Origin of the sequence: Streptomyces sp. 4F14 (genome assembly GCF_048159485.1) — a bacterium.
Lineage (GTDB): Bacteria > Actinomycetota > Actinomycetes > Streptomycetales > Streptomycetaceae > Streptomyces.
Genome location: NZ_JBLRVY010000009.1, coordinates 1 through 364,081 on the forward strand (window position 1 = coordinate 1; position 364,081 = coordinate 364,081).

Consider the following 364,081-nt stretch of genomic DNA (forward strand, 5'->3'; position numbering starts at 1 on the left):
CAGCCCCCTTCTCCTCGGTCCGCCTCACCTGAGCCGCCTTCTCCTCAGCCCGCCGCGTCTCAGCCCCCTTCTCCTCGACCCGCCTCACCTGAGCCCCCCTCTCCCCGGCCCTTCTCATCTGGGCCCCCCTCTCCCGGGCCTACCTCACCCGAGCCGCCCTTTCCCCAGCCCGCCTCGCCTGAGCCACCCTCCCCCCGCCCCCTTTCCCCCGCGCTCACCTCCCACCGAGCCCCCTGGGAACCACCCCCCAAGACTCCGCCCGGCCCCATGAACTTCCCGCCCGGCCCCCTGCCACCCGGCTTCGCCGAACGCCCGGAAGCGGGTGCCCCCGATGCACCGGGCAGTTCCTCGCTCCCGGATGCCTCCGCAGCGCAGGACGCCCCTCCCGCCCCGGACATGCCCTCCGCTCCGGACGCCTCCTCGGCTCCGAGCGGCCCCGTCGCAGGCGATGCCCGGTCCGTCCCGGAGACGCCCTTCACCCCAGACACCCCCTCCACCCGAGAACCCCTTCCCTCACTCCGGGACACCCCGTCCGCCCTGGACGAGGCCCTGGCCCGTCACGGCACCCACCCCTCACCCACCCCCCTCACCCCCGACAACCCCCGCCCCCACCTCAAGGCATACGTCGGATCCGGCCCCCCGACCTACGACCCGAACCCCACCGCCCTCCCCCTCGCCGACCCCGATGCCCTGGACGATCTCGTTGCGGACACCGTGCTGGACGGTGCCCGCTACGGCGCCAGCACCATGCGGGCCGTATCGCTGCGCGGCGACTCCGCGAGGTACCGGGGCGAGCCGAGGAGGGACGCGTTGCTCACGGCCCGTTTCGGGTACGGCGAGCAGGCGCTCGTGCTGGTCGCGATGGCGACCGGCGCGAGGGCGACGGTGGGGGCGCACCGGGCCGCCGCGGAGGTGTGCCGGTGGATCGGCAGGGCGGTGGGCAGAAGCCACGTACGCCTCGCGGAGGACATCAGGGCGGGCCGCAGGGGCGACCTGAAGTCGGGACTGCACAGGCTGACCGACCGCAGCCTCGGCCGCCTGCGCGCGGGCGCGGCGGAACAGGGCCTCACCCCGGAGGAGTACACGGCGACCCTGAGGTGCCTGCTGCTCCCGGCGGACCCCGCATGCCGGACGCGCGTGTTCTTCGGCGTGGGGGAGGGCGGCCTGTTCCGCCTGCGCGGCGGGGAGTGGCAGGACATCGAGCCGGCCCCCGGAGAACCGGCGGGCGAACCGGAACAACACGCGCTGAGCCGACGCCTCAGCACACCGAAACCGCTCCCACGAACGCAGGACGCGACCCTCCCGGACCCGGCACGCCGGCCCGGCCCGCGTGAGCCGTACGCAGCGAGCCCGATCCCGAGCCCGATCCCGTTCCCGAACACGCCGTACACCTCCGAGGCGCCTTCCGACCGGCCACCCGCCCCCTACGACCAGCTCCCACCCCCCGACCCCTTCCTCTTCCGCGTCTCCGTGGCCCAGCCGGGTGACACGCTCCTGATGTGTACGGGTGGCCTCGCGGACCCCCTGAGGGGCGAGCTGGAGCTCGCCGGGCATCTGACCGCGCGGTGGGCCGGGGCCCCCGTCCCGGGGCTCGCGGAGTTTCTCGCGGATGTGCAGATCAGGGTGAAGGGGTACGCGGACGACAGGACCGCGGCGGCCGTCTGGGAGGCGTGAAAGCGGTTCTGCGCGTTGACTGGACCGCATGGCCAAGCAGAACATCGCCGAACAGTTCGTCGACATCCTCGTCCGCGCCGGTGTCAGCCGCCTGTACGGCGTCGTGGGCGACAGCCTCAACCCGGTCGTGGACGCGGTCCGCAGAAACCCGGCGATCGACTGGGTGCACGTCCGGCACGAGGAGACGGCGGCGTTCGCGGCGGGCGCGGAGGCCCAGGTCACCGGCAGGCTCGCGGCGTGCGCGGGAAGCTGCGGCCCGGGCAACCTGCACCTGATCAACGGCCTCTACGACGCGCACCGCTCGATGGCCCCGGTCCTGGCCCTCGCGAGCCACATCCCGTCCGGCGAGATCGGCCTCGGCTACTTCCAGGAGACCCACCCGGACCAGCTCTTCCGCGAATGCAGTCACTACAGCGAACTGATCTCCAGCCCGCGGCAGATGCCGCGCCTGCTGCACACGGCGATCCAGCACGCGGTCGGCCGGGGCGGCGTCAGCGTGGTCTCGCTCCCCGGCGACATCGCGGACCAGCCGGCCCCCGCCGGAGACACCCACACGGCCCTCGTCACCTCCCGCCCGGCGATCCGCCCCGGCGACGCGGAGATCGAACGCCTCGCCCAACTCATCGACGGCGCCGGGAAGGTGACCCTCTTCTGCGGCAGCGGCACGGCCGGCGCGCACGCGGAGGTCATGGAGTTCGCCGGGAAGGTCAAGGCACCCATCGGGCACGCCCTGCGCGGCAAGGAGCACATCCAGTACGACAACCCGTACGACGTCGGCATGAGCGGCCTCCTCGGCTACGGCGCCGCCTACGAGGCCACCCACGAGTGCGACCTGCTGATCCTCCTCGGCACCGACTTCCCGTACAGCGCGTTCCTCCCCGACGACGTGACGATCGCGCAGGTCGACGTCCGCCCCGAACACCTCGGCAGACGCTCGAAGCTGGACCTCGCGGTGTGGGGCGACGTGAAGGAGACACTGCGGTGTCTGACGCCGCGCGTGCGGGAGAAGAGCGATCGGCGGTTCCTGGACCGGATGCTGAAGAAGCACGCGGACGCGCTGGAGGGGGTGGTGAAGGCGTACACGAGGAAGGTGGAGAAGCATGTCCCGCTGCACCCCGAGTACGTCGCGTCCGTCCTCGACGAACTGGCCGAGGACGACGCCGTGTTCACCGTCGACACGGGCATGTGCAACGTGTGGGCGGCCCGCTACCTCACCCCCAACGGCCGCCGCAGGGTGATCGGTTCGTTCTCGCACGGTTCGATGGCGAACGCGCTGCCGATGGCGATCGGCGCCCAGTTCACGGACCGGAACCGACAGGTCGTGTCGATGTCAGGGGACGGCGGGTTCACCATGCTGATGGGCGACTTCCTGACGCTCGTGCAGTACGAACTCCCCGTCAAGGTCGTCCTGTTCAACAACTCCTCGCTCGGCATGGTGGAGTTGGAGATGCTGGTCGCCGGGCTGCCGTCGTACGGGACGACCAACAAGAACCCCGACTTCGCGGCCGTCGCCCGTGCTTGCGGTGCCTACGGGGTGCGCGTCGAGAAGCCCAGGCAGCTCGCCGGGGCCCTCAAGGACGCGTTCGCGCACAAGGGCCCGGCGCTCGTCGACGTCGTCACCGACCCGGGCGCGCTGTCCATCCCTCCGAAGATCAGCGCCGACATGGTGACCGGGTTCGCGCTGTCGGCGTCGAAGATCGTGCTGGACGGGGGAGTCGGCCGCATGCTCCAGATGGCCCGCTCCAACTTGCGGAACGTTCCCCGCCCTTGAGGTCACTCGGCGTACGGGCGCCAGTTCCGGTTCAGCGTGTCGTACACGTACCTCGGAAGGTCCGTGATCGCCGTCGTACGGAAGGGGCGGCCGGCGTCGTCGATCCGTACCGTGCCCGTGCGGCCCTGTGACGACCAGTCCAGCTCCAGGTACCACGAGCAGTCGCAGCCCGTCGTGCGCGCCGTCACGAGGAGGATCTCCGGGTCCTTCGCGGAGACGCGGTAGGGGAAGCTGACGGCCGGGAGTTCCGTGCCGGCGTCGTTGCCCGGCATCGGGCGGGCGATCGGGCGGTCCTTGTCGAGGTCGACGGCGAACTCGCGGGGCGTGAGGGAGCCGCCGCAGCCCTGGTCCATGGCGTACGCGTTCCCGGGGGCGGGCTCGCCCCGGCCCGTCATCCGCACGCGCAGGCCCTCCAGCACGACCGCCGTGTCCGACCTGCCCTGCACGGAGACCTTGACCATCGTCTCCTTGCCGTGCAACGCGCTCTCGGCCGCCGCCCAGGCGCGCGCGTCCTGGGACATCGGGGGCGGCGGGACCTGCGCGGGGGGCCGGTCGACGACGTAGTAGTGGCCGCAGCCCTGATTCCAGACGTGCGAGTCGACGGACCAGGTGAGGGGGGTACCGGCGAACGGCTTCTTTCCGGGCGCGGCGGAATCGGACGGCTCGGCGGACGCCCCGGCCCCGGGTCCGGGCTCCGCCGACGGCCCGCCCGTCGCCGAGGGCGACACCGACGGCGACGGCGAGGCGCCCGTACTCGGACTCCCCGTCACCTTCCCCGGCCGCGAACTCAGCGGCGGCACACCGTCCCCGGCCTGCGCGGTGGCACCCGGGGAGCCGGCCCGCCGGTCGTCGGGCAACGCCGACAGCGTCCCGATCGTCGCGGCCACCACACAGGCGACGGCGGCGAGCACGACCGTACGACGCCGGTACCAGGGGCGGGAGGGGGCGGGGGAGGAGGTGCTTACGAGGGTGTCGGCACCGGACGGGTCCCCGGCACCGGCGCTGTCCGGCTCGCCGTCACGACCGCGTTCGCCGCCGGCCGCACGGATCTCGCTGCCGCTCTCGCCGCGAGCCGCACTGATCCCGGCCTCGACTTCGTGCCCGCCGTCACGACCGGCCTCGCTGTCGGTCGCCCGGATCTCGCCCTCGCCGCCACCATCCGCACCGACCCCGTCCCCCACCTCGCCCGTGCCGCCCGTCGGCTCCGCCCCCGAATCACCCTCGGCGCCACTCGCCTCTCCCTTCCGCCCCTTTCCCTGCCGTTCCTCCACCGCCAGTAACCACAGCCGGTGGAGTTCGAGTCGCTCCTCCGAGGACGCCCCGCAGAAGCCCGCGAGCCGTTCGACGGGGGCGAAGTCCTGGGGGACGGCCTCTCCCGCGCAGTACCGGTGCAGCGTGGACGTGTTCATGCCCAGGCGGCGGGCGAGGGAGCCGTAGCTGCGGTCCGTGCGGGACTTCAGGTCCCGTAGGCGTTCCGCGAAGTGTGCCGCGTGCTGGCCGCTCGTCACCGTGCCCCCGTGTGTCGGGCCCGGGACGGCATCCCAGGCACTCGTATACCTGCACGTCAGCAGGGGTGGGATGGTTCCATCCCCGGCGGACGGGCCAGGCCGCTTGCGGTGGTCCCCCGGGGCCCCTGATGCTCGTGGTGTCGCACCGGGACGGCCCGGCCGGAACCCGACCTGTTCCGCCGACGGTACGCCGTCCCGCGACCTGTTCACATCCACGTACGTACTCACGGGGGACCACCCATGCGCACTCGCCTGCACGCGGCCGTACTCACCGCGCTCTCCGCCATCTGTCTGACGGCCGTCACCGCCACCGCGGCACCCGCCGCCACGACCCCGGCCCCGCCGGGCTTCCTCGCGGCGGGCGATCTGCCGGCGTCCTCCACCCCCTGGACGGCCGACCCGGTCACCCGGGGTGTCCCGGAGGAGATCGAGGTGGACACCTGCCTGAGCATGGCGCTGGGCGGGGGCGGCGACGCCTCCTGGTACCGCACGTTCCGTACCGAACTCGACACGGGGGCGCTCCAGATGAGCGTGGTCCTGCCCAACGAGACGGCCGCGAAGGGCCGTTACGACAGGATCGTGAAGGACATCCGCTCCTGCGCCGCCCGGATCGAGCAGAAGTACCCGGACGTCCAGGCCGAGTTCAAGGACTACGGCGCCGTACAGGTCGAGGAGGGCGCGCACGTCCTCGGCCTGCACACGGTCGCCGAGTGGGGCGCCACGGACGTACGCCTGCTGGGTGTGGGCCGGGACGGGCGGACCGTCACCGTCGTGGACTGGGGTCAGCTGGGGACGTTCAAGGACGCGCCGGTGAAGGCGTTCAAGAAGACCACGGTCACGGCGGTGAACAAGCTGCGTTGACCTTCCTGGACGGGGCCGCCCTCACGCATGGGGGACGAGAGGGCGGCCCCCCGCACCCTTGCATTTCCGGCGCCGGTCCGATCTCGGCGCCATCCCCTACGCCGGGCCCGGACCCTTCCGTGGCCCGCTCTCGGCGTTTCCCCCTGCCCCCGCCTGCCGTTCACCCGCCGCTCACCCGCCCGTGACCAGCACCGGACCCTCGCGCGCACCACCCCGCCTCGCCGAAGTCCGCATGTTTTTGGCCAAGTTCACCGCGCCGACACACGGGTCGGCGCGGGCGCGGAGCCCGTCACCGGCCGGGAGGCTCTGGCCCGGGCTCCGGTTCGGCTACGACGGGTTCGGGAGCCGGAGATCGACGCGGGGGACCGATCCGGGCGCCGGGGGCGCGTAGACCGACCGGCCTCCGAGGGCCTCGCGGGGGTGTCCGTGGCGCGCAAGACCCCCGGCACCCCCCTTCGCGCTCGCGTACACGCCGTACCGGGACCCGGTGTCCCGCCGGTCACCTCCCGGCGGGCCAGTGGCATATGCCCGGGGCCCTTGTCGGCAGGTCAGGGGTGCCGGAGTCGACATGACACCCCGTGCCGACAACATGGCCGAACACCTGGTCATCGGCAAGGGGGCAGGACTGCCGCCGGTCTCACGGGGCATGGATCCCCGTGAACGTGTTCGAGCAGGAGGGAAACCGACATCGGCGCGCGGGCGGGGGTCATGAAGAGGCAGGCACGAGGGGGCGGTCCCACGGCGATCGGGGCCTCCTCGGCGACACGGACAGGCGAGGACTCCATCGACACGGGGCAGCCGCAGCTGAGACGCCGGCTGGAGCGGGCGGACCTGGGCGCGGTGCCCGAGGCCCGGCACGCGCTCAGGGAACTGCTGCACAACTGGGGGAAACCGGGCCGCTCCGACATCGCGGAGCTGCTCACCAGCGAACTGGTCACCAACGCCCTGGTCCACACCGACGAGGACGCGGTCCTGACGGCGACCGTCGGACCGGACGGACTCCATGTGGAGGTACGGGACTTCGTGGACCGGCTGCCGCGCCCGCAGGCGCAGCGCACCGACGACGACACCAACGGCCGGGGCCTGCTGCTCGTCCAGGCGCTGGCGGACGCCTGGGGGGTCAGGCCGCACGGCATCGGCAAGGCGGTCTGGTTCGAACTGGAGGCGGACGCCGCCTAGTTCGTCCGACGCCAGTTCACCCGGCGCCGGGCCGGCAAAACCTCGGCAAAACCCCCGGGACACGCCAACGGGGCGGGGGCGCGGCCCTGTTCAGGTCGCGCCCCCGCCCCGAGGTGGTGCTCACGGCATCATCAGCCGAACTGCTGCTCCAGGTCCTTCAGCTTGCGCTCCAGCGAGTCCAGGCGCGGCAGCGCCATCGTGTCGTCCTCGGCGGTCAGGTCGACGGTGGAGGCGGCGGACGCCTCGGAGCCGTGCCGGACCGGGGAGAGCGAGGGGCGCTGGCGGACGGGAAGCTGCTCCGGCGTACCGGCGCCGGCTATGGCAGGCTCCGCGGAGGCGGCGACCCGCTCCAGGGCGACCTCGGCCGGCGCGTCCATCGGACGGCCACCGCGCCCCGGGAAGCCCCGGTGCCCCCGGCTTATCGCCTTGAGCTGGGCCTTCTCCACACGCGACTGCTCACGCCGCAGCCGCTTGGTCTCCTCCTTGCGCGCCTTGTCGTCGCGCACCTCGTCGACCGCCTCGTCGAGGCTGCGGACGTTCTCCAGGAGCATCAGCGACCACGCCTTGTACGTCTCGCGCGGAGCCCTTATCCAGCGCACGACACGGATCTGCGGCAGCGGACGCGGCACGAGGCCCTGCTCGCGCAGCGCGGCCCGGCGGGTCTGCTTCAGCGCCCGGTCGAACAGCACGGCGGCGGACAGGGACATACCGGCGAAGAACTGGGGGGCGCCGTCGTGGCCGAAACCCCGGGGCGCGTGCACCCAGTTGAACCAGGCAGCGGCACCCGCGAACAGCCACACCAGTATCCGGGAGCCGAGCGCCGCGTCACCGTGGCTCGCCTCGCGCACCGCGAGGACGGAGCAGAACATGGCCGCACCGTCGAGGCCGAACGGGACGAGGTACTCCCAGCCGTTGGAAAGCCCGAGGTTCTCCCGGCCGAAGCCGACCAGCCCTCGGTAGGAGAGCGCCGCGGCGACGCCGGCGCAGCAGAACAGCAGGACGTAGGAGGCCATGCCGTAGACGGTTTCCTTGCGCCTACGCCGTTCCTCGCTGCGCTCCCAGGAGTCGTCCTTGGCGTGTTCCCCGCCGGACCGCTTGCTCCGCGCGAGCACCGCCATCGCCGCCAGCAGGCCCAGGAGCAGTACGGCGCCCGGAAGCAGCCAGTTCAGCGATATGTCGGTCAGTCTCATCTGGAGTCCCTTGCATTGGGATAGGGCGTATCGCCCGCCATATTGGCCCAATCCCACCGGCCCTCAAGGGGGTTTCGGGACAAGAGGCCGCCAAGGAGGTGCAAGGGGATGCCCACGGCGACGTTCTGCTCGAACTGCTGCTTGAGCGGCGGGAGTTGAGTTCGAATAAGACTACCCGTACGGATGGTTCCACGGAAAGTTCCCGCGGCTCGTGAGGAAATTGTGAATCCCCTGTTACCGTACGGCCGTCCCGTTCGGCGATGATCTTACGACAGCACCGGACGCGCCCCGCACCGAGGGGGGTCCTCGACGAGCCGTCAACTCGCCGCGGCGGCCGTGAGCTTGGCGATCCGCTGAGCGTCGCAGGTGCGCGGGCAGGTCACGCACATATCGTCCGGGTCGATCGTGTAGTACATGCAGCAGCTCGCCCGGTCCCGCGTCGGCAGCGACTCCCCGTCAGGGCCGGTCAGTTCACGGAACGCCGCCGTCCCCACGTACGGCCGCGTCGCCCCCGGCAGCAGCAACTCCAGCTCTGTACGCGCCCGTTCCTTCTCCTCGTCGCCGAGCAGCGCCGCGACGTACCAGACGCCCTCGACGATCTCGTCCGTCACCATCGCCCACAGTGCCCGCCCCCGGCGCCGCATGCGCGGGCCGAACCCCGCGAGGAGCGGTTCGTGGTGCTCGGCGACCGCCGCGCGCAGCTCCGCCCGCAGCGCCTCCTCGTCCGCCACGACCCGCGCGCCCGGGTACGCCGCCGCCGGGTCGCCCGGCAGGCACGCGAACGCCCGCGGCGTACGGACCGCGAGGCGCATCCCGTCCGTCCGGTCGTACGAGACGTGCGTCACGGGGAAGCGGGGCACCCGGCGGTGCAGGAACCAGGGGATCGTGAACAGCAGACACGCCGCCCACGAGTAGCGGTGCAGGCCGAAGCTCGCGACGACGTCCGGGCGGCCCTTCTTTCCGTAGTCCCGCAGCACCTGCGCGTCGTCCCAGGCGAGGTACCGCTCCAGCTCGGCGTTTCCCTCGGCGAGGCCCTCCACCGACACCCAGCCGCCGCCCGCCGGCGCCGCCTCGTCGTCCCCGAGGTGGCGCACCGTGACGCTCGGGCAGACCTCCGTCAGGCGGGCGTACGCGTCGTGCACGACGGGCGGGGGAGTGGGCATGCCGGGGCCACCGATCACGAGTTTTGAAGGTAAGCCTAACCTTACCCATGGTGGCGGGGATTTGAACTGGGGGCCAGTGGGCCTAAGGTGCTTGACGGACGAGTAACAACCGGTCCTAATGGCCCCAAGTACCGACAAGCCCGGAGGAGACCCCCGTGACCCCTGCCACACCGGGCTCCTACGAGCCGTACGGGATCGCCGCCGCGCGCTTAGAGGAGTGCGGGGAGGCCGGGTACGCCGCCGCCGAACGCCGGGCGACCGTTCCTCCCCAGGGCTCCGCGCGCGGCGAGCACACCCACAGCGAGCTGCCGATCCCCCGGCCCCGGGCGATCGTCCAGCGCGCCTCGGTGCGGGGGCAGATCCTCGACGCGTTGCGCTCCGCTCTGGGGACCGGGGAGCTGCTGCCCGGCGAGGTGTACTCCGCCCCCGCCCTCGGCGACCGCTTCGGCGTCTCCGCGACGCCGGTCCGCGAAGCGATGCAGCAACTCGCCCTGGAAGGGGCCGTGGAGGTCGTTCCCAACCGGGGCTTCCGTGTAGTGGAGCGCGGCGCACGGGAGTTGGCGGAACTGGCCGAGATACGGGGTCTCATAGAGGTGCCGGTGATACTGCGCCTGGCGCGGACGCTCCCCTGCGAACGCTGGGCTGAACTGCGGCCGTTGGCGGAGGCGAGTGTGCGGGCGGCCACTTCCGGCTGCCGGGCGACCTACGCGGAGGCGGACAGGGCGTTCCACGGAGCGCTGCTCGGCTTCTCCGGGAACGGCCAACTGGTGCGGATCGCCGAGGACTTGCATCGCCGGACGCAGCAGGGGGGCGGGGACCTGCTGGCGGACGCGGCGGATCATGTGCGGTTGGTGGAGGCGCTGGTGGTGGGGGACTTGGAGACGGTGGGGGTGTTGGTGGGGGAGCACTTCGGGTGAGGGGGGCGGGTGCGGGCGCGACCCGCCACAGCGGACCCGCAGTCGCCCATGAACCGACACCAGCCGAGTCCCAGGGCGCATGCCCCCTCAGGCCACCGCCCCCAGCCTCTTCCCACCCCGCTCCTCATGGTGGATCGGCGTATGCGCGCCGGTCAGGGGCACCCCCGTTCCGCCCCGTCGGCTCGCCGTGATCTCCGCCGCGATCGACAGGGCCGTCTCCTGAGGGGTGCGCGCGCCGAGGTCGAGGCCGATCGGGGAGTGGAGGCGGGTCAGTTCCAGGTCGGTCACTCCCTCCGTGCGCAGGCGCGACACGCGGTCCAGGTGGGTCCGGCGGGAGCCCATCGCGCCGATGTAGGCGACGGGCAGACGGAGGGCGAGGCGCAGGAGGGGGACGTCGAACTTCGCGTCGTGGGTGAGGACGCACAGGACCGTACGCGCGTCGACCTCCGTGCGGGCCAGGTACTGGTGGGGCCACTCGACGACGACCTCGTCGGCCTCGGGAAAGCGTTCACGTGTCGTGAAGACGGGCCGCGCGTCGCACACGGTCACGTGATACCCGAGGAACTTCCCGATCCGCACGAGCGCCGACGCGAAGTCGATCGCCCCGAACACGATCATCCGGGGCGGCGGCACGGACGACTCGACGAGCAGGGTCACCGGCACTCCGCACCGCGACCCCCGCCCCCCGACCTCCACCGTCCCCGTCCGCCCGGCATCGAGCAGCGCCCGCACCTCGGCGACAGCCGTACGGTCGAGCCGCCCTTCAGTACCCCCCAAGAGCCCCTCCAACGACCCCTCCCAGCTCCCGTCCCCCCGGACCAGCAGCGCCCGCCCCAGCAGCTCCCCCGGCCCTCCGACCACCCGGGCCAACGCCACACTCTCCCCCGCGACGACCCCTCGGACCGCCTCCCGGGCCACGCCGTCCCGCACCGGCATCACCAGCACATCGATGACACCCCCGCACGTCAGCCCCACGGCGAACGCGTCGTCGTCGCTGTACCCGAACCGCTCGACCACCGCCTCCCCGTCCACCAGCGCCTGCCGGCACAGCTCGTACACGGCCCCCTCGACACACCCCCCGGACACCGACCCCACCGCGACCCCGTCCGCGTCGACGGCCAGCGCGGCGCCCGGCATCCGGGGCGCGCTCCCGCTCACGGCGACCACGGTGGCGACGGCGAAGTCCCGCCCCTCCGCCACCCACGCGCTCAGTTCCTCAGCGATATCCAGCATCGCAAGCCTCCTCAGGCCGTCCCGGTGAGGTGCTCGGGACGAACCGGCGTCCGGTTCAGCTCAAGCCCGGTGGCCGCGCGAATGGCCGCGAGAACGGCCGGAGTCGAGGACAGGGTCGGCGCCTCCCCGACACCCCGCAGCCCGTACGGCGCGTGCTCGTCGGCGAGTTCGAGGACGTCGACGGGGATGGTCGGGGTGTCGAGGATGGTCGGGATCAGATAGTCCGTGAAGGACGGGTTGCGCACCTTCGCCGTCTTCGGATCGACGATGATCTCCTCCATCACGGCGATCCCGAGCCCCTGGGTCGTACCCCCCTGGATCTGCCCGACGACGGACAGCGGGTTCAGCGCCTTGCCCACATCCTGCGCGCACGCCAGCTCGATCACCTTGACGAGCCCCAGCTCGGTGTCGACCTCGACGACGGCCCGGTGCGCGGCGAAGCTGTACTGGACGTGTCCGTTGCCCTGCCCGGTGCGCAGGTCGAAGGGTTCGGTGGGCCGGTGCCGCCACTCGCGCTCCAACTCGACGGCCTCGTCGCCGAGTACGTCCGCGAGATCCGCCAGCACCTCCCCCGCGTCGGTGACGACCTTGCCGCCTTCGAGCAGCAACTCGGCGTGCGCCCAAGCCGGGTGGTACGTACCGAACTTGCGCCGCCCGAGCTCCAGCACCCGTTCCCGCACCAGCTCGCAGGCGTTCTTGACGGCGCCACCGGTGACGTACGTCTGCCGGGAAGCGGACGTCGAACCGGCGCTGCCCACCTGCGTGTCGGCGGGGTGGATGGTGACCTGGGAGACGCCCAGCTCGGTCCGGGCGATCTGCGCGTGGACGGTCACCCCGCCCTGTCCGACCTCGGCCATGGCGGTGTGTACGACGACGACGGGCTCGCCCCCGACAACTTCCAGTCGGACCCGGGCGGTCGAGTAGTCGTCGAAGCCCTCGGAGAAGCCGACGTTCTTGATGCCGACCGCGTACCCGACGCCCCGCACCACCCCCTCACCGTGGGTCGTGTTGGACAGCCCGCCCGGCAGTTGCCGTACGTCGACGCCCTCGCTGCTCTCCCACTGCCGTTCCGGCGGCATCGGCAACGCCTTGACGCGCCGCAGGAGTTCGGCGACCGGCGCCGGGGAGTCGACGCGCTGTCCGGTGGGCAGCAGGGTGCCCTGCTCCATCGCGTTGAGCCGCCGGAACTCCACGGGATCAAGGCCGAGTTGAGCCGCGACCTTGTCCATCTGCGCCTCGTACGCGAAGCACGCCTGCACCGCCCCGAAGCCGCGCATCGCCCCGCAGGGCGGGTTGTTGGTGTAGAGGGCGAGCGCCTCGATCTCGACGTCCTCGACGATGTAAGGACCGACGCCGAGGGACGCCGCGTTGCCGACGACGGCGGGGCTCGCGGAGGCGTACGCGCCGCCGTCGAGGACGATCCGGCACTTGACGTGGGTGAGCTTGCCGTCGCGGGTCGCGCCGTGCTCGTAGAACAGGCGCGCGGGGTGCCGGTGGACGTGCCCGAAGAAGGACTCGAACCGGTTGTAGACCATCTTGACCGGCTTGCCGGTGCGCAGCGCGAGCAGGCAGGCGTGGATCTGCATCGACAGGTCCTCGCGCCCGCCGAACGCGCCGCCGACGCCCGCGAGGGTCATCCGGACCTTGTCCTCGGGGAGCCCGAGGACGGGGGCCATCTGGCGCAGGTCGGAGTGGAGCCACTGGGTGGCGATGTAGAGGTGGACCCCGCCGTCCTCCTCCGGCACGGCGAGCCCGGACTCGGGCCCCAGGAACGCCTGGTCCTGCATGCCGAAGACGTACTCGCCGGTGACGATCACGTCCGCCCGCCGGGCCGCCGCGGCGGCGTCGCCCCGGACGATGGGCTGCCGGTGCAGGATGTTCGGGTGCGAGACGTGCCCGAAGTGGTGGTCCGTACGGTTCTCGTGGACCAGCGGAGCGTCCGGCGCGGTGGCGGACAACTCGTCGGTGACGACGGGCAGTTCGCGGTACTCCACCTGGATCTTCGCGGCAGCGCGCCGCGCGGTCTCCGGGTGGTCGGCGGCGACGAGGGCGACGGGTTCGCCGTGGTGGCGGACCTTGCCGTGCGCGAGAACCGGCGTGTCCTGGACCTCAAGTCCGTAGTGGCGGACGTCGGTTGGAAGGTCGTCGTACGTAAGGACGGCGTACACGCCCGGAGTCGCGAGCGCCTCGGCCACGTCGATGGAGACGATCTCCGCGTGCGCCACCGGCGAGCGCAGGATCTGCCCCCACAGCATGTCCTCGTGCCACATGTCGGAGGAGTAGGCGAACTCCCCGGTGACCTTGAGGGTGCCGTCGGGCCTGAGGGTCGACTCGCCGATGCCGCCGCGTGTGGCGGTGCCCTGGGTGAGTCCGACGGGAGTCGTACGAGGCATGGTCACTCCCCTTGCCGGGCCGCCGCGAGGCGTACGGCGTCCATGATCTTCTCGTAGCCCGTGCAGCGGCAGAGGTTGCCGGAGAGGGCTTCACGGATGTCGGCGTCGGAGGGGCTCGGGTTGTGCTGGAGCATCTCGTCGGCGGCGACGAGGAGTCCGGGCGTGCAGAAGCCGCACTGGACGGCTCCGGCGTCGATGAACGCCTGCTGGATCGGGGCGAGCCCGCCCTCCTCGGCGGCGAGGCCCTCGACGGTGACGACCTCCCGGCCCTCGACCTGCCCGGCGGCAACCAGGCACGAGCAGACGGGAATTCCGTCGAGGCGGACCGTGCAGGACCCGCATTCCCCTTGCTCGCAGGCGTTCTTGGAGCCGGGCAGCCCGAGCCGCTCGCGCAGGACGTAGAGGAGGGACTCGCCCTCCCAGACGTCGTCGGCCTCGCGCGGACGCCCGTTGACAGTGAAGTTGACGCGCATTACGCGACGCCCCCCTTCCTCAGAGAGGCCCGGTACGACTCCCAGGTCCAGGTCAGTGTGCGGCGGGCGAGGATGCCGACCGCGTGACGGCGGTAGCTCGCGGTGCCGCGTACGTCGTCGATGGGGCTGCACGCGGCGGCGCAGAGGTTCGCGAACTCCTTGGCCGCGGAAGGGGGGATGATCCTGCCGTTGTCCCAGAACCCGTTCTCCGCCAGCTCCGCCGCGAGGAACTCCTCGGCCACCCGGGCCCGTACCGGCGTCGGCGCCGCCGACCCGATCCCCGTACGGACCGTCCGCGTCTCGGGGTGCAGCGCGAGGCCGAACGCGCAGACGGCGATCACCATCGCGTTGCGGGTGCCGACCTTGGCGTACTGCTGGGGTCCGTCCGCCTTCTTGATGTGCACGGCGCGGATCAGCTCGTCGGGGGCGAGGGCGTTGCGCTTGACGCCGGTGTAGAAGTCGTCGATGGGGATGCGGCGGCTGCCGCGTACGGACTCGGCCTCGACCTCGGCGCCGGCCGCGAGGAGCGCCGGGTGGGCGTCTCCGGCGGGGGAGGCGGTGCCGAGGTTGCCGCCGACGCCGCCCCGGTTGCGGATCTGCGGGGAGGCGACGGTGTGGGCGGCGAGCGCGAGGCCGGGCAGCTCGGCGCGGAGGTGCTCCATGATCCGCGTGTACGGGACGGAGGCGCCGAGCCGTACGGAGTCCGCGCCCACCTCCCACTCGTACAGATCCCCGATCCGGTTCAGGTCGAGCAGGTGCTCGGGTCGGCGGTGGTCGAAGTTGATCTCGACCATCACGTCGGTGCCGCCCGCGATCGGCACAGCGGTGGGGTGCTCCGCCTTCGCGGCGAGCGCCTCCTCCCAGCTGGCGGGGCGAAGGAAGTCCATGACCGGCTCTCTCCTACGTCGTCCGGATCCTGTCGTGTTCATCTGTTGTTCACGGGGATCACGGCCAGTACACAAGCCACTGCGCCGACCGGGTCAGTCACCGAAACTCCGAAGGAGTTGGCTGGTCGGGAAGGTCATCTTGTAGATTCGTATGAAGAGAAGTCCTCAGAAACCTCCCTGTCTCCCCACGGAAACACAGGGAGACACGAGAAGCGATTCCCGACCTCCATCGTAGATTTCGAGACACGGAAACGGCGGCGACGAACCATGCGGCTGCGCGCACTGCTGGACACCGACGCCCTGGGCCTGAAACTGCTCGGCGGCGGGGACGAACTGGACCGGACGGTCCGCGGGGTGATGACGACCGACCTGCGCGACCCGAGCCGCTACCTGGCCGGCGGCGAGCTGGTCCTGTCGGGGCTGGCCTGGCGGCGGGACGCGGCGGACTCCGAGCCGTTCGTCCGGGTCCTCGCACAGGCCGGGGTCGTGGCGCTCGCGGCCGGTACCGCCGAGTTCGGGGAGGTGCCGGAGGACCTGGTGGTGGCCTGCGCGCGGCACCGGCTGCCGCTGTTCGGGGTCGACGAGTCGGTGTCGTTCGCGACGGTCACCGAGCACGTCGTCCGGCAGGTCTCGGGCGAGCGCGCCGGGGACCTCGCTGCCGTCGTCGACCGGCACCGCCGCATGATGACCTCCGGTCCGGCGGGCGGCGGCCCGGACGTCGTCCTCGACCTCCTCGGCTCCGACCTGGACCTGCGCGCGTGGGTCCTGTCGTCCACGGGCCGGCTCGTCGCCGGCTCCAAGGGGGCGCCGCTGCCCGCCGAGACCCGTACGCGCCTGGCCGCCGAGCACCTCGCGGCGGCCCGCACCGGCCGCCGGGGCACCCAGCGCGTCCTGGCCGGCGCCACGACGTACTCCCTCTTCCCCGTCCGGGGCGGCGGCCGGGCCGCCCAGACCCCCCGCGACGTCCGGGAGACCGCCCTGTCCGACTGGCTGCTGGCCGTCGAGGCGGACGCCGGGGACTGGCCCGACGAGCGCATGGACCTCCTGCACGGCGTCACCCAGCTGATAGCCGTCGAACGCGACCGCCGCGATGCCGCTCGCACGGTGCGCCGCCGGCTCGCCCAGGAACTGCTGGAGCTGATCCAGACGGGCGCGGCGCCCCCGGAGATCGCCGCGCGCCTGCGGGTGGCGGCGCCGGTCCTGCTGCCGGGGATGGCCGCGGCCCCGCACTGGCAGGTGGTGGTGGCACGGGTGGAGTGGACGGAGCCGGGGGCGGGGGCCGGGGCAGCCACGGGCTCGGGCTCCGGTTCCGGCGCGGGCTCCGCTTCGTCCTCGGCTCCCGGCTCGGGCTGGGGTTCCGGCTCGGGTTCGGGCCTCGGCCCCGGCTCCGGCCTCGGCTCGGGTTCCGGCTCCGGCGCGGGCTGGGGATCCGGTTCCGGCTCTGGTTCCGGGTCCGGCTCTGTACGGGGTTCAGGCGCCGGTCGCGGTGACTGGGCGGCGGACGGCGGTGCGGGGGGTGTCCGGGGCGAGCGGGAGCCCGGCGCCGGGCGCGGGGAGTGGGGCGACGGTGACACCGGCGGCGGGGCCGTCGCGCAGGCCCTGCTGGAGGAGATCCTCGGCGGGCGGTTCCTGACGGGGGCCGAGCCCGCCGAGCGGATCGCCGTCGCCCACACCGGCGAGGAGGCGGTCGCGCTGGTGCCGCTGCCCTCGGTGGCCGCCGAGCACGACGGCTCCGAGGCGGGCGTCCTCGCGGAATCCCTGCTGGACGCCGTACGCGAACCCCTCGCCGCCGGGCTCGACGGGGACGGGCGGCTCACGCTGGGCGTCAGCGCGGCCGTGCACTCGGCGGAGGGGCTGCGCGGGGCGCTGGAGGAGGCGCGGCACGCGCGCCGGGTCGCGGCGGCCAGGCCGGGGCCGGTGTCGGCGGCCGGCCACCAGGAGCTGGCCTCGCACGTCCTGCTCCTGCCGTTCGTGCCGGACGACGTACGGCGGGCGTTCACCGCGCGCCTGCTGGATCCGCTGCGGGAGTACGACCGGCGCCATCGCGCCGAGCTGATCCCGACGCTGGAGGCGTTCCTCGACTGCGACGGGTCCTGGACGCGCTGCGCCTCCCGGCTCCACCTGCACGTCAACACGTTGCGCTACCGCGTCGGCCGTATCGAGCAGTTGACGGGACGGGACCTGGCGAAGCTGGAGGACAAGCTCGACTTCTTCCTGGCGCTCAGGATGAGTTGAGGCCCCGGCGGGGCCAAAGGGCGTGCGGGTCAGGTGAGTTGGCTGTGCCTACCCGCGGCCCGCCGCCGGTGAAACCCCGGCGAGCGGAGTTCCCACGACTTTGTGAAATCCTTCACCCGCCCCCTTGGCCCCGTGACACGATCCGTGCTGAGATGCGGCCACCACTCACAGCTCAATGGCGTGCTCGGGGAGGGCAACGTGGCGCACACCGCCATGTCTGGTTACGGAACGACCCCTGGTGACGATCCCCTCCAGACCGCGGTGTGGCGGCTGCGGTCGCGCGCGTGCTGGGTCGACGCGGTGGCGTTGCTGCCGGCCGACACCGCGGCGGGCTCCCTCCAGCGGGCCGCGCTGCTGGTCGAGCGGTGCCTGTACACGGAACAGGGATGGGCCGACGCGGAGGACGCCCTGCGGGGCGCGGAGGCGCTCGCGCACTCCGACTCCGAGCGGGGCGCCGCCGCTTGTGAACGCGGGTACTTGGCCTACGCGTCCACCCTCCACGGGGTCCGCGACCGCACCGACGAGGCCCGCGCGGCCCTCGGCCGTGCCGCCGCGCTGATCCCTCCGGGGGTGACACAGAGGGCCCTGCTCGACTTCCGCCGGGGGCTGCTCGCGGAGAACCTCGCGAGTTCGCCCCAGGCGGCGCGGGCGGCTTATCGCCGGGCCCATACGGCCGCCGCCGAGGCGTCCGACTCACTGCTGCTGTCGTTCACCTGGCGGCATCTCGCGGGACTCGCCCTGCGGGACGGGGAGTTGGCCGAGGCGCGGCACGGGTTCGCCGAGTCCCTGCGGCTGCGCGAGGAGTTGGGGTACCTGGTGGGAACGGCCCCGGCGCTGGCGTCGCTGGCGGACGCGGAGGTCGAGCCGGAGGCTTCGCGGCTGCGGGACGAGGCGAGGAGGCTGTTCCAGCTCCTGGGGGGCGTACCCACCTGGCTGGCGCGGCAGTTGGGGGTGGTGAAGGACGCGTCGTAGGGGGCCCGCCTCACCCGGACGCCGCCCCCGGCCCCCACACCCCGAACCACTGCTCCGCGCCGAACTCCTCGAACCGCTCCGCCTCCCTGAACCCCAGCTTCGTCGCGAGGCGCACCGAAGCGGCGTTCGCGGTCTGGGTGCACAAGACCACCGGCTCGCCGGGGAGTTCGCCGGCGAACCAGGTCAGTGCGGCCGCGCAAGCCTCCGTGGCGTACCCCTGCCCCCAAGCCGACGGCAGGAACAGGTAACCGAGTTCGGCCTCGGACGCGCCGGGGAGGATATGGCCGGGGCGTTCAGGGTCGCGGCGGTCCAGCGTGACCATGCCGATCATCGCCCCGGCGAGCTCGACGACGAAGAAGCCAGGGCGCCGGCCGGGCACTTCGGGAACCGCGCGTTCGAGTTCGTCGCGGGGATGAGGCCCACCGAGGTACATACGGACCTCCGGCGACGAGAACAGGCCGATGAACGCCGACCGATCCCGCGCCTCGGACTCGCGCAGGAGGAGACGTTCCGTACGGACGGGCGGGGGAGGCCAGGCGACGGCGCCGAGTTCGGGCATGCAGGGCAACGTATCGCACGCCGGTTCTAGGCACCCCGCAGAGCGAAACACCGCACCCCACCCGGCGCCAACAACGCCCGCACCTGCTCCCCGACAGCCGCCTTGTCCGGGCAGGAACGCCAGTACGAGCCGCATTGTCACCAGCCCGAACGTCCGGCGAGGCAGGCGACGGCGGACTCGGCCCAGTCGACGGCGAGTGTGTCCCACCCGAGGGACGTGAGGGCGGCGGCGTACGTCCCGAGCCCGCAGCCGACGTCTAGGGCACGCCGGGGAGTGATCCCGTCGAGGGCCCCCATGAGCCACCGCAGTTCGTCTTCACCGACGCCCCGGAAGCCGTGTCCGGCGGCGAAGTGGGCTTCCCAGCCGAGGTGTTGCGCAGGCGGCCTCAACCCTCACACCCCTCGCAGCAGCCGATTGACGGCCCGTCCGAACACCGAACGTGCCGCCACCCTCAGGACCGGATCGCAGAACCCCGGCAGGAACCGCACGCGCAGTTCCTCGCGCCACACCACCCGGGCCCGCCCGCCGGGACCGGGCCGTACCTCGATCTCGGCCCAGCCGAGGATCACCCGGCCGTGTTTCTCCAGGCGGCACAGGCCGGGGGCGGTGTCGGAGGGGGGCTGCCAGGCCGTCACCTCCATGCGGTCGTCGAAGGAGAGGGGGCCGAGGCCGGTGCGGGCGACGATGACCGTGCCCTCCCCGGTGGGCGCCGGGGTGCGGACGGCGACGCGGGTGAGGGGGACGACGTCGCCGTGGCGGCGCCACTCGGTGAGCCGGCTCCACGCTTCCTCCGGCGGCAGCGGGACCGTGCGTTCGAGTTCGAAGGTGACCACGGGCCGATCGTAGGGGTGAACGGCATCCGATTCTGCCGGTGATCATGCCCGACATCCCTCTACCATCACCGCAGAGCCGGGCAATCCGCCCGCCCTCAGGGGGAGTTGATCACTCATGCCGTTGAAGACGTACGGCGTCCTGATCGCCCGTGCGGTGGACACCCGCCGCGAAGGTGCCTCGGACAGCCCGCACTACCAGATCCACGTGGCGGACGAGTCCGGCACCCACTACCGGATCTCGGTCAACGTCCTTTCCCAGGAGCGCCCTTCGGAGCTGCTCTACGTGGTGGACGACGATTTCCAGCACCCGGTGACGGCCCGCCTGACGGGTCTGACCGCCGGCTGGAACAAGCTCCCGGCGGGCCCGGGCGGCCCGAACCTGGACTTCATCCGGGGCAACCTGTTCGACCCGGCGACGATGCGCACGCTCCCGCCGGACGTCAGCGGCCCCGACAACGACCTGGCGGACCTGCTGGACCACTACGTCCGCAGGGCGATCGAGACCGAGGGCGCCCGCCTGCACGTCTTCGGTGAACGCTGGGGCCCCGAGACCGGCGTCAAGGACAAGGTGTTCGGCTTCCTGCCGGGCAACGGCGTCCACGACATCCACATGAACCAGGGCAACAGCAAACGGTTCCAGAAGGACGACGGCGTCTGGCAGGACGGCGGCCTCCTCATCCACTTCCCCGCCGAGAACCGCTGGATCGGCATCTTCCTCGCGTTCCAGAGCCAGGCGTGGCACACGGACGACGTGACGGGCCACGCCCTGAAGGACGGCACCCGCCCCGAACCCGGCACACAGCCGGTCAGGATCGTCGCCGCCCTGGTCAACCCGCGCGGCCCGGCCCCCGAGCCGGAACAGGTCACCCTCCTCAACGCCTCCCCGGACCCCGTGGACCTCACCGGCTGGAGCCTGGTGGACCGCGTCGGCAACACGACTCCCGTACCGCCGGGCGCGGTCGCAGCGGGCGCCGCCCTCCAGGTCCCCCTGGCCGGCGGCGCCCAACTCCCCAACAACGGCGGCGAGATCACCCTCCTGGACGCAGGCGGCCTGAAGGTGCACGGCGTTTCGTACACATCGGCGCAGGCGGGTCAGGAGGGCTGGACCGTCGTCTTCTAGTGCCCTACTGGTGGTAGAACGTCGCGTCGGCCCGATCCGTCGCCGTGCTCAACGCCTGCACGTACAGCAGGTAGTTGTAGTGCCGGAGGTACCGGCCGGGCGTGCCGTACGACTCGTACGACACCCCGGCCGCGTCCGCGAGCCCGGCGCGGCCGAAGAAGCTCGCGGAGGACGCGAAGGCGGCCGTACCGTCGTTCTTCTCCACCCGCACCTCGAACGCGCTGTTGCTCCGCAGGTAGTAGCCGGGGAAGTTGGCGGACTCCAGGGACACGGTCCCGCTGCCCGCGAGCCCGGTCACGACCCTGAACTGAGAGTCGGCCAGGGGCGACACGTTCGCCTCGATGCGCGCCCGGTAGTCGTAGTGGCGCACGAACCGGTCGGGGAAGTTGTACGAGGACAGCCGCTGCGGGGTGACCCCGTCGGCGACCGGGATGCCGAAGTCGGGGGTGCCGTCGGCCTTCCAGTACACCTTCTGCACGCGGGTGCGGCGGTTGGGGTCGTTCAGCGGGTCACCGGTGATGTCCTTGTAGCTGCGGTCGTGGTAGACGAGGATGTCGGACTTGCCGTCCTCGGAGGCCGTGAACGAGTTGTGGCCGGGCCCGTACTGCGAGGTCGCCGCGTTCGACTGGAATACCGGCGTCGAACTCTTCGTCCAGGAAGCCGGGTTGGTGAGATCGGCGGTCGCGGACGCGGTCAGCATCCCCATGCAGTAGTTGGCGTCGGTCGCGCTCGCCGAGTACGTCATGAAGACCTTGCCGCCGTGCTCGATGACGGCCGGGCCCTCGTTCACCTTGAACCCGATGGTCTCCCACGACAGGGTCGGCGCCGACAGCTCCGCCGGAGTCCCCTGGATCGTCCAGGGGTTGGCCATCTTCGCGATGAACAGGCTGGTGTTGTTGTCCTCGGCGGGGTTGCGCTGCGCCCACGCGAGGTAGCGGACACCGCCGACGACGAACGTGGTCGCGTCCAGCGAGAACGTCTCCCACGTGGTCTTGATCTGCCCCTTCTCCGTCCAGGTCGCGGTCAGCGGGTTCGCGCCGGTGCCCTCCAGGACGTACATCCGGATCGCCCAGATGTCGTTGGTGGCGCCGGCCGCGAAGTACACGTACCACTTGCCGTCGATGAAGTGGATCTCCGGCGCCCAGATGTGCGCGCCCATCACACCGCTGGCGTGCTTGGTCCAGATGGTGGTCTCGGGTGCCGTCGACAGGCCCTGGATGGTGGTCGCGCGGCGCAGCACGATCTTGTCGTACGCGGGGACGGTCGCGGTGAAGTAGTAGTAGCCGTCGGTGTGTTTGAAGATGTGCGGGTCGGCCCGCTGTTCGGCGATCGGGTTCGTGTAGGTCACGGCGGGGGAGTCCGGCGCGGCGGCCTGGGACGGGGTCACGGTGGTCAACACCCCTGCGAGGGCTAGGAGCAGTGCTGTCAGGAGCCGAAGGGCGTTACGTCTCAAGGGAGTTCTCCGCACAGGTCAGGCAGCGGGCACGAGGCGCCACTGCTGGCAGTTGTTGTTGAGCCACGTCCACTGCCGGACGTCGGTCCCGTCGGCCGTGCCGCAGTCGGCGACGTCCGCGACCTTGCCGCTGTTCTCGTTGACGAGCCGGACGTAGTCGCCGGAGGCCGTGAACACCAGCCGGAACCGCTGGCACTTGTTGTTGAGCCACGACCACTGGCGCAGGTCGGCTCCGTCCGCCGCCGAGCAGTCGGCGGTGTCCAGGACCTTGCCGGAGGCCACGTTCACCAGCCGGTTCGTGTCGTCGCCGAGGTCCTCGACCCGCCACTTCTGGTTGGCTCCTCCGGTGCACGTCCACTGCTGGACGTTCGCCCCGTCGGCGGACGAACTCCCGTTCAGGTCGAGGCACTTGCCGCTGTTGCGGTTGACGAGCGTGTACGCGGTCGGGGTGGCCGCGCTCTCGCCGGACGGGCCGGGGAGGGTCGTACCGAGCGCGACCGGCGTGCCGAAGTTCGGGGTGCCGTCGGCGTTCCAGGTGAACTCCTGGGCCCGCGTGGTCCGTCCGTTGCCGCAGCCGCCGGACGCGGAGGAATTGGCGTGGTAGACGATCCAGTTCTCGGTGCCGTCCGGCGAGCTGAAGAAGCCGTTGTGGCCGGGGCCGTAGACGCCGTTGGCGTCACTGCGCTGGAAGACCGGCGTCTGCTTCTTCGTCCACGAGGAGGCGCTCAGCGGGTCCGGGCCGGTCAACTCCAGCTGGCCGAGCTTGTAGTCGGCGGTGCTGCAGAAGCTCGCCGAGTACGTCAGGAACGTACGCCCGTTGTGGTAGAGCGGCTCCGGGCCCTCGTTGACGGCCCCGCCGGACGTCTCCCAGCTCAGGGTGGGGCTGGAGATGATGCTGAAGGTGCTGCTGGCCAGCGTGTACGGGTTGCTCATCGGTGCGATGACCAGGCTCTGCGTACTTCCGTTGCTGAAACCGCTGCCCACGAGGTACAGCTTCCCGCCGGCCTGGAGCACGGTCGCGTCGATCAGCCAGCCGCCCGGCGTGAGGTTCGAGCCGGTCAGCGTGTTCTTGTAGGTGTAGGGGCCCAGCGGGTCGGTGCCGGCGCTCTCCAGGACGTGCGTGCGCTGCGAGTCGCAGCAGGCGACGCCGCTCTGCCCGGCCGAGTAGTACAGGTACCAGCGGCCGTTCAGGAAGTGCAGCTCCGGCGCCCAGATGTTGGTGTTGCGGGTCGCCGTCGTGTCCGACCACACCTGCACGTTCGGCGCGGTCGCGAGGCCCGCGAGGGTCGGCGACTTCCGGATGCCGAGGATGCCGGTGAACGTCGTGGTCACCAGGTAGTAGTTGCCGTCGTAGTACTCCAGCCAGGGGTCGGCGCCCTTGGCCGACTTGAGCGGGTTGGTGTACGGGCGGCCGTCGGCGGCGGCCACCGGCTGCGCGGTGCCGACCAGCAGACCGAGCAGCGCGAGCACGCAGAGCAGCAGGCGCCGTCCGCGATACATCCGAGGCATACAGGACCGTCCCTTGTCCGTAATTTCGAACGCAGTTCGTAACTTCGGCCAGAACATAAAGGGGCGGCATGGTCGCGTCAATGATCTGGACAGGGGAAACCGGTCGGTTTGGGGTGTGGGTGTTGTGTGGGGCGGCGGCTAGCGCGTCCGCGCTCCCGCCCCGGGGCGGGCGATCACGTCCCTGGGGGCCAACTCCCCGTGTCCGTCGGCGCATTCCACCACCACCCGGACCTCCCCGCCGCACTCCCGGTGCCGCAGGTCCAGCACGGGCCCCTCCGGGACCCCGGCGTAGACGTCCCCCCACTGCCGCAGGGCCACCAGTACCGGCCACAGGTCCCAGCCCTTGCGGGTCAGCCGGTACTCGAACCGCTCCCGCGCCCCCGGTTCCCGGTACGCCTCGGTCCGCAGGATCCCCGCCTCGACCAGCTTCCGCAGCCGCCCGCTGAGCACGGCCTCGGACACCCCCAGATGCCGCCGGAACTCGTCGAAGCGCCGCACGCCGCTCGCCGCGTCCCGCAGGATCAGGAACGTCCACTTCTCGCCCACGACGCCCAAAGTCCGCTGCACGGGGCAGAGTTCGCTGTCCACGTCGAGCCACTCCATGCCCCCACCCTACCCACCTGGCTTCGTCGTTGACAGCCAGCTAAGCGCTTGGTTACCGTCGCGGCATGGCACGCACCAGAACGTACGAGTGGGGAGACCCGGCCGTCACCGCGGCAGCCGTCGGCAAGGCCAGTGGTCTCGACTTCCTCCGCGAGATCCTGGCGGGCAACCTCCCCGCGGCCCCGATCGCCGCCGCGCTGGGCTTCGCCCTGGACGAGGTGGAGAAGGGCAGGGTCGTCTTCTCGGTCGTCCCGCGCGAGGACCACTACAACCCCATCGGCAGCGTCCACGGCGGCGTCTACGCGACCCTCCTCGACTCGGCGGCGGGCTGCGCGGTGCAGTCGGTGCTGCCGCCGGAGACCGGTTACACCTCCCTGGACCTCAACGTGAAGTTCCTCCGCAGGATCACGGCCGACACGGGCCGCGTCCGCGCGCTCGGCACGGTCCTGCACTCCGGCCGCACCACGGCCCTCGCCCAGGCGGTCCTCCTGGACGACGCGGACCGCACCCTCGCACACGCGACGAGCAGCTGCCTGATCTTCCCGGTCCCGACGAAGTAACCACCCTCGACGCCCCTGGCACACACGAGCGGCCCGCCGCACACCCCGGACTCACACCCGCGCCGCGCTTTGTGCCTGCGCCGCCCGACGCCTCACGCCCGCCCGCCCAGCCGACGTCGCACGCCCGACGTCTCACGTCCCCCCGCCCGGTCCGGCCCGCCTCACGCCCGACCCCACCCACCTCACGCCGGCCGTACCAGCCCCGCGTCGTACGCGAAGATCACCGCCTGTACCCGGTCCCGTGCCCCGAGCTTCGTCATCACCCGGCTGACGTGGGACTTCACCGTCGACTCCGCGAGGTGCAGCCGCTCCGCGATCTCCCCGTTGGTCCATCCGGAGGCCACCGCGGTGAGTACCTCCCGTTCCCGTTCGGTGAGTTCGGCGAGCTGGCGGTCCTGGCCGGGTTCCCGGGCCGGCCCCCGCGCGGTGAACGCGTCGATCAGCTTCCGGGTCAGACCGGGGGAGATGACGGAGTCCCCGGCGGCGACGGCCCGGATCCCGACGACCAGCTCCTCGGGCCGTACGTCCTTGAGGAAGAAGCCGCTGGCCCCGGCGCGCAGCGCGTCGTACGCGTACTCGTCGAGGTCGAACGTCGTCAGCACCAGCACCCGGGAGCGGCCCCCGGATTCGACGATCCGGCGGGTCGCCTCGATGCCGTCCATGCCGGGCATGCGGACGTCCATCAGGACGACGTCCGGGCGGAGTTCGGCGGTGAGACGGACGGCCTCGGCGCCCCCGGACGCCTCCCCGGCGACGGTGAGATCGGGCTGAGCCTCCAACAGCATGCGGAAACCCAGGCGTTGGAGGGTCTGGTCGTCGACGATGAGCACGGTGGTCATGGCTGGCGCTGCTCCGAGTGATCCGAGTGGGGGGTGGGCAGGAGGTGGGCCTGAACGGTCCAGCCGCCCAGGGAGTTGGGGCCCGAGACGACCTCGCCCTGGTACAGAGCGGCGCGCTCCCGCATGCCGACGAGCCCCTTGCCCGCGCGCGAGGGCGTCGCGGTGGACGGCCCGGTGTCCTCGACGGTGATCCGGACGTCCCGCGCGTCGGCCGTGACGGCGACCCGGACCGTCGTATTCGGCGCGGCGTGCTTGAGCGTGTTGGTGAGGGCCTCTTGGACGATGCGGTAGACGGCGAGCTGCAACCCCGGTGAGAGCGCGCCGAGTTCACCCTCGGTGCGGAGCTGCGCGCCGGGCCCGGCGGCGCGGACCCGGTCCAGCAGACCGGGCAGGTCGTCGACCCCCGGCTGCGGCGCGAGCGGCGGCTCGCCGCGCGGCGTGTCCCCGGCGTCGACGACGGCCAGCAGCCGCCGCAGCTCGCCGAGCGCGTCACGGCCGCTCTCCGCGATGAGCCCCAGGGTCTGCGCACCCCGCTCCGGCTTGGTCGCGGCGAGCGCGGCGGCGCCGTCCGCGAGGCCGACGATCACCGCGAGGGTGTGGCCGAGGATGTCGTGCATCTCGCGGGCGACGCGAGCCCGTTCCTGCGCGGCGGCGAGCTGCGCCTGCTGGTCGCGGTCCTTCTCCAGCGCGCCGATCACCGTGTTCACCAGCCGCCCGGCGAGCCCGAGCCCCGCGAACGCCGCCATGGCCGCCATCGCGAGGAGCGTCACCACCTCGGGCCGGGTGGCGTACTCCAGCTGGCCCGAGCTCCAGAACACGGCGGACCAGGCGACGATCTGGACCAGGGTCACGCCCAGCGCGACCGCCAGCTGCCGTGGTGTGCCGTGCCGTCCGACGTTGAACAGGGCGACGGCCCGCGCGACGTCCGCCGCGTTGAACACCGTCAGCGCCTGCGCGCACACCGACACCGCCGTGGTGGCCACGAACACCGTCCCCGGCCGCCGCTCCCGCCACAGCAGCGGCACCGCGAACGCCACCATCAGCACCAGGTGCACCCACACCTTCGCCTCGTTCGCCGGGTTCAGCAGCGACGGCAGCCCGAGCAGCGCGCACAGCACCGGCACCCCGACGAGCCGCACCCGAGGGTGCGCCCGGTCGGCCAACCGCCAGCCCCCGAGCCGGTTGACGATCGAGATGATCACCTTCTCGTCCGGATCGTCGCCGAGCGACTCGGGCAGCCGGGGCTGGACGCGGAGACTGGTCCGTACGGTCAAGGGGGCGCCCTTCGGCATCACGGCGGGTCCTCGGTGCCGTACGACTGTACGGCGCGGGGCACGTCGTAGCTGGTCAGCCCTGCCGTACGGGCGCTTGTGCGGGACACGTGCCCCGGCCTGCCCCGGTTTGGGGCGAGTGCGCCGGTATCGTCCTCCACTCCCATGACCGAACAGAATCTGCCCCCAGCATCAGGACCGACCGTCTCCCGCCGGATCCTCCTGGCCGGCGCCGCAGCGGGTCTCGGCGTAGCCGGCTGCACCCGCTCCCCGTCCCCGGCCCCCGGCACCGAACCCGCCTCCCGCCGCCAGCGGGGCGTCGCGACCCCCCAGCAGCGTTCGGCCCTGGTCCTCGCCCTGGACCTGGCCCCCCACCTGACCGGCGGCGCGGCGGCCGTGGCCCTGGCCCGCACCCTCACCCGCTGGACCCCGCTCCTGCGGCACCCCGAGGACCCGGCGCTCACCGCGACCCTCGGCTTCGGCACCGCCCTGCCGGGGCGCCTCGGCCGTACGCCCCCCGCCCTCCTGCGCGACCTGCCAGCGTTCCCCGGCGACCAGCTGGCCCACCGGGCCGCCGACCTCGTCCTCCAGCTCTGCGCCCCCACCGCGCAGGCCCTCACCGCCCAGGCCGACACGCTCCTCGCCGAGGCCGCCGGGACCGTCCGTACCCGCTGGCGCCAGCCCGGCCACCTCCCCCCGACCGAGCCCGGCCAGACCCCCCGCAACCTCCTCGGCTTCAAGGACGGCACGGAGAACCCCACCCCCGAGGAGTGCGAGCGCTGGGTCTGGGCCGACGACGCCACCTACCTGGTGGTCCGCCGCATCCACCTGAAGGTGCGGGAGTTCACCCGCCTTCCCCTCGCCGCCCAGGAACAGGTCATCGGCCGCCACCGCGACTCCGGCGCCCCCCTCGGCCGCCGCCACGAACACGACGACGTCGACGTCTTCTCCAAGACCCCCGAGGGCCGCTACACCACCCCCCTCCACTCCCACGTCCGCGCCGCCAGCCCCCGCTACGACGGCGGCGCCCGCATGCTCCGGCGCGGCTACACCTACGACAACGGCCCCGCCGATCAGGGCCTCCTCTTCCTCGCCTACATGCGCGACCCCACCCTCTTCACGCGGGTCCAGGAACGCCTCACGAGCCGCGACGACCTCCACCCCTACACGGAACACCGCGCCTCGGCCCTCGCCCATGTCCCCCCGGCCCCGGCGCCGGGCGAATACCTCGGGGAACGGTTCCTCGAATCGCTGGCCTAGCGGGCGCGCTCGCCGACGAGCGCGCCCTCCCGCCCAGAGGTCAGACCGGGTCCGCGCCGGCGCCCGCCGGGAGCTTCGGCAGGTCCGGCGCGGTCGTGTGCCGGATGTCGGCGCCCAGTTTCACCAGGTCCGCGACGAGGTCGCGGTAGCCGCGCGCGAGGTGGTGGTGGTTGCGCAGCGTGGTGCGGCCCGGCACCGCGAGCGCGGCGAGCAGCAGGACACCGGCGGCGCGCAGGTCGGTGGCGTACAGGTCGTGGTCGGGGTCCTGCGGCGGGCAGGGGCCGTCGACGCGCAGGACCGTCCCGTCGACCGCCGTCCGCATACCGAGCGCCGCGAGCTCCGGGACGAAGCCGAAGCGGTGCTCCCAGACGGCCTCCGTGACGTAGGTGGGGCCTTCGGCGTATGCCGCCAGCAGGGCGAAGAAGGGCTGGCTGTCGCTGAACACGCCCCGCGACGCGGCCGTGAACTCCACCGGCCGCAGCGGCTTCGTCAGCGGGTGCACGGTCAGCTCGTCGGCGCCGACGTCGACGCGTACGCCCATCCGGTCCAGGAGGTCGAACTCGGGCGCCAGCGCGCGGACCGCGCGGTCGATGCCCGGGCCGGTGATCTGGAGCGGTTCGTCCGCCAGCACGACACCCGCGCAGATCCAGGTGACCACCTCGATCAGGTCGGGGATCAGCGTGACGTCGGCGGGCCGGTCGAGGGACTCCGGGCCCCGGCCGTGGATCACCCACGTCTCGGGTCCGGCGAACTCGATGTCGGCGCCCAGGTCGCGCAGCACGGTCACCATGTCGGTCACGTCGGGCTTGAGGTACGGGTGGTGCAGCGTGGTCGTCCCGTGCGTGACCGCGCCCATCAGCAGCGCGGTCTTCACCGCCCCGCTGTAGTGCGGCCCGCTCATGAGGGCCTTGTTGCGCGTGTAGTCGAGCATGTCGATCGTGCACGGCGTGAGCCGGTCCGCGGCCAGCTCCACGGAACCGTCCGAGGTGAGGCGGGTGGTGACGCCGAACCGCCCCATCACGTCCAGCAGGTGTTCGACCGGCCTGCCCCTGGGGCCCTCGCCGATGAAGCAGCCGCCGCTCGCGGGCAGCCGGGCCGCGCCGTTGCGGGAGATCAGGGCGGGCAGCAGATAGAGCGAACCGTGGATGCGGCTGACGAGATCGGCCGGCAGCTCCGCGCAGTCCCACGTGGACGCGTCGAGGGTGAACGTCTCGGTCGGCCTGTCGTAGCGCGCGCTCGCACCCGTGGCGCGGAAGATCTCGCCCAGCACCGTGGTCTCGACGATGTCCGGGCAGTTCCGGATACGCACCGGGGCGCTCGCGGTGGCCACTGCGGCGGCGGTGGTGACCAGGGAGTGCTTGAACCCCGAGGTCCGCACGGCCCCGGCGAGCCGGTTCCCGCCGTGGATCTCCAGCAGCGGTTCGCCCGGGGGAGCGGGTTCTCGTCGACGGTCCTGCATGGTGGTACCTCCTGCGCTGAGTGGTGAGGGGGTGGGCGGGGAGGGGCGGGGGGATGCGCTCGGGGCTGGGGCTGGGGCCGGAGCCGGGGCCGGAGTCGAAGCCGTGGCCTTAGCCGGAGCTGACGCCGGGGTCGGGGTCGGGGTGGTGGCTGGCGCCGGAGCCGACGCTGTGGCCGGAGTTGAAGCCGTGGCCTTAGCCGGAGCTGACACCGACGCTGATGCCGGAGCCGGAGCCGGAGCGGGGGCCGACGCCGACGCTGTAGTCGATGTCGATGTCGATGCCGATGCCGATGTCGCGACCGAGCGCAGCCACCGCCGTGCCTGGCCCGCCTCGGTCAGGTGGACGACCGTGAGGCCGGGGTGCAGGGCGAGGAACGCGGCCGTCTCGGCCCGCCGGGTGGCGTGGTGGGTCCAGGCCCAGCGCAGCGGATGGTGCGGGTTCAGGAGCATTGCTCGCCAGGTCTCCCGGTTGCCGTGCCACAGCTCGCGGCCGGTGGCGGCGCGGATCAGTGAGCGCCGTAGGACGCGGTGCATGACGGTCCGGCGGGGCAGGTCGAGCCAGACGAACGTGTCGGCGCGCTCGCCGAGCAGGTCCCCGACCACCCAGTGGTACTGGGCGTCGCAGATCCAGTCCGGCGCCCGCGTCGCGCGCTCCACGTCGTCCGCGAACTCGGCGCGGCGGGTCCACGCGGGCCCGTGGTAGAGCGCGTCCATGTCGATGCGGCGGATGCCCAGCACCCCGGCGAGGGAGGAGGCCAGCGTCGACTTGCCCGCGCCGGAGATCCCGCCGAGGACGATCCGTCGTAGTGGCGCCGGTCCGGGCGCCGGGCGGGTCGGCCGCATGAGGAACCCGACCGCCGAAGCCGTCACCGCGCAGACGGCGGCCAGGCCGAGCCACAGGACGGTGTTCCCCTGGGCCAGCAGGGCCGTGCCGGCCGCCGGGGCGACCGCGCCCGCGACGCCGAAGGACGTCTGGAAGGTCGCGTTGTAGCGGCCCTCAAGACCGGGCGGGGCGGCGGCGTTCGCCGTCGTCGTGACGACCGGGGCGAACAGGGCGTCCCCGAGCGTGCCGATCAGCGCCGCGCACAGGACGACCGCGGTGGTGGCCGGGCCCGCCCAGCCGGTCGTCGCCATGACGAGGACCGCCAGCCCGAACATGCCGGTCGCCAGGCGCAGGACCCGGGGTGCGGGGACGCGCCGCGCGTAGGCGACCGCCGGCCGCCGGGCCACGGCCATCGACACACAGGCCACGGCGATCACCACCCCGGGCACCCACGTCGGCTGCCCCAGCACCACGATGGCGACCACCGGGAGCATCGCCGTCAGACAGTCGGAGACGAACGCCAGCGCGAGCGTCAGCAGGCACAGCCGCAGGAAGCCCGGGTCGTCCCGCAGATCACGCCACCGCCACGCCCGCCCGTCCGCCGAGGGCCGGGCGGCGGGGGAGGGCGGGACATGCCGGCGCACCGTCAGCACCAGGCCCATCGCCGCCACGTACGTCAGACCGTTGGCGTAGGCGACGATGTGCAGGCCCGTGGTGCTGCCGATCAGCAGCCCCCCGGCGGTCGCGCCGACCGCCCCGCCGACCGCCCACCCGCTGACCTTCAGCACGCTCGCCGTGCTCAGCACCCCGATCAGCGCGTCGGCCGGCACCAGCCGCGCCAGCAGCGGTGTACTCGCCGTCCAGAACAGCCGGTCCCCGGCCGCCGCGACGACGGCGAGCACACCGACCTGCCAGGTGGCGGAGACGAACGGGAACAGCGCGAACACCCCGGTGCGTACGCCGTAGCTGAGGGCCGCCGCGTTCGCCGGGCCCCACCGGTCCACCAGGAGGCCGTTCACCGGTCCCGCGAGGAGGCCGAGGAGCCCGCCGACCGTCAGGGCGACACCGACGTGGGCCAGCGGAAGGTGCTGGCCCTGGGTGAAGAAGATCAGCGCGACGGGCGTCCACAGGCCGTTGCCCACGCAGTCGATGGTCATGGCCAGCAGATACGTGCGTTTCCCGGGTGCTTCCCGGGGGGTCCCGTCGTGCTGGGTCACGGGCGGACGAAGTGGACGAGCAGGGCCAGCCGGTCCACGGGGCAGGTGTCGGCGACCGGCGGGACACCGTGCCAGGAGCTGTCCGAGCGGACCAGGACGACGGACGTCCCGGTGGTCGGCGCCACCCGCTTCGCGCAGTCGTCCATGTCGGCGCTGCGCAGCAGACGCAGGTCACCGCTCCAGTCCGCGTCCCACCCGTCGTTGAAGTAGAAGAGGTGGGTCACCGCCTTGTCCGGGCGGTCGGTGTGCGGCTCGATCCAGCAGCCGCGCGCGTAGCGGGTCATCCGGGCCTCGACGAGGCACTGGTCCAGGCCGACGCCGGTCAGCGCGGACAGCGCCTCGCGGTACGGCGTCGAGACGACGTCCTCGACGAGCTGCTGCCAGTTCGTGGGCAGCGCGCTCACCTGGTCCTCGTCGACCGCGCCGGCGGTGACGAGGCTGCGGTTGAACATCCGGTACTGCTTGTCGGAGCGGGTGACCTCCGTGCGCCGCGACTCCTCGAAGCCGACGGCGCTGAACTCGCCGCGCAGCTGCTCGGCGATGTCGTCCGTGACGAACGAGCGCGGGATCACGGCGTGGCCGAACGGGTCCTGTTCCAGCTCGGCCCGGCTGATGGTCTCGATGTCGACGAGGGACACGTCTTCTTCCTCACAGGTGGACGGGGTGGGTGAACGCGTCGGCGACCGTGCGCCGCAGGGTCTCCTCCCGGAGGCCGTGGAGCAGGAGCAGCCGGGCGACGCTGCCGTGGTCGGCCTCGATCCCGGCGACCAGCGCCCGCATCGTCGCCGCCGGCGTGGCGGTCCGCAGCCGCAGCTGCGCGAGGCTGTCCTCGCGGGTCCAGTTGGGGCGGGGGTCGTGGCTGCGCAGGGCGCGGTAGGCGCGGGCGGTCAGGGCGTAGTCCCGGGCGACGTCCGCCGTCCGCACCCCCAGCGCCCGCAGGACCAGGGCGCTGATGACGCCGGTGCGGTCCTTGCCCATCGCGCAGCAGACGTAGACGGGCACCTGCGCCCCGGCGGCGAGGAGGTCCACGATCTCCGCCGCGACCGGCGCCGCCCTGGCCAGCATGTCGCGGTAGTTCGCGAGGTAGTCGCTGGGCAGCGGCCGTACGTTGCCCCGGATCCGGCTCATGTCGCCGGCCACCGGGCGGGACAGCACGGTCGCCCCGGTGGACTCGGGCCCCAGGTACTGCCGGCGTTCCTCCTCCAGCCGCAGGTCGACGATCGTGCGGATGCCCAGGCCGCCGAGGGCGGGCGCGGTGTCCGGCGACGGTGCGGGGCCCCGCAGGAGCAGGCCCCGCCGGAAGTAGCCGCCGCCGGGTCCGCGCAGCCCGCCCAGATCGCGCACGTTGGGCAGGCCCGGAACCGTGATCCTGCGCGTGTTCATGCCGCCCCTCCCCGGTACCAGTCGCCGAGGGCGCCGACGACCCGGCGGACGACGGCCTCGTTCGCGACCGCGATCCGGACGGCCGCCGGGAGCCCCGGCGAGCCCGACAGGTCCCGTACGACGATGCCCTGGTCCAGGAGATGGCGGCTCGCGGCCTTGGCGGCCGCCCGGTCGGGGACGTCCCAGGTGACGAAGTTCCCGCCGCTCGGCCGGGCCCGCCAGCCGGGCACCGCGCGCTCCACCTCGGCCGCGAACCGCGCCCGCAACTGCCGTACGTCGGCCCAGATCCCGGCGAAGACGGCCTCTTCCCGCAGCGACCGCTGGAGCAGCGCGACCGCGAGCGAGGAGACCGGGCCCTCCGGGTCGAGGTCGAACAGGTGGCGGGCGGTCGCCGGGTGGGCGACCGTCACCGCGATCCGGGCGCCCGACAGGCCGTAGCACTTGGAGAACGTGTTGACGCGGACGACGTGCCGCAGCCCGGCCAGTTCGCGCACCTGCTCCTCGCCGCCCTCGGTGAACGCCAGGTAGGCGGTGTCCACGACGAGGAGACTGCCGTGCTCCGCGACGGCGTCGGCCAGTTCGGCCAGTTCCCGCGCGCCGTGCACCTGGCCGGTGAAGCTGTGCGGGGTGGTGACGACGACGAACGCCGGTGCTCCCGCGCGCAGCCGCCGCGTCAGGTCACGCAGGTCGAACAGGCCCGTTCCGGGGTCCGGGGCGACGGGGTCGAGGACGCAGCCCGAGATCGCCGCGAACTTCGCCCACCCGTCGAAGTTCGGCTGGTGCAGGACGATCCGCGACACCTCGGGGAACGCCCGGGTCAGCAGGTTCAGCCCGGGGTCGCTGCCCGAGGTGAGGACGAGGGAGTCGACGTCCACACCGAACCGGTCGGCCAGCATGCCGTAGACGGGCCGCAGGATGGGGTAGGTCAGCACGTCGTTTGGGTCGAACTCCGCCAGCGTGGCCCGGTGCACCGCCGCCGCCCGGCTGTCGAGGAGCCCGCAGCTCTTGAGGTTGATCTCGTCCGGGACCCGGACCCGCCGGTTGCGGAACCGGCCGGTGCTCTCCCGCCGGAAGGGGGAGCCGGCCCGCTCCGGCGCCGTCACGAGCGTCTCGTCCGTCATACCGGGCGCAGGGCCGGGCCGGCGGCGCGGGCGGGGATGTTCTCGAACACCTGGGTCACGTCCGGCTGGCTGCCGAAGACGATGTCGTAGCCGCGGGTCAGCTCGTCCTCGGTCAGGGCGTGGGTGCCCGGCACGAAGAGCTGCCGGTTGAACGCGGCCATCTCGTGGTCGAGGAGGTCGGGGCCGGCCAGCTCCCAGGGGGCGTACACGGTCGGCCGGGCGCGGCCGCCGCGCTCCTGGACGGCCTCGATGGTCCGCTCGGCGCCCTCGATCGTGGTGCCGGGCAGTCCGACGATGACGAAGCAGTTCAGCTCGATGCCCGACTCCTCGCACCAGGCCGACAGCCGGTCCAGGTCCAGCGCGGACTTCTGCTTCGGCCGGGGCAGCAGCGCGCCCTCCTGCGGGTCGAGGGTCTCCAGGCCGACGCTGATCCGGACGCAGCCGGCCGCGCCCATCGACCGGATCATCTCCTCGCTGAGGTGGTGGATCGTCGTCGCGCACTTCCACGGGTACGGCGATCCGCGCCCGGTCAGCTCCTGGCAGAGCTCCGCCATCCACTTCCTGTCCAGCGTGAACGTCGGCGCGTAGAACGCCACGTACTCGAAGGGCGCCGCCGCGAACGACTCCTCGATGTACCGGAGCGTCCGCTCGACCGTCAGGCGCCGCTCCTTCTTCGAGAAGATGATCGGCACCTCGCAGTAGGAGCAGCCGACCGGGCACCCGCGCGCCGCCGGGACGACCAGTTCGCGGCGGCGCGGGATGCCGCAGAACTTGTTGGCGTCGTCGAAGTAGAGGGCGTCGTAGTGCGCGTAGGGGATCTCCTCCGGCGTCGGCAGGTACCAGTCCTCCGCCGGGAGCAGCTCACCCCGTCCGGCCGGGGCGCTCCAGGCGCCGTCGCGGCGCAGGTGCACGCCAGGGGCCTCGGTCGCCCGGCCGCGGAAGGTCTCGATCGCGGCGCCCACGCCGGCCTCGAAGTCGCCGTTCTCCACGATCGCGTCGATGTCGAAGCGCTCGAAGAAACGGGGGTTGACCCCGGACAGCCTGCCGAACGTGACGATCGGGGCGTCCGGGTTCAGCGCCCTGGCGTACGAGACGAGCCGGCGGAAGCCGTCGATGCCGTCGAACTCGTTCATCACGGCGATGACGTCGTACCGCTCCTGGAAGAGCCGGCTGCCGAGGTCCTTCCACGTCAGCCGCTCGACACTGGCGTCGAGCGCGGTCACCTGCGCGCCGGGGTAGACCGTGCGCAGATGGCCGGCGACCTGGTAGAGCGCGAGGTGGTGGCCCGCGTTGAAGTAGCTGAGCACCTGCGGCGGCCAGATCACGAGGATCTTGTGGGGGTCGTCCACGATCTTTCCCATGGGGGGTCCTTTCGGTTCCGGCACCGTGGGTGCCGGGCGCCGGACAGTCAGTTCTGCGGCCGGTAGGCGGAGCCGGCGAGCCCGGTGGTCAGCCAGTACTCGATCTGGACCGTGATCCGCTCGGTGCCGTCCGGGTGCTCGATCTTCGACACCGCGTGCCACGACTTGTCGGTGGGCGGGAAGGCGAGCAACTGGCCGCCGACCGGGCTGATCTCCTCCGCCGGGCCCGAGCGGGGGTGCTCGAAGATCTGGAACTGCCCGCCGGCCTCGCGGGGCCAGTCACGGTTCAGGTAGAGGATCACCGTGATCGCCTTGGTCGGCTTGTCCTTGTGCACCGACAGGTAGTCGCCGTTGCGGTGCGTGTAGAGGCCGATGCTGCGCTGGAGGCCGGCCAGTCCGATCCCGGTCGCCTTCTCCAGCCAGGCCGTGAACTCCGCGCCGCGCAGGTCCTCCACGAGGTCGCGCCAGATGGCGGGCAGCCGCGGGAACACGGGGGCTTCCTCCTCCAGGACCACGAGGTCCACGAGGTTCATCCGGTACTGCTTCTCGTGCAGCGGGTCCTCCACCGCGATCTTCGCGACGTCGGCCGTCGGCATGGTGGAGAGCAACTGCTCCAGTTGACCGTCGTCGAGCAGGTCACGGCCGCGGAAGAGCTGGAACGGCTGCGTACGTTCCTCAAGAGCCGAGTCGAGCGTCAGTACCACGGTGCCTCCTTGGGGTTGTCGACCTGGCCCCAGCCTGGCCGCGGGCCCCTGCCGACCCCTTGTCGATCCGCTGGCCGCGCGGCAGCAAGGTCTTCGCAAACCGGTCCGCCATCGCACGGCAAGCGCGGTGGCGACACTGGCAGGGCATCCGTACGGACCGCTGAAAGGTGTGACTCTTGTTCAATCCGGACGTCCGGCTGGAGACCCGCGACCACCCTTTCCGGCACTTCCGCGGGGCCGGTCTCCTCTCCGCGCGCAGCCTGGCCGACCTCGCCGCCACCGCACCGGATCCGGGTCTGTTCCAGCTCATCGACACGTCGACGGCGACCGGTCACGTCCGGCGCCGCTACCGCTCGTACGTCCTGCCCGTGTCCGACAACAAGACCGGGTTCACCCTCGACCTGGACGTCCTGGCGCCGCCGTGGCGTGAGCTGGTCACCGACCTGCTGTCCGAGGAACTCGCCGACTGGCTCCGCCGCGAGACCGGGGTGGACACCGCCGGGCTGCATCGCACGTGCCAGATCTTCCGGTACGGCGACGGCGACTTCGAGGACCTCAGCACGGGCAAGCTGTACAAGAGGCTGCACATGTCCCTGCACCTCAACGAGAACTGGCCGAGCGACGGCGGCGGAGAGATCGAGCTCTGGTCCGGCCCGGACCAGTCGGCCGGCCCCGCCGAGGTGTTGTCACCGGCCGGGGGCACGGCCCTGCTCTACTCGGCCTCGCCCACGTCCTGGCATCGGACGGTGCCGGTCGGCGAGGGGCGGGGCCTGGTGCAGCAGATGATCACCCTGTCCTACTTCGGATAGCGGTCAGCGGCGGTCCGATCGTGCTCCGGACCGCCGCTCTTCCGTACCCCGGGTGACCCCGGGACGCTCACTCCTCGTCGACCCGGATGGCCAGCGAGGGACACAGGCCGACCGCCTGCCGGACGGCCGGCCGGTCCCCCTCCGCCGGACGCGCCGTCAGCGGCGCGACCAGCCCCTCGTCGTCCTGGTCGAAGACGGCGGGCGCGGCCAGCACGCACTGGCCGGCGCCCACGCACCGCTCCCGGTCGGTGATGATGTGCACGGGCGTGCCTCTTCCCCTCAGAAGGTCACCGGCACCTGGTAGATGCCGTAGATGCCGGCGTCGTCCTTGTACGACAGGTCCTCGGCCGGTACGGCCAGCGCCAGGTCCGGCACCCGGCGCAGCAGCGTCTCGAAGACCATCTCCAGCTCCACCCGGGCCAGGTTCTGGCCGAGGCACTGGTGCACGCCGTACCCGAAGGCGACGTGGTGGCGCGCACCCCGCCGGAAGTCCAGCCGGTCCGGGTGCTCGAAGACCTCCTCGTCCCAGTCGGCGGCCAGGCTCGACACGACGATCCCCTCGTCCTTGCGGATGGTGACGCCGCCGATCTCGATGTCCTCGGTGGCGACCCGGGCGGGGGCGTTCTCGACGACGCTGAAGTAGCGCAGCATCTCCTCGACCGCCCCCGGCAGCAGCGACGCGTCGGCGGTGACCTGCGCCTTGAGGTCCGGGTTCGCGAGCAGGGTCACCAGGCCCAGCGAGATCATGTTCGCGGTGGTCTGGTGGCCGGCGATCAGCAGCATGACGGCGGTGCCGACGATCTCGTCGTGGTTCATCACCGGGGTCTCCCGGTTGCGGGCGATGAGCCGGCCGATCAGGTCGTCGGAGGGCTCGCCGCGCTCCTTCTCGGTGACCAGGGTCTCCAGGCAGTCGTTCAGCGCCTCGGAGGCGGCGGCGCGCTCCGGCATCGACACGGTCCGGCTGATCAGCTTGTTCGCCCACGTGTGGAAGTCGTACCGCTCCTCGTGGGGCACGCCCAGGAGTTCGCAGATCACCAGCGACGGCACCGGCTGCGACACGTGCTCGACGAGGTCGGACGGCCGCGGCGCGGCCAGCAGGGCGTCGACGCCGCGGTCGACGATCTCCTGGATGCGCGGGCGCATCGCGGCGATCCGGCGCAGGGAGAACTCGCCGGTCAGGATCCTGCGGTGGGCCCCGTGGTCGGCCCCGTCCAGGTGGATCATGGACCGGCGGGTGGTGAGCCGGCGGACCCGCTCGGACGCCGTGCGCTGCTCGGCGGTCAGCCGTCCCGGGAACGCCGGGTGGAGGCGGTCGGCGCTGACCCGCGGGTCGGCGAGGAGCCTGCGGGCCGGCTCGTGCCCGGTGACCAGCCAGGCGAGCTGGCCGTCGGGCATCCGGACCCGGCTGACCGGCTCCTGCCCGCGGATCTCCCGGTACTCGGCCGGCGGGTGCATGGGGCACGCGCGGGCCATCGGGAACGCCGGAACGTCGTGGTCGAGCATCTCGGTCATGGGTTCCCGTCTCTCCTGGGCCGCCGTTCCGCTGCCGCCGCACGCAGGGCGACCCGGTTGATCTTGCCGACGCCGACCATCGGGAGGGCGTCGACCACCTTCAGTTCCTCGGGCAGTTTGAACGTGGCGATGCCGCGCTCGGTGAGGAAGCGGCGCAGCGCGAGCAGCGTCGGCCGCTTCCCGGGGTCGCGGGGGACGGCGAAGACGCAGACGGTCTGTCCCCAGACCGGGTGCGGCATCGCGACCGCCGCGACCGCCCGCAGCAGGGGGTGCCCGTCGAGCAGGGACTCGATCTCCCCGGCCGAGATCTTCTCGCCGCCCCGGTTGATGACGTCACCGGTCCGGCCCTCCACCACCAGGCCGCCCGAGGGATGGATCCGCACCAGGTCGCCGGTGCGGTAGAAGCCGTCGTCGGTGAAGGCGCGCGCGTTGGCCTCCGGCGCCCCGTAGTACCCGGCGACCGTGTAAGGCCCCCGGGTCAGGAGTTCTCCCGCCTCGCCCTCGGCGACCTCCTTGCCGTCCTCGTCCACGACGCGGATCTCGTCGCCGGGCGAGGCGGGCCGGCCCTGGGTGTGGGCGACGACGTCGGCGTCGTCGTCCAGGGCGGTGTAGGCCAGCAGCCCTTCGCTCATGCCGTAGCACTGCTGGACCGTGCAGCCGAGCAGCGCCCGGGCCTCGGCGGCGGGCGCGGGCTCCAGGCGGGCGCCCCCGACCTGGAGCACGCGCAGCGACGCCGGCCCGCGTCCCCGCTGCCGGACCTCGGCCAGCCACTGGGTGACCAGCGCGGGCACCAGCGTCGTATGGGTCACCCCCTCGCGTTCGACGAGGTCGAGCGCCGCCGCCGGATCGCCCGGCGAGCCCAGCACGATCCGGCCGCCGAAGGCCAGGACGCCCAGCATCCCGGGGCAGTTGAGGACGAATCCGTGCGCCCCGGACATGACCGCGAGGTAGACCGTGTCGGGGGACAGCCCGGCCCACTGAGCGGCCGTGCGGATCATGTAGCCGTAGCCCTCGTGGGTGCGCGCGATCGGCTTCGGGGGGCCCGTGGTGCCGCTGGACAGCAGGAAGACGGCGGGCTCGTCGTCCATCGGCGGCCCCAGCTCGGGCAGGTGCCCGGCGCCGGGGTCCGGGCGGCACAGCTCGACCAGGTCGACGGTGTCCGGGTCGGCGGGACCGGCGACCAGGAGGTGCCGGATGCTCGGACAGTCCCGCTGGAGTTCCCGCGCCAGCGCGGCATGGTCGAAGCGCTGCCAGCGGCGCGGTACGGCCACGGCGGTGGGCCGGGTGGCCGCCACCACCGCCAGCAGCTCGCGGCGGCGCAGCGTCGGCACCGCCATCACCGGATGCGCCCCCAGCCGCATCAGCGCCAGCGGCAGCACCACCAGCTCCAGGTCGTTGGGGAGCTGGACCAGCACCCGGTCCCCGCGCGCGATCCCCAGCGCGGCCAGCTTCGCGGCGGCCCCGGCGACCGCGTCCGCCAGCTCACGCCGGGTCAGCCGGCCGCTGGGCCCGCGGACGGCCTCCTTGCCGGGCTGGTCGTCGGCATGCCGCAGCGCCAGGCGGTCCACCCGCTCGGGAAGCCACCAGCCCTGCCGGCGGTACTCCCGGGCGCGGTCCGGCGGGATGCGCGGAAGGGCGGGGTCCTCGGGACGGAACGGGTTCACGCTCGGGCCTCCGCCGCTTGCAGGGCGAGCCGGGAGATGTCGTACGGGGTGGCGTCGTCCACGGCCAGGTCGGCGCAGATCCGGCCGAAGAGGGGGACGAACTTGAACGCCCAGCCCGCCCCGTAGACGACGAGCCGGTCCCCGTGGGGCACCAGGTCGCGGGCGGTGCCGAGGAAGAACTGCCGTTCGGGATCCGTGGGCAGCACGGCCAGGCAGGTCGAGGTCCGGGCCGGGTCGGGGTCGACGCTGGGCAGATGGTCCCGCAGCCAGCCGGACAGGCGTGCCATCTGGCGCGGGTCGGCGGCCCCTGCGGACGCCGACGGGTGGGGGAGCGGGTCCACCTCGAAGATCGGCCCGCAGCGCACGAACTCCCCGGGCGCCCAGGGGTTGTGGCCGAACCCGTAGAACAGGTTGGTGTCCTCGGGCGTCGGCTGCTGGAAGGCGAACCAGAACGGCGCCTCGGCCACCGGCACGGCCTGCCGGTAGGTCGCGATCGCCATCTCGTACACCGAGTACGCGAGCCGCGCCCCGAGCGGCTCCAGCAGGTCGTTGGTGTAGGGACCGCAGGCCAGTACGGCCTTGCCGGCCCGGTAGGCGCCCCGGTCGGTGGTGACGCTCACGCCGTCCGCGTCCGGCACGAGCCCCGTCACCGCCTCACCGGAGTGCAGGGCGCACCCCGCCGCCTGCGCGAGCGTGAAGAGGGCCGCCAGGGTGCCCCGGACGTCGATCGTGCCGCCGTCGGGCTGGAGGAACCCCTCGTAGTGCCGGGGCAGGCCGCGGAACCCGAACCGCCGCTCGATATCGGCCGTGCCGAGCCATTCGTAGCGCACCGAGAGCTTGTCCATCATCTCGGCGGTGCCCGATATCTGGCCCTCGTTCGTGATCACGTCGGTGTCCCCGAACCACAGGCTGCCGATCTCGTGGATGAGGCGGCGCTCGCAGCGGCTCTCCAGCTCGCGCCAGAGCGGAAGGGTCTCCAGCGTGAGGCGGAACAGGTCCTCCTGGGTGTACTGGAGCCGCCAGTGGCGTTCGGCGCCGCTGGTTCCCGCGGTCTCGTTGAAGTACGTGTGCCGCTCCAGGACCAGCACCCGCTGTCCGCGCTCCGCCGCCTGCCAGGCGGTGGCCAGGCCGACGGGCCCGCCGCCCACGACCACCACGTCATAGGACTCCGTCATGCCCGGGCCTCCTCGTAACTCGACGTTCCGCCCAGCGCGGCCTTCAGGGCCAGCACCAGGTGCTCGACCTGGCCGTCGGTCATCGACGGGTAGCACGGCAGGTTGACCTGCTCGTGGAACCAGAGCCGCTCGGTGACCGGACACTCGCCGAGCCGGTGCCCCCGGCCCCGCCACTCGGGGCGCAGATGGAGGGGGAAGTAGCGCACCTGCACCTGGACCCCGGCGTCTTCGAGGGCGTGGACGACGTCGTCGCGGCTCGTCCCGTGGCCCGGCCGGACGAAGAAGGTGAACAGGTGGTAGGGGTGGCGGATGTCGTCGGGCACCTCGGCCAGCCGTACGTGCGGGAACTCCGCCAGCGTCTGGGAGAGACGCCCCGCGATCCACCGCCGCCGCTCGGTCAGCTCCCCCAGCCGCCGCAGCTGGATGAGCCCGACGGCCGCCCCGGCCTCGCTGAGCGTGGCGTTGCCGCCGGGGTGGCGGACGTGCAGGCACTCCTTCTCGTAGGAGTCCCCGGCCCACATCATCCACGGCTCCGCGCGCTCGTACGGCCCGGCCAGCAGCGGTGAGGGGACGAAGACACCGTCGGCGGCGTTGGAGCGGATCCGGTCGATGCGCTCGGCCCACTCGGGGTCGTCGAAGGTGAGCATGCCGCCCTCGCCGAGCGTCGTGATGTTCTTGCTGGAGTGGAAGCTGAAGCACCCGATGTCGCCCAGCGCGCCGGGCCGCCGGCCCCGGTAGAGGGCGCCCAGCGCGTGCGCGCAGTCCTCGACGACCCGCACGCCGTGCCGCCGGGCCACCCGCATGATCTCGTCCATGCGGGCCGGCCGGCCCCCGTAGTGGACCAGTATCAGCGCCCTGGTCCTCGGGGTGATCAGCGACTCGAACGAGGCGACGTCCACGTTCAGGGTGTCCGGCTCCACATCGCAGAAACGGACCGTCACCTCGGGCGCCAGCAGGGGGTCGGCGGTGGCCTTGAAGGTCTGCGGGGTCACGATGACCTCGTCACCGGGGGCGAGGTCCAGCAGGTGCACCGCGAGCCGGACGGCGACGGTGCCGCTGGTGACCGTCAGCGCGTACCGGCTGCCGATGTGCTCGCGCAGCGCCTGCTCGAACCGGTCCCGCCAGGGCCCCTGGGAGAGGCTCTCGCCGGACCTGACCAGGCTGCCCAGTACGGCCAGTTCGGCGTCCCCGAGGACGCTGCCCACGCCGGGGGCGGGGATGAAGTACCTGGAGTTCTCGTTCATGGTCAACCGTTCCGGGCGCCGCGCAGGGCCAGCGCCACTTCCACGATGAGGTCCTCCTGACCCGCGACCACCTGACGCCGGCCGAGTTCGAAGAAGACGTCGCGCGGATCGACCTCGTACCGCGCGGCGATGTCGAGCACCGGCTTCTTGAATCCGGAGAACACGCCGGCCAGCCCGCTGACGAGGGAGACGGAGTCGATGGTGGGCGGCGCCGGCATCAGCTCCCGCTCGGCGATGTCCGCCGCGTCCAGGAGCCGGTACAGGTCGATGCCCGTGCGGAACCCCAGCCGTTCGAGCACCGGCACCAGGACTTCCAGCTGCGTGTTGCCGGCGCCGGCGCCGAAGCCCCGCGCGCACGCGTCGAGGATCCCGGCGCCCGCCTCCGCGGCGGCGATCGAGTTCGCCACGGCCATCCCGAGGTTGTTGTGCCCGTGGAACATCACCGGCACGTCGACGGCGGCGCAGATGGCCGTGATGCGCTCGGTGACGTCCGAGGGGAGGAAGTAGCCCGAGGAGTCGAGGATGCCCACGCCGCTCGCGCCGAACTCGACGAGGCGCGCGCACTCCTCGGCGAGCTGGTCGGGGCTCGCCATGTGCGTCATCAGGAGGATGCCGTGCGCCTCCACACCCTCGTCGGCCAGGAACCCGAGGTGCCGCTCGGCGACGTTCGCCTCGGTGCAGTGCGTCGCGATGCGGATCAGGTCGACCTCGTACCCGATGGCGTTCTTGAGGTCCTGGACCGTCGCCCAGCCCGGGAACATGAGGACGCCGAGCTTGCTGGTCGTGAGGGTCTCGCGGGCGATCGACATCATCTCGTCGTCGCTCAGCCGGGCCCGGCCGACCTGGAGGGAGGAGGCGGCCAGGCCGTTGCCGTGGCCGACCTCGACGACCGGGACCGACGCGGCGTCGGCGGCGGCCAGGTAGGCGCGGAACTGCTCCGCGCCGAGGCTGTGCCGGACGGCGTGCTGGCCGTCGCGCAGGGTCGGGTCGTGGATCTGGACCGGCCTGCCCGAGGCGGTCTCCGGGGTCGTCTCCGGGGTCGTTCCCCGGCTCGTTTCCTGGCTCATGACGTCCCCCTGCCCGCCGGCGCGAGCCGGTCCGCCGCGTAGAACTCGGCGGCCCGGACGGCGGCGGAGTTGATGATGTCGAGATTCCCGGCGTACCGCGGCAGCCGGTCGCCGGCCGCCGCGACCTCCACGGAGACGAACGCCCGGGAGTCGTTCACGGTGCACACCTTGACCTCGAAGCCCTGGGCGAACGTGCGGATCTCGTCCGCCGCCCCGTCCACCAGCGAGCGCACCGAATCGGCGGTCAGGTCCTTGCCCAGCAGGTACATGGCGACCCGGAAGGTCGCCGCTGGGCGGGCCGGGCTGATGTTGACGAGCGCCTTGACGTCCTCGACGCCGGTGAACCAGCGGATCGCGTCCTGCGTGGTCCCCACGTACTCGTCGAGGTTCAGCCGCGAGGCGTGGCCCACGCTCAGGGTGGCGGCCGTGGTCACGACCTCGATGCAGTCGATCGCGTGCACCCGCGAGATCGCGTGCAGGATCGGCAGGCACGCCTGCCCGCCGCAGGTCACCATGCTGATGTCGCGCTGGGAGCCGATGTCCGCCCGGTTGACGGTCGGGACGATCAGCTGCCCGACCCGGCTGGGCGTCAGGTCGACGATCAGCGCGCCGGACGCCGCGAGCTTCTCCGCGTGCTCGGCGTGGCAGGCCGCGTTGGTGGCGTCGAACACCACGTCGAAGTCCTCCCCGGCGTCGACGACGGACCGGATCCCCCCGGTCGCGACCGGCAGGCCGCGCCGGGCCGCCCGCCGGAGCGCCGGGTCGGCGTCGTGCCGGCCCGCGAGGAGCCGCAGGTCGAGACAGTCGGAATGCGTGATCTTGGCCGCCAGGTCCATACCGATGAGTCCGGCGCCGAGGACCGATACGGACAGCCGTCCAGTTGCTGGCAAGGTACGGTCGCCTTTCCGTCGAGGTGCAGCGAGCTGTGCTCGGGGGCTCCTGAATTCCTTTCGCTTCACGCGGGGCGAATTCCTGACGGGGCCCACCTTGGGCCGGGGGCCTTGCCGACGGCTCGCCGTCGCGCTGACCAGCCACCGCAGCGAGCGGGACAAGCGAGGCGTCGAGGCCCTTGCAGGGACACGGAGCGAAGCTGTGCGGGCTTCTTCCGGCGCAACGCCGGTCCGTACGCCGCACCTCTAGCACCCGAAGGGGACTACGAGCCGTGGTCAACCCGATTCATGACGTCAACGGTGTCTCTCTGGTCCTGGTGAACAGCGAGGGCCGGCATGCTCTGTGGGCCGGCGGTCTCGACGTGCCGCCGGGCTGGCGGGCCGTGCACCGGGCGGAGAGCCGCCGGGAGTGCCTGGAGTACGTCGGCGCCCACTGGACGGACATCCGGCCCGCGAGGTCGCCCGCCGACGAGCCCGGCCCCGGAGCCTGCCTGCACGACCTGTTCGCCGCCCAGGCCGCGCGCACCCCGCACGCACCCGCCCTGATCTGGCGGGACCAGCAACTGACGTACCGTCAACTCGACGACGAGTCCAGCCGGTTGGCCGCGTTCCTGCGGCAGCGCGGCATCGGGCCCGGCGCGTTCGTGGGGCTGTGCGTCGAGCGGTCGCCGCAGATGATCACGGCCCTGCTCGGGGTCCTGAAGACCGGCGCCGCCTACGTGCCCCTCGACCCCGAGTACCCGGTCGGACGGCTGCGGTACGTCCTGGCCGACACGGGAGCGCGGCTGCTCCTCACCCAGGAACCGCTGAAACCGCTCTTCCCCGACTACGACGGCGAGATCGTCTGCCTCGACGACGCGACTCCCACCGCGCCCGCGCCGGACGGCCCCGCCCCGCTTCCCTCCGACATCGCCTACGTCATCCACACCTCCGGATCCACCGGCCGCCCCAAGGGCGTCCTGGTGACCCACCGCTCGCTGGCGAACCACAGCTCCGCCGTGAACCGGCACTTCGCCTTCGCCCCCGGCGACCGCGTCCTGCAGTGCAGGCCGCTCAGCTTCGACGCCGCCGCCGAGGAGATCTTCCCCCCGCTCCTGCACGGCGCGGCCCTCGTCCTCGGCAGCGACCCCCTGCGCCAGACCTTCCGGGCCCTCACCCAGCAGATCATCGACACCGGGACGACCTTCCTCAGCGTGCCGACGGCCTTCTGGCACAGCTGGGTCGCGGAGGAGGACTGCCTGCTCCGGCTGGCCGGGGAGTCCGCCCTGCGCACGATGATCGTGGCCGGCGAGAAGGCGTCCCGGCAGGCGCTGCTGACCTGGAAGAAACGGGTCGGCGAGGACATCCGCTGGTTCAACGTCTACGGCCCGACCGAGGGCACCATCACCACCACGGTCCACGAGCCGGGCGCCGACTGGGAGGCCGGCGAGCACGCGTCCGTCCCGATCGGCCACCCCATCGACAACGTCCGCACCCATGTCCTCGACGACGCCCTGCGCCCGGTCCCGCCCGGAACGCCCGGCGAGCTGTACATCGGGGGAGCGGGCGTGGCCGTCGGCTACCTCAACGCGCCCCAGGCGACCGCCGAGCGCTTTCTGCCCGACCCCTTCTCCGGTGTGCCCGGCAGCCGCCTCTACCGCACCGGGGACCTGGTGCGCGCGCGGGCCGACGGCTGCGTCGAGTTCCTCGGCCGCGCCGACCACCAGGTGAAACTGCGCGGCTACCGCATCGAACTCGGCGAGATCGAGGCCGTGTTGGCCGAGCACGAGGATGTCCGCGCCTGCATAGCCCAGGTGAGGGGAGACGGCCCGGACAGCGCCCTGGTGTGCTTCGTGGTCGCACAGGCCACTGCGGCACAGGCCACCGCGGCACCGGCCGAGCTGATCGCCCACCTGCGGGGGCACCTGCCCTGGTACATGATCCCGACGGCCGTCCACGTCCTCGACGCGTTCCCTATGACACCCAACGGGAAGATCGACCGCACCGCCCTGCTCGCCCTCGAACCGGACGACGGCACCGAGGCCGCCCACATCGCGCCGCGCACCCCCGTCGAAGCGGTCCTGGCGGACATCTGGGAGGACATCCTCGGCCAGCGCAACATCAGCGTCGACGCCGACTTCTTCCAGGTGGGCGGCCACTCCCTGCTCGCCGCGAGCCTCATCTCCCGGATCCGCACCCGGTTCGCCATCGGCATGACGGCCCGCGTCCTGTTCGAGTCCCCGACCATCGCCGGGCTCGCCGAGGCCGTCACCCGCGCGACGGACGGAGCTGACCGGCTGTGACACGGCGACAGACCGCTCCCACGAGGTCCGCGTGGATCCGCGCCTTCGGACCGCCCGCCGGGACCCCGCTCGTCTGCTTCCCGCACGCCGGGGGAGCGGCCAGCTACTTCCGCGGCTGGAGCGGCCCCGACACCATCGGGGCCGAAGTCCTCGCCGTCCAGTACCCGGGCCGCGAGAACCGGATCCGCGACCCGTTCCCACCCGACCTGCACACCCTCGCGGACCAGCTCACCGAGGAACTGGACCGGTACCTCGACCGGCCCGCCGTCTTCTTCGGCCACAGCATGGGCGCGGTCATCGGCTACGAGGTCGCCCGCCGCCTGACCGCCGACGGCCGCGGCCACGCCGTACGCCACCTCGTCGTCTCCGGGTGCGGCGCCCCCCACCGGGTGCGGCCCTTCGCGGGGCAGGAAGGGGCCCATCTCCTGGACGACGACCGGCTCGTGGCCCTGCTCAAGGAGCTGGGCTCCGGCAACGCCGGGCTGCTGGACGACCCGGACCTGCGCTCGGTCTTCCTGCCGGCGGTCCGCGACGACTACCGGATCGTCCAGTCGTACGTCCCGCGCGCAGGCGGCCCGCTCCTGCGGACCGACGTCACCGCGTTCGTCGGCCGCCAGGACGAGGCGGTGGGCGTCGGCGACGCGGGCGCCTGGGCCGCCGCGACCCGGGGCCGCTTCGCGCTCCGCACGTTCCCCGGCGGCCACTTCTACCTGGCGGAGCAACGGGGCGACGTCCTGCGGGCCGTCGCCGGCATCATCGACACCGGGAGAGCCGAATGAACGTCGACCTGTCCGACCCGCTCCTCTACCGGGACTCCGACCCGGCACCCGTCTGGTCGCGGCTGCGCGCCGAACACCCCGTCTACCGCAACCGGCGGGCGAACGGCGAGCACTTCTGGGCGGTGATGACCCACGGCCTGTGCACGGACATGCTGACCGACCCCCGCGTCTTCAGCTCCCAGAACGGCATGCGGCTCGACTCCGACCCGCAGGTCCTCGCCGCCGCGGCCGGCAAGATGCTCAACATCACCGACCCGCCCCGGCACGACAAGATCCGCAAGGTCGTCAGCTCGGCGTTCACACCGAAGATGGTCGCCCGCCTGGAGACCACCATGCGGGCGACCGCCGCCCAGGCCATCGACGAGGCCCTGGCCGCCGGGGAGTGCGAGTTCACGCGCGTCGCGCAGAAACTGCCCGTCTCCGTCATCTGCGACATGCTCGGCGTCGCCCCGCCCGACTGGGACTTCATGGTCGAGCGCACCCGCTTCGCCTGGAGCTCCACCGCGCTCGACGAGACCGAGGAGGCCCGCAAGATCCAGGCCCACACCGAGATCCTGCTCCACTTCCAGGACCTCGCCGAGGAACGCCGCAAGGCACCGCGCGACGACCTCATGAGCGCCCTGGTGTCCGGCGAGATCGACGGCGCCCCCCTCACCGGCGAGGAGATCTTCTACAACTGCGACGCCCTCGTCTCCGGCGGCAACGAGACGACCCGGCACGCCACCGTCGGCGGACTCCTCGCCCTCATCGACAACCCCGACCAGTGGCACGCCCTGCGCGACGACCCCGGCCTCATGCCCTCCGCGATCCAGGAGATCGTCCGCTACACCTCGCCCGTCATGCACGCGCTGCGCACCGCGACCGAGGACGTCGAGTTCGGCGGGGCGTACATCGGGGCCGGTGACCACGTCGTCGCCTGGCTGCCCTCCGCCAACCGCGACGAGAAGGTCTTCGAGGACCCGGAGCGCTTCGACATCCGCCGCGACCCCAACCGCCACCTGGGCTTCATCCAGGGCAACCACTACTGCATCGGCTCCTCGCTCGCCAAGCTCGAACTCACGGTGATGTTCGAGGAGATCCTGCGCCGGGTCGAGGTCGCCGAACTCGCCGGCCAGGTCCGCCGCCTGCGCTCGAACCTGCTGTGGGGGTTCGACTCGCTGCCCGTGAAGTTCGTCCCGCGAGCCTGAGGTGATCCACTCCATGACCGCACCGACCGTCCCCCCGATCGAGAAGTACCTCGGCACCAGCCTCCACCTGCTGCCCCAGACCGCCCAACTGCGCGCCCTGCACACCGTGATCCGCGACCGGGACGCACCCCGCGAGGACTTCGTCCGCTACGCCCGCCGGGTCATCCGCATGCTGATCGAGGCCGGCATGGACCTGCTGCCCTTCGAGCCCTGCGAGGTCCGCACCCCGACCGGCGCCGCCTACCAGGGGCTGCGCTTCGCCTCCGGGCTGTGCGGGGTGACCGTGGTGCGCGCCGGGGAGAGCATGGAGGGCGAACTGCGCGACGTCTGCCCCGGGATCAGGATCGGGAAGATCCTCATCCAGCGGGACGAGACGACCAAAGAGGCCCGCCTCTACTACACCGCCCTGCCCGCCGACATCGCCCGGCGGCACGTCCTGCTGCTCGACCCGGTCATGGCGACCGGCGGGACCGCCCTGTCGGCGCTGAAGGTGCTGAGGGACCTCGGCGTGCCCGAGGAGAACATCGTCTTCGTCAACTTCATCACCGTCCCCGAAGGCGTCGCCGCCGTCTGCGAACGGTATCCGCGGGTCAGGATCGTCACCTCCGCCGTCGAGGAGCGCCTGAACGAGGACGCGTGGATGCTGCCCGGCATCGGGGACTTCGGGGACCGCTGGTTCGGCACCGACGCGTAGCAGCGTGCCGGAGCCAGGGACGACCGTGACAACTACCGACCTAAGGGTGGACATGGTGGCCGAACAGGGCCCTTTTCTTCTGCTGAACACCAAGGACATCGTCTCGCGCCTGCACGAGTGGTTCCCGGACGCGGCGCGCGAGCTGGTCGTGGTGACCACCAGGGCGGACATCCCCCCTGCCGAGGACGCCGCGTACGCACGGCGGTTCCGGCACCTGGAGGTGGTGCCCAGCCTCGCCGCGATACCGGACGAGACGCTGGCCGACCTCGCCCGCCGGTTCGGCGTACGCCGGATCCTGTCCCTCGGCGAGCGCGAGGTGCTGCGCGCGGCACGAATCCGGGCCGCGCTCGGCCTGCCCGGACAGAGCCTCGCCTCGGCGGTGGCGTACCGCGACAAGTACGTCATGAAGTCGACGCTGGCGGCGGCGGGCATCGACGTCGCGCCCATGCGCAAGATCCGCACCGACGGCGAACTCGCCGAGTTCATACGGCAGGTCGGTTTCCCGGTCGTCGTCAAGGAGCTCGACTCCGGGGCGTCGAACGGCACCGTGGTCCTGATGGACGAGCGGGACCTGCGCGGCCTCCCGGCCTCTCCCACCGGATCGCCCCGGCTGGCCGAAGCCTGGGTCGAGGGCGACTTCTACCACGTCAACGGCCTGATGAAGGCCGGTGAGGTGGTGGTGGGGGCGCCGTCCCGCAACCTGTACTCCGACTGGTTCTCGGTCGCGTTCGACGCCCCCGCCATGACGGGGATGATGGCCGACGAACACCCCCTGTCCGAACGGCTGCGGAGCACCGCGCGGCAGGTCGTGGCCGCGCTGCCCGCCGTACCCGACCTGTGCGCCTTCCATCTCGAACTGTTCCACACCGCCGACGACCGCCTGGTCGTCTGCGAGATCGCCTGCCGGGCGGGCGCGGCCCTCGTCACCGACGTCCACGAAGCCGCGCTGGGCGTCAACTTCCACGGCGCGAGCCTGCTCGGCCAGGCCGGACGCGGCGAACAGGCCGAGATCCGGCCGACCGGCGAACGGCTCGGCTTCGTCCGGTTCTCCCCGGCCAGGGGGACCCTGCGCGCGCTGCCCGGCTCCTGCCCGCTGCCGGGGACGGTGAGCTACCGGGCCTGCGGCGAGGTCGGACGCTCCTACGACGGCCTGACCGGGCTCGGCCCCCACATCGCGGAGATGGTCTTCCGGCTCACCGAGCCGGACACCGAGGCGGAGCTGCGGCGGATCGAACAGTGGTGGGACGACGCCGTCGTCTGGGAGGACCGGACCAACCCGGTGCCCGACCGCTGGAAGACGTCCCGGCGGCCGGCCCGGACATGACGGGCGACCGGACGCCAGCCCAGCCGTCGGACACCGGAGGACCCATGTACGAGCTGCTCAAGACGATCCTGATCGACGATCTGGAACTGGAAGCCGACCAGATGTCCCCCGACGCGAGCCGCGAGGACGCGGGCCTCGACTCGCTCGCCACCTTCGAACTGTCCCTGGCACTCGGCCAGCGCCTCGGCGTCGAGGTCACCGACGAGGAGCTGTTCGGCCTCAAGACGCTCGCGGAGATCGCGGAGTTCGTCGAGAAGCGGACCACTGGCTCTCCGACGGCGGACGACGCCGGACTCGCCCGGCTGCTCGGCACCGCCGACGGCCCCGCGGATGTCTGTGCCCGTCAACTGGCCCGCAACGAGACCCCGTTCCCGCCACCGGCGCCCGTACTGGACGCGATCACCCGCGCCGCCGCCGACGCCAACCGCTACCCGGACGCGGCCTGCACGGCCCTGACCGCCGCCCTCGCCCGGCACTACGACCTCCCCCCGGACCACATCGCCGTGGGCGCCGGATCCATCACCCTCATCCAGGCCCTGCTCGCGGTGACCGCCGGACCGCAGGCCACCGCCGTCCACTCGTGGCCGTCGTTCGACGGCTACTCCGTCCTCGCGGACGTCGCCGGCTTCCACACCGTGCGCGTACCGCTGGCCGACGGCGCCCACGACCTCGACGCCCTCGCCGCGGCCGTCGACGAGCGGACGCGCCTCGTCCTCGTCTGCAGCCCCAACAACCCGACGGGCGCCGCGTCGAGCGAGGACGACCTCCTGCGCTTCCTCGCCGCGGTCCCGCCGACCTGCCTGGTGCTCCTCGACGAGGCGTACGTCGAGTACGCGCGCGACCCCGGCCTCGGCGTCCGCCTGCTCGGGGCGTGGCCGAACCTGATCGTCGCCCGGACCTTCTCCAAGGCGTACGGCCTCGCCGGCCTGCGGGTCGGCTACCTGCTCGCGGAACCCCGCCTCGTCTCCCGGATCCGGCGCGTGGTCATGCCGCTGAGCGTCAGCGACCTCGCCCAGGCCGCCGCCGTCGCGTCGCTGGAGGCGCGGACGGAACTGTCCGCCCGCGTCGGGCGGACGGTCACCGAACGGGACCGCGTCCGCGCCGAGTTGCTCACCCTGGGCTTCGAAGTCCCGCCCTCGGAGGCGAACTTCGTCTGGCTGCCGCTCGGTGACCGCGCCGAGGAGTTCGCCCGCGTCTGCGCGTCGGCGGGGGTCGACGTGCGGCCGTATCCGGGGGACGGCGTCCGTGTGACGATCGGGATCGCGGAGGACAACGACGCGTTCCTGGCGGCGGCCGAGCGGTACGGGCCGTGAATTCCCTTTCCCCGACCGGCGGAAGAACGTTCGTCGTGACCAGCGTGTCATCGGACGCCCATATGTGGAACCTCGTGTTCCTTCAGCTGCTGCTGGAGGAGAACGGCGGAAACGTGATCAACCTGGGCGCGTGCACCCCGGACGAGTTCATCATCTCCGAATGCGCCAGAATCCGTCCTGACGCCCTGGTCGTCAGCACGGTGAACGGCCACGGCCATATCGACGGACTGCGGCTGATCAGGAAGATCCGCGAGAATCCGGAGCTGGCCCCCATGAAAGTCGTCATCGGCGGAAAACTGGGCGTGCACGGCTCCCGGCACGCGGGATTCGGGGCGGAACTGATCGTGAACGGATTCGACGCGGTCTTCGAGGCGGACGTCGCACTGGACCAGTTCCTCGACTGCCTCGGACTGGGGCCGCCGGCACCGAAACAGATCACCTCCTCGAAGACCCGGAGCAGCTGATGGCGGCTCCGGCCGGCCCCGGACGTTTCACCCGGTTCGTCCGGCGGGCCGCGCGGGACGGGAGGCTCGTCGTCCAGCCGCGCATGGGGTTCGGCACCGTCGGCCAGATGCGCGCCGGACTCGAAGCCGTCAGCGGGATCGAGGCGGCCACGATCGGCACCATCACGGTCGACAGCTACACGCGGGTCAACGACCACGCCTCGGCCCGGCTCGCCCTGGAGCAGGGCGAGGACCTCAACGGATTCCCGCTGGTGGCCCACGGTCCGGAGGTGACCCGCCAGATGCTCGCCGGAATCGCGACGGACGCCTTCCCGGTGCAGGTGCGGCACGGATCGGCGCTGCCCGGCGAACTGTTCGCGGCACTGGTCGCGGCCGGGATCGACGCCACCGAGGGCGGCCCCGTCTCCTACTGCCTGCCCTACAGCCGCGTCCCCCTGGCGCAGGCCGTCGCCGCCTGGGCGGACTGCTGCGAGATGCTCGCGGGAACCGGCGAACCGGTGCATATGGAGAGCTTCGGCGGCTGCATGCTCGGCCAACTGTGCCCGCCGAGCCTGCTGATCGCCCTGAGCATCCTGGAAGGCTTGTTCTTCCGTGAACACGGACTGCGCGACATTTCCGTCAGCTACGCCCAGCAGACCCACCCGCAGCAGGACATCGAGGCGTTGTCCGCCCTGCGCGCGCTGGCCAGTGAATGGCTCGGGGACACCGACTGGCATTCCGTCCTCTACACCTACATGGGCGTTTATCCGCGCAGCCGGCGCGGGGCGTACGGATTACTGGAGGCGAGCGCGGTACTCGCCGCCCGTTCCGGGACCGAGCGGCTCATCGTCAAGACCGCGGCGGAGTCCAACAGGATTCCGTCGATCGCGGAGAACGTCGACGCCCTGGAATTCGCGGCCTCGGTCGCCGAAAGGGAGACGTCGGCCGAACTCGCCGGAATTGTGGATTCCGGGATCTACGAAGAGGCGCAGGCGATCATCACGCACACCCTGACCCTCGGCAGCGACGTCGGCTCGGCGCTCGTCCGCGCCTTCGCGCTCGGCCATCTCGACGTCCCGTTCTGCCTGCACCAGGACAACGCGAACCGCTGCCGCGCCCGCATCGACGGCCGTGGCCGGCTGACCTGGGTCGACCCCGGAGGCGTACCCGTCCCGCAGGCCCGCGCCCTCACCGAGAACCCGGGGCGTCTCACCGCCCGGGGCCTGCTCGACATGCTCAGCTACAACGAACGGCGCTACGACCGGGAGGAAGTGACGGGACGGGAGGCCCACCGGCTCGGGTGAGCCGTCGGCGGCGGCGGGCCGCACAGAAAAGATGATCACGAACTAGGGTTGGGGGTACGGGGCCGCTCGCGAACCACCGGGACTTGTGAAGATGAAAGAAGACGGGATTCGTCATGTGCGCTTTGAGGTCCTGGGATCGGTCAAAGTCTGGCGAAGAGACGTCGAGTTACCCCTCGGACCGCCCAAACAGCGCGCCCTCCTGGCGTTACTCCTGCTGCACCCCGGGCAGACCGTCGGCCTGAGCCAGATCGTCGACGTCCTGTGGCACGGCGACCCGCCGAACAGCGCCGTGAACGTCGTCCACCGGCACATCGGTTCCCTGCGCAAACTCCTGGAACCCGGACTGCCGCCCCGCGCCCCCGGCACCCTCCTGGTGCGCCACGCCCGCGGGTACGGCATCGACGCCGACGCCACCACCCTCGACCTGCTGCGCTTCCGTGACCTCGTCGCCCGCGCCCGCGCCGCCGCCGACAGCGGTGAGGACGGCGCCGCCGCCGAGCTGTACACCAAGGGCCTCTCCCTCTGGCACGGAGAGGCCGCGCAGGGAGTCCCGCAGGACATCCGCGTGCACCCCCTGTTCTCCGCCGTCGACAGCGAACACCTCGCGGCCCTGCGCGAGGGCGCCGACCTGATGCTGGCCCTCGGCACCCCCGTACCCGTACTGCCCCTGCTGCACCGGGCCATCGCCCAGTACCCGCTGGACGAGTCGCTGCACGCCCGGCTGATCCAGGCACTCGCCCAGACGGGGCGGCAGGCGGAGGCGTTCGGGCTGTTCGAGGAGATGCGGCTGCGCCTGAAGAACGAACTCGGCATCGAACCGGGCCGCGAACTGCGCGCCGCCCACACCGGCCTGCTGCGCCAGTCGAGCCGCACCACGAGCCCCCCGGACGCGGGCCCCGAAGCCCCCGAGGAGTTACCCCCGCCGCCCCCCGCGCGGCCGAACGTGCCCGTCACCGTCCGCCCCACCCAACTCCCCCTGGACCTACGCACCTTCGTCGGCCGCAGGGACGAACTGGCCCGGATCACCAGCGCCCTCGACAGACTCGGCCTCGACGAGACGTCCGCGGCCGGCTCCGCGGTGATCAACACCATCGAGGGAATGGCCGGCGTGGGCAAGACGACCCTCGCGGTCCACCTCGCCCACCGCCTCGCGCCCCGCTTCCCCGACGGCCAGCTCTACGTCAACCTCCGGGGCTTCGACGCCAGCGGACCCTGCGTCACCGCCGCCGAGGCCCTGCGCTCGTTCCTCATCGCGCTGGGCGTGTCCGCCCGCCACCTGCCCCCCGACGTCGACTCCCAAGTGGCCCTCTACCGCAGCATCCTCGCGGGCCGCCGGGTCCTGGTCGTCCTCGACAACGCCCGCGACTCCCAGCACGTACGGCCCCTGCTGCCGGGCAGCTGCACCTGCCTCGTCGTCATCACCAGCCGCACCCAGCTGCGCGGCCTCGTCGCCACCCACGGCGCCGCCCCGCTGATCCTCGGCCCGCTGAGCGAGCCGGAGTCCCGGGAGGTCCTCGCCCGCCACCTGGGCGAGGAGCGGACCGCCGCCGAACCCGAGGCCGTCGACGCGATCGTCGCGTTCTGCCACCGGCTGCCCCTCGCCCTGGCCGTCATGGCGGCCCGCGCGGCCACCCTGCCCGCCTTCTCCCTCTCCTCCATCGCCGCCGAACTCCAGGCCGGCCACGACAGCCTCGACGCCTTCGCCGACGACGACCCCTACACCGACCTGCGCACCGTCTTCTCCTGGTCCCTCGACGGCCTCGGCGGAGAGGCGGCGCGACTCCTGCGGCTGCTGTCCCTGCACCCCGGACCCGACCTGTCCGTCACGGCCGCCGCGAGCCTGGCCGCGCTCCCGGTGCGCCGGACCACCGCCCTGCTGGCCAGACTGGCCGACGCCCACCTGGTGATCCGGCCGGTGGCGAACCGCTTCGCCTTCCACGACATGCTCAAGATCTACGCCTCCGAGCAGGTCCAGGACCACGACGACGCCGACACCCGCGGCGCGGCCGTACGGCGCCTGCTCGACCACTACGTGCACAGCGCGCACGCCGCCACGGCCACGCTGACGCCCAACCGCATCGACGCCGCCCCCGACACCCCCGCCGAACCCGGCGTCGAACTCGAACCCCTCACGGAACCCGGCCCGGCCGCGGCCTGGCTGGAGCGGGAACTGCCCGTGCTGCTGTCCACCGTGGTCCAGGCCGGGAACAAGGGCTACCCCGCCCACGCCTGGCTGCTGGCCCAGACCCTGGAGCTGTACCTCGACCGCAGGGGCCGCTGGCAGGACCAGATCGACATCCAGTCCCTCGCCGTGGACGCCGCCCTGCGGCTCGACGACCGGCTCCGCGAGGCACTGGCCCGCCGGGCCCTCGGATTCGCGTACGGCCGCCTCGCCCGCCACGACCGGGCCCACGCCGAACTCCAGGCGGCGATGGCCCTGTTCACCGAACTCGGGCACCCCCGAGGCCAGGCCCGCGCGCACCGCTCGCTGGCCTTCCTCGCCAACAGCCGCGACGAACACGACACGGCCCTGCGCCACTACGCGCAGGCCCTGGACCTGTACCGGTCCGCCGACGACCTCACCGGACAGGCCCTCGTCCTCAACGAGACCGGCTGGACCTACATCCTCCACGGCGCCTACCGGCAGGCCGTCACCGAATGCACCCAGGCCGTGGCCCTGCACCAGCGGATCGGCGACGCCAACGGCGAGGCCGCCGCCTGGGACAGCCTCGGCTACGCCCGCCACCACATGGGCCACCACGAGGAGGCCCTGCGCTGCTACGAGCGCGCCCTCACGCTCTACCAGCACATGAACGACCGCTACCTGGAGGCCGACACCCTCCTGCACATGGGAGACACCCACGAGGCCCGCGGCAGCCGCACCGCCTCCCTGCCCCTGTGGCGGGAGGCGGTACGCATCCTCGACGAACTCGGCCACCCCGAGGCCGAACAGGCACGCGCCCGGCTGAGGAGCAGTTAGGGCGCTTCTGACGGATCTCCGCGGCGTCGCGACGCCCGGCACGCACTCTCGCCGCACCGCGCGAAAGCCCCCGTAGCTCCGCTACGAGGACTCCCACGCGGCACACCGAGAGCACGCACCGAACGCCGCTCCTTCACCCACGGATATCCATCAGAAGCGCCCTAGGCGGCGGACGTCGGGTGGCACAGGCGGGTGAACGGCAGCGCGCGGCTGACGTACGCGAACTCGCCCCGCGACTCGACCTCCGCGGCCGACGACCGCAGCGTCCGCCGGGCGTCCTCGACCGCCCCGCTGCTGTGCTGCGCCTGGGCCAGCAGGCCCAGATGCAGCGGCAGCCGGATGAGCAGACGCCGTTCGCGCAGCTCGGCGACCGCCGACTCCAGGCAGGTGAGCGCGCCGGGCTCACCTGCCTGCTGCCGCGCCCAGCTCCGGCACACCCGCAGCATGGACGTCCAGTGGCTCAGCCCGTGGGCGCGGGCGATGTCCAGGCCCCGGCCGCTGGAGGCCGCCGCCCGGTGGGGGTCCTCGTCCAGAGCCGCGACCAGGGAGTGGAAGTAGTGCGCGCTCGCCTGGTCGAGGGGGGTGCCGTCGCGGCCGGTGGCCACCAGCAGCTCGTCGGCCAGGGCCCGCGCATCGGCGGTCGCGCCGAGCAGCCACAGGGTGAGGACGCGGTGGTTCATGGCCAGGAACCGAGGGTCGTGCTGCGACTGGCGGGTCATGGACTCCCGCTGCTGCGGGCTCAGTTCGTCGGCCGCGCGCCCCGCCTCGGTCAGGGCGGTGAGCGCGTCGGCGGTCTCGCTGGGCAACTGGAGCAGTCCGCGGGCGATGCTCTCGTAGAACCGGATCTCCGGGGCGGTGGACCGCTCGGCGAGCGCGCGCAGCTGCTCCGCGTGCCGGGCGCCCTCGACGTGCCGGCCGGTGATCAGCTCGGCCACGCACTGGCGCAGCACCAGCGCGGCCTGCTCGGTGGTGCGGCCCGCCGTGGCGGCGGACAGCTTCCGGATGCGCTCGGCCTCGACCTCCACGTCGTGGTCGCCGTAGCCGCGGGTGAGGCTCGTCGTCTGCAGGAGCCTGGTGCGCAGGTCCAGGTTCTGGTCCGAGGCCGCGTCGCCGTTGTGGAGCAGGGCGTGGGCGTGCTCGAACCAGGTCTGCGCGCGCTGGTAGTCGCCGTCGCCGAGGGCCAGTTCACCGGCCCGCTCCAGGTGCGGCACGACCTCCTTCGCCGGCAGGGCCAGCGCGGCCTGCCAGGCGTGCTCGGCGACCTGTTCGCTCGCCTCGGGGGAGCACGGGCGGGCGCCGAGCACCCCCACGGCCCGGGCGTGCAGGGCCGCCCGCTCCTGGCAGCCCATCTCCGCCAGCAGGACGTCGCGGATGAGGCCGTAGCGGAAGACGAGCCGGTGCGGGTGGTCGAGGTCGTTGCGCATGAGCCCGGTACGCAGGACCTCCTCCAGGACGTCGTGGCCGGCCTCGCCGTGGTCCAGCATGCCGGCGAGCGAGGTCAGCGTCGCCTCGGTGCCGAGGACGGCGCAGCACTTCAGGGTCCGCAGGACGTGCGGGGGCAGTCCGGCGAACCGCCTGCGCAGCATGGAGCGGATCCCCGTCGGGATCCCGGCGCGGACGGCGTCGGCGACCCGGGGGTCGCCCAGGCGCCGCGCTCCGCCGGCGTCGGCGAGCAACTGGTCGAGGAGATAGGGATTGCCGGCGCTGCGTTCGTACAGGGCCCGGACGACGGACGCGTCGACGCCGGTTCCGGCCTGGGCCGCGACCGCGGTCCTGACGTGTTCCTCGGCGAGGTTGTCCAGGTGGACGACCTTGGTGCGGGAGTCGGCCAGCAGGTCCACGAGCGGTCCGTCGGCGTCCGGCCCGGCCCCGAGACCGGGTTCGCGGACCGTGATCACCACGCTGACGGGCCGCCCCTGCGTACGGCTGCTGAGCAGGCCCAGCACGTCGAGGGTGAGGCGGTCCGCGCCGTGCACGTCCTCCAGGACGAGCAGGAGCGGGCTGTCGTCCGCGCACCGGAGGACCGCTTCGCACAGCGCGTCCTGGACGAGGAAGTCCAGCTGAGGCGGTCCGGTGAGGTCGGCGCCGTGGTCCGACAGCGTTGTCATCGGGTAGCGGACGCACTGCCCGCGCAGACCGTCGAACGACACTCCGTACGGGGTCTCCAGCCGGCGCAGCACCTGCTGCCACACCCAGCCGACGGGCATCCCCTCGCTGCTGCGGCAGTTGACGCGGATCACCTCCGCCTGCGGGGCCGGTGCCGTGGCCCGCGCCACCAGCTCGGTCTTGCCGACGCCCGCCTCGCCGACGACGGCGGTGATGTGCCCGCTGCCGCGCAGGGCGCCGGTGATGAACGACCGCAGCGCGTCGAGGGCGTCGTCGCGGCAGGGGAAGGTGGCGTACACGGGCCGCTGCGCGCTCTCGCTCCGCGCTACGGGCACGGGCACGGGTACGTTCGTCTCCGGCTCGGCCGGGGTGTCGGGCCGCTCCCGCACCTCGATGGGGGCCGGGGTCTGGTCGTCGAGTTCGTGGCGCAGCAGGGCCAGGTGGACGTTCTGCAGTTCGCGGGCCGGCGCGACGCCGAGTTCCTCCGCGAGGTGGGCGCGCGTCCGGTCGTACAGCTGGAGTGCCTCGGCCTGGCGGCCCAGGCGGTACAGGCCCGTCATGAGGCTGCCGACCAGACGTTCGTCGGTGGGGTGCTGGGAGACCTCGCGGCGCAGCAGGGTGACCGCGTCGCCGGCCTCGCCGAGGGCGAGCAGCGTGTCCGCGTGGGCCGCGACGGCGGTGGTCCGCAGGAGGCGCAGGCGTTCGCCCTCCTCCGCGAGCGGGACGTAGGCGGAGAGGTCCAGGAAGGGGTCGGCCCGCCATAACCGCAGCGCCTTGTCGAACACCTCACGCGCTGCCTGGAGCCGGCTGTCGGCCACATGCCGCTGCCCGCAGGAGACGAGGCTCTCGAACCGGGCCAGGTCGAACGTGTCCGGCTCCACCGTCAGCACGTACCCGGGAGCCTGGTACCGCAGCGGGGCGATCGGACCCTGCTGCCCCGTCAGCACCCGCCGCAGATGGGACAGATACGTCTGCAAGGTCGCCTGCGGACGCCGGGGCAGATGATCCCCCCACAACTCGTCGACGAGCTGATCCGCGGGCACCACCTGCCCCAGCCGGATCAGCAACAGTGCCAGCACGGCCCGATGCCGTGGCGGCCCGAGAGGCACATGCTCGGCCCCCCGCCGAGCCGTCATCACTCCGAAAGCTTCGAACGACAGACCTGCCAGGGACGCGGGGTGCTGCTCTTGCGCTGTGTACGCCATGCCGGGGGCACTTGCCTTTCGACGGTCACACACTGGACGGGCGTTCGAAAGCGTACGGCGCACCAGGTGCTGAAACAGTGCCGATGAAGTGACGCACAGAACCCGCCACACCACACACGGTACGAGCCAACTGCCGTGCGGAGGGGGGTGGTTGCGTCTCGGTCGACGTTGGAGCGAAGAGGATCCACGCCCACGAGGAGATCAACTTTGAGTTGTCCATCGGGTGGCGTTGACCTGCAGTGATGTCGCTGAGGCCGTCGTTGACCTGGTCTGATCCATCTTTCTGGATCTTTCGGATTGCTGCGCGGTTACGCGGTCGATTCTTCCCAGGAGACCTTCCCCGCCAGTAGTCGATGGGGGCATGGCGGGAAGCCCCTTCGACGACTTCCCACGGTCACGAAGCGTGGTCAGGGCAGCAGGTGCATGGCCAGGACCGAGCCATCCTGGTGTATCGACACAGGGCCCTTCCACTCCTCGTCCCAGGTGTCCGCAGGCCACTTGGTGCTCAGAGCGTGGACGTCGCTGCGGTATCGCTGCAGGTGGCCGCGGCTCAGGTGAGTGAAGAGGCCGGCGTGGACTCCGGAGAATGCCTCCACGCGTGTTCCGTTGAGTCGGAAGACATGGTCGGTGCCGACGAACGGGATGTCGAGCAGTGTGTACGCGGCGTCCTGGACGCTGCCGGTGGCCGCATGGGTGATGCCGGCGGAGAAACGTCGGCTCCCCTGGCGCGTGGTGAGGTATGGAGCGGCGGAGTTTCCGTCACCGGCGAAGGCGGTGAGCCCAGCGGCGGAGGTACGCGCGAGGACTTGCTGGAACCATCCGGTGAGTTCAGGGGTGACGTGAACACCGGGTTCCATGGGTGTCCCCTTGCCGTCGTCGGCTGGTGGGTGGATGCCTGGGGGCCATGCCTCGTCGCGGAGCCGTTCGTCCAGGTTCCCGAGAGGGAAGGTGTCCGTGCCGGTCAGCCATCCGTCTGTGCCATCGGCATTCAGTGCGTGCACAACAAGCGACTCATCGAGGGGCAGTTGTGTGCTGAAGATCAGGCCGGGTGTCTCGTTGTGGACGCCGATGCGGACACCGTCTATGTGGATCGAAGCGTCCGCGAGCTGGCCGTGAGAGTCGCTTGCCTTGCCGTGGTTGCCGCGGGAGACCACAGGGAAGACGCGTGATGGTTCTCCGGGTTTCCAGACCTCGGCGAAGTACTGCGGACGGTACCGGTAGCCCACCGTGGTGCCCTTGTCTCTGCTGTTCAGGGCCCAGCCCGCTCGGAGGACTGTGTCCGCCGGGGTGATCGATACGGAGTGCTCCGGGTAACGCCGACGGAGAATCCGCTCGGCGAGGGCCAGCGCGAATCCGACTCCGAGTTCTCCTGATTGGAGAGCCTTGTAGTAGTCGGCCGTGTCCCGTCCCTCGGCCGAGAGTCCCATGTATGTGGGGCCGCCGTTGAGCGCCAAGCTGTACTTCAGACTGCCCCAGTGCTCGGCCAGGCCGCGGGCGGCTCCCCGGCGTGCCAAGGAGATGGCTCGTGCGAGGGTGTGCAGAACGTCCCACGGCGTCATGCGAACCGAGCCACCGAGATCCGCGGCAGGTAATGGACGTAGGCCCGGCTTACGCCGGAGTGCTTCGAGGTCCTTCTCTTTGCGTGCCTCGTCATCTGCGGCTGCTGTTGCACCAACCTCCCCGGCGAGTGCCGAGGTGGAGTGGACAGCGACATTCGCATACCGTGCGAGATCCTCCAGCGCCTCTTCAGCCGACTTCGACACCTGTTCCCCCTGTTCCCCGGTGGATCGCAGCGAGTTCTTAGGGCAATGCCGCAAGGTACGAGTCGAACGATGGGCGCACGCAAGTGCGCATAGGGTGCGCTCCTGGCGTCAGATGGCTGGAAAAAGTCCTGCTGGGGATGCCGGACAACCGCCCCGTGCCGAGGCTCGTCCGGCGAGCCGTGCGCGGGGCGGGCCGGTTCACATGGGTCAGGGTGCCTTGGGCCGGGAGCCGGCGAGGTCATTCAGGACGGCGTTGACCACGGGCCAGCACATGTTCAGTGTGTCGCGGTCCGGTACGTGAGCCTCGCGGATTTCGGCGCGAGGGTGGACGAAGTTGCGGTACTTGCGCAGTTCGTGACAGAAGCGTTCGACATCGGCGCCGATCCATCCTGCCTCATGGCAGGTCTTGATCAGGGCATCCAGATGGACGCGATCCGGAGACGTCCTACCGAGCAGTGACGCGTCGCGTTCCTGGACCACATGGACCAGGACACCTTCGAGGAGGCTGCCGAGCATGATGATGGCGGCCACGTGGGCGCCGTTGGCGTAGCAGGTGCGTGCCTCGTCCAAGCGATGCTGGAGGAGGCCGGCCATCCGCTGGTCGTTGATGAGGTCCGTCATCGCGGCTCTGAGTTCGACCGGGCCCTGGTTGCCCGGGTGGGCGAGAGAGGGGTCGCAGGCGATGAGGCGGGGGCGGCCACCCGGGTTCTCCAGGCGTACGCCCTCATGAATGAGGAAGGCGTTGACCGCGGAGACAACCGCGGGGAGCTGCTCTGGTTCGTCGAGGTATTCGCGCGGGTCGGCGAGTCGGAGGAGGATCTTCTCCAACTCGGTGGGGTCGTCTCGGCGTTCCGCGAGACGGGCGAGGGTCCAGTCCTTGCGGTAGCCGTCGTACTCCGGAACCTGCTGCCAGCCTGCTCGTTCCAGGAACTGGGCGATTTCATAGCTCTTGCGGTAGTAGAGGTCGTCGCCGCAGATGACGCGGGCCAGCTCCTCCAGAGTGTTGGTGTCCAGGACGTTGAGTGGGGTCTGCCGGGTCATGTGGCGCCTTCCGTGCTCTTGGCATCGGACTCGTCGTCTTCGGCCATGCCGAGGGCAGCAACCGGATCGGTCGCGTCCGGGCCATCAGCGATCTCCGCCGGGTCCTCTGCCAGCTCCTCGTCGGAGGAGAGGTCGAGAGGGGTCCACTGCACTCCGGGGGACGCGGATGTGGGATGAGACCGATCGTCGGCGCCGCCGAACGTGGCTGGACGGATGCCAAGCCGGTTCAGTTCCTCCCATAGGCCGGTCAGGGCATCGTCGGGGTCGAACCGGAACTCGCTCTCGGGGATGCGCCAGAACGTCCAGCCGACCCGCTGGAGTTCGCGATCCCGCTGCTGGTCGTGCCGGACCTGCTCGGGCGTCGAGTGGTACCGCTCGCCGTCGCACTCCACGGCCAAGCGCCCTCGCGCCCCTACGACGACGAGGTCGATGCGTTTGCTCCCTGCCGGGTATTGCGGGATCACGTGATATCCCCGAGCTTTCAGCCGCAGGTAGACGTGTTGCTCGAAGAGCGATTCGAACGGCTTCTGCGGAACGTCGCTCGACACCTCGCCGATGTCGTCGGCGTCGGCCAGCGCGGAGGGTGGGCTCTCCATGTAGGCGAGGAGGTTGAGGCGGAGGTCTCCAGACTTCAGACGGTCGGGCGGAACCGAGTAGAAGAGCCGCATCTGGTCCTGGGCCCGAGACGCAGCGACGTTGTATGCCTGTCGTTCGCTGCGTGCGCCGCCTGCGATGCGTGGCGGGTCAGTCGCGACCATCGACAGCAGAATGACGTGCCGCTCGTCACCCTGGAACGAAGCGGGATTGCCCACCCGCATCTGGTGACGCTCGCGCACCGGCGCTGGAATCCGCTCGTTGATCAGCTGTTCCAGCAGTTTGACCTGGCCGACCGGCCCCTGAAGGGTGATGACGCCCATGGTCTTGTCCCGGTAGGCGGGGTCCTCCACCAGCCGGGCCAAACAGTCAACGATGGCCTCGGCTTCCCGCGGGTTGCGGAGTCGGCTGTCGCGGCCCTGGGTGACGGCCCCCTCGACGAAGTGCGTCACGAGCGGGTCAAGGCGATCACCGCCGTACTGGCGCAGCGGCTGCAGCTTGTTGTTGTAGAAGGTCTGGGAGGACCAGCCGATGATCTCGGGCATGCACCGGAAATGCTCCTCCAGGCGGATCACCTTCGGGAAGAACGTGGACAGCAGCTGGTAGAGGTTGGTTGCGGGGCCGTAGAGAGTACGCAGACTCGTAGGCATGTCCGGCAGGTGGGAGATGAGCCGATCATGGACTGCCTGGTGGCGCCCCATGCTGCTGAGCGAGGGCGCGCACTGCTTGTCGTCCCCCACCACGATCACGCGAGGAGCCAGCCACATCAGAAACAGCGCGTCCATGCCAGCCTGACTCGCTTCGTCCACGATGACCACGTCGAACGCGTCGCGCTTGGGCAACACCATCTCGGCGACCTGGGAGATGGGCATGACCCACGCGGGTACCGCACCTTGGGCCGTCCGCATGGCGTCGTGCGCCGCGGCGCGGTAGCGGCCTGCGCTCCGGCCTTTGCCTTTGCCGTACGACGCCATGTGGGTGCGGTACGCCTGGAGCGCGGATCGCTGCTCCTGCGTCATGCGCTCCAGGCAGTGCAGCCGACCCCGGACGGCGGCGAGTTCACCGGTCAGATCCTCCAGGTTCCTTTCGCACTGAGCCAGTTCGCCTTCGAGGTGACGCTCCTGGCCCGGTGTGCGCTTGCGGCGCACGAATGCGGAGGCCACCGCCCAGGCCCATGCGTCGGCCAACGCGTCCAGGCGGGTCTCCCAGGCTGGATCATCGGGCTCCTGCGTCAGTTGGTCGGCGAGCGAGGGGTGTGCCCTGCGAACACTGTCCAGAAGTACGGAGCACCGGCGCCGGCGGTGCTCCCGCCGATGAGTCTCCCGCAACGCCTCAACCTCCTTGGCATAGCGGTCGATGTCCTGCTCGTGGATGGCCTGGGCTGCGGCGAGCGCCTCGGGGGCGGGGCGAGGGCCTTCCACGGGGGTGCGGAGGTGCTTCTCCCACGTGACCAGCTGGGCCATGGCTTCATCCGCCGTCCGTCGACCGGAGAGCGCGGCCAGGGCCGTGCTGAAGACCTGCCAGGCAGGACGGGAGGTGAGGGCGATGTGCAGGCCGTGGCGTACGAGCAGATCGTCGATGCCCTCGCGGGCGGTGCCGAACGCATTGACGTGCTTCAGGAGTGCGTATGCCTCGGCCAGAGAGGCCAGACGGAGCTCAACTGGGCCGTCGGATATAGGGACTCCGGCTTGGGCCCACCGCTCTGCGAGTGTGGCGACGGAGGAGTGGGCGTACAGGTGGACAAGGACGGAGTCGAGATCCTCCAGTGTTTCGGGAGAGCGACCATTTACGGTGCACGTGTCGAGGAGCTCTTGGGCGGCCTTCTGTGCCTTCGCGGCACGGAAGCTGCCCCGAGGCCGAAGTTTGCCACCCGAGGCGACATGGTCACGCAGTGCGGAGCCAGTTGTGAGCATCGCATCAGCCCGCTCGGCGGAGAGCTGATCGGACACGATGACGCGCTTCATCCCTTGTTCGTCCAACTGGCCAGAAACAGCGGTGAGTTGATCGGCAAGTGCGGACACGCGAGCCCACCGCGGGAGATTCTCGCGGGAGAGCCGGTCCGAGAGAGCCTTGGTGGTCCACTTGTCGGCATCCCACTGACTGGCCGACGGCGACAGACCGAGGTGGTGCAGGGCCGTGCGGCAGTCACCCGCGAGCGAGGTCAGTTCATCAGTGATGGAAGCGTCGAGCTGGGCGAGTTGGTCGCGAACGTCGGATGCCTCGGGGGAGAGGCCGTCATCGGTGACGCGGCTGGCTGTGAGTGCCTGGGCCAGATCGTCGAGGGTGGGAAGGGTGTCTGGATCCGGCAGCGTGCCGCCCGCGCGGGGCTCAGCCGCGCCGCCGCGCACCAAAGTCAGCAATTCTGCGGCCTGCGCGGGGGCGAGCGGGGGAACGGAGGAGGCTGGCCCTTGGTCCGGAACCAGGCCGATCCAGGAGTGACGTTCAGCGTTGTCGCGGACGCGCTGCACAATTGTGGCGAGGGTGCCGGCGTACCCCGGGGCGATTTCACGGTGCCGGTAGACCTCTGCCTCTCGTAGGGAGATGACCTGCTCGGTGAGCGTGCCGATCTTTCCCCGCACGTCTTCCCGGCGTGCGGACAGTCGGCGGATCTCGTCCCGAAGCTGCTCAGGGTCGCTGGCGGCGACCTGGTCGGTCAAGGCATTGATCGTGCGTTCCAGCTCGTCCGCCCCGTCCTGCCGCGCGGAGCTGAGAAGGAGGACACACAAGTCCCTTATAGAAGGGGGAAGTTTGTCCCGTAGGACTGTCAGGGCTTGATCGCGCGCGCTGGTCACCAAGACCCTCTGGCCCTGGGCGAGCAGCGCGGAGACCAGGTTGGCGATCGTATGTGTCTTGCCGGTACCGGGCGGGCCTTGGACCACCACGCCTGTGTCGTGCTCCAGCCGTCGCAGCACACTTCGCTGTCGTTCGTTGGTCTTTCCCGGGAAGAGCGGGTCGTCCCCGAAGAGAGGAGGGATCTCGCGGCCGTCCCAATTCGCGCGTTCCTCGGGGCCCAGTGTCAGCACCAGCTGGGCGAGCCCCAAGGGCGCATGAGCTTCGGAGGCCATGCTGTCCGCTATCCGGTCGTAGAAGCTCAGCAGGGCATTGCGATCCCGCGGGCGCACTATCAGCGCCGGAGTGTAGGTGAGCCGCGCACCTGCCTCCGGCTCGCGGGGCGGCTGCCACTCGGCGCTGAAAGCCACCGGACGCTGCAGCACCCGTTCCTGCCACTGAGCCAGTTGCTCCAGGGCCTCCGTTCCCAGCAGGTGTATCGACTGGGCGGCAATCTCCTCTGCAAGCGCGGCCGAGCGCTCGGGAGCCCAGCCGTCATCGGTGTCGAGGAAAGCCTGGTCCTCCAGCCGCACCGCTCCCTCAGTCATGAGACGGACCGTGACTCTGGCGGTCTTACGGTCCACCGAGGTCTCCACCCGGTGGGTGAGCAGATGACGATGAACCGCGTCGCCACGCGGGTCGCTCCACGTCAACAGGCCGGTGGCCAGAACGAGTTCTAGTTGGTCATCCTGCTGGGTGAGCTTCTGGTGCCAGTGGTAAACCTGCTCGTACAGTTCCCGAAGGGCGCGCTCCGTGCGCTCCCGCTCCGCCCACCGGCGCCAGCGATCAAGCCACGGACCGTAGCCCCTCAGTACTTCGGCCGCATCTTCGCGGCGGACGGTGCGATCCTCCGCTTCCTCCCACCACTGACGGCCGTCCTCGGCGCGAACCAGCTCCCGCCCAGGTCCCTCGACGGCGAGCGGCGGATCACCGCCGTCCGCATCCTGACACCGTTCCGCGGATACCCATCCGTCGAGCACATCCGGCAGGGGCGGAGGTGCCGTTTGCGGCACGTGATCGAGTGTGAGCAGCAGGCCGTCGACTCGGTCCGACGGCCGCCGTATGGAGACGGGCAGGTCAGCCAGCCACAGGCGCTCCCGCGACCGCCGGTCGTCGCGCAGACGGTTGTGGCTACTCTGTACGACTTCTTTGAGGAATCCGATCAGACCAGTGGTCTGTCCAATGACGTCAGGGTCATTCGCGGCACGTCGCGATACGTTCACCTTGCTCCCCTCGGCTGGTGGCGAACGTTTCAGGATGAGGTTGCCGGACAGGCAGGGCAACGTGTCCCAGGAGAATGGCGCGATACACGCGACGCATAGGCCGGATCGATGACGAACCAGGAGGACCGCACTGGCAATTGATGCGAACACACGGTCGGGCAGGGCCAGACCGGTATCCGCGATGGGGGTGCCACTGGAGAACTGGCATCAGCCACTGGCTCGTTTGCGCCCTTAACGGCATCCATGTATCTGCCGAGACTGCCACTCAGGACGGGGCGGGGAGGGCTTGGATGGCGGCACGGAATCGACGCCGATCGACCGCACGAAAGCGCCGCCAGGAGCGACTCAAGGCGGGTGTGATCGGCGGTATAGGCGGCCTTGTCCTGCTCACCGTGTTCTGGCAGGTGATCTGGCCGTACCTTGTCGGCGGCCTCGCCATTGTCGGGGGTGCCGCCGGCGGATGGTGGCTGTGGCGCACGAGTCGGTTGGCCAAGGGGCATGATCACCAGTGGCGGCGGGAGGAGGCAGTCAAGGTCGGCCATCGGTCCCTCACCGAGGTGGACACGATGTCGGGAGGAGAGTTCGAGGACTTCGTCGTGGAACTGTGCCGACGTGATGGATGCACTGAAGTTCGCCGTGTGGGTGGCTCGCACGACGATGGCGCGGATGTGTTGGGGTGTTTGCCGGATGGCCGGAGCATGGTGATTCAGTGCAAGCGTTACTCACCGAAGAACAGGATCCCAAGCCGCGAGATCCGCGACCTCCTGGGTGCAAGGGTCCACTTCAAGGTCGACGTCGCGATCTTCGTCACGACCACGTACTTCACCGGACCGTCTGAGCGGACCGCAGTACAGAACGGCGTTGTCGCGGTCCACCGTGACCACCTCGGTTTATGGAACAACGGCGTCTCGCTCCTGTCGCTCAGCGACGTGAACGGGGCGGGGCAGGGCGATCGCAGGCACCGCGCTCGCTGGAAGAAGACGTACGGGTAGGCCGCATTTCGTCGTTATGTGTGCTTGCAGATTCGCGGCCTGACAGATGCCGTCTCGTCTGGCTGCGTTCAGTCGATGTCGCGGTCACCGCACTCTTCGAGGAGGCGGCTCGCCAGGTCGTCGGCCCATTGCACGGCCCAGGCGCGCAGAGCGGTGATCGTGGCGGCGTCGAGGCCGTAGGCCGTGAAGGCTTCGTCGTCGGTCCACTCGGCGCCGGTGAGGTTCGCCTGGAGGTCCTCGCGCTCGAAGCGGCCGTGGGCGTGCCGGTGGCCGAACTCCTCCAACTCGGTATTCGTCCAGCGGCGGGAGGCGGCGAACACGTCGATCAGGTCGCGGGGTGCCCCGCGATCGGCGAGGGCGCGAACCTTGGTCCCGATCACGTCCTCCTCGGCGAGGACAGGTCCGTACGGGCTCTGGGCGATGGGCCGCCAGAAGATCTCTTTGAGGACGTCGACTTCGCACTCCTGCCCGCTGGCGGGGTCCGTCACGGTGAAGCGGGCGGACAGCGGGGCGGTCTCCAGAGCCCGCACCTCCCAGCCCCGGGCTGTCAGGCCGCTGCAGAGCGTGGCCGCGATGTCGGCCATGGGCGCCGGGTTCTCGGTGGCGACGTCCAGGTCCTGGCTGGGTCGGTTCACGAGGCGGTGCGCCCTCACGGCATACCCGCCTGTGAGGACCAGAGGGTACGGCGAGCCGAGAGCGAGCACATCCGCGAGGAGCCGCGTGTGCAGCTCCGGCATGTCCGTCACGCGGCTGCCCGGGTGCGGGCGGCGAGCTCCGGGAAAGCGTCCTCCCACACGGTGCGCACGGTGCGGCCGACGAGGGTGCGCAGCACGGGCCACAGCTGGAGGAGCAGATCCCGGTCGAGGTAGCGGGGGAGGTCGTCGAGCAGGCCCTCGTGCAGGACGGTGCGGTACAGCCCCATGCGCTGGCGCGGTTTGCCCAGGTCGTACGAGGTCATCCCGGACCATGCCAGGTGCAGCGGCAGCTCCACGACACCGTCGGTCGGCCCGTGCAGCTCGTCCAGCGAATCTGGTAGACGGCGTCGGAACTTTTCCCGGTACAGCGCGAGGTCGTCGGCGTCCGCGCCGGAGAGGTTCCTCGGCTCGGGTCCAGTGTGCTGCGGGTGGGAGGCCATACCCCCATTATGGGTGAAGACCGCACAGGAGCAGGGTCCGGCGAGAAGGACTCAGAGCCAGTCGCGCCGCTTGAAAATGACGTACAGGCTGACGCACACGACCGCCATCAGCACGATCGCGAAGGGATACCCCAACGCCCAGCGCAGCTCCGGCATCTCCTCGAAGTTCATCCCGTAGATCGTCCCCACCAGCGTCGGGGCGAACAGGATCGCCGCCCACGAGGAGATTTTCTTGATCTCCTCGTTCTGTTCGAAGCCCGCTTCCGCCAACGCCCGCATCTCCGCGTTCTGTTGCTGGGTGACCAGGGTCGCGTTGACGGTGAGGATCTCCGTGAGGGCCTGGCGGAAGCCGTCGACGCGTTCGCTGGTGTGGGTGACGTGGTCGGCGACGTCGCGGAGGTAGCGCTGGAGTTCGTCGTCGGTGCCGTATTTGGAGAAGCCGGCCATGAGGGCGTGGAGCATGCCGACGAGGGGGCGGGTGGCGCGCTGGAACTCGACCATCTCGCGGGAGAGTTCGTAGATGCGGCGGGAGACCTCGGGGTCGCCGCGGAAGACCTCCGTCTCGATCTCGTCGATGTCGTTCTGGACGCCGGAGACGACGGGCGCGTAGCCGTCGACGACGGCGTCGAGGATCGCGTAGAGGACGGCCTCGGGGCCGAGGCGCAGCAACTCCGGGGTTTCTTCCAGGCGTTGGCGTACGGCGGTGAGGTCGGGCGCGTCGGAGTGACGGACCGTCAGGACGAAGCCGGGGCCCAGGAAGACGTGGAGTTCGCCGAAGTCGATCTCCTCGGGGGCGTCGAGGTAGCGCGCCGCGCGCAGGACGACGAAGAGGGTGTCGCCGTAGCGTTCGAGCTTGGGGCGCTGGTGGGCCTCCTTGGCGTCCTCGACGGCGAGCGGGTGCAGGTCGAACTCGGCGGCCAGGGACCGGAGTTCGTCCTCGGTCGGCCGGGCGACGCCGATCCACGCCATGCTGTCGGGCCGGGCGCGCAGTTCGCGGTAGGTGTCGGCGAGCGTCGCGGGGGAGGAGACGCGTACGCCGTCGTGGTAGAGGGCGGCGTCAGGTTCCGGGAGGAACCTCGCGGCACGGCGTCGCTCGGGCATCGCGGCTGCCTCCCGGTGCTGTCGGTTCTGTCCGTTTCCTGGTGATCACGGGCAGGATATACGCGGCCGGGGGAACGCGAGGCGGCGGCAATGAGGACAGAACCTGTCCTCATCGAGGACTACCGTGCCCCTCATGACCGTCCTCGACGCCCGCGCCCTCAACCGGGCCACCCTCGACCGCCAGCTCCTCCTGCGCAGGTCGCCCCTGACAACGCGGGCCGCCGTCGAACACCTCGTCGGCCTCCAGGCGCAGAACGTCAAACCCCCGTACTACGCGCTCGCCGCCCGCCTGGACGCCTTCGCCCCGGCCGACCTCGCCCACCTCATGGCGAGCCGCGAAGCCGTACGCATCGTCACCCTCCGCTCCACGATCCACACGCACACGGCGGACGACTGCCTCGCGCTGAGGCCGTTCGTGCAGCCCGCGCGGGAGCGGGAGCTGACGGTGTTCCGCAAGGGGCTCACGGGCGTGGACCTCGGCCGGCTCGCCGCGCTCGCCCGCGACCTGGTGGAGGAGGAGCCCCGCACGCTCAAACAGCTCCGCGAGGCGCTGGCCGTGCAGTGGCCGGACGCGGACCCCCGGGCCCTCGGCGTCGCCGCCCGCTGCCTCCTGCCGCTGGTGCAGGTCACCCCGCGCGGCGTGTGGGGCGAGAGCGGCCAGGTCGCCCTGACGACGTCCGAGCACTGGCTCGGGAGGTCCACCACCACCGCGTACGACGCCGAGACGCTCGTCCGGCGCTACCTCGCCGCCTTCGGCCCCGCCTCGGTGAAGGACATGCAGACCTGGGCGGGCCTCACCCGGCTGCGCCCGGCGTTCGAAAAGTTCGAGAAGTCCGAGAAGCCGGAGCTGCTGAGGTTCCGCGACGAGCACGGCACCGAGCTGTTCGACCTCCCGGACGCGCCCCGCCCCGACCCGCGGACCCCGGCGCCGCCCCGCTTCCTCCCCGAGTTCGACAACCTCCTCCTGTCCCACGCCGACCGCACCCGGGTCATCCCGGCCGAGTACTGGGGCCGTACGTGGGTCGGCAACATCGCCCACCCGACGTTCCTCGTCGACGGCTTCCTCGCCGGCGTGTGGAGACTGACGGAGGACACCCTCACCGTCCAGCCGTTCGGGCGGCTCACGGAGAAAGAGCGGGAGGAGGTCGCCGAGGAGGCCGTACGGATGCTCGCGGTGATGCATCCGGGGACGTCGTACGAGGTCCGCTTCGGGACGGTGATCGCGTAGGGACTCAGTCCCGGCCCGTCACCGCGACCGTCACGCCCAGGCCGATCATCGTGTATCCGCCCGCGCCCCCGACGAGCGACAGTCGCCGCTCCGAGCGCGCGAACCAGGTGCGGGCGGCCGAGGCGGTCAGCCCCCACAGGGTGTCGGTCACCAGGCCGATGCCGATCGGGACCAGTCCGAGCACGAGCATCTGCGCGATCACGTTCCCGGCGGAGTGGTCCACGAACTGGGGCAGCGCGGCGGCGAAGAAGACGAGCCCCTTGGGGTTGGTGATCCCGACCAGCGCCCCGTCGGCCAGGGTCCGCAGATCCCCGCGGCGAGCCGCCGGACCGCGCACCTCCGTCACCTTCAACTCCCGCCGGTGCCGCACGCCTTGCACCCCCAGGAAGATGAGGTAGCAGGCCCCGGCCAGCTTCACCGCGAGATACACCGCGGCCGACTCCTGCACCACGGACCCCAGTCCGAACGCCACGACGGCGACGAGCAGGTACGACCCCACCACGTTCCCCAGCGCGCTCATCACGGCCACCCGCCGCCCGTGCGCCAGGGCCCGCCCGATCACGAACAGCACGCTCGGCCCCGGTACGACGATCACGAGCAGGGACACGGCGGCGAAGGCGAGCAGATGCTCGTCGGAAACCATCATGGGTCACAGTTTTCCCACAGGAACCGGCGCATGGATAGGGGGTGTTGCGGGCCGCTCGTGGAGGCCCGCAACACCCCCTGGTCGTACTCCTGGGGTACCTCTACGAGGTGACCTCGGAGGTGACGAGGGACGAGAAGGTGGTCAGCCGGGTGTAGATCCCCGGGTAACCGGCCTCCGCGCACCCCTCTCCCCAGGACGTGATCCCTGCCAGGACGCCCCCGATGAGCAGGGGACCGCCGCTGTCGCCCTGGCAGGTGTCTGTGCCGCCGGAGGTGAATCCGGCGCAAACCATGTCGGACCGGACGAAGTCCGAACCGTAGGAACTGCCGCAGCTGGAGTCGGACACGATCGGGACGGTCGCGGTCCGCAGCTGGTTGGAGGAGCTGCCGTTCTCGGACGTGGTGCCCCAGCCGAGGATGCGCGCGGTGGTGCCGGCCGCGTACAGGCCCGTCTGGGAGGAGGAGACGTACGGTGCCGTGGTGTACGGCATCGAGGTCGCCAGGGTGAGGACGGCGACGTCATCGCCGTTGGTGACGTCGGTGTAGCTCGGGTGGATCCAGATGTCGGTGACCCGACTGACGGTGCCGTTCGTGCCGTTCAGGTAGGTCCGGCCGCCGACCACCCGCACACTGCTCGTGGTCTCGCCGACCATGCAGTGCGCGGCGGTCACGACCTTCGTCGCGGAGACGAGGGTGCCGCCGCAGAACTGGTTCTGCGAGGCGTCCGTGATCTGCATCATGAACGGGTACGACGAGGTGGTGGTCGTCGTACCGCCGACGATCGGCTGGGGTGCTGCCGATGCCGACGGGGTGCCGAGCAGCATCGTCGATGCCGCCGCGGCGGTCGCCGCCAGGACGGCGGCGGCCCTTCTTGCACGGTGGAGCGCGGACAAGTTCTCTCCTCGTGGGGGGAGGGGCTCGTGGGGAGTACGCGCGGGTGCTGTGCTGTGGGGGGTTGTTGTGCACGGGGGTCGCGGGACCGACCCCCGTGTGCCCGGGCGAGCGGCACGTCACAGAACCTACGGCCCGTCACACCCTCACCCCAATGAGGGAACCCCCTAGGGGACCCGGACAGGGAAAACCCTCGGTGTCTGTGTGGCGAACCGCAGGTGGCAGTAAACCCGCCGGTCCCTCAGGTGGCCCGGCGCCCCGCCGCGAGCCGCACGATGTCCACCCGTGAGCGGATCCCGAGCTTGCGGTAGACGCGCGTCAACGTGGCCTCCACGGTCTTGACGCTGATGAACAGCCGGGCGGCGATCTCCCGGTTGGTGGCGCCCTCCATGACGAGCGCGGCGACCTGACGCTCCATCGCGGCGAGCCCCTCCAGCGCGTCGGCGGCGGGCGCCCGCTCCACGAGAGCGGGCGTCTCGACACCGGACACGAGGGCCGCGTCGACCTGCCGCAGCCAGGGCACGGCCCGGCACCGCCTGAAGAGGCGGGCGGCCTCGTCGTACGACGTCGGACCGGGCCGCTGGGTGCGCAGCCGGGCCAGCGCGAACGCGGCGCGGGCCTCCTCCAGGGCGTACCCGAGCTTCGCCAGCCGGTCCTGGACGGACGTCAGTTGGGCGAGGGCGGTGTCGTGGTCGCCGTGCGCGGCGCGCACCAGGGCCTCGGCGCGGTCGAGCACGGCGATGATGCTCTCGCGGCCGAGCCGTACGGCGTGCTCGCGGGTGACGTCGATGACGTCCTGCGCCTCGGCGGGCTCCCCGATCCGCACGAGGGCCTCGGCGAGGTCGCCCTGCCAGCGCCCGCGCGCGGGGTCGGTGATGCCGAGGCCCTGCTCCAGCTCCCGTACCCGGCGCAGCGACTGGACGGCGCCGGCGGCGTCGTCGGCGACCAGCTGGGCGTACCCGAGGGAGGCGAGGGCCTTGGACAGGTACATCTGGTCGCCGTCGCCCTCGGCGCGTCCGGCGGCCTCGCGGGCGAGGTCCAGGGCGCGTTCGACGTCGCCGCCGGACGCCTCCGCCTGGGACGTCAGCATCGCGGAGGCGCCGAGCCCGATCCCCGAGTCGCGCGCGAGGCGCAGGGACTCGCGGGCCAGGTCGAGGGCGCGTCCGCAGTGCCCGGAGCGCAGTTCGGTCTCGGCCAGGAACCGCTGGAAGTGCACCTCGCTCTCGACGACCCCGCGCCGCTGCACCTCCCGCAGCAGCGCGGTGATGGTCGTGCGCGCCTCGGGGAGCTGGTCGCTCATCAGCAGCCACCGGAAGCGGGCCATCGCGGGCCCGTTGTGATGGCAGGTGACATCCGCGAACTGCGGTTCCCGCAGCGCCTTCTTGATGGTCGTAGGCGCGTCCGGATGCCCCATGAGGGTCTCGGTGGACGCCTGGAGGGACAGGGCCATCAGTTCTGTACGCCGGTCCCCGCCGCGTTCGGCGAGTTCGGCGGCGTGCGCGGACTGCCGGCGGGCCTCGGGGAACTCGCCGTCGACGACCAGGCCCCGCCAGGCCAGCTGGTAGTGGACGAGCGCGAGCAGGCGAGGGTCGTCGCCCGCGTCGGCGAGGACCTTCGGGAAGACCGCGTCGACCTCGCCGAGCGCCTGCCCGGCCGACTCGATGACGATCATCCAGGCGCGCACCCGGTCGGCGGGCGCGGTGGCCCGGGTCAGCACGTCGTGCGCGATGTCCCGCGCGAAGTCGGCCTCCCCGGCGGTGATCGCGTCCTCGCCGGCCTCCAGGCGCCGTTCGTCGGGGGAGGGCGCCGCGTCCGGCGGGGTGTGCCGGGCGGCGAGCAGCCCGAGGGAGGCGGCGACGGAGGGGGCGCCCCGGTCGCGGGCGAGGGCGGCGGCCTCGGAGAGCCGGTCGGCGACCTCCGGGTCCGTACCGGTCGTCGCCAGCGCCAGGTGCCGGGCGCGCTCGATCGGGTCGGAGGCGGCCGTGGACAGCGCGGTGTGCGCGGCCCGCCGGTCCTGCGCGGGCGCCTCCGCGTACAGCGCGGCCGAGATCAACGGGTGCGCGAACCGTACGGCCGGACCCTCCGGCTCCGTCGCGAGCAGGCCCAGCGCGGCGGCCTGCGCGGTCTCCGCCTCGGCGTTCTCGCGGCCCGCCGCGTGCAGCAGGGCGAGCGTCGGGCGGGCACCCGCGCTGGCCACCAGCAGGGTGCGGCGGGCCTCGGCGGACAGCATGTCGAGGCGCGACAGCACCAGCGCGCGCAGCGAGGTCGGCACCGGCAGCGGCTCGCCGGGACGCGGCGCCGTCGGCATCTCGCTCAGGGCGCGGCCCAGCTCCAGCGCGTACAGGGGGTTGCCGCCGCTCGTGCGGTGGATGTCGCGGACCGTGGAGCGGGGCAGCTCGGTGTAGCCCCGGTGGTCGAGGAGCGCGGAGACATGCGCCCGCGAGAGCGCGTTCAGCCGCACCGCGAGCGTGTCCGGCGGGGACTGCCGCAGCTGCCGGTCGTACTCCTGGCCCTCCGTACGGACGGCGCACAGGAGCTGTACGGGGGTGTCGCCGAGCCGGCGTGCCGCGAACCCGAGGAGTTCGGCGCTGGCGGGATCCAGCCACTGCATGTCGTCCGCGACGACCAGGACGGGACCCCGGGTGGCGAGCTGGCGCAGCGCCGACAGGACGGCGAGGCGCAGGGCGAGGCCGTCGCGCTGGAGGGTGGACTCGCCGCGTCCGGTGAGCGCCGATTCCAGGGCGGTGCGCTGGGCGGCGGGCAGCGTGCCGGCCACGTCGTCGAGGACCAGGCCGAAGAGGTCGGCGAGCGCCAGGAACGGAAGGTGGGATTCGGACTCGGTCGCCGAGCAGCGCAGGACCGTCTGCGCGCTCTCGCCGTAATCCGCCGCCAAAGCGCGCAGGACCGTCGACTTTCCAATTCCGGCCGGCCCGTGGAGCAGCACGCTGCCGCCCCGCGCGAGCTGGTCGCGGGCCGACGTCCACAGCTCGTCCCTGCCGATGACCAGGTCGGGGCGGCATCGGGCAGACTCCTTGAAGTCCCGTCGCACGGTCACCGCTCCCCTCCGAGTGTCGTGTGCGGGGGAAATTCTAGGCAACGATTCTTTGACGTTCGGGGAGATGGCCGGGTGAGGGAGATAACAGCCGTCAGCATAGAGAAATTCAGTAAGCGGTTACCTGAATGATCCATGATCATCCAGCGCCCTGGGCAGCGCGCGTTCTCCCGTCCGCCATGGTTCACACCGGCCACCCCTTCCCTGTCCGGAAACCGACTCTCCCACTCAGGGCAGCAGCCCCGCCCGCCTGGCCGCCACGACGGCCTCGCCCCGCGTCCGGGCCGCCAGCTTCCGCATCGCCGACCGCAGGTAGCCCTTGACCGTCTCCGGCCGCAGCCCGAGCCGCTCGGCGGTCAGCACGTTGGTCGCGCCGGCCGCCACGCAGGCGAGGACGTCCAGCTCGCGCGGGGCGAGCGTGGTACCGCTTTCTACGGTTTCCGCCTGCTCGGTGCTCAATGTCAACAGCCCGCACGCGGCGAGAAGTTCGGCCCGCAGCTGCGGGTCCGTGATCCGGGGGGCCAGCGCCCGCAGCGCCGCGTGCGCCTCCCGGACCTGCTCCCACTGCGCCGCGTCCGCCGGGCGCCCCGGCTCGGTGACCGGCCGCGCCGCCTCCAGCAGCGAACGCGCCTCGTCCTGGACCACCAGCGCCTGTTCGACGTCCCGCGCCACGTCCACCGCCGCGACCAGCGTCCGGTCGCCCAGCGGCATCGCGGTGCGCAGCGCCCCGTACAGCACGCCGCGCACCCGGCGGCGCACCACGATCGGCACCGCGAGGACCGACCGGATGCCCTCCTCGGCGACCGCGACGTCGTACTCGTGGCTGATCTGCCGCGAGACCGAGTAGTCGCTCACCGCGATCGGCCGGGCCAGGGCGAGGGTCTTGCCGCCGAGGCCGTACCCGGCGGTCACCGCGAGACCGTGCAGCGAGGCCGTCGCCGCGCCGCTCATCTCCGTGATCCGCATCCGCCGCTGACCCGGCTCGGCCGGCCCGCCGAACGCCACCGGCAATCCGGTGGTCCGCCGCAGCCGGACGAGCGCGCCATGAATCTCCGTCGTTCCCGACGCGTCCGCTCCCACCCTGCACCCGCCTCTTTCTACGGCTCCGTCGCCGCGCACACCCCCGTTCGGGGGTAGTGAGACCTGCATCACGGATTACACGATGGCAGAGTGCCGCCGGGCAATGGACCGGTACGGAGCGGGAGTGAACCGGAGGAACACTCTCCGTGGATCGAAGGAGTGCAGATGGTGACGAAGGATTCGTTCTCCGTGCGGGTTTCCGCCGATTCCAACTCGTCTGCCCCGTATGCCGGTTCCGCTACGGAATTCCGCAGAGCCCGGGACTTCCTGCTCGCCCACCGCGAGGACTACGCCACCGCGTACGCCGGGTTCACCTGGCCGCGCCCCCAGCGCTTCAACTGGGCCCTCGACTGGTTCGACGCGATCGCCGCCGGCAACGACCGCACCGCGCTGCACATCGTCGAGGAGGACGGCACCGAACAGAAGCTGTCCTTCGCCGAGTTGGCGCACCGCTCCGACCGGACCGCGAACTGGCTGCGCGCGCGGGGCGTGCGCGCCGAGGACCGCGTCCTCGTGATGCTGGGCAACCAGACCGAGTTGTGGGAGATCGCGCTCGCCGCGATGAAGCTGCGCGCCGTCGTCATCCCGGCAACTCCCCTGCTGGGACCGGCGGATCTGCGCGACCGCGTCGAACGGGGCCGCGTCCGGCACGTCATCGTCCGCTCCGCCGATGCCGCCAAGTTCGAGGAGGTGCCCGGCCGTTACACGAGGATCGCGGTCGGCGAAACGGTCGACGGCTGGCTCGGGTACGCCGAAGCCGGCGCCGCCTCCGCCGAGTTCACCCCCGACGGCGAGACCCTCGCCGACGACCCGCTGATGCTCTACTTCACCTCCGGCACCACCGCCCGCCCCAAACTGGTCGAGCACACCCACGCGTCCTACCCCATCGGGCACTTGGCGACCATGTACTGGATCGGCCTCAAGCCCGGCGACGTCCACCTCAACATCTCCTCGCCCGGCTGGGCCAAGCACGCCTGGTCCAACCTCTTCGCCCCCTGGAACGCCGAGGCGACCGTCTTCATCTTCAACTACGCCCGGTTCGACGCGAGTCGGCTGATGACGGAGATGGACCGGGCCGGGGTCACCACGTTCTGCGCGCCGCCCACCGTCTGGCGCATGCTCATCCAGGCCGACCTCGCACAGCTGCGCACCCCCCCGCGCGAGGCCGTCGCCGCCGGGGAACCCCTCAACCCCGAAGTGATAGAGCAGGTACGGCGGTCCTGGGGCCTCACCGTCCGGGACGGGTTCGGGCAGACCGAGACGGCCGTCCAGGTCGCCAACAGCCCCGGCCAGCCCCTCAAGACCGGCTCCATGGGACGGCCCAGCCCCGGCTACCGGGTCGAGCTGCTCGACCCCGTCTCCGGCGCACCCGGCGTCACCGAGGGCGAGATCGCCCTCGACCTCGCCGGCCGTCCCGTCGGCCTCATGACCGGCTACCACGGCGACGCCGACCGCACGGCCGAGGCGATGGCGGGCGGCTACTACCGCACCGGGGACGTCGCCTCCCGCGACGCCGACGGGTACCTGACGTACATCGGGCGCAGCGACGACGTCTTCAAGGCCAGCGACTACAAGATCTCGCCGTTCGAGCTGGAGAGCGCGCTCCTTGAGCACGAGGCGGTCGCCGAGGCGGCGGTGGTTCCGGCGCCGGACGAGGTACGGCTCGCGGTGCCCAAGGCGTACGTGGTGCTCGCCGCCGGGTGGGAGCCCGGGCCCGGGACGGCCGCGCTGCTCTTCGCGCACTCGCGGAAGGTGCTCGCGCCCTACAAGCGGATCAAGCGGCTGGAGTTCGCGCCGCTGCCGAAGACGGTGTCGGGGAAGATCCGGCGGATAGAGCTTCGGGAGGCCACGGCGGAGGGGTCGGCGAACGAGTACCGGGAAGAGGACCACCGGTGAAGCCGGGGGCGGGGGACGGGAGTTCGCAGGGCGTGGTGGCAGGCGGCGGGCCGGCGGGGGTGGTGCCGGGCGGGCTTCTCGGTGCCGGGGCCGTCGGCTCTTCGGGGGCCGCCCTGTCCTACGCCCACGGTGCCGGTTCCGGGTCTCTCCTCGGGGACACCATCGGGGTCAACCTCGACCGGGCCGTGGCGCGCTGGGGCTCGCGGGAGGCGCTCGTCGACGTGCCGTCCGGGCGGCGCTGGACGTACGCCGAATTCGCCGCCGACGTCGAGGAGCTGGCGTGCGCGCTGCTCGCGAGCGGGGTCGGCGAGGGGGACCGGGTCGGGGTCTGGGCGGTCAACGCCCCCGAGTGGGTGCTCGTGCAGTACGCGACCGCCCGGGTCGGCGCGGTCCTGGTGAACATCAACCCCGCGTACCGCACGCACGAGGTCGCCTACGTCCTCGACCAGGCCGGGGTCTCGCTGCTGTTCGCCTCGGTCGCCCACAAGGGCAGCGACTACCGGGCGATGATCGAGCAAGTCCGGGGCCGCTGCCCCGACTTGAGGGAAGCCGTGTACTTCGGGGACCCCGGCTGGGCGGAGTTCGTCGCGCGTGGCGGGCCCGTGCCGCGCAGCGAACTCCTCGACCGGGAGGCCGGGTTGTCCTGCGACGACCCGATCAACATCCAGTACACGTCCGGCACGACGGGGTTCCCCAAGGGGGCCACGCTCTCGCACCACAACATCCTCAACAACGGTTACTCCGTGGGGGAGTTACTGGGGTACGACGAGCAGGACCGGATCTGCGTCCCCGTGCCCTTCTACCACTGCTTCGGCATGGTCATGGGCAACCTGGCGGCCACCTCGCACGGCGCCTGCATGGTGATCCCGGCCCCCTCCTTCGACCCCGCCGCCACCCTCCGCGCGGTCCAGCAGGAGCGCTGTACCTCCCTCTACGGCGTCCCCACCATGTTCATCGCGGAGTTGAACCTCCCCGACTTCGCGTCCTACGACCTCACGTCCCTGCGCACCGGCATCATGGCCGGCTCCCCCTGCCCCGTCGAGGTGATGAAACGCGTCGTCACCGAGATGCACATGGCCGAGGTCTCCATCTGCTACGGCATGACCGAGACGTCCCCCGTCTCCCTCCAGACCCGGCGCGACGACGACCTCGAACACCGCACGGCGACCGTCGGCCGGGTCCTCCCGCACATCGAGGTGAAGATCGTCGACCCCGCCACGGGCGTCACCCAACCCCGGGGCCGCGCGGGCGAGTTGTGCACCCGGGGCTACAGCGTGATGCTCGGCTACTGGAACGAGCCGCAGAAGACGGCCGAGACCGTCGACGCGGGCCGCTGGATGCACACCGGCGATCTCGGGCTCATGCGCGAGGACGGCTACGTCGAGATCGTCGGCCGCATCAAGGACATGATCATCCGGGGCGGCGAGAACATCTACCCCCGCGAGATCGAGGAGTTCCTCTACGCCCACCCCAAGATCCAGGACGTCCAGATCGTCGGCGTCCCCCACGAGCGGTACGGCGAAGAGGTCCTGGCCTGCGTCATCCCCCGCGACACGGACGACCCGCCGACCCTGGACGAGATCCGGGGCTACTGCGCGGGCCGCCTGGCCCACTACAAGATCCCGAGCCGGGTACAGATCCTGGACGCGTTCCCGATGACGGTGTCGGGGAAGGTGCGGAAGGTCGAGCTGCGGGAGACGTACGGGGGATAGCGGGCCGGAGATATCGGGCCGGTCGCAGCGGGTCGGGCGAGTGATCCGGGGGGAGTAGGCCGAACCCGCCTCGACTTCCCCCGTCGGCGACGGCGCTCGCGGCCGGTTTCCCCCGTGTCCCGGCCGCGAGCTGTCCCCCGTCAGCAGGACCCGCCGCCCCCGTTCCGGCAGGACCCGCTGCACTCAATGTGCCCTGTTTCCGGCCGGGTTGAAGCCTCTCGACGCGTCTTCAGAGGTTCATTTGAGGTTGCCGTACGACTGCTACGACCGGTGCGGTAACGCATTTATGCGCAGGTACGACGCTGGTGAGGCGCCCGGCGGAGCCAGTCGAAGGCCCCGGCGCCCGCTTTGTACTCCAGGCTCACGAGCCCGTCGTATCCAGCCACCGCCAGCCGGTCCAGCCACGTCCCCAGCGGCAGCGACCCCGTGCCGGGGGCCCCGCGTCCCGGTGCGTCGGCGAGCTGGACGTGGCCGATCTGTGCGGCGTACCGGTCGATCGCGGCGGGGACGTCCTCGCCGTTCACCCCGAGGTGGTAGAGGTCCATCAGGAAGCGTGCGTTCCCCAGCCCCGTAAGGGAGTTGACCCGGTTCACGACCTCCACCGCGGACTCGGCGGTGTGGAGCGGGTACCTCGGTGACTCGACCCGGTTGAGGGCCTCGACGAGCAGCGTCGCGTCCACCCGGTGCGCCGCCCGTGCCGCGTACGCGAGGTTCTCCAGGGCCAGCGCGTCCTGTTCGGCGGGGTCGACGCCCTCGACCCGGTTGCCGTACGGCGCGTTGAGCAGGCCGCAGCCCAGGGAGCCGGCGAGGTCGACGGCGACGTCGACGTTGGCGCGGAAGCGGTCGGACTCGGTGCCGGGGACCGACAGGGCGCCCCGGTCGGGGCCGGGGAGGCGGCCGGAGTAGAAGTTGAGGCCGGTGAGCCGGACACCGGCGGCGCCGATCGCCGTACGCAGGGCGTCGAGTTCGCGGCGGTCCGGCGTCGGGGTGTCGGGCCACGGCCACCACAGCTCGATGTCGCGGAAACCGCTCGCCGCGACGGCCGCCGGGCGTTCGAGGAGAGGGAGGTCGGTGAAGAGGATCGAGATGTTGACGGTGTGGCGCCGGTCGGCGGAGCTCATCGACACCTCCCGGGGTGCGTCGCTTTCGTATGCCGGAAAGGGGATTCTGGCACACGGGGGTCAGGGGTGACGGTTTCCGGGCGGCCTCGGCAACGCCCTGCGCGCGCCCGCCCCCGTCCGGGACAGTGGTCGTATGAGTCTGATGTCCGACGGCAAGGCACCCGGCCCCGTCCGCTTCTACCTGCGCTGCGACCGAGGCGACTGCGAGGCGCGCGCGGTCTTCGAGCTGGTCATCACGGAGCCCGGACCCGACATCGAGCAGGACCTCATGGGTCACATCCTCCACGAGTCGGAGAAGGCGGTGCCCCACATCGACGCGATGGGGTGGCGGTTCTACCCCGGCGGCCTCGGGTACTGGTGCCCGCGCTGCACGGGCCACCGTACGGGCCCCGCGCCCCTCGTCGTGCGGGACGAGAAGGCGCCGGGGCAGCGCGCGCGGCGCCGGCGCCCGAAGTGAGGGCTGCCGCGCCGGCACCCCCGCGCGTTAGGTTGAGCGCGTGCGATTGAGAGTGGAGTTCACGACCGAGCCCTTCGACCTCGACGAGGTGCCCGAGCACGCGCTCGCGGCCCGCGAGGTGCTGGACGCGGCCGGGCTGGACACCGTCGACGTCGGCCCGTTCGGCAACACCGCCGAGGGGGAGGCGCCCGCCGTCCTGGGCGCCGTGGACGCCGTACTGCGCGAGGCGCTCCAGGCCGGCGCCACCCGGGTCTCGCTCCAGGTCAACGTCCTCGGGGAGAACGCCGGGGAGGGGGTGTGAGCGGGGGTGCGAGCGGGGGTGTGAGCGGACCAGCCGCCCCCCTCGACGACTTCATCACGGCGGTGAAACCGCTGGTCGACGCGATCGGCGGGGAGCTGGTCCCGGCCGACGAGGCGGGCCCCGACGACGTCGTCCTCGCCTGGGCGGGCGCCGACGCCGTCGCCGTACGCCTGCCGCAGCTCGCGGACTCCCTCGACCACATCCTCGCCGCGATGGAGCGCCGGCTCGGGAAACCGCTGGCCGACCTCGACCGCAAGGCCAAGCAGGAGATCGTCCGGACGCTGGAGGTGCGGGGGGCGTTCGCGGTGCGGCACGGGGTGGAGACGGTGGCGAGCGCGCTCGGGGTGAGCCGCTTCACGGTCTACAACTACCTGAACCGGGAGAAAGGCGCCTAAAAGGGCGTTGTTGCGCTGTTATGGGCGTACGTGTGGGGCGTAACCCAGAATTTTCAACAAACTGTTGACGAACGTTCGTGCGACGGCGTTAGCTGACGCCGTGACGCCCCCACCCCCGGGCCTGACCCGGTTCAACACCCTCCCCGAGGCCGCCGCCCGAGCCGCCCTCCACGAGGTGTGCGCGGCGACGGCCTGGACCGCCCGCCTCCTGGCGTCCCGCCCGTACGCCACCCCCGAAGCCCTGTACGACGCCGGCGAGGCCGCCGTACACGAACTCGACGACACCGGACTGGACGAGGCGCTCGCCGGGCACCCGGCGATAGGGCGACCCCGCCCCGGCGACCCGGCGTCCGCGCGCGAGCAGCGCGGGATGGCCGACGCCGACGCCGCCGTGAGGGCCGAGATGCTGGAGCTGAACCTCGCCTACCAGGAACGTTTCGGCCATGTCTTCCTGATCTGCGCGACCGGGCTGACCGGCGGGCAGCTGCGCGACGCGGCCCGGGAACGGATCGGGAACACGCCGGAGCGCGAACGCGGGATCGTGCGCGGGGAACTCGGCAAGATCAACCGCATCAGGCTCGCACGTATCGTCGAAGGTGATTCCGCATGACCAGCACCGTGTCCACGCACATCCTGGACACCTCCGTCGGGCGCCCGGCAGTGGGCGTCACCGTGCGGCTTTTTACGCGTTCTGGCGATGACTGGCAGGAGGCGGGCGCCTCGGTGACCGACGCCGACGGCCGCTGCAAGGACTTCCCGGCGCTGCCCGAGGGAGCCGTCCACGCCCGCCTCGTCTTCGAGGTCGGCGCCGAGTTCTTCCCCGAGGTCACCGTCGCGTTCGCGGTCGGACCCGGCGAGCACTACCACGTACCGCTGCTGCTGAATCCGTTCGGCTACTCCGTCTACCGAGGGAGCTAGGACCCATGACCCGCGCACTGCTCGGCCAGAACCAGTACGGCAAGGCCGAGACCAGAGTCGTCCGGATAGTCCGCGACGGCGCCACGCACCACATCAAGGACCTCAACGTCTCCGTCTCCCTCAGCGGTGAGATGACCGAGGTCCACTACTCCGGCTCCAACGCCAGCGTCCTGCCGACCGACACCACCAAGAACACGGTGTACGCGTTCGCCAAGGAACACGGCATCGACTCCGCCGAGCAGTTCGGCATCGACCTCGCCCGGCACTTCGTCACCACGCAGGAGACGATCCACCAAGCCCGGGTCCGCGTCGAGGAGTTCGGGTGGGAGCGGATCGCGAACGCGGGGGAGGGCGAGCACTCCTTCGTCCGCACGGGGCAGGAAACCCGCCTGGCCCAGGTGACTTTTGACGGAACGTCATGGGAAGTGGTCTCGGGCCTGAAGGACCTCACCGTCCTCAACTCGACCAACTCCGAGTTCTGGGGCTACGTCAAGGACAAGTACACGACCCTCCCCGAGGCGTACGACCGCATCCTCGCGACCGACGTCGCCGCCCGCTGGCGCTTCAACTGGTCCGGCGAGGAAGGGCAGTTGCCGGACTGGCAGGAGTCGTACGAGCAGACGAAGCGGCACATCCTCGAAGCGTTCGCCGAGACGTACTCGCTCTCCCTCCAGCAGACCCTGTACGCGATGGGGGCGCGCGTCGTCGAACACCGCGCCGAGATCGACGAGATCCGCTTCTCGCTCCCCAACAAGCACCATTTCCTCGTGGACCTGAAGCCGTTCGGGCTGAAGAACGACAACGAGGTGTACTTCGCCGCCGACCGGCCCTACGGGCTCATCGAGGCGACGATCCTGCGGGACGGCGCCGAGGCGCGGATTCCGGTGGACCTCACCAATCTGTGAACTGTTGTGTTGTGGAAAGGATTTCAGTGATGTCCGAGCGCATCGTCATCGAGAACGCGGCGATCGCGACCGTGGACGCCGGCGACACCGAGTACGCCGACGGCCACCTCGTCCTGTCCGGCAACCGCATCGAGTCGCTCGCCGCGGGCCCGGCCCCCCAGGGCCTCACGGACGTCGTCCGCCGCATCGACGCGACCGGCCATCTCGTCACCCCCGGTCTCGTCAACACCCATCACCACTTCTACCAGTGGATCACCCGGGGCCTGGCCACCGACCACAACCTCTTCGACTGGCTCGTCGCCCTCTACCCGACCTGGGCACGCATCGACGAGCCGATGGTCCGTACGGCGGCCGAGGGCTCCCTCGCGATGATGGCGCGCGGCGGCGTCACCACCGCGATGGACCACCACTACGTCTTCCCGCGCGGCACCGGCGACCTCTCCGCCGCGATCATCGGCGCCGCGCGGGACATGGGCGTCCGCTTCACGCTCGCGCGCGGTTCGATGGACCGGGGCGAGTCGGACGGCGGGCTGCCGCCGGACTTCGCGGTCGAGACGCTGGACGGGGCCCTCGCGGCGACCGAGGAGACGGTACGCCGCCACCACGACCCCGCGTTCGACTCGATGACCCAGGTCGCCGTCGCGCCCTGCTCGCCCTTCTCCGTCTCCACCGAACTCATGCGCCAGGGCGCCGAGTTGGCCCGTCGCCTCGGGGTGCGGCTGCACACGCACGGCTCCGAGACGGTCGAGGAGGAGAAGTTCTGCCACGAACTCTTCGGCATGGGGCCCACGGACTACTTCGAGTCCACGGGGTGGCTCGGCGAGGACGTGTGGATGGCGCACTGCGTCCACATGAACGACTCCGACATCGCGGCGTTCGCCCGTACTCGCACGGGTGTCGCCCACTGTCCCTCCTCCAACGCCCGGTTGGCCGCCGGGATCGCCCGGGTGCCGGACATGCTGGCGGCGGGGGTGCCGGTCGGTCTCGGCGTCGACGGCACCGCGTCCAACGAATCCGGGGAACTCCACACGGAGTTGCGCAACGCGCTGCTGATCAACCGGCTGGGGGCGCATCGGGAGGCTGCGCTGAACGCGCGGCAGGCGCTGCGGCTCGGTACGTACGGAGGTGCCCAAGTCCTGGGCCGTTCCCGGGAGATCGGCTCCCTTGAACCCGGCAAGCTGGCGGACCTCGTGCTGTGGCGCCTCGACACGCTGGCCCACGCCTCGATCGCCGATCCGGTGACCGCGCTGGTCTTCGGGGCGGCGGCTCCGGTGACGGCGTCGTTCGTGAACGGGCGTCAGATCGTGGAGGAGGGGCGGTTGCTGACGGTGGACGAGGACGCGATTGCGCGGGCCACCAGGGCGGAGGCGCGGAGGTTGGCGGGGATCGCGGCGGGGTGAGGGGCGGGGGCGCGGAGGTTGGCGGGGGTCGCGGCGGGGGCGGGCCGCTCTCACCTCCTCCTGGGCGACGCCAGCAGATACCGCTCCCGGGACCGTGGGTCGGTGTGCTCGCTCACCTGCCACCCGGCCGCCTCCAGCGCCTGCGCGCACGCGGCGGCCTCCGGCCCGTACACCGCGACCGCCTCCGGCTGTGGCGTCGCCCGTACCCGGTACCCGTCGCCGTCCGGTCCTGCGGGACGCCGGTCCGCCGCCTCCAGGGCCAGCGCGGCGGCGCGGACGAGGTTCGCGCGCTCCCAGGCGCACGGGCGGGTCGTGTCGCCGTCCGGATCGGTCATCCGGCGCAGCTCCAGCAGGCCCTGCCAGGCGCTGTGCACCTCGCGGACCCGGGCGGGGGTGGTCGCGGGCGGCGCCTCCTCGCCCCCGACGCGGGCCGCGAAGACGCCGGTGTCCGGAGGCGGTGCGGGAGCGGCCGTCCGCTGGACGGGCTCCTCCCGCACCCGCTGGCCCGCCGGAGTCAGGAAGTGATCGTGCGGCGGCCGAGGATGCCGGAACGCGAGCCCCCGTTTCACCAGCGCGTCGAGCTGCGCGGCCGTCCCCTTCAGCCGTCCGGTGACCGGCTCGGCGGCGTCGATCACACGCCGCTGAGCGGTGGTCGGCGGTCGTATCACGTCGTACCTCCTCTCCTGCTCAGAAGGCTACGGCGTGGGTCTGACAAAGGGGCGGGTCAGTCGACCCACTTCACGCCGGCCGCCCCCCACCCACCACTTCGCTACGAACGCGATGCTCCACGGCCGCGTCCCGGGCCGCGACTTGGTGCGAGGTCGCGCTGAAGTGGCGTGGGGATTCCCCTACTGCCGGTACCCGCTGAGGAACCGTCCGATCCTCCCGATCGCCGCCTCCAGGTCGTCCGCGTGCGGCAGGGTCAGGATGCGGAAGTGGTCCGGGGTGGGCCAGTTGAAGCCCGTGCCCTGGACCACCTGGATTTTTTCGCGGAGCAGGAGGTCGAGGACGAATTTCTCGTCGTCGTGGATGGGGTAGACCTTGGGGTCGAGGCGGGGGAAGGCGTAGAGGGAGCCCTTGGGGCGGACGCAGGAGACGCCGGGGATCTCGTTCAACTTGCGCCAGGCGATGTCGCGTTGTTCGTAGAGGCGGCCGCCGGGGGCGGTGAGGTCGTTGATGGACTGGCGTCCGCCGAGGGCCGCTTGGATGGCGTACTGCGCGGGCGCGTTGGCGCACAGGCGCATGGACGCCAGCATCGTGAGGCCCTCAAGGTAGTTCTTCGCGTGCTGGGTGGGGCCGGTCACCACCAGCCAGCCGGAGCGGAAGCCCGCCACGCGGTACGTCTTGGAGAGGCCGCAGAACGTCAGGACGACGAGGTCGGGCGCGAGGGCCGCGGTGGAGTGGTGGACGGCGTCGTCGTAGAGGATCTGGTCGTAGATCTCGTCGGCGAAGACCATCAGGCCGTGGCGGCGGGCGAGGTCGAGGATGCCCTCGATGACTTCCTTCGGATAGACCGCGCCCGTCGGGTTGTTGGGGTTGATGATCACGACGGCCTTGGTGCGGTCGGTGATCTTCGACGCCATGTCGGCGAGGTCGGGGTTCCAGTCGGAGCCCTCGTCGCAGACGTAGTGCACGGCCTTGCCGCCCGCCAGGGTGGTGACGGCGGTCCAGAGGGGGAAGTCCGGCGCGGGGATGAGGACTTCGTCGCCGTCCTCGACGAGCGCCTGGACGGCCATCGAGATCAGCTCGGAGATGCCGTTGCCCAAGTAGACGCTGTCGACGTCGACTTCGAGGCCGAGGTTCTGGTAGCGCTGGGCGACCGCGCGCCGCGCGGAGAGGATGCCGCGCGAGTCGGTGTAGCCGTGCGCCTGGGGGAGCATCCGGATCATGTCCTGGACGATCTCCTCGGGTGCCTCGAACCCGAAGAGCGCGGGGTTGCCGGTGTTGAGGCGCAGGACGCTGTGCCCTGCCTCCTCCAGCGCGTTGGCGTGCTCGATCACCGGCCCGCGGATCTCGTAGCAGACCTCGCTGAGCTTGTTCGACTGCCGGAACTCCATGCGTCCCTCCGGGAACTCGTGTTGCTTGGTTTTACCAAGTGGGAGCTTGGAAAGTCCAACAACATGTCTAGACTGCGTCGCATGTCACCTCGCCGAAGCTACGACCAGTACTGTTCCGCCGCGCGCGCCCTCGACGTCGTCGGCGACCGCTGGACCCTGCTGATCGTCCGGGAGCTGCTCGCCGGCCCGCGCCGCTACACCGACCTGCACGCCGACCTCCCCGGCGTCAGCACGGACGTCCTCGCCTCCCGGCTGAAGGACATGGAACGCGACGGCATCGCGGGCCGCCGCAAGCTCCCCCCGCCCGGCGCGGCGTACGTGTACGAACTCACCCCGCGCGGCCGCGAGTTGCTCCCGGTCCTCCAGGCGCTCGGCACCTGGGGCGAGCGGGAACTTCAGGACCGCCGCCCCACCGACGCGGTCCGCGCCCACTGGTTCGCCCTCCCCCTCACCCGCGCCCTGGAGGGCGAGGGCGTCGTCCAGGTCCACCTGGACGAAGGCGAGTTCCACCTGTACGTCGGCGAGCAGGACGGCCCGGTGTACGGCGACGGCGTCGCCCCCGTCGAGGCCGACGCCGGTCTCGTCCTCGACACGGAGACCTGTACGGCCATAGCGCAAGGGGAGTTGACCCTCCAGGACGCCGTACGCGCCGGACGCGTCGAGGTGAGCGGCGAGGGGACCATCGCGAAGGCGCTGCGGGAGGCGTGAAACGCGAGATGCCCACCGCCCTTGAGCAGTGGGCATCCTGACGATCCCTCAGACAAGCGATCCCTCAGGTGACGGTCACGCCCCCGGCGGCACCCGGGACGGCCGCCCCGTACCCCGGGTCAGCGTGTACCCGCCGATCCCCGCGAGCGCGGCGAGGATCGCGCCGATCCCCGTCCACACCCAGCGACTCGACCACCAGCCGGACGCCCACCCGTCCTCGGGCTCCAGGCTGAACAGCGACGCCTTGGAATCGTCCTGCGCCTTGGTGACCGAGATGCCGGGCACCAGCGGCTCGGAGAGCGAACCGTCGACCGCCGCCGCGCCGCCGATGTTCTTGGAGTCCACCCGGAGTTCGGCGGAGACCGGCAGCCCGAGGTCGGCGGTCTTCACGCCGACGGTCGTGAGGCGGACGTAGTACGTGCCGGGCAGCGGGTCGTTGGCCCACGGCTCCGACCAGGACCGCACCGTCCGCAGCACGCAGGCGAGTTCGAGTGAGGCGGTGCCCTGCGCGGCGGTGTGCGTCTGCGCGCCGTACTGACACGCCTGACGGCGGCGCAGGCCGTCGTACACGTCGAGCTGCCAGGTCTGGCCGGTGTGGGCCTCCGGGAGCTTCAACGTGGCCTTGACGGTGGGGCGTTGGCCCGCGTCGGCCGGGAAGGACCAGTACATGTAGTCGCCGGTCGAGCCGCTGGCCGTGGCCGTCCGGCCCTGCTCGATCTCCGCCGCCGTACGGAACGACGTGCCCGCCGAGGTCGGCACCTTCGCCTCGTCGGACGGGCTCGGGGACGGGGAGTCGGCGGCGGCCGGCGCCGCGGCGAGGCCCAGCGTCAGCAGGGCGACGCCCAACAGTCGTGCAGCACGCATTAGTTGGTCCTCCAGACCGCGACACGCCAGCGCGACAGCCAGCCCCACAGCACACCCGCCAGGAAACCGACGAGCACCAGCACGCCCAGCAGCCACCAGCCGCGCCCGAGGCCGAACGACGCGACGTCACTCGCCTGCGACGGCGCGTCCACCACGTCCACCGTCAGCTCCAGCGGCAGACCCGGCGTCGTCTTCACCCCGGCGGCCGGGGAGAAGGAGTTGGTGACCTGGACACACACCGTCTCGGCCGGCGCGTCGTCCTCGTCGCTCTCCTCCTTCGGGTAGCGAAGTCCCGTGGACAGCACGTCCGTCCGGCCCGTGCCCGACGCCTCGCCGCGCACGATCTCGCGCCCGCTCAGCGTCACCGCCCGCACCAGCAGCCCGTAGTTGGGGTTCACCGCCCGGTCCGCCGACACGCTCACCGAACTCCGCAGCTCCTGGCCCGGCTTGACCTCGACCTTGTACCAGCGCTGCTGCGCGAACTCCGTACGGTCCGTGTACAGCCCGGACTTGAGGACCGGCGCGCTCGCACAGGTCGCCCCGCCCTCGGTCGCGACCGGCGTCACCACCGGCGCCGCCGCCCGGTCCACCAACTGGTTGACCTTGTCGGTGAGTTCGGTGGTGTGCTCGACCGACGTGTACGTCCCGCCGGTCGCCTCCGCGATACAGCTGAGCTGCTGGCGCATCTTCGTGTTGGGCACCAGGCCCAGCGTGTCGATGGTCAGCCCGATGCCCTTGGCCGCGATCTCCCGGGCCACCACGCAGGGGTCCAGCGGTGCGCAGGTGTCCTCGCCGTCGCTGATCAGCACGATCCGCTTCGAACCGGTGCCGCCCTCCAGGTCGTCGGCCGCCGCGAGCAGTGCCGGGCCGATCGGCGTCCAGCCGGTCGGGGAGAGCGTCGCCACCGCCGCCTTCGCCTCGGTGCGGTCCAGCGGGCCGACCTTGTAGAGCTGCGAGGTGTCCTTGCAGCCCGTTTTCTGGTCGTCGCCCGGGTAGTTGGCGCCGAGCGTGCGGATGCCGAGCAGGACGGTCTCCGGGGTCGCGTCGAGGACCTCGTTGAACGCCTGCTTGGCCGCGGCCATCCGCGTCCCGCCGTCCATGTCCTTCGTCCGCATGGAGCCGCTGACGTCGAGCACCAGGTCGACCTTGGGCGAGAGGGCGGTGGTTTCGTCGGCCGCCGCCGCGGTCGGGAACGCGAGCCCGGCCGCGAGCGAGGCGAGCAGAGCGAAGACCCCTGCCGCCAGCCGTTGTGATCTGATCATCGACGGATCTTATGGAGCGGGGACGCTCCGCTTCAAAACGGGCCCCGGCAGGGGGCTTTCGGGACAACCCCGGGGAACGCCCGCGGAAACAACGCCTGCGGAAGCGCGGTCAGTTCTTCAACGGGTTGGGCAGCGCCGCCCATTGGTCCCCGGCCGCCCCCGGCGACAGCCGCATCGACGTCAACGCCTTGGTGGGCAGCGGCTGTTCACGCAGCGCCACGAGGTCGGGCGTGGCCGGCAGATCCGGGAGCGCCGCCTCCAGCGCCCCCGCCAGCGCCGTACGGCCGCCCGCCGTCGAGCCGAGCGCGCCCGCCACCAGCGAGCCGAACAGCTTGCTGCGCAGGGCGGTCACGTCGTCCGTGAGGATCCGCTCGGGCAGGCCGGGGAGGGGGATTCCGCTGCGGGCCAGGCGAGTCGGGCTGACCCTGATGTCCGCGAGATCCCGGTAGACCAGCCGCAGCGGGGCGCCCTCCTCGGAGAGGACCACCAGGAGGTTCTGGCCGTGCGCCTCCAACGCCACGCCCAGGTCCAGGAGTTGCAGGCCCACCGTCAGGCAGAGGCGGGCGAGGTCCGTCAACCAGCCGGGACGGGCGGGGAGTTCGGTGGCCGGGAGCGCCGCCACCGGCACGATGCGCTCGCCCGGGGCCTCGTACCGCTGCGGCGACTCGCGCCAGACGGCCGCCAGATCAGGGGAGTTGGCCGTCGCCGCGCCCGGCGTGCGGGTGACGTGGAGGAGGCCGTCCGTGCGGGCCGCGACCGTCTCCGCGAACGCCGAGAGGGTCGCCGAGGCGAGGACCGAGCCGATCGAGATGTCCCGCACGGAGGAGGTGAGGCGGGCGCTGAGCGCGGTCTTGACGTGCGGTCCGCCGTCCGGGAGGGCGAGGGTGCGCAGGGACATCAAGGGGTGCGCGGTGAGGCCCGTGTCCGCGGTGCGCTTCAGGACGTGCCGGGCCTGCCAGGGGTGCGCCGGGATCAACAGGCGTGTCCCGTCCCGCATATCCTCCGGCCACTCGCCCGACACCGAGCACTCCTCCACCGGGACGGGGACCAGGCTCAGCCGTACGTCCTGGCGGTGCTCCGGGCCGTACGCGAGCTGCTCGGCGACCGAGAAGCCGGGCCGTGAACGGCAGTTGGGGTGGTACGGGTGGCCGTCCACCACGCGCTGCTCCCACTCCCAGTCCGTGGCGGGCCGACCCTCGCCGGGCGCCGCCCGGTTCGCCCGGGACAGCGCCAACGACGCCGTACTGTGCGCGAGTTCGGCCGCGAACGCCGCCGAGTGCGGCACCGCCAGGTCCGTCATCAGGCGCGCGGGATCGTCGTACGCGGCATCGTCCAGATGCACGACGGTGACGTACGCCTCCGTCGCGAACGGGTCCGCGCGCGGGCCGTGCAGGCGGCGGCCGTCCCTGAGGCGCAGGGTCTCGGCGGACGGGTCGTGGGCCGTGATCCACGGGAGCGGCTCGTGCGTGAGCGCGCGCCACAGCCGGGTCAGGACGGCGGCGCGTGCGCCGGGCAGCTCGGCCGTGTACCGGGGGCCGAGGTCCGGCCGGTGGACGGCCAGTTCGGCCGCGATGGCGGCCTCGGCGGCGGGGGGACGGGGCACGGACGGGCTCCTTGCGGGGGAGAGGGCGTTTCACCAGGGGACAGGGAAGCGTACGGAGAGTGTCATGGCAGGCTGTGGCGACGGCGATACTGATCGTCCCCCGCCCGCAAGGACCGTAGAGAACGAGTGCACCGAGTGACTGTCCGCCCCCCCTCCGCTGACGCGTACGCCGCCGCGCCGCTGCTGAACTGCCTTCTGCGGGAGGTCGCCCGGCCGATGCCCGAACCGGGTGTGCACCGGTTGCCGAGCGGACGGCTGCTGCGGGTGCGGGGTGAACGCAGGCCGACGGAGCCGGAGTTGGTCGGTGGCCCCGGCGTGGAGTCGGCCGGTGGCTCTCGCCCCGACAGGCCCGCCGGCCCCGCCTCCGACCCGGCCCCCGCCCACCCCCTCGACCACCCCGCCCTCGTCCGCCTCGTCGCCGAGGAACTCCGCCTCCACACCGGCCTCGACAACCCCGGCCTCCCCGCCGAGATGCTCGACAGCCGGGAGGTCGTCGCCGCTGTCCTCGCGGCCCGTGTGGACGCTGCCGCGCCGGAGGACCCGTACCGCCGTTCCGAGCAGTGTCTCGTCACCGGTCACCCCTACCACCCTGCCCCGAAGGCGCGCGGTGGTGGTCCGGCGGCGGCGTGGCTGCCGTACGCGCCGGAGGCGTACGCGGCGTTTCCGCTCACGTTGCTCGGCGTCAGGGAGGATCTGGTCGTCGAGGAGGGGGACGTGTCCGCGCTGGACGCGCTCGGGGAGGCCCCGCCCGGGTACCGGCTTCTTCCCGCGCATCCCTGGCAGCTCGGACTGCTCGGCGAGACCGAGACGTTGCGGCGGGCGTTCGACGAGAAGCGCCTGATCCGGCTCGGGACCACCACCCCCGACGCCTGGCCGACGGCCGCGATCCGCACCGTCTACAGCCCCGCGCGCGACCTGTTCCTCAAGTTCAGCCTGGACGTCCGGATCACCAACGACATCCGCCGCCTCTGGGCCCACGACCTGCGCAAACTCCGCCGCACCGACGAGGCGGCGGCCCGCGCGCTGCCCGGCGTCTGGCTCAGCGACCGGGGCTACCGCACGGCCGCCTTCGCGTTCGAGGAGCTCGCCGTCCTGGTCCGCGACGGCTTCGGCGGCCTCGGCGCGACCCCCCTCCTCGCGGCCGGCCTCACGGAGGGCTTCGACGGCAGCCCGCTCGCCGCCACGCCCGACCCCGGGGGCTGGTGGACGGCGTACCTGAGGGCCGTCGTCCCCCCGGCGCTGACGGCTTTCGCCGAGGGCGTCGTCCTCGAAGCGCACGCGCAGAACACGCTGATCGCCGTGGACAGCGACGGCACCCCCGTACGCGCCCTCTACCGCGACGCGGAGGGCGTCAAGCTCCTCACGGACGTGGACCGCCCGGCCGGCTGGGAGCGCCTCGTGTACACGCTCGTCGTCAACCACCTCGCCGAGACCGCCGCCGCCCTCGCCGAACACCACCCGGGTTTCGCCCCCTGGCCCGCCGTACGCGAGGAGTTCGCGCGCCACGACCTCCCCGAGGCGAGGGCGCTCCTGTCGGCCCCGACGCTCCCCGGCAAGACGAACCTCCTGCTGCGCTGGACGGGCGCGGACGGCGCGGACGCCCGCTACCTGCCGCTCCCGAACCCGCTGGCCAGCCCCTGACCTGGCCCCTTAGGCTGGCCCGTGTGCTGCGCGAAGTGACTGCCGTCCGCTATGTGACCCCCCTCAGGTCGGGCGGTTCCGTGCCCGGTGTCGTCGAGGCCGACGACCTGGGGACGTACGTCGTGAAGTTCACCGGCTCCGCGCAGGGCCGCAAGGCGCTGGTCGCCGAGGTGATCGTGGGCGAGCTGGCGCGGGCGCTGGGGCTGCGGTTCCCGGAACTGGTGCTGGTCCACTTCGACCCGGCGATCGCCGGCGAGGAACCGCACCAGGAGGTCCGCGACCTGCACGCGGCGAGCGCCGGAGTCAACCTCGGCATGGACTACCTGCCGGGCGCGCGGGACTTCACCCCGGACGTCGCGAAGGCGTTCGAGGTCGACTCCCTGGAGGCCGGCCGGGTCGTCTGGCTGGACGCGCTCACCGTCAACGTCGACCGCACGGTGCACAGTTCGAACCTGATGGTCTGGCCCACCCTGGGTACCGCCGAGCCGCGCCTGTGGCTCATCGACCACGGCGCCGCCCTCGTCTTCCACCACCGCTGGGACGCCTCGGAACCCGAGAAGGCGTACGACTTCCGCCACCACGCCCTCGGCACGTACGCCCCCGACGTCCGCGCCGCCGACGCCGATCTCGCCCCGAAAGTCACCGAAGAGCTGCTCCGGACGATCGTCGCCGAGGTCCCCGACGCCTGGCTCACCGAGGACTTCGCGACGCCCGCCGAGGCCAGGGAGGCGTACGTCGCCTACCTGCACGCCCGCGTCCGCGCCTCCGCGGCGTGGCTGCCCACCGACTTCCCCACCCGGGAGGAACTCGCCGCCGAGAACGCCTTGCGCGCGGCGGCGAACCGGAAAGGACGCCCCGCGTGGCTGAAGCAGGTCCCCGACCTGCACGGCAAGCCCGCGGTCGAACAGGATGGGTCGGTGCATTTCGGATGAGTGGCCGTGTCGAGATCGAGTACTGCACCCAGTGCCGCTGGCTGCCCCGGGCCGCCTGGCTCGCGCAGGAGCTGCTCACCACGTTCGAGGGCGAGCTGACGGAACTCGCGCTGAAGCCGGGCACGGGCGGGGTGTTCGTCGTCCGGGCGAACGACGAGGTCGTCTGGGACCGGCGCGAGCACGGCTTCCCCGAGCCGACGGCCGTGAAGAAGGCCGTACGCGACCGAGTGGCCCCGGGGAAGACCCTGGGCCACTCGGAACGCTCGAAGCCCTTGTGAGGCTTGGTGTTTGTGAGGCTCAGCCCTTGAGCTGCTCGTAGGCGGGCAGCGTCAGGAAGTCCGCGTAATTGTCGTCGAGCGCGACCTGGAGCAGCAGGTCGTGAGCCTGCTGCCAGTGACCGGAGTCGAAGGCGTCCTCGCCCAACTCGGCCTTGATCGCGGTCAGTTCGTCGGCGGCGATCGTCCGGACCAGGTCCGCGGTCGCCTTGTGGCCGTTCTCGAACTCCACGCCCGCGTCGATCCACTGCCAGATCTGCGAGCGGGAGATCTCGGCGGTGGCCGCGTCCTCCATGAGGTTGAAGATGGCGACCGCGCCGAGCCCGCGCAGCCACGCCTCGATGTAACGCACGCCCACCTGAACGGCGTTGACGAGTCCGTCGTACGTCGGCTTCGCGTCGAGGGAGTCGATCGCGATGAGGTCGGCGGCCTCGACGTGGACGTCCTCGCGGAGGCGGTCCTTCTGGTTCGGCTTCTCGCCGAGGACCCGGTCGAAGGACTCCAGGGCGATCGGGACCAGGTCGGGGTGGGCGACCCAGGAGCCGTCGAAACCGTCGTTCGCCTCCCGGTCCTTGTCGGCGCGGACCTTCTCGAAGGCGACCTTGTTGACCTCCGCGTCCCGGCGGGACGGGATGAACGCCGCCATGCCGCCGATCGCGTGCGCGCCGCGCTTGTGGCAGGTGCGGACGAGGAGTTCGGTGTACGCGCGCATGAACGGGGCCGTCATTGTGACCAGGTTGCGGTCCGGGAGGATGAACTTCTCCCCGCCGTCACGGAAGTTCTTCACGATGGAGAACAGGTAGTCCCAGCGGCCCGCGTTCAACCCCGAGGCGTGGTCGCGGAGTTCGTAGAGGATCTCCTCCATCTCGTAGGCCGCGGTGATGGTCTCGATCAGGACGGTCGCGCGGATCGTGCCCTGCGGGACGCCGACGTAGTCCTGCGCGAAGACGAACACCTCGTTCCACAGGCGGGCTTCGAGGTGCGACTCGGTCTTCGGGAGGTAGAAGTACGGGCCCTTGCCGAGGTCGATGAGCCGCTGCGCGTTGTGGAAGAAGTACAGGCCGAAGTCCACGAAGGCGCCCGGGACCTGCTCGCCGTCCGCGTCCACGAGGTGGCGCTCGTTCAGGTGCCAGCCGCGCGGGCGCATGACGACCGTGGCGAGTTCGGCGTCGGGGCGCAGGGCGTACGACTTGCCGGTGCGCTCGTCCGTGAAGTCGATGCTGCGGGTGTAGGCGTCGGACAGGTTGAGCTGGCCGAGGACCACGTTCTCCCACGTCGGCGCCGAGGCGTCCTCGAAGTCCGCGAGCCAGATCTTCGCGCCCGAGTTGAGGGCGTTGATCGTCATCTTGCGGTCGGTGGGGCCGGTGATCTCGACGCGGCGGTCGTCGAGGGCGGCGGGGGAGGGGGCGACCCGCCACGAGTCGTCCGCGCGGATCGCGGCCGTCTCCGGGAGGAAGTCCAGCGTGGAGGTGCGGGCGATCTCGGCGCGGCGCTCCGCGCGCCGGGCGAGGAGTTCGGCCCGGCGGGGGGTGAAGCGCCGGTGCAGCTCCGCCACGAAAGCGAGCGCCGCGTCCGTCAGGACCTCCTCCTGCCGGGGCAGGGGCTCGACGTCGACGAGGGTCAGCGGGGACGGCGCCGGTGCGGACATGTGCGGTCACTTCCTTCGCGAGGATAATTCTGTGTAATGGATAATAGTTTCCTCATCGTGGAACTTCAATGCTCTGTTGATTCCAGCCGCCCCAGATCCGCCTCGACGTCGATGTCGTACGCCTGAGCCACGTCCCCGCACTCCACGAGCCGCACCTCGTGCGCCCTGAGGTACGCCCGAGCCCCCTGATCCCCCGTAGCGGCCTCCGCGACCCCCGCCCAGTGCGCCGACCCGAACAGCACCGGATGGCCGCGTACCCCGTCGTAGGCGGCCGACACCAGCGACCCCGCGCCCTCGTACGCCGCCAGCACCCGCCGCACCGCCTCCGGGCCGATCCCCGGCTGGTCCACCAGCGACACGAGCACCGCACCCGCGCGCGTGAGCGCGACCGACTCCAGCCCGGCCCGCAGCGAGGACCCCATGCCCTCCTCCCACGCCGGGTTCTCGACGAGCACACAGCCGTCCAGACGGGCCGTGTTCCGTACGGTGCCGGCGGCGGCGCCCACGACGACGTGCACGCGCGCGAGACCCGCCGTACGGAGTGTCGCCACGGCGTGTTCCACCAGCGGGCGGCCCCGGTGCGTGAGCAGTGCCTTGGGGCGCCCGCCGAGGCGCCGGCCGCCGCCCGCCGCGAGCACCAGACCGGCGACCTGCTCTTCGTTGTGCGTCATCCCTCCTGCATACCTGGACCGGCCCTCCCGCGCGTGTGCGCGAGGGGCTGATTTTCCGTCCTTTGTGTGGCGCCGCGCCGTACGGGTGGCGTTTACTGGCCCGCGTCCTGAGACGGCCCTCGCCTTCTCGGGGCGTCAGGGCGCGAGGGGGAGGCGAAGCGGTGCTGCGGAGCGTGGGGCAGAGGGAAGTGACCGACGAGGATCCCAGAGTCACCGAGTTACGTACGGCGGTCTCCCGCCTGCGCCGCGAACTCGCCGCGCATCCCGCGGAGTTCCCCGACCGGGCGATCGCCGAGGACGAGTTGGCCGCGCTGGCGGCGATGACGGCGCACGGCACGCCGGAGGTCCCGCGGCTGCGGAACTCGCTGCTCGCGCTCGCGGGGGCGATCGGGTCGGTGAGCGCGCTGTCGCGGGGGCTGTCGCAGGTGCGGGCGGCGGTGGAGCTGTTCGGGGGGCCGGGGAGGGGGTGAGGGGGAGCTCAGCAGGGGGTCACGGCCATCTCGGCGCGGGAAACGCTCCCCGGTACCCCACGTCCCCCACCCGGTCCTCGAACTGCTCGCACACCCAGGTCTCCTGCACGAACTCCGTACGCTGCTCCAGGCACGTGAAGATGCCGTTCGGGCCCTGTTTGCCGGTGACCCGGCGATACGCGTCCTTCGCGTCCCGGAAGCACGCCAGATCACCCATCAGCGCGCACGCGCCGGGGGGATAGTCGGACCAGGCGCAGGAGACGCACGCCTTGATGCGGACGCCGGACGGCAGGTTGCGCTGGATCTCGTGGAGGGCGCTCTCGTAGCTGTCGCAGTCGTCGCCGGCGGGGTAGTCGCGCCCGTCGAGGCGCAGGACGGCACGGAAGGTCTGGTCGGCGAGTTCCGACCCGGGGAAGTCACCGAGGTGCAGGGCGCAGTGCAGCGTCCCCGCGCGCGTGCCCTCCCCTCTGACGACGACCGGCAGCGGCTCGGCCCACTCCAGGAGGCAGTCGCACAAGCCTCCCTCGCGGAAGGCGAACGGCTCGGCGGGCGGCTCGCCGGACAGCGCGCCCAGGTCGTCCATGTTGTCGCCCTCGAAGAGGACGCCCCTGATCGTCGTCTGAATGCTCGCGCGCCCGTCGGAGACGAACGTGACCGCCTCGCGCCCGTGCCGGTCCGTGTAGTACCCCGGCCAGTACCGCACGTCAGCCCGCGTTCTGACTGGCCAGCGAGAGGGACAGCTCGCGCGCGACCTGCTGGAGGACGGGGACGATGCGCTCGGTCGCCTGTTCCGTGACGCGCCCGGCGGGGCCGGAGATGGAGATCGCCGCCGCGGTGGGGGAGTCGGGCACGGAGACGGCGAGGCAACGCACCCCGATCTCCTGCTCGTTGTCGTCGACGGCGTACCCGAGGTCGCGTACGGCCGCCAGGGCGGCCAGGAAGGCGTCGGGGGTGGTGATGGTCTTCTCGGTGGCCGCGGGCATCCCTGTGCGGCCCAGGAGGGCGCGTACGTCCGCGTCGGGGAACCCGGCGAGGAGCGCCTTGCCGACGCCGGTGGAGTGCGGCAGGACGCGCCGGCCGACCTCCGTGAACATCCGCATCGAGTGCTTGGACGGCACCTGCGCGACGTACACGATCTCGTCGCCGTCCAGGAGGGCCATGTTCGCGGTCTCCCCGGTCTCCTCGACGAGCCGTGCGAGATGGGGCCGCGCCCAGGTGCCCAGCAGGCGCGACGCCGACTCGCCGAGGCGGATCAGGCGGGGGCCCAGCGCGTAGCGCCGGTTCGGCTGCTGGCGGACGTACCCGCAGGCCACCAGCGTGCGCATCAGCCGGTGGATCGTCGGCAGGGGGAGCCCGCTGCTCGCCGACAGTTCGCTCAGCCCGACCTCACCGCCCGAGTCCGCCATCCGCTCCAGGAGGTCGAACGCGCGCTCTAGGGACTGAACCCCTCCGCCTGCGGACTTGGCGGATTCGGAGGTGCTGGCGCTGGACGGCGGCACGGCGCGTTCCTTTCGGCAGTCAGGAGGCAGCAGCCTACCCGTCGGCGTGTTGACTCCTCGGTGGTGCGTCGTTACGTTCTGGCAGGTGAAAGAGTAATTCCGTGATCCGGAAAGGGCTAGGTCGAAGGGTGAGCCGGAGAGTGGGCTCTTGACGCTCCGAAGGGGCTGAGTGAAGACTCCTTCAACAGAAAGTTGAACTCCGTTACGGGGATGTAAACCCAGGTCAGAGAGGGGTCCCGCGTGTCCGAGGCCGAATTGGTGCTGCGCTCCACGCGCGTGGTCACGCCCGAGGGCGAGCGAGCCGCCGCGATCGAGGTCTCGGGCGGCACGATCACCGCCGTCCTCCCGTACGACGCACCGCTCCCGCCCGGCGCGCGCGTGGAGGACGTCGGCGACCACGTCGTCCTGCCCGGCCTCGTCGACACGCACGTGCACGTGAACGACCCCGGCCGCACCCACTGGGAGGGCTTCTGGACCGCCACGCGCGCGGCGGCGGCCGGCGGCATCACCACCCTCGTCGACATGCCCCTCAACTCCCTCCCGCCGACGACGACCGTCGAGCACCTCGACGTGAAGCGGAAGGTCGCCGCCGACAAGGCGCACATCGACGTCGGCTTCTGGGGCGGCGCCCTGCCCGGCAACACCGCCGACCTGCGCCCTCTGCACGGCGCCGGGGTGTTCGGCTTCAAGGCGTTCCTGTCGCCCTCGGGCGTCGACGAGTTCCCGCACCTCGACCGCGAGCACCTCGCGCGCGCACTGGAGGAGATCGCCGCCTTCGACGGCCTCCTGATCGTCCACGCGGAGGACCCCCACCACCTGGAGACCGCCCCCCAGCAGGGCGGCCCCAAGTACGCCGACTTCCTCGCCTCCCGCCCGCGCCACGCCGAGGACACGGCCATCGCGCACCTCGTCGCGGAGGCGAAACGCCTCGACGCGCGCGTGCACGTCCTGCACCTGTCCTCCAGCGACGCCCTCCCGCTGATCGCCGGGGCCAAGGCGGACGGCGTCCGGATCACCGTCGAGACCTGCCCGCACTACCTGACCCTCACCGCCGAGGAAGTCCCCGACGGCGCCAGCGAGTTCAAGTGCTGCCCGCCCATCCGCGAGGCCGCCAACCAGGACCTCCTGTGGCAGGCCCTCGCCGACGGGACCATCGACTGCGTGGTCACCGACCACTCGCCCTCCACCGCCGACCTGAAGACCGCCGACTTCGCCACCGCGTGGGGCGGCATCTCCGGCCTCCAGCTCAGCCTGTCCGCCGTCTGGACGGCCGCCCGCGCGCGCGGGCACACGCTGGAGGACGTCGTCCGCTGGATGTCGTCCCGCACGGCCGCCCTGGTCGGCCTCGACGCCCGCAAGGGCGCGATCGTCCCCGGCCACGACGCCGACTTCGCGGTCCTCGCCCCCGACGAGACGTTCACCGTCGACCCGGCGGCCCTCCAGCACCGCAACCGCGTCACCGCGTACGCGGGCCGGACCCTGTACGGCGTCGTGAAGTCCACCTGGCTGCGCGGCGAACGCATCGTCGCCGACGGCGAGTTCACCGCCCCGAAGGGCCGCCTGCTGACCCGCGACAACTGAGAGCCTGTGTCACCTCCCCCCGCACCGACCACTCCCGAAAGGCACCCCCGTGACGGCGATCCCCCGTTTCACCGGCGACGCGCAGCCCTACCAGGGCGGCGATCCGTACGCGGACCACCGCGGCGCCGACTTCCCCTTCACCCACCTCGCCGACCTCGCCGACCGGCAGCTCGGCGCCGGGGTGATCGCCGCCAACGACGAGTTCTTCGCCCACCGGGAGAACCTCCTGCTGCCCGGCCGCGCCGTCTTCGACCCCGAGCACTTCGGGCACAAGGGCAAGGTCATGGACGGCTGGGAGACCCGCCGCCGGCGCGGCGCCTCGGCCGGGCACCCCTGGCCCACGGCCGACGACCACGACTGGGCGCTGATCCGCCTCGGCACCCCCGGCATCGTGCGCGGCATCGTCGTCGACACGGCCCACTTCCGGGGCAACTACCCGAAGGCCGTGTCCGTGGAGGCCGCCTCGCTGCCCGGCACGCCCTCCCCCGAGGACGTCCTCGGCGGCGACGTCAAGTGGACGACCCTCGTCCCGCGCACGGAGGTCGGCGGCCACGCGGCGAACGGCTTCGCCGTGGACGCCGAACAGCGCTTCACGCACCTGCGCCTCAACCAGCACCCCGACGGCGGCATCGCGCGCCTGCGCGTGTACGGCGAGGTCGTCCCCGACCCCGAGTGGCTCGCCGTCCTCGGCGCCTACGACGTCGTCGCCCTGGAGAACGGCGGCACCGCCGAGGACGCCTCCAACCTGTTCTACTCCCCGGCGTCCAACACCATCCGCCCCGGCCGCGCCCGCCAGATGGACGACGCCTGGGAGACGCGCCGCCGCCGCGACCAGGGCAACGACTGGATCCGCTACCGCCTCGCCGCCCAGTCCGAGATCCGCGCGGTCGAGATCGACACGGCCTACCTGAAGGGCAACAGCGCCGGCTGGGCCACCGTCTCCGTGCGGGACGGCGAGAACGCCGGGGACGACGCCTGGCGCGAGATCCTCCCGCGCACGCGCCTGCAGCCCGACACGAACCACCGTTTCGTGCTCCCGCAGCCGGCCGTCGGCACGCACGCGCGGGTCGACATCTTCCCCGACGGCGGCATCTCGCGGCTGCGGCTGCACGGGACGCTGACCGAGGCGGGCGCCGCGCGCCTGCGGGCCCGCCACCAGGAACTGGGCGGCTGAGCAGGTCCCACCGGCCGGACCGATGAGTTTCGCGCGCGGGCGGGGTCTCACCTCACGACAACGGACCCCGCCCCTGCTCCACGGAGGCGGCGGAACATCGGACCTCTCCGGAAAGCAGGCCCCGCCATGGGCAAGCTCGTCTCCACCGTCTTCGTCTCCCTCGACGGCGTCTACCAGGCCCCCGGCGGCCCCTCCGAGGACCCCCGCGACGGCTTCACCCAGGGCGGCTGGAGCGTCCCCTTCGACGACGAGGACTTCGGCCGCTTCGTCACCGAATCCTTCGGCCGCGTCGGCGCGTTCCTCCTCGGCCGCCGGACGTACGACATCTTCGCGGGCTACTGGCCGAAGATCACCGACCCCGAGAACATCGTCGCCACCCGGCTGAACACCCTGCCGAAGTACGTCCCCTCGACGACCCTCACCGACCCCGCGTGGGCCGGTACGACGGTCCTGACGGGCGATCTCGCCAAGGAGGTCGCCGGCCTCAAGGAGCGCACCGACGGCGAGCTCCAGGTCCACGGCAGCGGCGCCCTCGTGCGCTCCCTCACCGACCTCGGGCTGCTCGACACGCTTCACCTGATGACCTTCCCCGTGGTCCTCGGCGCGGGCCGCAGGCTCTTCCCCGAGGGCACCGCCCCGACCGCGTTCCGGCACGTCGGAGGCAGCGTCACGAGCACCGGAGTCACCATCGCGACCTACGAGTTGACGGGCCCGCCGAGCTACGGCTCGTACGAAATCCCGGCCGATGCCTAGCCTCAGGTTAACTTCCTGAAAACGCTTCGGACTTGACGGGAAAATCTTCGAAGTTGTCGTTGACATGCCAGCATCTACGCGCGTCATCATGGACGCATGCGATTCCCCCCACGTATCACCCGAGTCGGCGCCGCTGCCGCCGTCCTGTCCGCTCTCCTCGTCGGCGGCACCGTCGCCACCGCGTCCCCGGCGGCCGCCGCGGTCGGCAGCATCTGCTACGGCGACCTGCCGTCGCAGGCGCACACCACCCTGAACCTGATCGACCAGGGCGGTCCGTTCCCGTACTCGCAGGACGGCGTCGTCTTCCAGAACCGCGAAGGCGTCCTGCCCAGCCAGTCCCGGGGCTACTACCACGAGTACACCGTGATCACCCCCGGCTCCTCGACGCGCGGCGCGCGCCGTATCGTCACCGGTCAGCAGAGCCAGGAGGACTACTACACCTCCGACCACTACGCGACCTTCGACCTGATCGACTTCTCCTGCTGAGCCACCCCCACGCTCAGCCCTGAGGACAGGAGCCACGCCGGCGGCCCGGCCCGCGTTCAGTCGGGCCTCCGGCGCTCCGCGACGGCGAACAGGGCACAGGCGAGCACCACGAGCGTGATGCTCGCGTAGACCTCCAACCCGTCCAGGAGATCGATCCGCTGCACGAACCCGATCTTCCAGTCGGTGAACTCGTGCAGCAGTCCCATCCCGCCCTGCACCAGGGCGATGAGACCGAGAAACTCCAGCAACGCCTTCATGCATCCGACTCTCGCCCCGCGGACCCCCCGAGCACATCGGCCGCGGGGCGGCGTCGTGCCTACGGAAGGCCCCGCTCGTTCCTCGGGGGCGGGCCGAAAGTCTCGTCCGCCGCGACTTAGGTAGCCGATCGCCCGCACGGGACGGTCACGGGCCGGGGGAGCGGCATAGATTTGTCGGTTGTGAAGACCGTGAAGCAAGACCGGGGGACACGGGCGTTCGCAGGGCCGCGGTGGCTGCTGCCGTCCGCCGTCGTCGCGGACCTGGAGATGGACACCGACCCCACGAAGGCGCGCGGGCGGCCCCGGCGCACCGCGCGCGACTGGCTCGTCGACTTCACCGCGTTCTTCGTGGCCGTCGTGGTGGGCCTCCTCACCGCCGACACCCTCGACCAGTCGAGAGACCTCCCGCACTCCCTCGCCGTCCTCGACCAGATCCTGGGCGCCCTCTCGTGCGCCGCGGTCTGGCTGCGCCGCCGCTGGCCCGTCGGGTTCGCCGTCGCGATGATCCCCGTCAGCCTCCTGTCCGCCACCGCGGGCGGCGCCGGCCTGATCTCGATCTTCACCCTGATCGTGCACCGGCCCCTCAAGCAGGCGGGTTGGATCAGCGCCGTCTCCCTCGGGGTGATGCCGCTGTTCTACTGGATGCGCCCCGACCCCGACCTGCCCTACTTCGGCGCGCTCCTCCTCACCGCCGTCCTCGGCGCCGCCGTCGTCGGCTGGGGCCTGTTCGTCCGTGCCAAGCGCCAGCTCATGCTCAGCCTGCGCGACCGCGCCCACCGCGCCGAGACCGAGGCGCAGCTCAGGGCCGAACAGGCGCAGCGCCTCGCGCGGGAGGCCATCGCGCGCGAGATGCACGACGTCCTCGCCCACCGGCTGACCCTCCTGAGCGTCCACGCGGGCGCGCTGGAGTTCCGCCCGGACGCACCCCAGGAGGAGATCGCCCGCGCCGCCGGAGTGATCCGGGAGAGCGCCCACGAGGCCCTCCAGGACCTGCGCGAGATCATCGGCGTCCTGCGCGCGGGTGACGCCGACGACAAGGGCCGCCCGCAGCCCACCCTCGGCGGCCTGGACGCGCTCGCCAGCGAGTCCCGCGAGGCCGGCATGAAGGTCACCCTCGACCAGCGCGTCACCGACCCCGCCGCCGTCCCCGCCTCCACCGGCCGCACCGCCTACCGCATCGCGCAGGAGGCCCTCACCAACGCCCGCAAGCACGCCCCCGGCACCGAGGTGTCCGTCACGGTCACCGGCGCCCCCGGCGACGGCCTCACCGTCCGCGTCACCAACCCCGCGCCCGAGGGCGCCGTCCCGCACGTCCCCGGCTCCGGACAAGGACTCATCGGCCTCACCGAACGCGCCGCCCTCACCGGCGGCACCCTCACCCACGGACCCCTGGACGACGGCGGGTTCGAGGTCCGCGCCTGGCTGCCGTGGCGGACGGAGGCCACGCTGTGAGACGTACGGGAGAGGCCGCGGGACGTGGTTTCGTAAGCCCATGACTACGACGATCAGACTCCTCCTCGTCGACGACGATCCGCTGGTGCGGGCCGGGCTGTCCCTGATGCTGGGCGGCGCCGACGACGTACGGATCGTCGGCGAGGCGGCCGACGGCACCGAGGTCGAGACGCTCGTCGAGCGGACCCGGCCCGACGTCGTCCTGATGGACATCCGGATGCCCGCCGTGGACGGCCTGACCGCCACCGAACGCCTGCGCGCCCGCGCGGACGCGCCGCAGGTCATCGTCCTCACCACCTTCCACGCCGACGACCAGGTCCTGCGCGCCCTGCGCGCGGGCGCCGCCGGATTCGTCCTCAAGGACACGCCGCCCGCCGAGATCCTCGACGCCGTCCGCAAGGTCGCGGCCGGGGACCCCGTCCTGTCCCCGGCCGTCACCCGCCAGTTGATGGCCCACGCGGTCGGCTCCGCCGCCGACACCCGCCACGCCCGTGCCCGCGCGCGCATGGCCGAACTCGCCGACCGCGAACGGGAGGTCGTCGTCCGCGTCGGGCGCGGCATGAGCAACGCCGAGATCGCCGCCGACCTGTACATGAGCGTCGCCACCGTCAAGTCCCACGTCTCGAAGATCCTCGCGCGGCTCGGCCTCAACAACCGCGTCCAGATCGCCCTGCTCGCCTACGACGCCGGGCTGCTCGACGAAGAGGCGTAGGGCCCTTCTGATGGATCTCCGCAGCGTCGCGACGCCCGCCACGCACTCTCGCGGCACCGCGCGAAAGCCCCCGTAGCGCCGCTACGAGGACTTCCACGCGGTGCCGCGAGAGCACGCACCGAACGCCGCTCCTTCTCCTGCGGAGATCCATCAGAAGGGCCCTAGCCCGGCGGGCACTTCGCGCCGCCGCCGTCCGTTGACGCGGTGACGGGGTGACGGGAGGGGAGACGGGATGGGTGACGTGGTCGATCTGACGGACCTGGGCGAGGAGTTCCGGCGCGACCCGCACCCCGTGTACGCGCGACTGCGCGAACGGGGCCCGGTGCACCGGGTGTTACTCGGCGGAGCCGACGGCGCCTGGGAGACCTGGCTCGTCGTCGGGTACGACGCGGCGCGCGCGGCCCTCGCCGACGGCAGGCTCGCCAAGGATCAGCGCGGGCTCGCCGGCGGGGACCCCGACGAGCCGGTGATCGGCCGTCATCTGCTCGGCACCGACCCGCCGGAACACACCCGCCTGCGCTCCCTCGTCACCCGCGCGTTCACCGCGCGCCGCGTGCAGAGCCTCGCCCCGAGGGTCCAGGAGATCACCGACGGACTCCTCGACGCGATGATCCCGCGCGGGCGCGCGGACCTCGTGGACGCCTTCTCCTTCCCGCTGCCCATCACCGTCATCTGCGAACTCCTCGGCGTCCCCGAGCTGGACCGCGCCGCCTTCCGCGCGATGTCCACCGAGGTCGTCGCGCCCAGCGGGCCCGGCACCGGCCCCGAGGCGTTCGCGCGCCTGGCCGGCTACCTGACCGAGCTGATCGAGGACAAGCGCTGCACCGCGCCCACCGACGACCTGCTGAGCGACCTGATCCGCACCACCGCCGAGGACGGCGACCGCCTCTCCAAGGCCGAACTGCGCGGCATGGCCTTCCTGTTGCTCATCGCGGGCCACGAGACGACCGTCAACCTGGTCACCAACGCCGTGCACGCGCTCCTGACCCGCCCCGGCCTCCTCGACGCCCTGCGCGCCGACCCCGGCCTCCTGGACGGCGTCATCGAGGAGACCCTGCGCTGGGAGGGGCCGGTGGAGAACGCGACGTTCCGGTACGCCGCGCAGCCCCTGGAGATCGGCGGCACCCCGATAGCGAAGGGCGACTCCGTGGTGATCGGCCTCGCCGCGCCCGACCGCGACCCCGCGCGCTACCCCGACCCCCACCGCTTCGACCCCCGCCGCGACACCCGCGGCCACCTCGCCTTCGGTCACGGCATCCACTACTGCCTCGGCGCCCCGCTGGCCCGCCTGGAGGCCCGTACGGCTATCGCCTCGCTCCTGGAGCGCGCCCCCGGTCTCGCCCTCGACGGGCCGCCCGGGGAGTGGCTGCCCGGGCTGCTCATCCGCGGGGTGCGGAGCCTGCCGGTGCGGTGGTGAGCGGGCGCCGCGCGGTGAGCCGTGGCGCCGGACGGGAAACCGGACGACCGGTCCAGAGAACCGGCGCCGACCCCGGCGTGCATTTATGCGTGCGCCCCCGGAATCTCCCCCAGGTGCACGGGTCTGCGCTCCCGCAGGGACGCGGCGCACGCCTCGGCGATCCGCTGCGCCTGAAGCGCCTCACGGCCGTCACAGGGGTTCGCGCGCTCGCCCCGGACCACTTCGACGAACGCGTTCAGCTCGGCCTCGTAGGACGGCGCGAAACGCTCCAGGAAGCCGCTCCAGGGCTTGTCGGCGGCCGGCGGTCCGGTCGGCTCGGTCGAGGCGATCGGCGTCCGGTCGTCGAGGCCCACGACGATCTGGTCCAGCTCCCCGGCCAGCTCCATCCGCACGTCGTACCCGGCGCCGTTCATCCGCGTCGCCGTGGCCGTCGCCAGCGTGCCGCCCTCCAGGGTCAGCACCGCCGCCGCCGTGTCGACGTCGCCCGCCGCGCGGAACATCGGCGGACCGGCGTCCGAGCCCGTGGCGTACACCTGCGACACCTCCCGCCCGGTCACCCAGCGCAGCGCGTCGTAGTCGTGCATCAGGTCGTCCCGGAAGATCCCGCCGGACACCGGCAGCCAGTCGGCGGGCGGCGGCGTCTGATCGGACGTCACCGTCCGCACCGTGTGCAGCCGCCCCAGGCGGCCCGCGTGGACGGCCTCGCGGGCGCCCAGGTAGCCGGTGTCGAAGCGCCGCTGGAAGCCCATCTGGAGCACCGTCCCGGCCGCCTCCACCTCGGCGAGCGCGTGCAGCGTGGCCGGCAGGCCGAGCGAGATCGGCTTCTCGCAGAAGACCGGCAGCCCCGCCCGCGCGGCCCGGCCGATCAGCTCGGCGTGCGCCGCCGTGGACGCGGTGATCACCACCGCGTCCACGCCCCAGCGGAAGATCTCGTCCACCCCGGGCGCCGCCGTCTCGCCGAGCCGCAGAGCCGCCTCCTGCGCACGCGCGGGGTCCGCGTCCGTCAGGATCAGGGAGCCGACCTCGCGGTGCCGCCTCAGTGTGTTCGCATGAATCGTGCCGATGCGGCCCGTCCCGATGACGCCGATACGCATGAGGACAAAGTGAGGTCGTCGGCCGCGCCCTGTCAATCCGCATGTCCGGACAATCTGACGGGGCAACTTCCCGTCGACGGACCCCACGGCTACGCTCGGGCCGTGCCGAAACCAGAAGTGGACCCGACCGTGCAGCTCGAACTCCGCGTGGACAGAAGCTCTCCGGTGCCGTTGTACTTCCAGTTGTCCCAGCAGCTGGAGGCGGCCATCGAGCACGGCTCGCTCACTCCCGGCAGCCTCCTCGGCAACGAGATCGAACTCGCCGGGCGCCTCGGCCTGTCCCGCCCGACCGTCCGCCAGGCCATCCAGTCCCTCGTCGACAAAGGGCTCCTCGTACGCCGCCGGGGCGTCGGCACCCAGGTCGTGCACAGCCAGGTCAAGCGGCCCCTCGAACTGAGCAGCCTCTACGACGACCTGGAGGCGGCCGGCCAGCGCCCCGCGACGACCGTCCTGGTCAACACGGCCGTCCCCGCCACCGCCGAGGTCGCCGCCGCCCTCGGGGTCGCCGAGGGCAGCGAGGTCCAGCGCGTCGAACGCCTGCGCCTCGCGCACGGCGAGCCGATGGCCTACCTCTGCAACCACCTGCCCCCGGGACTCCTCGACCTCGACACCGGCCAGCTGGAGGCCACCGGCCTCTACCGGCTCATGCGCGCCGCCGGGATCACCCTGCACAGCGCCCGCCAGTCCATCGGCGCCCGCGCGGCGAGCGCCCCCGAGGCCGACCGCCTCGCCGAACCCGAGGGCGCCCCCCTGCTCACCATGCAGCGCACCACCTTCGACGACACCGGCCGCGCGGTCGAGTTCGGCGACCACATCTACCGCCCCAGCCGCTACTCCTTCGAGTTCCAGCTCCTCGTACGGCCCTGAGGGCGCCGCAGCCGCAGGGGCCCGTGCGGGACGATCCGCGCGGGCCTTTTCGTGCCCCCGTCCGTGTGCCCCCTTTTCGTGTCTCCCGCGCGCGTGTCGGAAGGGGCATCCGTCCTGATGTCCGGACAATGCGACCGAGTCGCGGTCCCCGGCCGCGCGCCTGGTGAGACCCGTGTTCGATACTGGGGCGTTTGCGTCCGGTGAGCGGTCACCGGCGCGGACGTACGACAGAGCACGGCAAGACGGCAAGAAGGGCACGGCCTCGTGGCACGGTTTCGGACCTGGGCAGGGATCGCGGTGGCGGGGGCGCTGTGCGTGTCCCTCGCGGGATGCAGCAGCACCGGCGGCAAGCGCGCGGAGGACGCCCGCAAGGCCGCTTCGGCCCAGGGGAAGGCGGCGGTGGACACGCCCCGCTGGACCTTCGCGATGATCACCCACTCCGGCGACGGGGACACCTTCTGGGACATCGTCCAGAACGGCGCCAAGCAGGCCGCCGTCAAGGACAACATCAACTTCCTGTACTCCCACGACGACGAGGCCCAGCAGCAGGCCCAGCTCGTCGACGCGGCCGTCGACAAGAAGGTCGACGGCATCATCGTCACCCTCGCCAAGCCGGACGCCCTGAAAGCCTCCGTCGCGCGCGCGGTGAAGGCCGGCATCCCCGTCATCACCGTCAACTCCGGCTCCGCCGAGTCCGAGGCGTTCGGCGCGCTCACACACATCGGCCAGGACGAGACCGTCGCCGGCGAGGCCGTCGGCGAGGAGCTGAACAAGCGCGGGAAGAAGAAGGCCGTCTGCGTCCTGCACGAACAGGGCAACGTCGGCCACGAACAGCGCTGCGCGGGCGTAGCCAAGACGTTCACCGGTGACGTCCAGAACCTGTACGTCACCGGCACCAACATGCCCGACGTGCAGTCCGCCATCGAGGCCAAGCTCCAGGCCGACACCTCGGTCGACGCCGTCGTCACCCTCGGGGCGCCGTACGCCGACACCGCCGTCAAGGCGAAGCAGGGCGCCGGCAGCAAGGCCGAGATCGACACCTTCGACCTCAACGCCAAGGTCGCCGCGGGCCTCGCGAACGGCTCCCTCGGCTTCGCCGTCGACCAGCAGCCCTACCTCCAGGGCTACGAGTCCGTCGACCTGCTCTGGCTGTATCGATACAACGACGACGTCCTCGGCGGCGGCAAGCCCGTCCTGACCGGCCCCCAGATCATCACCAAGGACCAGGCGGCCCGCCTCGCCCGGTACACCGAGCGGGGCACCCGATGACCACCACCACCGACGAACGCCTCCTGGAGACCTCGCCGCTGCGCCGCCTCCTCGGCCGGCCCGAACTGGGCTCGGTCGTCGGCGCGGTCGCCGTGTTCGTGTTCTTCGCGGTCACCGCCGACAGCTTCCTGCGCGCCGCGAGCCTGTCCACCGTCCTGTACGCGTCCTCGACGATCGGCATCATGGCCGTCCCCGTCGCCCTGCTGATGATCGGCGGCGAGTTCGACCTGTCGGCGGGCGTCATGGTGACGTCGTCGGCGTTGGTCTCGTCCATGTTCAGCTACCAGATGACGGCCAACGTCTGGGTCGGCGTCGGCGTGTCCCTGCTGGTCACGCTCGCGATCGGCGCGTTCAACGGGTTCGTGCTCACCCGCACCGGGCTGCCCAGCTTCATCGTCACGCTCGGCACGTTCCTGATGTTGACCGGGTTGAATCTCGGCTTGACCAAGTTGATCGACGACACGGTGTCCACCAAGAGCATCGCCGACATGGAGGGCTTCCCCTCCGCCCAGGACCTCTTCGCCTCCACGTTCACGATCGGGGGCGTCGACTTCAAGGTCACCATCCTGTGGTGGTTCGGCCTCGTCGCCCTCGCCTCCTGGATCCTGCTGCGCACCCGCGCGGGCAACTGGATCTTCGCCGTCGGCGGCAACCAGGACGCCGCCCGCGCGGTGGGCGTACCGGTCGTCCGCACGAAGATCGGCCTCTACATGGGCGTCGCCTTCGGAGCCTGGATCTCCGGTCAGCACCTGCTGTTCAGCTATGACGTCGTCCAGTCCGGCGAGGGCGTCGGCAACGAGCTGATCTACATCATCGCGGCCGTCATCGGCGGCTGCCTCATCACCGGCGGCTACGGCAGCGCCGTCGGCTCGGCGGTCGGAGCGCTTATCTTCGGCATGACCAGCAAGGGCATCGTCTTCGCCGAGTGGAACCCCGACTGGTTCAAGTTCTTCCTCGGAGCGATGCTGCTCCTCGCGACCCTCCTCAACGCGTGGGTCCGCAAGCGCGCGGAGGCGACCAAGTGACCCTCGTCGAACTGGCCGACGTCAGCAAGCACTACGGCAACATCCGCGCGCTGGAGGGCGTCTCGCTCGCCGTCAACGCGGGCGAGATCACCTGCGTGCTCGGCGACAACGGCGCTGGCAAGTCAACATTGATCAAGATCATCGCCGGACTGCATCAACACGACGGCGGCACACTCAACATTGACGGTGAATCAACCCGCCTGACCTCCCCCCGCGACGCCCTCGACCGCGGCATCGCCACCGTCTACCAGGACCTCGCCGTCGTCGGCCTCATGCCGGTCTGGCGCAACTTCTTCCTCGGCTCCGAGCCCCGCATCGGCAAGGGCCCCTTCAAACGCCTCGACACGGACCTCATGCGCCGCACGACCCACACGGAACTGCTCCGCATGGGCATCGACCTGAGAGACGTTGATCAACCCATCGGTACGTTGTCGGGCGGCGAACGCCAGTGCGTGGCCATCGCCAGGGCGGTCCACTTCGGCGCGAAGGTCCTGGTCCTGGACGAGCCCACAGCGGCGCTGGGCGTCAAACAGTCGGGCGTGGTCCTCAAGTACGTGGCGGCGGCGAGGGACGAGGGCCTGGGCGTGGTCTTCATCACCCACAATCCCCACCACGCGTACATGGTGGGAGACAGATTCGTCCTGCTGAAGCGCGGAACAATGGTCGGAAACCATGCTCGCGACGACATCAGCCTGGACGAACTGACCAGGCAGATGGCGGGCGGAACAGAGCTGGACGCTCTACGCCACGAGCTGCAACGCCGCTAAGGGGCGCGGGGCCGTATCGATGTGCGGCTCCGCCGCGAGGGCGCGACCAGCCACCACGCACCCGCACCCGGCAACGCACAGATCCCCCACCCCCCGCCCCGCTCGGCGTCCCAACGCGCCGTGCGGCAGAATCAAGCCCGATGAGCACCTACGGCACCTTCACCGCCCCCATCGGCTCCCGCCGAGCCCCGGTCCTGCGCACCGTCGGCACCCGCGAGCGCCGCTCACACCTGACGGCGCCGCGCGTCCCGACGGTCGGCATCGACATCGGCGGCACCAAGGTCATGGCGGGCGTGGTCGACGCCGACGGCAACATCCTGGAGAAGCTCCGCACGGAGACCCCGGACAAGTCGAAGAGCCCGAAGGTCGTCGAGGACACGATCGTCGAACTGGTCCTGGACCTCTCGGACCGCCACGACGTCCACGCCGTCGGCATCGGCGCGGCCGGCTGGGTCGACGCCGACCGCAACCGCGTCCTGTTCGCCCCGCACCTGTCGTGGCGCAACGAGCCCCTGCGCGACCGCCTCTCGGGCCGCCTCTCGGTCCCGGTGCTGGTGGACAACGACGCCAACACGGCCGCCTGGGCGGAGTGGCGGTTCGGCGCGGGCCGCGGCGAGGACCACCTCGTGATGATCACGCTGGGCACCGGCATCGGCGGCGCGATCCTGGAGGACGGCCAGGTCAAGCGCGGCAAGTACGGCGTCGCCGGCGAGTTCGGGCACATGCAGGTCGTCCCCGGCGGCCACCGCTGCCCCTGCGGCAACCGCGGCTGCTGGGAGCAGTACAGCTCCGGCAACGCGCTCGTGCGCGAGGCGAAGGAGCTGGCGGCGGCGGACTCGCCGGTCGCGTACGGGATCATCGAGCACGTCAAGGGCCAGATCGACGACATCACCGGCCCGATGATCACGGAACTGGCGCGCGACGGCGACGCGATGTGCGTCGAACTGCTCCAGGACATCGGCCAGTGGCTCGGCGTCGGCATCGCCAACCTGGCCGCCGCCCTCGACCCGTCCTGCTTCGTGATCGGCGGCGGCGTCTCGGCCGCCGACGACCTGCTCATCGCGCCCGCGCGGGACGCGTTCAAGCGCCAGCTGACCGGCCGCGGCTACCGCCCCGAGGCGCGCATCGTGCGCGCGCAGCTCGGCCCCGAGGCCGGCATGGTGGGCGCCGCCGACCTGGCCCGCCTGGTGGCCCGCCGCTTCCGGCGTGCCAAGCGGCGCCGGGTGGAGCGCTACGAGCGCTACGAGCGGTTCGCCGAGACGCGCCGTACGCAGGACACGGCGTGACCGCGGCGCTGCCCCGGCAGGCGGCGCCCCCGGACGAACCCTCGCGCCCCCCGGAGGCGCGCGGGCACGTGATCCGGCGCAGGGCGCTCACCCTGCTGATCATCGTGCTGCTGATCGGGGTCCCGGCCGGCTACCTGGTGATCTCCGCCGCGCAGAGCCGGGACAGCGGCAAGGACAAGGAGGCGAAGTACTCGGCGACCGGCCTCAGCAAGGGCTGGCCGTCGAAGGTGCAGCGCCGCCTGTACGAGGTGCCGGTGCCGCACCCCTCGGTCAACGTCGCCTACTACGAGACCAACAACTGGCGCACCAGCCGCCTGTACGTCCAGTTCCAGACGACGAACGCCGGACTCGACGAGTTCCTCGCCGACCTCGGACTCACCCGCGCCGACCTCGTCAAGGGCGAGATCGCCGTCAACGAGCGCGACCAGGGCATCACCGGCTGGGACTTCACCGGCCCCGGCGCCCGCCCCGGCGACAACCTCGGCCTGGTCAAGGAGCAGAAGAACCCCAAGCCGACCCTGGACATCGTCGTGAACACCTGGAACGCCGGCAACCCGTTCGTGTACGTGGTCTCCCGCACCAGCCCCTGAGCCCCCCTGGCCGGCCGCCCCCGCCGGTCGCCGGGACCGATTGTCAGACCCCGCCCGTAGAGTCGAAGACGACCGGATCCCCGACACGGGCGGAGGTGGACGAAACGCATGGACGAGCAGGTGATGGAGGTACCCGCGCGGCTCGCGGCCGTCTTCCTGCCCGCGCCGCTGCCCCGCGCCGGCCGTATCGCCTTCTGGGACCCGGCGGACGGCCCGCTGCCCGCGGGTGACGTCACGGACTTGACGGTCGTACGGCCGCACGGCGCCTCGGCCGCCCGCCGCCGGCAGACCCCGGCGCTGACGCTGCCCCTGGAGCGCGCCCTGCCCGTCCTGGTGCGCGCCCGCCGCGACCCCGCCGCCCACCCCGCCACCGCCTGCTGGGGCGCCGCCGCCCTGCACGCCCTGCGGCTCGTCGCGCGCGGGAGGCTCCTGCCCGGCCTGACCCCCGCCGGGGACGACGCCTGGCGCGCGGGCCCCCTCGACCCCGAGGACCTCGCACACCTGCGCGCGATTGCCGCCGCCCTCCCGTACGAGGGCCACGCGGTACCGCTCCCCGGACCCGGCCCCCTGCGCCTGCCCGACCCCGAACCGCTGGTGCGCGCCTTCCTGGACGCCGTCGCCGACACCCTCCCGCGCACCCCCGCCGCCCCCCACACCGTCGGCCGCCCCTTCGCCGACCAGCGCCCCCAGCGCCTCCCCGGCGCCCGCGACTGGGCCGCCGAGGTCGCCGCCGGGCGGGACGCGGGCGTACGGATCTCACTGCGCCTCGACCTCTCCGCGGCCGCCCTGTTCGACGACAGCGAGGACGCCGCCCGCGCCGGAGCCGCCATCGTCCAGGTCCACAGCCTCGCCGACCCGACCCTCGTGACCGACGCGGCGGCCCTGTGGTCCGGCGCCGCCGAGGACGCGTTCGGCCCCCGCGCACGCGTCGACGCCGCCCTCGCCGTACGGCGGGCCGCGCGCGTCTGGCCCCCGCTGGCCCGCCTCACCGAGCGGGACGCGCCGGACGCGCTCGCCCTCACCGAGGAGGAGGTGACCGACCTGCTCGGCCGCGCGGCGACCCGGCTCGCGCAGGCCGGAGTCGCCGTCCACTGGCCCCGCGACCTCGCCCAGGACCTCACCGCCACCGCCGTCGTCCGCTCCGCCCCCGGCTCGGCCACGGACGGCACGGGCTTCTTCGAGAGCGAGGAACTCCTCACGTTCCACTGGCAGTTGGCGCTCGCCGGCGATCCCCTCACCGAAGCCGAGATGGACGCCCTGGCCGAGGCCCACCGCCCCGTCGTCCGGCTGCGCGACCAGTGGGTCGTCGTCGACCCGGAGCTGGTCCGCAAGGCCCGCAAACGCGAACTCGGCCTCCTCGACCCCGTCGACGCCCTGTCCGTCGCCCTCACCGGCACCGCCGACATCGACGGCGAGAGCGTCGAGGCCGTCCCCGTCGGCGCGCTGGCCGCCCTCCGCGACCGCCTCACCGCCGGCGTACAGCCTGCCGAACCGCCCGCCGCGCTGAACGCCACCCTGCGCGACTACCAGCTCAGGGGCCTCGCCTGGCTGGACCTGATGACCTCCCTGGGCCTCGGCGGCTGCCTCGCCGACGACATGGGCCTCGGCAAGACCGTCACCCTCATCGCCCTCCACCTCAAGCGCGCCCGCCCCGAACCCACCCTCGTCGTCTGCCCCGCCTCCCTCCTCGGCAACTGGCAGCGCGAGATCGGCAAGTTCGCCCCCGGCACGCCCGTCCGCCGCTTCCACGGGCCCGACCGCAGCCTCGACGGCCTCACCGGCGGCTTCGTCCTCACCACCTACGGCACCCTGCGCTCCGCCGCGACCGCCCTCGCCGACCGGCCCTGGGGCATGGTCGTCGCCGACGAGGCGCAGCACGTGAAGAACCCCCACTCCGCGACCGCCAAAGCCCTGCGGACCATCCCCGCGCCCGCGCGCGTGGCGCTCACCGGCACCCCCGTCGAGAACAACCTCTCCGAACTGTGGGCGCTCCTCGACTGGACGACCCCCGGACTCCTCGGCCCCCTCAAGGCGTTCCGCTCCCGGCACGCGCGCGCCGTCGAGAACGGCGAGGACGCGGAGGCCGTCGAGCGCCTCGCCCGCCTCGTGCGGCCCTTCCTGCTGCGGCGCCGCAAGTCCGATCCCGGGATCGTCCCCGAACTCCCGCCCAAGACCGAGACCGACCACCCCGTGCCGCTCAGCCGTGAACAGGCCGCGCTGTACGAGGCCGTCGTCCGCGAGTCGATGCTCGCCATCGAGATGTCCGACGGCATGGCCCGGCGGGGCCTCGTCCTCAAGCTCCTCGGGGCGCTCAAGCAGATCTGCGACCACCCCGCGCTCTACCTCAAGGAAGACCCCGGCGCCCCCGGGCGCTCCGGGAAACTCGCCCTCCTCGACGAGCTGCTCGACACGGTCCTCGCCGAGGACGGCTCCGCCATCGTCTTCACGCAGTACGTCGGGATGGCCCGCCTCGTCACCGCGCACCTCGCCGCCCGCGCGGTGCCCGTCGAACTGCTGCACGGCGGTACGCCCGTCGTCGAGCGCGAGCGCATGGTCGACCGGTTCCAGGAGGGCGCCACGCCTGTCCTCGTCCTCTCCCTCAAGGCCGCCGGGACCGGGCTCAACCTCACGCGCGCGGGGCATGTCATCCACGTCGACCGGTGGTGGAACCCCGCGGTCGAGGAACAGGCCACCGACCGTGCGTACCGCATCGGGCAGACCCAGCCCGTCCAGGTCCACCGGCTCATCACCGAAGGCACCGTCGAGGACCGGATCGCCGAGATGCTGGAGAGCAAGCGGGCCCTCGCGGACTCCATCCTCGGGACGGGGGAGGCGGCCCTCACGGAACTCACGGACCGCGAGCTGTCCGACCTCGTGTCGCTGCGGAGGGAGGGCTGATGGAGGAGCGGACGAGCCCGGCGGAGACGGCCCGGCGCGCGCTGCGGGAGGCGCGGGGGGTTCGCGTCGAGGACGGGGAGACGGACGGGAGCGCGGAGGTGTTGAGCGTGGGGGCGGTTGTGGCGGGTTGGACGGGGGGTGGAGAGGAGGGTTCTGCGCGGGCTGACGCTGAGGGTTCGGCGCGGGGCGCCGGAGACGCTTCGGTGAGGGGAGGCGCGGAGAGTCCGCAGCGGGGTGCTGTGGCGGGTTCGGACCAGGAAGGTGGCGAGGAGGCCCAGGCGGGCGCGGGCATGGGCGTGGACGCCGGGTCGAGGGCGGCGGCGCCCGGCGTCGGCGAGGGGCTGCGGGGGGTCTCAGGAGGCGGTGAGCGGGGGGCCCGGCCCGGGGACGCGGCTCGGGCGGCGTTGCGTGAGGCGTTGGCGGCGCGGAGGGGGGCTGCCGGGGGAGAGGGCGGTGCCGGTGAGGGGGCCGCTGCCGGTGTGCGGGGTTCCGTGGGAGAGGCTGCCTCGGGGGAGGGGCGGCGCTTGGCCGGTGCGGGCGAAGCTGCGGGAGAGGCGTCGGCCGGTGCGCGCGAGGGTTCGGCGACCCCTGACACCGGCTCCGCCGGCCCGGCTGCGGATCCTGCTGCCGTCCCCCGGCCCGCCGCTGCCGCGCGGGAGGCGCTGCGGGCCGCGCGGGCGCGGATGCGGGAGGAGAGCGAGGCGGCGGATCAGGGGCGACGGAAACCGGTGAGGGGTGGTGCGGGGCCGGATACAGAGGCGCGAGGCGGGGCCGTGTCCGGGAACTCCGTTACGGGTGAGCGGGCGCGGGATCTGAAGAGCTGGCTGGACGGGGCTTTCCGGATGCCCTCGGGAGACGAAGGGGACGAGGGGGAGCCGGACAGCGGGGAACTGGAGCGTCGGGTGGACGAGGAGGGGAGCCTGCCCGCGGAGGGGCTGCCCACCGCTGACGAGACCGGCGTGACAGCACTGCCGTGGGCGGGCCCACTCGCGTCGGACGTTGCCGGGGAGCCGAGTTCGGCATCGGTTCCACGCGCGGGGGCGTCGCACCGGGCGAGCTCTGGGAGGACGGCCGCAGACCGGGACCCGGTCGCAGCGGACGGCGGCCCGGTGCAGGCGCGCGAGTTGCCTGAGGGCGGCGACCCGGCTTCGACGCGCGACTTGCCCACGACTGACGGTTCGGCCTCGGCGCCGGACTCGCCCAGGGCCGGTGGCTCGGCGGCGGCGCTGGATTCGCCCAGGGCCGGTGGCTCGGCGGCGGCGCAGGATTCGCCCCGGGCTTCGGCCGGCCTCACAGCCCCGGACTCCGACCGGCCTCGGCTCTCAGCCGCACAGCAGCCCTCCGCCTGTCCGGAGGGGCCCTCGGCCGCCCCGCACGCCTCCCCCCAGCCCCCCTCCGAACCCCGCGCCCCCCAACCCCCGTACATCCCCCGCACCATGGCCTCCCCCTCCCGGGACGGGGACCTTCGGCGTACCTTTCCCGCGCTTCCCACGCAGGACGGTCCCTTCGCGCGGACCTGGTGGGGGGAGGCGTGGATCGGCGCGCTGGAGGGTGGGGCGTTGGACGGGGGGCGGTTGCTGCGGGGGCGGGGGTATGCGCAGGAGGGGCGGGTCGACGCGATCACGGTGACGCCGGGGTCGGTGCTGGCGTATGTGCAGGGGGGCCGGGCGCGGCCGTACCGGGTGCAGGTCAGGTTGCGGACGTGGGCGGAGGACGACTGGGAGCGGTTCGTGGGGGCGGCGGTGGAGCGGCCGGGCCAGATCGCCGCGCTGCTCGACAGGGAGGTCCCGCCGGCGCTGGCGGCGGAGTGCGGGGTGCCGTTGCTGCCGGTGGCGGGGGAGCTGGAGCCGCAGTGCAGCTGTCCGGACCGGGGGCATCCCTGCAAGCACGCGGCGGCGCTCTGCTATCAGACCGCGCGCCTGCTGGACGCCGACCCGTTCGTGCTGCTCCTGCTGCGCGGCCGGGGTGAACGCGACCTGCTGGACACGCTGGCCCGCCGCAGCGCCGCGCACGCGGCCCGCGCCGCGCGGGACGGGGAGGCCGAGGACCTGCCGGGCGTACGCGCCGCCGAGGCGATCGTGCGGCGCGGTCAACTCCCGCCCCCGCCCGCACCGTTGCCCGTGCCGCCGCACCCGGAGCAGCCCCCGGCGTACCCGTCCGTCCCCGGCGGGCCGGACGCCTTCGCGCTGGACCAGCTCGCCACCGACGCCGCCGCCCGCGCGCACGCGCTGCTCGCGACCGGGGAGGATCCGGTCGGCGGATTCACCCTGTGGCAGGACGCCGTACGGCTGGCCGCCGCCCGCCCCGGTTCCGGTCTCACCGCCGCGACCCGCGCCCTGTACTCCTCCCTCGCCACCGCCACCGGCCGCACCTCCGGCGATCTCGCCCGCGCGGTCGCCGCCTGGCGCCAGGGCGGTCTTGACGGCCTCGCGGTCCTGGAGGACCCCTGGGACCCGCCCGCGGGCCGCTTCGACCGGGCCCGCCCCCTCCTCCTGTCCACGGGCCGCCCCGCCTTCCGCCCCTGGCGCAACCACCTCACCCACCCGGCCGGCCACATCCAACTCCGTTACGGCCAGGACGGCTTGTGGTACGCGTACGAATCGGAACCGGGCGACGAGGACTGGTGGCCCCGGGGCACACCCGCGTACGACCCGATCGACGCGCTGACGACCGTGGACCCGCGAGAGGAACGGTGAACGGGCCGCCGGGCGACACGGAAAAAGGTCGATAACGCACCAAAGGGATTATCACGGGCACCGCCGACCACCCCTCCGAAAGGGGTGAGCGAATCACGTTGACACCCGCGTCGGCCCCGCGCGATCTTTCCCGCGCCGGGAGAACACACGCCGACCAGCGGAAGCGGAGCCAACGTGACGGACACCACCGGTCCAGTGCCGCTCAGCGGCCGGGTCGAGGGCAGCCCCAGCGCCCTGTGGCACGAGGAGGTGCTCGGCCCGCACTTCCAGTACGAGGTCACCCACCTGCTGCCCTGGTACATCGTGATCGAGAAGGTGCTGGCCGCCGAGTACGCGAGGCTGGGCGTGGTCACCGACGCCGAGGCCCGGGAGCTGGGGGAGGCGCTGGGCGGCGCGGACGCGGAGGCGCTCGTGGCCGACCCGTCGGCCAACATGTCGGACATCACGTTCGCGTTGGAGCGGTACGTCGAGCGGCGGTTGAGCCACCCGATCCCCGCCTGGCACGTGGACCGCAGCCGCAACGACCTCCAGGCCACAGCCCAGTTGATGTTCGGACGACACGAACTGACCGGCATCGCAAGGGCGTTGACGGACTTCGGTACGGCCGTGCACCGGCTGGCCGGATCGACCCGCGAACTGCCGATGCCGGGGCACACGCACTTCCAGGCGGCGCAGATCATCAGCCCCGGGTACTACCTCGCGGCCGTCTCCGAACAGGTCCTGCACACGCTGCGCCGCCTGCTGTCGACGTACGACGGCCTGGACGCCTGCCCGCTCGGCTCGGGCGCGATGGCCGGCCAGGAACTGCCCTGGGACCGCGACCGGATGGCCAGGCTGCTGGGATTCCGGAGGGCCCAGCCGGTCGCGCTGACCGGCGTCGCCTCACGCGGCTGGGTCACCGAGGTGACCGCCGACATGAGCACCCTCGGCATCGCGCTGAGCCGCTTCGCCACCGACCTGCTGACCTGGGGGAGCGGCGAGTTCGGCTTCATCGACCTGCCGGACGAGCTGTGCGGGATCTCCTCGGCGATGCCGCAGAAGAAGAACTTCCCGGTACTGGAACGCATCCGGGGCCGTACGGCGCACCTGTCGACGTACCACCTCGACGCGGTGCTCGGCCAGCGCAACACCCCGTACACCAACCTCGTCGAGGTCGGGAAGGAGGCCGGGGCGAACCTCGCGGCCGCCTACGCCACCCTGCGCAGTGTGCTGCGGCTGTTCACGGAGGTCGTCGGCCGGCTGACCTTCCACGCCGACCGGATGCGGGCCGCCTGCGAGCGCGAGTACCTCGGCGGCTTCGCCCTCGCCAACGCGCTGACCCTCCGCGAGGGCGTGCCGTGGCGGCGCGCGCAGGTGGTGGCCGGCGCGTACGTCGTCGCGGCGGTGGAGGCAGGCCTGTCCCCGGACCGGCCCGACGCGGAGCTGCTGCGGAAGGTCGCCGGGGAGCGCGGCTTCACCCTCGCCGACCCCGCCACGGCCCTGGACGCAGTCCGGGACGTCGACGCGGGCCTGCGGCGCCCGGCGTCCGCCGGCTCCGCCCACCCGGACGCCACCGCCGCCGTCCTGCGCGACCAAGTGGACGAGTACGAGCGGCTGCGCACGGAATGGGGACTGCGCACGGCCCGGGTCGCCGACGGCCTGACGGAGACGGACAGCCTGCTGACAGGGGGGACAACGTGATCTACGGCAGCATGCACGAGGCCATCGGGCGGACACCGCTCGTCCGGCTGCGGCTGGACGCGCCGAGCGGCGTCGAGGTGTACGCCAAGCTGGAACTGGCCAACCCGTTCGCCATGAAGGACCGGGTGGCCCGCCACATCATCCTCGGCGCCCGGCGCCGGGGGGTGCTGCGCCCCGGAGCCCCGATCGTGGAGAGCTCCTCCGGCACCATGGCGCTCGGCATCGCCCTGGTCGGCAGGGCGCTGGGCCACGAGGTGCACATCGTCACGGACCCCCGGATCGACACGGTCACCCGGGCCAAACTCCGCTCGCTGGGCTGCGAGTTGCACGTGGTGGCCGAGATGACGGCACAGGGCTGGCAGGGCGCCCGGCTGGAACGGCTCGACGCGCTCATGCGCGACCTGCCCGGAGCGTTCTGGCCGCAGCAGTACAGCAACCCGGACAACCCCGGCGCCTACCGGGAACTGGCCGACGAACTCCGCGGCGACCTGGGCCGGATCGACACCCTGGTGGGCGCCGTCGGCTCCGGCGGCTCGCTGTGCGGATCGGCGCGCGCGCTGCGCCGTACGCAGCCCGATCTGTGGGCGGTCGGGGTGGACTGTGTGGGCAGCGCCCTGTTCGACCAGCCCGACGAGCCGAAGCGGCTGCAGAGCGGTCTCGGCAACAGCCTGCTGCCGAAGAACCTCGACCGGCGGGTCATCGACGAGGTGCACTGGCTCAACGACCGGGAGGCGTTCGAGGCGGCCGTCGCCCTCGCGGGGGAGCAGCAGATCTTCGCGGGGAACACCTCCGGGTCCGTCTACCGCGTCCTCGGCGACGTCGCCGCGCGGGCCCGGCCCGGCAGCCGCGTCGTGGGGATCTTCCCCGACCGCGGCGACCGTTACGCGGACACCGTGCACGACCCCGACCACTGGGCCGCGCACCGGCTCGACGCGCTGGAATCGGCCCTGGCACCGGAGGCGGTCGACTACGGCACGCCCGTCCGGTCCTGGTCGCGGGCCGTCGTCAAGGGCCGGGTCGACACGGACCGGCACCTGCTGTTCGTCGAGTCCAACACCACCGGGACCGGCATGATGGCCCTGCGGTCGTCGGCCGCGCTCGACCTGCGGCCGGTACTGCTGACCGGCGACCCGGACCGCTACGCCGGACTCGACGGGACCGGGGCCGAGATCCTGCGCTGCGACACCAACGACCCGGCCGCACTCCGCCTGGCCGTCCAGGAGCGCTTCGCCCGCGAGGAGATCGCCGGGGTCACCACCACCAGCGACTTCTACGTCCCGGCCGTGGCCGGCCTCGCGGAGTGGCTGGGGCTGCCCGGCAACCCGGAGCGGGCCGTGGCGCTGTGCCGCAACAAGGCGCTGCTGCGCGCCGCGCTCGCCGAGGCCGGCGTACGGCAGCCGCGCTTCTCTGCCGTGACCCGCCCGGACCAGGTGGCGGACGCCGTCGCCGCAGTGGGCCTGCCCTGCGTGGTCAAGCCCGCCGACGACTCGGGCTCCAACAACGTCCTGCTCTGCCGCACCCCGCAAGAGGCCGCCGCGCAGGCCGAGTTGATCCTCGGCATCCACACGAACATGCGCGGTATGCCGACCGCGCGGACCGTGCTGGTCGAGGAGTTCGTGGACGCGCCCGAGTTCAGCGTGGAGATGTTCAGCCGGGACGGGGGCGCCGTATGCGTCGGCGTCACCGCCAAACGGGTCGGCGGCGCACCGTACTTCGTCGAGAACCGGCACATCTTCCCGGCGGGGCTGCCGCAGGGGGACCGGGACGCGCTCGTCGGCGCCGTGACGGCGGCGCTGACCGCCTGCGGGGTCGAACTCGGCCCCACGCACACCGAGGTCAGGCTGACCGCCGACGGCCCGGTGCTCATCGAGATCAACCCCCGGCTGGCCGGCGGCATGATCCCGGAGCTGATCCGCCTGGCCACCGGGGTGGACCTGCTGGAGCAGCAGTTGCGGGCGGCCGTGGGCCTGACCCCCGCCCTCACGCCCACCCGCGAGGGGCACGCGGGCATCCAGTTCCTGATCCCCGGCCGGGAGGGCGTCCTGACGCGGGTCGACGGCGTACCGGAGGCCACCGCCGTCCCCGGGGTCGACCGGGTACGGATCACCGGACGACCCGGCGCCCGGGTACGCCCGGCCCGCAACGCCTACGACCGACTGGGCCACGTGATCGCGACCGCGCCGACGCCCGCCGAGGTGGACGACGTCCTGGACACGGCCGTCGCGGCCGTACGGCTGGAGATGGCGGACGAACCGGCGACGTGAGTGACCGATGAAGGCTCCCGTCGGACCACAGCCCCTGTGAGGAGGGGCGGTCCGACGGGAGCCTTTGTCGAGCTCGCGGCGAGGCGGCCAGCCGTGTTCAGGCCCAGGCGCGGCGCAGTTCGGCCAGGTGTTCCAGGCCGGTCAGCACCGTGTCCGTGTCGTCGATGAAGTCGATCAGGCAGGCGACCTCGTCGACGCCGGCGTCCCGGACGGCGCGCAGCAGTTCCGTGTTGTCCTCGACGGTGCCGAACATGCCGCCCGTGTCGAAGTACCGCTCGAAGCCGAGGGAGACCAGGAAGTCGATGTCCTCGGGGGTGAGGTCGTCGGGGTCGAGGTCGGGCATGATGTCGCCGGCGGCCTTGAGGAGCAGGCCGAGGGAGTTGCGGAGGTAGGCGCTGAAGGGGGCGCGCACGATCTCGCGGACCTCGTCCCGGTCGGTGCCGAGGAAGGTGTGGAGCATCAGCACCACGTGGCCGGGGTTGCCCTCGGGCAGCGCCGCGCGGTAGACGGCGATTTTTTCCGCGAGTTCGTCGACGGACTGTCCGAGCAGGTGGGTGAGCAGCCCGACGCCCATCTCACCGGCCTCGCGGAACGTGTCGGGGTTGCCCGCGGCCGTCAGCCAGACCGGCAGTTCGGCCCGGACGGGCGCCGGGTAGGTGCGCAGTTCGCGTTTGTCGCCGTCCCCGTCGGTCACGGCGAGGGTGCCGCCGCGCCACAGTTCCCGGACGTCGGCGATGGTCCGCGCGAGGACGTTCTTGCGGTCGGCGTAGTTGTGGGGGGCCAGCGCGAAGTCCGCGGCGTGCCAGCCGGACGCGAAGGAGAGGCCGACGCGCCCGCCGGACAGGTTGTCGACGACGGACCACTCCTCGGCGATCCGCAGCGGATGGTGCAGCGGCGCGACCACGCTGCCCGAGCGGATCTGGACCCGCTCGGTCACGGCCGCGACGGCGGCGCCGGTGACGGCCGGGTTGGGGTAGGCGCCGCCGAAGGGGTGGAAGTGCCGCTCGGGCGTCCACACCGAGGTGAAGCCATGGGTGTCGGCGAAGCGGGCTCCTTCGAGCAGCAGGCGGTAGCCGTCCGTGCCGGCCGAGTCGTTGGCGAAGTAGAACAGGCCGAAGTCCACCGGGTTCCTCTGATCTGTGGGTGGTCAGGACAGCTCGCCGAGGACGGCGGTGCCCGTCTGCGAGGTGCTGAGCGAGCCGCCGAGGTCCGGGGTGCACAGGCGTTTCGCGATGGTCCGGCCGACCGCGTCCCGGACCGCCGTGGCCTGCGGGCCGCGCCCGGCGCAGTCCAGGAGCAGGGCGGCGCTGAGGATGGCCGCGAGCGGGTTCGCCGTACCGGATCCGGCGAGGTCGGGGGCCGACCCGTGGACCGGTTCGCACAGGGCGAAGCCGGTCTCGGGGTTGAGGTTCGCCGAGGCCGCCGTCCCCATGCCGCCCGCCAGTTCGGCGGTCAGGTCGCTCAGGATGTCGCCGTGCGCGTTGTTGGCGACGATCACGTCGAAGGCCGTCGGGTCGGAGACGAGGTGCATCACGGCCGCGTCGACGTAGAGGTGCCGTACGGCCGGGCCGGGCCGGCGGGCCGCCACCTCGCGGAAGCAGCGCTGCCACAGCGTTCCGTTGTTCGGTACGGCGTTGGCCTTGTCGACCAGGCACACCGACGTGGTGGCGCGGGCGAACGCGAACTCCAGCGCCCTGGTGACCCCGCGGTACGTGCTCACCTCGGTGTCGATCGCCGTCTCGTGGGCGGTGCCGGAGCGCAGCCGCCCGCCGACGCCGACGTACAGGCCCTCGGTGTTCTCGCGGACCACCGTGCAGTCGATCGCCCGGCGCTCGGGGTCGCGCAGCGGGCTCAGCCGGTCGTGCAGCAGCTTCGCCGGGCGGTGGTTGACGTACAGGTCGAGGTCGAAGCGCAGGCGCAGCAGGACGTCGCGCGCGTACGCGGGGTCGGTGACGCGGGGGTCGCCGACGGCTCCCAGGAGCGCGCCGTCGGCCTCGGCGACCCGGGCGAAGTCCTCGTCGGACAGGGCGGGGCCGCCGGCCAGGAAGGTGTCGGCGTTGACGTGGTCGAGGACGTCGGTTTCCAGGTCGGGGGCGACCTCCGCCAGCACGCGCAGGGCCTCGGCGGTGACCTCGGGCCCGATGCCGTCGCCGGGCAGGACCGCCACGCGCTTCACGCCGCGCTCCCGGAGGGCCTCGGCAGCCAGCGGGGCCTGGTTTGCTCGTACCGGGCGATGGCGTCCTGGGAGCGGAGGGTGACGTCGATGTCGTCCAGGCCATCGAGGAGGAGCCTGCGGGCGCGGGCCGCCACCTCGAACGGCCACTGGTGCTGGCCGTCGACGACCCGCTGGGCCCGCAGGTCGACGGTGAGGGCGAAGGCGGGCGACGCCTGCGCGCGGTCCAGCATCCCGTCGACGGCCTCCTGGGGGAGCCGTACGGCGAGCAGGCCGTTGCGCAGCGCGTTGCGCAGGAAGATGTCGCCGAAGCTGGGGGCGAGCACGGCCCGGAAGCCCCAGTCGCGCAGCGCCCACACCGCGTGCTCGCGGGAGGAGCCGGTGCCGAAGTTGGGGCCGGCCAGCAGGATGCTCGCGCCGGCCCGCGCGGGTTCGTTCAGCACGAACGCGGGGTCCTGGCGCCAGCGGTGGAAGAGGGCGTCCTCGAAACCCGTCTTCGTGAGCCGGCGGCAGTGCCGGGCCGGGATGATCTGGTCGGTGTCCACGTCGCTGCGGCGCAGCGGCACACACGTGCCGGTGTGCTCGGTGAGCGCGTCCATGGTTCGGTTCCTCGTTCCTTGTGCCTGTCGTGCCGGTCAGCCGAGGTCGGCGGGGGAGGCGAGCCGCCCGGCGACGGCGGTGGCGGCGGCCAGGGCGGGGGAGACCAGGTGGGTACGGGCCCCCGTGCCCTGGCGGCCCTCGTAGTTGCGGTTGGAGGTGGAGGCGCAGCGCTGGGCGGCCGTCAGCCGGTCGGGGTTCATGCCGAGGCACATCGAGCAGCCGGAGAACCGCCACTGCGCGCCCGCCTCGGTGAACACCTTGTCCAGCCCCTCCGCCTCGGCGGCCCGGCGCACCTCCATAGAGCCGGGGACGACGAGCATGTCGACGCCGGGGGCGACGGACCGGCCCCGCAGCACGTCGGCGGCGGCCCTGAGGTCCTCAAGGCGGCCGTTGGTGCAGGAGCCGAGGAAGACGGAGTCGACGGAGATGTCCCGCATGGGGGTGCCGGGCGTCAGGCCCATGTAGTCGAGCGCCTTGCGGGCGACGGCCTGCTCGACCGGGTCGGCGAGCGCCTCGGGGTCGGGGACGTGGTCGCCGATGCCGACGGCCTGGCCCGGGTTGGTGCCCCAGGTGACGTACGGGGTGAGGGACGCGGCGTGGATCACGACCGTGCGGTCGAAGGTGGCGCCCTCGTCGGTGCGCAGCTCCCGCCAGGCGGTCGCCGCCTCGTCCCAGTCGGCTCCCCGCGGACTCTCCGGGCGCCCGCGCAGGTAGGCGAGGGTCGTCTCGTCGGGGGCGACGACGCCGGCCCGGGCGCCCGCCTCGACGCTCATGTTGCACAGGGTCATCCGGCCCTCGACGCTCAGCGCGCGCACCGCTTCACCGCGGTACTCCAGGACGTGCCCGTGCGCCCCGTTGGCGCCGAGTTCGGCCAGCAGCGCCAGGGCGAGATCCTTCGCGGTGACGTCCTCGCGGGGGGTGCCCACGAACTCGGCGGCCATCGTGCGGGGCCGCTGGAGCGCGAGCACCTGGGTGGCGAGGACGTGCTCGACGTCGCTGGTGCCGACGCCGAACGCCAGCGCGCCGAACGCGCCGTGCGTCGAGGTGTGGCTGTCCCCGCAGACGACGGTCATGCCGGGCAGGACGACCCCCAGCTCGGGGCCGACGACATGGACGATGCCCTGCCCGTCGTCGCCGTGGCGGAAGAGCCGGATGCCCTGCTCGGCGCAGTTGTCGCGCAGGGTCTGCACCTGGAGGGTGGCGACGGGGTCGGTGATGGTCAGGGAGTCGGTGGGGACGTTGTGGTCCTCGACCGCCAGGGTGAGGTCGGGGCGGCGGGCGCGGCGGCCCGCCTGGGCGAGCCCGTCGAACGCCTGCGCCGAGGTGGCCTCGTGGACCAGGTGGAGGTCCACGTAGAGGAGGTCGGCGCCGTCGTCCTCCTGGTGGACGACGTGGGCGTCCCACAGTTTGTCGACGAGGGTGGCGGGAGGGTTCATGAGGTCTTCGCCGCCTCGGTGAAACGGCCCGCGATCCGCTGCGCCAGGTCGTTGAGCTCGTCGCACTCGCCGGGCGGCCGCGACGCCACGAACTCCTCGTAGAGCCCCTCGACGAGTTCCTGTTCCGCTGGAATGCCCATGCGGTCGAGCAGGTAGCGCAGGATCGACCGGCCGGAGTGCCGTCCGACCAGCAGCGACCGCTCACGGCCGTACAGGTGCGGATTCAGGTATTCGTAGTTGATCGGGTTCTTCAGGATTCCCGCCTGATGGATTCCGGCTTCGGTGGCGAAGGCATTGACGCCGAATACCGCTTTGTTGCGGGACGGGGCGAGTGCGATCGTCTCCGAAAGGAGGAGATAGGCCGGGTAAAGGCCGTCGAGCTGTACGTCCATGCTGGCGCCGAATTGGTCGCCCTTGTGCATCAGGACGGACGCGAGTTCCTCCAGCGGGGTGTTTCCGGCGCGTTCGCCGATTCCTCCGAGAGTGGCCTGTACCTCGTCGGCGCCCGCCTGGATTCCGGCGAGCGCATTGGCGAGGGAAAGCCCCATGTCGTCGTGGCAGTGCGTGGACAGGACGACGTCGTCCGGAATCCACGAGCGTACGTCCGCGCAAAGGTCCCCGTACTCCTGGGGGGTGGCGCAGCCGGTCGTGTCGGCGAGGATCACCGTGGTCGCGCCGTCCTCGACGGCGGCGGTGACGAGCGCTTCGATGTGGTCCTTGCTGCCCCGGCTGGCGTCCTCGACGCCGAAGGAGATGTCGGCCGCGCCGAGGTCGACGGCGAGCCGGATCGCGTCGCGCACCTCCTGGACGGACTCGGCGCGGGTGATGCCCCGTTTGTGCTCCAGGTGCAGGTCGCTGCCGGTGCCGCAGATCTGCACCTGGTGGTTGGGGCGGGCCCCGCCGGCGGCCATGGAGGCGCGGACGTCGTCGGTGGAGGCGCGGTTGAAGGTGGCGAACCGGGCGGTCGTCAGGGACTCGGCGATCAGCCGGGTCGCCTCGGCGTCCGCCGGGGACGAGCCGGGGAAGCCGGCCTCCACGATGTCCGCGCCGTACGCCTCCGCCGCGAGCGCCAGCGGCAGTTTCTGCTGCGGCGACATCGCATTTCCGGGCGCTTGTTCTCCGTCGCGCAATGTGGCATCGAATACGGAAATCCGGCGTCGGCGGTATGTGCGGTCGATAGTCACCTGGTCGCCCCCTGGACGGTGTCGAGTCCCGGGGAAGACTAATTCGGCCGGGAGAGATACGGGTGGGGTGCGGGCAGGGTTTCATGCTCGGTCGAAACTCCCCGAGGTGGTGACTCTGCGGGGTTGTCCAGTGACCGTGCGTGCGTTTCGGGTGCGGTCGGGCACCGTGATTCGCGTTGATCTGAAACTCATTGCGGCCCGGGAAGGGCCGAACCATACTCCGTGGGCCACGTCGGTGTTGCCGACCGGCCGAAAATTTTCCATGATCTGGGGGAGATCAGTGCAGCGGATTCATTTCACCGTGCAGGATCTGACGCGTATGACCATCGCGCCGGCCGGTGATCCAGCGGTGGAGACGGCACTCGCCGCCGACCTGCTCCGCCGCCGCAGCGGAGGCGCGATCTTCGGGCGCTGGCGGGACCTGGTGAGCCAGACGGCACCCCTGTGCCTGCCGGCCAGACCCTCCGTCCCCGACCACCTCACCCTGCTCGCGCAGGCCAGCGGCGCCGCCGTGCTGCGGGACTGGACCGGCGGCCACGACACCGCCGCCGACAGCGACTTCTTCGGCCGCGTGGTGGCCCCGTACTGGGAACGCGTCAACGCCTACCTCCGCGCCGACGCCGAACACCGCAGCCGGATCTTCCTCGGCGGCGGCGTGGAAGCCCTGCTCGGCACGCTGCACGCACGCATCGAGTGGAACTCCCCGGTGCTCGAACTCGACAACGGCCTCGACGGGGAGTTCCACCCCCGCGGCGCGGGCCTGACGGTCGTCCCCTCGCTGTTCCTGCACAGCAGGCCCGTCGTCTACACCGGCCCGGGCACCTCGCCCGTCCTGGTGTACCCCGTCCCGCTGGACGCGGCGGGCGCGGCGGCCCTGTGGGACGAACCCGAGCAGCAGGACCGGGCGCTGGGCGCGCTCATGGGCCGCACCCGCGCGAGCGTGCTCCTCGCCCTGACCGAGAGCTGCACCACCACCGAACTCGGCCGCCGCCTCGGCATCTCCGCCGCCGCCGCGAGCCAGCACACCACCGTGCTGCGCGCGGCCGGACTCATCACCAGCCGCCGCCGGCTCAACGCGGTCGTGCACTCCCTCACCGACCTGGGCCTGACGCTCCTCAAGGAGGGCGAGGAGTTCCCCCGGGACGCCGAGGCGGACTCCCCCGAGTGCCGCCGCGCCTCGTGACGTCCGGGCCCCCTGCTCCGGCCGCCCGCACGTACGCACATCCCTGACAGACATCCCCCGCACGTCCCCCCGCAACGGGCGGCCACCGGTACGGAGAGGCAATCAGTGCGCCACGACATGACCGAGAACATCACGGCCGCGCCCTCACTGGGCGCCCTGCTCCGCGACCACGTGCGCGAACGGGCCGGCCAGGACGCCGTCGTGTTCGTCCGCGACCCCCAGACGGACGACGCCGACCACCTGACCTACACACAGCTCGACCGGCGGGCCGGGGCCATCGCCGAGGTCCTGCGCGGCCACGCCGCCCCCGGCGACCGGGTGCTCCTGCTGTACCCGCAGAGCACCGAGTGCGTCGCGGCCTTCGCGGGCTGCCTGTACGCCGGGACCCTCGCCGTGGTGGCCCCGATGCCGGGCAGCTACCAGCAGGACCGCAAGCGCGTCACGTCGATCGTCGCCGACGCCGGCATCTCGGTCGTCCTCACGGACAGCGCGAACCTCGCCGCCGTCCAGGAGTGGGCCGGCGCCGCCGCCCTGCCCGGCCTGCGCGTCCTCGCCAGCGACACCTTCGACGACACCGAGGGCCACCTCGCGGCGCTCGCCCCGGCCGGCCACGACACGCCGGCGATGCTCCAGTACACCTCCGGCTCCACCAGCGAGCCCAAGGGCGTCACCCTCACGCACGGCAACCTGCTGAACGACATAGCGGCGTTCGTGTCGTCGCTCGGTGCCGACGAACCCGTCAGGACCGGCGGCTGGGCGCCCCTCTACCACGACATGGGCCTCATCGGGCAGACCCTCGCACCGCTCGCCATGGGCAGCACCGTCGTCCTCATGTCGGCCGTGACCTTCGTGAAGCGGCCCGTCCAGTGGCTGCGCCTCATCGACCGGTACGACCTCCGGTTCTCCGCCGCCCCCAACTTCGCCCACGACCTGTGCGTCCAGAAGGTCACCGACGAGCAGTTGGCCGGCCTCGACCTGTCCCGCTGGCGGTACGCCCTCAGCGGCGGCGAGCCCGCGCAGGCGTCCACCATCCGCCGCTTCAGCGAACGCTTCGCCGCGGCCGGCCTCAAGCCCGAGGCGTTCGGCGTCTGCTACGGCCTCGCCGAGTGCACCGTCTTCGTCGCCGGATCCCCCGAGCGCCCGGCGGTCGTCACCGACCTCGACCCGGCCCTCCTCGAACAGGGCCTCCTGCGCCGGGCCACCGGCGACACCGAGGGGCGGCCCGTCCCCGGCAACGGCGCCGTGCACGGCGTCGAGGCGCGGATCGTCGACCCGGACACCCGTGCCGAGGTGTCCGCCGGATCGGTGGGGGAGATCTGGCTGCGCGGCCCGAGCGTCGCCCGCGGCTACTGGGAGAACCCGCAGGCCACCGCCGACACCTTCCAGGCCCGCACCGCCGACGGCGACGGCCTGTTCCTGCGCACCGGCGACCTCGGCGGCTTCCTCGACGGCGAGCTCTACGTCACCGGACGCCGCAAGGACCTGATGATCATCAACGGGCGCAACCTGCACCCCCAGGACGTCGAACACGCCCTGCGCGACGGCCACGACGAACTGGACGGCCTGCCCGGCGCCGTCTTCTCCGTCCCCGTCGACGGCCGCGACGGCGCGAAGGACGAAGCCCTCGTCGTCATGCAGGAGGTACGCGGCCGCCCCGCACCGGACGACGCCCAGGCCCTCGTACGCGCCATGCGCGACACCGTCTCCCGGGAGTTCGGGGTCCGCGCGGCCGGCGTCCTGCTGCTGCGCCGGGCCGGCGTCCGGCGCACCACCAGCGGCAAGATCCAGCGCGCCGCCATGCGCGAACTGTTCCTCTCCGGCTCGGTCGAACCCCTCTTCGCGGAGTTCGACGCCCGCCACACCGCACTCGCCGGACAGGGGCGCACGGCATGACCGCACCAGCGACCGCGCTCACCGCGACGGCCCTCGACGACCTCCTGACCCGGGCCGAGGCCCCCGGCGGCGCCTTCGACCCCGCCGAACTCGCCCGGCTCGACGAGGCCGAGGAGTTCCCCGAGGCCGCGCACGCCCTGCTCGCCGAAGCCGGCCTGGGCGCCCACTACGTCCCCGAACGCCACGGCGGCCTCCTGCACGGCCTCGACGGGACGATGGCCGCGCTGCGCACCGTCGCCCGCCGCGACCTGACCGTCGCCATCGCCCACGGCAAGACCTTCCTCGGCGCGATGCCCACCTGGGTCGCCGGCGACGACCGGCAGGCCGACCTGCTCTCCCGGGAGATCCGCTCCGGCGCCGAGGTGTCCTGGGGGCTCACCGAACGCGGCACCGGCAGCGACCTCCTCGCCGGCCGGCTCAGCGCCCGCCCCGCACCCGACAGCGGGAAATGGCTCGTCAACGGCGAGAAGTGGCTCATCAACAACGCCACCCGGGCCCGGTACACCTGCGTCCTGGCCCGCACCCGCCCCGAAGGCGGCCCCCGCGGCTTCCGCTTCCTCCTCGTCGACAAGGACACCCTCCCCGACGGCACCTGCCGCACCCTCCCCAAGGAACCCACCCACGGCATCCGCGGCGCGGACATCAGCGGCCTCGCCCTCCAGGACGCGCCGGTCGCCGACTCGGCGGGCATCGGCCCGGACGGCTCCGGCTTCGAAGTCCTCCTCCGGTCCCTCCAGCTCACCCGGATCTGCGCCACCTCCCTCTCCCTGGGCGCCGCCGACCACGCCCTCCCGATCGCCGTACGCTTCCTCACCGGCCGCCGCCTCTACGGGCAGCGCCTCGCCGACCTGCCCCGGATCCGCCGCGCCCTCGGCGACGCCGCCGCCGCACTGCTGCTCGCCGAGGCGGTGGCCGTGCTCGCCGGGCGCAGCGCCCAGTCCCTGCCCCGGGAACTCGCGGTGACCGCCGCCGTCACGAAGGCGTTCGTCCCGACGACCGTGCAGCGCTCGGTGGACGCCCTGGCCGAACTCCTCGGCGTACGCGGCTTCCTCACCGGAGTCCTGGAGCACGGCGCGTTCGCCAAGCTGGACCGCGACCACCGCATCGTCGCCGTCTTCGACGGCAGCACCGCCGTCAACCGGCACGCCCTGATCACCTCCTTCCCGCTGCTCGCCCGCGCGCACGCCACCGGCATCCACGACGGGCCGGGCCTGCGCGCGGCGGCCGCAACCGGCGTCACCCAGCCGGCCCTGGACCCCCGCCGGCTCACCCTGATCAGCGACGGCGGATCCAGCGTCGTCCAGTCCCTGCCGGAAGCCGCCCGCCTCGCCGCGGGCCGGGGCCGCGACGACGTCGCCGCCGACGCCCGCGCCCTCGCCGAGGAGTCGGCGCGGCTGCACCAGGACATCGCCGACGCCCGCGAGGCGTCCCGGGGCGCGTCCGCCGAGGCGTTCGCCCTCGCCCAGCGCTACGAACTCGTCCACGCCGGAGCCGCCTGCCTCGCCCTGTGGCTGCACAACGAGCCCGCGCCCGGCGCCCGCTGGTGGCGCGACGCCCTGTGGGTGCGGGCCTGCCTGACCGTCGTCCTGCGACGCCTCGGCCTCGAACCGGCCGCCGGACCCGACGCCCGCGACCTGCTCAGCGACGAACTGCTGAGCGCGGACCTCCCCGAGGGGGAGTTCTCCCTGCTGACCGGGCTGTCCGGACTGGAGACCCCATGACCATCGACCCCACCCGCGTCGGGGAACTGGAACGCCGCCTCGGCGACCCCTTCGACGACACCAACCCGGCCGGCTTCGCCGCGCTGCTGGCGGCGGACGAACAGGCCCAGATGCCCGCCGCCGCCGAACGGATCCTCGACGAGCACGGCTTCAACGCCGAGTTCGTGCCCGTGGAACTCGGCGGCAGACTCTCCCGGCTCGACGACGTCGTCGCCGCCCTGCGCTCCCTGTACCGCCGCGACCCCTCCCTCGGGCTCGGCTACGGCATGAGCTCGTTCATCGCCTCCGTCAACGTCTGGCTCGCCGGCGACGACCAGCAGCGCCGCACCGCCGCCGACCTGATCCTCGGCAACCACCGCCTCGCCGCCGCCTACCACGAACTGGCCCACGGCAACGACCTGACCGGCGTCGAGTGCGCCGTCGTCGACACCGACGGCACCCCCGTCCTGCGCGGCACCAAGGAAGTCGTCACCAACGTGCGCCGCGCCCGGGGCATGGTCCTCTTCGCCCGCACCGACGAACGCCCCGGCAGCCGCAGCCACTCCCAGATCCTCCTGGACAAGCGCACCCTCGACCCGGCCCGCCTGCGCGACCTGCCCCGCTACCCCAGCTCCGGCATGCGCGCGGTCCAGCTCCACGGCATCGCGTTCGACGACTGCCCGGTACCGCCGTACAGCGTCCTGGGCGAGGGACGCGGCCTGGAGACGGCGATCCGCTCCTTCCAGATCACCAAGACCATCACCCCCGCCGTGATGTGCGGACCGGTGGAGACCGGGCTGCGGGTCGCCCTGCGTCACCTCACCACCCGCCCCCTGTACGGCGCCACCGCCGCCGACCTGCCCCACGTACGCTCCGCCCTCGCCGGCGTCTTCGCCGACCTGCTGCTCGTCGAGTGCTTCGGCGCGGCCGCGATCCGGGCCGTCCACGTGCTGCCCGGTGAGGCGAGCCTGCTGTCGGCCGTCTACAAGCACTTCGGGTCCGCGGTCCTCCTCGACGCCATGAACACCCTCTCCGACCTGCTCGGCGCCCACTTCTACCTGCGGACCGGACCCACGGCGATCTTCCAGAAGCTGCTGCGCGACGTCCGCCTGGTCGGCTTCGGGCACGCCGCCCGCGCCGCCTGCGAGTCGATCGTCCTGCCGCAGCTCCCGGTCCTCGCCCGCCGCTCCTGGTCCGAGCCGCACCCCGCCGACGCCCCGGCGGAACTCTTCGACCTCCACGCCCCCCTCGGCCCCCTGGAGTTCCACCGGCTGGGCCTGTCCTGCGGCGGGCGCGACCACCTGACCGGCTCGCTCACCGCGTCCGTCGCCCGGCTCAGCGGCCCCGCCGCCGGCCTCGGCGAACTGTTCCTCGCCGAGCACACCGCCCTGACCCGCGACTGCCGCGCCCTCGGACCCGCCGACGTCACCGTCACGGCGGGCCCCGACGCCGCCGCCCTGGTCACCCGCCTCGGGCACGTCCACGCGGCCGCCTCCGCCCTCGGCCTGTGGCGCCACAACCCCGGCGGAGGCGGCCTGCCCGACGCCCCCGTCTGGCCGCACGCCCTGCTGGCCCGCCTTCACGCACGCCTCACCGGCCGGCCCACCGCACTGCCCCCCGCCGCCGAAGAGGCACTCCACTCCGAACTGCTCGACCGGTTCCACACCGGCCGTTCCTTCGACCTCGCCGCGCGCTTCCTGCCCGACGGGCAAGGGGCGGCGAGCGCGTGACCCCACCCCAGAGAAGGAGACCACCATGCCGGGTACCACCGGACAGCGCACCGCCTCGGCGCAGGCCGCGCTGCGGGACTGGCTGACCACCGAGATCGCCCAGCTCCTCGGCACCGCGCCCGAGGACATCGACCGCACGGCCCCCTTCGGCGAGTACGGCCTCGAGTCCATCTCCGGCCTGACCCTCGCCGCCGCCATCGAGGACCACCTCGGCATCGAGGTCGACCCCACGGTCGTCTGGGACCACCCCAGCATCGACGCACTCGCCGCACACCTCACCGAGGCCCAGGCCGCCACGTCCTGACGGCCCCGCCGACGCCGACCTGGAGCACGCACTGTGAACACACGCCGCACGGGCCCCGTCCCCCTGCCCGCCACGGCCGCGCAGCACGGCGTCCGCGTCGCCGAGCACCTCGACGCGGACGCCACCGCCTTCCACTGCGCGGCCGTACTCCACCTCTCGGGCCCCCTCGACCCCGAACTCCTCGGCCGGGCCGTGGCACACGCGGTCGACGACGCCGAAGCCCTGCGGGTGCGGTTCACCGAGCACGACGACCGGCTGACGCTGCACGTGCGGTCCCCCGAGGAGGCCGGGACCGCACGTGAGCTGACCCCGGTCGACCTCGGCGCCCACCCCGACCCGGCCGCCGCCGCCGACGCCTGGGCGGCGGCGCGGCTCGCCGAGGCCCCCGCGATGCTGGGCCCCGACCCCCTCGTCTCCCACGCGCTCCTGCGCCTCGGCGACCAGAGCCACCGGCTCTTCCTCAGCTACCACCACGCGGTGCTCGACGGCTTCGGCCAGAGCCTGCACACCGCGCGGATCGCCGAGATCTACACGGCGCTGGAAGCGGGCGAACCCGTCCCGCCGTCGAGGGCCGGCACGCTCGCCGCCCTCGTCGAGGACGACGCCGCGTACGCCTCCTCCGCCGCCTTCGAACGCGACCGGCGGTACTGGCGCGAGACGATGAGCGGCCTGGCCGTCCCCCAGGCCCGCCCGCACGGCGGACCCGCCTCGCCCCTCCACAGCCGCGGCCCCCTCGGCCCCGAGCAGACCCGCCCCCTCCTGGACGCCGCGCGGGCGGCCCGCGTGCCGTGGACGGTCATGGCGATCGCGCTGACCGCCGCCCACCGCAGGGCCACGACCGGCGAGGACGAGACCGTCTTCGGCCTCCCGGTCGCCGCCCGGCAGGGCCGCACCGCCCTCACCACCCCCGGCATGCTGGCCAACGAACTGCCGCTGCGCCTGACCGTCAGCCGCTGGACGACCCTCGGCGACCTGGTCGACGAGGTGCGGCGCGCGCTCGGCTCACTCCTGCGCCACCAGCGCTACCGGGGCGAGGACCTGCACCGCGAACTCGGCCGGGCGAGCGGCACCGGCGGCTTCGGCGGCCTCACCCTCAACGTGATGGCCTTCGACCAGACCCCGCGCTTCGGACGCGCCGAGGCGGTCACCGACCAGCTGTCCACCGGACCCGTCCGCGGACTCGCCGTCAACCTCCAGGGCCGCACCGACGGCGCAGGCGGCCTCGCCCTCGACCTGCACGCCGACCCCACCACCTACCGCGCCGACGAACTCGCCGACGTCCGCGCCGGCCTCGTCCACTACCTCCGGCACGCCCCCGCCGACCTCGGCCGCCGCGTCGGCGCCGTCGACCCGCGCCCCGCGGGCACCCGCACCACACCCCTGCGCGGCGAACCCACCGTGCCCCCGGCCCGCCCCGGCGGCCTCGCCGAAGCCTTCGAGGAACGCGCCGCCAGCACCCCCGACGCGACAGCCCTCATCAGCGGCACCCGCACCATCACCACCGCCGAACTCAACGGCGCCGCCAACCAGTTGGCCCGCCACCTGCAAGCCCGGGGCGCGGGCCCCGAGTCCCTGGTCGCCCTCCACCTGCCCCGCTCCCCGGAACAGGTGACCGCCGTCCTCGCCACCCTCAAGACCGGCGCCGCCTACCTGCCGCTCGACCCCGCCTACCCGGCCGAGCGGACCGCGTACGTCCTCGACGACGCCCGCCCCGCCCTGATCGTCACCACCGTGCGCCTCGCCGGAGCCCTGCCCGCCGGCCTCGCCGCCCAGACCGTCGTCCTCGACGACACCGACATCACCGACGCCCTGCCGGCGACCGACCTCACCGGACCCGAACGCCCCACCGTCACCGCCGACTCGGCCGCCTACGTCATCCACACCTCCGGCTCCACCGGCCGCCCCAAGGGCGTCGTCGGCCTGCACGGCGGCGCCCTCAACCGCGTCGACTGGTTCGCCGCCGTCCACCCCCTGCCGCCCGGCCGGCCCGTGCTCGGCAAGACCTCGCTGAGCTTCATCGACGGCACCACCGAACTCTTCGGCGCCCTCCTGCACGGCGCCCCCCTCGTCCTCGCCTCCGACACCGCCCTGTCGGCCGCCGAGGACGTCGTCGACCTCGTCGACCGGCACCACGTCGGCCGCGTCAGCCTCGTCCCCAGCCTCCTGTCGGCCCTCCTCGACAGCGACCGCGCCCACCTGCTGCGCACCTGCGAGACCCTGGTCAGCAGCGGCGAGGCCCTGCCCGCCGACCTCGCCGCCCGGGTCGCCGAGACCCTCCCGGACACCCGCCTGCTCAACCTCTACGGCTCCTCCGAGGCCACCGGCGACAGCCTGGCCGCCGTCTGCGCGGGACCCGACGTCAGCCTCGGCACCCCCATCCGCGGCACCACGGTCCGCGTCCTCGACGACCTGCTCATGCCGGTACGCCCCGGTGAGACGGGAGAGCTCTACCTGTCCGGCGCCGGCCTCGCCCGCGGCTACCTCGGCCGCCCCGACCTGACCGCCGAACGCTTCGTCGCCGGCCCGGACGGCACCCGCCTGTACCGCACCGGCGACCGCGTCCTCCTGCGCCCGGACGGCACCCTCGCCTACCGGGGACGCACCGACTCCCAGGTCAAACTGCGCGGCAACCGCGTCGACCTCGCCGAGGTCGAGGCCGCCCTCAGGAGCGCGCCCGGCGTCGGCAAGGCGGTCGCCGCCGTCCACGGCACCGACGGCGAAGGCCAGTTGGCCGGGTACGTCACCCCGGCGGCCGGCCGCCCCGACCCCGCCGCGATCCGACGCCACGTGGCCGCCCTGCTGCCCGACCACGCCGTACCCACGGCGGTCGTCGTCCTGGACGCCTTCCCGCTCACCCCCAGCGGCAAGGTCGACCGGCGTGCGCTGCCCGCCCCCGTCTTCACCCCCACCTCGGGACGGGCCCCCGTCGGGCCGCGCGAGACCGCCCTGTGCGACCTGTTCGCCGACGTCCTCGGCCTCGACACGGTCTTTGCCGACGACGGCTTCCCCGACCTGGGCGGCGACAGCATCAAGGCCCTGCGCCTGGTCGGCCGGGCCCGCAAGGCGGGCATCGTGCTCAGCGCCCGCGACGTCTTCGAGCACCGCACCCCCGCCGCCCTCGCCCTCCTCGCCCCCGACACCGAGACGCAGGCCGCCCCCGCCGAACTGCCCTCCCCGCTGCCCGCCGACGAGACGGCCGCCCTGCACGCCGAGCGCGGGCCGGGCGAACTCCTGCCCGTGACCCCGCTCCAGGAGGGCCTGCTCTACCTCGGCCTCCTCGACGGCCCCGACGCCTACGTCGTACAGAGCTCCCTGGACCTCGCGGGCCCCCTCGACCCGGACCGCCTGCGCACCGCGCTCGCCCGGCTCCTGGACCGCCACGCCAACCTGCGCGCAGCCTTCCTCCACGAGGGACTGAGCGCCCCGGTCTCCTTCAGCGCCCCCGAAGTGCCCCTCCCCTGGCGGCACACCGACCTGAGCGCCCTCCCCGCACCCGACCGCGAGGACGCGGCACAGCACGCCGCCGACGAGGACCGCACCGCCCCCTTCGACCCGGCCGTCCCCCCGCTCCTGCGCCTGCGCCTGATCACCCTCGACACCACCCGCCACCGCCTCGTCCTCACCTACCACCACCTCCTGCTCGACGGCTGGTCCCTGCCCGTCCTGCTGCGCGAACTCCTGCACCTGTACGCTGCCGACGGCTCCGGTGAACCCGCCGCACCCGTACCGTTCAGGGAACACCTGCGGCTGCTGGGCGCCCGGGACCGGGAGACCGGCCTCGCCGCCTGGCGCGAGGCCCTCGCCGGACCGGTGGAACCGACGCTCGTCGCACCCGGCTCCACCGGCGCCGAGCACCCGTCCGAGACCGCCCAGACCCGGCTGCCCGCCGGAACCACCCGGCGACTGGAGCAGCGGGCCCGCGCCGCCGGACTGACCGTCGCGTCCGTCGTCCAGGGCGCCTGGGCCCTCGTCCTCGGTCACCTCACGGGCCGCGCCGACGTCGTCTTCGGCAACACCGTCGCCGGGCGCCCCGCCGAACTCGACGGACACGAGGACATGGTGGGCCTGTTCGCCAACACCGTGCCCGTACGGGTCACCTGGACGCCGCGCGAGTCGCTGCTCGACCTGCTGGTCAGGACCCAGGCCGAACAGGGCGCGCTCCTCGCCCACCAGCACCTCGGACTCGCGGACGTCCAGCGCGCCCTGGACGTCGGGCAGCTCTTCGACACCCTGCTCGTCGTGGAGAACCAGCCGGCCGGACAGAGCGAACTGGCCGTCGCCGCCGACGCGGCGGGCGTCACCGTCACCGGTCACGGCTTCCGCGACTCCACCCACTACCCCCTCGCGCTGACCGTGCTGCTCGGCGAGGAACTCGTCCTCCAGCTCGAACGCCGCGCGGGCGACGAAGGACCCGCCCCGGCCGCCGCCGTCGTGGCCCGGGTCGCCGCCGTGCTCACCGCCATCGCCGCGACCCCCACGCTCACCGTCGGCCGCCTCGCCGTCCTCACCCCCGACGAACACCGCGAGGCCGTCGGCGCGGGCGACAACACCGGCCACCCGCCCCTGGACCTGAACGTCGGTGAACTGCTGGAACGGCAGGCCGCTACCACCCCCGACGCCACCGCCCTGGTCACCGAGGCCGACACCCCGCTGACCTTCGCCGCCCTGGACGCCCGGGTGAACCGCCTCGCCCGCCACCTGATCGCGCGCGGCGCGGGACCCGGCACCGTCGTCGGCCTCCTCCTGCCCCGCCGCGCCGACCTGGTCGTCGCCCTCCTCGCCGTCCTCAAGTCGGGCGCGGCCTACCTGCCGATGGAGACCGACCTCCCGCACTCCCGTGTCGAACGCCTCCTCACCGACACCGCGCCGGTCCTCGTCGTCACCGCGGGCACCCCCCACGACACCGGCGCCATCCCCGTCGTCGACCTCGACGACCCGCACACCCGGGCCGCCGTCGACGCGCACGCCGACACCCCGGTCACCGACGCCCACCGCACCCGCCCCCTGACCCCGGCCGACGCCGCCTACATCCTGTTCACCTCCGGCTCCACCGGCCGCCCCAAGGGCGTCGTCATCGAACACCGGGGCCTGCGCAACCTGATCGCCCAGCACCACGAGACGCTCGCCGGACCGCACCTCCACGGCCGGCCCCGGCGCTTCGTCCTCACCGCGCCGCTGTCCTTCGACACGTCGTGGGAAGCCCTCATCTGGATGCTCGCCGGACACGAACTGCACCTCCTCGGCGACACCACCCGGCGCGACGCCACCGCCGTCGTCGGCTACCTCCGCGCCACCGGCGCCGACGTCCTCGACGTCACCCCCTCCTACGCCGAGGTCCTCCTCGAAGAAGGGCTCCTCGACGGCGAGACCGCCCCGGCGATCCTGCTCCTCGGCGGCGAGGCCGCCGGCGAACGCCTCTGGACCCGCCTGCGCTCGGTGCCGGGCCTCCAGTCCCACAACCTGTACGGGCCCACCGAGTTCACCGTCGACGCCCTCGCCGCCGACCTCGCCGACGCGGCCCGCCCCGTGATCGGCCGCCCGGTGCGCGCGACCGGCGCCCACATCCTCGACGACGCCCTGCGCCCGGTCCCCGCCGGAGTCCCGGGAGAGCTCTACCTCTCGGGCGATGGCCTCGCCCGCGGCTACCTCGGCCGCCCCGACCTCACCGCCGAACGGTTCGTGGCCTGCCCGTTCGGCCCGCCCGGCGCCCGCGCCTACCGCACCGGCGACCTGGTACGCCGCCGCGCGGACGGGCTCGTCGAATACCTCGGCCGGGCCGACAACCAGATCAACGTACGAGGCTTCCGCGTCGAACCCGGCGAGGTCGAGGCCGTCCTCGGCGAACACCCCGCAGTCGTCAGAGCGGGCGTCACCGTACGGGACGAGCGGCTCGTCGCCTACGTCGTCGTCCGCGAGGACGGCTCCCCCGACCCCGCGGAACTGCGCGCCCACGCCCTCCGGACACTGCCTCGGCACGCCGTACCGCAGGCGTTCGTGATCGTCGCCGAACTGCCCCTGTCGCCCAACGGCAAGCTGGACCTGAAGGCCCTGCCCGCCCCCGAGGCCGAGGCACGGCCCGCCGGGCGGGCACCGCGCGGACCCCGCGAGGAAGCCCTCTGCGCCCTGTTCGCCGACCTGTTCGGCGTGGACACCGTCGGACCCGACGAAGGGTTCTTCGACCTGGGCGGCCACTCCCTGCTGGCCACCCGGCTGGTCGGCCGCGTCCGCCGCGCCCTCGGCGTCCGGATCGGCGTCCGCGACGTCTTCGACGCCCCCACGCCGGCCGCGCTGGCCGCCGTCCTCGACCGCGCCGAGACGGCCGACACGACGGCCCCGCAGCCGCCCGCCGTACGCCCCGACCGTGTCCCCATGTCGTACGCCCAGCGCCGCCTGTGGTTCCTGCACCAGCTGGAGTCCTCCCGCAGCACCTACAACATGCCGATGGCGCTGCGGATCTCGGGCGCGCTGGACGTCGCCGCCCTCGGCGCCGCCCTGGCCGACGTCGTCGCCCGGCACGAGATCCTGCGCACCGAGTTCGCGCAGGACGACGACGGCCCCCACCAGACCGTACGGCCGCGGCCGGCGGGGCCGCTGTCCCTCACCCCCGTGGACGTCAGCGCCGCCGGGCTCGACGAGCGGCTGCGTGAAGAGGCGCTGAGGCCCTTCACCCTCGCCGGTGAACCCCCTTTCCGGGCCGCCCTGTTGCGCCTCGGCCCCACCGAGCACGTCCTGACGCTGACCGCCCACCACATCGCGGGCGACGGCTGGTCCACCGCCCCCCTGCTGGCCGACCTGGCCCACGCCTTCGCCGCCCGCCGCGACTCCACCGCTCCCGCGTGGGACGCGCCGGCTCCGCAGTACGCGGACCACACCCTCGCCCAGGCCGCCCTGCTAGGCAGCGAGGAGGACCCGGACAGCGTCGCGTCCCGTCAACTGGCCCACTGGCGCGAGACGTTGGCCGGTCTGCCCGAGGAGATCCCGCTGCCGCTGGACCGGCCGCGCGGCTCCACGGTGTCCGACCGCGGCGGCAGGGTGACCTTCGCCGTCCCCGAGGACACCTACCGGCGGCTCGCCGCGCTCGCGTCCGGCGCCGGCACCACCCCGTTCGTCGCCCTCCAGACGGCGGTCGCCGTCCTGCTGTCCCGGCTCGGCGGCGGCACCGACATCCCCGTGGGCGCCCCCGTCGCGGGCCGCACCGACGACACGTACCACGCCGCCGTCGGCGCCTTCGTCAACACCGTCGTCCTGCGCACCGACCTCTCCGGCGCCCCCTCCTTCCGCGACCTCCTCGCCACCGGCCGGGAGACCGCCCTGCGCGCCCTCGCCCACCAGGACCTCCCGTTCGAACGGCTCGTGGAGGTCCTCAGCCCCACCCGCTCCCTCTCCCGGCACCCCCTGTTCCAGGTGATGTTCACCTTCGACGACGCGCCCACCCAGGCCGTCGGATTCGGGGACCTCGACGTCACCGTGCAGGACGTGCCGACCGGGCTCGCCAAGTTCGACCTCGGCCTCACCCTCGCCGAAGCCGCCCAGGACGGTGGCCTGCACGGCGAACTCGACTACCGCGCCGACCTGTTCGACGAGGTCACCGCCCGCTCCCTCGCCGACCGCCTCGTCCGCGTCGCCGGCGCGCTGGCCGCCGACCCCGACGCCCCCGTCGACCGGATCGACGTACTCGGCGACCAGGAACGCGCCACCGTCCTGGACCAGTGGGGCACCGGCACCCCCGGACCCGAACCCCGCACCCTGCCCGCCCTGTTCGAGGCACGGGTCGCCGAGACACCCGACGCGCCCGCCGTCGTCCAGGGCGTGCACGGCGAGCCGCTCACCTACCGCGAACTCGACGAGCGCGCCAACCGGCTCGCCCGCCACCTGGTCCAACTGGGCGCCGGACCCGACCGGTTCGTCGGCGTCTGCCTGCCCCGCTCCGTCGAGTGGGTCGTGGCCTGGCTCGCCGTCGCCAAGGCCGGAGCCGCGTTCCTGCCCATCGACCCCGCCTACCCGGCCGAACGCATCCGCTTCATGCTCGGCGACAGCGCACCCCACCCCGTCCTGACCCTCGCCGCACTCGCCCCGCCGCTGCGCGAGGCCGGCGCCGACTGCCTCCTCGTCGACGGCCCCGCCCTGCCCGACCTCCCCGCGCACCCCCTCACCGACGCCGACCGGACCGCCCCCCTACGGCACGACCACGCCGCCTACGTCATCTACACCTCGGGCTCCACCGGCGTACCCAAGGGCGTCGTCACCCCGCACACCGGCATCGCCGCGCTCTCCGCGCTCCAGCGGTCGGTGCTCGGGCTCGGCGGCGGGAGCCGGGTCCTGCAACTGGTGTCCACCAGCTTCGACACCTCGCTGTGGGACGCGTTCTGCGCCCTGCTGTCCGGCGCGACCCTGGTCCTCGCCCCCGAGGACACCCCTCTCGGCCAGGACCTCGCCGACTTCGTCCACGACGCCTCGGTCACCCACGTCGCCGTCCAGCCCGCCGTCGTCGCGAACCTGCCCGACGACAGCCTCCCGGCCGGCGTGACCCTCACCCTCAACGGCGACGTCCTGCCGCCAGGGCTGGTCCACCGCTGGCTGCCCGGACGGCGGATCCTCAACGGGTACGGGCCCACCGAGGCCACCGTCGGCGCCGCCATCTGGGACTGCGCCCGCCTCGACGCGACCGGTCCCGTGCCCATCGGCCGGCCCTTCGACGGCAAGCGGCTGTACATCCTGGACGAGTCGCTGCGCCCCGTACCGCCCGGCGTCCCGGGCGAGCTGTACATCGCCGGCGGGCTCGCCCGGGGCTACCACGACCGGGCCGCGCTCACCGCCGAACGCTTCGTCGCGTGCCCCTTCCCCGGCTCCCCGGGTTCGTCGGGGGAGCGCATGTACCGCACCGGAGACCGCGCCCGCTGGAACCGGCAGGGCGCCATCGAGTTCCTCGGCCGCACCGACGACCTGGTCAAACTGCGCGGCTTCCGCGTCGAGCTGGGCGAGGTCGAGGCGGCCCTCGCCGCGCACCCCGACGTCGCGCAGAGCGTCGCCGTCGTCCGCGAGGACGTCCCCGGGGACCGGCGCCTGGTGGCGTACGCCGTACCGGAACCGGGCCGTACCCTCGACGCCGCCGTACTCCAGAACTGGCTGGCGCAGCGGCTGCCCGCCTACCTGCTGCCCTCCGCCTGTGTCGTCCTCGACGCCCTGCCGCTCAACGTCAACGACAAGGTCGACCGGCGCGCGCTGCCCCGCCCCGAGACGGCCGCCACCCCGGGCCGGGCCCCGCAGGGCGCGCGCGAACAGCTGCTGTGCGACCTGTTCGCGCAGGTGCTGTCCACCGGCCCGGTCGGAGCCGACGACGGCTTCTTCGACCTCGGCGGCGACAGCATCCTGTCCATCCAGCTGGTCAACGCCGCCCGCCGCGCCGGACTCGCCCTCAGCACCCGCGACCTGTTCGAGCACCCCACCCCGGCCGCCCTCGCCGCGCTGGTCCCGGCGCCCGAGGCGACCGACGGAGGCCCGGACGTGGGCGACGTACCGCTGACGCCCGTCGTGCACCGCTGGCGGGAACTCGGCGGACCCACCGGGACCTTCCACCAGTCCGTCGCCGTCCCCGTGCCGGCCGGCCTGGGCCTGCGTGAACTGACCGGCGCCGTCGCCGCGCTCCTCGACCGGCACGACGCCCTGCGCCTGGCCCTGACGACCGGGCCGGAGTGGCGGCTGCGGGTCCTGGCCCCCGGCTCACTCGACGCGGGACGCCAGGTCCGCCGGGTCGACGCGACCGGCGCCCACGGCAGCGCGCTGCGCGACCTCATCACCCGGGAGGCCGCCGAGGCCCGTACCCGGCTCGCCCCCGAACGCGGCGAGGTCCTCCACGCCGTCTGGTTCGACCGGGGCGACGAACCGGGCCGCCTGCTGCTGGTGGCCCATCACATCGCCGTCGACGCCGTGTCCTGGCGCATCCTGCTGCCCGACCTGGCCGAGGCGTGGCAGGCCGTCGAGGAGGGGCGCGAGGTACGGCTCGCGCCCGTGCCGACGTCCCTGCGCGCCTGGGCGGCCGGCCTGCACCGGCTCGCCGCCGAACCGGCCACCGGCGACAGCCTCGGCCCCTGGCTCCGGCGGGCCGACGCGGACCTCGCCCCCCTCGGCGGCCGCCCCCTCGACCCCGCCCGCGACACCCTGGGCCAGGCCGGACGCCTCGAACTCACCCTGCCGCCCGAGACCACCGCACGCGTCCTGGACGCCACGCACAGGCTGCGCTGCGACACCGGCGAACTCCTCCTCACCGGCCTGGTCCTCGCGTTCTCCGGCCGCTACCGCGACCGGCCCGGCGTCCTCGTCGAGATCGAGGGCCACGGCCGCGCCGAAACCCTCCTGCCCGGCGCGGACCTCTCCCGGACCGTCGGCTGGTTCACCACCCTGCACCCGCTGCTCCTGCCCGCCGGACACGACCCGGACGAGGTCCTGACCTCCGTCAAGGAACGCCTCCGCGACGTCCCCGACCAGGGCATCGGCCACGGCCTGCTGCGCCACCTCAACCCGGCCACCGCCGCCCGCCTGGCCCGACTCGCCCGCCCCGACCTCGGGTTCAACTACCTCGGCCGGGTCAGCGCCGACCAGGGCGGCCTGTGGACGTCCACCGCCGACGAGGGCGCCGTCCTCGACGAGCAGGACCCGGCCACCCCCCTGTCCCACGCCGTCACCCTGGACGCCGTCGTCCTGGACGGCACGGACGGCCCCCGCCTGACCGCCACCTGGACCTGGGCGGCCGGCCTCCTGACCCCCGAGGCCGCCCACGCCCTCGCCGAAGGCTGGTTCACCGCCCTGACCGGACTCTCCGTCCACGAAGGCGTTCTGACGCCGCCGGACGTGTCCGCGCCCGGCATCACCGCCGACGACCTCGCCACCCTGCGCGACCTGCACCCCGACCTCACCGACGTCCTGCCGCTCTCCCCGCTCCAGCAAGGGCTGTACTTCCACCACGTCCACCACGGCACCCGCGACGAGGACTACGTCGTCCAGTGCGCGGCCGACCTCGACGGGCCGCTGGACGTCGACCGGTTCCGGCAGGCCGCCCAGGCCCTCCTGGACCGGCACACCAACCTGCGCGCCGGCTTCCGGCACGAGGGCCTCGACCGGCCCGTGCAGGTCCTGCCGGGACAGGTGCCCGTGCCCTGGACCTACACCGACCTGACCGCACTCACCCCCGCCGACCGGGACGGCGTCCTGGAGAAGACCGCCCGCCACGAACGGGAACGGGGCTTCGCCCTCACCCGGCCGCCCCTGCTGCGGTTCGCACTCCTGCGCTCGGCGGACAACCGGCACCGGCTCCTGCTGACGCTCCACCACATCCTCCTGGACGGCTGGTCGACGCCGGTCCTCTTCCACGACCTCCTCCACCTCTACCGGGCGGACGACCCCGAACCACTGCCCCCCGTACGCCCGTTCCGCGACCACCTGCGCTGGCTCGCCGCCCAGGACCGGGAAGCCGCCGCCGAGGCATGGCGCACCGCCCTCGACGGACTGCCCGGCCCCACCCTCCTCGTCCCCGGCCACACCTCCGCCGACCCCGCGCAGAGCATCGCCGAACTCTCCGAGGAGGACACCGCCGCCCTGACGGGCTTCGCCCGCGAGCGCGGCGTCACCGTCGGTACGGTCGTGCAGGCCGCGTGGGCGGTGCTGCTCGGCCGCCTGGTGGGCCGCGACGACGTGGTGTTCGGCGTGACCGTCTCGGGCCGCCCCGCCGAACTGGACGGCGCCGAGTCGATGGTCGGCCTGTTCATCAACACCGTGCCCCAGCGCGTCCGGCTGGACCCGCGCGAGACACTCGGCGACCTCGCGGCACGCGTCCAGGCGGAACGCTCGGCACTCCTCGCGCACCAGCACCTCGGACTCGCCGAGATCCAGCGCAACGCCGGACACGGCGAACTCTTCGACACCACCACCGTCTTCGAGAACTACCCGGTCGACGCGGACGCCCTCGCCACGACGGCCGCCCGCAGCGGCCTGACCCTGGGACCCGCCGACATCACCAACGCCGGCCACTACCCCGTCACCCTGACCGTGGCCCCCGGAGCCCGGATGCGCTTCCAGCTCCGCCACCCCTCCGGCGCGTACGACACCGACGAGGCCGCGGTGATCGCCGGCCGGCTCGCCGGGCTCGTCCGCCTCACCGCGACCGCGCCACGAACCCCCGTAGCACAGGCGGGACTTCCCGCGACGAACGAAAGGCGGCAGAACGTGGAGCGCAACGGCACGGCGGGCGAGGCCCCGGACGGCACCGCCGTCGACCTCTTCGAGGCCACGGTGGCCCGCGTCCCCCGCTCCGTCGCCCTGGTCACCGGCCGAGGAACGCTGGCCTTCGCCGAGCTGAACGAGCGCGCCAACCGCCTCGCCCACCTGCTGATCGCGGCCGGCGCCGCCCCCGAACGCCACGTCGCCGTGCTCCTGCCGCGCACCGAGGACTGGATCGTCACCCTCCTCGCGGTCCTCAAGTCCGGCGCCGCGTACGTCCCCGTCGACCCCGCCCAGCCCGCCGTCCGCACGGCGCACGTCCTGCGCGAGACGGCCCCCTGCGCCGTCGTCACCACCCGCGCCGGGGCGCCCGACGGGCCCACCGAGGGCGCCGAGCTGATCGTCCTCGACGACCCCGGAACCGCGCGCGCCCTCGCGGACGCGAGCACCGAGGACCCGGCCGGGCGCGGACTGCGTCCCGGACACCCGGCGTACGTCATCCACACCTCCGGCTCCACCGGCACCCCCAAGGGCGTCGTCGTCCCGCACTCCGCCCTCGTCAACCTGTACGCCGCGCACAGCGAAGCCCTCTTCGCGCCGGGCCGGGAACGGCCCCTGAGGGTCGGTCACCTCAGCCCCGCCACGTTCGACGCCTCGTGGAACCCGCTGCTGTGGATGGTCGCCGGACACGAACTGCACGTCCTGGACGAGGCCACCAGGACCGACCCCCACGCGGTCGTCGCCCACGTCGACACCCACCGCCTGGACTACGTACAGGTCACGCCGACCTACTTCGAACGCCTCCGGGACGCCGGCTTCCTCGGCGACGGCCACCACCCGGCCGTCATCGCCCTCGGCGGCGAGACGATCACACCCCCCGTCTGGGAGACGCTCGCCGCGTCCCGCGCGACCGCGTGGAACCTGTACGGGCCCACCGAGTGCACCGTCGACACCACCGGCACCCTCATCGAGACCGGCACCGCCCCCCACCTCGGCCGCCCCCTCCTCAACACCCGCGTCCACCTCCTCGACGCCGCCCTGAAGCCGGTCGCCCCCGGCACCGTGGGAGAGCTCTGCCTCGCCGGCCCGCAACTGGCCCGCGGCTACCTCGGCCGGCCCGACCTCACCGCCGAACGCTTCGTCGCCGACCCCTTCGGCGCCCCCGGCGACCGCCTCTACCGCACCGGCGACCTGGCCAGGCGACGCCCCGACGGACGCCTGGAGTTCGCCGGCCGCTCCGACCAGCAGGTCAAACTCCGCGGCTTCCGCATCGAGCCCCGCGAGATCGAGGCCGCCCTCGAAACCCACCCGGCGGTCTCGGCCGCCACGGTCGTCGTGCGCGAGGACCGGCCGGGGGACCGGCGCCTGGTCGGCTACGCCGTCCTGTCGCAACCCGGCGACCCCGACCTGCGCGCCCACCTCGCCGAGCTGCTGCCCGAACACCTCGTGCCGTCCACGGTCGTCGTCCTGCCCGAACTGCCGCTGACCGCCAGCGGCAAGCTCGACCGGACGGCCCTGCCCGCCCCGCGCCAGTCCACGACCGGCGGCGCCCGCTCACCCCAGGGCGAGCGCGAGACCCTCCTGCTGACCCTGTTCGCCGAGGTGCTCGGCGTCCCGGACGCCGGCGTCGAGGACGACTTCTTCGGCCTGGGCGGCGACAGCATCCTGTCCATGCAGCTCGTGGGCCGGGCCCGACGCGCCGGACTGACCCTCACCACCCGGGACGTCTTCGACCACCGCACGGCGGCGGCCCTCGCGGCCCATGCCGGCTTCATGGGCGAGACCGCTGCGGCCGAACCCGAGCCTGACGACGACGGTGTCGGCGAACTCCCCCTCACCCCGATCATGGTCCGGCTCGCCGAGTCCGGCGTCCCCCTCGACGGCCACGCCCAGACCGTCGCCGTCCGCCTGCCCGCCGACATCGGCCCCCGCCACCTCACCGAAGCCCTCCAGGACCTCATCGACCACCACGACGCCCTCCGGATGACCCTGGAGACCGACGAGGCCGGCTGGGTGCCCGAGATCCGCCCGCGCGGCACGGTCGGCGCGGACTCCGTCCTGGAACACGTCGAAGCCCCCGACGCCGAGGACGTACGGTCCCTGGCGTCCCGCGTCACCGCCCGGCTCTCCCCGGCCGACGGAGCCGTCGTACGGGCCGCCCTCCTCGACCGGGGCCCCACGGAACAGGGCCTCCTCGTCCTGGCCGTGCACCACCTCGCCGTCGACGGCGTCTCCTGGCGCATCCTCCTGTCCGACCTGGCCACCGCCTGCCTGGCCCGCGCCAAGGGCGAACGGCCCCGGCTGCCGAGGGTGGCCACCTCCCTGCGGACCTGGGCCCACGCCCTCACCGCACAGGCGGCGGCCCGGCGCACCGAACTCCCGCTGTGGAAGGCCGTCCTCGAAGGCCCCGACCCGCTCCTCGGCGCCCGCCCCCTGGACCCCGCGACGGACCTCGCCGCCACCGTCCGCCGCACCGAGGTCACCCTCCCGGCCGACCTGTCCCGCGCGGTGCTCGCCGCCGACAGCCCCGACCACCTGATGCTCGCCGCCCTCGCCCACGCCGTCGGACGCCGCCGCGCCGAACGCGGCCACCACCACGCCTCCGGCGTCCTCGTGGACGTCGAGGGACACGGCCGGGCCGAACACCTCGTCGAGGGCGCCGACCTCTCCCGGACCGTCGGCTGGTTCACCAGCGTCCACCCGCTGCGGATCACGACCGGCGACGCCCCGGACGCGGCCCTGCGCGGCGTCCTCGACGCCGTGACCGCCGTCCCCGACGGGGGCGTCGGCTACGGGCTGCTGCGCCACCTCAACCCGCGCACCGCACCGGTCCTGGCCCGCGCGGCCACGCCGCAGATCATGTTCAACTACCTCGGCCGGGTCGGCGCCCCCGCCGGCACCGACGGCTTCGTCCCCGAACTCCTCGGCGCCGGCGACGACACACCCGACGCGCCCCTCGGCCACGTCCTCGTCCTCGACGCGGTGGCGACGGAGGCCGGCGACGGGCCTCGCCTCACGGCCACTTGGTCCCGCGCGGGCGAACTGCTCACCGAACAGGACGTCACCGACCTCACCCGGGTGTGGACCGAGACCCTGCGCACGCTGACCGGCGGCACGGGGGAGGAGCCGGACGACGGCCACGAGGGCCCCGGCGGCAACGGCGGCGGCTCCACCGGCCCCGGCACCCCGCCGAGCCCCCTCCCCGTGGACCTCACCGACGTCACCCTCACCCCCCAGGAACTCGACCACCTCACAGCCACCGGCCCCACCCCCGAAGCCGTCCTGCCGCTCGCGCCCCTCCAAGAAGGACTCCTCTTCCACCACGCCCTGGACCAGGACGTCCCCGACGTCTACAACGCACAGGCCACCCTCGACCTGACCGGCACCCTGGACCCCGCACGCCTGCGCGAGGCCATGCTCGCGGTGCTGCGCCGGCACCCCAACCTGCGGGCGAGCTTCCGCTTCGACGGCGTCCGCACCCCCGTCCAGGTCATCCCGCACACGGTCGACCTGCCGTGGACCGAGACCGACCTCCGCGACCGGCAGGACCCGCGCGCCGAGGCCGCCCGCCTCGCGGACGCCGACCGCGTCCGCCGCTTCGACCCCGCGCACGGCCCGCTGCTGCGCTGCCTGCTGCTGCGCCTGGCCGACACCTCCTTCCGGTTCGTCATCACCAACCACCACGTCCTGTGGGACGGCTGGTCCCAGCCGATCCTCCTCAAGGAACTCATCGAGCTGTACCGGACGGGCGACCCCGGCGCGCTGCCCCCGGCCCGGCCGTTCCGCGACCACCTGCGCTGGCTCGCCCGCCGGGACCGCGACGCCGCCGCCGGGGCCTGGCGCGACGCCCTCGACGGCCTCCCGGGACCGACCCTGCTCGCCCCCCGGACCGGCGCCCCCACCGAGGCACCCCGCCGGCTGGAGCACGCGGTCGACCCGGAGACGTCCGCCTCGGTGACCCGGTTCGCCCGGGAGCGGGGCGTCACGGTCGGCGCGGCCGTGCAGGCAGCCTGGGCGGTACTGCTGGGCGGCCTCGTCGGGCGTGGTGACGTGGTGTTCGGCGTGACCGTCTCGGGCCGTCCCGCCGAACTGGACGGCGCCGAGTCGATGGTCGGCCTGTTCATCAACACCGTGCCCCAGCGCGTCCGGGTGGACCCCGCCGAGGCACTGGGCGACCTCGTGGCACGCGTCCAGGCGGAACGCTCCGCACTGCTGGCGCACGAGCACCTCGGACTCGCCGAGATCCAGCGCATCGCCGGACACGGCGAACTCTTCGACACCGCCCTGGTCGTCGAGAACTACCCGGCGGGCGACGAGGTCACCGAGGTCGTCCCCGGCCTCGACGTCATCGGCACCGACGGCTACGACTCCACCCACTTCCCCCTCGCCCTCGCGGTCCTCCCCGACGACGTCCTGCGGCTACGGCTCGACTGCGCCCCCGGCCTCTTCGACGACCACGCCCTCGCCGCGGTCGCCGAACGCTTCACCGGCATCCTGCGCACCATCGCCGCCACCCCCGCCCTGCCCGTGGCCCGCGCCGGACTCCTCACCGCCGAGGAGGCGCACCTCGCCGCAGGCGTCGGCACCCACGGCCCCGCCGCCGAACCCGACGCCCTCTGGCACCACCTGTTCGAACGCCGGGCCGCCCAGCACCCGGCCGGCCCGGCCGTGGAGTTCGAGGACGCCACCCTGACGGCGGCCGAACTCAACGAGCGCGCCAACCGGCTGGCCCGCCTGCTCATCGCGCACGGCGCGGGACCCGAGCGGTTCGTCGCAGTGGCCCTGCCCCGCTCCCTGGACCTGCCCGTCGTGACCCTCGCCGTCGCCAAGGCGGGCGCCGCCCTCGTGCCGGTCGACCTCGCCCACCCGGCCGAGCGCGTCCGGCTCGTCCTCGGCGACACCGACCCGCTGCTCGTCGTCACCACCCGCGACGCGGGCTTCCCGCACGGCGACCTGCCGCGCGTCGCCCTCGACGACCCGGACACCGTCGCCGCCCTCGCGGCCCTCCCGGCCGACGACGTACGCGACGAGGAGCGCACCGCCCCGCTGCGGGCGGGCCACCCCGCCTACACCGTGCACACCTCCGGGTCGACCGGCCGCCCCAAGGCCGTCGCCGTCACCCACGCGGGACTGCCCGCCCTCGCCGCGGGCCAGATCGAGCGGTTCGCGGTGACCGGGGACAGCAAGGTGCTCCAGTTCGCGTCACCCACGTTCGACGCCTCGGTCTCCGAACTGATGATCGCGCTGCTCTCCGGCGGCACGGCCGTCCTCGCCCCCGCCGACCGCCTCCTCCCGGGCCCCGGCCTGGCCGCCCTGCTCGCCGGGAAGGCGATCACCCACGTCACCCTGCCCCCGGCCGTCCTCGCCGTGCTGCCCGACGACGCCGTCCCCGCCGGCACCATGATCACCACGGCCGGTGACGCCTGCACCGCCGAGGTCGTCCGCCGCTGGGCCCCCGGACGCCGGCTGGTGAACGCCTACGGGCCCACCGAGTGCACCGTCTGCGCGACCATGTCCGCACCGCTCGCCCCCGACACGGGCGTCCCGCCCATCGGCGGCCCGATCGACGGGGCCGTCGTCCACGTCCTCGACTTCGCCCTGCGCGCCGTACCGGACGGCGTCGTCGGCGACCTCTACGTGTCCGGGCCCGGCCTCGCCCGCGGCTACCTCGGCCGCCCCGACCTCACCGCCGAGCGCTTCGTCGCCGCCGCCTCGGGCACCCGGATGTACCGCACCGGCGACCTCGTGCGCCGACGCCCCGACGGCGAACTGGAGTTCGTCGGCCGCGCCGACGACCAGGTGAAGGTACGCGGATTCCGCGTCGAACCCGCCGAGGTCGAGGCGTACCTCGGCCAGGAACCCGGCGTGGCCCGCTGCGCGGTGACCACCGACGACCAGCGCCTCGTCGCACTCGTGGTGCCCGAGGTCGGTGCCGCACCCGACCCGGTACGGCTGCGGGAGTCACTCGCCGAACGAGTGCCGGCGCACCTCCTGCCCTCCGCCGTCCTCCTCGTCGACGACCTGCCGCTGACCCGCAACGGCAAGCTCGACCGGGCGGCCCTGACGATCCCGCGCAGCGCACGGACCGGTGCCGGACGCGGTCCGCGCACCCCGCAGGAGGAGATCCTGTGCGGGCTGTTCGCCGACGTCCTCGGCGTGGACGCGGTGGGGATCGACGAGTCCTTCTTCGACCTGGGCGGACACTCCCTGACCGCCACCCGGCTGGTCAGCCGCGTCCGCAGCGTCCTGGGCGCGGAGCTGTCGGTCCGCGAGGTGTTCCAGGCGCCGACCGTCACGGGACTTGCTGCGCTGCTGGAGTCCAGCGGTCCTTCGGACGGTGCGGTGTTGGGGAGTGGGGTGCGGCCCGGGCGGGTTCCGCTGTCTTTCGCCCAGCGGCGGTTGTGGTTCCTGGACCGGTTGGAGGATTCGGGTGCGGCTTATAACGTGCCGATGGCTCTGCGGTTTTCGGGGCGTCTGGACCGGGGCGCTTTGTCCGGGGCGTTGGGGGATGTGGTGGGGCGCCACGAGGCATTGCGTACCGTGATCGCGGAGGATGGTGAGGGTCCGTATCAGGTGGTGTTGGATGCGGAGTCCGTTTCTCCTGAATGGGTGGTGCGATCAGTTCATGAAGGGGATTTGGATGGTGAGCTGTCGGCTGCCGCTCGACGGGGTTTTGATTTGTCGGGTGAGTTGCCGGTGCGGGGGTTCTTGTTCGAGGTGGGGGTGGATGAGCATGTGGTGTTGTTGGTGATGCATCACATTGCGGGTGATGGTTGGTCGGTCGGTCCTTTGGCGGCTGATTTCGCCGAGGCTTTTGTCGCGCGGTCCGGTGGCAGGGTTCCGGAGTGGTCTGCGTTGCCGGTGCAGTATGCGGATTACGCGGTGTGGCAGCGGGAGTTGCTGGGGTCAGAGGACGACGCGGGGAGTTTGTTGTCGCGTCAGGTGGAGTTCTGGCGTGAGGGGTTGGAAGGTCTGCCGGTGGAGTTGTCGTTGCCGGTGGACCGGGCGCGTCCGGTGGCGGGTTCGCAGCGTGGCGGGCGGCTGGAGTTCGTGGTACCGGCTGGATTGCATAGAGGGCTCGTGGGGGTCGCGCGTGAGTGCGGCGCGACGGTGTTCATGGTCATGCAGGCGGCGTTGGGTGCCCTGTTGTCCCGGTTGGGCGGGGGCGACGATGTGCCGATCGGTGCGCCGGTCGCGGGCCGGGGTGATGTGAAGCTGGAGAGGCTGGTGGGCTTCTTCGTGAACACGTTGGTGCTGCGGACGGACGTATCGGGTGATCCGTCGTTCCGTGAGCTGGTGGGCCGGGTACGGGCGGCTGATCTCGCGGCGTTCGCTCATCAGGACGTGCCGTTCGAGCGGATCGTGGAGATCGTCAACCCGGAGCGTTCCGCCGCCCGCCACCCCCTCTTCCAGACCGCCCTCACCTGCAACACCGCCGACGAGATCTCCGCCCTCGACGTGACGACCCGCCTCCCGGGGCTGACGACCCGGCCCCTCTCCGTGGACACCGGGGCCGCCAAGTTCGACCTCGACTTCGAGTTCGGCGAGACCCTGACGGACAGCGGTGCGCCCGCCGGTATGACCGGGACCCTGGACTACAGCGCCGACCTGTTCGACCCCGAGACCGCCGGGTCCGTCGTCACCCGGCTCCTCCGACTGCTCGAAGCGGTCGTCGCCGACCAGGACCTGCGGGTCCACGACATCGACCTGCTGGACGCGGCCGAACGCGACCAGGTGCTCCGGGAGTGGGGCGGCGGCGAGGTCTACGTCCTGGCCCCCGGCCTGCGTCCCGTCCCGCCCGGCGTGTACGCGGACGTGTACGAGGCGCTGGACGTCCCCGGCGAGGGCATGGTGGCCGACCCCTTCGGACGGCCCGGCCGCTGGCTCCGCCCGACCGGCGAACGGGGCCGCTGGAGCCGTACCGGCGAACTGGTCCGCGCCCAGGCCGAGGACGCCGGCACCGCTGTCGGCAGGGGGACCGCGCGGGTGGCGCGCACTCCGCAGGAGGAGATCCTGTGCGGGCTGTTCGCGGATGTCCTCGGCGTGGACGAGGTCGGGGTCGACCAGTCCTTCTTCGACCAGGGCGGGCACTCCCTCGCCGCGGTCCGGCTCATGAACCACATCCGCGCTTCCCTGAACACCCCGGTGTCGCTCAAGGAGTTCTTCGAGGACCCCACACCCGGCGGCGTGGCCAAGCTGCTCGACGCCTCGGGTTCTTCGGGTGGGGTGGTGTTGGGTGGTGGGGTGCGTCCTGGGCGGGTTCCGTTGTCTTTTGCTCAGCGGCGGTTGTGGTTTTTGTATCGGTTGGATGGTCCGGGTGCGGTGTATAACGTGCCGATGGCTTTGCGGTTTTCTGGTGGGTTGGATCGGGGGGCGTTGTTTGGGGCGTTGGGTGATGTGGTGGGGCGTCATGAGGTGTTGCGTACGGTGATTGTGGAGGATGGTGAGGGTCCGTATCAGGTGGTGTTGGATGCGGGGTCGGTTTCTGTTGATTGGGTGGTGCGGTCGGTTGGTGAAGGGGATTTGGCGGGGGAGTTGTCGGCTGCTGCTCGGCAAGGGTTTGATTTGTCGGGTGAGTTGCCGGTGCGGGGGTTCTTGTTCGAGGTGGGGGTGGATGAGCATGTGGTGTTGTTGGTGATGCATCACATTGCGGGTGATGGTTGGTCGGTGGGGCCTTTGGCGGCTGATTTCGCCGAGGCTTTCGCTGCGCGGTGCGCCGGTGAGGTGCCGCAGTGGTCTGATCTGCCGGTGCAGTATGCGGATTACGCGGTGTGGCAGCGGGAGGTGCTGGGTTCGGAGAACGACCCGGAAAGCGTGCTGTCGCGTCAGGTGGAGTTCTGGCGCGAAGGGCTCAGGGATCTGCCGGTGGAGTTGTCGTTGCCGGTGGACCGGGCGCGTCCGGTGGTGGCTTCGCAGCGCGGTGGGCGGCTGGAGTTCGACGTGCCCGCCGAGCTGCACACGGGGCTGATGGCTGTCGCGCGGGAGTGCGGCGCCACGGTGTTCATGGTGGTCCAGGCGGCGTTGGGCGTGCTGCTGTCCCGGTTGGGTGGGGGCGACGATGTGCCGATCGGTGTGCCGGTGGCCGGTCGGGGTGATGTGAAGCTGGAGAGGCTGGTGGGCTTCTTCGTGAACACGCTGGTGCTGCGGACGGACGTATCGGGTGATCCGTCCTTCCGCGAGCTGGTGGGCCGGGTACGGGCGGCTGATCTCGCGGCGTTCGCTCATCAGGACGTGCCGTTCGAGCGGATCGTGGAGATCGTCAACCCCGAGCGTTCCGCCGCCCGTCACCCCCTCTTCCAGGTCTCCCTGTCGATGGAGAACGCCGACGCGCAGAGCACACCGCCGCTGCCCGACGTACCCGGCCTCACCGCCGGCTCCTACCCGGTGGACACCGGGGCCGCCAAGTTCGACCTCGCCTTCGGTTTCGGTGAGCGGGCGGAGGGCGGTTTCACCGGCTCGCTCCAGTACAGCCTCGACCTGTTCGACCGGGAGACGGCGGAGTCCTTCGCGGCCCGTCTGGTCCGGCTGCTGGAGTCCGCGACGGCCGACCCGGGCCGGGCCGTCGGCTCCCTCGACCTCCTCCCGGACACCGAGCGCGGGCACCTGCTGGAGGAGTGGAACGACACCGCCTCCGACGCGGGCAGCCCCACCTTCCCGCAGCTCTTCGAGGACCGGGTCCGCCGTACTCCCGACGCCCCCGCGCTGATCGGTGACGGGTTCACGTTCAGCTACGCGGAGCTCGACGCCCGCGCGAACGCGCTCGCCCATGAGCTGATCGCCGCCGGAGCCGGGCCCGAGGACGTCGTCGCGCTGCTGCTGCCCCGGTCCGCCGAGCTGATCGTCTCCCTGCTCGCCGTGGTCAAGGCCGGTGCCGCCTACACCCCGATCGACCCGGCGCATCCCGACGCCCGGATCGGCGTCGTCCTGGAGGGGAGCCGGGCCGTGCGGGTCCTGACCGACCGGGACGGTGCCGCCCGCGTCGGAGGTGTCCCGGCCGTCCTGGTCGGCGAGTTGGACCTGACGTCCCGTTCGCGCCAGGCGCCGACCGACGCCGACCGGGTGCGCCCGCTGCGTCCCGAGAACCCCGCGTACCTCATCTACACCTCCGGCTCGACCGGGACGCCCAAGGGCGTCGTCGTCCCGCACACCGGGCTCGCCTCGCTGGCCGCCGAGGAGGGGCGCCGGTTCGCGGTCGGGCCCGGCAGCAGGTTCCTCCAGCTGTCCGCCCCGGGGTTCGACGCGATGGTCCTGGAGGTGACGTCCGCGTTCGGCGCGGGCGCGGCTCTCGTCGTCCCGCCGCCCGGTCCGCTCGCCGGTGAACTCCTCGCCGAGACCGTCGCCGCCCACCGGGTGACCCACGCCCTGGTGCCGCCGGCCGCCCTGGCGACCGTCCCCGAGGGCGCCCTGTCCACGATGACGACCCTCGTCGTGGGCGGCGAGGCGTGCGGACCCGAGCTGGTGGCCCGCTGGTCCACGGGCCGCCGCATGGTGAACGCCTACGGGCCCACCGAGTCCACCGTCGTCACCTCGACCTCCGACCCGGTCGCCGCGGGCGGTGACGTCCCGATCGGGCGCCCCGTCCAGAACACCCGGGTCCACGTCCTGGACGAGGCGCTGCGCCCGGTCCCGGTCGGCGTGCCCGGCGAGCTGTACGTCAGCGGCGCCGGGCTGGCCCGCGGTTACCTCGGCCGCCCCGACCTGACCGCCGAGCGGTTCGTCGCCGCCCCGTCGGGCGCCCGCATGTACCGCACCGGAGACCTGGTCCGCTGGCGCCGGGACGGCCAGCTCGTCTTCCTCGGCCGCGCCGACGGCCAGGTCAAACTGCGCGGCGTCCGCATCGAGACCGGCGAGGTCGCCGCCGCCGTGTCCACCGCGCCCGGAGTCCTCACCGCCGTCGCCGGTCTGCACACCGCCGACGGTGTCCCGCGCCTGGTCGCCCACGTGGTCGCCGAGCCGGGCACCGACCTCGACCCGGCGGCGGTCCGCGAGCACGCCGCCGCCGTCCTGCCCCGCCATCTGGTGCCCGCCGCCGTGGTGGTCGTCCCGCGCATCCCCGTCACCGCGAACGGGAAGACCGACCGCGCCGCGCTGCCCGCGCCCGACTTCACGTCGGCCGGTGCGACGCGGGCGGCCTCCGGGGAGCGGGAGGAGACCCTCGTACGGCTCTTCGGCGAGGTGCTCCGGCTGCCCGAGGTGGGGGTCGACGACGGCTTCTTCGACGTCGGCGGGGACAGCATCCTCGCCATCGAGCTGGTGAGCCGGGCCCGCCGGACGGGGCTCGTGCTCTCCCCGCGCCAGGTGTTCGAGCACGCGACGCCCGCCCGGCTCGCCGCCGCGGCCGGTTCGGCGGGCGGCGCCGGCTCCGAACCCGAGGGCGCCGGTACGGGCCCGATCCCGCTGACGCCCGTCGTCGCCTGGCTGCGGGACACCGGGGCGCCGGTCACCCGGTTCAGTCAGTCCACCCTCGTCCGCACCCCCGCCGGCCTCGGCGCCGGCCAGCTGCGCGACGCCCTCGCCGAGCTCCTCGACCGGCACGACGCCCTGCGCCTGACCCTGGAGACCGACGAGGGCCACTGGGAGCAGCGGGTACGGGAGCCGGGCACGGTCGACGCGTCCGCGTGCCTGCACCGGGTGGACGTGGAGGGGCTGGACGACGACGCGCTGCGGGCCGTGCTGCTGGCGGAGGGCGAGGCGGTCAGGGCACGGCTCGACCCACGCCGGGGTGCCGTTCTGCGCGCGGCCTTCTTCGACCGGGGTCCCGGCGAGGACGGCATGCTGCTGATGGTCGTCCACCACCTCGCCGTGGACGCCGTGTCGTGGCGCGTGCTGCTCCCCGACCTCGCCGAGGCGTGCCGGTCCCTCATGGCGGGCGACCCCGTACGGCTCCAGCCGGTCGGCACCTCCCTGCGCTCCTGGGCCACGCGGCTCACCGAACTGGCCCACGAACCGGCGCTCGCCGCCGACGCCCCCCGCTGGGCGCAGACCCTGCGCGAACCCCGCGCCGCCCTCGCCGGCCGGGCCCTCGACCGGGCGAGAGACCTCGCCGCGTCCTCGGGGCACCTGATGACCCGGCTGTCCCCGGAGACCACCGCCGCGCTGCTGGCCGACGTGCCCGCCGCCTACCGGTGCGAGCTGCGCGAGATCCTGCTCGCCGCCCTGGGCTGGGCCGTCGCCGACTGGTCCGCCGACGGTGGCGCCGTGGTCGCCGAGATCGAGGGACACGGCCGCGACGAGGAGCTGGTGCCGGGCGCCGACCTGTCCCGGACCGTCGGCTGGTTCACCCAGACCCACCCGGTCCGCCTCGACCTCGCCGCCCCCGACCGGGCCGAGGCGTGGTCCGGCGGCCCCGCGACCGGACGCCTCCTCAGCAGCGTCAAGGAACAGCTGCGGTCCCTGCCGCTGCGCCGCGCCGGGTACGGGCTCCTGCGCCACCTCGACGCGGACGCCGGCGCCGAACTCGCCCAACTGCCCGCTCCCGACCTGGCGTTCAACTACCTCGGCCGGTTCACCGGCACGGCCGGCGACGACGGTGAACCCGGTCCCTTCACGGCCCTGTCCGGCTACGAGACCGGCGGCGACCAGGACCCGGACGCCCCCCTCAGCCATCTCCTCGACCTGTCCGCGCTGGTCGCCGACCAGGACGGCGCCCCCGTCCTGATGGCCAACTGGACCTGGGCGTCGGACGCCATCCCGCGCGAACGCGTCGAGGCGCTCGCCGGGCTGTGGAACCGGGCGCTGGAGACCTTCGTCCGCCACGCCGTCACGGACCACGGCCTCACCCCGTCCGACGTGACGGTCCCGCACCTCAGCCAGGACGAGATCGACGAGTTCGAGGACGAGTTCGACGACGAGGACGAGGCCGCGTGGTGACCGTCGCGCCAACTCCCTTCCCCACCGCGTCTTTTCGCGCCGCCTGAACGAGATTGTCCGCCCGCCGCCTCGCTGGAAGAGTCGGCGACGCCACCACCCGGGAGAGCCTCATGCCGAACGCCGCAGACCTGCTCCGGACAGCGAAACGCCAGCTGAGACGCGCCAACGTGTGGTCCATGGCCCGCCGGGGCGACCTCGTCGGCCAACTGATGCTGCACGAGCGGCTGGAGGACCCCTACCCGCTGTACGAGCGGATCCGCGCCCAGGGTCCCCTGTACCGCAGCGGCCTCGGACTGCACGCCGTCACCTCCCACGACCTGTGCACCCGGGTGCTGCGCGACCCCGCCTTCGCCCGGCGCAACGAGGAACCCGCGCGCGTGACACCGCCCGGCGAACAGGGCCCGTCCGGAGACACCAACTTCCTCCAGGAGGAGCTGTCCGACCACATGCGGTGGCGGCGCCTGGTCGCCCCCGCCTTCCGGCCCCGCAAGATCGGCGAGTACCGGCGCCGCACCGAGGAGGTCGCCCACCGGCTCCTCGACCAGGCGCTCGCCAAGGGCGAGTTCGACCTCGTCACCGACTTCGCCTCACCGCTGCCCATCACCGTCATCAGCGAACTGCTGGGACTGACCGACGTCGACGTCGAACTCTTCGCCCACTACGGGCTGATCACCGGCAAGGCCATCGACGGCATCCGCTCCAACCGCCAGGCCAGGGAGTTCCGTACCGCCGTACGCGAACTCGACGAACTGTTCGCCGGGCTGGTCCGCAAGCGGCGGGACGAGCCGGGGGACGACCTGGTCAGTGAACTCCTCAAGCCGCAGGGCGACCAGGCCCTGCCCGAGCGGGAGATCGTCGGCACCTGCCAACTCCTGCTCACGGCGGGCTTCGAGACCACCACGAACCTGGTCTCCAACGCGGCGCTGCGGCTCATGGCGGACCCCGTCCAGTGGGAGAAGCTCGTGGCCGACCCCGAACTGGCCCCGGCCGCCGCCGAGGAGTCCCTGCGCTACGACCCGCCGGTGCAGTACTCGATCCGCGTCGCCCGCGAGGAGTTCGAGGCCGCCGGCCGCCGACTGCCCCCGGACACCGTCCTGATGCTGGTCCTGGGCGGCGCCAACCGCGACCCCGACGTCTTCGTCGACCCCCACCGCTTCGACATCACCCGGCCCGACGCGACCTCGCACCTGGCGTTCCTGAGCGGCGCCCACTACTGCGTGGGCGCCCCGCTCGCCCGGATGGAGGCCGACGTGGCGCTGAAGGCGCTGGCCGAACGCGTACCGGGGCTCCGCCCGGCCGGCCGGCCCGTACGCCGGCCCACCGCCGCCCTGCGCGGCCTGCTGCACCTGCCCGCCGCCGCCTGACGAACGCCTGACGAAGGAACCACCACCATGCCGACCGAACTCGCCCCGAACCGGATACCCGTCCGACGGATCCCGCAGAACCTGTCCCTGGAACGGTCGGCCGACTGGCTCTCCGAACACCTCGACGAACTGCGCGACCTGCGCACCGAACACGGCTCGGTGCTGCTGCGGGGCCTGCCCTTCACCACCGCGGCCGAGTTCGCCCTGCTGCGCGACCGGATCATCGAGAAGCCCGCCGACTACGTGGAGAAGGCGACCCCGCGCAGCGCCTACGGACGCGGCGTGTTCACCGCCACCGACGTGCCCGCCCGCCGCCGTATCCGGCTGCACAACGAGAACAGCTACGCGCTCAGCTACCCCGGCCTGCTCGTCTTCGCGTGCCTGACCGCTCCCGTCGTCGGCGGGGAGACCTTCCTCGGCGACGTCCGCGCCATGGCAGAGCTGCTGCCCGAGGACCTGGTGGCCCGCTTCCGCGAACAGGGCTGGAAACTGGTCCGCAACTACTGGGGCCACTTCGGGCTCACCTGGCAGGAAGCCTTCGGCACCGAGGACCGCGCCGAGGTGGAGCGGTACGCCCGCACCCAGCACCTCACCACCGAGTGGCACGGCGACCGGCTCACCACCACCCAGTCCCGCTCCGCCCTGATCCGCCACCCCCGGACCGGGGACACCTCCTGGTTCAACCACGTCGCGTTCTGGAGCGAGTGGAGCCTCGAAGAATCCGTCCGCGAGTTCCTGCGCGGCGAGTGCGGCGAGGACCTGCCCTTCCGCACCTTCTACGGCGACGGGGAACCGGTCGGCCGGCGGGAGATCGAGCAGATCAACGCCGTCTACGAACAGGTCAGGATGGCCGAGCGCTGGCAGCGCGGCGACATCATGCTCGTCGACAACATCCGTGTCGCGCACGGCCGCGAACCCTTCGAGGGGGACCGCGAGGTCCTGGTCGCCATGGGCGATCCGGTGGAGCGCAAGGACTGCGAACTGTGACGACCAGACACCTGTCGCGCAGGACGGCCGGCCTGCCCCCGCTGGGCCTCGCCGCCCTCCTGCCCGCCGCCCGCGCGGGCGGCGCCACCGACCTCGCGCTCGGCATCCCCACCGGCGACCCGCCGCCCGCCGCCGTCGAGGCCGCCGCCGCCGCGCTCGCCTCCGGCGCCAACCAGTACGCCGACCCGGCCGGACTCCTCGACCTGCGGATCGTGGTCGCCGCCCGCCTCACCGCCGAACGCGGGGTGCCCGTGGACCCCGAACGGGAACTCGTCATCAGCGCGGGCGCCACCGAAGGACTGCTGGTCGCCCTCCTCGCGACGACGGACCCCGGCGACGAGGTGCTGATCCCGCAGCCGTTCTTCGAGAACCACCCCGGAGTCGTCGAACTCGCGGGCGCCACACCGAGGTTCGTCCCCCTCACCGGCCCCGACCGGCGGCTCACCGAGGAGGCCCTCACCGCCGCCGTGACACCCCGCACCCGCGCGGTCCTCCTCAACAACCCCCACAACCCCACCGGCCGGGTCTTCGACGAGACGGAGTTCGCCGCGCTCACCGCGCTCTGCGAACGCCACGACCTGATCCTCATCACCGACGAGGTCTACGACCGCTTCACCTACGACGGCCGCCCCCACCGCTCCCCGCTGGGCACCGTCCCCGCCCTGCGCGAACGCTCCGTCGTCGTCGGCAGCTTCTCCAAGACCCGCAGGATGAGCGGCTGGCGCCTCGGCTACTGCGTGGCACCGCCGGAGATCACCGCCGGGCTGCGCAGCGTCCACGAACGCACCACCCTCGGCACCCCGCACCCCCTCCAGCGCGGCGCCGTCGCGCTCGGCGCGCTGGACGACCGCGAAGTCGACGCGGCCCGCGCCGAGTTCCAGGCCCGCCGCGACCTGGTGTGCGCCGGACTGCGCGGGGCCGGGTTCACCGTGCACACCCCCGAGGGCGGCTGGTTCCTCCTCGCGGGCACCGCCGGCCTCGGCCGCCCCTCGTCGAGCCTGGCCCGCGACCTCGTCACCCACGCGAAAGTCCTCGTCGCCCCCGGCGGATCCTTCTTCGCGGACCCCGCCGACGGCGACGACTGGATCAGGATCGCGCTCGTACGCGACCGCGCGCAGCTCGCCGCGGCACTCGACCGGATGGCCGGGTACCTCTCGGGTGCGCCGCTCGCCGTGAACAGATTCGCCGTGAGCAAGTGAGGAGAACCGTGGACGGCAAGCCGGTGCGGCGCAGTACGTCGCTGATAGGCACCGACAACTTCCAGACGCCGACCTGGGCGATCCCCGGGCAGAGCATCGCCGAGCGGGGCGTCGCCGCCACCCTGCGGGCCGTACCGTCGGCGGTCGCGGTCATCGTCGCCCTCGCCTGGCGGGCCTCGCGCCCCCTCACCCTGGTGGTCGCGCTCACCCAGCTGCTGGCCGGCGGGGCGGCGGCGTTCGGCCTGATCGCCACCGCCGACGTGCTGACGGTCCTGCTCGCCGAAGGGCCCACCCCGGACCGGGTGACGGACTCGCTGCCCGCGGTCCTCGCCGTGGTGGGCTCCTACGCGCTGCGCGGACTGATGGAGAGCCTCGCGACGGTCCTCCAGGGGCGGCTGCGGCCCCGGATCATGGCGGCGGCGCAGGACGCCATGGACAGCGCCGTCGTCGCCGTCGAGCTGAAGGCGTTCGACGACCCCAGCTTCCGCGAGATGGTCCGCCAGGGCGTCCTGCGCGGCATGCCCTCCATCGACCAGAGCATCCGCCTGCTCGCGGAGGTGCTGCGCTCCCTGGTGTCGATGCTCGCCGCGCTCCTCGCGACCGCCCTGCTGAGCGTCTGGCTGCTGCCCGTCATGCTCCTCGCCGCGCTGGCGGAGATCTGGACGGCGACCCAGATCGGCAAGCTGGACTTCGTCAGCTTCCTCGACAACGCCGCCCGCCAGCTGCGCATCGGCGTCGTCCAGGACCTCATCGTGAAGCGGGAGGTGGCCGCCGAGGTCCGCGCCTACCGCCTCCAGGAGCCGCTGATGGCCGAACACCGGCGGGTCGCGCGCATCCTGACCGGCGAGGCCGTGGCCCTGGAGACGAAGAAGGGCGCCGTCCAGCTGATCGGCCGCACCATGACCGGCTTCAGCACCGGCCTCGCCTACCTCCTGCTGGGCTACCTGCTGTACGTCGGGATCATGCCGCTGGCGCTCGCCGGGACGGCGGTGGTCGCGATGCGCAACGCGAACCAGGGCCTCGCGGTGACGATGCGGTCCGTCAACCGGATCTACGAGCTGTCCCACTACCTCCAGCTCTACCGCGAACTGCTCGCCGACGCGGCGTCCCGGCGCCGCCCGCCCGCCGTCGCCGAGGCCCCCCACGACCCCGCCCGGATCCACCTGAACGACGTCGAGTTCAGCTACCCCGGCAGCCCCGCACCCGCCCTGCGCGGCATCGAACTGACCATCGGCCGCGGCGAGGTGGTGGCCCTGGTCGGCGAGAACGGCTCCGGGAAGACCACCCTCAGCAAGGTCATCACCGGCCTGTACCGGCCCACCTCGGGCACCGTGCTGTGGGACGGCGTCGACATCTCGGTGGCGACCGAGGAGTCCCTCTTCGGGCAGGTCGGCCTGATCTCCCAGGAGCCGGCCCGCTGGCCGATGACCGCCGGGACGAACGTCCGCATCGGCCGCCTGGAGGACGGCGACGAGTCCGGCGAGCGCTGGCGGGAGGCCGCGGCCTCCTCCGGCATCGACGAGGTCCTGGTCTCCCTGCCCGAGGGCGAGGAGACCGTCCTGTCCAAGGAGTTCGTCGGCGGACGCGACCTGTCCGGCGGACAGTGGCAGCGCGTCGGCGTCGCCCGCGGCGTCTACCGCGACGCCGCCGTCCTCGTCGCCGACGAACCCACCGCCGCCCTCGACGCCAAGGCCGAGGCCGTCGTCTTCGAGGGACTGCGCAGAGCCAGCACCCTGCGCGAGGGCGGCTCCCGTACGACGATCCTGGTCACCCACCGGCTGGTCAACGTCCGCCGGGCCGACCGCATCATCGTGCTGCACCAGGGCCGCATCGAGGAACAGGGCACCCACGCCGAACTCATGGACCTCGGCGGCCGGTACGCCGAGATGTACGCCCTCCAGGCCGAGGCGTACGCGGAGGTGTGAGCACGGTGGAGGCGGCCCGGCGCTACTTGCGCCGGACCACACCCGCCTCGTGCGCGGCGATGGCCGCCTCCACCCGGTTACGCACCCCGAGTTTGCCGAGGATGGCGCTCACATGCGCCTTGACCGTGCCCTCCACGAGATACAGCTCCGCGCCGATCTCGGCGTTGGACAGCCCGGCGCCCAGGAGGGCCAGCACGTCGTGCTCGCGCTCGGTGAGCCGCTCCACGCTGCGGCTCGGCGGCGTCTCGTGCGCCATCCGGCCGGCCCGCAGCCCGCTGATCACCCGGGCGGCCACGTTCGGGGAGAGGTAGGCGCCGCCCGCGGCCACCGCCAGCACGCCGTTGAGCAGTTCGCGGGGGTCGTCAGCCTTCAGCAGGAACCCGCTGGCGCCGTCGTGCAGGGCGCGGGCGATGAACTCGTCCTCCCCGAACGTGGTCAGCATGATCACTGCCGCGCCGGGGCGGTCGGCGTACATCTGCGCGGCGGCGGCGAGGCCGTCGAGGCGGGGCATCTGGATGTCCAGCAGGGCCACGTCGGGGCGGTGTTCGCGGGCCAGTTCGACGGCCGTCTGCCCGTCGGCCGCCTCCGCGACCACCTCCATCCCCGGGTGTCTCGCCAGGATCGCGCGCACTCCCGAACGGATCATCGCTTCGTCGTCGGCGAGGAGGATCCGCACCGGGGGCCTGTCGTGAGGGGTCTCTTGCACGCTTCGAGACTAGTACCGCGCATGCGCCTCAACCCCTGACGAAAGTCAGGGGTGTTGACCCTGGCGAACGATCGATGTGCGCGGCCCCCCTCGCTTCCTACTGTTGAGGCAGTTCGCAAAGCCGAAGGGAAAACCTGTGATCACCCTGCGAAGCCTGACCAAGCGTTATGGCGAGACCGTCGCCGTGGACGGCTTGACGCTGGACATCAAGGAAGGCCAGGTCACCGGCTTCCTGGGCCCCAACGGCGCCGGCAAGTCGACCACCATGCGCATGATCCTCGGCCTGGACCACCCGTCCGAGGGCGAGGCCCTCATCGACGGCAAGCCGTACTCCTCGATGCGCCACCCGATCCGCGAGGTCGGCGCGCTCCTCGACGCCAAGGCGCTGCACCCGGCCCGGTCCGCCCGCAGCCACCTGGTGGCCCAGGCACGCAGCAACGGCATCCCGCTGCGCCGGGTGGACGAGGTGCTGGAGACGGTCGGCCTGACGAAGGTGGCGCGGCGCCGGGCCGGGGCGTTCTCCCTCGGCATGTACCAGCGGCTCGGCGTGGCGGGCGCGCTGCTCGGCGACCCGAAGGTCCTCATCTTCGACGAGCCGGTCAACGGCCTCGACCCCGACGGGGTCCGCTGGGTGCGCGAACTCGTGCGCTCCCTGGCCGCGGAGGGCCGCACGGTCTTCCTGTCCAGCCACCTCATGAGCGAGATGCAGCTGACCGCCGACCAGCTGGTCATCATCGGCCGGGGCAAGCTCCTCGCCGACACCCCGATGGCCGACCTGCTCGCCAACAGCTCGCTCGCGTCGGTCCGGGTGCGCACCCCGGACCCGCAGGACCTGCGGACCCTCGTCGACCACCTCCTCAAACACGGCGACGTGGACGTCCAGTCGCCCGAGGCCGACGAGATCGTCGTCAAGGGCCGCAGCGTCGAGCAGGTCGGCGACCTGGCCCACAGCCTGGGGGTGCGCCTGCACGAACTGCGCGCCGTCTCCGCCTCGCTGGAGCAGGCGTACATGGAACTGACCGCGCAGAGCGTGGAGTACGGGACGGGCAACACCGTGTTCGAGGGCACGGAGCCCCGGCAGATGCAGGGAGCGGGAGCATGAGCGCCGTAACGACCAGGGCGAGCGAAGGCCGCCGTACGGAATCCGGTCACACCGGGGGCGGGTTCGTCGGCGCGTTCGCCTCGGAGTGGACCAAGCTGTGGTCCATCCGCACGCCGTACGTCTGCCTGCTGATCGGCCTGATCGTGACGCTGATCTTCACCTACTACTACGGCGCCATCGCCCGGATCAACGACAAGCCGATCCAGCCGGTCGGCAACGCCTCGGTGTCGTCGGCGATCCTCACCCAGTTCGCCCTGGTGGTGCTGGCGATGACGATGGTGACGAGCGAGTACTCGACGAGCAGCGTGCGCACCTCGCTGCTGTGGGTGCCCGTCAGGCACCGCGTACAGATGGCCAAGGCGCTGCTCGGCGGCCTGGTGGGCTTCGTCACCGGAGTGGTGTTCGCCCTGATCGGCGACGCCCTGGCCTGGTGGTCCTTCCGCGGGTACGCCACCTTCGACCTGTCGAAGGTGCTGTACCAGGCCCTCGCCATGGGCGTCTACTTCGCCCTGATCGCGGTGATGACGGTGGGCGCGTCGTTCGCCCTGCGGACCGCGGCCGGCGCCGTGTCGGTGATCTTCTTCGTGGTCTCCGCGCTGCCCAGCATGCTGGTCGGACTGGGCGGTTCGGTGCTGCTGGCCATCAACGACTACATGCCGCAGACCGCGGGCGGCCACTTCATGCTCGGTGACGGCGACGCCCCCTACCCGGACGCGGTGGCCCTGCTCATCGTCCTGGCGTGGGCCGCGGCCGCCCACGTGGCCGGTGTCTACGTCCTGCGCCGCCGGGACGCCTGACCCGGCATCGCCCCCCAACCCCGGTACCCGGCACGCCTGTTCCCCCGCAGGTGTGACCGGGTACCGGTCCTGTGTGCGCGGTGTTTCGGCAAGGTGACGAACTAGCCGTTGGCCGGAAGACTTCTACGACAATCTGTGTATAGAGTGTTGGCGAGATGCGTAGAGGCAGGTTCGGAGGATGCCTCGGACAACGGGGGAACTGTCGACCACCTCCCCTGTTAGTCGGCAACGTGCATTGTTCGCAGCGGCTTGTTCCCGTGATCGGCATTTCCGTGAAACGGGCTCAAACAGGGGGAGCCACATGCAAAGTGTGCATTTCACGATGGACGACTTAGTACAACTCAAGGTCCTGCCCACCGTCGGACCTGTCGCCGAGGCCGTGTTCGCCGTCGATCTCTTGCGACGCGGCGGAGGCGGAATCGCCTTCTCCCGCTGGCGGGAAGCGGTCAGCCTGCGGATGCGCCGCATGCCGCCGGCCCCGACCGTCCCACGGCAGGCCGGACCACCGGCCGCACGCGAAGGCAACGGCGGCGCCTGGCTGTTCGACCTGCTGACGCAGGAGGCGGCCCAGCGCGAGGCGGCGGAAGGCCCACCGGATCCGGTGGTGCGCAGGATGCTCGACCTGGGCGTCAGCCCCTACTGGGGCAAGGCGCGCGCCTACCTCCAGATGGACCGCGAAGCCCGGTGCCGCATGATGGCGAGCGGCGGTATCGAGACCATGTTCAGCAACCTGCACACCTGGGTCGGCTGGCGGCCACCGGTCCTCACGATCGCCTCAGGACGCGGCGAGGAGATCCATCTCAACGGCAGGGGCCTGAACGTCGTGCCGTCCCTGTTCGTCGACCGGCCGAGGATCTTCACCGGCCGGCGCGACGAACAGCGCACACCCGTCCTGGTCTATCCGACGTTCCTGGACACCGCCGGGGCCAACTCCCTGTGGGACGCGGCCGGAACCGACGCCCGCGCGCTCGCCGCACTCGTCGGCCGCACCAGGGCCCGGGTGCTCGAAGCGCTCGCGGAGACCTGCAACACCAGCGAACTGGGCCGAAGACTCGGCATCTCGCCCGCAGCGGCGAGCCAGCACGCCACGGTCCTGCGCAGCGCGGGACTGGTCACCAGCCGCAGGCGCTACAACACGATGGTGCACTCGCTCACCCCCCTGGGCTCCGCCCTGGTGACCGTGGGCAGCCCCGTGCCGAAGCCCTTGCAGGACCAGGCCCTCACCCTGAGCGCCGCTCAGTGACCGCCGCTCCATGACAGCGGGGTGGCCGCCTCGTCACCGAGGCGGCCACCCCGTGTACCGGCGCAGCCCGTACACCAGCGGCCTCGGCGGCGCGGACGTCAGCGCACGCACCCGCCGTACATCGGCGAACACGACCGTGTGATCGCCCACGGTCTCGCTCCGCCGGACCTCGCAGTCCGCGATCGTGTGGGCCTCGTCGACCAGATGCGGCAGACCACTGGCCGCGCCGGGCCGCCACGTCACCCGGTCGAACCTGTCGGGCGCCCCGGAGCTGAACAGCTCGGACGTCGCACGGGCGTCCTCGTGCAGCAGGTTCACCGCGAAGCCCCCGAACCGCAGGATCGCCTCCAGCGTGGGACTCGCGCTGCGCACACACGCCAGCAGAACCGGCGGCTCCACACAGACGCTGCACAGCGACGAACAGGTCAGGCCGGCCGGCGCACCGTCCGGACCGATACTGGTGAGGACGGCCACCCCGGAGGGAAAGCCCGACATCAGCGCGCGGAATTCGCCGCTCGTCGCCATGGTGTGCTGCGTAGTTCCCACACCGCACATGGTCGCGAGCACCGCTCCCGTTTGTCACCGGCTTTCGACGACCGATGAATAACGGACCCGCCAAGGCCGCCTCCGGACGCCGTCCTTCACCCGCTCCTTAATCACGCCCCCGCATTTCCGTCGGCCGCTGTTTTGTCAGGCCCAGATTCGTAGACTCCGGTCCTGTGCGCCGGAGAAAGCCGTGCGCCGACGAAACCCGAGGAGCCCTGACGATGAGCGTGAACCCCTTCGAGGATCCCGATGGCGTCTACCTCGTCCTGATCAACGACGAGGGCCAGTACTCCCTGTGGCCCGCCTTCGCCGAGGTACCCGCCGGCTGGACCGTCGAACTCACCGAGACCGACCGCCAGTCGGCCCTGGACCACATCAACACCCACTGGACCGACATGCGGCCCAAGAGCCTCATCGCGGCCATGGAAGGCGCACCGAGCCAGTGACCAGCGGTTCGTCAGCGGGAACAGCCGGGGGCGGACGCCGCCCGGGGAACGGGGGTTGAAGTGTCCGGAACACCACATCCGACCATGGCGCCGACGAAGGTGCCGAGATGGGCCGCGCCGGACGCCGACGGCGATACAGTCGGCGAGGCGGTCGTACGGCTCTCACCCGGCCTGCTCCAGGCCCTGCGCCGCCTGGCCGCCGACGCGTCCCTCGCACTGCAGCCGCTGCTCCTGGCACCGCTGACGAAGGTACTCGCGGAGATCACCGCCGAACCCCACGTCGCCGTCGGCCTCCTGACACCGCACACCCGGGGCACACCCCACGCGCTTCAGACGGAGATCCCCGACGGCACCTGGCGCGACCTCGTGACCGCGGTGACGACCGGCCTCGTCCACCGCGGCACCACCGCCGAGCCGTTCGACATCGTCCTCGACCTGTCCCGCACCGGCGACGGCCCCCGCGAACCGGTGACCCTCGCCGCGGACACCACCCTCCACGTGGTCCTGGAGACCGGCGACCACCCCGCCCTCCACCTCCACCACCGCACCCACCTCGTCGACACCGCCTACGCGAACCGGCTCGGCGGCTACTTCAGCACCGCCCTGGACCACCTCGCGGCAGCCCCCGACGCCGACCACACCACCCTGGACCTGCCCTCCGACCAGGAGCGCGAACACCACCTCCACGGACTGGCCGGACCGGTCGAACCCCTGCCCGACACCATGTTCCCCGCGCTCTTCGAAGCCCAGGCCCGCGCCCACCCGGACGCCGTCGCCGTCTCCCGCAACGACGTCAGCTGGGACTACCGCACCCTCGACGCCGCCGCCAACCGCGTCGCCGCCGCCCTCCTGCGGCACGGACTGCGCCCCGAGGACGTCGTCGCCGTCGTCATGGACCGCACCCTCGCCTGGGCGGCCACCGTCCTCGGCGTCCTCAAAGCCGGCGGCACCTACCTCCCCGTACGCCCCGACTTCCCCGCCCAGCGGGTCGCCACCCAGCTCCTGCGCAGCGACTGCCGGCTCGTCGTCGCCGAACAGGCCGCACGCGACCTCGTCCACGCCACGGACCCCGACGGACAGCACGCCAGGACCACGCTCCTCGCGGAGGACCTGCTGCGCGGCGACGACGACCCCGGCAGCCCGCACACCGAGATCACGCCCGGACAGTCCGCGTACGTCTACTTCACCTCCGGCTCCACCGGAGCGCCCAAGGGCGCCCAGTGCGAACACGCCGGAATGATCAACCACCTGTACGCGAAGATCGACTCCGTCGGCCTGCGCGCCGGCGACGTGGTCTCCCAGACCGCCTCCCAGTGCTTCGACATCTCCCTGTGGCAGCTCGTCGCCCCCTGGCTGGTCGGCGCCGCCGTACGGATCGTCGACACCGACACCCAGCTCGACCCCGAGCGGTTCCTCGACGAACTGGCCGGCCACCGGGTCTCCGTCGCCCAGCTCGTCCCCTCCTACTTCGAGATCCTCCTCGGCCTCCTCGAACGCGCCCCCCGCGACATGGGCGTCCTGCGCTCGATCTCCGTCACCGGCGAGGCCCTCAAACTCGACCCCGTGCGCCGCTGGTTCGCCGTGCAGCCCGGCGTCCAGCTCGTCAACGCCTACGGCGCCACCGAGGTCAGCGACGACACCATGCACGAAGTGCTCACCGCGCCACCCGTACGCGACTTCGTCTCCGTCGGCACCTCCCTGCGCAACGTCCGCACCTACGTCCTCGACGCGCGCGGCCGGCTCGCCCCCCTCGGCTCACCCGGAGAGATCGTCTTCGCCGGGGTGTCCGTCGGACGCGGCTACATCAACGACCCGGAACGCACCCGCGAGGCGTTCGTCCCCGACCCCTTCGTCCCGGGCGAGCGCATGTACCGCACCGGCGACTTCGGCCGCTGGCTCCCCGAAGGCACCATCGAGTACCTCGGCAGACGCGACCAGCAGGTCAAGGTACGGGGCTTCCGCATCGAGATCGGCGAGATCGAGAACAAACTCCGCACCGCCCCCGGCGTCCTCGACTGCGCCGTCGTCGTCGACCCCGGCGCGGGCACCGGCGCCGACAAGAGCCTCGCCGCCTTCTACGTCGCCTCAGGACCCGCCGGGGAACAGGAACTGCGCGCCCACCTGGCCGCCGTCCTGCCCGACTACATGGTCCCCGCGCACCTCCACCGCCTCGACGCCATGCCGCTCAACGAGAACGGCAAGACCAACAAACGGATGCTCGGGGAACTCGCCGAGACCCTCGGCCACGCGCTCGGCTCACGCACCGCCCCCGCCACCCCCACCGAACGGTGGCTCGCCACCGAATGGGCCGAGGCCCTCGGCGTCCCCCTGGAACGCATCGGCCGCGACGACCACTTCTTCCACCTCGGCGGCACCTCCCTCACCGCCGTACGGTTCGTCGTCAAACTCGACCGGGCCATCTCCCTCAAGCAGCTCATCGGGACACCCGTCCTGTCCGACCTCGCGGCCCTCCTCGACGCCGACGCGGACTCCCGGCCCGCCGACCACGGCCTCCTCCAGCCCCTGACCGACGACCTCCCCGCAGCAGCGGCCACCCTGGTCTGCTTCCCCTACGCGGGCGGCAACGCCGTCAACTTCCGCGTCTTCGCCGAACGCCTCGCGGAACACGGCATCGCCGTCCTCGGCGTGGAACTGCCCGCGCACGACGTCACCGTCACCCCCGAACAGCCCCAGGACGTCGAGGAGATCGCCCGCCGCGTCCACGACGAACTCCGCCGGCGCACCACCGGACCCCTCATGCTGTGGGGCCACTGCGCCGGCAGCTCCCACGCCCTCGCCACCGCCCGGCTCCTGGAGGAGAGCGGCACCGCCCCCACCGAGGTCTTCCTCGGCGCACTCCTCCTCGACCCGGACACCGACCTGCGCGCCGAGATCGACGAGGTCAGCGGACTCACCCCGCGCCAGATCACCGAACGCCTCATGGTGGACAGCTCCTACGTCGAACTGGACCGGCTCAAGCCGGAACGGGCCACGCTCGTCGGCACGGCCTACCAGCACGACGTCCGCACCACCAACACCCACCTCATGAAACTCCGCGCCGACCCCGCAGCGCACCGGATCGGCACCCCCGTCCACGTGGTCCTCGCCGCGGACGACTCCACCACCAAGGGCGGCACGGAACGCTACCGCGACTGGTCCGCCATCGCCGACGACGTGACCCTGCACGAACTGCCCGACGGCGGCCACTACTTCATCAGCACCAAGGCGGCCGATATCGCGGCACTCGTCGCAGAGGTGCACGCGAACTGAACCGGAAACCCTGAAAAGGGCCGTCCGGCACCCCCGGACGGCCCTCCGGCCTTTCCTTCTTCCAGTAATTGACCTCCAGTAATAGACCGCTGCCTATATTCGGCCGTTCCTGAAATTCTTGACGAGAATTCGGGACGACGTTTCCATTTCCTCGCATGACACGCACCTTGCATGGCATGCAGTGTCGAAGGAGTGAAGGGACCCCCGTGGTGAACGCGCGCCCGCAGTCGATCGAGGACATCCTGCCTGTGACCCCGTTGCAGGAAGGAATGATCTTCCACCACGTCTACGACGACAGCGCGCCGGACCCCTACGTCGCCCAGATCGTGTTCCACCTCGACGGCGACCTCGACCGCGACGCCCTGCGCACCGCGGCCCGGGAACTCCTGCACCGGCACCCCAGCCTGCGCTCCGGACTGCGCCAGCGCCGCTCCGGCGAATGGGTCAGGATCGTCCGCCGCAAGGTACGGCTCCCCTGGCGCGAGAGCGACCTCGGCCACCTCCCCGACACCGGCCTCGACCAGGCGGTCACCGCCGAGGCGACCGCCGACCGCACCCGGCGCTTCCGGCTCGGCGACGCCCCCCTCGTCCGCTTCACCCTCCTCGACCTCGGCCAGGACCGCTACCGGTTCGTCCTCACCGCCCACCACGTCATCGTCGACGGCTGGTCGATGGCGGTACTGCTGCGCGAACTCATCACCCTCTACCGCAACGGCGGCGACCCCCGCTCCCTCCCGCCCGTCAGCTCCCAGCGCGAACACCCCGCATGGCTGCGCACCCGCGACGAGAACGCCTCCCGCGCCGCCTGGCGCCACGCCCTCGCCGGCCTCACCGAACCCAGCCTGCTCGCCCCCGGCGCCGACCGCACCCCCGTGCTCCCCGAACGCCTCGACTTCACGCTGGACGACGAAGCCGGCACGGCGCTCACCGAACTCGCCCGCTCCCGGGGCGTCTCCATGAACACCGTGCTCCAGTGCGCCTGGGCCCTCGTCCTCTCCCACCTCACCGGCCGCCAGGACATCGTCTTCGGCGTCACGGTCTCCGGACGCCCGCCGGAGCTGGACGGCGTCGAGAACATGGTCGGCCTGTTCATCAACACCGTCCCGATGCGCGTCCGCCTCCGCCCCGACGAGCCCCTAGCCGACCTGCTCGTCCGCGCCCAGCGAGAACAGGTCCAGCTCATGGACCACCACCACCTCGGCCTCAAGGAGATCCAGCGAGCCGCCGGCGTCGACGAACTCTTCGACGCGGCCATGGTCTTCGAGAACTTCCCCCGCACCCAGAACGACGCGGACGCCGGAGCCCTGCGCGTCGGCGACATCGAGTCACGCAACGCCACCCACTACCCCCTGACCCTCATCTCCGGCGTCGGGGAGAAGGTCGGCGGCCGCCTCGTCCACCGCCCCGACCTCTTCGACACCGCCCGCGTGAACACCATCTCCGCGACCCTCCTGCGCGTCCTGCGCACCATCGCCACCACCCCGGACCTCCTCGTCGGCCGCATGGACGTCCTGTCCGAGCCCGAGCGCGGCCAGGTACTGGAGGAGTGGAACGACACGGCGGTCGAGGTGCCGGGGGTGTCGTTGCCGGTGCTGTTCGAGGAACAGGTACGTACGTTTCCGGACGCGATGGCCGTGTCCGGCGGTGAAGTGTCTTTGACGTACGCGGAGTTGGACGGTCGGGTGAACCGTCTGGCCCGGTTGCTGGTGTCGCGCGGGGTGGGGGCGGAGTCCCGTGTGGTCGTGGCACTGCCGCGTTCGGTCGACGTCGTGGTGGCGCTGCTGGCGGTGGTGAAGGCGGGTGGCGCGTACGTCGCGGTGGACCCGGAGTATCCGGCGGAACGTGTGCGGTACATGGTGGAGGACTCGGCGCCGGTGCTGGTGCTGTCGACGTCGGGGGCACTGGAGTCGGTGTCCGGTGTACCGGTGGTGCTGCTCGACGACGCTGATGTCATGGGGGAGTTGGAGGCTCTGTCGGCTGCCTCTCCGGGTGTGGTGCCGGAGTTGTCGTCGGCGGCGTACGTGATCTACACGTCGGGGTCGACGGGGCGTCCGAAGGGTGTGGTGGTCCAACACCGTTCGTTCGGCGCGTACTTGCTGCACGCCCGGGAGACGTACGGCGGCGTCGGCGGCACCTCCCTCCTGCACACGTCCGTGTCCTTCGACCTGACGGCGACCGCACTGTTCGCGCCGCTGGTGTCGGGCGGATGCGTAGGCGTGGGAGAACTGGCCGAGGCCGAGGGCGCATCGCTGCTGAAGATGACGCCGAGCCACCTGGCGCTGCTGGAGGGGATGGAGACCTCGGTGGCTCCTTCCCAGACGCTGCTGGTGGGCGGCGAGGCGCTGTCGGGCGAGTTGTTGGGGCGGTGGCGTGAACGGCATCCGGATGTGGTGGTGTTCAACGCGTACGGGCCCTCGGAGGCGACGGTCACCTGCTGCGAGTGGCGGTTGGAACCGGGAGACGCGACGCCCGTGGGCGCGGTGCCGGTCGGGCGGCCGTTCCCCAACACGCGGGTGTATGTGCTGGATGAGGCGTTGCGTCCGGTGCCGGTGGGGGTTCCCGGTGAGTTGTACGTGGCGGGGGCCCCTCTCGCGCGGGGGTATCTGGACCGTCCCGGGCTGACGGCGTCGCGGTTCGTGGCGTGTCCGTGGGGCGGTGGGCGGATGTACCGCACGGGTGACGTGGTGCGTTGGCGCTCGGAGGGCCTGTTGGAGTTCGTCGGTCGTGCCGACGACCAGGTGAAGGTCCGTGGCTACCGCATCGAACTCGGCGAGATCGAGACCGCGTTGGGGCAGTGCGCCGGTGTGTCCAAGAGCGTCGCCATGGTCCGCGAGGACACGGCCGGGGACCGCCGACTCGTCGGCTACGTCCGCCCGGAACCCGGAGCCCGCCTGGCCCCGGCCGCACTGCGCGCCGAACTCGCCGACCGGATGCCGGATTACATGGTCCCCGCGGTGGTCGTCGTCCTCGACGAGATCCCCTTGATGCCGAACGGCAAGGCGGACCGCAGGAGTTTGCCGGCTCCTGAGTACGTCGCTGTCGGCGCTCGTGGTCCGCGTTCGCCGCGTGAGGAGATCTTGTGTGGTCTGTTCGCGGATGTGCTGGGTGTGGGACGGGTGGGGATCGACGACGGGTTCTTCGATCTGGGCGGGCATTCGCTGCTGGCGACCCGGTTGGTGGGGCGCGTGCGTGCGGTGTTGGGGGTGGAGTTGTCGATCCGGCAGTTGTTCGAGGCGCCGACGGTTGCGGGGTTGAGCTGGGTGCTGGAGGGGGCGGGTGCGGGTCGTCCTTCGGTGTGTGCATTGGGGCGGCCGGGGCGGGTGCCGTTGTCGTTCGGGCAGGAGCGGTTGTGGTTCCTGTACGGGCTGGAGGGGCCGTCGGCGACTTATAACGTGCCGATGGCTGTGCGGTTGGGGGGTGTGCTGGACCGGGTGGCCTTGCGGGCGGCGTTGGGTGATGTGGTGGCTCGGCACGAGAGTCTGCGGACGGTGTATGCGCAGGATGCCGAGGGTGCTTATCAAGTGGTTCTCGATGCTGGTGTCGAGGTGCCGTGGCGGGAGGAGCGGGTCTCGTCGGAGGGGGAGCTTGCGGGGCGGTTGTCGGTGGAGGCGGGGCGCGCGGTCGATCTGTCGCGCGAACTGCCCTTGCGGGCTGCGCTGTTCGAGATTTCGGCAGAAGAACATGTGCTGTCGTTGGTGTGCCATCACATCGCGACGGACGGATGGTCGTTGCGGCCCTTGGTAGGTGATCTGACGACGGCGTATGAAGCACGGCTGCGGGGTGAGGAGCCGCAGTGGCCTGTGTTGCCGGTGCAGTACGCGGATTACGCGTTGTGGCAGCGGGCGTATCTCGGTGCCGAGGGTGATGCGGAGAGCGTGATCTCCCGGCAGTTGGGTTACTGGTCGGAGCAATTGGCCGGTGTGCCGGTGGAGTTGGGGTTGCCGGTGGATCGGGTGCGTCCGGTGACGGCTTCGTATCGTGGTGCGCGGGTGGACTTCGAGGTGCCGGCGGGGTTGTCTGCGCGGTTGTCGGGGTTCGCGCGGGAGTCGCGGTCGAGTGTGTTCATGGTGCTTCAGGCGGCGCTGGCGTTGCTGCTGTCCCGCTCCGGCGCGGGGTCGGATGTGCCGATCGGGACACCGATCGCCGGGCGTGGTGATGACGCGATCGACGATCTGGTCGGGTTGTTCATCAATACGTTGGTGCTGCGGACCGATGTGTCGGGTGAGCCGACGTTCCGCGAACTGGTGGACCGGGTCCGGGAGACGAACCTCGGTGCGTACGCGAACCAGGACGTGCCCTTCGAGCGCCTGGTCGAGGTCCTGAACCCCGAACGCTCCCTGGCCCGCCACCCCCTCTTCCAAGTCATGCTGTCCCTCAACAACCACATCTCCACGGACACCGGCCCGGCCTCCGCCGACCTCTCCGTCACCCCCGTCCACCCCGACCACGACATCGCCCGCTTCGACCTGACCTTCGACTTCGCCGAACGCGGCGCCGACGCCCCGATGTACGGCTCCTTGACGTACGCGGTGGATCTGTTCGACGAGGCGTCCGCTGTTCTGCTGGTGGAGCGTCTGGTCCAGCTGCTGGACACGGTGTTGGCTTCGCCTGATGTGTCGACGCGGCGGGTGGATGTGTTGGTGGAGGGTGAGCGGCGTCGGGTGGTGGAGGAGTGGAACGACACGGTTGTTGAGGTGCCTGGGGTGTCGGTGCCGGTGTTGTTCGAGGAGCGGGTGCGGGCGGTTCCGGATGCGGTGGCTGTGGTCTGCGGTGAAGTGGCGTTGACGTACGGGGAGTTGGACGGGCGCGTGAATCGCCTGGCTCGGTTGTTGGTGTCGCGTGGGGTGGGGGCTGAGTCGCGTGTGGTGGTGGGGTTGCCGCGTTCGGTGGATGCGGTGGTGGCGTTGTTGGCGGTGCTGAAGGCGGGTGGTGCTTATATGCCGGTGGACCCGTCGTATCCGGCGGAGCGGATTGCTCATGTAGTGGAGGACTCGGCGCCGGTGCTGGTGTTGGGGGCGCTGGAGGGGGTTTCGGGTGTGCGGGTGCTGCTGCTGGACGACCCTGCGGTGGTGGCGGAGTTGGAGGGTCTGCCGGGTGAGTCGTTGGGGGTGGTGCCGGAGTTGGGGTCGGCGGCGTACGTGATCTACACCTCTGGTTCGACGGGTCGTCCGAAGGGTGTGGTGGTTCCGCATCGGGGTGTCGCCAACGTGCTGGCTGGTCTGCGGCATGTAGTAAGCACTGACCGGGTGTTGGCGGTGACGACGTTCGCGTTCGATATCGCGGTGGTGGAGTTGTTCGCGCCACTGGTGTCGGGCGGGTGCGTGGTCGTCGCCCCGTCCGAAGTGGTCGCCGATGCCGAGCTGTTGGTGGACCTGGCAGTGCGCGCTGGGGTGTCGGTGATGCAGGCGACGCCGAGTCTGTGGCGCGAGATCGTCGCCGTCGCACAGGGCCGGTTGTCTGGCGTACGGGCGTTGGTGGGTGGTGAGGCGCTGCCCGCTGAGGTGGCGGCGTCGATGGTGGGTGAGTTGGCGTCGGTGGTGAATGTGTACGGGCCGACGGAGACCACGGTCTGGTCGACAAGTGCCCCGGTGGCGGCGGGTGAACCGGTGTCCATCGGTGGGCCGTTGGCGAACCAGCGGGTGTTTGTGCTGGACGAGTGGCTGCGGCCGGTTCCGGTCGGGGTGCGTGGCGAGTTGTACATCGCTGGCGCGGGTGTCGTGCGCGGCTATCACGGCCGGGCGGATCTGACGGCTGAGCGGTTCGTGGCGTGCCCGTGGGACGGCGGGCGGATGTACCGCACGGGTGACGTGGTGCGCTGGAAGCCGGACGGCACCCTGGAGTTCACCGGCCGGGCCGATGCCCAGGTCAAGGTGCGCGGCTTCCGCATCGAACTCGGCGAGGTCGAGTCCGGCCTCCTCGCTTGCCCTGGCGTCGGGCGTGCGGTCGCGGTCGTGAACGACGGTGTGCTGATCGGTTACACGGTCCCTGAACCCGGCGCGGCTCTCGACGGCAACACGGTGCGCGACGCCCTACGTTCACGGCTCCCGGAGTACATGATCCCCACCCTCGTACTGACCCTTGATGCAATCCCACTGACACCGAACGGCAAGGTGGACCGCCGGGCACTGCCCACGCCCGAATACGCTGCTGTTGACGCTCGGGGCCCGCGTTCGCCGCGCGAGGAGATCCTGTGCGGCCTCTTCAGCGAGGTCCTGGGCCGCCCGGTGACCGGCATCGACGACAGCTTCTTCGAACTCGGCGGCCACTCCCTCCTGGCAACCCGCCTGGTCTCACGCCTACGCTCTACCTTCGACGTCGAGGTCTCGATCCGCCAGCTGTTCGAGAACCCGACAGTCGCCGGCCTAGCCCATGCACTGGACGAGGCAAGCGGATCGCGCCCCGCCCTGCGCGCCGGAGCACGCCCCGAACGCGTGCCGCTGTCGTTCGGCCAGCAACGCCTGTGGTTCCTGCACCAACTCGACGGCCCCAATGCCACGTACAACATCCCCCTCGCCCTCCGCCTGACCGGCAAGCTGGACAGCGAGGCCCTCCAGGCAGCACTGACCGACGTCGTGGACCGGCACGAGACTCTGCGGACGGTCTTCACGGAGGACACGGAGGGCGCGCACCAGATCGTCCGCGAGGACATCGAGGTCCCGTGGCACACGGAAACCGTCACCGAGGCCGAACTCCCCGCCCGCCTGGCTGCCGCAGCCCGCCACGCCTTCGACCTGACCACCGAACTCCCCATCCGAGCAACCCTCCTCCAAACCACCCCCCACCACCACACCCTCCTCCTCCTGCTCCACCACATAGCCGGCGACGGCGAATCGATCGACCCGCTCCGCCGCGACTTCGTCCAGGCGTACGCCGCGCGCGCGGCCGGCGAGGCCCCGCAATGGTCCCCGCTCCCCGTGCAGTACGCCGACTACGCCCTCTGGCAACGCGAACTCCTCGGCTCCGAGGACACCCCCGACAGCCTGATCTCCCGGCAGATCGCGTACTGGACGGCACAACTGGCCGACCTCCCCGACGAGATCACGCTCCCCACGGACCGCCCCCGCACGGCCACCCCGTCCCACGCTGGCGGCCGGTTCGAGTTCGACCTCTCCGTGGAGGCCCACGCCAAGGCAGGGGATCTCGCGCGTCAGAGCGGCGCGACGGTGTTCATGGTGCTCCAGTCGACGCTGGCGCTACTGCTCTCCCGCTCCGGCGCAGGCGACGACGTACCGATAGGCACCCCCATCGCCGGCCGCAGCGATGACGCGGTGGACGACCTGGTGGGCCTGTTCATCAACACCCTGGTCCTGCGCACAGACCTCTCCGGGAACCCCACCTTCCGCGAACTCCTCGCCCGCGTAAGGGAATCCGACCTGGGCGCCTACGCCAACCAGGACCTCCCCTTCGAGCGCCTCGTCGACATCATCAACCCCGAACGCTCCCTCGCCCGCCACCCCCTCTTCCAAGTCATGCTCACGTTCAACAACGTGGCTCTCGGCTCCGACGCCGGACAGACCGACGACCTGACGGTGACCGAGCGGCAGATCGACACCGGGTTCGTCCGCCACGACCTGTCGTTCGTCCTGGGCGAGCGGCGCGACGAGACCGGTGCGCCCGCAGGCATTCACGCCGTACTCGACTACCGGGCGGACCTCTTCGACGCCGTCTCCGCCGAGGCGTTGGCGGAGCGCTTGGCGCACGTGCTGGATGCCGTGCTGGCCTCGCCCGACCTGCCGACGGGTCGGCTGGACGTGCTGTCCGAGGGCGAGCGGCGTCGGGTGCTGGAGGAGTGGAACGACACGGCGGTCGAGGTGCCGGGTGTGTCGTTGCCGGTGCTGTTCGAGGAGCAGGTGCGGGCGGCCCCGGACGCGGTGGCTCTCGTCTGCGGTGAAGTGGCCCTGACGTACGGGGAGTTGGACGGTCGGGTGAACCGTCTGGCCCGGCTGCTGGTGTCGCGCGGGGTGGGGGCCGAGTCGCGTGTGGTGGTGGCGTTGCCGCGTTCGGTCGACGTGGTCGTGGCGTTGCTGGCCGTGCTGAAGGCCGGTGGCGCGTACGTTCCCGTGGATCCGTCGTACCCGGCGGAGCGCGTGCGGTACATGGTGGAGGACTCGGCGCCGGTGCTGGTGCTGTCGGTGTCGGGGGCGCTGGAGGAAGTGCCGTCCGGCGCACCCGTGGTACTGCTGGACGACCTGGCGGAGTTGGGGAGCCTGTCGGGTAAATCGCTGGGCGTGGTGCCGGAGTTGTCGTCGGCGGCGTACGTCATTTACACGTCGGGGTCGACGGGGCGTCCGAAGGGTGTGGTGGTCCAACACCGTTCGGTGGGTGCGTACTTGCTCCACAACCGGGAGACGTACGGGGGCGCCGGGGGGAGTTCCCTCGTCCACACGTCGGTGTCGTTCGACCTGACCGTGACGGCGCTGTTCACGCCGTTGGTGTCGGGCGGGTTCGTGCGGCTGGGGGAGTTGGCCGAGGCGGAGGGGGCGTCGCTGATGAAGATGACGCCCAGTCACTTGGTGCTGCTGGAGGGGATGGAAGCTTCTGCGGCTCCTTCGGAGACGTTGGTGGTGGGCGGCGAGGCGCTGTCGGGCGAGTTGTTGGGGCGGTGGCGTGAACGGCATCCGGACGTGGTGGTGTTCAACGCGTACGGGCCCTCGGAGGCGACGGTCAACTGCTGTGAGTGGCGGTTGGAACCGGGTGCGGTGACTCCGTCGGGGGCGGTGCCGGTCGGGCGGCCGTTCCCCAACACGCGGGTGTATGTGCTGGATGAGGCGTTGCGTCCGGTGCCGGTGGGGGTTCCCGGTGAGCTGTACGTGGCGGGGGCACCTCTCGCGCGGGGGTATCTGGACCGTCCCGGGCTGACGGCGTCGCGGTTCGTGGCGTGCCCGTGGGGCGGTGGGCGGATGTACCGCACGGGCGATGTCGTGCGCTGGCGTGCGGAAGGTTTGCTGGAGTTCGTCGGTCGTGCCGACGACCAGGTCAAGGTCCGTGGCTACCGCATCGAACTCGGCGAGATCGAGGCCGCCCTCAACGCCTGCGAGGGCGTGGCTGCCGCTGCCGCCGCCGTACGGGAGGAGACCGCCGGCGACCGGCGTCTGATCGCCTGCGTCGTCGCCGAGACCGGCACCCTGCTCACCGCGTCGGCACTGAGGACCGAACTCGGACGTCGGCTGCCCGACCACATGGTGCCCGCGATCTCCGTGCTGGAGGCGCTCCCCCTGACGCCGAACGGCAAGGTCGACCGAGCTGCCCTCCCCGCGCCGGACTCCGGAGACACGACGGCGCTCGCTCGTGGTCCGCGTTCGCCGCGTGAGGAGATCTTGTGTGGTCTGTTCGCGGATGTGCTGGGTGTGGGGCGGGTGGGGATCGACGACGGGTTCTTCGATCTGGGTGGGCATTCGCTGCTGGCGACGCGGTTGGTGGGGCGCGTGCGGGCGGTGTTGGGGGTGGAGTTGTCCATCCGGCAGTTGTTCGAGGTGCCGACGGTTGCGGGGTTGAGTCGGGCGCTGGAGGGGGCGGCGGGTGCGGGTCGTTCTTCGGTGTGTGCATTGGGGCGGCCGGGGCGGGTGCCGTTGTCGTTCGGGCAGGAGCGGTTGTGGTTTCTGTACGGGCTGGAGGGGCCGTCGGCGACTTATAACGTGCCGATGGCTGTGCGGTTGGGGGGTGTGCTGGACCGGGTGGCCTTGCGGGTGGCGCTGAACGATGTCGTGGACCGGCATGAGAGTCTGCGGACCGTTTTCGCCGAGGACGCCGAGGGTGCTTTCCAGGTCGTCCGCGAGGGTGTCGAGGTGCCGTGGCGGGAGGAGCGGGTCTCGTCGGAGGGGGAGCTCGCGGGGAAGTTGTCGGCGGAGGCGGGGCGCACGGTCGATCTGTCGCGCGAACTGCCCTTGCGGGCCGCGCTGTTCGAGATTTCGGCAGAAGAACATGTGCTGTCGTTGGTGTGCCATCACATCGCGACGGACGGGTGGTCGTTGCGGCCGTTGGTGCGTGATCTGACGACGGCGTATGAAGCACGGCTGCGGGGCGAGGAGCCGCAGTGGCCTGTGTTGCCGGTGCAGTACGCGGATTACGCGTTGTGGCAGCGGGATTACCTGGGCACTGAGCGTGACGCGGACAGCGTGATCTCACGGCAGTTGGGCTACTGGTCGGAGCAACTGGCTGGTGTGCCGGTGGAGTTGGCGTTGCCGGTGGACCGGGTGCGCCCGGTGACGGCCTCGTATCGCGGTGCGCGGGTGGACTTCGCGATCCCGGCGGGGTTGTCCGCACGGCTGTCGGGGTTCGCTCGGGAGTCGCGGTCGAGCGTGTTCATGGTCCTTCAGGCGGCGCTGGCACTGCTGCTGTCCCGCTCCGGCGCAGGTGACGACGTACCGATAGGCACCCCCATCGCCGGACGAGGCGACGATGCCGTGGACGACCTGGTCGGCCTGTTCATCAACACCCTGGTCCTGCGGACCGACCTCTCCGGGAACCCCACCTTCCGTGAACTGGTGGACCGGGTCCGGGAGACGAACCTCGGTGCGTATGCGAACCAGGACGTGCCCTTCGAGCGTCTCGTCGAGGTCCTGAACCCCGAACGCTCCCTGGCCCGCCACCCCCTCTTCCAAGTCATGCTCACCCTGCACGGCGAGCAGGACAACCAGGAGATTCCGCCGCTCGCGGGCCTGGACACCTCCGCCCTGCGACTGGAATCGAGCGCGGCCAAGGTCGACTTGGCGTTCGCCTTCTCCGGCGACGCCCAGACCGGCATGCACGGCGCGCTGACGTACGCCGTCGACCTCTTCGACACCGTGTCCGCCGAGGCGATGGTGGAGCGTCTGATCCACCTGTTGGACGAAGTACTTGCTTCGCCTGATGTCTCGACGCGCCGAGTGGATGTGTTGGTGGAGGGTGAGCGGCGTCGGGTGGTGGAGGAGTGGAACGACACGGTTGTTGAGGTGCCTGGGGTGTCGGTGCCGGTGTTGTTCGAGGAGCGGGTGCGGGCGGTTCCGGGGGCGGTGGCTGTGGTCTGCGGTGAAGTGGCGTTGACGTACGGGGAGTTGGACGTGCGGGTGAATCGCCTGGCGCGTCTGCTGGTGTCGCGTGGGGTGGGGGCTGAGTCGCGTGTGGTGGTCGCCCTGCCGCGTTCGGCCGACGTGGTGGTGGCGTTGTTGGCGGTGCTGAAGGCGGGTGGCGCTTATGTGCCGGTGGACCCGTCGTATCCGGCGGAGCGGATTGCTCATGTCGTGGAGGACTCGGCGCCGGTGTTGGTGTTGGGGGCGCTGGAGGGGGTTTCGGGTGTGCGGGTGCTGCTGCTGGACGACCCTGCGGTGGTGGCGGAGTTGGAGGGTCTGCCGGGTGATTCGCTCGGTGTGGTCCCGGAGTTGGGGTCGGCGGCGTACGTGATCTACACCTCTGGTTCGACGGGTCGTCCGAAGGGTGTGGTGGTTCCGCACCAGGGTGTCGCCAATGTGCTGGCTGGTCTGCGGCATGTAGTAAGTGCTGACCGGGTGTTGGCGGTGACGACGTTCGCGTTCGATATCGCGGTGGTGGAGTTGTTCGCGCCGTTGGTGTCGGGCGGGTGCGTGGTCGTCGCCCCGTCCGAAGTGGTCGCCGATGCCGAGCTGTTGGTGGATCTGGCGGTGCGCGCTGGGGTGTCGGTGATGCAGGCGACGCCGAGTCTGTGGCGCGAGACCGTCGCCGTCGCACAAGGCCGGTTGTCTGGCGTACGGGCGTTGGTGGGCGGTGAGGCACTGCCCGCTGAGGTGGCGGCGTCGATGGTGGGTGAACTGGCGTCGGTGGTGAACGTGTACGGGCCGACGGAGACCACGGTCTGGTCGACAAGTGCCCCGGTGGCGGCCGATGTTGCGATTTCTATCGGTGGTCCTCTCGCGAACCAGCAGGTGTTTGTGCTGGACGAGTGGCTGCGGCCGGTCCCGGTGGGCGTCCGTGGCGAGCTGTACATCGCTGGCGCGGGTGTCGTACGCGGCTATCACGGCCGGGCCGATCTGACCGCTGAGCGATTCGTGGCGTGCCCGTGGGACGGCGGCCGTATGTACCGCACGGGTGATGTCGTGCGCTGGAAGCCGGACGGCACCCTGGAGTTCACCGGCCGCGCTGATGCCCAGGTCAAGGTGCGCGGCTTCCGCATCGAACTCGGCGAGGTCGAGTCCGGCCTCCTGGCGGTCGACGGCGTGGCCCAGGCGGTCGCGGTCGTGAACGACGGCACCCTCGTCGGCTATACGGTCCCTGAACCGGGCGCGACTCTCGACAGCAACACGGTGCGCGACGCCCTACGTTCACGGCTCCCGGAGTACATGATCCCCACCCTCGTACTGACCCTTGATGCAATCCCTCTGACACCGAACGGCAAGGTGGACCGCCGGGCACTCCCCACGCCCGAATACGCGAACACAGACGCTCGGGGCCCGCGTTCACCGCGCGAGGAGATCCTCTGCGGCCTCTTCAGCGAGGTCCTGGGCCGCCCGGTGACCGGCATCGACGACAGCTTCTTCGAACTCGGCGGCCACTCCCTCCTGGCAACCCGCCTGGTCTCCCGCCTACGCTCTACCTTCGACGTCGAGGTCTCGATCCGGCAGCTGTTCGAGAACCCGACAGTCGCCGGCCTAGCCCATGCACTGGACGAGGCGAGCGGATCGCGCCCCGCACTGCGCGCCGGGGCACGTCCCGACCGTGTACCGCTGTCGTTCGGCCAGCAACGCCTGTGGTTCCTGCACCAACTCGACGGCCCCAACGCGACGTACAACATCCCCCTGGCCCTCCGCCTGACCGGCAAACTCGACCCCCAGGCCCTCCAGGCAGCACTGACCGACGTCGTGACCCGCCACGAAAGCCTGCGCACCGTCTTCGCCGAGGACACGGATGGCGCCCACCAGATCATCCGCGAGCACGCCGAGGTCCCATGGCACACAGAAACCGTCACCGACGAGGAACTCCCCGCCCGCCTGGCCACCGCCGCCCGCCACGCCTTCGACCTGACCACCGAACTCCCCATCCGAGCAACCCTCCTCCAAACCACCCCCCACCACCACACCCTCCTCCTCCTGCTCCACCACATAGCCGGCGACGGCTCCTCCACCCGCCCCCTGGTGGGCGACCTGGCCACGGCCTACGAGGCACGCACGGCAGGCGAATCCCCGCAGTGGTCCCCCCTGCCGGTCCAGTACGCCGACTACACACTCTGGCAACGCGAACTCCTGGGCTCCGAGGACAACCCGGACAGCCTGATCTCCCAGCAGATCACGTACTGGAAGAACCAACTCACCGATCTCCCCGCCGAGATAGCCCTCCCCGCCGACCACCCCCGCCCCGCAACCCCCACCCACACCGGAGCCCGGCACGAGTTCACGGTGCCGGCCGATGTCCACGAGGCCATCGCGGAGTTGGCCCGTCAGAGCGGCGCGACGGTGTTCATGGTGCTCCAGTCGACGCTGGCGCTACTCCTGTCCCGCTCCGGCGCAGGCGACGACGTACCCGTCGGAACCCCGATCGCCGGGCGCAATGACGACGCGGTGGACGACTTGGTGGGCCTGTTCATCAACACCCTGGTCCTGCGCACAGACCTCTCCGGGAACCCCACCTTCCGCGAACTCCTCGCCCGCGTAAGGGAATCCGACCTGGGCGCCTACGCCAACCAGGACCTGCCCTTCGAGCGCCTGGTCGACATCATCAACCCCGAACGCTCCCTCGCCCGTCACCCCCTCTTCCAAGTCATGCTCACCCTCGCCAACGAGCGCGAGCACAGCGCGAACGCCGTACCGGACGACCTGGGCGGGCTCACGGTGATCCCGGAGGCCGTGGGTGTCGGCACGGCCAAGTCGGACCTGGTCTTCGGGTTCGCCGAGCTGCGGGGGGAGGACGGCGGCAGCAGGGGGCTGCGGGGTCTGCTGGAGTTCAGCACCGACCTGTTCGAACCCGGCACCGCCGCCGCCCTCGCCCGCCGCTTCACGCACCTCCTGGAAACGGTCGCCGCAGCCCCCGACGAGAACCTGTCGTCGTACGAAGCACTGACCCCCGCCGAACGGGACCAGGTCCTCACAACATGGAACGACACCGCGCGCGAGGTCCCCGGCACCACCGTGACCGGCATGTTCCGGGCCGTGGTGGACGAGGCCCCCGACGCCGTGGCCGTCGTCTTCGACGGCAGGATCCTGACGTACGCCGACCTGGACCAACGGTCGGACCGGCTGGCCGCGCTGCTGGCGGAGCGGGGCGTGGGACCGGAGAAGATCGTCGCCGTCGCCCTGGAGCGTTCCGAGCCGTGGGTCGTGACGATGCTCGCCACCCTCAAGGCCGGGGGCGTGTTCATGGCGCTCGACCCGAACTACCCGGCCGAGCGCATCGCGCTGATGCTGGAGGACAGCCGCCCGGAGCTGATCGTCACGCAGGCCGCTCTGCGCGAGCTGGTCGCCCAGGACAGTACGCCGGTCCTCCTGATCGACGACCCCGGGATCACGGCGACGCCGACGGCGTACCAGGACGTACAAGTCTCCCCGCTCAGCCCGGCCTTCATGGTCTACACGTCGGGGTCGACCGGCCGCCCCAAGGGCGTGCTGCTCCTGCACGAGGGACTGCCGACCCTGGTGTTCAGCACCGTCGCCCGCCTGGGCGTCGGCCGGGGGAGCCGGCTTCTCCAGATGGTGTCGACGAGCTTCGACGCCGCGGTCTGGGACGTCCTCGCCTCGCTGCTGACCGGCGCCACCCTCGTGCTGGCCCCCGGCGGCCAGCCGCTCGGCGGTGAGGTGGCCCGGCTCGTCCGCGAGACCGGCGTGACGCACCTCTTCCTGCCGCCCGCGGTCTTCTCCAGCCTCCCCGAGGAGGAGTTCCCCCCGGGCCTCACGGTCACGATGGGCGGCGACGTCTGCCCGCCGGCCACCGCACGGCGCTGGGCCGCACGGCACCGGGTGATCAACCTGTACGGCCCCTCCGAGGTCACCGTCGCGGCCACCTCCGGGGCGTACGAGGCCGACGACGCGCTCACCGCCGTATCGATCGGCACCCCTTGGGACAACAAACGCGTCTACCTCCTGGACGACCGGCTGCGGCCCGTGCCGCCGGGTGTCGTCGGTGAGCTGTGGATCGCCGGGCCCGGGGTCGCCCGGGGCTACCACCGGGCGCCCGAGCGGACCGCCGAACGGTTCGTCGCGACTCCGTACGGTGCTCCGGGCGAGCGGATGTACCGCTCCGGGGACCTCGCGCGCTGGCGGGCGGACGGCACGCTGGAGTTCGTCGGACGCGACGACGGGCAGGTCAAGTTCGGCGGTTTCCGGGTCGAGCTGGGCGAGGTGGAATCCGCGCTGGAGCGCTGCCCCGGCGTCGCCCAGGCGGCGGCCACCGTCCGCGAGGACCGGCCGGGCCACCGCCGGCTCGTCGGGTACGCCGTACCCGCGTCCGGCGCGGTGCTCGACCCGCGGGAGCTGCGGCGTTTCGTCGCGGGGACCCTGCCGGGCTACATGGTTCCGTCCGCGTACGTCGTGCTCGACGCACTGCCGCTGTCGCCGAACGGCAAGATCGACCGGGGTGCGCTGCCCGAGCCGCGGCACGAGGTGGCGTCCGCCCCCCGGGGCCCCCGCGAGGAACTGCTGTGCCGGCTGTTCGCGGAGGTGCTCGGCCTCGACGCCGTCGGACCGGACGACCGGTTCTTCGACCTCGGCGGCGACAGCATCTCGTCGATCCAGCTCGTCGGCCGGGCCCGCGCGGAAGGACTCGGCCTCAACCCGCGTGACGTGTTCACGCACCAGACCCCGGCGACCCTCGCCGCCGCCGCACAGTCCGCCGAGGCCCCGGCCCCGGCGCCCGGCGACGACGAGACAGGGCCGCTGCCCGTCACCCCGGTGCTCAGCTGGTTCACCGAACGCGGCGGCAGCGGCGAACGGTTCGCCCAGTCACGGTTCATGGAACTGCCGGCCGGCAGCGACCTCGACACCCTGCGCGCCACCGTCGAGACGATCGCCCGGCGGCACGACGCCCTGCGCCTGCGGCTCGTGGGCGAAGGCGGCCGACAGTCACTGGAGATCCAGGCCCCGGACGCGGTCGACCTGACCGGCGCCGTACGCCGCGTCGACCTCGCCACCGAGCCCGACGGGGGAGCCGTCCGCATGGCGCGGGAGACCGACGCCGCCCGCGACAGGCTCGACCCGTGTGAGGGGCGCAACGTCGAGGTGGTCTGGTTCGACCGCGGCCCCGACGAACCCGGGCTCGCCCTCGTCGCCATCCACCACTTCTCCGTCGACGAGGTGTCCTGGCGCATCCTGCTGCCCGAGCTGATCGAGTGCTGGACCGCGCTGCGCGAGCACCGCGAACCCGAACTGCGCCCCATCGGCACCTCGTTGAGCCAGTGGACCCGCGCCCTGCACACCGCCGCCCGCAGCCCCGAACGGACCGCCGAGGCAGCCGTGTGGAAACACCTGCTCGCCGGCCCCGACCAGCCCCTGGGCGGCCGGCCCTTCGACCGGGACCGCGATGTCCTCGGCGCCTCCGCCCGACTGTCCGTGACCCTCGGGACGGACGTCACCGAACGGGTCCTGTCCACCGTCCCGGCCGCCTTCCACGCCGCCGTCGACGACGTCCTCCTCACCGGCCTCGCCCTCGCGGTGACCCGCTGGCGCGGCGACGGCCCGGCCCTGCTGGTCGACGTGGAGGGCCACGGGCGGGACGAGACCCTGCTGCCCGGAGCCGACCTGACGACGACCGTCGGCTGGTTCACCAGCGTCCACCCGGTACGCCTGGACCTCGCCGGAGTCGACACCGCCGACGCCCTGCGCGCGGGCGCGGCCGCCGGCCAGGCCGTGAAGACGGTCAAGGAACAGCTCCGGGCGGTGCCGGGGGAGGGGACGGGCTACGGACTCCTCCGCTACCTCAACCCCGACACCTCGGCCGACCTGGCGGCACTGCCCGCCCCGCAGATCTCCTACAACTACCTGGGCCGCACCAAGGGCCGGACGGCCGGGGGCACCGCCGGCGCACAGGAGTCGCACGGCCCCCTGCTGCACCCGCTGGAACTGAACGTGGTGGTCCGCGAGGACGACGACGGCCCGTCCCTCACCGCCACCTGGACCTGGGCCACCGGCCTCTTCGACCAGGACCGCATCGCCGCACTCGCCCACACCTGGGCCGAGGCGCTGGAGGCCCTGGCCGACCACGCCGACAACCCCGACGCGGGCGGCCACACCCCCTCGGACCTGCTGGGTGCCGGGCTGAGCCAGAACGAGATCGACGCCATCGAGGCCGAGTGGAGGACCACGTGAGCAACTCGGGACTACAGGACATCCTGCCGCTCTCCCCGATGCAGGAGGGCATGCTCTTCCACCGGCTCTACGACACGGACGCCCCCGACGTCTACGCCGTACAGCTCACCGTCGGCCTGGAGGGCGACCTGTCCGTGCCCGCACTGCGGGCGGCGGCACGAGCACTGCTCGCCCGACACCCCGGGCTGCGCGCCGCGTTCCGCCACGAAGGGCTGAGCCGCCCGGTCCAGCTCATCCCGAAGGCCGTACCCCTGCCCTGGTACGACCATGACCTGACCGGCCTCCCCGAGGACGAACGCGAGGCCCACCTCGCCGACCTCCTCAAGGCCGACCGGTACGCCCCCTTCGACCTCATGAAGCCGCCCCTGGTGCGCTTCCTGTGCGTACGCCTCGCCGAGGACAAGTACGTCTTCGTGATGTCCAACCACCACCTCCTCTTCGACGGCTGGTCCCAGCCGATCGTCCTGCGCGACCTCGTCACCCTCTACGCCACCGGCGGCGACGCCTCCGCCCTCCCACCCGTACGCCCGCCGCGCGCCCACCTCGAATGGCTCTCCCGCCGCGACCGCGCCGCCGACCGCACGGCCTGGGCCGGGGTCATGGACGGATTCGACGAACCCTCACTGCTCGCCCCCACGGCCGCCGGAGCACCCCCCGCCCTCCCGGAACTCCTCGAACTCACCCTGGACCCCGGCGCCACCGCCGCACTGACCCGGCAGGCCAGGAGCCTGGGCGTCACCCCGAGCACGATGGTGCAGACGGCCTGGGCACTCGTCCTCGCCCAGCACACCGGCCGCGACGACGTCGTCTTCGGCGCCACGGTCTCCGGCCGCCCCGTCGAGGTCGCGGGCGCCGAAACGATGGTCGGCCTGTTCATCAACACCCTCCCCGTACGCGTCCGGCTGCGCCCGGCGGAGACCCTCGCAGGCCTGGTCACCCGCGTCCAACGGGAACAGGTCGCCCTCATGCCGCACCACCACTACGACCTGCCCTCGATCAAGCAGCTCAGCGAAGTCCGGGGCGACGCCCCCCTCTTCGACTCCCTGCTCATCTACGAGAACTACCCCTCCGCCCCCACCGGAACGGTCACACCGACCTCGGGCGGCGGCGGCCTCCGCATCGCCGGCCTCCGAGGACGCGACGCCACGCACTACCCGCTGACCCTGGTGGTCAACCCCGGAAACGAACTGACCCTGCGCTTCTCCTACCGCGAGGACCTTCTCGACCGGGCCACCGTGAACACGCTGGGCGAGCGGCTGACACGGGCCCTGCACACGCTGTCGGGGGAGACCTCGACGCCGGTCGGGCGGCTTGATGTGCTGGAGCGGGGGGAACGTGCGCTGCCCGGTGCGCATCAGGGGCCTGTGATGGCTGTGCCTGGGGTGTCGGTGCCGGTGTTGTTCGAGGAGCGGGTGCGGGCGGTTCCGGATGCGGTGGCTGTGGTCTGCGGTGAAGTGGCGTTGACGTACGGGGAGTTGGACGTGCGGGTGAATCGCCTGGCTCGGTTCCTGGTGTCGCGTGGGGTGGGGGCCGAGTCGCGTGTCGTGGTCGCCCTGCCGCGTTCGGTGGACGCTGTGGTGGCGTTGTTGGCGGTGTTGAAGGCTGGTGGGGCTTACGTTCCGGTGGATCCGGGGTACCCGGCGGAGCGGATTGTGCATGTGGTGCAGGACTCGGCGCCGGTGTTGGTGCTGTCGGTGTCGGGCGCCCTGGAGGGGGTTTCCGGTGTGCCGGTGGTGTTGCTGGACGACGTGGATGTGCGGGGGCTGTCGGGTGAGTCGTTGGGGGTGGTGCCGGAGTTGGGGTCGGCGGCGTACGTGATCTATACGTCGGGGTCGACTGGTCGTCCGAAGGGTGTGGTGGTTCCGCATCGGGGTGTTGTCAATGTGCTGGCTGGTCTGCGGGATGTAGTAAGCGCTGACCGGGTGTTGGCGGTGACGACGTTCGCGTTCGATATTGCGGTGGTGGAGTTGTTCGCGCCACTGGTGTCGGGTGGGTGTGTGGTCGTTGCCCCGTCTGAAGTGGTCGCTGATGCCGAGTTGTTGGTGGAGTTGGCGGTTGGCGCTGGGGTGTCGGTGATGCAGGCGACGCCGAGTCTGTGGCGCGAGATCGTCGCCGTCGCACAGGGCCGGTTGTCTGGCGTACGGGCGTTGGTGGGGGGTGAGGCGCTGCCCGCTGAGGTGGCGGCGTCGATGGTGGGTGAGTTGGCGTCGGTGGTGAATGTGTACGGGCCGACGGAGACCACGGTGTGGTCGACAAGTGCCCCGGTGGCGGCTGGTGAACCGGTGTCTATCGGTGGTCCTTTGGTGAACCAGCGGGTGTTTGTGCTGGACGAGTGGCTGAGGCCGGTTCCGGTGGGCGTCCGTGGCGAGCTGTACATCGCTGGCGCGGGTGTGGTGCGTGGCTATCACGGCCGGGCCGATCTGACCGCTGAGCGGTTCGTGGCGTGCCCGTGGGACGGCGGCCGCATGTACCGCACAGGCGATGTCGTGCGCTGGAAGCCGGACGGCACCCTGGAGTTCACCGGCCGCGCTGATGCCCAGGTCAAGGTGCGAGGCTTCCGCATCGAACTCGGCGAGGTCGAGTCCGGCCTCCTGGCGGTCGACGGCGTGGCCCAGGCGGTCGCGGTCGTGAACGACGGCACCCTCGTCGGCTATACGGTCCCTGAACCCGGCGCGGCTCTCGACAGCAACACGGTGCGCGACGCCCTACGTTCACGGCTCCCGGAGTACATGATCCCCACCCTCGTACTGACCCTTGATGCAATCCCTCTGACACCGAACGGCAAGGTGGACCGCCGGGCACTCCCCACGCCCGAATACGCGAACACAGACACACGGGGCCCACGTTCACCGCGCGAGGAGATCCTCTGCGGCCTCTTCAGCGAGGTCCTGGGCCGCCCGGTGACCGGCATCGACGACAGCTTCTTCGAACTCGGCGGCCACTCCCTCCTGGCAACCCGCCTAATCTCCCGCCTACGCTCCGCCCTGGGCGTCGAGGTCTCGATCCGGCAGCTGTTCGAGAACCCGACAGTCGCCGGTCTGGCCCGTGTGCTGGACGACGCGGACGGCTCACGCCCCGCGCTGCAAGCCGGGGCACGTCCCGACCGGGTCCCGCTGTCGTTCGGCCAGCAACGCCTCTGGTTCCTGCACAAACTCGACGGTCCCAACGCGACCTACAACACCCCTCTCGCCCTCCGCCTGACCGGCAAGCTGGACAGCGAGGCCCTCCAGGCAGCACTGACCGATGTAGTGACCCGGCACGAGACTCTGCGGACGGTCTTCACGGAGGACACGGAGGGCGCGCACCAGATCGTCCGCGAGGACATCGAGGTCCCGTGGCACACAGAAACCGTCACCGAGGCCGAACTCCCCGCCCGCCTGGCCACCGCAGCCCGCCACGCCTTCGACCTGACCACCGAACTCCCCATCCGAGCAACCCTCCTCCAAACCACCCCCCACCACCACGTCCTGCACTTCTCGTTCCACCACATCGCCGTAGACGCCTGGTCGATGCGCCCCTTCATCGGCGACCTGGCCACGGCCTACGAGGCACGCACGGCGGGCGAGCCCCCGCAGTGGTCCCCCCTCCCGGTCCAGTACGCCGACTACACACTCTGGCAACGCGAACTCCTGGGCTCCGAGGGCGACTTGGACAGCGTGATCTCCCAGCAGATCGCATACTGGAAGGACCAACTAGCCGATCTCCCGGCCGAGATAGCCCTCCCCGCCGACCGCCCCCGCCCCGCCATCCCCACCCACCGTGGCGGCAGAGTGGAGTTCGAGGTGCCCGGCGCTGTCCACGAGGCCATCGTGAAGCTGGCCCGTCAGAGCGGCGCGACGGTGTTCATGGTGCTCCAGTCAGCGCTGGCCCTGCTGCTGTCGCGCTCCGGCGCAGGCGACGACGTACCGATAGGCACCCCCATCGCCGGCCGCAGCGATGACGCGGTGGACGACCTGGTGGGCCTGTTCATCAACACCCTGGTCCTGCGCACAGACCTCTCCGGGAACCCCACCTTCCGCGAACTCCTCGCCCGAGTAAGGGAAACGAACCTCGGCGCCTACGCCAACCAGGACCTCCCCTTCGAGCGCCTGGTCGACATCATCAACCCCGAACGCTCCCTCGCCCGCCACCCCCTCTTCCAAGTCATGCTCACCCTCAACAACACGGCCGGCCTGGGCGACACCGGGTCGCGTACGTCCGGTGGGGATCTGGTCATCGGCGCGCAGGAGTCCGTCACCGCCACCGCCAAGTTCGACCTGTTGCTGTCCGTCGCGGAACTGGGCAAGGGCGAGTTCGGCGGGCTGACCGGAAGCCTGGAGTACGACGCCGACCGGTTCGACGAGCTGACCGTACGGCGGCTGGGACAGCGGCTGGCCGGGCTGCTGGACCAGGTCGCCAGGGATCCGGAGCTGAGGGTGGGCGCGGTCGACGTCGTGCTTCCGGAGGAGCGGGCCGCGATCAGCGCGTGGGGCTCCACCCCCGTGGACGCCCCGGCCGCCGGGCTGCCCGGCCTCTTCGCCGAGCAGGCCCGCAGGCGCCCGGATGCCCCGGCCGTCGTACACGCGGGCAGGACGCTCAGTTACGCGGAGCTCGACGACAGGTCGACCCGGCTGGCGAGGCTCCTGCTGGACCGGGGCGCACGCCCGGACACGGTGGTCGCCCTGGGGCTGCCGCGCGGCGTCGACTTCGTCGTCGGGCTCGTGGCGACCCTCAAGGCGGGTGCCGCCTACCTCCCGGTCGATCCCCAACTGCCGGAGGAGCGCGTCCAGTTCGTCCTGCGGGACATACGTCCCGTCGTCGTGCTGACCACCGACGACCTGGCCGCGAGGTTCTCCGGCCCGGTGCTGGTGCTCGACGAGCGGGCGCTCGCCGCCGCGTCACCGGCCCCCCTGCCCGACACCCCGCTTTCCGGCCACCCGGTCTACATCCTGCACACCTCGGGCTCGACGGGTGAGCCGAAGGCCGTCGAGATGACCACGGGCGCCATCCGCAACCTCCTGGACTGGCACCACCGGGCGCTCCCGGCGGACGAGGGCACGGTCACCGCCCAGTTCACCTCGACCGGGTTCGACGTCTCCGCGCAGGAAATCCTCTCCGCCCTGCTGTCCGGCAAGACGCTCGCGATCTGCCCGGAGGACGTACGGCGTGACCCGGCCCGGTTCGTCGAGTGGTTGCGCGAGGCCCGGGTGGGCGAGCTGTACGCGCCCACGCTCGTCCTGGACGCGGTGTTCTCCGCCGCGCTGGAGGCCGGTGAGGACCTCCCCGACCTGCGGCACGTCGCCCAGGCCGGTGAGGCGCTGGTGACCGGTGGGGCCGTACAGCGCTTCTTCTCCCGGGTGGGCGGGCGGGTCGTCCTGCACAACCACTACGGGCCCACCGAGACGCACGTGGTGACGGCGGCGTCCCTGCCCGCCGATCCGGCACGGTGGGCGGACCGGCCCTCCATCGGTGTTCCGCTGCCCAACGTCCACGCCCATGTGCTGGACGCGTGGCTGCGGCCGGTGCCGCCCGGGATGCCGGGGGAGCTGTACGTCTCGGGCAGCGCGCTGGCGCGTGGCTACCGGGGCCGGCCCGGGATGACCGCGGAGCGGTTCGTGGCCGGCCCGTTCGGGGGGCCGGGCGAGCGGATGTACCGGACCGGTGACCTCGTACGCCGTACCCCGGACGGGCAGCTGCACCACCTGGGCAGGGCCGACGACCAGGTCAAGCTGCGCGGGTTCCGGATCGAGCCCGGCGAGGTCGAGGCGGTGCTCCGGGGTGACCCGGCGGTGTCCTCGGCGGCCGTGCTCGTGCGCGACGGCACCTCGCTCGCCGCGTTCGTCACGGCGGCGCAGGGCCGTACGCCGGTCGCGGCCGACCTGCGCGCCCGGCTGCTGCGGACCGTGCCGGAGTACCTGGTCCCGGCGCAGTACGTCGTGGTGGACGAACTGCCCCTCACGCGCAACGGGAAGCTCGACCGGCGTGCGCTGCTGGCGATCGAGGTGGACCGGCCCGCTCCCCGCTCGGCCGCCACCGAGGCGGAGAAGCTGATCTGCGCGGTCTTCGCCGAGGTGCTGGGCGTCGAGGACGTCGGCCCCGACGACGACTTCTTCCTCCTCGGCGGCCACTCCTTCCTCGCCACCAGGGCCGTAGCGCTGCTCGCCGAGCGGCTGGGGGCCGACCTCGGCGTACGGCACCTGTTCGAGGCGCCGACGCCGGCCGCGCTCGCCCGGGAGGCGGAGCGCAGCGGCACCCGGGACTCCTTCGCGCCCCTGCTGCCGCTGCGGACCACCGGCGACGACCGGCCGCTGTTCTGCGTGCACCCGGGCGGCGGGATGTCCTGGTGCTACGCGGGCCTGTTGACCCACCTCGACCCGGCCGTGCCCGTCTACGGCCTTCAGGCCCGGGCGCTCAGCCGGCCGGGCGCGATGCCCGCCACGGTCGACGAGATGGCCGCGGACTATCTCCGGCAGATCCGGGAGATCCAGCCGGAGGGCCCCTACCGGCTCCTCGGCTGGTCCTTCGGCGGCGTCATGAGCCACGCGCTCGCCGTGGAACTCCAGGCGCGCGGCGAGGAGGTGGAGCTGCTCGCCCTCGTGGACGCCTACCCGTACCCCGTCGACGAGGCGTCCGAGGCGGGCGCCCTGGAGCAGGCCCTGCGGGAGCTGGAGGACCGGCTGATCGTCGACAACCTCACGGCCTCCCGGTTCGCCTTCGACCCGGCGGAACTCACCACCGGCCGGGACGCCCTGATCGCCCGGTACCTGCGCTTCCTGGAGGAGAGCGGGCATCCGCTCGCGGCGGTCGGGGAGAGCACCCTGCTGGCCATGAAGGACGTGTGGATCGGCAACAGCCGTCTTCTCGCGGCGCACCGGCCCGGGCGGTACGAGGGCGACATGCTGTTGTTCACTGCGACCCGGGTGCCGGAGCGGGCGGCCGGGCGGGTCGGGGCGGGCTCGTGGGCGCCGTATGTGACCGGTGCCGTCGAGGACCGTCCCGTGGACGCCGAGCACGAGCAGATGCTGACGGTGCCCGCTCACCTCGCGACGATCGGGGAGGTACTCGCCGCGAGGCTGAAGCGAACGTTGTGAGCAGGTGCTTCTAGAAGTCCTCGGGCCCGTCCGGCAGGACGTCCTTCGCCGTCAGGCGGTCACCGGTGAAGCAGAGCCGGTACATGTCCACCTGGTCGAGGAGGTTGCCGTTCGACCGGTAGAACTCGCACTTCGTGCCGGGCGGCCGGGGGACCGCCAGCACGGAGTCGGACGGGTAGGGGTAGCTCTGTAGAGGGAGCAGGCGGGCGAACTGCGCCCGTTCCTGGCCCACTTGGATGGCCGCGTAGTCCGTCGGGTGCAGCACGCACGTCGCCAGCTGGTAGGCGAGGTACCCGGCGGACGGCAGGACCGTGAGGGCCAGCGCGGCCGGGGCGACGAACGCCACCACGAAACGCAGCCGGACCTTGCGCCGGGCGTCCCCCATCCGGCGCGTCGACTCGGGCTCGGCCTCGGGCGGGGACTGCCGTGCGCGGTCCGTCCGCGTACCGCCCACCCGGTCGGGCATCACGGCGCTCACCCGGAACCCCTGCTCGAACGGTTCGGCGCGCAGGACACCGCCGAGCGCGCCGACCCGCTCCCGCAGCCCGGCGAGACCCCGGTTGCCCGGCACCAGACCGGGCAACGGGCCCGCCGGCGGGGCCGAGTTGGTGACATCGACCTCGGTACGGCCGTCCTCGTGGGCGATCCGGACGTGCACGGCGCTGCCGGGGGCGTGTTTCGTCGCGTTCGTCAGCGACTCCTGCACGACCCGGTACACGGCGTGCTCGACGAGGGGCGAGAAGGAGGGGCTGCCGCCCTCCCGGACCAGGTCCACCGCGATGCCGGACGCGGTCGCCCGGGCGAGGAGTTCCTCCACGGACTCGACGGAGGAGTCCTTGACGCCCGTGTCGTCCGGGCCGTCCCGCAGCACCGTCACGGTCTCCCGGAGGTGGTCGACGGCCTCCGAGACGGCCTTGCGCAGCTCGGCGACGTCGTCGCGGTCCTGGTCGCCCAGGGTCGGCGACAGCTCCAGCGCGCCCGCCCGCAGCGCGATGAGGCTCAGTACGTGTCCCAGGGAGTCGTGCATGTCGGCGGCGATCCGGTTGCGCTCGCGGAGCCTGGCCTGCTCGGCGACGAAACGCTGCTGCTCCTCCAGGGTCCGCGCCAGCCGCCAGCCGCCCGACACCAGGGCCCGCCGCGCCTGGAGATAGCGGCCGACGAGCCATGGCACCAGCAGGGCCACGGGCAGCACGGTCACCGCGTAGAACCACCACACCGCACCCCGCCCCAGCACCGCGCACAGCGCGAGGTCGACGGCGAGACACGAGGTGAGCACCAGCAGCGGGGCCCGTCCGACCTGCGTCCGCACGCCCATCAGGTACGTCAGTGCGGCCAGCGCCAGCGCGTAGGCGTTCGCCGGGTTGGAGTCGTCGGCGAGCCCCACCGCGCACAGCGCGTTCCCGGCGAACACCGCGGCGTTCGGCCACCTGCGGCTTCCCGGGATCGCCACCGCCAGCACGAGCAGCGGCAGCACCAGGTCCAGGACGACCGAGGGGTGCAGCGACGACCAGTACGCCCACCCGCCCGCACCGGCGAGCGCCAGCCACAGCGCCCCGTCCCACAGCAGCGCCCTGCCGGACGCCGGTAACGGCCTCGGCACGTCCAGCCGTATGCCCTCTTCCTTGGTTCCCCCATGCTCAGTCACCCGGCCGACCCTACCGAACCCCTCCAGTGAGCTGGCACTTTGCGAGAGGGATACAGCTCGTTGACGCCGATGACGGTCCGTTGGCACCGTTGGGCCGCGACAGCGGTGTTACCGCGCACGTTCCGATGCCACGCGACTGGGGTTCAGAGTTGGCACCTTCCCTGAAGGCTCTCAAGGATGAGTCCGGCCTTCTGCACGCCCGGGGGACGACCGGCGTCAGTACCGCGTTCGGCACCTTCGGCGAGCTGCTCCAAGGCGTCCTGCCGGGCCCCGACGGCGACTTCCTGGTGACGTTGCCCATCGCGCGCTGGACCGTGGCCACCTTCCGCACCGACCCGCACTCCACGGCGGTACGGGTCGTGCCGGAGCACAAGCGCAAGGCGGCCCGCCTGGTGGCGATGATCATCGAGGAGCTGCCCGTCCCCGTGGGCGGTCTGCTCACCCTGGACAGCACGCTGCCCGAGGGCAAGGGCCTCGCCAGCTCCTCCGCGGACCTCGTCGCCACCGCGCGCGCGGCGGGCAACGCCCTCGGCATCCCGATGCCGCCGCGCCGCATCGAGTCGTACCTCGGCCGCATCGAACCCACCGACGGCGTCCTCTACGACAGCGTCGTCGCCTACCACCACCGCCGGGTCCGGCTGCGCCAGACGCTCGGCTCGCTGCCTCCCATGACCGTCGTCGGCATCGACGAAGGGGGCACTGTCGACACCGTCGAGTTCAACCGGATCCCCAAGCCGTTCACCGAGGCCCAGCACCACGAGTACGCGCGCCTCCTGGACCGCCTCGCCACGGCGGTACGGGACGGCGACCTGCGGACCGTGGGAGCCGTCGCCACCCGCAGCGCCGTACTGAACCAGGCGCTGCGCCCCAAGACCACCCTGGAGCGCATGACCGCGATCTGCGAGGAGGCCGGCGGCCTCGGCGTCGTCGCCGCGCACAGCGGGACGTCGCTCGGCATCCTCATCGACGACGCGGATCCGGACCGGGCGCGGAAGATCGTGCGGGTCGTGCAGGCGTGTTCGGCGTTGGCGGGGAATGTGACGACGTATCGGACGCTGAGCTTCGGGCCGGGGTTGTGAGGGGGGTGGGGCGCCGGGGGGTGGGGTGCTGCTGGCCGGTGGGGTGTGGGTCGGCGGAGGGTCGTCCGGTGGGGTGCGGGTCGGTGGGGTGTCGGCCGGTGGAGGGCCGTCCGGTCGGGCGCTGGCCGGACGGGCATCGGCCGACGGGGTGCCAGCCGGTGGATGGCTATCCGGTGGGGCGCGGGCCGGTGGGGTGCCAGCCGGTGGATGGCCGGCCGGTGGTGTGTGGGTCGGTGGAGGGCCGTCCGGTCGGGGATCGGCCGGTGGGGTGTCAGCCGGTGGATGGCTATCCGGTGGGGCGTCGGCCGGTGGTGTGCCGGTCGGTGAGGTGTTGGCCCCACCGGCCGGCTTCGTGTGGGCTATCCCGGCAGCCTGGGCAGCGGGTCCCCCAGGGCCACCACCATCTCGCGCGGGCCGCTGTAGGGGGCGCGGCTGTGGGCGGTGCCGATGTTGTCCACCAGCAGGAGGTCGCCGTCGCGCAGGGGGACTTCGGTCGCGTGGCGGTCGTACGTCTCGTTGACGGCTTCTACGGTGGCGGGGTCCAGGGGTGTGCCGTCGCCGAGGAACGTCGTGAACGGCAGGCCCTCGGGGCCGAACTCGCCCACGAGGAACTCGCGGACCGCCGGGTCCATCGTCCACTCGTTGAGGAAGGCGATCTGGTTGAACCAGCAGCGCCGTCCCGTCAGGGGGTGTTTCACCACCGCCGGGAGGGTCTGCCGGGTCTGGAGGGCGCCGCCCGGCAGACGCCGGAGCTCGATGCCGTGGGCGGCGCAGTACCGCTCGACGGCCTGCGGGTCGGCCGTGCCGAACGCGTCGGCGGCGGAAGGGCCCACCAACTGGTCGTAGCTGCGGACGAGTTGCCAGCCCTCCCGCTCGAAGGGCCCGACGATGCCGGCCGGCAGGGAGTCGAGCACCCGCGCGGCGTCGGCCACGGACACGGCGCCACCGGAGGCGCTCGCCCGCAGGCAGGAGAACACCAGCCACTGCGGGTACCGGGGGGCGCTGGACAGCTCGTGGTGCATGCACATGGGCTGGTCCGGGGGCCACTCCGACGACGAGTACACCCCGCCGGGCAGCGCCGTACGGGGCGCGAACCCCTCCACCTCGGTCATCAGCTCCGAGGTGAGCGCACGGCTCGCCGCGGCGGCCCCCGCGTGACCGGAGATATTCAGGCCCCGCACCAGAACCGCGCCCCCTTCCAGGGCGGCCGACTTCAGCGCGCCGGAATTCTCACGGAGCCATTCGGGATCACCGGTGGCCGCCTCGACGACGGGAATCTCGTTACCGCCAGACATCATGCGCTGGTCCTTCCCCTTCATTCACGAGCAATCCATGAGGATGCGATCACTGACATCACATAACACCGTCCGCCGAAAGCGGAAGCCTTTTACTCAGGCGCGATTGTCGCTGTAAGCAGGACCGCACGAGGAGTACGCATGCCCGAAATCATCCGCGACGGATTCCGACTGAACTACCAGGACACCGGAAACGGCGTACCCGTGGTTCTCGTCATGGGAACCGGCGGCAGTGGAAGAGCGTGGCACCTGCATCAGGTGCCCGCGCTGGTCGCGGCGGGACACCGGGTCGTCACCTTCGACAACCGGGGCGTGTCCCCGGCCGACGGCGGCCCGCCCGGTTTCACCGTGGACGACATGGCCGCCGACACGGCCGCCCTGATCGAGCACCTCGGCATCGGTCCGTGCGCGGTCGTCGGCACCTCGCTCGGCGCCCGCATCGCCGCCGAACTGGCGCTCGCCCGCCCCGAGCTGGTGAGCAGGCTCGTCCTCATGGCGGCGCGGGGCCGCAGCGACGCCCTGAGCACGGCCCTGAACCACGCCGAACGCGAACTGGAGGACCTCGGCATCGAACTGCCGCCCCGCTACCGGGCGGTGGCACAGGTGCTCCAGCAGCTCTCGCGGGGCGGCCTCGCGGACGACCGGCGGGCCGCGGACTGGCTGGAGGTCTTCGAACTGTCCACGGCGGCCGAGTCGGCGGTACGGGCACAGCGCGGGCTCTACCCCATGCCGGACCGGCTCGCCGCGTACCGGGGCATCCGGGCGCCCAGCCACGTCGTCTCCTTCTCCGACGACGTCCTGGCCCCGCCGGCCGCGGGCCGGGAGATCGCCGCGGCCGTCCCAGGCGCCACGTTCGAACTCGTCGACGGCTGCGGACACATCGGCTACCTGGAGCATCCTGACCCGGTCAACCGTGTGCTGCTGGCGGCACTGCGCCCGGAGCGCGAGCCCGGGGTGCCCGCCCCGGCCTGACGACGACGCCGGTGGCGACCGGAACCCTCCGGCCGCCACCGCGCGCCCCCCTAGCCGCCGACCACGTCCCCGCGCCGCAGCCCGGAGCCGGCCGGCACCTCGGCGGGGTCCGCGCCCAGGCCGGTCACCTTGTTCTCCCCGTCCACGAAGACGACCCGGGGCTCCAGCTTCGCCGCGTCCTCGTCCGTCACCATCGCGTAGCCGATGATGATGACGAGATCGCCCGGACTGATCAGCCGGGCCGCCGCGCCGTTGATTCCTATCACCCCCGAATTCCGGGGGCCTTCGATGACATAGGTGGAAAGGCGTGCGCCATTGTCGATGTCGACGATGTCGACCCGTTCCCCCGGGAGCAGGTCTGCGGATTCCATCAGGTCGGCGTCGATGGTGAGCGATCCGACATAGTGCAGATCCGCCTGGGTCACGGTCGCCCGGTGAATCTTCGACTTCATCATGGTTCGATACATGCTTCTCATTTAATACCCCGGCTCGATAAAAGGAAATGACATGCCAGAAAACAGCCCGCGTACGGCCATCCCGCGCCGACTGCTGATGTGCCCGCCCAGCCACTTCGACGTCACCTACTCCATCAACCCGTGGATGGAACCGGAGAAGCCCGTCGACGGCGGCCTCGCCCTCGCCCAGTGGGAGCGGCTGCGCAGCCTCTACCGCGACCTCGGGCACACCGTGGAGGTCGTCCGGCCGGCGGCCGGGCTGCCCGACATGGTCTTCGCGGCGAACGGCGCCACCGTCGTGGACGGGAAGGTGCTCGGCGCCCGCTTCCGGCACGAGGAACGCACCGCCGAGGGCCCGTTGTACCTTGCCTGGCTGCGCGCGAACGGCTTCCCCGACACCCACTGGCCCGAGCACGTCAACGAGGGGGAGGGCGACTACCTCCTCGTCGGCCGCCGGCTCCTCGCCGGTACGGGCTTCCGCACCGACCCGCGCTCGCACGCCGAGGCCCAGGAGTACTTCGGCCTGCCGGTCACCGGGCTGACCCTGGTCGACCCGCGCTTCTACCACCTCGACACCGCGCTCGCCGTCCTCGCCGACGACGAGGTCATGTACTACCCCGAGGCGTTCTCCCCGGGCAGCCGGGCCGTCCTGCGGGAACTGTTCCCCGGCGCCCTCCTCGCCAGCGCCGAGGACGCCGCGGTCTTCGGCCTCAACGCCTTCAGCGACGGCCGCCACGTCCTGCTGCCCCAGTCCGCGACCCGGCTCATGGCCGGCCTCAGGGACCGCGGCTTCGAACCGATCGGCGTCGACCTCACCGAACTCCTCAAGGCCGGCGGCAGCGTCAAGTGCTGCACGCTCGAACTGCGCGAAGGGTGACCGACGGCTGTCCGCGGCCCTGACGAAAGTCGGGGCCCGCGCCTGCCTTTGGCCCCTTCACCCGCCGGCCCGGCCGCTCCTACGGTCCTTGTCGAGGGGCCGACACCCCTCGCCGGGCGAGCAGGACGGCCCGGCGCGTCCGTCCAAGGGAGAAACGGCACCCATGCCCTCGACAGCCGCGACATCGGTCCGCAGCGACTACGTCATCTCCATCGCCGACACCCAGGAGGAGATCAGGGCCGCCCAGCGACTGCGCCACCGCGTCCTCGCCGACGAGCCGGGCGAGGACGGCTTCGACGAGCGGGCCGACCACCTCATCGTCACCCACACCACCACGGGCGACGTCGTCGGCACCTGCCGGCTCCTGCCGCCCGGGCGGACCGGACTCTCCCGCGCCGACGCCGCGTTCGACCTGAGCAGCCTGCGCGCGGTGCGCCCCTTGACGGTCGAGGCCGACCGGTGCTGCGTCCACCCCGACCACCGCAGGGGCGCCGTCCTCCACCTGCTGTGGTCCGGCCTGGCCCGCTACCTCCTGCTCTCCGGCCGGCGCTACCTGGCGGCCCGCGCCTGCGTACCCCTGGCCGACGGCGGCCGGGCGGCGGCCGTCGCGTGGCGGCTCGGCGCCACCGAGTACGCCGCTCCCGCCGCGCACCGGGTCCGCCCGCACCGCCCGTGGACGCCGCCCGGCCCCGCCGAGGGCGTACCCGACCGCACCCTGCTGCCCCCGCTGCTGCGCGGCTGCCTCCGCCTCGGCGCCCGGGTGTGCGGACCCCCGGCCCACGACCCGCACTCCGACACCGCCGACTTCTTCGTCCTGCTCGACCTGGACCGGCTGGACGACCGCCACCGCCGCCACCTCCTCGGGGAGACGCGGTGAGACGCGGTGAGCCGGCCGGCGGAGCCTACCGCTGAGGTGCCTCACCCACCGTGACGTACACCCAGCCCCCGTACCGGGTCAGCGTGCGGTGGCGGGCGGCGCCCTCCTGGACCGGCTCCCACGGGTGCCGCTGGACCATGCTGGTGTCGCCGCCGGACGGGGCGATCATCGGGCCCAGCGTGGATAGCTGCCCAGGAAGCGGGCTCCCGCGCCCAGCCCGGCGATCACCGACATCGCCTCCTGGACGGGCGGGTTCTCGATGTGGCCGTCGACGTCGATGAAGTAGCGGTAGCTGCCGAGGCGGTCGCCGGTGGGCCAGGAGCGGAGCCGGCTGACCTCGATGTCCCGCGAGCCGAACTCGGTGAGGATGTCGGCCAGCCGGCCGGGGCCGTCACCGGGGTTCACCATCAGGGAGGTGCGGTCCAGCCAGGTCCGCGCCGGCGGGAACCACGCCGGGGCGACCGAGACGAACCGGGTGACCGCGCCGGCCCGCAGACCGATGCCGGTGGCGAGGGACGCCGGGCCGTACAGGTCCGCCGCCAGCGGGGCCGCGACCGCGGCGGCCCCCGCCGCCGACGCCGTCCCGGCCACCTCGCGCGCGGCCGCCGCCGTGGAGTCCACGGACCGCAGCCGCGCCTCGGGCAGCCGCTCCGCCAGCCAGCGCGCGCACTGGGCGAGCGCGTGCGGATGGCTCAGCACTTCGGTGACCGAGGAGAGCTCGGTGCCGGGCCGGGCCATCCCGGCACCTCCACCTCGGCCGTGATGTACAGCTCCGCCGAGACCGCTGGTCCATCGTGACGGGCACCACGCCCTTCACGGAGTTCTCCAGGGGCACCACGGCCGCCCCGCAGTCCCCCCCCGGCGCACCGCGTCGAGCGCCGCGGGGACGGTGGGGAAGGGGCGCTCCTGCCCGCCGGGCAGCCAGTTGACGGACGGTGGGGGCCATCAGCACGGTGATGATCTGGAGGTCGTGCGCGCCGAGCCGCTGGCCACCAGGCTGCGCAGCCGCAGGACGAGGCCGGCGACGGACCGGGTGACCTCCTCGTAGGCGCCGGTCCCCAGCTTCCGGCGCATCAGGGCGCGCTGGATCTTGCCCAGGCTGGTCTTCGGGAAGGCGTCCTGGGGCAGCGGCAGGATCAGCGCGGGGCGGAAGGCGACGACGAGTTGCTCGGTGTCGCTGCCCGGGGTGCGGGTCGGGAACGCGGCGACGTAGGAACGGGCGACGCCGTCCAGTCGCTCCAGCAGGGTCTCGATCTCGTGGCTGAAGTAGTTGACGCCGTTGACGATGACGCTGTCCTTGCTGCGGCCCACGAGGATGAGCCGCCCTTCGTCGAGCCGGCCGAGGTCACCCCTGCGGAACGAGCCGTCGGCGGTGAAGGCGTCCCGGGTGGCCTGCTCGTTGTTGTGGTAGCCCGGGGTGATCATGGGCCCGGCGAGCTGGAGCTCACCGGTCTCGCCCTCGCCCAGCACCCGATCGTGCTCGTCGGCGACGCGCAGCCGCAGGCCCTCGACGGGGGTGCCCAGAGCGGGTGACGCGGACGGGTTCTCCGCAGAGGCTCACCTCGCGGGAGCCGGCGTCGATGGACCGCGGCACGGGCCGGGCCCGCCGCATCACCGCCTGCATCCGGGCCATCAGTTCCCGGAACCCGCACGGCTCGACCATGTAGTCGTCCGCCCCGGCCTGGAGGCCGAGGACCCGGTCCACCTCGGTGCCCCGGGCGGTGAGGGCGATGATGGGGGTGTCGGAGACGGCCCTGATGGCCCGGCAGACCTCCAGCCCGTCCAGGTCGGGCAGTTCCAGGTCGATGAGGACGAGGTCGGCCCGCCCGTACACCTGGATTCCGCGTATCGGGCATCGTTTTCCACCACGAGGGCCCGCCATGACTCGGTCGGAATCGGTGGCGGCATGACGGCAGTTCCGGTTCCCGCGGTGTTCCCGGTATTCGCCAGAGCCGGCAGTTCCGGTGCGCGCTGACTCATCGCAACCAGCGTTTCGTCCCCTGCCGCCGATCGTCCCGCTCCCCGGGGCGGATAGGTGGAGGAGTCTCGTTCGCCTGCGCGCAATGACCTTTTCGCCGTCCGTCCGGCCACCGGCCGGACCGTCCGGCCGTGCCCCCGCCGGGTGGGGCCGCGACACGAACCTCCTGGTGGGCCCGCTGACGGCACGGCCACGCACACCCGCCGGTTCGGGGCAAGGCCCGGTAGGTCCACCCCGGCGATGTGACCTCGCGTGACGGATGAGAGGGTCGGGCGGGTGAGTGAGACACCGATGAGCACCCTGCAATACCGCTTCGACGGGCCAGAGGACGCCCCGGTCCTGATCCTCGGTCCCTCACTGGGCACCACCTGGCACATGTGGGACCGGCAGATTCCCGAACTCGCCAAGCAGTGGCGGGTGTTCAGGTTCGACCTGCCCGGTCACGGCGGTGCCCCCGCCCACCCGGCCGGTTCGGTCGCCGACCTGACCGCCCGCCTGCTGGCCACCCTCGACGCGCTCGGTGTGCAGCGCTTCGGCTTCGCGGGCTGCGCGCTCGCCGGCGCCGTCGGCGTCGAACTCGCCCTGCGCCACCCGGAGCGGCTCGCCTCGCTCGTGCTGATCGCGTCCTCCCCGCGGTTCGGCACGGCTGACGAGTTCCGCCAGCGCGGGGTCATCGTGCGCACCAACGGCCTCGACCCGATCGCCCGCACCTCGCCGGACCGCTGGTTCACGGCCGGGTTCGCCGCCGCGCAGCCCGCGATCACCGACTGGGCCGTCCAGATGGTCCGCACCACCGACCCCGGCTGCTACATAGCCTCCTGCGAGGCCCTCGCCTCCTTCGACGTACGGCACGAACTCGGCATGGTCGGCGTCCCGACGCTGGTCCTGGTCGGCTCCGACGACCAGGTCACCGGCCCCGCCGAGGCGCGCACGCTGGTCGCCGGCATCCCGGACGCGCGCCTCGCCGTCGTACCCGGCGCCTCGCACCTCGTCCCGGTGGAGCAGCCGGCCGCCGTCACCGACCTGCTGGCGCGGCACTTCTCGACGGGCTGGCAGCCCGGGTACGACACGGGGCAGACCGTGGTACCGGCGATACCCGTGGTGCTTCCGCCGCAACTCGCCCCGATCGCCGAGATCGCCCCGGCCCTGCCGGTCGCGACCGACCAGGTCATGGGCCGCCCCGACCCGTACGACGCGGGGCTGAAGGTCCGCCGCGAGGTGCTCGGCGACGCGCACGTGGACCGCGCGCTGACCCAGGCCGACGACTTCTCCGGCGACTTCCAGGAGTTCATCACCCGGTACGCCTGGGGCGAGATCTGGGACCGCCCCGGCCTCGACCGGCGCGCGCGCAGCTGCGTCACCCTGACCGCCCTCGTCGCGGGCGGCCACCTCGACGAACTCGCCTTCCACACGCGCGCGGCCCTGCGCAACGGTCTTACGCCGGACGAGATCAAGGAGGTCCTGCTGCACGCCGCCGTGTACTGCGGAGTGCCCGCGGCCAACAGCGCGTTCCGGGTGGCCCAGCAGGTCATCCGGGAGGAGACGACACCGCAGGAGTGAGCGTTGCAGGATGGACCCATGACGAAGTCCATCCAGCTCACCAAGAAGTCGCACGCCTGTGTCCGCCTGGAGAAGGACGGGCGCACCCTCGCCCTCGACCCGGGCGTGTTCAGCGAACCGGACGCGGCTGTCGGCGCGGACGCGATCCTGGTCACCCACGAGCACCCGGACCACTTCAGCGAGGCACACCTCAGGGCCGCGCTGGAGGCGAACCCCGAGGCGGAGATCTGGACCCTGCGCGCGGTCGCGGAGCAGCTCGCCGCGGCCTTCCCCGGGCGCGTGCACACCGTCGGGCACGGCGACACGTTCACCGCCGCCGGGTTCGACGTCCAGGTCCACGGCGAACTGCACGCCGTCATCCACCCGGACCTTCCGCGCATCACGAACGTCGGCTACCTGATCGACGACGGCCGCGTCTTCCACCCCGGCGACGCGCTGACCGTCCCGGACCACGCCGTGGAGACGCTGATGCTGCCGGTGATGGCCCCCTGGAGCAAGATCTCCGAGGTGATCGACTACGTCCGCGAGGTGAAACCCGCGCGCGCGTACGACATCCACGACGCCCTCCTCACCGACCTCGCCCGGCCGGTCTACGACAACCAGATCGGCGCGCTGGGCGGCGCCGAGCACGGGCGGCTGGCGCCCGGGGAGAGCACCTCGCTGTGACTGTCAGTGGGGCCCGGTAGGTTGTGAAGCATGCGCATCGCGACCTGGAACGTGAACTCGATCACCGCCCGCCTGCCGAGGCTCCTGGCCTGGCTGGAGAGCAGCGGCACGGACGTGCTGTGCCTCCAGGAGGCCAAGCTCGCCGAGGAGCAGTTCCCGTTCGACGCCCTGCGCGAGGCCGGGTACGAGGCCGCGGTGAACGCGACGGGCCGGTGGAACGGCGTGGCGGTGCTCTCCCGGGTGGGCCTTGAGGACGTCGTCAAGGGCCTGCCCGGCGGCCCGGAGTACGAGGGCGCGCAGGAGCCGCGCGCGGTGTCGGCGACCTGCGGCCCCGTGCGCGTGTGGTCGGTGTACGTGCCGAACGGCCGCGAGGTCGACCACGCGCACTACGCGTACAAGCTCCAGTGGTTCGAGGCCCTGAAGGCGGCCGTCACGGGCGACGCGCAGGGGGGCCGCCCCTTCGCCGTCCTCGGTGACTACAACGTCGCCCCCACGGACGACGACGTCTTCGACACGGCCGTCTTCGAGGGCCTCACCCACGTCACCCCCGCCGAGCGCGCCGCCCTCGCGGCCCTGCGCGAGTCCGGCCTCACGGACGTCGTACCCCGCCCCCTCAAGTACGACCACCCGTACACGTACTGGGACTACCGCCAGCTCGCCTTCCCCAAGAACCGGGGCATGCGCATCGACCTGGTCTACGGCAACGAACCCTTCGCGAAGGCCGTCAAGGACGCGTACGTCGACCGCGAGGAGCGCAAGGGCAAGGGCGCCTCGGACCACGCGCCGGTGGTCGTCGACCTGGAGGTGTGACCCCGGGGGCTACAGCTCCCTGAGGTCCACCGCCCCCGCCAGCGCCGCGTACCCCGCGTCCGAGGGGTGCAGCCGGTCCCCGCTGTCGTACGCAGGGAGCAGCCGGGACGGGGCGGCGGGGTCCCGGAGCGCGGCGTCGAAGTCGAGGACGGCGTCGAAGGCGTCGCCGTCCCGGATCCACGCGTTGACCTTCTCGCGCCGCTCCTGGACCCGGGGGGTACATCTGCGGTCCCCGGCGCACGGCAGGAGCGTCGCGCCCAGGACCCGTACCCCGCGCGCCCCGGCCCGCTCGGCGATCTCCCGCAGCCCGTCGGTCACGTCGTCCGAAGTCCCGCCCCGGAGCAGGTCGTTGATCCCCTCGAAGACGACCACCGTCCGCACCGACGGCTGCGCGAACACGTCCCGCTCCAGCCGCGCGAGCGCCGACACCCCTGACGAGGCGGGCGAGACCCCGTCCCCGGCATAGCCGTCGGCGGCCACCCGGTTCCCCGCGATCCCGGCGTTCAGCACGCCGTACGCGGGTACCGCCCGCTGCCCGCGCAGGCGCGCGGCGAGCACGTCCGGCCACCGCCGGTTCGCGTCCGTCGTCGACAGGTACCCGTCGGTGATGGAGTCCCCCAGCAGGACGACGCTCCCGGGCCCGCCGGCCACGTCCACCCCGGCCAGCAGCGGCCACCCGGTGATCACCGATGCGTACGCCGCCCCCGCGCGGTCCGCCGTGTGATCGCCCGGCGCGCTCACGTACGACCGCTGCGACGCGAACCGGTGCGTGGGCAACGCGGTCACGGTGCCCGGCAGATGGAAGCTGACCAGCAGATCGGCGCCCGCGGGCACGGTGAGGCCGATCGGGTCGCTCACGGCGCTGGTCCCGGCGGGGATCTCGACACCGGCCGCCCCGCCGAAGGACACCGGCACGGGGACACCGCCCGCGGCCGCTCCGGCGCTGCTGGGGGCGGCGTCAGGGGCTGCCGGGTCCGGGGCCGCTCCGGGAGGCCGGGCGGGGTCCGGCGGGGCCGTCACGGGCGGCGTGGGGCCGGGGGGCCGGGGGGAGTCACCGGGGGCCGCCCCGGCCGCTGTCGTCTCCCGCGCCCTGCCGGACTCCGCGCGCAGCGCCACCGTCGCCGCCCCGATCCGTACCGGCGTCCCCGCGAACGTGTTGTCGAACCGCAGGCGCACGCGGGTGCCGCCCGTGGAGGCGTGGACGACCAGGCGCAGGGTGCGGTCCGTCCAGGGGCCCTCGGCGGGGAGGCCGGAGTGGGCCGTGGCCCAAGTGCCGGTCCACGGCAGGGGGTTCGCGCGGACCGCGAGGGCGAATACGTGAAGGCCGGAGTGGCCGGAGGCGACGGGGAGGCGTACGGAGGTGACGGGGCGGGCCGGGTCCAGGGGGACCGTCGCGGCGTACACGCGCGCGCGTGCGGTGCGGCGGCCGGCGGGGGTGTTGACGTGCGGGAGGGCGACGGCCTTCGTGGCGAGGGAGCCGCGCCGCCAGTCGGGGGCGGCGAGGCCGTACCGCGCGCGTGTGCCGTCGGCGTACGTGATCTCGCCCGTCCCGCGCGCGGTGTGTCCCGCCGTGCTCGTGACGAGGAACGTGAGCGCGTCGCCCCGGCCGGAGACGGTCACCCGCTGGCCGTCGGCGAGGACGTTGTCCGGGCTGCCGGGGGCGGTCGCGGGCCAGGTGAGGCGGGTGCCGTGCACGGTGAGGGCGCGGCCGGGGGTCCAGCCCGCCGCGGCGAGGGCCGAGGCCGGCAGGGAGGCGCCCTTCCCGTCGAGGTCCGCGGCGGCCGGGTGGGCGTCGGCGCTGATACCCCGGTTGTCGAAGTGGCTCTCCAGGGGTACGGGAGGGGCGCTCGGGGCGTGTACACCGGCGCGCACAGCGGACTGCGGCACCAGCAGCAGGGCCGCGAGCAGCGCAAACGCCCAGGTCCTTCGGCGCACGGCTCTCCTTCTCCGGTCGTCCGATGATCGTACTGGGATGGTGGGCAGGGGTGCCCGCGCGCCTGTGGTGCTGACGCTGGTACGAGTGCCACGCTGGGTGTATGAACATCCCTTTCCTGGGCAACAGGCGCAAGAGGGCTGCGGGCGCGCTGCTGGACGCCGACCCCGAGGGCGTGGCCGAGCTGCTGTCCGAGTGCGAACTCCTGCGTTCCCAGGCGGGGGAGGCGGGCATCCGGCTCGACGACACGGTCGGCTCGCTGGAGGCGCTCGACCAGTTGCTGCCGCGCTGGCGCGACGACGAGGAGACGCTGTCCTGGCTCGGCAACGACGCGGGGCTCTACCTCGGCACGGTCGTCGTGCGCACCGTCGAGGGCGCCGAGTGGGCGTTCTGGCCGGGCGGCGAACCCGTCGTACGGCTGGGCTCGGGGCGGGAGTTCGACGTCGTGACGGCCGGCCGGGAGTGGGCGGCCAGCGGGGTGCCGGAGCTGTCGCAGTGGTACGCGGAGGTCGCCGAGAACTGAAGGGGCTGCAACTGAAGGGGCTGCCGTGCCTCCGTGCCTCCGTGTCTCTGCGAAGAGAGGTTAAATACGGCTTATGCCCGAAAAGTGCGTGTCGCGCCGCGCGCCCCGTCCGCTCTGGATAGTTTGCGGCGACCACGACACACAGCTGAGAGCGAGTAGGGCTGAGCATGGCCGTCGATCCGTTGATCGGACTGCGTGACGTCGACAAGCGCAAGAAGGAACCCGACCGGGCCCGCTCCGTCGGCCACTAGTGGGGGGCGTCCTCGCCGTGACCGGGCTCGACTACGATGGATCGTTCATCCCCGGAGCGACGGTGACCGGGCCGGGGACTCCGCCGCAGGGCGGACCGTAGGGGGCAGCAGTTCACCAGAGCCATACCCGGCCGGACGCGCGGCCGGAGATCACTGCTCGCGCAGCGCAGGCGGTCCGTGCGACCGGCCGGACGCTGTACGGGGAGAAGGTCAGCCGCGCGCCGGACGGGTTGTGCTCGATGCGGAGCGGGTCGGGTGGGTGTGCGGCGCATCGCCGGACCGGCTTGCCGAGAACGGGCGGGCCCTCGCCGTGGAGGCGCGGCGGGGGTGCCGCTCGTCTTGGTGTCGGGGCCACCGGGCTTACGGTCACCGCCAGTTGACGGATCGTCAGGTCGCCCGGTGGGACGTGGGGGCCACCGGGTCCACCAGCGGCGTACGGACCGTGCGGGTCACGTCGGCCACCAGCTCCGTCACATCCGGGCCGTACGCCTGGGAGTTGACGACCTTCAGGAGCAGCGCGAAGGAGTCCGCGCCGTACTTGCGGGCCAGGCGCTCGTGATGGCGGGCCAAGTACCGGGTCGCCGCCTGGTTGTTGATCGCGCGCTGGCCGCAGAAGAGGAACACCGGCCGCGTGCCGCGCCGTTCGCCGGTCGTCAGCCGGGCCAGCAGGACGTACTCCGTGATCCCCGGGTCCATCCGGTAGCGCTCGGTGCCGATCTGGAACGCCCCCCGGTCCGGGCCGGGTTCGGGGTCGATGTTCACCCGGAAGCCGGGCAGCATCGCCGACATGTGCGCGAGCATCCGCCGGTTGGAGCCGGGCCCGCCGACGCAGAACTCCGTACGCTCGCCGAAGCCCTGCTGCACTCCGTCCTGCGTGACCATCTGCACGTTGGCCCCGCAGTCCTTGATGAGCGCGGCCAGTTCGAGGAGCGCGAACACGTCGAAGCGGTGCACGGCGGGTTCGGAGGTCGCCGGGTCGCGGTTGACGACGAGCAGGGTCTCGGAGTTCTCCGGCAGCCCGAAGAACGCCTGTTTGCGGCGGAGCCGTCGCCTCCACAGGTAGGTCCGCGTCAGCCAGCCGAGCCCGGCGCTGATACCGGCGGCCAGCACGCCGAGGACGATGTTGCGCACGTCGTCGTTCATGGGCGCGCATGCTAGCGGCCGAACCCGCCCGGGGCGTACCCGTGTTCGAGGTGTGGCGGTCGTATGACAGTGCCCTGAATGCGGCTGTCCGCGACGGGGCAGTGTGGCTACAGTGCGCGGACGGTCCTTGACTGGAGGTACGAGCGGATGGCCCTGCGTCGCCCAGTGGTACGGAAACTGACGGTCCTGGCGGTCTCTGCCGCCGTGGTCTCGGTGGGGGCCGCCGCGCCACCGACCGCCTCGTCATCGTCCGTGCAGAAGAAGGCAGTCGAGAAGGTCCCCGTCGCCGTCGGGTACGGCGGCGCGGTCTCCAGTGTCGACGCGGACGCCTCCGCCGCCGGCATCGAGGTGCTGCGGAGGGGCGGCAACGCGGTCGACGCGGCCGTCGCCACCGCCGCCGCGCTCGGCGTCACCGAGCCCTACTCGGCGGGCATCGGAGGGGGCGGCTACTTCGTCTACTACGACGCCAAGTCCCGTACTGTGCGCACGATCGACGGCCGCGAGACCGCCCCGCTGAGCGCCGACGCGAACCTGTTCGTCGAGAACGGGCAGCCCCTCGCCTTCGCGGACGCCGTCACCAGCGGCCTCAGCGTCGGCACCCCGGGCACCCCCGCCACCTGGGCGAGCGCGCTCGCCAAGTGGGGGACGAAGAGCCTGGGTTCGGTGCTGAAGCCGGCCGAGCGGATCGCCCGCGACGGGTTCACCGTCGACGACACGTTCCGCTCGCAGACCGCCGCCAACGAGACCCGCTTCCGCTACTTCCCCGACACGGCGAAGCTGTTCCTGCCGAACGGGCAGCTCCCGGTGGTCGGTTCGACCCTGAAGAACCCCGACCTCGCGCGCACCTACGCCGAGTTGGGGAAGAAGGGCGTCTCCGCGATCTACCGCGGCGACATCGGCAAGGACATCGTCAGCACGGTCAACAAGCCGCCGGTCGACCCGGGTTCCGGGTGGAAGGCCCGGCCCGGCAAGCTGTCCGCCGCCGACCTCGCCGCCTACCGCGCCCACTTCCAGGCGCCCACGAAGACGTCGTACCGAGGACTCGGCGTCTACTCGATCGCGCCCTCCTCCTCCGGCGGCACCACCGTCGGCGAGGCCCTCAACATCCTGGAGAACACGGACCTCTCGAAGGCGAGCGAGGTCCAGTACCTGCACCGTTACATCGAGGCGAGCCGGATCGCGTTCGCCGACCGGGGGCGCTGGGTCGGCGACCCGGCCTTCGAGAACGTCCCCACGAAGGAACTCCTCTCCCAGAAGTACGCCGACTCGCGGGCCTGCCTCATCAAGGACGACGCCGTCCTCACCAGCCCCGTCGCGCCCGGCGACCCGCGCAACCCGGCCGCCTGCGACGCGAGCGGGACGGCGGCGCCGACGACGTACGAGGGTGACAGCACCACGCACCTCACGGTCGCCGACAAGTGGGGCAACGTCGTCGCCTACACGCTCACCATCGAGCAGACCGGCGGCAGCGCGATCACCGTCCCCGGGCGGGGGTTCATCCTCAACAACGAGCTGACCGACTTCTCGTTCACCCCGGCGAACCCCGCCGTCCACGACCCGAACCTGCCGGGCCCCGGCAAGCGGCCCCGGTCGTCGATCTCGCCGACCATCGTGCTCGACAAGGCGAACAAGCCGGTGGTGGCGCTCGGTTCGCCCGGTGGGGCCACCATCATCACCACCGTGCTCCAGGTGCTGACCGAGTTCGTGGACCGGAAGCTGCCGCTGGTCGACGCGATTGCCGCGCCGCGTGCGAGCCAGCGCAACCAGACGACCACCGAGCTCGAACCCGCCCTGTACAACGGTGACTTGAGGACCGAGCTGGAGGCCATCGGGCACGGGTTCCGGCTGAACCCCGAGATCGGCGCCGCGACTGCCGTGCAGCGGCTGCCCGGTGGGAAGTGGGTGGCCGCGGCGGAGACCGTGCGGCGCGGTGGCGGGTCGGCGCAGGTGGTGTATCCGGCGCGCTAGACAAGGAAGTCGAGGGGCGGCTCGCCCGAATCCGGGTGGGCCGCCCCTCGTTCAGTTCTCCCGGGCCGTCAGGATCCTCGGGCCCTCGTCCGTGATCGCGACCGTGTGCTCGACGTGCGCCGCGCGGGAGCCGTCGTTCGTGCGCAGCGTCCAGCCGTCCGGGGCCTCGTGGTAGCCGTCGCGGCCGCTCGCGATGAGCATCGGCTCGATCGCCAGGGCCATGCCCCGGCGCAGCAGCATGCCCCGGTGCGGGCGGCCCTCGTTGGGGACCGGCGGGTCCTCGTGCATCCGGCGGCCGATGCCGTGGCCGCCGAAGCCCTGCGGGACGCCGTAGCCGCCGTCCCGGCAGACCGTGCCGATCGCGTGCGCGATGTCGCCGATGCGGTTGCCGGCCGTCGCGGCGGCGATCCCGGCGGCCAGGGCGCGTTCGGCCGTCTCGATCAGGTGGACGTCGTCCGGGCGCGGGGCGCCGACGGTGAAGCTGATCGCCGAGTCCCCCGCCCAGCCGTCGAGTTGGGCGCCGCAGTCGATGGAGACGAGGTCGCCGTCGCGCAGTTTCTGCCGGGTCGGGATGCCGTGCACGATCGCGTCGTTCACCGAGGCGCAGATGACGGCCGGGAACGGCGTCGGCGCGAAGGAGGGGCGGTAGCCGAGGAACGGCGAGCCCGCGCCCGCCGCACGCAGCACCCCGCGCGCCACCTCGTCCAGCTCCAGCAGGGAAACGCCCACGTCAGCGGCTTCCCGTACGGCCGTCAGGGCGCGGGCGACCACCTGGCCGGCCCGGTACATCTCGTCGATCGACGTGTCTGTCTTCAGCTCCACCATGCCAATTACTATACCGGTATTAGAATGGGGTCATGGTGCGCACCCCCTTGACCCCAGAAGAACGCGAACGCGGCGAGCGGCTCGGCCGGCTGCTGCGTGAGGCCCGCGGCGAGCGGAGCATGGCCGAGGTCGCGGCGCAGGCCGGGATCTCCGCGGAGACGCTGCGCAAGATCGAGACCGGGCGGGCGCCGACGCCGGCGTTCTTCACGGTCGCCGCGCTGGTCGGCGTACTCGGGCTGTCCATGGACGAGTTGGCCGTGCGGTGCGTTCTGGCGGGGGTGGCGTGAACATCTCTTGGCGGGGTGGTCAAGATCTGGCCACTTTGTCTTCGCGGCCCCTTCGCAAACTGCTCGTAGCCGCGCTGTAACACGGCTGGTGTTTTCTGGCCAGTCCGAGTGGAGCGGTCTGGCGGGAGTTCGGAGATGACTGTGGAACAACTCCCGGGGCAGGTGCGGGAGTTCGTGAGCTGCCTGGACGGCCTGCTGGGGCGCCTCGACCAGGGCGGCGGCTGGTGCGCGGTGTTCTGGCAGCGCGACCCCGACGGTATGCGGGCCTGCCTCGACGGCACCGAGATGCCGCCCTGGGACGTCATGGAGGCGCTCCTCCAGGACCTCGCGTCCGCATACGGCCCCGCCGTCGCCGAGCGCGAGGCGCACCGCGTCCGCGCCCTGCACGCCGCCGCCCTGCGCGCCCACGACGCGCGGCCCGGGGCCCGCGACGCCCTCGGGGACCGGCTCGACGTCATGCTCCGCGAGCAGCGGTACGCGGTCGAGCGGCAGGCCGAGCTGGGGCGGCAGCTCGCCTCCGCCGTCACCCGGGAGCAGGCCGACGGGGTCCGGCTGGAGCTGGCGTGGGCCCATGACGACCATGAGCGGGCGACCGCGCGGTGCGCCGAACTGCGGGCCAGGATGGCGGAGTTGGACCGGCGGGGCGGGGGGTTCCCGGAGGAGGGGTCCGGTGCCGCGGGGCAGGTGGGGGCGTTCGGGCGGGACGGGAAGGGGCGGCTTCGGGGGTCCTGGGGGAGTGACGGGGAGTTCGAGGGGCGGGGGGTGGAGCCGGGGGGCCGTGAGGGGGGTTCGGGGGGTGGCTGGGCGTCGGGTGAGGCCGGTGGCGCGTCGTGGGGGGCTGGGCGAGGTTCGGGTGCCGGAGAGGGCGGGGCGGGCGGCGTCGGTTCCGGCGGTGCCGTGGCGGCCGAGGGCGGGAGCGGTGACGGGGAGGCGCGTGCCGATGCCGGTGAGGCTCCGGCGGTCGCCCCGGCCGCCGTGCCCAAGCAGCGCAAGCGGCGGCGGGGGAGCGCGCGGTTCGCCGGGGTCGTCGAGGAGGAGGGGGCCGCCGTCGTCGTACCGGAGGAGGCGGTGGCTGTCGTACCTGAGAGGGACGGGGGTAAGGGGCCGCGCGGGGCGCGGTTCGCGGGGGGCGGTGGCCGTAAGGGTGCGGTGCGGGGGCGGGAGGAGCCCGCCGTCGCTCCGGACGTCGTCGCCCGGCAGGAGACCGCCGAGGTGGTGCGGCGGCTGGTCGCGCTGCGGAGCGAGGGGCGCAGCGGGGAGGCGCACGCGCTGCTGGTGGAGCTGGCGTCCTGGCCCGCCGAGCGGATTCCGCTGGTCGCGGGCGAGCTCCAGCGGGCCGGGCTCGGCGCCGACTGGTCGACGCTGCTGTGGGAGGCGGCGTCGCTGCCCGCCGAACGGCTCGTCGCGGCGGCGGACGCGCTGACCGGGGCGGGGCGGGCGGACGACGGGGAGCAGATCCTGCGGCAGGGCGTGGCGCGGCCCGCCGAGGAGATCGGCGAGGCCGTCCTCGGGCTGGCCGGGGAGGGGCGGCGGCGCGAGGTGCGGGCGCTGCTCGACGCGTACGTGCGGGTGCGGGCGCCCGAGGAGGCCGCGCGCAGCGTCGCGCCGGACCCGCGGACGCTGGTGCCGTTGCTGGTGGAGGCCGCGCGGGGGGTGTCGGAGGAGCGGTACTGGGATGTGGTGCACGCGCTGCGGGTGGCGGGGTTCTCGGCGTGAGGGGGCGACCCTGGTCGTACCCGTGCAGTACCTCGGGGGGAGGGCGGCGGCGCCGGTCGCGAGCGGGAGTACCCCAGGGTGACCGAGCGGCGTCGGCGCCGAGCCGGTCGTACCCGTGTAGTACCCCAGGACGACCGGGCCGCGCCGGTCGCGAGCCCGGCGTACCCGGGTAGTACCTCCGCCCGAGCCGCCGCCCCACCCCGCATTGCTCCGAACGGCCCCGCCCCGCCCCCCACCGGAGTGTGAAACGCGATCGACTCCCCGGGTTAACGGCCGTGGTCTTGGCAAGGGCGTCGCGGAGGCTTACGTTCGTGCCTCTATGGCCCGCTTTCTACGGGCGTAGAGGCTCTGACGTCCCGTCGAAGGAGCAGCTCATGGCCAATGTCGTACGTGCCGCACTGGTCCAGGCCACCTGGACCGGCGACACCGAGTCCATGGTGGCGAAACACGAGGAGCACGCCCGCGAGGCGGCCCGGCAGGGTGCGCGGGTGATCGGCTTCCAGGAGGTGTTCAACGCGCCGTACTTCTGCCAGGTGCAGGAGCCGGAGCACTACCGCTGGGCGGAGCCGGTGCCGGACGGGCCGACGGTGAGCCGGATGCGGGAGCTGGCGCGCGAGACGGGCATGGTGATCGTCGTACCGGTCTTCGAGGTCGAGGGGACCGGCTTCTACTACAACACCGCCGCCGTGATCGACGCCGACGGGACCTACCTCGGGAAGTACCGCAAGCACCACATCCCCCAGGTGAAGGGCTTCTGGGAGAAGTACTACTTCCGGCCGGGCAACGCGGGCTGGCCCGTCTTCGACACGGCGGTCGGAAAGGTCGGCGTATACATCTGCTACGACCGCCACTTCCCGGAAGGCTGGCGGCAACTCGGGCTCAACGGCGCCCAGTTGGTCTACAACCCCTCGGCGACCTCACGCGGACTGTCTGCGTACCTCTGGCAGTTGGAGCAGCCGGCGGCGGCCGTCGCCAACGAGTACTTCGTCGCCGCGATCAACCGGGTGGGCCGCGAGGAGTACGGCGAGAACGACTTCTACGGGACGTCTTACTTCGTCGATCCGCGGGGACAGTTCGTGGGAGGGACCGCGAGCGACAGGGACGAGGAACTCGTCGTCCGCGACCTCGACTTCGACCTGATCGAGGACGTGCGGCAGCAGTGGGCCTTCTACCGCGACCGCCGCCCCGACGCCTACGAAGGACTGGTGAAGCCGTGAGCGACCTGTACGCCCGCCACCGAGCCGTCATGCCCGACTGGCTCGCCCTGTACTACGAGGAGCCGCTGGAGATCACGCACGGCGAGGGCCGGTACGTGTGGAGCGCCGACGGCACCCGCTACCTGGACTTCTTCGGCGGCATCCTCACCACGATGACCGCGCACGCCCTGCCCGAGGTGACGAAGGCGGTGAGCGAACAGGCCGGGCGGATCATCCACTCCTCCACCCTGTACCTGAACCGCCCGATGGTCGAACTCGCCGAGCGCGTCGCCCAGTTGTCGGGCATCCCGGACGCCCGCGTCTTCTTCACGACCTCCGGCACCGAGGCCAACGACACCGCCCTGCTGCTCGCGACGGCGTACCGGCGCAGCAACACCGTCCTCGCGATGCGCAACAGCTACCACGGCCGCTCCTTCAGTACGGTCGGCATCACCGGCAACAAGGGCTGGTCCCCGACCTCCCTGTCCCCGCTCCAGACGCTCTACGTGCACGGCGGCGTCCGCACCCGGGGCCCCTACGCGCACCTCGACGACGAGGCGTTCACCGCGGCCTGCGTCGACGACCTCAAGGACCTCCTCGGCCACACCCGCCCGCCCGCCGCGCTGATCGCCGAACCGATCCAGGGCGTCGGCGGGTTCACCTCTCCGCCGGACGGCCTGTACGCGGCGTTCCGCGAAGTCCTGCGCGAGCGCGGCATCCTGTGGATCGCCGACGAGGTGCAGACCGGCTGGGGCCGCACCGGCGACCACTTCTGGGGCTGGCAGGCACACGCCCGCAGCGGCCCGCCGGACATCGTCACCTTCGCCAAGGGCATCGGCAACGGCACGTCGATCGGCGGGGTCATCGCCCGCGCCGAGATCATGAACTGCCTGGACTCCAACAGCATTTCGACGTTCGGCGGCACCCAGCTCACCATGGCCGCCGGGCTCGCCAACCTCACCTACCTGCTGGAGCACGACCTCCAGGGCAACGCCCGCCGCGTCGGCGGCCTCCTCATCGAGCGGCTCCGCGCCACCGCCGCGCAGGACCCCGGTGTCCGTGAGGTACGCGGCCGCGGCCTGATGATCGGCGTCGAACTCGTCAAACCCGGCACCGACGAGGCCGATCCGGACCGCGCCGCCGCCGTCCTGGAGGCGGCCCGCGCGGGCGGCCTGCTCATCGGCAAGGGCGGCGGGCACGCCACCAGCGCGCTGCGCGTCGCCCCGCCGCTCACCCTGACCGTCGCGGAGGCCGAAGAGGGCGCCGCGATCCTCGACAGCGCTCTCAGGAGTACGCGGTAACGAAGGAACGACGCCATGACCACCACCTTGGAACCCGCCCTGTCGGTCCGTCAGGTCCTCTCCCTGGAACGGGTGCTGGCCGGCGAGCCCGAGGTGGTGGCCGGCGCCGGACAGCTCGACCGGCCGGTCCGCTGGGTGCACGTCGCCGAGGCCCCCGACGTCGGCGTGATGCTCAGCGGCGGCGAAATGGTCCTCACCACCGGGGTGTTGCTCGCCGGCGACGACAGCGCGCAGGCCGAGTACATCCACTCCCTGTACCGCGCGGAGGCCGCGGCCGTCGTCCTCGGACTCGGCCGCGCCTTCCCCACCCCGCCCGACGCGATGCGCAGAGCCGCCGAACGCTGCGGGCTCCCCCTCGTCGTCCTCCACCGGCCCTTCCCCTTCGCGGAGTTGACGGAGGAGGTCCAATCCCGGCTGGTCCGGCGGAAGTTCGCCGCCGTCAGCCTCTCGGAGGCCGTCCGCACCGCGCTGACCGGCCTCATCACCGCCGGGGCCCCGCTGCAACGGCTCCTCGACGAGGTCGCCCAGCACAGCGGCTGCCCCGTCGTCGTCACCAACCTCGCCCACCGCGTCCTCGCCACCGCCGGCGAACGCCCCGCCGTGGACGACGTGTTGCGGGACTGGGAGCGCATCGCCCGGCAGGCCGGCGGCCGGGAGGGCGACGGGTGGATCCGCGCCGAACTCGGCGGCCGGGGCGAACGCTGGGGACAGATCGTGCTGTGCGGCCACCGGGGCGACACCGCCGGCGGGCGGCTCCTCGCCGACCGGGCCGCCGAGGCCCTCGTCCTGCACCGCATGCTGGGCGCCGCCCCCACCTGGGAGGAGCAGTCCGCGCAGAGCCTGCTCACCGACCTCGTCTCCGGTGTCGTACCGGCCCGACAGCTCCTGCCCAGGGCACGGGCCGCGGGGCTGCCGGTCAACCGGCGCACGTTCGTCCCGCTCGCCGTGCGCGACCGTGACCCCGGTGAACTGGAGCGCACGCTACGGCTGTTGGGGCTGCCCGGACTCGTCGCCGAACTCGCCGACGGAATTACCGCCGTCCTCCTCAGCCTCGCTCGCGACCAGGACGCCGACGCGCTCGCCGCGCACTTCGCGGCCCGCCTCGGCTCGGCCGTCGTCGCCTCCGCCGGGCCACGTGGCAGCTGGGAGGACGTCCCGGCGGGGCTGCGCGAGGCACGGCACGTCGCCGACGCCGTCGACGGCGCGGGCGACGCCCTCGACCTCCCCGGCGTCGTCCGCCTGCGGGACGTCCATCTGCGGGGCCTGGTCCGGCTGTTGCGTGACGACCCGCACGTCCAGGCGTTCGCGGAACGGGAGCTGGACGGGCTGCTGCGCGCCGCCGACGACGACCTGCTGGCCGTCCTGCGCACCTACCTCGCGACCGGCCGCAACAAATCCCGCACCGCCCAGCTCCACCACGTCTCCCGGCCCGCCCTCTACCGCCGCCTGGAGGCGATACAGACCCGCCTCGGCGTCGACCTCGACGACTTCGAACAGGCGGCGTCCGTGCACATCGCACTCCTCGCGCATGACGCGCAACAGCGCTGAAACACAGAACGACCTGCGAAAACGGCGGTGAAACATGGGCCGAAGAGAGCGTGACACGGTGACACGCCGAACGCCTCCAGACGTGACACGCTGCACCTCAAAGCCCGCTCCCCGGCTTCCTAAGCTCCTGGGGCGGGCGCCGGAAGTTCCGTCTGCCCCACGGCGCCCGGCGGGCCCGCCCTTCGGGCGGATGACGGAACTTCCGGCGCCCGCCCCAGCACACCGAGCGACCGGAGGTCCCGATGAGCAGAGTGATCCGTGCCGCGATCTTCCAGACCGCCTGGACCGGCGACAAGGAGTCGATGATCCAGGTGCACGAGCAGGCGGTGCGCGACGCCGCCGCCCAGGGCGCCCAAGTCCTGTGCTTCCAGGAGCTGTTCTACGGGCCGTACTTCTGCCAGGTCCAGGACCCGGCGTTCTACGAGTACGCCGAGCAGATCCCCGACGGGCCGATCGTCAAGCGGTTCCAGGCACTCGCCAAGGAGCACGGCATCGTCCTCGTACTGCCGATGTACGAGGAGGAACAGCCCGGCGTCCTCTACAACACCGCCGCCGTCATCGACGCGGACGGCTCGTACCTCGGCAAGTACCGCAAGCACCACATCCCCCAAGTCAAGGGATTCTGGGAGAAGTTCTACTTCCGCCCCGGCAACGCGGGCTGGCCGGTCTTCGACACCAAGGCCGGGAAGATCGGCGTCTACATCTGCTACGACCGCCACTTCCCGGAAGGCTGGCGGGCGTTGGGGCTCGCGGGCGCCGAGATCGTCTTCAACCCGTCGGCGACCTCGCGCGGACTCTCCGCGTACCTGTGGCAGTTGGAGCAGCCGGCGGCGGCCGTCGCCAACGAGTACTTCGTCGGCGCGATCAACCGCGTCGGTGTCGAGGAGCTGGGCGACAACGACTTCTACGGCACCTCCTACTTCGTGGACCCGGAGGCCCAGTTCGTCGGAGAGGTCGCCAGCGACAAGGAGTCCGAACTCGTCGTCCGCGACCTCGACCTGGCCAAGCTGCGCGAGGTCCGCGACCGCTGGCAGTTCTACCGCGACCGCCGCACCGACGCGTACGGCCCGCTGACCGCTCCCTGACCGGCGCCGCGCGCGGACCCGGCGCCACGGGGGCCGGGCCCGCGCGCGAGACGTCCAGACACCGTTTGTGAGACAGGAGTTGGGAGCCATGAGCAGCCGTACCGTCATCCGCGGAGGTCTCGTCGTCACCGCGTCCGACGAGATCCACGCCGACGTCCTGATCGAGGACGGCCGGATCGCCGCCCTCGCCGCCACCGGCACCCCGTCGGCCGAGGCGTGGACGGCCGAGCGGGTCCTCGACGCGACCGGAAAGTACGTCATCCCAGGGGGAGTCGACGCCCACACCCACATGGAGCTGCCGTTCGGCGGCACCTTCGCCTCCGACACCTTCGAGACCGGCACCCGCGCCGCCGCCTGGGGCGGCACGACCACGATCATCGACTTCGCCGTGCAGAGCGTCGGCCACACCCTGCGCGAGGGCCTCGACGCCTGGCACGCCAAGGCCGAGGGCAACTGCGCGATCGACTACGCCTTCCACATGATCGTCTCCGACGTCCACGACGAGACGCTCAAGGAGATGGACCTCCTCGTCGAGGAAGGCGTCACCTCCTTCAAACAGTTCATGGCCTACCCCGGCGTCTTCTACAGCGACGACGGCCAGATCCTGCGCGCCATGCAGCGCTCCGCCGAGAACGGCGGGCTGATCATGATGCACGCCGAGAACGGCATCGCCATCGACGTCCTCGTCCAACAGGCCCTGGAACGCGGCGAGACGGACCCCCGCTACCACGGCGAGGTCCGCAAGGCGCTCCTCGAAGCCGAGGCCACCCACCGCGCGATCAGGCTCGCGCAGGTCGCCGGAGCCCCGCTGTACGTCGTGCACGTCTCGGCCATGGAGGCAGTGGCCGAGCTGGCGCGGGCGCGCGACGAGGGCCTCAACGTCTTCGGCGAGACCTGCCCGCAGTACCTGTTCCTGTCGACCGACAACCTCGCCGAACCGGACTTCGAGGGCGCGAAGTACGTGTGCAGCACGCCACTTCGGCCCCGCGAGCACCAGGCGAAGCTGTGGCAGGGGCTGCGCACCAACGACCTCCAGGTCGTCTCCACCGACCACTGCCCGTTCTGCTTCACGGGCCAAAAAGAGCTGGGGCGCGGGGACTTCTCGAAGATCCCCAACGGCCTCCCGGGCGTCGAGAACCGAATGGACCTGCTGCACCAGGCAGTTGTCGACGGCCACATCTCGCGCCGCCGCTGGATCGAGATCGCCTGCGCCACCCCGGCCCGCATGTTCGGCCTCTACCCGAAGAAGGGCACCATCGCCCCCGGCGCCGACGCTGACGTCGTCATCTACGACCCGCACGCCGAACAGATCGTCTCCGCCGAGACCCACCACATGAACGTCGACTACTCGGCGTACGAGGGCAAGCGGCTCACCGGACGCGTCGAGACCGTGCTCTCGCGCGGCGAACTCGTCATCACCGAGCGGGAGTTCACCGGACGCGCCGGACACGGCGCCTACACCCCGCGCTCCACCTGTCAGTACCTCATCTAGGGAGTGGCGCAATGGACTTCGGACTTGTCCTCCAGACCGACCCGCCGGCCTCGCGTGTCGTCGAGCTGATGAAGCGGGCCGAGGAGAACGGCTTCACGTACGGCTGGACCTTCGACTCCGCCGTGCTGTGGCAGGAACCGTTCGTGATCTACAGTCAGATCCTGTCCCAGACATCGAAGTTGACGGTCGGGCCGATGGTCACCAACCCCGGCACCCGTACCTGGGAGGTCACCGCCTCCACCTTCGCCACCCTCAACGACATGTTCGGCAACCGCACGGTCTGCGGCATCGGACGCGGCGACTCCGCGATGCGCGTCGCCGGGCGGACTCCCAACACCCTGGCCCGGATCAGCGACGCGATGAAGGTCATCCGCGCGCTCGGCTCCGGCCAGGAGGCCGACCTCGGCGGCGGTACGGTCGTCAAGTTCCCCTGGATCAAGGAGGGCGCCCAACTCCCCGTCTGGATGGCCGCGTACGGGCCCAAGGCCCTCAAGATGACCGGCGAGGAGGCCGACGGGTTCATCCTCCAGCTCGCCGACCTCTACCTCACCGAGTACATGGTGAAGGCCGTCAAGGACGCGGCCGTCGCCGCCGGACGCGACCCCGGCGACGTCAAGATCTGCGTCGCCGCACCCGCCTACGTCACCGCCGACGACTCGCCCGAAGCCCTCGCCCACGCCCGCGAACAGTGCCGCTGGTTCGGCGGGATGGTCGGCAACCACGTCGCCGACCTCGTCTCCAAGTACGGCGAGCACTCCGCCCAGGTCCCCGAGGAACTCACCGAGTACATCAAGGCCCGCCAGGGCTACGACTACTCCCACCACGGCCGCAGCGGCAACCCCGACACCCAGTTCGTCCCGGACGAGATCGTCGACCGCTTCTGCGTCATCGGCACCCCCGAGCAGCACGTCGAGAAGCTCGAAGCCCTCCGGGCCCTCGGCGTCGACCAGTTCGCGATCTACGACATGCACGACGCACAGGAAGCCGTCATCGACGCGTACGGCACGACGGTGATCCCGGCCGTCAACGGCTGAGCGACACCAGGTCACTTGGACTTCCCTCTCCCGGCCTCGCACCGGGGGAGGGACAGGGCGCACCCCCACGCGCACCCCTCAGCGCACCCTTCGCACCCCCCAACCCCCACGCGCACCCCGCGTCCCCACGCGCACTCCCGAGGATTCGCCCGCACGGCCTCTCTCCCCTCCCCTCTCCCCGATTGGCCAAGCCCATGACCGACACCGCGCCCACCGCGCTGCCCCCGCCCTCCCAAGTCACCCTCGCCGACGGCCGGGTGGAGATCGCCCCCGGCGCCCCGCAGCCCAGCGGCCCCTACGCCAACGAGGACCTGCTCCCCGTCCCCGTCGAGAAGCGCACCTGGACGACGTACAACTTCTCCGCGCTGTGGGTCGGCATGGCTCACAACACCGCGTCCTGGACGCTCGCTTCGGGTCTCATCGCCGTCGGCATGGACTGGAAGCAGGCGGTGTTCACCATCGCGCTGGCGAACGTCATCGTGCTGGTGCCGATGCTGCTGACCGGGCACGCCGGGCCCAAGTACGGCATCCCGTTCCCCGTGTTCGCGCGTGCCTCGTTCGGTATCCGGGGCGCCAACCTCCCCGCTGTCGTACGGGCGTTGGTGGCGTGCGGCTGGTTCGGGATCCAGACCTGGATCGGCGGCGAGGCGATCTACTTCCTCGCCGGGAAGCTGATCGGCTCCGGGTGGAGCGACGCCGGGCAGATCGGCGGGTACGCGTGGACGATGTGGCTGTCGTTCGCGATCTTCTGGGCGATCCAAGTGGCCATCATCTACCGGGGGATGGAGACGATCCGCCGGTTCGAGAACTGGGCCGCGCCGTTCGTCCTCGTCGGCGCGGTCGTCATGCTGATCTGGATGAGCAACAAGGCAGGCGGATTCGGCCCGTTGCTCGACCAGCCGTCCAAGCTCGGCTGGGGCGGCGACTTCTGGAAGCTGTTCTGGCCCTCCCTGATGGGCATGATCGGCTTCTGGTCGACGCTGTCGCTGAACATCCCCGACTTCACCCGCTACGGCAAGTCGCAGAAGGCGCAGACCTGGGGACAGGCGCTCGGCCTGCCGACCACGATGACGCTGTTCGCGCTGCTGTCCGTGATGGTCACCTCCGGCTCGCAGGCCGTGTACGGCGAGACGATCTGGGACCCGGTCCAGCTCGCCGCGAAGACCGACAACGTCTTCGGGCTGCTGTTCGCGCTGGTGACGGTCCTGGTGGCGACGCTCTCCGTCAACATCGCCGCGAACCTGGTCTCCCCGGCGTTCGACTTCTCCAACATCGCGCCCCGCAAGATCAGTTTCCGCACCGGCGCCCTCGCGACCTGCGTCCTCGGCGTGCTGATCTTCCCCTGGAAGCTGTACTCCGACCCGCAGGGCTACATCTTCACCTGGCTCGGCCTGGTCGGCGGCCTCCTCGGCACCGTCGCCGGCATCCTCATCGCCGACTACTGGATCCTGCGCCGGGGCAAGCTCGACCTCGTTGACCTGTACCGCACGGGCGGCCGCTACTGGTACGAGAACGGCTGGAACTGGCGTGCCGTCGTCGCGTTCCTCGTCGGCGGCGTCCTCGCGGTGGGCGGCGCGAGCTTCAAGCCGATCATCGACGGCCGCCCGATCCCGGCGCTGAGGTCCCTCGCGGACTACGGCTGGGCGGTGGGCCTGGGCACGTCGATGGTGTTGTACCTGGGGTTGATGGTGCTACGCGGGAAGGACAAGGAGGACGAGACGGAGAAGGCCGCCGTCTGAGGTCACGGGCGGGGTGATACCCCTCACCCCGCCGTACCCCACACCCCTGTCACCCCGCCGCGCTCCCCTGCAACGCCCCCATCGCCTCCTTGGCCGCCTTGATCGCCCCCGTGTTGATCGTGCTCGTGTCCGGCGCCTTCTTCGTCTCGAAGTCGCTGCCGTTGTACGTCACGATGACGATCGCGTTGGACACCCGGGCGAACACCACGCCCTCCCGGGTCTGCTGCTTGTCCTCGGTCGTGAGGTTGACGACCGAGTACGCCTCCTGGCCGAGCCCCGGCACCGGCCCGCCGCCGCTCTTCTCGCCGACCCGCGCCTTGTACGACTTGAGCGCCGCGTCCTCGGTGTCCATGATCTCGAAGGACACGTCCAGCCAGCGGTAGTCGAACCCCTTGAGCGCGTTCCACGAGCAGGTCCGGCGGATCTTCGTGTCCGTGGACGGGATCTCCTTGCCCGCCGTCTTCGCGCCCGGCACCAGAGAGGTGACCGTCTTCGCGGAGACGCTGCCGCACGGCGCGGGCGCGGCGGCGTACGCCTTCGTCGCGGCCGGGGAGGACGGCGCGTCCCCCGTGTCCGACTGGGTCTGCCGGCCGGTGTCGTCCGGGGAGGCCGCGTCCTCGGGGGACGCGGGGGACGACGACAGGGCCCAACCCGCGCAGGCGAGCACGACCACCGGGGACAGACGCGCCGCGAGGGCGAGCGGCAGAGGAAGAGAACGCACAGGCGCACTTCTTTTGTGGGGGAGGGCGCGGAGACCAGTCCGCACCGCGGACGACGGGACGCCAGTGTCACACGACTCACTGTGGTGCGGAAGCGTGAACTCGCTGCGTACCTGAGTGGTGACAGCGGCCCCGCGTTGACGAGGCGAACGTCCCTAAATGTGCCGCGCGGGATGCGGTGAAAAATGCAGAGCGGCCTCGATCCGCTCCACCGCGAGGAACGCCCCGTACGCCACGAGACGCACCAGCTGCCCGTCCGTACGCCCCTCCCCGCGCCAGGCCGCGACATCGTCCCCGGTGATCCGGTACGGCGCCAGCGCGGCCAGCAGCGCCAGGCGCGCGCCGGGCAGCTCACGCCGGTGCGGGTAGCCCCGGAGTATGACGGGGGGATGCGCGCCCTCCCAGGCCGCGACCCCCTCCTGTACGAGACGCCGCTCGTCCTCCCCGAGGAGTACGCCGCCCTCCAGCGCGGCCGTGCGCAGCGCGTCGTACGCCGGACCCACCGCCGTGCCCGCCGCCCACGCGGGGCCCTCGCGGAGTCCCTCGCCGGGTGCCTCCAGGAGCGGCAGGGAGGCGCCCGGGACGGCCGTGCGGCGGACCGCGCGGGCCAGGGAGCGGCCCGTGAGGGAGCGCACCGGGCGCAGGCGCTGGGCGCCCGCCGGGAGGAGGTCGTCGGTCAGGAGCGCCGAGGCGAAACGGTTCACGAAATGGAAGGCCAGGGCGGTGCCGAGGTAGCCGGGCAGCTCCGCGCGCGCGAAGGGCAGCGGTTCGGGACCGGCGCCCGGCACGCGCGTGCGGGCCGCCCAGTCGAGCACGCGCGCGTGCCCCTCGTCCTCGGGGCGCTCGCCCCGCGCGAGGCGCTCGGCCAGGGCGTGGTCGCCCGTTGCGTGCAGCAGGACCGTGTGCGCGGACACGCAGAACGGGCACCTGTTGGCGAGCGACACCCCGAACGCGGCGACCTCCTTGCCGGTACGGTCGCCCGGGCCCGCGATCAGCGACTCCCGCAGCAACGCCCAGGCGGACAGCATGAGTTCGGGCGCGGACGACAGGACCACGAAGGTGGGCGGGGCGGCGGTCCCGAAGTCGTGCGCGATCTGCGCGTACGCCTCGGCGACCCGGCCCTCGGCCTTCTTCGGCGACGGCGGAACGGTGTGGCGGAAGGGTGTGGACATGGACGCCAGCCTGGCGGCGGAGGCGTGCGAAAGCGTCGTCCCGGCGTAGCGGTTGCGGCGCACGCCCCCGGCAGGTGCCGCCCGGCCCGGATACTGCGACGGGAGTAGTGCGTGAGCCGTCCACAGGTCTGACGCCGATGTCGGTGCCGGGGTCTAGGGTGCGGGCATGGACGGGCGAACGGACGTGCGGACGCGGCTCGCCGACGCGGCGATCGCAGCCGTGATCGGCGCGATCTCGGTGAGCGCGGCCGCCCTCGACGCGGACACACGGGCCGTGGACCTCCTGCTGGTCCTCGCCGGTTCCCTCGCCCTCGCCGCCCACCGGTGCGCCCCGCGCGCGGTGCTCGCCGTCGCGACGGTCACCGGCACGGCGTACGTCCTGCGCGCCGACCCCGGCCCCTGGGCGGCCCTGCCCGTCGTCGGCGCCGTGCACACCGCCGCGCGCGCCGGGCACCGCCGGCTCGCGCTCGGGGCGGGCGCGGTGTTCCTCGGCGGGTACGCGCTGCATCGGCCCGCCGCGGCCGTCCTGCTCGCCGGATGGGTGCTGTGCGCGGCCGTGAGCGGGCTCGCCGACCGCCACCGGCAGGCGTACCTGCGCCAGACCGAGCAGCGCGCGCTGGACGCCGAACGCACCCGCGAGGAAGCCGCGCTGCGCCGGGCCGGGGAGGAACGGCTGCGCATCGCGCGCGAGCTGCACGACTCGCTGACCCACAGCATCTCCGTCGTCAAACTCCAGTCGGGCATCGCCGCGCACCTCGCGCGCAAGCGCGGCGAAGAGGTCCCGCCCGTCCTCGTCGCCATCCAGGAGGCCAGCGGCGAGGCCATGCGCGAACTGCGCGCCACCCTCGACGTCCTGCGCACCGACGCGCCCACCGGAACACCGGCCCTCCTCGTCGAACGCGCCCGCGCGGCGGGCCTCGCCACACTCCTCACGGTCACCGGCGAGGAACGCGCCCTCGCCGTCCCCGTCGAACGCGCCGCCTACCGCATCGTCCAGGAGGCCCTCACCAACGCCGCCCGCCACGCCGGCCGGGCCACCGTGCAGGTCCGCCTCGACTACGGCGAACGGGCCCTGGTGATACGTGTGGACGACGACGGCCTCGCCCACCCCTCCCGCCCCCTGCGCCCCGGCACGGGACTCACCGGCATGCGGGAGCGGGTCGCCGCCCTGTGCGGCACCCTGGACGCCGCCCCGCGTGCGGAGGGCGGGTTCTCGGTGCGCGCGGAACTGCCCTTGGGGGACGGAGGCTGAGTATCCGTACTCAGGCCCCCGCGCGCCGCCTCCGGGAAGCTGGAGGCAGGCAGAGGGACGGTCGCGAAGACACCGTGGAGGTTTGTGATGGACCGCTCGCAGATGATGGCCCGAGTCCGGCAGTGGTTCGTGAACCCGGCCGCGCTGGGGTATCTCGCGCTGGTGCTCGCCGTCCTCGGGTGGGTCGCCGTGGACACGCTGTTCGTCGAGCACGAGGACGCGAGCTTCGCGGGGGTGTGGGCGTTCGTCGTGACCGGGCCGGTGTCGTGGATCTTCCTGATGCTGCCCGAGCCGCTGGTGGCCGCCGGGGTCGTGGTGGGGGCCGTCGTGCAGGCCGGCGTGATCGGGGCGCTGTACCGGGCGGCCACGCGCGGGCGGGTGGCCGTCGCCGGGCGCTGAGGGTGTGCGCCCGCGCGGGCAGGGAAGTCTGATGGTCGTACCGATGATCAGGGGCGACCGCCCGGCGACCAGCGAGGGGCGCGCGATGCAGTTCACCACCCGGCCGACACTCCAGGGCACCTTCGGCATGGTGTCCTCGACGCACTGGCTCGCCTCGCAGTCGGCGATGGCGGTCCTGGAGGACGGCGGGAACGCCTACGACGCTGCCGTGGCCGGCGCGTTCGTGCTGCACGTCGTCGAGCCGCACCTCAACGGGCCCGCCGGCGAGGTGCCGATCCTGCTGGCCCCCGCGGGCGGCGAGGTGCGCGTCCTGTGCGGCCAGGGCGTCGCCCCCGCGGGCGCGACGGTCGCGCACTACCGCTCGCTCGGCCTGGACCTCGTCCCCGGCACCGGCCCCCTCGCCGCCGCCGTACCGGGCGCGTTCGACGCCTGGCTGCTCCTCCTGCGCGACCACGGCACCAAACGCCTCGCGGACGTCCTGAAGTACGCCGTCGGCTACGCGGAGCACGGGCACGCGCCCGTGGAGAACGTCACCGCGACCGTGGAGACCGTACGGCGCCTCTTCGAGACCGAGTGGACGTCCTCGGCGGCGGTCTACCTCCCGGACGGCCACCCGCCCCGCCCCGGCGCCCTGCTGCGCAACCCCGCCCTCGCCGCGACCTGGCGCCGCCTCCTCGACGAGGTGAGCGGCACGGCCGACCGGGCGGCGCAGATCGACGCCGCGCGGGACGTGTGGCGCACCGGGTTCATCGCCGAGGCCCTGGTCCGCCAGTCCGCGCGCCCCACCCTCGACGCCACCGGCGAGCACCACACCGGCACCCTCACGGCCGCCGACCTCGCCGCCTGGCGGGCGACCTACGAGGCGCCCGCGACGTACGACTGGAACGGCTGGACCGTCTGCAAGCCGGGCCCCTGGAGCCAGGGCCCCGCCTTCCTCCAGCAGCTCGCCCTGCTCCCGCCCGACCTGCCGCCCCACGGGAGCGCCGACTACGTCCACCTGCTGATCGAGGGCTGCAAGCTCGCCATGGCCGACCGGGAGGCGTGGTACGGGGACGCGCGCGAGGTGCCCCTCGCCGACCTGCTCTCGCGGACGTACAACACCGGACGGCGCGAGCTGATCGGCGACAAGGCGTCGTACGAGCTGAGGCCCGGCGGGCCCGGGGGACGCGAACCCCGCATCGGCGCGCACGCGCGCGTGGACGTCGGTTCCGGGGCGCCCGGCGTGGGGGAGCCCACCGTCGCCACCGACGGCACCACCCGGGGCGACACCTGCCACCTCGACGTCGTCGACCGGTGGGGCAACATGATCGCGGCCACCCCCAGCGGCGGCTGGCTCCAGTCCAACCCGGTCGTACCGGAACTCGGCTTCCCCCTGGGCACGCGCTTGCAGATGACGCGCCTGGAAGACGGACTGACGGACTCCCTCACGCCCGGACGGCGCCCCCGTACGACCCTGTCGCCGTCCCTCGCGCTGCGCGACGGCGTCCCGGTGCTCGCGTTCGGCACGCCCGGCGGGGACCAGCAGGACCAGTGGCAGGTCCACTTCTTCCTCGCCGTCGCCCTCCGCGCGCACACGCGGGGCGGACTCGACCTCCAGGGCGCGATCGACGCCCCGAACTGGCACAACGACTCCTTCCCCAGCTCGTTCTACCCGCGCGGGACACGCCCCGGCAGCGTCACCGTGGAGGAGCGGATGCCGGCCGACGTCGTCGAGGAGCTGCGGCGGCGCGGGCACGGCGTGACCGTGGGCGGGCCCTGGTCCGAGGGGCGGCTGTGCGCCGTGGCGCGCGACCCGCACACCGGAGTGCTGTCGGCGGCGGCGAACCCGCGCGGCATGCAGGGGTACGCCGTCGGCCGCTGACCGGCGCGAACCGCCTTTTCACCCCGATTCAACCCGGAGTGCATCGGACGGGCGGGGATTGTCAGCGGGGCGTGCTCTCATGGAGGGCATGACCGAAGACATGGAAACCATCGAGGAGTTTCTCGCCAAGCGCGCGGCAGACGTGGAGGAGGCGGTCCGTACGGCCGCCGCAACCGAGATCATGCCCCGCTTCCGGCAGCTCGGCGCCGGCGACGTGGACGAGAAGGCGGGCCCGCACGACCTGGTGACCGACGCGGACCGGCTCGCGGAGAAGTACCTCACCGACGTCCTCGGCCGGCTCCTGCCGGGCTCGGTCGTCGTGGGCGAGGAGGCGGTCCACGCGGACCCGGCGGTGTACGGGGCGATACGGGGCGACGCCCCGGTGTGGATCGTCGACCCCGTCGACGGCACCCGCCCGTTCGTGCGCGGCGAGGAGGGCTTCTGCACGCTGATCGCGCTCGCCCGGCGCGGCGTCCTCCTGGCGTCCTGGACGTACGCCCCCGCCCTCGATCAGCTCGCCACGGCCGTGCGCGGCGGCGGCGCGTACCTCGACGGCGAGCGCCTGCACGCCGGCCGCCCGGCCCCCGGCGCCGACCTGCGCGTCGCCTGCTCCCACCCCGACTACACCGACGACGACCAGAAGGCCGTCCTGCGCAACCTGTGGACCGACGGCATCGACCCGCGCGCGTGCGGGGCCGCCGGACTGGAGTACCTCGCCATCGCGCGGGGCGAGTCCGACGCCACCGCGTTCTCCTGGGAGGCCGCCTGGGACCACGCCGCCGGGATCCTCCTCGTCGAGGAGGCGGGCGGCGCGCATCTGACGCTCACCGGCGAGCCGTTCCGCATCACCGGGGGCAACGCCCTGCCGTTCACGACGGCGCGGGACGCGCAGACCGCGCGGAAGGTGATCGGGGCGCTCACGGGCGGGGGAGGACCGGCGCAGGGGGCGTGAGCCGACGTCCCCGACCCCGTCCCGGACCCGTTGTCGTACCCCCGGCATATCCTGGCCCCAGGTGGCCGGACGGCTGACGAAGGGGTCCGAAGTGGCGGCGGTGTTCGATGCGGTGGTGGTGGGGGCGGGGCCGAACGGACTGACCGCCGCCGTGGAGTTGGCGCGGCGGGGTTTCTCGGTGGCGCTGTTCGAGGCGAAGGACACCGTCGGCGGGGGCGCCCGGACCGAGGAGCTGACGCTCCCGGGCTTCCTGCACGACCCGTGCTCGGCGGCGCACCCCCTCGGGATCAGCTCACCGGCCTTCCGGGCCCTGCCGCTGGAGCGGTACGGCCTTGAGTGGCTGCACTCGCAGCTGCCGATGGCGCACCCGTTCCCGGACGGCTCGGCGGCGGTCCTGGCGCGCTCCGTCGCCGAGACGGCCGCCTCCTTCGGCCCGCGCGACGCGGGCGCGTACCGCCGCCTCGTCGAGCCGTTCCTGCCCCACTGGGACACGCTGGTACGGGACTTCATGTCGCTGCCGCTGACCGCGCTGCCCCGCGACCCGGTCACCCTGGCCCGCTTCGGCCTGACCGGACTGCCCCCGTCGACGTGGCTGACCCGCCGCTTCCGGGACGAGCCCGCGAAGACCGTCTTCGCGGGCCTCGTCGCCCACGTGATGGCCCCGCTCACCGGGTTCGCCACCGGCGCCATCGGCCTCATCTTCGCGCTGGCCGCGCACGCGCGCGGCTGGCCGGTGGCCCGCGGCGGTTCCCAGGCGATCTCCGACGCGCTGGCCGGCTACCTCAAGGACCTCGGCGGCGAGATCCACACGGACTACGAGGTCAAGCGCCTCGACGACCTCCCGCCGGCGCGCGCGTACGTCTTCGACACCTCGCCGACCGCCCTCGCGCGCATCGCGGGCTTCGGCGGCTACTACGACAACTACCGGTACGGCGCGGGCGTGTTCAAGGTCGACTACGCGCTCGACGGACCGGTCCCGTGGACCGCGCACGAACCCCGCTCGGCGACGACCGTGCAGATCGGGGCGGACAGCGCGGAGATCGGCGCCGCCCTGAGGGCCGCCTCCCGGGAGAACCGCGCCCCCGACCGGCCGTTCATGATCACCGTCCAGCCGAGCATCGTCGACCCCACGCGCGCGCCCGAGGGCAAGCAGGTCTTCTGGGCGTACGGACACGTCCCGAGCGGCTGGACCGGCGACCTCACGGACCCGATCGAACGCCAGCTGGAGCGGTTCGCCCCGGGGTTCCGCGACCGCGTCCTCGCGCGCGCGACGTTCGGGCCGCCCCAGCTCGCCGTCCGCAACGCGAACTACGTGGGCGGCGACATCGGCACCGGCGCCTTCGCGGGCCTTCAGGTCATGCTCCGTCCCAAGCTGTCGCTGTCGCCGTACACCACCCCGCACCCGGCGATCTTCATCTGCTCCTCGGCGACGCCACCGGGCCCCGGAGTGCACGGCATGTCGGGACATAACGCGGCGAAGGCGGTATGGCGAAGGTTGCGTGGCCAAAGGTGAGTTCGGGTGTCCATACCCCCAACTCCCTGGACTCCGCAAAGGAATTCCGGTGTTGGCTTCACCACTGCTCCACGCACACCAGGAGACTTTTGAAAGTGAAAATACTATGAGTAAGGTGCGTGCATGGATGATCGGAAATTCACATTCCGCTCCAAGCCTCCCTCTGACAAGCACATTTCCGACCTCGTACGGCTCGTCAGGGCGCCCGCGGCTCTGAGCGTTCCGGGCGATGTGCTCGCCGGGGCGGCGGCGGCCCGCACCCCCTGGGACCCGCGCGTCCTCGGCGCCACCGCCTCCTCCGTCTGCATGTACTGGGCGGGCATGGCCCTCAACGACTACGCGGACGCCACGGTCGACGCCGTCGAGCGACCCGACCGGCCCATCCCCTCGGGACGCGTGCCCCGCCGCGCCGCCCTCGCCGTCGCGACCGGCCTGACCGCCGCGAGCCTCGGCCTCGCCGCCGCGACCGGAGGCCGCCGGGGACTCCTCGGCGCGCTCCCCCTCGCCGCCCTCGTCTGGTCCTACGACCTCGGCCTCAAGGCCACCCCGGCGGGCCCCGCCGTCATGGCGGGCGCCCGCGCGGCCGACGTCCTCACCGGCGCCCTCGCGGTCGCCCCGCGCGGAGCCGGCGCGGCGGCCCTGCGCCGGGGCGCGGTCCCGGCCACCCTCGTCGCCGCCCACACCTACACCCTCACCGCCCTCAGCCGCCACGAGATCGCGGGCGCCCCGGCGAGCGTCCCGGCCCGCACGTTCGTGGCGTCCGCCGCGGCCGCGGTGGCCTCGGCGGCGGGGCCGGTGGCGCGAGGACTGGGCGGGGCCGGCACGGCCGGCTCAGCGACGGCCTCGACAGACCGGCCGGACGGTACGCCCGCCGGCGCCCGCGTCGCCACCCTCGCCGGCGCGCTGCTCGGCAGACGGTCCCCGGACCGGCGTACCGCAGCCACCGCGCTCGTCGCCGGCGGCGCCGTGCTCTCCTACCTCGGCTCCTACGGCCTCGCGCAGGCCAGAGCCGTGCGCTCGCCCTCCGGGGAGAACGTACGCGGGGCGGTCGGGGCCGGGATCACCGCGCTCGTGCCCCTGCAGGCGGCGCTCACCGCGCGGGCCGGCGCTCCCGGCGCGGCGGCGCTCCTCGGCGCCGTGCACCCCCTCGCCCGCCGACTGGCCCGGCGCATCTCTCCCACCTAACTCCCGTGTGAGGAACCAGGCATGGCCTCCCCCCTCAGGTTCGGCTACGGCACCAACGGATTCGCGCACCACCGGCTCGACCACGTCCTCGGTATCCTCGCCGACCTCGGCTACGACGGCGTGGCGCTCACCCTCGACCACGTCCACCTCGACCCGTACGCCGACGACCTCCCCCGCAAAGTCGAGGACGTACGGCGGACGTTGGAGCGGTACGGCCTGAGCGTGACCGTCGAGACCGGTGCGCCCTACCTCCTCGACCCCTACGGCAAGCATCAGCCCACCCTCATGGGCGACGGTGTCGACCAGCGCGTCGACCTGCTGCGCCGGGCCGTGCGGATCGCCGGTGAACTCGGCTCGCCCACCGTCCACCTGTGCAGCGGGCCCGCCCCGGACGACGTCCCCGAGGCCGACGCGTTCAAGCGGCTCGCCGACGGGGTCGGACGGGTCCTGGAGACCGCCGAGTTCTACGGCGTCGCGCTCGCCTTCGAACCCGAGCCGTACATGTTCGTCGACACCGTCGAACGCTGTCTGCGCCTCGCCGAACTCACCGGCGGACACGACCTGTTCGGCATCACCCTCGACATCGGCCACGCCCACTGCGTCGAGGACGTCCCCCTGCTGGACTGCGTACGGCTGGCGGCCGACCGGCTGCGGAACGTCCAGATCGAGGACATGCGGCGCGGTGTCCACCAGCACCTCGAACTCGGCACCGGCGAGATCGACTTCCCGCCCGTGCTGGCCGCGCTGCGCGAGATCGGGCACACCGGCCTCGTCTCCGTCGAGATCCAGGGCGGCGCCCTCGACGCCCCCGAACTCGCCCGCCGCTCGCTGGAGTTCCTGCGCGCGGCACAGTAACCGCTCACCCCTGTTTCCCCGTTCTCCTCCACCCCCTCAGGAGACTCCGCAGGCATGGCTACCGCCCACACCGCCCCGTCGGCGCCGGACCCACGGCCCGCCCTCGCCGGTGCTCCGCTCCCCGACCGGGCGCGGACCTGGCTCGACACCGCGACCGCCCGCGTCGCGGCCGACCCCGCCGCGATCCGCGCCCTGTTCCCCGCCGCCCGCCGCCAGTGCGGCCAGGCCCCGCTGACCGACCACTGGCACACCGACGACGCGGTCCGCGCGGCGCTCCTGACGGCCCTGCCGCTGCGCGGCGAGGCCCTCGCGGACGCGGTCGCCGACCTGTACCGCCACGGCGACCCGGCCGAACAGCGGGCCGTCCTGCGGGCGTTGCCGCTGCTGGAGGAGGTCAACGCGGAGGGGGGTGAGTGGCGGGAGGACGCGGGCGAGGCGCCGACCGGGGACCCGGACGGCCCCGACGGCGCCAAGTCTGCCCACGGCCCGGTCGGTTCAGGCGACCGGGCCGCGCCCGGCGCCTCGGCCGGTCCGGACGATCCGGCCGCACCCGCCGACGCATCTGCTCGGCACCCCGTCCCCCGCGTCCGCCGCACCCTCCTCGACGCCGCCCCCGACGACCGGCTCGGCGACCTCGCGCTCTCCCTCGTCCGCGAAGCCCTGCGAGGCAACGACAACAGCGTGATCGAGGCGGCGCTCGGGGCGTACGCGGCGGCGCGACTGCCGGACGCGGAGTACCGGCAGGCCGTCCTGAAGTGCGTGTTCTACGACATCCCGCTGGACCGCCTGTACGGCCTGGACGCCCGCGCGGACCGCGAACTCGCCCGTATGCTCGCCGACTTCGCGCACGAGCGCATCGCGGCCGGCCGCACGGTCCCGGCCGACGTCTGGCCCCTGGTCCGCGCGCACACGGCCCTCGCGAAGTCCCTCGCCGCCCGCGCCCGCGACCTCGCCGGCACCCGCCCGGAGGCGGCGGCCCGCGCGCTCGCCGCACTGGCGGAGACGGAGCACGAGACGGCGGCGGCCGGCACGACCACCGCGGAGACGATCGGCCAGACGTTCCCCGAGACGTCTGCCACCGCACGCCCCGCCGCACCCCCTTCCCCCGCGACGCCTATCACCGAGACCACCGCACCATCCCCCACCGGCACCCTCCCCAGGAGGCCCTGACCATGCGCATCTTCGACCCCCACATCCACATGACGTCCCGCACGACGGACGACTACGAGGCCATGTACGCCGCCGGAGTCCGCGCCCTGGTGGAGCCCGCGTTCTGGCTGGGCCAGCCCCGCACCTCCCCGCAGAGCTTCTACGACTACTTCGACGCCCTCCTCGGCTGGGAGCCGTACCGCGCAGCCCAGTTCGGCATCCAGCACTTCTGCACGATCGCCCTGAACCCGAAGGAGGCCAACGACCCCCGCTGCACACCGGTGCTGGACGAACTCGACCGCTACCTCGCGAAGGACCGGGTCGTCGCGGTCGGCGAGATCGGCTACGACTCGATGACCCCGCAGGAGGACGAGGCCCTCGCCCGCCAGCTCCAACTCGCCCTGGACCACGGCCTCCCGGCCCTCGTCCACACCCCGCACCGCGACAAGGCGGCCGGCACCCGCCGCACCCTCGACGTCGTCAGGGAGTCCGGCATAGCCCCCGAACTCGTCGTCCTGGACCACCTGAACGAGCTCACCGTCGGCATGGTCCTCGACAGCGGCTGCTGGGCCGGCTTCTCGATCTACCCGAAGACCAAGATGAGCGAGGACCGCATGGTCGAGATCCTCAAGGGCCACGGCACCGACCGCGTCCTGGTCAACTCGGCGGCGGACTGGGGCAGTTCGGACCCGCTGAAGACCCGCAAGACCGCCGACGCGATGCTGGCCGCCGGTTTCGACGACGACACGGTGGACAAGGTGATGTGGCGCAACCCCGTCACCTTCTACGGCCAGAGCGGCCGACTGGAGCTGGACGACGTGAAGCCGGACGACACGACCCTGTTCGAGGGCAACTCGATCAAACGCGGCGGGGAGTGAACTCCCGTGCGTCTCAAGCACGCTGACGGTACGACAGTCCACCTGGGCTACTGCAGCAACGTCCACCAGGCGGAGGATTTCGACGGCGTGGTCGCCCAACTCGCCACGTACGCCGAGCCGGTGCGCGAACGCCTGGGCGTGGACCGGCTCGGCATCGGCCTGTGGCTGGCGCGCGACGTCGTCGCCGAACTCACCCGCGACGCGGGCCAGGTGAAGCGCCTCAAGGACGAACTCGCCTCCAGGGGCCTGGAGACGGTCACCCTCAACGCCTTCCCCTACGCCGGATTCCACAACGAGGTCGTCAAGAGGGACGTCTACCTCCCCGACTGGGCCGACGAGGCCCGCCTCACCCACACCCTGGACTGCGCCCGGGTGCTGGCCGCCCTGCTGCCGGACGACGCGCGACGCGGCAGCGTCTCCACGGTCCCCCTCGCCTGGCGCGACCCCTGGCCCGCCGACCGCGCGGACACCGCCCGCCGCGCCCTGGACCGGCTGGCCGACGGGCTCGCCGGCATCGAGGCGGACACCGGGCGCACGATCCGCGTCGGCTTCGAACCCGAGCCCGGCTGTGTCGTCGAGACGACCGCGCAGGCCGCCGAACGGCTCGGCGGACTCGACCCCGAACGCCTCGGGATCTGCCTGGACGCCTGCCATCTCGCCGTGCAGTTCGAGGACCCCGCCGACGCCGTCGCCCGCCTCACGGCCGCCGGACTGCCGGTCGTCAAACTCCAGGCGTCCAGCGCGATCGAGGCCACCGACCCCGCCGACCCGGCCGCCCACGCCGCGCTGCGCCGGCTCGCGGAACCCCGGTTCCTGCACCAGACCCGTACCGTCCGCGCGGGCGAGATCCTCGCCGCCGACGATCTGCCCGAGGCCCTCGACGGCGCCCTCCCGACGGGCACCGGGCCCTGGCGCGTGCACTTCCACGCGCCCCTGCACGCCGAGCCCGAACCTCCCCTGCGCACCACATCCGGCCAACTCGCCGCGGTATTCGCCGAGTTGTTCGCGGGGCCGGCGGCGCTGTGCGACCACGTCGAGGTCGAGACGTACACCTGGTCCGTCCTGCCCACCCCGCCCACCGACCTCCCCGGCGGGATCGCCGCCGAACTCGCCTGGGCCCACGAGCAGTTGACCGGCCTCGGCCTCGAAAGCCCCGACCACCCGCAGGAGCGCCCATGAGCAAGCGCCTCGTCGTCCTCGACATCGTCGGCCTCACCCCCAACCTGCTGCGCCACATGCCCTCGGTCGCGGCCCTCGGCGAGCGCGGCTCCCGGGCCCGCCTCGACACCGTGCTGCCCGCCGTCACCTGCACCGTCCAGTCGACGTTCCTGACGGGCGAACTCCCGTCCGTGCACGGGGCGGTGGCCAACGGCTGGTATTTCCGCGACCTCGGCGACGTCCTGCTGTGGCGCCAGCACAACGCCCTCGTCGGCGGCGAGAAGATCTGGGAGACGGCCCGCAAGGAGAACCCGGACTTCACGGTCGCCAACGTCTGCTGGTGGTACGCGATGGGCGCGGACGTCGACTGGACGGTCACCCCCCGCCCGGTCTACTACTCCGACGGCCGCAAGGAACCCGACTGCTACACCTGGCCGCCCGAACTCCACGACGAACTCACCGAACGCCTCGGCGCCTTCCCCCTGTTCACCTACTGGGGCCCCAACGCGGGCCTGCCGTCCACCCAGTGGATCCTGGCCGCCGCCCGGCAGATCTTCGACGACAAACAGCCCGACCTCACCCTCGTCTACGTCCCCCACCTCGACTACGAACCCCAGCGCACCGGCCCCGCCTCCCCGCAGACGGCCGCCGCCGCCCGCCAACTCGACGCCGCCCTCGGCCCGTTGATCGCGCACTTCGAGAAGGAGGGCGCGACGGTCGTCGCCCTCAGCGAGTACGGCATCGCCCCCGCGACCCGCCCCGTCGACATCAACCGCGCCCTGCGCTCCGCCGGTCTCCTCGACGTCCACACCCAGGACGGCATGGAGTACCTCGACCCCTGGACCTCCCGCGCCTTCGCCGTCTCCGACCACCAGCTCGCCCACGTCTACGTCCGCGACCCCGCCGACACCGACCGCGTGGCCGCGCTCCTCGCCGGACTCGACGGCGTGGACGAGGTGCTGGACGCGGCCGGCAAGAAGGAGCACGGCCTCGACCACGAGCGCTCCGGCGAACTCGTCGCCATCGCCGAGCCCGACGCCTGGTTCACGTACTACTACTGGCTCGACGACGACCGCGCCCCCGACTTCGCCCGCCAGGTCGAGATCCACCGCAAACCCGGCTACGACCCCGCCGAGTTGCTGTACGACGAGTCGGTCCCGGCGGTCAAGGCGCGGGCCATCGGCTCGGTCATCCGCAAGAAACTCGGGTTCCGCTACCGCATCCGTACGGTCCCCCTGGACCCCTCCGGCGTCCGCGGCAGCCACGGCCGCCTCCCCGACAACCCCGAGCACGGCCCCGTACTCCTGTGCTCCGAGCCGGAGTTGACCCGCGAGGCGTACGCGGCGACCGAGATCAAGGACCTGCTGCTCGGCCTGGCGCGAAAGAGCCGGGCGGGGGAGGGCGGGGCGCGAAAAGGCGGGTGAGAAACGGCGCCGAGCCGGTAGAAACGCCCCTATGACCACTCTCACCTTCGTTCAGGGCGACATCACCGACCAGACCGTCGACGCCATCGTCAACGCGGCGAACTCCTCGCTGCTCGGCGGCGGTGGCGTCGACGGAGCCATCCACCGCCGGGGCGGCCCGGCGATCCTGGAGGACTGCCGCAAGCTCCGCGCAGGTCACTACGGCAAGGGCCTCCCCACCGGGCAGGCCGTCTCCACAACTGCCGGGAATCTCGACGCCCGTTGGGTGATCCACACCGTCGGCCCGGTCCACAGCGCCACCGAGGACCGCTCCGCCCTCCTCGCCTCCTGTTACCGCGAATCCCTGAAGACCGCCGACGAACTCGGCGCCCGCACCGTCGCGTTCCCCGCGATCTCCGCCGGCATCTACGGCTGGCCGATGGACGACGCGGCCCGTATCGCGGTGCGGACCGTGCGGGAGACGCCCACGCGGGTCGAGGAGGTGCGGTTCGTGCTGTTCGACGAGGAGGCGTACGACGAGTTCACGGCGTACGCCGCGATCTGATCGTCGTATCCGGATCGCCCCGGTTCATCCTGTCGGGTGACTCTGGGTGCCGGATCGTTTCTTCCGGGTGGGGCAGAAACGTTCTGCTGCTAGCTTCGGCGCGTTCCTGCCAAGATCGTCCGAGGAAAGCGTGCCGGTGCAATCACCCATCTGGACCGAGGAGTTGGACGTCGAGCGGCGGGCGGAGGACGAGGGTGCCCTCGTCGCGAGGACCGCCGAGGACATCGCCCTGCGCATCGGCCGCTTCACCCATCCCGCGACGCGGCTGCTGCTCGGCGCCGACGGGCTCACCACGACCCTGCTGCGGGCCTGGACGGGCACCGACGTGACCGTCCTGCGGGCCGTGCAGCGCCGGGTGCCGGCCGCCGAAACACCCTGGGGTGCGGGGGAGTTGCTCGGCGCCGAGGGCGGCGGGAGAGTCGTACGGCACTCCGTGCTCGGCGGGGGCGACGGGAGCGATCTCTCGCGGAACGTGGTCGTCGCCCGGCCGGAGCTGTGCCCCTCGGCGGAGCGGTGCCTCGCCGACACGTCGGAGCCGCTCGGGCCCATGCTGCAAGCGGCGGGGACCGCGTTCCGGCGGTCGCTGCTGGATGCCGGGCTGGGGAGCTGGGGGCCGTGCGGGGGGCCGGCCGCGTACAAGGCGTACCTCCTGTGGCACGGGGACGTGCCGTTCGCCGTGATCCGCGAACTGTTCAACCCGGCGGTCGTTCCGGCGGCCGTGCGATGAGCGGCGGGCGGGTCGCGATCGTCGGGGCGGGGCCCGCCGGGCTGGTGCTCGCGGCCCTGCTGCACCGGGCCGGGGTTCGTGTCGAGGTCTGGGAGCGGGGGATCCGGCGGCATGTCGAACAGCGGGCGCGGGCCGGGCTGTTGGAGCACCGGGTCGTCGACTTCCTCGCCGGGCACGGGCTGGCCGACGGGGTGCTGAAGGAGGGGGAGCGGCACGGGTGGTGCGACTTCGTGTGCCTCGGGGAACGGATCCGGGTCGACTACGGGGTGCTGTCCGGGGGGTACCGGCACTGGGTCTATCCCCAGCAGTTGCTGGTCCGGGACCTGGTCGCGACGCTGGAGAAGACGGGGTGCCCCGTTCATTTCGACGCGCCTGTACGGGAGTTGGAGGGGACCACGCTGCGGCTCGAACGCGGGGCCGTGCACGCCGAGTTCGTCGTCGGGTGCGACGGGGCGCAGGGGGTCGTGGCCGACAGCCTCCCCGACTCCCTTGCCTCGCAACGGCGTTACCCGTACGACTGGCTCACCGTCCTCGCCGACATGACCCGCCCCGTGGAAGGGGTCCTCTACGCCGTCCACGACGCCGGGTTCGCCGGGATGATGCCGCGCGCCGGGAACGTCGCCCGGCTCTACCTCCAGATCCCCGCGGGCGACAGTCCGGCCGACTGGCCCGAGACCCGCGTCCGCGAACAACTCGCCCTCCGGCTCGCCCCGGGGCCCGGCGACCCCGCACCCGTACGGCTGCGCGAGACCGGCGTCCTCCGCATGCGCGGCCGGGTCCGACGCCGCCTCCGTTCCGGCCCCGTCCTCCTCGCCGGCGACGCCGCGCACCTCCTGACGCCGTCCGGCGCCAAGGGGCTCAACCTCGCGGTCGCCGACGCGGCGGACCTCGCGGACGGGCTGATCCGGCGTATCCAGCACGGCGACGACAGCGTCCTCGCCGGGTACGAGGCCCGACGCGTCGCCGCCGCGTGGTGGGCCCAGGACTTCTCCGACCGCCTCCTGGACCTCCTCCACCTGCCGGCCGTCGACCCCGGCGAGCACGGATTCGCCCTGGAGCTGCGGCGCGAGCGGATCCGGGGGCTGGCCAGGACGGGGCCGTACGCGACGGCGTTCGCACGGGACTACGCGGGGGTGGGGAGCCTGTCGGAGCGGTGAGGGGGCGCGGGACGACGTGTCCGGCGCCGGCACGAACTCCGGCCGGCGGCTGCCCGCCTGCGCAGACGCGGCATCAAGGCGGTCATCCCGGAGAGCCGCCTGCGCGCTCGCAGCGGGTGGTACGCGTATGAGGAGCTGTGGGTCAAGTGCCGGCCGATGGGCTCGGCCCGTAGTAGGAGTCGACGGGGGCGCGTGCCTCGTCGTGCAGGGCCGGGCCGTCCTGCGGCACTGACGGCCGGCGGCCCGACTCCGGGTTGAGTTCGACGAGTTGCTCGGTGGAGAGCGCGTACACGACCCGGCCGATGCCGGAGCGGACGATGCCGCCGCCACACATGCCGCACGGCTGGCAGCTCGTGTACAGGGTGGTACGGGCGGCCGTCTCCGCGTCCAGCTCACGGGCTGCCCACCGGGCCAGCTTCAACTCCGGATGGGCCGTGATGTCGTCGTCCCGCCGGACCGTGTTGTGCGCCTCGGCGAGGACCGCCCCGTCCGGCCCGGCCAGCAGCGAGCCGTACGGCGCATCGCCCAGCTCCACCGCGCGTGCCGCGATACCGATGGCCTGCCGCAGCAGCGCCTCGTCAGCAGGGGTGATCACGACGCCGCCCTCCACTGCTCGGCGACCGCGGTGAGCGCGCGCCACGCGGCCTCGGGCCGACGGGTCTGAGCCGGGTCCCCGTGGTACGGGTCGAACACCACCGCCTGGGCACCGAGCCCGCGAAGCTCCGCCAGATCAGCCACGATCTGCCGTACGTCGCCGACACCGGCCGGCCGCTCGGCGTCCTCGACCGGAGCGTCGGTCAGACGCAGCGCGATCCGCGGCGCGAACCCCGGCAACGCGTTGTCCGCGAGAACCGACCGCATCCGCGTCAGCGGAAGCCTCAGCGGATGCCAGGCATCGCCGAACCTGACCGCCCGCCGGACCGCCGCCGCACTGTGCCCGCCGACCCACACCGCGGGCGCGGCCTGGTCCTCCGCCTCCCACACCTGCCGCATCACCCCCAGGTATTCGTCGGTCAGCCGGCCCCGCGCGCCGAACGGAACCCCGAGCGCGTCGAACTCCTGCCGCGCCCATCCGACCCCGACTCCGAGCACGAACCGCCCACCGCTGAGCCGTTGCAGGCTGCTCGCCATCCGGGCCGCCAGCAGCGGATGACGGTACGGCAGCACCAACACGGTCGTGCCCAGCCCCAGCCCGCCATCACTGATACCGGCCAGCCAGGACAGCGTGGCGAACGGGTCGTAGAACGGCTCCGGATACCGCTCCGCCACATCCGGGGTGACGGCCACGTGGTCCGACACCATCAGCAGATCGAACCCGATCCCCGCCACGACCCGCGTCCACTCACGCAGCACGCCCGGGTCGGTCCCGGGCCCGAAGTTCGGTACGTTGACACCAAGTTGCATGCCTTGAGGTTATTGCGGTGATCATGCTGCGGGGAACCGAACTTTCCCGGTGACTCCAGCTTTCTGCGGCGAATCTCCCGGTAATATCGCGCCATGGCCGTGAATCTCGACGACATCGACTGGGCGATCATCGAGCAGTTGCAGCAGGACGCCCGCCTCTCCCTCAGCGAGCTGGGGCGCCGCGTCAGCCTCAGTCCGTCGGCGACCACCGAGCGGGTACGGAATCTGGAGTCGCTGGGCGTCATCACCGGCTACCACGCCACCGTGGACCTGGCAAAGGTCGGCTACCCGGTGCTCGCCGTCGTCCGCCTGAAGTACCCCGGCAACCGCCACCAGCCACTGCACCACCTGCTCGCCGAACGCCGGGAGATCCTGGAGTGCCTGCGGACCACCGGCGACGACTGCTACACCCTGAAGGTGGCCGCGACCTCCATGGAACACCTGGAGACGCTCATGGACGAACTGGCCGGCCTCGGCACCACGACCACGAGCGTCGTCTACAGCCGGACACTGCCCTACCGCGGACCCGAGCGGCCCTGACCACCGGCCCACCGCACCCTCGACCCATCCGCCCCGAAGCCCGGCCCTCCACCTGACGGACTCCCGCGCTGTGTTCGGAGTCACAATCGCGCCCCCTGCGGTACCCGTTCCGCGCTCCCTCCCTCCGACCGGCCTCGCCGCAACAGCCGTCCGCCGCTGCATCGATGCCCGTCCTCGGGCGGGTGCCCGGACGGGCGCGCGGCGTGTCCGTGAAGGCCGTAGCAGCCCCCGTCTCCCCCGAGCGGCCTGCGGAAACCGGTGATACTCGGGTTCAGGTCCGTGTGATGTCCGGGTCGGCTCCGGAGGAGGCGTTCGTGATCTGTCGGGCGTCGGTCTCGGCGCCGGCCCCGCGACGGAAGCGGCCCGCTCACAGGCCGCCGGGCGGCCCTGTGCGGCGGGGTTAACCCCTGGTGACCTGCGAGGGAGACACCGGCGTAATCAGCACTTCGTACCGTCACTGAGGCTCTCACCAGGCCGATCGTCAGACAGAAGGGGGCGCCCGTGGCCGCCGTGCCGGACCCGCGGACCGACAGCGCGACGAAGGTGCGCACGGTCTGCTCGTACTGCGGTGTCGGCTGCGGCATGGTCCTCGACATCGGGATGGGCCCCGACGGACGGCGTACGGTCCTGAAGGCGACCGGCGACAAGGAGCACCCCGCGAACCAGGGCCGCCTCTGCACGAAGGGCGCCACGACGGCCGACATGCTCTCCGCACCGGGCCGCCTCACGACCGCCCTGGTCCGCGCGGACCGCGGCGAGGAACCGCACCCCACGCCCGTCGCGGAGGCGGTCGCCGAAACGGCACGCCGCCTGAGGGAGATCGTCGACGAGCACGGCCCCGACTCGGTCGCCCTCTACGTCTCGGGACAGATGGGCCTGGAGGCCCAGTACCTCGCGAACAAGCTGGTCAAGGGCTACCTGCGGTCCAACCAGATCGAGTCGAACTCCCGCCTGTGCATGGCGAGCGCGGGCACCGGCTACAAGCTGTCGCTGGGCGCGGACGGTCCGCCCGGCTCGTACGACGACCTCGACCGGGCGGACGTCTTCCTGGTCATCGGCTCGAACATGGCCGACTGCCACCCCATCCTGTTCCTGCGGATGCTGGACCGGATCAAGTCGTCCGGCGCGAAACTGATCGTCGTCGACCCGCGCCGCACGGCGACCGCGGCGAAGGCGGACCTGTTCCTCCAGGTCGAACCGGGTACGGACCTCGCGCTCCTGAACGGCCTCCTGCACCTCCTGGTGGAGGGCGGCCACACGGACCCCGACTTCATCGCCGCGAACACCGAGGGCTGGGAGGCGATGCCCGCCTTCCTCGCCGACTACCCGCCGCACACGGTCGCCGAGATCACCGGCATCCCCGAGGCCGACCTCCGCGAGGCGGCCCGCCTGATCGGCGAGGCGGGGGAGTGGACGAGCTGCTGGACGATGGGCCTCAACCAGTCCACGCACGGCACCTGGAACACCAACGCGCTGGTCAACCTGCACCTCGTGACCGGCGCCATCTGCCGCCCCGGCAGCGGCCCGTTCTCCCTCACCGGCCAGCCCAACGCGATGGGCGGCCGCGAAATGGGCTACATGGGACCGGGGTTGCCCGGCCAGCGGTCAGTTCTTGCCGACGCCGACCGGGAGTTCACCGAACGCCTGTGGAACCTGGAGCCCGGCACGATCCGCGCCGACGGCGTCGGCAAGGGCACCGTCGAGATGTTCCGCAAGATGGCCGACGGCGAGATCAAGGCGGCGTGGATCATCTGCACCAACCCCGTCGCCTCCGTCGGCAACCGCAGGACCGTCATCGAGGGCCTGGAGGCGGCCGAACTCGTCGTCGTCCAGGACGTGTTCGCGGAGACCGAGACCGCCGCGTACGCCGACGTGATCCTGCCGGGCGCGCTGTGGACGGAGACCGAGGGCGTCCTCATCAACAGCGAGCGCACCCTCACCCTGGCCCAACCCGCCGTGGACGCGCCCGGCGAGGCCGTCGCCGACTGGCGGCTGATCGCCGACATCGCCTGCGCGATGGGGTACGAGAGCGGGTTCACCTACACGAGCGCCGAGGAGATCTTCGAGGAGATCAAGGGCGCGTACAACCCGGCCACCGGCTACGACCTGCGCGGGGTCACGTACGACCGGCTGCGCGAGACGCCCGTCCAGTGGCCGGCCGCGCCCGACGGGCCCGACCGCAACCCCATCCGGTACGTCCGCCCCGACGGCTCGCTGAAGTTCGCGACCCCCTCCGGGCGCGCGGTCTTCCACGCCCGCCCGCACCTGCCGCCCGCCGAGCTGCCCGACGACGACTACCCGTTCGTCCTCAACACCGGGCGCCTCCAGCACCAGTGGCACACGCTCACCAAGACGGGCCGCGTCGCGAAGCTCAACAAGCTGAACCCCGGGCCGTTCGTGGAGATCCACCCCGAGGACGCGCAGCGGCTCGGGCTGGCCGAGGGGGACTCGGTGGAGGTCGCCTCCCGGCGGGGGCGTGCCGTCCTGCCCGCCGTCGTCACCGACCGCGTACAGCAAGGGAGTTGCTTCGCCCCCTTCCACTGGAACGACCTCTTCGGGGAGTACCTGAGCGTCAACGCGGTCAGCAGCGACGCCGTCGACCCGCTGTCGTTCCAGCCCGAACTGAAGGTGTGCGCGGTGTCGTTGACGAAGACGGCCACGGCGGTGAGCGTACGGATGCCGGCGCCGGAAGCCGAGAGCACGAGGCCGGTGCTCACCCCGACCGCCGTCCTGACCTCCCCCACCGCCCCGCCCGCCGCGTCCGCCTCCCTCTTCGGCCTGGAGAACACCCCGCCCCCCGTCCTCAGCGAACGCGAACGGCAGTACCTGCTGGGCTTCCTGGCCGCGATACCGGCGGGCGCCCCCGGCGTCCCGGTCCTCCCGCCGGACGCGCCCTTCAGCCCCGAGCACGCCCTGTGGGTCAACGGCACGCTCGCGGGCCTGTATTCACGGATGCCCGCCCCGACTCCCGCCGCCGTACGGCAGGTCGTCATCCTGTGGGCCTCGCAGACCGGCAACGCCGAGGAGTTCGCCGCCGCGACCGCCGCCCGCCTCACCCAGGGCGGACACACCGCGTCCCTCGTCGAGATGGACCAGGCCGACCCCGCCGCGCTGCCCTCGGACGCCGATCTCCTCCTCATCACCAGCACGTTCGGCGACGGCGACGCTCCTGACAACGGCGCCGGCTTCTGGGCGGGCCTCACCGCACCCGACGCCGGACGGCTGGAGGGCCGCCGGTACGCGGTCCTCGCCTTCGGCGACTCGTCGTACGACGACTTCTGCGGCCACGGGCGACGGCTCGACGACCGCATGGACGAGCTGGGCGCCGTACGGCTCGCGCCGCGCATCGACTGCGAGCCCGACTACGAGACGCAGGCGGGGGAGTGGCTCGACCAGGTGCTGGGCGCGCTCACCGGCGCCCCGCCGACTCCCGTACCCCCCAAGGCCGTTGCCCGGCCCCGCCCGGCCCGTCCCGTCTCCGCGACCGGCCGCCTCGTCGGCAACGTCCTGCTCAGCGGGGCCGGTTCGGGCAAGGAGGTCCGCCGCTTCACGTTCGACACCCGCGACAGCGAGATCCCGCTCGTGTACGAGGCCGGCGACGCGCTCGGCGTCCGCCCCCTCAACTCCCCGTCCCTGGTGAAGGAGTGGCTGACCGTCACCGGAGTGGACCCGGACAGCCCGGTCGACGTCGAGGGCGACCAGGTCCCCTTCGACGAGGCCCTGTCGCGGTGCCTCGACATCACCCGCGTCACCTCCTCCCTGCTCCGCTTCGCCGCCGAACGCACCCGCGACCCACGGGAGTTGCGCAAGCTGCTGCGCCCCGACAACAAGGACGAGCTGGCGAAGTGGTCCTGGGGGCGCCAAGCCGTCGACGTGGCCGCCGAGTTCGATATCGAGGCGGACGCGCAGGAGTGGGCCGACGTCATGGGACGGCTCCGCCCCCGCCTGTACTCCATCTCGTCCAGCCCCCTCACCGACCCCCACCTCGTCTCCCTCACCGTCTCCGTCGTCCGCTACGAGAACCGCGAGGGCCGCCCCCGCCAGGGCGTCTGCTCGCCGTTCCTCGCCGACGCCGAACCCGGCACCGAAGTGCCGCTGCACGTCCAGCGCTCCCCGCACTTCCGGCCGCCCGCCGAGACCGGCGTCCCCACGATCATGATCGGCCCCGGCACCGGCGTCGCCCCCTTCCTGGGCTTCCTCCACGAACGCCGCGCGCGCGGCCACCGCGCCCCCAACTGGCTCTTCTTCGGTGAACAGCGCCGCTCCACCGACTTCTACTACGAGGACGAACTCGCCGCCCTCCTCGCCGACGGCACCCTCACCCGCCTCGACACCGCCTTCTCCCGAGACCAGCGCGCCAAGGTCTACGTCCAGGACCGCATGCGCGAACACGGCCCCCAGCTCTGGTCCTGGCTCCGCGACGGCGCCCGCTTCTACGTCTGCGGCGACGCCTCCCGCATGGCCAAGGACGTCGACCGGGCGCTGCGCGACATCGTGATGCTCCACGGCGACATGACGGAGACGGAGGCGGCGGCGTACGTGAAGCAACTCGCCGCCGAGAAGCGGTACATGCGGGACGTGTACTGACCCGGGCCCGGACGCGTACAGAAACCGCTTCCGCGAGATCAAGGACCCGTCAGGACCCCCCGTAACCCCCCAACCCCACCCGTAGCGTCACTCTCGCAGGGCCCCACCCGGGCCCCTTCGAGAAAGCTCCCCCCATGACCATCCCCACGCTGGACGACGCCCGCACCAAGGACATCATGCGTTTCCGCCTCGCGTCCGGCCCCGACCTCACCACCCGCAACGACCCCTACCTCACCTGGCAGCGCGACCGCGAACAGGCGGACCTGTGGCCGTACTTCCGCCGCTACGACACCGCGCTGACCCCCCGCGCCACGGCGGTCTCGGACACCGGCGTCACCACCACCGGCCCCAACTTCGGCGGCCAGGACTACCTTTCGCTGACCGGCCACCCGGCAGTCCTGGAAGCCGCCCACAGCGCACTGTGCGACTACGGCCCCCTGACGGCGGGTTCACCGGCGCTGGGCGGCGCGAACCCGCTGAGCAAGGAGCTGGAGGCCGGCCTCGCGGCAGCGCTCCGCACGGACCACGTCATGCTCTTCCCCACCGGCTGGGCCTCGGGCTTCGGCACGATCCGCGCGCTGATGCACAAGAACGACCACATCCTCCTGGACAAGCTCTCCCACGACTCGCTGAGGCAGGGCGCGGCGGCGAGCGGCGCGACGGTCGGCTTCTTCCGGCACCTCGACAACACGGCGGTCCGGCGCCACCTGGGCAAGATCCGTGCCACGGACACGGCCAACGCGGTCCTGGTGGTCACCGAGGGCGTCTTCTCGATGGACTCGGACACCCCGGACCTCGCCGAACTCCTCGCGATCTGCCGCGAGTTCGGCGCCCAGCTCCTCGTGGACGTGGCCCACGACTTCGGCGCGATGGGAGCGACGGGCGGCGGCCAGCCGGAGGTTCACGGCATCCTCGGCGAAGTCGACTTCGTGGTGGGCGCGTTCTCCAAGACGTTCGCGACGACGGGCGGCTTCCTGGCGACGAGGTCGGCGTCGGCGCGGGAGTACGTCCGCATGTTCGGCGGCCCGCAGACCTTCTCCAGCGCGATCACGCCCGTCCAGACGGCGGTGGCGCTCGCGGCGCTGGGAGTCGTCAACTCCCCCGAGGGGGAACGCCGCAGGCAGGCGGTGCGGGCCAACTCCGTACGGCTGCGGGAGGGGTTGACGGCGAAGGGGCTTGAGGTGATGGGCGACGTGGTCTGTCCCGTCGTACCCGTCCTGATCGGGGACACCCCGACCGGGCGTACGGCGTCCGGGCTGATCGCGCGGGCGGGGCTGATCGCGCATCTGGTGGAGCAGCCCGCCGTCGCCTCCGACGCGGCGAGGTTCCGGCTCCAGGTGATGGCGGAGCACACGCGGCGGGACGTCGACGAGGCGGTCGGGATACTCGACGCGTGCATAGGCGAGGCGCGCGGTGCCGTGGACGCGCTGCGAGGGTGATGTTCTGGTCAACCAGAATTGCACAAAGTCTTACAGGGTGATTGCTTCACCTGTACCCGGGACCTAGGGTGTGGCTGGCTCAGGAGTCACCGTTTCACCAGCAGTAGTCCCACGTCCGGGCGGCAGAACGCGCGGATGCGGGGCAAGTTGACGGATCGCCAGTGAAACGTGCCGCTGTTCGGTTCGGCAACAGCATCCGACAGGAACTGACGTGCCCGGGACGAGGCACGGAGAACCGAGGAAGGTCACGGCCATGCCGCACCCCCACCCGCACCCGCCGCTCCCGACGGACGCCGGACGGCCCGTCGTCAGCCGCCGCCGGCTCCTGGAGGGCTCCGCCGCCGTCCTGGGCGCGCTCGCGCTGTCCGCCTCCTCGGGCACGATGCCGCGCGCCCGGGCGGCGGGCCCCGAGGCCGCCCAGCCCGAGTGGAACGGCCAGATCGACCTGTTCCGCGTCGGCACCCAGCCCCCGCACACCACACTCATGCCGTACGACGGCGTCGGCGCGGCCCTCGAAGCCGACCGCACCCGCTCCCCGTACCGCCAAAGCCTCGACGGCAACTGGAAGTTCGCCTACGCGGACCGCCCCGAGGACCGCGACGAGGACTTCCACCGCACCGACCTCGACGACCGGGACTGGGACACGATCCCGGTCCCCTCGGTGTGGCAGCGGCACGGCTACGACTTCCCGATCTACATCAACATCACCTACCCCTGGTGGGGCCCCAACGGCCTCGGCGAGAACGCGCAGCCGCCCGCCGCCCCCACCCGCTACAACCCCGTCGGCCAGTACCGCCGCACCTTCACCGTCCCCCGCAACTGGTCGGGCCGGCGCACCTTCCTGCACTTCGAGGGCGTCAAGTCCGCGCACTACGTGTGGATCAACGGCCAACTCGTCGGCTACAGCGAGGACTCGTACACCCCCGCCGAGTACGACATCACCCCGCACCTGAGAGCCGGCACCAACCAGATCGCCGTCGAGGTCTACCGCTACTCCGACGGCGACTGGCTGGAGGACCAGGACATGATCCGGCTGAGCGGCATCTTCCGCTCGGTCTACCTGTACTCCACCCCGTCGGTCCACCTGCGCGACTTCAAGCTCGACACCCCCCTGGCGGACGGCTACACCACGGCCGCCCTCGACGTCACCGCGAGCGTCCGCGCCTACGACGACACCGTGGGCGCGTACACCGTCGACACGATGCTGTACGACGCCCAGGGCCACCCCGTGTGGCCGCGCCCCCTCAGCCAGCGCGCCGACGTCACCGCCACCGGCGAGGACGTCACGGTGACCGCCTCCAGAGCCGTACCGAGACCGCGCCTGTGGTCCGCCGAGGACCCCTACCTCTACACGGCCGTCCTCCAACTCCGCAGCCCCGCGGGCAAGGTGGTGGAGACCGTCTCCCACCGCGTCGGCCTGCGCGAGTTCGCCCTCAAGGACGGGCTGATGCGCATCAACGGGCAGCCCGTCTCCTTCCGGGGCACCAACCGCCACGAGATGCACCCCGAGCGGGGCACCGCCCTCACCCGCGCGGACCTCGTCAACGACATGAAGCTGATCAAGCAGCTCAACATCAACTCCGTGCGCACCTCGCACTACCCGAACAACCCGCAGTGGTACGAACTCGCCGACGAGTACGGCCTCTACCTCGTCGACGAGACCAACCTCGAAACCCACGGCATCCGCGACCAGTACCCCGGCGACCACCCCGACTGGTCCGCGGCCTGCGTCGCCCGCGCCCAGAACATGGTCCACCGCGACAAGAACCACGCCTCGGTCGTCATCTGGTCCCTCGGCAACGAGGCGGGCGGCGGGCGGACGTTCGTGAACATGCACGACTGGATCAAGTCCTACGACACGACCCGCGTCGTCCAGTACGAGGGCGACGACCGCCCCGGCATCAGCGACATCCGCTCCGAGATGTACGACTCCCCGTCCCGCGTCGAGGCCCGCGCCAAGGACACCGCCGACACCCGGCCGTACGTGATGATCGAGTACGCCCACTCGATGGGCAACTCCACCGGGAACTTCACCAAGTACTGGGACCTGGTCCGCCGCCACGACGTCCTCCAGGGCGGCTGGATCTGGGACTTCGTCGACCAGTCCCTCACCGAGCGCACCCCGGTCCGTCAACTCCTCACCGAGAGCGGTCCGTTGAAGCTGCGCGGTGAACTCATCGCGTCCGCCGGGACGTTCGACCGCGACAAGGGCGTCTCCGGCGCCACGGTCTTCCCCCGCGACCCCGCCCTCGACCTCACCGGCTCCCTCACCCTGGAAGCCTGGATCACCCCGCGCGTCACCGGCTACCACCAGCCGATCCTGGCCAAGGGCGACACGCAGTACGCGCTCAAACAGTCCAACGAGTCGGTGGAGTTCTTCATCCACGGCGGCGGCCAGTGGGTCAGCGCGAGCTGGTCCCTGCCCACCGACTGGGCGGGCCGCGAACACCACGTCGCCGGGGTCTTCGACGCCGACGCGGGCACCGTCACCCTCTACGTCGACGGCGTCGCCCGCGCCACCCGCACGACCACCCGCCGCCCCGGCGTCAACACCGCCCCCCTCGCCCTCGCGACCGACACCGACAACCACACCCGCGAGTTCATCGGCACCATCCGCCGCGCCCACGTCTACGCCCGCGCCCTCACCGCGACCGAACTCGCCTCCACCACAAGGAAGCCGACCGACGACGGCGTCCGCTTCTGGTTCGACGCGGCCACCGTCGGCCACGCCGAGAAGAAGCCGAAGGAGAAGACGTACTTCGCGTACGGCGGCGACTGGGGCGACTTCCCCAACGACGGCGCGTTCGTCGGAGACGGCATCGTCCTGCCCGACCGGGCCCGCACCGGCAAGTCCGCCGAGGTCAAACGCGTCTACCAGGAGATCCAGGCGACCCCGGGCACGAAGCCCGGCGAGGTCACCCTCGTCAACGAGTTCCTCTTCACCAACCTCCGCGCGTTCGACGCCGGTTGGACCCTTGTCCGGGACGGCGAGACCGTCCAGCGGGGGAAGCTCGGCCGCGCCCAGCTCGACATCGCGCCCCTCACGAGCAAGAGCGTCACCGTCCCCGTCAGACTCCCCGCGAAACCGGCCCCCGGCGCCGAGTACTTCCTCCAACTCGCCTTCACCCTCAGGGAGTCCACCCCCTGGGCGAAGTCCGGCCACGAGATCGCGCGCCTCCAGCTCCCGGTCGACGCGGGCAGCCCGGCGGTGACTCCCGTACCGCTCGCGTCAGTTGCGGCCCTGAGCCACACCGAGGACGCCACGAAGGTCACCGTCACCGGCGAGGACTTCACCGTCGTCGTCGACAAGGCGAGCGGCCTCATCACCTCGTACGTCGCGGGCGGCAGCCCTCTCCTGGTCTCCGGCGCCGCCCCCAACTTCTGGCGGGCGCCCACCGACAACGACAAGGGCAACGGGCAGCACACCCGCAACCAGACCTGGCGCGACGCCGGCGCCCGGCGCGAGGTGAAGGGCGTCGCCGTACGCCGACTCGCCGACAAGGGCGTGGAGATCAGCGTCAGCGGCACCCTGCCGACGACCACGCCGTCGACGTACACCACCGTCTACACCGTCTTCGGCAACGCCGAGATCAAGGTGGACCACACCCTGCACCCGGGCGCGGCGAACCTGCCGTACATCCCGGAGGTGGGGAGCCTGCTGTTCCTGCCCGCGCGCCTCAGCGAGCTGCACTGGTACGGGCGCGGGCCCGAGGAGAACCACTGGGACCGCAAGGACGCGACGGACGTGGGGCGTTGGCGCGGGAGCGTCGCCGAGCAGTGGACGCCGTACATGCGGCCGCAGGAGAACGGCAACAAGACCGACGTCCGCTGGGCGGCGCTCACCGACCGGCGCGGGCGCGGGCTGCTGGTGTCCGGTGAACCCCTGCTGGAGATCAACGCCTCGCACCACACGCCCGAGGACCTGTCGGCCGGGGTGCGGCACGACTACCAGCTCACCCCGCGCGCCGAGGTGGTGCTCCGCGTCAACCACCGGCAGATGGGCATCGGCGGCGACAACAGCTGGGGCGCGCACACGCACGACGAGTTCAAGCTCTTCGCCGGCCGCGACTACGCGTACACCTACCGGCTGCGGCCGATCAAGGACGTGACCGACGCGACAGCCGCGTCCCGGCGTCCGACCTCGGCCGAGTAGGAGAATTCCTCACGGAAACGGCCGCCGGACACTGTTTCCGGCGGCCTTCGTGCACCGTGAGGGAAGAGGAAGCCATGGACGAGCGATTCGACGTCGTCGTGCTCGGAGCGGGCCCCGGCGGCTATGTCGCGGCCGTCCGCGCCGCCCAACTGGGCAAGAGCGTCGCGGTCGTCGAGGAGAAGTACTGGGGCGGCGTCTGCCTCAACGTCGGCTGCATCCCCACCAAGGCGCTGCTGCGCAACGCCGAACTCGCCCACATTTTCACCCACGAGGCGAAGACCTTCGGCATCAAGGTCGAGGGCCAGGTCACCTTCGACTACGCCGAGGCGTACGCGCGCAGCCGTCGCGTCGCCGACGGCCGGGTCAAGGGCGTCCACTACCTGATGAAGAAGAACAAGATCACCGAGTTCGACGGCCGGGGCACCTTCCTCGACGCGAACACCCTCCGGGTCACCGGCCGCGACGGCGCGACGCGGACGATCGGCTTCGGCGACTGCGTCATCGCGACCGGCGCCACCCCGCGCCTGCTGCCCGGTACGAAGAAGAGCGCCCGCGTCGTCACCTACGAGGAGCAGATCCTCGCCGACGACCTCCCCCGCTCGATCGTCATCGCCGGAGCCGGCGCGATCGGCATCGAGTTCGCGTACGTCCTGCACAACTACGGCGTGAAGGTCACCGTCGTCGAGTTCCTCGACCGCGTCGCCCCGCTGGAGGACACCGAGGTCTCCGCCGAACTCGCCCGCCAGTACCGCAAGTTGGGCATCGACGTGCTCACCTCCACCCGCGTCGAGTCCATCGACGAGTCGGGCGAGCGGGTCCGTGTCACCGTCACCGGCAAGGACGGCGCCCAGCAGGTCATCGAGGCCGACAAGGTCCTCCAGGCGATCGGCTTCGCCCCGAACGTCACCGGCTACGGCCTGGAGGCGACCGGCGTACGGCTCACCGAGCGCGGCGCGATCGACGTCGACGGCTACTGCCGTACCTCCGTGCCGCACATCTACGCGATCGGCGACGTCACCGCGAAGCTCATGCTCGCGCACACCGCCGAGGCCATGGGCGTCATCGCCGCCGAGACCCTCGCGGGCGCCGAGACCATGGAGCTCGACTACGCGATGATCCCCCGCGCGACCTACTGCCAGCCCCAGATCGCGAGCTTCGGCTACACCGAGGCCCAGGCGCGCCAGAAGGGGTACGACGTGAAGGTCGCCAAGTTCCCCTTCACCGCCAACGGCAAGTCCCACGGCCTCGGCGACACCACCGGCTTCGTCAAGCTCATCAGCGACGCCACGCACGGCGAGCTGATCGGCGGCCACCTCATCGGACCCGATGTCACCGAACTGCTCCCGGAGTTGACGCTCGCGCAGCAGTGGGACCTGACCGTCCACGAGGTCGCCCGCAACGTGCACGCGCACCCGACGCTGGGCGAGGCGGTGAAGGAGGCGGTGCACGGACTCGCCGGGCACATGATCAACATGTGACCCACGGCTGCTCTATCCGGGCTCGGCGATGTCCGTGTCGGCGTCGGTGTCGCTGAGCCCGAGCCGCAGGTGCTCCACGTGGTAGACGGCCTGGTCCAGCAGTTCGGCGACGTGGTGGTCGTGCAGCGCGTAGACGACGGACCGGCCGCGCCGCTCGCCGACCACCAGGCCCAGGTTGCGCAGCAGCCGCAGCTGGTGCGAGCACGCCGACTGCTCCATGCCGACCTCCGCCGCCAACTCCGTGGCGGGCAGCGGGCCTTCGCGCAGCCGGGCCAGGATCAGCAGCCGGGACGGGGTGGACAGGGCCTGGAGGGTGGTGGCCACCTTCGTGACGTTGTCCGCGTCGAGGCGCACCCGCTCAGCGGCTTCGGTGGTGACGACTCCATGACCCATGAGGGCATTCTACCTATCACACATGAACGAATGAATGAGTCTTCATGTGTTCCTGTATGGTGGCGCGGGTGTCAGCGACCCTTGCTCCCGCCCGCCCGGTGGCCGTCCCCCGCCGCCGCACCCGCCTGCTCGCCCTGCCCGAGGCGCGCTGGGCCCTCACGGCGACCCTCTTCTTCGCGCTCGCCCTCGCCGCCGACCTCGGCGGCGGCCCGGCCTGGCTGTACGGGCCCCTGTACGCGGTCTCCTACGTCTCCGGCGGCTGGGAACCCGCACTGGAAGGGCTCCGCGCGCTGCGCGAGAAGACCCTCGACGTCGACCTCCTCATGATCGTCGCCGCGATCGGCGCCGCCTCGATCGGGCAGGTCCTCGACGGCGCGCTGCTCATCGTCATCTTCGCGACCTCCGGGGCGCTCGAAGCGCTGGCCACCGCCCGGACCGCCGACTCCGTACGCGGCCTCCTCGACCTCGCGCCCGACACCGCGACCCGCCTCACCGACACCGGCGAGTCCGTCGTCCCCGCCGCCGAACTCGCCGTCGGCGATGTGCTGTTGATCCGGCCCGGGGAACGCATCGCCGGGGACGGCCGGGTCCTCGACGGCGTCGGCGAGGTCGACCAGGCGACCGTCACGGGGGAGTCCCTGCCGGTCGTGAAACGCGCCGGCGACGAGGTGTACGCCGGGACCCTCAACGGCACCGGCTCGCTCCGCGTCCGCGTCGAACGCGACCCCGCCGACTCCGTCATCGCCCGCATCGTGGGCCTCGTCGAGGAGGCGTCCCGCACCAAGGCGCCCACCCAGGTCCTCATCGAGAAGGTCGAGCAGCGGTACGCCGTCGGCGTCGTCGTCGCCACGCTCGCGGTGTTCGCCGTGCCGCTCGCGTTCGGGGCGGACCTCACGAGCGCGCTCCTGCGGGCCATGACCTTCATGATCGTCGCCTCGCCCTGCGCCGTCGTCCTCGCCACCATGCCACCCCTCCTGTCGGCCGTCGCCAACGCCGGACGCCACGGAGTCCTCGTCAAGTCCGCCGTCGCGATGGAGCAGTTGGGCGCCGTCGACGCCGTCGCCCTGGACAAGACGGGCACCCTGACCGAGGGGGTGCCTGAGGTGCGCACGGTGCGGGCGGCGGCCGGCTCCGGGCTCGACGAGAACGGGCTCCTCGCGCTGGCGGCCGCCGCCGAGCACGCGAGTGAGCATCCGCTGGGGCGGGCGATCGTGGCGGAGGCCGGGGCCCGGGGGATCGAGGTGCCTCGCGCGGACAGCTTCGTCGCCCGGCCCGGGTGGGGGGTCGAGGCTGTGGTGGAGGGGTGCGCGGTGACGGTGGGGAGGGTTTCCGCGGGGTACGGGTCTGGCGTGGGCGTCGGGCAGGGGCTGGAGGGGCGTGCAGTGACCGTCGGGTGGGGGCCGGAAGAGGGCGTCGTCGCTGTCGGGCGGGCGTCGGCGAGCGGCGAGGGCATGTCCGGGGAGCGTGCCGTGGCCGCCGGGCGGGTTTCCGGAAGGGGCGTGGAGGGGGAGGGCGAGAGCCGTACGGATGGTGCGAGCGGCTGCACGACCGTCCTCGTCACCCGCGACGGCGTCCCCGTCGGCACCCTCGCCCTCGCCGACCGGCTCCGCGCCGAGGCCCCGGCCGCCGTCGCCGCGCTGACCGCGCTCACCGGGGCGGCGCCCGTCCTGCTCACCGGGGACCAGCCGGAGGCCGCCGCTCCCGTGGCCGCGGCGACCGGCATCACCGACGTACGCGCCGGGCTCCTCCCCGAGGAGAAGGCCGCGGCCGTACGGGAACTGGGGACCCGCGTCCTCTTCGTCGGCGACGGCGTCAACGACGCGCCCGCCCTCGCCGTCGCCCATGCGGGGGTCGCCCTGGGCCACGCCGGCTCGGACCTCGCGCTGGAGACCGCCGACGCGGTGCTGGTCCACGACGACCTCACCGCCGTACCGGCCGCCGTACGCCTCTCCCGCACGGCCCGCCGCCTCGTCCGCCAGAACCTCGTGATCGCGGGGGTGTTCATCACGGGGCTCGTGCTGTGGGACCTGTTCGGACACCTGCCGCTGCCGCTGGGGGTGGCCGGGCATGAGGGGTCGACCGTACTGGTGGGGCTGAACGGGCTGCGGTTGTTGAGGGAGTCGGCCTGGCGGGGGTGACCGGGAGGTCGGCGGGGGCGCGGGCGCCGGTTCCCGTGGGGTTCGATGCGGGCGGAGCGGAACGCCCGATGCCGGTCACCCAGCGCCTGCGGCCACTCCGAGTCAGCGGCACCGAGCCGGTACCGCCAGGCGGCAGGAAGGCGGCCCGCACCAGTCGGCACCGGTCACCCTCCGCCCGCCTACGGCAGTACGACCCCTGCCTGGGCCAGGCCCGCCGCCGGTCGGCGCGACCCCGCCCCGTAGGCACCCGCACCCCGGCGTCCACGCCCTCGCCCGCCCCACGTCCATGTCGTATTTCCGCCAGCCGAACCCCCAGCCTGCCCCCATGCTGGACTTATGCAGAACGCGATGCACACCGACCGGGAGCGCTGTGTGCGGGCCGTGCAGTCGAAGGATGCGCGGTTCGACGGGTGGTTCTTCACGGCGGTGCACACGACAGGGATCTACTGCCGGCCGAGTTGTCCGGCCGTACCGCCGAAGCCGCGGAACATGTCGTTCTACCCGAGCGCGGCGGCCTGCCAGCAGGCCGGGTTCCGGGCGTGCAAGCGGTGCCGCCCGGACACGAGCCCCGGCTCGCCGGAGTGGAACCACCGCGCGGACGCCGTGGCGCGGGCGATGCGGCTGATCGCGGACGGTGTGGTCGACCGCGACGGCGTCACCGGCCTCGCGGCCCGCCTGGGCTACAGCACCCGCCAGGTGGAACGCCAGCTCCTGGCCGAACTCGGCGCGGGCCCCCTCGCGTTGGCGCGTGCGCAGCGTGCGCAGACCGCGCGGATACTGATCGAGACCAGCGAACTCCCCATGGCGGACGTGGCGTTCGCGGCGGGCTTCTCCTCGATCCGCACGTTCAACGACACCGTCCGCGAGGTCTTCGCGCTCGCCCCGACCGAACTCCGCTCCCGCGCACCGAAGTCGGCGAAGGGCACCCCGGGCGCCCTCCAGCTCCGCCTGCCCTTCCGCGCCCCCCTCAACCCCGACAACCTCTTCGGCCACCTCGCGGCGACAGCCGTCCCCGGCGTCGAGGAGTGGCGGGACGGTGCCCTGCGCCGCACCCTGCGGCTGCCGTACGGACACGGCATCGTCGCCCTCACCCCCCGCCCCGACCACATCGCGTGCCGTCTCACCCTCAGTGACCTGCGCGACCTGACCGTCGCGACGAGCCGCTGCCGCCGCATGCTGGACCTGGACGCCGACCCGGTCGCCGTGGACGAGCAGTTGCGCACGGACCCGGTCCTCGCCCCGCTCGTCGACAAGGCCCCGGGCCGCCGCGTCCCCCGCACCGTCGACGAGGCCGAGTTCGCGATCCGCGCGGTCCTGGGCCAGCAGGTCTCGACAGCGGCGGCCCGCACCCACGCCGCCCGCCTGGTCACCGCGTACGGCGACCCCGTGGACGACCCGGAGGGCGGCCTCACCCACCTCTTCCCCACCCCCGAGGCGCTGGCCGGCCTCGACCCCGAGACCCTCGCGATGCCGCGCACCCGCCGGACGACGTTCACCACCCTGGTCGCCCAACTCGCCGACGGCACCCTCCACCTGGGCCCCGAGAGCGACTGGCCCCGGACCCGCGCCCAGCTCCTCGCGCTGCCCGGCTTCGGCCCCTGGACCGCCGACGTCATCGCCATGCGCGCCCTCGGTGACCCCGACGCCTTCCTCGCCACCGACCTCGGAGTCCGCCACGCCGCCCGGGAGTTGGGCCTGCCCGCGACCCCGGCGGCCCTCACCGCCCGCGCCGCGGCCTGGCGCCCCTGGCGTGCCTACGCCGTCCAGTACCTGTGGGCGACCGGCGACCACCCCGTCAACTTCCTGCCCGCGTAAGGATGTTCACGTGAAGCACCACAAAGTCATCGACAGCCCCTACGGCCCCCTCACCCTCGTCGCCGACGACGGCGTCCTGTGCGGCCTCTACATGACCGACCAGCGCCACCGCCCGCCCGAGGAGAGCTTCGGTCCCCGCGACGACACCCGGTTCGCCGAGGCCGAAGCCCAACTGGACGCGTATTTCCAGGGCGAGTTGACGGAATTCACCCTCGAACTGACCCTGAAGGGCACGGAGTTCCAGAAAACCGTCTGGTCCCAGCTCCAGGCCATCCCCTACGGCGAGACCCGCACCTACGGCCAACTCGCCGACGCCCTGGGCAACTCGGGCGCCTCCCGCGCCGTGGGCCTCGCCAACGGCAAGAACCCGATCGGCATCATCGTCCCCTGCCACCGCGTCATCGGCGCCTCCGGCGACCTCACCGGCTACGGCGGCGGCCTCGACCGCAAACGCCGCCTCCTGGACTTCGAACGCGGAACGGCCCTCTTCTGAACACCCCCAGGCCGTGTCGTCACACTCCCGTCTGCCGGGCGACGCCTGCCACGCGCTCCCCCAAGCTCTTCGAGCAGGGAGGTGCCCCCACCGTGTCGACGCCCTCCTCCGCCTTGCAGCTGCACGCTCCCCCAAGTTCTCGGCTCCGCTCGAACAGGGAGGTGCCCCCATGACGCCGCCCGGCCCGCCCTCCGGGCGGACGACGGGAGTGTGACGACACGGCCCAACTAGCCCGCGAGTTCACCCAGCAGCCGAGGCAGCGCCGTCCCGATCGGCTCCCGCACCACGTCGTCCGCCACCTCGTCGTACGGCGTGGCCTCGCCGTTCACCACGACCAGCCGCGCCCCGTGCTCCGCGGCGACACCGACCAGGCCGGCGGCGGGGTGGACCTTGAGGGAGCTGCCGACGGCGTAGAAGACCTGGCACGCCTTCGCGACGGCGAGGGCGTCGCCGAGGACGGCGGGGTCGAGGTGCTCGCCGAACATGACCGTCGCCGACTTGAGGATGCCGCCGCACTCCAGGCACGGCGGGTCGTCCTCGCCGGCGTCCAGCCGGGCCAGCGTGTCCTGCATCGGACCGCGCCCGCCGCACTGCGTGCACACGAACTCCCGTGCCGTGCCGTGGAGTTCGAGCACCTTGCGGGCCGGGAGCCCGGCGAGCTGGTGGAGGCCGTCCACGTTCTGCGTCAGAACCCGGACCGGGACGCCGGAACGCTCCAGGTCGACGATCGCCCGGTGCGCGGCGTTCGGCTCGGCCCCGAGCGCCTCGCTGCGCCGCCGCATCTGCCAGGAGCGCCGCCGGATCTCCGGGTCGCCCATGTAGTACTCGTACGTCACGAGCTTCTCGGCCTCGGGATCCTTGCGCCACAGCCCGTTCGGCCCGCGGTAGTCGGGGATCCCGGAGTCCGTGCTGACACCGGCGCCGGTGAGGATCGCCACGAGAGGCTTGGTCATGAGGCCGAGCGTAGGGCCCCCGACCAGGGCGGGCGAACGGATATCCGGGCGCCCGGCCCCGGTGATAGCGTCCCGCCATGGCAAAGGTCTCCGTCTCCCTCGACGCCGAACTCGTCGTCGAGGCCATGGTCCTGGCCGGGGTCAACACCCCTCAGGACGCCGTCGAACTCGTCCTGCGCGACTACATCCAGCGCGGCCACCGCACAGAGGCCCGCGTCGCGGAACGCGACGAGGCGCTCCGCGAGATCGAGGTCAAACCGCATACGGAACAGGGCTGAAGCCGGTTCGCGGGACGCGCACGCACAGGCCCGAGCGCGGGGCGCGAAGATCAGGCGTTCGCCGAACGGAACCGGACGCGGGTCGCGAACCGCGCACGGCGCGGGCTGAGTCCGGGGCGAGGGACTGCCACCGGTCCCGCTCCGCGCAGACCGATGCCGGGCCGTGGGGCTGCCTTTGACCGCGCACCACGCGGGCCGACCCCGCGCCGAGCGGGCCGACCCCGCGCCGAGCGGGCCGATCCCGGGGCGTCGGCCGCGCGCCGATCCGAGCCTTTGCCCCGCGGCCGAGCCCAGCCCCACAGCCGACGTCACCCCCAGGCCGCCCCCGGTCGAGAGTCCCCCAGCCCTCTGCCCAACTCCCGTCCCCAGCCAACCTGTTCAGCCCACCGCCACCCCGTTCTCCAGCTCCACCGCCCCCACCCCCTCCGTCAACACGTCCAGCGCCGCCAGCACCCGCAGCCCCAGTGTCCCGGGCAGCCGCGCCGCGAGGTCCTCGCGCGGGACCAGCTTCCAGGACAGCAACTCCTCCTCCTGGAGCCGGATCGCCTTGAGGTCGGTCTCGTCGAGGACGCCGCCGTCGTACACGTACGCCACGAGCGGCGGCCGGGCCGTACCGTGCACCCAGTCGACCGCGAGGAGCCGCCCCAGCGGACGGTCGAGGCCGATCTCCTCCAGGGTCTCGCGGCGGGCGCCCTGGCGGGGTGTCTCGCCGGTGTCGGACTCGATGGTGCCGCCCGGAAGCGCCCACCCCTCACGGTAGTTGGGCTCGACGAGCAGCACCCGCCCCTCGGCGTCGCGGAAGAGCGCGGCGGCACCGGAGAGGATGCGGGGCAGGGAGGCGATGTACGCGGCGTAGTCGGAGGTGCTCATCCCCGCAGGGTATCCAGGTCCGCCCGCCGCCCGCCGCCCGCCGCCCGCCGCCTGCCGCCCGCCGACCCCGAACCACCAGGCAGGCCCGCCGAGTTCACACCCCCGCGCACACCCCGCCGCACAGCCGCCGCTCAGCCCTCATCCAGGCTCCGGACAAGGCATGACGCGGGCCCCGTCCGCCGGTTAAGGTCGCAGCGGCGTGACCGGCCCCCACGTGCGGGGACACGGGCGAACACGGTGATGGGAGACAGGTGGCTCAGGCGCGGCGCGTCCTCGTGGCGGCGGACAAGTTCAAGGGCTCGCTGACGGCCGTAGAGGTCGCCGAGCGGGTGACGGCGGGCCTGCGCAGGGCCGTACCCGGTGTCGAGGTCGCGACGCTGCCGGTGGCGGACGGCGGCGACGGCACGGTCGCGGCGGCGCTCGCGGCCGGCTTCGACCGTCACGAGGTCCGCGTCGCGGGCCCCCTCGGCCACGAGGTCACCGCCGCGTTCGCGCTGCGCGAGGACACCGCCGTCGTCGAGATGGCCGAGGCCAGCGGCCTCCAGCGGCTGCCGCGCGGCGTCTTCGCCCCCCTCACCGCGTCCACGTACGGCTCCGGCGAACTCCTGCGCGCCGCCCTCGACGCGGGCGCCCGCCACATCGTCTTCGGCGTCGGCGGCAGCGCCACCACCGACGGCGGCGCGGGCATGCTCTCCGCGCTCGGCGCCCGCTTCGTCGACGCGGACGGCGTGCCCGTCGCCCCCGGCGGAGGCGGCCTCGCCGACCTCGCCCGCGCCGACCTGACCGGCCTCGACCCGCGCCTGGCGGACATCGACCTGGTCCTCGCCAGCGACGTCGACAACCCGCTCACCGGCCCGACCGGCGCCCCCACCGTGTACGGCCCGCAGAAGGGCGCCTCCCCGGACGACGTCGCCGCCCTCGACGCCGCCCTCACCCACTTCGCGAAGGTCCTGGAGACCGCGGCGGGCCCGAAGGCCGCCGACCTGGCGCTCGCGCCCGGCGCCGGAGCGGCCGGCGGCATCGGCTACGGCGCACTGCTGCTCGGCGCCCGTTTCCGCCCCGGCATCGAGGTCATGCTCGACGTCCTCGGCTTCGCCCCCGCCCTCGCCCGCGCCGACCTCGTCATCACCGGCGAGGGCTCCCTCGACACCCAGACCCTGCACGGCAAGGCCCCGGCCGGCGTCGCCGCGGCCGCCCGCGCCGCCGGCAAGGACGTCGTCGCGGTCTGCGGCCGCCTCGCCCTGACCCCGGAGGCCCTCACGGGCGCCGGCATCCGCCGCGCCTACCCCCTCACCGAGGTCGAGCCGGACATCGCGCTGTGCATCGCGGAGGCGGGCCCGCTCCTGGAGCGGGTGGCGGAACGCATAGGCCGGGACCTGCTGGTCTGAGCACCCGGACCGTACGGCCATCGGGTTGTACGACAATCCCCCTCATTCCCGCCTCACCCCTGCCTCACCCCGCCCCCGCCTACACCCGCCCACCCCCGACCCCGTCCAGCTCCACCACCGCCTCCTCCGGCAACTCCACCTCCGCCGCCGCCAAGTTCTCCCGCAGATGCCCGAGCGACGACGTCCCCGGAATCACCGCGATCGTCTCGGACCGCCCCAACAGCCAGGCCAGCGCCACCTGTTGGGGCGACGCCCCCAACCGCGCCGCCACCTCTGTCAGCACCCGCGACTGGAGCGGCGAGAACCCGCCCAGCGGGAAGTACGGCACGTACGCGATCCCCTCGGCCGCGCACCGTTCGACGAGCGCGTCGTCCTCCCGGTGCGCCAGGTTGTAGTGGTTCTGCACGGTCACCACGGGCGCGATCGTCTGCGCCTCACTGAGCTGCGCGGACGTGACGGTGCTGAGCCCGAGGTGCCGGATCAGCCCCTCGTCCCGCAGCGCGGCGAGCGCCGAGAACGCCTCGCCGAGGGACTCGCCGCTCGGCGCCTCGGGGGTACCGAAGCGCAGGTTGACGACGTCGAGCGCCTCCACATCGAGGTGCCTCAGGTTCTCGTGGACCTGTTCGCGCAGCTCGGCGGGGTCCCTGAGGAGGTTCCAGGAGCCGTCCGGGCCACGCCGGCACCCGACCTTCGTGACGATCCGCAGCTCCTCCGGGTAGGGGTGCAGGGCCTCGCGGATCAGCTCGTTGACGACCGTCGGGCCGTAGAAGTCGGCGGTGTCGATGTGCGTGACGCCCGCGTCGACGGCGTGCCGCAGCACCGCGACCGCGGTGCCGGGGTCCTTGGGAGGGCCGAAGACACCGGGGCCGGCGAGCTGCATCGCGCCGTATCCCATTCGGGTCAGGGTCAGTCCGGGGGCGGGGGTGAGGGTGCCTGCGAGCATGGTGGGCCACCTTTTCTGGGAACGGTTGCTGCACCAGAGCCTGGGTCCGTCGCCGGATCCGTGGTTACGCCCCCGCGTTCCTGGGGGTGACGGGGCCAGGCACCGGCCCGCGGCACCGCCGTACCGTGGACGCATGGACGACGCGAACGCCCTCGGCGAGTTCCTGAAGGCCCGCCGCGCGCTGGTGCGGCCCGAGGACGTGGGGCTGCCCGGCGGCGGGCTGCGCCGGGTGCCGGGGCTGCGCCGGGAGGAGGTCGCGCTGCTCGCGGGGATCAGCGCGGACTACTACCTGCGCCTGGAGCAGGGCCGCGACCGCAACCCCTCCGCGCAGGTCCTGGAGGCGCTCGCGCGCGTGCTGCGTCTCGACGTCAACGCCACCGCCTACCTCCTCGGCCTGACCCGCCCCCGCGGCCGGACCGGACGGCAGACGGCCGAGGGGGTCCCCGACAGCCTGCGCCGGCTTCTCGCCAGCTGGGACCACCACCCCGCGTACGTACAGAACCGGCTCACCGACGTCCTCGCCGCCAACGCGATGGCCCTCGCGCTCTCCCCGGGCTACCGCCGCGGCGGCAACCTGCTGCGCACGCTCTTCCTCAGCCAGGCAGACCGCGCGTACCACCAGGACTGGGACCGGCTCACCGAGGAGGCCGTGGCCGTCCTGCGCGCCAGGACCGACGCCGCCGACCCCCGACTGCACACCCTGGTCGACGACCTGTCCCGCGGCAGCGAACGCTTCCGCACCCTGTGGGCCCGCCACGAGGTCCAGCGGCAGATGGAACACGCGATCAGGGTGCGCCACCCCCTGGTCGGCGACCTGGAGCTGTACAAGCACAAACTCTCCGTCGACGGGTACGACGACCTCTCCCTGGTCGTCTTCCACGCCGTCCCCGGCAGCCGCAGCGCCGAACTCCTGGAGATCCTCGGCAGCCTCAGCGCCCCCGCGCCCCAGGAACGCTGAAGCGCCCGGAACCGATCGGTTCCGGGCGCCTCGGCGTCGTACCTGAGAGTTACGGCAGCTGGGCCGTGCGTGCCTCGCGGCGGTTGTCGCGGAAGTTGTTCACCCGGCGGGCCGTGGCGAACAGGGGGATGACCGCGCCCATGACCAGCTGGAGCGCGCAGCCCGTCTGGAGGAGGAGCTGACCGCCGGGGGCGCCGAACGCCCAGGCCGCGAGCAGGCCCATCGACAGGACGATCCACGCGAGCATCGCCCCGGCCAGCCGGCCGCGCGGCTTCGGGTACTCGACTCGGCTCACCATCAGCCAGGCCGTACCGACGATGGCCAGAACTGTCGCCACGAACGGCAGCTCAAGGAGCACGATCGCGACGACCGTCAGCGCGCCGAACGGCGACGGCATCCCCTGGAACATGCCGTTCGCGGGCGTCACGCACGAGAAGCGCGCGAGTCTCAGCACCACCGCGAGCAGCACCACGACCGCGCCGACCGCCGCCACCCGCTGATGCGCGTCGTCGGCGACCATGCCGTAGACCAGGACGAAGTACGCCGGGGCCAGGCCGAAGCTGATCAGGTCGGAGAGGTTGTCCAGCTCCGCGCCCATCGGGGACGAGCGCAGCTTGCGGGCGACGAGGCCGTCGAACAGGTCGAAGACCGCCGCGCACAGCATCAGGATGACGGCGGTGGCCGCGCTGTGGCGGGCCATCCCGGTCTCCTGGCTGCCCGTGAGGTGCGGGATGAGGATGCCGGTGGTGGTGAAGTACACCGCCATGAAGCCGCAGGTGGCGTTGCCGAGCGTGAGGGCGTCCGCTATCGACAGCCGCAGCGAGAGGGGCATCTCCTCCTCGTCGTCCGCTTCGTCGGCCTCCGGCACCCAGCCGGTCTGCGTCTCAGGGTCAATCACGGTCAAGGCGAGTCACCCCCGCAACGGTCTTCTGCCCGACCTCGACGGCGACCTCGATGCCCTCGGGGAGGTAGACGTCCACGCGCGAACCGAAGCGGATCAGCCCGATGCGCTCGCCCTGCTCGACCTTCGTGCCCTCGGGGAGGTAGGGGACGATGCGGCGGGCGACCGTACCGGCGATCTGGATCATCTCGATGTCACCGAGCTCGGTGTCGAAGTGCCAGACCACCCGCTCGTTGTTCTCGCTCTCCTTGTTGAACGCCGGGACGAAACCGCCCGGCACGTGCTCCACGGACGTCACCGTGCCCGCGAGGGGCGCGCGGTTGACGTGGACGTTGAGCGGGCTCATGAAGATCGCGACCCGGGTGCGCCCGTCCTTCCACGGCATGATGCTCTGCACCACGCCGTCGGCGGGGGAGATGACCCGGCCCGAGGCGATCTCGCGCTCGGGGTCGCGGAAGAACCACAGCATGCCCGCCGCCAGCGCGGTGACGGGTACGGCGACTGCCTTCGCGGCGCCCGAGCGGCGGGCACGGACCAGGCTGACGGCTGCGGTGGCGACGGTCGGGAGAAGCCACGGCGATGCTCCGCGCGCAAGGCGTACGCCGGCGAGGCTGTCGCGAGGTGCAGAGGTTTGGCTGTGGGGCATGGATGACCTTCGTAGCGGATGATGCCGCGCTCTGAACGGGGGACGGCGGCTTTCCGGCGATCGTAGCGGTTCACGACCACAACTGGGTAAGCCAGGAAGACGAGTCGGCGGCTGAGACCGATTGACGGGGTGTGACCTTCTTCTCGAAGAAAACACCCCCAACCGGTACATCTAGCCCTGGAATCGATACTCTTCGAGCAACCTCCGGCCGATGATCATTTTCTGGATCTCGGCGGTGCCTTCACCGATCAGGAGCATCGGGGCCTCGCGGTACAGGCGCTCGATCTCGTACTCCTTGGAGAAGCCGTAGCCACCGTGGATCCGGAATGCGTCCTCGACCACTTCCTTGCAGTACTCGGAGGCGAGGTACTTCGCCATCCCGGCCTCAAGGTCGTTTCGCTCACCCGAGTCCTTTTTGCGTGCCGCATTGACCATCATCGCATGGGCGGCCTCGACCTTGGTAGCCATCTCCGCCAGCTTGAACTGGATCGCCTGGTGCTGGGCGATCGGCTTGCCGAAGGTGTGACGTTGCTGGGCGTACTGGACACCCAGTTCGAAGGCACGCTGAGCGACGCCGCAGCCACGCGCCGCCACGTTGACCCGGCCAACCTCGACGCCGTCCATCATTTGGTAAAAACCTCGTCCGGTCTCCCCGCCGAGCACCCGGTCCGCCGGAACCCGCAGGTCAGACATGACCAGCTCGGTCGTATCGACGCCCTTGTACCCCATCTTCTCGATCTTCCCGGGAATCGTCAGACCCGGACGGACCTCCCCGAACCCGGGCTCCTTCTCCACCAGGAACGTCGTCATGGCCTTGTGCGGCTTGGCCGCGGCCTCCGCCGGGTCGTGTCCTTCGTCACTTCGTACGAGAACCGCCACCAGGGACGACGTACCGCCGTTCGTCAGCCACATCTTCTGGCCGTTCAGGACGAAGTCGTCACCGTCCCTGACCGCTTTCGACGTGATCGCCGACACGTCCGAGCCGAGCCCCGGCTCCGACATCGAGAACGCGCCCCTGACGTCCCCCGCCGCCATCCGCGGCAGGAAGTACTCCTTCTGCTCCTGCGTGCCGTGCTGCTTGAGCATGTACGCCACGATGAAGTGCGTGTTGACGATCCCCGACACCGACATCCAGCCCCGGGCGATCTCCTCCACGCACAGCGCGTACGTCAGGAGCGACTCACCCAGACCGCCGTACTCCTCCGGGATCATCAGCCCGAACAGGCCCAACTCCCGTAGCCCGTCCACGATCGCTTGCGGATACTCGTCCCGGTGCTCCAGCTCGGTCGCGACCGGGATGATCTCCTTGTCGACGAAGTCCCGCACCGTGGACAGGATCTCGGTCTGTACGTCCGTGAGGCCGGCGGTCTGCGCGAGGCGTGCCATGTTCCTCAGCCCTCCTGAAGTTCCGGGCGGCCGGGCTGCTCGCCGCCGCGCTCCTTGATGTACGTCTCCGTCGGCACCATGACCTTGCGCCGGAACACGCACACCAGCGTGCCGTCCTGCTTGTAGCCCTTGGTCTCGACGTGGACGATCCCGCGGTCGTCCTTCGACTTCGACGGCCACTTGTCCAGCACCGTCGTCTGGCCGTAGACCGTGTCGCCGTGGAAGGTCGGCGCCACGTGCTTCAGCGACTCGATCTCCAGGTTGGCGATCGCCTTGCCCGAGACGTCCGGGACGGACATGCCGAGCAGCAGGGAGTAGATGTAGTTGCCCACCACCACGTTCTTGCCGAAGTCGGTCGTGTTCTCGGCGTAGTTGGCGTCCAGGTGGAGCGGGTGGTGGTTCATCGTGAGGAGGCAGAAGAGATGGTCGTCGTACTCGGTGACCGTCTTGCCGGGCCAGTGCTTGTACACCGCGCCGACCTCGAACTCCTCGTAGGTGCGCCCGAACTGCATGGTCCTCACGCCTCCGGGATCTCGAACTTCGACGTCCGGGTCATGCCCGCCGCCCTGCCCTTGCCGGAGACGACCAGTGCCATCTTGCGGCTCGCCTCGTCGATCATCTCGTCGCCGAGCATCGCCGAACCCTTCTTGCCGCCCGCCTCGGACGTGTAGTACTCGTACGCGTCGAGGATCAGTTCCGCGTGGTCGTAGTCCTCCTGCGACGGCGAGAAGATCTCGTTGGACGCCTCGACCTGGCCCGGGTGCAGCACCCACTTGCCGTCGAAGCCGAGCGCGGCGGCGCGCTGGGCGACCTCGCGGTAGCCGTCGACGTTGCGGATCTGGAGGTAGGGGCCGTCGATCGCCTGGAGGTCGTTCGCGCGGGCCGCCATCAGGATCTTCATGAGGATGTAGTGATAGGCGTCCGCGGGGTAGCCGGGGGGCTGTTCGCCGACGACGAGGGACTTCATGTTGATCGAGGCCATGAAGTCGGCCGGACCGAAGATGATCGTCTCTACACGTTGACTGGCTTGAGCGATCTCATTGACATGGTTGAGTCCCTGCGCGTTCTCGATCTGGGCCTCAATACCGATGCGGCCGACCTCGAACCCCATGGTCTTCTCGATCTGCGTCAACAGCAGGTCGAGCGCCACGACCTGCTGCGCGTTCTGCACCTTCGGCAGCATGATGCAGTCGAGGTTCGGGCCGGCGCCCTCGACGACCGTGACGACATCCCGGTACGTCCACTCGGTCGTCCAGTCGTTGACGCGCACGACCCTCGTCTTGCCCGTCCAGTCGCCCTCGTTGAGGAACTTGACGATCGTGTGCCGCGCCTCCGGCTTCGCGAGCGGCGCGCACGCGTCCTCCAGGTCCAGGAAGACCTGGTCCGCCGGGAGGCCCTGCGCCTTCTCCAGGAAGCGCGGATTGCTGCCCGGCACGGCGAGGCAGGAGCGGCGGGGACGGAGACGGTTGACGGTCATGCGGGGACCTCCAAGGGGTCGAGCAGGGGGTCGAGCCGGTTCGCTGTGCGGATCTCGTCGACGATGCGGCCGATGATCCCGGTGATGTCGAAGTCCTTCGGGGTGAAGACCGCGGCCACACCCGCGGCCCGCAGCTCTTCGGCGTCACCGCTGGGGATGATGCCACCGGCGATCACCGGAATGTCTGTGGCACCGGCCACACGCAGCCGGTCCAGGACATCGGGGACCAGCCGGGCGTGCGAACCGGACAGGATCGACAGGCCGACCGCGTGCACGTCCTCCGCGAGCGCCGCGTCCACGATCTGCTCCGGCGTCAGCCGGATGCCCTGGTACACCACCTCGAAGCCCGCGTCCCGCGCGCGCACCGCGATCTGCTCGGCGCCGTTGGAGTGCCCGTCCAGACCCGGCTTGCCCACCAGGAAACGCAGCTTGCCGGTGCCCAGCTCCCGCGCGGTGACGTCCACCCGGCGGCGCACCTCCGCCAGCGCCGAACCCTCCTCCACGGGGACCGCGACCGGCGCCGACGACACGCCCGTGGGCGCCCGGAACTCGCCGAACACCTCGCGCAGGGCGCCCGCCCACTCGCCGGTCGTGATCCCCGCGCGGGCGCACTCCAAGGTGGCCTCCATGAGGTTGTCCGTGCCCTGTGCGGCCTCCTTGAGGCGGTCCAGGGCCTGGCGGACCGTCGGGTAGTGGAAGGGGTCGCCCATGCCCTGCCGGTCGGACGACTCCTGACGGGTGGTGCGCCACTCCTCGACGGCCGCCACGACGCGTTCCTCGACAGCTGGATCGACTGTCTGGATCGCTTGACCGAGATCGGCGGTGAGTGGATTGGGCTCGGTCGTGTTGAACATATTGACGCCGACGATCAACTCTTGACCGGACTCGATACGCGCCCGGCGCTCCGCGTGCGACGCCACCAGCTGCGACTTCAGGTACCCCGACTCCACGGCGGCCATCGCACCGCCCATCTCCTGGATCCGCGCCATCTCCGCGAGGGAGTCCGCGACCAGCGAGTCCACCTTCTTCTCGATGACGTGCGACCCGGCGAAGATGTCCTCGTACTCCAGCAGATCGCTCTCGTGCGCCAGCACCTGCTGGATCCGCAGCGACCACTGCTGGTCCCAGGGCCTCGGCAGCCCCAGCGCCTCGTTCCACGCCGGCAACTGCACCGCCCGCGCGCGGGCGTCCTTCGACAGCGTCACCGCGAGCATCTCCAGCACGATCCGCTGGACGTTGTTCTCCGGCTGCGCCTCCGTCAGCCCCAGCGAGTTGACCTGCACGCCGTAGCGGAACCGGCGCTGCTTGGGGTCCTCGATGCCGTACCGCTCGCGGGTGATCTGGTCCCAGATGCGGCCGAACGCCCGCATCTTGCACATCTCCTCGATGAAACGGACGCCGGCGTTGACGAAGAAGGAGATACGGCCGACGACGTCACCTTTTTGGTCCTCGGAGATCTGCCCGGAAGCGAACACCGCGTCGAGAACAGCGACCGCCGTCGACATCGCGTACGCGATCTCCTGGACGGGCGTCGCGCCCGCCTCCTGGAGGTGATAGCTGCATATGTTGATCGGGTTCCACTTCGGCATGTGGTTGACCGTGTAACAGATCATGTCCGTCGTCAGCCGCAGCGAAGGCCCCGGCGGGAAGACGTGCGTCCCCCGCGAGAGGTACTCCTTGACGATGTCGTTCTGCGTCGTCCCCTGGAGCAGCTCGGGGTCCGCGCCCTGCTCCTCCGCGACGACCTGATAGAGCGCCAGCAGCCACATCGCGGTCGCGTTGATCGTCATCGAGGTGTTCATGCGCTCCAGGGGGATGTCCTGGAACAGCCGCCGCATGTCCCCGAGATGGGCCACCGGCACGCCCACCCGGCCGACCTCGCCGCGCGCGAGGACGTGGTCGGGGTCGTAGCCGGTCTGGGTCGGCAGGTCGAAGGCGACCGACAGACCCGTCTGCCCCTTGGCGAGGTTGCGGCGGTACAGCTCGTTGGACGCCTCGGCGGTGGAGTGGCCGGCGTACGTGCGCATGAGCCACGGCCGGTCCTTCTGGCGCTCTGTCATCGGGTGCCCTCAGACGTTCCGGAAGCGGTTGATGGCGTCGATGTGCTGCTCGCGCTTGGCCTGGTCACGCACACCGAGCCCTTCCTCCGGCGCCAGGCACAGCACGCCGACCTTGCCCTGGTGCGCGTTGCGGTGGACGTCGTGCGCGGCCTGGCCGGTCTCCTCCAGGGCGTACACCTTGGAGAGCGTCGGGTGGATCTTGCCCTTGGCGATCAGGCGGTTGGCCTCCCACGCCTCGCGGTAGTTCGCGAAGTGCGAGCCGATGATCCGCTTGAGGGACATCCACAGGTAGCGGTTGTCGTACTCGTGGTTGTAGCCGGACGTCGAGGCGCAGGTGACGATGGTGCCGCCCTTGCGGGTGACGTACACCGAAGCGCCGAAGGTCTCGCGGCCCGGGTGCTCGAAGACGATGTCGACGTCCTCGCCGCCGGTCAGCTCGCGGATGCGCTTGCCGAAGCGCTTCCACTCGCGCGGGTCCTGGGTGTGCTCGTCCCGCCAGAACTTGTAGTCCTCGGCGGTCCGGTCGATGATCGCCTCCGCGCCCATCCGGCGGCAGATCTCCGCCTTCTGCGGGCTGGAGACGACACAGATCGGGGTGGCGCCGCCGGCCAGCGCGAACTGCGTGGCGTACGAGCCGAGTCCGCCGCTCGCGCCCCAGATCAGGACGTTGTCGCCCTGCTTCATCCCGGCGCCGTTGCGCGAGACGAGTTGCCGGTACGCCGTCGAGTTGACCAGCCCCGGCGAGGCGGCCTCCTCCCAGCTGAGGTGGTCCGGCTTCGGCATCAGCTGGTTCGACTTGACGAGCGCGATCTCCGCGAGGCCGCCGAAGTTCGTCTCGAAGCCCCAGATCCGCTGCTCGGGGTCGAGCATCGTGTCGTTGTGGCCGTCGGAGGACTCCAGCTCGACGGACAGGCAGTGCGCGACGACCTCGTCACCGGGCCGCCAGGCGTTGACGCCGGGGCCGGTGCGCAGGACGACGCCCGCGAGGTCGGAGCCGATGACGTGGTACGGCAGGTCGTGGCGCTTCGTCAGCTCGCTGACCTTGCCGTACCGCTCCAGGAAGCCGAACGTCGAGAGGGGCTCGAAGATCGACGTCCACACGGAGTTGTAGTTCACGGACGACGCCATGACGGCCACCAGGGCCTCGCCCGGGCCGAGTTCGGGCACGGGCACCTCGTCGAGGTGCAGCGACTTGCGCGGGTCCTTGTCGCGGGTCCGCATCCCCGCGAACATCTCCGTCTCGTCCTTGTGCACGGTGATCGCGCGGTACGACTCGGGCAGCGGGAGGGCGGCGAAGTCGGCGGGAGTGCTCTCCGGCGACTGGATCGCCTCCAGGATGTCCTTCACGGTCACGGTGTTGCCTCCGGCGGTGTGCGCCCCTGAGGGGAGGGCGCGGTGAGGGTGCTGGCTTCGAGGTGCGGCGGCGCTTTGTGGCGCGGGAGGTTGCCTGTGACGCAGGCGTCCGGGTGCGCGGCGACGTGGTGCGCGGGGACAACCGGCGTACGGCTGTTCGCCGTGCGCCGGCCACCCGGACGACTTCACGGTATGGCACCCCGTGTCACTCGGCAAGGCACCGAGTGCCAGAAAGTGCGCTCAGGTGAAATCTTTACTTGACAAGTGAGCGATGATCGATCAAGTGGGGGCGCGGAGGTATCGGAAAACGTGCCCTGACATGCCAAAACGGCCACCCGTGGGGGTGGCCGTCGTCACAGAGGTGTCGGGGTCAGCGTTCCTTGAGTGCCTGCTCGATCGCCCGCATGACCTCGTCCAGCGGCGCGTCCGTGCGCGCGACCGTCACCAGGACCTCGCCCTGCGCGGAGAGCGTCGCCGGGGGCATCGGCGCGGCGGGGGAGGGAGGCGGCGTCGCCCGCCCGAGGCCGATCCCGGCGCCGAACGTACGGCGCACGATCGCGAACGCGTGGTCCAACTGCGTCTCCACGTCGCCCTGCCCGCCCGCGCGCAGCCAGCGCCGCAGCACGTGGTTGTGGGCGGTGACCACAGCCGACGCGGCTACCTCGGCCAGCAACGGGTCGTCGTTCGCGTCGTCGTCGTGCGCGTGCTCGTCGAAGTGGCCCAGGAGATAGCGCGTGAACAGCCGCTCGTAGCGGGCCACCGAGGCGATCTCCGCCTCGCGCAGGGTGGGTACCTCGCGCGTCAGCTTGTAGCGGGCGACCGAGATCTCCGGCCGGCCCGCGTACATCTTCATGACCTCCTTGATACCGCGGCACACGGTGTCGAGGGGGTGCTCGTGCGCCGGGGCGGCGTTCAGCACCGCCTCCGCGCGGACCAGGGTGTCGTCGTGGTCCGGGAAGATCGCCTCTTCCTTCGAGCGGAAGTGCCGGAAGAACGTACGGCGCGCGACCCCGGCCGCGGCCGCGATCTCGTCGACGGTGGTCGCCTCGTAGCCCTTCGTCGCGAACAGCTCCATCGCGGCGGCCGCCAGTTCTCGGCGCATCTTGAGCCGCTGGGCGGCGGCACGGCTGCCCGCCGCACTCTCCGGCGCGTCGGACGGGGCGGGGGTACGGGAGGACTTGGCGGGCTGGGACATGCCCCGAACGTACTGCATGTGTACGGCTCGATGCGCAGGTCCGGGGTCCGCCCGGCCCGCGGAACCGAGCAGTCCGCCCCAGTCCGCCCGTCCTCGGAACGGGTCAGCGCCTGGCATGTTCGCGGAAGCCTCGGCCCGTCTTGCGGCCGAGGCAGCCCGCGGCGACCAGATGTTCGAGCAGCGGCGCCGGCGCGAGGCCGGGGTCGCGGAACTCGCGGTGCAGGACCGTCTCGATGGCGAGGGAGACGTCCAGGCCGACGACGTCGAGGAGTTCGAAGGGGCCCATCGGGTAGCCGCCGCCGAGCCGCATCGCCGCGTCAATGTCGTCAAGAGATGCATAGTGTTCCTGCACCATCTTGATCGCGTTGTTGAGATACGGGAACAGCAGGGCATTCACGATGAACCCCGCCCGGTCTCCACAGTTGACGGGATGCTTCTTGATCGATGCACAGACCTCGTCAACAGTTGATCGAGTGTCGTCAGCCGTCAACACTGTACGGACCACCTCGACCAGCTTCATCGCCGGTGCGGGGTTGAAGAAGTGCATCCCGACGACGTCCTGCGGCCGCGACGTCGCCCGCGCGCACGCGATCACCGGCAACGAGGACGTCGTCGTCGCCAGCACCGCACCCGGCCGGCACACCTTGTCCAGCGTCGCGAAGAGCTGCTGCTTGACCGCGAGATCCTCCGCGACCGCCTCCACGGCGAGGTCGACGTCCGCGAACGCGTCGTACGACCCGGCCGGAGTGATCCGCTCCAGCGCGCCCGCCGCCGCCTCGGGAGTGAGCCGCCCCTTCTCGACGGACCGGGCGAAGGACTTCCCGATCCGGGCCTTCGCGGCGAGCGCCTTCTCCTCGCTGCGGGCGGCCAGGACGACGTCGTACCCGGCCTTCGCGAAGACCTCCGCGATGCCGGACGCCATGGTCCCGGACCCGGCGACGCCGACGGAGCGGACCGGGCGGCCGGGGACGCCGGAGCCGCCGGGGGCCGGGGTGAGGGCGTCGGGGACGACGGTCGCGCTGCCGGGGCCCTCGTACGTGTAGAAGCCGCGGCCCGCCTTGCGGCCGGTCAGCCCCGCCTCGCTGAGCTGGCGCAGGATCGGCGCGGGGGCGTGCAGACGGTCGTGGGAGGCGGCGTACATGGCGTCCAGGACGGTGCGCGCGGTGTCCACGCCGATCAGGTCGAGGAGGGCGAGCGGGCCCATCGGCAGGCCGCAGCCCAGGCGCATCGCCGCGTCGATGTCCTCGCGGGAGGCGTAGCGGGCCTCGTACATCGCCGCCGCCTGGTTGAGGTAGCCGAACAGCAGGCCGTCCGCGACGAAGCCCGGCCGGTCGCCGACCGCCACCGGCTCCTTGCCGAGTTCGACGGCCAGTTCGGTGACCGTGGCGACCGCCTGCGGGGCCGTCAGCACCGACGACACGACCTCGACCAGCTTCATCGCGGGCGCCGGGTTGAAGAAGTGCAGGCCGAGCACCCGCTCCGGACGCGCCGACTCGGCCGCGAGCCGCGTCACCGACAGGGCGTTCGTGCCGGTCGCGAGGATCGCGTCGGGGCGCACGACGGCGTCCAGCTCGCGGAAGATCTGCTGCTTGATCTCGTACGACTCCGGCGCGACCTCGATCACCAGGTCCGCGTCGGCCGCCTCCCGCAGGTCGGTGCCCGTACGGACCAGGGCGAGCGCGTCCGCGCGCTCCCGCTCGGTGAGCCGGCCGCGGGCCACCGCACGGGCGGTGGAGGTCTCCAGGGCGGCCGTGCAGCGGGCCGCCTGCGCGGCGCTGATGTCGATGCCGATCACCCGGCGGCCGGCCTTGGCGAGGACTTCGGTGATGCCGGTGCCCATCGTGCCGAGGCCGACGACGGCGACGGTCCGCAGGGAGGGCGCGGAGGGAGAGGGAGAGGGAGAAGAAGGGGACAGGGGAGTGGCCATCGAGGGACTCCAGGGAAGTGGTGACGACTGGGAGAGCGCACGGGGCGCGGGAAGTGCGGGTGGGGCCGGGCTGCGAGCGCACACGCCCGGGGCCGACGAAACGGACGGCAGGCGCGCACACGCCCACCGGACGTACAGATGCGTACGGCTTGTCCGGCTCGTACGGCGAGGAGATCCGACCGGCCCTGTCCCGGAGCCGGGTCGTGCTGCCCACGGCGGCTGCGTCACCAGGCCGTCGTGAGGAGGTACGCGGGAGGGTGACCCGCTCGTCTGAGCTTAACCGGTGAGTAACAAGCGCGCCAGCCCCTGGGGCGAGCGGACTTCGCGAACCCGTTCCCCTCCTGGTCGTGCCCCGCCTACGCTCTGAATCATGGACGAGGAGTCGCGATCGCTCACGGAGCGCTTACGGCGGGAGTCGGGCGGGGGCGCGCTCTTCGAGCGGCTCGCGGCGGACGCCGGCCCGGAGGCGCTGGCCGCGGTACTGACCGAACCCGGCCGGCCGCTGTGGGCGCGGGAGCTGGCCGCCTACCGCCTCGGCGTCGCGGGGGACCGACGCGCCTTCGAGGCGCTCGTCCTCCTCCTCAACCACCGCGACCCCCCGCGCTGCGCCTCTGCCGCGCACGCGCTGTCCCTCCTGGGCGACCCGCGTACGGCCCGCGCGGCGGCGGCCCTCGCCACCAACGAACTCCGCGTCGCCTACGCCCTCCACCCGGTCCGCCTCCTCACCGCCCTCGCCGCGCCCGAGTCGGTCCCGGCCCTCATCACGACCCTGCGCCGCCGCCTCACGCCCCACGACCCGTACCGACGTGTGGCGTTGGCCTGCGTCGAAGGGCTCGGCGCCCTGGGCGACCCCCGGGCCCGCCCGGTACTCGGCGACGCCCTGGCCCATCCGGCACTCGCGGAGGCCGCGGCGCGGGCGCTGCGGAGGATTCCGGCGCGGCGCAGGTGAGCCGTGGGGCCGGGGGTGCGGACGAGAGCGGACGCCGGCCGCCGTGCCGGTGAACCGCCCCTCGCGGACGCGGCCATGACGACGAGTCAGCCGGCCACCTCCCCCACGTACCGCACCTCCGGCACCTCCACCCCGTCCACCTCGAACGGCTCCTGCGCACCGTCGGGCCGCAGCCCCGCGCGCTCGTAGAACCGGCGCGCGCGGGCGTTCTCCTTGAGCACCCAGAGGTACAGCCGCTCGCACCCGCGCGCGGAGAGCTGCCGCCGCACCTCCTGGAGAAGCGCGTGCCCCACCCCCGAACCGAAGTGGTCCGCGTCCACGTACAGGGCATACAACTCCGCATCATCCGTACGGAGTTCACCCTCCCGGTACGGCCCGTGACACGCCCACCCGACGACCGCGCCGGCCCTCTCGGCGACGAGGTTCACCACGTTCTCCCCGGCGTTCGTGAAGTGCGCACGACGACGCTCGGCGTCCTCGGCGACGGTGAGGGAGTCCAGGTAGGACCGCGGCACCAGCCCCCGGTACGCGGTCCGCCAGCCGCGGACGCGGATCTCGGCGACACGGTCGCAGTCGGCGAGGACCATGGGGCGGACGAGCGCGGCGGGGGCGTGGGTCAGGTCGCTCATGACCCCATCATGGGTCACGGGTCTGACAACGCCCCCGCCGTCCGTCTCAGCCCCTGAACCCCAGCAGCCCGTGCAGTGCCGAGCCGTGGGTCGACGGTGTCGCGACCTTGCTCGTCAGGGGCTTGGGGTCGGGCAGGTTCGGGCACACCGCGTCGACCGGGCCGTCGGCGCGGGGGACCGTGCCGTCGGTGAGGTAGGCGGCGAGGTGCTTGTCGAGGCACGCGTTGCCGCTGAGGGTGATGCCGTGGTTGCCGCCGCCCTCCTCGACGACGAGGCTGGAGCCGCGCAGCAGCGCGTGGGTGAGGGCGCCGCCCTCGTACGGGGTCGCGGCGTCGTTCGTCGCCTGGAACAGCAGGACCGGCGGCAGCTTGTGGTTGGCGACGTTCACCGGCCGCAGCGATCTGGCCGGCCAGAACGCGCACGCCGCGTTGTACCAGGCGTTGTTCCAGGTCATGAAGGGCGCCTTCTCGTACGTCGCCCAGTTGTCGGCCCGCCACTGCTCCCAGTCACGCGGCCAGGCGGCGTCCCGGCACTGCACCGAGCTGTACACGCTGAACCCGTTGTCCCCGGAGGCGCTGACCGCGCCGAACTTCTCGTAGGTCTCGACCAGCGGGGCGGCGTTCTTCGTGTTCACGTACGCGGCGAACGCCTCGGCGAGGTAGGGCCAGTAGCCGTTGAAGTACCCGCCCGGCAGGAACGTGTCCTCCAGCTCGGAGGCGCCCACCTTGCCGCCGGCCGGCTTCTTCGCGAGGGCCGCGCGCATGGCGTACCACTTCGCCTCGACCTTCTCGGGGTCGGTGCCGAGGTGGTAGGTGGCGTCGTACTTCGCGATCCACGCCATCAGCGCGCGGTGGCGGTCGTTGAAGGCGACGTCCTGGGAGAGGTTGTCGTCGTACCAGACGCCCGAGGGGTCGACGATCGAGTCGAGCACCAGCCGGCGCACGCGCTCCGGGTAGAGCTTGGCGTAGACGGCGCCCAGGTAGGTGCCGTACGAGTAGCCGAAGTAGTTCAGCTCGCGCGCGCCGAGGGCCGCGCGGATCGCGTCCATGTCGCGCACCGCGCTGACGGTGTCGATGTACGGCAGGAGCTTCGCGTACTTCTGGCCGCAGGCTTTCGCGAACGACCGCACGCGCGCGAGGTTGGCCCGTTCGACCGCCTCGGTGACGGGCACCGAGTCGGGGCGTACGGGGTCGAAGTGGCCGGGCTTGCAGTCGAGCGCGGGCGTCGATCTGCCGACCCCGCGCGGGTCGAAGCCGATGACGTCGTACTGTGCGGCGACCTTCTTCGGGAGCGTCGAGGCGACGAACCCGGCGAGGGACAGGCCGCTGCCGCCGGGGCCGCCCGGGTTGACCAGCAGGGGGCCCTGAAAGGTCTTCGCGGTGTGCGGGACGCGGGTCAGCGCGAGGGTGATCCGCTGCCCGTGCGGGTTGCCGTGGTCGAGCGGCACCTTCAGGGAGGCGCACTGGAGCGTCGGGTGGTCGGTCGTGCCGCAGCTCTTCCAGGCGAGACCGGCGGGTGCCGGACCGGTCTGGACGGGCGCGGCCCGGACGGGCGCGGCGGTGAGCGTCGCGGCCACGACGACGGCGGCGGTAGCGCACAGTACGGCTGCGCGTTTTCTCATGGAGCCTCCCAGGACTGCCGGGACCGCGTGGGTCGGCGGCCCCGGCGGCATCGTCCCGGGGAGCGGCGGCGGAGGAACCTGTTCCGCCGATAGTTGACCCGATCGGGCTCTCCCGGCGGGCCCGGCCGTGCTCAGAGCAGGCTCAGTTGGACCGGTCCCGCCGGTTCCGGTTCCTCGGGGGCGTCGGGCGCGGGGGTCCGGCGCGGCATCCCCGCGCGCGTGGGGCCGATGCCGTACTCCCGCGCCAGTTCGTGGACCTGACGGGTGATCCGGCGCTGGTACCAGGTGGGCGCGTAGGCGCCGTCCGCGTACAGCCGGTCGTAACGGGACGTCAGGTGCGGGTGGTGGTGGGCCAGCCAGGCCATGAACCACTCGCGCGCGCCGGGCCGCAGATGCAGCGTCAGCGGTGTCACGGACGTCGCTCCGGCGGCGGCGATCGCCCGGACCGTGGCGCGCAGCTGGTCGGGGTGGTCGCTGAGGAACGGGATCACGGGCGCCATCAGGACGCCGCACCCGAGCCCGGCCTCGGAGAGGGCCCGGACGACGTCCAGGCGCCGCCCCGGGGCGGGCGTGCCCGGTTCGACCGTGCGCCACAGCTCGTCGTCGAGGAAGCCGACCGACACGGAGACCCCGACGTCGGTCACTTCGGCGGCCTGCCGCAGGATCTCCAGGTCGCGCAGGATCAGCGTCCCCTTGGTGAGGATCGAGAACGGGTTCGCGCGCTCGCGCAGGGCGGTCAGGATGCCCGGCATCAGTTGATAGCGGCCCTCCGCGCGTTGATAGCAGTCGACGTTGGTGCCCATCGCGATGTGCTCCCCCTGCCAGCGCGGGGAGGCGAGTTCGCGGCGCAGCACCTCGGGGGCGTTCACCTTGACGACGATCTGCGTGTCGAAGCCGATGCCCGTGTCGAGGTCCAGATAGCTGTGCGTGCGGCGGGCGAAGCAGTACACGCACGCGTGCGTGCACCCCCGGTAGGGGTTCACCGTCCATTCGAACGGCATGCGCGAGGCGCCCGGCACCCGGTTCAGGACCGAGCGGGCCCGGACCTCGTGGAACGTCATTCCGCGGAACTCGGGTGTGTCGAAGGTACGGGTGGTCACCGCGTCCGCGCCGAACAGCGCGGGGTCGGCCGCCCGGCCGTGCTCGCCGGGCTCCTGGGTGAGGTTCTGCCAGCGCATGACGCCTCCTCGGTAGCACTGGCCACAGAATAGAACACTTGTTCCCATGATCGTGCGCGTGCCGTTTCCGATCGCTTTGGGACCCCCGATTTGGGTGGCCGACCGGCGGGGTGGTTGGCTTGACCCGATCCCGAGAAACAGGCCCTGGAGGAACTCATGGCGCAGGTCGAGGCCACCACCGAGCGCGTCGTCGCGGCGGACCCGGAGACGGTGTTCGACACGCTCGCCGACTACAGCGGCCCCCGCGCGAAGCTGATGCCCGAACAGTTCAGCGAGTTCGAGGTGCGCGAGGGCGGCGACGGCGAGGGCACGCTCGTGCACTGGAAGCTCCAGGCGACCAAGAAGCGCGTGCGCGACTGCCTGCTGGAGGTCACCGAGCCCACCGACGGCGAACTCGTCGAGAAGGACCGCAACTCCTCCATGGTCACCGTCTGGCACGTCACGCCCGCCGGTGAGGGCAGGGCGCGCGTCGTGGTCACCACCACCTGGCAGGGCGCCGGCGGCATCGGCGGCTTCTTCGAGAAGACCTTCGCGCCCAAGGGCCTCGCCCGCATCTACGACGCGCTGCTCGCCAACCTCGCCGCCGAGGTGGAGAAGTAGAACGCCGGGCCCGGCGGACAAGTTCCGCCCGGTCCACGGCCGTTGATCGAATTCACCGGTTCGAGTGGTTGTTCCCCCGAACCCGGTCGGCGCCGTAACTCGTCGCGCTTGCCAGGAGTTGTCGCTTTACGCGGGAATTGTGGCAAGTGCGACGAGGGGAGCGGTACGTGGGCGGGATCACTCTGGTGCAGGAGGGGCCGGCGGTCGCGTCGCCGCCCCCCGCCGCGCCCCCACCCCCGCGCCAGGACGAGGGGCTCAGCCCCCGCCGGGTGCGGCTCGTCTTCGTCGGCCTCATGCTCGCGCTGCTCCTCGCGGCGCTGGAGCAGATGATCGTCGCCACCGCCCTGCCGAAGATCGTCGGCGAGCTGCACGGCCTCGACAAGATGTCCTGGGCGATCACCGCCTACCTGCTGACCTCCACGGTCGGCCTGCCCGTCTACGGCAAGCTCGGCGACCTCATCGGCCGCAAGGGCGTCTTCCAGTTCGCGATCGTCGTCTTCGTCGTCGGCTCCGCCCTCGCCGGCCGCGCCCAGACCATGGACCAGCTGATCGCCTTCCGCGCGGTGCAGGGCGTCGGCGCGGGCGGGCTCATGATCGGCGTGCAGGCGATCATCGCGGACATCGTGCCGCCCCGGCAGCGCGGCCGGTACATGGGCCTGATCGGCGCCGCCTTCGGACTCGCCTCCGTCGCGGGCCCCCTGCTCGGCGGCTACTTCACCGACCACCTCTCCTGGCGCTGGTGCTTCTACTTCAACGTCCCCTTCGGACTGGTCACCCTCGCCGTCGTCACCGCCGTCCTCAAGCTGCCCAGGCCCAAGGTCCGCCCCCGGTTCGACGTCCTCGGCACGCTGCTGCTCGCCGCCGCCTCCACCTGCCTGGTGCTGCTGACCAGCTGGGGCGGCACCGAGTACGCGTGGGGCTCGCGCACGATCCTCGGCCTCGGCGCGGGCGCCGTCGCCGCGAGCCTGCTCTTCCTGCTCGCCGAGCACCGCGCGGCCGAACCCCTCATCCCCCTCAGGCTGTTCAGGGACTCCGTCTTCAACGTCACCGGGCTCATCGGCCTCGTCGTCGGCGTCGCCCTGTTCGGCGCCGCGAGCTACCTGCCGACATTCCTCCAGATGGTCGACGGCGCCACCGCCACCGAGTCCGGGCTGCTGATGCTGCCCATGATGGCCGGCATCGTCATCGCCTCCGTCGTCTCCGGACAGCTCATCAGCCGCACCGGCCGCTACAGGCTCTACCCCCTCCTCGGCGGCGCCCTGTCCGCCGCCGGCATGTGGCTGCTGTCCCGCCTGGAGACCGACACGCCCCGGCTGCACTACAGCCTTTGGATGGCCGTCCTCGGCGCCGGCATCGGCCTCGTCATGCCCGTGCTGGTGCTCGCCGTGCAGAACTCCGTGCGCCCCGCCGACCTCGGCACCGCCACCAGCGCCAACAACTACTTCCGGCAGATCGGCGGCAGCGTCGGCGCCGCGATCTTCGGCACCCTGTTCGCGAACCGGCTCACCGACGCCCTGCGCGAGCGGATCCCCGCGCACGCGGGCCAGGCGCCGCCCGACGCCGAGTCGATCACCCCGCAGCTCGTCCACGCACTGCCCCCGGCGCTGCGCGACGCGTACATCAGCGCCTACGCCGACGCCATGCCGAGGGTCTTCCTCTACCTCGTGCCGGTCCTTCTCGTCGGCCTGTTCCTCGCCTTCTTCCTCAAGGAGAAACCCCTCGTGTCCCACAACGAGACGGAGACCGAGCCCCTCGCCCTCCCGGCGGCCCGCGCGACGTACGCGGCCGGGATCGCCGTCTGCGGAACCGTCCAGCACCCCGACGGGACCGTCGTCCCGCGCGCGGCGCTCACCCTCATCGACATCGCCGGGCAGCAGATCGGACGCGGCGCCAGCGGCGACGACGGGCGCTACGCGCTCGCCACCCCGGGCGCCGGCGCGTACGTCATGATCGCCGCCGCGGGCGGCCACCAGCCGCAGGCCGTCTCCGTCACCGTCGGCGAGCGCCCCGTCGACCTCGACATCGTCCTCGGCGGCGCCGGACGCCTCGCCGGGACGGTCGTCACCGCCGACGGCGCCCCCGTACGGGACGCCACGGTCACCCTCACCAACGTGCACGGCGAGGTCGTCGCCGCCACCCGCAGCGGGCGCGAGGGCGGCTACACCATGACCGAGCTGGTGGCCGGCGAGTACACCCTCGCCGCGAGCGCCCCCGCCTTCCGGCCCGCCGCCCTGCCCGTCACCGTCCAGCAGTCCCGCGAGACCCGCCAGGACGTCGAACTCGCGGGCGGCGCCGTCCTGCGCGGCATCGTGCGCGCGGGCGGCGGACGGCCCGTCGAGGACGCGCGCGTGACCCTCCTCGACGCCGCCGGGAACGTCGTCGACACCCTCACCACCGGACCCGACGGCGCCTTCCGCTTCGTCGACCTGTCCTCCGGCGAGTACACCGTCATCGCCGCCGGATACCCGCCGGTCGCCACCGTCCTCCAGGTCGCGGGCGGCGGCCGTACGGAACGGGACCTCCAGCTGGGGTACGAGGACTGAGGGGGCTCGGGGGGCGCGCATGGACCACAGGGGCCGGGAACAGGACGCCGCACGGCGGGCGAACGCCGTGCCGAGCGCTCCGTGCGCCCGGCGGCGCCCCTCTCGCACCAATTCCAGCATTGCCGCACATCCCGGCCCGCCGCCCCCGTACCGTGGTGACTGCGGGACAGATCTTGTGAAGCTCTGGGGAGAGAGGGCCTGGGCCATGGACCGTGGCACCGAGCGGGACACGCCTCCCGGCCCGGGACGCGTCCCGCTGGCCGTCGTCGTGGTCGACGACGCCGGCCTCGTCTCCCACTGGAGCACCGGCGCGCGCAGGCTCTTCGGCGTCCCCAAGGACGAGGCGATCGACCGGCCCGCCCTGGACCTGCTGCCCGTCGCGGGCGCGCTCCCCGACCCCGACGACACCCCCGCACCCGCCCCGTACGACGTCCTCGCCGAGTACGACGGCCACGGCACGCCGCTCGGCACGGAACTCGGCTACCCGTCCTCCGGGCGGGCCTGGATCAGCCGCCCCGACGACACCCGCGCGGACGTCCTGTGGTGGGCGTACCCGCTGTACGGCTCCGGCGCCGAACGGCTGCTGGTGCTCGCCGCCGACGCGGCCGGACTGCGCGAGGACGCCCCCGGCGGCGGCGATGACGGCGACGCCGTGAGCGTCGAGCGGATCTCCCCGGCGTTCGCCCGCCACACCGAGTTCCCCGGCGCCGACGACCTCGCGCGCCGGCTCCCCGAGATCCTGCCCAGCATGAGCGTCGGCGAGAGCGCCCGCATCGTCTCCCAGGTCCTCGAACTCGGTTACCCCATCCTGGAGTTCAGCCAGAACGAGAAGGTCCCCGTCACCCCCGACTGGGGCGTCTCCCGGCGCACCGAGCGCAAGGCCCGCCGCGAACGCGCCGCCCGCGCGGTCGCCCAGGGCCTGCCGCTCCCCGGGGACCTCGCCGACGACGGCGAGGACCTGGAGTACGTCGCCGTACGCGAGCGCCTGGAGTTCCTCAACGAGGTCAGCGGGAAGATCGGTACGTCGCTGGACCTCGCGCGCACGATCGTCGAGGTCAGCCGGGCCGTCGTCCCGCGCTTCACCGACGTCGCCGGGACCTACCTGCGCGAACAGGTCGTCGCCGGCGAGGAGTTCGACGAGGGCGTGCCCGACACGCGCACGATGTGGCACCGCGTCGCCCTCGAACACACCGACGAGCCCGGGCGCTGGGACGACGTCGTGCCCGTCGGCGAGGCGATGCCGTTCCCCGCGCACACGCCGTTCTTCCAGTGCATGACGACCGGCGAACCCGTGCTCGTGCCCCGGATCAACGAGCAGATGGGGCACGCGATCGCCTCGCAGTTCGACAAGCGCGACATCCGGCCCCTCATCACCGGCCGGTCCATGCTCGTCGTCCCGCTCAAGGCCCGCAACGTCGTCCTCGGGTTCATGATCCTGCTGCGGCACCCGGAGCGCACCGAGTTCAACGACATGGACCGCGTCACCGGCGCCGAACTCGCCGCCCGCGCGGGGCTCGTGCTCGACAACGCGCGCATGTACACGTTCCAGGAGGCCGTCGCCGAGACCCTCCAGGACAGCATGCTGCCGCACATCCCCGCGCGCATGGCCGGCTGCGACATCGCCACCCGCTACCTGCCGGGCGCCCAGCAGGGCCGGATCGGCGGCGACTGGTTCGACGCGGTCAAACTGCCCGGCGCGCGGACCGCGTTCGTCGTCGGCGACGTCATGGGCCACGGCCTCAACTCCGCCGCGAAGATGGGCCAGCTGCGGACCGCGATCCAGACCATGGCCGGGCTCGACCTGCCGCCCGCGCAACTGCTGCGCAACTTCGACGACCTCGCGCAGCGCCTCGGCGGCGACTACCTCGCGACCTGCCTGTACGCCGTGTACGACCCCGTAGCGGGCGAGCTGAGCATCGCCAACGCCGGCCACATCCCGCCCGTGCTGGTGCGCGCCGACGGCACCAGCGAACTCCTCGACCTGCCCACCGGCGCCCCCGTCGGCGTCGGCGGGGTGCCCTTCGAGGCGGTGCGGCTGCGCGTGGAGCCCGGCGACCGGCTCGTCATGTGCACGGACGGGCTCGTCGAGATCCGCGGGGAGGACATCGGTGTCGGACTGGAGACGCTCTGCGAGTCCGCCGCGCACCCCGCCGCGTCCATGGACGACGCGTGCGACACGATCATCCGCGCGCTGAACCCGCGCGGGGGCCGCAAGGACGACGTCGCCCTCCTCATGGCCCGCCTCAACGGCATCGAGCCCGACGACGTCGCCGAGTGGCGCTTCGCCCCCGCGCCCGCCGAGGTGCGCCGGGCGCGTGCGGCGATCGGCGAGCAACTGCACGAGTGGGGGCTCGCGCGGCTCGTGGACAACGCGGTCCTCATGGTCGGCGAGCTGGTCACCAACGCGGTCCTGCACGCCCCGGGGCGGTCCGTCACCGTACGGCTCGTGCGGGGCGAGACGCTGCTGTGCGAGGTGGACGACGGGGGCCACGAACTGCCGACCCTCCTCGACGCCCGGCCGACGGACGAGGCGGGGCGGGGGCTGCGGGTGGTGAGCACCCTGGCGCGAGAGTGGGGGGCGAGCCGGTCGGGGGCCGGCAAGAGCGTGTGGTTCGAGCTGACGCTTCCCCGGAGGTGAGGGGGCGCGCGGGACTGCCGGTGCGCCGGGGGCGTACGCGGGAGTGGGCGGTTTCGCAGGAGGCGTGAAGGTGGCCGCGCCGTGCTTGTGGGCGCGCGCGGCGCGCGGTAGACCGTATCCGCCCGTCGGCTCACGGCGGCGTCGCGTCGCACCCTGGGGAGACTTGGTCATGAGCGTGACACAGCGGTACCGGGAGTCGTGGGAAGGGTTCTGGCGGGAGGCGCCCGACAGCCCCGGAGCGGTGTTCTGGGACGCGGAACCGGACGTCACCGCCGCCGCCCACCTGCCCCTGTTCGCCCCGCACCTCCTCGACACCGCCCTGCCCCTGGTCGACCTGGGCTGCGGCAACGGCACCCAGACCCGCTTCCTCGCGGACCACTTCCCCCACGTGCTCGGCGTCGACCTCTCCGAGGCCGCCCTCGACCGGGCCCGCCGCGCCGACCCCGGGGGACGGGCCGGGTACCGGTTCCTGGACGCCGTCGAGGCGGGCGCGGCCGACGCCCTGCACGCCGAGCTGGGCGACGCGAACGTCTACGTCCGGGGCGTCCTGCACCAGTGCGGCCCCGAGGACCGCCGGCCCCTCGTGGACGCCGTGGCGGCCCTCCTGGGCGCCCGGGGCCGCGCCTTCCTGGTCGAGCCCGCCGAGGGCGCCGGAGCGATCCTGGGCGGCCTCGCACGCCGCCCCGAGGGCCCGCCCGCCAAGCTCGCCCCGATCTTCCGCCACGGCATCGCGCCGGGAGCGGTCCCCGACGCGGCCGTGCCGGACTACCTGACGGCCGCCGGGCTCACCGTCCTGGCGCTGGGCCGGGCACCCCTGGCGACCACCGAACACCTACCGGACGGCGAGCCGATCGTGCTGCCGTCGCAGTGGGTCGTGGCGGGCCGCCCCATCTGACCGGCCGGGGAGAGGCGGGCGCGCGCGAGGCGGGGACCGGGCCGGACCACCCCTCGCGCGCCCGCAGCCCTCTTGCGTGGCATGGATCACACCCCCGAAAGTGAGCACACGGCGGGGGTCGTTTCCGTACACCCGCGCGACGGCCGGACCCCGGATGCGAGGATGTGGCCCCATGACCGCCGGGTGGTGCGCACGCACAGGGAGGGCCGCGATGTTCGCGGCCGTCTGTGTGCTGCTCGCCGCCCTGGGACACGTGCTGATGTCCGGCGCCGGGCTGCCCCTGTGGGCGCTCGGCGGCGCCTTCGCCGGCACCGCGGCGGCGGGATGCGCGCTCGCCGGACGGGAGCGGGGGCTGCCCGCCGTCGTCGGGGGCGTCGTCGCCGTTCAGGCCGTGCTCCACCAGAGCTTCTCCGCCGTGCAGCGGCCGGCGTCCGGTACGACGGACATGGCGGGCATGGCGGGCATGCACATGGACAGCGGCATGCCGGCCATGCCGCACATGTCCCACATGGACGGCCATGACGGCATGGGCGCCCCGATCGCCGATGCGGCCACCGCCGCCTCGTACGGGATGCTCCTCGCGCACCTGCTCGCCGCGCTGCTGTGCGGCCTGTGGCTGGCGTACGGGGAGCGCGCGGTGTTCCGGGCCCTCAGGGCGGCCGGCGCGTGGCTGGCCGCCCCGCTGCGGCTCGTCCTGGCCGTCGCCGTGCCGCCGGAGTTCCCGCGCCCCCTGTGGCGGCGCCCGCGGTCGGCCCGCACACCCGTCCAACGGCTTCTCGTCCACTCCCTCACGTCCCGGGGACCGCCCCGGGGGAGCGCTGTCGCCTGACGACAGCCGGTGCCCCGAGCCGCCCCAGCGCGCCTCGGGCCACGGCCGTACCCGGCCGTATCCCCCTTCACCGGACCGCACGCGCGCGCGTGCGGTCCGGGACGTGACCCGAGAAGGACACACGAAGTGACGCTCTCCACGCTGCCTTCGCCACGCCTCGACACGGACGCCTCGATCACCGCGTGGGCTTTGTCCGCGCGGGACGGCGATCCCGTCGCCGTCGACCGATGGGTGCGGGCCCTGTACCGGGACGTGCTGCGGTACGTCATCCACCTGAGCGCCGATCCACAGGGTGCCGACGACCTCGTCCAGGACACCTTCGTCCGCGCCCTCGGCAGCCTGCACCGCTTCGAGGGGCGCTCCTCCGCGCGCGCGTGGCTGCTGACGATCGCCCGCCGCGCGGTCGTCGACCACCACCGCCGGGCCGCCGTACGCCCGCGCGTGTGCGACTCCGACGCCTGGGAGGGGGTCGTCGTGCCCGGCTTCGAGGACGGCGTCCTCCTGCTCGACCTGCTCGCGGCGCTGCCCCGGGAGCGCCGCGAGGCGTTCGTGCTGACGCAGATCGCGGGCTGGTCCTACGAGGAGGTCGCCCTGCGCGGCGGCTGCCCCGTCGGGACGGTCCGCTCCCGCGTCGCGCGGGCGCGCGCCACGCTGGCCGCCCTGCTGGCGGAGCGGCCCACCGGGGCGGCGGTCGCCGTGGCGTAACGTGACGCCCCATGAAGATCCTGATCAGCGCTGACATGGAGGGTGCCACCGGGGTCACCTGGCCGGCGGACGTACGGCCGGGCGCCCCGGAGTGGCAGCGGTGCCGGGAGATGTTCACCTCGGACGTCGACGCGGCCGTCCGCGGCTTCTTCGACGGCGGCGCCGATCAAGTGTTGATCAATGAAGCCCACGCCACGATGCGCAACCTTCTCCTTGAACGTCTTGACGAACGTGTGGACATGTTGACCGGTCGTCACAAGGACCTGTCCATGGTTGAGGGAGTCCAGTACGGCGACGTCGACGGCATCGCCTTCCTCGGCTACCACGGCGGCGCCGGCATGGAGGGCGTCCTCGCCCACACCTACCTCGCCAACACGATCACCGGCGTCTGGCTGAACGGCGTCCGCGCCAGCGAGGGCCTCCTCAACGCCCATGTCGCCGCCGAGTTCGGGGTACCCGTGATCCTCGTGACGGGCGACGACATCACCTGCGAGGACGCCCTCGGATACGCGCCCGAGGCCCACAAGGTCGCCGTCAAGGACCACGTCTCGCGCTACGCGGCGATCTGCCGCACCCCCGCCCGCACGGCCGCCGACATCCGTACGGCGGCCCGCGCGGCGACGGCGCTCGCGGTGCGCCACGCCCCGGTCCACGCAGGCCCCCACACGGTCGCCGTCGAGTTCGACGCGGAGCACCTGGCGGCGGCCGTCACGGTCGTGCCCGGCGTGGCGCGGACCGGGGAGCGCAAGATCGCGTACACCGCGGAGCGCATGTACGACGCGATCCGGGTGTTCAAGGCGGTCACCACGATCGCCGCGTCCGCGATGGAGGAGAACTATGGCTGACCGGCAGGCGTACGACGAGGTCGTCCGGTTCACGTCCGACCTGATCCGCCACGACACCACCAACCGGGGCGGCGGCGACTGCCGGGAGCGCCCCGCCGCCGAGTACGCGGCGCAGCAGCTCGCGGACATCGGCCTGGAGCCCGTCCTCCTTGAGCGCGCCCCGGGCCGCACGAACGTCGTCGCCCGCATCGAGGGCACCGACCCGTCCGCGGACGCGCTCCTCGTCCACGGCCACCTCGACGTCGTCCCCGCCGAGGCCGCCGACTGGAGCGTGCACCCCTTCTCCGGCGAGGTCCGCGACGGGGTCGTGTGGGGGCGCGGCGCCGTCGACATGAAGAACATGGACGCGATGGTCCTCGCCGTCGCCCGCTCCTGGGCCCGCGAAGGCGTACGGCCCCGCCGGGACGTGGTGATCGCCTTCACCGCCGACGAGGAGGCGAGCGCCGAGGACGGCGCCGGGTTCCTCGCCGACCGGCACCCCGGCCTCTTCGAGGGCTGCACCGAAGGCATCAGCGAGTCCGGCGCGTTCACCTTCCACGACGGCGCCGGACGCGAGATCTACCCCATCGCCGCCGGTGAACGGGGCACCGCCTGGCTGAAGTTGACCGCTCGGGGCCGCGCTGGGCACGGCTCCAAGGTGAACCGCGAGAACGCCGTCACCCGCCTCGCCGCCGCGATCACCCGCATCGGCGCCCACGAGTGGCCCGCCCGCCCGACCCCCACGGTCAGCGCCGCCCTCACCGAACTCGCCGCGCTCTACGGCGTCGACGCCGACCTCGACGACGTCGACGGGCTGCTCACCAAGCTCGGGCCGGCGGCGAAGCTCGTCGAGTCGACCGTCCGCAACAGCGCCAACCCGACGATGCTGGACGCCGGTTACAAGGTCAACGTCATCCCCGGCGAGGCCGTCGCCTACGTCGACGGACGCTATCTCCCGGGCACCGAGGACGAGTTCAGGGCGACCCTCGACAAGCTGACCGGCCCTGACGTCAGTTGGGAGTTCCAGCACCACTCGGTCGCCCTCCAGGCACCCCTGGACACCCCGACGTACGCCGGACTGCGCGCGGCCGTACGGGAGTTCGCGCCCGAGGGGCACACCGTGCCGTACTGCATGTCGGGCGGCACCGACGCCAAGCAGTTCTCCCGGCTCGGGGTCGTCACCTACGGCTTCACCCCGCTGAAGATGCCCGAAGGACTCGACTACCAGGCACTGTTCCACGGCGTCGACGAACGGGTCCCCGTCGAGGCGCTGCACTTCGGCGTCGACGTCCTCGACCGCTTCCTGCGCACGGCATGACCCGCGCCCTGCCCCACGGCGACTGGCCCTCGCCGGTCACCGCCGCCCTCGCCGCCGCGCACGACGGCCGCCCCGACGACCTCGGGTTCGTCGGCGAGGAGGTCTGGTGGACGGCGCCCCGCCCGGCCGAGGCAGGCCGCCGCACCCTCGTCCGCCGCCGCGCCGACGGCACCGAGGAGCCGGTCCTCGCGGCGCCGTGGAACGTCCGCAGCCGCGTCCACGAGTACGGCGGCCGCCCCTGGGCGGGGACCGTGCACGAGGGGCAACTCCTCGTGGTGTTCGTCCACTTCACCGACCAGCGCCTCTACCTGTACGACGGCGCCGGTGAACCCCGGCCCCTCACCCCCGTCTCCGGGGTCGGCGGCGGGCTGCGCTGGGCCGACCCGGTGCTGCTGCCCGAGCGGGGCGAAGTCTGGTGCGTGCGGGAGGAGTTCACCGGCGAGGCGCCCACCGACGTGCGGCGCGTCCTGGCCGCCGTACCGCTGGACGGGTCCGGGCGGGTGCGTGAACTCACCGACGACAGCCGGAGGTTCGTCACCGGGCCGAGGCTGTCGCCGGACGGGCGGCGGATGGCGTGGATCGCCTGGGACCACCCCCGGATGCCGTGGGACGGGACGGAGCTGCTGGTCGCGGGCATCGATGAGGCCGCCGGTGCGCCCCAGGTCGTCGCCGGGGGGCCGGACGAGTCGGTCGTCCAGGTCGAATGGGCGCCGGACGGCGGGCTGTTGTACGTCTCCGACCGCAGCGGCTGGTGGAACCTCCACCGCGACGGGCGCCAACTCTGCCCGCGCGAGGAGGAGTTCGGCGGGGCGCTGTGGAAGCTCGGGCAGCGCTGGTTCGCGCCGCTCGCGGACGGGCGGATCGCCGTCGTCCACGGACGGGGCGCCGCCGCCCTCGGCGTGCTTGATCCCGACAGCGGGGAGATCGCTCAACTCGACGGCCCCTGGACCGAGTTCGCCGCCACCCTCGCCGTGCGCGGGGATCGGGTCGTCGCGGTCGGGGCGAGCCCGGCCGGCGGGTACGAGGTCGTCGAACTGGACTCGGCGAGCGGGCGGACGCGGGTGATCGGGGCCGCGCACACCGACCCCGTGGACCCGGCGTACTACCCGCGACCGGTGACGCGGACTTTCACCGGGCCCGGCGGGCGGGCGGTCCACGCCCAGGTGTATCCGCCGAACAACCCCGAACACACCGGCCCCGCAGGGGAGTTGCCGCCGTACGTCGTCCACGCGCACGGCGGGCCCACCGACCGGGCGCCGCTCGTGCTGGACCTGGAGATCGCGTACCTCACCTCACGGGGCATCGGGGTCGTCGAGGTCGACTACGGCGGGTCCACCGGGTACGGGAGGGCGTACCGCGAACGGCTGCGCGGACAGTGGGGAGTCGTGGACGTCGAGGACTGCGCGGCCGTCGCGCTGGCGCTCGCCGAGGAGGGGCTCGCGGACCGGGAGCGGCTGGCGATCCGGGGCGGCAGCGCGGGCGGCTGGACCGCCGCCGCCTCCCTGGCCCGCACCGACGTCTACGCCTGCGCCGCGATCCGCTACCCCGTCCTCGACCCCGTGACCTGGGCAGACGGCGGCACGCACGACCTGGAGTCCCGGTACCTCGACGGGCTGATCGGGCCGCCCGACCGCTACGCCGAGCGGTCGCCGCTGGCCCACGCGGACCGCGTCACCGTACCGTTCCTGCTGCTCCAGGGGCTGGACGACGTGATCTGCCCGCCCGCGCAGTGCGACCGCTTCCTGGCCCGGGTCGACGTACCGCACACGTACCTCACCTTCGAGGGCGAGGGCCACGGATTCCGCCGGGCGGCCACGAACATGCGCGCCCTGGAAGCCGAACTCGCCCTGTACGCCGAGGTGTTCGGCTTGAACCCTGCGAAAGAGGCGCCCCAGTGCACGAGTTGACCCGTCCCCGGCGCCTCGCACCCGGCGCCCGCGTCGCGATCGTCGCCCCCAGCGGGCCGGTCCCCGAGGAACGCCTCCAGGCCGGCCTGGACATCCTGCGCGGCTGGGACCTCGACCCCGTCGTCGCGCCCCATGTCCTCGACCGGCACCCGGAGTTCCCCTACCTCGCGGGCACCGACGCCGACCGGGCCGCCGACCTCCAGCGCGCCTGGTGCGACCCGGCCGTCGACGCCGTGCTGTGCGCGCGGGGCGGATACGGCGTCCAGCGCATGGCCGGCCTCCTCGACTGGGACGCGATGCGGGCGGCCGGGCCGAAGGTCCTCGTCGGCTTCAGCGACATCACCGCGCTGCACGAGGCGTTCGCGAACCGGCTCGGGCTCGTCACCCTGCACGGGCCGATGGCCGCGGGCGTGGACTTCCTGAAGAACGAGGCCACGCAGCGCCATCTCCGGGCCACCCTCATGGCACCCGAGACGGTCCAGGTCATCGCCGCGACCGGAGGCGGCGCGCTGGTCGGCGGGCGGGCCCGGGGCGTCCTGCTCGGCGGCTGCCTGTGCCTGCTCGCCGCCGAACTGGGCGCCCCGTACGCCCGGCCCTCCGCGCGTGGGGGCCTGCTCTGCCTGGAGGACGTGGGGGAGGAGACGTACCGCCTCGACCGCTACCTCACCCAGCTGCTGCGCGCCGGGTGGCTCGACGGGGTGCGGGGCGTGCTCCTCGGGTCCTGGGCGGAGTGCGACGCCTACCCCCTCGTACGGGCCCTGCTCGCCGACCGGCTCGGCGGGCTCGGGGTGCCCGTCGTCGAGGAGTTCGGGTTCGGGCATGCGGCGGGGGCGCTGACGGTGCCCTTCGGGGTGGCGGCGGTGCTCGACGCGGACGCCGGGACGCTGGCGCTGGAGGAGCCCGCGCTGCGGTGAGGTCTCGCCGTGCGGATCCACGCGCGCGGGCGCACCCTGGTCGCATGAGCGCGAAGACGACATCAGAGGCGGGGGCGAAGAAGGGCGCGAGTCCGTTCACGCCGGGGCGGATCGCCGTCGCGGTGCTGGGCGTGCTGGCCCTCGTCTTCATCTTCGAGAACACCCGCGCCACCAAGATCCGGCTGCTGATCCCCGAGGTCACGATGCCGCTGTGGACGGCGCTGCTGGCGACCGCCGTGGTGGGGGCGCTGTGCGGGGCGTACTTCGTGCGGCGGCGTCGGTAGTCCGTGATCAGGGCCGTCGTACGCTGGTCCGATGCCTCATGCCCAGCGTTATCTCGCCGAAGGCCCCCGCGTGGGGATACGTCACTTCACCTACGCCGACGGGGCCGAGTTCACCGCGCGGGTGCGGGAGAGCAGAGAACTGCATCAGCCCTGGCTCTATCCGCCGGACAGTGTTGATGCCTATACCGCGTACGCGGCGAGGTTGATCGAGGATCCGTCCAAGGCCGGGTATCTCGTGTGTACGAAAGATGATGCGGCCATTGCCGGCTACATCAATATCAACAACATCGTCGAGGGGGCTTTCCAGTGCGGGGCGCTGGGGTACGGGGCCTTCGCGCACTCCGCCGGGCGGGGGCTGATGCGGGAGGGGCTCGACCTCGTCGTCGGGTACGCCTTCGGGCCCCTGCGGCTGCACCGGCTGGAGATCAACGTCCAGCCGGGCAACACGGCGTCGATCGCCCTCGCGCGGGGGGCCGGGTTCCGGCTGGAGGGGCTGTCGCCGAAGATGATCTACGTCGGCGGCGACTGGCGCGACCACGAGCGGTGGGCGATCACCGCCGAGATGCGGGCTTGACGTTGATCTTCATGGTGTCGAGGTCGGTGACCGTCGACCGCAGACCGGTGAACCCGTGCGCGAGCCCTGTCAGCGCCGTCTGCGCCCGGTCCTCCGCGATCACCGCGGCCATCTCCTCGCCGTCCGCCGCGTCCGACACCACCACGTACCGCATCGAGAAGTGCTTCAGGGGGCTCGCCTCGTAGGTCAGCGAGCCCTCCTCGGTGAACCGCATGCTGGACAGCCCGTGGTCGGCTGCCTCGGCGAGCAGCCGCTCCCGGGACTCGTCGGTCAGGGCGTCCCAGGTGCCGCGGACGATGACCCGGTAGGTGTGCTGCTCGCTCATCGGCTTCTTTCCGTCGGAGGTGCGGGGCGCGTCGACCCTACGGCGGTGCCGCCGCGCCCCGCACCGCAATTCCCGCCGCCCCCGGTCACTTCCGGCAGAGGATCTCCCCGTGCAGGACGGCGAACCACCCGTCCTCCTGCCGCCCCCACTCCCGCCATGCCTCGGACACGGCCGTCAGCTCGTCCCGGGTCGCGTGCCCGCCCTCGGTCGCGCGGTCGGCGTACGCGGAGGCCAGCGTGCGGTCCGCCCACAGGCCGCTCCACCACTCCCGCTCCTCGGGCGTGGCGAACGTCCAGTTCGCGGAGGTCGCCGTGATGTCCGTGAACCCGGCCGCCAGTGCCCAGGATCTGAGACGCCGCCCCGCGTCCGGCTCGCCCCCGTTGGCGCGCGCCACCCGCCGGTACAGGTCGGACCAGGCATCCATGCCGGCCGAGGCCGGGTACCAGATCATGCCCGCGTAGTCCGAATCGCGGACGGCGACGAACCCGCCCGGCCTGGTCACCCGGCGCATCTCGCGCAGCGCCTGTACGGGGTCCCCGACGTGCTGGAGGACCTGGTGGGCGTGGACGACGCAGAACGTGTCGTCCGGATAGTCCAGGGAGTGGACGTCGGCGACCGCGAAGTCGACGTTCGTCACACCGCGTCCGGCGGCGGTGGCGGCGGCCTGTTCCAGGATGCCCGGCGCGTGGTCGACGCCCGTGACGTGGCCGTCCGGGACCAGCGCCGCCAGGTCGGCGGTGATCGTGCCCGGGCCGCAGCCGACGTCCAGGACCTTCATGTGCGGCTTGAGCGAACTCAGCAGGTAGGCCGCCGAGTTGGCGGCGGTCCGCCAGGTGTGCGAGCGCAGGACGGACTCGTGGTGCCCGTGCGTGTAGACGGCCGTCTCCCGTGCTTCCGGCATGGCTGTGCCCCTTCGCGTCGTCGGGTCGGTGCGTACTTCACCGTAACGCCATGGACCGCATTGTGAGACCAGGTGTTTTGACATGTGGACTGACGGGCCGTCAGTCCACGGCGGCGATAACGGTTTGCCGTGCAGGTCGCCGGGCCGGAGAATGCGTTTCCATGGGACATCTGGAAGCCGCGCATCTCGAGTACTACCTCCCCGACGGGAGGGCGTTGCTCGGCGACGTGTCGTTCCGCGTCGGGGAAGGGGCGGTCGTCGCCCTCGTCGGCCCGAACGGCGCGGGCAAGACGACCCTGCTGCGGCTCATCTCCGGCGAGCTGAAACCCCACGGCGGCGGCGTCACCGTCAGCGGCGGGCTCGGCGTCATGCGCCAGTTCGTGGGCTCCGTACGGGACGAGACGACCGTGCGCGACCTGCTCGTCTCCGTCGCCCCGCCCGAGATCCGCAAGGCCGCCGAGGCCGTCGACCGCGCCGAGCACGCGCTGATGACCATCGACGACGAGGCCGCGCAGCTCCAGTACGCGCAGGCCCTCTCCGACTGGGCCGAGGTGCGCGGGTACGAGGCCGAGACGCTGTGGGACATGTGCACGACGGCCGCGCTCGGCGTGCCCTACGAGCGCGCCCAGTGGCGGCAGGTGAGCACGCTGTCCGGGGGCGAGCAGAAGCGGCTCGTGCTGGAGGCGCTGCTGCGCGGCACCGACGAGGTGCTGCTCCTCGACGAGCCCGACAACTACCTCGACGTCCCCGGCAAGCGGTGGCTGGAGGAGCGGCTCAAGGAGACGCGCAAGACCGTCCTGTTCGTCTCCCACGACCGTGAACTCCTCGCGCGGGCCGCGGAGAAGATCGTGTCCGTGGAGCCGGGGCCCGCCGGCGCCGACGCGTGGGTGCACGGCGGCGGGTTCGGGACGTACCACGAGGCCCGGCGCGAACGGTTCGCCCGTTTCGAGGAGTTGCGCAGGCGGTGGGACGAGAAGCACGCGCAGCTGAAGAAACTCGTCCTGACGCTCCGTCAAGCCGCCTCCATCAGCCACGAGCTGGCGTCCCGCTACCAGGCCGCGCAGACCCGGCTGCGGAAGTTCGAGGAGGCCGGGCCGCCGCCGGAGCCGCCGCGCGAGCAGGACATCACGATGCGCCTCAAGGGCGGCCGGACCGGCGTACGGGCCGTCACCTGCAAGGGACTTGAGCTGAGCGGGCTGATGAAACCCTTCGACCTGGAGGTGTTCTACGGCGAGCGCGTCGCCGTCCTCGGGTCCAACGGGTCGGGGAAATCGCACTTCTTGAGGCTCCTCGCGGGCGACGAGGTCGCGCACACCGGCGAGTGGAAGCTCGGCGCGCGCGTCGTGCCCGGGCACTTCGCGCAGACCCACGCCCACCCCGAACTTCTCGGCCGCACCCTCCTCGACATCCTGTGGGCCGAGCACTCCCAGGACCGCGGCGCCGCCATGTCCCGCCTGCGCCGCTACGAGTTGACCCAGCAGGCGGAGCAGACCTTCGACCGCCTCTCCGGCGGACAGCAGGCCCGCTTCCAGATCCTCCTGCTCGAACTGCGGGGCTGCACCGCCCTGTTGCTCGACGAGCCGACCGACAACCTCGACCTGGAGTCCGCGGAGGCGCTCCAGGAGGGGCTGGAGGCGTTCGACGGGACGGTCCTCACGGTCACCCACGACCGGTGGTTCGCGAAGTCCTTCGACCGGTACCTGGTGTTCGGCAGCGACGGGAAGGTGCGGGAGACGGCGGAGCCGGTGTGGGACGAACGGCGGGTGGAGCGGGCGCGCTAGAGGGTGGGCGGCGCTTCGGGTGTGCCCAGGTGGGAGCCGTCCCGTGTTTGCGGGCCGGGGCCCGGGGCAGGCGGAGTGGCGTGCTTCGGACCGGAGGCACTCGGTGGAGCCCCGCATCCGACGGTTCACGGAACGGGCCCCCGGTGAACCGTCCAACCCAGAGCACCCGCAAGGGAGTTGCGACGCACCATGCGAAATCCAGTGAGCGTGACGCACCACCCGCACGACGACGCCCCCGACACCGCCGCGGCCTTCCGCAAGCTCGCGGACCTCCCGGAGGGCCCCGACCACGACAGCCTGCGCGGCGAGATCGTCGAGGCGTGGCTGCCGATGGCCGACCGCCTCGCCGGACGCTTCCGCAGCCGCGGCGAGAGCCTGGAGGACCTGCGCCAGGTCGCCGCCCTCGGCCTGGTCAAGGCCGTCGACCGGTACGACCCGGAGCGCGGCAACGCCTTCGAGAGCTACGCCGTACCGACCGTCACCGGCGAGATCAAACGGCACTTCCGCGACCACCTGTGGACCCTGCACGTGCCCCGGCGCGTCCAGGACCTGCGCAACCGGGTCCGCTTCGCCTGCCAGGACCTCGCGCAGGGCGACGGCCGGCAGCCCACCGTCGCCGAGATCGCCGAGCGCGCCCAGCTCAGCGAGGAGGACGTACGCGCCGGCCTGGAGGCCCTGGACAGCTTCACCACCCTCTCGCTGGACGCCGAGCTGCCCGGCGGCGAGGACGGCTACTCCCTCGGCGACATCCTCGGCTCCCCCGACCCCGCGCTGGACGTCGTCGTCGACCGTGAAGCCGTACGCGGGCGGCTGGCGGCGCTGCCCGAGCGGGAGCGGGCGATCCTGTACATGCGGTTCTTCGGCGACATGACGCAGAGCCGGATCGCCGAGCGGCTCGGGATCTCCCAGATGCACGTCTCCCGGCTGATCAGCCGCTGCTGCGAGCGGGTACGCGAACAGGTGCTCCAGGACGCCGCCTGAGGCGCCGTTCACCCGGTCGGGTGCAGCCGCTGCCGCCGAACGAGGGCGCACGCGCGCGTGTCGGCGTGCGGCGGGCTGTGATGGGTGTACGTCCACCGCAGCCGTCGCCCGCCGCACCGAGGAGTCCCATGCGTCGCAGCGCCCGTGTCCTGTCCGCCACGCTCCTGGTCGGCGGGGTGCTCGCCGTGACACCGGCCGCCGTCGCCGACCCCGCCGCCGAGATCACCCCGGCGACCGTCTCACCCGGCTCCACGGTCACCGTCACGGTTTCCTGCGACCCCGTCACGGGTACGGCGCCGGCGACCCTGGAGGCGACGTCCCTCGCGTTCGCCGAGGACACGGTGAGCCTCCAGCAGGTTTCCGGCGGCGGCCCGGGCCCCGTCTACCGGGGTACCGCGCGGATCGCGGGCCCGGAGGAGTTCACCGGTCTGACGGGCACCGGACCCGACTCCGCGTGGACGGTCGACGGGACCTGCCCGGCGGCCCGGGGCACCCACGGGCGCGCGTGGAGCGCCACCTTCGACGTCTCACGCGCGGGCGGCGGCGGCCCCGCCCCCTGCACCCGGCCCCCGCAGCAGCCCTGGCCGGACTCCTGCCCCGGCCCCACGGTCCAGCACGGCGTCAAGGCGGGCAGCGGCGGCACCTTCACCGACTCCCTCCCCGCGCTGGTCGCCGGCGGCCTGTTCATCGCGGGGGCGTTCGCCGCCGCCGGCCACCGGCTGTGGCGCCGGGGCACGGCGGCGGGCGGCTGAGGCCGCCGTGGGGAGGGCGGGAGAGGACGGGGCCGACGGTCGGGACGGCGAGAGCGCCGGGGCGGGGCGGGAGACGGCGGGGGATGCCGGGACAGGGGCCCGCGCGCGTGCGTCGGAGGAGACCGAGGGCGCGGGGCAGGCACGGTCCCGCGCGGGTGCTCCTGGGGAGAGCGAGGCTGACGTCGAGAGCGCACAGCAGACGCGGCCTCGCGCGCGTGCGCCGGAGGAGACCGAGGGCGTGGGGCAGGCACGGTCCCGCGCGGGTGCTCCTGGGGAGAGCGAGGCTGACGTCGAGAGCGCACAGCAGACGCGGCCTCGCGCGCGTGCGCCGGAGGAGACCGAGGGCGCGGGGCAGGCACGGCCTCGCGCGCGTGCCCCGGAGGCGTCCGGCGAATCTGGCGAACCGCGATCCCGCGCGGGTGCCGCAGAGGCGTCCGGAGAGTTTCACGAACCGCAGTCCCGCGGGGGCGCCCCGCAGGAAACCGAGCCCTCCGCCGCCCGTCCCGAGGACCACGGCCCCGTCCGCTACGGCCCGCCCCTGCCCCCAGACGGAGTCCCCGTCCTGCCCCTCCTCGCCGGCGCCCTCGCCTCGGCGGCCTCGCGCGCGGACGCCGAGCCGGTCGGGGGCGGTACCGGGATCCGGGAGGCCGCGTGCGGGTACTGGGCCCGGCGGGGCGTCGACGCCGACCCCGCGCGCGTGGCCGTCGCCCCCGGTGCGCCGGCCCTGCTGCTGGCGCTGACCGCGGCCCTCGGCGGTGACGTGCTGGTGCCCAGGCCCTGCGCCGCCTGGTGGGCGCCGTACGCGCGCCTGCTGGGGCGGCCGGTGTTCCATGTCGCGACGCCCGCCGAGTGCGGGGGAGTGCCGGACCCGTACGCCCTCCTGGAGACCGTCCGCAGGGTCCGCGAGGAGGGCGGGCGGCCGCGCCTGCTCGTGCTGTCGCCGGCCGACGACCCCACGGCCACCGTCGCGCCCCCGGAGGCCGTGCACGAGGCCGTGGAGGCCGCCGAGGGGGCCGGACTGCACCTCGTCGGCGACGAGACCTGGCGCGACACCGTCCACGCCCCGCACGACACGGTGTTCGTCAGTCCCGCCGAGATGCTCCCCGACCGGGTCACCGTCGTCAGCGACCTCGCGGGCGCGCTCCTGCCGTCCGGCTGGCCCGCCGCGATGGCCCGCTTCCCCCGCACCCCCGCCGGAACGGCCCTCCACGCGCGCGTGCTGGACGTCCTCACCGCCCTCGACGCCCGCGTCGCGACCCCGGTCGCGGCAGCCGCCGCCCGCGCGCTGGAGGAACCCGACGAGGTCACCGCGCGCGTGCGGTCCGTCGCCCGCCTCCACGCGCGCGTGGCCGACGCCCTGCACCGCGCCGTCATAGACGCGGGCGCCCTGTCCCGGCCCCCGCGCGCGGGACGCCATGTGTACGTCGACCTGGGCCCCCTGCGGTCCGCGCTCGCCGCGCGCGGGGTCGGCGACGCCCAGGAGCTGGAGGACCACCTCACCGGACGGCTCGGCATGCCCGCGCCCGGCGGACACCGGTTCGGCGACGACCTCGGCGCCCTGCGCGTGCGCCTGTCCACGGGCGCCCTGCTCGGCGCGACGTACTCCGAGCGGGCGGAATGCCTCACATCACCCTCGCCGTTGGAACTGCCACATGTGCACCGCGCGTTGACCCTCGTGAGGTCGGTCCTGGCCGGCCTGAGCGACGAAGCCCGGCGATGGGAGCCTCGATGACGCAGCACCCCGAGATGACAGCGTCCACGACCGCGTCCACGACCACGCGGGACACCGGCGTCCCGGCGGACCCCTCCTCCCTCGCGCCCCCGTACCCGCCGCTCGCCGAACCCCGGCCGCTCGGGGAGCGCAGGGTGTGGCCGCGGGCGTTCCACGACCGGCTGACCGCGCCGCTGCCCGGCCTCAAGGCGCTGGCCCGCTTCGCCCGCGAGGGCTCGGTCCGGCCCGGCGGACAGGGCCTCGCGGACGTCGCCCGGCTGCCCGTCACCCCCGGCGCACCGCCCCGCGTGGACGCCGCCACCATCGCCGTCACCTGGGCCGGACACGCGAGCTGGGTGGTGAGCGTCGGCGGGCTCACGGTCCTCACCGACCCGGTCTGGTCGCGCCGCATCCTCGGCACACCCGCGCGGATCACCCCCGTCGGCGTCCCCTGGGAGACCCTCCCGCCCGTCGACGCCGTCGTCATCAGCCACAACCACTACGACCACCTCGACGCCCCCACCCTGCGCCGCCTCCCGCGCGACACCCCGGTGTTCGTGCCCGCGGGCCTCGGCGCCTGGTTCCGGCGCCGCCGCTTCACGCGCGTGACGGAGCTCGACTGGTGGGAGGCCGCCGAACTGTCCGGCGTGCGCTTCGACTTCGTGCCCGCCCACCACTGGTCCAAGCGCACCCTCACCGACACCTGCCGCTCCCTGTGGGGCGGCTGGGTCCTCACCGCCCCCGACGGGCGGCGCGTCTACTTCGCCGGGGACACCGGCTACGGCCACTGGTTCTCCCGCATCGGCCAGCGCTACCCCGGCATCGACCTCGCGCTCCTGCCGATCGGCGCCTACGACCCGCGCTGGTGGCTCAGCGACGTCCACTGCGACCCCGAGGAGGCCGTACGCGCCGCGCGGGACGTCGGCGCGCGCCGGATGGCGCCGATGCACTGGGGGACGTTCGTGCTGTCCGCGGAACCCGTCCTGGAGCCCCTCACGCGGGTGCGGGCCGCCTGGGAGGCGGCGGGGCTCGACCGGGACGACCTGTGGGACCTGCCGGTCGGAGGATCCCGGACCGTAGGCGGCTAGCGCGCCTGCGGCGCCCCCCGCAGCCGCCGCCACAGCATCGGCGCCGCGCTGATCGCCACGGTCAGCGCGACCGCAGCGACGACGCCCTCCCAGGGCTCCGGGAACAGCGAACCGCCCAGGATGCCGATCAGCTGGTAGGTCACCGCCCACGCGAGACACGCCGGCAGGTTGCCCCGCACGAAACGCCGCAGCGGCCAGTCCGCGAGGAGGCACGCCAGCATCACCGGGAGCCGCCCTGCGGGCACGAGCCGCGACAGCACGAGGACGGCGACATTGTGCTCGGCGAGCCGCTCCTGCGCCTGCGTCAGCTTCTCCTCCGGCGCCCGCGCGCGGATCGCCGCCAGCCACCGCGAGCCGTTCTTCGAGCCCATCCCGCGCCGCCCCAGCCAGTACAGCGCCGCGTCCCCGCAGAACGCCGCGAACGACGCCGTCACGAACACCAGCGCCAGCGAGAACGGCGCCGTCTGATGGAACGCCACCACGGCCGCCGAACTCACCAGCGCCCCCGTCGGCACCACCGGCACCAGCGCCCCGAGCAGCACCAGCAGGAACAGCGTCGGATACCCGATCGCCTGCTGCGTCGACTCGGCGGCCCCGGTCGACGCGTCCACCGCCAGCCACCCCCAGCTCACCGCGCGACCTCCGGACGCACCCGCTGCCCGTGCCCCAGCTTGTGCACCGCCACCCCCGGCGCGCGCTCGGCGGCCAGGCGCACGAACTCGTCACCCGGCGCATGGAACTCATGGGGGCGCACGGCGTCCATCCCGATCGGCCAGTACGTGCCGTAGTGCACCGGAACGGCACTGCGCGGCCCGAGCAGCGCGAGCGCCTGCGCCGCGCGCCCCGCGTCGAGATGCCCCTCCCCGAGGTACGGCCCCCAGCCGCCCACCGGCAGCAGCGCCACGTCGACTGGCCCGACCTCCTTCGCCATCCCCTCGAACAGCCCCGTGTCCCCGGCGAAGTAGGTCCGCGCCTCGCCCTCCACGACGTACCCCAGCGCGGGCGCGCGCTGCGGGCCCACCGGGAGCCGCCGCCCGTCGTGCCGCGCCGGGACGGCCCGCACGCGCACGCGCCCCATCACCGTCTCGTCACCCGGCCCCACCTCGGTGACGTCCAGGTGGGACAGGCGCCGCAGCCCCGGGACGGCGCGCGGAGCACCCCGGGGCACCAGCAGGCGTGTGCCCGGCGCGAGCCGCGCCAGCGAGGGAATGTGCAGATGATCGGAGTGCAGGTGCGAGACGAGCGCCACGTCCGCCCGCAGCGCCTCCTCGGGCGGCAGCGCGCCCCGACGGCGCCGCAGATGCGCGAGCCGGCGCGCGAACAGGGGGTCGGTCAGCAGGCGCACGTTCGAATCCTCGATCGTGCAGGTGGCGTGACCCCACCAGGTGATCTCCACCGGCACCCCTTTGCCTCCTTCGCGCGACTCCCCCGAAGCCTACGGGCAGGAGTAGGGTCGGCGGCGAAACCCAGAGGTGAGGGGGCGCCATGGGACCGGTGCGCGTCACGGCGATCGCGAGTCTGACGCCGCTTCAGGAGCTCGACGACGACCCCTTCCTCGTGGACTCTCGCACCCAGCACGCCATCTGCGCCCGCTGGGCCGAGGAACACGGCTACACCGTCGTCCGCGAACTCGTCGTCAGCGGTCTGCGCGCCGACCACTGCGTCCTGTGGGACGGCGTCCGCCCCGGCGCCGACCTGTTCGTCGCGCCCAGCGCACGCGTCCTGGCCAGCGCCCTGTCCTCCGTCGAGGAGTTCACCGCCGAGTGCGCCCGCCGAGGCGTACGGGTGGAGACCGTGGGCGGCGCGGAGCCCGCCTACGACGCCCAGATGAAGGCCCGCGTCCACCGCAGGCTGTCCATGCCGACGGCCGGGTACGACGGCCGGTAGGCGGCTTCCGGACGGCGTTGTCAGTGGCGTGTGACAGGGTGGAGCCGTGAAGAGCGGAGGGCACTGGCGGCGGATCGCCAGTCAGATCGGGCGCAGCGTCACGGTATGGGCGGCGTCCACCCTCACGATGCTCGTCCTCGCCGGGATCCTCCCCGACTTCCGCCTCACCTCGAACGACGGCGACAGCGCCACCCGCATCGCCGTCACCGCCGGCGCCGGAGCCGCCGTGTTCGGCGTGCTGTCCGCGCTGGCCTGGCCCGTCCTCGTGCGCCTGCTGCTGCTCGTGCCCGCACTCGTCCTCGGCCTGCTGGTGTTCGCGCTCAACGGCTCGCTGCTGCTGGTCGCGCTGCGCGTCAACCCGTCCGCGCAGGGCGCCGCCGCCCCCGAGACCGCCGTGATCGTCGCCGCCGTCATGTCCGCCGTCGCCTCCGCGACCGGCGGCGCGCTCGCCGTCCGCGACGACGACGCCTACCGCCGCCGCCTCTACCGCCTCGCCGACCGGCGCCGGCGCGGCGGCCCCGCCAGCCCCCAGACGCCCGGGACGGTCTTCCTCCAGTTCGACGGCGTAGGCCACGACCTGCTTCACACCGCCGCGCACACGGGCCTGATGCCGACCGTCGCCCGCTGGCTCGACGCGGACGGCGGCAGCCACCGCCTCACCCCCTGGCGCACCGACTGGTCCAGCCAGACCGGCGCCAGCCAGCTCGGCATCCTGCACGGCTCCAACCACGACGTCCCCGCCTTCCGCTGGTACGAGAAGGACACCCGGGAGGTCATGGTCTGCAACCGCCCCACCAGCGCCGCCGAACTCCAGCGCCGCGCGGTCGAGCGCACCCGCGACAGCGGCCTCCTGTCCGCCGACGGCGCGAGCCGCGGCAACCTCTTCGGCGGCGGCGCCGACGAACAGGCCCTGGTGCTGTCCATCGCCGCCCGCCGCCGGCGCGAGAACCGCTCCCGCGCCGGCTACTTCGCCTACTTCTCCGACCCCGCCAACGCCGTCCGTACGGTCCTGTCGTTCGGTGCCGAGGTCGCCCGCGAGATCGGCCAGTCCACCCGCGCGCGGATCCGCCGCAGGCGCCCGCGCGTGAAGCGCGGCGGCCTCTACCCGCTGGTGCGCGCGTTCGCGACGGTCGTCGAACGGGACGTCGTGGTCGCCGCCGTCATGGGCGACATGCTCGCGGGGCGTACGTCGGTCTACGCCGACCTCGTCGCCTACGACGAGGTCGCCCACCACTCCGGGCCGCTCAGCCGGGACGCCGAGAAGGTCCTCGCCCGCCTCGACCGCTCCCTCGCGCTCATCGAGAAGGTCGCCGAGCACGCGCCGCGCCCGTACCGCGTCGTCGTCCTGTCCGACCACGGCCAGAGCCCCGGCGAGACCTTCCAGGCCCGCTACGGCCTCACCCTCGGCGACCTCGTCCGCGCCGGCTGCGGGCTGCCCGTGCCGCGCCGCGCCGAGCGTACGCACAGCGGCGCCGAGGCGCGGGCCGCCGTCCGTGCCGCGCTGCGCAGGCCCGTCGAGGAGCGCGGCGAGCGCCACCGCCCCTCGCGCCGCTCCGAACCGATCGTGCTGGCCTCCGGGAACCTCGGCCTGATCTCCTTCCCCGACGTCCCGCACCGCATGACCAAGGAGGAGATCGACGCCCGCCACCCCGCGCTTCTGACGACCCTCGCGAACCACCCCGGCGTCGGCTTCCTGCTGGTGGCCAGCGCCGAGCACGGCGGGGTCGTGCTCGGCGCGTACGGGGCGGAGATCCCGGTCGCCGAACTCGCCGACTGCCAGGGGCCGTTGGCCTCCTTCGGGCGCGGCGCCGCCGACGCCGTACGGCGCACGCACGGCTTCCCGCACACCGCCGACGTGATGGTCAACTCCTTCCACGACCCGGCCGACGGGGAAGTCCTCGCCTTCGAGGAGCAGATCGGGTCGCACGGCGGGCTCGGGGGCGCGCAGGGCAAGCCGTTCCTGCTGTCCCCGCGCGCGTTGTCGGAGCCGGTCGGGGAGGGGGAGGAACTGGTGGGCGCGGAACAGGTGCACCAGGTGCTGAGGCGGTGGCTGGGGGAGGCGAACGGGCCGCAGGTGCCGGTGCGGGACACGGACGAGGACCGGCAGGCGGCATGAGCCGGAGAGGCCGTACGAGCCGAAAATGAGCTGCGGACCCCCGTAGCCCCCGCCCAGACTGGCCCGATGCAGGCAGCCGTCACCGTCACCCCCTCCCGCCTCCCCGAACTCCTCCTCGGTCTCGCCACCGTGCGGCCGGTCTTCGTCTGGGGCGCTCCCGGCATCGGGAAGTCCTCCCTGGTGCGGGAGTTCGCCGCCTCGCTGGGCCTGGAGTGTGTGAGCCTGCTGGGGACGCAGCTCGCGCCGGAGGACCTGATCGGGGTGCCGCAGATCCGGGACGGCCGCTCGGTGTTCTGCCCGCCGGAGACCATCGCCCGCGACGAGCCGTACTGCCTGTTCCTGGACGAGCTGAACGCGGCCACCCCGGACGTGCAGAAGGCGTTCTACTCGCTGATCCTCGACCGCCGCATCGGGAACTACGAACTCCCCGAGGGTTCGATCGTCGTCGGCGCCGGCAACCGCGCCACCGACAACGCGCTCGCCCGCCCCATCGCCTCCGCGCTGGTCAACCGCCTCGCCCACGTCCACCTGGAGGTGTCCGCGAAGGACTGGCTGGCCTGGGCGGCGGGCGCCGGCATCCACCCGTGGATCCTCGACCACCTCACCGACCGCCCCGACCACCTCTGGTCCAAGCCCCCGAAGACCGAGGAGCCGTTCTCCACGCCCCGCTCCTGGCACATGCTCTCCGACGCCCTGCACTCCTTCGGCCAGGGCCTCGACGAGGAGACCCTCAAGGTCCTCGCCCACGGCACGCTGACGCCCGCGCACGCCACCGCGTTCAGCGGGTACGTCAAGATCGTGCGCAGCCGCTTCGGCATCGAGGCCGTGCTGCGCGGCGACGCCCGCTGGCCGCACCGCGTCGAGGACCGCGACCTGCTGTACTTCCTCGCCGAGTTGTTCCGCGAGCGCCTCGTGAAGGAACTCCCCGCGAGCAAGGAGCACATGTCGGCGAACGGCCGCCAGACCGCGCACCGCGCGAAGTCGCTGCTCGTCCAACTCGCCGAGATCTCCGTGGAGATCGCCCAGGGCGTCATCGCCTCCGACGCCGACGGCAACCCCGTCCTGCCGTCCTGGTTCCTCGTCGAGGCGGCCCGCGACATGCCCCGGCTCGTCGAGGCGCGCAAGTGAGCCGGGGCGGGCGGCAGAAGAAGAAGCGGGACGTCGCGGGGGAGGCGTTCGCCGAGGGCATGCGGCTCATGCGGGCCAACCCGGCGCTCAACTCCGTACCGCTGAGCACCTGTCGGCACGAGGACTGCCGATTCGCGCCCCGCGAGGGCCTGTTGCGGGTGCTGTCCGACGGTGTCGCCCACGCCCACCCCACCCGGCTCGCCGAACCCGCCGACTGGGCCTGGGCGTTGGCCCACGCCGCCCTCCACCTCGGCTTCGGCCACGTCCCCGCCGCGCGCGGCGAACGCGTCCAGCCGGACCGCTTCGACCTCGCCGCCCGCTGCGCCGTCGTCAACCGCTTCCTGCTGACCTTCCCCGTCGGCCGCACCCCCGCCGACCTCCCGCCCGCCTACCCCGACGGCGACGAGGAGCAGCTCGCCGCCCGCTGGCGCCGCGACGGCGTCCCGCCCGCCTGTGAACGCTGCGGAACGGCAGGCGGCGAGGCCGACCAGATCCTCGTCACCTGGACCGACAAGTACACCCAGCCCCCGGACTGGCAACCGGAGTTCGCGCACGCCCTCACCCGCACCATGAGCGCCGCGATGGACGTCGCGGGCGGCAGGCGCGACAGCCTCACCGGCCACCGGGAACCCCTGCGGCCCTGGCAGCGCGCGCTGAGCTGGTTCGTCTCCTCCTACCCCCTCCTCGGCGGCATCGCCGCCGGCATCACCCTCGTCGCCGACGCCGAACTCGCCCGCGCCCACGACATCTCCGTCGCCGCCGTCGACGCCGAGGCCGGCGAGATCTACGTCAACCCGCTGTGCCAGCTCGACGACGAGGAATGGCGGTTCGTCCTCGCCCACGAGATGCTGCACGCCGCCCTGCGCCACGGCGACCGCCGGGGCCCCCGCGACCCGTACCTCTTCAACGTCGCCTGCGACTACGTCGTCAACGCCTGGCTGCGCGACATGCAGGTCGGCGTGATGCCCGAAGGGTCGCTGTACGACGCCGAGTTGGCCGGACTGTCCGCCGAGGAGGTGTACGACCGGATCGTGGGCGACCTGCGCCGGATGCGCCGCCTCGCCACCCCGCGCGGCAAGGGGCTCGGCGACATCCTCGGCGGGCCCGTCGGGGCGCCCCGCGACCATGTCGACCTCGACGAGTTCTACCGGCGCGGCCTGTGCCAGGGCTTCGAACTCCACGACCGGCAGCAACGCGGCCTGCTGCCCGCCGGGTTGGTCGAGGAGATCCGCGCGCTCAGCCATCCGCCGCTGCCGTGGGACGCTCGACTCGCCCGCTGGTTCGACGAGTTCGTGCCCCGGCCCGAACCCGTGCGGACGTACGCCCGGCCCTCCCGGCGACAGGCCGCGACCCCCGACATCCCGCGCGCCGGACGGTACTTCCCGCCCGAGGAGGTCGAGCGCTGTACCTTCGGCGTCGTCCTCGACACCTCCGGCTCCATGGACCGCACGCTGCTCGGCAAGGCGCTGGGCGCGATCGCGTCGTACGCCGAGGCGCGGGACGTACCCGCCGCGCGCGTGGTGTTCTGCGACGCCGCGCCCCACGACGCCGGGTACCTGGCGGTCACCGAGATCGCCGGGCGGGTGCGGGTGCGCGGGCGGGGCGGGACCGAACTCCAGCCGGGGATCGACCTGTTGCTGCGCGCCGACGACTTCCCGAAGGGGGCGCCCGTACTCGTCATCACCGACGGGTGGTGCGACGTGCTGAGGGTGCGGCGGGAGCACGCCTACCTTCTTCCACAAGGACGACGGCTGCCGTTCACCGCACGAGGGCCGGTCTTCCACGTGCGGTGAGGCGGGAGTGTGATCGGATAGGGGCACGGCGTCCCGGGACCGGGGCCGACCTGACAGCGAAAGGGAATCAACCGTGGCCACCACGCGCACCGCACACACCGTCTGGGAAGGCAACCTGGCCGAGGGGAACGGCACCGTCTCCTTCGACTCCTCCGGCATCGGCTCGCAGGCCGTGTCGTGGCCGTCGCGCGCCGAGCAGGCGAACGGCAAGACCAGCCCGGAGGAGCTGATCGCCGCCGCGCACTCCAGCTGCTTCTCCATGGCCCTCTCGCACGGCCTCACCGGCGCCGGCACCCCGCCCACCCGGCTGGAGACCAAGGCCGACGTCACCTTCCAGCCCGGCACCGGCATCACCGGCATCCACCTCACCGTCCGCGGTGAGGTTCCCGGTCTGGACGCGGACGGTTTCGCCGCCGCCGCCGAGGACGCGAAGAAGAACTGCCCGGTGAGCCAGGCGCTCGCGGGCACGACGATCACGCTGACGGTCGAGTCCGTCTGAGTCGCGGCCGTCCCTGAGCGCGCGGGTTCCCCTCGGCGGGGGCCCGCGCGTTGTGCTGTGCGGCGGCGAGCGCCGGACCGCGCACCGAGGCCCCCCACACCAGCGTGCGCCCCCGGCCCGCGCACCGAGGCCCCCTTGACAACCCCCCGCTCAAGTTTTGTGCTGGGGAGATCCGAGGCACCCGGACGGAAGGGGACGGCGATGGGACGGCCGGTCGGGATCGACCTGGGGACGACCAACTCGGTGGTGGCGGTGCTGGAGGGCGGCGAGCCGACCGTCGTCGCGAACGCGGAGGGCGCGCGGACCACGCCGTCCGTGGTGGCGTTCGCCAAGAACGGGGAGGTGCTGGTCGGGGAGGTCGCCAAACGGCAGGCCGTCACCAACGTCGACCGGACCGCCCGGTCCGTGAAACGGCATATGGGCGACGGGAGTTGGCGGTTCCCCGAGCAGGGCGACATCGACGGGACGCGGCTACGGGCCCAGGAACTGTCCGCGCGCGTCCTCCAGAAGCTCAAGCGGGACGCGGAGGCGTACCTCGGCGAGGACGTCACCGACGCCGTCATCACCGTCCCCGCCTACTTCGACGACGCGCAGCGCCAGGCGACCAAGGAGGCCGGCGAGATCGCGGGCCTGAAGGTGCTGCGGATCATCAACGAACCGACGGCCGCCGCCCTCGCGTACGGACTCGACCGGGGCGACGAACAGACCGTGCTCGTCTTCGACCTCGGCGGCGGCACCTTCGACGTGTCGCTCCTGGAGATCGGCGAGGGCGTCATCGAGGTCAAGGCCACCAACGGCGACACGCTCCTCGGCGGCGACGACTGGGACCAGCGGATCGTGGAGCACCTGGTCAAACGGTTCAAGAGCCAGTACGGCGTCGACCTCGGCAAGGACAGGATGGCCGTCCAACGCCTGCGCGAGGCCGCCGAGAAGGCGAAGATCGAGCTGTCGTCGTCCACCGAGACCACCGTCAACCTGCCGTACATCACCGCCTCCACCGAGGGCCCCCTCCACCTCGACGAGAAACTGACGAGGGCTCAGTTCCAGGAGCTGACCGCCGACTTGCTCGACCGCTGCCGCACCCCCTTCCACCAGGCGGTCAAGGACGCGAAGATCAAGCTCGCCGCCGTCGACCACGTCATCCTCGTCGGCGGCTCCACCCGGATGCCCGCGGTCTCCGACCTGGTACGGGAGTTGACCGGCAAGGACCCGCACCGGGGCGTCAACCCCGACGAGGTCGTGGCCCTCGGCGCGTCCCTCCAGGCCGGCGTCATCCGGGGCGACGTGAAGGACGTCCTCCTCCTCGACGTCACCCCGCTCTCCCTCGGCATCGAGACCAAGGGCGGCATCATGACGAAGCTCATCGAGCGCAACACCACGATCCCCACCCGGCGTTCGGAGATCTTCACCACCGCCGTCGACAACCAGCCCTCCGTCGGCATCCAGGTCTACCAGGGCGAACGCGAGATCGCCGCCTACAACAAGAAGCTCGGCGTCTTCGACCTCACCGGCCTGCCGCCCGCCCCGCGCGGCGTCCCGCAGATCGAGGTCGCCTTCGACATCGACGCCAACGGGATCATGCACGTCTTCGCGAAGGACCTCGCGACCGGCCGCGAGCAGAAGATGACCGTCACCGGCGGCTCCGCCCTGCCCAAGGACGACATCGACCGCATGATGCGCGACGCCGAGCGGTACGCCGACGACGACCGCAAACGGCGCGAGTCCGTCGAGACCCGCAACCAGGCCGAGCAACTCGTCTACCAGACCGAGAAGTTCGTCCGCGAGAACGAGGCGAACGTGCCCGCCGAGACCCGCGCGGAGGTGGGCGCGGCGGTCGACGAGCTGAAGACGCTGCTCCAAGGGGAGCGGGACACCGCCGAGTTGAGGGCCGGCGTCGAGAAACTCTCCGCCGTGAGCCAGCGGATGGGGCAGGCGATGTACGCGCGCGCCCAGGAGACCCAGGCACCGCAGGAAGCACCGGAGGCGGACGGCGTGGTGGACGCCGAGATCGTCGACGACGAACGGGAGACGGGCGAACGGGAGACGAAGGGCGGAGCCGCCTAGAAGAGGGCACGGCCGCCTGGAGGCCGACCGCCAAAAACACCCCGAGCATGCGTACAGTGGCCGAAAGAGGTGCGAACAGGGGGAGCGGACATGAGGACCAGGGAGCCGGCCGACGCCGAGCAGATGATCGCGGAGGCCCGCAAGGCGTTCTTCGTGATGTTCGCCTTCGTGGCCGTCGTCTGGGCGGTCCAGCTCGCCAACTTCGCCGACGACTACGGCCTCTCCCGCGACTACGGCATCGTCTCCGGCGACGCGGGCTCGCTGCCGCACATCCTCACCGCCCCGTTCCTGCACTGGAACTGGGCCCACCTGGAGAGCAACTCGGGCCCCCTGTTCGTCTTCGGGTTCCTCGCCGCGTACCGGGGCGTCGCCAAGTTCCTCGTGCTGTCCGGGCTGGTCGCCGTGGTCAGCGGCGCGACCGTCTGGCTCTTCGAGGCCGACCGCGTCTCGACCGTCGGCGCGAGCGGGCTGATCTTCGGCTACTTCGGGTACGTCGTCGTCCGCGGCCTCTTCGACCGGCACCTCGTCGACAGCCTCATCGGCGTCGTCATGGGCGCGTCGTTCGCCTACCTCCTCACCGTCGCCGTCCCCGGCACCCCCGGCGTCAGCTGGCTCGGGCACCTCGGGGGGCTCGTCGGCGGGCTGCTGGGGGCGTGGCTGCTGCGCGACCGCCGTACGAAGGCCCCGAAGAGCGAGCCGGCCGCCCCCTCACTGGCCGGCGGATCCGCCCCCGAACTCCCGGCGTCACCCGCCGACGGCTCACGTGCCGACCTGCACAAGGAACTCAAGGACCTGGGGCTGCTCTAGCGACACGGGCCGCGCTCAGTAACTGTCCCGGATCTCCCGCAGGATCTGTAGCGTCCGCTGCGCCGACGCCGCATGCGTCGTCATATGGTCGAGGACTTCGAGATGCGCCGAGACCTCCTTGCGCGAGTCGAGATACAGCGCGCCCGTCAGGTACTCGGTGACCACCATGTCGGGAAGTTCCGGTTCGGCGAAGCGGAACAGGGAGAACGGCGCGTACGTCCCCGGATGCGGGCCCGCCGCGAACTCGGCGACCTGGAGCGTGACCCGGTCGCGCTCGGCGAACTCCAGGAGCCTGTCGAGCTGTTCGCGCATCACCGAGCCGTCGATGCTGACCGGGCGGCGCAGGACCGTTTCGTCCATGACGGTCCACAGGTGCGGCGGGTTGTCGCGCTCCAGGAGGGACTGCCGGGCCACGCGCAGCGTGACGTGCCGCTCGATGGTCTCCGGGGTGGTCTGCCCGACCGTGCCCGCCTCCAGGACGGCGCGGGCGTACCGCTCGGTCTGCAGGAGGCCGGGGACGAAGTGCGGCTCGTAGGAGCGGATCATCCGCGCCGCGCCCTCCAGGCTGACGTAGAGGCTGAACCACTCGGGCAGCACGTCGTGGAACCGCTGCCACCAGCCGGGCCGGTTGGCGTCCTCGGCGAGCATGACGAACGCCGCGGCCTCGTCGTTCGGGACGCCGTACGTCTCCAGCAGGACCTGGACGTACGGGATCTTGAGGGCGACCTCGGCGGTCTCCATGCGCCGGACCGTGGCGGGCGCCACCCGCAGGGCGCGGGCCGCCTCCTCCCGGCCGAGGCCGGCCGTCTCCCGCAGCTCCTGGAGCCGTTTGCCGAGTACCACTTGGCCCACGGTGGGCGCGGGTCGCCGCTCACTCACGCCACGTCTCCCCTACGCGTCGAGAACTGTGTGCAGTGTGTCATGTTCCGGTGTGCGTCTCACGGGGGTGAAGAGAGAAACAGGGGCGAGACTGTGGGTGCATGATCTGTGACATATCGTACGCCTTCTGGGTGGCGTGTGACATATCACGGACCGCAGTTTTACCTTTCCGGAGGCGGTAACCGGTAGGAGGGGGAGCGAAACATCGAGAGAGGAAGTTCCTTCATGTCCGCTGAAGCCCTGTCGCACGAGGAACTCGGGGAACGGCTCGCGGAACTGCCCGGATGGGGTGTCGAGGACGGCGCGCTCGGGCGCGGCTTCCGGTTCCCCTCGCACTTCGCCGCAGCCGCCTTCGTCGTCCATGTCGCCCGTATCCAGGACGAGTTGAACCACCACTCCGACCTCACCCTCGGCTACGACACGGTGACCCTGGCCGTCCGCACCCACGACGCCGGCGGCGCCCTCACCGTACGCGACATCGAACTCGCCCGCCGCGTACGGGACGCGGCGACCGCCCACGGGGCGCGCTGAGGTGCTGGACTACGACAAGGAGGCCGAGCGGTACGACGCACTGCGCGGCGGCGAGCCCCGGGCACGGGCCGCCGCCGAGGCCGTACTCGGTCTGGTCCCCCGAGATGCCCGCGCCCTGCTGGACCTGGGATGCGGAACGGGCATCGTGACCCGGCAACTCGGCGCCGCCCGACCGGCGTTGCGGGTGACCGGCGCGGACCTGACGTACGGCATGGCACGGCATGCGGCGGCCCGGCTCCCCGGCGCGATCGTCCTCGCGGACAGCCGCCGACTGCCCTTCCGGGACGGCCGGTTCGACGCGGTCACCAGCGTGTGGCTGCTCCACCTCCTGCCCGCCCCGGACGATGTCCGCCGCACCGTCGCCGAGTGCGCGCGGCTGCTGCGGCCCGGCGGGGTGTACATCACGACCGTCGACAAGGGGCCCGCGCACAACGTGGGCAGCGATATCGACGCCATCCTCGCCGAACGCCCCAGGTCACCCGTGCCGGACAGGTCCGAGACGGTCGAGGCGTATGCCGCCGAAGCGGGCCTGACCCCGGCGGGCGAGGCCCGCTTCACCGGCCGGGGGCAGGGGCGCAGCCCGCGCCGGACCATCAGCGACCTCAGGCGGGGCTGGTTCATGACCCTGCCGCCGGGCCACCCCCTCGCACCCGGCTTCGAGGAACGCCTCGCCGCCCTGCCGGACCAGGAACGGCCCCGCCCGGACCCGGAGTTCAGACTGAGGGCGTTCTGGAAAAACCTCTAGGACCGGGCAACTCCCGTACCCCCGGCGGCGACTGACCCACCAGAAGCCGTCCGTCCTTCCGGGAGGTACCCCCACCATGCAGCACCCGCACCGAAGGAAGCACACCCCCCGCCACAGACACCGCCTCGCCCTCCTCGCCGCAACGGCCCTCGCGGCGACCGGACTTGTCACCCTCACCCCCCACACGGCGACCGCCGCCACCGCCCGCCAGGTCGAGGCCCTCGACCGAGGTGTGGTGAGCGTCCACACCGACGCCGGGAACCTGGTCTCCTGGCGCTGGCTCGGCACCGACCCGAACGACGTGTCGTTCAACGTCTACCGGGCCGGCACGAAGGTCAACTCCGCCCCGATCACCGGCTCCACGAACTACTTCCACGCCGGCGCACCCAACCAGGCCGACTACACGATCCGCCCGATCGTCGGCGGCGTCGAACAGGCCGACTCCGTCCACGCGATCCAACTCCGCACCGGATACAAGGACGTTCCGATCTCCCCGCCCGCCGGCGGCACCACCCCCGACGGCGTCGCCTACACCTACGAGGCCAACGACGCCTCCGTCGGAGACCTCGACGGCGACGGCGCGCTCGACTTCGTCCTCAAGTGGCAGCCGACCAACGCGAAGGACAACTCCCAGTCCGGGTACACCGGGAACACGATCCTCGACGGGGTCAAGCTCGACGGCACCCGCCTGTGGCGCATCGACCTGGGCCGCAACATCCGCTCCGGCGCGCACTACACGCAGTTCCAGGTGTACGACTACGACGGCGACCGCAAGGCCGAGGTCGCCGTGAAGACGGCCGACGGCACGGTCGACGGCGGCGGCACGGTGATCGGCAACTCCGGTGCCGACTACCGCAATTCCAGCGGGTACGTGCTGTCGGGCCCGGAGTACCTGACGATGTTCAACGGCCAGACGGGCCGCGCGATGCAGTCCGTCGACTACGTCCCCGCGCGCGGCACGGTCTCCTCCTGGGGCGACTCGTACGGCAACCGCGTCGACCGGTTCCTCGCCGGGACCGCCTACTTGGACGGCGCCCGGCCCTCGCTCATCATGGCGCGCGGCTACTACACGCGCAGCGTGATCGCCGCCTGGGACTGGCGGAACGGCACCTTCACGCGCCGCTGGACCTTCGACACCAGCTCCTCCACCAACTCCGGCAAGGGCTACGACGGCCAGGGCTCGCACAGCCTCTCCGTCGGGGACGTCGACAACGACGGCCGGGACGAGATCGTGTACGGCGCGATGGCCGTCGACGACAACGGCAACGGGCTGTGGACCACCCGCACCGGGCACGGCGACGCGCAGCACCTCGGCGACCTGGACCCCTCGCGCGCGGGCCTGGAGTACTTCAAGGTGTCCGAGTCGACGTCCCAGCCCGCCGAGCTGTACATCAACCCCGCGAACGGCACGGTCAACTGGTCCCTCGCCGCCTGCTGCGACAACGGACGGGGCGTCGCCGGCGACATCTGGGCCGGCAACGACGGCGCCGAGGTCTGGTCGGCCTCGGACAGCTCGATCCGCGACGAGGGCGGCGCCACGAAGGGCCGCGAGCCGTCCTCCGTCAACTTCCTGTCCTGGTGGGACGGCGACCCCGTCCGCGAACTCCTCGACGGCACCCGCATCGACAAGTACGGCACCTCGTCCGACACCCGCCTGCTGACCGGCTCCGGCGTCCACTCCAACAACGGCACGAAGGCGACCCCGGCGCTCTCCGGCGACATCCTCGGCGACTGGCGCGAGGAAGTCGTGTGGGCGACGTCCGACAACACGGCGCTGCGGATCTACTCGACGCCGTACGAGACGTCCACGAAGATCACGACCCTGCTCCACGACACCATGTACCGCACCGGCCTGGCCTGGCAGAACACCGCCTACAACCAGCCCCCGCACCCCAGCTTCTTCATCGGCGACAAGATGCCGACCGCGCCGAGGCCGACGGTCTACACGCCGTGACGCCGCGCTAGTCCGGCACCCATGCCGAGGCGGGCCGCTCCCACGAGAAGCGGCCCGCCTCTTCACGCGCTTACTGCACCGAAGGCGCCGGAATCTCCTTGCCGTTCTCGTCCAGCGTCCGCGTCTGCCAGTACGTGTCCCACTTGTCCCCGACCTTCTCGGGAACCTTCCCCGCCGGGTAGCGCGCATAGCCCTTGTCGGGCTCCTGGCCGTCCGCGACGCAGGCGCTGCCCGCGCCGCCCACGGCCAGCACCGGGTACTCGCCGCCGGAGCAGATCGACTCCTCGATGGAGCAGCCGGTCAGCAGGGTGCCGGCCAGCCCGGCGAGGGCGAGCAGCGGCAGAAGGCGGTGGCGTGACATGGCGGGCTCCCTGGTCGGTGGATGCGACCAGCCTGCCAAAGGCGCCACCGCCCCCTCATGAGTAGCCGTACTCATCCGGACTGGGTGATCAGACCACCGTGCAGCTCTGGTCCCCCACCTTGAAGGCGGCCGGTTTCCCGTTCGTCCCCGACCAGCTCGCCGTGAACCCGAAACTCACGGACGACCCCGCCGCGACCCCGCCGTTCCAGCCGACGTTCTTCGCGGTGACCGCCGCCCCGGACTGCGTGTACTCGGCGTTCCAAATGGCCGAGATCGCCTGCGAGTTGGGGAACGACCAGCCCAGCGCCCACGAAGTCCACGCCGACGTACCGGTGTTGGTGAGCTTCACGTCCGCCTGGAAGCCGCCGGACCACTGGTTGGTGACGGTGTACGTGACCGAACAGGCGCCGGTGGGCTGAGGATCGCCGCCTCCGCCACCACCCCCGCCGCCCCCGCCGGTGTCGGACGTGTCGCCGTAGATCACGCCCCGCCCGTTGGTGGACACGTACACCCGCCCGTACACGCGCGGGTCACCGGTGATCGCCGCCCCGGTCCAACCCCACTGATGCGCGTCGTCGTTGACCCGGACCCAGCTCGCGCCCTTGTCCGTCGACCGGAAGATGCCGCGCACCCCGCCGATCTTCGCGCTGGTGTAGAGCGTCTGGTACGAGGCGCCGGTCGCCGCCTTGCCGAAGCCGACCGTGTCGGCCTGTTCGACGTTCGACAGCTTCGTGAAGGTCGCCCCGGAGTCCGTGGAGTGCCACAGCCCGTACGCCGAGTCGGTGGCGCCGCCCGCCAGCCAGATGTCGCCCTTCGCGCCGGGCAGCGCCTTGAAGCGGACGGTGTCACCGGCGGGCAGGCCGGTCGCGGCGGACGCGGTGAAGGTCGCGCCGCCGTCCGAACTGACGTAGAACTTGCCGGACTTGAAGCCGTAGAAGGTGCGCGCGTCGACGCGGTCCGATTCGACGATCGCGCCCGCCGGGATACCGCTCGACGCCTGCCAGGACGTACCGAACCCGGTCGTGTACTGCACGCCGGTGCCCTCGGGCGACCACACGAAGCGGCTGCCGTCGGAAGCCGCCGCGACCGTGCCGCCGCCGCTCACGCCCGAAGGGTCCGTCCCGGCGAACCAGTTGGCGCCGTTGTCGGTCGAAAAGGCCACGTGCGGACCGGAGTCGAGGTTCCCGACCCGCACGAACGTGTTCGGGTTGGTCTCCGCGAAGTCGAGGCTCGTGGTCGACGTGAAGTTCGGCTGGAGGAACATCATCGGCGGTACGGCCGTGAGGCTCGTGTGCCGGAACCCGCCCACGTCACCGAGCGCGCTGACCAGCGGGGCGCCGGCCGGCGGCGAGGCGAGGTCGTTGACGGCCGTCTCCTCCAGGCCCTGCACCATCGGTTTGATCGTGAACTGGCCCCCGGAATCCCAGTTGTTCAGGTTCTCCGTGCCGTAGATCGTCGCGCCCGTCCCGTACATCATCCGCGCCGAGTTGAACGGGTCGATCTCCAGCGCCTCGGTCATCCAGCCGAGTTTGGGCGTCTGCTCGGGCGGCGACGGGTTCGCGCCCCAGGTCAGCCACGGCGACGAGGAGACGTCCATGGTGAAGCGGTTCGCGCGGTTCGGGTACGACGTGTAGTCCCACGCCTTCGTCCAGGTCGCCCCGGAGTCCGTCGACCGGAAGAGCTGCGTGTCCGGCCACCAGGAGCTGTACGCGGTCGCCATGACCGTACCCGGCTTCTGGCGGTCGACGGTGAGGCCGCTGAAGCCGTAGTAGGTGTCGGCCTCGGCGACGGGGCTGATGTTCGTCCAGGTACTCGTGCCCGTCGCGTACCGCCACAGCTGGCCCTTGCCGCCGTCGTACGGGCCGCCCTTGTCGCTGTAGGCGAGGTACAGGTTGCCGTTCGCCAGCACGCCCTTGTGCGGGAGGTAGCCGGTCGGCTGGCCGGCGAGGCGGGACCAGGTGGCGCCCGCGTCCGTGGAGCGGTAGACGGCGTTGTCCTTGTCGGCGACGCCCACGTAGATCGTGCGGGTGGCGTTCCCGGCCGTGCCCGTCGACTCGTCGAACGTGACCCAGACGACGCCCTGGTTGTCGTTCGCGTACCCGCTCGTGTCCGTCGGATCCTGCACGTAGTTACCGGCGTTGGGGAACGCCGTCACCTGCGCCCAGGTCACCCCGGAGTCCGTCGAACGCCACAGGCCCTTGCCGCTCGGCGCGGCCAGGTACAGCACGCTGTTGCGGTTCGGGTCGACGGCCAGGCGCTCGCCCATGCCCCGGCCCGGCATGTTGCCGCCCAGCTTGAACGGCAGGTCGGTCTTCTGCCAGGTCGCACCCCGGTCGCCCGAACGCAGGATCGCGCCGTTGCCGGGGTCCCAGCTGTTCGTGTACGTGCCGACGGCCGCGTACACCTTGTTCGCGTCCACCGGGTCCGCCGCGAGGCTCGCGACGCCCGTGTGGCCCCAGTTCGTCCAGCCGACCGAGTCGAGCAGCGGCGTCCAGGTCTTCGACGACTCCTGCCAGCGGTACGCGCCGCCGATGTCGGTGCGCGCGTAGGCGAGGTTCTTCTCCTTGCGGCTGAACACGATCCCGGGGACGAAACCGCCCCCGTCGATCCGCGCGTTCTTCCAGGTGTACGACTCCGCCGCGAGCGCGGGCCTGGCGTCGGGGGCGGTGGCGAGGGCGGGTGGGGCGCCCGCGAGCAGTCCGGCGCCGAGCGCCAGCACGGTCGTGAGGATGCGGGTTCTTCGCACGGTGGGGGTTCCTTCCTCGTGCTGCCATGTGCGGGAAGAAAACGGGTACGACCGGGCGACCCCCTGTGCGGGTGGGGGTCGCCCGGCGCAGATACACGGAGCCACGGGCCCTGTCACCGGGCCCAGCGGGGACTTATTCGAGCAGCTCCGCGTACGAACCCAGGGCCAGTGCGATGTCGGCCTGGGCCCAGAACCGGTGGTACGTGAACGAGGGCGCCGCTCCGCCCGCGAGATATGCCTCGATCTTCGACCAGTTGGGGTCGTTCTTGTAGAAGGACCTCAGGGAGATGAAGGTCGAGGAGGAGTTGATGGTGTCGCCGTTCGGCATCTTGCCGGTCCAGCCGCTCGGGACGTACACGCCGTCGTCGAAGCGGTTGTAGTCGGCCCGGGTCTCCGGGGTCGCGATGCCCAGGCTGTCCTGGTAGTGCGACCACATGCCGTCGAGGAGGGCCTTGGCGACCGTCTTGGCCTGCGCGTGACCGGACTTGGCGGCGTAGTACGTCAACGTCCGTGCGTACGCGCCCGCCACGCCGACGTCGTTGGTGTAGTCGACGACGCTGACGTGAAGTCCCGTGTTGGCGCCGGGACTCGACGCGTTCCAGGTGTCGGGCTGGCCGGACCAGGAGAGCGTCGCCGGGAACCGGTAGGTGCCGTCGGGGTTGACGGTGGTCTGCGACAGCGCCCAGGTGACCCACTTGTCGAGGACCGCCTTGGCGGCCGCGTTCCCGGTCTGCTGGTAGTACTCGGCGACCCGCTCCATCGACCACGCCTGGAACCCGAACCACTGGTTCGACGGCGGGTCGTGGTAGACGGGCTGCTGGTCGTAGTACATGCCGTAGAAGGTCGACTTCCCGGCCGGGGGAGTGGCGTACCGCCCCGCCCAGCTGTTCGTCGCCCCACCCGCGATGGCGCCCTCGTTCGACTGGAGCCAGCGGTAGAACTCGAGTTGGCGGGTGAGCGAGGTCGCCCAGTCCGCGGACCCGGTCGCCGACTTCGGCTTCAGCGGCGCGTAGGCGCTGAGCGCGTACGCGGCCAGGGGGTTCTGGTAGCCGCTGTGGCTGTGGCTGGAGCCGATCCGCCAGGCCCAGCCCGCCGAGGTGTCGGTCGCGCCGCCCCAGGCGTAGTACCAGGACATCAGATAGGCCGAGGAGTTCTTGCCGGAGCCGGCCGCGCAGGCGGACGGACCGACACAGTTGCCGATCTTCTTGAAGTACTTGTCGTACATCGAGTACCGCAGATAGTCGCCCATCTTCGCGGCCTTGCCGACGGCCGCCGAGACGTCGGCGCCCTTGCCCTGCTGCTTCGCCCAGACGTCCGCCCAGTACGCGGCCTGCACGGCGCGCGCGTCGGCGTCCGGCGCGTTGGTGAACTTCCACTGCTTCGCGTAGGAGGCGTCACCGGTGAACAGGTCCAGGTAGCCGTTCGTGCCGCCGTACTTGAACTGGTCGCAGGTCGGCTGCGGGATCGTCTCCCACACCGATTCCTGCGCGCCCCGCTGGAAGGTGTTGATGTACGAGGGACCCGTGTCGGCCGGCCCCGCCTCGCACTTGCCGGGCGCGTTGCCGTACCCGTAGACGTTGTCCACGTCCTGCAGCCAGTGCATGCCGTAGATGTCGTCCGTGCCGTACGCGGACTTCAGCTCGGCCGCGATCGGGTCCTGGCCCACCGAGATGGAGGTGTCCAGGCGTGCCGGGTACTCGTTCGGGGTGTCCAGCTCGGGCGCGTACGTGGCCGGCTTGGACGCGTTGTAGAACGAGTTGGTCGGCTGGTCGGCGTGGGTGGGGATCATGTACTTCTCCATGAGGTCCCACGCGCCGTTGAACTTCGACCAGTCACCGGTGATCCTGCCGTACGTCGCCTGGAGCCACAGCAGGTAGCTGTACGCCTCGGACGTCGTCTCGTGGCCCTGGTCGGGGGCCTCGACGATCAGGGTCTCCACCGAGTGGTACGGGATGCCCTCCGGCGAGAAGTAGCCGTTCGCCGGGTTGGTGATCTTCCCGTACAGCTCCAGGAACCGGGCGTCGTACGTCTTCTGCCCGGCGATCTGGGTCGCTGTGACCGTCGCCTTCGCGAGGCCGGCCGCCGTCGAGTCGAAGGCCGCGGCCCCGGTGCCGGTGGCGTTGCCGGTGATCGTCACCGTCTGCGCCGTGTTCCAGTTCGACGGGGTGAAGGTGAGCGAGGCGCCGCCGGTCACCGAGAGGCCGGTGTTGCCGGAGACGCGCGCGGTGGTCACCGTCACGTTCGACGAGGGCTGCGTCGACAGCCGCAGCGTGTACGTGCCCGTCTTCCCCTGCTGGACGGCGAGTTGGGTCACCGAGGCGACGACCGCCGGGCCCGAGGCCACGGTGATCCCGACCGGCGTCGAGGTCCCGGCCGCGCCCAGGCTGTCGTACGCCTTCGCGACCAGGGAGTGCGCGCCCGCGGCCAGGCCGGTCGCGGAGAACGTGTACGGCGCGGTGGTGTCCGTGCCGAGCAGGGTCGTGTCGTCGTAGAACTCGACCTTGCTGATCGTCGCGTTGTCCGCGGCGGCGGCCGTCGCCGCGAGCGGCACCGGGTCGCCCTGCGTGTAGATCGCGCCCGCGGTGGGGCTGGTCAGCACGGTGATCGGCGGCTGGTGCGCGCCGACACAGGCGGTGCCGTTGATCGTGAAGCTGGTCGGCGCCGCGTTGGTGCCGCTGTACGTGAACTGGGCGCCCGTGGTCACGGCGGCGCCGGCGGCGATGTTCGCGTTGTAGGTGGCGCTCTGCACGGAGACGGTGCTGCCGGACTGGGTCCAGGTGCCGTTCCAGCCGTTCGACAGCTTCTGGTTGCCGCTGTACGAGTAGCCCAGCGTCCAGCCGTTGATGGGGTCGGTGCCCCGGTTGGTGATCGTGAGGTCGGCGGTGAAACCGCTGCCCCAGTCGTTGGTCTTGTAGTCGACGCTGCACTGAAGTGCCGCCGCCTCGGCGGTACTTGTGAGCGTGCTCAGGGTGGCCAGCGGGAGCGCGAGGGCCGCCACGGCGGCGGTCCACAGGCGCCGCGTCCTACGGCGTCTGCGTCGTGGGTCCATGTGCTGGTTCCTCCTTGCGGCTCGGGGAGTGCTCGGCGGAAGTGGGGGAGGAGCAACAAGCCTTGAACCAGTGGGAGCGCTCCCATAGTGAGGATGGGGGTGTCGGGGGTCAAGGCTCTTGAAGAGTCGAAAAGATTCGACACCTGTTGTTGAGGGAAAGTCAGTGACTCCCCTGTTCTTTACCGGGTCTTGCCGCTAGCTTCGTTGACACCAGTGGGAGCGATTCCATCAGTCGGTGCGTCCGCCTTGGCGTGCCTGAGCTGCAAGGAGTCGCTCATGCGACACCCCTCGCGTTCAGTACTTTTAGCCGTCGCCGGCCTCGCCGCGACGTCTCCCGTGGTCGAACCCGCTCCGTCCGGACGCCGACCGCGCACGCCTCTTTGGTGCACCGAACCTGATCGACGCGGCACGAGAAGCACCCGCACCCCGAAGAGAAGGAACCCGCACTCATGAGCCGTAGCAGAACAGCGATGCTCGCCGCGCTGGCGCTCGTCGCCGGCGCGTCCGGGACCGCGCTGGCGATGGTCCCGGACGCCGGGTCGATCGCCGCGATCCCCTGCACCGTCGACTACCAGGTCCAGAACCAGTGGAGCACCGGCTTCACCGCCAACGTCACCGTCACCAACAACTCGGCCGCCAAGTCGAGTTGGGCCGTGAAGTGGTCGTACGGCGGCAACCAGCAGGTCACCAGCGGCTGGAACGCGAAGGTCACCCAGGCCGGGACGGCCGTCACCGCCGCCAACGAGACGTACAACGGGTCGCTGCCGACCGGCGGTTCGGTCAGCTTCGGCTTCCAGGCGTCCTACAGCGGCAGCAACGCGCTGCCCGCGACGTTCACGCTCGACGGCGTCACCTGCAACGTCGACAGCGGCACCGGCGGCCCCACCGGCCCGGGCACCCCCGGACCCGGCACCGGCACCAAGGTCGACAACCCGTACGCGGGCGCCAAGGTGTACGTCAACCCGGACTGGGCCGCCAAGGCCGCGGCGGAGACCGGCGGTTCGCGGATCTCCAACCAGCCCACCGGCGTCTGGATGGACCGCATCGCCGCGATCAACGGCACGACCGGCGCCCGCGGCCTGCGCGCCCACCTCGACACCGCGCTCACCCAGAAGGGCAGCGGCGAACTCGTCGTCCAGCTCGTCATCTACGACCTGCCCGGCCGGGACTGCGCGGCCCTCGCCTCCAACGGCGAACTCGGCCCGACGGAGATCGACAAGTACAAGACGCAGTTCATCGACCCGATCGCCGCGATCCTCGCCGACCCCAAGTACGCCTCGCTGCGGATCGTCAACACGATCGAGATCGACTCGCTGCCCAACCTCATCACCAACACCGGCAGCCGGGCCACCGCGACGCCGCAGTGCGACACGATGAAGGCCAACGGCAACTACGTGAAGGGCGTCGGGTACGCGCTGAACAAGCTCGGCGACATCCCCAACGTCTACAACTACATCGACGCCGGGCACCACGGCTGGCTCGGCTGGGACGACAACTTCGCCCCGTCCGCGCAGCTCTTCGCCCAGGCGGCCACCGCCGAGGGCGCGACCGTCGACGACGTCCACGGCTTCATCACCAACACGGCCAACTACAGCGCCCTGAAGGAGAACAACTTCTCCATCAACGAGACCATCGCCGGCAAGTCCGTGCGCGAGTCGAAGTGGGTCGACTGGAACCGGTACACGGACGAACTGTCGTACGCGCAGGCGTTCCGCACCCAGCTCGTCTCGGCCGGCTTCCGCTCGACCATCGGCATGCTGATCGACACCTCCCGCAACGGCTGGGGCGGCAGCGCGCGTCCCGCCGGTCCCGGCGCGCAGACCAGCGTGGACACGTACGTCGACGGCGGGCGCTACGACCGCCGTATCCACGTCGGGAACTGGTGCAACCAGTCCGGTGCCGGGCTCGGCGAACGTCCGAAGGCCGCTCCCGCCGCCGGGATCGACGCGTACGTGTGGATGAAGCCGCCGGGTGAGTCCGACGGTTCGTCCTCGGCGATCCCGAACGACGAGGGCAAGGGCTTCGACCGGATGTGCGACCCGACGTACACCGGCAACCCGCGCAACAACAACAACATGTCCGGCGCCCTCGGCAACGCGCCGCTGTCCGGGCACTGGTTCTCCGCGCAGTTCCAGCAGCTGATGCAGAACGCCTACCCGCCGCTCAGCTGAGCTTCCCCTCTCTCGCGTCCGCCGGGGCCGTACACCCTTCTCGCCCCGGGCCCCGGCGGACGCGGGTCTCTCAGCCGGGCTTTTGCCGGTACGGCAATTTTTTGCGGTACCGGCAAGAGAAGTGGCCCCTTCCCGGTGCGGCGGCGCACGCTGTCGCCACCACCGACGAGAGGGTGACCGGCATGGCACACCAGCACCAGCAGCACGACCACGCGCACGGGCACGCACACGGGCAGGACACGGACATCGACTGGGCCGGGATGGCCCATCACCTGGAGTCCCAGGCCGAGTTGTACGCCCCCTGGTACGAGCGGGCGCTCGCCTGGCTCGGCAAGGAGATCACCGAGCCCGGTCTGATCGTGGACCTCGGCAGCGGCCCCGGCGTCGTCACCGGCCTGTTCGCCGAGACGTTCCCCGGCGCCCGCGTCGTCGCCGCCGACGGCTCCGAGCCCCTCCTCGACCGGGCCCGCGAGCGGGCGGAGCGGCTCGGGTACGCCGACAGGTTCGCCACCCTCGCCGGTGAACTCCCCGGCAGCCTCGGCGAGTTGGACTACCCCGCCGACCTGGTCTGGGCCGGCCGCAGCCTGCACCACCTCGGCGACCAGCGCGCCGCCCTCACCGCCTGCGCCGAGCGCCTGGCACCCGGCGGGACGCTCGCGCTCATGGAGGGCGGCCTCCCCGCCCGCTTCCTCCCCCGCGACCTGGGCTTCGGCCGCCCCGGTCTGGAGTCCCGCATCGAGGCGCTGACGGCGGACCGGTTCGCCCGGATGCGCGCCGACCTGCCGGGCGCGGTGGACGAACGCGAGGACTGGGCGGCCCTGTTGACCTCGGCGGGCCTCAAGCACACCCGCACCCGCAGCTTCCTCCTCGACCTGCCGGCCCCCGCCTCCGACCGGGCCCGCGCCTACGTCGTCGAACAGTTCACCCGGGTCCGCGGCGGCGTCGGCGAACACCTCGACGCGCAGGACCGCGAGACGATCGACCGTTTGCTGGATCCGCAGGATCCGGCGAGCCTCCAGCGCCGCCCCGACCTGTACGTCCTGGCGGCCCACACCGTGCACACGGCGGTCCGCCCGGTGTGACCGCTTGACTTCGAGAGCGCTCGAAATGGTGAACTCCCTCTCGTTCAGGCACGACACAGGGGGTACACCATGACTCGCGTCGCACTCATCACCGGCGGCGGCAGCGGCATCGGCGCGGCCGTCGCCCGTCAACTCCTCGCGCAGGACTGGAAGGTGGCCGTCACCGGCCGCGGCGAGGACCGCCTCGCCGCCTTCGCGAAGGAACTCGGCGACCCGGAGGGCCTGTTGACGCTCCCCGGCAACGCGGCCGAGTACACCGACGTCCAGCACGCCGTCGACAAGACCCTTGAGACGTACGGCAGGCTGGACGCGGCGGTCGCCAACGCCGGTACGGCCACGCACGATTCGGTCGCCGAGGGCGATCCGTCCGGCTGGCCGGAGATGATCCTCACCAACGTGCTGGGCCCGGCGCTGCTGATCCGCGCCTCGATCGACGCGCTGAGGGCGACGCAGGGCCGGATCGTGCTGGTCGGGAGCGTCGCCGGGTTCGTCCACGGCCCCGGCAACCTGTACGGGGCGACGAAGTGGGCGGTCACCGGGCTCGCCGAGAACACGCGCCGCCAGGTCACCGAGTGGGGCGTGGGCGTCACCCACATCGCGCCGGGCCGCACGGAGACGCCGTTCTGGGACAGCTACGGGAGCCTGCCGCCGGGCCACCTGCTGACGGCGGACCAGATCGCCGGCTCGGTCGTCTGGTCGCTGCACCAGCCGGAGGGCGTCGACGTCAACACCGTCGTCGTCCGGCCGACCGGACAGCCCGTCTAGCGCGAAAGGGGCGGGACATGAAACGTCCCGCCCCTCACGTCATCTCACATCACGCGAGGTTGAACTCCGCCGGGTCCGGACCGATGCGCCGGTCCTCGTTCAGCGCGCTGATCGCCGCCAGGTCCTCGGTGTCCAGGGAGAAGTCGAAGACCTCGATGTTCTCCTTGATCCGCGACGGCGTCACCGACTTGGGGATGACGACGTTGCCGGTCTGGAGGTGCCAGCGCAGCACGACCTGCGCCGGGGTGCGGCCGTGCTTCTGGGCGATCGCGACGATCGCCGGGACCTCCAGGAGCCCCTTGCCCTGGCCGAGCGGGGACCACGCCTCGGTGGCGATGCCCTGCTCGGCGTGGAACTCGCGCAGCGCGTGCTGCTGGAGGTGGGGGTGCAGCTCGATCTGGTTGACCGCCGGGATCACCGAGGTCTCGGCGATGAGCCGCTCCAGGTGGCCGACGGGGAAGTTGGAGACGCCGATCGCCTTGACGCGACCGTCGGCGTACAGCTTCTCGAACGCCTTGTACGTGTCGACGTACAGGTCACGGGCCGGGGTCGGCCAGTGGATCAGGTACAGGTCGACGTAGTCGAGGCCCAGCTTGCCGAGGGACTCGTCGAACGCGCGCAGCGTCGAGTCGTAGCCCTGCTCGGTGTTCCACAGCTTCGTCGTGACGAAGAGCTCCTCGCGGGCCACACCGGAGGCGGCGACCGCCTTGCCGGTGCCCTCCTCGTTGCCGTAGATCGCGGCCGTGTCGATGGAGCGGTAGCCGGCCTCCAGGGCGGTGGCGACCGCGCGCTCCGCCTCGTCGTCCGGCACCTGCCACACGCCGAAGCCCAGCTGGGGCATCTCGACGCCGTTGTTCAGGATGATCGGGGGGACCTTGCTGCTCACGCGCTCTCGATCCTTCGGTTGTCCGTCAGGGGTGCTTCCATAGTCAACGATCACGGTACGCGGCGCATTCCTCTCACAGGAATCCGGCTCAGTGCCGGTACAGCGCCTCGACCTCTTTCGCGTAGGCGTTCTCGATGGCCTTGCGCTTGAGCTTCAGGGACGGCGTCAGCAGGCCGTGCTCCTCGGTGAACGGCTGCCCGAGGATGCGGAACGTACGGATCTGCTCGGCCTGCGAGACCAGCGTGTTCGCGGCGACGACGGCCCGGCGGACCTCGGCCTCCAGGTCGCTGTCGTGCACGAGTTCGGCGGGGGACAGGTCCGGTTTGTCGAGCATCCTGAGCCAGTGCTCGACGCCCTCGGGGTCGAGGGTGATGAGGGCGGCGACGAAGGGCCGGTCGTTGCCGACGAGGACGCACTGTCCGACCAGCGGATGGTCGCGCACCCGCTCCTCCAGCGGCCCCGGCGAGACGCTCTTGCCGCCGGAGGTGACCAGGATCTCCTTCTTGCGGCCGGTGATGGTGAGGTAGCCGTCGCCGTCGAGGGAGCCGAGGTCGCCGGTGGCCAGCCAGCCGTCGTGCAGGGCCTGGTCGGTGGCCTTCGGGTTGTTGAGGTAGGAGGGGAAGACGTTCTCGCCGCGCAGCCAGATCTCCCCGTCGTCGGCGATGTGCACGGTCATGCCGGGGATGGGCTGGCCGACCGTGCCGTAGCGGGTGCGGCCGGGCGGGTTCGCGGTGGCCGCGGCCGTCGTCTCCGTCAGCCCGTACCCCTCGTAGATCTGCACGCCCGCGCCCGCGAAGAACAGCCCGAGCCGCCGGTCCATCGCCGAGCCGCCGGACACGGCCTGCCGGACGCGCCCGCCCATCGCGGCGCGGACCTTGGCGTACACCAGCTTGTCGTAGATCTGGTGCTGGAGCCGCAGACCGGCGGACGGGCCCGGACCCGTCCCCCACGCCTTCGCCTCCACCGCCTCCGCGTACGCGACAGCGATGTCGACGGCCTTCTCGAACGGCCCCGAGCGCCCCTCGCGCTCCGCCTTGCGCCGGGCGGCGGCGAAGACCTTCTCGAAGATGTACGGCACGGCCAGGAAGAACGTCGGTCTGAACGCGGCGAGGTCGGGCAGCAGGACGGCGGCCTGCATCTGCGGCTGGTGCCCGAACCGCACCCGGGCCCGCAGTGCCGCGACCTGCACCATCCGCCCGAAGACGTGCGCCAGCGGCAGGAACAGCAGGGTCGCCGGCTCGTCGCCGCGCCGGGAGCGGAAGATCGGCTCCCAGTAGCGGATCACCGTGTCCGCCTCGAACATCAGGTTGCCGTGCGTGATCACGCAGCCCTTGGGGCGGCCTGTCGTCCCCGAGGTGTAGATGACGCTGGCCACGGACTCGGGGGTGACGGCCTCGCGGTGGCGGTGGACCACCTCGTCGTCGAGGTGCGCGCCGCCGTCGTACAGCTCCCGGACGACGCCGTTGTCGAGCTGCCACACCTCGCGCAGGGCGGGCAGGCGGTCGATGACCGTGGCGATCGTCATCGCGTGGTCCTCGTGCTCGATGACGGCGGCGGCGCAGCCGCTGTCGTACAGCATCCAGAAGCACTGGTCGGCGGAGGACGTCGGATAGACCGGCACCACGTGCGCGCCGATCGTCCACAGGGCGTAGTCGAAGAGCGTCCACTCGTAGCGGGTGCGGGACATGATCGCGACGCGGTCGCCGAAGCGGATGCCGCGGGCGAGCAGGCCCTTGGCGAGGGCGAGGACCTCGTCGCGGAACTCGCCGGCGGTGACGTCCCGCCACGCGCCGTCCTCGTCGCGACGGCCCAGCGCGATGTACCGGGGGTCGTCCTCGGCGTACCGGAACACGGAGTCGGCGAGGCCGCCGACGGGAGGTGCCAACGCCAACGGCGGGTTGGTGAACTCGCGCAACCTCACACCCCGCTTCTTTCCGGCCGTTTTGCGCGGTGAAAGCTACCCCACGGGGACGAAGGGCGGGAGGGGGGCGAAAACGGAGTGATGCTCTGGTACGGGGTGGTCGGGACCGGAGAAAGGTGAACAGAGCGGAAGAGAACGGACAGAAAGCTGACGGTTCGGTAAGTTTCAGCGCCTCAATCTCCACGGAATCTGCGCGCGAACGGTCACTGTCGGTGCAGGCGTACGCCCCCCGCGAGGATCGCCGCCGCCAGCGCGTCGGCCGCCTCGGTCGCCGGGGGCCTGCTCCGGCCGTGCACCAGCACGAAGTCCACCGGCCCCAGCTCCGGCAGCCCGAACCGGTCCGGCACCCGCACCAGCCCCGGCGGCATCACCGTCCGCGAGTGCGCCATCACCCCGAGCCCCGCCCGCGCCGCCGCGACCAGCCCGCTCAGACTCCCGCTCGTGCACACGATCCGCCACGCCCGCCCCTCCCGCTCCAGCGCCTCCAGCGCCAGCGCCCGGGTGATGCCCGGCGGCGGATAGACGATCAGCGGTACGGGGCGTTCCGCGTCCAGCCGCAGCCGCTCGGCGCCGATCCACACCAGCTCGTCGTGCCAGACCAGCTCGCCCCGGGGATCCTCCGGGCGCCGCTTCGCGAGGACGAGGTCCAGCTTCCCGGCGGCGAGCTGCTCGTGCAGCGTGCCCGACAGCTCGACCGTCAACTCCAGGTCGACTTCGGGGTGTTCGTACCGGAACCCCTCCAGGATCTCCGGCAGCCGGGTCAGCACGAAGTCCTCCGACGCCCCGAACCGCAGCCGGCCCCGCAGCCGCGTCCCCGTGAAGAACGCGGTGGCCTGCTCGTGCACGGCGAGGATCCGCCGGGCGAAGCCGAGCATCGCCTCGCCGTCCTCCGTCAGCTCGACGGAGTGCGTGTCCCGGGTGAACAGAGTGCGGCCGACCGCGTCCTCCAGACGGCGTACGTGCTGGCTGACGGTCGACTGACGCAGGCCGAGACGGCGGGCGGCCTGGGTGAAGCTGAGGGTTTGCGCGACGGTGAGGAAGGTACGCAGGTGGGAGGGGTCGTACATGGGTCTCAGGCTAGACGCTCATCGCCGATCGCGATAACAGTCAGTTCGGTATGACGGATTCCCGATCACGGAGGGGAGGAGGACCATGGAGAGGGGCGGCTGCGCCCACCGACCCAGACCGACCCAGACCGACCCAGACCGACCAGTACGACACGCGCACGTGGAGCACAGTGAAACGCCTGCGATGGCCCAGCCGGATGCCGATCGACCCCTACATCCTTCTCCTCCTGGGAACCGTGGGGCTCGCGGCACTGATCCCGGCGCGAGGCGTGGCCGCCGACACGGTCTCCGGTGTCTCCACCGGGGCCATCGCCTTCCTCTTCTTCCTGTACGGCGCCCGCCTCTCCACCCGCGAGGCGATGGACGGCCTACGGCACTGGCGCCTGCACGTGACGGTCCTGGCCTGTACGTTCGTGATCTTCCCGCTGCTGGGCCTCGCGACCGGCGCGCTCGTCCCCACGATCCTCACCGACCCCCTCTACCAGGGAGTCCTCTTCCTCACCCTGGTCCCCTCCACGGTCCAGTCCTCCATCGCCTTCACGTCGATGGCCCGCGGCAACGTCCCCGCCGCCATCTGCGCCGGCTCCTTCTCCTCCATCATCGGCATCGTCGTCACGCCCCTGCTGGCGGCGGCCCTCCTCGGCAGCGCGGGCGGCGGCTTCTCGGCGGACTCCCTGCTGGAGATCGTCCTCCAGCTCCTCGTCCCGTTCCTCGCGGGCCAGGTGACCCGGCGCTGGATCGGCGGCTTCCTCACCCGCCACAAGAGGATCCTCGGCCTCGTCGACCGTGGCTCGATCCTCCTCGTCGTCTACTCCGCCTTCAGCGAGGGCATGGTCCGGGGCATCTGGCACCAGGTCAGCCCCGCGCGCCTGGGCGCCCTGCTGGTGGTGGAGGCCGTCATCCTCGCGGTGATGCTGGCCCTCACCTGGTACGGCGGCAAGGCCCTCGGCTTCGGCCGCGAGGACCGCATCGCGATCCAGTTCGCGGGCTCCAAGAAGTCCCTGGCGTCGGGCCTGCCGATGGCCAGCGTCCTGTTCGGCGCCCAGGCGTCCCTGGCGGTCCTGCCCCTGATGCTCTTCCATCAGATGCAGCTCATGGTGTGCGCGGTGATCGCGAAGAGGCGGGCCAGGGACGAGGCTGTGCAGGCGGACGAGCCCGCGGCCCTACAGCGCGTGTGAGGGCGCCGCCGTGGTGATGATCCGCTCGGCTCCCGTGTAGATGTTCATGGAGCTGCCCCGCAGGAACCCCACCAGCGTCAGCCCCGTCTCCTCGGCCAGGTCCACCGCCAGGGAGGACGGGGCGGAGACCGCCGCCAGCAGCGGGATCCCCGCCATCACGGCCTTCTGGGCCAGCTCGAAGGAGGCGCGGCCCGAGACCAGGAGGATCGTGCGGGACAGGGGGAGGCCGCCGTTCTGGAGGGCGCGGCCCACCAGTTTGTCCACCGCGTTGTGCCGGCCCACGTCCTCACGGACGTCCAGCAGCTCGCCCTCCTCGCTGAAGAGCGCGGCGGCGTGCAGACCGCCGGTCCGGTCGAACACCTGCTGAGCGGCGCGCAGCCGGTCCGGCAGCTCGGCCAGCAGCTCCGCCGAGACGCGGACCGGCGGGGAGTCGGAGATCGGCCAGCGCGCGGTGGTCCGTACGGCGTCCAGGCTCGCCTTCCCGCACAGACCGCACGAGGACGTCGTGTAGACGTTCCGCTCCAGCGTGATGTCCGGTACGACGACCTCGGGCGAGATGCGGACGTCGACGACGTTGTAGGAGTTGCTCCCGTCGACGGTCGCGCCCGCGCAGTACACGATGTTGAGCAGGTCCCCGGCGTGCGCGAGCACCCCCTCGCTGACCAGGAACCCGGCCGCGAGCGCGAAGTCGTCGCCCGGGGTGCGCATCGTGATCGCGAGCGGCTTGCCGTTGAGCCGGATCTCCAGCGGCTCTTCGGCCACGAGGGTGTCGGCGCGTGTGGACACGGCCCCGTCGCGGATACGGACAACCTTGCGGCGTTCGGTGACTCGTCCCATGTCCTCCATTGTCCCGCAGGGCCCGGAGCGGGGAAACGATCAGGCCGACCGTTCGGCGCTTGGCGCATACCGTTCACCGCATACGGTCGACCCCGGGCTTCTCAAGGCCGGGGAAGATTCCTACGGTTCCGGATTCATGAGTCCCCCTGTCGCACCGCCCGGCTGGAGCCGCTGGCTCGTCCCCCCGGCCGCCCTCTCCGTCCACCTCTCGATCGGTCAGGCGTACGCCTGGAGCGTGTTCAAGCCGCCGCTGGAGTCCGCGCTCGACCTCAGCGGGACCCAGAGCGCGCTGCCGTTCCAGCTCGCCATCGTCATGCTGGGGCTGTCCGCCGCGTTCGGCGGGACCCTGGTCGAGCGCAACGGCCCGCGCTGGGCGATGACCGTCGCGCTGGTCTGCTTCTCGACCGGCTTCCTGGTCTCCGCGCTGGGCGCCGCGACCGAGCAGTACTGGCTGATCGTGTTCGGCTACGGCTTCATCGGCGGCATCGGGCTCGGCATCGGCTACATCTCCCCGGTGTCGACGCTGATCAAGTGGTTCCCGGATCGGCCGGGCATGGCGACGGGCATCGCCATCATGGGCTTCGGCGGCGGCGCCCTCATCGCGTCGCCGTGGTCGACGCAGATGCTGGAGTCGTTCGGCAGGGACAGTGACGGGATCGCGCTGGCGTTCCTCGTGCACGGGCTGACGTACGCCGTGTTCATGACGCTCGGCGTGCTGCTGGTGCGGGTGCCGCGGCCGGCGGAGACGGCGTCCGCGGTCTCCGTCTCGGTCTCCGGTCCGCAGGTCTCCGCCAACAGCGCCGTCCGCACCCCGCAGTTCTGGTGCCTGTGGGTCGTCCTGTGCATGAACGTGACCGCCGGGATCGGCATCCTGGAGAAGGCCGCGCCGATGATCTCGGACTTCTTCGCGAACACCTCGCAGACGGTCTCCGCGACGGCCGCCGCCGGGTTCGTGGCGCTGCTGTCGGCGGCGAACATGGCGGGCCGCATCGGCTGGTCGTCGACCTCGGACCTGATCGGCCGCAAGAACGTCTACCGCGTCTACCTGGGCGTCGGCGCGCTGATGTACGGGCTGATCGCGACCTTCGGGGACTCCTCGAAGCCGCTGTTCGTGGTCAGCGCGCTGGTCATCCTGTCCTTCTACGGCGGCGGGTTCGCGACGATCCCCGCCTATCTGAAGGACCTGTTCGGCACCTACCAGGTCGGCGCGATCCACGGCCGGCTGCTCACCGCCTGGTCCACCGCCGGCGTGCTCGGCCCGCTGATCGTCAACTGGATCGCCGACCGCCAGGAGGAGGCCGGCAAGGACGGCGCCTCCCTCTACACCGTCTCCCTGTTCATCATGATCGGCCTGCTCGCCGTCGGCTTCGTCGCCAACGAGCTGGTCCGCCCCGTCCATCCCCGTCACCATGTGACGGCCGCCCCGAAGGAGGCCGCCGATGTCCGAGCAGAGTCCGCCTGACCGGCGCCCGCTGATCGTCTTCGCCTGGGTCTGGGTGGGGGCGCCGCTGGCCTACGGACTGTACGAACTCGTCCAGAAGGCCACGAAACTGTTTACCGGCTAGTAGCGGCTCAGGGCGCTCCAGTTGTGAGGGAAGCTGACAACAGGTGCGCCCGATTCCTGTCGCTTCACCTGCCCGCGTACCCGTGAGTCACTGATCAGACTGGGGAATCCCGCTACCCAAGGCCACGAGGGGACCCCAGATGAACGGCTCTCGCATCGCCGCCGTCGGCCACTACCAGCCCGCCAGGCAGCTCACGAACGCGGAGCTGGCGGGCATGGTCGACACCAGTGACGAGTGGATCACCTCGCGGGTGGGCATCCGGACCCGCCATATCGCCGGGCCCGACGAACCCGTCGACGAGCTCGCCGCGCACGCCGCCGCCAAGGCCCTCGCCGCCGCCGGACTCGGCCCGGACGACATCGACCTGGTGCTCGTCGCGACGTCCACGGCCGTCGACCGCTCGCCCAACATGGCCGCCCGGGTCGCGGCCCGCCTCGGCATCCCGAAGCCCGCCACGATGGACCTCAACGTCGTGTGCGCCGGGTTCACCCACACGCTGGCCACCGCCGACCACATCGTGCGCGGCGGCGGGGCGAGCCGGGCGCTGGTCATCGGCGCCGACAAGATGTCCGAGGTCACCGACTGGACCGACCGCACGACCTGCGTCCTCGTCGGCGACGGGGCGGGCGCTGCCGTCGTCGAGCGCTCCGAGGAGTCCGGGATCGGGCCGGTGCTGTGGGGGTCGGTGCCGGAGATGGGGCACGCCGTACGGATCGAGGGGCAGCCTGCGCGGTTCGCGCAGGAGGGGCAGAGCGTGTACCGGTGGGCCACGACCCAGTTGCCGCCGCTCGCCCGGCAGGCGTGCGAGCGGGCCGGGCTCGTGCCGGCCGACCTCGCGGCGGTCGTGCTGCACCAGGCCAACCTGCGCATCATCGAACCCCTCGCGGAGAAGATCGGGGCGGTGAACGCGGTGGTGGCGCGGGATGTCGTCGAGTCGGGGAACACGTCCGCGGGGAGCATTCCGATGGCGTTCTCGAAGTTGGTGGAGCGGGGGGAGATCGCCAAGGGGGATCCGGTGCTGCTGTTCGGGTTCGGGGGGAACCTGTCGTACGCGGGGCAGGTGGTGCGGTGCCCGTAGGGGGCGTGTGGCGGGTTTCGGTGGCTCCGGGCCGGGCTTTTTCGCGCCGTAGACTGTAGACGAAAGACAATCGATACTGGCTTTCCGATACAGGCGCCCGGCGTCTGGTGCTTGGGGTGCCGCCCAGGAGGGGGACGTGATGTTGACGTCTGGACTGCCGCACGGCTCGGTGCCCCGGCTGGAGCGGCCCGGGCCCCTGCGTGACCGCGTCTACGAGGCGCTGCTCGAACTGATCACCACGCGTGCGCTGCGGCCCGGCCAGCACCTCGTCGAGAGCGAACTCGCCGGGCACCTGGGCGTCTCGCGCCAGCCGGTGCGGGAGGCGCTGCAGCGGCTGAACACCGAGGGGTGGGTCGATCTGCGGCCCGCACAAGGGGCGTTCGTGCACGAGCCGACCGAGGAGGAGGCCGACCAGCTCCTCACGGTACGTACGCTGCTGGAGGCCGAGGCGGCCCGGCTCGCCGCCGCGAACCCGACCGAGGCGGGGCTCGCGGAGCTGCGGGACATCCACGAACAGGGCCTCGACGCGGTGGCCCGCGACGACGTGGACGCGGCCGTCGCCCTCAACGCCCGCTTCCACACGGTCATCATGGAACTCGCCGGCAACGCCGTCCTCGCGGAGCTGGCGGGGCAGGTGGACCGGCGGGTGCGGTGGTACTACACGCCGATCGCCCGGCAGCGGGGCCGCAAGTCCTGGGACGAACACCGGGAGTTGATCGCGGCGATCGGGGAGGGGGACGGGGAGCGGGCCACGCGGTTGATGCGGGAGCATACGGAGCACACGCGGCGGTCGTACCACGAGCGGGAGAAGTAGTTTCTCGGAGGTCTACTCCTCGCGCATGCTCGTCAGCTGGACCCACACGCCCATCTCCTGCTGCTCCACCCGCGTGACCGCCGCCGCCAACCGCCGCTCCCTGGACGCCGGTTCGTCGTACGGCTCGCCGCCCGTCCGGTACAGCCTGCGCTCCGCCTCTATCGCCTCGCGGGCCTGGCTGAAGCGCAGGTAGTCGTCCTGCCAGTGGAAGACGGAGCGCAGTCCGGTGAGGACGACGACCAACCCGCCCAGGATCGCGGGGGCCTTGGCGTCGCCGGGGGAGAGGACCGCCGTCACGGGGATCGCGGCGGCGAACACGATCTGGAGGCACTCCGAGATCCGGTAGTACGTACGGGCTTTGGCGGCGGCCTGGCGGTACCAGTCGTACGACGCGTTCGCGAGCGCCATCGCGTACCCCGGCTGTTCAGGCGTCTCCTGGGTCATGTGCTCCCCCCTGCACTCGACGGACCTCCAGCGTAGCCAACCCCTCGGACATTTCCGCCTCTTCGGAACCGCCGGACGATCTCACCCCCGTCTTTGTCCTGTGAGTGGAGAAAGTTGACGGCAATCCGTGCACAACTTCTTCCCAGGTTCGGCGCCCGCTGCTACGTTCCCTTCGAAAGCACCGAGCTGAAGCACCGAGCTGACGGCCGATTCGAGGCGGGGAGGGGCACGTGAGACGCATGACGGCACGGCCCGCGAACGCCCACCAGGCCCGGCTGCTGCACCTCCTGAGGGACGGCGGCCAGAGTTCCCGGGCCCAGCTCGGCGACCGGGTCGACCTCTCGCGGTCGAAACTGGCCGTCGAGGTGGACCGGCTCCTGGAGACGGGGCTCGTCGTCGCCGACGGCCTCGCCGCCTCCCGGGGCGGACGGCGCTCGCACAACGTGCGCCTCAACCCCGGACTGCGCTTCCTGGGCGTCGACATCGGCGCGACCTCTGTCGACGTCGCCGTCACCAACGCCGAGCTGGAGACCCTCGGCCACCTCAACCAACCGCTCGACGTCCGCGAGGGACCCGTCGCGGTCTTCGAGCAAGTCCTCGCCATGACCGCCAAGTTGAAGGCCACCGGCCTCGCCGACGGCATCGACGGCGCGGGCATCGGAGTCCCCGGCCCGGTCCGCTTCCCCGAGGGCGTCCCCGTGGCGCCGCCGATCATGCCGGGCTGGGACGGCTTCCCCGTACGGGAGGCGCTCAGCCAGGAACTCGGCTGCCCGGTCATGGTCGACAACGACGTGAACCTGATGGCGATGGGGGAGCAGCACGCCGGGGTCGCCCGGTCCGTCGCCGACTTCCTCTGCGTCAAGATCGGCACCGGCATCGGCTGCGGCATCGTCGTCGGCGGCCAGGTCTACCGCGGTACGACCGGCAGCGCCGGGGACATCGGCCACATCCGGGCCGTACCGGACGGCCGGCCCTGCGCCTGCGGCAACCGGGGCTGCCTGGAAGCCCACTTCAGCGGCGCGGCGCTGGCCCGGGACGCGATGGAGGCGGCCCGGCAGGGACTGTCCGCCGAACTCGCCGACCGGCTCGCCGCCAGCGGCACCCTCTCCGGCGCGGACGTCGCCGCGGCGGCCGTCGCCGGCGACACCACCGCCCTCGACCTGATCCGGGAGGGGGGCAGCCAGGTGGGGCAGGTCATCGCCGGGCTGGTCTCCTTCTTCAACCCCGGCCTGGTGGTGATCGGCGGCGGGGTGACCGGCCTCGGCCACACCCTGCTCGCCGCGATCCGCACCCAGGTCTACCGTCAGTCGCTGCCCCTGGCGACGGGCAACCTGCCCATCGTCCTGGGGGAGTTGGGCCCCACCGCCGGAGTCATCGGCGCGGCCCGGCTGATCAGCGACCACCTGTTCTCGCCCGCGTAAGCGTCCCGTACAGCGCTGCCCTTTCTTCTCAATACGCCTGGCCTGCAACGGAGTTCACCCGTCCGGCAGTCCACCACGCCCTGACACCGGCCCGCACGCGCCGCCCGCCGAGGGGAACCACATGGCACCACAAGCACCCTTGCTCAGCATGTCCGGCATCACCAAGTCGTTCCCCGGCGTCCGCGCCCTGGACGGCGTCGACCTCGACGTCCAGGCCGGTGAAGTCCACTGTCTGCTCGGCCAGAACGGGGCGGGCAAGTCCACGCTCATCAAGATCCTGGCCGGCGCGCACCAGCCCGACGACGGCACGATCCGCTGGCTCGGCGAGGAGGTCACGCTGCGCTCCCCGATCGCCGCGATGCGCCTCGGTATCGCCACCATCTACCAGGAACTCGACCTGGTCGAGCACCTGTCGGTGGCCGAGAACGTCTACCTGGGCCACGAGCCCACGGCCGCCGGGTTCGTCGTCCGCGCCCGGTCGGCCAAGGCGTCAACTGCCGCTCTCCTCAAGCGACTTGGGCACCCCGAGGTCGATCCGGGCAAGCTGGTCGCCACACTGTCGGCGGCGCAGCGGCAGATCGTGTCGATGGCGCGGGCCCTCTCGCACGACGTCCGGCTGATCGTGATGGACGAGCCGTCCGCCGCGCTCGACCCGGACGAGGTCGACAACCTGTTCCGGATCGTCGCCGACCTCACCGCCGACGGGGTCGCCGTCGTCTACATCTCGCACCGGCTGGAGGAGATCCGCCGGATCGGGGACCGGGTGACCGTCCTCAAGGACGGCCGGGCCGTCGCGGGCGGGCTGCCCGCCGAGTCGACGCCGACACGGGACGTGGTCGCGCTGATGACCGGCCGCAACGTCGAATACGTCTTTCCCGACAAGCCCGTTGACGCACCGTCAGGGACTCCGGTGCTGGAGGTGCGCGGCCTCGCCCGGGACGGCGAGTTCGAGCCCGTCGACTTCGAGGTGCGGGCCGGGGAGATCCTCGGACTCGCGGGCCTGGTCGGCTCCGGGCGCTCCGAGATCCTGGAGACCGTGTACGGCGCCCGCAGGCCGACGGCCGGTCAAGTCCTGGTGGAGGGACGGCAGTTGAGGCCGGGCAGCGTACCGTCCGCCGTGCGCGCCGGACTCGGGCTCGCCCCCGAGGAACGCAAGGCGCAGGCCCTGCTGATGCTCCAGTCCGTCACCCGCAACGTCTCCGTGTCCACCCTCTCCCGCTTCGCGCGGGCCGGCTGGATCGACCGCACCGCCGAACTGGGCGCCGCTCGCGCCGCGACCCGCGAACTCTCCCTGCGGCCCGACAACCCGTCCGTCGCCGTGCGCACCCTCTCCGGCGGCAACCAGCAGAAAGCGGTCCTCGCCCGCTGGCTGCTGCGCGGCTGCAAGGTGCTCCTCCTCGACGAGCCGACGCGCGGCGTCGACGTCGGAGCGCGCGCCGAACTCTACGCCGTCGTACGGCGGTTGGCCGACGAAGGACTGGCCGTGCTGCTCGTCTCCAGCGAGGTGCCCGAAGTCCTCGGCCTCGCCGACCGCGTCCTGGTCCTGCGCGAGGGCCGGGTCGTCCACACCGCCCCCGCCCGCGAACTCGACGAACACCGTGTCCTCGACCTCGTCATGGAAGGAAGCCCCGCGTCATGACGCAGCCCGTCTCCCCGCCGCGGGACAGCGCCGACAAGGTGCCCGCCCTGGACCAACGCCCCGGCTGGCGTGCCGTGCTGGTCCGCGCCGACGTCCGTACGCTCTCCCTGGTCGGCGTTCTCGCCGTCCTGATCGCCATCGGCGGGATCACCAAGCCCGACGAGTTCCTCGACACCCGCAACCTCCAACTCGTCCTCACCCAGGCGTCGGTGATCGGCGTCGTCACCGTCGGCATGACCTTCGTCATCATCTCCGGCGGCATCGACCTGTCGGTGGGCGCGATCGTCGCCCTCTCCTCGGTGTGGGCGACCACCGTCGCCACCCAGGAGTTCGGCTTCGCCGGGATCCTCTTCACCGCCGTCCTCGTCGGCCTCGCCTGTGGGCTCGTCAACGGGGTGCTCATCGCCTACGGCGGGATGGTGCCGTTCATCGCGACGCTCGCCATGCTCGCCTCGGCGCGCGGGCTCGCCCTCCAGATCACCGACGGGCAGACGCAGGTCGTCACCATCGGCAGCGTCCTCGACCTCGGGGAGCGCGACGCGTACGTCCTCGGTATTCCGCCGCTCGTCATGGTGTTCGCGTTCGTGACGGTCGTCGGCTGGCTCCTGCTGAACCGGACCACGTTCGGGCGCCGGGCCGTCGCGGTCGGCGGGAACCCGGAGGCGGCGCGGCTCGCCGGCATCGACGTACGGCGCCAGCGGCTCTACCTCTACCTGCTCTCCGGACTGTGCTGCGGGATCGCCGCCTTCCTGCTGATCGTGCTCGCCGGCTCCGGCCAGAACACCAACGGCAACCTCTACGAACTCGACGCCATCGCCGCCGCGATCATCGGAGGCACCCTGCTCAGCGGGGGGCGCGGCACCATCGTCGGCTCGGTGCTCGGGGTGTTGATCTTCACCACGATCACCAACATCTTCGCCCTGAACAACCTCCAGAGCGACGTCCAGCAGATCGCCAAGGGCGCGATCATCGTCGCCGCCGTCCTGGTCCAGCGCCGTACCGCGAACACGACCTGAGGAAAGGTTCTCACCGCCATGGCACACATCCCCAGCCGCAGAGGGCTGCTCTTCGGGACCGCCGCAGTCTCGGCCGCCGCCGTTCTCACGGCTTGCACCAGCAACGAGACCAGTGACGACAAGGAACAGGCCGCCGACACCAGCGGGCAGCCCGCCGCCGACGACCAGCCCGGCAAGAAGGTCACCGTCGGCTTCGCCGGACCCCAGGCCGACCACGGCTGGCTCAACGCGATCAACGACCAGGCCAAGAAGCGGGCCCAGAAGTACTCCGACGTCACCCTGGAGATCACCGAGGGCTCCAACGACACCGCCCAGCAGATCGGGCAGATCGAGACCCTCATCAACAAGAAGGTCGACGTCCTGGTGATCCTGCCGGCCGACGGCAAGGCCCTCACCCAGGTCGGGCTGAAGGCGATGCGCGCCGGGATCCCCGTCGTCAACCTCGACCGGATCTTCAACACCCCGCAGGCGTACCGCTGCTGGATCGGCGGCGACAACTACGGCATGGGCTTCAACGCCGGGCAGTACATCGGCGAGAAGCTCAAGGGCAAGGCGAACGCGAAGGTCGTCGAACTCGCCGGGATCGACAACCTCGAACTCACCCGGCAGCGCACGCAAGGTTTCGACGACGCGCTGAAGAACTACCCGAACATCCGCAAGGTCGCCCGCCAGGCCGCCGACTTCACCGTCGAGTCCGGACAGGCCAAGATGGCCCAACTCCTCCAGGCCCAGCCCCAGTTCGACGCCCTGTGGAACCACGACGACGACCAGGGCGTGGGCGCCCTGCGCGCCGTCTCGCAGGCCGGGCGCGACGACTTCCTGATGGTCGGCGGCGCGGGCGCGCTCTCCGCGTTCCAGGCCATCAAGCAGGACAACGGCGTCCTCAAGGCGACCGTCCTGTACCCGCCGACGATGGCCGCCTCCGCGATCGACCTCGCCCGCGCCCTCGGCCAGGGCAAGGGCGTCGGCGGGCTCGCCGAGTTCGAGATCCCCGCCTCGATCACCCTGTACTCGGCCGTCGTCGACAAGACCAACGTCGACCAGTACATGTCCACCGGCTTCCGGTGACAGACCCCGCCGGGGCCCGGACGACGGGTCCGGCCGGCTCCGGGTGACGGGCCGGCACGCCTTCGCCTTCGGTGAGAGGCCCCGTACGCCTCGCTGGGAGGCCCGGCACGCCTTGCTGAGAGGCCCGGGAAACCTCGCTGAGAGGCCCGGGACCCTTGCTGGGAGGCCCCGGGCCCGCATCCCCCACCGCGCGCACCACGACGAGGAGGACCACCGCATGGAACAGCCGCAGGAGCCGAGGGAGTCGGCCGGGGAACCCGGGAAGCCGCCGCTGCGCGTCGGCATGGTCGGCTACGCCTTCATGGGCGCCGCCCACTCCCAGGGCTGGCGCACCGTCGGCCGGGTCTTCGACCTCCCCCGCACCCCGGTTCTCGCCGCGATCTGCGGACGCGACCCGGACGCGGTACGCCGGGCCGCCGATCAGCACGGCTGGGAATCCACCGAGACCGACTGGCGCGCGCTGATCGCCCGCGACGACATCGACCTCGTCGACATCTGCACCCCCGGCGACAGCCATGCCGAGATCGCCCTCGCGGCCCTCGCGGCCGGCAAGCACGTGCTGTGCGAGAAACCCCTCGCGAACACCGTCGAGGAGGCCGAGGGGATGGCCCGGGCCGCCGAAGAGGCGTACGGGCGCGGGCAGTTGGCCATGGTCGGGTTCAACTACCGCCGGGTTCCCGCGACCGCGTTCGCCCGGGGGATGGTGGCGGCGGGACGGCTCGGCGTACTGCGCCACGTACGCGTGACGTACCTTCAGGACTGGCTGGTGGACCCGGAGTTCCCGCTCACCTGGCGGCTCCAGAAGGAGCACGCGGGGTCCGGGTCGCTGGGTGACCTCGGCGCCCATATCGTCGACCTCGCCCAGTACCTGGCGGGCGACCGGCTCGCCGGGGTGTCGGCTCTGACCGAGACCTTCGTACGGGAGAGGCCGCTGCCGGGTGGCTCCACGAGCGGCCTCTCCGCCGGGGGGACTTCCTCGGCCACCGGCACTGTCACCGTCGACGACGCCGCCCTGTTCACCGGCAGGTTCGCCTCCGGTGCCCTCGCCTCCTTCGAGGCGACCCGTTACGCCACCGGCCGCAAGAACGCCCTGCGCATCGAACTCAACGGCGAGAAGGGCTCGTTGTGGTTCGACCTGGAGCGGCTCAACGAACTCTGGTTCCACGACGGCACGTTGCCCGACACCGAGGCGGGCTTCCGGCGGATCCTCGTCACCGAGCCCGACCACCCCTACCTCGGTGCCTGGTGGCCGCCGGGCCACGGGCTCGGCTACGAGCACACCTTCGTCCACCAGGCCCGCGACCTCGTCCACGCGATCGCCGAACTCCGGGCGCCCGAGCCGTCGTTCGCCGACGGGCTCCAGGTGCAGCGGGTGCTCGCCGCCGTCGAGGAGAGCGCCGAGAAGAACTCCGTCTACACCCCGGTCAACTGAGGAGGCCCGAACATGCCGCGCCCGTTCACCCTGTTCACCGGCCAGTGGGCCGACCTTCCCCTCGAAGAGGTCTGCCGGCTCGCCCGCGACTTCGGCTACGACGGACTCGAACTCGCTTGCTGGGGCGACCACTTCGAGGTCGACAAGGCCCTCGCGGATCCGTCCTACGTCGACTCCCGGCACCAACTCCTCGACAAGTACGGCCTGAAGTGCTGGGCGATCTCCAACCACCTCGCCGGACAGGCCGTCTGCGACGCCATCATCGACGAACGCCACCAGGCGATCCTGCCCGCCGCGGTGTGGGGGGACGGCGACCCCGAAGGCGTACGGCGCCGGGCCGCCGAGCGGATGCGGGACACGGCTCGGGCCGCCGCCGCGTTCGGGGTCGACACCGTCATCGGGTTCACCGGGTCCGCGATCTGGCACCTCGTCGCCATGTTCCCGCCCGCGCCGGAATCGATGATCGAGCGCGGGTACGAGGACTTCGCCGAGCGCTGGAACCCGATCCTGGACGTCTTCGACGCCGAGGGGGTGCGGTTCGCGCACGAGGTGCATCCCAGTGAGATCGCCTACGACTACTGGACGACTCACCGCGCCCTGGAGGCCGTTGACCATCGGGCCGCGTTCGGGCTGAACTTCGATCCCTCGCATTTCGTGTGGCAGGACCTCGATCCCGTCGGGTTCCTGTGGGACTTCCGGGACCGGATCTACCACGTGGACTGCAAGGAGGCCCGCAGGCGGCTTGACGGCCGTAACGGGCGGCTCGGCTCCCACTTGCCGTGGGGCGATCCGCGGCGTGGCTGGGACTTCGTGTCGGCCGGGCACGGGGACGTCCCCTGGGAGGACGTGTTCCGGATGCTGCGGTCCATCGACTACCAGGGGCCCGTCTCCGTCGAGTGGGAGGACGCGGGGATGGACCGGCTCCAAGGGGCGCCGGAGGCGCTCGCCCGACTCAAGACGTTCGACTTCGAGCCGCCGTCGGCATCGTTCGACGCGGCGTTCTCCAGCTGAGCCGGGTGGGTGGCTGAGCCACTTGGCCACTGAGCCGCTTGGCCGCTGAGCCGGTTGAGGCGGTGAAGTGGCCGAAATTGGCTGATCCACTCGGCCACCGAACCACCGAACCACCGAACCACCGAACCACCGAACCACCGAACCACCGAACCACCCGGTCTGTCCGGGCTGACGGGATCCACGCTCCGTCAGCCCCGTACTCCCCGCCCCGGGATGACGGCGCATCCCGGTGTACGCACTCGCCCGCACCACCCTGGAGGCACCCGTGCACGGGAACGACCCCACCACCCGCACCCCGAGAAGACGCCCCGTCCTGCGCAAGGCGGTCGCGCTGGCGACCGGCGCCCTGCTCGCGGGGGCGTCGCTCACCCTCACCTCACCCGTCGCCGGCGCAGCCGTCGCCCACGACCCCACCCCGGCGCCGTCCGCCGCCGAGGACTTCCAGCAGGTCACCCTCGCCAAGGGCGAGGCGGAGGTCGGCGAGCCGATGTCGCTCGCCGTCCTCCCCGACCGCTCCGTCCTGCACACCTCGCGCGACGGCGAACTCCGCCTCACCGACGCGGCCGGCAACACCCGCCTCAGCGGCAAGCTCGACGTCTACTCCCACGACGAGGAGGGCCTCCAAGGCATCGGCGTCGACCCGCAGTTCAGCTCCAACCGCTTCATCTACCTCTACTACGCACCCAAGTTGAACACCCCGGCCGGCGACGCCCCCGAGACCGGCACCCCCGCCGACTTCGCGCCCTTCGACGGCGTCAACCGCCTCTCCCGGTTCACCCTGAACGCGGACGGCACCCTGAACACGGCCAGCGAGAAGCAGATCCTCGACGTCCCCGCCTCCCGCGGCCTGTGCTGCCACGTCGGCGGCGACATCGACTTCGACGCGGCCGGCAACCTGTACCTGTCGACGGGCGACGACACCAATCCCTTCCAGTCCGACGGGTACGCCCCCCTCGACCAGCGCGAGGGCCGCAACCCCGCCTTCGACGCCCGTCGTTCGGCCGGCAACACCAACGACCTGCGCGGCAAGATCCTGCGCATCAAGGTCAACGCCGACGGCTCGTACACGATCCCCGAGGGCAACCTGTTCGCCCCCGGCACCGCCAAGACGCGCCCCGAGATCTACGGGATGGGCTTCCGTAACCCGTTCCGCTTCAGCGTCGACAAGGCCACCGGCTACCTCTACATCGGCGACTACGGCCCCGACGCGGGCGCCGCCGACCCGGCCCGGGGCCCGGCGGGACAGGTCGAGTTCAACCGCGTCACCGGTCCCGGCAACTTCGGCTGGCCGTACTGCACCGGCGCCAACGACGCCTACAAGGACTACGACTTCGCCACGAAGACGTCCGGCGCGGCCTTCGACTGCAACGCCCCGAAGAACACCTCCCGGCACAACACGGGCCTCGTCGACCTGCCGCCTGCCCAGCCCGCGTGGATCCCCTACAACGGCGCCTCCGTACCGGAGTTCGGCGACGGCTCCGAGTCCCCGATGGGCGGCCCGGTCTACCACTACGACGCGAGCCTCGACTCGCCGGTCAAGTTCCCCGAGGCGTACGACGGGGACTTCTTCGCCGGGGAGTTCGGCCGCCGCTGGATCAAGCGCATCTCCAGCGACGCGAACGGCACCGTCCAGTCCATCAACGACATCCCCTGGTCCGGCACCCAGGTGATGGACATGGCGTTCGGCCCCGACGGCGCCCTGTACGTCCTCGACTACGGCCTCTCCTGGTTCGGCGGCGACGACCACTCGGCGCTGTACCGCATCGAGAACGCGACCGACGGCCACTCGCCCGTGGCGCAGGCAGCCGCCAACAGGACGTCCGGACAAGCCCCGTTGAAGGTGAAGTTCTCCTCGGCCGGGACGACCGACCAGGACGGCGACGCGCTCACGTACAGCTGGGAGTTCGGTGACGGCGCCACCTCGACGTCCGCGAACCCGTCGCACACGTACCGTCGAAACGGCACCTACACCGCGACGTTGACCGCCAAGGACCCCGACGGCCGCACCGGCAGCGCGAGCGTCCAGGTCGTCGTCGGCAACACCGCGCCCACCGTCGTCGTCCAAACTCCCCTGAACGGGCAGCTGTTCAGCTTCGGTGACGCGATCCCGTTCACGGTGAAGGTCGCCGACCCCGAGGACGGCAGGGCCATCGACTGCTCCAAGGTCACCGTCCGCTTCATCCTCGGCCACGACAGCCACGGCCACCCGATCACCTCCGCGACCGGCTGCACCGGCACCCTCCAGACCAGCGCCGACGGCGGCCATGACCCCAACGCCAACATCTTCGGGGTCCTCGACGCCGAGTACACCGACAACGGCGGCGGCGGACAGGCCGCGCTCACCTCGCACGACCAGAACGTCCTCCAGCCCCGCCACCGGCAGGCCGAGCACTACAACAACTCCAGCGGTGTGACGGTGAGTTCACGGACCTCCGCGAACGGTGCGAAGACCGTCGGCTCCATCGAGAACGGCGACTGGATCTCGTTCACGCCGTACGCGCTGCGCAACGCCACCTCGGTGACCGCTCGGGTCGCCTCCGCCGGAGCCGGCGGCACCCTGGAGATCCGTGCGGGATCGGCCAGGGGCACTCTCCTCGGCAAGGCCAAGGTGCCGGTGACCGGCGGCTGGGAGACCTACCAGGACGTCACCGCGAAGCTGTCCCGCGCCCCTCGCGGGACCACCGACCTCTACCTCGTCTTCAAGGGCCGTAGCGGTCAACCCCTGTACGAGATCGACGACTTCGTCTTCACGACGAGCTGAGAGGAAAGCCCCATGATGCGCGCACTGAGCGCGGTCGCGGGCGCCACCCTGCTCCTCGGCGCTCTCGCCGAACCAACCGCCCTGGCCCACCCGGACGATGCGGCGCCCCGCGTCCTCGTCTTCTCCAAGACCGCGGGCTTCCGGCACGACTCCATCCCCGACGGCATCACCGCGATCCGCGAACTCGGCGCCACCAGCGGCGAGTTCAGGGTCGACGCGACCGAGGACGCGACCGCCTTCAACACCGCGAACCTGCGCCGCTACGACGCCGTCGTCTTCCTCTCCACCACCGGGAACGTCCTCGACGAGACCCAACAGGCCGCGTTCGAGGGCTACATACGCAAAGGAGGCGCCTACGCGGGCGTCCACGCCGCCGCCGACACCGAGTACGACTGGCCCTTCTACGGTGGCCTCGTCGGCGCCTACTTCCGCAGCCACCCGGCGATCCAGCCCGCCGACATGGTCGTCGAGGATCACGCCCACCCGGCGACCTCCGGTCTCCCGCCGACCTGGCACCGCACCGACGAATGGTACGACTACCGCTCCAACCCCCGTTCCTCCGTACGGGTGTTGGCGTCCCTGGACGAGTCGTCCTACACCGGCGGCAGCATGAACGGCGACCACCCGATCGCCTGGTGCCAGACCTACCAGGGCGGCCGCGCCTTCTACACCGGCGCGGGACACACCAAGGAGTCGTACACGGACCCGGGTTACCGGGCGCACCTGCTCGGCGGGATCCGGTACGCCATCGGCTCGGCCCAGGCCGACTGCCGGCCGGAGAGCGGCTACACGAAGCTCACCGACGGCGACTGGCGGCAGGCCGGCCCCGGCTCCTTCACCCGCGCCGCCGACGGGACCTGGACGTCGTCCGGCGGAATGGGGCTCCTCTGGTACGCCGGACGCTCCTTCGCCTCGTACTCGCTGAAACTCGACTGGAGGATCACCGGGGACTCCAACTCCGGTGTGTTCGTGGGCTTCCCGCCCTCGGACGAACCCTGGTCCGCCGTCGAGAACGGGTACGAGGTCCAGATCGACGCCACCGACGTGCCCGCGCGCACCACCGGCGCGGTGTACGGGGCCAAGTCCGCCGACCTGAGGAAGCGCGACCGGGCGCTGAATCCGCCGGGGGAGTGGAACACGTACGAGATCCGGGTCGAGGGCGAGCGGCTGCGCGTCTGGCTCAACGGCGTCCGGATCAACGACTACACCAACCGTGACCCGGCGCGCAGTCTGCGCGAGGGGCACATCGGGCTCCAGAACCACGGGCCCGACGACGAGGTGTCGTTCCGCGACATCCGCGTCAAGGAACTGCCCGTCAAGGGCCGTTGAACGGCGGCGGGCGGGAGACGCCGGACTCCCGCCCGCCGTCCCTGTCTCAACTCACGTACACCTCTCAACTCACGTACACGGCAAGGAGGTTGCCATGCCCGACGTAGGCGTGTGGCTGATCGGCGCGCGCGGATCCGTCGCCACGACCGCTGTCGCGGGCTGCGCGGCCGTGACAGCGGGACTCCGTCCCCCGGCCGGACTCGTCACGGAGAAACCGGAGTTCGCGGACGCGGGCCTGCCGCCTCTGACCTCCCTCGTCTTCGGAGGCCACGACATCTCGGACACCCCCCTCGTGAAACGCGCGGAGCAACTGGCGGCGGAGGGCGTACTGCCGGTGGGTCTCGCGGCGGCGGTGGAGTCCGAACTGGCCGCCGCCGACCGGGAGATCAGGGCAGGGTGGGTACGGGGGAGCGGTGTGGCCGGTGGCGTGCGTGCCGAACCAGGGGGAGCGGGCACCGTACATGCCGGTGCCGAACCCGGCACTGGTGACGCGTACGAGACGCCACGACCGTCGGCCCCGGGCGACGCCGACGCCGGACCCAAGGACCCGTCCGCTCTGCTGGAGCGCGACGAACAGCACGTCGCCGCTCTCGCCGCCGACATCCAGGACTTCGTACGGCGCCGGGGGCTCGCCCGGGCGGTCGTCGTGAACGTCGCGTCCACCGAGGCCGCGTCCGACGGGGCCGCCCTGCCGCCGAGTTCGCTCTACGCGGCCGCCGCACTCCGCGCCGGCTGCCCCTACGTCAACTTCACGCCCTCCACGGGGCTGCACCACCCCGCACTCGCGGGACTCGCCGAGGCGAGCGGGCTGCCGTACGCCGGGCGGGACGGGAAGACCGGGCAGACCCTGCTGCGGTCCGTCCTCGGGCCGATGTTCAACCGGCGTGCGCTGGAGGTCCGTTCCTGGTCCGGGGTGAACCTCCTCGGCGGCGGGGACGGCGCCGCGCTGGCCGACCCCGGGGCCGCCGCCGCGAAGAACGCCGGCAAGGAGCGGGTCCTCGCGGACACGCTGGGCACGGTCCCGGAAGGCCGCGTCCACATCGACGACGTACCCGCCCTCGGCGACTGGAAGACCGCGTGGGACCACATCGCCTTCGACGGCTTCCTCGGCACGCGGATGACCCTCCAGACGACCTGGCAGGGCTGCGACTCGGCCCTCGCCGCGCCCCTGATCCTCGACCTCGCGCGTCTGCTGCTCCGAGCCCACGAACGGGGCCTGTCCGGCCCGCTGCCCGCACTGGCCTTCTTCTTCAAGGACCCGGTGGGGGAGGCACCCGCGGGACTGGAGGAACAGTGGGCGGAACTGGCCGGGTTCGCGAGGGAGTTGGGCCCGACCGACGCTGTCGCCGAACGAGGGCCCGGGACAGGCGGTGAAGAAGCGTGAACGGAGACGGGAGGCGAGGGAGGGACGGCGGGCGTGCGGGCGCCGAGGCGGAGAGAACCGCTACGCGCGAGAGCAGGACCGAGGAGAGTCGTGCCCCCGAGGCGGACGGCCGTCACTCTCCCCGCGCCGGGACCGATCCGGGCAGCGCCGCGTACGGCGCCGAAGACCGGGCGAGCAGAACACCGCAGGCCGGGAACGCTCACCCCTCCGCCTCCCGCTCTCCGGCCCGCAGTGAGGCGAACTCCTCGCCCTCCCTCTCCCGGCCCCCGGCCCGCACCGAGGCGGACCCCTCGCCCTCCGCGTCCCGCTCTCCGGCCCGCAGTGAGGCGAACTCCTCGCCCTCCCTCTCCCGGCCCCCGGCCCGCAGCAAGACGGACCCCCCGTCCCCCGCCTCCCATCCCCCCACCCACCACGCGCCGGACGCCCCCTTCCTCCCCGAGCCCCCGGCCCCTCACCCCCTCCGCTTCGGATACGGCACCAACGGCCTCACCGATCTCCGGATCGACGACGCCCTCGCTCTCCTCGCCGACCTCGGTTACGACGGTGTCGGGCTGACCCTCGACCACATGCACCTCGACCCCTTCGCACCGGACCTCGCGGCCCGTACCCGGCGGCTCGCTCGGCGGCTGGACGCGCTGGGGCTGGCGGTGACCGTGGAGACGGGGGCCCGGTACGTCCTGGACCCGCGTCGCAAGCACGGGCCTTCGCTGATCGACGCCGACCCGCGGGACCGCGCTCGCCGGACCGGCCTTCTGGTGCGTGCGCTGGACATCGCCGAGGAGCTGGGCGCGGAGGCCGTCCACTGCTTCAGCGGAGTCCTCCCCGGGGCCACCCCCGAGGACACGGCGTGGAAACGGCTCACGGAGAGCCTCGCCCCCGTTCTGGACCGGGCCGCCGGCGCGGGCATCCCCCTCGCGATCGAACCCGAACCGGGCCACCTCCTCGCCACCCTCGCCGACTTCCACCACCTGCGCGGCCTGCTGGGCGACCCCGCGCCCCTGGGCCTCACCCTCGACCTCGGTCACTGCCAGTGCCTGGAACCCCTCCCGCCCGCCGACTGCGTCCGCGCCGCCGCGCCCTGGCTGCGGCACGTCCAGATCGAGGACATGCGCCGGGGCGTCCACGAACACCTCCCCTTCGGCGAGGGCGAGATGGACTTCCCGCCCCTGCTCGCGGCCCTCGCCGGGACCGGATACGGCGGCCTGACCGTCGTGGAGCTGCCCCGCCACTCCCACGCGGGCCCGCACCAGGCCACCCGCTCCCTCCCGTTCCTCAAGGCCGCGGCCACCCTCTGAAGGAGGCCCCCCGATGCCCCACCCGCACGACACCCCGCACCACCCGGCCTCCGAGCACCCCCCGCACCCCACAGCCGCACCCCCTTCGCCCGCTCCCCACCCCGGCGTCGCATCCGCCACCCCCGCACACCCCGACCCCCCGTCCCCCGCCCACACCCCTCCCGCCACCCTCCTCGACCACCTCCGCACCCACCTGCCCCCCACCCCCCGCGCCTGGCTGGACCAAGCCCTCACCCAACCCCCTTCCTGGGAGCGCCACTTCACCGAAGCCGCCCGCCGCTGCGGCCCCCGGTACGCCGACGCCGCCCGGGTCCTCCTCCTGCACGCGGCCCACCCGGACACCCCCGCCCTGACCCGCGTGTACTTCCAGGGCACCGCGGCCGAACGCCGCGCGGTCCTGCACGCGCTCCCGCACCTCACCGAGACCCCCGACGCCCTCCCCCTCGTGGAGGACGCCCTGCGCACCAACGACACGAGCCTCGTCGCCGCCGCGCTGGGCCCGTACGCCGCCCGGCACCTGGACGCGCACGCCTGGCGGCACTCCGTACTGAAGTGCCTGTTCACCGGCGTTCCCGTGACCGAGGTGGCCGGCCTGGAGGAGCGGGCCCGGGGGGACAGGGAACTCGCGCGGATGCTCCACGACCAGGCGGCGGAACGCACCGCCGCGGGCCGCCCCGTGCAGCAGGACCTGCGCCGCGTCCTGACCCTGGCCGAAGCCCCCCGACGGACGGAGCCGTGATGCGCCTCTTCGACCCCCACATCCACATGACGTCCCGCACGACGGACGACTACGAGGCCATGTACGCCGCCGGAGTCCGCGCCCTCGTGGAGCCCGCGTTCTGGCTGGGCCAGCCCCGCACCTCCCCGCAGAGCTTCTACGACTACTTCGACGCCCTCCTCGGCTGGGAACCCTTCCGCGCGGCCCAGTACGGCATCGCCCACCACTGCACGATCGCCCTGAACCCGAAGGAGGCCAACGACCCCCGCTGCACACCGGTCCTGGAGGAACTGCCCCGCTACCTCCTCAAGGACCACGTCGTGGCCGTCGGGGAGATCGGCTACGACAGCATGACCCCCGCCGAGGACACCGCGCTCGCCACTCAGCTCCAGCTCGCCGCCGACCACGGCCTGCCCGCCCTCGTGCACACCCCGCACCGCGACAAGCTCGCGGGCCTGCGCCGCACCCTCGACGTACTCCGCGAATCCGAACTTCCCCCGGAACGCGTCCTGTTGGACCACCTGAACGAGACGACGGTGACGGCGGCCCTGGACAGCGGCTGCTGGCTCGGCTTCTCCGTCTACCCGGACACCAAGATGGACGAGAAGCGCACGGTCACCCTCCTGCGCCGCCACGGCCTCGACCGCATGCTCGTCGACTCGGCGGCGGACTGGGGCAGAAGCGACCCCCTCAAGACGCGCGCGGTCGCCGACCTGATGCTCGCGGAGGGGTTCACCGAGGACGACGTGGACCGCGTCCTGTGGCGCAACCCCGTCGCGTTCTACGGCGCGAGCGGCCGCCTCAGCCTCGACGTCGTCGCCCCCGAGCCCACCCACGAGGGCAACTCCGTGCTGCGCGGCGGGGAGTGACCGATGCGCTTCCGCCACCCCGACGGCTCCACCGTCCACCTCGCCTACTGCACCAACGTCCACCCCGCGGAGACGCTCGACGGCGTCCTCGCCCAGCTCCGCGACCACTGCGAGCCGGTCCGCCGCCGCCTCGGCCGCGACCGCCTCGGCATCGGCCTGTGGCTCGCCCGGGACGCCGCGCACACCCTGGACACCGACCCGTCCGCCCTGCGCACGCTGCGCACCGCCCTCGACCGGCGGGGCCTGGAGGTCGTCACCCTCAACGGCTTCCCCTACGACGGGTTCGGCACCGGCGAGGTCAAGTACCGCGTGTACAAGCCGGACTGGGCCGACCCGGAGCGCCTCGACCACACCACCGCCCTCGCCCGCGTCCTCGCCGGCCTGCTGCCCGACGACGTCACCGAGGGCAGCGTCTCCACCCTGCCGCTTGCCTGGCGCACCGACCTGGACGAGGAACGCGGCGACAAGGCGCGCACCGCGCTGCGCACGCTCGCCGAACGCCTCGACGCGCTGGAGGAACTGACGGGCCGGCCCGTACGCGTGGGACTCGAACCCGAGCCCGGCTGCGTCGTCGAGACCACCGCCGACGCCCTCGCCCCGCTCGCCGAGATCGCGCACCCCCGCATCGGGATCTGCGTCGACACCTGCCATCTCGCCACCTCCTTCGAAGATCCGCACACCGCCCTGGACGCCCTGGCCGAAGCCCGTGTCCCCGTCGTCAAGTCCCAGCTCTCCGCCGCCCTGCACGCCGAGCGGCCCGACCTCCCCGCCGTCCGCGAGGCCCTCGCCGCCTTCGACGAACCCCGCTACCTGCACCAGACCCGCACCGTCACCGCCACCGGCTCCCTGACCGGCACCGACGACCTCGCGGAAGCGCTCACCACCGAGGCCCTGTCCCGGACGGCGCCCTGGCGTGCCCACTTCCATGTCCCGCTGCACGCGACCCCCGCCGCGCCCCTCACCTCCACGCTCCCCGTCCTGCGCGCCGCGCTGACCCGCCTCGTCGGCGGACCGCACCCGCTCACCCGGCATCTCGAAGTCGAGACCTACACCTGGCAGACCCTCCCTCCCGCGCTGCGGCCCCGCACCCGCGCCCAGCTCGCCGACGGCATCGCCGCCGAACTGGCCCTGGCCCGCGACCTCCTGACCGGCCTGGGCCTCAGGGAACTCCCCTGAGACCCCCGCCGAACCCCGGCCGCCGTCCCGTCCGGCCGCCGTGACTCAACGTAACCACACACCACTGACAACGGGGCCCCGCCCATCGGGCAGCCCCGTCCTCCGCCGGACGAACCCCAGGTCACCGGCCGGAGAACCGATACGCCACCCCCTGTGGAAAACCCGCACAACCGACCCGAAAGCGAGACACCGTGACCGCGTTCAACGACGAATCCGGCACCGGCGAGGCCCTGCGCCGCACCCTCGGCATCGGCCGCCGACGCTTCCTCAGCACCTGCACCGCCGTCGCGGGCGCCGCGATAGCCGCCCCCGTCATCGGCGCCCCGCCGGCCGCCGCCCAGGACCTCGGCAGAGGCCAGAGCCACGGGCAGGGGCACGGCCACGGACACGGCCGTGACGTCCTCGTCCCCGCCCACCGGCGCGGCATCATCCTCTACACCGTCCGCGACGCCACCGGTCGCGACCCGCTCGCCTCCGACCTGCCCTCCGGCTTCCGCGAGGTCTTCAAGCAGCTCTCCCGGTACGGCTACCGGCAGGTCGAGTTCGCCGGGTACGGGCAGCACGCGAACGCCCCCGGCGGGGCGAGCCTGGAGTCTGTGCAGGGTGCCCGGCTGCTGCGGTCCTGGCTCGACCAGTACGGGCTGAGCGCCCGCGGCAACCACGGCTACATCCCGCCGTCCTGGCCGTTCGTCCCCGCCGAACTGGACACGTTCAAGAAGCACCTGGAGATCGCGAACATCCTCGGCATGCCCCACATGGGCACCGGCGGCGACCCCACCGGCAGCGCGTACAGGGCGGACTGGGACGTCGCCGCCGACAAGTGGAACGCCCTCGGCGCGATCGCCCAGCGCGCGGGCATCAAGCTCTACACCCACAACCACGACGCCGCCTACAACTTCCTCCTCGACTCCGGCCCCCTCGACGCGCAGGGCAAGCCGACCCGCAGCTCCGGCATCCGCAGGCTGGAGTACTTCCTCAAGGCCACCGACCCCCGGCGCGTCTGGCTGGAGCTGGACGTCTTCTGGGCCCACGTCGCCCAGTACAAGTTCCACACGTACACCGCCCCCGACGGCTCCACCCGCGAGAAGGTCTTCGACCCCGCCGCCGTCGTCGTCCGCAACAGCCGCCGCTACCCCCTGTTCCACGCCAAGGACGGCACCGTCAACACCACCAACGGCATGGGTTACGACATGGTCGCCTTCGGCACCGGCGACATCGACTACACCACGTTCTTCTCCCGCATAGGCGACCCCAACTCCCGCAACCCGATGGTCGAACAGGACAACGCCCCCAGCGCCACCGACCCCGCCCAGTCCCTGACGTACGCCCGCATCGGCTACGACAACCTGGCCTCCCTCAGGGGAACCTGCCGCTGACACCTCCCCGCGCGCACGCGTGAGGCGCTCTCCGGGACCCACCTCCCGGGGAGCGCCTCAGGCGTGGGACCTCCGCCCCTACCCGGTGGCCGGCCTCGCCCGTCCCGGCTGCCGCAGCAGCAGTGCCACCGCCGCCGCGGCCATCGACACGCCTCCCGCGAGCGCGTACGCGCCGTCGTACCCCCAGGAGGAGACGACGAGGGAGCCGAGACCGCCCCCGAACAGACCGCTGACCAGCTTCCCGCTGTACACCAGCCCGTAGTTGGTCGCGTTGTAGTTCTCCCCGAAGTAATCGGGTGTGAGCGCCGCGAACAGGGGGTAGAACGCGCCCCCGCCGAACCCGGAGAGGAACGCGAAGAACAGGAACAGGGCCTCACTGCGCACATGGCCCGCCCAGATGACGCCGAACTGGGCGAGACCGAGGACGACGATCACGAACACCAGCGCGGGCTTGCGGCCCCAGCGGTCGGAGAGCCAGCCGACGACGCCGCGCCCGACGCCGTTGACGACCGCCATGACCCCCATCGAGGAGGCGGCGACGAGCGGCCCGAAACCGACCTCCTTGGCGTAGTCGACCTGGAAGGAGATCCCGAAGATCGACACGCCCGCGGTCAGTACGACGGACAGCCACATCAAAGGCAGCATGCCGGTGCGGACGGCCTCCTTGGGGGTGAACTGCCGTACGGCGGGCGGGTTCTTCGCGAGGCTCGCCGCGTCCCTCGACCCCGCGTGGGTGAGCGGATCGACGTCGGCGGGCCACCAGTTCTTCGGCGGGTCCTTGAAGAAGAACGCGCACCCGAACACCACGATCATGATGTAGCAGCCGATCAGGTCGAGCACCCGGTGGTAGTTCGCGGTGTCGAAGCCGTAGTTGAAGATGAAGATGAACGGCAGCGACCCGTACGCGAACCCGCCGTTGACGAACCCGGTCCGCGCCCCGCGCCGCTCGGGGAACCACTTGCCGACCATGTTGATGCAGGTCGCGTAGACGAGCCCGGCCCCGATCCCGCCGACCACGCCGAAGCCCAGAACGGCCAGCAGGACGTCGTCGAGGTGCGAGAGGGCCAGGAACCCCACGAGACACAGTCCTGAGCCCGCGTACATGGCCTGACGGGCCGTGAGGAGGCCCTTCTCGCGCAGCCAGCCGGCCGGGAAGGCGACGCCGGCCTGGAAGAACACCCAGACGCTGAGGATCCAGAACGTGTTCGACTGCGTCCAGCCGTGCGCGTGGGAGAGCGTGTCCTCCGCGGAGCCGTACGCGTACTCGAAGACGCTGATCGCCATCATCGCGAGCCACGGCAGCCAGATCATCAGCCTGCGGGAGTGACCGAGGATGTCCCGGTCGGTCTCGCCCACCCGGTACACGCGCCCGCGCGCGTCGGTCACCTCACGGTAGGAGCGCTCCCGCGAGGACTGTGCTGCGTACGGATCTGCCGTCATGTCAGGCCATTTCCTCACCGAGCGGATGCGGATTGGGGACGATGCGACGCTTCACGTGCGGTCTGCCCGGCGCCCTCAGGAACAGCGCCAGCACCGCGGACGCCAGCCCGATCCCGCCCGCCAGCGCGAACGCGCCCTCGTAGTCCCAGGCGCCGACGACGATCGAGCCGACACCGGAGCCCACGAGACCGGAGACGAGCTTGGAGCTGTAGACCATCCCGTAGTTGCTGGCGTTGTTGTTCTCGCCGAAGTAGTCGGCCGTCATCGCGGCGAACAGCGGGAAGATCGCGCCCCCGCCGAACCCGGAGACCATGGAGCAGAACAGGAAGAACGGCATGCTGCCCATCTGGCCGGAGACCAGCACCCCGAACTGCGCGGTGCCCAGCACCACACACACGACGACCAGCGTGTTGCGGCGCCCGTACCGGTCGGAGATCCAGCCGATCACCCCGCGCCCGGTGCCGTTGACGATCGCCTTCAGGGACATCGCCGTGGCCACGATCCCGCCCGCGAACCCCATGTCCTTGCCGAACGGCACCTGGAAGGCGATCCCGAAGATGTTGATCCCGGCCGTGCACAGCAGGCAGAACCACATCATCCACAGCACGGGCGTGCGCGCCGCCTCCCGGGGCGTGTACTGCCGGATCGCGGGCGGGTTCTTCTGCAGCGCCCGGCGGATCTTCGGGTCGTCGGTCATCCGCAGCGGGTCGACGCCGGCGGGCCACCAGTTCTTCGGCGGATCCTTGAAGAACCACCCCGCGAACGCGACCACCGAGCAGCACACCAGCCCCACCGCGACCAGCACGCCCTTGTAGTTGCTCAGGTCCATGTACGACGTGAACAGGAACACGAACGGCACCGAACCGTAGGCGAAACCGCCGTTGACCATGCCGGTCTTGCCGCCCTTGCGCTCCGGATACCACTTGCCGACCATGTTCACGCAGGTCGCGTAGACCAGGCCGGCACCGATGCCGCTGCACATCCCGAAGCCCAGATAGGCGACGACGACGTGCGGCGCGTACGCCAGCGACACATAGCCCAGCACCGTGCCCAGCGCGCCGAGCAGCATCGCGTACCGCGCGGGCAGCCGCCCGCTCTCCCGTAATCTCCCCGCGGGGAAGGCCACGGCCGCCTGGAAGAACACCCAGACGCCCATCAGCCAGAAGATGTGCCCGCTGCTCCACAGATGCGCGTCGTGGAGCGTGTCCTCGGCGGACGTGAACGCGTACTCGGAGGAGCTGATCCCCAGCATGCCCATCCACGGGAACAGCACCATCGTCCAGCGGGGCCGCCCCATGACGTCCCGGTCGCTCTCCCCGATCCGGTACACGCGCCCGTGCCGGTCCGTCACCTCCCTGTAGGGAACGGCGGCGGAGTCGTACTTCGTGGTCTTCATCTGATGTGCACCCCTTGGCGTCGAAAGAACCGGCTGCCGTCCGTGGCCCATGCCTTCCGTGCGCGAACGGGTCCCGGGGCCGGCCCCCCCCCCCCCGCCGGCGGCCCCCCCCCCCCCCCCCCCCAGCACCCCCCCCCCCCCCCCCCCCCCCCCCCGCCCCCCCGGACCCCGCCCCCCCCCCCGCCCCCCCCCCC

264 protein-coding genes and 2 pseudogenes are annotated in these 364,081 nt (G+C 72.2%); 163 read left to right on the forward strand and 103 right to left on the reverse strand.

What is annotated here, in order from left to right; genetic code table 11:
• Positions 1-396 precede the first annotated feature (396 nt).
• Entirely contained in the window at positions 397-1,674 is a 1,278-nt protein-coding gene (locus ACLZOT_RS17285) for a protein phosphatase 2C domain-containing protein (RefSeq protein ID WP_416969820.1), read from the forward strand.
• Between the two features lie 28 nt (positions 1,675-1,702).
• A complete protein-coding gene (locus tag ACLZOT_RS17290; protein ID WP_416969821.1) occupies positions 1,703-3,445 on the forward strand; it encodes a pyruvate dehydrogenase in 1,743 nt (580 codons plus the stop codon).
• A 2-nt stretch (positions 3,446-3,447) separates the two neighbouring features.
• On the opposite strand, the gene ACLZOT_RS17295 is transcribed toward ACLZOT_RS17290, so the two are convergent.
• Positions 3,448-4,953 carry a helix-turn-helix domain-containing protein gene (locus ACLZOT_RS17295; protein ID WP_416969822.1) on the reverse strand — a complete coding sequence of 502 codons (1,506 nt, stop codon included), beginning with the start codon at positions 4,951-4,953 and terminating at the stop codon, positions 3,448-3,450.
• A gap of 240 nt (positions 4,954-5,193) precedes the next feature.
• On the opposite strand from ACLZOT_RS17295, the gene ACLZOT_RS17300 reads away from it, so the two are divergent.
• Entirely contained in the window at positions 5,194-5,814 is a 621-nt protein-coding gene (locus tag ACLZOT_RS17300; RefSeq protein WP_416969823.1) for a hypothetical protein, read from the forward strand.
• Positions 5,815-6,522: 708 nt separating this feature from the next.
• Positions 6,523-6,993 (forward strand): ATP-binding protein, encoded by a 471-nt coding sequence (locus ACLZOT_RS17305; RefSeq protein ID WP_416969824.1) that lies wholly within the window; start codon positions 6,523-6,525, stop codon positions 6,991-6,993.
• Positions 6,994-7,124: 131 nt separating this feature from the next.
• Here the strand turns inward: ACLZOT_RS17305 and ACLZOT_RS17310 are convergent, their stop codons facing one another.
• Both ACLZOT_RS17310 and ACLZOT_RS17315 read right to left on the reverse strand, forming a co-directional pair.
• Complete coding sequence (locus tag ACLZOT_RS17310) at positions 7,125-8,183, reverse strand: DUF2637 domain-containing protein (RefSeq protein ID WP_416969825.1); 1,059 nt, start codon at positions 8,181-8,183, stop codon at positions 7,125-7,127.
• A gap of 317 nt (positions 8,184-8,500) precedes the next feature.
• Positions 8,501-9,346: a (2Fe-2S)-binding protein gene (locus tag ACLZOT_RS17315; RefSeq protein ID WP_416969826.1), complete on the reverse strand. Its 846-nt coding sequence runs from the start codon at positions 9,344-9,346 to the stop codon at positions 8,501-8,503.
• Between the two features lie 155 nt (positions 9,347-9,501).
• Here ACLZOT_RS17315 and ACLZOT_RS17320 point away from each other — a divergent pair, with 155 nt between their 5' ends.
• Positions 9,502-10,263 (forward strand): GntR family transcriptional regulator, encoded by a 762-nt coding sequence (locus tag ACLZOT_RS17320; RefSeq protein WP_416969827.1) that lies wholly within the window; start codon positions 9,502-9,504, stop codon positions 10,261-10,263.
• A gap of 87 nt (positions 10,264-10,350) precedes the next feature.
• On the opposite strand, the gene ACLZOT_RS17325 is transcribed toward ACLZOT_RS17320, so the two are convergent.
• The 4 genes from ACLZOT_RS17325 to ACLZOT_RS17340 are packed head-to-tail and all read right to left on the reverse strand — an operon-like array spanning position 10,351 to position 15,249.
• Positions 10,351-11,496, reverse strand: a complete 1,146-nt coding sequence (locus tag ACLZOT_RS17325; RefSeq protein WP_416969828.1) for an XdhC family protein — start codon at positions 11,494-11,496, stop codon at positions 10,351-10,353.
• A gap of 11 nt (positions 11,497-11,507) precedes the next feature.
• Positions 11,508-13,889, reverse strand: a complete 2,382-nt coding sequence (locus tag ACLZOT_RS17330; RefSeq protein WP_416969829.1) for a xanthine dehydrogenase family protein molybdopterin-binding subunit — start codon at positions 13,887-13,889, stop codon at positions 11,508-11,510.
• A gap of 2 nt (positions 13,890-13,891) precedes the next feature.
• Positions 13,892-14,362 carry a (2Fe-2S)-binding protein gene (locus ACLZOT_RS17335; RefSeq protein ID WP_416969830.1) on the reverse strand — a complete coding sequence of 157 codons (471 nt, stop codon included), beginning with the start codon at positions 14,360-14,362 and terminating at the stop codon, positions 13,892-13,894.
• Positions 14,362-15,249 carry an FAD binding domain-containing protein gene (locus ACLZOT_RS17340; protein ID WP_416969831.1) on the reverse strand — a complete coding sequence of 296 codons (888 nt, stop codon included), beginning with the start codon at positions 15,247-15,249 and terminating at the stop codon, positions 14,362-14,364. Before ACLZOT_RS17340 ends, ACLZOT_RS17335 begins: the two co-directional genes overlap by 1 nt.
• Before the next feature lie 267 nt (positions 15,250-15,516).
• On the opposite strand from ACLZOT_RS17340, the gene ACLZOT_RS17345 reads away from it, so the two are divergent.
• Both ACLZOT_RS17345 and ACLZOT_RS17350 read left to right on the forward strand, forming a co-directional pair.
• Positions 15,517-17,484 carry a PucR family transcriptional regulator gene (locus ACLZOT_RS17345; protein ID WP_416969832.1) on the forward strand — a complete coding sequence of 656 codons (1,968 nt, stop codon included), beginning with the start codon at positions 15,517-15,519 and terminating at the stop codon, positions 17,482-17,484.
• 198 nt (positions 17,485-17,682) lie between these two features.
• On the forward strand, positions 17,683-18,456 hold the full coding sequence (locus ACLZOT_RS17350; RefSeq protein WP_416969833.1) for a hypothetical protein: 774 nt from the start codon (positions 17,683-17,685) through the stop codon (positions 18,454-18,456).
• 10 nt (positions 18,457-18,466) lie between these two features.
• Here ACLZOT_RS17350 and ACLZOT_RS17355 read toward each other — a convergent pair whose 3' ends face one another.
• The 3 genes from ACLZOT_RS17355 to ACLZOT_RS17365 form a co-directional block, all read right to left on the reverse strand.
• Positions 18,467-19,015, reverse strand: a complete 549-nt coding sequence (locus ACLZOT_RS17355) for a GNAT family N-acetyltransferase (protein ID WP_416969834.1) — start codon at positions 19,013-19,015, stop codon at positions 18,467-18,469.
• A 137-nt stretch (positions 19,016-19,152) separates the two neighbouring features.
• Complete coding sequence (locus tag ACLZOT_RS17360) at positions 19,153-19,404, reverse strand: class I SAM-dependent methyltransferase (protein ID WP_416969835.1); 252 nt, start codon at positions 19,402-19,404, stop codon at positions 19,153-19,155.
• A 3-nt stretch (positions 19,405-19,407) separates the two neighbouring features.
• A complete protein-coding gene (locus ACLZOT_RS17365; protein WP_416969836.1) occupies positions 19,408-19,848 on the reverse strand; it encodes an SRPBCC family protein in 441 nt (146 codons plus the stop codon).
• 115 nt (positions 19,849-19,963) lie between these two features.
• On the opposite strand from ACLZOT_RS17365, the gene ACLZOT_RS17370 reads away from it, so the two are divergent.
• A complete protein-coding gene (locus ACLZOT_RS17370; RefSeq protein WP_416969837.1) occupies positions 19,964-20,968 on the forward strand; it encodes a DUF2278 family protein in 1,005 nt (334 codons plus the stop codon).
• A 4-nt stretch (positions 20,969-20,972) separates the two neighbouring features.
• Here ACLZOT_RS17370 and ACLZOT_RS17375 read toward each other — a convergent pair whose 3' ends face one another.
• The 3 genes from ACLZOT_RS17375 to ACLZOT_RS17385 form a co-directional block, all read right to left on the reverse strand.
• Positions 20,973-22,421 (reverse strand): family 43 glycosylhydrolase, encoded by a 1,449-nt coding sequence (locus tag ACLZOT_RS17375; protein ID WP_416969838.1) that lies wholly within the window; start codon positions 22,419-22,421, stop codon positions 20,973-20,975.
• 18 nt (positions 22,422-22,439) lie between these two features.
• Positions 22,440-23,930: a family 43 glycosylhydrolase gene (locus ACLZOT_RS17380; RefSeq protein ID WP_416969839.1), complete on the reverse strand. Its 1,491-nt coding sequence runs from the start codon at positions 23,928-23,930 to the stop codon at positions 22,440-22,442.
• A gap of 138 nt (positions 23,931-24,068) precedes the next feature.
• Positions 24,069-24,533 (reverse strand): winged helix-turn-helix transcriptional regulator, encoded by a 465-nt coding sequence (locus ACLZOT_RS17385; RefSeq protein ID WP_416969840.1) that lies wholly within the window; start codon positions 24,531-24,533, stop codon positions 24,069-24,071.
• Positions 24,534-24,598: 65 nt separating this feature from the next.
• Here ACLZOT_RS17385 and ACLZOT_RS17390 point away from each other — a divergent pair, with 65 nt between their 5' ends.
• Complete coding sequence (locus ACLZOT_RS17390; protein WP_416969841.1) at positions 24,599-25,093, forward strand: PaaI family thioesterase; 495 nt, start codon at positions 24,599-24,601, stop codon at positions 25,091-25,093.
• A gap of 182 nt (positions 25,094-25,275) precedes the next feature.
• Here ACLZOT_RS17390 and ACLZOT_RS17395 read toward each other — a convergent pair whose 3' ends face one another.
• Both ACLZOT_RS17395 and ACLZOT_RS17400 read right to left on the reverse strand, forming a co-directional pair.
• Complete coding sequence (locus tag ACLZOT_RS17395; protein ID WP_416969842.1) at positions 25,276-25,932, reverse strand: response regulator; 657 nt, start codon at positions 25,930-25,932, stop codon at positions 25,276-25,278.
• A complete protein-coding gene (locus ACLZOT_RS17400; RefSeq protein WP_416969843.1) occupies positions 25,929-27,224 on the reverse strand; it encodes a sensor histidine kinase in 1,296 nt (431 codons plus the stop codon). The genes ACLZOT_RS17395 and ACLZOT_RS17400 overlap by 4 nt, the downstream gene beginning before the upstream one ends.
• A 144-nt stretch (positions 27,225-27,368) precedes the next feature.
• Here ACLZOT_RS17400 and ACLZOT_RS17405 point away from each other — a divergent pair, with 144 nt between their 5' ends.
• The gene (locus ACLZOT_RS17405) at positions 27,369-28,463 is read left to right on the forward strand and encodes a Dyp-type peroxidase (protein ID WP_416969844.1); all 1,095 of its coding nucleotides are present in this window, start codon (positions 27,369-27,371) and stop codon (positions 28,461-28,463) included.
• Between the two features lie 40 nt (positions 28,464-28,503).
• Here the strand turns inward: ACLZOT_RS17405 and ACLZOT_RS17410 are convergent, their stop codons facing one another.
• Genes ACLZOT_RS17410 through ACLZOT_RS17435 form a run of 6 tightly spaced genes read right to left on the reverse strand, consistent with a single transcriptional unit; the run spans position 28,504 to position 36,531 of the window.
• Entirely contained in the window at positions 28,504-31,962 is a 3,459-nt protein-coding gene (locus tag ACLZOT_RS17410) for an MFS transporter (RefSeq protein ID WP_416969845.1), read from the reverse strand.
• Positions 31,959-32,600, reverse strand: a complete 642-nt coding sequence (locus tag ACLZOT_RS17415) for a 2OG-Fe(II) oxygenase (RefSeq protein ID WP_416969846.1) — start codon at positions 32,598-32,600, stop codon at positions 31,959-31,961. The genes ACLZOT_RS17410 and ACLZOT_RS17415 overlap by 4 nt, the downstream gene beginning before the upstream one ends.
• 10 nt (positions 32,601-32,610) lie before the next feature.
• A complete protein-coding gene (locus tag ACLZOT_RS17420; protein ID WP_416969847.1) occupies positions 32,611-33,345 on the reverse strand; it encodes a tyrosine-protein phosphatase in 735 nt (244 codons plus the stop codon).
• The gene (locus tag ACLZOT_RS17425) at positions 33,342-34,466 is read right to left on the reverse strand and encodes an aminotransferase class I/II-fold pyridoxal phosphate-dependent enzyme (RefSeq protein ID WP_416969848.1); all 1,125 of its coding nucleotides are present in this window, start codon (positions 34,464-34,466) and stop codon (positions 33,342-33,344) included. The genes ACLZOT_RS17420 and ACLZOT_RS17425 overlap by 4 nt, the downstream gene beginning before the upstream one ends.
• Positions 34,463-35,827, reverse strand: a complete 1,365-nt coding sequence (locus ACLZOT_RS17430; protein WP_416969849.1) for a B12-binding domain-containing radical SAM protein — start codon at positions 35,825-35,827, stop codon at positions 34,463-34,465. Before ACLZOT_RS17430 ends, ACLZOT_RS17425 begins: the two co-directional genes overlap by 4 nt.
• A gap of 47 nt (positions 35,828-35,874) precedes the next feature.
• Positions 35,875-36,531 (reverse strand): 2OG-Fe(II) oxygenase, encoded by a 657-nt coding sequence (locus tag ACLZOT_RS17435; RefSeq protein WP_416969850.1) that lies wholly within the window; start codon positions 36,529-36,531, stop codon positions 35,875-35,877.
• Between the two features lie 176 nt (positions 36,532-36,707).
• Here ACLZOT_RS17435 and ACLZOT_RS17440 point away from each other — a divergent pair, with 176 nt between their 5' ends.
• Positions 36,708-37,340: a 2OG-Fe(II) oxygenase gene (locus ACLZOT_RS17440; protein ID WP_416969851.1), complete on the forward strand. Its 633-nt coding sequence runs from the start codon at positions 36,708-36,710 to the stop codon at positions 37,338-37,340.
• Positions 37,341-37,407: 67 nt separating this feature from the next.
• Here ACLZOT_RS17440 and ACLZOT_RS17445 read toward each other — a convergent pair whose 3' ends face one another.
• The 7 genes from ACLZOT_RS17445 to ACLZOT_RS17475 are packed head-to-tail and all read right to left on the reverse strand — an operon-like array spanning position 37,408 to position 44,892.
• On the reverse strand, positions 37,408-37,602 hold the full coding sequence (locus ACLZOT_RS17445) for a ferredoxin (RefSeq protein ID WP_416969852.1): 195 nt from the start codon (positions 37,600-37,602) through the stop codon (positions 37,408-37,410).
• Between the two features lie 17 nt (positions 37,603-37,619).
• Positions 37,620-38,852, reverse strand: coding sequence for a cytochrome P450 (locus ACLZOT_RS17450; RefSeq protein ID WP_416969853.1), 1,233 nt, complete (start codon positions 38,850-38,852; stop codon positions 37,620-37,622).
• On the reverse strand, positions 38,849-40,516 hold the full coding sequence (locus tag ACLZOT_RS17455) for an AMP-binding protein (RefSeq protein WP_416969854.1): 1,668 nt from the start codon (positions 40,514-40,516) through the stop codon (positions 38,849-38,851). The genes ACLZOT_RS17450 and ACLZOT_RS17455 overlap by 4 nt, the downstream gene beginning before the upstream one ends.
• Positions 40,513-41,691 carry an NAD(P)/FAD-dependent oxidoreductase gene (locus ACLZOT_RS17460; protein WP_416969855.1) on the reverse strand — a complete coding sequence of 393 codons (1,179 nt, stop codon included), beginning with the start codon at positions 41,689-41,691 and terminating at the stop codon, positions 40,513-40,515. The genes ACLZOT_RS17455 and ACLZOT_RS17460 overlap by 4 nt, the downstream gene beginning before the upstream one ends.
• Positions 41,688-42,935: a DegT/DnrJ/EryC1/StrS family aminotransferase gene (locus ACLZOT_RS17465; protein ID WP_416969856.1), complete on the reverse strand. Its 1,248-nt coding sequence runs from the start codon at positions 42,933-42,935 to the stop codon at positions 41,688-41,690. The genes ACLZOT_RS17460 and ACLZOT_RS17465 overlap by 4 nt, the downstream gene beginning before the upstream one ends.
• 2 nt (positions 42,936-42,937) lie before the next feature.
• A complete protein-coding gene (dmpG, locus tag ACLZOT_RS17470) occupies positions 42,938-44,002 on the reverse strand; it encodes a 4-hydroxy-2-oxovalerate aldolase (RefSeq protein WP_416969857.1) in 1,065 nt (354 codons plus the stop codon).
• Positions 43,999-44,892 carry an acetaldehyde dehydrogenase (acetylating) gene (locus ACLZOT_RS17475; RefSeq protein ID WP_416969858.1) on the reverse strand — a complete coding sequence of 298 codons (894 nt, stop codon included), beginning with the start codon at positions 44,890-44,892 and terminating at the stop codon, positions 43,999-44,001. The genes dmpG and ACLZOT_RS17475 overlap by 4 nt, the downstream gene beginning before the upstream one ends.
• 272 nt (positions 44,893-45,164) lie before the next feature.
• Here ACLZOT_RS17475 and ACLZOT_RS17480 point away from each other — a divergent pair, with 272 nt between their 5' ends.
• The 9 genes from ACLZOT_RS17480 (at position 45,165) to ACLZOT_RS17520 (ending at position 57,198) form a co-directional block, all read left to right on the forward strand.
• Positions 45,165-47,174, forward strand: a complete 2,010-nt coding sequence (locus ACLZOT_RS17480) for an amino acid adenylation domain-containing protein (RefSeq protein WP_416969859.1) — start codon at positions 45,165-45,167, stop codon at positions 47,172-47,174.
• Positions 47,171-47,953 carry a thioesterase II family protein gene (locus ACLZOT_RS17485; RefSeq protein ID WP_416969860.1) on the forward strand — a complete coding sequence of 261 codons (783 nt, stop codon included), beginning with the start codon at positions 47,171-47,173 and terminating at the stop codon, positions 47,951-47,953. The genes ACLZOT_RS17480 and ACLZOT_RS17485 overlap by 4 nt, the downstream gene beginning before the upstream one ends.
• Positions 47,950-49,140, forward strand: a complete 1,191-nt coding sequence (locus ACLZOT_RS17490) for a cytochrome P450 (protein ID WP_416969861.1) — start codon at positions 47,950-47,952, stop codon at positions 49,138-49,140. The genes ACLZOT_RS17485 and ACLZOT_RS17490 overlap by 4 nt, the downstream gene beginning before the upstream one ends.
• Before the next feature lie 13 nt (positions 49,141-49,153).
• Positions 49,154-49,834, forward strand: a complete 681-nt coding sequence (gene upp / locus ACLZOT_RS17495; RefSeq protein WP_416969862.1) for a uracil phosphoribosyltransferase — start codon at positions 49,154-49,156, stop codon at positions 49,832-49,834.
• A gap of 25 nt (positions 49,835-49,859) precedes the next feature.
• Positions 49,860-51,158: a hypothetical protein gene (locus tag ACLZOT_RS17500; protein ID WP_416969863.1), complete on the forward strand. Its 1,299-nt coding sequence runs from the start codon at positions 49,860-49,862 to the stop codon at positions 51,156-51,158.
• 44 nt (positions 51,159-51,202) lie between these two features.
• The gene (locus ACLZOT_RS17505; protein ID WP_416969864.1) at positions 51,203-52,471 is read left to right on the forward strand and encodes a histidinol-phosphate transaminase; all 1,269 of its coding nucleotides are present in this window, start codon (positions 51,203-51,205) and stop codon (positions 52,469-52,471) included.
• A gap of 35 nt (positions 52,472-52,506) precedes the next feature.
• Entirely contained in the window at positions 52,507-52,935 is a 429-nt protein-coding gene (locus ACLZOT_RS17510; RefSeq protein ID WP_416969865.1) for a cobalamin B12-binding domain-containing protein, read from the forward strand.
• Positions 52,935-54,218 (forward strand): methylaspartate mutase, encoded by a 1,284-nt coding sequence (locus ACLZOT_RS17515; protein WP_416969866.1) that lies wholly within the window; start codon positions 52,935-52,937, stop codon positions 54,216-54,218. Before ACLZOT_RS17510 ends, ACLZOT_RS17515 begins: the two co-directional genes overlap by 1 nt.
• Before the next feature lie 115 nt (positions 54,219-54,333).
• Positions 54,334-57,198, forward strand: coding sequence for an AfsR/SARP family transcriptional regulator (locus tag ACLZOT_RS17520; RefSeq protein ID WP_416969867.1), 2,865 nt, complete (start codon positions 54,334-54,336; stop codon positions 57,196-57,198).
• 161 nt (positions 57,199-57,359) lie between these two features.
• Here ACLZOT_RS17520 and ACLZOT_RS17525 read toward each other — a convergent pair whose 3' ends face one another.
• From ACLZOT_RS17525 to ACLZOT_RS17540, 4 genes are all read right to left on the reverse strand, one after another.
• Positions 57,360-60,509, reverse strand: coding sequence for a BTAD domain-containing putative transcriptional regulator (locus tag ACLZOT_RS17525; protein ID WP_416969868.1), 3,150 nt, complete (start codon positions 60,507-60,509; stop codon positions 57,360-57,362).
• Positions 60,510-60,916: 407 nt separating this feature from the next.
• Complete coding sequence (locus ACLZOT_RS17530) at positions 60,917-62,272, reverse strand: hypothetical protein (protein WP_416969869.1); 1,356 nt, start codon at positions 62,270-62,272, stop codon at positions 60,917-60,919.
• Positions 62,273-62,479: 207 nt separating this feature from the next.
• Positions 62,480-63,313 carry a hypothetical protein gene (locus ACLZOT_RS17535; protein ID WP_416969870.1) on the reverse strand — a complete coding sequence of 278 codons (834 nt, stop codon included), beginning with the start codon at positions 63,311-63,313 and terminating at the stop codon, positions 62,480-62,482.
• Positions 63,310-67,959, reverse strand: a complete 4,650-nt coding sequence (locus ACLZOT_RS17540; protein WP_416969871.1) for an AAA domain-containing protein — start codon at positions 67,957-67,959, stop codon at positions 63,310-63,312. Before ACLZOT_RS17540 ends, ACLZOT_RS17535 begins: the two co-directional genes overlap by 4 nt.
• 290 nt (positions 67,960-68,249) lie before the next feature.
• On the opposite strand from ACLZOT_RS17540, the gene ACLZOT_RS17545 reads away from it, so the two are divergent.
• The gene (locus ACLZOT_RS17545) at positions 68,250-68,951 is read left to right on the forward strand and encodes a restriction endonuclease (protein WP_416969872.1); all 702 of its coding nucleotides are present in this window, start codon (positions 68,250-68,252) and stop codon (positions 68,949-68,951) included.
• A gap of 68 nt (positions 68,952-69,019) precedes the next feature.
• Here the strand turns inward: ACLZOT_RS17545 and ACLZOT_RS17550 are convergent, their stop codons facing one another.
• The 3 genes from ACLZOT_RS17550 to ACLZOT_RS17560 are packed head-to-tail and all read right to left on the reverse strand — an operon-like array spanning position 69,020 to position 71,187.
• Positions 69,020-69,688 (reverse strand): nucleotidyl transferase AbiEii/AbiGii toxin family protein, encoded by a 669-nt coding sequence (locus ACLZOT_RS17550; RefSeq protein ID WP_416969873.1) that lies wholly within the window; start codon positions 69,686-69,688, stop codon positions 69,020-69,022.
• A gap of 5 nt (positions 69,689-69,693) precedes the next feature.
• Entirely contained in the window at positions 69,694-70,086 is a 393-nt protein-coding gene (locus ACLZOT_RS17555) for a hypothetical protein (RefSeq protein ID WP_416969874.1), read from the reverse strand.
• A gap of 51 nt (positions 70,087-70,137) precedes the next feature.
• Entirely contained in the window at positions 70,138-71,187 is a 1,050-nt protein-coding gene (locus ACLZOT_RS17560; RefSeq protein ID WP_416969875.1) for a magnesium and cobalt transport protein CorA, read from the reverse strand.
• A gap of 133 nt (positions 71,188-71,320) precedes the next feature.
• Here ACLZOT_RS17560 and ACLZOT_RS17565 point away from each other — a divergent pair, with 133 nt between their 5' ends.
• Complete coding sequence (locus ACLZOT_RS17565) at positions 71,321-72,415, forward strand: winged helix DNA-binding domain-containing protein (protein WP_416969876.1); 1,095 nt, start codon at positions 71,321-71,323, stop codon at positions 72,413-72,415.
• 4 nt (positions 72,416-72,419) lie between these two features.
• Here ACLZOT_RS17565 and ACLZOT_RS17570 read toward each other — a convergent pair whose 3' ends face one another.
• The 4 genes from ACLZOT_RS17570 to ACLZOT_RS17585 form a co-directional block, all read right to left on the reverse strand.
• Positions 72,420-73,058 (reverse strand): LysE family translocator, encoded by a 639-nt coding sequence (locus ACLZOT_RS17570; RefSeq protein WP_416970062.1) that lies wholly within the window; start codon positions 73,056-73,058, stop codon positions 72,420-72,422.
• Positions 73,059-73,161: 103 nt separating this feature from the next.
• Positions 73,162-73,953, reverse strand: coding sequence for a S1 family peptidase (locus ACLZOT_RS17575; RefSeq protein WP_416969877.1), 792 nt, complete (start codon positions 73,951-73,953; stop codon positions 73,162-73,164).
• A gap of 239 nt (positions 73,954-74,192) precedes the next feature.
• Positions 74,193-77,006, reverse strand: coding sequence for an ATP-binding protein (locus tag ACLZOT_RS17580; RefSeq protein ID WP_416969878.1), 2,814 nt, complete (start codon positions 77,004-77,006; stop codon positions 74,193-74,195).
• A 225-nt stretch (positions 77,007-77,231) separates the two neighbouring features.
• Positions 77,232-78,083: a response regulator transcription factor gene (locus ACLZOT_RS17585; RefSeq protein ID WP_416969879.1), complete on the reverse strand. Its 852-nt coding sequence runs from the start codon at positions 78,081-78,083 to the stop codon at positions 77,232-77,234.
• Positions 78,084-78,248: 165 nt separating this feature from the next.
• Here ACLZOT_RS17585 and ACLZOT_RS17590 point away from each other — a divergent pair, with 165 nt between their 5' ends.
• Together ACLZOT_RS17590 and ACLZOT_RS17595 are read left to right on the forward strand one after the other, a co-directional pair.
• Positions 78,249-79,979, forward strand: a complete 1,731-nt coding sequence (locus tag ACLZOT_RS17590; RefSeq protein WP_416969880.1) for an AMP-binding protein — start codon at positions 78,249-78,251, stop codon at positions 79,977-79,979.
• A 113-nt stretch (positions 79,980-80,092) separates the two neighbouring features.
• Positions 80,093-81,691: an AMP-binding protein gene (locus ACLZOT_RS17595; protein ID WP_416970063.1), complete on the forward strand. Its 1,599-nt coding sequence runs from the start codon at positions 80,093-80,095 to the stop codon at positions 81,689-81,691.
• A gap of 284 nt (positions 81,692-81,975) precedes the next feature.
• Here the strand turns inward: ACLZOT_RS17595 and ACLZOT_RS17600 are convergent, their stop codons facing one another.
• Positions 81,976-82,812: a TIM barrel protein gene (locus ACLZOT_RS17600; protein ID WP_416969881.1), complete on the reverse strand. Its 837-nt coding sequence runs from the start codon at positions 82,810-82,812 to the stop codon at positions 81,976-81,978.
• 133 nt (positions 82,813-82,945) lie between these two features.
• On the opposite strand from ACLZOT_RS17600, the gene ACLZOT_RS17605 reads away from it, so the two are divergent.
• From ACLZOT_RS17605 to ACLZOT_RS17635, 7 genes are all read left to right on the forward strand, one after another.
• On the forward strand, positions 82,946-83,269 hold the full coding sequence (locus ACLZOT_RS17605; RefSeq protein ID WP_416969882.1) for a hypothetical protein: 324 nt from the start codon (positions 82,946-82,948) through the stop codon (positions 83,267-83,269).
• Between the two features lie 40 nt (positions 83,270-83,309).
• The gene (locus ACLZOT_RS17610) at positions 83,310-83,570 is read left to right on the forward strand and encodes a thiamine-binding protein (RefSeq protein WP_416969883.1); all 261 of its coding nucleotides are present in this window, start codon (positions 83,310-83,312) and stop codon (positions 83,568-83,570) included.
• 20 nt (positions 83,571-83,590) lie between these two features.
• Positions 83,591-83,965 carry a helix-turn-helix domain-containing protein gene (locus tag ACLZOT_RS17615; RefSeq protein ID WP_416969884.1) on the forward strand — a complete coding sequence of 125 codons (375 nt, stop codon included), beginning with the start codon at positions 83,591-83,593 and terminating at the stop codon, positions 83,963-83,965.
• Positions 83,966-84,065: 100 nt separating this feature from the next.
• Positions 84,066-84,575: a 2-oxo-4-hydroxy-4-carboxy-5-ureidoimidazoline decarboxylase gene (uraD, locus tag ACLZOT_RS17620; protein WP_416969885.1), complete on the forward strand. Its 510-nt coding sequence runs from the start codon at positions 84,066-84,068 to the stop codon at positions 84,573-84,575.
• The gene (gene uraH / locus ACLZOT_RS17625; RefSeq protein ID WP_416969886.1) at positions 84,572-84,883 is read left to right on the forward strand and encodes a hydroxyisourate hydrolase; all 312 of its coding nucleotides are present in this window, start codon (positions 84,572-84,574) and stop codon (positions 84,881-84,883) included. Before uraD ends, uraH begins: the two co-directional genes overlap by 4 nt.
• A gap of 5 nt (positions 84,884-84,888) precedes the next feature.
• On the forward strand, positions 84,889-85,788 hold the full coding sequence (gene pucL / locus ACLZOT_RS17630; protein ID WP_416969887.1) for a factor-independent urate hydroxylase: 900 nt from the start codon (positions 84,889-84,891) through the stop codon (positions 85,786-85,788).
• A 29-nt stretch (positions 85,789-85,817) separates the two neighbouring features.
• A complete protein-coding gene (locus ACLZOT_RS17635; protein ID WP_416969888.1) occupies positions 85,818-87,188 on the forward strand; it encodes an 8-oxoguanine deaminase in 1,371 nt (456 codons plus the stop codon).
• A gap of 50 nt (positions 87,189-87,238) precedes the next feature.
• On the opposite strand, the gene ACLZOT_RS17640 is transcribed toward ACLZOT_RS17635, so the two are convergent.
• Both ACLZOT_RS17640 and ACLZOT_RS17645 read right to left on the reverse strand, forming a co-directional pair.
• Positions 87,239-87,856 carry a hypothetical protein gene (locus ACLZOT_RS17640; RefSeq protein WP_416969889.1) on the reverse strand — a complete coding sequence of 206 codons (618 nt, stop codon included), beginning with the start codon at positions 87,854-87,856 and terminating at the stop codon, positions 87,239-87,241.
• A gap of 180 nt (positions 87,857-88,036) precedes the next feature.
• The gene (locus ACLZOT_RS17645; RefSeq protein WP_416969890.1) at positions 88,037-89,245 is read right to left on the reverse strand and encodes a pyridoxal phosphate-dependent aminotransferase; all 1,209 of its coding nucleotides are present in this window, start codon (positions 89,243-89,245) and stop codon (positions 88,037-88,039) included.
• A gap of 81 nt (positions 89,246-89,326) precedes the next feature.
• Between ACLZOT_RS17645 and ACLZOT_RS17650 the strand changes: the two genes are divergently transcribed.
• Positions 89,327-89,953 carry a winged helix-turn-helix transcriptional regulator gene (locus ACLZOT_RS17650; RefSeq protein ID WP_416969891.1) on the forward strand — a complete coding sequence of 209 codons (627 nt, stop codon included), beginning with the start codon at positions 89,327-89,329 and terminating at the stop codon, positions 89,951-89,953.
• A 75-nt stretch (positions 89,954-90,028) separates the two neighbouring features.
• On the opposite strand, the gene ACLZOT_RS17655 is transcribed toward ACLZOT_RS17650, so the two are convergent.
• From ACLZOT_RS17655 to ACLZOT_RS17665, 3 genes are all read right to left on the reverse strand, one after another.
• Complete coding sequence (locus ACLZOT_RS17655; RefSeq protein ID WP_416969892.1) at positions 90,029-90,817, reverse strand: hypothetical protein; 789 nt, start codon at positions 90,815-90,817, stop codon at positions 90,029-90,031.
• Complete coding sequence (locus tag ACLZOT_RS17660; RefSeq protein WP_416969893.1) at positions 90,817-92,079, reverse strand: VWA domain-containing protein; 1,263 nt, start codon at positions 92,077-92,079, stop codon at positions 90,817-90,819. The genes ACLZOT_RS17655 and ACLZOT_RS17660 overlap by 1 nt, the downstream gene beginning before the upstream one ends.
• 109 nt (positions 92,080-92,188) lie before the next feature.
• Entirely contained in the window at positions 92,189-93,682 is a 1,494-nt protein-coding gene (locus ACLZOT_RS17665; protein ID WP_416969894.1) for an IucA/IucC family protein, read from the reverse strand.
• Positions 93,683-93,808: 126 nt separating this feature from the next.
• Between ACLZOT_RS17665 and ACLZOT_RS17670 the strand changes: the two genes are divergently transcribed.
• The 3 genes from ACLZOT_RS17670 to ACLZOT_RS17680 are packed head-to-tail and all read left to right on the forward strand — an operon-like array spanning position 93,809 to position 96,533.
• Complete coding sequence (locus ACLZOT_RS17670; protein WP_416969895.1) at positions 93,809-95,323, forward strand: IucA/IucC family protein; 1,515 nt, start codon at positions 93,809-93,811, stop codon at positions 95,321-95,323.
• 23 nt (positions 95,324-95,346) lie between these two features.
• Positions 95,347-96,255: a HipA family kinase gene (locus tag ACLZOT_RS17675; protein WP_416969896.1), complete on the forward strand. Its 909-nt coding sequence runs from the start codon at positions 95,347-95,349 to the stop codon at positions 96,253-96,255.
• Positions 96,252-96,533, forward strand: a complete 282-nt coding sequence (locus ACLZOT_RS17680; RefSeq protein ID WP_416969897.1) for a SelT/SelW/SelH family protein — start codon at positions 96,252-96,254, stop codon at positions 96,531-96,533. Before ACLZOT_RS17675 ends, ACLZOT_RS17680 begins: the two co-directional genes overlap by 4 nt.
• A gap of 19 nt (positions 96,534-96,552) precedes the next feature.
• Here ACLZOT_RS17680 and aceB read toward each other — a convergent pair whose 3' ends face one another.
• Both aceB and ACLZOT_RS17690 read right to left on the reverse strand, forming a co-directional pair.
• Positions 96,553-98,178: a malate synthase A gene (gene aceB / locus ACLZOT_RS17685; protein ID WP_416969898.1), complete on the reverse strand. Its 1,626-nt coding sequence runs from the start codon at positions 98,176-98,178 to the stop codon at positions 96,553-96,555.
• Positions 98,179-98,243: 65 nt separating this feature from the next.
• Complete coding sequence (locus tag ACLZOT_RS17690; protein ID WP_416969899.1) at positions 98,244-98,849, reverse strand: nucleotidyltransferase family protein; 606 nt, start codon at positions 98,847-98,849, stop codon at positions 98,244-98,246.
• 161 nt (positions 98,850-99,010) lie between these two features.
• On the opposite strand from ACLZOT_RS17690, the gene ACLZOT_RS17695 reads away from it, so the two are divergent.
• Positions 99,011-99,319 carry a DUF5955 family protein gene (locus tag ACLZOT_RS17695; protein ID WP_416969900.1) on the forward strand — a complete coding sequence of 103 codons (309 nt, stop codon included), beginning with the start codon at positions 99,011-99,013 and terminating at the stop codon, positions 99,317-99,319.
• Positions 99,320-99,338: 19 nt separating this feature from the next.
• Here ACLZOT_RS17695 and ACLZOT_RS17700 read toward each other — a convergent pair whose 3' ends face one another.
• Together ACLZOT_RS17700 and ACLZOT_RS17705 are read right to left on the reverse strand one after the other, a co-directional pair.
• A complete protein-coding gene (locus ACLZOT_RS17700; RefSeq protein ID WP_416969901.1) occupies positions 99,339-100,022 on the reverse strand; it encodes a DUF6304 family protein in 684 nt (227 codons plus the stop codon).
• A gap of 1 nt (position 100,023) precedes the next feature.
• Complete coding sequence (locus tag ACLZOT_RS17705; protein ID WP_416969902.1) at positions 100,024-100,818, reverse strand: IclR family transcriptional regulator; 795 nt, start codon at positions 100,816-100,818, stop codon at positions 100,024-100,026.
• 240 nt (positions 100,819-101,058) lie between these two features.
• Here ACLZOT_RS17705 and allB point away from each other — a divergent pair, with 240 nt between their 5' ends.
• The 4 genes from allB to ACLZOT_RS17725 all read left to right on the forward strand — a co-directional run bounded on the left by allB (position 101,059) and on the right by ACLZOT_RS17725 (position 104,812).
• Positions 101,059-102,399, forward strand: a complete 1,341-nt coding sequence (gene allB / locus ACLZOT_RS17710; protein ID WP_416969903.1) for an allantoinase AllB — start codon at positions 101,059-101,061, stop codon at positions 102,397-102,399.
• Positions 102,400-102,448: 49 nt separating this feature from the next.
• A complete protein-coding gene (gene alc / locus ACLZOT_RS17715) occupies positions 102,449-103,573 on the forward strand; it encodes an allantoicase (RefSeq protein ID WP_416969904.1) in 1,125 nt (374 codons plus the stop codon).
• A 126-nt stretch (positions 103,574-103,699) separates the two neighbouring features.
• Positions 103,700-104,326, forward strand: coding sequence for a dihydrofolate reductase family protein (locus ACLZOT_RS17720; protein WP_416969905.1), 627 nt, complete (start codon positions 103,700-103,702; stop codon positions 104,324-104,326).
• 96 nt (positions 104,327-104,422) lie between these two features.
• Positions 104,423-104,812 carry a ribonuclease domain-containing protein gene (locus tag ACLZOT_RS17725; protein WP_416969906.1) on the forward strand — a complete coding sequence of 130 codons (390 nt, stop codon included), beginning with the start codon at positions 104,423-104,425 and terminating at the stop codon, positions 104,810-104,812.
• Between the two features lie 56 nt (positions 104,813-104,868).
• On the opposite strand, the gene ACLZOT_RS17730 is transcribed toward ACLZOT_RS17725, so the two are convergent.
• The gene (locus ACLZOT_RS17730; RefSeq protein ID WP_416969907.1) at positions 104,869-105,069 is read right to left on the reverse strand and encodes a hypothetical protein; all 201 of its coding nucleotides are present in this window, start codon (positions 105,067-105,069) and stop codon (positions 104,869-104,871) included.
• Between the two features lie 180 nt (positions 105,070-105,249).
• Between ACLZOT_RS17730 and ACLZOT_RS17735 the strand changes: the two genes are divergently transcribed.
• The 3 genes from ACLZOT_RS17735 to ACLZOT_RS17745 all read left to right on the forward strand — a co-directional run bounded on the left by ACLZOT_RS17735 (position 105,250) and on the right by ACLZOT_RS17745 (position 108,650).
• Entirely contained in the window at positions 105,250-106,521 is a 1,272-nt protein-coding gene (locus ACLZOT_RS17735; RefSeq protein ID WP_416969908.1) for a sensor histidine kinase, read from the forward strand.
• A 40-nt stretch (positions 106,522-106,561) separates the two neighbouring features.
• Positions 106,562-107,233: a response regulator gene (locus ACLZOT_RS17740; protein WP_416969909.1), complete on the forward strand. Its 672-nt coding sequence runs from the start codon at positions 106,562-106,564 to the stop codon at positions 107,231-107,233.
• 232 nt (positions 107,234-107,465) lie between these two features.
• On the forward strand, positions 107,466-108,650 hold the full coding sequence (locus tag ACLZOT_RS17745; RefSeq protein WP_416969910.1) for a cytochrome P450 family protein: 1,185 nt from the start codon (positions 107,466-107,468) through the stop codon (positions 108,648-108,650).
• Between the two features lie 83 nt (positions 108,651-108,733).
• Here the strand turns inward: ACLZOT_RS17745 and ACLZOT_RS17750 are convergent, their stop codons facing one another.
• A complete protein-coding gene (locus ACLZOT_RS17750) occupies positions 108,734-109,744 on the reverse strand; it encodes a Gfo/Idh/MocA family oxidoreductase (RefSeq protein WP_416969911.1) in 1,011 nt (336 codons plus the stop codon).
• 129 nt (positions 109,745-109,873) lie between these two features.
• On the opposite strand from ACLZOT_RS17750, the gene ACLZOT_RS17755 reads away from it, so the two are divergent.
• The 10 genes from ACLZOT_RS17755 (at position 109,874) to ACLZOT_RS17800 (ending at position 125,086) form a co-directional block, all read left to right on the forward strand.
• Positions 109,874-110,611 (forward strand): GntR family transcriptional regulator, encoded by a 738-nt coding sequence (locus tag ACLZOT_RS17755; protein WP_416970064.1) that lies wholly within the window; start codon positions 109,874-109,876, stop codon positions 110,609-110,611.
• Between the two features lie 264 nt (positions 110,612-110,875).
• Positions 110,876-111,880 carry a sugar ABC transporter substrate-binding protein gene (locus ACLZOT_RS17760; RefSeq protein WP_416969912.1) on the forward strand — a complete coding sequence of 335 codons (1,005 nt, stop codon included), beginning with the start codon at positions 110,876-110,878 and terminating at the stop codon, positions 111,878-111,880.
• The gene (locus ACLZOT_RS17765) at positions 111,877-112,905 is read left to right on the forward strand and encodes an ABC transporter permease (RefSeq protein ID WP_416969913.1); all 1,029 of its coding nucleotides are present in this window, start codon (positions 111,877-111,879) and stop codon (positions 112,903-112,905) included. Before ACLZOT_RS17760 ends, ACLZOT_RS17765 begins: the two co-directional genes overlap by 4 nt.
• On the forward strand, positions 112,902-113,672 hold the full coding sequence (locus ACLZOT_RS17770; protein ID WP_416969914.1) for an ATP-binding cassette domain-containing protein: 771 nt from the start codon (positions 112,902-112,904) through the stop codon (positions 113,670-113,672). The genes ACLZOT_RS17765 and ACLZOT_RS17770 overlap by 4 nt, the downstream gene beginning before the upstream one ends.
• 140 nt (positions 113,673-113,812) lie before the next feature.
• Complete coding sequence (locus ACLZOT_RS17775; RefSeq protein WP_355863000.1) at positions 113,813-114,958, forward strand: ROK family glucokinase; 1,146 nt, start codon at positions 113,813-113,815, stop codon at positions 114,956-114,958.
• Positions 114,955-115,548, forward strand: a complete 594-nt coding sequence (locus ACLZOT_RS17780) for a sugar kinase (RefSeq protein ID WP_416969915.1) — start codon at positions 114,955-114,957, stop codon at positions 115,546-115,548. Before ACLZOT_RS17775 ends, ACLZOT_RS17780 begins: the two co-directional genes overlap by 4 nt.
• 108 nt (positions 115,549-115,656) lie before the next feature.
• A complete protein-coding gene (locus ACLZOT_RS17785) occupies positions 115,657-118,446 on the forward strand; it encodes an SNF2-related protein (RefSeq protein WP_416969916.1) in 2,790 nt (929 codons plus the stop codon).
• Between the two features lie 842 nt (positions 118,447-119,288).
• The gene (locus tag ACLZOT_RS17790) at positions 119,289-121,142 is read left to right on the forward strand and encodes an SWIM zinc finger family protein (protein WP_416970065.1); all 1,854 of its coding nucleotides are present in this window, start codon (positions 119,289-119,291) and stop codon (positions 121,140-121,142) included.
• A gap of 174 nt (positions 121,143-121,316) precedes the next feature.
• Positions 121,317-122,822: an argininosuccinate lyase gene (locus ACLZOT_RS17795; RefSeq protein WP_416969917.1), complete on the forward strand. Its 1,506-nt coding sequence runs from the start codon at positions 121,317-121,319 to the stop codon at positions 122,820-122,822.
• A complete protein-coding gene (locus tag ACLZOT_RS17800; protein ID WP_416969918.1) occupies positions 122,819-125,086 on the forward strand; it encodes a pyridoxal-phosphate dependent enzyme in 2,268 nt (755 codons plus the stop codon). The genes ACLZOT_RS17795 and ACLZOT_RS17800 overlap by 4 nt, the downstream gene beginning before the upstream one ends.
• A gap of 97 nt (positions 125,087-125,183) precedes the next feature.
• Here the strand turns inward: ACLZOT_RS17800 and ACLZOT_RS17805 are convergent, their stop codons facing one another.
• From ACLZOT_RS17805 to ACLZOT_RS17825, 5 genes are read right to left on the reverse strand one after another with little or no spacing between them, the layout of a single operon-like run.
• The gene (locus tag ACLZOT_RS17805) at positions 125,184-126,209 is read right to left on the reverse strand and encodes a MupA/Atu3671 family FMN-dependent luciferase-like monooxygenase (RefSeq protein ID WP_416969919.1); all 1,026 of its coding nucleotides are present in this window, start codon (positions 126,207-126,209) and stop codon (positions 125,184-125,186) included.
• 24 nt (positions 126,210-126,233) lie between these two features.
• The gene (locus ACLZOT_RS17810) at positions 126,234-127,262 is read right to left on the reverse strand and encodes an isocitrate/isopropylmalate dehydrogenase family protein (RefSeq protein ID WP_416969920.1); all 1,029 of its coding nucleotides are present in this window, start codon (positions 127,260-127,262) and stop codon (positions 126,234-126,236) included.
• Complete coding sequence (gene leuD, locus ACLZOT_RS17815) at positions 127,259-127,858, reverse strand: 3-isopropylmalate dehydratase small subunit (RefSeq protein WP_416969921.1); 600 nt, start codon at positions 127,856-127,858, stop codon at positions 127,259-127,261. Before leuD ends, ACLZOT_RS17810 begins: the two co-directional genes overlap by 4 nt.
• A gap of 36 nt (positions 127,859-127,894) precedes the next feature.
• The gene (gene leuC, locus ACLZOT_RS17820) at positions 127,895-129,295 is read right to left on the reverse strand and encodes a 3-isopropylmalate dehydratase large subunit (protein ID WP_416969922.1); all 1,401 of its coding nucleotides are present in this window, start codon (positions 129,293-129,295) and stop codon (positions 127,895-127,897) included.
• On the reverse strand, positions 129,292-130,479 hold the full coding sequence (locus tag ACLZOT_RS17825; protein ID WP_416969923.1) for a LeuA family protein: 1,188 nt from the start codon (positions 130,477-130,479) through the stop codon (positions 129,292-129,294). Before ACLZOT_RS17825 ends, leuC begins: the two co-directional genes overlap by 4 nt.
• Positions 130,480-130,798: 319 nt before the next feature.
• Between ACLZOT_RS17825 and ACLZOT_RS17830 the strand changes: the two genes are divergently transcribed.
• From ACLZOT_RS17830 to ACLZOT_RS17875, 10 genes are all read left to right on the forward strand, one after another.
• The gene (locus ACLZOT_RS17830) at positions 130,799-131,662 is read left to right on the forward strand and encodes an ArsR/SmtB family transcription factor (protein WP_416969924.1); all 864 of its coding nucleotides are present in this window, start codon (positions 130,799-130,801) and stop codon (positions 131,660-131,662) included.
• A gap of 117 nt (positions 131,663-131,779) precedes the next feature.
• The gene (locus ACLZOT_RS17835; RefSeq protein ID WP_416969925.1) at positions 131,780-133,555 is read left to right on the forward strand and encodes a fatty acyl-AMP ligase; all 1,776 of its coding nucleotides are present in this window, start codon (positions 131,780-131,782) and stop codon (positions 133,553-133,555) included.
• On the forward strand, positions 133,552-135,276 hold the full coding sequence (locus ACLZOT_RS17840) for an acyl-CoA dehydrogenase family protein (RefSeq protein WP_416969926.1): 1,725 nt from the start codon (positions 133,552-133,554) through the stop codon (positions 135,274-135,276). Before ACLZOT_RS17835 ends, ACLZOT_RS17840 begins: the two co-directional genes overlap by 4 nt.
• Positions 135,273-136,985, forward strand: a complete 1,713-nt coding sequence (locus ACLZOT_RS17845) for an acyl-CoA dehydrogenase family protein (RefSeq protein WP_416969927.1) — start codon at positions 135,273-135,275, stop codon at positions 136,983-136,985. Before ACLZOT_RS17840 ends, ACLZOT_RS17845 begins: the two co-directional genes overlap by 4 nt.
• A gap of 25 nt (positions 136,986-137,010) precedes the next feature.
• Positions 137,011-137,289, forward strand: a complete 279-nt coding sequence (locus tag ACLZOT_RS17850) for an acyl carrier protein (protein WP_416969928.1) — start codon at positions 137,011-137,013, stop codon at positions 137,287-137,289.
• A gap of 33 nt (positions 137,290-137,322) precedes the next feature.
• Positions 137,323-162,372 carry a non-ribosomal peptide synthase/polyketide synthase gene (locus ACLZOT_RS17855; protein WP_416969929.1) on the forward strand — a complete coding sequence of 8,350 codons (25,050 nt, stop codon included), beginning with the start codon at positions 137,323-137,325 and terminating at the stop codon, positions 162,370-162,372.
• A gap of 110 nt (positions 162,373-162,482) precedes the next feature.
• Entirely contained in the window at positions 162,483-163,736 is a 1,254-nt protein-coding gene (locus tag ACLZOT_RS17860) for a cytochrome P450 (protein ID WP_416969930.1), read from the forward strand.
• 27 nt (positions 163,737-163,763) lie between these two features.
• Positions 163,764-164,723, forward strand: coding sequence for a TauD/TfdA family dioxygenase (locus ACLZOT_RS17865; protein WP_416969931.1), 960 nt, complete (start codon positions 163,764-163,766; stop codon positions 164,721-164,723).
• A complete protein-coding gene (locus tag ACLZOT_RS17870) occupies positions 164,720-165,922 on the forward strand; it encodes a pyridoxal phosphate-dependent aminotransferase (protein WP_416969932.1) in 1,203 nt (400 codons plus the stop codon). Before ACLZOT_RS17865 ends, ACLZOT_RS17870 begins: the two co-directional genes overlap by 4 nt.
• Before the next feature lie 8 nt (positions 165,923-165,930).
• Complete coding sequence (locus tag ACLZOT_RS17875) at positions 165,931-167,847, forward strand: ABC transporter ATP-binding protein (RefSeq protein ID WP_416969933.1); 1,917 nt, start codon at positions 165,931-165,933, stop codon at positions 167,845-167,847.
• 22 nt (positions 167,848-167,869) lie between these two features.
• Here ACLZOT_RS17875 and ACLZOT_RS17880 read toward each other — a convergent pair whose 3' ends face one another.
• Positions 167,870-168,553, reverse strand: coding sequence for a response regulator (locus tag ACLZOT_RS17880; protein WP_416969934.1), 684 nt, complete (start codon positions 168,551-168,553; stop codon positions 167,870-167,872).
• A 136-nt stretch (positions 168,554-168,689) separates the two neighbouring features.
• Between ACLZOT_RS17880 and ACLZOT_RS17885 the strand changes: the two genes are divergently transcribed.
• From ACLZOT_RS17885 to ACLZOT_RS17895, 3 genes are all read left to right on the forward strand, one after another.
• Positions 168,690-169,655, forward strand: a complete 966-nt coding sequence (locus ACLZOT_RS17885) for an ABC transporter ATP-binding protein (RefSeq protein WP_416969935.1) — start codon at positions 168,690-168,692, stop codon at positions 169,653-169,655.
• Positions 169,652-170,452, forward strand: a complete 801-nt coding sequence (locus ACLZOT_RS17890) for an ABC transporter permease (RefSeq protein WP_416969936.1) — start codon at positions 169,652-169,654, stop codon at positions 170,450-170,452. The genes ACLZOT_RS17885 and ACLZOT_RS17890 overlap by 4 nt, the downstream gene beginning before the upstream one ends.
• 322 nt (positions 170,453-170,774) lie before the next feature.
• Positions 170,775-171,695: an ArsR/SmtB family transcription factor gene (locus ACLZOT_RS17895; protein WP_416969937.1), complete on the forward strand. Its 921-nt coding sequence runs from the start codon at positions 170,775-170,777 to the stop codon at positions 171,693-171,695.
• A 33-nt stretch (positions 171,696-171,728) separates the two neighbouring features.
• Here ACLZOT_RS17895 and ACLZOT_RS17900 read toward each other — a convergent pair whose 3' ends face one another.
• Positions 171,729-172,250 carry a flavin reductase family protein gene (locus ACLZOT_RS17900; protein ID WP_416970066.1) on the reverse strand — a complete coding sequence of 174 codons (522 nt, stop codon included), beginning with the start codon at positions 172,248-172,250 and terminating at the stop codon, positions 171,729-171,731.
• A 212-nt stretch (positions 172,251-172,462) separates the two neighbouring features.
• On the opposite strand from ACLZOT_RS17900, the gene ACLZOT_RS17905 reads away from it, so the two are divergent.
• From ACLZOT_RS17905 to ACLZOT_RS17920, 4 genes are all read left to right on the forward strand, one after another.
• The gene (locus tag ACLZOT_RS17905) at positions 172,463-172,687 is read left to right on the forward strand and encodes an MbtH family protein (protein ID WP_416969938.1); all 225 of its coding nucleotides are present in this window, start codon (positions 172,463-172,465) and stop codon (positions 172,685-172,687) included.
• Between the two features lie 84 nt (positions 172,688-172,771).
• Positions 172,772-175,957: a non-ribosomal peptide synthetase gene (locus ACLZOT_RS17910; RefSeq protein ID WP_416969939.1), complete on the forward strand. Its 3,186-nt coding sequence runs from the start codon at positions 172,772-172,774 to the stop codon at positions 175,955-175,957.
• Positions 175,958-176,163: 206 nt separating this feature from the next.
• On the forward strand, positions 176,164-193,197 hold the full coding sequence (locus ACLZOT_RS17915) for a non-ribosomal peptide synthase/polyketide synthase (protein WP_416969940.1): 17,034 nt from the start codon (positions 176,164-176,166) through the stop codon (positions 193,195-193,197).
• A complete protein-coding gene (locus tag ACLZOT_RS17920; protein ID WP_416969941.1) occupies positions 193,194-200,267 on the forward strand; it encodes an amino acid adenylation domain-containing protein in 7,074 nt (2,357 codons plus the stop codon). The genes ACLZOT_RS17915 and ACLZOT_RS17920 overlap by 4 nt, the downstream gene beginning before the upstream one ends.
• A gap of 10 nt (positions 200,268-200,277) precedes the next feature.
• Here the strand turns inward: ACLZOT_RS17920 and ACLZOT_RS17925 are convergent, their stop codons facing one another.
• Positions 200,278-201,912, reverse strand: coding sequence for a sensor histidine kinase (locus ACLZOT_RS17925; protein WP_416969942.1), 1,635 nt, complete (start codon positions 201,910-201,912; stop codon positions 200,278-200,280).
• 149 nt (positions 201,913-202,061) lie between these two features.
• On the opposite strand from ACLZOT_RS17925, the gene ACLZOT_RS17930 reads away from it, so the two are divergent.
• On the forward strand, positions 202,062-202,991 hold the full coding sequence (locus tag ACLZOT_RS17930) for a kinase (RefSeq protein ID WP_416969943.1): 930 nt from the start codon (positions 202,062-202,064) through the stop codon (positions 202,989-202,991).
• 359 nt (positions 202,992-203,350) lie between these two features.
• On the opposite strand, the gene ACLZOT_RS17935 is transcribed toward ACLZOT_RS17930, so the two are convergent.
• Positions 203,351-204,289 (reverse strand): TauD/TfdA family dioxygenase, encoded by a 939-nt coding sequence (locus tag ACLZOT_RS17935; RefSeq protein WP_416969944.1) that lies wholly within the window; start codon positions 204,287-204,289, stop codon positions 203,351-203,353.
• A gap of 138 nt (positions 204,290-204,427) precedes the next feature.
• Here ACLZOT_RS17935 and ACLZOT_RS17940 point away from each other — a divergent pair, with 138 nt between their 5' ends.
• Positions 204,428-205,258: an alpha/beta fold hydrolase gene (locus tag ACLZOT_RS17940; RefSeq protein WP_416969945.1), complete on the forward strand. Its 831-nt coding sequence runs from the start codon at positions 204,428-204,430 to the stop codon at positions 205,256-205,258.
• 50 nt (positions 205,259-205,308) lie between these two features.
• On the opposite strand, the gene panD is transcribed toward ACLZOT_RS17940, so the two are convergent.
• Positions 205,309-205,725, reverse strand: coding sequence for an aspartate 1-decarboxylase (gene panD, locus ACLZOT_RS17945; RefSeq protein WP_416969946.1), 417 nt, complete (start codon positions 205,723-205,725; stop codon positions 205,309-205,311).
• A gap of 40 nt (positions 205,726-205,765) precedes the next feature.
• Here panD and ddaH point away from each other — a divergent pair, with 40 nt between their 5' ends.
• Together ddaH and ACLZOT_RS17955 are read left to right on the forward strand one after the other, a co-directional pair.
• Positions 205,766-206,590 (forward strand): dimethylargininase, encoded by an 825-nt coding sequence (ddaH, locus tag ACLZOT_RS17950; protein ID WP_416969947.1) that lies wholly within the window; start codon positions 205,766-205,768, stop codon positions 206,588-206,590.
• A gap of 163 nt (positions 206,591-206,753) precedes the next feature.
• Complete coding sequence (locus ACLZOT_RS17955) at positions 206,754-207,467, forward strand: GNAT family N-acetyltransferase (protein ID WP_416969948.1); 714 nt, start codon at positions 206,754-206,756, stop codon at positions 207,465-207,467.
• Positions 207,468-207,492: 25 nt separating this feature from the next.
• Here ACLZOT_RS17955 and ACLZOT_RS17960 read toward each other — a convergent pair whose 3' ends face one another.
• From ACLZOT_RS17960 to ACLZOT_RS17975, 4 genes and pseudogenes are all read right to left on the reverse strand, one after another.
• Complete coding sequence (locus ACLZOT_RS17960; RefSeq protein WP_416969949.1) at positions 207,493-207,636, reverse strand: hypothetical protein; 144 nt, start codon at positions 207,634-207,636, stop codon at positions 207,493-207,495.
• Positions 207,633-208,205: a prephenate dehydratase gene (locus ACLZOT_RS17965; RefSeq protein ID WP_416969950.1), complete on the reverse strand. Its 573-nt coding sequence runs from the start codon at positions 208,203-208,205 to the stop codon at positions 207,633-207,635. Before ACLZOT_RS17965 ends, ACLZOT_RS17960 begins: the two co-directional genes overlap by 4 nt.
• Positions 208,206-208,412: 207 nt before the next feature.
• Entirely contained in the window at positions 208,413-208,937 is a 525-nt protein-coding gene (locus ACLZOT_RS17970; protein WP_416969951.1) for a hypothetical protein, read from the reverse strand.
• Between the two features lie 55 nt (positions 208,938-208,992).
• Positions 208,993-209,307, reverse strand: a pseudogene (locus tag ACLZOT_RS17975) (response regulator transcription factor); the annotation flags it as partial.
• Between the two features lie 414 nt (positions 209,308-209,721).
• On the opposite strand from ACLZOT_RS17975, the gene pcaC reads away from it, so the two are divergent.
• Genes pcaC through ACLZOT_RS17990 form a run of 3 tightly spaced genes read left to right on the forward strand, consistent with a single transcriptional unit; the run spans position 209,722 to position 212,481 of the window.
• Positions 209,722-211,005 carry a 4-carboxymuconolactone decarboxylase gene (gene pcaC / locus ACLZOT_RS17980; protein ID WP_416969952.1) on the forward strand — a complete coding sequence of 428 codons (1,284 nt, stop codon included), beginning with the start codon at positions 209,722-209,724 and terminating at the stop codon, positions 211,003-211,005.
• 30 nt (positions 211,006-211,035) lie between these two features.
• Positions 211,036-211,671, forward strand: a complete 636-nt coding sequence (locus ACLZOT_RS17985) for an MBL fold metallo-hydrolase (RefSeq protein WP_416970067.1) — start codon at positions 211,036-211,038, stop codon at positions 211,669-211,671.
• A 30-nt stretch (positions 211,672-211,701) separates the two neighbouring features.
• Positions 211,702-212,481 (forward strand): exodeoxyribonuclease III, encoded by a 780-nt coding sequence (locus ACLZOT_RS17990; RefSeq protein ID WP_416969953.1) that lies wholly within the window; start codon positions 211,702-211,704, stop codon positions 212,479-212,481.
• Positions 212,482-212,490: 9 nt separating this feature from the next.
• Here ACLZOT_RS17990 and ACLZOT_RS17995 read toward each other — a convergent pair whose 3' ends face one another.
• Complete coding sequence (locus ACLZOT_RS17995; RefSeq protein ID WP_416969954.1) at positions 212,491-214,416, reverse strand: GDSL-type esterase/lipase family protein; 1,926 nt, start codon at positions 214,414-214,416, stop codon at positions 212,491-212,493.
• A gap of 101 nt (positions 214,417-214,517) precedes the next feature.
• Here ACLZOT_RS17995 and ACLZOT_RS18000 point away from each other — a divergent pair, with 101 nt between their 5' ends.
• Positions 214,518-214,937, forward strand: a complete 420-nt coding sequence (locus ACLZOT_RS18000) for a DUF6278 family protein (protein WP_416969955.1) — start codon at positions 214,518-214,520, stop codon at positions 214,935-214,937.
• 638 nt (positions 214,938-215,575) lie between these two features.
• Here the strand turns inward: ACLZOT_RS18000 and ACLZOT_RS18005 are convergent.
• Complete coding sequence (locus ACLZOT_RS18005) at positions 215,576-216,331, reverse strand: hypothetical protein (RefSeq protein ID WP_416969956.1); 756 nt, start codon at positions 216,329-216,331, stop codon at positions 215,576-215,578.
• 147 nt (positions 216,332-216,478) lie between these two features.
• On the opposite strand from ACLZOT_RS18005, the gene ggt reads away from it, so the two are divergent.
• A complete protein-coding gene (gene ggt / locus ACLZOT_RS18010) occupies positions 216,479-218,299 on the forward strand; it encodes a gamma-glutamyltransferase (protein ID WP_416969957.1) in 1,821 nt (606 codons plus the stop codon).
• A 51-nt stretch (positions 218,300-218,350) separates the two neighbouring features.
• On the opposite strand, the gene map is transcribed toward ggt, so the two are convergent.
• Entirely contained in the window at positions 218,351-219,124 is a 774-nt protein-coding gene (gene map, locus ACLZOT_RS18015) for a type I methionyl aminopeptidase (RefSeq protein ID WP_416969958.1), read from the reverse strand.
• Between the two features lie 32 nt (positions 219,125-219,156).
• Here map and ACLZOT_RS18020 point away from each other — a divergent pair, with 32 nt between their 5' ends.
• The 9 genes from ACLZOT_RS18020 (at position 219,157) to ACLZOT_RS18060 (ending at position 230,522) form a co-directional block, all read left to right on the forward strand.
• Positions 219,157-219,411 carry a helix-turn-helix domain-containing protein gene (locus ACLZOT_RS18020; RefSeq protein WP_416969959.1) on the forward strand — a complete coding sequence of 85 codons (255 nt, stop codon included), beginning with the start codon at positions 219,157-219,159 and terminating at the stop codon, positions 219,409-219,411.
• Positions 219,412-219,546: 135 nt separating this feature from the next.
• The gene (locus ACLZOT_RS18025) at positions 219,547-221,127 is read left to right on the forward strand and encodes a hypothetical protein (RefSeq protein ID WP_416969960.1); all 1,581 of its coding nucleotides are present in this window, start codon (positions 219,547-219,549) and stop codon (positions 221,125-221,127) included.
• 374 nt (positions 221,128-221,501) lie between these two features.
• On the forward strand, positions 221,502-222,344 hold the full coding sequence (locus ACLZOT_RS18030) for a nitrilase-related carbon-nitrogen hydrolase (protein ID WP_416969961.1): 843 nt from the start codon (positions 221,502-221,504) through the stop codon (positions 222,342-222,344).
• Entirely contained in the window at positions 222,341-223,624 is a 1,284-nt protein-coding gene (locus ACLZOT_RS18035; RefSeq protein ID WP_416969962.1) for an aspartate aminotransferase family protein, read from the forward strand. Before ACLZOT_RS18030 ends, ACLZOT_RS18035 begins: the two co-directional genes overlap by 4 nt.
• Before the next feature lie 15 nt (positions 223,625-223,639).
• Positions 223,640-225,172 carry a PucR family transcriptional regulator gene (locus tag ACLZOT_RS18040; protein WP_416969963.1) on the forward strand — a complete coding sequence of 511 codons (1,533 nt, stop codon included), beginning with the start codon at positions 223,640-223,642 and terminating at the stop codon, positions 225,170-225,172.
• Positions 225,173-225,414: 242 nt separating this feature from the next.
• Positions 225,415-226,257: a nitrilase-related carbon-nitrogen hydrolase gene (locus ACLZOT_RS18045; protein WP_416969964.1), complete on the forward strand. Its 843-nt coding sequence runs from the start codon at positions 225,415-225,417 to the stop codon at positions 226,255-226,257.
• Between the two features lie 88 nt (positions 226,258-226,345).
• Positions 226,346-227,749: a dihydropyrimidinase gene (hydA, locus tag ACLZOT_RS18050; RefSeq protein WP_416969965.1), complete on the forward strand. Its 1,404-nt coding sequence runs from the start codon at positions 226,346-226,348 to the stop codon at positions 227,747-227,749.
• A gap of 11 nt (positions 227,750-227,760) precedes the next feature.
• Positions 227,761-228,783 carry a TIGR03842 family LLM class F420-dependent oxidoreductase gene (locus tag ACLZOT_RS18055; protein ID WP_416969966.1) on the forward strand — a complete coding sequence of 341 codons (1,023 nt, stop codon included), beginning with the start codon at positions 227,761-227,763 and terminating at the stop codon, positions 228,781-228,783.
• 194 nt (positions 228,784-228,977) lie between these two features.
• Positions 228,978-230,522 (forward strand): NCS1 family nucleobase:cation symporter-1, encoded by a 1,545-nt coding sequence (locus ACLZOT_RS18060; RefSeq protein WP_416969967.1) that lies wholly within the window; start codon positions 228,978-228,980, stop codon positions 230,520-230,522.
• 49 nt (positions 230,523-230,571) lie between these two features.
• Here the strand turns inward: ACLZOT_RS18060 and ACLZOT_RS18065 are convergent, their stop codons facing one another.
• Positions 230,572-231,243 (reverse strand): hypothetical protein, encoded by a 672-nt coding sequence (locus ACLZOT_RS18065; protein WP_416969968.1) that lies wholly within the window; start codon positions 231,241-231,243, stop codon positions 230,572-230,574.
• Between the two features lie 153 nt (positions 231,244-231,396).
• Entirely contained in the window at positions 231,397-232,413 is a 1,017-nt protein-coding gene (locus tag ACLZOT_RS18070; protein WP_416969969.1) for a carboxymuconolactone decarboxylase family protein, read from the reverse strand.
• Between the two features lie 166 nt (positions 232,414-232,579).
• On the opposite strand from ACLZOT_RS18070, the gene ACLZOT_RS18075 reads away from it, so the two are divergent.
• The 14 genes from ACLZOT_RS18075 to ACLZOT_RS18140 all read left to right on the forward strand — a co-directional run bounded on the left by ACLZOT_RS18075 (position 232,580) and on the right by ACLZOT_RS18140 (position 247,467).
• Entirely contained in the window at positions 232,580-233,665 is a 1,086-nt protein-coding gene (locus tag ACLZOT_RS18075; protein WP_416969970.1) for a sensor histidine kinase, read from the forward strand.
• 87 nt (positions 233,666-233,752) lie between these two features.
• Positions 233,753-234,064, forward strand: coding sequence for an SCO4225 family membrane protein (locus ACLZOT_RS18080; RefSeq protein ID WP_416969971.1), 312 nt, complete (start codon positions 233,753-233,755; stop codon positions 234,062-234,064).
• An 85-nt stretch (positions 234,065-234,149) separates the two neighbouring features.
• Positions 234,150-235,925 (forward strand): gamma-glutamyltransferase family protein, encoded by a 1,776-nt coding sequence (locus ACLZOT_RS18085; RefSeq protein WP_416970068.1) that lies wholly within the window; start codon positions 234,150-234,152, stop codon positions 235,923-235,925.
• An 88-nt stretch (positions 235,926-236,013) separates the two neighbouring features.
• Positions 236,014-236,877: an inositol monophosphatase family protein gene (locus tag ACLZOT_RS18090; protein ID WP_416969972.1), complete on the forward strand. Its 864-nt coding sequence runs from the start codon at positions 236,014-236,016 to the stop codon at positions 236,875-236,877.
• 100 nt (positions 236,878-236,977) lie between these two features.
• Positions 236,978-238,390: a phytoene desaturase family protein gene (locus ACLZOT_RS18095; protein WP_416970069.1), complete on the forward strand. Its 1,413-nt coding sequence runs from the start codon at positions 236,978-236,980 to the stop codon at positions 238,388-238,390.
• 123 nt (positions 238,391-238,513) lie between these two features.
• On the forward strand, positions 238,514-239,575 hold the full coding sequence (locus tag ACLZOT_RS18100; protein ID WP_416969973.1) for an SCO3242 family prenyltransferase: 1,062 nt from the start codon (positions 238,514-238,516) through the stop codon (positions 239,573-239,575).
• A 21-nt stretch (positions 239,576-239,596) separates the two neighbouring features.
• Positions 239,597-240,430, forward strand: coding sequence for a sugar phosphate isomerase/epimerase family protein (locus ACLZOT_RS18105; protein ID WP_416969974.1), 834 nt, complete (start codon positions 239,597-239,599; stop codon positions 240,428-240,430).
• Between the two features lie 54 nt (positions 240,431-240,484).
• Entirely contained in the window at positions 240,485-241,600 is a 1,116-nt protein-coding gene (locus ACLZOT_RS18110) for an EboA domain-containing protein (RefSeq protein ID WP_416969975.1), read from the forward strand.
• 2 nt (positions 241,601-241,602) lie between these two features.
• Positions 241,603-242,457 (forward strand): TatD family hydrolase, encoded by an 855-nt coding sequence (locus ACLZOT_RS18115; RefSeq protein WP_416969976.1) that lies wholly within the window; start codon positions 241,603-241,605, stop codon positions 242,455-242,457.
• Between the two features lie 6 nt (positions 242,458-242,463).
• Positions 242,464-243,636: a metabolite traffic protein EboE gene (gene eboE / locus ACLZOT_RS18120; RefSeq protein WP_416969977.1), complete on the forward strand. Its 1,173-nt coding sequence runs from the start codon at positions 242,464-242,466 to the stop codon at positions 243,634-243,636.
• Positions 243,633-245,039 (forward strand): alkaline phosphatase family protein, encoded by a 1,407-nt coding sequence (locus tag ACLZOT_RS18125; protein WP_416969978.1) that lies wholly within the window; start codon positions 243,633-243,635, stop codon positions 245,037-245,039. The genes eboE (ACLZOT_RS18120) and ACLZOT_RS18125 overlap by 4 nt, the downstream gene beginning before the upstream one ends.
• A gap of 31 nt (positions 245,040-245,070) precedes the next feature.
• Complete coding sequence (locus ACLZOT_RS18130; RefSeq protein WP_416969979.1) at positions 245,071-245,583, forward strand: O-acetyl-ADP-ribose deacetylase; 513 nt, start codon at positions 245,071-245,073, stop codon at positions 245,581-245,583.
• 136 nt (positions 245,584-245,719) lie between these two features.
• On the forward strand, positions 245,720-246,310 hold the full coding sequence (locus ACLZOT_RS18135) for a hypothetical protein (protein ID WP_416969980.1): 591 nt from the start codon (positions 245,720-245,722) through the stop codon (positions 246,308-246,310).
• Positions 246,307-247,467, forward strand: coding sequence for an FAD-dependent monooxygenase (locus ACLZOT_RS18140; RefSeq protein WP_416969981.1), 1,161 nt, complete (start codon positions 246,307-246,309; stop codon positions 247,465-247,467). The genes ACLZOT_RS18135 and ACLZOT_RS18140 overlap by 4 nt, the downstream gene beginning before the upstream one ends.
• 142 nt (positions 247,468-247,609) lie before the next feature.
• Here the strand turns inward: ACLZOT_RS18140 and ACLZOT_RS18145 are convergent, their stop codons facing one another.
• Positions 247,610-248,062, reverse strand: coding sequence for a nucleoside deaminase (locus ACLZOT_RS18145; protein ID WP_416969982.1), 453 nt, complete (start codon positions 248,060-248,062; stop codon positions 247,610-247,612).
• The gene (locus tag ACLZOT_RS18150) at positions 248,059-248,871 is read right to left on the reverse strand and encodes an LLM class flavin-dependent oxidoreductase (RefSeq protein ID WP_416969983.1); all 813 of its coding nucleotides are present in this window, start codon (positions 248,869-248,871) and stop codon (positions 248,059-248,061) included. Before ACLZOT_RS18150 ends, ACLZOT_RS18145 begins: the two co-directional genes overlap by 4 nt.
• Positions 248,872-248,964: 93 nt before the next feature.
• On the opposite strand from ACLZOT_RS18150, the gene ACLZOT_RS18155 reads away from it, so the two are divergent.
• The 5 genes from ACLZOT_RS18155 (at position 248,965) to lpdA (ending at position 261,068) form a co-directional block, all read left to right on the forward strand.
• The gene (locus tag ACLZOT_RS18155; protein ID WP_416969984.1) at positions 248,965-249,411 is read left to right on the forward strand and encodes an Lrp/AsnC family transcriptional regulator; all 447 of its coding nucleotides are present in this window, start codon (positions 248,965-248,967) and stop codon (positions 249,409-249,411) included.
• Positions 249,412-249,993: 582 nt separating this feature from the next.
• Positions 249,994-253,998 carry a molybdopterin-dependent oxidoreductase gene (locus tag ACLZOT_RS18160; protein WP_416970070.1) on the forward strand — a complete coding sequence of 1,335 codons (4,005 nt, stop codon included), beginning with the start codon at positions 249,994-249,996 and terminating at the stop codon, positions 253,996-253,998.
• 134 nt (positions 253,999-254,132) lie between these two features.
• Positions 254,133-255,437 (forward strand): aminotransferase class I/II-fold pyridoxal phosphate-dependent enzyme, encoded by a 1,305-nt coding sequence (locus tag ACLZOT_RS18165; protein WP_416969985.1) that lies wholly within the window; start codon positions 254,133-254,135, stop codon positions 255,435-255,437.
• A 253-nt stretch (positions 255,438-255,690) separates the two neighbouring features.
• Positions 255,691-259,590, forward strand: a complete 3,900-nt coding sequence (locus tag ACLZOT_RS18170) for a glycoside hydrolase family 2 TIM barrel-domain containing protein (protein ID WP_416969986.1) — start codon at positions 255,691-255,693, stop codon at positions 259,588-259,590.
• Between the two features lie 74 nt (positions 259,591-259,664).
• On the forward strand, positions 259,665-261,068 hold the full coding sequence (gene lpdA, locus ACLZOT_RS18175; RefSeq protein ID WP_416969987.1) for a dihydrolipoyl dehydrogenase: 1,404 nt from the start codon (positions 259,665-259,667) through the stop codon (positions 261,066-261,068).
• Positions 261,069-261,080: 12 nt separating this feature from the next.
• Here the strand turns inward: lpdA and ACLZOT_RS18180 are convergent, their stop codons facing one another.
• Entirely contained in the window at positions 261,081-261,461 is a 381-nt protein-coding gene (locus ACLZOT_RS18180; RefSeq protein ID WP_416969988.1) for an ArsR/SmtB family transcription factor, read from the reverse strand.
• Positions 261,462-261,517: 56 nt separating this feature from the next.
• Between ACLZOT_RS18180 and ACLZOT_RS18185 the strand changes: the two genes are divergently transcribed.
• The 3 genes from ACLZOT_RS18185 to ACLZOT_RS18195 all read left to right on the forward strand — a co-directional run bounded on the left by ACLZOT_RS18185 (position 261,518) and on the right by ACLZOT_RS18195 (position 265,907).
• Positions 261,518-263,599, forward strand: coding sequence for an HAD-IC family P-type ATPase (locus ACLZOT_RS18185; protein WP_416970071.1), 2,082 nt, complete (start codon positions 261,518-261,520; stop codon positions 263,597-263,599).
• A gap of 348 nt (positions 263,600-263,947) precedes the next feature.
• The gene (locus ACLZOT_RS18190) at positions 263,948-265,414 is read left to right on the forward strand and encodes an AlkA N-terminal domain-containing protein (RefSeq protein WP_416970072.1); all 1,467 of its coding nucleotides are present in this window, start codon (positions 263,948-263,950) and stop codon (positions 265,412-265,414) included.
• Between the two features lie 10 nt (positions 265,415-265,424).
• Complete coding sequence (locus ACLZOT_RS18195) at positions 265,425-265,907, forward strand: methylated-DNA--[protein]-cysteine S-methyltransferase (protein WP_416969989.1); 483 nt, start codon at positions 265,425-265,427, stop codon at positions 265,905-265,907.
• A gap of 227 nt (positions 265,908-266,134) precedes the next feature.
• Here the strand turns inward: ACLZOT_RS18195 and ACLZOT_RS18200 are convergent, their stop codons facing one another.
• Positions 266,135-266,860, reverse strand: a complete 726-nt coding sequence (locus ACLZOT_RS18200; RefSeq protein ID WP_416969990.1) for an SIR2 family NAD-dependent protein deacylase — start codon at positions 266,858-266,860, stop codon at positions 266,135-266,137.
• A gap of 77 nt (positions 266,861-266,937) precedes the next feature.
• On the opposite strand from ACLZOT_RS18200, the gene ACLZOT_RS18205 reads away from it, so the two are divergent.
• Positions 266,938-267,138 (forward strand): type II toxin-antitoxin system VapB family antitoxin, encoded by a 201-nt coding sequence (locus tag ACLZOT_RS18205; RefSeq protein WP_416969991.1) that lies wholly within the window; start codon positions 266,938-266,940, stop codon positions 267,136-267,138.
• 378 nt (positions 267,139-267,516) lie between these two features.
• On the opposite strand, the gene ACLZOT_RS18210 is transcribed toward ACLZOT_RS18205, so the two are convergent.
• Complete coding sequence (locus ACLZOT_RS18210) at positions 267,517-268,008, reverse strand: NUDIX domain-containing protein (RefSeq protein WP_416969992.1); 492 nt, start codon at positions 268,006-268,008, stop codon at positions 267,517-267,519.
• 251 nt (positions 268,009-268,259) lie between these two features.
• Here ACLZOT_RS18210 and ACLZOT_RS18215 point away from each other — a divergent pair, with 251 nt between their 5' ends.
• Positions 268,260-269,396, forward strand: a complete 1,137-nt coding sequence (locus ACLZOT_RS18215; RefSeq protein ID WP_416969993.1) for a glycerate kinase — start codon at positions 268,260-268,262, stop codon at positions 269,394-269,396.
• A gap of 79 nt (positions 269,397-269,475) precedes the next feature.
• On the opposite strand, the gene ACLZOT_RS18220 is transcribed toward ACLZOT_RS18215, so the two are convergent.
• Positions 269,476-270,339 carry an oxidoreductase gene (locus ACLZOT_RS18220; protein ID WP_416969994.1) on the reverse strand — a complete coding sequence of 288 codons (864 nt, stop codon included), beginning with the start codon at positions 270,337-270,339 and terminating at the stop codon, positions 269,476-269,478.
• A gap of 133 nt (positions 270,340-270,472) precedes the next feature.
• Here ACLZOT_RS18220 and ACLZOT_RS18225 point away from each other — a divergent pair, with 133 nt between their 5' ends.
• Complete coding sequence (locus tag ACLZOT_RS18225; RefSeq protein ID WP_416969995.1) at positions 270,473-271,297, forward strand: helix-turn-helix domain-containing protein; 825 nt, start codon at positions 270,473-270,475, stop codon at positions 271,295-271,297.
• A gap of 49 nt (positions 271,298-271,346) precedes the next feature.
• Here the strand turns inward: ACLZOT_RS18225 and pssA are convergent, their stop codons facing one another.
• The 9 genes from pssA to ACLZOT_RS18270 form a co-directional block, all read right to left on the reverse strand.
• Positions 271,347-272,201 (reverse strand): CDP-diacylglycerol--serine O-phosphatidyltransferase, encoded by an 855-nt coding sequence (pssA, locus tag ACLZOT_RS18230; RefSeq protein WP_416969996.1) that lies wholly within the window; start codon positions 272,199-272,201, stop codon positions 271,347-271,349.
• A complete protein-coding gene (locus ACLZOT_RS18235) occupies positions 272,188-272,844 on the reverse strand; it encodes a phosphatidylserine decarboxylase (RefSeq protein ID WP_409116426.1) in 657 nt (218 codons plus the stop codon). Before ACLZOT_RS18235 ends, pssA begins: the two co-directional genes overlap by 14 nt.
• Positions 272,845-273,015: 171 nt before the next feature.
• Positions 273,016-274,230 carry an acyl-CoA dehydrogenase family protein gene (locus ACLZOT_RS18240; protein ID WP_416969997.1) on the reverse strand — a complete coding sequence of 405 codons (1,215 nt, stop codon included), beginning with the start codon at positions 274,228-274,230 and terminating at the stop codon, positions 273,016-273,018.
• 5 nt (positions 274,231-274,235) lie between these two features.
• Complete coding sequence (locus tag ACLZOT_RS18245) at positions 274,236-274,742, reverse strand: MaoC family dehydratase (RefSeq protein ID WP_416970073.1); 507 nt, start codon at positions 274,740-274,742, stop codon at positions 274,236-274,238.
• Between the two features lie 5 nt (positions 274,743-274,747).
• Positions 274,748-275,707: an HpcH/HpaI aldolase/citrate lyase family protein gene (locus ACLZOT_RS18250; RefSeq protein ID WP_416969998.1), complete on the reverse strand. Its 960-nt coding sequence runs from the start codon at positions 275,705-275,707 to the stop codon at positions 274,748-274,750.
• On the reverse strand, positions 275,704-277,767 hold the full coding sequence (locus tag ACLZOT_RS18255; protein WP_416969999.1) for a protein meaA: 2,064 nt from the start codon (positions 277,765-277,767) through the stop codon (positions 275,704-275,706). Before ACLZOT_RS18255 ends, ACLZOT_RS18250 begins: the two co-directional genes overlap by 4 nt.
• A gap of 9 nt (positions 277,768-277,776) precedes the next feature.
• A complete protein-coding gene (gene ccrA, locus ACLZOT_RS18260; RefSeq protein WP_416970074.1) occupies positions 277,777-279,114 on the reverse strand; it encodes a crotonyl-CoA carboxylase/reductase in 1,338 nt (445 codons plus the stop codon).
• 376 nt (positions 279,115-279,490) lie between these two features.
• Entirely contained in the window at positions 279,491-280,315 is an 825-nt protein-coding gene (locus tag ACLZOT_RS18265) for a TetR family transcriptional regulator (RefSeq protein WP_416970000.1), read from the reverse strand.
• Positions 280,316-280,418: 103 nt separating this feature from the next.
• On the reverse strand, positions 280,419-282,242 hold the full coding sequence (locus tag ACLZOT_RS18270; RefSeq protein ID WP_416970001.1) for a 3-hydroxyacyl-CoA dehydrogenase family protein: 1,824 nt from the start codon (positions 282,240-282,242) through the stop codon (positions 280,419-280,421).
• A gap of 370 nt (positions 282,243-282,612) precedes the next feature.
• Here ACLZOT_RS18270 and ACLZOT_RS18275 point away from each other — a divergent pair, with 370 nt between their 5' ends.
• Positions 282,613-283,191, forward strand: coding sequence for an adenylosuccinate lyase (locus ACLZOT_RS18275; protein ID WP_416970002.1), 579 nt, complete (start codon positions 282,613-282,615; stop codon positions 283,189-283,191).
• A gap of 86 nt (positions 283,192-283,277) precedes the next feature.
• Here ACLZOT_RS18275 and ACLZOT_RS18280 read toward each other — a convergent pair whose 3' ends face one another.
• The 3 genes from ACLZOT_RS18280 to ACLZOT_RS18290 all read right to left on the reverse strand — a co-directional run bounded on the left by ACLZOT_RS18280 (position 283,278) and on the right by ACLZOT_RS18290 (position 286,619).
• Positions 283,278-283,820 (reverse strand): GNAT family N-acetyltransferase, encoded by a 543-nt coding sequence (locus ACLZOT_RS18280; protein WP_416970003.1) that lies wholly within the window; start codon positions 283,818-283,820, stop codon positions 283,278-283,280.
• 46 nt (positions 283,821-283,866) lie between these two features.
• Complete coding sequence (locus ACLZOT_RS18285) at positions 283,867-285,441, reverse strand: alpha/beta hydrolase (RefSeq protein ID WP_416970004.1); 1,575 nt, start codon at positions 285,439-285,441, stop codon at positions 283,867-283,869.
• A gap of 131 nt (positions 285,442-285,572) precedes the next feature.
• Positions 285,573-286,619 carry an Rv2578c family radical SAM protein gene (locus tag ACLZOT_RS18290; protein WP_416970005.1) on the reverse strand — a complete coding sequence of 349 codons (1,047 nt, stop codon included), beginning with the start codon at positions 286,617-286,619 and terminating at the stop codon, positions 285,573-285,575.
• 156 nt (positions 286,620-286,775) lie between these two features.
• Here ACLZOT_RS18290 and ACLZOT_RS18295 point away from each other — a divergent pair, with 156 nt between their 5' ends.
• The 12 genes from ACLZOT_RS18295 (at position 286,776) to ACLZOT_RS18350 (ending at position 300,650) form a co-directional block, all read left to right on the forward strand.
• Positions 286,776-287,219 carry an SRPBCC family protein gene (locus ACLZOT_RS18295; protein ID WP_416970006.1) on the forward strand — a complete coding sequence of 148 codons (444 nt, stop codon included), beginning with the start codon at positions 286,776-286,778 and terminating at the stop codon, positions 287,217-287,219.
• A 167-nt stretch (positions 287,220-287,386) separates the two neighbouring features.
• A complete protein-coding gene (locus ACLZOT_RS18300) occupies positions 287,387-289,762 on the forward strand; it encodes an MFS transporter (RefSeq protein ID WP_416970007.1) in 2,376 nt (791 codons plus the stop codon).
• 205 nt (positions 289,763-289,967) lie between these two features.
• The gene (locus ACLZOT_RS18305; protein WP_416970008.1) at positions 289,968-292,400 is read left to right on the forward strand and encodes a SpoIIE family protein phosphatase; all 2,433 of its coding nucleotides are present in this window, start codon (positions 289,968-289,970) and stop codon (positions 292,398-292,400) included.
• Between the two features lie 169 nt (positions 292,401-292,569).
• Positions 292,570-293,295 (forward strand): class I SAM-dependent methyltransferase, encoded by a 726-nt coding sequence (locus ACLZOT_RS18310; RefSeq protein WP_416970009.1) that lies wholly within the window; start codon positions 292,570-292,572, stop codon positions 293,293-293,295.
• A gap of 211 nt (positions 293,296-293,506) precedes the next feature.
• On the forward strand, positions 293,507-294,124 hold the full coding sequence (locus ACLZOT_RS18315) for a hypothetical protein (protein WP_416970010.1): 618 nt from the start codon (positions 293,507-293,509) through the stop codon (positions 294,122-294,124).
• A 126-nt stretch (positions 294,125-294,250) separates the two neighbouring features.
• Positions 294,251-294,829: a sigma-70 family RNA polymerase sigma factor gene (locus ACLZOT_RS18320; protein ID WP_416970011.1), complete on the forward strand. Its 579-nt coding sequence runs from the start codon at positions 294,251-294,253 to the stop codon at positions 294,827-294,829.
• Positions 294,830-294,840: 11 nt separating this feature from the next.
• Positions 294,841-295,674: a M55 family metallopeptidase gene (locus ACLZOT_RS18325; RefSeq protein ID WP_416970012.1), complete on the forward strand. Its 834-nt coding sequence runs from the start codon at positions 294,841-294,843 to the stop codon at positions 295,672-295,674.
• On the forward strand, positions 295,667-296,971 hold the full coding sequence (locus ACLZOT_RS18330; protein ID WP_416970013.1) for a M20/M25/M40 family metallo-hydrolase: 1,305 nt from the start codon (positions 295,667-295,669) through the stop codon (positions 296,969-296,971). The genes ACLZOT_RS18325 and ACLZOT_RS18330 overlap by 8 nt, the downstream gene beginning before the upstream one ends.
• Entirely contained in the window at positions 296,968-298,878 is a 1,911-nt protein-coding gene (locus ACLZOT_RS18335; protein ID WP_416970014.1) for a prolyl oligopeptidase family serine peptidase, read from the forward strand. Before ACLZOT_RS18330 ends, ACLZOT_RS18335 begins: the two co-directional genes overlap by 4 nt.
• Entirely contained in the window at positions 298,866-299,792 is a 927-nt protein-coding gene (locus tag ACLZOT_RS18340) for a S66 peptidase family protein (protein ID WP_416970015.1), read from the forward strand. The genes ACLZOT_RS18335 and ACLZOT_RS18340 overlap by 13 nt, the downstream gene beginning before the upstream one ends.
• A 44-nt stretch (positions 299,793-299,836) precedes the next feature.
• Positions 299,837-300,076 carry a DUF1049 domain-containing protein gene (locus ACLZOT_RS18345; RefSeq protein WP_416970016.1) on the forward strand — a complete coding sequence of 80 codons (240 nt, stop codon included), beginning with the start codon at positions 299,837-299,839 and terminating at the stop codon, positions 300,074-300,076.
• Between the two features lie 31 nt (positions 300,077-300,107).
• Entirely contained in the window at positions 300,108-300,650 is a 543-nt protein-coding gene (locus tag ACLZOT_RS18350) for a GNAT family N-acetyltransferase (protein WP_416970017.1), read from the forward strand.
• On the opposite strand, the gene ACLZOT_RS18355 is transcribed toward ACLZOT_RS18350, so the two are convergent.
• Positions 300,628-300,975, reverse strand: coding sequence for a DUF6204 family protein (locus ACLZOT_RS18355; protein ID WP_416970018.1), 348 nt, complete (start codon positions 300,973-300,975; stop codon positions 300,628-300,630). The genes ACLZOT_RS18350 and ACLZOT_RS18355 overlap by 23 nt on opposite strands.
• A gap of 85 nt (positions 300,976-301,060) precedes the next feature.
• A complete protein-coding gene (locus ACLZOT_RS18360; RefSeq protein WP_416970019.1) occupies positions 301,061-301,876 on the reverse strand; it encodes a methyltransferase domain-containing protein in 816 nt (271 codons plus the stop codon).
• Positions 301,877-302,037: 161 nt separating this feature from the next.
• Between ACLZOT_RS18360 and ACLZOT_RS18365 the strand changes: the two genes are divergently transcribed.
• The 5 genes from ACLZOT_RS18365 (at position 302,038) to ACLZOT_RS18385 (ending at position 308,189) form a co-directional block, all read left to right on the forward strand.
• The gene (locus tag ACLZOT_RS18365; RefSeq protein WP_416970020.1) at positions 302,038-303,657 is read left to right on the forward strand and encodes an ABC-F family ATP-binding cassette domain-containing protein; all 1,620 of its coding nucleotides are present in this window, start codon (positions 302,038-302,040) and stop codon (positions 303,655-303,657) included.
• A gap of 189 nt (positions 303,658-303,846) precedes the next feature.
• The gene (locus ACLZOT_RS18370; RefSeq protein ID WP_416970021.1) at positions 303,847-304,638 is read left to right on the forward strand and encodes an RNA polymerase sigma factor SigF; all 792 of its coding nucleotides are present in this window, start codon (positions 303,847-303,849) and stop codon (positions 304,636-304,638) included.
• 128 nt (positions 304,639-304,766) lie between these two features.
• On the forward strand, positions 304,767-305,390 hold the full coding sequence (locus ACLZOT_RS18375) for a hypothetical protein (protein ID WP_416970022.1): 624 nt from the start codon (positions 304,767-304,769) through the stop codon (positions 305,388-305,390).
• Positions 305,391-305,928: 538 nt separating this feature from the next.
• A complete protein-coding gene (locus tag ACLZOT_RS18380) occupies positions 305,929-307,122 on the forward strand; it encodes an aminotransferase class I/II-fold pyridoxal phosphate-dependent enzyme (protein ID WP_416970075.1) in 1,194 nt (397 codons plus the stop codon).
• A complete protein-coding gene (locus tag ACLZOT_RS18385) occupies positions 307,119-308,189 on the forward strand; it encodes an MBL fold metallo-hydrolase (protein WP_416970023.1) in 1,071 nt (356 codons plus the stop codon). Before ACLZOT_RS18380 ends, ACLZOT_RS18385 begins: the two co-directional genes overlap by 4 nt.
• On the opposite strand, the gene ACLZOT_RS18390 is transcribed toward ACLZOT_RS18385, so the two are convergent.
• Complete coding sequence (locus ACLZOT_RS18390; RefSeq protein WP_416970024.1) at positions 308,186-308,821, reverse strand: DedA family protein; 636 nt, start codon at positions 308,819-308,821, stop codon at positions 308,186-308,188. The two genes, ACLZOT_RS18385 and ACLZOT_RS18390, sit on opposite strands and share 4 nt — an antisense overlap.
• On the reverse strand, positions 308,818-309,591 hold the full coding sequence (locus ACLZOT_RS18395) for an MBL fold metallo-hydrolase (protein WP_416970025.1): 774 nt from the start codon (positions 309,589-309,591) through the stop codon (positions 308,818-308,820). The genes ACLZOT_RS18390 and ACLZOT_RS18395 overlap by 4 nt, the downstream gene beginning before the upstream one ends.
• A gap of 83 nt (positions 309,592-309,674) precedes the next feature.
• On the opposite strand from ACLZOT_RS18395, the gene ACLZOT_RS18400 reads away from it, so the two are divergent.
• From ACLZOT_RS18400 to ACLZOT_RS18430, 7 genes are all read left to right on the forward strand, one after another.
• Entirely contained in the window at positions 309,675-310,076 is a 402-nt protein-coding gene (locus tag ACLZOT_RS18400; protein WP_416970026.1) for a hypothetical protein, read from the forward strand.
• Between the two features lie 46 nt (positions 310,077-310,122).
• The gene (locus tag ACLZOT_RS18405) at positions 310,123-312,192 is read left to right on the forward strand and encodes an alkaline phosphatase family protein (protein WP_416970027.1); all 2,070 of its coding nucleotides are present in this window, start codon (positions 310,123-310,125) and stop codon (positions 312,190-312,192) included.
• A 66-nt stretch (positions 312,193-312,258) separates the two neighbouring features.
• Positions 312,259-313,320, forward strand: coding sequence for an ATP-binding protein (locus tag ACLZOT_RS18410; RefSeq protein ID WP_416970028.1), 1,062 nt, complete (start codon positions 312,259-312,261; stop codon positions 313,318-313,320).
• Positions 313,317-315,113 carry a DUF2201 family putative metallopeptidase gene (locus ACLZOT_RS18415; protein WP_416970029.1) on the forward strand — a complete coding sequence of 599 codons (1,797 nt, stop codon included), beginning with the start codon at positions 313,317-313,319 and terminating at the stop codon, positions 315,111-315,113. The genes ACLZOT_RS18410 and ACLZOT_RS18415 overlap by 4 nt, the downstream gene beginning before the upstream one ends.
• 73 nt (positions 315,114-315,186) lie before the next feature.
• A complete protein-coding gene (locus tag ACLZOT_RS18420) occupies positions 315,187-315,612 on the forward strand; it encodes an OsmC family protein (protein ID WP_416970030.1) in 426 nt (141 codons plus the stop codon).
• Between the two features lie 201 nt (positions 315,613-315,813).
• Positions 315,814-317,676 carry a molecular chaperone DnaK gene (dnaK, locus tag ACLZOT_RS18425; RefSeq protein WP_416970031.1) on the forward strand — a complete coding sequence of 621 codons (1,863 nt, stop codon included), beginning with the start codon at positions 315,814-315,816 and terminating at the stop codon, positions 317,674-317,676.
• A gap of 90 nt (positions 317,677-317,766) precedes the next feature.
• The gene (locus ACLZOT_RS18430) at positions 317,767-318,483 is read left to right on the forward strand and encodes a rhomboid family intramembrane serine protease (protein WP_416970032.1); all 717 of its coding nucleotides are present in this window, start codon (positions 317,767-317,769) and stop codon (positions 318,481-318,483) included.
• A gap of 15 nt (positions 318,484-318,498) precedes the next feature.
• Here the strand turns inward: ACLZOT_RS18430 and ACLZOT_RS18435 are convergent, their stop codons facing one another.
• The gene (locus ACLZOT_RS18435; RefSeq protein ID WP_416970033.1) at positions 318,499-319,362 is read right to left on the reverse strand and encodes a helix-turn-helix domain-containing protein; all 864 of its coding nucleotides are present in this window, start codon (positions 319,360-319,362) and stop codon (positions 318,499-318,501) included.
• 225 nt (positions 319,363-319,587) lie between these two features.
• Between ACLZOT_RS18435 and ACLZOT_RS18440 the strand changes: the two genes are divergently transcribed.
• The 3 genes from ACLZOT_RS18440 to ACLZOT_RS18450 all read left to right on the forward strand — a co-directional run bounded on the left by ACLZOT_RS18440 (position 319,588) and on the right by ACLZOT_RS18450 (position 322,592).
• Positions 319,588-319,893: a 4a-hydroxytetrahydrobiopterin dehydratase gene (locus ACLZOT_RS18440; RefSeq protein ID WP_416970034.1), complete on the forward strand. Its 306-nt coding sequence runs from the start codon at positions 319,588-319,590 to the stop codon at positions 319,891-319,893.
• A gap of 1 nt (position 319,894) precedes the next feature.
• Positions 319,895-320,638: a class I SAM-dependent methyltransferase gene (locus ACLZOT_RS18445; protein ID WP_416970035.1), complete on the forward strand. Its 744-nt coding sequence runs from the start codon at positions 319,895-319,897 to the stop codon at positions 320,636-320,638.
• A 76-nt stretch (positions 320,639-320,714) separates the two neighbouring features.
• Complete coding sequence (locus ACLZOT_RS18450) at positions 320,715-322,592, forward strand: rhamnogalacturonan lyase (protein WP_416970036.1); 1,878 nt, start codon at positions 320,715-320,717, stop codon at positions 322,590-322,592.
• 70 nt (positions 322,593-322,662) lie between these two features.
• On the opposite strand, the gene ACLZOT_RS18455 is transcribed toward ACLZOT_RS18450, so the two are convergent.
• The 3 genes from ACLZOT_RS18455 to ACLZOT_RS18465 form a co-directional block, all read right to left on the reverse strand.
• Positions 322,663-322,953 carry an SCO0607 family lipoprotein gene (locus ACLZOT_RS18455; RefSeq protein ID WP_416970037.1) on the reverse strand — a complete coding sequence of 97 codons (291 nt, stop codon included), beginning with the start codon at positions 322,951-322,953 and terminating at the stop codon, positions 322,663-322,665.
• Positions 322,954-323,041: 88 nt separating this feature from the next.
• Positions 323,042-325,699 (reverse strand): cellulose binding domain-containing protein, encoded by a 2,658-nt coding sequence (locus ACLZOT_RS18460; protein ID WP_416970038.1) that lies wholly within the window; start codon positions 325,697-325,699, stop codon positions 323,042-323,044.
• A gap of 133 nt (positions 325,700-325,832) precedes the next feature.
• Positions 325,833-328,748 (reverse strand): glycoside hydrolase family 48 protein, encoded by a 2,916-nt coding sequence (locus ACLZOT_RS18465; protein WP_416970039.1) that lies wholly within the window; start codon positions 328,746-328,748, stop codon positions 325,833-325,835.
• A gap of 449 nt (positions 328,749-329,197) precedes the next feature.
• Here ACLZOT_RS18465 and ACLZOT_RS18470 point away from each other — a divergent pair, with 449 nt between their 5' ends.
• The 3 genes from ACLZOT_RS18470 to ACLZOT_RS18480 all read left to right on the forward strand — a co-directional run bounded on the left by ACLZOT_RS18470 (position 329,198) and on the right by ACLZOT_RS18480 (position 332,766).
• Entirely contained in the window at positions 329,198-330,919 is a 1,722-nt protein-coding gene (locus tag ACLZOT_RS18470) for a glycoside hydrolase family 6 protein (RefSeq protein WP_416970040.1), read from the forward strand.
• Between the two features lie 182 nt (positions 330,920-331,101).
• Positions 331,102-332,001 carry a class I SAM-dependent methyltransferase gene (locus ACLZOT_RS18475; protein ID WP_416970041.1) on the forward strand — a complete coding sequence of 300 codons (900 nt, stop codon included), beginning with the start codon at positions 331,102-331,104 and terminating at the stop codon, positions 331,999-332,001.
• Between the two features lie 69 nt (positions 332,002-332,070).
• On the forward strand, positions 332,071-332,766 hold the full coding sequence (locus ACLZOT_RS18480; RefSeq protein ID WP_416970042.1) for an SDR family oxidoreductase: 696 nt from the start codon (positions 332,071-332,073) through the stop codon (positions 332,764-332,766).
• 49 nt (positions 332,767-332,815) lie between these two features.
• On the opposite strand, the gene ACLZOT_RS18485 is transcribed toward ACLZOT_RS18480, so the two are convergent.
• From ACLZOT_RS18485 to ACLZOT_RS18495, 3 genes are all read right to left on the reverse strand, one after another.
• Entirely contained in the window at positions 332,816-333,652 is an 837-nt protein-coding gene (locus tag ACLZOT_RS18485; RefSeq protein ID WP_416970043.1) for an aldo/keto reductase, read from the reverse strand.
• Positions 333,653-333,740: 88 nt separating this feature from the next.
• Positions 333,741-335,567 carry an AMP-dependent synthetase/ligase gene (locus ACLZOT_RS18490; RefSeq protein ID WP_416970076.1) on the reverse strand — a complete coding sequence of 609 codons (1,827 nt, stop codon included), beginning with the start codon at positions 335,565-335,567 and terminating at the stop codon, positions 333,741-333,743.
• A gap of 209 nt (positions 335,568-335,776) precedes the next feature.
• Positions 335,777-336,640 carry a LysR substrate-binding domain-containing protein gene (locus ACLZOT_RS18495; RefSeq protein ID WP_416970044.1) on the reverse strand — a complete coding sequence of 288 codons (864 nt, stop codon included), beginning with the start codon at positions 336,638-336,640 and terminating at the stop codon, positions 335,777-335,779.
• A gap of 197 nt (positions 336,641-336,837) precedes the next feature.
• Here ACLZOT_RS18495 and ACLZOT_RS18500 point away from each other — a divergent pair, with 197 nt between their 5' ends.
• A complete protein-coding gene (locus tag ACLZOT_RS18500; protein WP_416970077.1) occupies positions 336,838-337,818 on the forward strand; it encodes a bile acid:sodium symporter family protein in 981 nt (326 codons plus the stop codon).
• Here ACLZOT_RS18500 and fdhD read toward each other — a convergent pair.
• Positions 337,804-338,655, reverse strand: a complete 852-nt coding sequence (gene fdhD / locus ACLZOT_RS18505; protein ID WP_416970045.1) for a formate dehydrogenase accessory sulfurtransferase FdhD — start codon at positions 338,653-338,655, stop codon at positions 337,804-337,806. The two genes, ACLZOT_RS18500 and fdhD, sit on opposite strands and share 15 nt — an antisense overlap.
• A 136-nt stretch (positions 338,656-338,791) precedes the next feature.
• Here fdhD and ACLZOT_RS18510 point away from each other — a divergent pair, with 136 nt between their 5' ends.
• The 4 genes from ACLZOT_RS18510 (at position 338,792) to ACLZOT_RS18525 (ending at position 342,112) form a co-directional block, all read left to right on the forward strand.
• Entirely contained in the window at positions 338,792-340,117 is a 1,326-nt protein-coding gene (locus ACLZOT_RS18510) for an OFA family MFS transporter (protein WP_416970046.1), read from the forward strand.
• Positions 340,095-340,220: an MFS transporter small subunit gene (locus tag ACLZOT_RS18515; RefSeq protein ID WP_262414566.1), complete on the forward strand. Its 126-nt coding sequence runs from the start codon at positions 340,095-340,097 to the stop codon at positions 340,218-340,220. The genes ACLZOT_RS18510 and ACLZOT_RS18515 overlap by 23 nt, the downstream gene beginning before the upstream one ends.
• Positions 340,221-340,359: 139 nt before the next feature.
• Positions 340,360-341,298 carry a beta-ketoacyl-ACP synthase III gene (locus ACLZOT_RS18520; protein WP_416970047.1) on the forward strand — a complete coding sequence of 313 codons (939 nt, stop codon included), beginning with the start codon at positions 340,360-340,362 and terminating at the stop codon, positions 341,296-341,298.
• A gap of 139 nt (positions 341,299-341,437) precedes the next feature.
• Positions 341,438-342,112, forward strand: coding sequence for a GntR family transcriptional regulator (locus ACLZOT_RS18525; protein WP_416970048.1), 675 nt, complete (start codon positions 341,438-341,440; stop codon positions 342,110-342,112).
• Positions 342,113-342,124: 12 nt separating this feature from the next.
• Here the strand turns inward: ACLZOT_RS18525 and ACLZOT_RS18530 are convergent, their stop codons facing one another.
• Positions 342,125-342,556: a DUF4231 domain-containing protein gene (locus ACLZOT_RS18530; RefSeq protein WP_416970049.1), complete on the reverse strand. Its 432-nt coding sequence runs from the start codon at positions 342,554-342,556 to the stop codon at positions 342,125-342,127.
• Between the two features lie 239 nt (positions 342,557-342,795).
• Here ACLZOT_RS18530 and ACLZOT_RS18535 point away from each other — a divergent pair, with 239 nt between their 5' ends.
• The 14 genes and pseudogenes from ACLZOT_RS18535 to ACLZOT_RS18600 all read left to right on the forward strand — a co-directional run bounded on the left by ACLZOT_RS18535 (position 342,796) and on the right by ACLZOT_RS18600 (position 361,051).
• Positions 342,796-343,977: an ROK family protein gene (locus ACLZOT_RS18535; RefSeq protein WP_416970078.1), complete on the forward strand. Its 1,182-nt coding sequence runs from the start codon at positions 342,796-342,798 to the stop codon at positions 343,975-343,977.
• Positions 343,978-344,098: 121 nt separating this feature from the next.
• Positions 344,099-345,616, forward strand: coding sequence for a sugar ABC transporter ATP-binding protein (locus ACLZOT_RS18540; protein ID WP_416970050.1), 1,518 nt, complete (start codon positions 344,099-344,101; stop codon positions 345,614-345,616).
• Entirely contained in the window at positions 345,613-346,632 is a 1,020-nt protein-coding gene (locus ACLZOT_RS18545; protein ID WP_416970051.1) for an ABC transporter permease, read from the forward strand. The genes ACLZOT_RS18540 and ACLZOT_RS18545 overlap by 4 nt, the downstream gene beginning before the upstream one ends.
• Positions 346,633-346,650: 18 nt before the next feature.
• Entirely contained in the window at positions 346,651-347,700 is a 1,050-nt protein-coding gene (locus ACLZOT_RS18550) for a substrate-binding domain-containing protein (RefSeq protein WP_416970052.1), read from the forward strand.
• A gap of 217 nt (positions 347,701-347,917) precedes the next feature.
• Complete coding sequence (locus ACLZOT_RS18555; protein WP_416970053.1) at positions 347,918-349,132, forward strand: Gfo/Idh/MocA family protein; 1,215 nt, start codon at positions 347,918-347,920, stop codon at positions 349,130-349,132.
• Positions 349,133-349,144: 12 nt separating this feature from the next.
• Positions 349,145-350,143 carry a sugar phosphate isomerase/epimerase family protein gene (locus ACLZOT_RS18560; protein ID WP_416970054.1) on the forward strand — a complete coding sequence of 333 codons (999 nt, stop codon included), beginning with the start codon at positions 349,145-349,147 and terminating at the stop codon, positions 350,141-350,143.
• A 265-nt stretch (positions 350,144-350,408) separates the two neighbouring features.
• Positions 350,409-352,904 (forward strand): PQQ-dependent sugar dehydrogenase, encoded by a 2,496-nt coding sequence (locus tag ACLZOT_RS18565; RefSeq protein WP_416970079.1) that lies wholly within the window; start codon positions 350,409-350,411, stop codon positions 352,902-352,904.
• A gap of 15 nt (positions 352,905-352,919) precedes the next feature.
• Positions 352,920-354,233, forward strand: a complete 1,314-nt coding sequence (locus ACLZOT_RS18570) for a ThuA domain-containing protein (protein WP_416970080.1) — start codon at positions 352,920-352,922, stop codon at positions 354,231-354,233.
• 94 nt (positions 354,234-354,327) lie between these two features.
• Entirely contained in the window at positions 354,328-355,617 is a 1,290-nt protein-coding gene (locus tag ACLZOT_RS18575; RefSeq protein ID WP_416970055.1) for an inositol-3-phosphate synthase, read from the forward strand.
• 500 nt (positions 355,618-356,117) lie between these two features.
• Positions 356,118-356,903 (forward strand): annotated as a pseudogene (locus ACLZOT_RS18580) (sugar phosphate isomerase/epimerase family protein); the annotation flags it as partial.
• Between the two features lie 22 nt (positions 356,904-356,925).
• Positions 356,926-357,651 (forward strand): EboA domain-containing protein, encoded by a 726-nt coding sequence (locus tag ACLZOT_RS18585; RefSeq protein WP_416970056.1) that lies wholly within the window; start codon positions 356,926-356,928, stop codon positions 357,649-357,651.
• A complete protein-coding gene (locus ACLZOT_RS18590) occupies positions 357,651-358,499 on the forward strand; it encodes a TatD family hydrolase (RefSeq protein WP_416970057.1) in 849 nt (282 codons plus the stop codon). Before ACLZOT_RS18585 ends, ACLZOT_RS18590 begins: the two co-directional genes overlap by 1 nt.
• Positions 358,500-358,502: 3 nt before the next feature.
• A complete protein-coding gene (gene eboE / locus ACLZOT_RS18595) occupies positions 358,503-359,675 on the forward strand; it encodes a metabolite traffic protein EboE (RefSeq protein ID WP_416970058.1) in 1,173 nt (390 codons plus the stop codon).
• A gap of 191 nt (positions 359,676-359,866) precedes the next feature.
• Entirely contained in the window at positions 359,867-361,051 is a 1,185-nt protein-coding gene (locus ACLZOT_RS18600) for a sugar phosphate isomerase/epimerase family protein (RefSeq protein WP_416970059.1), read from the forward strand.
• Positions 361,052-361,129: 78 nt separating this feature from the next.
• Here ACLZOT_RS18600 and ACLZOT_RS18605 read toward each other — a convergent pair whose 3' ends face one another.
• Both ACLZOT_RS18605 and ACLZOT_RS18610 read right to left on the reverse strand, forming a co-directional pair.
• Complete coding sequence (locus ACLZOT_RS18605; protein ID WP_416970060.1) at positions 361,130-362,491, reverse strand: OFA family MFS transporter; 1,362 nt, start codon at positions 362,489-362,491, stop codon at positions 361,130-361,132.
• A 1-nt stretch (position 362,492) separates the two neighbouring features.
• Positions 362,493-363,887: an OFA family MFS transporter gene (locus ACLZOT_RS18610; protein WP_416970061.1), complete on the reverse strand. Its 1,395-nt coding sequence runs from the start codon at positions 363,885-363,887 to the stop codon at positions 362,493-362,495.
• Positions 363,888-364,081 lie beyond the last annotated feature (194 nt).

Bases quoted from the DNA above. Each gene is read 5' to 3' on its own strand.
- ACLZOT_RS18080 (WP_416969971.1), top strand. From the start codon at position 233,753: ATGGACCGCTCGCAGATGATGGCCCGAGTCCGGCAGTGGTTCGTGAAC.
- ACLZOT_RS18255 (WP_416969999.1), bottom strand. From the start codon at position 277,767: ATGACAGAGCGCCAGAAGGACCGGCCGTGGCTCATGCGCACGTACGCC.
- ACLZOT_RS17570 (WP_416970062.1), bottom strand. From the start codon at position 73,058: ATGGTTTCCGACGAGCATCTGCTCGCCTTCGCCGCCGTGTCCCTGCTC.
- ACLZOT_RS18345 (WP_416970016.1), top strand. From the start codon at position 299,837: ATGAGCGCGAAGACGACATCAGAGGCGGGGGCGAAGAAGGGCGCGAGT.
- ACLZOT_RS18295 (WP_416970006.1), top strand. From the start codon at position 286,776: ATGGCGCAGGTCGAGGCCACCACCGAGCGCGTCGTCGCGGCGGACCCG.
- pucL (WP_416969887.1), top strand. From the start codon at position 84,889: ATGACCCGCGCACTGCTCGGCCAGAACCAGTACGGCAAGGCCGAGACC.
- ACLZOT_RS17785 (WP_416969916.1), top strand. From the start codon at position 115,657: ATGGACGAGCAGGTGATGGAGGTACCCGCGCGGCTCGCGGCCGTCTTC.
- ACLZOT_RS17680 (WP_416969897.1), top strand. From the start codon at position 96,252: ATGAGTGGCCGTGTCGAGATCGAGTACTGCACCCAGTGCCGCTGGCTG.
- fdhD (WP_416970045.1), bottom strand. From the start codon at position 338,655: ATGGGACGAGTCACCGAACGCCGCAAGGTTGTCCGTATCCGCGACGGG.
- ACLZOT_RS18210 (WP_416969992.1), bottom strand. From the start codon at position 268,008: ATGAGCACCTCCGACTACGCCGCGTACATCGCCTCCCTGCCCCGCATC.
- ACLZOT_RS17465 (WP_416969856.1), bottom strand. From the start codon at position 42,935: ATGAACGAGAACTCCAGGTACTTCATCCCCGCCCCCGGCGTGGGCAGC.
- ACLZOT_RS17545 (WP_416969872.1), top strand. From the start codon at position 68,250: ATGGCGGCACGGAATCGACGCCGATCGACCGCACGAAAGCGCCGCCAG.
- ACLZOT_RS18245 (WP_416970073.1), bottom strand. From the start codon at position 274,742: ATGCAGTTCGGGCGCACCTACGAGGAGTTCGAGGTCGGCGCGGTGTAC.
- ACLZOT_RS18190 (WP_416970072.1), top strand. From the start codon at position 263,948: ATGCACACCGACCGGGAGCGCTGTGTGCGGGCCGTGCAGTCGAAGGAT.
- ACLZOT_RS17315 (WP_416969826.1), bottom strand. From the start codon at position 9,346: ATGCCCACTCCCCCGCCCGTCGTGCACGACGCGTACGCCCGCCTGACG.
- ACLZOT_RS18350 (WP_416970017.1), top strand. From the start codon at position 300,108: ATGCCTCATGCCCAGCGTTATCTCGCCGAAGGCCCCCGCGTGGGGATA.
- lpdA (WP_416969987.1), top strand. From the start codon at position 259,665: ATGGACGAGCGATTCGACGTCGTCGTGCTCGGAGCGGGCCCCGGCGGC.
- ACLZOT_RS18200 (WP_416969990.1), bottom strand. From the start codon at position 266,860: ATGACCAAGCCTCTCGTGGCGATCCTCACCGGCGCCGGTGTCAGCACG.
- ACLZOT_RS18335 (WP_416970014.1), top strand. From the start codon at position 296,968: ATGACCCGCGCCCTGCCCCACGGCGACTGGCCCTCGCCGGTCACCGCC.
- ACLZOT_RS18360 (WP_416970019.1), bottom strand. From the start codon at position 301,876: ATGCCGGAAGCACGGGAGACGGCCGTCTACACGCACGGGCACCACGAG.
- ACLZOT_RS17900 (WP_416970066.1), bottom strand. From the start codon at position 172,250: ATGTGCGGTGTGGGAACTACGCAGCACACCATGGCGACGAGCGGCGAA.
- ACLZOT_RS18055 (WP_416969966.1), top strand. From the start codon at position 227,761: ATGGACTTCGGACTTGTCCTCCAGACCGACCCGCCGGCCTCGCGTGTC.
- ACLZOT_RS17745 (WP_416969910.1), top strand. From the start codon at position 107,466: ATGGGTGACGTGGTCGATCTGACGGACCTGGGCGAGGAGTTCCGGCGC.
- ACLZOT_RS18290 (WP_416970005.1), bottom strand. From the start codon at position 286,619: ATGCGCTGGCAGAACCTCACCCAGGAGCCCGGCGAGCACGGCCGGGCG.
- ACLZOT_RS18075 (WP_416969970.1), top strand. From the start codon at position 232,580: ATGGACGGGCGAACGGACGTGCGGACGCGGCTCGCCGACGCGGCGATC.
- ACLZOT_RS17490 (WP_416969861.1), top strand. From the start codon at position 47,950: ATGAACGTCGACCTGTCCGACCCGCTCCTCTACCGGGACTCCGACCCG.
- ACLZOT_RS18375 (WP_416970022.1), top strand. From the start codon at position 304,767: ATGCGTCGCAGCGCCCGTGTCCTGTCCGCCACGCTCCTGGTCGGCGGG.
- ACLZOT_RS17425 (WP_416969848.1), bottom strand. From the start codon at position 34,466: ATGACGGACGAGACGCTCGTGACGGCGCCGGAGCGGGCCGGCTCCCCC.
- ACLZOT_RS17775 (WP_355863000.1), top strand. From the start codon at position 113,813: ATGAGCACCTACGGCACCTTCACCGCCCCCATCGGCTCCCGCCGAGCC.
- ACLZOT_RS18325 (WP_416970012.1), top strand. From the start codon at position 294,841: ATGAAGATCCTGATCAGCGCTGACATGGAGGGTGCCACCGGGGTCACC.
- ACLZOT_RS17720 (WP_416969905.1), top strand. From the start codon at position 103,700: ATGGGCAAGCTCGTCTCCACCGTCTTCGTCTCCCTCGACGGCGTCTAC.
- ACLZOT_RS18110 (WP_416969975.1), top strand. From the start codon at position 240,485: ATGGCTACCGCCCACACCGCCCCGTCGGCGCCGGACCCACGGCCCGCC.
- ddaH (WP_416969947.1), top strand. From the start codon at position 205,766: ATGCCAGAAAACAGCCCGCGTACGGCCATCCCGCGCCGACTGCTGATG.
- ACLZOT_RS17890 (WP_416969936.1), top strand. From the start codon at position 169,652: ATGAGCGCCGTAACGACCAGGGCGAGCGAAGGCCGCCGTACGGAATCC.
- ACLZOT_RS18470 (WP_416970040.1), top strand. From the start codon at position 329,198: ATGAGCCGTAGCAGAACAGCGATGCTCGCCGCGCTGGCGCTCGTCGCC.
- ACLZOT_RS18330 (WP_416970013.1), top strand. From the start codon at position 295,667: ATGGCTGACCGGCAGGCGTACGACGAGGTCGTCCGGTTCACGTCCGAC.
- ACLZOT_RS17605 (WP_416969882.1), top strand. From the start codon at position 82,946: ATGAGTCTGATGTCCGACGGCAAGGCACCCGGCCCCGTCCGCTTCTAC.
- ACLZOT_RS18305 (WP_416970008.1), top strand. From the start codon at position 289,968: ATGGACCGTGGCACCGAGCGGGACACGCCTCCCGGCCCGGGACGCGTC.
- ACLZOT_RS18285 (WP_416970004.1), bottom strand. From the start codon at position 285,441: ATGAGAAAACGCGCAGCCGTACTGTGCGCTACCGCCGCCGTCGTCGTG.
- ACLZOT_RS18560 (WP_416970054.1), top strand. From the start codon at position 349,145: ATGCCGCGCCCGTTCACCCTGTTCACCGGCCAGTGGGCCGACCTTCCC.
- ACLZOT_RS18500 (WP_416970077.1), top strand. From the start codon at position 336,838: ATGCCGATCGACCCCTACATCCTTCTCCTCCTGGGAACCGTGGGGCTC.
- ACLZOT_RS18150 (WP_416969983.1), bottom strand. From the start codon at position 248,871: ATGCAACTTGGTGTCAACGTACCGAACTTCGGGCCCGGGACCGACCCG.
- ACLZOT_RS18570 (WP_416970080.1), top strand. From the start codon at position 352,920: ATGCGCGCACTGAGCGCGGTCGCGGGCGCCACCCTGCTCCTCGGCGCT.
- ACLZOT_RS17380 (WP_416969839.1), bottom strand. From the start codon at position 23,930: ATGCCTCGGATGTATCGCGGACGGCGCCTGCTGCTCTGCGTGCTCGCG.
- ACLZOT_RS17285 (WP_416969820.1), top strand. From the start codon at position 397: ATGCCCTCCGCTCCGGACGCCTCCTCGGCTCCGAGCGGCCCCGTCGCA.
- ACLZOT_RS18480 (WP_416970042.1), top strand. From the start codon at position 332,071: ATGACTCGCGTCGCACTCATCACCGGCGGCGGCAGCGGCATCGGCGCG.
- ACLZOT_RS17395 (WP_416969842.1), bottom strand. From the start codon at position 25,932: ATGACCACCGTGCTCATCGTCGACGACCAGACCCTCCAACGCCTGGGT.
- ACLZOT_RS18000 (WP_416969955.1), top strand. From the start codon at position 214,518: ATGAACATCCCTTTCCTGGGCAACAGGCGCAAGAGGGCTGCGGGCGCG.
- ACLZOT_RS18275 (WP_416970002.1), top strand. From the start codon at position 282,613: ATGGACGAGGAGTCGCGATCGCTCACGGAGCGCTTACGGCGGGAGTCG.
- ACLZOT_RS18310 (WP_416970009.1), top strand. From the start codon at position 292,570: ATGAGCGTGACACAGCGGTACCGGGAGTCGTGGGAAGGGTTCTGGCGG.
- ACLZOT_RS18495 (WP_416970044.1), bottom strand. From the start codon at position 336,640: ATGTACGACCCCTCCCACCTGCGTACCTTCCTCACCGTCGCGCAAACC.
- ACLZOT_RS17505 (WP_416969864.1), top strand. From the start codon at position 51,203: ATGTACGAGCTGCTCAAGACGATCCTGATCGACGATCTGGAACTGGAA.
- ACLZOT_RS17355 (WP_416969834.1), bottom strand. From the start codon at position 19,015: ATGCCCGAACTCGGCGCCGTCGCCTGGCCTCCCCCGCCCGTCCGTACG.
- ACLZOT_RS17650 (WP_416969891.1), top strand. From the start codon at position 89,327: ATGTCACCTCGCCGAAGCTACGACCAGTACTGTTCCGCCGCGCGCGCC.
- ACLZOT_RS17515 (WP_416969866.1), top strand. From the start codon at position 52,935: ATGGCGGCTCCGGCCGGCCCCGGACGTTTCACCCGGTTCGTCCGGCGG.
- ACLZOT_RS18155 (WP_416969984.1), top strand. From the start codon at position 248,965: ATGGCCGTGAATCTCGACGACATCGACTGGGCGATCATCGAGCAGTTG.
- ACLZOT_RS17865 (WP_416969931.1), top strand. From the start codon at position 163,764: ATGCCGACCGAACTCGCCCCGAACCGGATACCCGTCCGACGGATCCCG.
- ACLZOT_RS18430 (WP_416970032.1), top strand. From the start codon at position 317,767: ATGAGGACCAGGGAGCCGGCCGACGCCGAGCAGATGATCGCGGAGGCC.
- ACLZOT_RS18510 (WP_416970046.1), top strand. From the start codon at position 338,792: ATGAGTCCCCCTGTCGCACCGCCCGGCTGGAGCCGCTGGCTCGTCCCC.
- upp (WP_416969862.1), top strand. From the start codon at position 49,154: ATGACCGCACCGACCGTCCCCCCGATCGAGAAGTACCTCGGCACCAGC.
- ACLZOT_RS18520 (WP_416970047.1), top strand. From the start codon at position 340,360: ATGAACGGCTCTCGCATCGCCGCCGTCGGCCACTACCAGCCCGCCAGG.
- ACLZOT_RS17555 (WP_416969874.1), bottom strand. From the start codon at position 70,086: ATGGCCTCCCACCCGCAGCACACTGGACCCGAGCCGAGGAACCTCTCC.
- ACLZOT_RS17955 (WP_416969948.1), top strand. From the start codon at position 206,754: ATGCCCTCGACAGCCGCGACATCGGTCCGCAGCGACTACGTCATCTCC.
- ACLZOT_RS18250 (WP_416969998.1), bottom strand. From the start codon at position 275,707: ATGACCGTCAACCGTCTCCGTCCCCGCCGCTCCTGCCTCGCCGTGCCG.
- ACLZOT_RS18040 (WP_416969963.1), top strand. From the start codon at position 223,640: ATGACCACCACCTTGGAACCCGCCCTGTCGGTCCGTCAGGTCCTCTCC.
- ACLZOT_RS18475 (WP_416970041.1), top strand. From the start codon at position 331,102: ATGGCACACCAGCACCAGCAGCACGACCACGCGCACGGGCACGCACAC.
- ACLZOT_RS18140 (WP_416969981.1), top strand. From the start codon at position 246,307: ATGAGCGGCGGGCGGGTCGCGATCGTCGGGGCGGGGCCCGCCGGGCTG.
- ACLZOT_RS17690 (WP_416969899.1), bottom strand. From the start codon at position 98,849: ATGACGCACAACGAAGAGCAGGTCGCCGGTCTGGTGCTCGCGGCGGGC.
- ACLZOT_RS18090 (WP_416969972.1), top strand. From the start codon at position 236,014: ATGACCGAAGACATGGAAACCATCGAGGAGTTTCTCGCCAAGCGCGCG.
- ACLZOT_RS17845 (WP_416969927.1), top strand. From the start codon at position 135,273: ATGACCATCGACCCCACCCGCGTCGGGGAACTGGAACGCCGCCTCGGC.
- ACLZOT_RS18170 (WP_416969986.1), top strand. From the start codon at position 255,691: ATGCCGCACCCCCACCCGCACCCGCCGCTCCCGACGGACGCCGGACGG.
- ACLZOT_RS17860 (WP_416969930.1), top strand. From the start codon at position 162,483: ATGCCGAACGCCGCAGACCTGCTCCGGACAGCGAAACGCCAGCTGAGA.
- ACLZOT_RS18450 (WP_416970036.1), top strand. From the start codon at position 320,715: ATGCAGCACCCGCACCGAAGGAAGCACACCCCCCGCCACAGACACCGC.
- ACLZOT_RS18440 (WP_416970034.1), top strand. From the start codon at position 319,588: ATGTCCGCTGAAGCCCTGTCGCACGAGGAACTCGGGGAACGGCTCGCG.
- ACLZOT_RS18185 (WP_416970071.1), top strand. From the start codon at position 261,518: ATGGTGGCGCGGGTGTCAGCGACCCTTGCTCCCGCCCGCCCGGTGGCC.
- ACLZOT_RS17525 (WP_416969868.1), bottom strand. From the start codon at position 60,509: ATGGCGTACACAGCGCAAGAGCAGCACCCCGCGTCCCTGGCAGGTCTG.
- leuD (WP_416969921.1), bottom strand. From the start codon at position 127,858: ATGGACGCGCTCACCGAGCACACCGGCACGTGTGTGCCGCTGCGCCGC.
- ACLZOT_RS17405 (WP_416969844.1), top strand. From the start codon at position 27,369: ATGACCGAACAGAATCTGCCCCCAGCATCAGGACCGACCGTCTCCCGC.
- ACLZOT_RS18180 (WP_416969988.1), bottom strand. From the start codon at position 261,461: ATGGGTCATGGAGTCGTCACCACCGAAGCCGCTGAGCGGGTGCGCCTC.
- ACLZOT_RS17730 (WP_416969907.1), bottom strand. From the start codon at position 105,069: ATGAAGGCGTTGCTGGAGTTTCTCGGTCTCATCGCCCTGGTGCAGGGC.
- ACLZOT_RS18605 (WP_416970060.1), bottom strand. From the start codon at position 362,491: ATGACGGCAGATCCGTACGCAGCACAGTCCTCGCGGGAGCGCTCCTAC.
- ACLZOT_RS17330 (WP_416969829.1), bottom strand. From the start codon at position 13,889: ATGCCTCGTACGACTCCCGTCGGACTCACCCAGGGCACCGCCACACGC.
- ACLZOT_RS18590 (WP_416970057.1), top strand. From the start codon at position 357,651: ATGCGCCTCTTCGACCCCCACATCCACATGACGTCCCGCACGACGGAC.
- ACLZOT_RS18070 (WP_416969969.1), bottom strand. From the start codon at position 232,413: ATGTCCACACCCTTCCGCCACACCGTTCCGCCGTCGCCGAAGAAGGCC.
- ACLZOT_RS17960 (WP_416969949.1), bottom strand. From the start codon at position 207,636: ATGATCGCCCCGTCCGGCGGCGACACCAGCATGGTCCAGCGGCACCCG.
- ACLZOT_RS17935 (WP_416969944.1), bottom strand. From the start codon at position 204,289: ATGATGTCTGGCGGTAACGAGATTCCCGTCGTCGAGGCGGCCACCGGT.
- ACLZOT_RS18030 (WP_416969961.1), top strand. From the start codon at position 221,502: ATGGCCAATGTCGTACGTGCCGCACTGGTCCAGGCCACCTGGACCGGC.
- uraH (WP_416969886.1), top strand. From the start codon at position 84,572: ATGACCAGCACCGTGTCCACGCACATCCTGGACACCTCCGTCGGGCGC.
- ACLZOT_RS18045 (WP_416969964.1), top strand. From the start codon at position 225,415: ATGAGCAGAGTGATCCGTGCCGCGATCTTCCAGACCGCCTGGACCGGC.
- ACLZOT_RS18540 (WP_416970050.1), top strand. From the start codon at position 344,099: ATGGCACCACAAGCACCCTTGCTCAGCATGTCCGGCATCACCAAGTCG.
- ACLZOT_RS18105 (WP_416969974.1), top strand. From the start codon at position 239,597: ATGGCCTCCCCCCTCAGGTTCGGCTACGGCACCAACGGATTCGCGCAC.
- ACLZOT_RS17590 (WP_416969880.1), top strand. From the start codon at position 78,249: ATGGTGACGAAGGATTCGTTCTCCGTGCGGGTTTCCGCCGATTCCAAC.
- ACLZOT_RS17290 (WP_416969821.1), top strand. From the start codon at position 1,703: ATGGCCAAGCAGAACATCGCCGAACAGTTCGTCGACATCCTCGTCCGC.
- ACLZOT_RS17400 (WP_416969843.1), bottom strand. From the start codon at position 27,224: ATGCCGAAGGGCGCCCCCTTGACCGTACGGACCAGTCTCCGCGTCCAG.
- ACLZOT_RS18225 (WP_416969995.1), top strand. From the start codon at position 270,473: ATGGACGACGCGAACGCCCTCGGCGAGTTCCTGAAGGCCCGCCGCGCG.
- ACLZOT_RS17965 (WP_416969950.1), bottom strand. From the start codon at position 208,205: ATGGCCCGGCCCGGCACCGAGCTCTCCTCGGTCACCGAAGTGCTGAGC.
- ACLZOT_RS18465 (WP_416970039.1), bottom strand. From the start codon at position 328,748: ATGGACCCACGACGCAGACGCCGTAGGACGCGGCGCCTGTGGACCGCC.
- ACLZOT_RS18515 (WP_262414566.1), top strand. From the start codon at position 340,095: ATGTCCGAGCAGAGTCCGCCTGACCGGCGCCCGCTGATCGTCTTCGCC.
- ACLZOT_RS17990 (WP_416969953.1), top strand. From the start codon at position 211,702: ATGCGCATCGCGACCTGGAACGTGAACTCGATCACCGCCCGCCTGCCG.
- ACLZOT_RS17370 (WP_416969837.1), top strand. From the start codon at position 19,964: ATGCCGTTGAAGACGTACGGCGTCCTGATCGCCCGTGCGGTGGACACC.
- ACLZOT_RS18060 (WP_416969967.1), top strand. From the start codon at position 228,978: ATGACCGACACCGCGCCCACCGCGCTGCCCCCGCCCTCCCAAGTCACC.
- leuC (WP_416969922.1), bottom strand. From the start codon at position 129,295: ATGAACCCTCCCGCCACCCTCGTCGACAAACTGTGGGACGCCCACGTC.
- ACLZOT_RS17325 (WP_416969828.1), bottom strand. From the start codon at position 11,496: ATGCTGGATATCGCTGAGGAACTGAGCGCGTGGGTGGCGGAGGGGCGG.
- ACLZOT_RS17850 (WP_416969928.1), top strand. From the start codon at position 137,011: ATGCCGGGTACCACCGGACAGCGCACCGCCTCGGCGCAGGCCGCGCTG.
- ACLZOT_RS17420 (WP_416969847.1), bottom strand. From the start codon at position 33,345: ATGAACACGCGCAGGATCACGGTTCCGGGCCTGCCCAACGTGCGCGAT.
- ACLZOT_RS17600 (WP_416969881.1), bottom strand. From the start codon at position 82,812: ATGAGCTCCGCCGACCGGCGCCACACCGTCAACATCTCGATCCTCTTC.
- ACLZOT_RS17655 (WP_416969892.1), bottom strand. From the start codon at position 90,817: ATGCGTGCTGCACGACTGTTGGGCGTCGCCCTGCTGACGCTGGGCCTC.
- ACLZOT_RS17335 (WP_416969830.1), bottom strand. From the start codon at position 14,362: ATGCGCGTCAACTTCACTGTCAACGGGCGTCCGCGCGAGGCCGACGAC.
- ACLZOT_RS18455 (WP_416970037.1), bottom strand. From the start codon at position 322,953: ATGTCACGCCACCGCCTTCTGCCGCTGCTCGCCCTCGCCGGGCTGGCC.
- map (WP_416969958.1), bottom strand. From the start codon at position 219,124: ATGGTGGAGCTGAAGACAGACACGTCGATCGACGAGATGTACCGGGCC.
- ACLZOT_RS18535 (WP_416970078.1), top strand. From the start codon at position 342,796: ATGACGGCACGGCCCGCGAACGCCCACCAGGCCCGGCTGCTGCACCTC.
- ACLZOT_RS18400 (WP_416970026.1), top strand. From the start codon at position 309,675: ATGGGACCGGTGCGCGTCACGGCGATCGCGAGTCTGACGCCGCTTCAG.
- eboE (WP_416970058.1), top strand. From the start codon at position 358,503: ATGCGCTTCCGCCACCCCGACGGCTCCACCGTCCACCTCGCCTACTGC.
- ACLZOT_RS17835 (WP_416969925.1), top strand. From the start codon at position 131,780: ATGACCGAGAACATCACGGCCGCGCCCTCACTGGGCGCCCTGCTCCGC.
- ACLZOT_RS17560 (WP_416969875.1), bottom strand. From the start codon at position 71,187: ATGCCCGAGCGACGCCGTGCCGCGAGGTTCCTCCCGGAACCTGACGCC.
- ACLZOT_RS18530 (WP_416970049.1), bottom strand. From the start codon at position 342,556: ATGACCCAGGAGACGCCTGAACAGCCGGGGTACGCGATGGCGCTCGCG.
- ACLZOT_RS18545 (WP_416970051.1), top strand. From the start codon at position 345,613: ATGACGCAGCCCGTCTCCCCGCCGCGGGACAGCGCCGACAAGGTGCCC.
- dnaK (WP_416970031.1), top strand. From the start codon at position 315,814: ATGGGACGGCCGGTCGGGATCGACCTGGGGACGACCAACTCGGTGGTG.
- ACLZOT_RS18315 (WP_416970010.1), top strand. From the start codon at position 293,507: ATGTTCGCGGCCGTCTGTGTGCTGCTCGCCGCCCTGGGACACGTGCTG.
- ACLZOT_RS18025 (WP_416969960.1), top strand. From the start codon at position 219,547: ATGACTGTGGAACAACTCCCGGGGCAGGTGCGGGAGTTCGTGAGCTGC.
- ACLZOT_RS17840 (WP_416969926.1), top strand. From the start codon at position 133,552: ATGACCGCACCAGCGACCGCGCTCACCGCGACGGCCCTCGACGACCTC.
- ACLZOT_RS18410 (WP_416970028.1), top strand. From the start codon at position 312,259: ATGCAGGCAGCCGTCACCGTCACCCCCTCCCGCCTCCCCGAACTCCTC.
- ACLZOT_RS18550 (WP_416970052.1), top strand. From the start codon at position 346,651: ATGGCACACATCCCCAGCCGCAGAGGGCTGCTCTTCGGGACCGCCGCA.
- ACLZOT_RS17450 (WP_416969853.1), bottom strand. From the start codon at position 38,852: ATGACCGAGATGCTCGACCACGACGTTCCGGCGTTCCCGATGGCCCGC.
- ACLZOT_RS17905 (WP_416969938.1), top strand. From the start codon at position 172,463: ATGAGCGTGAACCCCTTCGAGGATCCCGATGGCGTCTACCTCGTCCTG.
- ACLZOT_RS18280 (WP_416970003.1), bottom strand. From the start codon at position 283,820: ATGAGCGACCTGACCCACGCCCCCGCCGCGCTCGTCCGCCCCATGGTC.
- ACLZOT_RS17460 (WP_416969855.1), bottom strand. From the start codon at position 41,691: ATGACGGAGTCCTATGACGTGGTGGTCGTGGGCGGCGGGCCCGTCGGC.
- ACLZOT_RS18370 (WP_416970021.1), top strand. From the start codon at position 303,847: ATGCGAAATCCAGTGAGCGTGACGCACCACCCGCACGACGACGCCCCC.
- ACLZOT_RS18525 (WP_416970048.1), top strand. From the start codon at position 341,438: ATGTTGACGTCTGGACTGCCGCACGGCTCGGTGCCCCGGCTGGAGCGG.
- ACLZOT_RS18555 (WP_416970053.1), top strand. From the start codon at position 347,918: ATGGAACAGCCGCAGGAGCCGAGGGAGTCGGCCGGGGAACCCGGGAAG.
- ACLZOT_RS18205 (WP_416969991.1), top strand. From the start codon at position 266,938: ATGGCAAAGGTCTCCGTCTCCCTCGACGCCGAACTCGTCGTCGAGGCC.
- ACLZOT_RS17345 (WP_416969832.1), top strand. From the start codon at position 15,517: ATGCGGCTGCGCGCACTGCTGGACACCGACGCCCTGGGCCTGAAACTG.
- ACLZOT_RS17725 (WP_416969906.1), top strand. From the start codon at position 104,423: ATGCGATTCCCCCCACGTATCACCCGAGTCGGCGCCGCTGCCGCCGTC.
- aceB (WP_416969898.1), bottom strand. From the start codon at position 98,178: ATGTCCGCACCGGCGCCGTCCCCGCTGACCCTCGTCGACGTCGAGCCC.
- ACLZOT_RS18365 (WP_416970020.1), top strand. From the start codon at position 302,038: ATGGGACATCTGGAAGCCGCGCATCTCGAGTACTACCTCCCCGACGGG.
- ACLZOT_RS18265 (WP_416970000.1), bottom strand. From the start codon at position 280,315: ATGTCCCAGCCCGCCAAGTCCTCCCGTACCCCCGCCCCGTCCGACGCG.
- ACLZOT_RS17385 (WP_416969840.1), bottom strand. From the start codon at position 24,533: ATGGAGTGGCTCGACGTGGACAGCGAACTCTGCCCCGTGCAGCGGACT.
- dmpG (WP_416969857.1), bottom strand. From the start codon at position 44,002: ATGAGCCAGGAAACGAGCCGGGGAACGACCCCGGAGACGACCCCGGAG.
- ggt (WP_416969957.1), top strand. From the start codon at position 216,479: ATGGCCCTGCGTCGCCCAGTGGTACGGAAACTGACGGTCCTGGCGGTC.
- ACLZOT_RS18585 (WP_416970056.1), top strand. From the start codon at position 356,926: ATGCCCCACCCGCACGACACCCCGCACCACCCGGCCTCCGAGCACCCC.
- ACLZOT_RS18355 (WP_416970018.1), bottom strand. From the start codon at position 300,975: ATGAGCGAGCAGCACACCTACCGGGTCATCGTCCGCGGCACCTGGGAC.
- ACLZOT_RS17895 (WP_416969937.1), top strand. From the start codon at position 170,775: ATGGACGACTTAGTACAACTCAAGGTCCTGCCCACCGTCGGACCTGTC.
- ACLZOT_RS17660 (WP_416969893.1), bottom strand. From the start codon at position 92,079: ATGATCAGATCACAACGGCTGGCGGCAGGGGTCTTCGCTCTGCTCGCC.
- ACLZOT_RS17305 (WP_416969824.1), top strand. From the start codon at position 6,523: ATGAAGAGGCAGGCACGAGGGGGCGGTCCCACGGCGATCGGGGCCTCC.
- ACLZOT_RS18165 (WP_416969985.1), top strand. From the start codon at position 254,133: ATGACCATCCCCACGCTGGACGACGCCCGCACCAAGGACATCATGCGT.
- ACLZOT_RS17300 (WP_416969823.1), top strand. From the start codon at position 5,194: ATGCGCACTCGCCTGCACGCGGCCGTACTCACCGCGCTCTCCGCCATC.
- ACLZOT_RS17340 (WP_416969831.1), bottom strand. From the start codon at position 15,249: ATGGACTTCCTTCGCCCCGCCAGCTGGGAGGAGGCGCTCGCCGCGAAG.
- ACLZOT_RS18115 (WP_416969976.1), top strand. From the start codon at position 241,603: ATGCGCATCTTCGACCCCCACATCCACATGACGTCCCGCACGACGGAC.
- ACLZOT_RS17830 (WP_416969924.1), top strand. From the start codon at position 130,799: ATGACCATCGCGCCGGCCGGTGATCCAGCGGTGGAGACGGCACTCGCC.
- ACLZOT_RS18270 (WP_416970001.1), bottom strand. From the start codon at position 282,242: ATGGCCACTCCCCTGTCCCCTTCTTCTCCCTCTCCCTCTCCCTCCGCG.
- ACLZOT_RS18020 (WP_416969959.1), top strand. From the start codon at position 219,157: ATGGTGCGCACCCCCTTGACCCCAGAAGAACGCGAACGCGGCGAGCGG.
- ACLZOT_RS18235 (WP_409116426.1), bottom strand. From the start codon at position 272,844: ATGCCCCACAGCCAAACCTCTGCACCTCGCGACAGCCTCGCCGGCGTA.
- ACLZOT_RS18240 (WP_416969997.1), bottom strand. From the start codon at position 274,230: ATGGCACGCCTCGCGCAGACCGCCGGCCTCACGGACGTACAGACCGAG.
- ACLZOT_RS18085 (WP_416970068.1), top strand. From the start codon at position 234,150: ATGCAGTTCACCACCCGGCCGACACTCCAGGGCACCTTCGGCATGGTG.
- ACLZOT_RS18005 (WP_416969956.1), bottom strand. From the start codon at position 216,331: ATGAACGACGACGTGCGCAACATCGTCCTCGGCGTGCTGGCCGCCGGT.
- ACLZOT_RS18575 (WP_416970055.1), top strand. From the start codon at position 354,328: ATGCCCGACGTAGGCGTGTGGCTGATCGGCGCGCGCGGATCCGTCGCC.
- ACLZOT_RS18100 (WP_416969973.1), top strand. From the start codon at position 238,514: ATGGATGATCGGAAATTCACATTCCGCTCCAAGCCTCCCTCTGACAAG.
- ACLZOT_RS17790 (WP_416970065.1), top strand. From the start codon at position 119,289: ATGCCCTCGGGAGACGAAGGGGACGAGGGGGAGCCGGACAGCGGGGAA.
- ACLZOT_RS17390 (WP_416969841.1), top strand. From the start codon at position 24,599: ATGGCACGCACCAGAACGTACGAGTGGGGAGACCCGGCCGTCACCGCG.
- ACLZOT_RS17430 (WP_416969849.1), bottom strand. From the start codon at position 35,827: ATGGGAAAGATCGTGGACGACCCCCACAAGATCCTCGTGATCTGGCCG.
- ACLZOT_RS18220 (WP_416969994.1), bottom strand. From the start codon at position 270,339: ATGCTCGCAGGCACCCTCACCCCCGCCCCCGGACTGACCCTGACCCGA.
- ACLZOT_RS17750 (WP_416969911.1), bottom strand. From the start codon at position 109,744: ATGCGTATCGGCGTCATCGGGACGGGCCGCATCGGCACGATTCATGCG.
- ACLZOT_RS17940 (WP_416969945.1), top strand. From the start codon at position 204,428: ATGCCCGAAATCATCCGCGACGGATTCCGACTGAACTACCAGGACACC.
- ACLZOT_RS18610 (WP_416970061.1), bottom strand. From the start codon at position 363,887: ATGAAGACCACGAAGTACGACTCCGCCGCCGTTCCCTACAGGGAGGTG.
- ACLZOT_RS17645 (WP_416969890.1), bottom strand. From the start codon at position 89,245: ATGGAGTTCCGGCAGTCGAACAAGCTCAGCGAGGTCTGCTACGAGATC.
- ACLZOT_RS18160 (WP_416970070.1), top strand. From the start codon at position 249,994: ATGGTCCTCGACATCGGGATGGGCCCCGACGGACGGCGTACGGTCCTG.
- hydA (WP_416969965.1), top strand. From the start codon at position 226,346: ATGAGCAGCCGTACCGTCATCCGCGGAGGTCTCGTCGTCACCGCGTCC.
- ACLZOT_RS17310 (WP_416969825.1), bottom strand. From the start codon at position 8,183: ATGAGACTGACCGACATATCGCTGAACTGGCTGCTTCCGGGCGCCGTA.
- ACLZOT_RS17550 (WP_416969873.1), bottom strand. From the start codon at position 69,688: ATGCCGGAGCTGCACACGCGGCTCCTCGCGGATGTGCTCGCTCTCGGC.
- ACLZOT_RS18385 (WP_416970023.1), top strand. From the start codon at position 307,119: ATGACGCAGCACCCCGAGATGACAGCGTCCACGACCGCGTCCACGACC.
- ACLZOT_RS18125 (WP_416969978.1), top strand. From the start codon at position 243,633: ATGAGCAAGCGCCTCGTCGTCCTCGACATCGTCGGCCTCACCCCCAAC.
- ACLZOT_RS17910 (WP_416969939.1), top strand. From the start codon at position 172,772: ATGGCGCCGACGAAGGTGCCGAGATGGGCCGCGCCGGACGCCGACGGC.
- ACLZOT_RS17565 (WP_416969876.1), top strand. From the start codon at position 71,321: ATGACCGTCCTCGACGCCCGCGCCCTCAACCGGGCCACCCTCGACCGC.
- panD (WP_416969946.1), bottom strand. From the start codon at position 205,725: ATGTATCGAACCATGATGAAGTCGAAGATTCACCGGGCGACCGTGACC.
- ACLZOT_RS17635 (WP_416969888.1), top strand. From the start codon at position 85,818: ATGTCCGAGCGCATCGTCATCGAGAACGCGGCGATCGCGACCGTGGAC.
- ACLZOT_RS18130 (WP_416969979.1), top strand. From the start codon at position 245,071: ATGACCACTCTCACCTTCGTTCAGGGCGACATCACCGACCAGACCGTC.
- ACLZOT_RS17740 (WP_416969909.1), top strand. From the start codon at position 106,562: ATGACTACGACGATCAGACTCCTCCTCGTCGACGACGATCCGCTGGTG.
- ACLZOT_RS17765 (WP_416969913.1), top strand. From the start codon at position 111,877: ATGACCACCACCACCGACGAACGCCTCCTGGAGACCTCGCCGCTGCGC.
- ACLZOT_RS17535 (WP_416969870.1), bottom strand. From the start codon at position 63,313: ATGACCCGGCAGACCCCACTCAACGTCCTGGACACCAACACTCTGGAG.